Below are 323,872 nucleotides of genomic sequence, written 5' to 3' on the forward strand. Positions count from 1 at the left end.
GGAAATACAGGTGCTACTGGACCACAAGGCGACCCTGCAACGGATGATCAAACACTTTCTACTGATGGAACCCCGGGTAATGTCTCTATAAGTGGTGGAAATACAATTGATATAAGTGTTGTAAGTACAGATGCAAACAATCAAATTACAGCCGGGACTGATGGTGGAGCTTTTTTAAACATCCCTGTAATATATGCAGCAGGAAAAGTTAATGCAAATGGAACTGTTGATGCGGGAGCTATTTATAATGCCACCATTACTAAAGTTACTACAAACAATGGTACTGGAGGCGGAACAGAAGGAGATTATCAAGTGACATTCACTACCGCATTACCGAATACTAATTATATCATTCAATTAACTATCCCCGATTGTGGAGGAGATTGCCCAGGTAATACAGGAGCAAATTACGATGACCCAGGTATTACTTATTATACTCAAACTACTGGTGGATTCTTTGTAAACATAAAAGATAGCGATAATGGCACAAATCAAGGAGATGATATTGACCTTGACTTCATGTTCACCGTTATTACTCTACCAAACTAAGATTTGAATACATTTAAAAGTTAAATAATGAAAAAATTATCCCTTATAGCTTTATCAATTATTCTATCAGCAAGTATATCTGCACAGATTGGTACAGGTGATGCTGGTGCACTAATGGGATTACCTGCCGCTACTGATTTAGCTGAAATAAATGCAATTATTGGTCCTAGTATCGGTTCTGTAGTTTTTAATTTAGATGATCAGGAAATTTATCGATTTACTAATACAGGATGGCAAAGAAGTACTGATGATCAATTAGATTCTGAAGTAAACCTGGCAACTCCTATCGATGTTGATGAAAGCGGATCAACAACTATTACCAACGAAACAACAGTTCAGGGAGTAATACAAGCCATTGCTCCTATCACTTCTAAAGCAGCAAGGATTTTTTATCCGCCATCCATTTCAGTAGATGCTTCTTCAACAGGTGCCAAACCACCTATTGATCTATATCAGGAATACATTGACCAGTTCGGATCGCCTGTAGCATCAAGTGATGCTGCCAACGCCCCTACTATTCCAACATACGCAAGAAATGAATTATATTACTATGTGACCTTTGCTGATCAGAGTGTTTTCGGAAATCCGACAACAATATCGATAGATAGTAATGGAAACATGAGCTATAGTATTGTTAATACTCCTGCAGATTTTAACACGTTAATCAATGTAGTATTTGTTGTTAAATAATCTTAAAAAAAACAGATGAGTTATTTTAAACAATTTTCACTTATCATATCAATGCTTGTTTTTATGACTAGCATAGATGCTATTGCCCAGGCAACTGTTCTTATTGAAGTGGATTGGAATAATTTCTCTGAAGAAAATGTAATTACATTTAGGAATCCAGCAACTGCACCTCTTGGCACTATTTGTGATCCAACATGTGGTGCTGTAACCTTTGCTGATAACACCTTTGATAATATTGCAAGCCCAGCAAGCTTTAATGTCCCTTACGGTACTGGGTACAGTTTGTTTATAACAGATGCTTTTGGTGACGGATGGGAAAATTATGGAGGAGGACCTTCGTATGTAAGAGTATATGTAGATGGAGTCGAAATATTGCAGAATTTCCCTGGAAATTTTGGAGCAAATACTACCATTACATTTGATGTAGTTCAACCGATAGCAGAGTTAAGTATTAATAATATTTCTGTTAACGAAAATGCAGGTACTGCAGATCTTACAGTTAGTCATTCTGGAGGAAATGCATCTGGAGCTTTTACTGTTGCTTACACCACAGCTAATAACTCTGCAAATGCACCTGGTGATTACACAACAACAAGCTCTACTATAGGGTTTTCGGGAACAAGTCCTGAAACACAAACCTTAACGATACCAATACCCATTATTAATGATAACTTCGCAGAAGCTACCGAAAGTTTTTTTGTAAATCTTGGTACTATAGTTGGTGATCCTTCTATTACTATTACTGATGGTCAAGGAGAAATCACAATTAATGATGATGATAATGCATCTATAGCAATAAATGATGTAACGGTTAATGAAAGTGATGGAACTGCAACTTTTACGGTCACTTTATCAGGAGCTAATGTAGCTGGAGGGTTTTCTGTACCCTACACGCTTACCAATGGTTCTGCAACTAATCCTGCCGATTACACAACCGTTGGAGCAACTACTTCTCCTATTAATTTTGCAGGAAATATTAACGAGACACAACAAATTACAATACCAATTATTGATGATACGGATATTGAAGGAAATCATAACTTTTTTGTAAACTTAGGTACAGTAAGTAATCCACTTGTTGCTATAAGTGATAACCAAGGAGAGGCTACAATTGAGGACAATGATGCAGCAATTAATATCGATGATATTTCGGTTAATGAAAATGCTGGCACAGCTACTTTTACCGTTACACACGTAGGACCTAATACAACAGGGCCTTTTTCTGTAAATTTCACAACAGCCAACAATACAGCTACGGCCGGGAATGATTATACAGCAAATAGTGGGACATTGAATTTTTCCGGAACTAGCGGAGATACTGAAACAATTATTGTTACTATTTTAGACGATATTATTGTAGAAGGAAATGAAATCTATTTTATTAACTTTTCTGGCGTAAGTGATGCTTCGGTTGATATTACAGATCAAGGAGTAGGTACCATTGTCGATATTGAAATAGATAATACAAGGCCTTATGAAGAACGAATTACGATTAATGTCAGAGGTAATTTTGATATGATTGGAAATACTAACCTTATTTGTACAGCAAATTGCCCAGGAACTCCTACATCTAATAACCCTACTGTAGTTATGGGGTATGCTAGTGTTGATGGTACCACCATAAACTCTAGTAGTTCAAATTTCACTTTACCTGCAGGAGCAACTGTAGCTTGGGCTGGATTGTATTGGGGTGGTTCGTATAATTCTACCTTCGGGGGAATAACAAACCCTGATCCTTCTTTGAATTTACAGCAAGTACAGTTTAGAGAACCTGGTGCAGGAACATACACAACAGTTAACGCTGGTGTAACAAATATTGAAACTGGCTCATTTGCGGGATGGAATACATTTATGTCTTTTGCAAATGTAACTTCAATTGTACAAACAGCAGGGTCAGGAACCTATACGGTTGCAGATATTCCATTAATAACAGGCAGTGCCTTTACTGGACCTTTTGGTGGATGGACAATGGTGATTATTTATGAAGATCCCTCAGATATTACACGTAGTGTAAGTATATGGGATGGCTTTGATTTTTTTGGATTTGGAGCCAACGACACTTTTACGGTTACTGGTTTACTAACTCCTTCGCTAGGAGCTTTTGATACGGATGCCGGATATTTTGCTTTTGATGGTGAAGCAAATCTAGCAGGGGATTTTGTATCTATAAATGGAACAGTCCTCTCTAACGTTTTAAACCCAGCAAACAATACATTGAATAGTACAATCTCCAAATTTGGAGTAGATCTTGGCGGAAGAAACCCTAATTTAGGTTTTAACTGGGGAATGGATATTGATATTTTTGACGCTACTGGTTTGGTTCCTAACAATGCTACAACTTTAAATGTAGACCTTGGAAGTGCCAACGAAGGTATTTGGGGAGGAGTTTTTGCTCTTTCTACAGAAGTTGCATTTCCTGCAGTAGCAAGTAAAGATTTTTCTCCTGCTACAATTGGCTATGGTGAGGAATCAACAGTAACTATAACTATAGAAAATCCTGCTACCGGAGTAGATCTTACAAATTTGTCACTTATAGATAATTTACCCTCAGGAATGGCAATATCAACTTCACCAGATGGAACCTCATCCTGTGGTGGAACCATAACCTCTGTACCTGGTTCTGATAATTTTTCTATTTCAGGAGTAAGTCTACTGGCAGGTAATTCTTGTACTTTTACTTTTGATGTAACAGGGACCGCGGTAGGAACCTTTGACAATACTGTATCGTCTGGTGATATTTCGAATGATCAGAATATTCCTTTAGCAGGCACAACTACAGGAACACTTAATGTCATTGTTAAAACAGTAATAACTAATAGGAGAATTACATATAGAGTAAATCCAAATTAGCAATTTTATAAAAAATATTTAAAATTAGGTTAAATGTATTTATTACCCCGTATTTGATTTATCTTAATACATAATCCTAATGATTGTTAAACACATATTTGTCAAATCTTTATGAAAAAAACACCCCATTGCCTTTTTAATGATTATATACTGATTTTTAAAATTACCACTTAAATACCCCCAAAGAAAAAAATCAAATTCATTATCAACCTCAAAGCAAAACATCAAAAAATTATAACAAATACCATATAATTCACATCGTATTAATGGTATTCGTATTAATTCAGCAAAATTTCTACGTCAATTTATTTTCTTATGTTTGCTTTGTCAAAATGTTTATTTTTTACGAATATGTAACTTTTCAACAAAACCACACCTTTAATCGAACCAAAAATGCATTTCACCGATAAATAATTGCATTTTATCGTGAAAAAGTAGTGTATTTTGCTAAAAAAGAATATATTTGCCATAACATATTTACTGTTAAACCGTAAAACAGTATTACCCCAATATAACTATGGATAGAATAATTTTTATTATCGTATGCTTTCTGGCCCAGGTGACTATAGCCCAACAAGCTTTTCATAACTATGGGAATATTCAAATTCACGATCAAGGAGAAGTTGGTTTCCACACTGATTTAATTAATGATGGTACGTTCGACCAAAATTTAGGTCTTGTAGGGTTTTACAATCCTACAGGTAATCTTAATGTATCTGGTGATAACCGTCCTATTTTTCATAATATGGAAATTGATGTTGTAGATGATCTGCTGTTGGATGTTGCTGTTGGTGTAACAAACTTTCAGGAATTTATAAACGGAAGGGTACAAACTCCCAGAGATAGACGTAATGTTTCTTTAGATTATATAAATGATGCTCCTTATTTAGGTGAAAATGATGATCGATATGTAGATGGATATTCTTCTATTACCGGAGTATTAGATTTTACTTTCCCTATTGGAGATGATTTTAGATTACGTCCTATGCGTATCGAAAACCAAGCAGCTGTAAATACAGCACGCGGTGCATATTTCTTTGAAAACCCAAACTCTCCTAATTTTTTCTCTACTAGTTTTAATACCGATAATTTCAGTAATGTATTATTTGGTGTTAGCTCTTTTGAATTTTGGGATCTTGATGGAGATGTAGAAACCAGAGTAACTCTTACCTGGGATGACAATAGTAATATACCTACTCTTGTTGATGAATTAGAAGATCTTAGAGTTGTAGGGTGGGATAGAAATTTACAACAGTGGGTAAGCTTAGGAAACTTTACTGCTTCTGGGGATTTAAATAGCGGAGAAATCACTTCAGAACTAATGATCCCTGATAACTATGTTGTTCTTACGTTTGGTTCTTCTGATATCATTTTAGATGGTGATCTAGAGATATTTACTGCAGTTTCTCCTAATGGTGACGGAGTTAATGATACTTTTATCATTCAGGGGATTGAGCAATTTTCAAACAACGAACTAATAATCTATAACAGATGGGGAGTTGAAGTATACCGTAAAAAAGGATACGATAATTCATGGGGAGGTTACTCTGAAGGTAGAGCAACAATTGCCCAGGATGAACAATTACCTGTAGGTACTTATTATTACATCCTGAAAATTGAAGGTCAAAAAGATCGTGCTGGATATCTTTACATCAATGTTTAGAATAATGATCTAAAAAATCATGATGTTCTAGATCATTAATATTAATACACTATCATTTCTATCGAATAAAAAAGTCTTACTCCTAAAAAATGTAAATTCAGGAACCTTATAAAATAATAAATAGTTAACTTCAGGTTATAAAAGTCATTTTTAGAGGTATTTTACTAATTAAAAAATTAGTATTAAATGAAGAAAACATTACTTATTATTTTACTAATTCTACCAGGAGTTATTTTTTCTCAGATCGATGAGTTTTCTGTTATGGGTCTTCCAACTGCTGCTACAAATGCAGAAATGAATGGTGTAACTGCAGCAGCTACAGGATCAATCCTATACAACCTGGAAGAAAGTAAAATCTTTGTTTTTGATGGCACAAATTGGGTAGCAACTACTAATGATAATTGGTTAGTAGATGGTAATACAGGCTTGCCCGCCACATCTTTTTTGGGTCATATCGATGATGTAAAAATGGAAATTCGATCTAACAATTTACCTTTATTACAGTTTGGAAGAAGACAAACTTTAGGATTAACACAAGCTTTTCCTGATTACACAGATGATGATCAACCTTTGGTTAATATCAACGGGGATGGCACTACATCTGCATTACAATTTACAGCTGCAGGTGCTTCTTTTTATAAACCAATGTTCTTTACAACGACAAATGGAAGTTTTAGACTAAAAGGAAGTACTGGAGGAACAGACCTGTTTGAAATAGGCTCTGCAGGACCTGCAAATGATGGGAAATTAGAATTTATCATTGGTGATGATGGTAATGAACCTATTGTATTTAAACGATACGATTATAGACGTGGTCAATTTCATCGAGAGTTTTTTAGAGTACAAGGAAGCAACAATACTGCCGATGCAACCACAAGATTTGGTATTAATTTAAACCCGCAAGAAGTTGCTGTAGATACTGGATATGATGATCCTAGCACAGGATTTAATGTTGCAAACTCTACTTTACAACTGGAAGGGTCTTTTTCGACTTCGATAATCAGCACTACCGGAAATCTTACATTAACCGAGAATCATCATACTATACACATTACAGGAGCCCACAGCATAACACTACCAAATGCCAATACTTGTGAAGGCAGAATCTACATTCTAAAAAATAGTACTAATGCCAACAGAACTATTAGTACGTATCGTGATCTTACCAATTCAAACCAAGCCATTATTACAAATGAATCTGTGTTATGGATAAAAAGTGATGGCACTAATTGGCAGCAAATAAGCCCAAATGCATCATCTTCTTCTAACACAGTAGAAGGAGAAGAAACTTTGCGAATGATGAGAGGAAATGTAAATGCAAATGGTAGTATTGCCCAGGGAACTGGTTTTACTATTACCAAAATCGGTACAGGAAGATATACTATTAATTTCACTACAGCTTTTACAGGAACTCCAAGTTTAACAGCAACTCCAGGAGATGTTACAGGAGTTCTTGATGATAATATTTTAAATATATCTCAGATATCAACAACCCAGTGTACCATTAGCACAATTGACAATGACTCCTATACATTTGAAGATTCATATTTTTCCTTTATAGCTATTGGCCCCCGATAATAATTGTAGGTTACACAAAAGCATTTTCATCAAAATTCTATAACTTTTTCACAAAATGATGTGCCCATATTTCATATCCTTCATTAAGGTAGAATTTATGCGAAGGATAGTTTACCACATAACTATTTAATTCAGAAGCCTCACACCCCCTACTCTTTGCATATTCATAAATCCAGTTAAATACTTTCTTCCCTATTCCTTTGCCTCTATTCTTTTCATCAATATATACGTGATCTGGTTCGCATGATCTCCCAACATAATGACGTGTCATAAACCATAACCCAAAAAACCCTATTAGCTTTTCATCCAAATACACTCCCCAACATTCATAATTTTGCTCAAACATTTCACTAAACCGTTCTGTTAAAACAGCATCAGAAAATTGATTATTCATTAATTTCTGAAGTAATGGTAAAATAATATCAAAGTCCTCTTTTAAAATTTTGTGAAATGCTAAATCCATATGATGTTTTTCTGCAAAAATAATTATACATTTATCTCAAAGATGTAAAGAATTCTTAAAAAAGAAAGAATATACCAATTCTATTGTTTTATTGGCTTTGTATAGCATCCTTTTTAGTATTACAAACAAGTTAAAAAGAACAAAAAATATAAAGATGAAAGAAAAATCAGGAAAAACACAAGATCTGATCGACAAAAAATTTCTGGAGGAACGTAGTGTATTTCTTTGGGGACAGGTAGATGACAAGTCGGCTAAACATGTAATCGACAGACTCATGTATCTGGATATGATAAGCGACAAAGAAATCAAATTATATATTAATAGTCCTGGAGGATATGTTACATCAGGGTTTGCAATGTATGATACTATAAAAAGTTTAAAAAGTCCGGTTTCTACGATTTGCACAGGATTAGCTGCTTCTATGGGATCAATTCTTCTAAGTGTTGGTGAAAAAGGTCGAAGGTTTATACAACCTCATGCAAAAGTGATGATTCATCAACCAAGTGGTGGAGCCAGAGGGCAAGCTTCTAACATAGAAATCCAGGCTGCAGAAATTCTTAAGACTAAAGAATTAAGTGCTCAAATCCTTGCTGATAACTGCGGACAAGATGTTGAGAAAGTATTGAAGGATTTTAATCGTGATTATTGGATGGATGCTCAAGAATCAGTAGAGTACGGTATTATAGATGGAATTCTGGAATAATGATCCAAAATGATATAATTATAATCAGATCCCTATGGTAAGAAGAGATTTTATTGGTATTAGTGCCCTGGGAATGATTGGAGTTTCATTATCATCATTTTCTATGCTTTTGTCAGAATTCTCTAAAGATGATCTTATGGGAAAAAGTAATCCGTCACTTTTTGGTGATGGATATAAGCTTCGAAAAGATGCTTATGAAGCTTTTCTTAAAATGAAGACTGAAGCATTAAAAAGTGGATTTAAAATAAAAGTTGTATCCAGCTATAGAAACTATGCGCACCAAAATCGAATCTGGGAACGTAAATACAAAAAGTTTACAAAAGAAGGTTTAACCCCAATTAAAGCAATACAAAAGATTATAGAATATTCTACTATTCCTGGTACCTCAAGACATCATTGGGGTACCGATTTAGATATTGTAGATGGTAATGCTCCACAACCCAAAGGGTTACTTCTTGCCAAAAATTTTGAAGGCGATGGTCCGTTTTGCAAGTTTAAAGAATGGATGGATAAACATGCAAACTCTTTTGGTTTCTACCTTGTATATACAGATAAAGAAAACAGAAAAGGTTTTAAATACGAACCCTGGCACTATTCGTATGCCCCACTTTCTATTCCTATGTTAAAATCATATCAAAAACTCGACATTGCCGAAGAGTTAAAAAAGGCAAAACTGCTTGGTAGTAGCTTTTTCTCAGAAGATTTTATAACACAATATATTGCAGAGAATATATCAGATATTAACCCCGAATTATTGTAGCTTCATAAAACTCATATTAATTTTTATACCCCCTATAAAAATGTCTCTTTATATTCAAAATTACCTTTTATTATTCTGCAACAATGCTACACAGCATAAAAAAATCTTCTTTTTCGATTGAATCAAAAAAATCAAAATAAGTTCTATATACTAAAATTATACTATTTTAGTTATCTATTAAAATAAAGACCCCATACTAATGAAAACTTCTTTAATTAAATACTTTTGTGTTTTTGTGCTTTTATGCACTGCTTTTTCCTGTTCTAAGGATGATGATGATAATACCATTACAGAAACTCCAAGTGAGGTTTCGATTACAGACGAAATATTAAAATTGGTAAATGAATACCGACAAACTAAAGGACTAGAGGCATTGGCAAAAAATACAACCGCCGAGCAACTAGCTGCCGATCATACACGATATATGATTTCTAAAGGTGATATCAATCATGATAATTTCGATACTAAATTTGACACTTTACGAGAAAAGGAAAATGCCACAGGAATGGCAGAAAATGTAGCTAGTTTTTATCCCGATGCCCAAAGTGTTGTAGCCGGATGGATTGATAGTGAAGGACATAGAAAAAACATTGAGGGTAATTATACCCATACTGGTATTGCCGCAATAAAAGATGGAAGTGGCAGATACTACTATACACAAATATTTTACCGCTAAACTCTGCAAACTCAACTATGCAAGGTTAGCACTAATCTTGTTTCTTAAAATTAGGAAACGGTACCTCTAGTAGTTGCTTACTAAGAAGTGTTTTTACATTTTATTAGTAAGCAACTTTTATATTTATTAACTTTAAGCTTTATGATATTAAAATTTAATTTATAATGAGACGTGGCGGCTTAAAAATCAGAATATTAATAGGTTTAGCAATTATAGCTTTTGCATTTTTTAAAAAATGTAATAATAAAACGCTAAACCCATATACCGATAGAGTACAAAATATTAATATGACAAGTGATCAGGAAATCGCAATTGGACTACAAAGTGCTCCTGAAATGGCCCAACAACATGGAGGATTATACCCTGATCAAAAATTGCAAAGTTATATCGATATGGTTGGAAACAAATTAGTCAATTCGAGTATGGCAAAACAAACCCCTTACAAATATGAATTTCATTTATTAGCCGATCCTAATACCATTAATGCTTTTGCATTACCAGGAGGGCAAATATTTATAACCTATGCTTTATTATCCAAATTACAAAACGAAGACCAGGTTGCCGGTGTATTGGGCCATGAAATCGGTCATGTATTAGGAAGACATTCTGCAGAAAGAATAGCAGAGCATGAATTCTGGAAAACGATATCTACCGGAGCTTCAGTTGGTGCAGATGCTGGTGGAATCGTAAATGGTATCGGACAAAATGTTTTATTAAAAAATGGCCGTGGTGATGAATTAGAAAGTGATAAGCTAGGCGTTTTGTTTATGATTAATTCGGGTTATAATCCCGAAGAAATGATTGGCGTAATGAAAATTCTAAAAGCTGCTGCCGGGCCTAACCGTGTTCCCGAATTTCAAAGCTCCCACCCCGATCCTGAAAATCGTATAGAAAAAATCAAAGAGGCAATACGAGAATATAGCAGTGTACAATAAAAAACCATTGCCTGTTCATATCAACAAGCAATGGCTTCTATACTTATGACAATTTCTCTAAAAGAGCTATTGCGTCCTTAGCATTAGATTGCTTTGCAAATTTCATTGCTGTATAGCCTTTGCTATCTTTAGCTTTGATATTTGCTCCATTTTTCACAAGCAGTTTAATAATATCTGCACGGTTATATCGTGCAGCATACATAAGTGGTGTCATTCCGTCAGATTTTTGATTAACATCACTGCCGAATTCAATTAGTTTTTTTACAGTCTCTAAATCTCCTTTTACAATTGCCATACAAAACGGACTTGTCTTATATGTCGTAAGATCGTAATTATGACTAGCAGTAGTCACATTTGTTTCTGTAGCTAAACTTACAGAAGTAATACACATAACCAATAAGGTTGCTAAAACTGTTTTTTTCATGATGAATTGATTTTAAGTTTATTTGATTGACTTATATACAGTACGACCTTAGAATCGGTATCATGTTACATCTCCTTTTGCCAAATAACAGGATTTTAACTTTCTTATAACAAAATATTTTGATAAAAACGATTCGTTTCTATACAATAAACCCGCCTACCATTATAAAAATGATAGACGGGGTTTATATTGGTTTAAAAACTAATTCTGAGTAATTACTTTTTCTTAAGCTCTAATAACAAGGCTACAGCTTCTTTGGCTCCAGATAATTCTGCATATTTCATTGCATTATAACCTTTCGCATTTTTAATATTGATTTTTGCTCCATTAGCAACCAAAAGCTTAATGATCTCTAATCGGTTATATCGAGCAGCATACATAAGAGGTGTCATACCTTCTGAAAACTTATTTACTTCACTCCCTAATTCGACCATTTTCTTTACCATTTCATAATCGCCTTTAGCGATTGAAATGCAAAAAGGAGATACATTAATAATTTCTGTTTTTGCAACCTTATATGCGTTAAGGTTTTTCACGGGATCGTTTGCTAAAACCAGACCAACCGTCATACACATTACTAAAATTGATAGCTTTTTCATTTTTTTTATCTTTATAAGTTCATTATTGATTTGTGCAATGCCAAAATTTGATGGTGCAAATGAATTACATTATTCTCATAAAAAACTGCATAATTTTAAGAATAACTTACTTTTAACCTTCCCTACACAAATTCGTTAATAATTTCACAAAAACTACGTGTCAGTTAATATTACAAAAAGGTATAAATCATATAGGAATAACATAAGCTTTTTGTGTGCTTGTAGCCGAAGTTGTAACTTTGTTTCTTATTTCATTTTTTTGAGATTTTAGACTCAAAAAATAACCAACCAAAAACCTTAATTAAGAATACATTATGAACAAAAAAGTAATCCTGATGATCCTGGATGGATGGGGAACATCACCGGATCCTAAAGTATCTGCAATTGATCATGCAAACACTCCGTATATCGATAGTTTATACACTCACTACCCTAATGCTTCTTTACGTACAGACGGACTTCATGTAGGTTTGCCAGATGGGCAAATGGGAAACAGTGAGGTTGGTCATATGAACCTTGGGGCTGGTAGAATTGTATATCAGGATTTGGCCAAAATCAATATGGCAGTTAAAAACAACACCTTAAAAGAAGAATCTGTTCTTCTGGATGCTTTTCGCTATGCCAAAGAAGAAAATAAAAATGTTCATTTGCTGGGTCTGGTAAGTGATGGTGGAGTTCACTCTCATATCGATCATATTAAAGGATTACTTGACGCAGCTCACTCTTATGAATTAAAAAATGTTTTCCTTCATGCATTTACCGATGGTCGTGATGTAGATCCGAAGTCTGGTAAAACTCACATCAAAAATATTCAGGATTATATGTCTAAAACTACAGGTAAACTAGCCTCTATTGTAGGAAGATATTATGCTATGGATAGAGATAAAAGATGGGAGCGTGTTAAATTAGCCTATGATCTTTTGGTAAATGGTATTGGAGAACCTAGCACTGATGCCCTCGACAGTATTCAGAATAGTTACGACAACGACATTACCGACGAATTTATCAAACCAATTATACTTCAAGAAAATGGAGTTTCGGTCGCTACCGTAAACGATGACGATGTTGTAATTTTCTTTAATTTCAGAACAGATCGAGGTAGAGAGTTAACCGAAATGCTTTCTCAAAAAGATATGCACGAGTATAATACCCACAAGCTTTCTTTACATTATGTTACAATGACCAACTATGATGAAAACTTTGAAGGTATTAATGTTATTTATAATAAAGATAATATTACCGAAACTCTTGGAGAAATCATTTCTAAAGCCGGTAAAACTCAAATTAGGATTGCTGAAACAGAAAAATATCCCCACGTTACCTTCTTTTTTTCTGGAGGACAAGAAGAACCTTTTGAAGGAGAATCCAGAATATTAAGAAATTCTCCAAAGGTAGCAACATATGATCTTAAACCCGAAATGAGTGCTTTTGAATTAAGAGATGCTTTGGTACCAGAACTACAAAAAGGCGATGTTAATTTTGTATGTTTAAACTTTGCAAATGGTGATATGGTAGGGCATACAGGAGTAATGGAAGCTGCTATTAAAGCTTGTGAAGCTGTAGATCAATGTGTAAAAGATATAGTAACTACCGCTCTAGATAATCAATACGCTACCATTCTGATTGCAGATCATGGTAATTGCGAAACTATGATTAACCCAGATGGCACACCACATACAGCCCACACAACTAATCCCGTTCCTTTTATCTTAATCGATAATGAGCAGATACAAATAAATGATGGAGTTTTAGGAGATATTGCTCCAACCATTCTTGATCTTATGGGAATAGAAAAACCTAAGGCTATGACACAAGATTCATTACTAAAATAGCATTCAAAAGGATACTATAAAATAATTTCTTTTTTTGAAGCAAGTCGCATAAAAGAGTGTTTTTATGCGACTTGTGTTTTTCTGTCTTTTTATTTTTCAAAATTCTTTTGTTACCTTAACATAGATTATATGTTTTTATGTAAATAAAAAAAGTAGAATTAGTACGCAGCGAAACCCAATATTCTTGGTTATACATTATATGAGTTAAGCACTAACCCTTATTCATGAATAAAAAAGAACAAGACAGACTAGTAAAAGCCTGTAAAAAGGGTAATCGGGATGCCATGGAAAAAATATACAATACTTTTGCACCGCGAATGATTGCGGTGGGTCTTCGCTATTGTGTAAATCAATCTGACGCAGAAGACATTGTACAAGAAGCTTTTATCAAAGTATTTAAAGGTATTCAAAAATACCGTCATAAAGGAACGCTAGGGAGTTGGATTGAAAGAATTGTTGTGAATTGTGCCATTGATCATTGGCATAAAATGAAAAAAACGATTCATATAGATCATGAAGATTTCATTAACAAAAATGAGGTACAAGAACTAGAAGAGCCCGAAAAAGACTATCTATCTAAGGAAATATCAATAGAAAGGCTACGAATCTTTATTAGTGATTTACCCGAACAGTATCGCTATGTTCTAAACCTCTATGCCATAGAAGGATATTCTCATAAAGAAATAGGAGAAATGCTTAATATTAAAGAAAGTACATCAAGATCTAACTATACCAGAGCAAGAAAGAAGCTATTAGAGCGTATGAGGAATAATGGAGTTGTAAAGTTTTAACGTTTAAAACCTAAATGAGTAACAAATGAAAGATGATAAAGACCTTTTAAAACCGCTTTTACAAGCAAAATTTAAAAGTGATTCGATTATACCATCGAAGGATAGGTTTGATGACATATACAATGCAGTACAGGAAGAAAAGGTTAAACGCAATTATATACCTTGGTATGAAATAACTGTTATTGCCGTATTACTTTGCGCTATATTCATTCTGTATTACGTAATGAATGACACTACTTCTAAAAATACCGAAATCACTCCATCACACCAAGAAAACATTGATTCTGTCGAACCAAAAAATGTTCAAACAACAATTCAAATAGAAGAGCAACCAAAAATTATTGAAGTCAAACCTGTAGAATCGAATACAGAAAGTAAGCCTGTAAAAACTTCTAAAACAGAAACTTTTTCTATAGACTCTACCATTTTAGAACCAGACGAAGAAAGTAACGAAAAAGGATTTATTGGGGTATCCTATATTGCTTCAGAAAAATATGCTTCAACAAAAAGCACCAAGTATATTAAGCTTCCCGATTCGAGTACGATGGTAATGAGAAAAAATAGCAAAGTTAATTTTAATACTTCGATACAAAGCTATAGAAGAGTTGATCTTGTTGGTACTCTATTCTTTTCAATACAGAAAAATGAATCAAAACCATTCGTGATACACGGAAACTATTGTAATGTTCGGGTTAGCGGAAATTCTTTTGCAATATCTGTAGAAAAAGATGCCGATTATATAACGCTTATTGAAGGTTCTGCAGAAATAATTCATCGAACAACTGGTAAAAAACAAAATGTAATTTCGGGGCAAAGTTTTAGTATCACCCCCCAAGGAATTATGCTTCTTAAAAGATCTCCAAATCAATTTGCCTGGAAAACTGGTGTTTTACATTATCAAAACATTAGCGTGAACCAAATTATAAGTGATTTGGGTGAAAACTTCGATGCCAAAATTAGATTAAAACGCAGTCCTCTACTCGATTGTAAATATACGGGATCTTTTAGCAATGCAACTACCGAAAAAGTATTGAGTGAATTAGCTAAGAAATTCAACGTAAGAATAGAAAAGGAAGGTGAGATTTTTATACTTATAGGAGAAGGTAATTGTGCAAATTAAAAATTTGTATAGCGCAAATATTTTCTTTGTAAACTCTAAAAAGATATTTTAACACATCTGATTCTTTTAGTACTTCTTACTATAAATACAACCCGTTGTGCATTTGAGGTTTTTTAATTCGAAATTCGTCAATTCGAGTGCTTCGATCAAAGGAAGAAGTGTATTGAACCCTTCGATATACTCAGGATGACAAGAATTTTGAATTAAAAAAGCTATTCTCGATAGTTCTACAGAGCTTGCCGAAGTACAATTTTTCTTCATTCTATTTCGAAAAACCATTCGAATTGACGCTTTTTTATGTTATTAATTTCTAAATGCACAACGGGTTATAAATACATTATTTGTATATTAAAAAACCGGCCTATAAAATGTTTTATAGGCCGGTTTTTTTAAACTTAATCTATTATTTATAGATCAAAAGTTATCGTCCCTTCTATTGAAGTAAGTATAACCTCACGATCACAGGTTCCGTCGCCAAAATTAATATTAAAATTAACTCCAAAATTACTAGAATAGTCTTGTGACCCCTGCACAGGATATTTATAAAAATCTAATCCTTCAAAACATGCTGCTTTATATACTATTGGAGATCCATCAACAGATTTTGTTTTTATAAAGAATGGTTTTTTTAGATTTTCTAATGACGAAGATTCTTTTAAAGTAATAACCTCTTCTTTTGTAAAACGGTTTTGAAAAGAAAAATTTCTATTGGTTGTATACTGATATGTTTCTCCATCAGGAGCTGTAATAACTCCATCTATTTTTACATCAAATACCGGAATATCATCGGTGCTTTGTTCTTCATTTTTTTGAGCTACTCTATACCCATCAAAAATATATCCCCGATCGTATTGCACATTTTTAAACACTGCAGAATCCTTAAATCTAGATGGTAAATCCTCGGCTACATAGTATTCTAAACTACCTGTCCAATCGTCAAATTGACATTGGTCTCCTGCATCATTAAAAATCAATTTACTGTAATGATCATATTCTGAAAAACCCAGAATAGGTTTTTCCTGATAAGGAATTAATAATTCAATAGAGAAACAGGTACCTTTACTATTTTTAGAGGAATTTTTAAGATCTAAAGAAGCCTGTTCCGAAATTTTTCCAAAATCATCCATAGCCAAGTTCACAGTTTTACTCAATTCGAATGTTTCTTTATTATTTTGTTCAGAAACACTATCATCAACATCATTTTTAGTACAACTCACTACTAGGCCAAAAATCAGGGCACAAATCAATAATTTTTTCATGGTTTTCTTTTTTTAAGTGAATATTATCTTTGTTTTCTATCTATTAAACCCCAGAAAAATAAAAACGCTGCGTCGATACTTCATTATTTGTTAAACTAGTATCAAATCATTGGATCAAGCATTAGAATTTATATAAATTGGCAGAGCAAACAATTGTGGATCAAAATGAAAAAAATATTTTTTTTAGCTATTACCGGTTTTCTTTTTTCTTGCGGAAGTACTTCTACTGTTACAAATGATAAAAATTCTAATGCAGAACTAATGAAAAGTAATCAACAGCAAGTTTCAACTGAAAAGAAAAATAGCTCTAAATCAGATTTTTTAGTCGGCAAACAAGATCGAAAAGCATTAGAGCAAGAGCCATATGGAAATTGGTTTAATGCTAATTACAAAAATTATACTGTCGATACCAGAACTGTAGAGAAATTATCTCCATACCTAAAAAGTATTACGATTAAAGCTTTTATGGGCACTTGGTGTAGTGACAGTAAAAGAGAAACTTCCACATTTTATAAAATACTGGACGCTTCTAATTTTAGTTATAAAAATCTGGAATTAATAACAGTAACAAAATCTAAAGATACTCCCGAAGGTTTTGAAAAAGATTTAGACATTATGCGAGTGCCAACTTTTATCTTTTATGAAAACGGAGAAGAAATAGGGCGTTATGTAGAATTTGCAAGAGAAACCCTCGAAAAAGACATATTGGCAATTGTTTCTGAACAACCTTATAAACATTCTTACGAAGATTAAATAATTCGATGACACCAAAAGAGAAATTAAACACACTTGGACTCCAATTACCTGAAATATCTGTTCCGGGAGGGTCTTATGTATCTGTAAATATAAGAGGTAATATTGCCTATGTAGCTATTCAATTTCCTATTCAAAATGGTGAATACTTATATCAAGGCAGATTAGGAGATACCGTAACAACGGATCAAGGATATGAAGCTATGAAATTATGTGCTCTTAATGTTCTTGCCCAAATAGATAAAAAAATTGGCTTTGATGCTATTGAAGGGCTCAATCATATTGATGCTTACTTTCAGTCGGGTGCTCATTGGGACGATTCTCCTATTGTAGTAAATGGCGCTTCAGATCTATTTATTAAGATACTAGAAGAAAAAGGTACACACACAAGAGCAATTTTTGGAGTGGATAAGTTACCTCGAAATTTTTGTGTAGGCCTAACTACTTCATTTACATTAAAAACCACTTAAAAGTACTCTAACCAATAGCGTAAAAAAGTGAAATATCAAAATAGAGGGTGCTGTTGAACAGAACAAGCATTATTCTTTGTAAATTTGCCTTCTTTTATCAAGGAATTGTTTACATATGATTATTACTAAAACACGTGAAGAAATAGAATTAATGCGAGAAAGTGCATTAATTGTATCTAAGACATTAGGGATGTTAGCCTCTGAAGTTAAACCTGGGGTAACTACGCTACAGTTGGATAAACTTGCAGAAGAATTTATTAGAGATCATGGTGCAATTCCTGGTTTTTTGGGATTGTACGATTTCCCAAATACCTTATGCATGAGTCCTAATGCTCAAGTGGTTCATGGGATCCCGAATAACAATCCATTAGAAGAAGGTGATATTATATCTATTGATTGTGGTGCTATTAAAAATGATTTTTATGGAGATCATGCATATACATTTCCTGTAGGTGAAGTATCAAAAGAAGTAGAACGCTTACTTCGTATTACTAAAGAATCGCTATACGTTGGGATTGCCGAGTTTAAAGTTGGAAAACGAGTAGGTGATGTTGGATATGCAATCCAGAAGTTTACCGAAGAAGCCGGTTATGGTGTAGTTAGAGAATTAGTAGGTCATGGTTTGGGTAGAAAAATGCATGAAGATCCCGAGATGCCTAATTATGGACGTCGCGGTAAGGGGAAAAAGTTTATCGAAGGTATGGTCGTTGCTATAGAACCTATGACAAATATGGGAACACATCGTATCAAACAACTACAAGATGGTTGGACTATTCTTACGGCAGACGGGAAACCAAGTGCTCATTTTGAGCATGACGTAGCTATAATCGACGGAAAGCCTGAAATTCTCTCGACCTTTAAATATATCTATCAGGCATTAGGCATTGAGTCTAATGAAGAAGATGCCTTTAGACAAGAAGTATTGACTGTATAGTATGTATTCTTTAAGTACTCAAAGTCTGCTTTGTGTAGCTTTTCAAAATGAAAAAACTATTTAAATTCATACTTAATACCATCCCCAGACCACTATTGATTCGGTTGAGTTATATGGTGCGTCCCGTACTATCATTATGGTTACGAGGGAATACTTATACCGATCCAATTGATGGTAAAAGTTTTTCTCGTTTTTTGCCTTACGGATATGGCACACAAAGAGACAATGTGCTATCTCCTTCGACTTTATCATTAGAACGTCATAGGTTACTTTGGTTATTTCTAACTCATGAAACCGAATTTTTTACTACTCCTGCAAAAGTATTACATTTCGCTCCAGAGCAGGCTTTTTATAAAAGATTTAGAAATTTAAAACATCTTGATTATACGACTACTGATCTTAACTCCCCGTTAGCAGACGTAAAAGCAGATATTTGTAATTTACCCTTTGCAGATAGTGAATATGACATTATTTTTTGTAATCATGTTTTAGAACATATCCGTGATGACACTGCAGCAATGCAAGAAATTTTAAGAGTTTTAAAACCAGGTGGAATGGCCATTCTTCAAATTCCTCAGGATCTAAATAGAGACACAACCTTTGAGGATGATAGCATTACAGATCCACAAGAACGCGCCAGAATATTTGGTCAATATGATCATGTAAGAGTTTATGGTCGAGATTATTTCGAAAAATTAAGAGCTATTGGTTTTAAAGTTGACGAGGTAGATTACACTAATATTTTATCAAAAGAATGTGTAACAAAATACTGTCTTGCTCCTGGAGAAATCCTTCCTGTTTGTTATAAGCCTTAATACTTACTTTTCAGGAAAACCATTTATAGTTAGTGTTTTTAATTCTTTATTTTGATCTTCATAAATAAAGAATGCTTTGAGTTCTTGATGCGTTTCTAAGAATTTTTTTGAACCTTCTAATCCCATCGACATTAATGCAGTCGCATATGCATCTGCTTCCATACAGGTATTGGCAATAATAGAAACTGCTAGAAGATTTGATTTTAATGGGTATCCCGTTTTAGCATTCAAAATATGAATATATCGCTCTCCATTTTCATCAATTTTATACTTTCTATATCCGCCAGAAGTCGCCATAGCTTCATCGTGTAATGAAATTACTTTACTATAGGATTGTGTGTCATCAAAGTTAGGATCTTCTACCCCTATTCTCCATGGTTTTTGTTTAATTACATTACTTCCTTTACCTCTAATCTCCCCTCCTATCTCAACCAGGTAATTCTTAAACCCCTTGCTTTCAAAAAATTCAGCAAAAACATCTACTCCATATCCTTTTGCCAATGCATTAAAATCGATATATGTTTTAGGATCATTTTTTACAATTTTATTCTCTTTCAGTATTACTTTGTGTAAACCAACCGAGAGCAATAAACTATCTATTTTAAGACTATCTAAAGAGGCTATTTTTCCTTCTGGTCCAAAATCCCATGCATTTACCAAAATCCCAATTGTAGGATCAAAAGCTCCATTTGTTTCTTTATGTATCCTTTTAGAAGCATCAAACACTTTTACAAAATGTTCATCTATCACTACAGTAGTATTGCCAGAGTTTATTCTCGATATATCAGAATCCTTACTATAAGTAGACATTGATTTGTTGATCACATTTATCAAACTATCATATGATTTTGAAAAATCATACTCTTGATCATCTATAAACTGAACCGAAAACGTGGTTCCAAAAGCTTTTCCATTCGTATAATTAAGGTGTAACTTAGATTCCTTTTTGCATGAGAAAAATATCCCTATTAATACAACTATCCCTATTTTTCGAATCATAATTTTAGTTCAGATGAGTTTCAATGGTTTGTAGTCCTGCATATTCCAAAATATATTCTTCGTTTAAAAGTACCGGTTTATTTGGGTTTTCAGAATTTTGTAACCCAACACCTGCATAGAACACTTTTGCTTCTTGTTCTATAGCGTGTTTTTTAAACGACTCCATCCAGATCATATCATAATTATGAGGGTTATCTGGATACGAAACTGCTTTAACAAGTACAAAATATCTTTGATTAGATTTATCAATACACACAAACTGAGGATGTTTTCCCAAAGTGCTATTAATAGCAATAAATTCGAAGCCTTTTTTTTCTAATTCTTCACCTACAATATTCATTGCAAGGTTATGTAATTCTTGTTTAGTAAGTATTCTGGTCATAGCGTTGCAAAGATATTATTTTGGAAATATAATTCTGAATTATACAACGAGTAAATTTGTAGTCTTAATTCACCCCTCCTGTTAACCTTTCTTTGCTTACCTCAACCGTAAAAAAGAAACAAAACTGCTTCTACATTTTGTATTCGTTACTCGATATTCAGCATTCATTCCGGCTTCATTTTTTTTTACTTTAGTATTTTACATTTTCACTTTTAAAACCGGTTCTCGATAGTTCTGCTTAGCCTGTCGAAGTACTGTTTTTCTCCATTATCATTGCGAAAAATCACTCGAACAGACATATTTATATCATTTACCTACTGTATATATTGTAAATAATAGTATAAAATATAGCCATTATTTTACGCATTCAGAGAAATTATTGTATGTTTAATGTGATAATTTGATAGTCCTGAAAACGTCTGTAGAATTATCTTTTTAGTGTATTAAAATTCTTAACCTTTTTAACGTAATAACCTTATAAACATACCCTATGGAAAATAAAATTACTTTGGCCGGATTAGATTTCGTAATTAATTTTTGTAATAAAATAAATGCCCAACCTATTCCCCTGGCAGAAGTCCCACAACAATCTTTAGCTAATATATATGCCAATCCCAAAGGAGAAAGACATTATATTGTTAATATCATTTCATTTTTACCCGTTAAACTAGATCCTTTAAAAAACACCAGTAGTGGTTTGTTTTTAAATGAAGAAAAAACCATATTTTTTAATTATAATGGAGTTACAGATGTAAAAACCACTATAGATACCGAAAGTGGTTTAGTCGTATCACGTGATTTTAATATTGTATATGATTCTACAGATCCTATCCCTTCAGAATTTGATATGTACCATATTCAGATAGATTATAAAATTGCGTCGCTGAGAACACAGAGTGTAGAAGCTATTGTAGTACATGATAAAAACCTAGATCCCGAGACCGATAGGGGTACAGTGACTTCTCCTGCAACAGCTGAAGAATAAAATGTTTAAATGGTTTATTATATGGTGTATACTCTTTGGCTATACTAGTACATATTGTCAATCTCAAAAAACTGGCCAAATAGGCTTGTTTTATGATCATATGGATCACTACTGCAAAGAAAAGGATAAAGTTACCGATTTTTGTAAAGCAGTAGAGTTTCATCGTAGTCGTAAACGGGATTCTTCTTATATCTATGCAGGTAGAGCATTAGAAACAATTAAATATCGGGAGCAACGGGACATCCTTTATTATATACAAGGAGTAAGTGCAATTCACAAAAAACTGTACACCAAAGCGCTCCAGAACATGAATAGTATTTCTGAACATTTTAAATTTTCAGGACTGAAAGATCATAAACTTGGACGAATTTATTTGGGGTTAGAAAATTATGATAAATGCATATATCATTACAAAAAATGGCTAAATCATGATAATGATGGTAAAAATGACATTTTTTTAAAAGTTGCTTACCACAATTTAGGTATTTCTTACCTACATAAAAAAGAGTATGCGAATACAAAGCTTTATTTCTCCAAAGAATTAGCCTTAATTAAAGAAGAGGATACCACCCATATTATTAGAGTCAAAATGGATCTTGCCAATGCCTATTATAGTCAATATAGAGATGAGGAAGCCATCGCGCTATTTGAAGAAGCATACCGACTGGCTATTTTATTTCATGATATCAAACTCAAACAGGATACAGCCAAAAACATGGCGGTGGTAGAAAAAAACAGAAAACGGTATCAAGAAAGTGTCGCTTACTATATAGAATATGGGAAATGGAAAGATTCTATCTGGAATAGGGATAAAATCTGGGAGCTTACCGAAAAAGACAAGCAACTTGCCATTGCACAAAAGGAGCAGGAAATACGGTTGCAGGATGAAAAGATAAAACGACAAAAAACGCAACGTAACGGTCTGATTATAGGAAGTTCCCTCTTACTCTTGTTTATTGGTATTCTAGGGTATTTTTACAAATTGTTAATGGGTAAAAAGAAACTGATTACAGAACAGAAAGAACAATTGGATATCGCAAACACAACCAAGGATTATCTCTTTTCTGTAGTCTCACATGATTTACGATCTCCTGTTAACGCGCTAAAACGACAACATGAAAAATTGCTGGATCACATAGCCGAAAAAGATTTATTGGGAATCAAAAAAACTGCGGATACCGCAATTACCTTAACAGAGTCTACCAGTCATTTATTAAACAATGTACTGCACTGGTCATTAGAGCAAAGTGAACAATTATTTTTTGAACCTGAAACATATCCTTTAAAACCCATTCTTGAACATGTTATAAGTGATTATGAGTATTTGGCAACAACCAAAGACATTGTACTCAAAACCACATTAGATGCCTCTATTTTGGTTATGGTTGATAAAGAATCTCTAAAAATTGTGCTTCGTAATATTCTTGATAATGCTATTAAATATACCAAAAACGAAGGAAAAATCACGATAACCTCTGGTAATCATGCTGCAGATAAATGTTATATTGAGATTAAAGATACGGGTGCTGGTATTCCACCAGAGATTTTAGCAAAAATCAACTCATTACATGACATTACCACCGATAAAATTGATCGGTCTAAGGGCGTAGGTCTTGGGTTGCTATTATGCCATACACTTATCAAAAAAAACAATGGACAAATACTATTTGATAGTGAGCCCGGTAAAGGGACAACCATTAAGATTGTATTACCAAAAGGAATTGATTAGTTATAAAAGCCTGTAATAGGTACTTAATGCACCAAAACCATTACCAATGTGGTTTGTGAAATGTATATAGATGAAATGAGCATTAGTAAGTACTAAAATTTAGACGTGTGAAATAAGCTATAACAATTGAATTAATATCAACCTAGATATTCAATAGCGAATTCCATCTGACAATTAAAAAACAATAAAAAAGAACAGATGAAAACATTAAGATTATTAGTATTAGAAGACGAAGACGAAGAAGCTAAAGAAATTTCAGAATTTTTGAGTAATAATAATTTTGAAGTGACGAGAGCTTCAACGATACAAGATGCCGAAAGAAAAATACAAGATCATTTCTTTGACATGATCATTTTGGATATTATGATAGACGGGAAACCAGATGGTATTGTTTTGGCACAACAGATTAATGAGCAACAGCTTAACATCCCTTTTTTATTTTTGACCAGTACGCAGAGTAAACATTTTTTTGACCTGGCTAAACTCACACAACCAGCAACTTATTTACTTAAACCATATAACACCTTAGAACTTCTTTTTTCTATAGAGCTTGCTATCGAAAAGCACTATAAACAATCTAATACTTTAAGTTTTAACTCAGAAAATGCAGTACTGAGCCCTACTTATATTTTTGTAAAAAAGAATAAAAGTGTTATGAAATTAGCTATAGAATCTATTCATTATATTGAGGTAAAAGAAAAATATTGTAATCTGATAAGTAAAGAAGGTAATTTTTTGATTAAGCTGTCCTTAATAAAAGTAAAAGAGCTATTATCAAACCCAGATTTTACGCAAGTGCATCGTAATTTTTTGGTCAATATTAAAAAAATTAAAGAAATCTACTTCGAAGACAATCTTATCATATTAGAGAACGATGCCAAAATCCCATTTAGCGAACGCTATAAAGCTTTATTTATAAAGGATAACGATATATTAAACTAAATACATTGTATTGTTAAGATATATACTATTAGCACCAAGTAAAACAAGCACATTATACCTTTGGTAAATATGGCTGCTCCTGCCGTAACGGCAAACCCCCATTTCACCCTCAACAGAAGCAGCATATTTTCTATAAAAACTAAATGTATGAACGTTTTAATTTTATTTGACTAAACACAAATTCTATTCATGCTATAATCGTAAATCCAATCTTAATAATTCATTCTCACACTACTACTTCCTTCTTCGCACGCTTTTAATTGGTTATCGAATCTGGTTTTATTATCATTTCTATGGTAAAATTAATCAGATTTACACTACCTCTTAAAAGTAATGTCATAAGCGTTAAAAACTAAAGCATAAGTGTATCCATATTGGGTATAATACTATTTCTAATTTGAATGTGCTCGTAAGAACAATAGCATTTTTTATTTTAAACAAAAAACAAAAGCTTGTACTAAGCTCGATTAGATATTAAGTGTAGCCTGCAGTTACATCTTATTTTGAGGTATAGAGCAAAAAGAGCAATTTTTTAAGTACGTAATCCCAATAATTACTCTTACTTCAATATTCATATCATTAAGTATCTTCAAGACCTCACAGGTTTTAAAAACCTGTGAGGTCTAATAAAAACTTCAGCATCAAATATATTTACATTGAAACATTTACTTAAACCTAATAAATTGTGCTTTTCCAAAATAATAACTCGGTGTATAGACAGGCTGGTTTTCGTCAAACTTATACCATGGAGAGATTGCAGTATCTTCAAAGTTTTTAAGCAGGCATACATTCTGAGCTGGTGTATTTCCCTGAGCCAGAAGATACATCTTATCTCCTTGATCATTTATGATTTCATCTACTATGATTTCAATATGCCCTGGAGAACCAGGTTTGACAAGCATATCACCAATTTGTATATCTTTTACTGATATTTTTTGTAGTTCGTTATGCATCGATAGAGTTCCTGCATAAGTATATATAAGATTTAAATATTTATAAAAATTAGCTTTAGAATCATTGGGGGATGCCGTTTTATGAAACGTTACTTTGTTGCCATTTATTTTTGGGCGATATCCTTGTGCATATTTACGCCACGAACAATAATGACCCGAGGTAAAATTAAACCCTATTTCATCTTTTCTGTTTTGCCCCCACAAATATTCTGATCGAATTCTCATCAGTGCATCTGCACATTGTTGTAATCCATTTGAAGGAACAGGGACTTCTAGAATTGCTTCGTGCCAATGTTGCGCAAAATATTCGCTATCATCATAATTTATAATCTTGCTTCCATAAGATTTTAACGGATAGTGACGTAAATATTCCTGAAAAGAGCCTGACATATATTCTGTTCTCTTATACCCATCAGGAATCATAACCCGAGTTGAGATAGAATCTCCTTTACTATTAATATAACTTGTTTTTGTAACTACATCTGTAACGATGCCTTTTACATGATTGGTTACCATTTTTCCTTTTGATGTATTCTTAAATACCAATATTAAAACAATGATTACAACCAGAGATACTATATACTTCTTCATAAAACCTCATTTATACTCAAAAATAAAAAAACCAGTATAATTGCTTATACCCATTTACAGTGAAATAATTTATTTAAAAAAGGTATATAAATATTTAATGGTAAATATCTGATTATTGTATTCTGGCAAATTTGGAGTCGTTAACTGCCTGTCTATGTTGTAATCTTGATTATAGACCAGATATATATCATGACCATCCTTAACATTGTAACGCAATCGAGCGCTTGTTAATAATTGATCAGAAACCGAATTATATTGGCCTATTATACTACCCGAAAGATGAAGATTGTATGCCCAATTAAGTTTTGTCTGCATAACATGTATCCATTCTTCTGTATTTTGTTTATCAAATACGATATGATTTGCTTTCCAGGAAGATTCAATATTAAAATGTTTCCCAAAATTTATAGTTGGTTTGATTTCTAATTTCAAGTTGGTTCCCTCATAAAACGTACCGTATTCTATAGCAACAGGAAATTGAATATTACGGCGGTTTCCCGGGGAGTAGGAAGCTCCAAAATAATAAAACATATAATCCCCAATAGGAGCTTCGAGTGTACTTGTGAAACGTATAGGTTTTTCTAAATTTTCATACTGTACTTGCCCAAAAACAGTAAAACTATCTCCATTAAATAGTCTTCCTGTCCAAAAACTTCTGTTATACCATGTAATAACCCTTGAAAAATCTGTGGTATAATATAAATCTGAATTCATCAGAGTCCATCTGGTATACTGAAACAAAGCTTCATCTTTATTACTATTGTAATTTCCATAATTTAAACTCCCATAAAGATTATGGTGTTTTTCTCGTAATAAAAACCCCATTCCCGGATTATATTGCTTACCAGAAAACTCATATGCTGCTCTATAAAACAATCCATCTTGTTTGCGTTTATCTAATACTAATGAAACTCTAGAATTTTCGGCCAAATCATAATCATTAGTGTCTTTCTCGACAGTAGTCGATACTGATGGAATAAAATATAGACTTTTGGGCAAGCTAAATACGCCATCAAAACCTATTGCCGTATTAAAATAATCCTTTCTCAAACGATTGGTAGCCATAAAACCAACAAAAGATTTATCATTAAGCACTTTATTCCTGAGTCGTAATACGCTAAAATTTTCTGATGATACACTACCTTCATCACCCAAATTTACTCCCTCTGTCTGTAACGAAAGAAATCCAACATCAGCGTTTCTAACCTGCCCTGTTAACCGTACTCCTCCGATAATCGGAGTTAACCTTCCGCTATTGATACCTATAGTTCTGCTATAAAACAATTGTGACAGTACACCGGCATTAAAATCAAACAACCCAGCTTGTTCTTGGAAAAACCTTCGTTTTTCTGGCAAAAAAACATTTACTCTATCATTAATATTAACGATTTGATCATCAATTTCTACTTGAGCAAAATCTGTATTAACACTAATATCTAAAGTAAGTTTTGGTGTAATACCATACCGTAAATCAATACCTGCTTCTATGTTATTATCATTTTGTTTTCGATATTCATTAGTATCAAAATTGTAAGAACTTCCAACAGAACCTAACGCGTAGGGTGTTATTTGCAATTGTTTTCTTGGGTGTAGGTTATCAAAAACTATGGGTTGGTACAACGATGGTGTTTCTGTAGCATTTGGAATATTTTGTGGCGGCAATGGTAATATTCTCATACTTCTATTACGGTGATTCTGTGTTCTAACTATAGATATTCCTGCTTTTATTTGATTTTCTTTTTTTACAAATCTTAAATTTGAAATAGGAATCTTATACTCTGCAGACCAGCCTTTTTCTGTAATTTGAGTCTTCCCTTCCCATATCATGTCATAAGACGGATTAAATGTAGAGTCTCCCAAAGGAATTCCATCATTAGAGATAGCCATATCGTACCGACTACCAGAGGGATATATACTAAATACCAAAGCATTCTTTTTGGTTTGATTAGGGTCTATTCCAAAAGCAATAAAATCGTCACCATACCATCCATCTCTAAGTAAATTTCTATTAATTATTTTATCTGGTTCTGGTTCTTTAGCATGTACTCCTAAATATATAAAACTATCATCAAAAGTTATTTGTACCGTCGTTAAGCTGTCCTTTTGATTCCAATTTGGAGTAAACTCATGAAATAAAAAAGTGTGATTTCCTTTCCATTCTTCATCATTAACATACCCATCTAATATGATTTTACTATTCGTTTTTTTGATTATGATTTCTGTATTTTCCTGGCCAAAAAAATGTGAGCAACATAAAATGCTACAACATATTAATGCAATTCTTATCATGCTTATTTTTTAACAAACATCTGATATGCATATTAGTTTAAAAAAAGAAAAGGGGTAATATGAGGCGATAAAGGGGTAAAAAGAGGAGTTAACTACATCACCAACGATGATCGGTACGTTCTACTAAGTTTAATTTTTTTATTATCTGTAAGTGTAATAACGCCATCTCCATTTTTATTTTTTTGAATACAGTTAACATACTTAATGTTTACCGCATATGATCGATGTACTCGTTTAAAATCAGCACCATTATACTCGTGTAAAAATGATTTCAGGCTTTGATATCTAACAAATTTCCCTTCATTAGTATTAAAAACTATACAATTATTCGATGCCTCTATAAATTTTATATCCTCGATCGGAATGATCTTTTTTGTATTTCCATAAGTTAAGCTTACAAAGTTATTATTCGAATTAGATGGCGTTGGCACATTACTTTCTATAGGAGTATCTTTTTTAAGATTTCTCTGCATACTATAAAACACCAATGAAAAATAACACAGAAGATTTAAAGCTATATTATTGGTTAAGCTTGCATTTATAAAACTGAAGCTTGGCGAAGTACATTGATATACATATAGCATCAAAAATAAAATTAAAGCCTGGCTTATTACTATATTTAAAACACTTGTAAAAATTGCCATGCCACTATGGGCTAATATATGCTTAGGAGTTGTAAATACATTCCAATATCGAATCGTACGTTTGATTTGAAGCATAGCTAGATTCCAAAATATAAAGCTGGAAACTGCAACAGCAATAAGTTCTGAAAAACAAATAATTTGCAGGCTTTCCTGAAATAACCTTCCTATTAACAGGTTTACTATTGAAAAAGCCGAAATTAAAGTAATCCTTGACCTCATTATAACAAACATTTAGTTTATAAAAATATTAATAATCTGAGTATCATGATTCAACAAAAGGTTAAAATTATCTTTTGCTATCGAGGAAAATAAATATACATATATAATTTTTTGACAGGAGCTGTTATATATTTCTACAAAAAAACCGATACTTAAAAGTATCGGTTTCTTATTTATATTATATCTGAAAGATTATCCTTAACCTCCAAAATCATCGAACCTAATATGTTCGTCTGGGATACCAAAATCTTCTCCCATTTTCTGTACTGCCTTATTCATTAATGGTGGCCCACAGAAGTATAGTTCTATATCTTCTGGAGATTCATGATGATTTAGGTAGTTATCGATTACACAGTTATGTATAAACCCAACAAATCCATCTCCTTCAGCATCGATATCACTTTTAACTTTCCAATTATCTTCTTCTAATGGTTCTGATAACGCAAGGTAGAATTTAAAGTTCGGGAAGTTTTTCTCTAAGTCATAGAAATGATCTAAGTAGAACAATTCTCGTTTAGAACGACCACCGTACCAATATGTTACTTTACGACCTGTTTTTAAGGTTTTAAATAAGTGATACAAGTGAGAACGCATTGGCGCCATACCTGCTCCTCCACCAACGTAAAGCATCTCTGATTCAGATTCATTTATAAAGAATTCTCCATAAGGTCCTGAAATCACTACTTTATCTCCAGGTTTTTGAGCAAAGATATAAGATGAAGCTACTCCTGGATTAACATCCATCCATCCATTTTTAGATCGATCCCACGGTGGCGTAGCAATACGTACATTAAGCATAATCTCTCTTCCTTCTGCAGGATAAGAAGCCATAGAATAAGCACGCTCTACAGTTTCATCATTCTTCATCACTAATGGCCATAGACCAAATTTATCCCATTCTGCCTGAAACTTATCTGGAGTTTCATGTTCTTCTGGGTGAGCAGTGATATCTATATCTGAATATTTAATCTCACATTGTGGAATTTCAATCTGAATATATCCTCCTGCTTTATATCCCATATCCTCTGGAATACGAACTACAAATTCTTTGATAAAAGACGCTACATTATAATTACGTACAACCTCAGCTTCCCATTTCTTAATTCCGAATACTTCTTCCGGAACTTCGATATTCATATTTTGTTTTACCTTAACCTGGCAAGCTAAACGTGCTCCATGTTGTAACTCTTTACGAGAGAAATGCGGAGTTTCTGTTGGCAACGCTTCTCCTCCACCTTCTAGTACGTGACATTCGCACTGGATACAGGTTCCACCACCACCACATGCAGATGGTAAAAATATTTTTTGAGCTCCTAAAGTTGATAGTAATGTACCTCCCGAAGCTACTTCAATTTCTTTTTCACCATTAATGGTAATCTTTACAGGTCCAGATGGTAGTAACTTATCTTTTGCAAATAATAAAATTCCTACCAACACCAGGATAAGAACCAAAAATGAAATAATGGTTATCGCTATTGTTCCAACGGTAGATGCTAAAAATATCATAATTATTTAAGTATTGTAACGTTAGTATTTTCGGCTACTTCTTTTGTAGTCTCTTTTTTTTCAACCTGAACAGCTTTAGGTTCTTTCTTTTCTTCTTCATCTCCTCCTGTTAACATTCCTCCGAAACTCATAAAACCAATTGCCATTAATCCTGTAAGAATAAATGTAATTCCTAATCCTCGTAAAGGAGCTGGTACATTAGAGTATCTAATTTTTTCACGGATTGCTGCGATAGCAAGAATAGCTAAAAACCATCCTATACCAGATCCTATACCATATACGGCTGCATGGGAAATCGTTGCAAATTCTTTTTGTTGCATAAATAATGATCCTCCAAGAATTGCACAGTTTACTGCAATTAACGGTAAAAATATACCCAAAGAATTATATAATGATGGTGAAAATTTCTCAACTATTATTTCTACCAATTGTACCATAGTTGCAATCGTAGCAATAAACAATATAAAGGTTAAAAAACTTAAGTCATAATCAGCATATTCTGGTCCTAACCATACTAGAGCACCTTCTCTAAGAATATACTTATCTAATAAAAAGTTTAATGGGACTGTAATTGCCAATACAAATATTACTGCAGCACCCAGTCCTACCGCAGTAGACACTTTTTTAGATACAGCAAGGTATGAACACATTCCTAAGAAGAATGCAAATACCATATTATCTATGAAGATCGATTTTAAAAATAATTCTAAATATTCCATGTCTCTTTATTTTAATGATCTTCTATTAATGCTTTATTTCTACTTCTTTGAATCCAAATAATGATCCCTACTGTAATTAATGCCATTGGGGCCAATACCATAAATCCATTATTTTCATATCCCAAAGCATATAATCCTGTTTTTTCTATAGGATCTCCTAATACTTTAGCTCCAAACAAGGTACCCGACCCTAATAACTCTCTAAAGAAAGCTACTATAATCAATAGCACTCCATAACCGGCTGCATTACCAATTCCATCAAGAAAAGATTTCCAGGGCCCGTTACCCAAAGCAAATGCTTCAAAACGTCCCATGATAATACAATTGGTAATAATCAATCCTATAAATACAGAAAGTTCTTTACTTAAGGTATAGGCAAATGCTTTAAGGACTTGATCTACTATGATCACCAAAGCTGCCACTACTACTAACTGAACAATAATTCTAATTTTTGAAGGGATGATATTTCTCATCAAAGAAATAACCACATTACCTATTCCTAATACAAAGATTACCGAAATTGCCATTACAATTGAAGGTTTCAATTGTGCAGTAATCGCCAAAGCAGAACATATCCCTAATACCTGAATAGTAATTGGGTTATTATCGGCAAGAGGGTCTGTTAGTAATTTCTTGTTTTTCTTTGAAAACAAAGGCTCTTTAGGCTCTTTTACTTTAACTTTTTCTTCTGTTACTTCAGCCATTTGTTATTTTTTTAAAGTTTCGAAATAAGGTTGATACATCTTTATTCCCTTCTTTACCATTGCTGTAACACCATCTCCTGTTATTGTTGCTCCTGCCATGGCATCTACTTCATTATCACTTTTATCTTCATTTTTAGGATCTGCATTTCCTTTTTTCACAGTAATTCCTTTATAGTTTCCTGATGCATCTAATATACTTTCTCCTATAAAATCATCTCTAAAATATGCTTCTTTAATATTAGCTCCCAATCCCGGAGTTTCTCCTTTATGGTCAAAAAATGCTCCTTTAACGGTTTTAAATTCTTTATCCAAAGAAACATACCCCCAAATTGCATCCCATAATCCATTACCTCTCATCGGAACTACGTAATACTCCTGGCCATCTTTTTTACCAATAAACAAAGGCATTTTTCTTTCATAATTAGGATCCTGCTTTACTTTATCATTTTCCTTTTTTACTTCAATATCAAATGCATTATCTGTTTTTTGAGCTGTACTACCAGTAATAATATATTGTTCATTACCTACATACTTATCAAATAATTCCTGAGCTTTTTCTGCAGGTACAAACTCATTAGGATCTTCGGTATCTGCAACTCCCATAGCAAATAGAATATTCTGCTGTTTTTCTGTACGTTTATTAGCATCTATTCTTCCTTTCAATGAAGATGCAGTAAATGCTAATAAAGAACCAACCACAACCACCATTGCAATGGCAAATATGATTGTATATGAATTTTTATCTGTATTAATTGCCATGATCTACGCCGTTTTTAGTTTTAAACGTTTCATTCTTTTCTTGATATTTCCTTGAACCACATAGTGATCAATAGTTGGAGCAAATACATTCATTAATAAAATAGCAAGCATTACTCCTTCTGGATATGCTGGATTAAATACTCGAATAAGTATTGAGATAAATCCGATAAGAAATCCATAGATCCATTTTCCTTTATTGGTTTGCGATGCTGTTACTGGATCAGTTGCCATAAAAACAACCCCAAAAGCAAATCCACCAATAATTAAATGATGCCAGAATTCTGTACTCATAAGGCTATAAAACTTACTTCCTTCATTAATCCATTCTGCACTTACCACTCCATTAAAGATTAATCCCATTACTAAAGCACCTAATACGGCACTCACCATAATTCTCCAGCTTCCTATCTTGGTAAAGATTAAGAATAATCCGGCCAATAAAATTAATATTGCGGAGGTCTCTCCTACCGAACCTGGTATAAATCCTAAAAACATATCCGAAACTGAATAGGTAAGTTCTTTTCCTTGAGCCAAAGCACCTAAAACAGTTTCTCCAGACATAGCATCAAGTTCTGCTCCTCCAGCTATTTCGTTAGCTCTTTCTACAGCTCCATGAACCCATACCTTATCACCCGACATCCAGGTTGGGTATGCAAAGAATAAGAATGCTCTAATGGTAAGAGCAGGGTTTAGAATATTCATCCCTGTTCCTCCAAATACTTCTTTACCAATCACAACTCCAAAAATAACCGCAACGGCTAACATCCATAATGGAGTATCTACCGGTACAATTAAAGGAACTAACATCCCTGTTACAAGGTATCCTTCTTCTACTTCATGCTTTTTAATAACCGCAAACAAAATTTCTACTGCAAGTCCTACCCCATAAGAAATAATTACTAGTGGTAATACTTTCCATAATCCTACTGTTAGGTTATCCAAGGACCAAAACCCTGAACTAAAAAAACCATTAGTTACGGCTTCTATCTCTCCTGCTGCTAAGTGATGCTGATATCCAGCATTAAACATTCCAAATATCAAACATGGTACTAAAGCCATGATTACAGTATTCATGGTACGTTTCAAATCATCTGCACCACGAACATGAGCACCAGAATGTGTGGTCTCATTAGGTAAATATAAAAACGTATGGATTGCATTAAATGCAGGGGCAATCTTTTTGTCTTTATACTTAAGTTTTAGTTTATGTAATTTATCTTTTAATCCCATAGCACTATCCTATTTCTTTTAACATTAGGTCTAACCCTTCTCTTATAATTTGTTGATGTGGTTGTTTAGAAACACATATAAACTCTGTAAGAGCAAAATCTTCTGGAGCTACCTCATACATTCCTAATTGTTCCATTGCATCTAAGTCATTTACCACACATGCTTTAAGTAATTGTAGCGGATAAATATCTAGCGGAAATACATTTTCATAATTTCCTGTAACTACAAAAGCTCTGTGTTCACCATTTGTATTGGTGGTAAGCTCGTACTTTTTGTTAGGAAACAACCATGAAAAAGTAAGTGCTCTAGAAGGTGAAATCTTATTGAAAATAGGTTTATTCCATCCAAAAAGTTCATAATCGTCTCCTTCGGGAATAACTGTTATGGTATTATGAAAATATCCAAGGTAACCATCTGGCTTTACATTTTCTCCGGTAAGTACATCTCCACTAATCACCCTTATATTTCCTTCATCGTGTACTCCAGAAGCATATACTACTGATGACACCTCTGCCCCAATCTTGGTTTTAAAATATTTAGGAGTTTTAACAGACGAACCAACCAAAGCTATTGTTCTTTCTGCATTAAATTTCCCAGTTAATAACAATTCTCCAATAACGATTAGATCTTGTGGATTTACTACCCAAACTGTTTCTCCTTTGTTAATAGGATCTATTTTGGCTATTTGTACACTCACATTTCCTGCAGGGTGAGGCCCCGAAACATTATGAATTGTACTATTCTCTAGGCCAGATAGTGGTGAATTTCCATTTTTACCAACAGAAATATGCACTTTGCCTTCAGTTAATTTGCTTAAAGCAGTAACTGCAGCCTGAAGTTCTTTTTCTTTTCCTTCTAATACATAATCACTATCTGCTGCCAAAGGAGCAGTTGTATATCCTGAAATAAAAATAGCTTTTGGAGCTACATCAGGATTAGCGATTACATCATAGGGGCGTTGTTTAATAAATGGCCAGCAACCTGATTCTAAAAGGTGGGTTTTAATATCGTCCCCACTCATAGAATTCACATCCTTTACACCAAAGTCTGCATGTTTCTGTTCCTTGTCTCCAAGAATCTTAAAAGCTAAAATCTTTCTTTTGGCACCACGCACAATCTCTATTACCTCTCCACTTACAGGAGAAGGAAAAAGCATTTTTTCATTAGATTTTGAATAAAAAAGTGGTTCGCCGGCTTTAACTTCTGTACCTTGTTTAGCAACAACCTTTGGTACTATACCGTGAAAATCGTCAGGCCTAATTGCGTAAACATTACTTCTTATGGCATCTACAGTAACTTTTTCTGCTTCGCCAACAAGCTTAATGTCTAAGCCTTTTCTGATACGAATGTCTTTTGACATATTTGTAGTCTATGTTAATTAACTAAAAAAATCGTGCAAATTTACTAATTAAAACACGTAAGTGAAAGCTGGTTTTGTTATAAGATATTATTTATAATGCTTCTAAATAGTGATCTGCGACTTAAAAAAACACTCTTTATTCTTTAGGCACACATTTTGCTTATATTTATACCCGCAATTCTTTATATGATGTCACAAAGATTTAAACCATCCTTACTATTTCTACTACTGCACATTGTTGCTCCTTACACCTTTCTTGGTCAATCTACTGTAAACGAAGTCAATACTGCCGATCACATTAAAACAATCCAGCTACTAACAGGCGCAGAATTCTCTGGAATACCTATACTTAAACTTGGAGATCCTTTTAGAATCACTTTTGATGATATTAATGGCGATGAATCTGATTATTATTATAGAATAAGTCATTATAACTTTGATTGGACACCTTCTTCTTTATATAAAAATGAATATCTGGACGGTTTTGATGAAATTAGAATTGTAAACTATGAGAATTCTTTTAATACATTACAAATGTATAGCCATTACACCTTAAGCATTCCAAACGAGGATACCAGAAGGCTTAAAGTAAGCGGAAACTACCTTATAGAAATATACGATGAAGATGACGAAGTTGTATTCTCTAGAAAATTTATTGTCTATGAACCCTTAACATCTGTAAAAGTATACACAAAAAGATCTAGAGATCTCAAACACATAGATACCAAACAATCTGTTCAATTCGAAATAAACTCACCAAACGAAATTTTAAGAAATCCTCGAAAAACAGTAAAAACTTTGGTGATGCAAAATAACGATCTCAAAAATGCAATTACCAATTTGGTTCCTCAATTCACCATTGCTAATAGTCTAGTATACAAATATGATCAGGAGTCTAGTTTTTGGGGAGGAAATGAATTTTTATTTTTTGACAGTAAAGACATTAGAGCATCTACAGTAAGCACACGAGGCATAGAACTAAAAGACATCTACCACAACTACCTGTACTCTAATCGAGTTAGAGCTAATCGAAGATACACATACAACCCCGATATCAATGGTAATTTTGTGATCAGAAACCTGGATGCCGAAAATAATAATGTCGAAGCAGATTATGTGTGGATGCATTTTTCATTAGAATGCTACGAACCTCTGGAAGGAGGAGAAATTCATCTTTATGGCAATTTCAACAACTATACTCTTGATGAATCAACACTTCTTCAATATGATAAAGAAAGTGGCGGATACTTCAACAAAAGCATTTTTAAACAAGGATTTTATAATTACAAATATGTCCTCTTAAGACCAGACGGAACTATAGATCCAGGTTTTATTAGTGGTAATTTTGATGAAACTGAAAATGAGTATACTGTACTACCTTATTACAGAGCTCCCGGAGCACGCTATGATAGGGTTATCGGAAAAGGAACAGGAAACTCAGCTAACATCACAAATTAATATAAGTACATTCATTTTTTAGATTGTAATAAAATACTACTATTTTAGTCCCGTAAGGAAACTATCAACTAAAAATGAAAGAAACGGGAAGATTCTTAAAAGAGTATCGCGGTAGCGAATGTCTTAACTGCGGTGTACCATTAGATGTTATTGATCGATATTGTCATAATTGCGGGCAAATTAACACCAAAAAAAGATTATCACTTAAGGATTTTTTTAATGAGTTTTTTGCAAGTATTTTTTCTTATGATTCTCGTTTAAGACACACTATTATTGCATTACTTTTTAAGCCTGGAAAAATCTCTAAAGAATACACCCAAGGTAAAAGAGTAAAATATGCTAACCCATTTCGGTTTTACCTTAGTGTTTCTATTATCTTTTTTATCATTAACGGTTTATTTATTGATTTTGATGGTTTTAGGACAGAAGTTGAAGGCAAAGTCAACGTTGGAAAAGATGCTATTACCGAAATCAAAAAAAGCATCAAAATGGATGATTCATTAAAACATAAAATTAATGATCAAATATTAGCTACTAATGGTATTTCTAAATCAGATAAAGAAAAAATTAGTGAAGGAATTCTAAAAGTTGAGGGGTTTCCTTTACTAAATGACAGCTTGACCAAACCAGAAGAAGTTACCTATTATTCACAAGAACAGATTGATAGTATTGGTTTTTTTAAAAGAGGCTTTAAACTATGGTCGATGTATGAAGATTATTATGACAAAACAGAAGAGAAATCTACCTATAGAGCTTTATCAGAACTAAAACACGAAAGAAATCAATTTAACAAATACATCTACCATAGAGTTCTAAAAACCAAATCAATAGAGGAAAACTATGGACAAGAATTCTTTGAATTTATATTTAATAAATTACCTTTCATCATATTCTTCTTTCTTCCCTTTTTTGCCTTAAGCATTTGGCTCATATACATTAGAAGACCTTTTAATTACATGGAGCATCTTGTATTTATATTTCACACTCAAACCATGTTTTTTATCGTCATAGGTTTTTCAATTTTGATTGCCAAAATCACCAACATTAATGCTCTTTTTGGGATTGCAATGCTTGTTTTCTTATTTTATCTATATAAAGCTATGCGGAAATTTTATAACCAAGGAAGAATCAAAACAATTGTTAAATTTCTGCTTGTGAATGTATTATTTTTTATCTTAGCAGGAATCGGTTCTGTATTAACAATAATAGGATCTGTGTTTATATTTTGATATGGTACAGCAAATTACCAGAGGAATAAAAATTTCGGTGGATACAACTTTTGAAGGTACGTTCTATAAGAACTATAAGATTCACTTTGCCTTTGGTTATCGAATTACAATAGAAAATCAAAGTAAAGATTCTGTACAACTCACTTCCCGTTTCTGGGAAATCAAAGATGCTTTAAATAATACTGAGATTGTAGAAGGTGAAGGTGTAATTGGTAAAAAGCCAGTTTTAAAACCTGGTGAGTCCCATACATATAATAGTGGTTGCTTACTTAGTTCTCCTTTTGGAGCAATGAAAGGGCACTACAATATGGTTAATTTTACATCTACCAGAAAATTTAAGGTCATGATCCCTGGTTTCAAATTAAGCGCACCTTTTGCACTTAATTAGCAATTCTCTTTACCAATTCGAACCTGATCTTCTTTCCGTTTTGCTCTACATGACAGTACTTACAATTAGAATCATACACAAAACTATAACTCTTTAAGATATTAAAATACCCTTCTGCAACAGCAAAGAGCCCCTTAAAATCTTCTTTACCATATTCGGTATATCTCCTAATCTCGAACAGATCTTTTTCTAAAGATTTGTTTAATATAAAATACGCACTACTACCTGTACCCGAAAGAAAATGAGCATTTTTCAAAACCTCTTTTGGTCTTACAGTTTGATTATGTTTGGTTTCGGGTATATTTTTATCAAAATAATTAGTGAGATTTTCTTTAAAAACAGATCCCGGATACACATGCAACTTCCCTTGTTCTACTTGATAAATCGGATTACCTATGGCTGCTTTTTCTACATTTCCCAGAGGACTAGGTGTAAATAGTTTATTACGTAATAATGGCTTTCTGATTTTAGCATAATCTGTACTTGCCAAAATCGTATCGGTAACAATTCGAGAACAATTGCTTCCTTCTTTTCCAAAAGCTTTATAAGGAATACTTCCTTTCTCTTGAACAGACAACACATAATCTCTTGCCTCCTCATAATAAATATAGTCACATACCGATGCAACTAATCGGCCATCACCATGTGTCTTATCAGGATTCGCTTCTAACCAAAGCAAAAACTCCTCTACGTTACCTAATTTTTTCTCAGGTGTAATAATAGCTTTAAACGGAATAGCCAATTCTACATCGGTAACAGCACTTCTTACCCTGCCATACCCTTGTGGAGTAATATATCTTCCAAAATCATAGTATTCGGCCTGGCCTGTTTTATTTTCAATAAGAACAAAAGCAGCGTGCCCGGCTTTAATATAACTATGTTTTCCTAATCCCAGTGCCAAAAGTACTTTGGTCGAAGGTTCATCTGAGTGTTTTACAAATGTATCAGGATAAGCAAGTGAAATTATTTTACCTGTATAATTCAATTTTGCATAAATTTAGATAGTTTTCTTAAGCTGTTATAGCTTCAAAAACAACAGTGCTTATTTCTTTATTTTGCAGATTCTCATATCGCATAGAAAGTTCTTCTTCATTCTTTACAACTTGAGTAATACTTCTGGTTTTCAAGAACCCCCTATCTATTTGCAGATCAACATCCTTATCTCCTACTCCTGCATTTTTATGAAAATCTAAAAGTGTTCTCGGAGATAGCACATTCTGGTTTTCATGAGAAGCAAACCACTTTTTACGTGTTGCTTTCATATCTTTAGTATACAAAGTAGAAGACGACCATATATGGGTTTTCTTTTCTAATCTCCTAAGATGTTTTTGTTGTCCATCCCAAACCAGTTCAAAAAGCAAAAGATCAGATTGCCAATTTGCAGCTACAATTGTAAAAGGCTCTATCCCTTTATAATTATATGCATGAATTGCCTTCTCTAAATCATCGGCTCCCAATAAATCTCTCACAACAACTCCTCTACTCTGTCTGTATGACGACGATCTTTCATGGATTTCGAACCCGCCATTAAGCAAGCAAATCATAGTATTTTTATCGCTAACACCTATCCAGGTGCCACCAGCAACGGCATCTTTGGGAAACAGCATCCTGGTTTTATTTACCTGATAAAATTCAGGAAACAATGTTTTTCGATTTACCGCCTCATCACGATTAGAGGTTAGTATAAAATTATTTTCTTGAGTTGGGACTAAAGTAACTGTACACATAAATTTTGGGTCGGCTAAATATCTCACAACTTACAAAAAAAATACATACTCTATATCTTTAGATGCCAAATGAAGAAACAACTCTTTATAACATCCTATGATTATTCTAAAATAGCCTGCAATACAAAAGATGAACACAACCCCAAAAACATGAAGAAGAAAATATGAATTCGAGCATTTTACAGATTTTTTTGGTATAAAAGGTTAAAATAGATTTTAGCCTATATAATTTTCTATCTTTGCTATCTTGAATAACAAATTCATTAGATAAATACATCTTACTAATTTAAATTAACACATTACATCATGGGAAAAGGTTTTTTTCAAGTTCCTACTGCAATAAACGAACCTGTAAAGTCATATGCTCCCGGAACACCGGAAAGAGAAGAAGTTCTGGCAGCGTATTCAGCAATGTATAATACTACCGTAGACGTACCTTTATATATTAATGGTGAAGAAATAAGAACAGGTGACACTGCTACTATGTCGCCTCCACACGATCATCAGCATAATCTGGGAACGTATCATAAGGCAGAAAAACAACATGTACAAAAAGCAATTGACACGGCACTTGCAGCCAGAAAGCAATGGGCTGACTTAGCATGGGAACAACGTGCTGCTGTATTTTTAAGAGCTGCAGAACTTATCGCAGGACCATACCGTGCAAAGATTAACGCAGCTACTATGCTTGCGCAGTCTAAAAATATATTTCAGGCAGAAATTGATGCTGCATGTGAGTTTATAGATTTCTTACGTTTTAACGTAGAATATATGACTCAGATATATGAAGATCAACCAGATTCTACATCTGCAGCCTGGAACAGATTAGAGTACAGACCATTAGAAGGATTTGTATATGCAATTACTCCTTTTAACTTCACTGCGATTTCAGGAAATCTTCCTGCCAGTGCCGCACTAATGGGAAATACTGTAGTATGGAAACCAAGTGATAGTCAGATCTATTCTGCAAAAGTTATTGTAGATATTTTTAAAGAAGCTGGTGTACCAGATGGTGTGATCAATGTAGTATATGGAGATCCTGTAATGATTACAGATACTGTATTAGCCAGTCCTGATTTTGCAGGAATACATTTTACAGGAAGTACTCACGTATTTAAAGATATCTGGGCAAAAATCGGAACTAATATTCATAATTATAAAACCTACCCAAGAATTGTAGGAGAAACTGGTGGTAAGGATTTTATTATGGCTCACCCTAGTGCAAATGCAAAACAAGTTGCAACCGGTATTTCTCGTGGAGCATTTGAGTTTCAAGGACAAAAATGTAGTGCTGCATCCAGAGCTTATATCCCAAAAAGTTTATGGCCTGATGTAAAGAAATACATAATAGAAGATGTTAATTCTTTTAAAATGGGATCGCCAGAAGACATGAGTAACTTCATTACTGCGGTGATACACGAAGGGTCATTTGACAAACTGGCTAAGTATATCGATCAAGCCAAGACCGATGCTGATGTAGAAATTATAGCTGGTGGTAATTATGATAAATCCAAAGGATATTTTATAGAACCAACAGTAATTGTTGCACAAGATCCAAAATACACTACAATGTGTACAGAATTATTTGGTCCTGTAATTACTATTTATGTATATGATGACAACCAATGGAATGAAACTCTAAAATTGGTTGACGGAACCAGTGAGTATGCTTTAACTGGAGCAATTTTCTCTACAGATCGCTATGCGGCTGCAGAAGCAACTAAAGCATTAGAAAACTGTGCTGGTAACTTCTATATCAATGACAAATGTACAGGAGCAGTTGTTGGGCAACAACCTTTTGGTGGAGCCAGAGCTTCGGGAACAAATGATAAAGCAGGTTCGTACCTCAACTTATTACGTTGGGTATCACCTCGTATGATCAAGGAAACATTTGTTTCTCCAGCAGATTATAGATACCCATTTTTAGGAGAATAATCTCAATAAATTATAGATATAAAAAAGTGCCAAATGGCACTTTTTTTTGTTTGGGCATACCACTTAAAACCTCTAAATTTACTCAAAATCACACACCAACTTAATATGAAAAAAATAGTAATTGCTGGAGGAGGTATTGCTGGTCTAGCAACCGCAAGAATACTTCAAAATCAAGGATATTACATCAAGATAATTGAAAAACAGCCAGAATGGCAAATATCCGGAACCGGATTATATTTACCTTCTAACGGAGTTGTTGCTTTAGACAAAATAGGACTTGCAGCTACTGCAAGAGAGAAAGGGTTTATTATAGATTATCGCAATATAAAGAACGCCAAAGCAGAGGCAATACTCGATTTGGATCTCGAAAAAATATGGGGAAGAGAAAAGCCATGTCTGGGCATAAAAAGAAAAGTACTTCATGATATTCTTATTGATGGATTAAATACTATTGATATCTCTTTTAACACTACTATTAAGAGTTTAAAAACAAACCCGAATTCTGTCGTAATAGAACTATCAAATGGCTCTAAAGAAGAGTATGACCTGGTTATCGGTGCAGATGGACTATACTCTAAAACCCGAAATCTAGTTTTGGGAGATATCCCATTAAGAAAAGTAACTGCACAAGTATGTCGTTTTATCATTAAAAAGCCAAAAGATATCAATTCCTGGACTTTATTTATAAATGCTGTAGGGCAATTTCTCATCATCCCTATCGATGAGAATTCGGCATATTGTTACGTAAATAGAAAAACAAAAGGTTTTAAAACATTTGATAAAAAGCAATACATGGAGCCTTTTAAAAAATTTGCCTCTCCGGTTCCTGAAATTCTTAACGAATGGAACCCTGACAATGCCTACTGGAATGATCTGGAAGAGCTTCCTAAACTACCGGTTATGGGTAGTGGCAGAGTTGTTCTTATAGGAGATGCAGCCCACGGGATGCCTCCTTTTATGGCACAAGGTGGTGCTTTAGCTCTTGAAGATGCTATTGTATTATCTGGCTTATTAAAAAATGAAGATTGGAGCACCATGGCCGCTACATTTTCTAAAAACAGAAATAATCGTATCGACTGGACCAGAGCCCGCAATCAAAAGCGCGAAAAGCTTTCAAAATTACCTTATTGGATTGCCAAATTAGGATTAAAAAAAGTAGGAGAAAAAAACTGGACTGAAGATTATGGACCTCTTGCCAAAACTCCGAATTGGTAGATTTAAATAATACATGTATCTTTTGCTCAAAACAAAAAAACAACATATCGCAACCTAGTATGATTATAAGAACAGCTATAATAGAAGATCTACCTATTCTTTTGGATTTTGAACAAAAAATCATTGAAGCAGAACGCCCAATGGATCCTACATTAATACAGAATAAAAAAATAAGCTATTATAGTGTTAAGGATTATATCTTATCTGATCACACAGAGGTTGTTGTTGCCGAGATTGAAGGAGAAATTGTTGGTAGCGGCTATGGCCAAATACGTGACCGAAAAAACTTCTTCAAACAAAAGCAATTGGGCTATATCGGTTTTATGTATGTAAAAGACCAACATAGAGGAAAAGGTGTTAGCCAGAAAATCATAAAATATCTATGCGATTGGTTTGCAAGTAAAAATCTTGAAGAAATACGCCTTACGGTTTATGATCAAAACCCAAGAGCCATACGAGCTTATGAAAAAGTTGGTTTTAAAAAGCATCTTATTGAGATGAGGGTTAATCTAAAGGATACAAATTAAGGCATATATTATAAAAGGCAAATACATTATACTTTATAATATGGTATTGTTTTAGACATCTCCCTGATTGAGATGTCTGTCTTTGTACCATATTACCTTTTCTTCAAAAAAAATGAATCTATACGATTTTAGTTTACAAAAGAGCATTCCTAAGTTAAACCTTCTTTTGTACTGCAACATTTTTTTCATCTTCTCTACCAGTACTAATACCAGAGCCCCAAGTACACAATTGACTTAATATAGGTAATAACTCTTTTCCCCATTCTGTTAAAGAATATTCGACTCTGGGCGGGACTTCTGCAAATGATTCGCGCTTCACAACCTCTTTTTGTTCTAATTCTTTAAGTTGTTCTGTTAACACTTTTCTGCTAATTCCTTCTACAAAAACCGCTAATTGCCCAAATCTTAACTTACGTTCTTCTAAAACATAAATAATAATAGGCGCCCATTTATTTCCTATAATATTCGTTGCATGAATCATTGGACAATGATTTGGATTATGAATTAATTTTCTACTCATAATTCTTAATTTTTGGTTAAACAACCCCATTAGTTACATCGAGGTTACCATTTTTTTAGAATACAAAAATACAAATGTTTCTTTTAGAAACTATTAATAATTACTTTTATAAACTTTTAATACAAAAAACATACAAAATGAAAATTTTTCAACCATATTCCTTAGGTTCAATTACTTTAAAAAACCGTATTGTCATGGCTCCTATGACTCGCAATAGAGCAATCAAAAACATCCCAAATGATATTATGGCATTGTATTATGAACAACGTTCTGATGCTGGCTTAATTATAACTGAAGGAACTTCGCCATCTCCTAATGGATTAGGGTACGCAAGAATTCCTGGAGCTTTTACCGATGCTCAAATTGAAGGATGGAAAAATATTGCTTCAAAAGTACATAACAAAGACAGTAAAATTTTTGTACAATTAATGCATTGCGGAAGAGCTTCTGCGACTCCAAATTTACCAGAAGGCGAAAAAGCTATAGCCCCATCAAGCATACAGCTAAGTGGAGAAATTCACACCGACTTATCAGGAATTAGCCCTTATGCCATTCCTGAAGCTATGACTATAGAACAAATACAAAAAACTCAAAACGAATACATACAAGCAGCAACCGATTTAGTATCAGCAGGGGTAGACGGAATAGAGCTTCATAGTGCAAATGGTTACTTACTTGATCAATTTTTAAATCCAGCATCTAATATTCGTAACGACGAGTACGGAGGTTCTTATAAAAACAGAACTCGTTTCTTATTAGAATTAACACAAAGAACCATTGATGCTATTGGCGCAAATAAAATAGGTATACGAATCTCTCCTTATGGTGTTTTTAACGATATGCAAGGTACATATGATGATTTAGTAGAAATGTATAGTTACTTAACCGCAGAGTTATCAAAACTTAATATAGCATATATTCACATTGTAGACCATCGTGGTATGGGAGCACCAGATTTTCCGACAGATATTGTTACAACAATTAAGAATATTTTTAAAGGAACAATTATCACAGGAGGAAATATAAATACCGCAGAAGAGGCTGAAACTGTACTGGATAAAGGAAGTGATCTAGCTTATATAGGAAGGCCGTACATATCAAATCCAAATCTTATTGAAAAATTAAAAAACAACATTGCATTAACCCAACCTATCATGGATACTTTCTATACTCCTGGTGAAGTAGGGTATACAGATTATTAACATATAAATAGTTAAAACAATTGTCAAAAAAGGAGTTTTAAACGAATCAAAACTCCTTTTTCTTTATGTTTTATATTTCAGCGGTAAATACACTACTTTTTTTGTTTCAAAAAATTCTTCTTCAAAATAATCAGAAAGATTGTGTTGTATTGCTTTAGGAAATAAAGCTAGTTCCTCAGTAAGATCACCTCCTTTAAGGTATAAAATCCCGTTTTGTAATTCGTGATTGTTTTTTTTGGCAATATTTTTTCGTACCCACTTTACAAAATCAGGCATATTAGTTACTGCGCGACTTACTATAAAATCAAAACGACTATCAAAAGTACCAGCTCTTCGTTGTTCTGCTTTAATATTATGTAAATCTAATGCTTTTGCCACTTCATTGACCACTCTGATCTTTTTGGCAATAACATCCACCAAATAAAACTGAGTTTCGGGAAATAAAATCGCTAACGGAATCCCAGGAAAACCGCCGCCAGTACCCACATCCAATACATGTGTCCCCGGTTTAAACTCTAGAATCTTTGCGATTCCTAAAGAATGTAAAATATGACGCTCATACAAAGATTCGATATCTTTACGAGAGATCACATTAATTTTAGCATTCCATTCTGTATATAAATCTCCAAGTCTCGAGAACTGTAATCTTTGTTCTTCAGTTATGTTCTGAAAGTATTTTTGTAGAATATCCATCAAATAGTAATTAAAGCACAAAAATACACCTTAAGATGAGATATTTTACTTCTTTTTAGGAACTTAAAAAAATTTAAATACCTAACTTTACCCAATATAATTATGACAAATATCGTTTGATCATAAACCTCAAGCTCATGACTGCACCAAACATACGCTTTAGCAGAGAAGATTCTGCTAAATTCTTTAAAACATTGAATAAACGTGTAAATCAATATTTTAAAGACAACAATATTAAACGAACAGGAAACTGGCGATTGCATATTAAAACTATCGTTATGTTTTCTATTTTTCTGACTCCTTATTTTTTAATTCTCACCCTTGATATTTCACAATGGTGGATGCTACTACTTACTATAGTAATGGGAGTAGGAATGGCTGGCGTGGGCATGAATGTCATGCATGACGGTAATCATGGTTCATATTCCTCAAAAAAATGGATCAATAAGCTAATGGGTGGTAGTATGTATATTCTGGCGGGTAATGTATACAACTGGCAGGTACAACATAATGTTTTACACCATACGTATACAAATATTCATGGTCATGATGAAGACATGGATGCTGGTCGAGTAATTCGTTTTACAAAACATTCAAAATGGAGACGTTTTCATAAGTTTCAACATTATTATTCTATATTCCTTTATGGTTTACTAACTTTTAACTGGGCGTTGACCACAGATTTTAAGCAAACTAAAAACTATCTTGCTCGTAAGCTTTCTTATGGTAAATTGCCTAGCCCATTAAAACAATGGAGTACTGTAGTAATAACTAAAATTATTTATCTTTTGATCTGGATTGTAATTCCTATGATCATTATGTCTATCGCATGGTGGAAAATCTTAATAGGATTTTTTATAATGCATTATGTTGCAGGATTAATATTAAGTGTAGTATTTCAATTAGCACATATGGTAGAAGAAGCACAAATGCCAGTACCGGATAGTACAGGAACTATGAAAAACACCTGGGCCGTACATCAATTATTTACTACAGTTAATTTTTCTACAAAAAACAGATTAGTAAATTGGTTTACTGGTGGCTTAAATCATCAGGTAGAACATCATATTTTCCCTCATATAAGTCATATTCATTATACTAAAATCTCTAAAATTGTAAAACAAACAGCTTTAGAATTTAATTTACCATATAACGAGTACAAAACCACACGCAAAGCTATTATTGCCCATTTTAAACACCTTAAAGAAATGGGGATGAAGCCTGCCATACAATCATAATTTTTATTTACCAGATAAATGAGCACACAAGTATCAGAAATGAGCATACAATTATCAGACAAAATCAATGCGCTTAAAGCATCAGCTACATTAGCAATGGCTGCAAAAGCGCGTGAACTAAGAGCCGAAGGGAAGGATATTATTGGTCTTAGTCTTGGAGAACCAGATTTTAACACTCCAGATTTTATTAAAGAAGCTGCTATACAAGCTGTAAATGACAACTACAACTCCTACACACCGGTTGATGGATATGTAGCGTTAAAAGATGCAATTATCACTAAATTTAAACGTGATAATGGTCTTACTTATGACCACTCTCAAATAGTTGTTTCTACTGGAGCAAAACAATCTCTTTATAATGTTGCTCAAGTATACATTAACCCTGGGGATGAAGTAATTCTACCATGTCCTTACTGGGTAAGTTATAGTGATATTGTAAAACTTTCTGGGGGAGTTCCTGTAGAAGTAAAAACTTCTATTGATACGGATTTTAAAATGACCGCCGAACAGCTCGAAAAAGCGATTACGCCAAAAACCAAAATGCTATGGTATAGCTCTCCCTGTAACCCAAGTGGATCTATTTATAGTAAAGAAGAACTAAGAGCTTTGGCAGACGTTCTACAGAAATACCCTAATATTATAGTAGTAAGTGATGAAATATATGAGCATATTAATTATGTTGGTAGTCATGCTTCTATGGCACAATTTGAGGATATGTACAACAGAACGGTAACTGTTAATGGGGTTGCTAAAGCTTTTGCTATGACAGGATGGCGAATAGGATATATTGGAGCACCCACTTCTATCGCTCGCGCATGTAATAAAATGCAGGGTCAGGTAACTAGTGGAGCTAATTGTATTGCCCAACGAGCTGTAATTACTGCTCTTGAGGCTCCGGTTAGCAAAATTCAATATATGGTTGATGAGTTTAAGGAACGAAGAAAACTAATACTAGGGCTATTATCCGAGATTCCTGGGTTCGAATGTAATGAACCAGAAGGAGCATTTTATGTTTTTCCTGACATCTCTTATTACTTTGGTAAAACATTACAAGGACACACCATCGAAAATGCTACAGATTTTTCAATGTTTTTATTAGAAGAAGCTAATGTTGCCACAGTAACAGGTATTGCTTTTGGAAATAGCAATTGTATTAGAATATCATATGCTGCCAGTACAGAAGAAATCAAAGAAGCGACCAAAAGAATTAAAGAAGCCGTGAGCTAATAATGTAACGGTTTTAACTTTTTATAAATATGCCAATGCCTATAAAATAAGGTATTGGCATATTTTTTTAGCAAACGTTAAGTAAATTTTAACCTTTTTTTACAATTTTTAAAACTGTCTTCTATACTAAATAAACGAAATTAGAGTTATACTTTTGCCATATCCCGAATATTTGTTTTACAAAAAACAAGTATTCAAAAAGAACCAACTTAAAACCAATTGTTATGGATACTCTAGAAAAGGAACGTATCGTCAAAAAAAATGTCCTTGAAATTTTTAAAGAAAACTTTGACGTCTCTCACACAGATGATGAAATCTTAAACATCAAACCCGAAAAAGAGTTTAGCACTAACTACATTAGATTTTATGAATCAATATTAGATATTTTTCTAATTGAAGATAGAGAACTAAAAAGCATAAAAGGAACTGTAAAAGACACTATCAAAAAAGTTGCCGAATTATGGCCAATAGTACCAAATTCTTCTGCGACCTGGGAGTGGCAAATGCAATAAGCCAAGTTATTTTATTATCTATTTCGCCAAAAAAACGGAGTAAGAAGTATAAGTACTGTAAAGAGTTCTAACCTTCCTATTAGCATAAGGAAGGAGCACCACCATTTTCCAAAGGCTGGTAGTACATCGAAGTTATTTACTGGGCTAAGTTTACCAAAAGCAGGACCTACATTACCTAGAGAAGAAGCTGCTCCACCAATCGCGGTTTCAAAATCTAATCCTAATGCACCTAACACCACAGAACCAATAATAAAGGAAAGCATATATAATATAAAAAATGCAAGTATATTAAATACGATTTCCTTAGAGACAGATCTTCTATTATATCTTACGGGTAATATTGCTCTGGGATGCAGCGTTCTTTTAAATTCTAAAATCCCATTTCGAATAGTTATTAAATGTCGTACTACTTTTATACCTCCCGAGGTAGATCCGGCAGAACCACCCAGAAACATGATTCCAAAGAAAAAAACTGTTAAAAACGATGTCCACATTGTAAAATCTGCACTTACAAAACCTGTAGTAGTAATTACTGCAAGTACTTGAAATAACGCATGACGAAAAGCACTTTCTGCTTCTCCCCACACCATTGGATGATCAATAGAGGAAATAGACATATCTGCTTTACTATATATTACAAGAGTAGCTATTGCTGTAAATATAATAACAGAAAGGGCATAAAATTTAAATTCTTCATCTTTTATAATTTTCTGAACTTTACCCTTAAATCCAAAATAGCTAAGCACAAAATTCATCCCAGCCAAAAACATAAACAGTATGATAATATATTGTATCAGCGGTTGATCGTTCCAGTAGGCAACACTTGCATTTTTAGTAGAAAACCCTCCTGTAGACAATGTACTTAATGCATGGTTTATTGCATCAAAGAAATTCATTCCTGCCAGTTTTAAAAGAATAGTTTCTGCAACGGTATATCCAAAATAGATCAACCATAATCGTTTTGCAGTATCTGTAATTCTAGGGTGTAATTTATCTGCACTTGGCCCAGGTGCCTCTGCAGCAAACAGTTGCATCCCTCCTATTCCTAACAATGGTAAAATAGCAATGGCCAATACAATAATTCCCATGCCTCCAATCCAATGCGTTAAACTGCGCCAAAACAAAACTCCTTTAGGGATAATCTCTATTTCATTAAGAATAGATGCACCTGTAGTTGTATACCCCGACATGGTTTCAAAAAAAGCATTCGTAAAAGATGGTATTGCTCCCGAGAATAAGTAAGGTAAGGTTCCGCTAAGAGACATAAATATCCATCCAAAGGTTACAACAATATACCCTTCTCGTTTATTGATTTCTTTTTGATGCTCTCTCGTTAAAAACATTAAGATAATCCCAATAAACATCGTCGCTAAAGATGCCATCATGATCTCTAAAGTAACTCCATCTTTATAGATAAAACTAATACCAGTGGCGATTAGCATAAACCCGCCATTACAGAGTAACAACAGCCCCATGATATGTGAGATAATCTTATAGTTTAATCTGTACATCTTAAAGGAAAAGCTTTTCTATTTTCTTAATAGATTTTGGCAAACAACATACCACTACCCGGTCTCCGGCCTGAATATAAAAATCTCCTAGCGGGATCATCCCTTCTTCATCTCTAATAACTCCAGCAATTATAGCAGAACGTGGAAAATCTAAATCTTTGATTAAATTATCACTTACTTCTGAAGAAGATTTAACAATAAACTCTAACAGCTCGGCATTCATATTATTAAGTTTGGTCATTGCTACAACCTCACCTTTTCTAATAAATCTAAAAATATTGTTTGCAGCCAGAAGTTTCTTATTGATTAAGGTATCTATACCTATAGAATGAGACAGCTGAAAATAATCCATATTTTCTACTAATGCAATAGTTTTTCTCACTCCCTTAGACTTAGCTACCAGGCAAGACATTATATTAGTCTCAGAATTTCCTGTCACCGCTATAAAGGCATCCATCCCATCTATTCCTTCTTCTTGTAGTAGTTCTACATTTCGCCCATCACCATTAATAATTAAAGCATTAGGTAGTTCATCGGCAAGATCAAAAGATTTCTCTCTATCTTTCTCAATAAGTTTTACTCTAAATTTATGATCACAAAGGTCACGAGAAGTCTTATAACCAATCTTACTCCCTCCCAGAATCATTACATTCTTGATTTGTTCTTTAACTTTTCCGGTTAACTTATACAACTCTTCTACTCCACCTTTAGAAGTTACAAAATACACTTGATCTCCTTCTTTAAAAGTAGTATCTCCTCTAGGAATTAAAGTATATTGAGTTCCGGAGCGTTGAATTGCGATAGGCATAAAGTGTAATTCTGGAAACACCTCTGCTGCCTGTCTCACCGTTTTACCAACAAATAATGCTTCTTTAGATAAGGTAGTTCCTACCATCGTTAGTGCACCATTCTCGAATTCGTAACTCCCGTGAAATGCCGATTGACTAAGCAATAATTCTATTTCACTAGCTGCCAAGGCCTCTGGAGAAATAAGCTCATCAATACCAAATTTAATAAATCCTACTTCTTCTTTATTTTCTATAAACTCTGTATTCGAAATCCTGGCAATTGTACGTTTAGCTCCAAGCTGTTTTGCCAATACACATATTGTAATATTGGTCGTTTCGCTAGAGGTAACACTAATTACCATATCTACATTATCTACTCTTGCTTCTTTTAAAATAGCTATTGAAGTAGAATCTCCTTTAATAACTCTAATATCAAGGTGAGTATCTGCATAATTGAGGCATTCCTTATCTGTATCTATAAGAGTAATGTCCTGGGATTCAAACGAGAGTAATTTCGCCAAATGAAATCCTACCTCACCAGCTCCGGCGATTATGATTTTCATTGGTTTTGTTTATTGTTTTCCATCTAAAGATAAAATCAAACTAAGACTAAATACTACACTTCAAAATAACAAGAAGTAATGTCTTAGAATATAAAAGCGTACAAAGATAATGTAAATTGACTAACTGGTAAAATTTGATGATCTCCAACTTCAATTCTGATACTTCTGATCGTATTTTTTATCATTCTGTAATCAAAAATCACAGCTTACAAAAACCTTTATTATAGAACAAAATCACATTTTTTTGCTTAAACAACAAAACTCAGGATTAGTTCAATATCAAAAATGTATATTTGCCTAAATTTTTTTTAATGTCAGAAAAAATAACTCCATATAAAGATAAGACCCGGTCTAAAAAAGAACAGGTTGCAGAGATGTTTGATACTATTTCAGAGAATTATGACGGGTTAAATCGTGTTATCTCTTTTGGCATTGATGTAAAATGGCGCAAAAAAGTAGTGAAACTTGTTAGCAGAACAAGTCCTAAAAGAATTTTGGATGTTGCTACAGGAACTGGTGATCTGGCTATAAATCTATCAAAAACAGGGGCATCAGAAATCATTGGCCTTGATATTTCTACAGGAATGTTAGAAGTTGGAAGGCAAAAGATTGCAATAAAAAAATTAGACACCATTATTAATATGGTACAAGGAGATAGTGAAAACCTTCCTTATGATGAAAATTATTTTGATGCGATAACCGTAGCTTTTGGGGTACGAAATTTTGAAAATTTAGAAAAAGGACTTTCAGAGGTATTTAGAGTTCTTAAACCCGGAGGGATTTTTGTAGTTTTGGAAACTTCTATTCCTACGAAAACCCCATATAAACAAGGATACAAGTTTTATTCGACAACAATACTACCGCTTGTCGGCAGGTTATTCTCAAAGGATAAATCTGCTTATTCTTATCTAAGCGAAAGTGCTGCCGCTTTTCCTTATGGAGAAGCCTTCAACAATATTTTGAAAAAAATCGGGTTTATAGAAGTCAAAGATAACCCACAAACTTTTGGCGTGGCTACAATTTACACAGCTACAAAATAATAGTGCCATAATAAATGAGAGGGTTAAACCATTAAAAGGTTAATTTTAATTTAGATGAAAAGAATATTTATCTTAATAGTTGTTTTAATATGTACTCAAAACATGAGTGCACAGTTATTTTCTAAAGAAAAGGTACAAAACCTTCAAAACTTCGATAAGCCAAGATTCAGTTATGGCTATATTCTTGGATTTAACCTTTATGATTTTAATTTTGATTATACAACTGATGCACCAGAAACCGATATTATACATGACGAATCTATAGGTTTTAGTGTAGGTCTTTTAGGGAATCTGAGGTTAAATGATTATTTTGATCTTAGATTAGAACCTATGGTTACTTTTAACACTCGAAATCTAAGATTTTCGAATCCTCAATTCACTTCTGATCTTGAATCTGTACGAGAGGTTAAATCAACATATGTTCATGTGCCCTTATTGTTAAAAATATCGACCAAAAGAATCAATAATATTAAACCTTTTATTGTTGGAGGCGTTTCTACCTCTATAAACTTATCTAGTAACGAAGATAATCCCGATGATAATAGTGTAGGACAATTTAGAATGAAAACCAATACTAATTATTATGAAATTGGTTTTGGTATAGATTTATATTTACAGTATTTCAAATTTACTCCTTCTATAAGAGGAGTTTTTGCTATGTCCGATGAATTGGTAAAAGATAATGATCCTAATAGTCCCTATACTTCGACTATTGACAAAATGTCGACAAGAGGGATTTTTATAAATTTCACGTTTCAATAATTTTACTTAGCTAAGATCTTCTAAATTCACTAAGTACAATAGCTGTTGCGGTAGCAACATTAAGACTTTCTGTCTTTTGATCTGATCCAAATTGCGGAATCGTTATCCTATCTTTAATAAGACTCTGGATATCTTCAGAAATTCCATTTGCTTCATTACCCATTATAACAATAGCATCTTTAGGTAATTTCTCTGTATAAATAGAGTTTCCATTCATAAAAGTGCCAAAAACTCTGGAATTTGGTGTTTCTAAAGTTAAAAAATCCTTTAAGTTCACATAACTAATATTTACCCTTGTAATAGATCCCATTGTAGCTTGTACCACCTTGGGATTATAACAATCTACCGTTTGTAAAGAACACACCAAATCCTGTATTCCAAACCAATCACAAAGACGAATTATCGTTCCCAAATTACCAGGGTCTCTAATATCATCTAATGCCAAAATCAAACCGCTTGAGTTTGTTGTTTTCACTTCAGGGATATGAAATACTGCCAATGCAACTTGCGGGGTAGTTAAAAAACTAATCTGTTTTAACTCCTCCTCTGTAATACCATACTCTAAGGTCGTAGAAACATCAAAGATTCCCGCCTCTAATGTAAAGAGAGAATGAAGCCTAAGATTAGCTGCAAGTAACTCCTTAATCACTTTTTTACCTTCTGCAACAAACAATCCATGTTGTTTTCGGTATTTTTTTTGATATAAACTCTTTATTAATTTCTTTTGGTTTTTGCTAACCATACAAATAGTGTATTTTTGAATCAATGAATGAATACAGGTTGAAACACTTTCTGACAAAAATATTATTAATTACCTTAACTAGCATCTTTTTATTTTCGTGTAATGCGGTAAAGAGAGTTCCTGAGAGTGAATATCTTTTGAAAAAAAATCAAATTTATGTTGATAGTGCTAAAACTAAGGACCCAAAATTGTACAATCAACTATATCAAAAACCCAATATTAAACTATTAGGAATTCCTATTAGGCTTCACATATATAATCTAGCCAGTGTAAATCAAGATTCTTTATATCAAGATTGGTTAACAAGAAAACCTAAACGAGAAAAACGAATCACCAAGTTTCTTTCAAAAAAGCAAGTAGATAGATTAGGTGTAGGATTATCTCGTATTAATGAATGGCTTAAAAGTACGGGAGAGCCTCCTTCAATTATTGATGAATCAAAAGTAAAACGCTCTATAAAAAGATTACAAGCTTACTATTGGAATAACGGCTGGTTTAATATTGAAGCAGATTATAAAATTAATACAGAAGATAACAAAACCGCAACGGTAGATTATTATGTAAAACCGCACCAACCCTATTTTATTGATTCACTTAAAACTAGAATAGAGTCCAAGGTTGCGGATTCTATTTACAAACTTAATACTGAAAAATCTACAATTGTTTCAGGAAAACAATACAAAACTCTGGATATAGAAGCAGAACGAGAAAGACTAACATCATTATACCGAAATTCTGGACTCTATCACTTTGAAAAAGAATTTATAAAATTTGATGCCGATACAATTAATACAGGTCACAAGGTAAACCTAAATTTACTCATAAAGAATCGTTCTATTACCTATGGAGATTCTACTGCCAGAATTCCCTTTAAGGTTCATAAAATAAGTAAAGTGAATATTTTTACCGATTATTCATATCAAAATCGAAATCAAAAACCCAAGGATAGCACTTTTTATAAAGGATATAACATCTATGGGTATGACAAAATAAAATACACCCGTAAGGCAATTACAAATTCTGTTCTTATCACTCCTGGTGAGATCTTTAGAGATAAAGACCGCACAAATACTTATAACCAAATTAATAACTTAAGAACATTTAAATACCCTAACATAAATTATGAGATTGATCCCAACGATCCATCTGGAGAAAATCTTATTGCTAGTATTCTATTAACTCCAAGAAAAAAATACAGTACAAATATCGATTTTGATGTATCGACTTCAAATATTCAGGCTTTTGGTATTGGTTTCGGGGGATCTCTTTTAATACGAAATGTTTTTGGAGGTGCCGAAATTTTAGAAATCTCGGCTCGAGGAAGTATTGGTTCTTCTAGCGATGCAGTAGATGGTGGTCAAAAATTCTTTAACATATCAGAAGTAGGAGCAGATGTAAAATTATCATTTCCAAAAATACTTTTCCCACTTAGGACCAATAAAATTATTCCAAAACATATGTCACCGACCACTAATCTTATTTTCGGAATGAATGTTCAGCAAAATATCGGTCTTGACAAACAAAATGCTACAGGAGTATTTAATTATCGATGGAAACCCAGCAATATCCTAACCAATCAATTTGATCTTGTAAATATACAATACGTTAGAAACTTAAATACCAGTAATTATTTTAACATTTATAGCACTTCATTTAATAGGTTAAATAATATTGCTACAAGAGTTCTTGATGTAGATTCACCATTCTTTTCTCAACCAGATACAGGCACTCCAAATATAGATAATGCTGTATTACAAATACCTAGTGGAGCAAATGGTTTTATAGCACAATCCTTAAGCGCTACACCTGATCCCGATCTAACACCGGATCAATTACAGGAGATTCGAAATATAAATGAAAGAAAGGTAAGATTAACCGAAGATAACTTAATATTTGCTTCGAGTTACACATACACAAAGAACAATAGAGAAAATCTTTATGATGAAAGTTACTCGAGATTTAGAGCTAAAGTAGAATTAGCTGGTAATGTATTAAGTGCTATTTCGAACATATCGGGATTAAAAGAAAATTCTAATAAACGTTTTGAAGTATTTGGTGTAGAATTTTCTCAATATGCAAAAACAGAATTAGATTATATAAAACATTGGGATTTAGGAAGAAAAAATGTAGTTGCCTTTAGAGCTTTTGGAGGAATTGCTCTTCCTTATGGCAATTCTAACAGTGTTCCTTTTGCGCGAAGTTTCTTTGGTGGCGGACCCAATGACAATAGAGCATGGTTGGTATATGATCTGGGGCCAGGAAGTACCGGCGGAAGAGATGAGTTTAATGAAGCTAATATGAAAATTGCGCTAAATGCAGAATACCGATACAAAATTTTGGGATCATTACATGGAGCATTATTTATTGATGCCGGAAACATTTGGAATGTTCTGGATAATGTAGAAGAAGAAGATGCTACGTTTTCAAAATTAGATGATATACGGGAAATGACCGTAGGAAGTGGTTTCGGGTTTCGATATGACTTTAATTTTTTCGTTTTAAGACTTGATATAGGATTTAAGACTTTTAATCCAGCCAGAGACCAGGATAAACGATGGTTTAAAGGATATAACTTCTCTGAAGCTGTTTATAATTTTGGGATTAATTATCCTTTTTAGTTCATCTGTATCTTAGATAGTTTAATTAGAACATAAAACACTCGCATATTTCATTTTCGTAAAAAACCAACAATCATAATAATTAAAACAACCACAACTCTACCCGTTTTAATGATTATTTTAATCCTATCGGTTTCCGTATAATTTTACTATTTTTGTAGCCTTATAAACCAAAACTAAATTATGAGTCACAACATCAAACCAGGAGTTGCTACAGGAGACGAAGTCCAGGCAATTTTTAAATATGCAAAAGAGAAAGCTTTTGCATTACCTGCAGTTAATGTAATCGGTTCTAATTCGATTAATGCCGTTTTAGAAACTGCTGCAGAGTTAAATTCTCCTGTAATTATTCAATTCTCTAATGGGGGGGCGCAGTTTAATGCTGGAAAAGGCCTTTCTAATGAAGATCAAAAGGCTGCAATAGCAGGAGCAGTTGCAGGTGCCAAACATGTACATTTAATGGCTGAAGCCTATGGAGTACCCGTAATTTTGCATACTGACCACTGTGCAAAAAAACTACTTCCCTGGATCGATGGCTTATTAGATGCCGGAGAAGAATTTTACAGAGAAACCGGAAAACCATTGTACAGCTCACATATGATCGATTTATCTGAAGAACCAATCGAAGAAAACATCGAAATCTGTGCAGCATATTTGGCTCGTATGAGCAAAATGGGTATGACCTTAGAAATCGAACTAGGAATCACTGGCGGCGAAGAAGATGGTGTAGATAATAGTGATGTAGATGATTCTAAGCTATATACACAACCAGAAGAAGTTGCCTATGCATATGAAGAGTTAAGCAAAGTAAGTGATAAATTTACTGTAGCGGCAGCCTTTGGTAATGTGCATGGTGTATACAAACCAGGTAATGTAAAATTAACACCTAAAATACTTAAAAACTCTCAAGAGTTTATTTCAGAAAAATATAAAGTCGAGCATAACCACATCGATTTTGTATTTCATGGAGGAAGTGGCTCTACTGTTGAAGAAATAAGAGAAGCAATTGGATACGGAGTTATTAAAATGAATATTGACACTGATCTGCAATTTGCATTTAATGAAGGTATTCGTGATTATATGACCAATAATATTGAATATCTGAAGACACAAATAGGTAATCCTGATGGGTCAGAAGAACCTAATAAAAAGTATTACGATCCTAGAAAATGGTTACGAGAAGGAGAAATTACCTTTAAGAACCGTCTTAAAAAGGCATTCGAGGATTTAAATAATGTAAATACATTATAGAAGACTGAAAACTTAAGCTGAAACTCTTTAAATGAGTTTCAGCTTTTTTTAATTATAATAAAACTATATGGCTTGGTTTAAGAGAACACAAAAAGGTATACAAACTGCTACCGAAGACAAAAAGGATGTCCCTAAAGGACTTTGGTACAAATCTCCAACGGGAAAAATTGTAGATGCAGAACAACTCGAAAAAAACTTCTATGTAAGTCCAGAAGATGGATACCATGTAAGAATAGGTAGTAAAGAATATTTTGAAATCCTATTTGATGATAATAAATTTAAAGAGCTTGATAAAGGTGTTACCTCAAAAGACCCTCTTAAATTCGAAGACAAAAAGAAATATGTTGACCGTCTTAAAGACGCACAAGAAAAAACAAATTTAAAAGATGCAGTAAGAACAGCTGTAGGAAAATCCTATGGCAATGATTTAGTTATTGCATGTATGGATTTTGCATTTATTGGAGGTTCTATGGGTAGTGTAGTAGGTGAAAAAATCGCAAGAGCTGCTGATTATTCGCTAAAACACAAAATTCCATTTATGATTATTTCCAAATCAGGAGGTGCTCGTATGATGGAAGCTGCATTATCACTAATGCAATTGGCAAAAACATCTGCCAAGTTAGCTCAATTAGCAGATGCAGGAATACCTTATATATCATTATGTACAGATCCTACAACAGGAGGTACAACAGCTTCTTTTGCTATGTTAGGTGATATAAATATTGCAGAGCCAGGAGCATTAATTGGATTTGCCGGACCACGTATTGTAAGAGATACCACAGGAAAAGAATTACCCGAAGGTTTTCAAACTGCCGAATTCTTAAAAGAACATGGCTTTCTGGATTTTATAACTCCAAGACATGAACTAAAACAAAAAATAAACTTATATCTAAGTTTAATTCTAAATCGTCCTTTGGCAAATTAAGATATAATACATCTAGTTATATACAAAAAGGCTCGACTTAAAGTCGGGCCTTTTTATATAATCACATCAAAAACTTACAGATCATAGTCGAATCTCACGTTCTTCTCCATTATCATTGGTAAATACAGCTAAATTATCGCACGCTCCGTTACCATAATCTAATGAACCACTATAATGCGTTCGTACTAACTCAACAACGCCACTCACCAAAAACCTACAACTAGCTTCTCGTCGTAAAGGTGTTGTAATTGTAGTACTGTGGGTGTTTCCATTTTTGAAATTAGTTTCCCAGGCACCTGTAATTAAGAACACATTATCTCCCCAATTACCATTAAAAGAGCCTTCAATCCATTCGCGAACCTTTGATCCTGTCCTGGTTGCCTGCGTGCCATCGGCAAAAGTAATCGTTAAATCAAGATTCATTGTATATTGAGGATTACCATTATCGTTGGCTTTTTGCCTGGTTACTGTTTTAGATCCAACAAATTGCATATCATCAATAAAAAAGTCCTCGAGCGTATAGTTAATAATTTTTGTCATTGCTTCTGTATCTACCACATATGACATATTAACTTTTCCTTTTACGATACGTCCTCCTCTAACTTCGCACCCTTCAGAACCAAAATCTACAGTTACCTCTTTAGAAGTATCTGTAACTTTAATAGTTATAGTTGCACAGTCTGGTATAAAAGGATGAATTGGGCTTTTCGCAGCACTTTCCTCATACTCATACACTTGTAAAAATGTATCACTTATTACCTCGGTTGAATTGTCTACCTTGGCATTAAGTTCGGTTTCTTCGGTGGAAAAAGATGTTACTAATTGATCTTCAGCATCATCTTTATTACATCCTACTAAAATCAAAAAAAATAATGTGATTAAACTAAATTTAGATAAGTTACTTTTCATAATATTTAATTTTAACGTTACCATACTAAGACTATATATTATGTAAAACGTTTAATTGCATTATGTTTTTTCATATAAAATGCGTTTCTAATTCAAAAAATATTATATTTGCACGCTAATAGCAAAGAGCTATTGATACATAAAAATCATTTAAATAATATTGGAATGTATTTAACAAAAGAAGTTAAAGAAGAAATCTTCGCAAAGCACGGTAAAGGAAAGAACGACAGTGGTTCTGCAGAAGGTCAAATTGCATTGTTTACTCACAGAATTACTCATCTTACTGAGCACTTAAAAAAGAATCGTAAAGATTATAATACAGAGCGTTCTTTGGTAAAGTTGGTAGGAAAACGTAGAGATCTGTTAGACTATCTTATTAAAAAGGATATCATGAGATACCGTGCAATTGTAAAAGAATTAGGATTAAGAAAGTAATAAAAAGAGGCTGCGTGCCTCTTTTTTTATATTAAATAATTAAAAAACATTTGTACTTCACTAGAGTACAAATGCATGCCTTAGTTTTTCATTGGTCGCGCAATTACTACAACAACACAACCTTGTCCGTCCGAGTAAGACGGAAACCAATGTTTAATTAAACATATCAGGATTATCTATACGATACGCTGATATGTTAGAATCAAAAAAATTATGATTCCAAAAGTTTATAAAGAGGTCATTGACCTTGGTGATGGTAGAGAAATTTCTATCGAAACCGGAAAATTAGCAAAACAGGCTCATGGTTCTGTTGTTGTGCAATCTGGCAAGTGTATGTTATTATGTACGGTTGTTTCAAATTACAAACAAAGTGATGTCGATTTCTTACCATTAACAGTAGATTATAGAGAGAAATTTGCAGCATCTGGTCGTTATCCTGGTGGTTTCTTCAAAAGAGAAGCAAGACCAAGTGATGGCGAAGTACTAACCATGAGATTGGTAGATCGTGTATTACGACCACTATTCCCAAAAGATTATCACGCAGAAACTCAAGTGATGATTCAGTTAATGTCGCATGATGAGAATGTAATGCCAGATGCAATGGCAGGATTAGCAGCATCTGCAGCGATACAATTATCTGATTTCCCTTTTGAATGTGCTATTTCAGAAGCACGTGTAGGACGTGTAAATGGTGAGTTTATTATCAACCCAACAAGAGCGCAGTTAGAAGAATCAGATATCGACATGATGATTGGTGCTTCTGCAGATTCTGTAATGATGGTTGAGGGAGAAATGAAAGAAATTAGCGAAGAAGAAATGGTAGAAGCTATCAAATTCGCTCACGATCATATAAAAGTACAATGTGCTGCTCAGCTTAAATTAGCAGAAGCCTTTGGAAAAAAAGAAGTTAGAGAGTACGATCCAGAAAGAGAAGATGAAGATTTAGCTAAGAAAATTCATGAAATGGCATATGACAGAGTATATGCTGTTGCAAAAGCAGGATCATCTAAAAAAGAACGTGGTTTGGCTTTTTCTGAAATAAAAGAAGAAATAATAGCTACATTTTCTGAAGAAGAACTTGAAGATTTTGGGGATCTAGTATCTAAATATTATGCTAAAGCAGAAAAAACTGCAATTCGTGATCTTACTTTAAACGAAGGATTACGTTTAGATGGCCGTAAAACTGATGAGATTAGACCAATCTGGTGTGAGGTAGATTATTTACCATCAACTCACGGATCTTCTATATTTACACGAGGAGAAACTCAGGCATTAGCAACAGTAACTTTGGGAACTTCTAGAGAGGCAAATCAAATTGACATGCCATCTTATGAAGGAGAAGAAACATTCTACCTTCACTATAACTTCCCTCCTTTCTGTACCGGTGAAGCAAGACCTATACGAGGAACTTCTCGTAGAGAAGTTGGTCACGGGAATCTGGCACAACGTGCCCTAAAAGGAATGATTCCTGCTGATTGCCCATATACTGTGCGTGTAGTATCAGAAGTACTAGAATCTAATGGTTCGTCTTCTATGGCAACTGTATGTTCTGGAACTATGGCATTGATGGATGCCGGAGTACAAATGGTGAAACCAGTTTCTGGTATTGCAATGGGATTAATTTCTGATGGCGAAACAGGAAAATACGCAGTTTTATCTGATATCTTAGGTGATGAAGATCACTTGGGAGATATGGACTTTAAAGTAACCGGTACTGCCGATGGTATAACAGCTTGCCAAATGGATATTAAAGTTAAAGGTCTTTCTTATGAAATTTTGGTAAATGCATTAAAGCAAGCAGCCGATGGCCGTATACATATTCTAGGAAAATTAACAGATACTATTGCAACACCAAACGCAGATGTAAAAGCTCATGCTCCAAAAATGGTAACCAGAACAATTCCTGGGGATTATATTGGTGCTTTAATTGGCCCTGGAGGTAAGGTAATTCAAGAATTACAAAAGGAAACAGGAACTACCATTGTTATCAACGAAGATCCTGTTACCGAAGAAGGAAATGTAGAGATTCTTGGTACAAGCCAGGAAGGAATTGATGCTGTATTAGCAAAAATCGATGCTATTACTTTTAAACCTGTGGTTGGTAGTGTATATGAAGTGAAAGTAATCAAAATGTTAGATTTTGGTGCTGTAGTAGAATATATGGAAGCTCCTGGTAACGAAGTTTTACTTCACGTTTCAGAATTGGCATGGGAACGCACAGAGAATGTTAGCGATGTTGTAAACATGGGTGACATCTTTGATGTAAAATATTTTGGAATTGACTCTAGAACTCGTAAAGAAAAAGTATCTAGAAAAGCATTATTACCAAGACCTCCAAGACCCGAAGGTGATAAATCAAAAGGTAATAATCGAAAACCTCATAGAGATAAAAAAGAAAATTAATTTTCTATACTATTTAAAAACGCCTTCAAGAATTTTGAAGGCGTTTTTTATTTCATTCAGATACCTATCCAAACCCTTAGTACACCTCTCTCCAACATCTTCCTTTATTATTACATTGGGATAAATTAGTTAATGTTACGCAACCATTTAAAGACTACTAGTCTATTAGACAAAGACTTTAAATAATGTAATCATGACAACATTTAAAACCCTACTACTTAGCACCCTACTAATTTCTATGGTTTCCTGCCATAATGAATCCTTTGACTTATTTCCGGATAATATTCAAAAAATAGAAACAGATTCAGAGCTTTTTGACTCTTTAAAAAATATTTCTAAAAATAAGAATGAAGATGATGAACCGATCTGTATCACTTTTGTTTACCCTTTTAATATATATCTTTTTAATGAAGATTCTGAAATTGTAGATAGCAGAATAGTCTATAATAATATTGATTTTGTAGGACTTTTGGAAGAATCAGAAGAAAGCAATGACGCAATAGGCCTAAGTTATCCTATAACTACCATTCTAGAAGATGGTAGTTCGTTTAGCATACAGGACAATACCGAATTAAAAAAAACAATCGAAGCTTGTATCGAATCAGAGATTATTATCTATTGTAATAGAATATTAGAGAAAAATTGCGTCTGGAAAATCACTTCTTTAACCAATAACCAAAACTATAATGATACACTATTAGATTTTTATGATGACGGAACCGGTATTTTTTATGATAAAGGTAATGCGCATAGAACCTCGTGGGTATCCTTTTTCCTTGAAGGCAAATTACATATTAATATCCATCTTGAAGGAGATTCTAAAACAGCCAAAGATTGGAATTTTGATTGGAAAACCTTGATAATAGATGATGAAACTGTTGAAATATCTAATGAAACCGATACATACATCATCAAAAGACAATGCAATGTCGAAAACTCATGTGATTATGTAGAATTTAAAGAATGTGAATTGAAAAATTTCGAAGATACCGCCAATTTTGTTTTTAATGATTACAAAGACTGCATTCTTTCTTTTCAGGAAAATGTAGATACTTCTTTATTAACATTATCATTTTATCAAACCTATGAATATGCAGAACAAGAAATAAATATATTAGATTCATCTGCTTATCTAAACACAACTAACCCCCAATTAGTTTTTGTTAGAGTCAAAAACACAAATACAAACGAATCCAAAATAATTAGAATAGTTTTATTTGCTGAAGCCTGCAATAATAATGATGAGAGTTAATTATTATTTTTAGCAATCTTTCCTAAAAAAAGGAAAGATTGCTTTATTTATATGCCATAAAAACATGTTCTTGCTATTAATTTTATTTTTTTTCATCCCTTTTACGCAACCATTTAAAACAATTCAGTCTAAAAGAGTAAACTAGTAATAATTTATGTGTTATTTTAAGTATCGCATAATGAAAATTGAAGACAAAAATCGAATTCTTTTTTGTTTAGAAAAAACATTTCAGATTTCAGTACATAGTCTTTGTTAAGCTTAAAACCAATTGGACACAAGGAAGTTAATTAAGAAGTGCCAAAAAAACAATCGGAAAGCGCAAAGTGAATTGTTTCACCTTTACAGGGACACACTTTTTGCTTTGAGTCTTAAGTATTGCAAAAATTACAATGAAGCAGAAGATAATTTACAAGACTCTTTTATTACAATTTTTAAAAAGATAAATCAATATAATTTTAAGGGTTCTTTTGAAGGGTGGATGAAAAGAATAACGATTAATAAAGCTATCGACAAGTATAAAAAAACTCCTTTTACTGATATAAACATAAACAAAGAGAACATCGCAGATACTGAAATTGATTCTGAAACACTAAACCTTTCATTAGATGAATTACTAAAATACATACAAGAATTACCAGATAGATATAGATTGGTCTTTAACTTATATGAACTCGATGAGTATTCTCATAAGGAAATAGCCAAAATGTTACATATTTCTGAAGGAACTTCAAAATCGAACCTGCATAGAGCAAAAGTTATATTGAAAACCAAAATAACATCTAATAACAATTGTTTAAAAAAAATTGCAATAAGTAATGGCTGACCCAAAAGACATAGGAAAAGCTTTTAAAGAAAAACTTAAAGGCTTTGATCAATCACCTAGTAATTTATCCTGGGAAGATATTGAACCTAAGTTACCCAAAAAAGAAGATGATAAGCTTTCTTATTGGGCAAAAGTAGTAGGTGTACTTATATTTCTCTTATTATTAATGCTTTTTGCAGCCGATACGTATAATAGTAATATCATCACAGAAAACTCAACTAATACTACTATAAAAATACCAGCAACTCTAGAAAACTGTGACGAAATAGATCCAAAAAACAGCAAACTGCAATTACCCAGTAATGAAATTATTACGACGGTATTGGTATCACCCAAATCAAAATCTGATATCAATGACATCTACAACAGTACAACAAATAATAATTGGTCTATATTAGATAGTAAAACTAATAATGGTATTGGTTTGTCATCAAATAAAAATGTTTCGAATTCTAGTTTTATAATAACCAGAAAAATGCCTCTTTCTACTCATAGAACTAGTAAACAAGCACCCCGGGTAAAAAATGTTATGAACAAAGGTGTCGAAGAAATAAAAAACACCCAAAACTCTACTAATTCTAATGCAAAAACTAATCCTACAAATAAAAAGACATCAATATCCTCAACTTCCATTACAAACCAAATAAGAAATAAATCGGATAAAATTTTAAACAATAGTCGCAACAGAGCGTCTAAAAACGAAAAGTTTAAAGAAAATAAAGATGATTCCCTAACAACTCTAATAGCATCCAAAAAGAATACATCCATCAATAATCGTAAAAACAAGGATACATTAGTATATATGACTCCTATAAAGAAAAAGCCATTTCAAAAATTTAGTATCGGAGTACATGTTACCCCAACATATACAATAGCTCCTAATGGATCTTTGATAAGCAACCATCTTGCAAAAAACACAAATCGTGGCAGAATAAGCTTAAGTTATGGTGTTCTTTTTAAGACATACTACACAGAAAAAATAGCACTAAGGGTTGGATATAATCGATTAAAATTAAGTAACAAAATAAACAATGTTCCAACCGATCAATTACCTATTATACTTAATGATTTGGGAATAATTTTACCTGCAAATAATACTATAGAAAATTCTGAAAAGATAGACCTAATACAAAAGACTATTTATAATGAGGTTTTATTTGGATTACAATATCAAATCTTAGATAATCAAATTAGCACTGCGCTAATAGGAGAATTAGGTTTTCTATTTCTTGATGAAAACAATATTAAAATACATACTACTTCTAATAATTTTAAATTAGGGAGCAATACTAATATTCTGAAAACAAATTTCAGTATTAATATTGGCGCAAATCTTCGATATAAGCTATCTAAAAAAATATTTTTCAATGTTGAGCCTTTACTGAAGTATCAATTAAAAAATGCAAGTCAAAATTCTGAAAGTTATCGACCTTTATACTTTACAATTCAGACAGGGGTTTCTTATGAGTTTTAAACCATATTAATACTACCACATTGTTTTCTACACTCTTCATAAAATTCGTTGTTTTTTGAGTCTTTTTTTTAAAAACAACGAATTTTATAAAAAATAATCAAACCGCCTCAAAACCCCTGTTATCAATAGATAACAAATAAAATAAAAGAATATCTCTCATAAAAAAACAATCTTTTTGTAACATTTCTATAACATATTACGTATAATAGATAAAAGGCCCTAAATATTCACAAAATTAAATTTCAAGGAGAACTATAGATGAGACAACTTAAAATTACGAAGCAGGTAACAAATCGTGAGACTGCATCGCTAGATAAGTATTTGCAAGAGATAGGAAAAGTAGACCTTATTACTGCAGATGAAGAGGTGGAATTAGCTCAGCGTATAAAAGCTGGTGATGAGAGAGCTCTTGAAAAACTAACAAAGGCTAACCTTAGATTCGTAGTTTCGGTTGCAAAACAATATCAAAATCAAGGACTTACTCTTCCCGATTTAATTAATGAAGGTAACCTTGGACTAATTAAAGCTGCAAAACGTTTTGATGAAACCCGTGGATTTAAGTTTATATCTTATGCTGTATGGTGGATTCGTCAATCTATTCTACAGGCGTTGGCAGAACAATCTCGTATTGTTCGTTTACCATTAAACAAAATTGGTTCGATCAATAAGATCAATAAAACATATGCATTCTTAGAGCAATCACATGAGCGCCCACCAAGTGCCGAAGAAATTGCAAAAGAATTAGATATGACCATCAACGATGTTAAAGAATCGATGAAGAATTCTGGACGCCATGTAAGTATGGATGCTCCCCTTGTTGAAGGAGAAGATTCTAATCTTTATGATGTATTAAATTCTGGAGAGTCACCAAATCCTGATAGGACACTATTACACGAGTCTCTTCGTACAGAAATAGAGCGTGCTCTAGAAACACTTACTCCTAGAGAAGCAGATGTAATACGATTATATTTTGGTCTTGGAGATCAACACCCAATGACTCTTGAAGAAATTGGAGAAACTTTTGATCTTACACGTGAACGTGTACGTCAAATCAAAGAAAAAGCAATTCGAAGATTAAAACATACATCTAGAAGTAAAATATTAAAGACTTATTTAGGATAAATTCCTAAATTGCGGTTACAAACAGTTTTATAACATAACTGTTCGTTTTTTGATTGATGAATGACCTCCGGCTGATTACCGGAGGTTTTTTCTTACGGTAATCCGTAAAAACTTTACGGGAACCCATAAAAAAAACATTTTTACACATAAATATTACAATTTTCCCTAACAGAACCCCCAATATTCTAGTAAAAGTATCTCAAAATTCGTATATTTAAGTAGCTACCCCCCTCTTAATATATTATTCATCATGAGATATATAATAAGTTATGTTAGCACCGTAAATCCAAACATATCAAATTCTGATATGACAGAGCTTATGGATCATGTTAGGCTTAATAATAATGCAATTGGTCTTATGGGGATATTGATATATTCTGAAGGAAATTTTTTTCAAATTCTAGAAGGTGAAGAACAAACCGTTAAAATGATGTTCGAAAAGATAAGAAAAGATCATCGACACTATAATATCATTAAGATGCTGGATAAAGAAATCATAAGCTCTTCCTTCTCAGAATCTCGTTCTTCATTTACAGTAATATCTGATCATTACAATCAAAGTGAGTTACATCAATTCTTAAAAAAAGAAGAAGAACATAATCCAGAACATTACAAAAGTATTTCATATCTAGCTCAAAAATTCATGAAATTCAATTAACTACAGACTATCATAAGCTTTCAAAATAGAGCTTGCTCTAATTACACAACCTACATCATTTATCATCTAAATTTATTAAAAAAAGAGAATTCCTGTTTTTGCACTATTAAACAATAAAAGTTTATGCTTAGCAAGACTAGATATCAAGTATACGAGGAGCTACCGTTTTTTCTTTTCTTGAAACAGTAGCGAAAAAAGAAGATTTTTATTATAGTAAATTCGAAGGATAAATATATTAAATAGTACTTTTGCGGGAAACAACATAGATTTATGGCTTCAAAACGTATAGCCCCTTCAGTATTAGCTGCAGATTTTGCTAATTTGCAACGCGATGTAGAAATGATTAACAAAAGTGACGCAGATTGGTTTCATATAGATATTATGGACGGTGTTTTTGTTCCCAACATTTCTTTTGGGATGCCTGTTTTGCGAGATATCGTAAAACATGCTACCAAGACAATTGATGTACACCTTATGATTGTTGATCCAGATCGATATATTAAAACTTTTGCTGATCTGGGAAGTAATATTCTTACTGTACATTATGAAGCTTGTACACATCTACACAGAACATTGCAAGCTATTAAAGCAGAAGGAATGAAAGCGGGCGTTGCTATAAACCCACATACCAATGTAAGTTTACTAGAAGATGTTATTAATGATATCGACCTGGTATGCATAATGAGCGTAAATCCTGGATTTGGTGGTCAATCATTTATCGAAAATACTTATAAAAAGGTAAAACAACTTCGTGAAATTATTGTACGAAATAATGCAAGCACATTAATTGAGATTGATGGAGGAGTAACCAATAAAAACGCAAAACAACTTATAGATGCCGGAGCAGACGTATTAGTTGCCGGAAGTTTTGTTTTTAAAAGTACTAATCCTAACCAAACCATTAAAGAATTAAAAGAGATTATAAACACTTAGTCTACACAAAATGGAACAGAATCCTATTCCGTCTTTTGATACCTGGACATCAATTTTCCTAATCGTAAGCTCACTAGGGTTCTTCTTAAGTATTATTTTAAGTATTCGTAAAACAGGAAGGATAAATAACCTTCCTGTTGTTTTACTTATCTTAGGTTTTTCTTTTATTCTACTGCAATACGTATTTTTCTGGACTAATTACGGGTCTGTATATCCTTATTTTTATTTTTTTGACTCTAGCTGGTATCTCGCGTTTGGACCTCTGCTGTATGTATATATTACAAGATTTTACAGTAAAAACTTCAAAATACGATGGTACCACTTTGCACCAGCAATCTTATCATTTATTATTAACGGATACTATCTTATTGCATCAGAAGGTTTTCAAAACGTTAAAGATTATAAAGGTGATTTTCTTTTTTATCTCTTTTGGTCGATTCGCTCTCCCTGGCTGGTAGCTTTATCACTAATAATTTATATAATCATCATAAAAGATTTTATCACCTTTCATAAAAGCGATAAAAAGTCTCAATACGAAATGATCAGAAAAAAATGGTCTACTTTCCTTATCAATTTATTCTTAGTCTTTATTATCGCCTATATAAGTTATTATGTATTGGTTAAATTCTCTTTTTTCAACATACATTGGGATTATGCAATTTCTTTCTCAATGTCTATAGCTATCTATGGCATTGGTTATATGGTATATAAAGAACCTTCTATCTTTAACGGAGAATTATTATCTAATCTATTTTTGAAAGAAGAAAATCATCAGGAATTAACCGAGTCTACCAAGGATGAGTTTTACGATATGTTATTGTCATATATTAGAACAAATAAACCATATTTAAACAATGATTTACGCCTAGTACAATTAGCAGATAATATCGGTTTTTCTAGCCACATACTTTCAAAACTTATAAACGAAAAATCTAAGAAGAACTTTAACCAATTTATAAACGAATATAGATTAGAAGAAGCTAAAAAACTACTTCTAAAAAATTCTGAAGCTAGTATTAAAACGATTTATTTTGATGTTGGATTTAATAACAAAGCTACTTTTAATACTGCTTTCAAAAATAAGTTCAATTGTACTCCTTCTGAATATAAAAGAAAAAAATTAGAAGTTCAGAATAATTAATGCCAGTTATAGTTTGAATACTCTCTTAATAGTATAAAAAGGTTAAAAATTATAATTCTAAACCTATTCCCTTCCCGTTTTAATGAACTTTAATCTTATAACTCTTAAAAATCTTGAGCTTATGAGAACTTTATTTTTATTCATTTTTTACAGTTTTACGATTACCGCTTTTGCGCAAAAGTTTACACTTATCAAAGACAGTCTTAATCCTATAGTATCCGATTCGACTATTCGAGGAACCTATTTTGGCACAGGATGGACAGATATTGATAATGATAGCAATCTAGATCTATTTTATGCCGGAACCATTTACAAAAATCTTGGGAATGGAAATTTTAAAATTGCAGATGGTAGTACAACAATCCCTACTGCCACATCACTTAACAGTTGTAGCTGGGCAGACTATGAAAATGATGGAGATCTCGACCTAATCTATTCACGGTTTACGGCACCGTCTACTTTGCAAACCAGAATTTATGCTAACGACGGTAATAGCCAATTTACAGAAACGAATACAATTTTAAACACAATCAATTCTGCAACCTGGAGTGTACAATGGTGTGATTATAATAATGATAACTATGTTGATTTTATTTTAACCTTTGCCGACTTATTTCTTGGGACAAATCGATTTCCTAATCGTTTATATCGAGGAAATAGTGATGGTACGTTTACAGAAGTAACAGAACCCTACGATTTTCTTACAGAAAAAGCAGCCTATACGGTATCTAATTGGACTGATTATGATGAAGATGGAGATACAGATCTATTCATCGCCAGTGGTCCTGCAGCTGGTCCTACAGGAATCAAGCGCGATTTTTTATTTAAAAACCTACAAGTCGAAACCGGAAATGAAGGATTTGTAAAATTAACCAATACCGATCTCTCATTTGCAGAAGATCCACAAGATGGGCAATGCTATAATGCAATCGATTATGATAACGATGGTGATCTCGATATTTGTCTTACCAACTATTCTGGAGTCGAAAACAAATTTTATATTAATAATTCTGGTGCATATCAAAGTACCAATACCCCATTTACGGCTGGTAACAATCAAAACTTAGCCAATGCCTGGGGAGATTTTGATAATGATGGTGATTTAGATGTCATCATTACAGCTTCTAGCACAACGGGTAGTGGGTATTTTGTTAATAATGGAGATGGAACTTTTACAGAAAATAATACTAATCTTATTAATACAGCCACTTCTGGAAACTCTACCGGGGCAACTATTGGAGATTACGATAATGATGGTGATTTAGATTTCTTTGTTGTTGGCCAAGGCGTAAAAGGACTTTTTAGAAATGATTTAGCAATAAAAAATCATTTTGTAAATATTAAACTTATTGGTAATCCTTCAAATAAAGCCGCACTAGGAACTCGATTAGAACTAATGACCAAAATCAAAGGAAAATTGGTAACGCTAAAAAGAGAAGTCTCTGCGTCAAATACATTTATGGGCCATAATAGCTTACGAGTTCATTTTGGACTGGGTAAAGCTCCAAAAATCGATAAATTAACTATCTATTGGCCATCAGGAAATGTCGATACATATACCAAACTAAGAGTAAATAAATTTTATACTATAGAAGAAGGTAAAAAAAAACCAATTGATCCACCTATAAAAAAGAGAAACAACAACAATCCTAAAGTAATCGTATATCCAAACCCTTCTAAAAACTTAGTGAAAGTCAAAATTGATAATGTAGAAACAAATACTCCTATTACGGTTAAAATAATGGATGCATCGGGGTTAAAAATTTCGGAAACTAATTTCAATATCAATCAGGAAATTATACTAAACACTGCTTCTTTATCGCCAGGAAATTATTTTATGAATATTATACTCGGGAAAAAAACAGTTATGAAAAAATTAGTTATTAAATAATAGTTAATCACTACTTAGAAAAGGTGAGGTTCGTAACAGAACCCTACCTTTTTTACTTTTGAGATTACAAAAATCATTAGTTTTACAAGAGTAAAATAAGGTATCACTCTAAAAGTTAGAATTAGAACCTTATCAATATGATTTTTAATGAAGCATATAGATTTGATAATTGTTGGCGGTGGGCCTATTGGTATAGCCTGTGGTCTTGAAGCAAAGAAAAAAGGACTTGATTATTGTATTATTGAAAAAGGGGTCATCACTAATTCTTTATACAATTACCCTCTTAATATGCAGTTTTTCTCGTCATCTGAAAAGCTTGAAATTGATAATATCCCGTTTATCAGTAATGAAGCCAAACCAAAACGCAATGAAGCTCTTGAATATTATCGTAGGATTGTAACTTCTAACCAGCTAAACATTAATCTGTTTGAAAAAGTTAGTACAGTACATAAAAAACAAGGTGTTTTTCATATCAAAACCGATAAAGAACAATATACTTCTACTTATGTAATCATTGCTACCGGGTTTTATGACCTTCCTAATACTATGGGTGTTCCTGGAGAAAATTTAGCTAAAGTTTCTCATTATTATAAAGATCCTCATTTTTTTGCTAAACAAAAATTAGCTGTTATTGGTGCGAGTAATTCTGCTGTAGATGCAGCTTTAGAATGTTATAGAAAAGGTGCAGAAGTAACAATGTTGGTTCGTGGACCAGAAATTGGAAAACGTGTAAAATATTGGGTAAGACCCGATATCATAAATCGTATTGAAGAAGGGAGTATCAAAGTTTTCTACAATGTTACTATAAAAGAGATATTACCCAAAAAAATCGATATCCAAACACCGCAGGGAGAATTTAGTATTCAAAATGATTGGGTATTGGCACTAACGGGTTATAAACCAAATTTCGAATTTCTGCAAAAAATAGGAATCCAACTCTCTAACGATGCCAAATTATATCCTCAATATAACGAAAAAACAATGGAAACAAATATCAAAAACCTCTATTTGGCAGGAGTAATATGTGGTGGTATGGACACTCATGTTTGGTTTATCGAAAACTCGAGAATTCATGCCAAAACAATATTAAAATCAATTATCGAAGGAAAATAGCAACAAAAAAACCAGACTAAGTCTGGTTTTACTATTTATAATAAGTGTTAATTAGTCTCTAGAGAGAATACTTAATATATACCAAAACAATAACATTAACGAGGCAAATAATCCTAATGATGCTCCTACATATTGGTCTTCAGAATATTTATGTACCATATTAGAGGTTTGATATAAAATCGATCCAGAAGCCAGAATTACCATCCCAACACTAAACCAAAGACCAAGATTAAATCCAAATAATAATCCCGCTGCAATCAGTCCTATTGCAATAAAAAAACCAATTGCAAGTATCGATTTTAAAAACGAAAAATCTTTTTTGGTAATTAAAACAACAGCAGAAAGCCCTGTAAATAATGATAGCGTCAAAATTGCTGCCTGATTAAGAATATTAGCTCCCCCACTTTCTGCAATCATCATAGCAATTCCAATAAGCGGAATAAAGATAAAAGCTTCTGCTACAACATATAGTAATAATCCTAAATATTGTTGATTGATATTATGATTCTTAAATGCCATTTTTTCTGCATAATTTGTTGCCAGCATAAAACCACCCAGCATAACAAGCCATCTCCATCCTTGCGTCATAGAAAATGCAAAGTTTACAATAGGTTCTATTTGAAAAAATATCCATTCTACGATTACAAAAAGTAAAACAGCCATAGCAAGATGGGTATAGGTCTTTTTATAAAAAGCAACCCTTTTTTCATCGGTGAGTGAACTAACAGGTAGTATTTGCTGAAATTCTTCCATATTATGTATATATAAATTTAAATTATTTATGGTTATAAATATAATCGTTTCTTAAGAATGACATCATAATTAATCCTCAAAATATCTAAAATTAAACATCTGTACTACATAATAATATATCTCAGGGAATTGTTTTTTTAACTCCTTGGGCGATTCCATAAAAACTTCAACCAGAACCGCAATAAACTCGAATTTATCGGTATATGCATAGTCTCTCAATATCTTAGAATCTACTATCTTTTTCCTTATTTCTTCGGCCCCCAGATACTTTTCTAACAATAAAAAAGTGTCATAAAAAATTTCACAACTAATGTTATTGTTTTTTATAGAGTTATAATGAATAGCATGTGTTATTTCATGAACTCCCAAACTTTTTCCTTTGTCCAAATGTAAATTTCCTTTCTGAAAATCTTTCCAGGACAAGGCTAATGCCTTAGATATAGGATTAAACTCTCCTATGTTTTCCGTTTTGTTTAAAATCGAATAGAATGATGTTGGGTATAAAACTATTGTGTTTAAATATTCTAATAGATAATGGCGCATCCCAAAAGTTAGCTGCGTAACCATAATAGTTACTTGCATTCGCATAAAATCATCGATGACCAACCCTTCTCTACCTACAAAACGAGTGTTTTCAAGAAACCTAACTGTTCTATGTGCAAAAAATCGTTTTCTTTTTTTATCGAGATTAGTATAAAAATCATTCTCATCCAGGAATGCCTGCAAATGCGGTGGCAATTTCTTCGGAGTAAAATAAAGGTGAATGAAATAGGGCTTTTTCTTATACTTAACATAAATTGATTCTAAATATCGTAAAACATAATATATACATATCGAAACGATACCAACAGTAACAAACACCCCAAGTATGTTTTGGAATAATGTGTTAGAAGGTTCTTCTTCAACCAATAATAAAGATACTATATAAAGATTCAAAAAAGGATAATGTAGGTTAAGGTTATTAAAAATAACGTTTTAGAAGTAAAAATGGTATTAAAATAACAATTTAACATATTCAACCCTATTTTACATACTACCAGTTTCTTATGTTTTATAGTAAATATGGTTAAACATCAATATACTTACTCTTATCAAAAATTTAACTATTTAGCGTAGACTTGGGAATGAAATTTGATTCTGTTTGGCAGTTAGTGTCTAATTTTTAAAACCAGCAACCCCTAACACAACTAAAATTACAGCCAATAATGTTTTCATTTAAGAGGAATCCCCCAGACTCATTAAGGAACTTAGATCAACTTTACAAAAATGTTATCTCAAAGCTCCCCATTGCTAATCGAATTAAATATTGCGAATCCCTAATGTATCGTACAACAGAAGATATATCAAACTCTAATTGTAGATTTACAAAAAGAAAATTAAAAAAACTTTTAAAAGCTACCGAAATGGAACTGCAAGAACTTAATGCCAATTAAGTTCTGTTTTTAAGGAACTGAACATTATATCAAAATTACATATAGGTAGAATGAGGTTATGAAATTTTCTCATATCCTTTAAGGTTGGTAATTCCCCAATTTTCTAGTTCTTCCTCGCTCCATAATTCTGGGAAAAATATGCGTCTTTGATATCTTGGATGCATATATTTATGCCAATCACTACCTCCGGTTGCTTCTACATTTTCTTTTCCATGATCCAAATATTTTGCTGCGGCATCATAATGGTGCATTACCCAATTAATGTTTACCGTATGATCATAATGGCGCATAGCATTAATCAACTCGGTATTTTTCTGATATTCTTTAGGAAGCTCTTTAAATTTTGTCCATAAATTAACTGTATTATATTCTTTCATCCATTCGATCAGTTCTTTTTTATACTTCGTTTCAAAATTGATCATCAATTTACTCTTCTTACCAGTTTTATGGTCCGTGCCTGCTGCCTGCCAGTACATATTATCAAAAGCATACTCATAAGGAGTATTTCTATCTATAGTTTTCCTGAATCTAAAATCGATTAGATTAATGAGTTCTGTAGAAGCAATCTCTATTTTACGATATTGTGCAGATTGAAATCCGCTTGCAGGTGTTAGCGTATCTCTAAACTTCATATATTGATCAATCTCCATCCCCTCGCCCATAATATCAAATGAATTCGAAAGCATATCGAAATATCTACTCACACGCATAAGGTGCATTTCGAATTTTTTAGGTTCTATATTTTCTGTATGAGAAATTTGACTCATTTCCCAAAGGATCATTTTAAACAATAATTCATTAATTTGATGATACATGATAAACACCATCTCATCTGGTAATTGTGTTCGTTGAGTTTGTAGTCCTAATAAGGCATCTACCTGAATAAAATCCCAATACTTCATAGGTTCTGCATGCAATAGACCAGATAGATGTACATCGGGATCCTGCCCCATTGCTTTATACTTATTGTCTATAGCTTTTAATAGTTCTTCTCTATTCATAATGTTGATCTGTTTAATACGGATTTAAATACGACCTCGATATAACTCTGTTTTTACTATGCTTAACAAAATCATTCGAGATAAGATAATTATGCCAAATGAGTATTGTTATGAAAAAACTCAAATAGCAGGTAATACATTAGTAATCAAGTTAAAATTATTATGAAAAAGGAGATTTTATATTAATGTAATTTGCAACATTAAGTAATAGGTAGGTAGACCGATTGAAAATAGAATTTTTAGCCTTACTCATTGTATCGTATTTTTTATGAATCCATCCCTTTTATAAAAAACAGGTTTCAGGAAACTACACTCATTTTATTGATAACAATAATCATTTTCTGGGAAACAATCAAAGGTAATAAAGTGATCAATAACTCGCTACAAAGTTATTAATAAATATTAATGCTACTTTTTATGAAGCAGCACTTTTTTACTATATAGACAAAAATCTCAACACATAATTTTACCGTTTTACCACTCATTAAAGCCGGGGTATTAACACTAAAAAAACACAGTCTAAACACCTTACTTTAAGGGTTTTACACACCTTGACACTCATTGTTTTCTATTTTATTTTTATAATCTTCATTAATCCATATTAACTAAAAAAAGTATATTATGATTATTTCAATGCAAGGGGATTGGAATGTTAAGGTAAAAGCAAAATCTGCTTCTTATCCTCAAAGATTTATCGTCATCGGAGCGGATACCGGAAACGGAACTCACTCGGGAACTGTAGGAACTACCGTTAATGTAACAGGTGATCAATGGGCAATTGCCATACAAAACGATCCAGGAGGAGGATATCAACAATCTGATACCAAAATTAAATTTCCAAAAACCATCGGAGGCAATCACTCTTTCGAAATTCTATCTAATGATGCTGGAGGTGATTCAGACTTTAACGACTTGGTACTCGAATGTTCTACACCCGTAAACATTAATGATTTTCTTATTTATGGTCATGTTTCCATGTATAGCGGAAGATGCTTATTTAACCCATGTTGGAGAGGGCCTTTTGTAATTGACACCTATGTTGGTTTACTCGAGGCACTAAAGAATAATAAAATCAAAAAGTATATAGAAAAAATATACCCAGAGAGGATCCCAGAAGACATAGGTCCATTTCCACCAGACCCTGCTCCTTTTAAACCTATGGTAATCGATTTAAAAGGAGAGGCTACGAAACCAAAAACAGAATTACTATATCAAAGGTTAGAGAATCCTGATTTGATAACTAAGAAAAAAGCAAAAGAAAAAGCTTCTGAATTTGCTGCTACAAACTACAAGCTTATCAGTTCTAGAAAACGAGAAGTTTCTCTGGTTGATACTTCAAGAGCAAAAGATCTAAGATTGGTAAAAGCCATTGAGGGGTTATATTTTAGATGTAATACAGAACCAGCAAATAATATTACATTAACTTTTGAGGAATACGACCGTACAGCCGCAGAACTAGCAGGAGATGCATATACAGGAGAAGGGAACAGAAGATTATTGGGTGATACGATCACCGATATGAATGGAAACTATATTTTTAGGTTCTCATTCGATATGAGTTTCCCTGGGATCGAAGATTCTAGTGATCAAGCTCCAGGCGAAAACATTAATGTAGTTGCGTATCCAGATGTAATTGTAAAAGTTACTAGCCTTGCTCCTAATACTATTTTATATGAAAGTGCTCCTTATTATAATATTCCAAACAAGAAACGAATAAACCTTTGTTTGCCAAAATCACAAATACAACCTTCGTCTGCATGTTTTAACGGAAACTTGATTGGCAGCTTAGGAAATGTTTTTATAGGTGGAAATCAAAATACAACAGCTTCTTTTTTTCCATCTCAATTGCATCGTAATGGGTTTAACAATGACTTAGAGCCAAATGGAAAAATTTCGGTAAATAGTAGCCTGGCAGGTTTCAAAGTAGATTGTGCTGCCTGGGGAGGTACTATAGACATGACCGGTTGTATGTATGATGTGAGTAAAACAGCCGTGCAAAATAAAATAAAATGGTATACCATTCGTATAAAACGCTCAGGAACTATTCCTTGGGTATTTGTTAGTCAAAATTACAAGCATCCTCGATATTCTAAACGTAATTTACCAAATTATAACGGGGATGACGTGGGCCCATTTTATAGTCAATTACTAAAAGTTGATGGAGGTCCCGCTGTGAGTGTACCAGCCTACAAGAATATTCAGAGAGAAATGAATGTTGATCATATAGATTGGATACCAGATAAAATTGGGCGATACATGCAGCTTAGGACCAGTATATACGATAAGGTGCAAGGTGAAACTAAACCGGGAACATTCTATGTACGTGTAGATGGTTATGACGGTAATGGCAATCCGGTAGCTAATGCTACAGATATGATTGCTTTATACATCCATAACAAACCATTAAACTTTGATCTTTCTGCTCTAACTTTTGCAGATACTTCAATTGTAAATGCAGGTTGCGGATTATATCGCTTAGAAGACTATGAACTTAACACCGAGATCAATTTCAATTTTAGAGCAAATGATCCATATGGTTTTGTTGATTCTTATGCTCTAACGATGAGCAGATGCCCTAGTCCGATGATTGGGTTACGAGTTAATACGCCTAACCCACCTCTATCTGATACAGTTTCTGGAGATACTATATTTTCTTCGGGAAATGCATCGGGGAACGAACCTCATGCCTGTGTCGGATATAGTGGAACTCTTCAGGAATTTTCGGATGCCGGGTTAATCAATGCAGGAATACAACCAGCATTAACAGAAGGAGGATGGATAAAAGCTAATGAATATTTTACGCGTCTTTCTTTTCATCTCACTGCTCGTAAACGAATTACTAATGGGTATAATAGTGGGCTTAGTAGCTTGTATCAAGCTCACAGAAGTATTTTGATGGAACGTATAAACTTACCAACTCCATAACCAATGGATTGGTTTATATTTATTTTAAAGGGGCTGTGCATCTGGAGAATTACACATTTATGTAGTGCCGAAGACGGCCCCTTCGATATCATAATTACAATCAGGAAATGGTTAGGGCAAGGATTTTTTGGATCCTTATTCGATTGTTTTTATTGCCTTAGCATATGGGTAAGCTTACCTTTTGCAATTTGGAAAGGAGAGAGTTGGAGTCAAATACTCTTGCTTTGGTTTGCATTATCGGGGTTTGCTTGTTTGTTAGAACAAGCTACATCAAAACAATAATTTAAAAAAGAAAATTATGTCGTGTTGTTCACAAAAACGTTTAGAACTAACCAGAGCACTCAACCCTAAAAAAGGGTCAAAAGAAAAATCTTCTTTACCAATTCTGAAGAACATAAATACTAAATTTAAATACACAGGAAATACTGCATGGTTTTATAGAGGCGCATTGACTCATATTCGATATCATTTTAAATATCACGGACATGTTATCACTATTGATACCAGAGATGTATCAGCAGCCATGGCCGAGCCTCTTTTAGAAAGTATTATTTAGAGTTTCGTAAATCGTCGGTACTTAAAAACAAAGGGATAATCAAAAAGATTATCCCTTTGTTTTATAAAAAATAATGCATAACATCATTTTTTATGCATTTGGTATTAAGCATCACAAAACTTTGTTTGTCTTTGAGGGCAACCATATCCTGCATTGGTATTACTACAAATTTGGGTACCTCCTCCTCTTATGCTACTAGATTGCAATTTAGTGATCACTTGTTTTGACAATGTTAATTTTGATGTTAATTTTTGTTTCTTCATGATATTTACATATTAGATTTAAGAATAATACTATCATAAAGAAACCTTTAATAAAGTTTTTTTCGAAGGACAAATACATAAGCGATGCTGTTTTTCATCTAAGCGTCAACCAACAACATGTGAAAGCATCTAAATACTATAAAAAGGAAGTACTATTCTTACAACAGAACCTATGCGATCATTAGTTTCGTTTTTTAAATCCTTAATTTCTAAAGAAGCATCGGATTTGAGTTTTTTATTATAAATGGCCAATCGTTCTCGTACAATTTTTTCTGATAACGAAGTATGATCCTTTGGTCTAGAAATATTCTTATTAAATTGATGAGAATACCCAATTCCATTGTCGATCACATTACAAATTATTGTGTTTTCTGTATTCGTTTCAAATATTACTTTTACGATTCCTTTTTCTTTTTTTTCTGCGATTCCATGAATAATTGCATTCTCTACAAATGGCTGTATTATCATTGGAGGAATATGGTAAAATTCTAATTCTATTTCAGGATCCATTTCAATAGTATACGTGAAACTTGTTGAGAAATTAGACTGTAATATCAAATAATTCTCTAATGCTCCTACTTCTTTTTCTAAAGGGACATATTCTTCTCTAGAATTTTCAAGCGTAAGTCTTATTAGTTTAGACAACCCTAAAACATAATTCTGCACCTTATTAGGTTGTTCTTCATTTAATACAATAATCTTATTAAGAGCATTAAAAATAAAATGAGGGTTCATTTGTGTTCTTAATAATTGTTGTTGCAGAACTACTTTTTTAAATTTATCATTGAGTTTCTTTTGATAAAAATAAAAGATGACACCAATCAAGAAAATTAGCATTAACGCAATAATACTATAGAATATAATATTTCGCTGCTTTTGAATTGTCTTTTGGTCAGCCGTAAGTGTTTTCAAACGTTGAATTTCAGATTTCCTTTTTTTGGTTTCATACTTAACTTGTAGTTTTTCTAATTCTTGCTTTAATTGCTGTTTATGAAACTGGTTTAAGAATTCTTCTTTCTCTTTCAGGACTGCATTAGATTTAATATAATTCCCTTTATTTTGATAAGCGAGAGTCATGTTTTCATATACCGAAAGAAAAAGCCCTTTATCATCTTTATTATATTCGGTGAACTTACCTAAGCTATCTAAAACGCTTTGTAAATCCATAATAGCCTCATCAAGTTTACCTGAATGAATTTTTACGTAACTATAATTTGCGATATCATAAAGAGATGTTTTTAATGCCCCTTCTTTAGTAATTGGTTTATGTTCTTTTAGGATTTCATGTGCTTTAGTGTAATATATAATAGTAGAATCTATTTTATTTTCTCGTTTATAAAGACTTCCTAAATTTCCGTATAAAGTAGAGAGGTTGTTTTTATAATCTAATGCTAAAGAGCGTTTAATTGCTTTATGAGTATAATATTTGGCCGAATCAATTTTATTTAAAAAATCATAATCATATAGTGCACCAACCCTGGTAAGCGCTGTGATTAAAGATCTCGGAGTAGAAACATAAAATGAATCTTTTAATGCTTTTTTATAAAAATTTAGTGCTAAACTATCATTTCCTATCGCTAAATGATTATTTGCTATTCCGGTAAAAAGATAACCTCTTGCTTTTGAAGGATATCTTTTTTCAATTTCTAAACACTTAAGTAGAGCAATTGTAGAATTTTGGTAATCCTTATTCTCTGCATATGATCTTCCTTTTGCAAAATATGCGTTAATGAGATTAGCTTCTTCTTTAGGGTACTTATCTTTTGCTGTTTCATAGGTAGCAATAGCTTTGTTAGCATAAAAGATGGCAGAATCACGTTTTTGTTCTTTCAACATATAATAACTGTAATACGCATTGTATTTAGTCCATCCATATGTTAGTTCGTTATCCAAAAGAATCTTTTTGAAAGTGATCAAATTTTCTCCATTCAACGGTTTTATTTTATATTCAGAAATTTCTTTATAAGAATATTCTTTTTGAGCATATATATTGAATGAAAAGCTGATTAAGCTTAATATAAATATTATACCTATCTTTTTTGATTCTAAATTTGAAATCATTTATTTCTAATAAAGGTTTATTTCCTAACAAAGCAATGAAAAAAAAAATAAAGGTTGTAATTATAGAAGATGATCTTGATACAGTAAAATATCTCGAAAAAATTCTAATCAAAGAAAACGAAGCTGTAAGTATCGAAGGGTTTTCATGTTCTATTTCTGATGCCATTGATTTAATTAATAAAACTCGGCCAGAGATTGTCTTAATGGACATTGTATTAAAAGATGGAAATGCATTTTCAATTTTGGATGCCTTTCCAAATCCAAATTTTGAAGTCATTTTTATTTCTGCGCATGGAGAGTTTATGGAAAAAGCTTTAGAGTATTATGCATTAAATTTTCTAACCAAACCCATAAACGCAAATCGACTGTTGGCGATATTTAAAAAATACAACACTTTTAAACAAAGAATGTTTGAGTTTTATAAGTATGAAATGCTAAAAGAAATGATTCATGAAAATGGGAAAAAGTTTTTGCTACATATTGGCAACAAACATATTGCTGTTAATTTTTCTGATATTATTCGTTGTGTTGCTGATGGAAATTATACTCTTTTCTATTTAAGCGATAAAAGAAATCTTGTGGCTTCTAAATCACTAGGATATTATAGTGATTTATTAGAAAAGAAAAACTTTTTTAGGGCAAGTAGATTTGATTTGATCAATCTAAATCATATTACATCTATATATAAAAAAGAAACCATAGTTTTAAGTAATAACGACAAAGTGAATATTTCTACTAGAAATAAATCTAAATTAGTACATATGATAAATGAGTTATCATTATAAGAAAACAGAATAGATTGCTAAAAAAGTACTGATCAAGAAACGATTAAAATTAATCATGAATATTAATAGGTATTAGCCAATTTTCTTGCTACAAATCTAATCACCGATCCTTTTCCTATATGATATTTACCTTCATTTAATAGAATTTCTTCTTCCTCTAATACTACTATTTCATAATTTTTGAAGTCAGCTATTATTTCTTCTTTAGAATACAGCATATCAATATCGTTTGGGCCACCAACTTTAGGATTAAGCTTTCTAAGGGGTATATGGTTTTTGCTAAAAGCTTCTAAAATAATAATGCCACCTTCTTTGAGATAGTCGTTTAATTTCTTGTGAAATACTGACTTCTTTTCGGCAGAAAAATGAGCATACACAAGTCCGATCATATCAAATGTTTCTTTTTTAAACTTAAGTTGTTCTAGATTTCCCACAATATAATCAAGAGTTACATGATTCTCTTTTGCTAGTTGTATTGCTTTTGACTGCCCTTCTATACTTAGGTCGAATGAAGTTACTTTCCACCCGAGTTGCGCTGCAAATACCCCGTTACGCCCCTCCCCGTCTGCTGGCATCAATATAGATCCTGGTTCAAATTTTTGAAGCCATTCTTTAAAAAACACATTAGGTTCTTTACCATAAGCAAATTCTTGAATTTTATATCTATTATCCCATTTCTGATTCATATCGATTCGGTTTACATTTACCAATACATAAATTACTACTCGTTATTTATGTACAAAAATAGCTCTCGTTATCATCCAAAGAATAGGATAGATCTGTAATTTAATAGGACTTACACCAAGTTATATTTAGGGTAAATAGTTTATCTAACAAAACAAAAAACATTTCTATTTTCTCCTAGAAATAATAACCGATTTGATTTCATGAATATTCTCTTCTATATATACGAAACCACAAGTCATTGCTTTCACATTTTTTATTTAAACAGATAACCCCAAAGTGTTATATAAACTAGCTGTTGTCATAAGTCGTTTAATAAGCAAAATATTTTCTTTTAGCTGTATATCGAGTAATTTTTGTTCCCGTGAGTTTATGATAAATAACGAGCTTTCTCCTAAAAAGAATTTGCGTTCTTCTGCTTTAACTAACGCTTCATAATCTATGACGATATTTCTTATTAATTGATTTTGCTTAGTAAGTGAATTAATCTCTGCATAAACAGCATCTATTTTATTTTGAAGAGTAATCGCTGTCGATACACGCTCAAGATTGGCATCTTGTAATTTTAAATTCGCCAATCGTAAATCTCCTCTTGCTTTGCGCAAAAATAATGGTAAACTAAAATTTACAAATGCTTTATAATTCGTAGTATTAAACGTGTGTATTTGATCAATTTTTGGTGTTAAGAAATTATACTGAATATTTATTTTAGGCAGTAATTTATTTAGTTTTAAAGAACGTTCTACGGTAAGTCCCTCAATTTTGGCATCAAGACTCAATAATTTAGGGTGATTGTTAAGTAATCCCGAAGTATTCGTAATGCCTTCTAATAAGAGGGAAGCTTCTAACGTATTTAATTCTGGTACTACCGGTACTACATCCTCTTTAACCTCCATTGGTATATCATTTAGCCACAAATAATTACTAACTATTAGAGCTGCCTTTTTTCTTTTTAAAGAAGCTGCTTCCAGATTAAGTTGTCTGTTCTGTAATGTAATTCTGGCTTCAGTAATATCAATGGCTGCTTTTTCACCTGTTTCGACACTACGCTCTACGGCCATAAGACGTGTATTCGCATTTTTTAGAAAAGTTGTATAAATAAGCTGTTCATTAGTAGCTTTTAACCACTCTAAGTAAGCTTTACTAGCTTCGAACAATAGTGTATTAACAAGTACATCTCTATCGGCTTTGGTTTGCTCCTTAAAGAAACGTGCTTTTTTAAGCGAGGCCATGCGTTCGTTGATCAAAAAGCCTTGGGCCAGCGAAAATGAAACACCTGCACTATATAGACCTCCATCAGGAACAGTACGATTTGGATTTAGAAATTCGCCTGTATTTTCTTCAAAATTTGCTTTAAACTCAATACCGTACCAAGTGGGTATTTTAAAAGTAGCACTTAATTGATCGTAATATTCAGTATTTTTAAATTTCTTTCGATCATAATCTACTTCGATTTTTGGATCAAATCCGCCACGTGCTTTTAACAAATTTGCCTCACCTATACTTAATGTAAGTTCGGCTTGTTTCATTAGCGGGTGATGCTTTTTTACATAGCCCAAATATTCTTCAAAAGTAAGTGTTTGCGCTAATAAAGTAGTTGTATTTTGTTCTGTTTCAGCTACTCTACTCTGGCTCAGCACAGGTTTTGCAAAAGGGAGCAAAATCAGTGCAATGATATATTTAATACCTGTTGTCATTTACTTTTTAGCTTTAGTTGATTCTTTTTTATCCCGGATGTAATAATTAGGTGGAAAGCCATTTAATTGGCGCCACAGTTCATACCAAATTGGTACGTTTTCTAATAATGCTATAGTATATGCACCAGAGCCTACACGAATATTTTTAGGCCATGGATTCTCTGCATTATCGGGAGCAATGAGAATTCTAAATTTTCCATTAACGCTTATAAAGGTTTCTATAGCAACAATTTTTCCTGCATAGGTTCCGTAAGATGCATTAGGCCAACCACTAAAGAAAATAGCAGGCCAGCCATCAAATTGAACCCTAACACTCTCTCCAATATGTATTAATGGTAAATCTATAGGGTTTACAAAAGTCTCTACAGCGAGATCATATTCTACAGGCATAATACCGACAAGCTTTTCGCCTTCCTTAAAAGTTTCGCCCAACCCCCCGCGTAGGGCTTTGTTTATATAACCATTTTGCGGTGCTGTGATATAGTACAAAGCATTACGTATCTGATAATTAGCCGACTGATTTTCAAGTTTAGTAACTTGTGCTTCTGCCTCAAACTGGCTTGACTCTGCTGTAAAACGTTCACTACGTGATTTGGCAATTTTATCGGCATACTCGGCAGCAACCCGGTTAATCTCAATATTTGCATTAAGCACTTCATTTTGATTAGCAAGCAATTTGTTTTTCTGAGAGATTAATTTGGCTTGTGTTTCTTGTAACTTTAGACGTTTTTCCTCTACATCAATCATCGCTTTTAAACCTTCACTTTGCAGAATTACAGTACGATCGAACTGGCGTTGAGCAATATCAAAATTCGCCATATAAGCCTGTAAATCAACACTATCACTCTTTACTTTTAATCGAGATTGTTTTAGCTTATTTTTAGCTTGCGAAAGTTTTAGTTGTCGCTCATTATTTAATGCGCTTACTTGACTTTCTAATGCCTTAATCTTTTCTTGATAGGATATTACTGATCGATTTTTAGCGTCCCGTTGCTGATTAGTACGTTGGACTAAATGTGGATCTTGATACTCGTTTTTTATTTCAGAAATAAATAAAATGGTATCACCTTTTTTCACAAAATCACCTTCTTTAACATACCATTTTTCAATACGTCCTGGTATAGGTGATTGTATTGTCTGCGGTCTTTGATCTGGTGTTAATGTAGTTACATAGCCATTGCCATTTACATTTTGCGTCCATGGTAAAAAGAGGATGATAATAACAATGATAGCAAAAACACCTAAAAACCTATTGAATAGTTTATTGTGTCTTGAAGTAAATGCTTTTGAAAAAGCAGTATATCCTTCAAGCGATACTTTTTTGTTTAATTGATTATGAGAGATATTAAGCATTGTTTGTGTTCTTAGAGGTTATTCTTCCTTCTGAAATTTTAATGGTTTGATTGCAATAGTTTTTCCATTGCCCATTTTGGCTAGAGATTATAAGTGCCCAGGGGCGTTCTGGAGCTGTTAAATACTTGATAATTCGAGAAGCCTCATCTATTTCAAAATGTTCTAAAGGATCTTTAAGTAAGAGTAATTTGGGGTTATGGATAATAGCTCTTGCGAGTACTATTCGCTTGGATACTGTAAACGGGATTTGTTGCCCTTCGGGATACAACATTGTATTGATTCCATTAGGTTGCTCTTTTATAAAAGACAGTAGTCCAAGATTTTTGAGTACAGAATGCAAATGTTCTTGTGAAACTTCTTTGTTTCCAAAGGTTATGTTATCCAGGATAGTACCTTCGAATGGGGACTGTACAGGGAGTACTTGTCCTATATAAGCACGATATTTATTGAGCCAGAGACCTTTTATAGAAACACCATTAATATACAATGCTCCAGTGGTAGGTGATATAAGGCCAGAAAGGATTTTAATTAAGGTCGTCTTTCCTGCTCCCGAAGCTCCATCAAATAGAATTCTATCGGCTTTTTTTATACTGAAATCAATGCCACTCAGCACTTCTTGACCTTCTTGTGTATTATATTTTAGGTTGTCGATCTCTATATGTAAATCTTGTTCGTTTGTAAATGGATCTTCTCCAGATTGCATCTCTTGTTCTTTATCTACAAACTGTCCTATTTTTTCTAATGAGGTTAGTACATCATAAAATGATTCTAATCCTTTGATCAGTTTTTCGACCGAACCAATAACAAGTAAAATGATAATTTCTGCAGCTACAAACTGCCCTATATTCATTTGCTGATTAAGCACTAATAACCCACCAACAATTAGTAATCCGGCAGTCACAAGAACTTTAAAACCGATAAGTTGAATAAACTGCAATACGAGTACTTTAAAGTGGCTTTCACGAGCTTCGAGGTAGTTTGTGGTTAGATCATCATTACGTTTCATCGCTAAATCTGTGTTCCCAGAAAGCTTAAAACTAATGAGTGATCTAGCTATTTCTTGCAACCAATGCGCAACCTTATATTTACTTTTTGATTCTACAAGACTGGTTTCAAGTCCTCTTTTTGCTGTAAACTTAAAGACCACATAGATGAGTATGATTAATAAAAACCCATAAATAATAAAGAAAGAATGATAAAAGGATAGCAATATCAAACCAAATATGATTTGTAGTGTAGCAGCCGGAAAATCTATTAGAATTTTTGATAGCCCTTTTTGTATTGTTAATACATCAAAAAATCGGTTGGCCAATTCTGGTGGATAGTAATTATTTAGCTCTTTCATTTTTATTTTAGGAAACCGATACGCAAACTCAAAAGAGGCTCTGGTAAAAATTTTTTGTTGCATATTTTCTAAAATGCGTATTTGCATCAATTGTAAAACTCCTTGAAATGCTACTCCCATTGTGACAAGAACCACAAGTACAATCCACGAAGTAGATACCTGGGCACCTTGAATAAGGTTTATGATGGCCTGTATTCCCAGTGGTAGAGTGAGCGCTACTAAACCAGCAAAAATGGCGTAGTAGAAAATTTGACGAATATCTTTTTTATCGAGTTCAAGAAGGCTTAAAAACCTCCTCCAGGGTGATATTTTATTTTCCATTTAACTTAGAATTGGGTGTTAATGGTTAGGGATCAATGGGTATTAATCCTTATTTTGTTATATAATCTGAATGAAATGTTTCCTCAAGAATTAGGAAACCTATACGAAATAATTAGAATAATTTTATGCCAAATCTGGTGGTGGAATAAGAATTTCTATATAAAGATTACCATACATATTTGGAGATGAATAGACAGAAAATTCTATACCATATTCTAGAAGATGATTATGTATATCTAAAAACTGTAATTCGTTTTCTCCATCTTTCTGTTGCTCTTCTTTCTCTATGTTTTCTTCATCATCTACATGAACTAATTCATAAGAAGAATCTGCAAAAAAGCTTATGGTTTCAGCCAAAGGTTGAATAAATACAGCAAACAGTAGCACCAATATTGTGAAGCTTTTAAAAAATGCTAATATGTCTTTTCTGCACAAATTCATTTTATAGTTTTTAATACGAGATCGTGATAAAAACGAACAATATTGTTTTCGCATTCTTACTACAAAGATATAATAGTAATACTATTACATAACGAAGTTTAACTATAATTAATAATAGTTTAACAATTAACCGTAATTAGATTATACTAAAAAACCTGAAGTTTTTTAATATGGATACATTATGATCTTGTGTTAACTTAGATGAGCTACAATCTTTTTTCTAATCTAAAAATTCTTGAAATATATAAGCATGTTAAAAAGTAGTATCTACTCGATGCTTTTTTAGATACGCAATAGCACCCATTTCTTTAGCTTCTTTTTTAAATATTTTAGGAGTTTTTTTAAAATATTTCTTGAAACATTTCGAAAAATATTTTGGATCATTAAACCCGGTCATAAAGGATGCCTCAGAAATATTATAGCCATATTTTGTAATTAAAACGGCAGCTTTTTTCAAACGCATCAACCGTACAAAATCAACTAGACTATTTCCTGTTAATGCTTGGCATTTTCGGTAAAGGCTAGAATATCCCATATGCAAGGATTCGGCAAGTTCTTCCATTTTAAAATCAGCGTCATCTATTCTTAAATTTATATTAGATACAAGGTTTTCAAGAAAAATTTCGTCTTGCGACCTTTCTAATCTGACTTTCGGGCTACTAATAATTTCTTTACGATATTTTGATATGATATGCTCTTTAGATGAAATAATATTTTTTACCTTCAATAATAATTCATTCGTATTGAATGGTTTATTGATATATTCTATCGCACCAGATTTAAGTCCTGATAATTTAGCTTTCGTAGAGTTTTTAGCAGTAAGCAATATAATCGGGATATGCATAGTTACCTGGTCTTTTTGAAGTTTTTTACACATTTCAATACCATCTAACTTTGGCATGACAATATCACTTAAGATCAGATCGGGAAAATTATTTTTTGCATAATAATAACCTTCTTCGCCATTTTCGGCCATGATGATATTATATTTGATATGTAACAACTCTTTTAAAAAAGTTTGTAGGTCAAAATTATCTTCTACTATTAAAATAGTTTTTTTTGATAGGTCTAATTCTTCTTCTCTAATTAAAGTATCATTTTCTACTAAAGAAAAATTATTAGGTTCTTCTGCATCATCAGTTATAATTCTCTCGGTTTCGGTATAGGCATTTTCTGTAATTGGAAATTTAATAATAAATGTTGTGCCTTCTATAGTGTTAGAGTTAACCTTAATCTTGCCTTTATGTAAGTTTATTAATTCTTTGGTGAGCGCTAACCCTATACCTGCACCTTTATTTTTTTTACCAATATCTGATTGATAAAATAGCTTGAAAATATGCTGTAGTTCTTCGTCTGAAATTCCCGGTCCAGAATCTATAACAGATAATTTGATAAATTTTTTATTATTAACCGGTACAATATTTAAAAAAATATTGCCCTCTTTAGGAGTAAACTTAAAAGCATTAGAAAGCAAATTATAAATTACATGTTCTAATTTTTCTTTATCATACCAGGTTGCAGGTAGATTTTTAGGACAATTCACGATAAAATCAATCTTTCTTTTTCTGGCTAATTCCTTAAAGGATATAGAGATATTTTCTATGTCTTTATGTAAATCATTTTTGGTTACTGTTAATCTTAACGCTCCTAATTCTTTATTTCTAACCAGTGTTAATTCTTGTGCAATTTTAGAAAGACGTTTGGTATTATAAGACATAATCTCCAAACGCTGCTTTAATAATAAATTTCCATTCTTTTCGGCTTTTTTTAACATATCATCTATAGGGCCAAGGATCAATGTAATTGGTGTTTGAATTTCATGAGACATTTTTGCAAAGAAATTCATCTTCAAATCATGCAGTTCATTTTCTTTTTTATGACTTACCTTTTCTAGAAACAGTTTTTTCCTTAAAGAATACCATCTTCTTATTCCATAAGCAGTCAATATGAGGATAAGCAGATAAAAAATATAAGCCAGAGGTGTATTCCATGGAGGTTGCTGTATGGTAATAGCTATTTTTTTTTCAGGAAGATCCCAAACCCCTTTTTTGGTTCCTGCTTTAATCTCAAAAGTGTAGTTTCCAGAGGGAATATTTGTATAAGTGGCCAAACGTTCTGATTGGCTGGCTATCCAATTTTCATCAAACCCTTTTAATCTATAAGCATAGTAATAACTTGGATTTAAAATATTATCTATTGCATAAAATCTAAATGAAAAATGAGATTGATTATGTTTTAATTTTAGAGATTCAATATTGGATATTCCTGTAGTAGTTTTGTGAGGTAATAATGAATAAACGGGTTGATTAAGTATTTCTATACTGTTTATATATAATTTAGTTTCAGAAGCCTTTTTGTTCAGATGTTTTGGATCAAAGCTATTTAACCCTTTAACACCTCCAAAGTACAAAAGATCGTGTGTATCTTTAAATTTACTTCTTGGTAAAAATATATTATCTTGAAGCCCATCTGTATCATAATACGTTTTTAGAATAAGTCTTTTTACATCTAGGTGGCTAATACCATTATTTTTGGAACTCATCCATAAGTCATTATTTTTATCTTTAAGAATTGCAATAAACATTTTTTCACCAATAGATTCTACATCTTCAAATGTGGTATACGTTTTATCTTTAGTATTAAATTTTAATAACTTACCTAATCTGTTAATTAACCATATTTCTCCAGGGTCGCCTAGAACCATAGATTTAACAGCATGGATTTGGTCTTTGTAGTTTTTGTTTTTTTGTGAATAATCAATAAATGTAGAATGTTGTATATCGGAAGGATGATGTTCATTAAATTGAAATAATCCTCCATTATAAAGTCCTAACCATATAATACCATTTCTATCTTCCAGAATACTTTCTGTGTTAGTACCTTTTAACCCTTTAGAATTATTATCGAAAACAGCTAGAAGCTTTAAATCAGAAGAGTAGACATTAATAGAAAGATTTGATCCGATCCAAATACGTCCTTTAGAATCAGAAAACACAGTTCTTATATCTGTCGCTTCCTGTTTATTAGAGTTATAAATATTTATCTTTTCAAAAGTGTTTTTACTTGTATTGTGATGCCATAAACCATTTTTATAGGTTCCGAACCAAATATTTGATAGATTATCTTCTGTAATGGATTGAATATAAAACCCTCTATTTAGAGATATATCATTAAAGTATCGCTTTTCTTTTGTACTTCCATCGGTATTATAGGTCACTCTTGTTAATCCAGATCCATCTGTTCCAATCCACAAAATATCTTTAGAGCTTTTAAGAATGCTTAATACCCTAAGAGGAGTGTTGTTATCAGAGCCTTCATGGTAGCTAATTTTATTATTTCTGTTGGGAAGAATATTAAGTTTACCATAGTTTGTCGTAATCCATATGTTTTTGTGGTTATCTTCATTAATATCCAAAATTGTATTGCTACTCAAGGAAAATTCATTAGAATATTGCCTTGTAAATAAATCAACCTCTCCACTGTTTATATTTATTTTGTACAATCCGCCTCCATCTGTTCCTCCCCACATATATCCATCTTTACTGCAAAATAGTGACAAGAACATCTCCTTGTTGATATTAAACTTCTCCTCCTCAAAAAAAGAATCTTGGATAAATTGTTTGTTGATAGGATCATAGACAAATAACCCATAAGTTTCGGTTCCTACCCAAAGCTTATTATTGATATCTGAAGTCAGGATAATATTTCCAGGATAGTTAGTAAATGGTCCTACTAATTCTGTTGTCTGTTTTGATTTTAAAGAATAATTATAAATTGTACCACTATTGGTACTAACATATATTTCAGAAGAGTTTAATATGTCAATATCCATAATATTTTTGATTTCAGAACCGCTGTTTGAAATTGTAGCGATAAAGTTCATTTTAGAATCGACATATCTGTAAATGTTACCAAGCTTAGAGGCCAACCAAATACTTTCTTTTTTTGCGACAATAGAGCCTACAACATCATTTTTGGGTAACAAAATAGTCATATCTTCAAATTGATTAGCTATTGCTACATATTTTGATATCAATCCAAATTGAGAGGTTATCCATATATTTTTGTTATAATCAACAAGCATATTGTTTATAAAGTCATTATGCTGAATATCTGGAAAAATCATCTTGTTTTTAATCAGTCTATAATCATATCCATTGTAAACTAATATCCCATCAGAACATAACATCCAAATATTACCAAATGAATCTTGTGCAGTTTTAGTTGGAATAACAAATTTATTATCATTAATAGGTGAGAGATGTCTAAAACTTGTGTGATTTTGACCATGCAAGAAAAGGAAGCATGACATAAAAACGCTTAACAAAAGATAGATTTTTAATCTAAACATAAAATACTCATTTTTTAGTAAAATATCTCTTAGTATTCTACCACAATTATTTGACAATATGATTTTCTGTAATTGTACTAATATGAAAATTACACATATGAGATGTTATTAATACAATCTCAAGTTTATGCTTTAATATTAAACTTTTAACAACTATGATAATCCATTGCTTAAAGTAGTGTTAAATATATTAATAAAAATCACTAAAAACAGTCTTAAAAGATTAGAAGAACACCTTAAAAAGTAGTCTAATTCGTCAAAAAAGAGGAGAAAATAAGCATTGATGTAATTAAGTCTTAAATAGTACTCCTAAACGCTTAAAATATCATCTTTAATAAGGAATGTATCCGTCATATTTGAATTCTCATAGTTTAACATATAAATAACTTAAATGAATTCTAGACGAAATTTTGTTAAAAAAACAGCACTAGCCAGTGCGGGCGTATCACTACTTTCAAACTTATCTTTTGGAGCGATCACTAACCTAACAGATAAGAAGCTTAGATTAGCTTTCATCGGGGTAGGATTAAGAGGAATGAACCATTTTAACAATGCTCTTAATAGAAAAGATATAGATATAACTGCTATCTGTGATATAGATCCCGAACGAATAAAAATAGCATTAAAGAAAATAGATGAAGCTAATTTTTCAAAGCCTAAAGTTTTTGGAAACAGCGATCTTGATTACAGAAATTTACTAGAATTAGAGGATGTGGATGCAGTAATAATATCTACACCTTGGTTGTGGCATACCAAAATGGCTGTAGATGCTATGAAAGCAGGAAAATATACCGGTCTAGAGGTATCTGCAGCCAATACTATTGAAGAATGTTGGGATTTGGTAAATACTCATGAAGCAACCGGGACTCATTTAATGATCTTAGAAAATGTAAACTATCGTAGAGATGTTCTCGCTGTTCTAAATATGGTAAAGCAGAATGTTTTTGGAGAATTGGTCCATTTTAGATGTGGTTATCAACATGATCTTCGTTTTGTGAAATTAAATGATGGGAAATCTGCGTATGGTAAAGGTGTTGAATTTGGAGAAAAAGGAATATCAGAATCCAAATGGAGAACCCAACATTCTGTACTAAGAAATGGAGATGTGTATCCAACTCATGGCGTGGGGCCAGTTGCTACCATGTGCGATGTTAATAGAGGCAATCGTTTTACTTCATTAAGTTCTAATGCAACAAAAGCTATTGGACTACATAATTATATCGTAAAACATGGAGGAAAAGAGCACCCAAATGCAAAAGTAAAATTTAAGCAGGGAGATGTTATTACCACTACAATCGAAACCGCCAAAGGAGAAACAATCATTGTAACACATGATTGCAATCTGCCAAGACCTTATTCATTAGGGTTTAGAGTACAGGGAGCTAATGGATTATGGGAAGTTGATGGCAATAGAATGTATATAGAAGGACAATCAAAACCACATCAATGGGATAACGCAGATCAATGGCTCAAAAAATATGATCACCCTTTATGGCAGAAGTACGGTGAATTAGCTACCGGTACAGGGCACGGAGGAATGGATTTCTTTGTCCTAAATGCGTTTGTAGAATCTGCAAAAGAAAATATTGCTCCACCTCTTGATGTATATGACGCAGCAGCTTGGAGTGCAATTACACCATTATCAGAATTATCTATTGAAAATAATGGAGAACCACAAGATTTTCCTGATTTCACAAGAGGGATGTGGGTAAAACGCAAACCTTATAATTGGATAAAAAGTAAGTATTAAATCACTAAATCATAATATATGGAAAAATTAAAGATTATTCTATTGATCTTCATATGTGCTTTCTCAAGTAGTATGTTAGCTCAAGAAAAAACAATAACAGGAACGGTTTATGACACATCAAATAGACCTGTTGTTGGAGCTTCTATCCTAATCAAAGGCACTACAAAAGGAACTACATCAGATTTTGATGGGAATTATACCATAATGGCTAATGAAAAAGATGTTCTTGAAATATCTTACGTAGGATTTATAGCGCAGGAAATAGTGGTAAATGAACAAACAAAAATAAATGTTACCCTACAAGAAGATATTAGTCAATTAGAGGAGATCATTGTTGTGGCCTATGGTACACAAAAAAAAGAAACGATTACCTCATCAATAGTGAATATCAAATCAGAAAAGCTAAAAGATATCACAACTCCCGATGTGACTACAATGTTACAAGGAAAAGTAGCCGGGGTACGTTTAGGAGCCTCTAGTGGTAGCCCGGGGTCAGTACCAAATATACTAATACGAGGTTCTTCATCCCTAGGAGGTAGAGTAACCCCACTATGGGTGGTTGATGGTGTAATACAACATAGTATACCTATAGTTAACCCTAATGATGTTCAATCGGTATCAGTACTTAAAGATGCTTCTGCAACGTCACTTTATGGGTCTCGTGGAGCAAATGGAGTAGTTATTGTTACTACAAAACGAGGAACTTCAGGTAAATCAGAAATTAGTGTAAGTTCAAAAGTAGCTATAAACACTTTTAATACGGGAAAATTTGAAGTCATGGACTCGAGACAATTATATGAGTATCATACTCAATTCTCAAATTCTCAACCTTGGTTTACATCAGAATTATTGGATCGAAATTATGATTGGATCGAAAACGGAACTCAAGATGGCTTTGTAAAAGATATAAACGTATCGTTTACTTCGGGAACCGAAAAACTAAAACTTTTTATCAACGGAGGTTACTATAATGAAACAGGAACCTTACGAGGGAATGAATTAGATAGGTACACATATCGAATGAACCTAGATTATGATATTATACAGCGTTTAAAAATAAGTCCCAAATTATCATTTAGTTTTGACAACAGAGATAAAATTGCAGAGGCTCCCTTATATGAGTTGTATTTAAACTTGCCATGGGATAATCCTTTTGATGCAGAAGGTAAACCAATTAATGCACAGGAAGATTCTAATTGGCTAGGTAGAGATCAAAGAAATTACTTATATGATCAACAATGGAACTACTCCTCTGATAATACATTTAACCTAAGTTCAAACTTTGATTTTGAGTATCAAGTTGTACCCAACCTGGTTTTTAAATCAGTAAATAATTTTACATATTATCGCTATAAATCAAAAACATACACAGATCCCAGATCAATTTCCGGATTGGCCACAAGTGGAAGTATAAATGATAGGATAGACGAGCGGTTTACCAAATTAACAACACAGATATTACAATATTCAAATATATTCGGAGAGCATTCTGTGACTGCTTTAGGAGGATATGAGTATAATGATTATAAATATGAAAATGTAGACGTAACAGGTAATGGTATTGTTGCCGGAACAGAGGTTTTAAATGTTGCGAGCGAAACTGGAGAGATAAGTGGATTCAAGAATGATTATGCATTACAATCATTTTTTCTCTCTGCAAATTATGGATTTAGCAATCGATATTATGCAAAAGCTTCTATACGTAGAGATGGAGCTTCAAATTTTGGATTAGATGACCAATATGGTAATTTCTTTTCACTAGGGGCAGGATGGAACATACATAATGAAGCGTTTTTTAATAGTAAAGCTATTAATGAGCTTAAATTGCGATTGAGTTATGGGTCTGTAGGAAACAGACCATCATCTTTATACCCATACCAAGGAACATATAGGTTAAACACACAATACATTGGGACTCCGGGAGCAGTATTAGATCAATTGGGAAATCCAGATTTAAGTTGGGAAAAATCGTATGAAGCAAATATTGCGATCGACACAAGACTGTTTGATAGAGTAAGTGCAACGTTTGAATATTATAACAAAGACACATCTGATCTGTTGTACTTCGTGAATTTACCTGATGTTACTGGATATAGCGGATTTTGGGAGAATGTAGGAGGCCTAACCAATACAGGATATGAAGCCGCGATTTCGGTCGATGTAATACAAAGTGAAAATTTTGAATGGAACTTAGGGTTTAATATAGGATTTAATAAAAATGAAATTACAGAGTTGTTTGATGGACAAACAGAAATCCCTAGAGGATCCAAAATATTTAAAGTTGGAGAAGATTCGAATTCATGGTATATAAGAAAATGGTTAGGTGTTGATCCTGATAACGGAAATCCACTGTGGGAAGTTGTTGATCCGGATACCGGAGAACGAACAGAAACCAGTAATTGGAATGATGCTACTCTACAAATTGTTGATTCGTCCTCACCAGATTTTATAGGAGGATTTGATTCTAGACTAAGCTATAAAAATGTATCACTTTCTGCTAATTTTAATTTCTCTAAAGGAGGAAAACTATATAATGGTGCCAGAGAATTGTTTGACTCAGACGGATTCTATACTACTTTCAACCAGCAAGTATTAGCCAATGACTGGAACAGATGGGAAAAGCCGGGAGATATAGCAACACACCCCTTAGTTGTTGAAGGCGGTAACAATAACTCTAATAAACGTTCATCTCGTTATTTAGAAGATGCCAGCTATTTAAGAATGACAAATGTTACATTATCTTATAATTTACCACAGAATGTCTTAAATAAGATAGGAATAAGCAATCTTAATGTATATGTAGCCGGAGACAATTTATTGACATTTACAAAGTACAGTGGTGTTGATCCGGCAGTTACAGGTAATCCAAGAGATTCTAATAACACAGGTTTGTCAGGAAGTCCTGGATTAACTTATCCAATACCAAAACGCTATGTATTAGGTGTTAACGTATCATTTTAAAAAACATTTAAAAATAAATAGTATGAAAAAATTAATAATACTACTGCCAGTTATTGCATTTATACTGCATTCCTGTGAGTTAGAAAAGAACCCTTATGAGCAGATTTCGGTAGATGAATTATTTTCTGATCCAGAATCAATTGAAACAGCTACTGTTGGTAATTATGCTTTACTAAAAGGCGATAAAGGTTTCGATGGTTGGGTAGATGATCTACATAGAATATCAGAATATGCTGGAGATAATGTAAGCCTTAGTGGTGGTACAACCGACCACCTATTCTTTTTATATAATTATCAATCTATAAAAACCAACTCTAGAGTAGAACGATTTTGGCGTAATTCATATAAAATCGCAGTAGGATGTAACGTAATTATTGAAAAAATTATAGAAGGAGAATCTCCTGAAACAGATCAATTATTAGGAGAGAATTATTACCTAAGAGCACTTACATATTTTCAAATGGGAAATGTATTTGGAAGACCTTATAATCAAGGTGCTTCAAATTTATCTATACCACTTAAATTAACATCAAATATTACAGATAGACCAGATAGACATACGGTAGAACAAGTATATACTCAAGTTATAAAGGATTTAGAAAAAGCAGAATCTTTAATGACAGTAAACAAAGGAGCATCTTTTGCTTCAAAAGAAGCCGCACAAGCATTATTGTCCAGAGTATATTTATATAAAGAAGATAATATAAGAGCAGAGGAATATGCTAATAAGGTTATTGCATCCGGAAATTATGCTTTACTCTCGACAGATCAGTTTTCAAAAATGAATACATTAATACCTGATCAAAACCAGGAGGCTATTTTTGCTGTAACATTAAGTTCTGCTACAGATCTTTTAGGAGGCTCAGATGACTGGTTTACAATAGGATCCTTTTATGCCAATGTCGAAGGTAAAGGTTGGGGAGAAATGTATGCTTCGAGAACATATTTGGATTTAATCGACAGAAATCCTAACGATGCAAGAAAATCATTTATAGAGCCACAACCAGAAAAAGATGGTGATCAAAACGAAATTCCTGCTGTGTATTGGGTAAATGATGAGTATGCCTATGAGTTTCGAATAACAACTGAAAGCGGAGGAATAACCACGTTTGAAGACAATGGAAATACATACACCGTAGAGTCTGAAATTGTAGACGGTAAAACAATATATTATTTTAATGGTACCGACGGTAGACAGGATGTTATTAAAGGAGTTGATCTTAAAAAACGTAATGGTCACCCAAAATTCTATATTCTAAAAGCATCATTACAAGAAAATGACATACATCTTTGGTCACCAATGGTATCTCGCCTGTCAGAAATGTATTTGAATAAAGCTGAGTCCTTAGCAAAAAGAGGTATGGATCAGTTGGCATTGGATAATATAAATATCATTAGAGAGAGAGCAGGTATCCCTACATATACATTAGCTAATATCCCAACAGGAAAAACCATATTAGATGTTGTTTTAGAAGAACGTAGATTAGAGTTAGCTTATGAAGGACATAGAAGATATGATGTATATAGAAATGGTCGTACAATGAATAGAAAATATCCAGGTACGCATTTAAATGGAACAAATGCTTTTCTAGAAATACCATCTACACATCCAAGAGTTGTAGAATTTATTCCAGAACAACAGATCATTTTACAACCATCATTAATTCAGAATGATTAATATACAATAGCATAGATTTCTTATGAAGTCTATGCTGTTTCTACTATTTAAAGTATTCTTATATCAAAAACATGTGGATTTATACATATAAAACTTGGATTGTGTTTTTTGTACTTACACTCCTGTATTCTTGTAATAATCAAGTAGATAATTTGTCATCAGAGAAATTATTCACAACAGTCCCAACAGAGATTACAGGAGTGACTTTTGAGAACAAAATATTAGAATCAGAACAATTACATTATTATAAATACCTATACATCTATATTGGTGGTGGAGTAGCCGCTGCCGATTTCAATAATGATGGATTAGAAGATCTTTTCTTTACTTCTAACATCTATCATAATAAACTTTTTTTAAATAAAGGAAATTTTCGGTTTGAAGATATTACTATAAAATCCGGAATAAAAAAAAGAGCTGGATTTGATACCGGAGTATCTATTGTTGATATCAATAATGATGGCTTTTTAGATATCTATATCAATAGGGCTGGTTGGTACAACGGAGACCAGAAACTTGCCAATATGCTATATATAAATAATGGAGATCTCACTTTTACAGAACAAGCAAAACGTTATGGTTTGGCAGACACTAATCGGTCGATTTCATCTACATTCTTTGATTATGATAAAGATGGAGATCTGGATGTTTATATTACTAATGCTCCTGCAGAATTTGATTTATCAGGTAAGATAATAGATATAAATAAAATTCAGAATAGTAAAAAAACGCAATTCTTTAAAAGTAGTGATAAGTTATATAATAATGATGGAAAAGGAAATTTCACAGATGTTTCTGTACAAGCAGGAATTTTACCAGATTTAGGCTTTGGACTTAATGCGCAGGTAGGAGATCTTAATAATGATGGTTGGCAGGATATTTATGTATCTAATGATTTTATTGGACCTGATTTTGCATATATAAATAATAAAAACGGAACCTTCTCTGAGAAAAGAAATTCACTTTTTAAACACATTTCATACTATAGTATGGGAAGTGATATAGGAGATATTAATAACGATGGATTTAATGATCTAATGGTTTTAGACATGAGCCCAGAAGATCATGTACGATCTAAAACAACCATGTCTATGATGTCTATCGATAGATTTAATAAAATGGTGAAAAACGACCATCATCATCAGTACATGCATAACGTAATGCAATTAAATAACAGAAATGGTTCCTTTAGTGAGATAGCACATATGTCTGGCCTTGCCCAAACAGACTGGAGTTGGTCTGTTCTTTTTGCTGATTTTGATTTAGATGGGCTTAATGATATTTATATCACCAATGGTATTTATAGAGATGTAGTCGATCGTGACATGAACATCAAAATCAACAATACGATCAACGATAAAAAGAATACCCTAAAAGAGAAAGACTTTTATCAATTCACCCAAAAATTACCACAACAAAAATTAACTAATTACTTATTTAAAAATAAAGGAAATCTAAAATTTGACAATATAACTGAAGATTGGTCAGATGAAAAACCCACATTTTCAAATGGTGCTGTATATGTTGATTTAGATAATGATGGAGATTTGGACATTGTTACCAATAATATAGATGAAAATGTAACAATACTTAGAAATAATGCGAGAAAGATCAATACTAACAATTTTTTGCAATTTACTTTTAAAGGAGCTAAGAAAAATGTTTTCGGAGTAGGAACAACCATAAAAATATACCTGAATGATGGAAAAATATTAACTCGACAACTCATAAACTCCAGAGGATATCTTTCTTCGATGTCCAATACATTACATTTTGGTTTAGGAAAAAATACTAGTGTTCCCAAAATAGAGATCATTTGGCCTGATGGAAATAGACAACATCTTACCAATATAAAAGCGAATCAATTATTACGTATTGATTACAACAAAAGTATTAAAGCAACAAAACAAAATACCAATACAAAATCTAATACGATTTTTACAGAAACTTTGTTAGATTTTGAACATACTGAAATTCCTTTCAATGATTTTGACAAACAATTATTGTTACCACATAAGCTGTCCCAAACAGGGCCTGCGATAGCAAAAACAGATCTTAATAACGATGGATCGGAAGATCTTTTTATAGGAGGAGCGCATAATCAAACTGCACAGCTATTAATTGCTACACAAAATGGAAATTTCAAAAATATACCTGTGCAAGATTTTATAAAAGATAATACATATGAAGATGTAAGTGCTACCTTTTTTGATGCAGATAATGATGGAGATCAAGATTTATATGTAGTAAGCGGAAGTTATGAGTTTGACCCAGATTCATCACTATTACAAGATAGATTGTATATTAATGAAGGGGATTATAATTTTCATCGATCAGAATCGAAATTACCATCCATTAATACCGCAGGTTCTATTGTAAAAGCATCAGATTTTGATCAGGATGGTGATATTGATCTATTTATAGGAAGTCGCGTAATTCCGGGGAAATACCCGTATGCACCAACAAGTTATTTGTTAATTAATAAAGATGGAAATTTTATTAATAAAACAGATGATTTGGCGCCAGACCTAAAAAATATTGGGATGGTAACTAGTGCAGAATGGAATGATATTGACAACGATAATGATTTAGATCTAATTGTTACTGGAGAATGGATGGGTATTGAAGTTTTTAGTAATGATAAAGGTATTCTTTCTAGAAAAGAAACGTATAATGATTTATCATCAACCAAGGGTTGGTGGAATAAGATTTTGGTCGTTGATATCGATAAAGATGGGGACAAAGATATAATAGCTGGAAATTTAGGATTAAACTTCAAACATAAGGCATCAAAAGAAAAGCCTTTTCATGTGTATACAAATGATTTTGATAACAATGGTACAGAAGATATTATGTTGGCCAAGTATTATAAATCTAAACAAGTGCCTGTAAGAGGTAAGCATTGTACTGCAGAGCAAATACCATACTTAAAAGAAAGGATAAAAACATATAGCGATTTTGCAAATAGTGATATTCAGGAAATATTAGGAGAGACTTTTCAATCGGCTATTCACTATCAAGCTACAGAATTCAGGTCTGGTATTTTTGTTAATAGCAAAATTGGCTTTGAATTCACACCATTCCCATCAGAGGCTCAAATGAGTCCTATTAATAGTATTCTTTATGAAGATTTTGATGGTGATCAAATTAAAGACTTACTCATGGCAGGAAATAATTATCATACAGAGGTAGAAACAACACGTGCCGATGCAGGTATAGGTGTTTATCTTAAAGGGAACTCAAAAAAGGAATTTGAGTCTATAAAAAATGCTGAAACCGGATTTTATGCAGATAGAGATGTGAGAAATATGATGCTGATAACCTCTCGAAAAAAGAAAACAGTTATTGTAATTAATAATAATAGTAAGCATCAATTATATGAAGTTAACTAATAATGATGAATATAAAACAATGAAGAATTATAAAAAATCAATAGATAAAATCGTACTCGCACTAATAAGTACTTGCATACTAGCCTGTAGTTCAGACAAAAAACCTCTTAATCCTGAAGGTAATAAAGAGTTAGATCTATCAATAATGATTCCTCCAGGAGGTAATAGTTGGGTAATAAATAGTACTGAGCAAGATGCTGTTTTAATTCATGATTCAGGCATTCATAATTGGACAGCATTAGATGATATAATTCGTATTTATTTTCATACCAAGCTAACGGGTGAGTTACATCTTGGATTAAATATTAAATCAGAAACAGGACCATCCACTATTAAGGTAACAGTAGGAAATACAACAAAGAATGTAGTTGTTGATAATACAACCTATAAAAATGTTGAAATAGGAAGGTTTGACATTACTAAATCGGGATACAACTTTATTGAAATTCAAGGGCTTCAAAAAACAGGTGAATATATAGGTGATATTAATAAAATTCTTATCGGTGGACCTACTACTGCTAGTGGTATTTCTTTTGTGCCAGAAGAATTTAGTTTTCATTTTGGGAGAAGAGGTCCTTCTGTTCACTTAACTTATAAAATGCCAGAAAATAAGGATGTTATCTATTTTTATAATGAGATAACAGTACCTCAGGGAGAAGATGTAGTCGGATCTTATTTTATGGCAAATGGTTTTGGCGAAGGGTATTTTGGAATACAAGTTAATTCTGATACCGAAAGAAGAATATTATTTTCTGTATGGAGCCCTTTTGTTACCGATGATCCAAGTACAATTCCAGATGATTATAAAGTAATTCTTTTAGGCAAAGGAGAAGGAGTTACAGATGGAAGTTTTGGAGGAGAAGGTTCTGGAGGGCAGAGCTATAAGGTGTTTGATTGGAAATCTGAAAACACATATAAGTTTTTACTAAAAGGAGAACCCTCGGTAAACAACAGTACAGATTATACAGCATATTTCTATGCTCCAGAAGAAAGCGAATGGAAATTAATAGCAAGTTTTAGAAGACCACATACCAATACATACTTAAAAAGATTTCATTCATTTTTAGAAAACTTTAGCACGCATACAGGTTTTATTTCACGAAAAGGGAAGTACACAAACCAATGGGTATATGATACACAAGATCAATGGCACGAATTAACTACTGCCAAATTTACTGCTGATGCGACGGCCAGAAATAAAGCTAGACTTGATTATGCAGGTGGCGTAAAAGGAAATTCGTTTTATATGAGAAATTGTGGATTCTTTGATGAAAATACAACTATTAATATTGAGTTTTCCCGGACATCAAATGGTATAAAGCCGAATATAGATTTTTCATCATTACCAAATTTAGGATCACAGCAAAATTAAATTTTGAATCTAAAAAATAAGTAACCCGGTATCGCTTTAACCAAACTAAAACTTTAAATGTTGTTGAATTAGTTAGTTTAAAAAGCCTTTGATGATTAAATATTATTCAGAGGCTTTGTTTTGCTAAAGCAGACAAAATATATGAAATATAATAGCGTGATTTTGAACAAAGTTAACAGAAAAAGTAAATTGATTTCATTTGCTCCAGGAAGAACATGTCTTTTCGGAGACCATCAAGATTATTTAGGACTGCCAGTTATAGCCTGCGCTATAAACAGATATATTAAATTAACAGCTTTAAAAAATGAAGAAAAAATCTTTAATATCAATAAACCAGATATTGGTAAAAAAAGAAGTATTAATATTTATGATAAAATCAGTTTTGTTGAAAAAGGAGATCATTTATTATCAGCACTAAAAGTATTGAGAAGATATGGTTGTATCCCTAATATAGGGTATGACATTACAATTTCTGGAAATCTACCCATAAATGCCGGTACCTCTAGTTCCTCTGCTGTAGTAGTGTCATGGGTTCAGTTTTTATTAGAAGCTTTTGGAGCAAACCATAAAATCACACCAGAGTTGATTTCACAAATAGCATATGAGGCTGAAGTTTTAGAACACGGAAACCCCGGAGGAAAAATGGATCAATATAGTATCGGACTGGGAAATATTATGTATTTGGAAACCGGAGAAAACAGTTCGTATGAATTATTTGATTGCCCTATACCCGGATTAATTATAGGAGAGTCTGGTATTCCAAAAGAAACAATAGGTGTTTTAAATGAATTAAAAGAAAACGCTTGGCAAGCTATACATACATTGGCAATGTGCCATAAAAATTTTAATATAGAAAATGTCGAAAAGGAAGATGTAAAAAAATTATCTCATCATCTCCCGGATAGATTAGAACCTTTTTTTTATGCCGCTGTATCAAACCATGATATTACCAAAAAAGCTCTTTCAGAATTTAAAAAAGATCATTTGGATGTAGAAAAAATAGGCGTATTAATGAATAAACATCATGCTATTCTAAGGGATTTTTTAAAAATAACATTACCCAAGATAGACCGTATGATTGAAGGTGCATTAAAAGTTGGTGCCTATGGAGCAAAAATTGTTGGTTCGGGTAAAGGAGGTAGTATTGTTGCTATTGCCCCAGAAGGAAAAGAACAACAGGTTATTGATGAAATTATAAAAGCCGGAGGTAAAAATGCTTACCTAGTTGAGGTAGACCCCGGAGCAAGAATACTCTAAAAACAGTAAACAAAAAATAAACTATCGAATGCATAGAAGTTTAATAATTTTAGCTGGTGGTGCTTCATCCAGAATGAAGAAACAATCTTCACACCAAGACTTAAGTGATGAGGAAATCGAACAAGCAAATAAAAGAAGTAAAGGCCTTATTGGTGTTGGTCCAAATGGACGACCTCTTATGGATTATCTATTGTATAATGCAAAACATGCAGGCTACAAAAAGATTTATATCATCATAAGTGAACATGGAGAATTATTCAAAAAATTTTATGGTAATGATGATAAGGATAATGATTTTCGTGGTCTTAACATATCTTTTGCAATTCAATATATTCCTGAAGGAAGAGTAAAACCATTTGGAACCGCAGATGCATTGTTTCAGGCTATTGAGCAATATCCCGAATTAAACAAAAACTATTATACTGTGTGTAATAGTGATAATTTGTATTCCTCAGAAGCATTATTCGCACTAAGAGCTACATCTAGCCAAAATGCATTTATTAGTTATGATAGAGATACAATGGAGTTTTCCTCGGAACGAATTTCACGTTTTGCACTTGCAAAATTAGATGAGGCAAACCATTTGTTAGATATTATTGAAAAACCATCTCAAGAAGAAGCTAATAAATATAAGGACAAAGAAGGTAAATTACGAGTTAGTATGAATGCTTTCAAATTTAATGGTAGTGCTATCTATCCCTATTTAAAAAACTGCCCCGTTCACCCCCAAAGAAATGAAAAAGAATTACCAACGGTTCTTTTAAATATGCTAAAAGAGTATCCAAATAAAGCTATAGGAATACCCTTTTCAGAACATGTACCGGATTTAACGGCTAAAGAAGATATAGTTGAAGTAAAAAAATACCTAAGCAAACATTATTCTAAATTAAGCTGGGATTAAAATTAGCTAGTAGAGTATTGCAATAATTAATTAACTAAAAAAGATATAATGGTATCTCTTAGCACTTTTGATTATGTACTAATAATTTCATTTTTTATAATCACCTTATTTATTGGTATATGGGTATCAAAAAAATCAGGAAAGAATTCATCAGAATTTTTTTTATCAGGAAGAAATATGCCATGGTGGTTACTCGGCTTATCTATGGTAGCTACAACATTTTCTACCGACACCCCTAATTTGGTTACCGATATTGTAAGAACAAATGGAGTGTCTGGTAATTGGGTTTGGTGGGTGTTTTTAATCACAGGGCTATTAACTGTATTTGTTTATGCCAAGTTATGGAGAAAATCAAATGTGAGTACGGACTTAGAATTTTATGAATTAAGATATGGTGGTAAACCTGCAAAGTTTTTACGAAAATTTAGAGCCCTATATCTAGGTGTTATTTTTAATGTGATCACAATGTCTGCAGTAACTTTGGCTGCTATCAAGATAGGAGGTATTATGTTAGGTTTAGAACCCTGGAAAACGGTAATTAGTGCTGGATTGATAACAGTTATATTTAGTGCTATTGGTGGCTTTAAAGGTGTAGTTTATACTGATTTCATATTGTTTTTTGTTGCTATGGGTGGTGCAATTGGAGCTGCATACTATTTGGTTAATTTACCAGAAGTAGGAGGTATAGTATCTTTAATGACAAATGAAAATGTAGTAGATAAACTTTCAATACTTCCCGATCTTAATGATAAACGTGCTATAATCACATTACTGATAATACCATTGGCAGTGCAATGGTGGAGTTCTTGGTATCCGGGAGCAGAACCAGGCGGCGGAGGTTATATTGCACAACGAATGTTGGCTGCAAAAAATGAAAACCATGCAATAGGAGCAACTTTCTTTTTTAATATAATGCATTATGCATTACGTCCCTGGCCCTGGATTATTGTAGCACTGGCGTCATTAGTAGTGTTTCCTGATCTGGCAAGTATACATGAAGCCTTTCCTAATATTACAAAAGATAAACTAGGTCATGATTTGGCCTATTCTGCAATGCTAACCAAATTACCAAGTGGATTATTAGGTGTAGTATTAGCCTCTTTGGTAGCTGCATATATGAGTACCATTTCTACGCAATTAAATTGGGGATCTTCTTATATTGTTTATGATTTCTATAAGCAACAAATTAATCCAAATGCATCCGAAAAGCGATTGGTAGCTGTAGGTAGGATTGCGACAGTAATACTGATGATCTTTAGTGCACTTTTGGCACTACTTTTACAGAATGCATTACAGTTGTTTGAAGTGTTACTGGTTTTTGGAGCAGGAACAGGTTTGATATTCATTTTACGATGGTTCTGGTGGCGTATTAATGCCTGGAGCGAAATTACGGCAATGTTTGTTTCTGGAATTATTTCTTTAGTGCTAAAATTAACACCGGCTGGCATCTACTTTTTTGATACTGAAGATGGTTTATTTCCAGATTGGTCAGAATTTCTGGTAGTCGTTTTTCTAACCACTATTGCTTGGTTGACAGCCACGTATTTAACTCAGCCAGAAAGTAAAGAAGTATTACACAATTTTTATAAGAAAGTACAGCCAGGAGGGCCTGGGTGGCACCACATAATTGATCAATCAAAATTAGAAAAAAATACTTTAAAAGACTGGAACGTACCTTACGGAATTATAGCAATGCTATTAGGATGTGTATTGATATATAGTCTCATGTTTGCCACAGGATATTGGATATATGGACACATAATATATGCCCTTCTACTAACCAAGCTAGCTATTGTTTCTGGATATTTACTTCTAAAAATATGGGGTAGAATAAAAACTAATGTATTATAAAATGTAATTAAAATAAAGATGGAGATCAATTATAAACCAGCAGGCCAATTCGAGGAAACACGATTCGAGAAAATACACAACATAATTTTTAAGAATTCTAATGAAGCCTCTTTGGTAGTGGCAAAAGAAATAGCGAATCTTATAAAAGAAAAATCGCAGAAAAATGAACCCTGCGTTTTAGGATTAGCAACAGGTTCTTCACCGATTAAGATATATGAAGAATTGGTTCGAATGCATCATGAAGAAGGCTTAAGTTTTAAAAATGTGATAACTTTTAATTTAGATGAGTATTATCCTATGGATATAGAAAATATACAGAGTTATTACTACTTCATGTATGAACATCTCTTTGATCATATTGATATATCTCCTGAAAACGTTCATATTCCTGATGGAAAAATAAATAGTGATGGCCTCTATCAGTATTGTATTGATTATGAAATGAAAATTAAAGAAGCAGGTGGTTTAGATTTTCAATTATTAGGTATAGGAAGAACAGGTCATATAGGTTTCAACGAACCGGGATCACATTATAACTCGGGTACAAGAATGATTACATTAGATCATATTACCAGAGTAGATGCTGCTCCTTCCTTTTTAGGGATAGAAAATGTTCCCAGAAAAGCAATAACTATGGGAATTGCTACAGTAAGGGCAGCAAAACGTATCGTATTATTAGGATGGGGACAGCACAAAGCATCAATTATCAAAGAAACAATAGAAGGTGATATTTCTTCTCAAGTACCTGCAACATATCTTCAAGATCATCAAAACACAACTTTTGTATTGGATACCGAGGCAGGATCAGAATTAACTAGAAATAAAACACCTTGGTTGGTTAGCTCATTAATCTGGACAGATGCATTAAAGAATAAAGCAATTATCTGGCTATGCGAATTAACCCAAAAAAGTATTTTAAGTCTAACAGATAAGGACTACAACGATAATGGTATGTCTGGATTATTAGTACAAGAAGGTTCTGCTTATGATTTAAATATTAAAATGTTTAATAAATTACAACATACTATTACAGGATGGCCCGGTGGTAAACCTAATGCCGATGATACCAATAGACCAGAGCGAGCAAATCCAGCCAAAAAGAGAGTCATTATTTTTAGTCCACATCCTGATGATGACGTGATTTCTATGGGAGGTACTTTTGATAGGTTGGTCGAGCAAGGTCATGATGTTCATGTGGCTTATCAAACATCTGGCAATATAGCCGTATCAAATCAAGAAGCTTTAAAATTTGCCGAGGTAGGTCAAAAATTAAATTCAGATTCAACGGTAGCCCAAAACATTATTAATACATTGTCCAATACGAGCGAATATGCTGTTGACACTATAGAAATAAGGCAGTTAAAAGGACTAATCAGAAGAAGTGAATCATTTGCAGCAACACGTTATTTGGGATTAAACGATAGTAACGTTCATTTTTTAGATTTACCATTTTATGAAACAGGTAAAATAAAAAAAGATAAACTATCAGAAGCAGACATTGCTATCATGTATAAACTAATAGAAGAAATACAACCACATCAGATTTATGCAGCAGGTGATCTGGCAGATCCTCATGGGACTCATAAAGTATGTTTAGATGCTTTATTTATGGCTTTAGAAGAGTTAAAAACAAAGCCTTATATGAAAGATTGTTGGGTTTGGTTATATCGAGGCGCATGGCACGAATGGGATATTCATGAAATTGAAATGGCCGTACCCATGAGTCCGGATCAGGTGTTAAAAAAACGACATGCTATTTTTTGCCATCAATCACAAAAAGATGGAGTCATGTTTCAGGGAGAAGATTCAAGAGAATTCTGGATGCGGGCAGAAGAACGAAATAGAGATACAGCACAAAAATACAATGCCCTTGGGCTAGCAGATTATGCTGCTATGGAAGCTTTTGTAAAATATGATAATCACAAAAAGAATCAAAAAAAAGAAGTTTAGCTCTATCTAAAAGCATGATTAACAGGTATTAACCCCATTATTCTATTCTTTTTTGATGATATAATTATTTTATTTGGGTTAAAATATTTTTATACATCTCTCCAATAGGAATTTCAATAGTACTAATTTCAATATCGTGTTTTGTATAGGCCGTTATTTTATCTTTATTGATAATAAATGAACGATGAACACGAAGAAAACGAGCATCCAACACTTCTTGAAATGAAGAAATACTAAATTTAACAAGGAGTGATTTATTTTCAGTTCTAATTTTAATGTAGTTTTTTACACTTTCTACAAATAGAATATCATCAAACTGTACTTTGACCTGCTTTCTGTCTGCTGTTACAAAAATATAGTTCTTGTTCTGTAATGTTTCTGAAGAAGCTTGTATTTCAATTTTGTGGTTTTGTGAAGCTAAAAACTTTTCTATTGCTTTAAAAAACCTGCCGAATGTTATTGGTTTTACTAAATAATCAATAGCATTTAATTCAAATCCTTCAACAGCATATTCTCGGTAGGCAGTGGTAAAAATTACTTTAGGTTTTTGAAAGAGGTTTTTATAAAAATCTGTTCCCAATAAAACAGGCATTTCAACATCCAAAAAAAGTAAATCTATATGTTTTGAATTTAATATATTAATTGCCTCAATGGCACTTTTACAAGAAAAAACAACTTCAAAATTATCAATTTTTGCAATATGATTTTCAACGAGTTGTCTTGCTAATTTTTCGTCATCAATTATCAAACACCTGTACATTTTTAATGTTTTTTGAGTTTTAAATTTACTGAAAAACTTTTCGACGTTTCCTCAATTTTTAAATCGTAAGTATCAGGATATAATAAATTAAGTTGTTGTTCTACATTGGTTAAACCTATCGATTTTTTTTGAATTAATTTTTCTGTTGTTGACAAAGGTTTAGTATTAAAAATATTGAAAATTATGTGCTCTTTTTCAGAAGATAAATCAATTTTTACAGCTGCCATTTTTAGTTCCTGACTTACACCGTGTTTAAAAGAATTTTCTATAAATGTTAATAGTAATAAAGGTGCTATTTTAATATTTTCGATTATTGAGTTATTAAACGACACCAAAACTCTATCTTCATAACGCACTTGTTCTAAAGCTAAATAATTTTCAATAAGTTCAATTTCTTTTTGAATATGCACAAATTTTTTATCACTACCATATAACATATAATCTAATATATCTGAGAGTTTTTCAATGATTTCTGGTGCTTTATCAGATTTTTCTACAGACAACACATATAGATTATTTAACGTATTGAATAAAAAATGAGGATTTAGTTGATGTTTCAACGCTTTTAATTCTACTGCCCTTTTCTGTTCTCTAATTTTCGAAAGCTTGTACTGGTTTTCATAAAACGTTAACCCCACCAAAAAAAATAATGGCTGTAAATAAAACAGTGGTAAGTGAAAGAAAATAGTTTTTAAATCGAAGATCCGTTCCCAAAACGTAAGATATCCGTTTTTATCTAAAAACACTTTATAGCAATCAGGATATGCTTTTTCAAGAAAAGACATTCTTATAGAAACATATAAAAAATTAATAAAGAAAAATAACAAGATAATTGAAGCGATAAGTTTAACAATACTCTTGTCTTTTCGATAATTAGATACAATAAAATATAATACTGTATACGCAATTATAATCTGAAAAACCACGTGAAAAAAATAGGTTACTATAATTTCTTCAGTAGTATTAAATCGTTCTCTTGCAGATGTTGTGTAGAACAAGAAAACAACAATCCAAAATAGAGTGTGTTTATAAACGGGTAGGTTAAATATTTTAAAAAAACGCTTCATTTTCAACTCATAAAAGTACAACAAAGCCGCCTATATATAATAATTTGTGTACGAACAAGTAAAATAAGAATACAAACAAGCCTATACGAGTTACAAATACGTTTTGGGGTTTATGTACACTAAAACTCATGCCTTGTCCTCTTTTTAAAATCACAGCTCAATTGGACTGTAGTTTTGATCTACAAAATAAATACAATTATGAGAGTTATTTTAGTTTTAGTAGTAATTACTGCTTTTTCGGTACAATTATGTACTTCACAAAAATCAAGTTTTACAAAGTCATTAAAGAATCCAAAACTGATAAAACTGTGGGAAACCGATACCGTTTTAAATGATTTAGAATCTGCTATTTATGACAAAAGGAATACTATACTTTATGTTACAAGTATTAACGGACATTGGATGAAACCTAACGGAAAAGGGTTTATAAGTAAAGTTGATATAAACGGAAAAATCAAAAACCATAAATGGATTGATAACATCGAAGGACCAACAGGAACAGCTATTTACAAGGATAAGTTATTTGTTGCAGATTTTGATACTGTTTTAGAGATCGATATAAATACATCAAAAATAGTTAAGAGACATAAAATTGAAGGTACAGAACGTATCAATGATTTAACATCAAGCGAAGATGGAGCTATCTATGGAAGTGGAACAAAAAGCGGAAAATTATTCGTCCTAAAAGATGGAATAGTAACCATTTTAAAGAATGATTTAGAATGGCCAAACGGAGTGTTATATGAAAAAGGAAATATCCTCATTGGCCTGGGAGACAAGACAATTAAGAGTTATAACTTAAAAACCAAAACCTCAAAAACAGTAGCAAAAGACATATCAAACCCAGATGGAATTATAGCCATTGGTAATGACGATTATTTAATTTCGAGTTGGGAAGGAATGATACATTATGTAACTAAAAATGGTGATAAAACCATGCTTTTAGATACTACGAAAGAAAAAGTTAATTCTGCTGACATTGCCTACATCCCCGAATTAAAAATGGTATTAGTACCTGCTATGTTACAACATAAATTAACTGCTTATCGACTTATAGATGAAAACTAAACTATTCATTTTTTTAGCGGTCATCGGTTTCTATTTCTGCGGATATGCTCAAAATAAAACAATTCCTTTTTCTGTAGAATCTGTAAAAATTGACGGAAAATTGAATGAACCTATTTGGCAAAATATTCAAATGTTTACAGATTTTAATAATTATTACCCTAACGATGAAGGTAAAGCATTAAACAAAACAGAAGTGAGGGTATTTCATGATGGTAAAAATCTCTATATAGGTGTTGAATATTACGATACGACATTACAAAGTAAAATTAGCACATTAAAGCGTGATAATCATGGAGATGCTGTTGTAAGTAGTGATGCTTTTGGAATTGTACTTGATCCATTCAATAAAGAAAATAACGGCTATTATTTTACACTGAACGCAGCAAATACACAAGTAGATGCGCTGGTAGACTTTAACGGAACAGACTACAATTTTAATGAAAGCTGGAATGCCATTTGGTATTCGCAAACTTCGGTTGAAGGAACTAAAAAAGTATATGAAATAGAAATTCCGTTTAAAGCATTAAATTTTGATATAAATAACAATACTTGGGGAATTCAATTCTTCTATAGAGATTTTAAAACAAATTTATGGATGACATATACCGATATGTCACGTAACTTTTTTCAGTTTGATTTACGTTTTACAGAAGATGTGACTATTGAAAATTTACCCAAAACCAATACTTCAAAATTTATGTTAGTGCCTTCGGTAGCGTATAATTACGAAAAAGATGTCGCTAATAATACAGATGAATCTACCTTTAAACCAAGCATAGATGCACAGTATAATATCACGTCTTCATTACGATTAGATACGACTATTAATCCTGATTTTTCGCAAGTAGATGTTGACCAACAAGTAGTTAATTTAACCCGTTTTGCAGTTAATTTTCCAGAACGAAGAAATTTCTTTTTAGAAAACAGTGATCTGTTTAATAATTTAGGAGCCTTTGGTGTCAATCCATTTTACTCTCGAATAATCGGCGGAACGACCGATATGCAATTTGGATTAAAACTTTCGGGAAATGTTTCGCCTAATACACGTATCGGAATTTTAAATGCTCAAACTGAAAAAGCCGATGGAAACGACGCACAAAATTATGCTGTTGTGGTGGGTCGACAAAAATTATCAAGAGCTTTTACAACCACAGCATATTGGATAAACAGACAACAAACCAACAGATTTGATTTTAAGAACGATTACAACCGCGTTTTTGGCTTGAACTTAAATTACAAATCAAAAAACAATTTATGGTCAGCACAGACCAACTACGGAAAAAGCTTTAGCAATAATATCAATTCAAACAATAACTTTTTCAATATCGAAGGACAATACAACACACGAAAAACGTATGTTAAAGGTGCATTTAAAACGGTAGACAAAAACTTTATAGCCGATGTTGGTTTTACACCAAGACTTTATAATTATGATGCCATAAACAACCTGGTCATTCGGGATTCGTATTTAGATTCTTATTTCGTTTTTCAAAAAAATTATTATCCAATAAAATCTAATTCTATAGATCGTTTTCGTTATTTGTCGGTAGTAAATGATACGTTTTGGAATAGCAAAGGCGCACTTACCGAGATGTCTACAGTATTAGGTAATTCAGTCTGGTTTAAGAAGAATTTGTCATCTTTATTTTTTAATTTGACACATAATTACTTCAATCTTCAATACGGATTTGATATTTTAAATAGTGGCAATCCTATTCAACCAGATATTTACAATACTATTGATGCTAAAATTGGATACAATAACCGTTCAAGTAATAAAAACTTCTATTATGCAACGGAAGTTTTTCATGGCGGATATTTTAATGGAAAAAGAAGTGGTTTTGAAACTGTTTTAGGATATCGACTTTTACCTTTTGCGCAGTTAAATATTAATTATTCATTGAATCATATTGATCTTAAACATCTAGGAAAAGACACATTTCATTTAGCGCGTTTTACAGGTGAAGTATTTTTTAGTAATCGTTTGAATTGGACAACCTATGTGCAGTATAACACTCAACAAAATAACTTCAATATCAACAGTCGTTTACAATGGGAATATAAACCTTTATCATATATCTATTTTGTCGTTACAGATAACTTCAATAAACGTATCTCAAGAACAAATTGGGGTGTGGCATTTAAAGCCAATTATCGTTTTGATTTTTAAATTATGAGGCTATAATAATTAGGTTAATACCAACCAATATGATCAATAACAAGTTCTATCTGGCATATAAAGAACAATAAAAAAGAACAGATGAAATCTAGAAAATTAGTAAGTATAAGTATTGCTATAATATTTTTAATATTGAGCATAACAGGAGTTTTTATGTATATAAAACCTTATTACAAAATTACGGCATCAATGCATACAGTTTTTGGTTTTCTATTTTCGATTTTGGTAGTTTTTCATATCATCAACAATATAAAGTCATTAAAAATGTACAGTATAAATTCAAAGAATAACTTTTTGAATGTTCGTTTTATCACATTACTTTTTATTGCAGGAATTTTGTTCACAGGATTGTTATTTAATGTTTCTGGATTTAACAAAATTTATGATTTCGGAAATGAATATCGTAATAGTCTACAAGGAAAAGAAACATTAGAAGACGGAACGCAAAGTATTAGCATAAAAAATGAAATTAACGAAGTTGCGGTAGAGATAGATGTAAAAATAGGGGACGCATTTCGTTATGCAATGATGGTAATTTGGGTAGAAGATATAGACGGAAATTATATTGAAAGTTTATTTGTACCCAAATCTATTGCAACAAGTAAGTATGTAAATGGTAAACCAGACAAAAACGGAATTTGGAAACCCGCTATTGTTCGTCGCCCAGAATCGCTACCATATTGGTCGCACAAAAGAGGTATTAGAGCTTCTGACGGATTATTTATTCCTTTAGGAAAAGTTTACGATATCGATGCTGTTTCTGGTGCAACTCCAACCTATGATTTCATCATTAATTCTAAAGCGAAACTTGGAAAATTGAAAAAATTTAGAGTTTTAATGGAGGTCAATCAATCATTTAACTGGAACAAATATTATAGTAAAGATCGTTTTCCAAATGATAGTATTTATAGTGGTTCAGGTAGAGTTGGTCAACCTGCTATTGTTTATGCAGTTGATGTAGATTTAGATAAATTTGGGCTGTCTAAGAACTTTTTATTCGAGCCAATTGGGCATAGTCATCATTCAGGAAAAACAGATGAGTTGTTTACCGATATGTCTAACATCACAACAGCATTAGATATTATTGATAGAGGTATTGTAAAAATTGTTAAATAATAAAATTGAAGATATGCTAACTTATCTCGATTCTACTTTAAATTCTCTTGAACCTGAAAAAAGAAGAAATATTAGAAAAAGTAAAGAAGATTTTCAAAAGCAAACCTTTTCCTAATATAGCTAAATAACGAATTTAAATTTTTTAATACTGATTATTGGCAATTTATAATCTTAGTATTATTTTACAAAAATCAATAATCCCTTGTAAAAACTAGTTTTCACAAGGGATTTTAATTAGTAGTGACCCCAGAGGGAACGAATTTAAATTTTTTAGAAGAAGATATTGCCTTAATCATTAGACTATCAGTCAATTTAAAAAATCATTATTTGACATGATATTTATACTTATTCATTAAAAAGCTCTATTCTTTCATTATCATTTATAATAAAACCTGAACCTTAAGACTTATAACCCAAAGGTCACAGATTCGAGTCCTGTTCCTTGATATCGTATAACATCTTGAAATTAAAAAAGTTATTTTGTTTATAGAGATCTCTTTTGCAAAACTATTACGAAAATTGATAGAATTTTATTCTAAAAATATAATTTCTGAACCAGAATCTACACCTTCTATAATAAGTTTTAGTGGCTCTGTAAAAACTGTGGGGCTGTTACTATGCGTTAGTGGGAATTTGAAAAACCAATTAGAGTTAGTATCCTTGCAATTATCTAGTGGACCGATGAATTCGATGCCCTCTAAAGCATATAATTCATTATACTCTCCATAATTATTCAAATCACCTACCTTATTAAATACACTATCATTAACCACATTCTCGTTTTTGTCTTGCCACTGAAAACTGCCCGCTCTTTTTACCCTGATCCCACAAAAGTTCTTAGGAAGAATAATATTTCCATTATTATCAAAGTAATGGTACATAGAATCATTACTTTTCAATGCATCTCTATGAATACTTATCCGAGGAGTCTGGGTATCATCAGGAGCGTTGGTGAAGTCGACAATGATTCTATTATTATCGTTTATACTTATATAATCAGGGATAACGTCTTCATTTTGGGTAGAACCTCCACCTCCAGTAGAACCTCCAGAAGAATCTGTTCCTGCTTTATCCATCATAAAATCAAATTCATCAAGTTTCATAGCATTTTTTACCCGTATTCTATAAGATCTTTTTTTTGATGCATTTTTATAAAAACTATATGCTTTGGTTTTGTTTGCGGGTATTTCAATACCTTGTTGGATTGACACTTTAATTGGTTTCCAAACCCCATCTTTTTTAAATTCGAAATACAATACTGGGCCACGATATGCTGTGCAGGGAGGACTATCACAAATAATATTAGGAAGATAATGATCATTGTTTGAATTCTGAACAGATCTAGCACATATTTTTCCTCTCCATTTTTTAATATTGTTAAAAGTAGCCGAATAACGATATCTCTTCCCTTTTTGGCACATATCATCAGAAAGATTATTGCAGTCATTTGTAAAATTAGAATATGTAAGTGGTTTTTTGTCTAATTTTACAAATTCTGGGTTTCCTAAAAATCCTCCAGCAATAGCACTGGTAAAATTACTGTTTTTGCACGCAATCACAGGGCTAGGCGTAGGGTTTTCGAACCCCTTAGTATATTTTTGAACCTTATTCCTTGCCCATCCTTGAGGTTTTGAAGAGGTTTTGCTCAGAACCCGATTCATCTGTAAAAATGCTGGAACTACATCTTCTGGCTTGGATAATGCCCAAAAAATTTCTGCTTCGGATAATTCTTTTCCTGTAATAGCAATAATGTTTTCGAGAACCGAGCAATTAGAACAATTGCTCTCTTCGAGAATAAAAACCTCATCTATTTCATGTTTGAAGAATGAAATTTTATTTTCGTTTTCTAGAGTTATCGAAACATTTTGATCCTCCTCAAGAGATTGCTGCTCCACATCTTCTTTAATTACATCGGCTTTTTCACATGAAAGGAAACCAAGTATAACTAACACAAGAATAATATCCATGATTTTAATTGTTTTCATAAGTGTATGATTTTAAAAGTTAATATTTAAAAAATTACCGGTAATACGTTTGCTTATTTCCACCATAATGCTGCAAATCGATGCTTAGACCCTTCGCCATATCCTGTTATCGATTTTAGATCATAGCCCTCTTTAGTATTCTTTTCAAAAGCTTTCAGATATTTTATTAATCCTTTGCCCACAACGTACCTGTATTTCTGCTGTTGTTTTATAAAAATGGCAATACAATAGTTTTTACCTTTATGAGTATAAGCATTTACAGATATGGGAATCATTCCTTTACTTTCCATATCGTCTATTGTTGGTTTCAGATTTGATATAGGTAAGGAATATTTCACTTTCCAATTAGAATTTGGAGCTTTCTTAAATGAGGCAGCAAATATTTCATTCTCACCATTAGAACTACATGTGATATTCATTGGGACATATCCTTCGTTTTTATAACTGTCTAATTTCTGTTTAAATACCGTAAGAGGTTTATTATGAAAAGCTCTATAGTTTTCAGCATTCGTTTTTTCCATAATAACAGAATACTTAATCTGGTTTCCTTTTGTATAGGTGTCAATATGTATTGGTCGGTATCCCTGATTCCAATATTCATCATATACACCTTGATAAGCAGAAGTTGAAAGATCGTGTCTGGACAACCATTTTTTTATAGCAGGTCTAAAAATAGCATTGACATATGTTTTTCCATTAACATCATAAAAATCTGCCCACACCACGGCAGAACCATTTTTATCCATTACCTTTAAAATCCTGTAGTATTCGGCCTCTGGGATACCATGTCTATCTAGATTTATAGGTTTTCCTCTGGTCGTTTCATAAAAGGCATCAAAAACGATATCCTTTATAACTTCATTAGTGATATCCGTTTTTTTATCATTACTATTTTTCATTATGGCACTATTGACCATAATAATGGCATAATAATCATTTGGAAGTATTGTAAATACAGCTCTATATTGATCTTCGGCTCCATTGTGAGAAGGGTAATACTCTGTAGTATCTGCAAACCTATCATCAAATAGTTGCCCCGAAAATACGATCATATTATCACGGGTTTCTTTTGTGTCATCTACATAGAGTGATTTTCTGGTTATAGGACCAAAAAATGTATTGGTATGGTAGAAGGTTCTAACGAAATTGGCATAATCCTGTGCAGAAATCATCCAACCTCCTTGTGCACGTGCATGTGAATTATCAATAACTCCAGACGAACCATTGGTATGATAATATTTAGCATATTTCACATTATTTGTAGGTTTATATATAGGTTTGATTTTGGGTGTTACTTTACTAAAAATATGTTCTCTTATATATTTTTCATAAAGTTTGGCATACTCTTTTATCATCTTTTGAGAATGCTTTTTAGGATCATTGATATGATTATAAGTATTCTGAATATTCTTTACTTTCTGTGGATAGGCTAACGAGGGAATTAACCACACTAAGAGCCCTATATTTGTGTTTTCATATTTTCTTTTTATACCAACATTTGATTCTTTAAAACCATAAGACATATTTAAGTAATGGTAAAACCCTTTTTCGTAGGCAAGTCCCATTTGCTCTACTTTTTCTATTGCCTCTTTGTTTTTACTGATTCCTGATTTGTGAGTGAGTAGGTTTCTGTAAGAAATTTTTTCAATCCCTGTATCTGTAAATTTAGCTTTCCACCGATCGGGGAGTTGGTGAATCATTTTCATATCTAATTGTTCTTGCACCGTTTTAGAAGAATGGATATGACGGCTAAAAATATTTAGCAAGGCTACAGCAGATATGGTTTTAAAGACAGAACCTATTCCTGAGGCAACATTTGTTTTCATAGGTAGATTTCCATCTCCTGGTATTTTGGCCCAGCCACCAGATACTTTGGCTTTAATTCCTTTCTTATTGCCTATAACTAGGGAATATCCTTTTACTTTATTGAATAGTTTCTGATGAATTATTTCATTAAATAAAGCGTCATTGAATACAAAAGGTACTACTTCAATCTCTCTTGTAGCATTATTAAAACACTTGATGGTTTCTGTATTATATGCATGGGCAAATGCGATACATCCGCATAATAGCGTTAGTATTAGAGTTATTTTTTTCATTTTATTATATTCTTAAAAGTTCTGATTTAATGAAGTTGTTGTAATTGCACTTTCACTCGAAGCAATCTTTAATAAATTCAATTAAGGGTGGAGTAATGATCATTTCATTTTTTTCACCAATAGCACTATTAATTTCAGAATGTGTATAAACACTTCCATCGACTTGAGAAACCGAAATAGAAGCATTTTTCAATGCTTCAATAAATTGATTTGCAATCGCTTTTCTCTCAGCAGATCCTCTTTTGGCAATAAAGAAATTTGGATAAGAAGTATTATGTATCAGATTATGTATGGGTGAGGCATCTATATATTGAGATTGATTTACTCCAAATGCGTTAATATATAGTCTATTTTCATATTTGTTACCCACTATTTGTTCTAAAACATCATACCCTTCTGTGTCTATAGAAGCTACTCCTTTAATAATAGAAGATGATACCTCTTGTTTTTCTAAAAAACTCTTATTTGTACCCGTTAGCGATACCAAATGAGCACCAGCACTATGGCCCAAAAGCACTATCTTTTCAGGATTCCCGCCATATTGATCAATATTATCATAAACCCATTCTATAGCATCTGCTACATCGTTATTGTGGTCTGGATATTTTACTCTGTTTATATTAAATAATTGATAGGGAAATGGGCTAAGTCTATAATTAAGGCTTATAAAAAGCCAATTTTGCGATTGAAACAAGGATACTTTCTTCTCGATGTTATTTTTTTTATCACCTAAACACCAACCGCCACCATGAACATAAATGACAATTGGCTTTTTCTTATCTGTGTCTTTAGTATAATAGATATCCAAGCTTAAAAGATTCGGATCTACCCCATTAATAGATTTGTATTCAATGGTTTTTTCTTTATTTAATGAGTTATCTGCAAAGACATATTTAAATTTTGAAGATTCATCAAATGCAGTATTATCATCCTTATCACAAGAGCATAATAACAGAATACCATAAGCTAATAGTATAAACATTTTTCTCATAATGCTAAATTTTAAAGAGTTATGACTTAATAAAACTGATGGGGATGGGTTATTTCAAAAAAAGAAATCTCAATTTTTATATAAATAATGTTACGCAAGCTAGTAAATATGAAGTGTAGTGTATTGTACTCTGGTTACCAAAACCTGTACTGTAGTTACATGTGCGGGAAAGTATAATAAAATAAGGGCGTAAGAGAATTAATTTCTGTATTCTGAAGGGGTTTTTCCGAATTCCTTTCCATAAACTCTGGTAAAATACGCAGGATCTTTAAAGCCAGTTTGATAAGAAATTTCTGCAATGGTTAGTTCCTTTTTACTCAATAACCTCTTAGCTTCTTGTAATCGTACACTTCTAATAAGTTTGGTAGGAGACATATTTGTTATGTTTCTAACCTTTCTGAATAAATGTACCCTACTGATATTTAATTGATCAGCTAACTGAGGAACACTAAAGTCATCATTATCCATATTTTTATGCACGATCTTAATAACTGATTGTATAAAGGCATCAATATTTTTATGATTAGAATTTGGGCTAAAATCTCCTTGTTGGTATTTTTCTCGTAATTTATTTTGGGTATCAATCAAATGATTTACTCGTATCAACAATTCTTCTCGATCAAATGGTTTAGTAAGATAGGCATCTGCACCAATTTTTAGTCCCTCTAATTGGTTATCGTGACTTGTTTTTGCAGTTAATAGGATAAGAGGGATATGGTTAGTAGCTAAATGTTCCCGAATCGCACTCCCTAATTGTAATCCACTCCATTCAGGCATCATTACATCAGAAATGACTAAGTCGGGGATATGCTCTTGGCACAATTGCCAGGCATCACGGCCATTGGTTGCAGTAAGCAATCGATAGGTTGGTGCTAAACAAAACCTAATATATGCTCTAACCTCCTGATGATCCTCGGCAATGAGGATTAAGGATTTAGACATTTCTTCTAAGACTTGAACGCTTGTTTTTGCTATGACTCCTGGTTCATGAGTTATTTTTGTTCCTGGAATCAGTACCTTAAACTTGCTTCCTTTCCCTTTTTTACTTTTTACGGTAATTTCTCCACCCATGAGTTCCACCAACTCCTTAGTCAATGCCAACCCTAAACCTATTCCTTTAATTCTTCCTGTTCGTTCTTGGGTAAAAGAATCAAATAGATGAGGCATAAATTCAGAAGATATCCCTATTCCTGTATCACTTACACAAAGTTGAATCATGGGTTGTGGCGTAGCATCTATAAAATCAACAGTTACTATTACATTTCCTCCTTTTTTCGTATACTTAATAGCATTAGATATCAAGTTTGCTGTAATTTTCTGCCATTTATCTTCGTCATAGGAAGTATACAAGGTGTCTTTGGGTGTAGAAAACTGAAGTTGTACTTGATTAGATGCAGCCAACGAAGAAAAAGACTTTACTATATAATTTTGAAAAGCAATAAAATCTCCAATAATATTTTGTATTGTTAGTCGATTCTCTTTCATTTGGGCAATTTCAAGAATCTGGCCAACCTGTTTTGATAAGTGATTGGTTTGATTTTGTATCTGTGTAAAATGTGTGTCAAGTTGATTATTGAGTCGACCGGGTAATTTATGTTTCATTTGATCTATAGCGCCCAATATAACAGTTAAAGGGGTTCTAAACTCATGTGCAATCTGAGTAAACCATCTTGTTTTCGTTTGTGATAACTCTTTAAAATGTATTTTTTCAGAGACTGCTATTTTTCTTCGTAATTGCAAACCATATCCTGTAAATAGTAGTATGGCTATACATAATGCATATAATGAGTAGGTTAAATTTGTTTGATACCACGGAGGAATTACCCGAATATGAATTGGGTCATGAACGCTACGCCAACTATCATTAACATCAAATGCTTCTGCTAGTAACTTGTAGGTACCTTTAGGCACATTGGACATAATAATTACTCCGCTTTTTTGAATAGGCAGCCAATCTTTATGATATCCCTCTAGCTGAAACCGATACCGTACATTTTGGGGTTCTTTGTATGTTAGTGCAGAAAATTGATACGTAATAATTTGATCTTTTGATGTAACCTTAATAGGGTTCTCTTTTGAAGCTCCTTCTGAAGGGAAACGAAAAACTTGTAGTGTATCGGATTGATGTTTGGTATAGGACAACCACTTTAAATTAGGTTTAATTTTAGGCCGTTGTGTGACTTGATCTGGATGAAAATATTGCACCCCACTAGTACTTCCCATCCAAATATATCCTTTTTCATTCTGAAAAACGGAACTTAATAACATAGAATTATCATACAAACCATCTCTTGTAGTATAGGTGCGATATTCATTGTTCTCCGGTTCAAAAGAAGTAATTCCATTACTGACCGTACTTAACCAAAGAGTTCCATTTTTATCACTGGTTACATTTAGAATTTTATCATCTGGCATTTGATCATTTCTTATAAACCGTTGAAACTGTTCTCGCTGAGGATCAAAACAATTTAATCCTCCATCTGTTCCTATCCACAGTTTTCCATCATTACTCTGATGAATGGATTGTATCAAATTAGAGCTTATACTATAAGGGTCGTCTTTGTCATAAAGAAACTGTTGATATTTAGGGGGTCTGTTTTTATCAAGAGTACTAATATTTGAGATTTTGATAAGCCCTTCACTCATAGTTCCTATCCATAAATTATCAATATTATCTATTAGCATATCTATAATACGAAGATCGAGGTCAACACCGTTCTTTTTTAGAGAGACTGCAAAATAATCCTGATCTTTTAGATCATAGGCCACCATATAATTCCATTCGGCAATCCATAGCCGCTTATTTTTATCTTCTACGATTCGCCAACAGCTAATAGATGGTAATGTTATAGGAATCTTCTCAACAGATTTAGTATTTGTATCTATTTTCAGCAATGATATTACCTTAGCACTTTTAGTAGGAATTGCATAAAGAAAATCATCGCTAGTACAGTGCATCGCTATTATTCTGTCTTTGTAGATCAATTGAGGTTTTTCCATGGTTTCTTTTTTCCATACATATAAACCTTCTGAGGTTGCAAACCAAACTTGCTCATTGCACTCCACAATTTCTCGAACCCCTCCTAGAGTTATTCCCAATTTCTCTAACATTGGATGTCTAAAGGTTTTATGTGGAATAAGCTGAAAAACTCCAAGATTAGTCCCTATCCAGTAATTATCTTCCTTATCCTGAAACATACAATGAGCATTTAACCTATCCGAAAGATTAAAATGTAATAAAGAAGATAGTTCAAAAGATTCTTGTAATTGAAGGTCATGAGAAAATCTCCATATCCATTGCCCTCCGTTAACCCAAATCTGATCAGCTTTATCCTGAAAGATAAATGGTTTGCTATATGTAGTGGGAGCAAATGTGGTTTTAAATGACAAATTCTCTTGATACCATGTATTCTTTATTTCTTTGAGAAGATATAAAGTATGATCTGCAAAAGCGAGAATACTATCTTTTTGTATCCTGAAAACAGCTGTAACATTTTTATCTTTTAACAGTGGTAATTGATACGTGCTGTCTTTTTCTACAATGAATATTCCTTTTGGTGTTGTCAGCAAAGGAGTAGCACCGCTAAACACAGAAATATCCGAGACTCTGTATTTATACAACTGTTTTAGGTTTTTAGATTCGGGATTATAACAAAAAGCACCGCTTGAAGAAGAAATCCAAAGGTTTTCCCCTTCATCTTTAGCTAATTTATTAATAACAACAATTTCTTCTTCGATTTTAGACTGAGGTAATGGACTGGAAAACAGTTCTAAATACGGATCCATTTGATTTAAACCATTGCCATGAGTACCTAAAAAGAATTGTTTATTCTTAAGTTGAATGACTGACCTCACCCAATTAGCGCCAAGACTCATAGTGTCGCCTGGACGATAGGTATAGGCTGTAAAATCTTCACCGTCAAATCGATTTAATCCGTTCTGAGTAGCACACCAAATGAAACCATCTTGATCCTGAAAAATTTCTGATATCCAGTTATTCGACAAGCCATTGAAAATATCGTAGTGTCTTACATAGTATGAATTTTGCTCTTGAGAAAAAACTTCTGAACAATGCATCAAAAAACATACACTAAGTACTAATAATATATTGATCCATTTCATTTAGTTTAATTAATTATTAGGTATATACGATAAACCCGTTAAATGAAGAGAATAACAATAATTAAGTTAATTATTATTTGTTTTATATACAAAACGGTATGAGATCAAATCTAGAAACACTTTTTTTAAATTACAAAGGGTAAATACCCCATATTTATGCGCTCTTTGCCTGTTCAAGAAATTGCAACTTGTGGCCGTGATTGTGAAAATGATCGAGTTCAAACTTCTAAAACAAATCGTGCAATAATGATACCACGCTCTGTTTTTAAGTATAGAAATGTATCAAAAACAAGAAACCCCTTGCAAACACTAGTATTTACAAGGGACTTTAATTAGTAGTGACCCCCATAGGGATTAACTAAAGTTGATCCCGTTCAGCTCTCCTTTGCAAGCACCAAACCCTGTTAAGCACTCAAATTCAGTAATTTATACTAATTTTAAAATCAAAAGCTATATGTCATACTGTTAAATATTTTTAGTACTATTCTAATGAGTGTCATTTCGTTTGGAACGTGTTTCTAAGAACACATAATTATCAAGGATCATTCCCAAAAAGTTATGTTTAGGCAAAAACCGGAGTTATGTTAGGCATATCTAATGCTATGTATGACGAAAATAAAATGTGATTAATGGAAACGAACATTCATACAGAGCAAGAACATAAAAAGACTAAATTCTTAATCATACTAATTTTGAAAAAGTATTTGAGTTTTTTCAGGGGTATGTAATTGAGTCGTCACCCTGAACTTGTTTCAGGGTCTTATAAGTTGCTTTTATTCAACAATTCTGAAGCACAGTCTTAGTATAGTTCAAAATAAGAGTTATTTACAAATCCTTATGACTTAACTCAAAATCCCGATGTGGATGGTTGGAAAACTCTGGTATATTTCTGCGACAACCATTCTTCAGAGTAGAATTTCGCCCTATATTTCTTTCTCCTAGACCCTTCTAGTCTAGCCCATTTTTGAATTCCTTTTTGTGAGTATTTATCTCTATGAATTGAGGATTAAGCAATATCCTGCATAAGTATTGTAACTTCGCTAATAGATGCATTTAGATAAAGTGCTAATAGTGTTAGAGTCTCATTTTCATTCCCACTATTTTGCATAATATTGTGAAGCCCTGATGATAGAAACACTAAGCTATTTTTTACCCCTGACAATGCGCCTATGCATAACCCAAAACTATCTTGGGTCATTTTAATCTGATCTCGAGATGCTTCTAATCCTTCAAGCTGCGCCTTACTCTTCGATGCCTTTTTATTAGCATTACTTGCTTTGGTACTCCACGATGTAAAAAGTCCTGTTGCAGTGGCCAAGCCTGCTAATCCAAAGGGGCCAAGTGCCAAAAAATAATAGCGTTCCTTTTCATATTTTTTTGCCTTATCCTTGGCTTTTTGAGCTTCAACCCTAATTTTAGCATCTTCAATTTCTAATGCTTTAAAATGCTTATGTAATTCTTGTGAATAAGAAAAAAAATGTTCTTGAATAATGTAATTCTTTTTTAACTCTTCGTTAAGACCATGATTCGCTTCCAATACCATCTTATCAACTCTGGATAGCAATAACAAACATTTTTCTTTATCGGTATAGACCACTGATAATGCTTGTAACAAATCATTATGTATAGATTTTGCTTGTTTTTGTAGCAATTTTTGAACATTCTGAATTGAAGAAACGCTTTCATCAATAATAAGTAATGCTTGTTGTTTGATTTTTTCAGATTCAACTGGTAATGTTTCCCCTTTACTAAGTTGAACTTGATACTCCTTAATTACGTTAACAAGCTGTGATAAATACCCTTTTACCATTTTGATTTCTATGAATAAGTTTAATTATACTAAATTGAGTAAAGAGGTTGTCTAACCTATATGAATTATTTAAGTAGACAACCTTTTTGGATTAAAATATTACTAGCTTACCTTCTCTAGGTAATCAATAACAGTTTCTCCTTCTGGCAAGGTAATGGTCACAACACCCGCCAATTGTTGGGTAATCGTTGTTATAGTGTCTTGTAAATCCGCTATTTCATTATTTGCGCTATTTAAAAAGAAAGTTCTAGCCTCATCAGTACTAGTGATGCCATTTGTTAAATCATTGATCAAACGGTCTAAATTTACTGATACATCCTTCCAAATAGTCGTCATTCCTTCAGACGCTTCTGCTGCAATTTTAGCTTGATCTGATAGACTGTCCATTACAGATTCGATACCTCCCAATAGCAAGATTTCTTGTTCCAATGTTGCTTTAGATTGAAATAAACCATTTTTTTGATTGTATAAATCCTTCAATTCTATAATAGAAGCAGCCAGTAAAGCTCCACCTGCAGCTACAGTAACAACCCCTCCAGCAATCAGTTCGGCTCCAACCGGCGAAGCAATAGCACCCATACCAATCATCACGGCTCCCCCTGCAATAGCAATCCCTTCACCAACAATGGCTGAAATTTGCGCATTGATACTACGATCGATAGACTTAAGTTCATCAGATATATCTGCTAGCTCTCCTTGGTCGCCTGAGATCATTTCATTTGCTTTTTGTGCTAATTCATTAAATGCAATGGCATCTGCTTTTAGTCGAATACTTAAATCATTTAACCCTTGTACTATGACTTCACTATTTCTAAGGTTATTCTCAGTGAGGCCTTTAATTACCGTAAGCACAGATAACCATTGATCTACAGTAGCCCCCTCTGGTAAGGTAACAGGTACCACACGATAGACTGTAAAATAACTCTTAAGGTCAGATAGCGAGCTGATAATTTTAGGGTTTATATCACTTAAGTAACTGTTGGCACTTTCTTTAGCGTTCTCAATACTATCATTTATACTATTCTGTATACCTACTAAATCTTCAGATGAAGAAAAGTCTAAGTTCGGTTGCTGTAAAATAGAATTACAATAACTCTGTAATACAAGACCATTTGTAGTCGTTTCTTTTTGTGAGGCTTCTATATTTTTTATATGATTTCTTAAAATTTCCATAACTGTGTTTTTAGTAATTAAAAAATTCTTTAGGCAGCCGTTGCTTGCTCCGCTAAATGCACAGCATATTCCCCAACATTCATATCTTCAGCACTAACACTTACATTTACACCTGCCATTTGTTGTTTTATCAAACTAACATCTTCAAGGATGAATGGAATGGTTTCATTTGCGGCTGTTAAAAATAATTGTCTAACGCTATCCGTACTAATAATACCATTTTGAAGATTAAGAGACAGATTATCTAAATCACTATTAATCGAAACCCAAGCATTTTTCATTTGGCTGGTAGCTGTCACTGCTTCTGAAGCTCCAAAACCTAAAGAACTATAGCCACTTTTAATCCCTTCAGCTAAGTTGACCTCACTTGTTAGTGAAGATTTTTGTTGTAACACTGAAGCTTTTGCATCATAGAGGCCTTTAAGCGTAAGAGCACTGGCTACGGTACCTGCTGTACCTACCAATACAACGGCCACGCCACCAGCAATTAATGGGGTAGACCCTCCTGCAGTAAAAGGGCTACCAATGGCTCCAACACCAATCATAACAGCACCACCTACAATGGCTAGTCCACTAATAACAGTCCCTGCAATGGTGCCTGCAATTTGTTTATCAAGTCTTTCAATATCTTTATCTAAAGAAGCTAACATACCGTCGTTACCACCAACGATAGCGTTAAGGTCATTGATCGTTTTATTAAAAAATGCCACATCTGCATTTATATTCGAATTTAAATTCCCCAAGTCTATTATAACAAGATCACTGGCTTCAATAAAGGTATCTGTTTGGCTTTTCATAGCTTGTAAAATACTCAGCCATTGTGCTTCGGTAGCATCAGGTGGAAGGACTGTAGGTACTGCTGAATACAAATTATAGAAATTAGAAATACTATTAATATTACTAATAATATTATTCTGGATGCCATTAAGGTAGGTTTTCGCATTGTCTTTAGCGTTTTGCAACCCATCATTTATATTAGTTTGGATCTTTGATAAATTGGTGAATTCTGAAAAATCAACAAAAGGTTGTTGTAAAATGCTATTACAGTAGCCTTGCAATACAAGACCTTGAGTGGTTTGTGTTTTTGCAGCTTCGATAGTCGGATCTGAAAATGTCATACTAATAAATATTTAAATTTAAAACGAGTTTAAAATCTTAGAGAAGATTATGTTTATCCCTCTAAGAATTGGTTGCTCAATTTTATGTAAGTTGTTTGTTTTTAGCACCTAAAATCTTCGTGAAAGCGAAAAAAAAAGGTTGAATAGGAAATATTAAGGCTGAGTTTTTTGAGTTAAGGTTCGTAAAAGGCTATTTATTTCAAGCGTTTAACCATTTTTTAAACTCTGCTGCCTTATTCTTGCTAATAAGAATTTCAATTTCAGAAAAATGAATCAAGATTTTTAACTGGCTATTGCCATATTTGATAATCTTTTTTATAGCTGTAATACGAACTATAAATTGACGATTGGCTCTAAAAAAAAGGGTGTTATCTATATCATTATAAATCTCATCTAAGCTTAAATTACTTATCGATCTCTTACCATCGGTATTTACTACGTATGTTATAGAGTTTTCTGTGTTTATATATGTGATGTCTTTAGTATTGGTAGGAATTAATTCATTTCTTTTAAAAGTGAGTAACCTTTTTTTATTCGTTTGTTTCAAGTCGGGATTAGTCTTTAAAAAAGATGTTTCAATTTTTCGCTCTTCATCAAAAACTCTTTGCTGATAGTTAAACACTCCTAAATTTAATTTAGTAAGATTCATAATATCTTTCTCTAAATCAGAATTCTTTGCTTCTAGCTCTTTTTCATAAAAACTACCAATAAAACGAACTGCAAAAAATGAAATGATGATAATTAGAATACCCATCAATATAAAAATCGTATACAAACGTCTTTTTAGCTTTGTAATATGTATTAATAGTTTGTTGAGATTTACAACTGAAACAATACTAATATTCGTTTGCTTTATTGGTATTTCGTAGAGTATCTCAGAATTTTTAGGCTGATAAACACCGTCAAACTTTTTTTCATAGTCCATTAGTATATCATAAATCTCATTGATACTACTGCTTTGACTAATAGAATGCTTTAAACGTCTACTAGCAATAATTTTTTGATGAATTAGCTCTGGTTTTGGATGAGATAAGATTTCACCATTTTTATTGATAGCTACAATAAAGGTAGTTCCGGGCTCTGTTTCGTATAAAGCCTCTTGAATACGATCAATGATATCAACTTCACTTTCTCCGTTTTTTATTTGTAAATACGATAAGCGTGCTATTTCTTTGACTTCTCTCTTACTAGATTCCAACTGTAAATCAACCAACAGATTAACACAAATCTTTACACTATAATTAATCCCTAATGAGGCCATGGCTAAGAAGATAAGCGCAATAGAAATAAACGTTAAAAAATACAGCTTATCTTTTCCCATTATAGTGCTGACTTATTCTGTTAAAAAAGGAAGATTTAAACATTCTTAAAAGTTTAATAAGGAATATCAAAGTAAACGATAACAACTGATTAACACAAAAGTAATATGTCATTTTTTGATGTTGTTGTTCTTGTTGAGGATTCGAGACCATTGCAAAAGGTTTCAATTCGTTATGATTGAACTCCTAAGGATCAACATCATGTCCTTCACGAAAAAAATCGAATTTTTGTCCCACTAAAAATGAATGAGAAGTTAAGAGTGTAACGAGGCTATTAATAATTTAGAATGGATTCTTATAAATACTTCTAATTCAAATAAATTGTCAATAGAATGGTTAGATAGTTCAATCTCTCCTGCTACTAGACTAAAATAAGTTTTTTCTTACATAACCCGAATACAAAGTTCAAACCTCACACCTCTAAATATCAATAAGTTAATTGTGTTTATGAATTTCGCTATAAAAAAATCCCTTGTAAAAATGAGTGTTTACAAGGGATTTTAATCTAATTCGTGACCCCGGAGGGATTAACTAGTGTTGATCCCTACAATGTTATGCGCTGAAAACCAAAGAGTTATCAGATTATTTTGAAGTAGCTTAACAAAATTGATATGATTTTTTGAAAGGTAATCATATAAAAATCAAGTAGTAATTAAGTCTCTCTCCTACTCCAATCTCGAACCTCTGGACTCATAACCCGAAGGTCACAGGTTCGAGTCCTGTTTCTTTTATTTTAAGCTTCTGATTTTCAGAAAATTACTTATTTATTAAAAAATCAAATTCAGCACGTCAAGCACGATTTTCAAGCACGGTTGGTGTACTTTTTTTTATAAATATTTGATTTTAATTATTTATAGGTTTAAGATTAATTGCACCCTTAGGGCATAAAATGGATCAAGCTCAATTGTTGTGTTTAGGCAAATATTCTGGTTAATCTAAATAGGAAGAATTCCTTGTTTTTTACATTTTTGGTTTTTTTTCGTTTCATGACTATAGTATTTTTTTATTTTGGAGAATGAATAATAACATTAGTATAATTAAAGATAACTTGATGATCTCTATCAGAAGCTTTAATATAGTTGAATGTTGAGAAAGTAAAGGTGAGTATAGACGTGAATTCAATGTAAGAAAATCATGTCAATTCGATCTGACATAGGATTCAGAATAGTAATTTTTATTCCTAAAAAAGCTATTCTCGATACATTTTTTCTCCATTTCATTTTGAAAAACCGCTCGAATTGAAGCTTTTATATGCATTCTAGTTTATGTCGTACTCTGGTTATAAAGGTTTCTTTATGTAAAAGGTGTTTTACAGAATCAATTATAATTAGTATATTGTAGGAATTACAAATAACCCCTATAGCCATACATTGTATGGCTATAGGGGTTATTTGTTTAGTTTTTAATAATCTGTAATTGTTCTTAGGATATAATTTATCAAAAATGTCGAAAGAAATTTCATATAATTAAAAGCGATAGTAGTAGATTTAACTTACTGGGATTTAAATAATTTAATATGGGGGTATCTAATTTTGCTGTGTATATGGCATATTGCACTTTTCCGCATGGAAAAGAAAGTAAGTTCATAGAAGCAAAACGAAAAACTTTTGATCAATATATAAAGAAAAATAGTGATTATTTAGTCGAAAATAGAGCTATTGAAGAAGCTTATTACAAACCTTTAATATTTCATTTGTTTGGTAGCTTCGATGTTGTTTTTATATCACTGATAGATAATTATAAGTTTTGTCAGAAAGTTTTTGATATAGGTGAATCTGAAGATCAAATTTCTGCTAATTATCAAATTATTACTGGGTATTATGATAAAAATTACCTTCCAAAAGGTGGGGAAAATTGTTTGAAAGGTTATTTTCCTATTGATAACAAAAAGACAAATAAAGTTTCGAAGCATAAATATGTACATATTACAAACTTTAAATTGAATAATGGTCTTTTATTGGGTAATGGAGATCAATTTGTTGATGAAGTGTTAAAACATATTCATTCAGCTTTAAATGAGTACGAGTTGGATTTTTTATTATTCCGATCATTTAATTGGTCAGAAATAACATTAATACAGTTTGGAGATGATTTAAAGGAGCTACAAAGAAAAATTATTGATTTTAGAGAATTAAGTCTCTCTGAACTTGCGAATAACGTTGAGAACATTAGTCGAGATTCCTTGTATCATGATTTGTTTACTACTAATGGAGAAAAAAAAATTGACCATAGCCATGTTTTTGTTGATTCTCATTCATATTCTGGTGTAGATTATTTTGAATTTAATAAAAAATATGATAACAAAGATAACCCTTATAAAGATGATATGTTTAAATCATCCATTGAACTTCAGGTGAAACCTGGGCACCTTAATCCATTATATAATATCCTTAAGAAAAACTCAGTGTTTGATGAATCAAAATTAAAGTTTAAGAATGGTAAAACAGATTACTTAGTAAAAGAAAAAGAATATGAGAGTTTTATTTCAAATTATAATCTTAATAGATTCTATCACCATAATGGAGATGAGTTAGCACAACACATAAGAAAGTTAAAAACGAATTACTTATTTGATATTAATGAACTTAATATTGAGTCTAAAGAGGTTAGTGATTTAGGAATCACTAATTTTGGAGAAGTGCTATCCGAAAAATGCACTATTGATATATCGGGTATAAAAGAGAAGCTCAAGAAACTTGGGATATCAAGACAACTGAGAGAGAAAATATTAAAAGCTTTTTATAATTTCAACAATTTGATTACTGATATAGTCCTCTACGCCGAATTCATAGAATTAAAAGACTATCTATTATATCTAGAAAGAGATATAAACAATGAAATTAATAGTCTAGATTCTTTTTTTTTAAATCCTGTGAAAATTGCAGGAGCTAATATAAATGATAAAAATACTTTTGGAGTAAGAAGAATTGAAGAAAAGTGGAAGACAATACTTGAGATCTATGAAGAAGCGTACCATAATAGAGTACATAACAATTATCTATACGAAGATATTAATGAGTTTAGTATTGATTTTAATTGTGCCGTAAATCAAATCAATACAATTCATGACTTTATGGTGAAAACCGTTAATAATTTTTTCTTTCCTAGATTTAAAGATCAGATTATAGTGACTCAAAATGCGATAGACACAAAATCGAATGTTCTCAATGTCAATTATAATGTATACCATTTTTTAGAACCTTCATTGATATTTACTACCTTATTTAAGGAAGTTATTAACGGATTTGAACAAAGAGCAAGCAAACCTGAAAAGAATGAAAAAGGAGAGCTAGTATCTGTACCTTTATATAATAAAACGAATCATTTTAATACTTTAAAAAGGAAGGTTTATGAGGATATTGGGCAAAAACTGAATGAAAATGAAACTCAGAGAGTCCATTTTGATAATTTTGATTTCTTTTATTTTTTTGCAGATATAGCCAAGTTGGGATTTACTTTTTTATTCGATTATCAGTTGTATGAGTATTGGAGTTGGACATATTTTCTTCAGGATAGTAGTCACTATCAAAATAATGGTTTGCCTGATGAAGGGTTATTTCAAAAAGAATTATTACGAATTAGTTTAATAAAAAGATTCTTTAATGATGAAGATGAAAACTTGGTGCAATCTCCAGTTCCTGAGCTTTTTGATTTATGGCAAGAATCCATTGAGGATATTCATGAACTTGCTAAACAAATAATTGATTGTAATCATTTTAAAGAAGATATTAGGTTGTTTTCTGAGTATATATTTATTGATAAATTCAAAATGGATAATTCAAATTATCAAGTAGCAGTAGGTACAATGGAATTAGAGATGAGGAATAAACTGCCAGATCAACATGGTAAGATTAATAAAGGAGAAATGAAGTTACTGACAGGTCTTAAAAAACCTTTTCCAGATAATAATTATCCGGTTCCGGATGCTTACCTACAATTAAAGTTAATTAACTGGTCTTCTCTTTACATTCAAAGTGAAGATGGTAAAAATGGTTATAGAGGAGAGCTAACAAAACTTTTTAAACTAGAAAAAGGGGCGTTATATCTTATTTGTAGCATGAGTCATGCTACACTTTCTCTTTTTAAAGAAAAAGGAGGGGCAATTAAGTTACTACGAAGAGATTGTAAAAAAGGAAAACCTTTACCCGATTTTACATGTAAGGAAGGTGCTTCGCTTTTTATAGATCCATTTGGTGGTTTTTTTCACAATTCAGAAGATCTGAAAAACGAATATTTTGCGCTTAAAAACAATATTATTAGTATTCTTTGGCATTTTGCTATGATAGACAAAAAAAGATTATTCACTAAAAAACAAAAGAATGAAACGGATACTCTGGCTTAGCGATATTCATTTGAATGGGGAAAGCGAAAATAATGACACCAAAAATTTACTTACAGCATTTCAAAGGAAGTTAAAAAGTATAGGCAATATTGATTATTTAGTTATTAGTGGAGATATTGCTAATACAGGTGATAATGACAAACATTATAAACTCTTTTCAAAAAAAATAATAGCACCTATAAAAGATGCTTTTTCGGAAATTAAGATAATATCTGTTCCTGGAAATCACGATGTACATTGGGGGCAAGCTAAAAAAGAAATTCAAAACTTTTTGATGAAGGGAGGGAGGATGCAAGAAAACAAACTCCAAGAGTTTAAGGAAAAAACAATAAATTCAAATTATTATGACAGCGTTTTTATGAAATATAATAAATTTCATAATAATTTTCATAATAATATTTCAAATACTCCAAGTGATACATTCTCAAATAATTATTCCGATGATAATGATAATACTATTGTATTCACGAATCTAAATAGCGCCTGGTTATCTATTGGAGTCTCCGCTATGGAAGGAGATAATAACTTTAGAAAAGTTCAAAACACATATTCTAACACCATATATGCTGATAAGGATAAAACACAATTGATATTTGAAGAAGTCGGAAATCAATCTTATGGTTTTACACTAAGTAACATCAATAAAGACATTAGTAAATTAGAGAACGAGCTTATATCTGAATATAAGGATTCTTTCAAGATTTTGGTAGCACATCATCCACCTAATAATTGGCTAAGTTGGGAGGAATTATATAATAGTAGTATTAATGATAAAAGTGAATTCAATAAATTTATAAATAAAACGGATATTGACTTGATGCTGGTAGGTCATGAGCACACATCTTTGGTTGAAGGAGAATTGATTTTCGGTAAAACATTAGTGCTTAAAGCTGGGATGTTTTTGGATCATCATGAAAAAGATCATGATCTTTCTTGGTTTAAAATTTTAGAAATAGAGGAGCAGGAAAAAATAGTAAGAGAAAAATGGTACAATTATCATCCAGCTGGCCCCTTTTGGAAGGAAGCCCAGGAATATGGTATGGAGTACAAGAATTGGAAAAGTATTAGTAGCCCAATTATAAAAGCGAATAATAGAATCAATGATTCTGAGCATAAAGTATCTAAAGCAGATTCATCTAATATTTTAATATCAGATGATGATGAGTTAAAATCAAAAATAAATAGTGCCAAATCTTGGAAAAAAGAAGCTCTATTTAAATTAGTAGGATTTCCTGAAAACCTGGAATTTCACACTATTAAGAAAGGTTTATTGCTATATTCGTATAAAAAAGAGGAAAAAACCCCTATTTTATTTGTTATTGATAATATCGAAGATGTTTTTTCCAACAACCCCGATGATTTACCAAAAAATTCTTATATTGAAGCACTATTGGCTTATTTAAAAGAAAATAATTCTCACTCAGATATATTTATATTTTATATGTATTCGTTTGCTAATAAGGAAGATAAGGAGAGTCAAAAATATCTTAAACGAATCATTCGTAAAAAATTTGAACATTTTAAATATATCATCTTCAACAATGATCTTTGTAAAAGTAAATTAAAAAATGCTAAATTTGCAATACGCATGGTATAAGATATTATGGAAAAAGATAAAAAAATAACATCTGCTATTAGAGGAATCCTCAATGATTTGTTAGCTTATGCAAAAGAAGATAGCTACCCTGCTATTTCATTTGAAGATCTTACTTCAATAGTTATTGATAATGATAAGGATAATGTTCTTAATGATATTAATTATATAGAATCAAGAAAAAAACTAGAAGAATTAATGGTAAGTGATTATAATTTACCACAAGATACGTATAAATCACATTTTATTGAAAACAGTTTTATTAAAGGTGTCTCTTTAAAACAAGAATTAGAAGAAGACAAGAATGTGATTAAAGTAGATGATGAATCTTTGGATATTACCTTACGTGTTTTGGAAGCAGATGCACTTATATACCGTCATAACAACGATAAAGAAACTTATATTGCGGGTTAAATAAAGAAAGTTTTTTTTCAATCCAGCTATTTGATTTGTATTTATATGCTTAATAGATAAACCAGACAGGGAAGTTATTTTTCGTTTTGTTCTGTTAATTTATAATTTTTTTCTATATGCATTATTTTTTCTCCTCTACGGTATAGAGTTTTACAAAGTGTAGATTCATAACAATTACCATTGCCAGTGAACTTATAATGGATGATGCCTAATTGTTGTGTTTATGCAAAATTTATGTTAATCTAAATAAAGTTCAGAACCCTTATTAAGTCTTTCACTAATTCGTTTACGAAGTCGTTTGGGCTGTAATACCTCAATACTCTCCCCAAAACCTAATAACAATCTTTCCAATTCAAAATTAATTTTCACTTTGATACTTATTATAATACTGCCATCATCATTTTGCTGTTCGAGTATTTGTGAATGATGTAATGGTTTAGTAATTACATATGGAGTTAGTACAAGTGGTTATTACAATTGGTTAAAACTAGGTCCATCAAAACGATGGTTAGAAAACGAAGCTATCTCTCTGCAAATAGGCACTATTTTTAAAGAAAGCTTTGAAAGTTATGGAGCTCCAAGAGTTAAAGTTGAGTTATTAAAACGTGGTTATCGTGTTTCTAGGCCCAGAGTAGCTAGACTGATGAAAGCTAATAAATTATTTGCTAGAAGAAGTTGTAGATTTATAGTTACTACAGATGCTAATCATAGCTATCCAATAGCCCCAAATATCTTGAAACAAAATTTTTCAGTTGATAGAGAAAATCACGTTTGGGTATCTGACATTACTTATATCCAAACCAAACAAGGCTGGGTATATTTGACGGTAATTATAGATTTATTTCATAGAAAAGTGGTAGGATGGTCAATGAGTCTAACATTAAATACCAGTGACACTATCATTCCGGCTTGGAATATGGCTGTAACATCAAATACTATCAGTAAGGAACTAATTATTCCATTCTGATAGAGGAACTCGATATGCTAGTTATAGATTTACCAATATTATAAAAAGTTATAATGGATTAATAAAACAAAGTATGAGTAAGAAAGGAAATTGTTGGGATAATGCCGTAGCTGAATCGTTCTTTAAAAGCTTAAAAGTAGAGTGGGTATACAAACACAACTATGGACTTAGATCAGAAGCTGAGCTATCAATCTTTCAATGGATTGAAACTTGGTATAATAGAAGAAGAATACACTCTAGTTTGGGGTATAAAACTATAGAAGAATTTAAAATAGAAATGTTTAATCAAAAAGTAGCTGCATGACTCTTAACTAAATGTCCACTTTTTAGTTGCAAGTCCACAATTTTAGACCCTCTGGTTTTTGGACAACAAACTTATTAAAAAGCAAATAGATTTGTTGGTCACAAATGTCAATTTTTTCTCGATAATATTCATAAATTGAAAAACAATCCTTTAATAAAAAACTAAATCTTCTTTCCATTCCCCTTCACGAGATAAAGCAATCTCTTTCTGACTTTTCTTTACTCGTATATCCGCTAATGAGGCTAGTTTTTTAGGATCTCTTTCTCCATTAATTATTGCTCTTATGATCCTTTGGCCGGTCTTACCATTAATATCTCTAATAGCAATATCTAACCTAATGTTCATTAAACATAAAGATTTTTGCATTTTATTGGTATACTTTGCACACTGCTTGATCAAGGTTTGTCTATGATAGTAATAGGTTTTTAGCTGTCTTGTGCATTCATCTGGTAAAAAACTACTTCTCAATAAACCAAGACTATGTAATTTTTGAATCCATTGACAATCAACACATCAGTCTTCTTTAATTTTATATTTTTTAATTTGATCTTTTATTGGTGAATTTGGGCTTTTTTAATCAATATCTTTAAACTTCTTATATAAAAAACCTAATATGGCTACTACAAGAGTTGCAGAAGTAAATCCAGCACCTATATTTTCGGAAAAAGCGAAAAAGACAAAACGAACAAGACCAATAGCTACAATTATAATCAATATCTTAATTAAACATCCCCCTGTTTCAAAATCATCATATCCATTCTTTTTAAATCTACGTCTGCCTATCCTTATTAAAATATAACCAGGCAATATAACAACAATAAAGAAAAAGATAATTAAAACCATAAGTATCTCTGTATCCTTTACAATCAAATCCCCTCCCTTTATATACGTGTCTATACAGGAAGCTGATACACATATAGAACAGAAAATAATCCATATTAATCCTATAACACTTAACTTATTGTTAAAATATTTTCCCATCGATTTATTGAACTTTATTGATTTTATTTAAATTTTCGTCATCAATTGATTTTAATATAGAAATATACGGTCATGTTCTTTGGTCTTGTTTCATTTTCTCCATTGGGTTCAGTAGAGAATCCAGTATTAGTTCCTGTATCAATTGATATGAAAGATCTAGGACCACTTGATCCTCCTCCAGCTCGAATGTTATGAGAATGTTTAGAAATGTATCAGATTGTAGTTTTCCTACAGGAGTATTGCCTGGATTAGCTTGATCGGGTTTAACAGGATATACTCCATCGAACTTGACTTCGTAATCACTAGTATTCCTTAAAAACAAACCTCTTAAATCAGGAACATCATTAAGTTTAGATCCATATATAGAATTATTAACAATTCTTCCATCACAAGGAGCCCATTTTACAACTTTCATATCTGATGAATACTCAAGGTTATTTATTGATAAGAAAGTTTCATATCTTAAAACAGAGCTTATGATTGTACCTACTGGTAAATTTTCAACTTTATGAATGAAAACTTTCCCGTTAATAGTATCTACTTTACTACCTGTAAACTTTTCTAAAAATTTATCATTCACTTCTTTTCGTATATCTGGTTTTATACCCTCTGCAAGTAAACCACTAAATTGTGTTATAGCTACTGTTAATATAGAAGCAAAAGCTCCAATAACTGCAATTCGTATTGTCTGTTTAGCTGTGATTTTTGCAACCTGTACTTCAGGTTTCTCTTTTTCTTTCTCTTCTGATTGAGTGTTTTCATTTTTAGAATCCATTCCCTCTAAGTTTAAATTGAACTTTTGTTTAAAGCAAAATACCCCATATCTAAAATCATTAGATACGGGGCAATTCTTTTTCTTAAGTTGCTGTAAAATTACAAAAAAACAAAATAAATTACTGATTGTTAGGTATTTGTTTTTTTTGCTAAATCAGTTTATTGAACTTTTAATTCTACTTTGTTTTTATAAATAACCTTTCATTAAAATTTGCATTCTCCATAATAAAAGACTCTGGTTGGTCTTTCATATGGAATCGACAATCAAAACTTGAAAATCTATCTTGTTGTGAATCACCTTCAATTACTATTTCAAAAAAATCATCATTATTTTTTTTAAAACTTATTTTTCCTTCAGACAAAATTTCACTCTTACCTTGATTATTAATAAGCCACAGTTTAGCTATTCCATGAAACAATGAACTTAAACTTTTATTATGATAATGGGAAACATATAATGATACATAAAAATTTTGAAAATGGGGTTGTAACTTCCATAGACACAACTAACATATCATTAGATTTTTTACTTAAAAATTAAATTATATGGCTTTACAAAGGAATTATTATACAGATAAATTTTTAGATGAAGACTTTGAACAGATCGTGATTTATAAAGAAAATCAGGTTAAAGAAAAATATAATGAAAAATCATTAAGGGACTTATATTTTGATGACGCTCTTAAAATAAATAAGGCATTGATTTCCGAAGATATCACCAATAGATATTATCGAGATATTAATAGGAATAATAGAAGGTTAATGCTTGAATATCTTGATCGCTGTATTAAAGAAGATTTATCTGATTTGTCTTACAAAGAGAAGTTAGAACTTAAAGCAGTTTACATTAGTGAAGTGTCTTCTCATTTAGGGCGTTTAGGTTTTGAAGTAAATCGTTATTGGGTGTTTTTTATAGCTGCTGGATTGATATTCCCGGAATACAGGTGAAGCTTATCAAGTAATAGACTCCCTCAAAAGGATGGGAATTAAGGTGAATTCTATAGAACAGCCTTTGAATCTTGATCAGCCCGACAATAAAATTATGCTAGCTATTTACTTAGCTGTACCTGAAGTTGAGAATGACAAAATATCGATACGGACAACGGAAGGTTCTAGGAGAGCAAACAAAGAGGGATGCTGGACATCCACCGCTCCAATTGGCTACAAAAACCAAAGAACTTCAGAAGGAAAAGCTTCTCTCGTAAAATCCGAAAAATCCGAATTAGTAAAAGAAGCATTTGAGTATATAACAAAAGGGTTTCCTGCTGATGAAGTGAGAAGAATTATGCACAAGAAGGGTTTGAATATTTCTAAGTCTAGGTTTCATTTATTAATAAAAAACCCTGTTTATAATGGAAAAGTGAAAGTTCCTGCTTACAAAAACGAAGATGAATATTACGCAGAAGGTCTCCATGATGCTATTGTTTCCGATCAATTATTCAATCGAGTCCAAGATATTCTTAAAGGTAGAAAAAGAAGTAAAAAGAAATGGTCTACAAAAAATGAAAACTTACCATTGCGAGGTCATATATTATGTTCAAAATGTGGCAGAATATTAACGGGTAGTGCTTCAACAGGGCGATGGGGAGGGAAATATTATTATTACCACTGCCGATTGGGTTGTAAAGAAAGGTTTAAGGTAGATCAAGCACATGATATGCTCGACGATTTTTTATCAAAATGTACAATTGACAAAGGGATAAGTGATTTGTATTATGATATTGTTAGTGAACGATATGGAAACAATAAACAGGTCAGATCAACTAAAATGAACAGGATAAATAAAGAAATTAAAGAACTAAAAGAGATCATTAGTAGAGCTGAAGATAATCTTTTTGAAGGTAAAATTGGTATCGCAACATTTGAAAAAGGAAAGGTAAAGTACCTCAAAAAAATTACTGATTTAGAATTTGATCATTCGGAATTAAAAAATCACGGGTTAAATTTTATGACACAGATAAAAACAGCCCTTAAAATCTTTGAAAACCTTAAAAACTTATATAATAACGCCTCATGGGAAGGAAAACAGATGCTAATGGGTTCGATTTTTACAGAAAAAATAATTTTTGAAAAAAATAGGTGTCGAACCCTATTAAATATGTTTTAAAATACTGATTATCAATTAATAAATAAAAAAAAGTGGACAAATAAAAAATTACTTACCCACTGTCGTGACCCCAGAGGGATTAACTAGTGTTGATCCCATTGTGCTCCCCTTTGCAAATAGAAAACCACGAGCTAGCGCTCTGGCTCTTTATTTTTCTACGAAACCTTGAAGTTTTTGGATTCAGGTTTCTCCAAAAACAAAGAACCACGCCGATGGCGTGGTTTTCTGCTTGTAGTGACCCCGGAGGGATTCAAACCCCCAACCCTCAGAGCCGAAATCTGATGCGCTATTCAGTTGCGCCACGAGGCCATTTTTCTTATATTAAGATAATTTACTTTTTACTATTGTAGAAATTGTTTTTCCATCTGCTTTTCCTGTTAACGCAGCATTTGCCATACCCATTACTTTACCCATATCTTTCATTCCCTCTGCACCAGTCTTAGCAATAATATCCACTACTATTTTTTCGATCTCTGCTTCGTCTAATTGTTCTGGTAAAAACTGCTCAATCACTTTTGCTTGTGCCAGTTCGGGTGTTGCCAGATCATCTCGTCCTTGTTCTATAAAAATTGCAGCACTATCTTTACGTTGCTTAACTTGTTTTTGCAATAATTTTAATTCCTGATCTTCGGTAAGTTCTTCTTTTGCTCCACTTTCTGTCTGAGCTAATAGAATAGCTGATTTTACAGCACGCAATGATGTCAATGCATTAGTATCTTTAGCTTTCATAGCTTCTTTCATCGCCGTCATTACTTTTTGCTCTAAACTCATGATAATCGATTTTTATCTTTGGATTGCGAAGATAAAAAATAAACCGATAATCTAAGAGTAGATTATCGGTTTAGTTTAAGTATTATGTTTATTTTTTAGATTCTGGCTAAATCCATACTAAGTATAGATGAAGTCCCAGAATTACATATTTATACTTTACAATATTAGTATTCTAATTATCATTCAATTAGTCTACATTATCGTGCAAAAAAGAATTGTTTTTGCGCAATTGTATATCATCATTACTATCGGTTCCTAAAGAAGTTCTTGATAGTCCAGAATCATCTGGTTTAGTATCGACATCGATTCCTGCTCTTTTATAAGCTGGTTCTTTTTCGATATCATCGATATTAGAAGAGTTATTTCTAAACTTATAATTAAATTCCTTCATCTTAGCTCTACGTTCTGCTGCTCTGGCTTTTAGGGTTTCAGAAATAGGCTGATTAACTGGATCTGCATCTTCTACTTTTTCTTCTTCTGGAGTTGGAGCGATCGTTTTCTTTTCTAAAATAACCTCTTCATCTTCTTCTTCCATAACTTCTGCTGGCTGTGCTTCGGTTAATCGTTTTTCTTCCTCCATATAATCCTCTAAACTATACTTACGCACTCCCTCAGATGTGGTTTCTCCAACAGGAACTACTTCTATTGCATCGTTAACCTCTAAATCGAGAATATCATCACTAAGATCAAAAACAATAGGTTGTTCTTCGTCTTCTGCTTTTTGCTCTTCGACAGAAGCAATTGGTACCTTCGTAGGTTCTTCTTCGTTTCCTCCTACAGGCATATCAAAAGCTAGCGCAAACTGATCTTCTTTTTCTGTTTCGGCGTTTACTTCTTTTTCATCATTAACTTCTATTTGTTTAATGATATCTTGTGCATTAATAATCACAAAATCATTATCCGAAGAAAAAGAATCTACCACTTCGTAGGATACATCAATATTTTTTAACAGATCTGTTGTAGGTATCAACAAGGAGTCCTCATCTACTTCTTCATCTTCAATTAGTTCGTGCTTTATAATTGGTGGTTCTTCTACTTCTTTTTTCTTTGGTAAAGGAGAACGCATAGGAGTAACATTACCTGTAGATTTAGGAGATAAATCTTGTATTGCAGAACGTTGTTCGTCCTCTAGAGTATGAATTATTTTCTTAGTTTCAGTATTAACAATTTCGTCTTGTTGCTCTACATCAAATCCTGTAGCAATAACAGTTACAGAGATTGCTTCTTCTAGAGATTCATCTTCACCAACTCCCATGATAATATTAGCACCATGACCAGCTTCCTGTTGTATATGATCATTAATTTCACCAATCTCATCGATAGTAATCTCTTCTTTACCAGATACGATTAACAGGAGTACATTTTTAGCACCGGTAATTTTATTATCATTAAGTAAAGGAGAATCTAATGCTTTAACAATAGCATCATGAGCACGTTTATTACCTGAGGCATTAGCAGACCCCATAATAGCTGTACCACTATTGCTTAGTACTGTTTTTGCATCTCGTAAATCTATATTTTGCGTATAGTGATGTGTAATTACTTCTGCTATGCCTCGAGATGCGGTGGCAAGAACTTCATCTGCCTTAGAGAACCCAGCTTTAAATCCTAAATTACCATAAACCTCTCTTAGTTTATTATTATTAATAACAACCAAAGAATCTACATGAGCACGAAGTTTCTCTACTCCTAATTGCGCTTGTTCATTACGCATACGGCCCTCGAACTGAAAAGGAATTGTCACAATCCCAACAGTTAAGATATCCAGCTCCTTTGCCATTTTGGCAATGATCGGAGCAGCTCCTGTACCGGTTCCTCCACCCATACCTGCTGTGATAAAGATCATTTTGGTATTGGTATCCAACATTGTTTTTATCTCCTCATAGCTTTCTACGGCAGATTGCTCACCTACTTCTGGGTTCGCTCCTGCACCCAGCCCTTCGGTTAGTGAAACCCCTAACTGTATTTTATTAGGTATCGGGCTATTTTCTAATGCTTGTGCATCTGTATTACAAATGACAAAATCAACTCCTTTAATTCCTTGCTGGAACATGTGATTAATGGCATTACTACCTCCTCCTCCTACTCCAATAACTTTAATTACATTAGATTGATTTTTTGGTAAATCAAACGAAATGTTTTCGAACTCCTCATTTTTACTCATAATTGCTAATTTTCTGGTTCTCCTACTGTATTTTATATATTTTCACTGTTCAAAAAAATGAACATTACTTAATCTTCTAACTATTCTGCATTATCTAAGAATTCCTTGAATTTCTCTGTCCATTTCTCCAAAATATTCTTTCGCGGTTTTAGATCTACTCTTGGATCTTCTTCTTCAATATTAATATCATTATCTACAGCTGTTGTCTCGTTTTGTCGTGTTGACTGAACGCTTGCAACTTCTTCTTTTTTACTTATTTTCTTTTGTTTCTTAATATGTATTAATCCATCCATTACTAATCCTACAGCAGTTGCATACATAGGACTTGTAGTTTCTGAATCGCTATTTCCTGCCAGGTGTTCATTAGGATATCCAATTCGTGTATCCATACCTGTGATATATTCGACAAGTTGCTTAAGATGTTTAAGTTGTGATCCCCCTCCTGTTAATACAATTCCTGCAATTAGTTTCTTCTTAGGAGATTCATGTCCATAATTTTTGATTTCTAAAAAGACCTGCTCTACAATTTCGACCACTCGTGCATGAATGATTTTAGAGAGGTTTTTTAAAGTGATTTCTTTAGGCTCTCTTCCTCTTAGTCCGGGAATCGAAACAATCTCATTATCTTTATTTTCACCAGGCCAGGCAGATCCAAATTTTATTTTTAGTAATTCTGCTTGTTTTTCGATGATTGAGCATCCTTCTTTAATATCTTCGGTAATTACATTACCTCCAAAAGGAATTACTGCTGTATGACGAATAATTCCATCTTTAAAAATGGCTAAATCTGTAGTACCTCCCCCGATATCAATTAATGCAACTCCTGCCTCTTTTTCTTCCTGGCTTAGCACTGCATTAGCCGATGCCAATGGCTCTAAAGTCACATCTGATAATTCTAATCCTGCGCTTTTAACACATCGCCCTATATTACGAATAGAAGTCACTTGCCCGACTACTACATGAAAATTAGCTTCTAATCTTCCTCCATACATCCCCACCGGTTCTTTTATTTCGGCTTGCCCATCTACTTTATATTCCTGAGGTAATACATGTAAAATCTCCTCACCAGGTAACATCACTAATTTATGTACCTGATTGCATAATTTTTCAATATCATCTTCGTCTATTACGGCATCTGCATTAGGTCTGGTGATATAATCACTATGTTGTAAACTACGAATATGCTGACCTGCAATCCCAACCGTTACATCATTAATTTTTAATCCCGAAACACTTTCTGCTTCCTGAATTGCTTGTTGTATTGATTGAATTGTTTGCGTTATGTTATTAACTACACCGCGGTGTACCCCCAAACTTTTGGATTTGCCAATTCCCAATACCTCCATCTTTCCGTACTCATTATATTTCCCTACCATGGCAACAATCTTAGTTGTTCCTATGTCTAGTCCTACCGCTATTTCATTTACTTCTCTTTCCATATTGGTATTATTTTATTGTACACACCACTTGATTACTAAATTGCAAACTGACTTTTTTATATTTTTCAAGGCTTTTATCTCTCAATGCTTTTTGATAAAATGCTTTAAAGTTTCTGATTTTATTATCTAAATTTTCTATTTTTCCAAAAACTAATTTAAACGAGTACACTCGCAACTCTAGTTCATAATTTCCTTCAACATTAAGGTAAACCCCTACAACATGTTTTTTTAAAAATTCATCTTCCTGAATTTTTTTTAATAAAGGGAAAACCTGAATAACTTCTCGTTCTGATACATTATGTACTATTGGCACATGAGCCGAATAACTATCAGACAAAGGCATCGTATTTCCCGTAACATCAACATAAAAAGGAGTAACCGCATTAACCCTAGCAATTGGGGTGCGTTGCTTGATTCTCGCCCTAAGTTCTCCATTTACAGTAAGATACACATCAGAATGCTCTATCATTTTATGTGCATCGAGCTTTTGTTCTACAGTATTCAAAACTAAAATTTCTTTACCCACGTTCGTAACTCTGTCCTGATTTTGTATTAACAATTTATTAACCGTTACTTCATCTACATAAGGATCTTGTTCTTCAACAAATTCTATGAGGACTTCATTAATCTTTCGTTGCTCATTACGTTTACTGGCAAAAGCAAAAAGAACCACCATTAAAATGAGCAGACCGCTAAATTTTAAATATGTCAAAACCCTTCTTTTCATACTAACAAAGCTTCCTTTATACGATATACTTCTTCTCCAATATCTCCTGCCCCAATAGTTAACACTACCTCGGCATTACTATCTACTATTGCTTCAATCAAATTATTTTTTTGTATTAGTTTTTTATCTTTTGCATCTATCATGCTTAATAACCAATCCGAGGTTATACCCTCGATAGGTAATTCTCTTGCTGGATAGATATCTAAAAGCAATAATTGATCAAACTGACTGAGGCTCTGCGCAAAATCTGCTGCAAAATCTCTGGTTCTACTATACAAATGCGGTTGAAAAATGGCGAGTATCTTTTTACCAGGATGCATCTCTCTCACCGCCTGATGCAACGCATTAATTTCTGTGGGGTGATGTGCGTAATCATCTACATACACCAGGTCATTCGTTTTAATCTGGTAACTAAACCTTCTTTGCACGCCTTTAAAAGAAAATAAAGCCTTTGCCAAAGGTCCGGTCGGGGAGCCGTAAAGCATCGCTATAGCAAAGGCTGTAATAGCATTTAACAAGTTGTGTCTACCTGGCAGGTTTAAATGCAAATCTTTAATATAATTATGTGGTGTTTTTAAATCAAAAACATAGGTTCCATTATCTATTTTTATATTTTGAGCACAGTAATCCGAGTCATCTTCGATTCCAAAAGTGATACCCGAAAGAGGCAACCCATTACGTACCAAAAGATGATCCTTTGCTCTAGAAGAAAATTCAACAAACGACTCTTCTAATGCATTAGCTTTTTCATAAATATCCAGGTGATCTGCATCCATCGAAGTAATTCCTGCTATATCCGGATATAATTGCAAAAACGATCTATCAAATTCGTCTGCCTCTACCACCACCACTTCATTTCCTTCTAATACAAGATTAGAATTATAATTTTCACTTATCCCTCCCAAAAAAGCAGTCACTTTTGCTCCGCTTTCTTTAAGTAAATGTGCAAGAATAGCTGTTGTTGTAGTCTTTCCGTGTGTTCCTGCCACTGCAAGCGTATATGTATCTTTTGTAATAATTCCTAAAACTTCTGCCCTCTTCTTGATCAAAAATCCATTGCTCTGTACATACACATACTCTTTATGATCTTTTGGGATAGCGGGAGTATACACAATTAATGTATTCTCAGTATTTAAAAATGGCTTAGGAATATGATCAACATTATCTTCAAAATGAATAGGAATTTCTAATGCTGTTAGATCAGAAGTAATCTGACTAGGAGTTTTATCATATCCTGCCACATTTTTACCTAGGAATTTAAAATATCGGGCAAGAGCACTCATACCGATACCACCAATACCGATAAAATATATATTTTGTATGTTCTCTAAACCTTTGTTCATTGTATGCTTCTAATTTCTTACTGCTTTATTTTGCATTAATTTTTCAATCTCATCTACTATATCCGAAGTAGCATTAGGTAAGGCTAATTCTTTTATTCCTTCAGAAAGTTTGGCTTGTACATTTTCTGAATCTAATAATTCTGAAATCGTATACTCAAACTTATTATCGAGTTCGCTCTCCTTTAACATTACAGCTCCATTTTTATCGACAATCGCCTTAGCATTTTTGGTTTGATGATCTTCGGCTACATTTGGTGAAGGGATAAATAATGTTGGCTTAGCAACAATACATAATTCTGAAACCGAACTTGCACCAGCTCTTGATATAATAACATCTGCAGCTGCGTATGCCAAATCCATAGTGTCTAAAAACTCATGTACCTGCACATCTTTTTGATCTGTATATTGCTTATAATCTGAATAGTACAGTTTACCACATTGCCAAAGTAACTGAACCTCTTTTCCTGCAAAAAAATCAAGTTCTTTTTCGACTAATTGATTAATTCTTCTAGCTCCTAAGCTTCCTCCAATCACCAAAATTGTTTTCTTTTCTGGGTCTAAGGTATATTTTTCAATTGCCTGGTCTCTCTTTTCGTTGGTATTTAGCAAATCCTGACGAACAGGGTTTCCAGTTTTTATGATTTTATTCTTCGGAAAAAACTTTTCCATATTATCATAAGCAACACAAATCTTGCTCGCTCCTTTTGATAACCATTTATTAGTAATTCCCGGAAACGAATTCTGTTCCTGAAGCACGGTTGGAATCTTTCTTGAATTTGCTATTTTTAATAATGGTCCACTTGCAAATCCCCCAGTTCCTATCACTACATCTGGATTATATTTTTTTATAATTTTTCTGGATTTCCACAAACTACTTAATAGCTTTATCGGAAATAACAAATTACTCAACGTTAGCTTTCTTTGAATACCACTAATCCACAATCCCTTAATTTCATATCCTGCTTGCGGTACTTTTTGCATCTCCATACGATCCTTTGCTCCTACAAACAAAATAGAAGTATCTGGGTATCTGTCACGTATTTCATTAGCAATAGCTATTGCAGGATAGATATGTCCTCCTGTACCTCCTCCAGATAATATGATTCTTAGCTTTTTGCTCATAAAACTTCACTCAAAACCTCTAAAGGGTCTTCTTCTTTTTCTTTTATTCGTTCTTCTTCTATACTAGTTTCTCTTTTACTACTTACACTTAATACAATACCAATTGCCAGGCAGGTCATCCAAATTGATGTTCCTCCGCTACTAATAAGCGGAAGTGTTTGTCCTGTTACCGGAAACAACTCTACAGCAACCGCCATATTTATGAACGCCTGAAAAACAATAGGTAAGCCAACACCCATCACTAATAGCTTACCAAAAATATCTGCGCTTTTGTGGGCAACAATCACCAACCTCAATAATAACAATATGTATAATAACATTAGAAAAACTCCTCCAACAAAACCCCATTCTTCAATAATAATTGCATAAATAAAATCTGATGATGACTGTGGCAAAAAGTTTCTCTGTACACTTTTACCAGGCCCTGTACCAATAACTCCTCCTCTGGCAATTGCAATTTTTGCACGTTCTATCTGATAATCTTCCTGAGTATCCTTTTTATCTGTAAAATTTTCTATTCTACTTACCCAAGTATCTACCCTATTTGGAAAAACTCCCGGAAATGCCTTTGCAAACAAAATGAAAAAAGTAAGTATCAAAAGCCCGGATCCTAAGATCACCGAAATATATTTTAGCGGATACCCTCCTAGAAATACCAAAACAATAACCATTGAAAATATGATTGCTGCAGTAGAAAAATTGGCAGGCAAAATCAACATTAGTACCAAAAACACGGGTAACCACAATGGTAGCAATGTTTCCTTAAAAGTAACAGCTTTATCTTTAATTTTTGAAAGATATCTAGCTACATAAGCCATTAGAACTACTGCTGCTAAAGTAGAAGGCTGAAAACCTACACCTACAAATGGTAAACGAATCCATCTACTTGCGTTTGTCCCTCCGCCTGTTGTATTCTGCGCCAATGTGATTAACAACAGTACAATCACCATTGGTATCATGATAATAGAAAGCCCTTTAAAATAATGATGAGGTATTTTATGTACACCATACATGATCAAAAATCCCAAAACCAGATGAGCAAAATGTTTAATCAAAAATCTAAAAGTATCTCCATCACCACCATACAAATATGCCAAATTACTACTAGCGCTATATACAGGTAGGAACGAAAACAGTGCCAACAAAGCTGCTACCGCCCAGATCGCCTTATCCCCTTTTATATTTGCTAACACTTTGGTCATTCTACTATTATTTTTCTGTTTTTTTATTACAATTCTCTTACTGCTTCTTTAAACTGCCTCCCTCTTTCTTCGTAGTTTTTAAATAAATCAAAACTTGCACATGCTGGAGACAACAGTACATTTTCATTTCTCTCAGCTATTTTATACGCCATATTTACAGCTTCTTTCATCGATTGTGTTTCTATAATATTATCAACACAATTCCCAAATGCATTAATAATCTTGGAGTTGTCTACTCCTAAACAAATAATAGCCTTTACTTTTTCATTAACCAGTGAATACAATTCTGTATAATCATTTCCTTTGTCTACCCCGCCAACAATCCAAACTGTTGCCGATTTCATAGCATCCAAAGCATAAAAAGTAGCATTTACGTTTGTCGCTTTAGAATCATTAATGTATTGCACATTATTAATCTTTAATACATCTTCTAATCTATGTTCTACGCCATGAAAGTTTTCTAGGCACTCTCTAATGGTCGCTTTTCTAATTTTTAACAATTGTGATACTGTAGCGGCGGCCATAGCGTTTTTTACATTGTGATTTCCTTTTAATGCTAAATTTGTTGTTGGCATGATTACTTTGTTGTTATCTATTATTATTGTTATATTTTCTTCTTCTAAATATGCTCCATTTTCTACCTTTTTGGTCAATGAAAAAGGCAGTAACTTTGAACGAACGGGATGTTGTTTTAAATATTCTGTTATTACTGTATCGTCTGCATCATAAATGAAATAATCATTTTCATTTTGGTTCATTGTAATTCTAAACTTTGATGCGATATAGCTCTCAAACTGATATTCATATCGATCCAAATGATCTGGAGTAATATTTGTAAGAACAGCAATATGAGGAGCAAAATCCTCTATTCCATCTAACTGAAAACTACTTAGCTCGAGCACATAAAAAGGAGCATCATTTTCGGCTACTTGTTTTGCAAAACTATCTCCTATATTGCCTGCTATATTAGCTTTTAACCCCCCGTGCTGAAGCACATAATGCGTAAGCATTGTGGTTGTAGTTTTGCCATTACTCCCAGTAATACCTACAATCTGAGCGGCTGTGTACTTTGCAGCAAATTCTATCTCAGACACTACAGGAATTCCTTTTTTATTCAGCTTTGCTATTAATGCTACTTTATCAGGAATCCCAGGGCTTTTCATAACGATATCTGCATTCAGGATTTTAATTTCTGTATGCTCTTGTTCTTCCCATTCAATTTCAAAATTTCTAAGAACTTCTTTATATTGATCTGTAATTGTCCCTTTATCCGAAACAAAAACATCGAATCCTTCTTTTTTACCCAGAATAGCAGTTCCTACTCCACTTTCTCCTGCTCCCAGCACTACCAGCCTTTTCATACTACCTAACTTTTAATGTAATCACTGCTATGATTGCCATAAAAATGCCGACAATCCAGAATCTGGTAACGATCTTACTTTCATGTATTCCTTTTTTTTGATAGTGATGATGTAATGGAGACATTAGAAAAATCCTTCTTCCTTCTCCATGTTTCTTTTTGGTATATTTAAACCAACTCACCTGCATCATTACTGATACGGTTTCAATAAAAAAGATGCCACATAAAATTGGGATCAAAAATTCTTTACGTATTGCAATTGCTATCACTGCTATTATTCCTCCAATAGTAAGACTACCTGTATCCCCCATAAACACCTGAGCCGGATATGTATTATACCATAGAAATCCTACTAATGCTCCTGCAAATGCAGTAATATAGATGGTCATTTCTCCAGAATTTGGGATATACATCACATTGAGATAGTCTGAAAAAATAATGTTACCAGACACCCATGCAAAAAGAGCTAATGTTAACACCATTATTGCAGATGAGCCTGCTGCAAGGCCATCAATCCCATCGGTTAGATTTGCTCCATTTGATACTGCCGTAACAATAAAAATGACAATAGGTATAAAAATTAACCAAGCATATTTTTCCATTTCAGGACTAATCCAGGTAATCAAATCTGAATAGTCAAACTCATTATTTTTAAAAAAAGGTATGGTAGTTTTTGTAGATTTTATAGCAGGATTAAAATCGGACACCTCTTCTCCTGTATTTACAACTTGCTCTGTTTCTGATTTTACTTTTTCTTCTTTGATAGTAATATCATTATGAAAATACATTGTACATCCTACAATAAGTCCAAGTCCAACCTGTCCTATTATCTTAAATTTTCCTGCCAGTCCTTCTTTATCTTTTCTTTTTATTTTTAAGTAATCATCTGTAAAGCCAATAACTCCCATCCATAATGTAGTAACAATCAATAAGATTACGTATATATTATCAAGCTTAGCAAACAGTAATACAGGTACTAGAGTTGCCAAAATAATAATGATCCCTCCCATGGTTGGTGTACCAGCTTTTTCGGCTTGACCATCCAAGCCCAGCTCACGAATGCTTTCTCCCATCTGTTTCTTTCTAAGAAAATTTATGATTCGTTTACCATAAATTGTAGAGATCAATAGCGACAAAATAATTGCCATTGCTGCCCTAAAAGTGATAAACTGAAACAACGTCGCCCCGGGGAACTGGTATTCGTTTTCCAAATATTCGAATAGATAGTATAGCATAAGTTACTACCTCTAACTCTTTTTTAAGAGAGTAAAGGATTTATTTATTTAGTTTTTTTAGTTCTTGTTTGACAATTTCAAAATCATTAAAATCGGTTCGTTCTCCATTAATTTCCTGATAGGTTTCATGTCCTTTACCAGCAATAAGAATGATATCATCTTTATTTGCTAATTGGCATGCAGTTTTAATAGCTTGTTTCCTGTCTGTAATTGATAGTGTTTTTTTATAATCCTGCGGCTCCACCCCTTTCTCAATATCTTCTATAATCTGATCTGGATTTTCTGTTCTGGGATTATCACTTGTGAAAATTGTTTTATTACTAAGTCTTGCTGCAATGTTTCCCATCACAGGTCGTTTCATTTTATCTCTATCACCACCACATCCTACAACCGTAATCAATGTTTCATTATTAGTTCGAATATCATTAATAGTCTCTAACACATTTTTTAATGCATCGGGTGTATGAGCATAATCAACTATTGCTGTAATTTTTTCATCAGAGATCAGATATTGAAATCTACCACTTACACTTTGCAAGTCGCTTAATAGTTGAAGGGTTTCTAAGGTTTCAAGTCCTAATAATTCGGCCGTACCAAAAATTGCCAGTAGATTGTATGCATTAAAACTACCTATTAATTTTGCCCATACTTCATGATCATTCAACTTTAGCAATAACCCTTCTAGACTACTTTCTAAAATTTGGCCTCTATAATCGGCATAGGATTTTAAAGCATAAGTATGCTGTTTTGCTTTAGTATTTTGAATCATAAAACTTCCGTTTTTATCATCTTTATTAACCAATGCAAAAGCGTTTGCCGGCAATTCATCAAAAAATGTTTTCTTTACATCACGATATTCTTTGAATGTATTGTGATAATCTAAATGATCATGAGACAGATTCGTAAAGATTCCTCCGGCAAAATCTAATCCTTCTGTACGTTTTTGATGTATCCCATGAGAACTAACTTCCATAAAACAGTATTCTACCCCTGCAATATTCATTTCTTTGAGGTAGTAGTTAATAGTTAAAGAATCTGGAGTCGTATGTGTCGCATTATACACCTTGGTATCTACCACAACTTTTACTGTAGACAACAAGCCTACTTTAAACCCCGCTTTCTTAAAAAGCTGATACAATAAAGTTGCAATTGTTGTTTTACCATTGGTACCTGTCACTCCAACTAATTTTAGATTTCCGGAAGGAGAGTCATAATAATTAGACGCCATAATTGCCAATGCAGATTGCGTATCTTCGACCTCTACATAGGTTACACCACTAACTGCAATATTCGGAACCTTTTCGCAGATCACAACCAGAGCTCCCCGATCAACGGCTTTTTCTATAAAATCGTGACCATCTGAAACAGAACCTCTAATAGCTACAAATACATCATCTTGCTCGACTTTTCTTGAGTCGAATTCAATCTTATTAATGCTCATTGTTGTATTACCAACTACGGCATTAATCGATACCTTATATAGAATGTCTTTTAACTCTATCACGATAATTCTAATCTCACTGTTTGGTTTATCTTTACTTTAGTTCCTGGTTCTATAGATTGTTTTTTCACTCTTCCTGATCCTTTTAATTCGACTTTCAGTCCCATATTTTCTAAAAGAGAGATCACATCCATGGCTGGCATACCTGTTACATTAGGCATTATAGTCTTGTATTTTTGAGCATTCTGATAATACTTCTCATAACTATTTACAACTGATTTACTTTCGACAACAGCATAAGATACTTCATCAATTACCGGTATATCGTTATATATTTTTGTAGCAATGGTTTTGAACACCGGAGCAGCAACTTCACTACCATAATATCCTTTTTTCTTATTTGGTTTATGCACCACTACAATGCAAGAATAAATAGGTTTATCAGATGGAAAATAGCCCGCAAAAGATGATATGTATTCACGTTCTTTGTCTTTTCCATAATTTCCCCAACATGTGCCTGTTTTGCCTGCAATACCAAAATTATTAGTACGGATATTATCTGCTGTTCCTCTCTTAACCACATTCTTCATCATCTCCTGAACAATTTTTGCAGTTTCTTTAGAACATATTGTTGGATTAAGAATTTCTTTATCAAATCTCTCCCTGGTTTTATCCCATGTTTTGACTTCTTTAATAAATCTAGGTTTTACCATTTCGCCATCATTAGCGATTGCATTATAAAAAACCAATGTTTGTAATGGCGTAATTGCAACACCGTAGCCATGTGCCATCCATGGCAATGTGGTTCCGTACCAATCTTTATCTCCTGGATAAGGAATTTTGGGTTTTCCTTCTCCTTTAATTGCCAATCCAAGTGTTTCTCCAAGCCCCATATTAATTAACCGATCTACAAACTTCCTGGGATTATCTTTATAGTTTTCATTAATCATCTTAGCAAAAGCAGTATTCGATGATAACTCAAATGCTTTTGCCGCAGATATTTTTCCATATCCTCCCCATTTAGAATCTTTTACAATTCTATCATAAAACTTAACACGACCATTTTCTGTATCCACCACATAACTCGAATCAATAACTCTGTCCTCTAAAGCAGCAACCATTGTCATTAATTTAAATGTAGACCCTGGTTCATGAGATTCTCCAACAGCATAATTAAGTTTCTCATAATATTTCCCTGCATTCGTACGTCCCAGATTGGAGATCGCTTTTATCTCTCCTGTTTTAGTTTCCATAACTACTACAGTGCCATGCTCTGCTTCAAATGTTTCAAGCTGGGCTAGTAATGCGTGATGTGCTATATCTTGTATATTTACATCTATGGTAGAAACAACATCATACCCATCTTGTGGCTCTACTTCATTAGCATCCCCTATAGGTTTCCATTGATTTTTTGCTATCTTTTGTTTTTTTCGTTTTCCTTCTTTCCCTCTTAAAAACGGCCCATAAGCTCCCTCCAAACCTACTCTGGTATAGTACCCTTGCTCATCCCTTCTTTCATATCCAACAGTACGCTCAGCTATTTTTCCTATAGGATGTTCTCTTACCGTGCGCTGCTCTACTATTAACCCTCCTCGATTAGCTCCATATTCGAACAAAGGGAACTTTTTAACTCTCATATACTGAGAATACCCTAAATTTCTTCGTAACAACAAATACCTGTTTCTATTCGCTCTTGCGGTTCTTATAATTTTGTCATAGTATGAAACTGGTTTTCCAAATTCTTTAGATAATGCTTCGCAAAGTGGTTTAATATGTGCTCTAAAATCTTTATCATTAACTGCCAATGCATCAAATCGTATATCATATTTAGGAACAGATGTTGCTAAAAGGTTTCCCTTACTATCATACAGGTTACCTCTGTTCGCAGGAATATCAAAGGTTTTAAAAACCCGTTCCTGAGCTTTCTTACGATACATATCTCCTTCTACAAACTGTATATTTACCAACTTAGCCAATACTGCTATTGCAAAGATGAACATACACGCTGCTATGAAATACAATCGGTTTAATATGTTTTTTTCTTTTATTGCCAACAGCTTACTTTTTTACTATTATTTTTCTTGGAGGCCTTTCGGGTCGTTTTAGCCCTTTTTGCGTCATCTTTTTTATTATTGATGACTCCATCTTCAATCTCATCAATTCGGTTTTTCCATCTACAAAATGTGTCCTTAATTCTCTAACTTCATTATTCAATCTAGCAATCTCATGCACCTTACTCTCTGCATTATGTGAACTTGCAATCATTATTATTGCCAAAAAAGAAAGAAACAATAACATTCTCCAATTTTTCATTGCATCATCTGCAATAAGAAACTTACCTTTTAATATGTCATAAATTGTCTGCTTCAAATTCTTTCGGCTATTCTCAATTTAGCACTTCGTGCTCTATTATTTTCTTTAACTTCTTCTTCATCTGGAACTATCAATCCACCTACTTTTTTAAAAGGTACGGACACGTTACCATATATATCTTTTTCTGGCTCTCCTTCAAACATCCCGCTACGTATAAATCTCTTCACCAATCTATCTTCTAAAGAATGATAAGAGATCAGGCTAATTCTTCCTTCGACATCCAAAAGCTCTGTTGTTTGTATCAAAAACTCTTTAAGAGCTTCAATCTCCTGATTTACTTCGATTCTAATTGCTTGATATATCTGTGCCAGTATCTTATGTTCTTTATGCTTTGGTAAAAACGGCCTAAGCACTTCTTTTAATTCTACACTGGTTCTTAAACTCTCTTCTTTTCTGGCTCCAACTATTGCTCTTGCTAGCTTAGGAGCATTTCTCAATTCTCCATATTGCAAAAACATCATTCTTAAATCAGACTCATCATATTCATTGATTACATGATAAGCCGATATTTCTCTGTTTTGATTCATCCTCATATCCAGATCTGCTTCAAACCTAGTAGAAAAGCCCCTATCTGCTACATCAAATTGATGTGAAGAAACCCCAAAATCCCCCAAGATTCCATCTACTTTTCTAACCCCATAGAATCGTAGAAATCGTTTAATAAACCTAAAGTTTTCGTTTATTAAGGTAAATCGATCATCATCAATCGCATTCTCTAAAGCATCCTGATCCTGATCAAAAGCAAACAATTTGCCTTCTGGCCCCAATCGCTTCAGAATTTCACTAGAATGACCTCCTCCCCCAAATGTGACATCGACATAAATCCCATTTGGTTTTACTGCTAATCCATCTACCGTTTCTTTAAGTAAAACCGGGTTATGATATTCCATCTCTTTCATTTTTTCTTTTCTAGTTTTAATAGTCTAAATAAAAGCTAAACACCTCTACTAATCCTTGTCAGAATAAGCGTTTTAACTTCTATCAATTCTATCAATCATGATCTATTTCGTCATCAAAACCCATTACCTCTTCTGCCAAATCTGCAAAATCAACAGCTGCATCATCAATTGCCTTTTCATATTGATCTTTGTCCCAAATCTCTATAATATTTACAGCAGATGACAACACCAGATCCTTAGTAATCCCTGCGAAGCCAACCAGATCTTTTGGAATCAAAAGTCGACCAGCTGCGTCAATTTCAACTACTTTTACACCAGCAGTAAATTTTCTGATGAAATCATTATTTTTCTTTTTAAAGCGGTTGAGTTTATTAATTTTTTGCATCAAAAGATTCCATTCTGCCATTGGATACAACTCCAAACAAGATTGAAAAACAGCTCTTTTTAATACAAATCCATCTTGTAGCACCGGCGAGAGTTGCTTCTTAAAAGCCACAGGCATCATCAGACGTCCCTTAGCGTCTGCCTTACACTCGTATGTGCCGATTAGATTTACCACTTTTATTTCCCTAAACGTTTAATTAGTCAAATATATTGAAAAAATTACCACTTTTTACCACAATTTACCACATTGTTAATAAATTGTCTTCTAAACAGTAAAGCCACAACTACTAAAAACTTTAAGATTTTGTTTATCAGCACACTACGGCAACACTTGTGAATTCTTGGTTTCACCTAATTTGAGATAGAAATAATAGGTCGCAAAAAAAAATATAAAAAATCATTCTGTAGTATTAATAAAAAATCCCAAAACTAATTATGAAAATGCTATATTTGCTTTTAATTCTTGTAAGAAGTATTAATGAAGCACGAATTAAAAAAAGACGGAAAATTTAGTTATCTAGATTTAGGGGAAGGCACACCAATCATCATTTTACACGGATTGATGGGTGGTTTGAGTAATTTTGAAGGTGTTAGTTCTTACTTCCCTGAACACGGATATAAGGTACTGATTCCAGAGCTCCCTGTATACACTTTACCATTACTAAAAACCAAAGTTAGTACCTATGCCAGGTACCTTAAAGATTTTATAGATCACTTAGGATATGGTGATAAAGAAGTTATACTTCTAGGTAATTCTCTAGGGGGACACATTGCACTTTTATGCACCAAAATGTTTCCCGAAAAAGTAAAAGGTTTGGTCATAACCGGAAGTTCTGGCCTTTATGAAAGTGCTATGGGAGAGAGTTACCCGAAACGAGGTGACTATGAATACATTAAAGCTAAAGCAGAAAATGTATTCTATGATCCCGAAATTGCTACCAAAGAAATTGTAGATGAAGTATACGCTACTGTTAATGATCGAAATAAATTAATTAGAACTCTTGCAATTGCAAAGAGTGCTATTCGACATAACATGGCAAAAGATTTACCAAACATGAATACCCCAACTTGTATTATTTGGGGGAAAAATGATAATGTTACTCCTCCAGAAGTTGCAGATGATTTTAATCGTTTATTACCTGATTCTGATTTATACTGGATTGACAAATGTGGTCATGCTGCTATGATGGAGCATCCCGAAGAATTTAATCGTTTACTATACAATTGGTTACAAGAACGTAACTTCTAATCATAATTGATTTGATACTATGAAGATTAGTAGCGCTGAATTTGTAATGAGTAATAGCGATGTTGCCAAATGTCCTAAAGATAAACTCCCTGAATACGCATTCATAGGTAGATCTAATGTTGGCAAGTCCTCATTAATCAACATGCTTACTACTCGCAAAAGTCTTGCTAAAACATCTGGAAGACCGGGAAAAACGCAGTTGATTAATCATTTTATTATCAATAAGACTTGGTTTTTGGTTGATTTACCAGGATATGGATATGCAAGAGTATCTAAGTCTTCAAAAAAAGTATTTCAGAAATTTATTACTGCGTACTTCTCTAAACGCATACAATTGGTTAGCGCTTTTGTTTTAGTAGATTGCCGTCATGAACCACAAAAAATAGACCTTGAGTTTATGCAATGGTTGGGCGAAAACCAAATACCATTTTCTATTATTTTTACAAAAGCCGATAAGCTTTCAAAAAATAAGTTGCCCGCTCAAATAAATGCTTACACTGAAGAAATGCTCAAATATTGGGAAGAAATGCCTAATTATTTTATCACCTCATCTTCTTCTGGGCTAGGCAAAGAAGATGTTCTTAACTACATAGCAGAAATTAATTCGCAGCTTAAAAAATCTTAGCTCATTTTCTTTTTCAGAAATTCTATCAATTCTTCTACAGAGTTTAAAGATGATATCTCTTTTGAATCAAATAGTACATCGATCTTTTCTCCTTGCTTTTGAAAAATAACAGGAAAACCAAAATTCTTATCTTCTAGATAGGAATACATTCTCAAAAACTCATCTTTATACATAAAAACAAATTTATAATTTGAATTTTCTCTAAAACTCTTCCATACCTTTTTTTCAGAAAAATTACCATGAGTAAGACTACAAAGGTCACATGAATATGTAGTCGGACTTATAATTTTATGAAGGTTATCAAAATATTTATTCCAAATATCTGATTTTGCATTATATACAAAATACAAGTTTTTTTTCAATGTTTAGATTTTGACATTTAGTCAACATATTTGACAAAACATTTCAAAAAAGTACAGTACTATTTTTGCTTAAGATCTAGTTTTTCGGCAAAATAATCGCAAAAATCCTTCATGGTTGCCGACATTTTTTCATCTTGTGTAGCTCGATAAAAAGTATCACTCATAGCAACTAATGTTTGATGAAAAAAGATCTTCATTTCATCTACAGGCATATCTTTGGTCCATAAATCAATACGAAGGCTTTCCTTATTTTTACTATTCCATACAGACAGAAGCATTGCTTTGGTTTCTTCGTTCTCTACTCCACCATCTTTTGCCGTCCATTTTAATTTTTCTGGAATCCTGTTTTCATCTAGCTCTATATCTATTTTTATTTCTGACTTATAATTATTTGCCATTATCTTTCGGGTTTATATTTTGATCTGTTAAAAATCGTTTCGGCATCTGCCACTATTAATTGCCGCAAAGATACATTGTTATTTTTCATATACGAAGCTACAATTCTCCATCCTATAAATTGTCCTATTCTATCTGGTGCTTCTTTATCAATTTCTTCTAAATAAAATTTTGAAAAAGGTCCGGGATACAAAAATCTAGGCATGAGAGTGCTGTCCGTACTGTATAATAATTGGCGATCTACGAAATACCTCCATATTTCCTCTTCATTGGCTTTTGCCCACGCATACTGCTCCTCTGTATACCCTATTTTTCTGGCATCGCTAAAATCTGGTAAGAGTAAATTTTTAAGATATAGCTCTTTTCCAAAAGAAACAAGATTACCTAAAAACGTTCTATCTCTAATAGGCCCTATCTGGTTTTTAGCATACATAGACGCTACCTCTGGCACTATATATTGTCTGTCAAAATGCTGTCTTAAGTATTTTTGTATCCCTTCATAAAAATGATGGTCCTTACCTAAATATGTATCCAAGGAAATAATAAGCAACCCTTTTGAAAGCACCACTTTATTATGATAATCTACATCATTAGTAATTGTAACCACTCTAGGTTCTTTAATTTCTGGGAAATAATATTTAATATGCTGAAAAAGTGAATGCAGTTCATTTTCCTCAGAAGAAAAATCGGGAAAAGCTTTTTCTACTTCTTTGTTTACTTCTAGTTGTATTGTATCTCGAGACCTTTTGATCCATACACTATCTGCATATTTTTCTGAAAATAAGAAAGGGTATTCTTTTTTTAGATTGGGTAAGTTTTCCTGAGTCATTTCTGCAAATAATCGATCAAAACGTTCAATTTTAATATCTACAGGGATTTCAGCAATCTCTTTATCTACTTTATTTTTGCTAGAGCAAGAAAATAATATGCAAAAAACAATGGCTAATTTTAAATACTTAATACTATTCATTCCTAAATTATAATATCTCTCTAAATAATTTCTACTATTCCAGAACGCCATCTTTTTTTATTAATTTTATATTCGCAAAGGTAAGATATCAAATTGCCACAGACAAAGATCGAAATACGAAGTATAAAATTGAAATACTCATCGTATTCGGATTTAAATTAACACTAACAAATAACGAAGAATGCAAACAGAAAAAGTAATTGATCATATCGTAAACTGGTTAAAAGAATACGCTACTAATGCAAACATAGAAGGTTTTGTTATTGGTGTAAGCGGGGGGATTGATAGTGCTGTTACTTCTTCTTTATGTGCAAAAACAGGATTAAAAACGCTTTGTGTAGAAATGCCTATTCACCAAGCCCAGAGTCAGGTAACAAGAGCCCAGGAGCATATTGCCCAATTAAAAGAGAGATTTCCTAATGTTTCTGATATGAGAGTTGATCTAACTCCCGTTTTTGAAGAATTTAAATCTGTTGTTCCGAAGACAGCGCCAAGTGCACAACTTGATCTGTCATTAGCAAATACCAGAGCTCGATTAAGAATGTCTACATTATATTATTTTGCTGGTTTATATAAATATCTAGTTGCGGGAACAGGTAATAAGGTTGAAGATTTTGGAGTTGGCTTTTACACCAAATATGGAGATGGTGGCGTAGATTTAAGCCCAATTGCAAATTTGCTAAAAAGTGAAGTATATGCTATAGGAGAAGCTTTAAAGGTACCAAATTCGATACAAGTTGCTCCTCCAACTGATGGATTATTTGGAGATAGTAGAAGTGACGAAGATCAAATTGGTGCAAGTTATGATGAATTAGAATGGGCTATGAAAATGAAAGATGAAGGTAAAAAAATTGATGATTTTAAAGGACGAGAACAAGAGGTTTTTAAAATTTTTATCCGTCTAAATACCGTAAACCAACACAAAATGACCCCTATTCCGGTGTGTAAAATACCCGTTAGTCTATTATAATCAACATTTTGTCGATAAATACATAAAAAAAAGTTTACGAGGACTAGTTCTTAGTAATTTTGCACAAAGATTTAAAAATTACCCCTAGCCTAAGATGTTACACTCTTAAAATTAAACTAACATTAACAATCGTAAACAAGAATGACAACCGTATTAATCGCAGATCATCATCCAATTACAAGGAAGGGGATCGTTTCCTTATTTCGCAACTCAGAAGATTATGAGATCATTGGCAAAGTAAGTAACGGAAACGAGATGTATGATGTTTTGAAAGCTAATACTCCAGATGTACTCATTATGGAGTTAGATTTACCTCAGATCAATGGAATTATGGCATTGAGAACTATTAAAAAAGAATTTCCCAGAATCAAAGTAATTATTTTTAGTTCTCATCCCGAAGAAATGTATGCTTTAAGTGCTATTAAAGCAGGAGCTTCGGCATACTTATCCAAAACAGTCCCAACAAAAACACTTAAAAAAGCAATCGAACGCGTTGCAAGGGGTGGTATATATTTAAATGATAACCTTACACAACAATTAGCAAACGGAAATGCTAATGAAAATAATATGGTTGTAAAATATAAAAAACTATCCTCCAGAGAAATAGAAGTACTCAATCTGTTATCTTCTGGAAAACGCAATAAAGATATAGCTTCTACATTATCTATTAATGAAAAAACGGTAAGCACATATAAGACGCGACTGCTAAAAAAATTAAAAGTGGATAATCTCGCAGATTTAATTCATCAATCAAGATTATTGCATATAAGTTAAATCACTCGATTTAGTTTTCTATACAATAATTTCTTGAGAGTTTGGTAATCTCGAATATCTTCTAGAATATTCATATTACTTTCAAGATTCTGAGCTTTCACTTCTTGTGAAAGCTCTTTTATCTTTTGATCGATCAAAAAACCTCTTAAACTTAGAATAATATTATTCACATATTCTGCTACAGAGTCTGTTTTTTGTTTTACATGAATTTCCATATCTACCCATCTGTGAAGCTCATAACGTTCTTCTCTCATCATGATTTCTGTAATCTCTGAAGCTATTTCTGGTGGGATTTTATTTATAAAACTATCTATTTTAAACTCATCAACCTGATTTAACTCTTCAATCAAAATTGTATATATATCTTTAAAAACCTGATCTGTAAATTCGATTTCATCATCTTGCAGATCCAAATATATTTTTTCAAAAACTTTTATTTTATGTATTTCTGGCTCTAAAATAAGTTCTCCATCTTCACTTTCTTTCATTATCAAATCTTCAAACTCTTCTTCCTGAACACCATATATCAATAAAGCTTTTATTATATGGCGCTCTAATACATATTGTCTATTTACTTTAGGTTGTTTATGAGCTTCAGTTTTTACAACTTCTAGTGATTTTTGATGCTGTTTTTGCTGTTTACGATCTTCTTTTACATCAACATTACGAATTTGTGCTAAAGTATCAAACAATACATCTTCAGAAACGTCCATTATTCGAGAGCATTCTTTTACATAAATCTCTCGTTTGATCACATCTGGGATTTTAGAAATACTAGTTACCATATCTCTAACCAATTCTGCTCTTTTGATTGGATCATTCTTAGATTCTTGCTGCAATAGTGATGCTTTAAAGCTAATAAAATCCTGAACATTCTCTTCGAGATATGAGCTTAGTTCTTCTAGCGTATTTTGTTTAGCAAAACTATCTGGATCTTCTCCATCGGGAAAACTACAGACTTTTACATTCATTCCCTGTTCAAGAATCAAATCAATCCCTCTTAAAGATGCTCGCATCCCGGCAGCATCACTATCAAACAATACTGTGATATTCTTAGTTAGTCTACTAATTAAGCGAATTTGATCTGATGTTAATGCTGTACCCGATGAAGAAACTACATTGGTAACTCCTGTTTGATTAAATTGAATAACATCTGTGTATCCTTCTACAAGGTAGCAGTTATCTTCTTTGGCAATAGCTTGTTTTGCATGATAAATACCATAAAGCACTTTACTCTTATGGTAGATATCACTTTCTGGAGAGTTAAGGTATTTTGCTGCTTTTTTCTCATTGGTTAAAATTCTCCCTCCAAAGCCCAAAACACGGCCAGACATCGATTGAATAGGAAACATTACTCTACCCTTGAAACGGTCAAATTGTTTTTCTTCCTTTACTATAGTAAGACCTGTTTTCTCTAAATAGTCTAATTGATATCCTTTTTTAATAGCCTCAGCAGTAAATGCATCCCAAACATCAGGAGAATATCCTAGTCCAAACTTTTTTATAGTTTCTTCGGTAAATCCACGTTCTTTAAAATAGGTTAACCCAATGGCTTTACCCTGTTCTGTTTTAAGTAAAGAATTCTGAAAAAAAGTATTAGCAAACTCGCTAACCAAATACATACTCTCTCTTTCATTTGCTTGTTCTTTTTGCTCATCTGTTTGCTCGGTTTCCTGAAATTCTATATTATATTTCTTAGCCAAATATTTTATGGCTTCAGGATATGTAAAATGCTCATGTTCCATCAAAAAAGCAACTACATTACCTCCTTTTCCGCTAGAAAAATCTTTCCATATCTGCTTTACAGGAGATACCATAAAAGAAGGTGTTCTTTCATCACTAAAAGGACTTAATCCTTTAAAATTACTCCCTGCCTTTTTTAATAGCACAAAGTCACCTATTACTTCTTCTAACCGAGCAGTTTCGAATACAGCATCTATAGTGGACTTATGGATCATTATCTAGTATTATATAATTAATATGGAGTAGTAAGTATTCTATTGCTATCTTACTTCAAAAGTTTGTTTTTATCTACATAAACAAGCTCAACGCAAAAATAATATAATTCCTGAGACACTGTCCTCTTCTTGATTTAATAAAAAAAAGAGGCTGTCTAAAAAAGACAGCCTCTTAATAATTAGTTTTTTATTTCTTCAGAAATTATTTTGCTACAATAAAACTTCTTGTAACAATAGTTTCTTTAGCAGTAATTCTTGCAAAATAAGTTCCTGCAGTAAGGTTACTTACATCGATTTGCTTAATTCCTTGGTCATCAATGCTACGAACTTTTTGACCAAACATAGAGAAAATCTCTAGTTTCTGGATTGGTGTCTTACCAACTGATATATTTAAAATACCTTTAGTTGGGTTTGGATACAACATAAATCGCTTGTCATTTGAGTTGAAATCTGTTAATTCATAAGTATCTAACCTTACACTTGATCCTTGAGCACAGAATTCTGTAGCATCAGAATTTGTAAACTCTCCTCCTGATGCAATTGTACCTGCACTACTTGATAGTGTATAAGAACCATTACCATAAGAACAGCAAATTCCGTCTCCAAAAGAATCAGAAATTGTAAATGTATAACTTCCTGAAGCTAGTGCATTAATAGTTTCTGTAACCGTAGACCCATCTGGATTTGCTGTAGAATAGCTTTTTGATGCCACTGTTGTACCTCCTGCATCGGTTAATGTCCAGGAAGTTTCTTCTGGGTAGTTATCAAAAGTTATGCTTAAAGTTAAATCACCAGTAGCACAATTTCCTGTAGTATCAGAAGTAAGTGATATTTTATCTATTGCTGCATCTGCTTGCCAGGTATTCCCTGTTACACGATTAAATCGTAACTGTAGTCCAACCCCTAGATATGCTGCTAGATCTATTGTAGCCGTTTGCCATGAGTTCCCCTGGTTTCCGCTTTTGCTCCAAATACTTGTCCAGGTAGCCCCATCATCATTACTTGCTTCAACGTCTAGCGATCCAAAATCGGTACCACCATACATATGATAACTAAATGAAAACACAGCTGCTGTAGCACCACTAAGGTCAACACATGGAGAATTAAGAATTGCTCTTTTATTTGGGTACCCTGTACCATTTCCAGAGGCTTCAACATAGATATACGTTGATCCATCATCTGCGCTTGAAGGCCCTGTATTATTAGAAGGTGTACCACCAGAATCTCTTGTCCAGTCCAGATCATCTCCTGATGCTTGTGTCCATCCTCCAAAATCACTTTCAAAACTTTCACTATATGGAACGGCAACTCCATTTAAACATCCTGTTGCAGCTGGAGTAGTTACACTTATTGGCGTACTGGTAGCTGATTCATTTCCTGCAGCATCTTTAGCTAACACCTTAAACTCATATGTAGTTTCAGGAGAAAGTCCTGCTACTACAGTAGTTGTAGTCGTTACAGTAGCAACTACTGCTCCATCTTGTAATACATCATATCCTGCAACACCTACATTATCGGTAGATGCATCCCAACTTAAGGTCGTCTGACCTGCTGAAGTGTTAGATGCGGTTAAATTTGCAGGAACAGTTGGTGCCTGAGTATCTGGTGCAACTGTAGTAACGGTAAGTGTTGCGCTTGCAGCAGATTCATTTCCTGCGGCATCTTTTGCTTTTACAGAGAAATCATAAGATGTACTTGCTGTTAATCCAGTAATATCTGCCGTAGTTGTAGCTACAGTTGCTACTACTGTACCATCTTGATATACGTCATATGCAGTAACCCCTACATTATCAGTAGATGCGTCCCAGCTTAGTGAAGTAGAAACATCAGTAGTATTAGATGCAGTTAAATTTGCAGGAACTGTAGGAGCTTCTGTATCCGGAGTATCGGGCTGCAATTTATAAGCCACTACATGATTTTTCCTAAATCCTGCATCAAAATATTCTGCAATATGCCAGAAAGTTGCATCATCAGATGGATCTACAGTCATTTGCGCATAATCTCCATATCTTGTCGAAGGATTAGATTGAGTTCCATTTACAGCAACCTGTTCTGTCAACGTCATTGTTCCAGAAGGATCACTTGCTAATCTTCCTGTATATCTAATAGAAGGAACGATTGAGTTACTAACCACAGTATATCCAAGACCTATATTACCTTGTCCGTCCATCGCAATAGCACCACAAAATGCGCTATGTCCATCAGGCTGTGTGTATGTACCTTCCTGATGAATTGTCCAAGGCTGACCATCACCTGTCTGTCTAAGTTCGTACCAGCGAATACCAGCTAAGTCATCATTCCCATTTAAATCTACCACAAAATTTAAAACAACAGAATTATGAGTTGCAAAACGTCTATAATTCGTCATATACATCATTGTCGCCTGTAATGCATCTATATCACCTCCACTAGGCTGAGGTAAATTAGAAAATGATCCTCCATCAAATACACTATCAAATGGTGAGGTAGTTACCTCTACTGGTTGAGAAATGGTTGAACTAGACGGGTTAGACCAGTTAACATCTGTTGTCCAAATTTTTAAATGATCTGATGATACTCCAGACCAGGAATCATCCTGTAGATAAATAAAAGAATTTCCTGTTCCAACTGGTGGCAATGTAGGACCAGTAGCATTAAATCCTGCTGGACTATAAAAACCGCTTGAAATAGCTCCCGGAAGTGTAAAACCTACAAATCCTGCACTAGCATCTCCTGCAAGCATTTTATCTCTTTCAGCAACATAAACAGTCTCCAAAGTTCCAATTGCTCCGTTTGGAGCTTTATTAGAAGTTATGTAATACCCATCGCTCCAAATCGATAATTTTTCATAATCAGGAAACTCTCCCGTGTTGAACCTATACGTATACCAGCCATCATTAACAGGATCTGGACCTTTCCCTATCGCAATAAGAATACCATTAGGAGAATTACTAAATTGCATAATAATAAAGCGTTCTGCATAATTGTCATAAACTACGATCGGATCTCCTAAATCCTCTCCAGGGAATATCGTAGCCAAAGAAGCCTCTGCTAATAATACACTCCCGTTTCGATCTCTAATACCAAAACCTGAATTAAAAGCATACACATAGTGATTAGGCCCAATTGCACCAGTTGGGTCTGTAGGCGTACTATTACCTTGATGAGCAACAAAATTCGCAACTTCGGTAGAAATAGCAGCTTTCATTGATTTTTGCTGATACTTCATTAAAGGATCAGACTCACCAACTTTTGGAAGCCCTTTACCAGGTACGTAATTGTTTTTTCCCCGTTGTTTTTCTCTCCCATGCTTTATTATTCCTTTAGCAGAAATAATATTCTTCATACTGGAGAGTGCGGGAATTTCCTTCATGTAAACTGCCTGACTTGTTAAACTTGCTTTGACAGCTCCTTTTTGAGCTAGCAGCCCGAAGCTGCAGAACATGAATAATGTTAAATAAAAAAATTTAGTTTTCATATGAGTGAAATTTGGTTAATTGTTCGGTTTTATACCAATTTCAGCATAAGTAGTAACGACTAACATTTTGAGGCAAAAAATGTAGAATCGTTATTAAAATTTTGGAAAGAATTATTTCAACTATGACTTGGATAAATATAGAATATTTCATCTAGAAACAAAAAAATAAATTGTCATAAAATACTTACATTCAAATAGTTACGTTAAAACCATAATTAATTTAAGGGTAATACTTTTATTTATATATTTAACAAATATTCATTATTAGTAAATTATTTAACAAAAAAATATAAATGTTTAGCATATCGATTTAATAGGATAGCCATTAAATAAAGGTCTGAGAATCATAACTCAAACAACTTATGAGGTAAAAAAAACAAAAGAGCGATATAGTCATATCACTCTTTTAAAATAATCATTATTTGCTCCTACTTTATCAACAAAAAACTATTTTATCTATTATAGTCCGTTAATTTTATAAAATATACGGGTAACTGTATCAATTCATTTATCGATTAAAAGTCAAAACGTAATCCTAACGACACATTATTTTGTTCAATCTCTGCATTTCTAAAAATTGGAGACAAATCGTACTTGGCATATATAGACATATCTCCAAAACCAATATATCCACTTAATCCATATACCAGATCACTGGTATTATAATCTCTTTTAATCTTATCTTTAATACGGTCGCCATTTTCTTTATATTTTAATTTTTGACGAGTACTTATATTTGCTCCGACATATCCTCCCAGACCAATTCTAAATCTATTTGCAATAGAATATCGTATACTTTTTTCTGTTTCTGTCACTTTTGACGGGCCAAATTCAAAATGTACCGGAACCACAAGGTTATCCATTCTAAATTTGGATTTATCCAATTCTACTCTAAATTCTTCTAATGTGGTCTGATTACCATTTTCTACAAAATATCTATTATCTGTAGGCTTTAAACCATTAGAAGTATATGAAATCCCGTACTTAATTCTTAGAAAGTTGGTGTTTTTAAATACTCTTGTTTTCCAGGCCCAACCAATTTCGAAAAACCTACTTCCAGAAATTTTATAATCAGAATCGTCTAATGATTGCCCTTCTACAATTGCATTGTTAAGTCCAAAAGCAATTACCAAATTTGATGTTGTACGTCTATCATATGGTATTTCTCTGTCATTATCAGATCCAAAATTAAACCCTAGGAAAGTAAGATTGTATTCCAGATCTTTTTCTAAAAATTCAATAGCATCCCCCTCATTGCGTTCCAAAAGTGCTATTTTATTTTCTATAATAGCTATTCTATTTTCAATATTAAGAGCATGTATCTTGGCAGCTTCTTCTTTAAGTTTTTGCGCATCTTCTTTGGTTATTTCTTCATTTACCAGTTTTTCATTAATTTCTTCCACTTCCTTTTTTAATGCTTCTTTTTCAGCATTAATAACACGTTCTTTCTGCTGTTTCAATTTTTCTATTACATTATTATCACTTGCTTCCTGCGCACTTGACAATTGGGCAAAGAGTGTCATGGCCACAAATGTGGCTATTGTAACTATTGTCTTCATTGTTTTTTGAATTTTATTTGCAATCCCTCTGGATACACCAGAGAGATTGCTGATTATTTGATTGATGAATGATTTTAATTATCCCTTTCTACTACTGCTGTCTTAACTTTTTGGAAACCTGTTTTAAGCGCTTCAAAAACACGTTGTTTAAAAGTTTCATCAAGCTCTGCTTCTACATCTTGCAGAAGGTTTGATGCACTCACTGTACTAGATTTTAATATTTTTGCTGTTGAAATTTCTCTTTGAGCTTCAAGTAATAATGCATTGATTTCATCATCGGTGACTTGAGCATTGTTTTTTTGAAGCTCCTGAATTTGTGCTACTACTCCTGCTACCTTATCTTCAATAATCAAAGAATCTACAGGTAAAACTTTATTTTTAATCCTATTGGTATTTTTGTCATTTTCTGCCAACTCAGTATCATATTCCCTATTTTCTAACATTTTTTTTGTAGCCTTATCCCTAGGTGTTGCAATTTCCGAAGGAATATTTTTCTTTTTGAGATTTTTATTTTCTTTCTCTGGAGAGGACGTTACAATTCTATCGGTAGTTGAACTTTCTTCAAAAGCTTTAGAATTATTTTTTTCTATAACTTTTTGTTCTGCATCCTTATTTTCAACTACCTCAGTATTCTCATTTTTTATAACCTCATCGCTATTATCGACAAATTGGGTATTATTTTGTTCTGAAACCGAATTTTGGTTCATTAATATAGAAGTCAGAATCAAGACTCCAACAAAGATGGCAGCAATACCGTACCATTGGATTTTTTTATTTTCCTTTTTTTGTTTTTTTGCGCTATCTAATTGCGCTGTTAATCGCTCCCAAGAATCACCAGAAGGCTGTATAGCGCGCTGTTCTAGCTTGTCTTTCATCTTTTCTTCAAATTTCAATGGCGCCATTACTTATCTTATTTTGTTGGTTTAACTTTTGTTGCAACGTTTTCCTAGCTTTAAATAGTTGAGATTTTGAAGTACTTTCAGAAATCTCTAACATTTTAGCTATCTCACTATGCTTGTATCCTTCTATAGCATATAGTACAAATACCATTCTATATCCTTCTGGTAAACTATCTATTAATTCCTGAATCTGGTCTATTTCTAATTCTGTATTAATATTGTTCCAGGATTCTTCGGTATAGCTTGTTATTTCTTCGGCAAAAAGAACTTGTTTTTTTTTTCTTAAAAAAGAGATCGATTCATTAACCATAATTCTTCGTATCCATCCTTCAAAACTTCCTTCGAACTTAAACTTATTCAAATTCATAAAAACTTTTAAAAACCCGCCAAGCATTACTTCTTCTGCAAAATGAATATCCTTAATATATCGTCTGCACACACTAAGCATTTTGGGGGCATACTGATTGTATAGCTGATGCTGTGCATCGCGATATTGCTTTGCTGCCCTTTTAATGAGTTGGGTTTCGCTTTTATAAAATTGAATAACTTTCAATATAAAATCAATTAATTAGATCTTCTATTTACATAGACGAGAATAAAAATAAAAAGGTTGCCTCGTATTTAAAATAATTAGTGTTGTATTATAAACATTTAGAGTTAATTTGATGTTTTTTGTTCTTAACAAACTCATTATACGCATATTGCGCACCATTTTTTTAATATCAAAAAGCCTCTAATTATTTTTTTCGGTCGATAACATAATCAACCATAAGCTCTAAAGAAGATTTGTAATCTGAATCAGGATATTCTGATAAGATGGAAAGTGCATCATTTTTAAATTGATGCATTATTTTAATAGCGTACTCTAATCCTCCACTTACTTTTACAAAATCTATAACTTCTTTAACTCTCTTTTTATCTTTATTATGATTTTTTACCGAGTTAATAAGCCATTTCTTTTTTTCTTTAGTACAGTGATTTAGTGTGTAGATAAGAGGGAGTGTCATTTTTTGCTCTTTAATATCAATCCCGGTGGGTTTTCCTATAGCTGTATCTCCATAATCAAATAAATCATCTTTAATCTGAAAAGCCATCCCGATAAGTTCTCCAAATTTTCTCATTTTTTCAACATCATCAGAATCCGGAGCTACAGAACAAGCTCCCAGGCTACAACATGCTGCTATTAATGTCGCTGTTTTCTGGCGGATGATTTCATAATATATCTCTTCTGTGATATCAAGATTTCTAGCTTTTTCGATTTGCAGCAGCTCCCCTTCACTCATTTCTCTAACTGCTACCGAAATAATCTTTAAAAGATCAAAATCCCCATAATCAATAGAGAGTAACAATCCTTTTGACAACAGATAATCTCCTACCAAAACTGCTATTTTGTTTTTCCATAAGGCATTAATAGAAAAAAAGCCTCGCCTTTGATTAGAGTCATCTACGACATCATCATGAACCAAAGTTGCTGTATGAATCAATTCTATTACAGAAGCTCCTCGATATGTTCGTTCGTTTACTTCTCCTCCGGATATCATTTTAGATACCAGAAAAACAAACATAGGTCGCATCTGCTTACCTTTTCTATTTACAATATAATGTGTAATTCTATTGAGTAAGGCTACCTTAGAGGTCATTGATTCTGAAAACTTTTGCTCAAAAAGTTCCATTTCATCAATGATCGGTAATTTTATTTGTTCTACAACTTTCAATATGCTGTACTTGATTCTGTTTTCTATAGTAACGCGAAGATAACGTAAAATAGTTTTTCTTTGAAACCGATATTGTTATATATCAAGAATATTACCTTTAATTTAATAAATATAAGGATATACCTCTAGGATTTATTAGCTAGCTGGCCACAAGCTGCGTCTATATCTTTTCCACGACTACGACGAACATTGATAACAATACCATGAGATTCTAGTGCATGAATATAATTTTCTATTGCTTTGTTTGATGCCTGTTGAAATGCTCCATCATCTATTGGATTATATTCTATTAAATTTACTTTACATGGAACGTAAGAGCAGAACCTTATCAAAGCTTCTATATCTTCCTTTCTATCATTTATCCCTTTCCAAACCACATACTCATAAGTGATCTTACTTTTTGTTTTTTGGTACCAATATTCTAATGCTTCTTTAAGGTCTACTAGCGGAAATGTTTCATTAAAAGGCATTATTGATGTTCTTATTTCATCTATTGCAGAATGTAATGAGACTGCTAATTTAAATTTCACCTCATCATCTGCCATTTTTTTAATCATTTTGGGCACACCAGAAGTAGATAATGTGATTCTTTTTGGAGACATTGCCAACCCATCGGGAGAAGTAATTTTATCAATAGCTTTCAATACGTTATTATAGTTCATTAAAGGCTCTCCCATACCCATAAACACAATATTTGATAAAGGACGATTATGATATAGTCGACTTTCTTTATCAATAGCCATTACTTGATCATAAATCTCATCGGGATTAAGATTTCTCATCCTTTTTAATCGAGCTGTTGCACAAAATTTACAATCTAAGCTACATCCTACCTGAGATGACACACATGCCGTAGTTCTGGTTGGAGTAGGAATTAGTACTGATTCTACAACTAATCCATCATGCAACTTTACTGCATTTTTAATCGTGCCATCTGTACTTCTTTGCATCTGATCAACCCGAATATGATTGATCACAAAATTTTCCTCTAGTATTTTTCGAGTGGCTTTAGAAATATTGGTCATGTCATTAAAACTATGAGCCCCTTTACTCCATAGCCATTCATAAACCTGATTTCCTCTAAAAGATTTATCTCCATTTTCTTCAAAGAAAAGCCGTAACTGATCTTTAGTTAAGGTTCTTATGTCTTTTTTCTTCACATTCATAACTTCTGCAAAAGTATAAAGATAAATGGTACTGTAACATACATCTTCTTTCTTTATTATAGCGATTAAAAAACCCTGGAGAAGTATCCAGGGGTTTTTAGTATTATTTTAGATCATCTTATTTTTTTATTCTTCTCCATTCATGGACTCCTCCCCCTCCTTTATACTTCACCTTAAGTATATTTGGTTCGTCCTCATCAATCCATATTTGACATTCTGAAACTCTACCGTTTTTTATATCTGTAAATTTTCCATTTACATATCTATCTCCTTTTAATCTTAATCCTTTTAAAATTACTAATCCTTCTACATTTTGATTTTTGTCTGCTCCTTCACATTCATAACAAATTGCATCTCTTTCTGATATACGCATCATTCTTTGTATGGTACCATACACTTTATTATCTATAATATATAACTGAACGATACTAATAGCTACTCCTGTTTTTTTATCATATGTTTTCCATCTTCCTAATATAGGGTTAGGTTCATAAGATGCAAGTAAGTCTTCTTTTAATTGTTCATCAATAGGGTTTTCTCCTAACCAAATTTTAAACAAGGCCTTTTTAAATTCTTTACTATTTATTGTTCCCAGTAATTCCTTGTTCTTATAAAGAGTTAATTTTCCTCCTTTGACATATAAAATTTTATAAATATCGAATTTATCTATCTCATTAGGAATAAGGTTAAGAAAATCTCTAATTTGATTTTCTAACAAGTAGCTATTGCCATCTGTAGCTCTTTCTAAACCATTTCTTATAATATTCTTGAACTCACTATCGGTAATTGAAGAAATAATTTTAATTGTAATAGCCATAGTAACATCTTTTTCTGCTACCATCACCCCATCCTCTACACCATCTACCTCAAAGTCCAAATATAATGCCATTGCATATAACTTTTCTGTAGATCCAGCACCATTAAGCATTAACTCTGATTTATCAAAAACATCAACATCGTTAAAGCTAATGTTACCAACCTTGGTTTGAGCATAAGAAAAAACAGTACTAAAAAATGCTACATAATAAATTACTCTTTTCATTCTATAATTAGGTTTAGTTCTTTTTTTTTATAATTGGAACATACAAAAAAAACGGTACAAATTTATAAAAAGTACGTTTATAAGCCTCATCTAGCATGTTTTTCGACAAAAACCGATATTAATCGTTTTTTGGCGCTTAAAGCTAATTACGGTTTTACCATAATTTTTTAAGGCCTCGAAAATAGCATTTTTTTTGCGAAAAATGCAATTTAATATGCTAATTTCTAGAAACATACGAAAAAACCCTACCAAATTTAGGGTTTAGCAGGGTTTTTAATAATATTCATTTTTATTTTTAGATGATTAGCATAGCATCACCATAAGAATAAAATTTATATTTTTCTTTTACCGCTTCTTCATATGCTTCTTTAATAAAATCATGTCCTGCAAATGCAGATACCATCATTAATAAAGTAGATTTAGGCGTATGAAAATTCGTAATCATACAATTTGCAATACTAAAATCATAAGGAGGGAAAATAAATTTATTAGTCCATCCTCTAAACTCATTTAAAGTTCTCTCTGATGATACCGAACTTTCAAGAGCTCTCATTACTGTAGTTCCGACAGCGCAAATCCTTCTTTTATTTGTTATCCCGTTATTAATCGTATTGGCAGCATTAGCAGTAACATAAGCTTCTTCACTATCCATCTTATGTTTAGATAAATCTTCAACCTCAACTGGGTTAAATGTTCCTAAACCTACATGCAATGTAATTTCTGCAAAATCAACTCCTTTGATTTCTAGTCTTTTCATTAAATGCTTAGAAAAATGAAGTCCTGCAGTTGGAGCAGCAACAGCTCCTTCATTTTTAGCATATATAGTTTGATATCTTTCTTCATCTTCTGGTTCTGCATCTCTTTTAATATACTTAGGCAAAGGTGTTTCCCCTAGGTCATTAAGTTTTTGTCTAAATTCATCATAGGAACCGTCATACAAAAAACGTAATGTACGTCCTCTAGATGTTGTATTATCTATTACTTCTGCCACTAAACTTTCATCATCTCCAAAATACAGTTTATTACCAATACGTATTTTTCTAGCTGGATCAACAAGTACATCCCAAAGTCTTGTTTCAGAATTTAATTCACGTAATAAGAATACTTCAATTCTAGCTCCAGTCTTCTCTTTATTACCGTACAATCTAGCAGGAAAAACTTTAGTATTATTAACAACCATCACATCATTTGGTTCAAAATAATCTATAAGATCTTTAAACTGTTTATGCTCTATGGTTTGATCCTTTCTATTAAGAACCATTAGGCGAGATTCATCTCTGTTTTCAGCTGGGTACTCAGCCAATAAATCTTGTGGAAGATTGAAATTGAAATGTGATAGCTTCATTCGTATTTATTTTTTGAAGGTGCAAATATACAATCTTGCAATAGGGGTTGTCAAGTAAATTAGGATATATTTACATATGCATAGGTACTGTTTTTAAATTATCACATAAAAACCGCCTTCAAAATAACTAAGTTAGCATCAACTATCCTGCTATAGCTCTCTTTTACGCTTCTAAAATTTTAAATCCTAATTTCTTTAAATCTAACCAAAAATCGGGATAGGATTTAGAAACAACATTAGCATCTTCGACATATAATGATGTTTTAAGCGCAAGAGGTGCAAATGCCATAGCCATACGATGATCATGATATGTTGCTATAGTTATATCTTTTTTTATGGATTCTGAAGGCTCTAAACGAAGAGAATTCTCGGTAACATTAACTTGCCCGCCTAATTTTTCGATTTCATTTTTTAAAGCTTCCAGACGATCTGTTTCTTTTATTTTTAATGTGTGTAAGCCAGTAAGATAACATCCAATACCTAATCCAAAACAAGTTACAGCTATTGTTTGAGCAATATCGGGAGAATTAGATAAATCTAATCCATCTTCAAGTTTCTTAAGTTTATCCGATACTTTTTTTAAGGTAATTGTATTTTGATCAAAAGTAGTTTCTACTCCTAGGCTTTTGTATATTTCTGCAAGTTTAGCATCTCCCTGATAGCTCTGCTTTTTATAACTTCCAATAGTGACAGATGTATTATCAGAAAGCGCAACAATACTATAAAAATAAGAAGCAGAACTCCAATCTGATTCTACTACAATATTTTTTGGAGAAATTTTGTCGCAAGGATTAATGGTAATTTTATTGTCTTTAAAAACACCTTTAATACCAGCATCACTTAACAAACTTAATGTCATATTAATATAAGGCACAGAGGTTACTTTTCCTTCTAATACGATTTCTAACCCATTGGGTAATGAAGGAGCAATTAACATTAATGCCGAAATATACTGACTACTCACATTTGCTTGTAAAGAGACAGAATTTGTTTCGGGTCGCTTTCCTCGAATACGTATCGGAGGGTACCCATGTTCGTTTTCATAACTAATCTCACATCCTAATTGTTCTAATGCTTCGACCAATATTTTAATCGGCCTTTCTTTCATTCTTTTACTTCCTGTAAGTACAGTCTCTCTATTCTGTTTAACAGCAAAATATGCTGTAAGAAAACGCATTGCTGTACCTGCATGATGAATATCTACAGTAATTTCATCACTCTTCAATGCTTTTTGCATTAACTCAGAATCATCACTGTTAGATACATTTTCGATACCTATATTAGGGTATAATGCCTGGAGTATTAGTAACCTATTTGTTTCACTTTTTGATCCCGTAATTTGTAGCGTATTGCCTTCTATATTGGGTATGTGTTCTAATTTCAAATTCATTTTATCGATTTGATTTCCTTTTTCTTAATTCAAAATAATATCCCATGATCATCCCATATATTAATCCTCCTACTATTCGAGATATCATATATCTAATCCATTGTTGCTGATTGATTCTTTCTTCTACAAAAGTACTCCAAGTAGAACTGCTGTATTGCATGAAATACTCAATAACACTAAAAATAATTATAAAGCCAAATCCTATAAAGCATACAGAGGACCAGTACTTTTTTGACGAAAGAATTGATGTAAACATTATTTTAATTTTTCGTTGTTATGGTGACGATCGTGATCTCTTTTTGTTTTAATATCCAGCTTTTTATCAAAAGCTTCCTGAAGATTAATTCCTGTTTGATTAGCCAAACATAATACCACAAACAAAACATCGGCCAATTCTTCTCCTAGATCTTTATTTTTATCACTCTCTTTTTCACTTTGTTCGCCATAACGTCGTGCTATAATTCTGGCAACTTCTCCTACTTCTTCGGTAAGCTGCGCCATATTGGTTAATTCATTAAAATACCGTACTCCATGATTTTTGATCCAATCATCTACAGCACGTTGGGCATCCTGGATATTCATAATTATATTTTTTTAAGCACTATCTGTTCATTTTCTTTTTCAATAACTTGATTATAAAACTCTTTTAATGTCAAATAATAATCTGAAGGAAGAAAAGCAACATTAACAGTTTCATTAACAACAATTTGTATCATCCCATTGGCTATATTTGACCTAAATGAAAAAGCACCTATGTTTTCTGGCATTTTAAAAGCTCCCGATTTTGGAAGTTCGGCTACCTCATATCCTTCAGGAATTTTGATACTTACCATATAGGCATTAGTAAACCCATAACCAAAATCTATTGGATATTCTCTATTGTTAGATTTAAATACATTTTCTTTATCTCTTAAAAATAACAACGGAGAAAAATACATCTCATTTTCGATAGATTCTACCTGGTCGTAAGATATAAAATTAAAGCTTTCGCTAACTCCTTTCCCGGCTTCATTTATACCTTTAACAGTATATTCTTCAATTTCGTCTAAGCCAAACCTTTTCTTAAAACGCTTTACTTTACTTTCATCATCTTTTGCTTCATTTTCTATCCTAAAATCATGTGCAAAATAATCCATATGACGAACATTAAATTTTCCTTTTACAGCACCATCTTTATCAATTTGACATTGTGCACTATATCTTTTTAAAGAAGGTCTTTTTGGTCTAAAGTTTACTCTTTGTGAAGTACCATTTTTAGAAATTACTCTTCCAGATCCACGAATTACTCGATCTGGTAAAACATTAGGTAAAGCATATCTATCTGTAGCATCTAAGTACACATGACTACCATCGGCTAATTTTACTCTGGATATCACATAATTAAAGCCATCTACAGTAGGAAACAGAGCAATAACTCTGTTACTTGCACTTACTAATACAGGATTAGCATCCAGGCCAACATGAGATAACATAGAAGTAAGCATCAGATTAATTTCTGCAGAATTACCTGTCTTTTCTTTATATGCTTTTTTAACTCCCACACTTGTACCCACAGCATACGCATCATTCCATCGCATCCTTTTTTTCACATAATTGAATACTTTCATCATTTTGGTTGTCTGATTTTCTGAGCGCGACACTACGGCTTTTAAATCTTCTTCATAATAACTTTTCTTTTTTAATTCTTCGCCAAAATTACCGCTTTTATAAATTGTTTTCGTAACATCTTCCCAGGTTGTAGAATAGTATTTAACAGGTGTATTTGGCCAATTAACACTAGATAACTCATAACTTATACTCGAAATATAATTTTTCACATTTCCAGAAAACGGCTCTATTTTAAAAGCAGGAATATTGGTTGAATTAATTGTATTTTTAATAACCTTAAAATCAATATTGTTCATTGAAGTTGTTGAACTTAATGCTCCTCTTGACCCTCCTCCTGTTCTGGTCCTCGACATTAACGTAACTTTATCGTTATGTTTAGATTCCTTAATATCAATTGGAAGATATCCTGATGTAAACTTTTTGAATGTAAAATATTCTGGAGATTCAACTACTACATCGAGTTTTTTAATTGGTATTTCATATTGCAGATAGATTCTATCCATGTTGTATACAAATGGTGAAATGATCTTATATTTATACTCAATTATTGATCCTTCTTGTAAAGAGGGCATTGTAAATTTTATTTGATCGTAATATTTAGAATATTCGTTTTTAAAAATTCCATCTTTTTTAAGTTTGGTTTCTACAATTTTATTATCAACCAAACTATAGGTAACCCCTTTTAAGCTCATTATTTTTTCATCCTCGCCATTTTTATGATATAAAAACACCTCATCTGTTGCATAATCAAATCCATCTTTTTTGTATAACTTGATTCTTTTATATACCTCGGTAATCAATTGAAAACCCTGAGATTGATTATAATTCATATGTACATGTTTCTTTTCATAAAGAACAGCAGCATGAGCCGTACTATCCATAGGATAAGATTGCTCTGCCAATTCTTCTTTAGATACTTTTCCGTATTTATACTCCTGTGCAAAACCGCTTGCAGAAACTATAAAAAAGAAACCAAATAGTAATGTATTTATATTTTTCATTGCGATGGTTATTTATTGTTGTTTTAATGCTATTCTTGATTTATCTATTTTCTTAATTTCGGATCTAAACCTTCTATATTCATCATATTTTTCTTTCGGAAATGTACCGTCAACTATTTTTAAAAATCGTTTGAATTTGAGTTGCTTATCATCAATCTTTTCGAGTTCATAACTATAACTACCAAATACGGTTTCAATAGATTTTTTTTCGGGTAAATTCCCCATCATATATCCATCAGGTAAATTAATAATGTATTCATCTGTATTTACATACCCTCTTGATATTACCAAAGGGGTTTTTCTCGTATCATATTTAGGTAGATTAATCTGATCTCGACTAAAAAGATTAGGAGATATTAATAAACGGCTTCCTACTTTTTTAGCATAAGAAACACAAGAGATTTCTATGTCCTCTGTAAATTTGATATTGTCTTTATTATCATTAAGATTTATCTTACCGATTTCCAGATTATTGATATATCCCCAAAATTCTTTATAATATAATTTTTGATCTTTTGGTGTTTCAAACTGAATATTATAATTCCAGTCATATTCAAGTCCCTGCGATACTCTTTTTACAGTTGCAGACATGGATCTATCTACTTCAAGATTAACTGTAGCCGTAGTATGAAGTATATTTTCTTCAGGTTCATATTTCTTAGTTCTTTTAATGGTTCCTCCTTCAGGAGTAATTACCAGTACATCTCTATTATCAGTAAAATCACCTATAAAATTAAATGGGGTGGTTTGACTGGTACATTCAAGCCAGAGATCTTCTTCTTCATCTGGTATATTAAGTATCACATGATTTCCTTGCATTGATGCAAATTCTGAGTCAATATCTCTTCTCTCATCAGCATAAACGACTGTATAATAAGAATTTACACCCTGACTATCTAATAAAGATTTAGTATAGTTTGTTAGCGCTTTACAATCTCCATATCCTAATCGATCTACGTCTTCTGCCAAAAATGGGACCCAACCTCCAATACCTAATTGTACACTTATATACCTGGTTTTATCCTGTACATATTCATAAATTAACTTAGCTTTCTCTTTTTTTGTTTTTGCATTCGCAACCAGTTTGCTTATCTTTTCGGTAGTCTCAGAAGGTAATTTACCTCTACCAGATATTAGTTTATTGTATTTCCATTTTCCAAAAGATTTCCAGTCTGTAGCTGCACCCTTAACTCCTTCTAATGAGAATTCGTTTAATGCCACCTTTACCATCGGCGTCATATCATTTAGAGAAGGACTATATACTTCGGGTAATCGTGCTGGGATATTAGAAATTGAATACGAAGTTTCCAGGTCGGTCTTATTTGTTTCGACCGGATAATCATCAAAATTTGTTTCTCTATATCTAATCGAGATTTTTGATGAATTTAAAATCTTATAGTTAGATTTTTCAATACTTAATCTATATGCCAAAATTGGTTTCCAATATTTTATAAATGCTGTAGTTGAGCTTTCTACCTCACTTTCAAATGCAAGTGTATAAGGGTAATTTAAAGGGGTGTATTCAAAATATTTTATTCTATTATCATTCATTAATGAGATCCCATCAGAAACACTTCTATCTTTAAAATCCTTCTTTTTATATTTTTTAATTTCTTTACCAAAAGAATCATAAACTATAGCTTCTAGTCTTTTAATTTTTGTAGATGGGCTATACCCTTCATAAGAATCAGCATATCCGTTTCCATATTTATTAAGTACAGTAACAATTCTTTTGGTTTTTACAACAACAGAATTTATTGACTTTATCTCAATAGTAACTTCCTCGGATCTTACAATAGCATTAGCATTTTTAGTAAGTGTAGAATCTAAGAGTACAGCTTGTAGCCTTAAATCATCCTGAGCAGAGATTTGCCCAATACAGAATAACATAAGCACAACTGAAACCAGTAGTATTTTTTGTAACATAAAAATTATTTTAGGGGGTGGTTTATTCTTTGTTTTTTGTGTCTACAGTTATAGTAACAGGCCCATCATTAAGTAGTGATATTTTCATATCAGCTCCAAATACACCTGTACCTATTTTCTTTCCTAAATCCAACTCTAATCGTTGTACAAAATTCTTATAGAGAGGAATTGCTATCTCTGGTTTTGCCGCTTTAATATAACTGGGTCTATTGCCTTTTTTGATACTGGCATGTAGTGTAAATTGACTTACTACTATAGCATCTCCATCTATATCCAATACACTTTTGTTCATTACACCGGCTTCATCTTCAAATATCCTAAGGCGAGATATTTTTCCTGATAACCAATCTATATCCTCTTGCGAATCCTTTTCTTCTATTCCTATTAGAATAAGTAATCCTTGATTTATATTTGAAACAATTTTTCCTTCGACACATACGGATGCCTCAGAAACTCTTTGAATTACGGCCCTCATTTATTTACCATTGATTTTAAAAAACAAAAGCTTTTTTATTACCCTACTTATCTGATATAGAACAACATGTTTTGTTTGCGTGTTTTTCATTCAATTATTACATTAAATAATTCCAAAAGTCATTTTAATTAACAACTTTATGGCACAAGTATACAGTGTTTGAGTTTCATTTTTCGGAACTGAGAATTTTTTTTTATTTTCTTATCAACTGATTTAGCACAACTTAGAAATTTAATCTGTTTTGCTGCCGTGGATTGCGAAAATTATTCGTCGTCGTAATTATTTTTTCTGTAGTGTTCTTCTTCTCCTTCAAGAATTTGTAAATAGCTTTTATATCTAGACCAGGCAATTTCTTCGTTATCTAATGCTTCTTTAACAGCACATTTTGGTTCATTAATATGCAAACAGTTATTAAACTTACAGCCTGATTTTAACTCAAAGAATTCGGGAAAATAATCTCCCAGTTCTTCTTTATCCATATCAACAACTCCAAAACCTTTTATCCCAGGTGTATCGATAATCTTGGCATCAAAATTAAGATCAAACATTTCTGCAAAAGTAGTCGTATGTAAACCTTGTTGGTGTTGATCGCTTATTTCGGCTGTTTTTAACGACAAATCGGGAGCAATTGTGTTAACTAAAGTAGATTTTCCTACCCCACTATGACCAGAAAACATACTTACTTTATTTTTCATTATTGCTTTTACTTTGTCTACATTTTTACCATTCTTTGCAGATATTCCTATACATTCATATCCAATTTTTCTATATATCGCTGCCAGATATTTAATCTCCAAAAGCTCATCTTCACTATATGTATCTATTTTATTAAAAAGCAAGATTGCTTTAATACCATATGCCTCTGCTGTAACTAAAAATCGATCTATAAATGTTGTAAATGTTGTTGGATTATTTAAGGTTATTAATAAAAAGACCACATCTACATTTGAAGCAATGATGTGTGTCTGCTTTGACAGGTTTACTGATTTTCTAATAATGTAATTATGCCTTTCGTGAATATATTCGATAACTCCCGTTTCCTGATCATTATTAGTTTCTAATTTAAAATCCACTAGATCTCCTACCGCCACAGGATTAGTACTTTTGATGCCTTTAATCCTAAATTTTCCTTTTATACGACATTCGTATACTTTTCCGTTATTAGTTTTTACGGTATACCAACTTCCTGTAGATTTATAAACGGTACCTGTCATAAATACAAAGATGCAAATATTAATATTTGTAGAGGCCCTATTTCTTTTCTTAATTAAAAAAACATAAAATCCTACAAAGCAATTTCTTTACACAATTATTGTTCTTCTCTAAGATATTATACCAAAAATTTGGTAAAAAAATTGGCATAATGCATCATAGAAATATTATTATATCAAAGTAAGCTTTTTTGACGATAAAATTTAATCGCAATACACTATCTTGTTTAAAAGAAAACATAAACCCCACTCGTTATGAATCGCAGCGAATGGGGTTTTTATATTATCCTCTTGCCACTTTTTTCTGATGATTTATTGATTCCTGGTGAATTGCTTTATAAATACGAAGTATAAATTCTTCACTCAATCCATTTTCTTCTCCTTCAAGAATCATTCTTCCCAATATTTCATTCCATCGTTTAGATTGTAAAATAGCAACATTTTGCTTGGCTTTTACTTTTCCTATATCATCAGAAATTTTCATTCTCTTAGATAAAACTTCTAACAATTGATTATCTGCGATATCAATCTTAGCACGTAATTCGCTAAGTGCTTTTTGATATGCTTCATCTTCTCCAATCTCTTTACGAATTTTTAAATCTTTCATATATTGAATCAATGTTTCTGGCGTAATTTGTTGTTTGGCATCACTCCATGCATTATCGGGATCATAATGTGTTTCTACTATAAGTCCATCAAAATTAAGATCCAAAGCTGTTTGAGACAGGTCAAAAATCAAATCTCTTCTTCCTGCAATGTGAGAAGGATCTAAGATCAATGGCAAATCTGGGAAACGATTTTGTAAATCGATCGGAATCTGCCACTCTGGGATATTACGATATTTTGTTTTCTCATATGTCGAAAACCCTCTATGAATTACTCCTAGGTTCTTAACATCTGCAGTATAAAAACGTTCTACAGCACCCAACCAAAGAGATAAATCTGGGTTAATTGGGTTTTTTATTAAGACCGGATTATCGATTCCTTTACAGGCATCTGCAATATCCTGAACAATAAAAGGAGATACTGTACTTCTTGCTCCTATCCATAAAACATCAACTCCATGTTCTAAAGCTAATTCTACATGATGCGGATTTGCTACTTCTGTAGCGATCTTCATCCCAGTTTCTTCTTTAGCTCTTTGCAACCACTTTAACCCCAAAGCTCCTACTCCTTCAAAGTTTCCAGGTCTTGTTCTTGGTTTCCAGATTCCTGCACGCAATACTGTGGCATCAGAATCTTTAAGTTGATGTGCTATTTTTACTACCTGGTCTTCTGTTTCGGCACTGCAAGGCCCTCCGATTACCAATGGATGATCCAGATTGTAATCATCTAACCAGTTTCTAAGTTCTTTTTTATTCTCCATTTTTATTTTTTATTCTTATTTATTAAAGTTTGTATTGGTTCTATAGCTTAAGCAATTCCTTTTAAAATTGTCTTTATATGATTTGTATCTTCCATTTCTCTATATACAGCTAAAAAATCATCATTTTCAATCAACTCTTTAAATTGAGCAAGATTAGCAATATATTCTTCTAATGTCTCTATTATATTTTCTTTATTATGCTTAAAAATTGGTGCCCACATAGCGGGAGAACTTTTTGCTAATCGAACAGTCGAAGCAAAACCACTACCTGCCATATCAAAAATATCTCTTTCGTTTTTCTCTTTCTCGATTACAGTTTTACCTAACATAAAAGAACTAATGTGTGATAAGTGCGAAACATAAGCAATATGCTTATCATGAGAAGAGGGATCCATATAACGAATTCGCATACCTAATCTAGAAAAAATCTCCATCCCCTTTTCTTGTAATTTAAATGCTGTTTTTTCTACCTCACAGATAATATTCGTTTTTCCTCTATATAAATTTGCAATTGCTGCTTGTGGCCCAGAAAACTCTGTACCTGCAATTGGATGTACTGCCAAATAATTCCTTCTTTTGTCATGATTCTCTACAGCATTACATAATTTCTTTTTGGTCGAACCAGCATCAAAAACTAAACAGTTATCATTTATTTTATCTAAAATAGTGGGTAATATCTCTACGGTTGCATCTACTGGTATGGCGATGATAACCACATCTGCTTTATCCAACTCATCCAAACCAGATGTATAGTCAATAAAGCCTAGTGATAATGCTTCGTTCAGATTATCTTCACTTCTATCCACACCATAAATCTTAGCTTCGTTAAAAGCTGCTTTAATATCTATGGCAAAAGAACCTCCGATTAGACCTACCCCTACTACAAATACATTCATCTAGTTACAATTTTGATTTATCATACTCTTTGTCGCCAATGGTAATTCTGTTTCATGAAGTCTTCCTATAGCCTCTTTAATATTCTCTTTGGTTACACAAAGTGAAAAACGTATATATCCTTTTCCATTACTTCCGAAAATATCCCCTGGAGCGATGAAGATATCATTCTCATATAAAATAGTGTCTATAAATTCTACTGCATCGGTTCCTTCTGGTAACTTAGCCCAGACAAACATTCCTTTTGCGGTTTTATCATAACTACACCCTAAAAGATCTACTAACTCCCAGATCAAGATTCTTCTTTCCTTATAGATTGCATTCATTTTATCATACCAGCCATTAGAAATACGTAATGCCGCGATAGCTCCTCTTTGGATTCCTTGAAACATACCGCTATCCATATTACTTTTCACTTTTAAAATCGCTTCAATTTTATCAGAACTACCACTAACCATTCCCACACGCCATCCAGCCATATTAAAAGTTTTGCTTAAAGAATTTAACTCCAATGCTACTTCTTTTGCTCCTTCTATCGATAAAATACTTGTAGGGCTATCATTTAAAATAAAACTATATGGATTATCTTTCACCAATAGGATACTATGTTTTTTAGCAAAATGAATCATTTTTTTAAATAGCTCAACATCACCTGAAGCTCCTGTTGGCATATTTGGATAATTCACCCACATGATTTTCACCTTACTCAAATCTCTTTTTGAAAGACTATGGAAATCGGGCTCCCATCCATTATTTTCAACTAAATCATAAAAAATTGGTTTTGCACCTACCAAATTAGTCACTGCACTATATGTTGGATATCCAGGATTAGGAACCAATACTTCGTCTCCTTCATTAAGGTAAGCCAGAGAAATATGCATGATTCCTTCTTTAGATCCCATTAAGGGCAAGATTTCGTCTTTTGGGTTTAAGGAAACTTGGTATTTTGCGCTATAAAAATCTGCAATAGCTTCTCGCAATTCTGGCAAGCCTTGGTAGCTTTGATATTTATGAGCACCATCTACAAGTACCGCTTCCTGAATGGCTTGCACTACTTCTTTTGGTGGATCCAGGTCTGGGCTACCAATAGCCATATTTAAAACCGGTTTTCCTGAGGCGACAAGTTCTCTAACTTCTCTTAATTTTTTGGAGAAATAGTACTCTTCTACTGTGTCTAATCTTTTTGCCGTTTGAATGCTCATCCGTTTTGATTTTTATATTCACCCAATACTTTTAGTTCTAATGCCATAATTTTTAGGATAGACATCGCTTTAGCATAATCATTATAATCTGTAAAAGTCACATCTACAAAAAAGGAATATTTCCAGGGCATACTAATAATGGGTAATGATTGGATTTTGGTTAAATTCAATCCACAATCGCTCATTACATTAAGCACTGTAGCCAAACTTCCCTTTTTATGATCTGTTAGAAACTTCAAAGATGCTTTGTTGATATCTTTCTTTTCTGAGTTAGATCCTTCTGCGGTATTTAAAATAAAAAACCGAGTACTATTAGATTTTATAGTTTGAATTTCTTTGGCCAAAATATTTAATTGATAAATATTTGCAGCGGTTTCTCCTGCTACAGCAGCAATTCCTTCTAGTTGCTGCTCATGAATTCTCTTAGCAACATCGGCTGTATCTGCATCCTCTATCAATTTGATATGTGGTTGTCTTCTAAAAAACTCTTTACATTGTAGCAAAGCCATTGGATGAGAATATACTTCTTTAACGTCTGAAATTTTCTGCCCCTCCAAAGCCATTAAACAGTGATGAATAGGTAAAAAATATTCTCCTCTAATGGTAAGATCATGCTCATCTATATAAGCATAATTTGGAATAATAGAACCCGCAATAGAGTTTTCGATTGCCATTACTGCATCTGTACTCTTATTATGTTCTAAACTATGCACTACTTCCTGAAAAGACATGCATTCATTTACGTCTATATCTTCACCAAAATATGCCTGAGCAACACCGTGATGATATGAGCCTTTTATTCCTTGTATTGCAACCTTTTGTTTCATCTGTTTATTTTATTTTGCTTTTATCCGTCAAATGGAATTCGCCAATAATCATTTTGGTTGGTATTAACCGGGTTATTATGGCTCATTTCATATACTAATTTTATTGCAAAAAAAAATCCCGATTTTTCATCGGGATTCTAGTTTTATAAATTTTGCTGATTTATTTACATAGTGATCCCAATCTTGCTTTTAAAATAAAAGAAGAAAAAATAGAATCCGTTCCAAGTAAATAAATTGCTCATTATTGTATCATTATTACGTTGCTAAATTAGCTAAAACTATTACGATTCAAAATAAATTTTGATTTTTTTCATGATCATCAGAGTATTATCATCAAATCTTGATGTTTTAATAGATATTAATGAAAATTTTTAAACAAAACATCATGTATTCTATGAATCTTCTACTTTTTGAATCACTAACAAACGTTTGTATTTATATCACATTCAGCTCTTTACCTACTTTAGTGAATGCTTTCACTGCTTTTTCTAAGTGATTGCGATCATGAGCAGCTGACAATTGCACTCTAATTCTTGCTTTCCCTTTAGGCACAACTGGATAGAAAAATCCTATAACATAAATTCCTTCTTCAAGTAATTTAGCTGCAAACTCTTGCGCAAGTTTTGCTTCATATAACATTACCGGAACGATAGGATGATCTCCCGGGATAATATCAAATCCTGCTGCAGTCATTTCTGATCTGAAGTATTTTGTATTTTCTTCTAGTTTATCTCGTAGCACTGTAGAAGAACTTAACAAATCTAATACTTTGATCGATGCTCCTACAATTGATGGCGCTACTGTATTAGAGAACAAATAAGGTCTGGATCGTTGCCTTAGCATTTCTACAATTTCTTTTCTTGCAGCAGTAAACCCGCCAGAAGCACCACCCAAAGCTTTACCATAGGTCCCGGTAATAATATCTACACGTCCCATTACATCACGATACTCATGTGTTCCTCGACCTGTTTTTCCTAAAAAACCTGTAGAATGACATTCGTCTATCATAACCATAGCTTCATATTGATCTGCCAGATCACAGATTTTATCCAACTGTGCAATTGTACCATCCATAGAAAAAGAACCATCTGTCACAATAAGTATACGTCTTGATCCTTCTGCTGATTTTAATTGCTTTTCAAGATCTACCATATTATTATGTTCGTATCTAAAGCGTTTTGCTTTACATAGCCTAACCCCATCAATAATAGAGGCATGGTTTAGTGCATCAGAGATAATCGCATCTTCTGGCCCAAGAATAGGTTCAAATACTCCTCCATTAGCATCAAAAGCAGCTGCATATAAAATGCAATCTTCCATTCCTAAAAAATCGGCAGTTTTACGCTCTAATTCTTTATGAATATCTTGAGTTCCGCAAATAAATCTCACAGATGACAATCCATACCCATGAGAATCTATAGCTTTCTTACCCGCTTCAATTACATCAGGATGTGATGAAAGGCCTAAATAATTATTTGCACAAAAATTTAATACATCTTTAGTATTTGTTGTGTCTATACTCGCTCCTTGTGGGGTAGTAATTATTCTTTCGGATTTATACAATCCTGCCGATATAATCTCATCCAGCTCTTTTTGTAAATCGTCTTTTATATTTGAAAACATGTTACTTGGTATTTATTCTTTATTGTTATATTTCATTTCATACAAAGATGTAAACATCAAAGCATTAAAGTTGCCTGATTCTTTGATCCTCTTTTATATTTTTCTTTCAGTTTTTGGATCATTGTACTTGTGATCGACTCAAGGTCAAATTCTGGTTTCCATCCCCAATCTTTAATTGCAGCAGAGTCGTCTATAGATTTAGGCCATCGTGCAGCAATTTCTTGTCTAAAATCAGGATTATATTTGATTTCAAAATTAGGATATAATGTACGAATTTCTGCCGCTACTTCTGCAGGTGAAAAGCTAATTCCTGCAATATTATACGAAGTTCTTATATTGATATCTTCTTTAGGAGCATCCATTAATTCTAAAGTTGCCCGTATGGCATCTTCCATAAAGATCATAGGTAAGGTAGTATCTTCTTCTAAAAAACAACTAAACTCTTCTCCTAAAACTGCTTTGTGATAGATATCTACTGCATAATCTGTAGTACCTCCTCCTGGTAATGATTGATACCCAATTACACCTGGATAGCGAATCGACCTAACATCAAGTCCGTATCTAAGAAAATAATATTGCGCCCAATTCTCTCCTGCTGCTTTACTAATCCCATATACTGTAGCAGGATCCAGATAGGCATTATTTGGAGTATGTTCTAAGGGTGCTCCTTCACCAAAAACGGCTATAGAGCTTGGAAAAAATACTCTATCAATATTGTGTTGCCTAGAGACTTCGAGTACATTAAACAAAGTTTTCATATTAATGTCCCAGGTTCTTAAAGGTGTTTCTTCTCCTTTGGCAGAAAGAATTGCTGCAAGGTGATATATTTGAGTAACTTTATACCGAACAACTACCTCCTCTATTCTATTCATATCTGTTGCATCGATTATTTCAAAAGAGCCTTCGTATCCTTCTCTAGATCTTAAATCAGAAGCAATTACATTAGAGCTTCCAAATTTTTGTTTGAGAGATTCTGTTAATACTGATCCTAATTGACCATTCGCTCCTATTACTAAAACAATCGTTTCCATATGTTCTATTTTCACTTAAAATTCAACTATTTAACAGTGTTATTTACTTGGCAAAGTACAAAATGTAACGTTTCCTGCCATAATCATTAAATAATTAAGCAATAATTACTAATTATTAATATAAATTCAGCTATATTTACTTAAACATAAGCTTAAATTCTATTTTTGAAGTAATTTTTTTTTGAATTAAAATGGAACAATTAGATCATACCGACATTACTATCCTTAGAATTTTACAGGAAGATTCTAAAAAAACAGCAAAAGAGATTGCCAAAATCCTTAATATTACTGCCTCTCCTGTATACGAACGAATACGACGATTAGAAAAACAAGGATTCATTAAAAAGTATGTTGCGATCTTAGATAAGAAATTAATTGATCGTGCGATCACTACAATTTGTCAGGTTTCTATGCGCTATCACAATGAAGCTTTTATAGAAAAATTCGAAAAGCAGATCCAAAATTTGAAAGAAGTACAGGAATGTTACCATATGGCAGGGCAGGTAGATTTTGTTTTAAAAATTCACACCAAAAGTTTAGAAGAATATCATGATTTTGTAAAAACAAAACTTTCAAAAATCGAAAATATTGGCGTCCTAAATAGCACTTTTGTTCTTAAGGAAATTAAGCACACATCAGAGTTTTATATTTAATAGATATTTTTTTAACCAGAGCGCAGATCTTTTCATTTTGCGTTGCATAGTATTTCTATCTAAACTTATTATCCCAAATTTAGGAATATATCCTTCTGCCCATTCAAAATTATCTACCAATGTCCAGAGTAAGATTCCTTTGAGGTTTATATTTTTACCCAATACAGTTTTCATTCCTTCGATTATTTTTTGGTAATACTCGATCCTTTTCTGGTCATCTTCATTCTTAGATAGTGCCATTCCGCATTCAGAAAGCCAAAGTGTTTTTTTAGGGTTGTATTTAGCAAATCTTTCTAAAAAATACTGTACTCCTTCTGGATATGTTTCCCACCCCATCACCGAAGTTTTCACATTCCTTTTTTCAGGTTTCACCTGAATTGCTCCAAGATATGGGATATACCAAGCTGCTTTAACTACTTCTCTTGCATAAGTTTGAATTCCCCAAAAATCAAAATCAGTTTTTAATGCTTCAATATCTCCTTTTTTATAATATTTAGATATACGTTTTAAGGTCGGAAAATCATTATCGGGATACCCCAATCCCAAATGAGGTTCTATAAACAGGCGGTTCATTAATGTATCGATCCTAATAGCTGCTTTATGATCAGCAGTCGTATTTCTATAGGGTTCGATTTTGGTACAACTTATTGCTGTACCTACCTGAAGGCCTTCTTTTTTCTTCAAAACTTTAAACCCTTCAGCTTGCGCCAATAAAAGATGGTGTGTACTCGAAATAAAATTACGAATCCCTCTCTTGCCAGGAGCATGTACACCAAGAAAATAACCTCCGCCAATACATACTATTCCCTCGTTAATCAATACCCAATGCTGTACTCGATCTGCAAAATAGTTTCTTAGTACAGTTACATATGCTGCATACCAGCTAATACTATCTCGATTTGTCCAACCGCCCTTATCTTGTAATTTTTGTGGCAAATCCCAATGGTATGTTGTAATCCAAGGTTCTATTCCTACTTTTAAACAGTAATTAATTACCTTATTATAAAATTCAATTCCTTTTGGATTCACTACTCCTGTACCGTTTGGAAGTATCCTTGACCAGGAAACAGAAAAGCGAAATATCTGTAATCCAATATCTACAGCGAGATCGATATCTTCTTCGAATCTATGATAAAAATCTGTTGCAATTTTAGCATTAGAACGGTCTTTGATTTTATAGGATTTTTGAGTAAATGTATCCCAAATAGAAAGGCCTTTTTCATCCTTATCATAAGCTCCTTCAGTTTGATGAGCAGCAATTGCAACTCCCCATTTAAGGGCCTTAATTTTTTTCATTATGTTTTAAAAATCTAAAAAAGACAAACATAGCATATCAATGCTTAAACAATCCTTTTTTAAGAAAAAGTGATACTATAAAAAAGATAATTTGCTGACTTACACAAACCAGTTTATGAAGAAAATTATAGACTATCTGTTTTAAGTTGATTAGTGACATATTAAAAATATCTTATCCTATATTATAAAGATAATACATCTTTTATCTTATCATTTTACCTCAATATTATCTTAATGTTACTATCATTTTTTCTAAGTTTCTCATACAATCCATATATGAATTATGTACTTTTGGATACCAACGTATATTACTAAGAGAGTATTTACACTATAATTCTACTAAAAAAACTTAGAAGAATTATAGAAATAATGACGATCTATAATGTTATCTAACCAAAAACAAATGGAGCAGGAGATAATTCTGCCAAGTATCAAAGTATTAGGCAAGGACTTATTGTATTTAACCAAGGCACAAAAGGTCTGGACTATTACAAAACCATTTCTGTGTTGTTTCGGATATTTTTATTTTGCTAGTAATGAATTATGGATCTTGGCAATCCTATCTGTTGTTATATTGATGTTTGTTACTTATGTTTCGACATCTCACGACCTTGTACACGGAACTTTAAAATTACATCCTGGTGTAAATAGATTTTTCTTATCAATTATTGAAATATTAACCTTAAGAAGCGGTCATGCTTTTAAGGTATGTCATATTAACCATCATCGCAATTTTCCTAAAAAAAACGATATTGAAGGTGCTTCTATACATATGAAACCGTACGAATTAATTCTAGAAAGCATTATTTATTTGTACAAACTATTTTTCTGGGCACGAAAACACGCAAAGACTAAGGATAGAATTTGGATACATATTGAAGGGTCCATATTTCTGATATATATAGTAATAGCAATACTACTATACCAACACTATCCTTTTTTATTATATTATTTTTTATTAGTTCAAATGGGAAGTTGGCTGTATCCACTATTTACAGTATATATCCCCCATAAAGTAAATTACACACATCCAATATTTCAAACAAAACTATTTAGAGGTCCGATCATAAGCTTCTTTTTTGCTCACCATAATTATCATTTAGAACATCATTTGTATCCCATGGTTCCTCATCAAAACTGGAGGAAACTTGGAAAAAGATTACTCCCATATCTTAAAAATTACAATCTCGAAACTATCAACTTATAAAGTTAAAAATTAATGAAATTATATCGCCTATTTATTAAAAATGGAATTATTCCTTTTGTTGTTTTGGGCATTATATTATTGTTTATTGGTGTGTTTTTAATAGGACAATCGCTTTCTGGAAGCTTTTTACCTCATGATATTGATATTCTAGGCATGACAGCAAAACAACTTTCTAACTATAAAAACGGAAAAATTGTGAAGTTCATGTTTCATGATCGTGTTTCTTACGGAGGCGCTTTAATTACGGTTGGCATCTTATACCTTTGGCTAGCATTAGTTCCGTTACAAAAAAAAGAGCCCTGGGCATGGTGGGTTCTTTTTATATCAGGTATTTATGGTTTTGCAAGTTTTTTCTCGTATTTAGGATATAATTATTTTGATTCATGGCACGCGCTAGGAACAATAGCGATTACCCCGTTATTTATATTAGGACTATATCATTCTTATCAAAAAGAATCAAAATATCAATTTAATTCTCTTTTCAAAAAACAGAAAAGATTTCATCTAAGTTCAAGATTGGGTAGAGGAAATTGTTTAATGTTACTAAGTGCTTTAGCACTTTTTCTGGGAGGTGTAATTATAATGATAGTAGGTATGACTTCTGTTTTTGTTCCTCAAGATCTCGCTTTTATGGATATCAAAGTATGCGGACTTCAGGATATAAGTCCCAAACTAATCCCTGTAATAGCGCATGATAGAGCTTCGTTTGGAGGTAGTTTGGCTACCATCGGTATTATGTTATATTTTATAATCTGGTATGCTAAGCCTTCAAAAATCTTATGGGAAACTTTGGCAATTGCAATAACCATAGGCTATTCTTCTGCTATTTTAGTTCATTTTGTTATCGGATATTTAAATTTTTCTCATCTATTTCCAGCATTTTTAGGTTTATTCATTTTTATTATGGGTCTCTTCTGGATAGAAAATGATTGGTCAAAAAAATAACACTTAGTTTTTTTGTCATATTAATTAACTTAACGCAAATAATGGATAAAGAAAATTTACATTAAATTATTTTTTCTCAGTTTCTCACACAATACATATATGAATTATGTACTTTTGGGTATAAACAGATCTCATACTCGTTCTATATGTCTATTTCGGTATCCAATATTTCTAAACTTTATAATGATCAAAAAGCACTTAATGCTATCTCTTTTGAAATAAAACAAGGTGAGATTGTTGGTTTTCTAGGTCCCAATGGAGCAGGTAAATCGACTATGATGAAAATCCTAACTACTTATCTTGATCCTTCTGAAGGTTCTGCCATTGTTAATGATTTTGATATACATTCCCAATCTATCGATGTACAAAAAAGCATAGGGTATCTTCCTGAGCATAACCCATTATATTTGGAAATGTATGTACGAGAATATTTAGTATTTAATGCCCGAGTATATAAGATCTCAAAATCCAGAATTGAAGAAGTAATCAAATTAACAGGGCTAACTCCAGAGGGTAATAAAAAAATTAGTCAACTTTCTAAGGGGTATCGCCAGCGAGTTGGTTTGGCATGTGCATTACTTCATGATCCTCGAGTTTTAATACTGGATGAGCCTACAACTGGTTTAGACCCTAATCAACTAGTAGAGATTAGAGAGTTAATAAAAACAATTGGTAAAGAAAAAACTGTTTTTTTATCAACTCACATAATGCAAGAAGTTGAAGCGATGTGCGATCGGGTTATCATTATTAATAAAGGAGAAATTGTTGCAGACAAACATTTACATGAAATAGCAGAAGAGACCGATCAGATCATCGAAGTAGAGTTTGATTATCGTATAGAAGAAGCTTTTTTACAAAAATTACCTAATGTAAGTGATGTAAAAAATATTCATGGGTTTATCTATCAAATCACTTTTGACACCAAAACAGATATGCGTCCAACGGTTTTTGACTTTGCCCATGATAATAAATTGAAAATATTACAACTATCTCGAAAAAATAAAAACCTGGAGAGTTTGTTTAGAGAACTTACTAATCCTTCTTAAATTAATTCCTACACACATCTCAACACTCTAATTAACAATGATTTGCCTGTTCTATATCATTTAAAATCTCTTTGAGTTTTTGTACAGAAATTGGTTTAACGATGTAATCACTTACATTCTCAAAGGATTTAGCTCTTATAATATCCTCTGGGTCAACAGATGAGGAAACGACATAAATAATTATTTTCTTCTTGCATGGCACTTTTACGAATTCTTCCAAAAACTGTATCCCGTCAAGCACTGGCATATTTAAATCCAACAAAATAACATCTGGTAATTTTTCATTTGCCGAAATAATCGCTTTTAGATTATTTAATGCTTCTTCTCCATTTCGGAAGACCATAAAACCATTACAAAAATCAACAAGTTCCATTATTTTTTTAATCCCAAATACAAAAATTGGATCATCATCAATAATACAAGCTATATCAATTTTTTTCATGTTTCATATAAATTTTAAAAGTTGTTCCTTTATTTACTGTACTTTCTACTTCAATTTTACCACCCATGGCTTCTACCTGGTTCTTGGTAATAAACAGTCCTATACCTCTGGCTTCTTTATTATTATGAAAAGTCTTATACATCCCAAATAGTTTGGCTTGATGTTTTTTTAGATCAATCCCCAATCCATTATCTTTGATATCTAAGATTACAAAATCACCTTCTATTCTGGTACTCAAATCAATATAACTCTCTCTTTCATCAGAACTATATTTTATCCCATTAGTTATAAAATTCAGTAAAATGCTATCTAAATATGCCGGGATTCCTAAAATATTTGTACCTAGTTGTGTATTATTATTAATAGTTACTATAGTCTCTTTTGCAATAGCAGAAACACTTTCGGTCACCTTGTTAATTGCTTCATATAAATTCAACCCAACTAAATTCTCATCAACAGAAGTATTCATTAAGACTACTTCATTTAAATGTACTATAGTTTCAGTAAGATTCTCAGATGCTGTTTTAAAAAGTTGAATGATTTCATTATCCTCAATCTCTGGATTTTCCTGAATAAACAGGTCAAGCAACATTTGAAAATTTCCAGAATGTGATTTTAAATTATGCGAAACTATATGCGCAAAATTACGCAGTCTTTTATTTTGATCTTCTGCAACTATCAGCCATGATTTTAAATCCTGCTCTACTTTTTTAATCTCACTAATATCGGTTGCTACCCCAAGATATCCATTAATCACTCCTTTGTTTTTAATAGGTGACAATGTAACCTGAACAGGAAAACAAGTACCATCTTTTCTTACATGCATCCACTCTTTTACATCATATTCCTGATTCTCGAGTAACGTGGTAAAAACCTCAAAACCTTTAATTTCTTGATCTAACAATAAGGATAATTCTGTCTCTCTCTTTTCTATTTCTTCTTTTTGATGTAATATCAAGAGTGATTTTTTTGATATCATTTCCTCTTTGGTATATCCCAACAGGTTTTCTGCCCCTTTATTAAATGTAGTGATCAAACCATTCTTATCTGTACCAATTATACTTACCTGAGTTATATCATCGATTATACTTTTTAGTTCACCCACAGTATTCTGTAGCTTTTGCCTAGCAATAATTTTATGGCTTATATCTGCAATTTGAGCAATAAAATAGGTAGGTTTATCACTTTCTCCTTTAATAACCGAAACCGAAAGGTTGATATATACAATATGACCATCCTTATGAAAGCATCTTTCCTCCATATTGCTATACAACGTTTCTCCTTTAAAAAGTTTTTGAAATAACGTATCACTTATTGCTAAATCCTCTGGATGAAGAATATCTTTAAAAGCCAGCTTTGTCAATTCGCTATTAGAATACCCAAGAATCTCACACAGTTTATAATTTACTTTTGTAAAATGACCTTTTTGATCCAACATAACCATTCCTATCGCAGCATTTTCAAAATTTCTCCTAAACATTTCTTCGCTAATGCGTAGACCTATTTCTGCTTTTTTGGTTCTAGTGATATCTGCAGTATGCATTAAGATACCTCCTATTTTATTATCATCGGTATACCATGGTCTCAACTCCCAAGTTAGCCATTGTATAGACCCATCTAATCTTTCAAAACGATCTTCTTCGCTTTTTAACACTTCTCCGTTAAGGCATCTTTTATGATCATCTTTCCATTTTTCTCCTATTTCGGGGAAAACGTCATAATGTGATTTACCTATAATGGTATCATCACTAATATTATAATCTTCATACCATTTTTGAGAAACTGCCAAATAACGCATATTAGTATCGAACATTGCTATAGCACTTGGAGCCTGCTGTATAAATAATTTGTTTTTTTCTAAATCCTTCTTACTCTCTGTGATTTCTTGATGTGAACCAATCATCCATTCTGGGTTTCCTTCTGAGTCCCAGCTTACTACTTTTCCGCGATCCAACACCCATATCCATTCTCCATTTCTATGTTTCATTCTGGCTTCACATTCATAAAAAGGTGTTTTCCCAGAAAAATGATCTTCTAATAGTTTATTAGATTTTTTCAAATCATCGGGATGTACAGCTTCTGCCCATGTATTGATAGAAACTGGTTCTAACTCTAAGAGAGAATACCCAGCTATATTAGCCCATCTCTCATTAAACATAGTTTCTCCTGTTTTTACATTCCACTCCCAAGTCCCCAGATTTGTCCCTTCAATAATGTGTTGATAACGATCTACCTGTCTTTGTAGCTGTATTTCTACTTTTTTTAATTTAGTAATATCGGTATGTGCACCCAGCATTCGTATAGGCTTCCCATTACTATCGCGTATCGCTAATCCTCTACAATGAATCCATACCGTATGCCCAAACTTATGTTTATACCTTACGATTTGATCATACGGATGCGAAGGGTCTTTACAATGTTTTGTAAAATTAAGAAATACTACTTCTAAGTCTTCTTTATTTATAATATCCTGCCATGCAGAAGCATTATGTGGCATCTTATTGGGATCATATCCCAAAGTGGTCCAAAACTTAGAATTCATCCATTCGTTTTCGGGATTATCTAAATCCCAAAACCAAAGCCCATCAAGGCTCGATTTTTGTATAAAATCAAAAATATAATCGTCTTTCTTAATAAGAGCATACAGTTCTTCTTTAAGATAATTTTCTTCTACATTCTCAACATCTTGAGTCTTATCAAACTGATTTCGAATCATTTTTAAATATAAAATTTGGAATAAAATCCTGGTGTCTTATAAAGTTAGACATTAATTTCAATTAAAAAGATTTAAATTCCGCAAACTTTTTATGGTGTTACCCCACTTCTTTTTTAGGTAAACTTTGTTGAAATCAGTTCGAAATGCAAAAGCAAGTATAGAAAAGTATAGATATTCTATTTATCAATACCAAGAGAAGTATATTGATATAATTATTGAAATATAAGCCTCCCTGTAAAAAACGCTTTTACTTCAACATTTGAAGGTCTGTTCACCGAAATTACATCTCCTGTACTTCGTATCTCTCCTGTAATTGATTGTTGAGGGTTTACTATAATTTTATTAGTTCCTCTATGAAAAACATTAACATTCTCGGCTACTAAATTGGCTCCTTCAAATCTTCCGGTTCCCGAAGCAAAATTGACATCTAATGTCTGTACTGTTCCGGTTATAAAAAATGAAGCAATATTATTTCCTACTACACCAATAGTTTCGCAATCTACACGTAAATTGAATGTTCCTGTTGTAGTTTCTGTATTTTCACCAAAATCTTCAGATAATAGCGTTAATGAAGTATAGTTTAATATCCCATCGGATGAGATATCGAATTGTGTTCCACTCCTTATTTCTGTAATATTAGGAGCAGTAACAAAAACCTTAGTTTGATTAAAATCTCTAAAAAATGCACAATCATTGGTATTACTAAGTACTAGACGATCATCTTTAACTATTGCCGAAACTTCGTTTAGCAAATTATCTCCTGTTTCAATAATTACTGAAGTAGCCGCTCCTTCTTTTATGATTAATTCTATATTTGGATTCACCAAAATACGTGTGAAATCAGTAACTTCAATTTCTTTTCTAACTATTGTTCCTGTTCTTTGAAAACAATCTGAAGCATTTTCAGAATCACAGCCAAACAAAAATAATACTACCCATATCCCAACACATCTTACTACCACATATTTAAAAAAAGACTTCGACATGTCAAGTCCAACATTTTGTTTTCTTAAACTTATATTAAGATTCATCTGTTCTTTTTTATTGTTTTTTAGTTGTCAAATGGAATTCGCCATTTAACATCTTGGTTGGTATCTACTCGATTGTTACGGCTCATTTCATAGCAGTGTTTTTTATAATCTATATCCTATCGAAAACTCCATAGCCTCTGCTTTGGCAGCATGAGATCTAACCGTTAGCGCCCCAAATATGTTTTTAGTAAAATAATATTGAACTCCCGCTCTAAGATACGTTTGGCCTTCAAAATCGTAAGGGTAATACACATAGTACCCTACCTGTGTAAGTACAGAAATTCTATTTACTCTTAATTCGTGCCCCAAAAACATCCCTACTCGTTTAGCATCTTCATCACCAGTAGTTCCGTCATTAAACCCTCCTGTAGCTCTAAAATCTATATAACGTTCTAAAGCTTTAGAAAAAAACACTTCTGCTCCCAATTGAATGGTACTTTTTTTATTCAACCTCTTATCTACAAAACCTCCAAATGTATAAAAAGGAAATCGCCCTGATCCTACTACATCACTTTCATTAACTCCACTTCTAAAAATAAAACCGTAACCAATTGGCTCTCCTCCTTTAAGATCTCCTACTTCCTTGGCTACATATTCTGGGGTTTCCTGATCTAATGTATAGGTTATTCCTGCATTTAAAAACAATGTATTTGTACTTTTATTTGGTGCTTTAGAATTTCCATTAGAATAATGAACGACTCCCAAGCCTGCTTGCAACCCAAAACCTTTAAAAAGATTCTCTTTTTTAGCTTGTAACAAAGCATAGGTCCCACTGGATAGATGTGTACCATGGGCTACATTTCTGTAATTATCATCTTCATCATAAGGATTTGTGCTATACCCGATTCCTTGGCCTATTCTAAGATTTAGATATCTTTTTAAGAAATAAAAATTATAATGAACAAATAGTCCTAAATGCGTTCCCAAAAACTCATTATCCATATCTTGATATAAAAAGGAAACACCATAATCGGGATAATTATATAATCGTTGCCATTTTTCATCTCCAAATGTTTTGCGCTGAAAGGAAAGAATCACACCAGAAGGATGACCCGTAATTAAATGCGAAATATCGGGATTATGTTTTAGTATGGTACCATAAAAGTTATTGACATCTAGCGTATAATGTATTTTAGATCCTGTCTGAGCATACGTACCAAAATGAACGATAAAGATGAGTAAATAAATCCTTTTTATCATCCGGCAAAAGTATGATAGACCTTCGAAGTTTCCAAACACTGATAGGCTTGGTTTTATCCCAGTTTCACCAAAAACACACAACACACTAAAAATCAAATAATTAAAAAACAAAAATCTAACCACATTGCTACAAAAGGTTGTAAATAAGGTAGCCAGCAACCTATGTGAAAATTTAGATTCTGCCAGAATTTGAATTTCGATTAACTTATTTAAACCTATAACAAAACCCTTGTAATAGTGAGTTTAAATTCATTATTACAAGGGTTTTTTGTATTGAGTATTATGATATAATACTTATCGTCTGCAAGCACTAGAATAACTAACGGTTGCATCTTTTTTCCATTTATCTAAATACGATGCAGTAGGGTCATCTACCTGGATACAACTAAAATAAGGATTGTCTTGCTCTTGTAACTCTGCTCTTATCAACCTATCGTTTGTTCCGTTCTTTATATTTAAGTAACGAAGTTTATTATTATTACATTTTAGATAACGTAAGTTGTTATTTTTGGCTAAATGCAGTGTAGTAATCTTGTTATTATAACAATATAGCCCTTTTAAAGCTGTATTTTTGTTAACATTCAATAACCTAAGTTGATTACCATCACAATGAAGTGTTCCTAAAGCTGTATTTTTCGTCACATCTAAAGTAGTGAGTTGATTGTTAGAGCAAGACAATACATTTAACGCTGTGTTTTTACTTACGTCTAACGTTTTTAGTGGATTATCTGAACAAATCAAGTAATGTAGTGATGTGTTTCTATTTAGATTTAGTGTTGTGATCTTATTTCTACCACAATTCAGATACCCTAATCTTGTACGTTTGCTTACATCCAGATTAGTAATTTGATTATCCTGACAAAACAAACCAGTCAACGCCGTATTCTGGTTAACATCCAGAGCTGTAATTTTATTATAACCACAATTCAGACTTTTCAACACAATATTTTTACTTATATCCAACGTAATAAGTTGGTTGTTGCTACAATCCAGATCTTTCAACTTAACATTTTTGCTTACATCCAGTGTACTGAATTGATTACCACTACAACTTAGAGAGTTCAATTTAACATTCTCATACACACTCAACGAAGTAAGTTGATTGTAATTACAACTCAGATCGGTTAAATTAACAAAGTATTCGATTCCCGAGAGGTTAGAGATATTTTTAAAATCTAGATAAAGTGATGTTACATTTTTAGCCTCTCCTATAGAGATTTCGTTATCATTATTTGTATCTACATAACCTTCAAGTAGTGCTTTTTTAAAATTAGAATCGGGGAATACAATATTGCCATCGATAACATCTGCTTTTTTTGCTTTACCTAGGATCTTACTTTTTGTAGCGTTTGTAGTTTCGTGAGTTAGAGTTTCATCATCTTTAGAGCATGACACAACTATTGCGCTGATGAATAGCACAACAAAGAATTTCAAATTTTTCATTTGTTTTAGTTTAAAGTTTTTAGAGTATTTTTCTATTACTGCAGTAATCCAGGTGTAAAAATCCGTTTTGTGCAGGATGAAAAGTTCCCTGTAAACAGTGAATCTGATAGAAAGCAACTATTTTACACTGTTTACACTTCATAAAAAACCCTGCCAGATCCTAATCTAACAGGGGTTACACTAAAATTATAAATTTAAAATTGGCAATAATTGCCGTTCTCTTATATTTAAGAAAGAATGGTTTTTTTAAAATACTCCTTCGGCAATTTTTCTAATATTATCAGATTTACCCATCGAATAATAATGTAATACAGGAACTCCATACTCCATCAGTTCTTTAGACTGTTGTATTGCAAATTCGATTCCTACCTCCCTAACTTCTTTATTGGTTTTACATTGCTCTACTGCCCTCACCAATTCATCTGGCATATCCAGTTTAAAAACCTGAGGTAATAATTGTAAATGTCTTTTTACTGCTACCGGTTTAATCCCTGGGATTATAGGTACATTAATTCCTGCTTCTCTAGCTCTTTTCACGAAATCAAAATATCTTTTGTTATCAAAAAACATTTGGGTCACTACATAATCTGCTCCCGCATCTACTTTGTCTTTTAATCTTCTGATATCAGAATCTATAGAAGGAGCTTCCATATGTTTTTCTGGGTAGCCGGCAACTCCGATGCAAAAATCGGATTTGTTATCCGTTTCGATCACTTCATGAAGAAATTTTCCTTTATTCATATTCAATATCTGCTCTACCAGCTCATTGGCATAACTGTGCCCTCCTTTGGTAGGGGTAAAATATTTTTCTTCCTTCATTGCATCACCACGTAAAGCCATTACATTTTCAATACCTAAATAGTGACAATCTACCAATAAATATTCTGTTTCTTCTTTGGTAAAGCCGCCACATAATACATGAGGGATTGTATCTACATCATATTTATGAGTAATCGAAGCACAAATACCTACAGTACCTGGTCGCATACGGGTTAGTTTTTTATCTAACAATCCTTCTCTATCTATATAAATAAATTCCTCCCGAGACGTAGTTACATCAATAAAAGGAGGATTAAACTCCATTAATGGATCAATATTATCATATAATTCTTGTATACTTCTTCCTTTTTGAGGCGGTATTAATTCAAAAGAAAATAATGTTTTTTCTTTAGCTTTTTTTATGTGATCTGTTACTTTCATCTAATCTATAATTCCTGATTCTTCGTTTATCATTTTTGGTATTAGGATAATTGTCATTATCTGTATTTTAAGACTTATGCTTTTAATATCTCTGTATCATATTACAAAGTGTTAACATGAAGTCTCTTTTTTACAAAATACCTTATTCTTTATTTTAATTGACTATATACCATATTGATTTGTCCTAAATGATATATATCATGTTGTATCACCCCATTTACCATATATCCATTTCGATATTGACGGCCAGCTACTTGTTCATTCAGCCATGAATCTGGTTTTGCTAATAGCAATTCGCATATTATATTTTGAGTCTCAACTAATTCTTGAAGAGTTTTTTTCTTTTCTTTTTCATTTTGTATTGAAACATTTTTTCTCCAATCCTTTTCAGAATTTAATTCAATATCAAAAGCTCTATTTTCTTTTAGTTTTTCGATAACAAACCCTCTCCAATCTATAAGATGATATACTAGTTCTGATACGGAGTGCGACACTTTTTTTGGCTTTTTATCCCAAAAAATTGCGGGAATATGCTCTAGCGATTTTAATATAGAATTTCCAAACCATGGCTCTCCTTCAAAAACCTCATCATACTTTCTAATGCTATCTTTTATACTCATTGGGTTCGTATTTATTTAATCTACTATATTGGGACTTAACCATTTTTTTGCATACTCAAGATCTACATCTTTACGTTCTGCAAAATCTTTTACTTGATCTTCTTTTATTTTTCCTAACCCAAAATACCGAGCTTCAGAATTGGCAAAATAATATCCAGATACAGATGCTGCAGGCCACATAGCCAGGCTTTCGGTTAATTCTACCCCGATTTGTTCTTTAACACGAAGTAATTCCCAAATCGTTATCTTTTCGAGATGATCCGGGCAAGCTGGATATCCAGGAGCAGGTCGAATACCTTTATATGCTTCTTTTATTAATTCTTCATTGGTTAATGATTCATCATTAGCATATCCCCAATCTTCTATACGTACTTTTTTATGCAAATATTCTGCAAAAGCTTCGGCTAAACGATCTGCTAATGCCTTAATCATAATAGAATTATAGTCATCGTGATCAGCTTCAAAAGCCTCAGCAAGTTCCTTCGTTCCAAAACCTGTTGTTACACAAAAACATCCCATGTAATCTTGAATTCTGCTTTCTTTTGGGGCAACAAAATCAGACAAAGCAAAATTAGGCTTGCCAGCATGTTTTTTTAGTTGCTGGCGTAGTGTTCTGAATGTAAAACTTCCTTCTTCTGAAGACACCTCAATATCATCATCGTTTATTGTATTAGCCTCGAACAATCCATAAATAGCTTTGGCTACTAATAATTTTTCATCAAATACTCTTTCTAATAATTCTCGTGCATCTTTAAATAAGGATGTGGCTTGTTCACCAACTACAGTATCAGTTAAAATAGCAGGGTATTTACCATGTAAGTCCCAGGATCTAAAAAATGGTGACCAATCGATATAAGGCTCTAGTTTTCTTAAATCAAAATCTTCTATAACCTGAACCCCTAATTGATTTGGTGTTACAATTTCGGAAGTTTGCCAATCAATCAAATATTTGTTCTTTCTGGCCTCTTCAATACTTAGATATTCTTTTTGTTTTGTTCTTTTTAGAAACCCATCTCTAAATTTCTCATAATCTTCTTTGAGATCACCTATATATTTTTGGTTACTTCTTTTATTCAACAAATCACCTACAACTGTTACTGCTCTTGATGCATCATTAACATGCACTACTGCATTTTTATATTGCGGATCAATCTTAACTGCGGTATGTGCTTTTGATGTGGTCGCCCCACCTATTAATAATGGAATATTGAAATTTTTACGTTCCATTTCTTTTGCCAGGTGAACCATCTCATCTAATGATGGGGTTATTAAACCGCTTAACCCAATGATATCTACTTGTTCATCGATTGCAGTCTGAATAATTTTATCTGGAGGAACCATTACACCAAGATCTACAATTTCATAATTATTACATCCTAATACTACCGAAACAATATTTTTACCGATATCATGCACATCACCTTTTACCGTTGCCATCAAAATGCGGCCATTAGAATCATTTTCTTTTACTACGCCCCCAGAAAGTGCATTCTTTTTCTTTTCTTCTTCAATAAATGGAAGTAAGTATGCTACTGCTTTTTTCATTACTCTGGCAGATTTTACTACCTGAGGTAAAAACATTTTACCAGATCCAAAAAGATCACCTACAACATTCATCCCTGTCATTAAATGCCCTTCTATAACCTCTATAGGTTTATCTACACTTAGTCTTGCCTCTTCTACATCTTCTACAATATATTGATCAATCCCTTTCACAAGGGCTCTTGTAACTCTATCCTGCAATGATTCTTCTCTCCAGGAAAGATCAACAACTTGTTCCTTTTTTGTTCCTTTAACGGTTTCTGCAAAATCTAATAGTCGTTCGGTAGCATCATCTCGTCGATCCAGAACTACGTCTTCTACATGTTCTAAAAGATCTTTGGGAATATCATCATACACCTCTAGCATTGCCGGGTTTACGATTCCCATATTCATCCCGGCCTTGATTGCATGATACAGAAAAACAGAATGCATAGCTTCGCGAACCGTATTATTTCCTCTAAAAGAAAATGAAACATTACTTACACCTCCACTTACACTACTATGTGGGAGATTTTCTCTTACCCATCGTGTGGCTTCAATAAAATCGATAGCATTTTTACGATGCTCCTCCATTCCGGTTGCAACCGGAAATATATTTAAATCAAATATGATATCTTCTGGAGGAAATTTTACTTTATGAACCAATAGATCATAAGACCTTTTTGAGATTTCTATACGACGTTCATAATTATCTGCTTGCCCTACCTCGTCAAATGCCATTACAATCACAGCTGCGCCATATCTTTTTATAGCTTTTGCATGTGATATAAATTCTTCTTCACCTTCTTTAAGACTTATAGAATTTACCACACATTTTCCTTGTACCACTTGCAATCCAGCTTCGATGATTTCCCATTTAGAGCTATCTATCATAATGGGTACTCGGGCAATATCAGGTTCTGCCATTATAAGGTTAAGAAACCTTACCATTGCTTCCTTACCATCGATTAAGCCATCATCCATATTGATATCAATGACCTGTGCTCCTCCTTCTACCTGATGTCTTGCTATATCTAAAGCTTCATCAAATTTTTCTTCCTTGACCAAACGCAAAAACTTGCGTGACCCTGCTACATTAGTTCGTTCTCCAACATTAATAAAATTCGTTTCAGCAGAAACAATCATTGGCTCCAGACCAGAGAGCTTAAGATATTTTCTTTTTTCCTTAGTACTCATATGCTATACTTCTACTCCTACTACTCTTGGTTTATAATCTTTTGCTAAATCTGCTATTGCTTTGATATGTTCTGGAGTGGTCCCACAACAACCGCCGATAATATTTACTAAGTTTTTTTCCATGTATTCTTTAATCTGTTCTGCCATTTGTTCTGGTGTTTCGTCATACTCTCCAAAGGCATTTGGTAATCCGGCATTAGGATGTGCAGATATTCCAAAGCTTGCTTTCTGAGCTAAAACTTCTAAATAGGGAGTTAATTGATTTGCTCCCAATGCACAATTAAATCCAACAGACAACATCGGAATATGAGATAGTGAAATTAAAAATGCTTCTGCCGTTTGACCCGATAATGTTCTACCACTTGCATCTGTTATCGTACCACTTACCATAATTGGAACATCGATGTTTCTTTCATCTTTTACTTCTTCAATTGCAAAAAGTGCTGCTTTGGCATTTAATGTATCGAAAATGGTTTCTACCAATAAGATATCTGCGCCTCCATCTAATAATGCTTCAACTTGTTGTTTATAAGCGATTCTTAATTCATCAAAAGTTACTGCTCTATATCCTGGGTCATTTACATCGGGAGACATACTTGCTGTTCTATTTGTAGGACCAATAGATCCTGCTACAAAACGAGGTTTATGAGGTTCTTTTTCGGTCAACTCATCTGCTACTTCTTTGGCAATTTTTGCCGACTGGTAATTAAGTTCATAGACCAAATCTTCCATTTCATAATCAGCCATAGCTATAGTTGTTCCCGAAAAGGTATTGGTTTCTACAATATCTGCTCCTGCCTCAAAATAAAGTCGATGTACCTCTTTTATTGCTTCAGGTTGAGTAATGCTCAACAAATCATTATTACCCTGTACAGGAACAGGCCAATCCTTGAATTGTTCTCCTCTAAAATCTTCTTCTGTAAACTTATGCCTTTGCAGCATGGTCCCCATAGCTCCATCAAGCACAAGGATTCTCTCTTCTAGTATTTTGTATATGTCTTTCATCAATTATCAAATATTATTGTGTATTCCAACCGTAATCTATACTAAGTGTAGATCAAACACAGGAAAAACAAAACATTATTTAATTCTTTATTTAAGTAAAGAATAGTGTATCAAGAAAACTAAATGGAAAACATAGCTTAGCTATGAGCTTTGGTTATCTATACCGTTCAACGGATAGAATGTAGCACCTTCTTTACAGGATAAAGGGTTGCTAAGGTTTCATAGGGTCTATTCCCTCCACCTTTCTCGATAACAATTAAAATATATATGAACTAAACAGCAATTGCTGTTATTTTAAGTACAAATAAAAGGCATAGCCTTTTGTTATGCAAGTTTATTTATTAATTTCACCTTGTATTAACAAAAAAAGATTACCCAAAAGGATAATCTCTATTCTACATCTATATATTTATATTACCTTCGAAGCTCTGAGCCTCCAAAACCTCCTGTGTTATGTCCTAGAGAGATATAATTTGGCCCTTCGATAAATCCTCTTAGAATTCCGCCATTATTTGTATTTCCTTTAGGGACATCAACCCAATCTAACCATAACTGGCTATAGAAACGACTCCCCCAGGCAACATTGGACCATGTAGGGCGACCATTTACAAAATTGCGTTCTCCAAACCAAACTACCATATTACCTATTTGTCTGATATAGTAAATCCCTCCATCATCGCCAACCCATCGGCCGGTAATATTATTGCTGTCATTTACAACTCCAAATCCCGCCTGACGTGGACGAGGGAGGTGAGAAGGTCTTACGGTTTTTGTCCAAACTGAACCTCCAAAATTACTCCCGGATATTTTGGTAAAACCGCTTCCAAAACAACCTATAGACAATGTTAAACTCCCACTTCCTGCTATTTTACCTTTAGGCACATCATAAAAACTTCCGGTAATTGTTTTACCATTGATACTACCTTTAAAAACATTAGCCCAAATACCTGATGGATGTTCTCCAAACCAGTAAACCTTATTTCCAATATGCCTAACATAATAATGCCCTCCATCATTAGCATAATAATACCCGGACAAATTTGGTATAATCGAGCACCAATCGATATCTATGATATCAATATTGATTCCGTTTTCCTTCAAATAATTCTTTTTTGCTTTAGTTAGGAATTCTTCTTGTTCTACATTTAACGTACTTAATTCTTCGTTTACAATTGATTCTTTTTCGCAATTTGTAAATAATAACATACTTGCTATCAAAAGAATGAAAACGCCTAAATTAAATCGATTTTTTTTTGTTTTCATACCCTCTATTTTTTTGTTTTTCTATACTTCAGATATGTTAATTCTCATTAAACAAATACCATTAGTAATGTCTTTAAGTTTATTTTTTCAATTCAAAAATACAATCAAAACAGATCAAAAAACGGGGTCAAAAGCCCCATTTTATATAGGTGTAATACATCTATTACAGGAGGAAAACACCTTCTGTCTCTAGTAGTTATTGCAACAAATTTATTTGACAAGGGGTCTTTATAAAAAAGAGCTTAACAACAAATACTATTAGATATCATGAACGAATTAATTTCTAAAAAAAGTTGGTGGAATCGAAACTGGAAATGGACACTTCCTACGATAGGGATAGTTGTTTGTATATTCGTGTTTTTTATGATGACTGGTAATGCTGCATTTAGATATGGATCTGTTTATGTTCAACCTAATCTTACAGAAAACGCACTTGAAATAGCTAAAAAAAATGATCGTGTTATTGAAAAATTAGGCGAGCTATCTCCAATAGATTTCTTTCGATTACTAGAAGGAGAAGTCGAATATTCAAATCACAACACTTCAATTGCATTAACTGTTGGAATCAGAGGCACCAAAGGAAAAGCTAAACTGGATATCGTAGCCAATAAAAAAGGAGTTAACTGGGAATATCAAAAAATTACCGTTAGAATTAAAAAACCAAAAAAAGAATCTATTACAATTCTGGAAGAATAATACAATTAAGACTCCGGGGCTAATTCTATTTCTAATCCATCCAACTCGGGAGTAATTGGGATTTGACATCCTAACCTACTATTATCCTCTACATAAAAGGCTTCTGCTAACATCAAATCTTCATCCTGCCCCATTTCTGGTAATTCGTGATCAGATAAAATATAGCATTGACAAGAAGCACACATGGCCATTCCCCCACAGGTTCCTTCTACTGGTAATTCATAAGCTTTACAAATTTCCATTAAATTCATAGCCATATCAGTAGGTGCTTGTATCTCATGTACTACACCTTCTCTATCTTTTATTTTTATGGTAACATCTGACATATCTTTTTATTTCTGTTTACAAATATAATCAAAGACCTTACCGATTTTATTTAAGGTCTTTTACATTTTATTTTAAATTGTTTAGCGTATTTTATTTAAGGGTCGTATCTCGTTTTTTTAAACCAGTAATTATGAAGATTTTGAAGTATCAAATATACTGAATCTTATAAAAAATCATTCAAATAATAATCATTTATTAACATCTATTTTATAAAAACTAAACCAATAAAAAAAAGTGCCTTTTAATGAAAAAAATAAAATCAATACTATCATCTACCTTTCATCATTATTATGCTAAAGAAATAGAACGAAAAAAGAAGACATCACAGTTTTAGCTTATATTTTTTTTGTTCTAACCAGCCCGTAAAAACGACTACTAATAAAGAAAAGATAAAAGATATAAACAGCCCTAAGCCTGAAGAGTTCAAAATATCAGGAAATTTAATATCGGTAATGGCATACATTGGATACAAAAGATAAGGGATCATATAACATGTTAATGTTGCTGTACCTGCCGGAGCAATTATCTTTGCCCAACTAGTTTGTTTTTTCACATCTGTAATGTAATACAATATTGCAAACATAAGAAAACCTATTCCTGTGCAGATAGCTAACCAAGATGGTGTTCCTTGTATTTTAGAAATACCCCAATATGGTCTGGTTGCTATTCCATAAATAATATGTAGTACCCCTAATCCTATTAAACTTATATATCGCCATTTTATATTTGTTCCTGATAGCTTTTTAAATATTAATGTTGCGACAATACCTGCTGTAGTAAATGCAGGAATAGTACCTGTATATAATGTAGAGAACAAAGTAATACTATCATTTTCGAAAATTAGCTTATCGGTCTGATTCAATATAGAAAGTAGATTAAAAACCACCCATAAAACAACTATTATCACAATATTCCTTTTACTATATAGGTAAATTAACCCGTTTATAGCATAGGCCCAACCAATAAGCCCCAAAATACCCCACCATTGTATTTTCATCCAATTTTCTCCTTGAGGACCTCCATTGTATATAACTGCCAAAAAAATAAGTATAATAATTCCTAAAGCCTGAAAATAGACATGCCATTTTTTTTGAATTGGGCTTTTTTTCCAATTCATCCAAATTAATAGTACTGCCAAGGCCATAAGTAACCCCCAAAAATATTTTCCAATAAGAATGCTTTCATGGTGAGCTGTTTCATAGTTTACCATAAAAAAACCAATTAACAGCAATGAAAAAGATCTTATAATTATATGCTTTGCTATTGAAGTCTTACTTTCTTTTTTAGCAAGTCTATTTTCGATTGCATAAGGAATACTAAGGCCAACAATAAATAAAAACAACGGAAAAATAATATCAGAAAATCCCATATAATCTTCACTAGCAGTCGCATGTTGAAGCCACTTAGGAATATCTGTAAGTGTCCAGAAGTCATTTACCCAGATCATTAAAACCATTGTTAAAGCTCTAAAAATATCTATTGATGCAATTCTCATATTTAAAAATCTGCATTAATTGTTTTTTGCAAGACTTCCCAATGTGCATCTGTCATCCTATTTGGTGTAAATAAACAAATGCCAGTGGCTCCATTTTGAATAGATTCAATAATTGCAGCTTCTAATTCTTCGGGTAATAATCCATGATTTTCGGGATCTGCTTCATTTGCCTTATTTTTAGGTTTCGGACAAATGAATAAACCACTATAAACAGGTTTCTTATTATTAACAGCAGTTACTTCTTCTTTTGTTAGTTCGCCAATCCATTTTGTATCTTCTAGATAGAAATCATTATAATTCATAGGGAAAAATGCATCCAAATTCCATTTATCCCATTCTTGTCTTACTAGTTTTTTTGCAATAGAATTTGGCCCTGGAAACACTGCTGCATTAATCACTTTATTTTTACCATGCACTACATCTGCTAATTTATTCACCGTTTTAGTTATCAAATCATAACGAAATTGTTTCCATTCTTCGACTTGTGAAGGATGATCTTCAGCATCTTTAATATCTATGCCTGATAACGTTTTAAAATCATGAACACATTTATCACAGTAACAATAATCAAATTGAGGATATTCTTTATCCATTACCAGGTTATATTTTTCCCATAATCCTTTTGCCAAAATCACATCTGGAAACCGTATATAATCTAGATGAATTCCATCTACTTCTTCTACATCAGCAACACTACTGTATAGGCTATTAAGAAAATCATACACTTCATCTTTATTAGGGCATAAAAACTGATAGTGCGAAACATATGCTGGTTTATCATATGCAGATTCACCATTTCGATTAATAGCGTACCATTCTGGTTTTAATTTTGGATTAGAGTTTTGTATCATGGTCGGTATCCATGCATGAAATACCATCCCCGTTTGCTTAACAATTTTACCGACTCTTTTATAGGTTAAAGGGTCATGACCTGCAGAATACATTAAACCATCTATTCCTTTATTTTTTAATTCCTGAAATTGTTTTTTTAATTCTTCATCTGATGCATTTTCGGGTAGATGCGCCCATGCATAAACAGGTATTTTGTTTTTAGTAATTACATTTTTTTCAGTTTCAGCTTTATTTTTACAAGCAATTAACACAAAAACAATCGAAAGAATAGAAAATAGCTTTTTCATAAGAACGTTTAAAAAAAATTAGAACCATAGGTAAAGAAAAAAAACAGAGTTTAAAATTTTTTTCTACAAAACACATCATTTCATAGAAGTACAACCTATTTTGTAATCTATTATACCATTTTAATAACATTAAAATGAGATATTGAAACAATTTAACCTTGGTTCATAGGGTTCTAAAAAAGGACAGGTGTATACCGAAAATTAATTTTTCGGTATACACCTGTTTTATTTTTAAAATAAACTCTTTTCTAATTAATAGCTTTTACTACTTCTTTTTTAGCCTCTTTTTTAGTTCCATCAAATCCTTCTACTCCACCAACAGTTGTATATTTCATCACATACTTTTTATCTGGAAAGATTCTTTGATAAGCACTCTGACACATAATGGCTGCTTCATGAAAACCAGAAAGAATTAGTTTTAGTTTTCCTTTATATGTATTTACATCGCCAATAGCGTAAATTCCCGGGATATTAGTTTGGTAATCGTATGAATTATCTACTTTGATCGCATTTTTTTCGATCTCTAATCCCCAATCTCCTATTGGTCCTAATTTTGGAGATAATCCAAATAACGGGATGAAATAATCTGTATCTAAAATAATTTCACCTTTTGTTTTATGTTTTATACCAACCGCTGTAATGTGATCATCACCTTTCAATTCTTTTACTTCAGCTTCAGTAATCAGGTTTACTTTTCCTAATTTAGAAAGTTCTGCTACTCTTTCTACCGAATCTAAAGCTCCACGAAATTCGTTTCGTCTATGCACTAGAGTTACTTCACTGGCAACATCTGCCAAGAAAATCGACCAATCTAAAGCGGAGTCTCCTCCTCCTGCAATTACAACTCGTTTATCTCTATATACTTCTGGATCACGTATGATATACGCTACTCCTTTATCTTCGAAATCTGCAATATTTGGGATCGGTGGTTTACGAGGCTCGAAAGAACCTAATCCTCCTGCAATTGCAACTACTGGTGCATTATGTTGCGTTCCTTTATTGGTAGTTACCAAAAAAGTATCATCTTCTAATTTCTCGATAGTTTCTGCTCTTTCTCCTAGAGTAAACCCGGGTTTAAAAGGTTTTATTTGCTCCATTAGGTTATCTACCAATTCTCCTGCAAGTATTTCTGGAAAACCAGGAATATCATATATTGGTTTTTTGGGATATATTTCTGAGCATTGCCCACCTGGTTGTGGTAAGGCATCAATAAGATGCGTCTTTAACTTCAGTAATCCTGCTTCAAAAACAGTAAATAGTCCTGTTGGTCCCGCTCCGATTATTAAAATATCAGTCTTAATCATTTTTCAACTTCTTTTTTTCCTATTAATCCTTTAGTAAATTCGTTTAGTGTCTCCACTTTTTCTTCAAAATTACCTTTTATTGTTTTTCTGTACTCGTTTAAATTTTTAACTAAATCATCAATATTTTCAGGTATCGCTTCCTCAAAAAACTGACGTAATCGTTTGGCTGTAGTCGGTGATTTCCCATTAGTAGAGATTGCCACTTTTACATTGCCTTTGGTTACAATCGCGCCCATATAAAAATCACAATACGGCGGATTGTCTGCTACATTAACCAGTATACTTCGTTTCCTACAATCTTTATACACCTGCATATTAACTTTAGGAACATCTGTGGTAGCAATCACAATATGTTTTCCTTTGAGAAAACGTTTGTGATATTTTTTATGTATCATTTCCACTCCAAACTTATTCGCTAATGCTATTGTACCTTCTCTAAACATTGATGATACTATAGTCACCTTAGCATCTGGGCTGGATTTTAATAAGAACGTAAGTTTTTCTTCTGCTACATTTCCTCCTCCTACGATAAGGGTTTCAAGGTTTGCAGCCTTTAAAAAAACTGGATATAAATTGTTTCTTTCTTTCATCTTTAAGCTAGTCCAAAACTATTAAGATACAATTTCTTCTCGAACTTCATTATAAATAGAAGCTAGTCGAACTCGTTGGGTTACCACTTCCCCTATTATAATAATTGCTGGTGAGGATAATTCTTTTTCTAAAACTACTTCCTCAATATTCTCTATTGTACTGTATCCAAACTTCTCTTTTTCTGTGGTTCCGTTTTGGATAATAGCTACTGGAATGTCTTGCTTATTTTCGGCAGCAAAGATACTAACTATTTCATTCAACTTACTCATTCCCATCAAAATTACCACAGTTGCATTTGATTTTGCTGCCAGGCATATATCCTGTGATAATTTGTGGGATTTTGTGGTTCCTGTAATAACCCAAAAACTTTCTGAGGATCCTCTTTTTGTTAATGGGATTCCCTGGTATGCTGGAACAGCTAAAGATGATGATATCCCCGGAACCATATTGGTCTCTACATCAAACTGTTGCACGTAATCAATTTCTTCTGCTCCACGTCCAAAAATAAAAGGATCTCCTCCTTTTAATCGCACTACATGCCCATGGCTTTTGGCTCTACTTACTATTAATTCATTAATCTGTTCTTGTTGATATGCATAGCATCCTTTTCTTTTACCAACAAATATCTTCTCTGCTTTAGATGCATAACCCAATAAGGTTTCATTAATGAGTGCATCATATAACACCACATCTGCAGACTCTAAAGCTTTAATTGCTTTTAGAGTGATCAAATCAGGATCTCCCGGACCTGCTCCTACTACTGTTAATTTTGGTGTTTTATTATTCATTATTTTCTTTATGCATTTTCTACTTCAACAGCTCTGAATTCCTGCACTTTTTGCAAAAATTGTTCTGCATTTTTAATATAATCTACTGCAAAATCTCTGGTAGGTGCATTTTTTTGAAGTTGATAAATCAAGTCGGCAAATGTTCCTTCTAATTGTACTTTTCCGCTTGCAACAAATTCTTCATCAAACTGATTTATAATTTTGGCATGCGTATTCGTTTTTTTATTTTCGGCTAACAACAATGCTTTTGCTGAGTTTACTAATGAGCTGTATGCGTGATACACAGCATCAGAGTATATCTCATTTTCAAAAGATATTTTTGCATTTTCTATTTTCTCTTCACTTTCTAAGAATAAGGTAGCTATTAAATCTATAACTACTCCCGCACATTCTCCCACACCAATTGCCTTCACATAATTCTCTTCTGTCCCCCAATCGATAAAATCTTCTTGGGTAAGATTATCTACATTGGATAAATCGGTAAGAAAGTCATAGAAATACTTTTCACCTTGATCGGTATAGTACTCTATAAAAGTTTTTCCATTTGCATTTGCTTCAAAATCATTAAGAATTCTTCGTAATGCTTCTGGTCCTCTTCTACTAGGTATTTTTACTACTTTATCTGCAAAACGACCATTACCACCTCCTAAGTTTCCTCCTCCTAATAGTACTTGTAATGCGGGTGCAACTAATTTATCCTTAGTTCGTACTGACATTCCTTGAAAACCAATATTTGCCATATTATGTTGCCCGCACGCATTCATACATCCGCTAATTTTGATCACTAAATCTTCTTTTTCAAGATATTGAGGATATTCTGTCTTGATTATACGTTCTAGTTCCTCGGCAATACCTGTACTACTGGCAATTCCTAAGTTACAGGTATCTGTTCCTGGACAAGCTGTTATATCTACTGCTTTGTTATATCCTGATTCTACAAATCCTAATTTCTCTAATTCCTGATAAAAGAACGGTACTGCATCTTCTTTTACAAAAGGAATCAAAATATTCTGACGCAATGATAATCTTATCTCTCCGGCTGCATATTTCTCTACTAAATCCGCCAGCAATCTGGCTTTATCTGTATAAAAATCACCCAATAGTACTTTAATACCTATAGCTACGTATCCTTCTTGCTTTTGAGCAATTACATTGGTAGATTTCCACAGGTCGAAAACTTTTTGGTTTTTGATCTGTACTTGAGGTATTTCGGTTTCAACCGGAGTTGATGTTTTATATGATTCTGCATCGATCACAACAGTTTTTTGAGCTATTGCATTTTGCTCTGCTTCTATTAATTCTTTGAATGCTTCAAGACCTATGTCTTTAAGTAAAAACTTCATTCTTGCCTTGGCTCTACTTTTACGTTCCCCATGACGATCAAAAATTCTCAATACCCCTTCCATTAAAGGAATGATCTTTTCTGATGGCAAGAAACTGTATAATTCATCTGCATGTCTTGGTTGTGATCCCAATCCACCGGCTAACATTACTTTAAATCCTCGAACTCCATTTTCAATTTTAGCAATAAAGCCTAAATCATGCATATAGGATAGCCCGGTATCTTCTTCGGTTCCTGAAAAAGAGACTTTAAATTTACGCCCCATTTCCTGGCAGATAGGGTTTCTTAAAAAGAAGCGAAATAATGCATCTGCATAAGGTGATACATCAAAAGGTTCTTTTGGATCAATTCCGGCAGTTTCTGATGCGGTTACATTACGAACTGTATTACCACAAGCTTCTCTTAACGTTACATCATCTTTTTCTAACTCTGCCCATAGCTCAGGAGTCCTATTTAAATCTACATAATGAATCTGAATATCCTGGCGTGTCGTAATATGTAGTCTTCCTCTAGAATACTCATCAGAAACTTCACAAATACGTCTTAGTTGATTACTCAACACTTTACCATAGGGTAACTTAATACGAATCATCTGCACTCCTTCCTGGCGTTGGCCATATACACCACGCGCCAAACGAAGGCTACGAAACTTCTCTTCATCAATCTTACCCTTATGGAATTGCTCAATTTTATTAGCTAATTCTATAACGTCTTTTTGAACAATTGGGTTTTCTATTTCGGTTCTAAAACTTTGCATCTTTTTTCGTATTTCTGCCTTTAAAAAAGGTCATAGTTATGACTTTTGTATGATGGTTTTATTATTCTAAATTTCTTGTTTTCTTCCTATAAAGAATGGCTTATATTTATTCTATAAAACCAACTCCTGAAGTTGTATTGGTTTGTGAATCTATTAATATAAATGATCCTGAAGCTTTATTCTTACTATAAGAATCAATTGCTAAAGGTTTGCTCAACTGTATCTGAACTTTTCCTATTTCGTTTAAACTCAAAGCATTTTTTGAAGTATTATCTCCAGAAAAATCGGTTGCTATAGTTCCGTTTATACTCTTCACTTTTGCTAGAATTCTATTGCTTCCGCTTTGTATAAAGTAATTCGTTCCTGGATTTAGATCTTTACCGTCCATCCAGCATACTGTTGCGGTCAATTGTTTTTCTACCCGAGGCTTCTCTGATGATTTTACAATCATATCTCCTCGACTTACATTTACATCATCTTCTAAGGTAATAGTGCAAGAACTTCCTCTACCTGCAGTATCAAATTTCTGATCAAAAAAGTAAATTTCTTTTACTTTTGATGTAGTTAATGAAGGTAAAATTGTTACCTCATCTCCAACAGAAAGGTCGCCTCCGTATAATTTACCTGCATATCCTCTAAAGTCATGAAACTCATCTTTTTTAGGACGAATTACGGTTTGAATTGGAAAACGTACCTGAGCTTTTTCATACACATCCTGTGCATCTAATTTCTCTAAGTGTTCTAGTAAAGTTTGCCCGGTATACCATGGGGTATTCTCAGATTTATCTACCACATTATCGCCCTGCAATGCACTTACCGGGATGAACGTTATATTCTGTTCTTTGTAATCACTTTTTTCGATCAATGTTTCAAAATCGGCTTTAATAGCTTCATATTTTTCCTGAGAAAAATCTACCAAATCCATTTTATTAACTGCTACAATCACATCTTTAACTCTTAACAGATTATTGATAAAAAAGTGACGATAGGTTTGTTCTATTACACCTTTACGAGCATCTACCAAAATGATAGAGGCTTGTGATGTCGATGCTCCTGTAACCATATTTCTGGTATATTCAATATGTCCGGGGGTATCTGCTATAATATAACTTTTGGTTTTTGTAGAAAAGTAGATATGAGCAACATCAATAGTAATCCCTTGTTCACGTTCGGCTACCAATCCATCTGTAGCCAACGAAAAATCTAAATAATCAAAACCATTGGCTTTACTTCTGGTTTCAATTGCTTCTAATTTATCTGTTGTTAATGATTTTGTATCATATAGAATACGACCGATCAAGGTACTTTTACCATCATCTACACTTCCTGCTGTTGCTATTTTTAATACATCCATCTTATTTTGGTTGATGGTTAATAGTTTTTTGTTGAAGGTCTTTTTTATAACTCATAAAAGATTCCTTACTAATACTATCACCAATTATTTTGATCCTTAATTTATATTTTCACTAATCATTAGAAAACTAATAACCAGCAACTAATTTTAGAAATATCCTTGTTGTTTTCGTTTTTCCATCGCAGCTTCAGATCGTTTATCATCGATACGAGCTCCTCGTTCTGAAATTGTAGATTCTCTGATTTCTGATACTACTTTATCTATAGTAATTGCATCAGAAAGGACTGCTGCGGTACATGACATATCACCAACAGTTCTAAAACGCACCATTCTTTCTTCTACCACTTCATCATCTTCTCTATACACAACATCATCTTCGGCAGACCAAATCATCCCATCTCTCACAAATGTTTTACGGGTATGAGCAAAATATATCGACGGAATTTCGATTCCTTCTTTTTGGATATAACTCCATACATCTAATTCTGTCCAGTTACTAATTGGAAACACTCTTACATTTTGGCCTAAATCAATTTTTCCGTTAAGGTGATCAAACAATTCAGGGCGTTGGTTTTTCTCATCCCATTGACCAAAATCATCTCTAACAGAGAATATACGTTCTTTGGCTCTGGCTTTTTCTTCATCTCTACGAGCTCCACCAATAGCTGCATCAAACTTAAATTCTTCCAGAGCATCCAAAAGTGTGGTAGTTTGTAAGCTGTTACGGCTAGCATATTTTCCTTTTTCTTCTACAACCTTGCCTTGATCGATAGAATCCTGAACATTGCGAACAATAAGTTCTACGCCTAATTCTTTAACTAATCGATCTCTAAATTCTATAGTTTCGGGAAAATTATGTCCCGTATCAATATGCAATAAAGGGAAAGGGATTTTTCCTGGATAAAATGCTTTCTGAGCTAATCGTACTAAAGTAATAGAGTCTTTTCCTCCAGAAAAAAGCAATACTGGTTTTTCAAACTGTGCTACTACTTCTCTAAAAATATAAATTGCTTCACTCTCCAAAGGATTTACCTTAAGAACAGATGCTCCAGCCAGATTACCTGCTGTCCCTTCTAATTGTTCTATTTTCTTTTCTAGTATTTCCATTCTTATCTTTTTCGTAATTTATTAGTTAGTATGTAATCCACACTCTCTATTTTCCAACACTTTAGTTGGATCAAAATATTTAAATTCGTTAGGTAATTTATGTTCTTCTAAATACACATCTAACTCTTCATCACTGTAATAGTAAAATGGGCTTACTTTTAAAACTCCATCTTTACCCATACTTGCAATATCCAAGGAATCTCTAAGTGCCGTTTGTCCTTTCCTTAGGTTTGTAAACCAAACATCGGGAGCAAAATCAGACATTGCCCTTCTAAATGGTTCTAATTTTACTTGTTCTGTAAAAATTTTGTGTTTGGGATCATCAATATCCGGAATCCCCATAGTTACATCTCTATGCGCTGTGGTTTGCTTAGGTACATATAATTTAATATTCAGTCCTAGCATATCAATAACCTCTTCGGCATGTCTATACGTGTTTGGAGTATTGTATCCAGAGTCACACCATATTACCGGAATGTCTGATAATGCTTTTGAGCAAACACTAAGAATTGCAACCTCATATGGCCTAAAATTAGTAGTTACAACCGGAGTTTTCGCATTTAAAACTGCCCATTGTGCAATTTCTAAAGGTGTTTTGTCCTTTAGAGATTTATTTAAATTTTCTATTTCTTTTTCTGTTAAACTCATAGCCTACTATACTTGTTTTTCTACTATAGCAATTATTTTCCCCATTTAATACGATTCCAAATTCTTTCGTGAAAAAAATACAGAATCATTTTTGTCACAAAATCAATAGATGCAATCGAAGTAGCAAGAGCAATCTCCCCCGTTAACACATAAGACACTATTAATGTATCTAATGTACCCACGACTCTCCAGCTTACTGCTTTTGCGATACTACGTATTGGTTTCTCAGAGGTTTTATCGTCCTGATACGTTGTTTTCTGCGTAGCCACTTTATCTAATATCATTTGATCTAAAATCATTTTTTTTCTAAAAACTCTATTACCCTATCGGAATAGTAGATTATTAAACAAATGTATATATAATATTTTGTTTATAGCACAAAAATCTCAAAAGTTCTTGTAGAAAATCATAAGAATTATGATATCTTCAACAAAAACCCTAGTAACTTAGTAGATTATTAAATCAATCCCAGAATCGTTAGATAATTTATTGAAGAACACCCTATTAAATTTTTATTAATTATCCTTAAAAATCACATAAAAAGAGATTTTGTCTAGAAAAAATGACAATATGTGAATTTCTAACTCGTTGATAAAAGTAATATTAACCCAAAATACATAATCGAAATGAAAAGATTTGCAATGCTTTTATGTTTAGCAAGTACCTTACTATTTGTTTCTTGTAACAACGATGATGATTCTCCAATTGAAATTGATCAATCCTTAATCCCTGGTGAGTGGAGTCTTTCGGATGTCAAATCTGAAAATGGAAAAGTTACTGCTACCATTGAAAACATACCTGTGAGTGGTAGTTATTCTATATCGGGTAAAGATTATACTGCAGAAGCAACTTTTACAGAAGTTTCTGATGCCGATAAACCCAATACTTTTATTAGCTCTGGAGGGTTTACATTAGTGGCAAAAATAACTATCCCTACACAATCTATTGATTATGAAGAATCAATTCCAGATTTTATTGGAGCTGGGGAGTGGAAAATAGATGGGACCAAATTAATTACTACTGTTGCCGAAAAAGACGCGTCTTTTGATATTATTGCATTAACAGCACAAACCATGAGTATAAAAAAAGACATCAAAGAAACAGTCGAACAACAAGGAATTACTTTTGAAGTTACCGGAAGTCAAATTTTTACTCTGACAAAAAAATAAGGCGATAAACCTCTAAATTCTTTGAATAAAAAAACTGAGAAATTTCTCAGTTTTTTTATTTGCTCATTTCCCTAAAACCTGTTTTTATAATCAAAAATACATATTCCCCTGTTTACGGGGGTCTATATCCTATATTGAAATTTTAAGTTTGAGAAACTAAATTATAGAATTGTTCATTTAACCAATAATACCCTGATTTAAAGGTGCAATTCTATTCATTCTTAAAACAAATTACATTATGAAAAAAATTTTAAACTTAGGAGGAGTTACCTTATTAAGTAAAAACGTTCAAAGTCAAATTTTGGGTTCGCGCAGCGGGACTCCTTGTTATCAAAACGGAAATCAGTGCTGCAGAGAAACAGGTAATGGAAGTCTCTGTGATGTAGGGCAATGTCTACCTAATGGATATTGTGTGTATTCTTAAAACAAATTATATCATGAAAAAAATTTTAAATTTAAAAGGAGTTTCCTTATTAAGTAAAACCGAACAAAGTTCAATCTCTGGTTCGGGAGGAAGAGGTTTTGGTTGTTATCAAAATGGATATCAATGCTGTACCTGGAGAGGTGGAGTACGTTTATTTTGTGATGCAGGTACATGCATGTCAAACGGGCGTTGTCATTTTATATAACCGTAAAAATTAATTAATTTTCATCAAAAAAATGCTCTGAAAAATTGATCTTCAGAGCATTTTTCATTTTATATCAATACTATAAGAAGTTTTATAGTTTCTATATTTTTTCTAATGCTTGTTCTATATCCGATATAACATCATCAATATGCTCTAATCCCACAGAACAACGCACCATTCCATCTGTAATCCCTACAACAAGCTTGTCTTCATCGGCTAGTTTACTATGTGTTGTTGAAGCAGGATGTGTAATTATGGTTCTAGTATCACCAAGGTTAGCAGACAGAGAGCACATTTGTACACTATTAAAAAAAGTTTTACCTCCTTGTACACCTCCTTTTACTTCAAAAGCAACAACATTACCTCCCATTTTCATTTGCTTTTTGGCAACTTCATATTGTGGGTGAGATTTCAAAAATGGATATTTCACCCAGTTTATTTTAGGGTGCGATTCTAAAAACTCTGCTAATTTTAGTGCATTCTCACAGTGACGGTCTACCCGAACTGCCAAGGTTTCTAAACTTTTAGACAATACCCAAGCATTAAAAGGCGATAGTGATGGTCCTGTATTACGCGAAAAGAGGTAAATTTCTCTTATCAGTTCTTTTTTACCAACAGTCACTCCTCCCAGAACCCTTCCCTGGCCATCAATTAGCTTAGTTGCAGAATGAATTACCAAATCTGCACCAAACTTAATTGGGTTTTGCAAATATGGAGTCGCAAAACAATTATCAATAACCAAAAGCAGGTTGTGTTTTTTTGCTATCGAACCCAACAATTCTAAATCTAAAACATCTACTCCCGGATTTGTTGGAGATTCGGCGTATATAATTTTTGTATTGGGTTGGATCAAACTTTCTATTTTATCCACCTCATCTACTCTAAAATAACTGGTTTCGATATTCCACTTTGGTAAATATTTAGTAAATAAAGTATGAGTAGAACCAAATACAGATCGAGCCGAAACAATATGATCGCCAGCATCTAATAACGCAGCAAATGTAGAAAACACTGCTGCCATACCCGTTGCAAATGCATACCCGTCTTCTGCTCCTTCTAATTTACAAATCTTATCTACAAATTCTGTTGTATTAGGATTACTAAAACGGCTATATAGATTTCGTTCTTTCTCTTCTGCAAAAGAGGCTCTCATCTCTTCGGCATCTTCAAAAACAAAGCCCGAGGTTAAATACATTGGTGTAGAATGCTCTAAAAACTGTGTTTTATCAGTTTGAGTTCTTACCGCTTGTGTTTCAAAATTTAAACTTTTAAGGCTCATACTTCTTTATTATTAACTACCACCTTGTACTCTATTGTAGCTGTGGGTTCTAATGTTTTGGATACCGAACAATATTTCTCAAATGACAATTCTGCCGCTCTCAGTGCTTTTTCTGGAGTAATATCCCCTTCAAGATAAACGGTTACTGTAATTTTTTTAAATGGTTTTGCTCCATCAATTTCTTCACGAGCACCATATACTTCTGCTCTATAGTCTGTAATTTCCTGTCGTTGTTTCTTCAGAATAGAAATTATATCAATTGCACTACATCCTGCTACCCCCATCAATACGTATTCCATTGGGCTTGGTGCCTGGTCATGTCCTCCAACTTTGGCTGTACTATCTATATAGGTTACATGTCCTCTTTCATTTTTTAATTCGAAATGATAATCGTTGTCTATTCTTTTTAGTTGTATTTTCATTGTATATTGTTTTGGGCGTTCCCCTAATCAATCAGGGGTCGGGCTTTCAGCTATATCTTTTATAATCTATCAAAATCCCTTGATTCTATTTTAGGGTGACAGGATTATAAAAGGATGTCGCCTCAATCCCTAACGCAATTATAATTTCATCCTTTTTCTGCTAATCGTAAGACATCTCCAAACACTCCTCTTGCTGTTACGGCTGCTCCAGCACCAGCTCCCTGAATTACGATAGGTTGATCGCCGTATGATTCTGTATAAATCTCGAATATAGAGTCGGAACCTTTTACTTGTCCTAACGCACTACTTTGAGGTACAGAAACTAATTTAACATCCAAATTTCCTTTCTCTTGTGACAAATCACCCCAAAGATCACCAATATATCGCAATACATGATCAGGTTTTTGCTCTTCTTTAACTTTTTTATAAACAACATCCAACTCTTTTAGCCTTCCTAAAAACTCTTTTGCTTCTCCAGCCCTTAATTCTTCAGGAATTAAATTATGAATATTAATATCTTCAAATTCATTACTTAAATCTAATTCTCTTGCTAGAATTAACAATTTTCGGCCTACATCATTACCACAGAGATCTTCTCTCGGATCAGGCTCAGTAAACCCTTTATCAATTGCCTCTTGCAACACCTCACTAAACGGTCGTTCTTCTATAGAAAAAGTATTAAATAAATAACTTAGTGACCCAGAAAAAACACCTTTAATTCGAGTTATATTTTCTCCTGACAAATGCAGTAACTTAATAGTATCAATCAATGGTAATCCAGCTCCTACGTTAGTTTCATACAGGTATTGTTTTTGATTTTCTTCTAGTTTAGCTCTTAATTTCTTATAAAAATTAAAACTTAATGTATTGGCTACTTTGTTAGAGGAAACTAAATCAAAACCATGTTCTACCAAATTGATATAGTTTTCTGTAAACCCCTGACTGGCTGTATTATCAATAGCTATCAGGTTTTCTAAATGATGATCATCTGCAAATCGAATCACATTTTCGACCGTATATGAAATTCCTTTTTCATCGATAGCATTTTTCCAGTTTTGCGTTACCCCGTTTTTATCTAAGAGTACTTTTCTAGAATTTGCTACTGCAAAAATATTAAGGTTAATTTTTTTTCGTTTTTCTATCTGTTCTGAAGATTTTAAGATTTGATCTATCAACGTACCTCCTACTAATCCATGACCAAATATGGCTATGTTGATTTTTTTAGAAATTTCGAAAATCTCACCATGAATCACATTTAGGGCACGATGCAATTGTTCTTTTCGCACTACCAAACTCACATTCTTTCCTGTAACTGTATTATTAAACAATAATGGAATTACCTGATTCTTAATCAATGCATTGTATGGCTTATGAAATGTGCTTAGATCCTGGCCAATAATAGAAATCACAGAGACATCTTTTTCTATTGAAATCCCACTAACATCACGTTTATAAAAATCTGATTCGAATTCTTGTTCTAATATAGATTTAGCTTCTTTTGCTTTATCAGCCTCAACAACAAAACCTATCCCACGCTCTGATGAACCTTGCGAAATAATACTAACGCTAATATTTTTATGGGCTAGTGCTTTAAATATTCTTGCATCTACTCCTACTTTCCCTAAGAGTCCTCTTCCTTCGAGATTGATTAGAGCTACATTCTCTAAAACCGAAAGAGATTTGATTCCCTTTTCACTCGCTTCTGATGTAATTAAAGTTCCTTTATTTTTATGATCAAAAGTATTTAAAATCCTAAGCGGGATATTCTTTTCTATTAATGGGATTATTGTTTTTGCATGTAAAATATTAGCTCCAAAATATGCTAATTCATTAGCTTCTGTAAATGATAGTTTTTCAATTTTTATGGCATCTGGTACTAAGTCTGGGTTTGCCGTATAGATTCCGTTTACATGAGTAAAACTTTGTAATTCTTCTGCTTCCAGATAATTTGCTAGCAATGATGCTGTATAATTACTTCCGTTTCTTCCTAAAGTAGTCGTTTCATTTTTGGTATTAGAGGCTATAAAACCTGTGACTATATTTACCGTAGTACCATTATACGTTTGAAAATGATTAATTACATTTTCTTTGGATAACTTATCGAGAGGCTGTGCATCTCCAAATTGGGCATCTGTTATGATCAAAGTTCTACTATCGGTAAAATTAGCTTTGATGTTTTTCTCTTTAAGAATTTGCGTTACCAATTTGGCCGAAATAACTTCGCCTTGTGATAGTACTTGATCTTTTACCCGTTTACTATAATCTCCTAAAAGTGAAACTCCTTCAAAAAGTTTGTCTAATGTTTCGAATTCCTGGGTAAAATCAGCATTATCAAAATCTGCAATTTGGTATTTTTTAAGTGCTTCTAACTGCGACTGGTAATTTTTTCCTTTAACGGCTTTTTCAAGAATTTCTTCAAGCTCATCAGTTGTATTACCACGAGCAGAAAGGACAACGGTAATCTTTTCACCATTTTTAACCTTATCTTCAATTATATCTATCACTGCATGAATTCCTTTTCCGTTAGCAAGTGATTTTCCTCCAAATTTTAAAACTTTCATTTTTTCTTTTTCTTTAAAACACATCTTTCAATAATGCATTCAATTGTTCAAATTCTATTAAAAAGGCATCATGACCATGAACCGAGTTAATTATTTCATGAGTAACATTTTGTTTCACTCTTTTCAGCTTTTTAAATGTAATCTTATCTTCTGCCGCTGTAAAAAACACATCAGAATCTACACTGATGATATGAATATTGGATTGGATTGATGCGGCTACTTCATTAAAATCTCCTCGTCCTTCGGTTATATCGATATTTGCCAGGATATGATTTAGTTCTTTGTATGCAGAAAGTGCAAATCTACCGTCTAGTTTTTCTCCATGATACAATAGCCAGCTTTCTATGTTATACATGTCTTTTTCATCATTATAAGTACGATTAAATTTTTGCTTAAATGATTCTGGGGATCTATAGATTAACATAGCATGTAATCTGGCATCACGAACGGGGTTTTTAGAATTTAATAAAATCTGTTCTTGTACCAAACAATTAGCCTTTAACCAATCTGTAGATTTCCAATCTGTAGCTACTGGAATTAAATGGGTAATTAAACTAGGATTAAGAGCTGCTAATTCCCATGCAATACCACCACCAACAGATCCTCCGATTACGGCATGTAGTTTATCAATTTTCAATAGTTTTAGCCCTTCAGAAAATATAACAGCAATATCTCGTGCATTAAATATTTTATACTCTTCGATTAAGTTTTCTTCTTTTCCATCATATCCATTTCCAGGAATATTAAAAGACAGAACAGTATATCTATTGGTATCTATACACTTATCTTTCCCTATCAAGCCGTTCCACCAACCATGCTCTCCACATACAGCAGAATTGCCGGTAAGAGCATGGTTAACTAAAACAATTGGTGCCGTATAGAGAGGTTTCCCAAATACTTCGTATGTGAGATGAATCTGATCTATAGATTTTCCCTTTATCGTAGTGTAGTTTAAGATGTCTAATTCTTGAAGCATTATTTATAATTTCTTTGAGGTTATTTTGATACCCCGCATTATTATAAATCCTTATAAAAAGGATACCTATTTTTGGATCTTTTAAATTTTAACTTTTACTTTACTGAAAGCTTCTTTTAAATCTTCTTTTAGATCCTCAATATCTTCGAGTCCAACTGATAACCGTATCAAATCCTGAGTTACCCCAGTAGATTCTTGCTGTGCAGAGTCTAGTTGCTGGTGCGTGGTACTAGCAGGATGTATGATTAAAGATTTAGAGTCTCCTATATTTGCCAGTAAAGAGAATATTTTTGTTTCATCTGCTACCGTTTTAGCCGAATCAAAACCACCTTTTATTCCAAAAGTGATGATCCCACTTTGCCCTTTTGGCAAGTATTCTTTAGCCAGTTCATAGTATGTGTCATTTTTGAGTCCCGGATACTTTACCCAACTTACCTCTTCTTGTTCTTCTAACCACTTAGCAAGCTGCAATGCACTTTCGCTATGTTTTTTTATTCTGATTTCTAAGGTTTCTAAACCTTGCAAAATCTGAAACGCATTAAATGGGCTTAGTGCTGCACCATGATCTCGCAATCCTTCTATTCTTGCTTTTGCAATAAATGCTGCAGGTCCTAATGCATCATGATATACTAATCCGTGATATCCCGGAGAAGGCTCTGTAAACTCAGGAAACTTACCACTAGACCAATCAAAAGTCCCTGCATCGATAATCGCTCCTCCAAGTGATGTCCCATTACCGCTAATATATTTTGTAAGGGAATGAATTACGATATTAGCCCCATACTCAATAGGATTAAGTAATGCTGGTGTAGCAACTGTATTATCGACTATTAAAGGTACTTTATAGGTTTTGGCTTCAGACGAAATTGCTTTTAAGTCTAATACATCTAGCTTTGGGTTTCCTAATGATTCTACAAAAAATGCACGTGTATTCTCTTGTACAGCATCTTTAAAATTATTTGGGTCTGAAGGATCAACAAAAGTTGTTGTAATGCCAAATCTAGGTAATGTAACATTTAACAAGTTGTAGGTCCCGCCATACAAACTACTCGATGCCACTATATGATCACCAGTTTTTAGTAAGGTTAACAAAGTTGTATTGATTGCTGCTGTCCCCGATGATGTTACTACTGCTGCAATACCTCCTTCTAATGCTGCAAGGCGTTGTTCTAGGATATCATTTGTTGGATTATTTAATCTCGTATAAATAAATCCTGTTTCGGACAAGTTAAATAGATTGGCCGCATGATCAGAATTATTAAAAACATATGATGTTGTTTGATAAATTGGTACAGCTCTTGTCCCACCATTGGCAGATACATCATGACCCGCATGCAAAGCTCCTGTTGCAAATTTTTGTGTACTCATAATTTTCTATTTTAAATTTTAAATAAAATTCAAATACATCAAACACTCATTTATAGTGTATGTAAATAGAAAATTAAAAAGAAAGGAAAGACAATTACAGAAATGATAATTGTATCGAGTTATCTTCTCCCGCTTAATCGGGATAGAATTTAGCACCTTCTTTAATAAATCAAAGGGTTGCTAAGGTTTCACAGGGTCTATTCCCTCCACCTTTCTTAATAACTTACTAATATGTATAAGAAACTTCGGGAACAAATCTAGTAATTATTTTTTAATCAAATCATTTTTCCTTCGAAAATTATTTGATTAAAATTGACCTCCTAAAAATAATCTTCATTAAAGAAAATTAATGATACGTTAAATGCTTTTAAGTATTATCATTTTTTTTACCTTTGCCAAAATATTTTCGGGGAAAGATTTGACTGATTGCAACCCAAATACTGAAATAATTTTTTCACAGTATAAAAAAATGCTAAAGCAGTTCGATTAAGATGTTCTGTCGAAAGCTTCACATTGCAATTACGTCTAAGTATTTTCTCTTAAAACAATAAAGAATGGCATATTTATTTACTTCAGAAAGTGTATCTGAAGGACACCCAGATAAAGTAGCAGATCAGATAAGTGATGCATTATTAGATAACTTTTTAGCTTTTGATGCTGACTCTAAAGTAGCCTGTGAAACGCTTGTAACTACCGGTCAGGTAGTACTCGCCGGAGAAGTAAAATCAAAAACATATCTCGATGTACAACATATAGCAAGAGATGTCATCAATACAATTGGTTACACCAAAGGCGCATACCAATTTAGTGGTGATTCTTGTGGAGTAATCTCTCTTATTCATGAACAATCGCAAGATATAAATCAAGGGGTTGATCGTGAGAATAAAGAAGAGCAAGGTGCTGGTGACCAAGGAATGATGTTTGGATATGCAACCAAAGAAACTGCTAATTACATGCCTTTGGCTCTTGATATTTCTCATAAAATATTAATTGAATTAGCCAAACTAAGACGTGAAGGTGTAGAAATCCCTTATTTACGTCCTGATTCTAAAAGCCAGGTAACTATCGAATATAACGATGATAATGTACCTCAACGTATTGTTGCTATTGTCGTATCTACACAGCATGATGATTTTGATAGCAATGATGATGTAATGCTAAGTAAAATAAAAAATGATATCATTTCTATTTTAATGCCTAGAGTAATTGCTCAATTACCTAGTTATATTCAACAATTATTTAATGATCAGATCACATATCACATTAACCCAACCGGAAAATTTGTGATTGGTGGTCCTCATGGAGATACCGGTCTTACCGGAAGAAAAATTATAGTCGACACCTATGGTGGTAAAGGTGCTCACGGTGGAGGTGCTTTTTCGGGTAAAGATCCAAGTAAAGTAGATCGTTCTGCTGCATATGCATCAAGACATATTGCCAAAAATCTTGTAGCTGCAGGAGTAGCGAATGAAGTATTGGTACAGGTATCTTATGCAATTGGTGTTGTTGAACCTACTTCTATTTTTGTAGATACTTACGGAAGTAGCTCTCTTGGATTAACCGATGGTGAAATTGCAGAAACAGTAGGTAAAATCTTTGATATGCGTCCAGCTGCTATCGAGAAACGTCTTAAATTACGTAATCCTATCTACCAGGAAACAGCTGCCTATGGTCATATGGGTAAAGAACCGCAAATGATTACTAAGGTTTTTGAAAGTCCTTATTCTGGCAAAATTGAAAAGGAAGTAGAGCTATTTACCTGGGAGAAACTTGACTATGTAGAAGCTGTTAAAAAAGCTTTTAATATCTAGTTTTTATCTGGTTTTATAGTTATTCATCGAAAAATTAGGTGAAGCCCTGAAAAAATGAGGTTTTACCGTATTATGAAATCAAGTATTATCATTACATTTATCCCGTTAATATAATGAGGTACATAAACATATCTATTTTGGAGGGAAAATAATTTCGATATGTTTTTTAAAAATTTTAGTGTACCGCTATTAATTAATACATTTAAATTTAGGGAAATGAAATTAAAATTTGCATTACATATCGCTTTTCTATTAGTGTTTGGTATGTCTTTTGGTCAGGATTTTGAAAATGATTTGACTTCAGTAAAGTCTATTGATAATCAAATTCAGGAAGAGCAATATAGTACTGATGAAATTGCTATGACAGATCGTTTGGTAATACATGCTCCTATAAAAATGAAGGATCAGGATTTTTATAGTAAAAAAGAGTGGCGAAAAATCAAAAAACAACTCAAAAAAAATAAAAGAAGAGCTTCTAATGCAAAACATAGTATCTACGCTTCAAAGGTTATGGATACTATATATATAGATATTCCGGCATATAATATAGGTAGTGGTCAATCTCGTTTATCGGGCTGGTAGACTTACATAATTAGATCTAAAATATGTTAAAAGAAAATAACTTATTTCACTTTAATTAATTTAATAGTTATTTCTTTTTTGTCTAACATTTGACGTTTTTCACCATTTTGTGAAATAAAAAACAGGCTGATTTTCTTGAAAAAAGCATTATTTTCAAGAAAATCAGTTTTTTTATTCGATATTCCAAAATAGCTTTCACCCCTTATTATCACTTGATTAACTCGACATTTTATGTTTTTTACAAGAAAAAAATAAAAAAAAAATTTCGGTTAATATTTAGAAAAAAATACGAGTAACCACAGTGCTTCTCAGTGCTTTTTAGGGGAAAAATCCCTGTACTATATTGCGGTTTTTCCGTAGTCAAAATTGAACTAGTATAGCTATCTTAGTAACTGAAGATCAGATATTTATTTAATATCCAGATTGTAAAAATTAATCTTATTTAAACTTATAAATAACTTCAATTTTATACTTATGATTACTAACCCCCCAAAATCTAAAAAAATGAAAATGAAAATTGCTATGACTACAGTACTATTACTATGTATATCGTATTCATCGATAGGACAAAGTAACACAACTGATTTCAAATCTATTACTATTACTACTACCAATAATACATTACAAAAACAAGCCTCCTCATATACTATTAACTCGGCAGAGGCAAATAAAAATGTAGCTCAGCAATCAAAAAACACTACTATTTATAGTGAAAAGAAGTGGAAAAAAATAAGAAAGCAAATTGAAAAGAATAAAAAAAGAGCTTCTAAATATAAAAGCAGTGTTTATGCTTCAAAAAAAATAGACACTATATACTTAGACATTCCTTCTAACAGTGGAAAATCTCGCTTATCGGGATGGTAAAAAAATATAAAAAACCGCTCAATGAGCGGTTTTTTTATTTTCGAAATGCACTAAACTCCTTATTTTATTTTTATAATTTCATTGTTCCATTTTTAGATAATAATCTACAGAATGTTTCCCCGAACCGTAAAACAAGAAAAATACACATAATAACAAAATTATACTGGCAATAACCAGGTTTGCCACATTCATCTCTCCTACAAAATTGATAAGAACTGCACCAATTAATAATGGAAGTTGCGCCGTAACCGACCATCGAGTAAGTAATCCAAAAGAAATAAGTAAACCTCCTATTAAATGTGCTGGAGCTACATAATGAATTATAATCATAGCACCAGCAAGGTTTTGAACAGGTTTAATAAGATCTACCAGAATCTGGCTATTACTAATAAAATTTATTCCTTTTATAAATAAGAAAACTCCTAATGCAATTCTTAACAAATCTAACGGATAATACGTATGTGCATTAGCCCATTTGTTTAATGATTTTATTGTTGGCATGACAAAATGAGTATTGATTAGACCAACATAAGATACTGATTATTAGAACAATAAAAAAATATAGGTTGAATTCTTTTTTAAAAGAAACCTTTCACTGAAAACAGGGTAATTCTTTTTCGTATAACGCTATAGTTTCGTCATAAAATATAACATATAATATTAACATAAAACATCTTAAAAGTATGACTACAATCAAAAAAATAGCATTGCTATCCATGGCATTAACTACTGTTTTTTTTACCTCTTGTGAGAAAGAAGAGTTTCAAGTGGATTCGATTGAAAAATCCTTATTAGAACCAACACCCATAGCTTTTGAGAAGCTAGAAAGCAAAACAAGATCAGTATCAACATTGGTACAAGCAAAATCAGAAACTATAATTACTTGGACAGCTACTGATGGGTATTATTATGAAAAAATAGGAAATACCATATATGGAAACCCAAACACTGGAGATACTGAAAAATATAATCTTCAATATGAAGGTATTAATTTCACATACATATCAAGTATTTCTAGTGGTCGGTATATTGCCTTACCAAATTCAGGAATCAACACCTTAAGAACTTCTTATGTGTATGATTTTACAAAACAATCCTGGATAGCTGACAAACAGTTTAGATATTCAATACAAAAATCTGATGATGATTTTAGAATATATTACAGCAATATCGATGAAGATAGAATTAGATTTGGTTGGTATATTGGCTCATCATCAACATATGCTGATTATAGATATGATATTTTTGTAGATGGAGTAAAAATTAAAGAAAATCATACTTTTTCTGCTGCTGGACATTACTTTAGCATTAATTCTCTAAAAGAAAACACTACTTATTCTATAAAAATTGTAGCAAAAGATCAAGGTAATGACGCTAAATTAAAGATCAAGAACTTTTCTGTAAAAACTCCTAAAAAGATTTTAATATCAGATTTTGATTTTAAAGTAAGTAATATTACAAAACGTAGTGTAACTCTTTCTTGGACAATCCCAGACATTACTCATTCTTCGGCAGCAGTTGAAAAATTTTCATTAGCTTTTGGATCCAACATATTAAGCGCATTTTTAGGAAACACTGTTGGTGTAGATACAGAGGTGATTATTAATTTTACATTTAATGAGAGTGGAGAAATCACTGGGTTTATTTCCCCTGAGACCGTTGGCCATGGTTCTTCTACTCCCGGTTATACTCAGGTTTTTTCTAAACCAATACCAAAATCAACACTATTAACTATGAATGTAACCGCTATAGTTCCTAGCAATAATCCTGACGAACCTTATTATACAGAATATAAAAGGGTTATAGCAGATCCGATTCAGCTATTACAATAATAATATATGTAAACATATTCTATAATAAAAGCAAAAAAACCTCGAATTGTAAAAGATACAATTCGAGGTTTTTTAATGAAGAGTACAACTACACTCCCGACAAGAGCGCTATACTCAAAATCTAGTAACAAAGCTAAACTACATAACTTCGAAGCGCCGATATGCAGCTCATTGAAACTATCTCTATATAATACTATCGTCTCGTATATTTAATATTTCGATATGTACGAATAATAGTATTTTTAAATAGCATAAAAGCTTCTGGTAAGATCATTTTCATCTTCCGGTTTGCCAAATTAAGTACATTGTTCGTTTGAAGCTTCAGTTCTTCTTCATATTTATAATAATACAAAACTGCTGCACATATACTAATTATAAACAATAATGCTCCTGTAAACGTTTGTACCGGCGTTAAACTGTGATAAAAAAAGCGACTAAGTCCCAGTCCGAACCAACTTCCGTAAAGCACAAAAAAGTGAACTATATAGATTGATAGTGTTCTCCCTCCTATTTTAGTTATCATCTGATTTGTAACATAGTTTTTCATCAAAATAAATACAGAAAAAAGGATACACACATTTCCTAATCTTATAAATAAGAAGTTGTTATACGCTACTGATTTAAAAATACCAATATCTGTTATACTATAAATCACCATTAGTATAGTTGAAGAATAAAACACCAATAACAGCCCTACGAATAAAAGTGTGATAATAGCATGAGGGTAAAACATTTTTTGTTTTCCGTATTTTAAAAACAGGTTAGCCATAAAACTACCAATACATACATATCCAAACCAGGGCAATAATGTAAAAATAGAACCATTTCTATTTGTAAAATAATTTGCAACTGTTTGTGGTAAAAACTCTAGTATACAGCTACCATACATGGGCTGCAAAAGAAAAATAATCACTCCAATACTTAACATTACATTTTGAAACCAAGTTTCATTAATTCGACACAAAACAAGATATATCCCTATCAACAGCAACAATGATGTACCTATACATTGCAATACATCTACATAGAAAAACGAAGGGTTTACTTTTCCTGCAAAAACTTCATAAAAGCTTAATCGCAATAAATATCCCCAAAAAATAACTTTAACAGCACGCTTTACGCCTTTTAAAACTCTTGGATTATCTATTCCTTTTGTATTTTGTTTTAGTAGTAAATACGTAAAAATAAAGCCTGTTATCGTAAAAAATGTAGGAGCAGTCATGCCTCTAAAATATTCCCAGGTCGCGTATACAATATTATTTTTATCTCTATATACATCTCCTAAAAGAGAATGCACAAAATGTCCTTGAAGCATCATAAGGATTGCAAATGCCCGAATTGCATCAAGAAAATGCAATCGACTAGTACGTTTAGTCATTATTGTGGTTTGGTTAGGTTGTTCCCAAAAAACGAGTTTTTGGGTTTTATTATTGCTTAAAAAAGCGCAAATCTAGGTAATTTTTATCGGTTTCTGTATTGATTTTAAGGCATTTACTCGTCTAAGCTCTTAATATGCCTGGGATTTCATATAAAGAAAGCTAGATTTTGGCACCTTTATTGGTGTTTTTTAGTAAACAAAAACTATACTTTATGAAAACTGATACTTATACCAAGGCAATAATCACAATTATTGCTATCTGTCTCGTTATTATTGTAATAAGAGATATAGATATTTTTCCAAAAGCATATGCAAATAATACTCCCAAAACAAACTATGGGTTAATCCCTATTAATGATGATGGATCAATAACGGTTCGGCTAAGCAGTACCGATGAGATTGATGTAAATATTAAAAACATTGATACTTATGATAAGCTTAAAATAGATCTTAACAGTATTAGTACACAAGACGAATTGGATATTAATATTGATGAAATTGGTGGAAGTTATGTATCTAGTGGAGGCCCAATCAAGGTAAAACTACAAAATTAGCCCCCAGAAATAAATAATGTATATTCCTGGAGACATTTATATTGAATATTGGGCTAACTCAAGTATTGTAGTAGGTTATTATATTCCTGTGGCTCCTTTCGAAAGATTATCTAAAGCTTTGGAAACGATTGTTAAGACATCTTCTTTACCCGTAATCTCATGACGAAGTTTTAAAAATTCGGGATCATTGTACGAAACATTAACAACACCATTATCATCTTGCCATATTAGAATCTTTTGTGGAAGATCTAATCCAGTAATTTGAGAATTCTGCATTAAAGGAGTTCCTAATTTAGGATTACCAAACATGATTACTCGTGTGGGGTTCAATTCTAGATCTACAGATGCAGCATTAGCCTGGTGGTCTAATTGCGCTATAATCTTCAGGTTAGGATTATTCGTAATAATTTCGACTAATGTATTATACGTATCTTCAAAGTTTTTAGAGCTTACTTTTGTGATTATGCCTTGCGCTTTGGTAATTTCCATCTCTTGTTGTGAATTCGTTTGTACATCTTTAGACGTGTTTTTTTGACTTTGATTACAAGATATCATCACTATCAAAAATAAAAACCCCAATACTTTATATGTTGTCATTGCGTTTTTTTTAGATTACCTCTAATTGGTCGTAATCATCTATACTATAATTACAGATTATATTTTATACTGAAAATCCAATAACGAGGCTGGATCACATAACTCGATGTGCTGTTATATAATTCATTAAAATTATCTTGATTGATACTTTTGGTATCCAGAATATTGGTTATCGACAGTTTATACTCCCATTTACTATTAGGCTTTTGATAAAACAAATCTGCATCCCAAAAACTATATTCATTTAGAGTTGTTTTTGTATTGCGATAATCATAATACCTATACGATGATTTTATCAAAAACCCTTTGGCAAAAGACCAATCTAATCTCGCAAATGGTTGACTTGTATAAAATGTGTTTTTGGCTCCGTTATTATCATAATCATTAACTGTAAGACTATATCCTAAATCAAAATTAGGTCCTTTTTTAAAATTGGTTGACCATTCTGTACTATACACTTGTGTAAAACTTACACTTTCACTTGGGAGCGTATTTACAATATTATTAAAACTCGACCAACTTATATTTGCTCTCAGGCTTCCTTTTATTTTTCCAAACGTACGAGCAAAATTTCCGTTGGCAGAAAGTATTTGATCTTCCATATTAGAATTAATAGGTGTATCTACTCTATTTATTCCCGTAATCACACTCGTATTCTTAATAGGATTACGCCGATTGCTATACGATATCTGAGCAAAAATATTAGTGTAATTAAACATATTAAAATTAAAATAGTTTAATGAATAATTATCATATAATGAATTTTCTAGATTTCGGTTTCCCTGAAACAATGAATTATAATTATTAAACACATACCCAGTTGCCAAACGGTTAACATCTGTATACTCTGCTGTTATCGAATAATTAAATCGTAAACTTTCATTTTGCCTTAATTGAGCTAAAACAAAAAGATCTGGTAACACCTGCCATTCATTCTGAGTTATTTCGGTTCCCAATTGTTGATCTTTTAAGCTATAATTATGCACACTCACCCCGGGATTAAATGTAAAAATCCCTTTAATAAACTTATAATGCAAACCAGCATATAGATCATTAAAGCTATATTTTACATCGTTATTAAACTCATTGGCTTCAAAGTTATTTTGATTTCCATTATCCAAAATCTGAAAAATATTAGAATCAAAACTTTGAGTGCTTAGTGTACTTCCTAATGTGAAATTGAGGTTACTTTTCTTATTTAACACATAATAATAATCCAGTTTTGCATCCAGCTTATTTGTTTTCACTTCTTTTTGTTGATTAATACTATAGTTTTCAGACTCTTCTAATGGATCAAAAGTATCTGTATCAGGAAGTAAAGGATTATTGATTTGTGTAAAAACTCCCCTAAAAGGAATTTCTGATCGTATTGCATTATAAAAAGGATCTTCATTTTGAAATAGATGTTGTGCTTCTAATGAAAATATATGCTTTGTACCTAATGTATAATACGCATTCATATTTTGCTGGATCGAAAATGTAGAATTTTCAAGTTTTTCATTTATATCTTCAGAAACTGTTGGTCTTATAGATCGAAAAGCACCATCCTCCTTTTGCCTGGAAAGTTTTCCGAAGATATCATAATCTATTCTAAAATTGCTGTTAGGTCTATAACTTGCACTTAATTTTAATAAACCCAACTTACTTCGTTGCCAGGTGTTATCAATAGTTTCTTCTGTCGTGTTATCTGTAGGATCTGAAGTATCATCAATATATACTCTCTGTGTATTAGTGATCAAATCTACTCTGGTATCACTTGCGATTCCATATCCACTAAGATCTAGTTTTTTATTGGCTGTAAGACTAAAGTTTGCCGCACCAAATTTGGTATCAACTTCATTAGCTCTATTATTTTGTAATGTAGCAAAAGCAAGATCATCTGTAGAAATGCTAAAAGACGTACCTCCACGACCTAAATTTCTAAAACCTCCTGTGAAATTAAAATAATCTCTCATCGTAAAAGGAACTTCGCCAATATCATTAATATCTGTAAGCACATTAATACTGTACTTTGGGCTATAATAAAACAGTTTAGGTTTTACGATATAGCGTTCTGTCTCTCCTACTCCAGAACCTGCGGTTATATCACCGAACCAGAAGTTCTTTTTCCCTTCTTTTAATTTGATATTAATAGCTATCTGATCTTGCGAATTACGCAACCCACGCATTTGTCCTACGTCTTCATAATTACGTAACACCTCAACCTTATCCAGTGCATCAGCAGGGATATTTTCTGTTGCCAGTTTAGAATCTCCGTCAAAAAAGTCTTTCCCCTCTACCATTACCTTAGAAACAGTTTTACCTTCGACTTCAATTTCTCCATTTTCATTAACCTCTACTCCTGGTAGTTTTTCTAACACATCTCCCAATTTCTTTTCTGTACCATTCACAAAAGAATCGGTATTATACACCAAAGTATCTCCTTTTACTACTACTGGCATCTCATAAACAATTTCTACTTCGTCCAGGCTATTTTCTTCGGATTTCATTTCAAAATCTGAAATCACATCTTTGGTAGTTACCGTAATTGATTTTGTTTCTGCGGTAAGACCGATAAAACTAACTTTTAGCAGATATGTTTCATTATTAGGAACTGAAATTTTGTACCTACCCTGATCATTCGTGATACCATAACTAGTCATAGCATTATCTAACTTCTTATATGCAATTACATTAGCCATTGCAATAGGATCACCTAATGAATCTTTAACAAAACCTGTAATTTGTACTTTTTGGGCAGTAGATGCCAGGGATATCCCTATAAGGAATACCAATAGTCCTAATTTTTTATGCATTTTATAATGATTTTATCTATTTCTATAACCAGAGTTATAGAAACAGTAACTCTTGATGAAGAGTAGAGTTACTGTTGTCTAATTAGTATTGTGTTAGGTTAGAATATAAATTTTATCCTCCGATTCGAATTTCGAAATCTCCACTACCTCCTCGTGTATTCATTCTATCTCTCATTTCTTTCATTTTCTTTTCCATTGTTTTTTCAAATTTTTCTTCTGTAACAACCTTACCTTTTGTCGGTTCTTTAATATCAATTTTCTTTTTTGAATTCAACACCAATTTAGTACTTAGTATACTTTGATCCCCATCATTGATTTCTAATATCAAACCAGGAAGTCCCCAATAACTTCCGGGTCCATGAGAGATTGGTATCTCTGGTGTATACCAAGCCGTAATTGTAATTTCTTCTTCTTCAGGCTCTGTCATTTCTTCTTCACTATCAACACTAATTGTCATATTTCGCATACGCTGCCCCATTCGTTTTGCCGTTGCTTTATAACACGTATAATTCCCTATTTTTTTTGTTTCATCCTCAAGCTTCCAATCTAATTTTTCCAGCTTGTCTTTTACCAGAAATAGTTTACCCATCATATCTTGTTTTCTGGCAAAGCGTTTTTCTTTAATGTTTTTATACAAAACATTAGATGCTCCAGATCCTGCAATTACAATCTGAACCCCAGAGGCGGGTTGTGGTGCTCCCAAGCTTTCTTCTTCTTTGTATATCGATTCTGAAGTATTAAAATTTAATACATACTCTTTTTGAAATTGCTTTTTCAACATCTCCTGAAGTTGTTTTTGCATATCAGCATTCATTTTAGAGTCTTCCATATTAAGATCCACTTTTCTATTGGTCTTATATGTTACAACACCCTGAAAATCCTGGGCAAACAGGCTTTCAAACATAAATAGTGTTATCAATATTATAATTCGTACCATGATTAGATTTTTTTGATTAATACACTACAAATATGAAAACTGAATCCTAACCAGAAGGTTAACCAGTGTTAACGTGTGTTAACCGATTGGTTTTATATAAGATAAGAACCTTACTTTTGAAGTATGCGAAAAGGAAGCTACAAGAATATATTATATTTTATCACTACTGTAATTGTAATTACATTAGGAATACAGGTGTATTGGAACTACAAGAACTATCAAATCGGAAAACAACAGTTAATTAACGAGGTACAAATTAGCTTAGACAATGCCGTTAATCAATATTATACTAAACTTGCCGAGGAAAACACAATAGGATTTGTCTCAGATTCTACCAACCTTAAAAATTTCTTTGAAAAAGGAGATTTCAAAATATTATTGAAGAAAATAGATTCTGACACCATAAATTTCAAAAGATTCCAAATTCCGGATAGTATAGATATGACTGGTATCTCTATACTTAACAAACGGGAGCATAAACATAGAGAGAGTCGTAGACACATATCTGTAACGACCAATAGGTTTAATGATAGTACAAATCAAAATGACATATTTGAGCAACTGACTTCTAAAATTGTAGTTTCAATTACTCAAGATTCACTTCAACTGAAAAAAATAGATTCTTTGGTACAACAAGAATTTTTACGCAAAAAAATTGCTGTAGATTTTGGACTAAAGTTCAACGATACTTTGGGAGAAAAAAAAGAAACTAAAAGCGACATTATTAAATCTGCTATTTTGAGTACTTCTTCAAAATCGCTATACCTACCAAAAACAAGTTCGTTACAATTATTTTTTACTAATGAAAAACTAGTCATATTTAAGAAAAACTTAATTAGTATTACCCTTTCTTTTTTATTAGTAAGTGCTGTGATTGCATGTCTTTTATTTTTACTAAAAATCATTAACCATCAAAAACATCTGGCTGCGCTTAAAAACGATTTAATAAGTAATATCACACACGAATTTAAAACTCCTATTGCCACCATAAGTGCTGCCCTGGAAGGTATTCAAAATTTCAATCAGGAAAACGATCAGAAAAAGACAAAAAAGTATATCGAAATGTCTTCGGGTCAATTAAACAAACTTAATACCATGGTCGAAAAGATTCTAGAAACGGCCACATTAGACAGTGATGAATTGCAATTAAATCTGGAAGAAACGAATTTAACAAAACTGATTCATACTATTGCAGAAAAACATAAGGTAAATTCACCCGAAAAGAATATAACCTTCACCAATTCTCATGAGAATATTTGGAGAAAAATAGATGTATTTCACTTTGAAAATGCCATAAATAATATTGTTGATAATGCAATTAAATATGGAGGAAACACAGTGGGTATTAGTATTTTAAACGCAGATCCACATATCATCATAGAAATTAGAGATAATGGGACAGGATTAACCAAAGCTCATAAAGAGAAAATATTCGAGAAATTCTATCGTGTACCTAAAGGAAATACGCACGACGTTAAAGGTTTTGGCATCGGTCTTTTTTATACCAAAACCATTATCGAAAAACATAAAGGAACTATACAATTATCATTAGATCAAGGATTAACCAATTTCAAAATTACTTTACCTAATGGCTGAAACAATCGAAATACTACTTGCAGAAGATGAACCTTCTCTAGGTCAAATCATTAAGGAGAGCCTGGAAACCAGAAGTTTTAAAGTACACCTGGCTAAAAATGGTGAAGAAGCCTATGATGTATACAAATCTGTACAGCCCAAACTGCTTGTTCTGGACGTTATGATGCCTAAAAAAGATGGCTTTACGCTCGCCAAAGAAATTCGACAAGAAGATAGCACCATTCCTATCATATTTCTTACAGCTAAGTCTCAAACACAAGATGTAGTAGAAGGATTTACCATTGGTGGTAATGATTACCTAAAAAAACCTTTTAGTATGGAAGAATTGATCGTAAGAATCAATAATTTATTACATCGTATTACCTTACAACAGAGTGCAGAAATTATTAGTATTGGTGCCTATACTTTCGATTTCCCTAAGCAATTACTTACCTACAAAGAAGAAACATCACAACTTACACATAGAGAAGCCCACCTGCTGTTTCACCTTATCAAAAACAAAAATCAAGTACTGGATCGTTCTATAATTCTTAAAAAACTTTGGGGTGATGATGATTTCTTTAGTGGTAGAAGTATGGATGTATTTATCACTAAACTTCGCAAAAAACTAAAGCAAGACGAATCCATTCAAATTATTAATGTAAGAGGATATGGGTATAAACTAGTATGCTAAAATCAATTTTTATACGTTATTTAATATTGATTAAACAAGCACTTAGGTTTTTAAAATATGCATCTTACCGAAATTCTTTTCCATCCTTTTTATGTTACTCATAAAATCCACTATATTTACGTCCGAACTTTATCACACATTTTTACAAAACCCCTCAAGAAAAATAATCAACTATGCATATAGCAATAGCTGGAAATATCGGAGCCGGAAAAACTACATTGACCCGATTACTTGCTAAACATTATAAATGGGAAGCTCATTTTGAAGATGTATTAGAGAACCCTTATCTAGAGGATTTTTATAATAAGATGGAGCGTTGGTCTTTTAATCTTCAGATTTATTTCCTTAATAGTCGTTTTAGACAAATATTAGATATTCGTGAAAGCGGAAAAGATATTATCCAGGATAGAACGATCTATGAGGATGCATACATTTTTGCTCCAAACTTACATGCAATGGGGCTTATGACCAATCGCGATTTTGAAAACTACAGGTCACTTTTTGACCTTATGGAAAATGTAGTAGAAGGTCCTGATTTACTAATTTATCTTAGAAGTAGTATTCCTAACCTGGTAAATCAGATTCATAAACGTGGGCGTGAATATGAAAATACAATTAGTATTGATTATCTAAGCAGGCTTAATGAACGATATGAAGCCTGGGCGCATGATTATGATAAAGGCAACCTTCTTATTGTAGATGTAGACAATATCAATTTTGTAGATAACCCCGAGGATTTGGGCAATATTATAAATCGTATTGATGCCGAGTTAAACGGGTTGTTCTAATTCTTTGGATCAAGATGGATTTTAATGCGCTCTTTCAGTTTTTACAAGATTTACAGGCCAATAATCATAAAGAATGGATGGATGCTAATAGAAAACAGTATCAAACTATTCGTAATTCATTTATACAATGGCTAGATGAATTAGATGGGAAATTGGCCGCAATAGATCCAAATTACTATCCTACTTCAGGCAAAAAAGGTATTAATCGTATTAATAACAATTTACTTTTTCACCCAAATAAACCGGTTTATAAAGATCATTTTGCAGCAGGACTAGATCAACGTACCAAACAAGGTGATTTTTATATCCAAATTGGGATTAACGAATGTGAGTTAGCTGGCGGTTACTGGAGACCAGAAAACAAAATGCTAAATAGTATTCGAGAAGCAATTGATTATAATGGTGAAGAACTGGTGAAAATTTTAAACAAAAAAAGCTTTAAACAGACCTTTGGAGGGATGTATTTAGATAAAGACAAACTAAAAACTACTCCTAAAGGATACTCTTCTGATCATGAATATATTGACTTGCTACGCCATAGAACATTTGCCGTTATTCATCCTCTAAATCAAAAAGATATACTGAGAGATGATTTTATGGATAAAGTGATTACTGTATATAAAGAAATGCTTCCGTTTAGACGATATTTTAATCAGGCCGTTACCGTATAGCTAAAAATAAAAATCAACGATTCTTTGTTGTTTTTCAGCTTTTTTATTTTAATTAATTTTCTTAGTTAAATATGCCATAATCATTGCCGTAGCTCCAGTATTACTATTGATAAAGTGACCAGAAATCATTCCTGTTTTTTCTCTAAACTTTTTACCCTCGACAAGCTTATTTAGTACCTGGTTAAATTCATCAGCACTTGAAACCGAAAATAGCCCAGCCAACTTTTGAAGCTGCTTGGCCTCTCTAAATTTTTCAAAATTTTTACCGATAACAATAGGGATTCCGAAAGTTGCTGGTTCTAAAATATTATGTAATCCCCCTGTTCCCATAGCTCCACCAACATATGCTATATCTGCATAACTGTATACCCGAGACAAGTATCCTATTGTATTCACTATGAACACCTGCTGATCTTTTAGCACTTTTCCTTCTTTTTCAGAATATAAAACGGTTTTCTTTTTAATCTTTCGTTTTAATGTATTTGTGCTATTATCTTTTATTTCGTGAGGAGCAATAATAAAACAAACCTTATCCGAAGCTTCGTTTATATAATCCATAAAAACCTCTTCGTCTTCTGGCCATGAGCTTCCCATTACTATACAAAGTCGCTCATTAATAAATTCTGAAATAAAATCAACATGATTATCCATTTCTATTTGGTGTGACACACGATCAAAACGTGTATCTCCACTCAATGTAACGTTGGCAAAACCTTGTTTTTCTATTAGTGTTTGTGATATTTTATCCTGAACAAAAAAGTGATCTACGGTCTGCAATGTTTTTCTCATAAAACCACCATACCATTTAAAAAATGCCTGATCTTCTCTAAATGTAGCAGATATAAATACTGCTGGAACATTTCTGTTTTGCAATACTTTTAGGTAATTAGGCCAAAACTCATATTTCACAAAAACAGCAAGTTCGGGTTTTACCAATTGAATAAACCGAATAGCATTTGCATTTGTATCTATAGGCAGATATACAATAATATCAGCCAGTGTACTATTTTTTTTAGCTTCGTAACCAGAAGGAGAAAAAAAAGTAACCAATACTTTATGATCCGAATATTTTTTCTTTAACCCCTCTATTACCGGAACACCTTGCTCATATTCTCCCAAAGATGCACAATGAAACCAGAGAATACGATCTTGAGAAGGGAAATGCTGCTCAAGAGTTTCGAAAACTGTTTTCCTTCCATTAGCAAATAATTTAAGTTTAGGACTTAATAGACCTATTACAGGAAGTATGCTATTAAATATTGCAATAAAGATGTTATATAAAATGCCCAAAAATGATAATTTTTATGAAATGCTAAAATACATTTCTTTTATCTAAAATTACATTGACAATAGTATCAATATTTTGTACTTTCGTGAGGTTACAATAAAACATTTATGAAGAAGATACAAATGGTTGACCTTAAGGGTCAATATGAACAAATCAAAGAACGCATAGATTCATCTGTTCTCGATGTTGTGCAATCTACAGCTTTTATTAATGGCCCCGAAGTACATAGTTTTCAAAAAGAACTAGAGGATTATCTTGGTATAAAACATGTTATCCCTTGTGCAAATGGTACAGATGCATTACAGATTGCTATGATGGGACTAGGTCTACAACCTGGTGATGAAGTAATAACGGCAGATTTTACTTTTGCTGCTACAGTAGAAGTAATTGCCTTACTACAGCTTACTCCTGTACTAGTAGATGTAGAGCCAGATTCTTTTAATATTGATCCCGAAGCTATAAAAAAAGCAATTACTCCTAAGACAAAAGCTATTGTACCTGTACATCTATTTGGGCAATCTGCCAATATGGATGCTATTATGGCCATTGCCAAAGAGCATGATTTATATGTAATAGAAGATAATGCCCAAGGTATTGGAGGGAGTTACCATTCTAAAGATGGAAGCACTTCAAAATCAGGAACTATTGGCCATGTGGCTTCTACTTCTTTTTTCCCTTCCAAAAATTTAGGATGTTATGGAGATGGAGGTGCTATTTTTACTAATGATGATGATTTAGCACATATCATAAGAGGGATTGTAAACCACGGAATGTATACGAGATATCATCATGATGTTGTAGGTGTAAATTCCCGTCTGGATTCTATTCAAGCAGCTGTGCTAAGAATAAAACTTCCCAACCTGGATCGCTATAATGATGCCCGACGAGAGGCAGCAAAAAAATACACGACAGCTTTTACCGATCAGGAACATATTATTACTCCTGTTATAATTGATAAAGAAGACACACATGTGTTTCATCAATATACGCTTAGAGTGATCGATGTAGATCGTGATGCTCTGGTTAAACATCTAAATGATAATGGAATTCCTTGTGGTGTTTATTACCCTATCCCTCTGCACAGCCAAAAAGCATATCAGGATGAACGCTATAATGAAGCCGATTTCCCTATAACCAATCAGTTGGTAAAAGAAGTGATTTCTTTACCAATGCATACAGAATTAGATGATGAACAAATTGATTTTATCACCAGTACTGTTATCAATTTTGTAGGCAAATCCGTCACAATCTAAAATATTTAAAAACTAAAAAAATTAGATAAAGTCGAAAAACATTGAAGAAGAATTTCTTTGATGTTTTTCGATTTTGTTTGAAATGAAAGAAGAAAAAGAAATCTAATCTTTTCAACACCTAATTTAACCTCTTAAACTTATTCCTTTTTCATGGATTCACTTTGCATCTGTTATAATCTTGTAGATCATAATTTTTCTGAAATCCCGCTCTTACCAGAAGCATATGTTGTACCAATAACTAATGGACATCTTGGTTATGTAGAAAAACAAGCAATCCCCGAAACTTTGGAAAGCTACAACATAGAATTTCGGGACACTCCCCATGAGCAATTGTTAGAGATATGTTCGCATCTAAAAATCAAAACATTAGAGCAACAATTTATGCCCGTAAAAAGGAGAAAAAGTTTACGTTTTTCAGAGGTATTAAAAGATCCAAAAATAAAAGAAGTAGTACTTGATTATATAAGTAAAAAATTATCTGTTTTCTATTCCTTGATTGTTACACATCAATATGCAATAACAAGTAATGCTCAAAGAAAAGATCCCTTCGAAAATCATAAATTATCGATTGGTAATACGATACTCAAACCTATTCTCGAATTCACTAAGACAGATGAAGGTATTGAATATGCTTTTTCTCTAAAAAATAAAGACACACTCATTATTCCTAAAAATAATGATATTAGAATACTACTTAATGAGCCTTCCTGGATTATTGTAGATAAATACCTATATCAAATTGAAAACCTAAACGCTAATAAATTAAAACCCTTTTTTGATAAGGAAAAAATTACCATTGCTCATAAACATATCAAAATTTACCTCGAAAAAGTAATCATCCCAATAATCAAAAATATAGATGTTATAACTCATGGTTTTGATATCATTACACATAAAAACATAGCATCTTATGGGATAGAAATCATCCAGGATTTTATCCAGAATACTTATGTGATTAAGGTTATTTTTGAATACAATACTATTCTTTTTGATTATAATAGTACAAAAACTACGGTTTCTAATGTGCGTTTAGAAAATGATGATCAAATTCAGATTATTCAGACCAAACGTGATCCGGAAGCCGAACAAGAAATCATTGGCCTACTCACATCCAAAGGGCTACAGGTAAATAATAACCTACTATTAGAAACTAAAGCTTCTGATGATCCTTTTGAAATTCTGAATTGGCTAAAATCGAACAAAACCCAATTAGAAGCTGATGGATTTGAGATAAAACTACCTCTAGTAGATGATAGAACAATTAATATTGCTCCATATACTATTGAAATCGGTAGTCAACAAGAGAATGATTGGTTTGATATTAAAGGAGTTGTTACCATTGGAGATCAGAAAATTCCTTTTTTAAAATTTATACCATTTATTAAGCAAAATAATCGTTTTTTTCCGATCGATGAAGATCAGGTTTTTGTTATCCCTAACGAATGGATGACGCGATATAAAAAACTTGTAGATTTTGGCCAGATACAAGATAAAAATATACGTATCACCAAAAGTAATTACATCTTGTTAAAGGATATTATTCCGCCAGAAGAAATTAGTATAGAAGATTCTGCCAGTTATCATTATGAACCATCAGCAAAACTTAAAGCAACATTACGTCCTTATCAGGAAGAAGGAGTGCAATGGTTGGTCAATCATCATTACAACAAATTGGGTGCCTGCTTAGCAGATGATATGGGATTAGGAAAAACTTTGCAAACTATTGCAATGTTGGTATATGCAAAAGAACGGTTAGAGCCTATAGATAAAAAGGTTGAGAAAATTCGATTAGAATTGTTTAGTGATCCTCTAGAGGTAAAGACATATCTCAAAGCTTTGATCGTACTCCCCTCTTCTCTTGTATTTAACTGGGCACAAGAGATATTAAAGTTTGCACCACACCTCAATATTGTTAAATATACAGGTTCTGATCGCAAAAAAATCACTCCGTATCTAGAGACTTACGATATTATTCTTACCACCTATACTACGGTATCAAAAGATATTGTTGCCTTAGAAAAAGTAAATTTCACCTACCTGATCACAGACGAGAGTCAGCAGATCAAAAACAAAGAGTCTAAAATATTTCAGGCTATAAACAATATACGTACTACTCACAAGATTTCTTTAAGCGGTACACCGATAGAAAATTCATTATCAGATCTTTGGTCTCAGATGGAATTTATTAACCCGGGAATGCTAGGCAGCTATCCATTTTTTAAAGATCGCTTTAAAATTCCGATAGAAAAGCATCAGGATCCAGAATGTATTAAAGAGTTAAAAGCATTAATAGATCCTTTTATATTAAGAAGAACCAAAGAACAGGTTGCCAAAGATCTTCCCGAATTGTCAGAACAGACCATATACACAGAAATGCTTTCTGAACAGGAAAAACAATACGAATCTCAGAAATCTGCAGCCAGAAATCTACTTCTGGGTATTGATTCTACTTCAACAAATAAGATTCATATTCTTAATACACTAACCAAACTTCGCCAGATTGTAAATCATCCTAAACTTGTAGATAATAAAACAAAAGATCAATCAGGAAAATTTCAGGATGTTACTCATTACCTAAGCACATTGGTCAAAGCCAACAAAAAAGTACTTGTCTTCAGTTCTTTTGTATCTCATCTTGATTTGTATCAGGAGTGGTGTACGACAAATAATATTTCTTATCTAACGTTAACCGGGCAAACCAAGAGTGCTAATCGAGAAGCCGTCGTAAATGAGTTTCAGCAAAATGATGATATCAATTTGTTTTTTATTTCATTAAAAGCAGGAGGTGTTGGATTAAATCTTACCAAAGCATCTTATGTAGTATTATTAGATCCCTGGTGGAATCCATTTATCGAAAAGCAAGCAATCGCCAGATCCCATCGTATAGGACAAACCAATAATGTGATGGTCACTCGATTTATTACTAAAAATACGATCGAAGAAAAAATACTGCAATTACAAGAAAAGAAAAAAGGCTTATCTGATGAGATTATCGATATTAATGCTATTCCACAATACATAGAACAAAACCTGGACGAGTTATTAAAATAATTATCCATTTAATCCCTGGGGAGTTTAAATACATTATTTGCTGTTTTTTCACCATTATTTCGAATGTTTTTTTGAAATAATGGTGAAAAGGGCGCTATTCTTATCCCTAACGTATTCAAGGTAGTCAATAAGACCTCACAGGCTTTTGAAATCTATGAGGTCTATAAAAGCTAACGCCTATTTCTAAAAGAAATCATAATCATACTCTTAATCACAACAATTTATTTTAAATTGTTCCTTTTGTATATTCAAAACTCAATTTTAATTTATAGTAATTTTTCACACTTCACATATGAAATATCTATACATCATACTTTTTGTATTTATAAGCACGACTATTTTTGCTCAAAACACCTATTTACAATGCGGAAAACTAGTCGATACCAAAGCAGGTAAAGTTCTTACCGAAAAAACAATTGTCGTTTCTGGAAATAAAATTATTAAAGTAGAAAACGGGTTTATTATTGGTAAAAAAAACGATATCACTATTGATCTTAAAAATAAAACAGTTCTGCCTGGCTTGATCGATATGCACGTACATCTAGAAGGTGAAACAAATCCAAAGGCGTATTTACAAAAATATACAGATAGCGAAGCAGATGTTGCTTTCAATTCAGTTCAGTTTGCTAAAACGACATTAATGGCAGGCTTTACTACAGTACGAGATTTAGGGGGAAGTGGAGTAAATATTTCGCTTAAAAAAGCAATTAAAAGCGGACGTATAAAAGGCCCCAGGGTATTTACAGCTGGCAAGTCTCTGGCTACTACTGGCGGACATGCAGATCCTACTAATGGCAGTAAAAGATCATTGATTGGTGATCCTGGCCCAAAAGAAGGCGTAGTAAATAGTGTCGAGGATGCAAAAAAAGCAGTGCGACAACGCTATAAAAATGGTGCAGATCTTATCAAAATTACAGCTACAGGTGGCGTATTAAGTGTAGCAAAAAGTAGTTCTAACCCTCAGTTTACTGTAGAAGAGATTAAGGCGATATGTGAAACTGCAAAAGATTATGGGTTTCATGTTGCCGCACATGCACATGGTGATGAAGGAATGCAACGTGCCATTCTGGGCGGTGTAAAAACTATTGAGCACGGTACATTAATGAGTGAAAAAACTATGGATTTAATGAAACAGCATGATGCCTATTTGGTACCTACTATTACTGCCGGGAAAGAAGTTACCGAAAAAGCAGCTATTGATGGGTATTACCCTGCTATCATTGTTCCCAAAGCACTAGAGATCGGTCCAAAAATCCAAAATACATTTAAAAAAGCATATGATCGCGGTGTGGGTATCGCTTTTGGTACCGATGCCGGAGTATTTAAACACGGACAAAACGGAAAAGAGTTTGGTTTTATGGTCGAAGCGGGTATGCCTGCAATGGCAACTATACAAAGTGCAACGACTACCAACGCCAAAATCCTGAATATGCAAGATCAGATTGGGCAAATTAACCCTGGTTTCTTAGCCGATATTGTAGCAGTAAATGACGATCCAACCCAAAACATAAATACTATGGAGAATGTAGTGTTTGTAATGAAAGACGGAAAAGTATATAAGAACTAGTACACAATGAAAAAACTCATTGGTTCTATAGTAATACTTGGAGCTCTGGTACTATTAACCAGTTTCTTTTTTGTTAAGAAATCAGAAACTCAGGTTGAAAAATCCAGGTTTTTAAACTACGAGGTAAATCCTTTGCAACAAGAATTACATTTCTATTGGAAGAATGAGAATAATATTAATTACAAAAGCTTTCGGGAGTTAAAATCAGGACTTGAAAAAGAAAACAAGGAATTGGTTTTTGCAATGAACGGGGGTATGTATAATAAAGATCTATCCCCCCAGGGACTTTATATTGAAAATGGAGAAACCAAAGCCAGGATTGATACGGCTCAAAATGGATATGGTAACTTTTACCTTCAGCCCAATGGGATATTCTATGTAACCAAAGAAAACAAACCTGTTATTTGTACCACAAAGATGTTTACGGATAGTGAGCATATCAAATATGCTACACAATCAGGCCCTATGCTCTTGATTGATGGAAAAATACATGCCAAATTTAGAAAAGGTTCTTCTAATCTTCACATTAGAAACGGGGTAGGAATCTTACCCAACGGGAATTTACTTTTTGCAATCTCTAAAGAGAAAACAAATTTTTATGATTTTGCCTCCTATTTTAAACAAAACGGTTGCAAAAATGCTTTGTATCTCGATGGGTTTGTATCTAGAGTATACCTACCCTCTAAAAACCAGAATCAATTAGACGGAAACTTTGGAGTAATTATAGGAGAAACTAAAACAAAATAATAGATCTAAGAGAAAAGACATTGTCACCTAAGCTAAAGTCATACCAACACAAAAAAAATGCTGTGTTCTATAAGGCATGTTTTCCTATTATTTTAACAATCAATACGATAGCTAAAACGTGATAGTATACAGATAGGAATTTCATTTTATAAAACCAGAAAGGTATACAGAGGGTACTTGCAAAGTACCCTCCCCCTACTAGCAGGAGTACCCCTCCCCCTGCGCAAACATAGGTGCATCCTGTATAAAACAGAGGTAGCACCTCTGTTGAACGCAAGTGCTACCCCTGATTGAAGTACCCTTCCCCTCTAATTGAAGTACCCCTAAACCAGATCATAGCGAACTATACCCACTACCATAAGTACCCCCTGTAGCATGTATATCATTAATACACCTACTTATATAAGTACCTACCCCCACTTCTGTAAGTGGGGTTTTGCCTGTTTCGTCCTAGTATTGGTTTATAATAATAGGATTTTTATATACTAAACTGATAACTTACTTTTATGCGTAAAAATGGATTTTTAAAATCTTTTACTTGTTCCCTTTTATTGATTTCGATAACAGTATAATTGCAAATATTTTGAATTTGACTACCAAATACTATTTGAAATAAAACTATTGTTAAGCCAATATAAATAATCCTTTTTCTAATCATCCACCAAAGCCATTAAGGATTTTTGATTTTTGATTTTTCGTATAGAACCCAAAAGTAAATCCTACTGGTTCTACATACACAAAGCTTTGCAGTGTGATATCATACTCAATAGGAGCATTTAAAGTTTTCATGGTATTAATAATGCGGTACAATTTGGTTTTTGAGATGCCTAATTTAGAGATCAGTTCTTCTGGTGTCCCTGTAGCTTGCAGGCGAATGAGCTGATCAACTCGTTCTATCAATCGTATTTGCTTTACCATCAAATTCATAACTATAGATTAAAAATGTACACTGTACTACGAAATATGAGAAATTGGTTTTTAATAGTATTCTTTAGGGTTTTAACATCGTAACAAAAGCGAAATTATGGTTTTTCCGTAAGGGAAAAATACAGATATCTGTAAACCAGTTGTATTTTAAATTATGCCTTAAGAGTTTTACATTCGGCATTACATATTTGGCATCGATACAACGGGATAGTATTCTGAACTGCTAAAAAAACAATACTTTTACGCTATAAACCTGTAAATAAAGTATATGATCCCTATCAACGAATTTCTTTTGTTTGCTCTCGCCTCATTAATAATGGTACTATCCCCCGGACCTAATATGATCTATCTTATTTCGAGATCCTTATCCCAGGGGAGACAGGCAGGAATTATCTCGCTTTTTGGAGTTATCTGCGGATTTCTATTTCATATTCTTATGGTATCGTTTGGGTTAACTGCCATCTTTTTTGCTGTACCTTATGCTTTTATGATTGTTAAATTCCTGGGGGTTGGTTATTTATTATACTTAGCTTACAATACTATTAGATCTGGTGGCACTAAAATCTTTGATGCCGATCGTTCTTTAAAAAAAGATAAGCCCCTTAAACTATTTAATATCGGACTTCTTACCAATGTACTCAACCCTAAAATGGCATTGTTTTATTTATCCTTTTTTCCGCAATTTATCAAACCAGAATACGGATCAATTTTGGGGCAAAGTTTTCAATTAGGGATCATGCAGATTATGATTAGTTTTTCAATCAATTTTCTTATTGTTATTTCGGCGGCAAAAATGGCGGGTTGGTTTGCAAAAAATCCATTATGGGTAAGAGTGCAAAAATGGTTTATGGCTTCTGTATTAACAGGATTAGCTGTAAAAATTGCTTTCGCAAAAGCGAAATAACAAACCTAAAATCAAAACGTAAAAATCTCCTATTTGGTTTGAACACTATCTTTGTAAGCTATGACATATTTAAAACTTAATACATCAGATTATAAACTTCTAGTTTTTTATTTTGTTCTGGCTACCCTTTGGGATATGGCTCGATATTATATTTTGGACATGGCATTATTACAATACCTGATAAACATGCCTCTTTTTTGGATAAAAACTATTATCCTACTATTTCTTTTTAAGTATCTTATTGTAGAGTTACTGGTTAAAAACAAAAAATATCTTCTGTTTTTTATTCTAGCACTGGCAAGTGTTATTTTAGTTGGATTTGGATCTCTTCTTCTTGAGTTTTGGTCCTCGGGTAATCCACTTACTTTTTCTGATATGGGCACTCTTTTGTTCTTTAAAAGCTACTACAATTCTGCAGTAGATATTGCTATCCCATTGGGATTATTAATGGGTAAGAAGTATTACGAAAACTTTATAAAAGTGAATCAGATCGAAAAAGAACAACGAGAAACAGAACTCAAGCTATTACGATCACAATTTGATCCTCACTTTTTGTTTAATAGTTTAAATACTACTGATGCTTTAATTGATACTTCTCCACAAAAAGCAAAAGCATATATCGCGCGATTGGCTGCATTGTATCGTCATCTCATTCAGACCAAAGATCAGGAAGTTGTTTCTCTCGAAGAAGAAATAAAACTAGCCGAAAACTATTTCTTTCTGATTAAAACCCGATTCGGGCATTCTTATGAATTCAAAATACCAGAAACCAACTTACCAAAAGACAAGTATCTTCCTACTGGTGCTTTACAGACAGTTATCGAAAATGTTGTAAAACATAATAAACCGACTAATGATCAAATCATTACTACACAAATTACGATTACCGAAGATAATATCCTGGTAAAAAACAATACCTCAAACACTATAGAAACAAATCATTCTTCGGGAAGCGGTTTACAGAACATAAAAAAACGGTATCTTTTACTTTCCGACAGAGAGATAACTATAGAAGAAGGTAACACGTATTTTACTGTTTCATTACCCTTACTAACATTAAAAGAATAATACACCACCGACACTATGCATATTCTGATTTTAGAAGATGAAATTCCGGCTTACGAAAAACTTGAACTATATCTCAACGAATATTTTGAGTCACATCTCGCTTTGGATTGGTCCAGGTCTGTAAATGAAGCCTCTGTTTTGTTATCTAAACATCGCTATGATTTAATCCTTTCTGATATTCAATTATTAGACGGTAATGCATTCGATCTCTTCGATCAAATACCTATATCCTCTCCTATTATTTTTTGTACTGCTTATGATACGTTTCTATTAGACGCTTTTAAAACTAATGGCATTGCATATATTCTAAAACCCTATTCGAAAGAAGAACTTTCTGAAGCACTTCATAAATATGAAACACTTATTGCATTGCCAAAAAATACGCCTTCGGTAGACAAAAATGTTTTTAAAGAACTTAAAGAATTAATGACTCCCGAAAAAAGACAATTCCTAAAACGTTTTGTGATTAAAAAAGGAAATGGGATCAAGTTAATCGATACCAATACAATATCTCTAATTGAGGCATATGGAGATTTTTGTAAGATCACAGATACAAAAGGTAACATACATAGAGCAACGCAAAAAATAGGTACACTAACCGATCAGTTAGATCCTAAAGTCTTCTTTAGAATTAACAGAAGTCAAATGGTTAATATCAATCACATTAAAGCAATGGACAGTCATAGTAAAAACAGATTATTGATTATCCTTGATGGTGTTGAACAAAGTGTAATCACTAGCTCGAGTACTACCGCTGCATTCAGAAAATGGGTACAATTCTAATTCCAAAAGAATACTTCATTATTCAACAGTAAAAAGAAACGCTTTACTGTTTTTTTATCCCAATTCATCACTATTTTAAGATTAGCTTTTGGGCTACATGCTATATTTAACTCAGGTTATTACTAAAAGTATGAGAAATAAAATTGTAGTTATGTTGATGAGTTTTTTAATGTACCAGGGATTTGGGCAAGAAAACGAATCGTATTCTAAATTCTTAAAAGAAGCCTGGGATTTATACCAATCTAAAGAATTCTATAAATCGGGACAGAAATACACAGAAGCATTCGCTGTATTAGGGCATCAGTCAAACATGTCTGATAAAGAAATTTCTAATCGATTTAATGCAGCATGTGCCTGGGCATTGGCAAAAGAACCCGATGCGGCATTTGTACAACTATTCAAAATAGCGAGAAGCAAAAAATTTTCTGATTATAAACAATTAACCAGCGATAATGATTTAAAATCTCTATATATCGATCCGAGATGGAAAGAAGTCACAGATATCGTAGCAGCCGAATATGAAAAAGTTAAACCTTTATCCAAAGAAGAATTAAAATTAATTTTCAAGAGATATAAAAATGCGCATCTAAAAGTCTTCAAAAAAGGATCTACAGTAGCAGACGTAGATTTTCTATACAGCTTTTATACCACAGATTTTGAATATAACCATCCAGGCTATGGCGGTATATATTCTAGGAAATTACTTTATAACAATACCGTTAAGTACCTAAAAAAAGGAGCCTATAATAATACTCCGAAAAGGAAAATTGTAAATATGATTGTTGGACTAAATGCTATTGTTACAGAAGAATTACAAGAGCATGAGACCAAGAGTACAATGACACTTATAAAATTTAGAAAAGATAAAATCTACTATATCGAAGAATATTGGTAATCATAAATCAACCATTATGATTTGGTATGAAGAACAAATCAATTATTAATAAAAATCCTCATCAATCACATTATGAAAACGAACAGTTTCTTAATACTTACAATTCTTTTATTTACATTTATTTTTATCGGGAACGCGCAACAATCTCATGAATCATCGTTATCCAAAATCTCCTCTTCTCCTATCACTTATGCAGAAAAGATTACTTTTCATTCTAAGATACTGGATGAAAATAGGGTGATGAATATTTTCATTCCCGAGAGTTTTCATGTAGCTTCAAAAGACCATACGTATCCTGTAGTCATGATAAGTGGTTCTCATGGTGTTAAGTTTTTTCAAATGATCTCTGGGGTCATAAGACATCTAAGTTCTGTCACTCGTATGCCCGAAGCTATTGTAATTAGCTTTGAAGAAGAAACACATTATGCTCCAAATGTCTATACCAATGGCATGTGGTCTAGTAGAGATAAACTCGAATTTAATGCCGATCCAGATAAATTCACAAAACATCTTAAAGAAGAACTATTTCCATACTTAAAAGAACAATATCGTGCTGCCGATTACAGAATCATTGTTGGCGTATCAGGAAGTAGTGTATACCCGCTACACACCTTTGCAAAAGAGCCAGATTTGTTTCAGGCGCATATTACTGTTGCTACCGCAGATATGATTGGTATGGGCTATCAGCCCAACACCACCTTCATAGATGCTTTTGAAGAGAGTTTTGTTAAAAACCCCAATCGTAAAGCGCAATTCTACCTGGGTGTCTCTGAAAATGATATTAGTAAAGACAAACCCTATATCAAGAATATGGAAGAGTTGAAAAAGCGCTTGTCTCCATTTACTTCAAAAAACTTAAACTTAAAAGTCGAAGTCATCCCTAATGAAGATCATTATGCATGTATTATAAAAGCACTGCTTTCTTCGATAGAAATGATTTTTCCTAAAGAAAAATGGTCTCCAAGATTTAGGGAAATCATAAAACAACCTGGTAATGCTTTAAAGAATATAGACTCTTTTCATCAAAAACTTTCGACAACATATGGTTTTTCTATTCTTCCAAAAGCCGAACGATGGAATAGTGTAAATTCTTTGCGATTTATTGGCAGAAAACTATTACAAGATGGTAGAATCGAAGAAGCTATACAAGTATTTAAACGACGAATACAGTATCGCCCCCAATCTCCATGGGCATATAGTAGTCTATCTGAAGCGTTAGAAAAAAACAATCAACTGGGTGTTGCACTTGAAACACAGCAAAAGGCAGTACAACTAGCCAAAGAATTTGATACCGAGTATTTATCTGAATATGAAGAGCAATTAGCTAAAATCAAAACCAAACTTGAGAAACAAGGCAAACGGTAATTTCTATTATTCGATATATTGTATTGTTATGAATATTAAAAATCCATTTTTACTAAGTATTCTATTTAGTTTTATTTTCTGTTCTTCATTTGCGCAAATCCAAATAACAGAAAATACTATTGGAAAGAACGTTGTAATTCCTTCTAAAATATTGGATGAAGAAAGAAAAATTCAAATCTTTCTACCTGAGGGTTATGATGGTTCTTCAAAAAAATATCCTGTAGTTTACATATTAGACGGGCAACGGCTTTTTCTTCATGGCGTAAGTTTATCGCAATCCTTTAAAAAATTTAAACTCACCCCAGAATATATTACCGTGGGTATCACAAATACATACCCCAAGCGATTTGGTCATTTTAGCTCTGGAGCAAAAACCTTTTTAAATTTTATAGCTCAAGAACTTATTCCTTATGTAGATCATACGCTTAGAACATCTGGAGAACGATTACTATTTGGTTGGGAATATGCCGGTGGTTTTGTTATTGAAACGATGACCAAAAACCCAGAACTGTTTAGCGGATACCTGGCAGCAAGTCCTTATCCCATTCATGATACCAGCTTACCGATATCAGCAAACAGAATGAAATCTCTAGATAGTATCCTTAGCGCTAAGAAAAAGCTCGAAACTTTCCTGTTTTTTACTTCTTGCAATAACGAAGGAGTAGTAACAGAGGGGACCGAATACCTTAAAAACAAATTAGAATCAGAAGCTCCCAACACATTGAGATGGGAGTATACTTATCTGCAAAACGAAGAACATCGCTCTACCCCATATCACACCCTTTATTACGGTTTAAAACAGTATTATCACAATTATCCAGAACTTCGGTTCGATTCTTTAGAAGAATATAAAAAATTGGGCGGAATGGATAATGTAATTACCTATTATAAAAAGAGAGCAGAGCAATTTGGTTTTCCAGAAAAAATTGCACAACATACCATGTGGAATCTTGTAAAAAAAGCTTCTGATGAAAATAACCATACTGCATTTAACACCTTTATAAATCAATTTAAACCCAATGGATTTATTGAAAACCTAAGAACAAATTGGGGATGTGTCTTTGCCGAATTTTATTTGAAACACAACCAACCCGAGAAAGCAAAAGAGTTGTATACCTTTTTCATGAATAAATCCCCCAATGCGGCACGCCCGGTTAATGGATTAGGCGATGTTTATCGTGCTTTAAAAAACAAAAAAGAAGCTACGATGTATTATCAACGTGCTATTCGACTTGGCAAGAAAAATGCTGACTGGAGATTACAAGAATATGAAAAAGACCTATTGAATCTTAAAAACAAAAAGTAGTAAACGGCAGATATTGATCATAAAAAAACCTCACAGACTAATGCCGAACTTAGTTTAGCATCTCCTGCGAGGTTTATATTATAGTATTGAATATTTCTTAAATCGAAGCAGAAATAGTTTCCATAGATCGGTCTACTTTTTTCACCAATCCCGATAATACTTTTCCTGGTCCAACTTCTGTAAATGATGTTGCGCCATCTTTGATCATATTTTGTACACTTTGCGTCCATTTTACTGGTGCTGTAAGCTGTGCGATCAAGTTCTTTTTAATTTCTTCTGGATCTGTAACCGCTTCTGTAGTCACATTTTGATACACAGGGCAATTGGGCGTATTAAACGTAGTCGCTTCAATTGCTGCTGCCAATTCTTCTCTGGCAGGTTCCATTAATGGCGAATGAAATGCCCCTCCTACTGGTAATACCAATGCTCTTCGGGCTCCTTTTTCTTTCATCAATTCACATGCTTTTTCGATAGCTTCTACTTCACCAGAGATTACTAGTTGCCCGGGACAATTATAGTTTGCTGCTACTACAATCCCATCTGTTGCTTCACATCCTTGCTCTACCACCTCATCTTCTAATCCCAGAACAGCTGCCATTGTAGATGGTTTCAACTCACACGCCTTTTGCATAGCCATCGCTCGTTTAGATACTAATCGCAATGCATCTTCAAAATTAAGAGTTCCGTTAGCAACTAAAGCAGAAAATTCTCCTAAAGAATGCCCTGCAACCATATCTGGTTTAAAACTATCTCCTAATACTTTACTTAAGATAACAGAATGCAAAAAGATAGCAGGCTGTGTTACTTTAGTTTGTTTTAACTCATCTGCTGTACCTTCAAACATAATTTTGGTAATCTCAAACCCTAAGATATCATTAGCTTTATCAAAAAGTTCTTTAGCGATGTTTGAGTTTTCATATAGATCAAGACCCATTCCGGAAAATTGAGCTCCTTGACCAGGAAATACATATGCGTTCATATGATACTGTGTATTTAAAATTTTGACAAAAGTAAGGATAAAGTTGGTACGAGTAACTAGAATTTTTGTTTTGGGCGTCCGGGCGGGCTATTCGCTACAATTCCTCGTATTATCTATCCCTCGACAACACTTCGTCAAACTCAGTATCATGCCTTAAAAAGACAATACTCGGGATTTCTACTACTATCCCTAACGCAAGTGTCTTATTTAAAATAAAGAATACCCAAAGATTATGGATAGTGTTTTATAATCAGAACTCCAATTTACATAATCATTTAAAATATCATGACTTAGCCCATATCTACATTCCAAACTATATCTATCATTGTATTTATATCCCAGACCAAAAGTTAAATTGCTTCCTGCCTCAATATCTAAATCTTCGCTGTGTTCAAAAGTAATATTTGAGTCTATTTGCAAAAGATAAAATCATTCTAACGTGAATTTCTATGTTAAATAATATGAATAATGGATAAGAAATTCTATTTATAAATGACTTTAAGGGATTGATGATATTTACCATTTATCTTTGTAACAAGCATATAAAACCCTTTCTCTAGTTTATCATTTTTGTAATGAAATTCATGAATCCCAGAATCTTTTATATCACTAAATAATGTTCCTATTTTTTTTCCACTTATATCTAATAAACTTATTTCGATTTCACTTCTTTCTTCTATTGTAAAAGAAACAGTAAACCCTTTTTCTACTATAGGATTTGGGTATACTAATGTTTTATTTGAAGGAGATTTAGTTATATTTTTTTCTTCTTCATTAAGGCTTGGTTTATACCTAGATTTTGAAGGTGATTTAACAATATAATTATAATCAGGTTTAGTATACAAATAATCTTTTCGTGTTACTCTTAGAACGTCTAACTGTGTATAAAATGTATATTTAGTATAAATACTTCCTCCATAAACAGGAAGGTTTCCGGTATAGGCAATACTTTGGGGTAGTTGTGAAGCTTCATCTGGATTATAAATCGATATTTGCCCATCAGATTGACTATAAACAGCTATTTCGTCCTTACCATCTTGATCAAAATCTCCTGTTGTAATTAAGGCAAACTCGCTACCCGCATTAGAGTATTTACTAGAGATATAGCCACTAAGATCTAAAATATCTATACGATTGGTTTGTCCTGCATAACTCTTATTATGCATCACGATTTCATCTTTACCATTCCCATCATAGTCTAAAGCTTCCATGTGATCGTGTAGTTTGAAACCTGTATAAATACTTCCTCCATAAACAGGAAGATTTCCAGTATAGGCAACGCTTTGAGTAAGTTGCGTAGCCTCGTCAGGATTATAAATTGATATTTGCCCATCAGATTGACTATAAACAGCTATTTCGTCCTTACCATCTTGATCAAAATCTCCTGTTGTAATTAAGGCAAATTCACTACCCGCATTAGAGTATTTGCTAGAGATATAACCATTAAGATCTAAAACATCTATACGATTGGTTTTTCCTGCATAACTTCTATTGTGCATTACAATTTCATCATTATATCCATCTCCGTCATAATCCAAAGCTTCCATATGATCATGCAACTTAAACCCTGTTTCAATACTCTTAACATAAGAAGGATTACAACCAGTATACCAATTATAATAGCTATTATGAATTGAAATTCTTCCATCTACTTTAGAGTAAATTGCTATTTCATCTTCACCATCCCTATCAAAATCACCAGTAGTCATAAGATGGGCACTACTACCTGCATTTGTATACCCTATATGTTCTTCAAAATCGGTATTATAAATGCCAATTTTATTGGGCCGTATATTATCTAGCGGATTATAGAAAACCAATTCAGTATTTTTATGTTGAAAATTAATTTTTTGTTTATGTATATATAAAGACAAGTTCCTAAAGTTTGTAAAAGGTTTATTAATGTCTTTTAATGTTCCATTTCCATCATAAAAAGAATTTACTAAACTTTTTAAAACCGCATCTCCGATTTTTACAATTTTAACCTGATCATTACCAGATAATTCATGATACAACTGACTATTGACCAAGGTATGCATCGCATCATATAACTCTATTTCGGTATCAATATCTTGATCAGTGATAACTCCTCCTAAGTATTTTTTATAATCTGCAATTTCTCCATACGGTCTTAATCGCGTGGTATTTCCGTTATTATTAAGATCAAGAGACATATTTTCTTTTAAAAAATGGTTAATTGTTAAAAGAATTCTATGTCTTAAATTATCTTTAGCGTATTGTACATTTGCAATAATAGATGGATGTTCACAAAATAGCTCATCATATAGTAATATAAGGTTTCTTAAAATACTACCTGTATAATGCCCTTGTGAGTCATGGAATTGTTTTGAGTTTATTACTCCTGCATCACACCTAGAATATACCCAAGCTCCATCCTCTTCTTGATGAAAATCTATTGATTCTTCATATACCTGGATAGCAGCATCTAAATACTTTGACTCTTTAGTGACTTTATACGCATTTACAAGTCCCCAGATACTATTAGATAATTGGTTTGTATTTCTAGTATAGCTTTTTTTAATACACGAATTATCTCTATTATATTTATGATGTTCCAAACCATATATGATAAACCAATTTCCTAAGTTTTTAATAGCTGTTAAAATTTTATCTAGTTGAAAATCATTTGTATTGATACCATGTTTTTTAAACAATAAATAAGCTTTTGTTAATGCTTCCATGGCATAACCCGCTTCAAACTGTTCTGCTCTATTATTATATCCACTTTCATTCTGTCCTCCACTATTTGGTATCGTTTGACCTGGTCGTGATCTCCAACTCCAAAAAGAACCTACATCAATACCACTCGTCTGCTGTTCATCTATAAGATATTTTGTTCCTTTTAATATTCGATTATAAATAAGAACATCATCATTTAATGTTCCGGTTCCATATAAATTAATATACCCCACTATTGTTCTGCCAATTTCTCTAATCATAGGTCTACAACTAGGGTAATCTACTATGGTGTCATTAATTTTGCTTCCAGTATACCAACCTGAATAATTAGGATTCTGGCCGTTAAAATTTGGTAAATCAATTGAGGTAGCAAAATATCCATTCCCCCAAGAACCTTCTCCCCATGTAGCAGAGCCAAATGTTACTCCAGATTGATTTATAGAAGAAATTTTTGTTGGATTATGTACACTTTCTAAAAAAAGATGAATTCTTTTGATTAACTGATCAATTCTAACTTCATCTTGAGAATCAATAGTAACCAACCCGGTAGGTAAGTTTTCTATTTCCTGAGCTTTAATTGTGGCAAATAAAAATAAGAAAACAAGAAGTGTTATTTTTTTCATTTATTCAGTTTTTTAATTGTTAGCTAATGTTATCTATTATAGATCAAAATGTAATATTCTATACAATAGTAGAACATCTCAGTTTCATTTTTCGGAACTGAAAAAAATAATTCAAATTATTTATACCTAATTTATATAACTGTCTAAAAAAGCAAGGTGAGTTTATTAAGAATACCGGTTCACAATACTCTTTACTTTATTATAATATGAACTCCCAAACAGGTTAAGGTGAACCAAAAGGTAATACAATTGCCAAATCGGTAATCGATCTTTCCAATTTCCTGTAAGTGGAAAAACTTCATTATAAATATCAAATACACTAGAATTAAAACCTCCAAAAAGATGCATCATACCTATATCCATTTCTCTGGGGGCGTATGCAACCGCCGGATCGATAAGACAAGGATATCCCTGCATATCAATCATAAAATTACCACTCCATAAATCACCATGAACCAGGCTTGGTTTTTCGTTTGGTATTTCATCTTTAAGTACATTGTAAAATGTATCTACATCTGAAAACGAGAAACCATTTTGTCGGGCCAATTCAAATTGTGGTTGTAATCGCTGGGTCACATAGAATTTGTATGTAGAATCACATATAGTGTTATACTGTGGCAAACTCCCGATATAATTATCATTCTCGAAACCAAAATAAGAGTCATTTTGTTGGTGTAGGGCCGCTAATTGTTCTCCAAATATTTCCCAAAAAGTATCTGCTTGTTTTCCAGAATCAATATATTCTAATATCAAAAAAGCAATATCATCAAATTCACCAAAACGAATAATATCCGGAATCGTAAATGTGTTTGAATCTTTAAGTTTTTCAAGACCTTTGGCTTCTGCCTCAAACATCCCAGGAAATTCTGAAGCACTATTAACTTTGGCAACAAATTTTTGTTGATTTGTATGTATAAGACAAACGTCATTAATGTCCCCTCCCGATAATGGCTGTATCGCTATTATCTTTTCTGAAAGTAATTCTTCAAAATGAGATGTAAGCTTTAAAGAACGCATTATTTTTTGATGTACGTCAAATACGTAAAAGGATACTTATGCTTTTCGTCTATATCATGAAATTCTTCTTTCTCTAATTTCCAGATTTCGGTATCAATTTCAGGAAAAAAAGCATCTGCTTCAAAAGATTCATGCACTCTGGTTAATTCGATACAATCTGCATGATCCATCCCCATAGTATAAATCTCACCACCTCCTATAATAAAAGGTTGTGCATCTCCTTTAGCTATCTCTAAAGCATCCTGCATATTATGTACTACTATTACGCCTTCTGCCTGATAGTTTGTATTTCTGGTGATTACAATATGTATACGATTAGGGAGTAATTTAGGAAAAGTTTCAAAAGTTTTACGCCCCATGATTATATGATGACCTGTCGTTAGTTTTTTAAACCGCTTAAAATCATCTGGTAAATGCCAAACCAGATCATTATCTTTACCTAAGGCATTATTTTCTCCAGCCGCAGCAATCATTGTAATCACACTCTTTGTTTCTTTTAACTCTCCCACAATCTCTGATGTTTTTCCTTTTATAAATCCTTCTTTCTTTTTAACCAGTTCTTCTTTGGGATACATTAACTCTATATCTTTCTGAAGTAAAGCTATTTCCTCTTTTTGTTTGGTAATCAATCGCTCCATCTGTCGATCTGCCCACTCTTGTCCCATAAATGTACTAAACAACCATACATTACAAAAATGCACTACCAAAAGGAATGCCCAGCATAGTATTGCAATAATATACCAGTCTACCCCAAATAATGTAAACTCTTTTCCATAACCAAATACCAGGTTAAGAATTATAAAAAACACAGAGCCAACTAAAAAAATGATGAAATGTTGAAATAATCTTTTTTTCTGAATAACGCGCTTACGTGCATGCTCATATAACTCACGTTGCTGTGGGTCAATTTGTATTCTTTCTTTCTTTTTTGAAAACATATTAATGCTAACTTAGTACCGGCAAGTAAAGATATAGTTTTTAGCAAAAAGCACTAAAATTACTTATGAAGAATTTAAGAAAAGAATTTCCTGTTTTATCTAACAACACCTATCTCAATACAGCATCTTCTGGATTACTTTATGATTCACTTTTAGAGTTTAGACAGGAACATGATTTAGATTTTCTTATTGGCGGAAGTCTGTTTAGAGATCATCAACAGGATTTTTTAAATAGTGTACGCAAAACTATTGCAACATTTTTTGGAAGCTCTGATAACAATGTAGTATTAACTCCTAATTTTTCTCTGGGTTTCAATACAATATTAAGTACAATAGATAAAAATAAAAAAGTCTTATTACTGGATGAAGACTATCCTTCTATTAACTTTGCTGTAACCAGTAAAGGGTTTAATGTTTGTTATGCAACAATAGATGCTACAGTAGAACAAAATATTGAAAATGCCATACAAAAACACAAACCTGATATTTTTGCATTTAGCTTGGTACAATACATTAATGGTATTGCAATAGATCTTGATTTCCTTACCCAATTAAAAGCCAAATATCCGGATGTACTTTTTATTGCTGATGCTACACAGTTTTGCGGCACCAAGACTTTCGATTTTAATGCTTCGGGAATTGATATTTTGGGATGTAGTGGTTATAAATGGTTATTGGGCGGATATGGTAATGGTTTTATGCTATTTAACCATGAAGTATTAGATCAGATTACACCTTCTTCATATATCGATGCTCCTAAAACCAATTATGATCCATCATACACAAGTTTGCGAGCTAGATTTGAATGTGGCCATCTGGACACCTTCAATTTTGGAAGCCTGCAATATTCCCTGAATTTTCTAAACAAAATAGGCATTGCGACTATTGAAGAACATATGAATACACTAAGTGAATATGCAAAATCAGAATTTGTCAAACTAAATGTATTAGAAGAAAATGTGGTAAAACGCCAAAGACATAGTACAATTTTTAATATAAAAGGTGATCAGAAATTACATTTGCATTTAAAAAAGAACCATATAATTACTTCTCTTCGAGGACCAGGAATTCGAATTAGTCTTCATTTTTACAATACCATAGAGGACGTAAAAAAATTAATTGATGTACTATATCGTTATCGTTAATATCTTATTGTTAAGTGTTGATTAAATTACTGATAATCTGATGTTTCTCCCTTTTCGTTTTTATCGTTTTATAGTAACTTAGTTTTAAATTTATTAACCAATATTTAATAGTATATAAATTATGGCGATTACTAAGCAATACTTAAAATCTAAACCTATTTGTAAAGTTACTTTTATCGTTCCTGCGAAAGAAGCAAATAATGTAAGCGTAGCCGGAGAATTTAATGAATGGAATACAGAAGCTACCATTCTGAAAAAGTTGAAAAATGGAAACTTTAAAGGAACCATTGATCTTCCTAAAGACAACAAATTTGAATTTAAATATGTTGTAGATGGTGAATGGACAAACGAGATCGAAGCTGACGGATATCAGTGGAACGATTTTGCTGCTGCAGATAATAGTTTATTAGTACTATAAGAATTATAATGGATGAGTTTCCTAGTTTTACTGGGAACTCATCCATTACATTTATCTTTTGATAACTACTATTTTATTTTAACCTTGAAGATTTGCTTGTTATAATTTTTGCTACTTCATCCTTTTCTGCTGAAGATTCAAAAATAAATTTTCCTTCTTCATAATCTTCATTTAAAATTTCGAGATCAGCTGAAGAATGAATGTATAATCCTTCATTTTCTATATTTTTCACTTCATTAATTTGGGCGTAATCGAATTCCTGAAGTGTTGGGAATTTTTTAAATAATATTTTCGACATCCAGAAGGCAAGAAGTTTATTTTCGAGTAACAGGATACAGCCATTTTTATCATTAATCATTACTTCGTATGCACCAATTATATTCGAGTTAGGTGATAGCTCATCAGAAATTAAACCTTGTAACTTATCTGGTAAATCAGACAGGAAATAATATTTCTTTTTTAAATTATTAAATGAATTTTTGTCAATCATAGCATTTCTTTTTTATAATTTTACCTGTATTCACAATTTTATATTCTTTATTTTCTTTTAAAAAAAACGGAATTAGGTAAAAAACTACCATTATAAAACATGGTATAACAGCATATAATCCAATACAAGGAATTATTGAAAAAAGCAATAACAAAATTGCTCTTATGAGTTCTATAATTCTAAAAAACTTAGAACCATTGGATATGCAAACTATTCCGTTTTGGTACAAACCTAGAAAAAGGTATATTTAAAAAAGAAGTTACTTTTTATTCGCTATACTTTTGTTTACTATCCGTCTTACCTTATTTGAAATTTGTAGCGCAAAACAGTTTAACGCAGGGACTAACCAGAATAACAAAAAATATAAATGGATATGGATAACGAACCATATTCCTTAAGTAGTATAAGGGTAATTTTGAGAAATTTATAAAGAAATACTGATAGAAGTTATTACTAAACAAGAAAGCTAAATATCTCGTAAATCATAGCAAATACATAATACTGAAATTAACGAATCTTATGATTAAGGTAATTTTGTTAATTTGAATAATAATGGGTTAATATTATAAATACCTATTCGAAAAATTCTTGTTTTTTAACAGTGTTATTCTAAGCTAATTTATTCTTTAACGGCATAAATACTAACTTACAATTTCGACACCTTTCCAAAAAGCAACATATCCTTTGATTTGCTTTGCCAGATCACTAGTATTTGGGTAATACCATGCCGCATCTTTATTTTCTTTTCCATCTACCTCGATTGTATAGTACGATGCTACTCCTTTCCAAGGGCAATTAGTATGTGTGTCACTGGATTTAAAAAATTCTTTTTTTATTGCTTCGGGAGGAAAATAATGATTATTCTCTATCACTTTAGTATCATTACTTTCTGCTAATACCTGTCCGTTCCAAATTGCTTTCATATTCTGGGTGTTTTTTGTTTTTTTATTCTTCTTTTGTAATTAGATAATCTTTGTAATCGTTATTCTGATCCGAAAAAGATTTCACAATTTTCAAACCCGATTCTTTTGCCAGCCACTTTACAATATCATCATCATATTTCTGAGAAATCTCGGTATGAATACTTTCCCAGGCCTCGAAATGAACTTGCAACGACAAACTATCAATATCGACAGTTTGTTTTTCTTTGCTCACCAAATAACTTTTAGCAGTTCCATTTTCGGGATCATACGTCTCCCAGTGCATGAACTTGTCCAGATCAAAATTTCCATTAAGTTCTTTATTAATTCTTGCTAAAACATTTTTATTAAAAGCTGCTGTTACTCCAGATTTGTCGTTATATGCATCTAAAACTTTCTGGGGATGTTTTTTTTGGTCAAATCCTATAAAAAGCAAATCACCAGTATGCATTGCATTGTATAATTTTTTCAAAAACTGAATAGCTCTTGCGTGCAATAGATTACCAATATTAGACCCTAGAACCATGATTACTTTTTTACGATCGCTTATATGCTTTAATCGATCTAAGACTTCAAAATACTCGCCTATTTGTCCTTGCACAGTAACTTCTGGCATTTCCTGATTTAAGTTTTTCACCAATCCATCAATAGCATTTTCACTAATATCAATCGGGCTATACGTAAAATCGTAGTTTTGATTTAGTAATTCTTGTAATAACACTTTTGTTTTTTTCCCATCTCCTGCCCCTAATTCGATTAAATCAAAACCATCTTTATTGGTATCGAATTTTTGAATAATATCGGATTTATGAGTTACAAAAATTTCATACTCTGCTCGTGTAAGATAATATTCTGGCAATGCCATTATCTGCTGAAAGAGTTCATCTCCGATTTCGTCATAAAAAAATTTGGATGACAGGTATTTTGGAAACGCAGTTAAACCTTCGCATACTTCTTTCTCGAAAGTAGAAACCAGTACTTTTTGATCTTTAGAATTCATGTAAAAAAATAGAGTTATTTATCCTTCACTAATCGCAATCCTGTAAATTGCCATCTAAGGTTTGGGTGAAAAAAATTACGATATGTTAGTCTTGTATGGTTTCGTGGTGTAGCTACAGATCCTCCTCGTAGCACTTTTTGATTTACCATAAATTTTCCGTTGTACTCCCCTAATGCTCCGGGAGCTTTTTTGTAGTTTGGATAAGGTGAGTATGCACTTTCTGTCCATTCCCATCGAATTCCCCATTTGAAAAGGGACTGGGCAATCTCCCACTCAAACTCGGTTGGTAATCGCTCTCCTTTCCATTGAGCAAAAGCAAATGCCTCATAGAATGAAATATGAGTAACCGGAGCTGCGTAATCCACTGTTTTTAATCCCTGTAAGGTATACTGGTGGTATTGTCCATCTATTTTATGCCAATATAATGGAGCTTTGATATTATCTTTATGTATCCAATCCCAAGCTTCTGCATGCCATAACAGACTATTTTGATATCCTTTATCCTCTATAAACTCAAGATATTCTTTATTAGTTACAAGTGCATTTGCAATGGTATACTCTCTTAGAAATACTTTATGTCTGCCAAGTTCATTGTCGTAACAAAATTTATTTCCCTCATATCCAATCTCATATATACCTTCTTCTACAGTACTATATCCAGGAATTTGATCATCATCAAAACTGGGATTTTCAGAAAACGTATCGTTGTACTTAGGAAACAACGGGTTATTTCCTAATATAAATTTTATGTCGGTAATCAATAATTCCTGATGTTGTTTTTCATGATGAATACCAATCTCTACCAACTCTCTGATTTTTGGATCATCATTTTCTTCTAAAAAAGTTTGTAAGTGCGAAGTAATATAGTCTCTATATTCATATACCTCACTTACTGTTGGTCTAGAGAGGTTTCCTCTATCGGTACGGATTACTCGTTTTCCTACACTTTCGTAATAGCTATTAAAAACATAGGCATACTCTGGGTGAAATCGTTTAAAACCTGACACATATTTTGACAGAATGAATTCTTCAAAAAACCAGGTAGTATGTCCTAAATGCCATTTTGGAGGAGAAACATCTACAATAGGTTGGATCACATAATCTTCTATCTGGAGGGGTGCACAAATTTCTTCGGTATCTGATCGGGTTCTTAAAAAGGAAGTTATTAAATTATCTGTAATGATCATAAAAAAGAGTGTATACGACTTACGTATACACTCAAATTTACTGATTTTTATTATTTTTTATCCTATAACAAGGTTAATCCAATGTTAAAATTAGAATGTCAACCTCTATATTACTGTGGTTTTCTAAACGTAATCGGAACAGTATAAGCGACAGCTATTGGTTTCTCTCCCCATTTACCAGGTTTCATCTTAGGGATAGCTCTAATAATTCTAATAGCTTCTCTTTGTAAGTATCTATGTGCTCCTGTAACTTCAAGCACTTCTACTTTTCCTTTTTTATTTATAATAAACTCTACCGTTACTGTACCGCTTAATCCTTCGTTCATAGCGATCTCTGGATATTCAAAATTTTGAATAATATGATTTCTCAATTTTTGATCAAAACATTGTGTAGGGGTTTGTCTTGATCGATCACATTTGGGCCACATTGGTGTGATTCCTTTTTCATTCGCATTTTCCTGCGATAAAATTATTGCATCCTGGGAAAAAGAAATTCCCGAAAGCAAAAGTGTTAAAATAAGTAATGTTCTTTTCATCGTAGTTCATTTAAAATTTGGGCTTAAACTGCAACCCTTCCCTTTATATGAGAGTGCGGATCATAGTCTACTAACTTGAAATCATCAAAAACGAAGCCAAAAATATCTTTCACCTCTGGATTAATTATCATTTTGGGTAATTTTCGAGGTGTTCTAGATAGCTGAAGTTCTAGTTGTTCTTTATGATTATTATAGATATGAGCATCTCCAAAAGTATGTATAAACTCACCTGCTTCATAGCCACAGACCTGTGCCATCATCATGGTAAACAAGGCATAAGAAGCTATATTAAATGGTACCCCTAAAAAAATATCTGCACTACGTTGATATAGTTGACACGACAGCTTGCCATTAGCAACATAAAATTGAAAAAAAGCATGACAAGGAGGTAATGCCGCCTTACCGTTAGCTACATTTTCTGAAAAAGACTTTGATGTATCTGGCAGAACACTTGGGTTCCAAGCAGATACCAACATACGTCTACTATCGGGATTGCTTTTAAGCGTCTCTACTATTTCTTTGATTTGGTCAATTTCATTATTATCCCAATTACGCCATTGATGACCATATACAGGGCCTAAATCTCCATTATCATCTGCCCATTCGTTCCAGATACGAACGCCATTCTCCTGAAGATACCCTATATTAGTATCTCCTTTCAAAAACCATAATAATTCGTAGACTATAGATTTTAGATGTAGTTTTTTGGTAGTAACCATTGGGAAACCTTCACTAAGGTCAAAACGCATTTGGTAACCAAAAACGCTTTTTGTACCTGTGCCAGTTCGATCTTCTTTTGCATTTCCATTTTCAATTACATGATTCACAAGATCAAGATATTGCCTCATATTCTCTCTTACAGTTTATATTAATCTTTAAAGTTAAAAGTGCTTTCCAAATATACAAAAAATAGCATACGAGATACTCTTTAATTTATTGATTAAAGGATTGTTGTACAATAGTTTTTAACAATACATTATGAATTTAAACCATTATCCTATTATCATCCCTGCAATTGTAGCAGATAACAGGGATGCTATGGTACCTCCGATCAGTGCTTTCATACCAAATTCAGACAATGTTTTTCGTTGACCAGGTGCCAACGAACCAATACCTCCTATTTGTATTCCGATTGAAGCAAAGTTTGCAAAACCACATAACATGTAAGTAGCCATAATCACCGATTTATTATAGGTAAAATGTAGTGCACTGGCTGGGTTTTTTAAATCTGCCAATTGTATATACCCTACAAACTCGCTTGCTGCCAATTTAATTCCTAATAATTGTCCCATTAAAGCTATGTCTTCTTTGGCGACTCCAATCATCCACATTAATGGCGCAAAAATGTAACCCAAAATAAGCTCAAGAGATAAGCTTTGGTAAGCTGTCTTTGATGCTATCCAAGTGTTTACAGAAGTGATGTCTCCAACCCAACTTAATATACCGTTCAGCATAGCAATAAAGGCTACAAACACTAATAACATAGCACCAACATTTACAGCTAGTCTTAAACCTTCAGTTGTTCCGTTTGCTATAGCATCTAAAATATTAGATCCTATTTTTTCTGAAGAAACATGCACATCTGTATTAATTTTTTCTGTTTGTGGAAATAGTATTTTAGAAATAACAATTGCTCCAGGAGCTGCCATTACTGATGCTGCTAATAGGTGTTTTGCAAATTGCAATCGTAAAACCGGGTCGTCTCCTCCTAAAAATCCAATATATGCTGCCAGTACAGCTCCAGCAACAGTTGCCATACCACCGATCATAACTAATAGCATTTCAGACTTATTCATCTTTTCTAAGTATGCTTTAATTAATAGAGGTGCTTCTGTTTGGCCTAAAAAGATGTTACCAGCAACACTTAAACTTTCTGCTCCAGATATCTTGAGTGCTTTGGTCAACAACCAAGCCAAGCCTTTTACTACTTTTTGAATAATACCTAGATAAAATAATAAGGAAGTTAAAGCTGAAAAGAATATAATGGTTGGTAGTACCTGAAAAGCAAATATAAAACCAAAGGTATCCATATCTATAACCAAACCTTCAAACAGAAATTTACTTCCTGCTCTAGTAAAGTCTAAAACACTAACAAATAGGCTTCCAACCCATTCAAATACAGTTTGAACAAACGGTACTTTTAAAACTCCAATAGCAATTAGTAATTGAAATCCAACACCTAACCCAACTGTTTTCCAATTAATAGCTTTTCGGTTACTGCTAAATAAAAATGCAATTATCAGAAGAACAATCATCCCTAAGACCCCTCTCCATAAACTATTAAGTGAAAACCCTTGATTGGGTATAAGTTGACTAACTTCTGTTACAGGAGCTACTTGCTCTGTTTTTTTCTGAGTAGAAAGAGTATATGAAATATTATTTTTTGAAATGACCAGTGTAGAATCTGTTAAGGTAGTGACTCTATATCGTATAAGGGAATCCTGAGTTGTTTCGGGAAATAATAACAAGAGGTTGTTTTGCTGTAAATAGTCTCCTTGTAGTGTTTCTGAAGCACCATTAAAAGCATATGAAAACCGGCCTTGTTCTAACGAAAAATAATCTCCTTTTTTAACAGCAAAAGTTTCTTCCGTATTTCCATTAACTTCTTCTAAAATCCATTTTTTTTCTATGGATTGTGCTGATAATATAGAGAAAACAAATAGAGATAATAGAAAAGTAAGTACTCCTTTCTTCATATAAATTGAACTCATTTAAAATAGATTAGATCTTTAACCCTAACATATAAATTAGCCTCGTTTAGAAATTTCATCGCGAATCCTTGCTGCTAATTCATAGTCTTCATTAGTAACTGCCTGATCAAGCATTCGATTGAGTTCTTCAATAGATAAGTCTTTATAACTTGTTTCTTTACCTACCATTTCAACATCATCAGAAACCAATTCATCTACTAAAAGATTTTCGGGATCGATCTCCTCATCCTTTTTAGGATTTACTTTAAGATATATACCAGCCTGATCCAAAATATTTTTGTAGGTAAATATAGGAGCTTGAAATCGTAGTGCCAATGCAATTGCATCGCTTGTTCTGGCATCTATAATTTCTTCAATTTTATCGCGTTCACAAATAACACTGGAATAAAAGACACCGTCTACCAGTTTATGAATGATTACTTGCTTTACTATAATATCAAACCGATCTGCAAAATTCTTAAAAAGATCATGGGTAAGTGGTCTAGGTGGTTTGATTTCCTTTTCTAAAGCAATAGCTATAGATTGTGCCTCAAAAGCACCTATAACAATTGGTAACTTTCTTTCTCCATCCACCTCACTTAAAATTAGCGCATAAGCGCCATTTTGGGTTTGACTGTATGATATTCCTTTTATGTTCAGTCGAACTAAACTCATATTGCTCTCAATAAAAAAAGGCTGTTTGAACATGCGGACTTTTACGTAGGTTCAAACAGCCCCTAATTGGGCACAATTTATGAAAATTATGCGTTATTCGACTTAAATTCTTTTAATTTTTCAATAAGTTTTGGTACTACTTCAAAAGCATCTCCCACTATTCCGTAGTCTGCAGCTTTAAAGAAAGGGGCCTCAGGATCATTATTAATTACCACTTTTACTTTACTGGCATTAATTCCTGCCAAGTGTTGAATAGCTCCAGAAACTCCAACAGCAATATATAAATTAGATGCAACTGGTTTTCCGGTTTGCCCTACGTGTTCACTATGAGGTCTCCATCCCATATCACTTACTGGTTTTGAACATGCTGTAGCTGCACCAAGCACATCTGCAAGCTCTTCTATCATCCCCCAATTTTCGGGGCCTTTTAACCCACGCCCGCCTGACACTACAATTTCTGCATCTGCAATAGAAACTTTATCTGTAGCTTTATCTACAGCAGTCACCTGTACTCCAAAATCATCATCAGAAAGTGATGGTTCAAAAGCTTCAGAAGCTGCAGATCCAGCATTTTCTTTAAGACCAAAAGCATTATTAGACAAACCAATTACTTTAACATCTGTTGGTATTTCTGTAACATTAAATGCTTTATTGGTAAATGCAGTACGTTTTACTTTAAAAGGAGAAGTACTCTCTGGTAACCCTACAACATTAGATGCATATCCTGCATTAAGATGTACTGCTAACAAAGGTGCCAAAAATTTACTATCTGCTGTAGAACTCACCACAACAACTTTTGCGCCTTCTTGTACTGCTGCTTGTTTTATTGCATCTGCATATGCTTTTGCATTAAATGTAGATAGTTTATCATTTTTTATCTCTAAAACTTTATCTACTCCATACGCTCCTAATTCACTACTATCTCCTCCATTAATACTTACAGCGGTTACCGTTGTACCAAGCATAGCAGCAACTTCTTTTGCATAAGATGCTACTTCGAAAGCGGCTTTTTTAAATTTTTGGCCTTCACTTTCTGTATATACTAAAATTGACATAAAAATTTTGTTTAATTTTTCCTGAACATGTTTTCAGGAACTGTTTGATTGTTTTGTTAATTTTTTAAAAGAGTTCAGAATGATTTAGTTTTCAATTAAATCACCTTAGCCTCGTTATGCAATAATGCAACCAATTGATCCACATTATCCGGATCTACCAATGTTACTTCTCCTTTTGGAGTTGGTTTTTGAAACTGAACAGCCTTTGTTTCCTGATTTGCTTCAATTGGTTCTACTACAGTAAGTGGTTTTTTACGAGCCATCATAATTCCTCGCATATTCGGAATACGTAAATCACTTTCTTCTACTAATCCTTTTTGTCCTCCAACAATTAAAGGTAATTTAGCCGTAGAAGTTTCTTTCCCTCCATCAATTTCGCGTATCACTGTTGCTGTATCTCCTTCGACTTCTAAACCGATGCATGTATTTACAAAATTAGCACCTGTAAGAGCAGAAATCATTCCTGGCACCATACCACCATTATAGTCAATAGACTCTCTACCAGCAATAACAAGATCATAACCACCATCCTGAATAACTTTTGCTAATTGTCGAGCAACATAAAAACCATCTGTAGCTTCGGTATTTACTCTAATTGCATTATCTGCACCAATCGCCAAGGCCTTACGCAAAGTAGGTTCTGTCTCGGGACCACCAACATTTGCAACATCTACAGATGCTCCTTGCTTTTCTTTAAACCACATTGCGCGAGTTAACCCAAACTCATCATTAGGATTAATTACAAATTGCACTCCATTGGTATCAAACTTAGTATCTCCATCCGTAAAATTAATTTTGGAAGTTGTGTCTGGCACATGGCTAATACAAACTAATATCTTCATTTTATATATGTATTTTTTGAGAATTTAATAATAAAGGCGAAGGTACAAATAAAAAGTATAATTTACTATGCGTGCATAATAAATTTTTTCAATATTCTCCCCCTATCAAAGGGTTTTAATTGCTACTTTTGCCTTCGTTATGGCACAAAATATTTTTTTCAAATAAAATCAGAATAGTTAAAATGATTATTACGATTACATTTACTAATCATTTTAATTCCAAAAATAAACGGTGTCGACTAAAAATAATAAAAACAAGCACATGAAGACCATACAATTCAGAGAAGCGATTTGCGAAGCAATGACTGAAGAAATGCGACGAGATGAATCCATATATTTAATGGGTGAAGAGGTTGCAGAATATAACGGAGCGTATAAAGCAAGTAAAGGCATGCTGGACGAGTTTGGTCCGGATCGGGTTCTTGATACTCCTATCTCTGAGTTGGGTTTTGCAGGTATCGGTGTTGGTAGTGCTATGAATGGCAATAGACCCATTATCGAATTCATGACGTTTAATTTTTCGTTGGTAGGAATAGACCAGATCATTAACAACGCTGCAAAAATGCGCCAAATGAGTGGTGGTCAATTTAATATCCCTATTGTTTTTAGAGGCCCTACTGCTTCTGCAGGTCAATTGGGAGCTACACACTCACAAGCTTTTGAAAATTGGTTTGCCAACACACCAGGATTAAAAGTAGTGGTTCCTTCAAATCCAAAAGATGCAAAAGGATTATTAAAATCTGCTATTAGAGATAACGATCCTGTTATCTTTATGGAAAGTGAGCAAATGTATGGCGATAAAGGTGAAGTGCCAGAAGGTGAGTTTACCATTCCTCTTGGGGTAGCAGAAACAAAGAGAGAAGGTAACGACGTTACTATTGTTTCATTTGGAAAAATTATTAAAGAAGCGTATAAAGCAGCTGATGAACTCGCTAAAGAAAATATTTCTTGTGAGATTATAGATTTAAGAACTGTACGTCCTTTAGATCTTGACGCTATATTTACTTCTGTTAAAAAAACAAATCGATTAATTATTCTTGAGGAAGCCTGGCCTTTAGCTAATATTTCTTCAGAAATCACATATCAGGTACAATCTAATATTTTCGACTATCTGGATGCACCTATCATAAAAATCAATACCGCAGATACACCAACTCCATATTCTCCACAACTATTAGAAGAATGGTTACCTAACAGTAAAGATGTTGTTAAAGCTGTTAAAAAAGTGATGTATAAATAAAATGAACTCCTTTATTTTGCGTTTCATCAGTTTTCGGAACATCACCAAATATAAAAATGGCCCAAAAATTGAGGTGATCCACTAATTATTGCAAGTATTAATCTTATATAGTATTAGATGAGACATTTGATTTTAGGAATACTTTTTACTTTATTGAGTTGTACATTTCTTTATTCACAAACTAAAATTGGTGGCCAGGTTTATGATAGCAATAAGCAACCTGTTCCTTTTGCTAATATTGTATTTGCAAATTCTACAATAGGAACTATAACCGATGAAAACGGTAGGTTCTATATGGAATCTGACAACAATTATTCTAATGTTAAAGTTTCATTTATTGGTTTTAAAACCAAAACTATAAAGCTAACCAAACGGGTTACCTATAAGATGGAAATCACCCTCGAAGAGGAAGCCGCTGCATTGGATGAAGTTGTTATTTATAAAGGAAAAACTTCTAAAAAAAATAATCCTGCGATCGATATTCTAAGAAAAATCTGGAAAAACCGACGAGAAAATGGAGTTAAAAAGTTTAAGCAATACACCTATGATAAATATGAAAAATTAGAATTTGACCTTAATACGATTGATAGTGCTTTGGTTAATAGCAGGATTTTTAACGGCATGGAATTTATTTTTGATGATGTAGATACATCAAGAATAACCGGAAAAACCTATTTACCTATTTTTCTTAATGAAGCACTTTCTAAAGTGTATGGTGATAATGTAATTAATGAAGAGAAAGAAGTGCTGGCAGGAAATAAAAATGCTGGTTTTAGTGATAATCAAACTTTAATCGCATTTGTTAAAGACCTGTACTCTGACTACGATGTTTATGAAAATTATCTAAAATTCTTTGACAAAAGCTTTACCAGTCCATTATCTCGAACAGGAATTAGTGTATATAACTATGTCTTAACAGATAGTGCATATATAGATAATAAATGGTGTTATAACATTATATATTATCCCAGAAGAAAAAATGAGTTGACTTTTAAAGGAGATTTTTGGGTTAATGATACAACCTGGGCCATTAAAGAAATAAACCTGGAAGTTACAAAGAGTGCCAATATTAATTGGGTAAAAGATTTATATATCGAACAAGAGTTCGATGTATTAAATGATTCTATTTTTCTAATTACCAAAGATTATTTTCAGTCTGATTTTGCTTTTAGTAAGAAAGAAAAATCACGCGGAGTATATGGTAAAAGAACAACTTTATATGACAATTATAAATTTGACATAAAAAAAGATAAAAAATTCTATCAAAGTCAGGTAGATCCATATGACCAGGATATCTATAACAGAGAGGATTCTTTCTGGGCTAATGCCAGAATGGAAAAACTGAATAAGGATGAACAAAAAGTATACAAACTGCTCGATACCCTTAAGACAGTAAAAGCTTTTAAACGACTCTATAATATAGGAACCATATTAGCTTCGGGATATGTAGAGTTTAATGGTTTTGATTTTGGTCCTCTTTTTAATACCATTGGATTTAATGATATTGAAGGATTTAGGCTTAGAGCTGGTGGTAGAACATATTTTACTGCTAATGATCGATGGCGTATAGAAGGTTATGGCGCTTATGGTTTTAAAGACAATAAGTTTAAATATGGAATTTCGGGAAAATATCTTGTGGATCGAAAATCAAGACTTATCGTAGCTGCCGGAAACCGACGAGATGTAGAGCAACTTGGTGCCAGTCTAACCAATACTAATAATGTTGAAGGAAGAAGTCTAGCCTCCTCCTCTGTTATCGCTACCGGAGATAATGATAGGCTTACATCTATTAATCTGTCTGCATTTTCTATGCAAATAGAGCCTAAGAAAAATTTAACAGTAGGAATAACAGGGTCCTACAGAACTTTAAAACCGGCAGACCCTACTTTATTTAGCTTAGATTTTCTTGATCCCGAAACCAATGAATTGCGAACTCAAATCAAACAAACCGAAATAGCAACGCAAATTACATATACACCAGGTAGGAAAACTACTGGTTATGGCGTAGATAGAATTGTTGTAAATGATGGTGATTTCTCGACTTTATTCCTAAACTACAGTGTTGGTGTAAAGGGCTTGATCGAAAGTGATTTTGAGTATCAAAAACTACAATTTTTCTATCGACAACCATGGAACATTGGAGGTTTCGGTGTATTAAACAGCTCATTAGAAGTCGGAAAAACATTTGGCGAAGTCCCACTAGGCCTATTAAGTGTTATCCCGGGAAATCAAACTTATCTTTCTATATATAATACTTTTCCGCTATTAAACTATTATGAATTTGTTACAGATACCTATACTTCTCTTCACTTAGAACATAATTTTAACGGTAGAATATTTTCTAGAATACCACTACTAAGAAAACTTAATCTTAGAGAGTTAGTTGGTATAAGAGGTGTTTGGGGAGAGTTATCTGATGAAAATATCGCAATCGATGCTTCAGGCTTTTTACAATCTGTAGGAGCTCCTAACGACGAAGTTTATTGGGAATATAGTTTGGGTGTAGGGAATATTTTTAAAGTTTTCAGAATAGATTTTCATTTTAGAGGAAATTATTTTGACAATCCTGATGCTCGTAAATTTGGAGTTACCGGATCTTTTGGGTTTTATTTCTAAAGAATTTATTACAGCGCAGTTTTAAACCTTGGATTACATCATAGAATCATTATATTTTTCTGTATTGTTAGCGTGTATTTTTATCTAAAAACCTTTTAGGTTATCACAATTTTAAGATTTAACTAAAAAAGCAATAATTTTTCTTTATAAATTTTAACTAACCCCTTGTAATACCTATATTTGCCGCCCATTAAAAAGAGAATGTAATTATGAGCGCAGCTACTAAAGAAAGCTTTGACGTACTAATTGAAATACCAAAAGGAAGTAGAAACAAATACGAGTATGATTTTGATATAAAAAAAATCAGATATGACCGTATGATCTTTTCCTCTATGATGTATCCTGCAGATTATGGATTTATCCCCGAAACTTTAGCTTTAGACGGAGACCCTCTGGATGTTTTAGTATTGGTTACAGAGCCAACATTTCCTGGTTGTGTAATAGAAGTAAAACCTATTGGTGTTTTTCATATGACCGATGAAAAAGGTCCTGATGAAAAAATCATCTGTGTCCCCGTTTCCGACCCTATAGCTAGTCGACTGGCAGATTTAAAAGAAATGAATCCTCATTTAATAAAAGAAATAGAGCACTTTTTTCAGGTATATAAAGATCTGGAAGAGAAAAAAGTTGATGTCGGAGGATGGGGTAATATCGATGAGGCTAAAGAAATTATCAAAGCCTGCGTTAAGCGTTTTGATGAACTAGAAAATAAACCAAAAGGATTATTTAGTATTTCCTAAATATCAATTCTAAGGGTAATAAAAAGTATGATGTTTTCTTTACAGAAACATCATGCTTTTTATTTTACATCATACCCAGAAGGAAACTCTCTTTTATACTTTTTCATTTGAAGCGTACTCATATGCTGAGTAATTTTATAATTCCTTTTGTATGTATATTGAACAACCATTGGATATCCTACTTTATCATTTACATTTCTTAAATTTCCATTGACATATTCAAAAACATTAAAGGCCCAATAACTATGTCCATTAAATTGTTCCAGGTTCATTGTTATGATTTCGTAATTACCGTCATTATCAACATCTCTTTCTGATCTGTGTCTTTCAAATGTCATATCATCAAAAGATATTTTTTGAAATAACATATCACTTTTTTGAAATAAATACAAGACTTTAACCAGCATACCCATCACTCCATTTCCTGTACCTTGCTGTATTAATTTTATATCTTTATATCCATCGCCATTTATATCTGACACCAAAACAAGTCCTCCTTTCATTGTTAAAGGAGAAAATGAACCTGGTTGTTTTATTTTTTGAATCTCTCTCTTATTTCGAAAAATACGAATCAAACCAAAATCGATTTGATCAACAAACCAAGTTAATTGAATAGTTAAGTTATCTTTATTATCAAAAAACTGGTCTATCGACAAGGTACAATCATAGGTTCCTTTAGTATCCATTCTATTATATTCTTCCCACTTATTATATATTTTATAGGACGGAGCAGAATAGTCCTCGAATGCATATTGAGCATTTGTATAACCTGTAAAAAAACAAACTGTAAAACACTATCAGAAAGGCAGTTCTGTAAAAATATAAAAACATATATCTTCCTATTTTTTTAAAACTTACACAATATAAGGTAGTATTATCATAATTTACTCCCCAAAAACAGTAGTTTTTTTCATTATCGCACAATCGATTATTTAAAATTATTGCCCTCTAACTATCTTTCGTATTTAGGGTATTTTTACTACTTTTAGCGACTAATTGACTTAAAACGACTAATTAACTTAAAATATATTTAATGGAATCAAATATGATTTTTGTGCCAATTGCATTGGCAATTCTAGGCTTACTTTTTATGTTTATTAAAATGGCTTGGGTAAAAAAACAAGCTCCTGGAAATGAAAAAATGCAGGAAATTTCTAAAAGTATTAAAGAAGGAGCCTTAGCATTCCTTGCGGCAGAATATAGATTATTAGTAATTTTTGTTGTTATAGCTTCAGTAGCGCTGTTTGGTATTTCAATGCTTGTAGACACTACTAGTTGGATGATTGTACCTGCCTTTGTTATTGGGGCCATATTTTCGGCACTAGCCGGTAATATCGGTATGCGTATAGCTACAGATGCCAATGCAAGAACTGCAGAAGCAGCAAAAACAAGCCTTCCGCAGGCATTAAAAGTATCTTTTGGTGGAGGAACAGTAATGGGCCTTGGTGTTGCAGGACTAGCAGTATTAGGCTTAAGTTTATTCTTTATGTTTTTCACTGGTCAGTTTATGGGTGGTGAAGGTTCCTTTTATGATAACATGACAGTTGTATTAGAGGCATTAGCCGGGTTTTCACTTGGTGCTGAATCTATTGCACTTTTTGCACGTGTTGGAGGGGGGATTTATACCAAAGCAGCCGATGTTGGAGCAGATTTAGTTGGTAAAGTAGAAGCTGGTATCCCAGAAGATGATCCGCGTAACCCTGCAACAATTGCAGATAACGTAGGAGATAATGTTGGGGATGTTGCAGGTATGGGAGCCGATCTTTTTGGATCATATGTAGCTACTGTTCTTGCAGCAATGGTACTAGGAAACTATGTAATAAGAGATATGTCTACTACTACGCAATTTTCTGATGCTTTTAGTAACATGGGACCAATTTTACTCCCAATAGTTATTGCCGGAGTTGGTATTTTGGCATCAATTATAGGAACATTCTTAGTAGGTATTAAAAATAACGATGCTAAAGAAGCACAAGTACAAAAAGCTTTAGATGTAGGAAACTGGGCAGCTATTATTTTAACATTGATTGCTAGTTATTTCTTAATCGATTGGATGCTACCAAAAACGATGCAGATGAGCTTTTTTGGAGAAGGAATGAAAGAAATTCCATCGATAAATGTATTCTACGCTACAATTATAGGTCTTGCAGTAGGTGCTTTGATCTCTATGGTAACATCATTTTACACCAGTTTAGGTAAAAAACCAGTATTAAATATTGTACAAAATAGTTCTACAGGAGCAGGAACCAATATTATTGCAGGTTTGGCTGTAGGAATGAAATCTACATTTTTATCTGTAATCTTATTTGCTGCTGCAATTTATGGTTCATACGCATTAGCAGGGTTTTACGGCGTAGCTCTAGCTGCTTCTGCGATGATGGCCACAACAGCAATGCAGTTAGCAATTGATGCTTTCGGACCTATTGCCGATAATGCGGGTGGTGTTGCAGAAATGAGTGAATTAGATCCTGAAGTTAGAGAACGTACAGATATTCTGGATTCTGTAGGAAATACAACTGCAGCAGTTGGTAAAGGGTTTGCAATTGCTTCTGCTGCTTTAACAGCATTAGCACTATTTGCTGCTTACGTTACTTTTACAGGAATTAACGGTATTAATATTTTTAAAGCCGATGTATTAGCCATGTTATTTGTTGGTGGAATGATACCAGTAATCTTTTCAGCATTAGCTATGCAATCTGTTGGAAAAGCCGCTATGGAAATGGTACATGAAGTACGTCGCCAGTTTAGAGAAATTCCTGGTATTATGGAAGGAACTGGAACTCCAGAATATGCAAAATGTGTAGATATTTCTACCAAAGCCGCTTTAAAAGAGATGATCTTACCAGGATTAATTACCATCATTACTCCTATCATTATAGGATTAATCTTTGGAGCTGAGCCACTAGGTGGATATATGGCTGGTGTTTGTGTATCGGGCGTAATGTGGGCAATCTTTCAAAATAACGCTGGTGGTGCCTGGGATAATGCTAAAAAATCATTTGAAGCTGGTGTAGAAATTAATGGAGAAATGACGTACAAAGGTTCTGACGCTCATAAAGCTGCAGTAACTGGTGATACTGTAGGAGATCCTTTTAAAGATACATCTGGACCATCTATGAATATCTTAATTAAGCTTACCTGTTTGGTAGGTCTTGTAATCGCTCCTATTTTAGGTGGACATACTTCTGAAACTGCTGTTGCATCTAACAATATTGAAGTGATACAATCGGCAAATAACGATTCTGAAAAGAAAATTGAAGTTCGTATGAAAATGGAAGGCGAATTAGCAACTGCTATTGTTACCATAGAAACTTCTGAAAAAGGAAAAGTGAAACATGATGTAAAAAAATTAAAAGGATCAGAAGCCGAAGTAAAAGCTGAAATTGAAGCAATTAAAGCTTCTATAAAGTAAGATTCTTAAAATTAATATATAAGACAACCTCGCTCTTTGGGCGAGGTTCTTTATTTTTATGATATCTATAGCGTACAATAAAAAAAGTATCATAGGTATGTTTGATTTTCAGAATGAAAAAATTTCATCAAAAGAATGGATACGCTATAAATGGTAAAATATTGATTTCCATAAAGGACATAAATGATTTTTTTTTTGAAAAAAATTAAATAAATACGACTAATACATAAAATTGCATCAAACGTAACTATACAAATTATTAAAATTTATATTTTTCATGTTTAAGAAAAAAGCTTTACGTATCAATACTTACCTTGGTTATGGCACAAATTCTATTTTTCGTGCAACTGGAAGAGCTCTCGAAGATGAAAATATTGATTTTAGTACAAATCAAAGTATATTTAAAACGTTACGAAATATCTATAGGCAGCTCGAAAGTGATGAAATTAGAAATATCGAGATAACACTAAAATTACCCGATGGACAAGTCATAGAAACTCGTACTGATCTCGAAGGGTATTATAATCTAGAACTTGATATTCCCGCACTTTCTAACCATATAGATGAAAACGGTTGGATTGCATATAGCGTATCTTACAAAAAAGAAAGCACACATAAAGAAATAAGCAACAAAAATATATTTAAAAGCCAAATGCTTGTACCATCAGATCAAGCAGAATTTGCAATTATAAGTGATATTGATGACACTATCATACATACTGGTGTTGCTTCACTATTTAAATGGAGGGTTATTGCGAATACACTTTTCAAAAACTTTGACAAGAGAACTGCAATAGAAGGCACGGTAAAATTTTGTAAAAAATTACATCTGGGCACAAAAGGATCACCTGTTAATCCTTTTTTTTATGTAAGTAATAGTCCATGGAATTTATATGATTATTTAAGCGCATTTTTTAATAAGCATCATTTTCCAAAAGGTCCAATTTTACTTAGAGATTTTAGAACTCCATTTGACAAAACCCCAAAACCTAAAGTTCCGCATAAACAGTCCGAAATTGTAAACCTTTTAACGATGTATCCACATTTTAAATTTATTCTTATAGGAGATAGCGGAGAAAAAGATGCCGATATTTATACCAAAATAGCAGAGCAATACCCAGGTCGTATTTTGGCTATTTATTTAAGAAACGTAAAACATCGTCGAAAAGAAAAGCGAATTAAAAAGATCATACATTCTTTTACAATCTCTCCTATTCTACTTGTTCACTCTTATGATGAAGCTATTAAACATGCACAAGAATCCGGATTCATAAACTAATGTTTCAAACTTCTCACCTCAGAAGTTAATACCTGCATCGCTTCTTGCAATTGTTTCATACTGGCGGTATCAGAATTAGCATCAATATTAAAACTTAATTTGCTATTTATCTCCCAAAGCTCAACTATTTGATGTGTTTGAATCGTATATGGTAAGTATTCAGAATTTAAAGAGATTAGCGTTATTATAGAAGCATCTGCATTTTTTCTAATTTTCTTTACCACAACACTATCTTCCAAAACAATTACACAAATTGTATTATTGCTCACTTCAGAAAGATTATTTACGGCTTTACCAATCACCCATTCTTTGGGTTCTAGTAATGGCAACATACTATCTCCTTCTACCTGAAAACCCCGGTATGTAGCATTTCGATATTCTGGTAAAGGAATATCAAATGCAGGTAGTTGCTGATACCAGTCTAAATCCTGAACATTATGAGGGTATCCAGCCGCAGCTTTTACATTTACCAAAACTATATTCTCGTTATTCTGAGAATCTATAGTTACTACTTTTGGAGATACATCTCCCAGGTGTAATTGTATTTTCTTTTGGGTACTCTCTCCAAATAACCACAAGGGATTAACATTAAATTCTTGTAATAATCTGGCTACAATTTTTCCTGAAATCTTGGTCTTACCCCTTTCTATATCTGCTGTAGAATTTTTAATCTGTAAAACCTTGGCAAAATCAGATTGGGTATAATGGTTTTCCTCGCGAATTTGTTTAAAACGCTTTATGGTTTGGTTGGTTGAATTATCCATAAAATCGAAATTTTAATAGTATTATCATATAAAAATGGTGCTATGACCTGGGATAATTAATAGCAAAGATACAAGATTTTGGAATATTTCCAATTTTAACATAATTTTATTTTAATATTTATGGAAAATTTCCATAAATTTGGAAAAATTACAACTAAATACATCTACCATGTCTTCACAAACCATTCCTTTATACCAAAAAGTATCAGAGAAAATTATTAGACATTCACTCGATAGTTCTATTACATCTATTGACCAACTTCATCAAAAACTCACCGAAAAAGGGTTTCATTTTCTTAGAAATAAAACTGTAAAAAATTACAATTTTGACTTTTATTGTGGTGCATCAAAAATTGCTATTGAAATTGACAGCTACGCACATGAGTTTTCGGATATCTATAACTTGGATGCACCAAAAAAGTTATTTATTTCTTCGCTGGGAATTACCGTTCTTAGATTCACAGACTATCAAATATTAACCGATATAGAGGAAATTATAAGAACTGTTAAAAATCAAATAAAAATGACTAGAGAATGCATCTATGTCGTTTGAGCGAATACGTCAAAAACTATCCATTTTGGCAGATGCCGCAAAATATGATGTTTCATGTGCCAGTAGCGGAGGCAAAAGAGCCAATACTAAAAAAGGGTTAGGAAATAATACAGGTTTCGGGATTTGTCATAGTTATACAGAAGATGGGCGCTGTGTTTCCTTATTAAAAATTTTACTCACCAATCATTGTATTTATGATTGTGCCTATTGCATTACCCGAAAAAGTAATGATATTAAAAGAGCTGCTTTCAAAATTCAGGAAGTAGTTGATCTAACTATTAATTTTTATAGAAGAAATTATATCGAAGGGTTATTTCTAAGCTCTGGAATATTTAAAAACTCTGATTTTACCATGGAGCGATTAGTTGCTGTGGCAAAAAAACTTAGGTTAGAAGAGAATTTTAATGGGTATATTCATCTCAAATCCATTCCCGGTGCCAGTGATGAATTGATGCGAGAGGCAGGATTATATGCAGATCGATTAAGTGTGAATATTGAAATCCCTACCAAATCAGGATTAAAACTTTTGGCACCAGATAAAAAACATGAAGATTTTATAAAACCTATGCAAAAGGTTAAAAATGAAATCATTCAATACCAAGCAGAGCGTAAAATTATAAAAAGCACTCCCCGATATGCTCCAGCGGGACAAAGTACACAAATGATCATAGGAGCAACTGGTGAGAGTGATCGAGACATCATGTATTCTGCCACCTATTACTACAAAAAATTTAACATGCGTAGAGTATATTACTCTGGATATATCCCTGTTATGACAGATTCCCGATTACCATCATTAGGAACCGAGGTTCCTGTTCTTAGAGAAAATCGTCTGTATCAAACTGATTGGTTATTGCGATTTTACGGATTTTCTGTTAACGAAATATTAAACAACACCCACAAAAATCTGGACTTGGATATTGACCCAAAGTTAAGTTGGGCATTACGTAATCTACACCTCTTTCCTATTGATATCAACAAAGCAGACAAAAGGATATTGGCCCGGGTTCCTGGTATTGGTATGCAATCTGTATTTAAAATACTACAGGCTAGAAAATTTAGAAATCTGGATTGGTCTCATCTTAAAGCCATTGGCATAGCTCTAAACAGAGCTCAATATTTTATCACTTGTAATTCTAAAGATTTTTACAACAAAGATCATGATCCCCATACATTAAAGGCTAAAATCCTAAAAAACTCTAATAGCAAGTATAAAAAATACTTTAATCAACAATTAAGTCTTTTTTCTTAATATCAATACTTATGAATCCGCAAACGATATTACTATATGATGGAAGTTTTGAAGGATTTTTAAGTTGTGTTTTTATGGTATATGATCAAAAAATATCTGATGCCATTATTAGAAAAGAATCAGAAACCAATACTCAACTATTTACAATAACAGAAAAGGCTATTACCGAGCAACATAAAGCATCCAGGGTATGGAAAGGGTTTACATCTAAAACAACCCGAAATGAACAACAGGATTTCTTTAAAGTATTTTTGAGTGAAATCAAAGGCGTAGAAAATACATTATTGAGCTATATGCAAAACATTTTTACCAAAAAAGAGAATAGGAATATTGATTTTGGCAATAAAAATATTTTAAAAATTAGCCAGGTTGCGAGAATGGTAGGTCGGGAAAAGCATAGAATGGAAGCATTTGTACGTTTTCAATTAACCAAAGACAATATATATACTGCTACCGTAGAACCAGATTTTAATGTTTTGCCCTTAATCATTCATCATTTTAAGGATCGCTATGCCGATCAGCAATGGGTTATCTATGATATCAAAAGAAATTATGGTATCTACTATGATCTAAATACTGTAGAAACAGTTACTATCGAAGGGTTTTCTCGAAAAAAGACTCGTATTTCAGAAGGACTACTCGCTCAAAACGAAACCGAGTTTCAAAAACTATGGGGAACATACTACAATAATGTGAACATAAAATCTCGTAAAAACAACAAATTACATAAACAACACCTTCCAAAACGCTACTGGAAATACTTAACCGAGAAAAATAGTAGCTTATAATATTATATTGTTAAGAAATCTTTATCTATGCAAACCCCTAATTTACAAGTGTATTAGGGACTTAGGCCTATATCATACTCAAATAATAAAAACCAGTGTGTATTTTTTACCCATCTTAAATTTCGAATAGATAAAATAAAGTATTAGATTTGGCGTTAAGTAACCAAAATTAACTATATCTATTTATTATGAAAAAATTTTTTTTAGGAGCTTTAGCTCTAGTGTTTTTAACAGTGATCTCTTGTAAAGATGCTGCTAATAAAGCTGAAGAAGCAGCGGATACAGCAGAAGAAGCTGTTGAAGAAGTTGCAGAAAAAGTAGAAGAAGCTGCCGAAGAAGTTGCAGAAAAAGTAGAAGAAGCCGTTGACGGTGTTCCTTCTTTTGACAACAAAGAAGTGCAAGATTATGTAAATAAGTACGAAGAGTATATGGCTGCATACAAAAAAGCTGCTGAAAGCAAAGATATGACTGCTTTTGCTGAACTTGGTCAACAAGGTCAAGCACTTGGTACAGCAGCTCAAGAAATTGCTGGTAAATTATCTGGTGATGATGCTAAAAAGTGGACTGACTATATGACTGCTAGTGCTGCAAAAATGCAAGAGTATGCTAAGGCAATGACTCAGCAGTAGTCGTATTTAAAATACAATAAGTCGTATGGCTTATAAAAACCATCCACAATGTGGATGGTTTTTTTATTCCATCCATTGTACTTTATCCTCTATCGATTCTCGTTTTGAAGTATTTTTCTCATCTTCATCATAATACCCGAGATAAAAGAATCCCAGACAACGCTCTCCTTCTTCAAAATCAAAAAAATCACCCATATAGTTGATCAACTTGGGACTGCTCCAATAACAACCAATATCGTTTGCTGTGCAGGTCAGCCACATATTCTGTACTGCCATTGCAGTCGAGGCAACTTCTTCCCACTCAGGTACACGTTCCTTTGTATCACGTTGCATACAAATCGCTATTATCGCACTAGCAGATTTACAATTATTGATTATTTTATTATACTTAAATGGAGAAAAATCTTCATCAGAAGTGATATCGGTATATGTATCTGATAAAAATGCCCCCAATCGATCTTTGGCTTCTCCTTCTACCACTTTAAAACGCCACGGTTGTGTAAGCTTATGCGTTGGAGCCCAATTTGCATTTTCTAACAACATATTAATCAATTCTTTAGACACAGTTTTGCTATTGTATTGCGCCGGAAAAACAGATCGTCTCCTTCTAATTATTTCATTGATATCGGCTTTAAACATAGTATTTTCTTCTTTTTTTGTAAAGTTATTATTATTCTAAGGACTAAAAACACCTGTATCATTAATTAATATAATATTGTGAACCATAGAGTTCGACTACATAAACCTGAGCAACTAGACAATTTATCCCTATCAGGAGGAATACTTAATTCTACATTAGACAGCTTAAAATTTATAAACACTTATTTTGGCAATCACAGACAATTAAGTAAAGCCATACTGCATTATTGCATAACGCAACCTGCGATTGAAAGAATTCATATTGTTGATATTGGTTGTGGTGGTGGAGATTGTATTATACATATCTCTAACATGCTAAAGAAACATAAAATAAAAGCCACATTTACAGGAATTGATGGCAATCCTAAAAGTATTTCTTATGCACAGCAAAATAACCCCGACCCTACTCATATTAGCTTTAATGCCGCTAATATTCTAGATAAGGATTTTGCATTACCAGATTGTGACTTGTTGATCAGTAGCCATTTTATGTATCATTTTAATAACGAAAATCTAATCGATTTTTTAAAAAAGTTACAATCTAATACCGTAAAACATATTATTTTTAGTGAGTTATACAGAAGTAAAATGGCGTATCATATATTTAAAACAATACGTTTTATACTTCCCGTTTCAGATATGGCAAGAAAGGATGGGTTGATTGCTATACAAAGAGCTTTTACTAATAAAGAATTAGAAACAATTATTCGCAAGAGTGCAATAGAAAAACATCGCATTACCAAAAAGCCGTTTTTCCGTATGATTGCTCAAATATATCTTCATGATGAAAAGAATATTATCTAAACATATAGATACTCTAAAGGAAACACCAAAAACTTTAATCCTAACTTATGTTATTATTTATTTCTTATGGGGGTTGGGGATGAATCGTTTTGGAGCAGAAGTAGAAATTGCCAGATTTACATACTGGTGGCAAGTAATTACATGTTACATTTTATATATGGTACCTATTTCGATTATCTTAAAGCAATATCCTTTTTTTGAGCAATATGCATATGGATTGGTTGCAATGGGAATATTAGAATTTTTAGGATATTGGCTTCAATCATCCTATGCATATCCCGATAATATCCTGGATAAGGTATTTAACCCTCAAAACTTCAGTTTAGGGATGGCTTTATTCTTTGCATTATATTTTCCGGCAGGAAATTGGCTTGTTAAAAAAGTACACAGCCTAATTTTTATACGCGATAAATAGTATTATTTTTTGGGAACCAGAACAAACTGTTTCTTTCCTTGTTTTTTAATCCTATATTTTTTTTCGATATCTCCGGCGCCTTCCAGATCCAAAGTGTCCGAAATATATGCTATCCAATCTTGCCTATCTACAATAACATTATCCAAAATTGCATCTGTTAAATTTGCATTTTCTAATTTGGCCCCCCATAATATCGCTTCAGAGAGATCGGCTCCGCTAAGGTCTACTCCATACAAATTAGCATTAGTAAAATCAACACTTAACAATTCTGCCCGTTGTAGATTAGCATTATGCAATCGTGCTCTTTTTAAGTTACCATCAGATAAATTAATTTTACTCATTCGTACTTCTTTAAGATCGCAGCTTTCCATATTTGCAGCAGGCATCTGAGCTTCTGTTAAATCAGAATAATCCAATCGTGCATATTTAAGATTAACTCCTCTTCCCAGATTAACCTTTCTAAGATTCGTATATCTAAACTCTGCAGAATTTAAAATATCTTGTGAAGATTCCAGACCTAAATCACTTTTTAAAAGTGTAAATAGTAGTTGCCCACGCTCTGGGCTAATTGGTTTATCAATTAACACTCCGTCATCGATATAGCGATATGGTTTCATCGCCATACACAGACCAACTATTCTAGCTTCTAATGTTTTACTTATATTACGACTACCAGAGCCTTTATATTTTAATTCTTCATTTAAATCGGTAAGAACATCACCCATTACAAATACCAATGATGATCTTCGGTCTGCTTCTACAAGATTATTCTGACTAGTAATTAATTTATTTTGATTCATCAATAGTTTTGTTTGAAAAATCAATACTAATGAAGGAACTATGGCAAATAAAAATGCAAACAATCCAATTCTTGTTACTCGCCAAATCACACTAGAAGATACATCAGAAACTGTATCTACAGAAACTGTTTTATATTCTTTATACTCATTAATAGCAGCGCTAATACTTCTTTTAAGCCGATTGCCAAAAATTGGAGTACTGGATTTTTTTAAGAGCCACCATCTGAATCTTCTTTTTTTCTGTTTCCCTTTATTAATTTTATCCAGTTTATCCTGAAGTAACTTATTTTCGTTTTTTAACCGTTCAATATAATCTTGTTCGTTCACAGCGCTATAGATTTGGATATTAAAACGCATAAGATATAAAAGTTATTATTACTTTAAAAAAAAGAGAGCTTTCTTAACGTAGTAAAAAAGCCCTCTTTGATCATAGTAAAATCAGTAGTGGTGTTTTTTCATTCGAGATAAGTCGAGATATCTTCTGCAATATCTTCTATTATAGAGAGTTCTTCCTGATCATCGATAAGATGAATAGTTTTTATTAAAAGCTGTACATATCCTGCTACATATGCTTTCTTTTTTTTATCGCTCACATACTCTTTGCCTTCTACCACTATAAATGCGATTAGATTGCGTATGATTAATCGGATTTCTGAAATGTCTAGCTCCTTTTTCATTAGAAATATTTTAAGTAACTCCCTAAGAATTAGACACTAAAATATAATTATGCTTTTCAAAAAATAAAAAAACAGCCTAATTAAAAGACTAATCTTCGATTAAAAGCAGCTTTTATCGTTTTGTAGAGTATCCTAAAAACTTTATCTTTTTATGATCTAAAAAAGATTACATTTGAATCACCAGCTTAAAACAACTTAGATATAAAAACACAATTACTACATGAACAGGGATACATACTGCAAAAGATATAGAAAAGAGCTCCTACTATTACTTATCTTTTTTGCAATAATTACAAGTTGTAAAAAAGAACAAGAGCTTAAAAAAGTTGAAAAAACCTCAACGAAACAGCAGACACAAATTATTAAAGATGTACCAAAAGGAATAGCAATCCCAGAAGGAATGGTTTGGATTCCTGGAGGAAGTTTCAATCAAGGGGCTGTAAAAAATGATCATATGATCATGAAACATGAGACTCCTGCCCATCCTGTTTCTGTAGATGGTTTTTTTATGGATATAACAGAAGTTACAAATGCACAATTTAAAAAATTTGTTGATGCTACAAACTATATAACAATGGCAGAGCGAGAGATTGTATGGGAAGAAATGAAAAAGCAATTACCTCCCAATGCTCCTAAACCTCATGATTCTATATTGCAACCTGGTTCGCTTATTTTTAAAAAAACAAAAAATAGTGTTGCTAATCTTTTTGACTATTCTCAATGGTGGTTATGGAAGATTGGAGCCAGCTGGAAACATCCTTTGGGTCCAGAAAGTTCTATTGAAGGAAAAGACGAATATCCTGTTGTACATATTGCTTATGAAGATGCTGTGGCGTATTGCGAATGGGCAGGTCGAAGATTACCTACCGAGGCCGAGTGGGAATATGCTTCTCGAGGGAAAGAAAAAAATACTATTTTTTTCTGGGGAAATGACATCAAGCATTTAAGTAGTCATGCCAATACATGGGAAGGAGAGTTTCCACTACAAAACACCAAAGTAGATGGTTATGAAAATAAGGCTCCTGTTCGTTCCTATCCTCCTAATTCATATAACCTATATGATATGGCCGGAAACGTTTGGGAGTGGACACAAGATTGGTACAATACAACGTATTACAATCAATTAAAACAACAAGGATTAACTCATAATCCTAAAGGTGCTGTAAAACCATATAATCCTAATAATCCTGCTTTGCAGGAAAAAGTAATAAAAGGCGGTTCTTTTTTATGCAGTGATTCTTATTGTGCCAGTTATCGCAATAGTGCACGAATGGCCACTAGTATGGACTCTTCGCTTGAGCATCTAGGCTTTAGAACGGTTTTAGGTATTGATATGATTAATACTTCAAAAAATACAGAATAAAGATATTAGCATATAAAAAGTAGAGACTCAAAATTTTATGAAGAAAAAGTTTTTCATATTATCAACAAGTTCTATATCTAAGTGATTAAAAAACCAGCAAAACTGTATAAACTATTTTGCTGGTTTTTTTACAATTGGTTGTGGCTAAAAGGGTTTTAATTTATTCTTTTTCTAAGGCTTTTAATATTGCTTTATGGTTTAAGCAAGAAATAGGTTTCCCGTTTTTATCTACTTGTTTAGCTAAAATGTCTTGTTGACCTGGATCAGAATACCCTAATTTATAAATAGTTTTAATTTTCGATTTTAAATCATCAAGTTCACTTTTTCCTTTAATAAAGTTTAATTTCTGTAACGCTCCTGAGCTTGCATTTGTAGAAACAGGAATCGTCGTTTCTTGTGTTACATAATGCGCAAAGGATTCTGCTATATCTTCTTCCAAATTAGTCTTAGCATATCCTGTAACATGAGTTGGTTCGTTTGTAGGAGGTGTGACATAAAAATCGGTGTTAAACAAATTAACATAGGAGTTGGGTTTTGAACATCCTTCAGAGTTTCTATAATGATTACAGGCATCTCCTTCCTTCATAAAAGTTATTTGTTTATCAAAATTTAATGTAATGATATGGCCTAACTCATGTGTGAAGATATTTCCATATATACCATTATCATTAAATGGGATAGTCCCTCCTTCTTGTGTAGTTACATCTACATATGCAAAACCTATGTTCATTCCCATAAGCCATTCATCCACACCTTTTTCGCCAGTTGTATTATACACATACCCTCCTAAACCACTACTGGGGTCAGCCAGAATTGTGAATTTAACAACTTTTACACTCGGTGACAATAATTTAAATGCTTTTAGAGCGTCCTCTACTGGTCTTTTATATTTCTCATCTATAACTTCTTTCTCCAGGCTAGAACTAATTTGATTTTGAATCGCCGTTACGGTATACCCAGTATATCCATCCGCAATAGCAAATTCCATAAGCATTCCCTTTTCATCAGGATTTTTATTGACCTCGTTATCTACTACAGAAACTTTAATTTCGCTTAACTCATTTGTCAGGGATAAATCGGTATCTGCTATTGGAGTTAATGTTAATTTAAATTCTTCTTTAGTCTCGGGTAAATCATCGTCTATTGTAGGTATTCTAATTTTTAAATTTGAAGTTCTGCTTTTAAACTTTACCTGATTAGTATTTGTTTCTTTTTGCCAGGTTTTTCCATCGGTACTATATTCTAATTCTTTTTTATAATCCTCGTCATTAATATATGCGATTACTCCTTCTGTAGAAAAATCGGCTTTAAGGATTAAATCTTTAGATAACTCATCGCTTAGAGATAAATTAATGTATAAGTATTTTCCTTCTAATGCACCAATAATGGTATTTTCAATTTTTAAAGTAGATTTTAAATTCATAAAATCATCATCATCCTTATTACATCCAATAGCAAATACAGTGATAAAGATTGTTACTATAAATAGTTTTTTCATTTTTAATTAATTTAATTATAACAAATTGTTTTTCTTTAGTATTTCATCTAATAATTCGACAAACTTTATAAGCTCGATGGGTACAGATTGATTTCGCTTAAAAGAAACCGAGTTATTACTATTTTTTATAACAGTTTGAGGTAAATCATATATTCGTTGGTCATACGAGTTTTTCAACTTTGAGAGATCAATAGTTTTATATACTTGTTTAAGTTCTTGAAACTCTTTTTTAGAAAGTAATACTTTGCTTCTACCAGTATGTTTGGTGTTTTTTACACCTTCAAAATCAACTTCTCCACTTTTTAAAATGATAATTTTATATACAGGACATTTTCCTTTACAAGCTTCTTTAGAAACAGATACAGGAAAAGGTAATACAGACTGTACAGAAGTGCACGAATTCGTTAGCATTATAAGTAACAATCCATAAATCATCATTTGATTTTTTCTACCCATGAGACCATTCAATTTTTGTTAAAACTATCCACAAACAACTATTTAACAAGTTAATAGATGTAAAGATTTGTAAAGATTTGTAAAGGGATAAATTGAAGCCTTTTATTTTAGTAATTTTACGATATGGGTAAAAACAAGTCTTTAACTTTCATTATTTTTCTGTTGATAGTTTCTATTTTGGTTGCTGTTTTTTTTCAAATAAATTTTGTAAAAAACACTTATCATAATAAACAGATTGATATGGAGAATGACTTCTTAGAAGCATTAGATAATTCATTATATGAGTTTAAGGATACTGTTATTCAAAATGATGAACAGTTCAAAGCTTTAGAAGAAGAATTGACTTTTAACATAATAAAAGGTGCACATACTATTCCTGACGACAATATTGATTTAGAAAAAGACATTGCGCTATTGAAAAAAGAAATAGTTCCGTCTCTTCTATTTAACAATGAGGATATAGAAAAAATAAAATCTATTTTTAAAAGAAATATTAAAAACAAAAAACTTGCATCTAATTATAATCTTAATTATTTCTCTTCAATAAGTTATACGAAATATAAACAGATATATAAGCAAGCAGATATTATAGTAGGATCTAATTTTGGTGTATTTAATATTTCTTTTAAAAATAAAAAATCTTACCTTTTTTCAGGAATCATATATGTAATACTCTCTTCTCTGGTATTTATTTTCACCATTATTTTAAGCGGAATATTATTAATAAAAAAATACTTGAATGAAAAAAAACTTACTGCATATAAAAATGAATTTATCAATAATTTAACCCATGAATTACAAACCCCTATAACAGTATCAAGTCTTGCTTTAGAGAAATTGAAAATTGAATTAAAAGGTAATTCTGGACTCGATAAATATATTAGCATTGCACAGCGTGAAAATGATAAAATGGGGAAATTATCTAAACGTATTTTAAAACTAGCAGAGCTTAAGACAACTATTTTTAAAAAAGACAGAATTGATGTTAGCAAATCTATAACACAACTAATAAATAGATACGAGTTAATGTTAAACGAAACAGATACCCTTCTAACAGATTTTAATCATCTGGATATTAAATTATGTACCGATAAAGAACAATTCACCGATTTATTAGACAATCTAATAAGTAATGCAATTAAATATTCTAAATCTCCTAGAGTTATTATAATCAAAACAACTGTAAAAAATAGAAAATTATGGTTAAGCGTTAAAGATAATGGAACTGGAATTCCTAAAGAGTTTAGGGATAAAATTTTCATTCCATTTTTTAAAGTCCCTTCTGAAGATATCCATGAAATAAAAAGTCATGGGCTAGGATTAAGTTATGTAGCCGAAATTGTAAAATGTGTAAATGGGACTATATCTTTATCTAGTGAAATAAATAAAGGAACAGAATTTAATATTGTATTGCCTTATGAAGATTAAATTATTAATGGTCGAAGATGAGCAAACTCTATCAGAACTTTTAACAGAGTTTTTGCAGGCAGAAGGTTACACAGTATATTGTGCATCGGATGGAGAAGAAGGATTACATTTATTTAATAACATAAGTCCAGATATTTGCATATTTGATGTTATGATGCCTCGTTTAAGCGGATTTTCTTTATTAGAAAAAATTAGAGCTATTGATGTTAAGACTCCTATTTTAATGCTTACCGCTAAAGCTCTTAAAGAAGATATTATAAATGGTTTAAATTTAGGAGCAGATGATTACCTAGTAAAACCGTTTAATTTTCAAGAATTAAGTTTACGAATAAAAAATATTCTAAAAAGAACAGTACATCAAAATAATCAAAACATATATAATCTTGGTAAATATAAATTCAATCATAACTCTCAAGTTTTAGAATTTAAATCCAAAAAGCAGGTAATAACAACTATGGAAGCCAATATATTAAATTTGTTGTGTGCTCATAAAAATGAAACTGTAGAGCGAAAATACATTCTACAGAATTTATGGAACAATGATGACTTTTATAATTTTAGAAGTATAGATGTGTTTGTTTCTAAATTAAGAACATATTTAAGAGAAGATGATACTATCAAAATTATTAGTGTAAGAGGTAAAGGATACAAACTGATCGTTTAAAAAAACTAAGTATTAGGTTACAAAAACACTACTCGGTTCTGTTTCTTAAAGGGTAAACGTAAAGTAACTACTTATATTTATTTGTACTTATGACTCCTGTGTTTACTTCTATCAAAGGATCTTTAGTCTATATTGAATCCATCAACTTCGATTTCTCTCTTTTTAAATAAAACAATGAACCTGGCAATTTTGGGTATTTTTTTAAGTGATTTATACTCTGGATTCACCGTATGTTCTCCCAAATACCTAACATCAATTTTAACCCTTCTTCATTTTCTGGATATTGACCTTTATCATCGGTTTATTTGATCCAACGATCCAAAACCCCCTGTGTATTGTTTTATAGGTAGCATTGTTATTAGTAGTATTTAGATTTAGGCGAGAGTAGGTTCTAAATATTCTTCCATACAAACGGCTATAGCTTCTTTCATAATAACTATTGCAGCATCTACAATGTTATAGGTAGTAACCAACGGAGGAACTAGTCGTAGTACATTATTATAATGCCCACCTACTTCAAAAAGCAAACCTCTTTGGAAACATTGAGATCTGAATTTCTTTACGAATTCTGGAAAAGGCTCCTTGTTTTTTTTATCTTTTACAAATTCTACTCCAATCATCATTCCTCTCCCTCTTACCTCTCCTATAAATGGATTTTCTTTTTCTAGTTCTTGTAATTTCTCTAATAAGTATGAACCTATCAATATAGTATGCTCTTCTATATTGTTTGCTTCAATAAAATCAAAGGCTCCTCTTGCCGCAGCTATACTAACCTGATTTCCTCTAAAAGTTCCTATATGTGCGGCAGGTCCCCATGCTTCGACTTCTTTTTTATAGATTAATCCCGAAATTGGAAACCCAATTCCTCCAAAACCTTTAGAAAAAGTGATGATATCGGGTATAGCACTGGTATTCATAAATTCTAAAAAACTACCAGTTCTAAAAAAGCCAGACTGTATTTCATCAAATATTACCAGTACATCATTTTCATGCGCAACTCTTACCAGTTCCTCCAAATAGCCATCTTCTGGCACAATATTTCCTCCTTCACCCTGAATGGGTTCTATAAGAATTGCAGCTGGTTTAGATATTCCAGAGTGACCGTTGGTAAGTATATTTTTAAAATAAGCTATACCATCTATCTCATTTTTATTATTGGATGTACTTCTGTAGGGATAGTTATAAGGTGCAAAATGAACATTTGGCATCAAGGATGTTAAATTATTTCTAAAAAACGTATCCGAAGTCACTGCCAAAGCCCCAGAAGTCATCCCGTGATACCCTCCTGTAAAAGCGATTATACCATCTCTACCTGTTTTGATTTTTGCTAACTTAATTGCCGCTTCAACAGCATCAGACCCAGTGGGTCCGCCAAAACTCACTTTAAACTCTTCTCTAATATTTTTTGGTAAGTGATTAATTATTTTTTGAATTAACAAAAGTTTATTTTCTGTGGGAAAATCTAAGGCATGAATTAATTCTGATTGTTGTTTTTTTACATATTCCAAAACAAAATCATTGCTATGCCCTACATTTAAAACACCACATCCGCTAAAAAAATCTATAAATTGGTTTCCGTCTACATCTTCAATAATACTCCCTTTAGCTCTTTTTATAGCAATAGGCATACTTCTTGGATAAGAAACCACACTACTTTCTATATCTTTTTGAAGATCTAATAAAAGTTTTGATTTTTTTCCTGGTATTGAAGATGAAACTATTTTTGATGTTTCTGATAAATGGTATTCTTTAAGTGATTTCATTTTTTAGTTTTTTGATTGTTATTTGATTTGTTTATGCTTGATGATCACACCATCTTCGATAATGAAGCTATGAAACTGTATACAATTGCCTGATAATGCAAGAACTACTACTATCAAAGCAATTTTTATAAATGTGGAAATTGAAGAATCAAAAGGGTCATTTCCTTATTCATTCATATATACTCGTTGTACATGAGATGAAGGTAAACGGACTATCATGATGTTTATACTTTTTGAGCTTTTATATCATCAAAATTTCTTTAAGCTACAACTTCAGAAATGCAGGATGATGGTACTGTTGCTACAATATTTTGTTTAATAGAATCAATGCGTACTACGACTTTATTTTCATTATCGGCTTTGATGATTTCGCAGTTTAAACCTTTTAGTGCACCTTTATCTATTCTTCTATATTCTCCCACTTTTAATAATGGTGCATAATTTTCTACTTTCATAGGTACATTCATATTTATAAGAAGTTTGATTGAGTTTATTTCATATTCCTGAACTTTGGCAAACTCCTCTCCGAAACGAATGAAAAAGCAATACGATTTTACAGACAACACTTTATGTGTATCTTTCTTTAAATTAATTTTCACAAAAATATAGGAGGGAAATAATGGCATTTCTATTTCTTTTTTTCGATCACTCCATTCTCGAACTGTTTTAACCAATGGTAAAAATGTCTCTATTTGATTTTCTTTCAATAGACTTTCTATTTTTCTTTCATGGCGTGCCTTTACATATAGCACATACCATTGATCAGGTTTACTAATACACATATTCTAAGGTTTTAAGGGTATAGGTTTATTTAATTGAGGATATAGCTTGTCATATGACTTACAATTCCTTTTTGGTAAGGTTCTTTATGAATTAAGATTATTGAAAAATAATTTTTGAAAATAGATCAATTAGGCAGAAAAATAATTTTACTTAATCAATCTTTTTACAATAAAACAATGGGGTAGTAATGTTATTTAGCTTATACGAATACGTCTTTTCCTAAAAGCCATTTCAAATGTACAAATCTTAATCAACAAGATATTTATGGCAAAACCGTATCTAAAAAAAATGTAATCAACAAATATTTTTAAAATACTGATAAGCAGTAACTTAAATGCAAAAAAAAACATTCTCATCACGATATTATTTAACCAACAAATAACATTTGATTAACAAGGAAATATTTTTCTAAATTGCTCATAAAAGTGTTATTTTTTTACTCTAAATTAGTCAGAAACCGGGATTACATTTAGTTCTGTATTTCTCCAATCTTTTATAAATACGAAGAACAACTTGAAAAATATAATGTTTAGAAAAAGTGATGTGATCATTAATATATTATTCAACACATTATATTACGATTCAATTTTGAATCAGAATAAAATTTTAACATGTTAAACTCTAATTATACCATATCCAACTCTACATGCTTCTGAAAAAGTTTTTGATGTAATTGTTGCATTACATCAACTTTTTCTTCTGTTTTTACTAATAGAAGCACATAATTGCCTGCCGACTCAAAAGAAATCATTCTAATTGGTACAGTTCCCAATGCCTCAAAGACACGAACCCTATTTGAATCTTTCATAATAGAGTTGCCTCCAATACATATTACACTATATAGCAAATCAAAATCTATGTCAAAATCTTGTTTAAGCTGATATAAAAACTCTGATATTTTATCTGTTTTTTCTATTACCAAAGACAATCCATTTTCTACATTATCCATCATAACAACAGGAAATTGATACGCATTACATAAGGTAAATACATTATCATATAGACTATAGTTCTGATTTTTGGATATACCTCTTATTTTTAGCCATACCATATTATCCTTTACTGCAACAGATTTAATTCCTGGCGGTGATATATTATCTCCTATTTTGGTACCTATAGCAAATGGTGCAAAGGTGTTTTTTAAGTATAATGGTATTTTAAGATCTACCAAAGGCTTAACTGATTTCGGATGAAGAACTTTAGCTCCGAAACTTGCCAAAATCGAAGCTTCCTGATAAGATAGAAATGGGATCGAACTGGTATTATCTACATACCTTGGATCATTGTTATGAACTCCATCAATATCTGACCAGATTTGAACTTCTTCTACTTGCAATGCTGCACCAATTATGGTTCCTGAATAATCACTTCCTCCACGTCCTAAATTACTAACTCTTCCTTGTGTATCTTTACAAATAAATCCTTGTGTAATAAATAATTTTTCTTCTTTATGAGTTTGTAAAATATCGTTTAGACATTTACGTATTGCATTAATATCCGGACTTCCTGACACATCGGTATACATAAAGTTCTGAGCCATTAAAAGTGTATTATTGACACCTGTAGATGTTAGATACCCAGAAAAAATACGTGTTGACAAAACCTCTCCGAATGTTATGATTTGATTTTGTAATTCTATAGAGAAAGTTTTGTCTATAAAAGAAGATAACTCCTTTACTATAGTAGTTATACTTTCTTTTAATACTCTTGAAGCTTTAGCATCTATTCTTAATATATCAACTGTATTTTCATGATGCTCTTGTAATTGCAATACTATTTCTTTACAACTATCTTTCTGGTTATCTTTTATCGCCTCTACCAATTTTACCAGCATGTTAGTAACTCCTGCCATTGCTGAACAAACTACTATTTTTGAGTCATTAATATTCAGTATAATATCTCTTACCTGCTCAAGACATGCTGCAGAGCCTAATGAGGTTCCGCCAAACTTTAAAACTTTCATGTGTTTATATTATTGTTTTAGAAGTCATACTTCGACTTGGCTTAGTACAAGTATGGAAGTCGCCAAAAATCATTCTGATGTATATCAGAACTTTTGTTATGACTCGTTTCATTCGTTTTTAATTTCTATTGTATTAATACCGTCGAAGCTGTATTTGGTATTTTTTAAATAGCTATGTTAATACTATGAAGCTTATTTGAAAGAAGTTGTTAAGGTCGAATTGGTTCGGTAAGCTTTCATAATTTTCTGGGCAATTATTTCAGGGGATTTCAGTATAAAAAAATGATCTCCTTCAAGTAATTCGGGGCCATATAAAGATTTAGTCTCATTACCCCAGGCCATTATCTCTTCTATTGTTTGTTGATTATTCTTTTCTCCCACTTCTTCTGTACCCATACAAACATATATAGGAAAAGAAAAAGGTTGCTCCTGTGTTACATACTCATAATCTTCTATTGCCTTGAAATCCGATTTTAGTATTGGATAATAGAGATCTAAGAGGTCCTTATTCTCTAAAATTTCTGTTGGTACCCCGCCTATATCATATACTTCTTTCCAAAATAACGGTTTAGGCAGTATTGATCTTTTCTTTTTGGTCAAAACCGATGGAGCAGAACGTCCCGTAAAAAAAAGACATTTGGGTAATCTCATTTTAGCCTCAACTATTTTCTTGGTTAGTTCATATCCTAATAACGTTCCCATACTATGTCCATAAATCATATATGGCCCTTCTTTTATATGAGGTAATATTTGATCAAAAAGATCTGCAACCATTAGATGTATTGCATCTAACGACTGTTTACCGAATCTTCCACCTCTTCCTGGAAGCTCTACAGTAATCCATTCCATATCTTTTTGAATGTATTTTTCAATAGTTTTAAAACTATATTGATTGCCTCCGGCAAATGGAATAGCTATTATTTTAGGTTTGGCAATAAAAAAATGATTCATTCTTTCAATTTTTTAAAAAGGCTAATCGACTTGTTTACCGATTAGCCAATAAAAAGTGATACTTTTCTATACATGAAATAACCGAATAAAGTATGTTCTACTTCCTAATCATTTTATCAAAAACGATTACAGGAATTATAACGAAGACTTTTTTTATAATTATTATGCCTTCTTTTATACCGATTCTAAAACTTTTTTAGAATCTTCTGTCTTGTTGTATAAAATTTCTTTTTCGCCAAATAATCGCTCGGATATTATATTTCCATCCATACAGTACTGAACCAATTTATCAGATTGAATAATAGGGTTAGACTCATCTGTGTATTTTATACTACTTATGAATTCTAGCCATGGTTCCTGTCCCATTGCATAAACATATACTTCTTTTGGGCTAAATGCTTCAACAAGTGCTTTTCCTCTTTCAAAATTTGATCCTGCCAGTCTTCGTGAAAAATCCTTATCTCTATCTATCGTTTCTGTTAACAATGGTCCATATAACCAGGACAAAGGAGCTCCGTCACACTCCATTCCTAAAAATAACACATCAACATCTCCAAGCTCTGCCTGTACATGTTCATATAATTTTGCAGCCACATTACAAGAATCTGCAACAAAAAGCATTTTAAAATCCCCTACTGCAACATGGTGACATATTTTACATTGTATATTTAAATCTGAGTGTTCCCCAATAAAAGGTACACCTGTGATAGTACAGTCATTAAAATGAATGGCTTCCATTTCGTCAATTTCAATCACATTTTCAAAACCAATGGCTTGTAGCATTAGTTTTAAGCTTGGATCTTGTAAACTACCGTTTGAAGATCTGGGAACTACGATATTTTTGATTTTATGACGCAATGGGATCAACGTTTCAAATAGTATATGATCCTGATGATTATGAGTTATCAAAACATAATCAATTACTTCGGGTAGATCCATATCAGAAAAGCGCGAAACATCTTGATGATACCCATAGTAGCTTATCACGGGATCTAGCATGATAGAAATATCTTTTGTTTCTACAAGTATACTCGCATGACCAAAATAACGCATACGCACCTTATCACCTGTATATTGATCATATTCCATGGGAGGTTCTGTTGTAAAAAAAGTATCAAATACCTCTTCCTGTTCTTTTGATATTCCTAATAGCTCTTTTATTTCACTTACAGAACCTGGTATTCGTTTCATTTGGCTTAGTTTATCCAAGCCTTTATGATCAAAAGGAATATCTAAATGCACCTGATTACTATCGGGTAATCGAGGTGTACTTAATACAAAAGGACGTTCATCATTCTCTGTGATCCATAACAAAATACTTTGCGAGTCTGGATTATAAAATTTACTCTTATACAACAGAGATTCAAAAAATCTAAAAGAAGGTTGATTATTCAAATCGTAAATTAACTCGACGTATCCTTGTAATATTTCTGGTACTTCATCGTATAGTGGTTCTAACGAAAAACCTTTGGCCTTACTTTTTAGTAATGCATCTAGTTCTTTGACAGCATCATTAAATGCGATCAAGTCTTTTTGTTTTTGTAAAGTTTCTTCTTTAAGGTTTTTGATTTCATCAACACGTTTTCCTCCATAATCAATAAAAGGTCCTCCCAGCATCTTTGGGTTTTTAACTGCTGCTGCATGTGCAGCAGGAGCCTGGATATAAGAGCTCATTATTTTTAAATGCCGCCCTACTACATTCATTGCTCCAGTAGCTGGAGAAATCAAATGACTCCAGGCATACCAATTATCAAATAAGGGTTCAATAACAACATTAGGTTTAAGATATACTTTTGTATTCATTTCTTTTATATTAAATATTAACTGATATAATTTAGGTATGACTTGTATAATGGAAATATGCTTTTTTCGGAAACTTTGAGCTTTAGCCCTGCATATACCAAAGCATTGTAATACACATTTTTAAGAGGAGCTCCTTTCCATAAAGTTCCAACTCCTTTCTTTGCACTCTTGACAGTATGCCAATCTATATTAAAAGAAATTGATTGACTTAACCCATGCACTTGATGCAACATTCCCGAAGGCATATACAAAATATCTCCAGGTTCTAAAATCGCTTCTTTTATATTTAGGTCTTTGGCTTTGGGAAACTTTTTATAGTCTGGATTTTTGGGATCAAATCTGGACCATCTCCATCCTTTAATATAACACTGCTCTTTTTGAGCTCCATCAATTAGAATGAATTGCTTTCTACCCACAACCTGAAAAAACAAATTATGAGTTAAAAGTGTATCAAAATGTAATGGGGTCAAGCTTCCTGTTGCTCCCATGAAGAATTGAATATAGTTTTGCCATTTCGGCCAATACCATTCGGGCAACAATTCTTTTGGAAAAGGTAATATATCTGCCAAATACTCTGGAAACATATAAAAAAAAGGAATATCGTGTAAGTATCCCACCGGGTCAGCATCCAGTCCAAGTTTTACATTTTTTTCGTAAGCATCCAACAATTCGACATATTGACTAATCAGCATCATTTCTCGTCTACCTTCACTCACTTTACCTACTTTAATAGGAATTTTAACTCCGGTTTCTTTGGCTTTGAAATAATCTACATCCCATTCTAAAGCGTTCCAACCCGAAGTCATTCCTCTAATAACTACCGGTTGCCCTTTGTTTACAAAATCCTGGTAAAATTCTTTCCTGGTTATACCATTTCGAATAGGTATATGTTCAAGAATTTGTTTTTCCTGTATTACTTGAAATTCGTTCATTGAATTATTACTGATTTTTAAAGTTTATATAAAGCATCACTTTATACTAGGAGAATTAATATGTGCTGCATTTTTATTATGTTCTGATGGGTCTTTTACTTCTTTTTTAAGTTTTTCTTGATATATAGTATCTAGATTTCTTATCCCTTTATTTCTTTGAAACAAGTAGGAAACTATTGTTAACATCACTCCAGATATGGTAAAAATTAGGATGATGGCAATTGTAATTGTGGTTCCCGGAAAATGATTCGAAAATTCGTGAGAAACATCAGAAACAATATTGCTTAGATAATCTACAAAGACCCCTGATAGCATATAAGATAATGGCTCTGAAGTCCCAATGACTAATCCAACAAATCCTGATAATCTTCCTAACATTTTTGTTGGAACTACAGCTTGAAAAAAAGCATTATTCATAATATCAGAAATAGTAAACAAAAGAACGGCCAGCATTCCTCCAATAGCCAAAACATAGAGATTAACATTAATCCATAAGCAACCAAGAATGACACCTAACAGGATATTAACATTGAAAATAGTTCTAATAGGGTGTTCGATCTTTTTACTCATACTCATTACTCCTCCCCCTATCAAAGTACCAATTCCTACTACTGATAATACCAAACCTAAATAATACTCATTTGAAAAATCCAATATCAGAGGTGTAAATAGTACTTTAATCAGTCCTATTAAAAAACCTATTATAAAGAAAAAGCCTAGTAACGATCTTAGTCCTTTTCGTTCTTTTAGAAATTCTTTCACTAATTTCCAGTCCTTTCTAAAATTGAATTCTTCTTCTGTTTTTGAAACAACAACAAATCGTATCATCAAAAAAGCAAGAATCGAGATCAAAAAAGTGATGATATCAATCATAAATATGCGTTCCATACCGATCATTTTGAATAATACCGGAGAAACTACAGGTACACCAATACTTATGGCAGCATAAATTGCGGTTGACACTCCTTGCGCCTTTATCAGTCTATCTTTTGATACTAATGCCGTTGTAGCGACATAAAAAGCACTAAAAACAAACATACTGGCTATAGAACCTATTCCCGACACTATCATAATATGCCAGGGTTGTAAATGTTCGAAATAAAAAAGTGACATCAGTATAATACTACCTATACCTGTTACAATCTGTCCATAAATGATTATTTTCTTTTTACTCCATCTATCTACAAAACTGCCAATAAATGGTGCTAAAAGAACAGCAGGAGCTGCTTCAAAAAACCATATCATAGAATATGAAGTAATTGTTCCCTCTGGTTGTTTCAACACCCAGATACTTAAAGCAAAATCGGTTAAATCGGTACCTAATAATGAAATCATTATCAGACCTACATATAAAAAGTATTTCTTCATTAGTTATCTACTACTATTGGAAAGTTTTCTGGGTATGGAAGGTTAAAAATTACATCATTTCAATTTTGACCTCTTTTTTGAAAAAAAGGGGCTAGTGATGTTAGGATCATTAGTATTTTTAATTATATCATTTGATCGGCTACTTCTACTATATTACTGATTTTAAGGAACTCTGAAATTTCTTTTGCATGAGTTTCTTCTAGTATTGTGGTATGTACAGCTGGTATCCCATGTACTATGACCTTCTTACCTGTATATTGTTGTAATCCATAATCAAATTCTGTTTCATCATTATTGATCATTTCCATTTCTGAATTCGCCAATATTTTTGGAACATACATTGCTCTGAATAATGTAATTTGAGTATCCAGTTTTTGACCGAGATTCGGTACATATCTATAAGTCGAATTGCTGTAAAGAACTTCTAATTGCCCTTTAATATCATCATCACTTACAGAAAATTCTGAGCCCTTGGCCAGTTCACAAATCACATCGATCTGCTCGGGTATAGATTTACCTTCGAGTGCTAGCTTTGATCTGGTTAACTCTGAATCGAAGATTTCTCTTAACTCATCTACTTCTTCATAAAGTAATTCGCGGAATCTTTGTGCTTCATCTATTTGTTCATATATCTCATCACTTACTTCATGAATTTTGGCATCAATCATCAATAACTCCTCAACCTCAAACCCTTTATTTCTTAATTGCAATGCCATTTCGAGGGCTACAGCTCCTCCAAAAGAATAACCTCCTAATCTATATGGGCCAGAAGGGTCTAATTCTTGCATCGCTGTAATAAACGTTTCTGCCATAGCTTCTACAGATTCAGATGTTTTTGATTTTCCGTCTAATCCCGGGCATTGAAATGCATACATTGGTTGATCATCTCCAAGTGCTTTGGATAATTGTAAATAAGAACCAACAGTACCTGCTGCCGGAGGGGCAAAAAATATTGGTTTCTTATTTCCTTTTCCTTGTAAGGTTACCATGACCTTATACGTAAAAAAGTCTGCAGAAGACATTTTCTGAACGAACTTTGAAATGGTAGAGTTTTCGAATATAACAGAAACACTCAGTGATGTATTCAATAACAAATTAATGCGAGATATTAATTGTATTGCCAAGATAGAATGGCCTCCCAAAGCAAAGAAATCATCATGTACACTAATTCCTTCTATATCTAATAACTCTTCCCATAGTGCAACTAATTGTACCTCTGTATCGTTTCGCGGAGCCACATACTCTACTTTGGATATATCAGAAACTTCTGGACTTGGTAAAGCTTTTTTATCAATTTTACCGTTTCTGTTCATCGGCAATACATCCATAGAAACCCATAACCCAGGTATCATATATTCTGGAAGCCTATCTTTTAGATAATCATTGATATCTCGAGTATCATAATTTTCCTGAGTAACCACATAGCCAATTAAACTTCTGGTATCGATTGTACTACCTCTTACTACTACGCAACAATGCTGGATCTCTTCTTTTTCTAGGAGTACTCTTTCGATCTCACTTAACTCTATACGATATCCTCTAATTTTTACCTGATCATCTTTTCTTCCCATAAACTCGATATTGCCATCTGCTAACCATCGGGCTAAATCTCCGGTTTTATACAATCGTTCACCATTTACAAAAGGATGATCTACAAATTTTTCATTTGTTAATTCTTCACGGTTAAGGTATCCTCTTGCCAATCCTGGCCCTCCTACACATAGTTCTCCGGGAACACCAACAGGCACCAAATTCATATCCGAATCTAAAATGTAAACATTTGCATTCGTTATCGGTTTTCCTATAGGAACACTACCTCCTGTGATATTTCCTTCAAAAGTTGTAGCACAAATACTGATTTCTGTTGGGCCATAAGCATTTATGTATGTATAGGATTTAGAAAAGTCCTTAGCAACTTCTAATGGTATAGTTTCTCCTGCTGTTACCAAGGTTTTTATGGTTGGAAGACTATCACTTTCTAATAATTGTAAAAAAGCAGGTGGCAATGTGGCAAATGTTACCTCATGTTCTTTCATAAATTTTGTAAAAGAAATAGTATCTGCTTTTTCTTCTTCTGATGGTATATGTAAACTAGCACCTCCCAGAAGAGAAATGTAAATCTCCCATACAGAAGCATCAAAAAACGGATTTGCAAACTGAAGGCAATGATCATCAGAAGTAATCGAAAATGCATCAATCTGAGAACATATAGTATTGACAATACCTCGATGTTCGATCATCACTCCTTTTGGTTTTCCGGTACTACCGGAAGTATAAATCAAATACGCTAAATCATCGGATGTTACAGAATAATCAGGGTTTTGCAGATATGACGCTTCTTGAGACAAATCATCTAACTCTATATCAATTGAAAAAACCGGCACATTAAGTTCTATACTATCGAATAGTTTTTCTGAAGTTATGATTAACACTTTTAGCTGTGTATCTTCAATAATGAATGTTTTTCGCGAAGCAGGATATTCTACATCAATTGGAACATAAGCCGCTCCTGCTTTCATAACCCCCAGCATTGAAATAACAGACCAGTCAGAACGGTTTAATTGTATTCCTACCAAATCACCAGAATTCAACTCATAGTTCTCTCGTAGATGACGTGCCAAACGATTTGATTTCTCATTTAAGTTTTTATAGGTTAACTTTCTATCTTCAAACACTACTGCAATTGCCTCTGGTGTTTTGGCAGCTTGCTTTTCGAATAACGAAACTAATGTACTATCCTCACCATAAGAAACCGAAGTGGTATTAGACATACTAAATACATCTAACAGTTTTGAAGATTCCTTATCTGTTAGCATAGTTAAACTTGCTATACCAGATGATGGAGATACTAATACACTCTGTATTAACTCCTTGTAATGTAATGCCATTCTTTGTACCGTTTCTTTGGCAAACAACGCAATACTATACTCAAAATTAAAGTAAAGACCGTCTCCTGACTCCACTGCATTTAAGGATATATCCAATGGAGAAAACTCTGCATCGTACTCATATGAATTGATTTCTAAATTTTCGAGATGTAAATCTTCTGATTCGGGAGTATTTTCTAGCATAAATTTTACCTGAAATAGAGGAGGTATACTCATATCCCGGGTTTTCACAACACGATCCACAATTCTTTCGAAAGGTACTAGTTGATTGTCATACCCCTCGAGTGTTGTTGATTTTATTTGCTGTAATAGCTCTCTAAACTCAGGGTTATCACTTAGATCACTTCTAAGCACTAATGTATTGATAAAGAAACCTATCAATCCTTCTAATTCTGCCTGTGTTCGGTTTGCAATAGGCGTTCCTATACAAATATCATCTTGTCCACTATATTTATAAAGCAATACTTTGAAAACAGATAGTAAGAACATAAACAGGGTTACTCCTTCTTCGTTACAAAATTCTTTTATCGCTTCGGTTGTTTTTGAATCCAATTCAAAGTTAACAGATGCTCCTTCAACACTTTGAACTGAAGGGCGGTCATAATCCGTAGGCAATAATAAAGGCGAAACTCCCTGAAGTCTGGTTTCCCAAAACGATAATTGTTGCTCTAAGATGTCACCTTCTATATATTCTCGTTGCCATATCGCATAGTCTGCATATTGTATTGGTAACTCAGGTAAAGTAAATGATTGGCCTTTTTGTAATGCACTATATATATGAGTAAACTCATTTATCAAAATACCCTGAGACCATCCATCACTAGCTATATGGTGAAGAACTCCGCAGAATACATAATCATTTTTATCTAATTGATATAAACTGGCTCTAAACATATAATCGGCTGCCATATCAAATGGGGTATCGATAAATGATTCTAGTTTTTCAAGAATCGTCTCCTCATTTTCTACCGAAACTAAATCCATAGACCAATCAGATGCCGATACTATTTTTTGGTACCCTACTCCTTCTTCAGGATGAATTACAGAGCGTAAAACTTCGTGACGAGAAATTACTTCTCGAATAGCATTTTCTAATATCGAAGTATCCAGATCTCCTGTGAAACGAAGCGTAAATGGAATATGATATTCTATACTTCCTTGTAATTGATCCAAGAACCATAATCGTTCCTGACTAAATGATAATGGGATCTTCCTACTGTTATCTCTGCGAACAATTTCTGGCAGTATACTTCTGCCTCGGGATTGAGAATCTACATACTCTGATAAATCTGATAATATCGGATATTCAAAAACGTCAATAATTGCTATTTCAATATTCAATTTTTTTCGAATCATTGATACCAAACGAGTTGCCAATAAAGAATGTCCTCCCAAAGAGAAAAAATCATCCTTTATTCCTACTCGTTCTACCTCTAATAACTCTTTCCAGATGGCAGCTAACTGAATTTCCATTTCTTTTTGGGGTTCGATATAATTAGCTGCGGCAATATCGATCAGTTCAGGATCAGGTAATGCTTTTTTATCAATTTTACCATTATCTGTAAGAGGCATCTTTTCAAGAACAACCCAAAGGCCAGGAATCATATAGCCAGGTAATTTCTGTAATAATGACGCCTGTAATCTATCTTTGTCAAAATTATTTTCACTAACTACATATCCCACCAAACGATGATTTCCTTCAGAATCTGGCCTTGATAACACACAACATTCTAGAATATCCATTTCCTGGCTTAAAACATTCTCTATCTCACCTAATTCAATACGATATCCTCTAATCTTAATCTGATCATCTTTTCGCCCTATAAACTCAATATTTCCATCGGGCAACCACTTCGCCAGGTCTCCGGTTCTATACAAACGTTCTCCTTCTACAAATGGATTGGATATAAATTTTTCTTGTGTTAGTTCTTCCTTATTCAGGTAGCCTCTTGCCAATCCATTACCTCCAACACACAATTCTCCTATTACTCCAACCGGTAACAGTTGTTGTAAACCATCTAATATATAGATTTGGGTGTTGTCTATAGGCTTTCCAATGGGTACAGACAATAAAGAAGTATCATATGTACTAACTTCCATAACAGAACAACCTACGGTAGCCTCGGTTGGGCCATATTCGTTATACACTTTAACCGAACTATCTAGTGGTCCTAACAGATCTATATGCGATCCTTTTAAAGCTTCTCCACCTATAATAATACGTTTCAAGTGAGAATGCTCTATATTCTCAAAAAATGATAAATGAGATGGTGTTAATTTAATAGAAGTAATTTCTTTAGTCTTCAAAATCGAGGGTAAAGATTCTATAGCTTCTTTTTGATATATAAATAAAGTACCTCCTGTTAGCAAACTGAGAAAAACACTGGTTTGTGTTAAATCAAAAGCCAAAGAGGTAAATAATGGAAAATTATGACTCCCCGTTTCTGATTGGTACGCTGATAAACCATATAACACATAGTTAGCTATATTACAATGTTCTATCATAACTCCCTTGGGCTTACCTGTACTCCCTGAAGTATAAATAATATATGCTAAATCTTTTGAAGCAGGTATAAAAGAAGGATTGGTCAATAATTCTGTGTCACCAAGTAGTTCTTCTAATTCTACATCTATCGAAAATACACTTACATTAAACTCTATACTATCAAAAAGATGTTCAGAATCGGTAATCAAAACCTTAGGGGCACTATCCTCTACGATATATGATTTTCGAGATGTTGGATAACTGGTATCAATAGGAACATAGGCTGCACCAGCTTTTAATACTCCTAAAATTGAAATCACAGCCCAATCGGATCGATCTAATAAAATACCAACGATATCATTTGCTTTAAGGCTATACGTATCCCTTAAATGATATGCCAAACGATTGGATTGCTCATTGAGTTCTTTATAAGTTAGTTGTTTATCTTCAGAGATTAAAGCAACAGCCTCTGGAGTCTTATTGACTTGCTCTTCGAATAGGCTTACAATGGTTTTGTTATTATCATAAGGAACATTGGTAGTATTGAATGTATTTACCAATTGAGATATCTCTTCTTTTCTCAATATAGAAAGGCTTCCGATTTTCTGTGATGGATTAGCTACAATGTTATGCAATAGTTCTTGATAGTGCATCAACATACGTTCTACAGTCTCTTTCTTAAATAAAGCTGTGCAATACTCTACATTAAATGAAATGCCGGTAACTTCTTCTGTTATATTAATGGTTAAATCAAATTGTGAAGTATTCCCTTCATATTCAAAAGACGACAGGCTTACACCGTGTATCGTTAAATCCGTTTCTGTACGCATATTTTCTAGCGTAAACAGCACCTGAAATAATGGGTTCATACTCATATCCCTGGTTTTGACTACCCGATCTACTACTTTTTCAAAAGGAGCTAATTGATGGTCATATCCTTCTAGGGTTGTACTCTTTACCTCTTGTAGCAATTCAGTAAAACTTAAAGTATCTTTTAGATTACTACGTAATGCCAGTGTATTGACAAAAAACCCGATCATATTTTCTAACTCTGATTGAGTCCTATTAGCGATAGGAGTTCCTACACAAATATCAGACTGGCCGCTATACTTGTACAGTAAAACTTTGAAAGCCGATAACATCATCATAAACAATGTAACTTCTTCTTGCTTACATAGTCCTGATATTAAACCACTTAAATTTTCATCTAATTCAAAGTTAAATGTTGCTCCTTCTGTACTCTGAACCGACGGACGAGCATAATCTGTTGGCAGCGCTAAAGGTGTAACTCCCTGTAACTTATCTTCCCAATAAGACAATTGTTGCTCTAATATCTCACCTTCTATATAGTTACGTTGCCAAATCGCATAATCAGAGTATTGTAATGATAATTCTGGTAAAGCCATCTCACGATTCTCCTGATATATACTATACAGCTCTGCAAACTCTGCTATCAATATATCTTCAGACCATGCATCACTGGCAATATGGTGGAAAACTCCGGCCAGGACATAACGATCAGAGCCCAGATCATATACACAGGCTCTAAATTTATAGTCCTTCTCCAAATCAAATGGGATAGTCAAATAGGATGCTATCGAACTTTCTAGTGAAGCATCTGATTGATCCATATCCTGATCTAGTTTCCAATCATCGGCTCCTACTATTTGCTGATAACCAATACCTTCTTCAGAATGAATCATAGTTCGCAATACCTCATGACGAGATACAATAGTTCTAAAACAAGTTTCTAATATATCTATATCCAGGCTACCTGATAATCGTAGCACTATTGGGATATGATATGCAATACTACCCTCTAACTGATCCAAGAACCATAAACGTTCCTGGCTAAATGATAAAGGAATACGATCCGGACGTTGTTGAACAACAATTTCGGGTAGTAAAACACCTATTTCTTGTCGTTTTAAATGAAGTGCCAATTCATGTATATTGGTATACTCAAAAATATCACGAATAGAAACTTCGATATTCAACTCCTTACGAATTAGGGAAACTAATCTTGTTACCAATAAAGAATGTCCTCCCAATTCAAAGAAATTATCATATACTCCTATGCGTTCTACTCCTAAAAGTTCTTGCCAAATGTTAACTAACTGTTCTTCCAGTTCATTACTGGGAGCAGTGTATTCCTGGGTTGATAATTCTAGATTATCAGGATTAGGCAACGATTTCTTATCTATTTTACCATTAGGCGTTAAAGGCATTTTTTCTAACTCCACCCAAATACGCGGAATCATATACTCGGGTATGCTTTCTTTTAAATACGCTTCTATAGCCTGTTTATCCAGGCTTTCTTTTAAAACAACATAGCTTACAAGACGATTATTTCCGTGCGCATCCGTTTTAGCTAAAACACAACAATTTATAACAGCTTTATAAGATGCTAATACATTCTCAATTTCTCCCAACTCGATACGATATCCTCGAATTTTAACCTGAGTATCTCCTCTACCAATAAATTCTACATTTCCATCGGGTAACCAACGGGCTAAATCTCCTGTACGATACATTAAAGTATCTTCTACAAATGGATTTGAAACAAATTTCTCTTTTGTCTGTTCTTCTTTATGTAAATATCCTTTTGCCAGACCTGATCCTCCGATATATAGTTCTCCTATAACACCTATTGGTAATACATTTCTATTGGAATCCAAAATGTAAAAATGAGTATTACCCATAGGTTTACCAATAGGAACATTAGTCAAGTTATGTAGGCTTTTTAGATCTTCAGCCTCATAATAAGAATTATCAATTGTGGCTTCTGTAACTCCATAACTATTTATAATTCTTACTTGTTTTCCAAATCGACTTTCTAAACGGCAAAAATCTACAGAAGTGCAAACATCAGATCCTAAAACAAAGAGTTTAAGCCACTCAAAATCTAATTCATTATCATAGATATGATCCATTAATGGGATTCCTAACGAAGGTGTTAGTTCCATTATATTGATCTGATGGGCAGACATTAGTTTATAAAGTTCCTGAAGATCAAAACGAATAGCAGCGGGGCAAATAATCATCTGCCCTCCAAATAATAAACTACGACAAAGATCTCCGGTAAATACATCAAAAGAAAAGCTGGCCATTTGTAATAAACGAGTATTCTCATCCAAATCGTACTCTTTTTGCCAACTCAATGATACATTGTACAGGCTGAAATGAGTTATAGTAACTCCTTTTGGTTTACCTGTTGTTCCTGAAGTATAAATCACATACGCCAAATGTTTGGGAGTCAATTTTATCTCGGGTGTTGTAGTGATCTCTTTGGCAATTAATTCATGATCTCGATCTAATAATATACATTTTATCTCCTCATTAACATCTAATTGCTTTATGTCTGAAGTAGTACTTATTATAAGGTCAAGCTTAGCGTCTTCTATGATATAAGAAATTCGATTTAAGGGATATTCTGGATCAATTGGGATATAAGCATTTCCCGATTTTAAAACTCCTAAGACACCAACTATCATTTCTATAGAGCGAGATATACAAACTCCGATCAAAGTATTCTGAGAAATGTTTTGGTTACATATATAATGAGTTAATTGATTTGATTTTTCATTCAATTCTCTATAGGTAATCTTTTTGTTTTGGTAAACAACTGCTACTGCATCCGGAGTCTGTTGAGCTTGTGTTTCGAATATATCAAGAATAGTTTCATTCTGAAGATTATCAATATCTGTAGCATTAAAACTATTTAATAACTGTAGTTCTTCGGTTGCCAAAATACTTAAACTACTTACCTCAACATTATTTGGACATTCAATCTCCTCAAGAAGCTTTATTAATGCTGTTTCCATGTAAGAGATAACCCGATCCGGATCAATCCCATCTACACATGCTGTTAAGCCAAAGTCAACTCCGTAATCATCGATACTCAAATCAAATGGATAATTTGTACGTTCTTTGTCAACCTGAAGTGTTATCCCTAAATCAATATCTATGTTGTCTGATATAGATTGTGGTTCTGAATGGCGATAATTTAATAATGCACTAAACAAAGGTGTATCATTAGAAACACCGCTCCAATGTTGAATATTAGATAATGGTGTTTGCTCATAAGGCATTAAACCTTGTAACTCTTGTTTTACATGATCTAAATATTCTGACACACTACGATCTAAGTGTAGTATCATCGGGAGTGTATTGATAAACAATCCTAATGACTGATCTGCTCCTAATGATCCCTGAAGTCGTCCTGAAAACAAAGTCCCAAAAACAGCATACTCTTTATTACTACATCTACCTATTACAATCCCCCATGCAGCATGAAAAATTACGGCTGGGCTAATTTTTAATTTGCGGGATAGTAAACGAACTTGAGCAGATATATCTGAAGAAAGCATCTTAGTTGCTTCCTGTATTCCGCTACCATCTCCCAACGTATCAGACAAACCAAAAGGAAAAGTAGACTCTGTGATATCTCCTAAACGTGAACGGAAATAAGACTCACTGTCATTAGTCGCTTGCTGATGTAAAACATGTGCTATAAAATCTCGATATAAAACCGGTTGGGTATAATTAACAGTCTCACCGGATAAGTACATTTTAATCTCCTCTATTACCTTCTCTAAACCAACATGATCTATTATAACATGATGTTGTTTAAACAATAAGAAAAAACGACCATTACTTGTATCATCAGCAGTTTGCAACTGTAACAATGGCCCTTTTGACAAATCCATCCAGTGCTTACCAGAATCAATTATTGATTCCAGCTCTTCTTTTACGTTTTGTGATGAAGGAAAAGATAATTCTGATACTTGAAGCTTAACTTCCCTTAAAACTACCTGAACAGCATGAGGCAATCCATTGCTCAAAATACAAGTTCGAAGTACATCATGACGGGTAATCACATAGCGGAATGCTTCTATAAATTGTGAACGTTTATCTAAACTATCAAAAGACAATAAATTAAATAATATGTAAGGGTCCCCATTGCTCTGATCACTTATCAAATGATGAAAATACATCCCTTCCTGTAACGGAGAAAGTGGATACATATCCTGGATATTAGAAACTCCTTCTTCAATATGATCTACAACAATATCCAACTCCTCCTGGCTAAAATCCAGTAATGGAACCAAATCGGGGGTAATCTTCTCGCAATCTGTTGTGATACCATTGACAGGAATCTCATAATCCGGGGAAGCAACTCCTAATTGTAACGCTAATGTTCCAATAGTAGGATTAGCAAAAATATCACGAACTCCTGCCTGAAGCCCCTGATCTTTTAATCTGGAGATTAATTTTACTACGAGTAACGAATGTCCTCCCAATTCAAAGAAATTATCATACACTCCTATCTTGTCTATACCCAGTAAGTCCTTCCAAATCACAGCTAATTGTTCTTCTACCTCATTGCAGGGAGCAACATATTCTCTTGTGGACAACAAAGAGATATCAGGGACAGGGAGTCTTTTCTTATCAATCTTACCATTGCTGGTTAAAGGTATTTCTTCTAATTCAATCCATAATTGAGGAACCATATACTCTGGTAATCCAGAGCTTAATTTCTGTTGTAATTCTTCCTTAACCAACTCACCTTCTACAACAACATATCCTACCAGACGTTTACTACCATTAGTGTCTTCCTTAGCTAGTACACAGCAACTCTGAATGCCGTCTACAGAAGACAGTACGCTTTCTATCTCCTCTAATTCTATACGATAACCTCTAATTTTAACCTGATTATCCTTACGCCCAATAAATTCTATATTTCCACCAGGTAACCATCGGACTAAATCCCCTGTTCTATATAAACGCTCTCCCGGTTTAAAAGGATGAACTACAAATTTCTCTTCTGTTAAGTTTTCTCGTTTCAAATACCCTTTGGCTAAACCTGTCCCTCCAATACATAACTCGCCAACTACACCCATTGGAGCTAATTCCATATTGGTATCTAAAACATAGAGGCTTGTATTGGAAATCGGGCCTCCAATAGGAATGGTCCCTGCATTATCGGGAATATCACAAATAGGATAACAAGTTGCATATACAGTAGTTTCGGTCGGACCATATACATGAAGCAGTCTTCCTTCGCCCAAAGCTGATGCTATTTTTCTTGTTGGACCAACAGAAACCTTTTCGCCTCCAAATAATAATATTCTCAAACTAGACAATCTTGACAAGTCATAATCTGCAAAAGAATTAAACAATGCCGTAGTTATAAAAACTACGCTTAGTTGGTTTTTACTAATAACCTGAGTTAAAGCATCAACATCAGAAGCTATAGAACCTGGGATCAAATACAATGATGCACCATTTAAAAGGCTTCCAAAAATCTCATATGTAGAACCATCAAAAGCATAATTCGACCATTGCAATACCCGATCTGATGTATGGATAGCAATTGAACTCTCTTTATCATTGATAAGCGTTATTACATTTTCGTCACTAATCACTATACCCTTGGGAGTACCAGTTGTTCCAGAAGTATACATGATGTAAGTATCAGATGCTATACTTCTTTTTGAATTATATGTCTCAATAGAATGTTCTAAAGATTTTTGGACATTCAAAAAAGTATATTCATCCGAAGGTAATTCTTTTAATAAAGAAGAGTCACTATAAATAATGTAGTTTACCTCAGCATCTTTTAAAATAAAATCCAAGCGATTCGATGGTAAAGAAGTATCGAGAGGAACATAGATAGATCCTGATTTTAGAATACCTATCATACTTATCACCATATCCACTCCTCTCTCATATAAAAGCCCTAATCGAGATTTTTCCTGCACTCCTTCTAACCTTAAGTAATGTGCTAATTGATTAGATCTTTCGTCTAGTTCTTTGTATGTTACCTTAACATCTTCATCAACAATAGCAACGGCATCTGGGTTTTTTTCGACCTGTTCTTTAAACAAATCAATAATGCTCTTATCATGCGGATATGCTACTACAGTATCATTAAATTTATATAGCAATTCTTCTCTCTCCTGATCTGTTATCATGGACAGTGCTTGAACAGGCAACGTAATATCTTTGACAATACTATTCAGTAACTCTTTATAGTGAACCAACATACGAGCAACTGTATCTTTATCAAACAAAGCTGTGCAATATGTCATGCTTAATGAAATACCTCCCTGCTCTTCTATTGCAGTCAAAGTCAAATCAAATTGAGAAGTTGTTTCTTCAAGATTATAAGGAGAAGTTCTTATATTATCCAAGTCAGAATCTCTTACCTCGGGTGTATTTTGTAATGTAAACATCACCTGAAACAAAGGACTCATACTCATATCACGAGTAGCTATAATTTTATCAACCACTTCCTCAAAAGGAGCTAATTGATGATCATACGCATCTAATGTTGTTTCTTTTACGCTCTCTAAAACTTCCTTAAAATTAGGATTCCCTCCCAAATCACTGCGAAGTGCCAGTGTATTAACAAAGAAACCAATCATATCTTCTAACTCAGATTGAGTACGATTGGCGATAGGACTACCTACACAAATATCTTCCTGACCACTATAACGGGATAACAACACCTTGAAAGCGGATAACAAAACCATATATAAGGTAGCTCCCTCATCTGTACAAAGCTCTGATAGCATGCTACTCAAATCAGCATTCAACGTAAGCGAAACACTACTCCCTTCATAACTCTGTACCGAAGGTCGTGCATAATCTGTTGGTAAGGATAATGGAGTAACTCCTCCTAGTTTATCCTCCCAATACGATAATTGATCTTCTAAAATATCACCTTCGATAAACTTGCGTTGCCAAATCGAATAATC

The 323,872-nt window shown here is 32.8% G+C and carries 265 protein-coding genes, 1 tRNA gene, 1 pseudogene and 2 riboswitches; of the genes and pseudogenes, 113 read left to right on the forward strand and 154 right to left on the reverse strand.

All coding sequences use genetic code 11. From position 1 onward, the window contains the following. From Z053_RS31475 to Z053_RS0110370, 5 genes are all read left to right on the forward strand, one after another. Positions 1 to 549 (forward strand): hypothetical protein (locus Z053_RS31475; protein WP_035095810.1); only part of this gene is annotated, 549 nt, incomplete at its 5' end. Between the two features lie 27 nt (positions 550 to 576). Further along, entirely contained in the window at positions 577 to 1,239 is a 663-nt protein-coding gene (locus Z053_RS0110355) for a hypothetical protein (protein ID WP_025664942.1), read from the forward strand. Positions 1,240 to 1,254: 15 nt separating this feature from the next. Then, on the forward strand, positions 1,255 to 4,089 hold the full coding sequence (locus tag Z053_RS0110360; protein WP_081748248.1) for a Calx-beta domain-containing protein: 2,835 nt from the start codon (positions 1,255 to 1,257) through the stop codon (positions 4,087 to 4,089). A gap of 517 nt (positions 4,090 to 4,606) precedes the next feature. Then, positions 4,607 to 5,752 (forward strand): gliding motility-associated C-terminal domain-containing protein, encoded by a 1,146-nt coding sequence (locus Z053_RS0110365; protein ID WP_035095812.1) that lies wholly within the window; start codon positions 4,607 to 4,609, stop codon positions 5,750 to 5,752. 186 nt (positions 5,753 to 5,938) lie between these two features. Beyond that, a complete protein-coding gene (locus tag Z053_RS0110370; protein ID WP_025664945.1) occupies positions 5,939 to 7,330 on the forward strand; it encodes a hypothetical protein in 1,392 nt (463 codons plus the stop codon). Positions 7,331 to 7,367: 37 nt separating this feature from the next. Here the strand turns inward: Z053_RS0110370 and Z053_RS0110375 are convergent, their stop codons facing one another. Continuing rightward, positions 7,368 to 7,793 (reverse strand): GNAT family N-acetyltransferase, encoded by a 426-nt coding sequence (locus tag Z053_RS0110375; RefSeq protein ID WP_025664946.1) that lies wholly within the window; start codon positions 7,791 to 7,793, stop codon positions 7,368 to 7,370. A 118-nt stretch (positions 7,794 to 7,911) separates the two neighbouring features. On the opposite strand from Z053_RS0110375, the gene Z053_RS0110380 reads away from it, so the two are divergent. From Z053_RS0110380 to Z053_RS0110395, 4 genes are all read left to right on the forward strand, one after another. After that, positions 7,912 to 8,496, forward strand: coding sequence for a ClpP family protease (locus Z053_RS0110380; protein WP_256525686.1), 585 nt, complete (start codon positions 7,912 to 7,914; stop codon positions 8,494 to 8,496). 34 nt (positions 8,497 to 8,530) lie between these two features. Then, on the forward strand, positions 8,531 to 9,256 hold the full coding sequence (locus Z053_RS0110385; protein WP_025664948.1) for a M15 family metallopeptidase: 726 nt from the start codon (positions 8,531 to 8,533) through the stop codon (positions 9,254 to 9,256). 199 nt (positions 9,257 to 9,455) lie between these two features. Continuing rightward, the gene (locus Z053_RS0110390) at positions 9,456 to 9,932 is read left to right on the forward strand and encodes a CAP domain-containing protein (protein ID WP_025664949.1); all 477 of its coding nucleotides are present in this window, start codon (positions 9,456 to 9,458) and stop codon (positions 9,930 to 9,932) included. Positions 9,933 to 10,096: 164 nt separating this feature from the next. Next, positions 10,097 to 10,867: a M48 family metalloprotease gene (locus Z053_RS0110395; RefSeq protein ID WP_025664950.1), complete on the forward strand. Its 771-nt coding sequence runs from the start codon at positions 10,097 to 10,099 to the stop codon at positions 10,865 to 10,867. Between the two features lie 43 nt (positions 10,868 to 10,910). Here the strand turns inward: Z053_RS0110395 and Z053_RS0110400 are convergent, their stop codons facing one another. Further along, positions 10,911 to 11,291, reverse strand: coding sequence for an ankyrin repeat domain-containing protein (locus Z053_RS0110400; RefSeq protein ID WP_025664951.1), 381 nt, complete (start codon positions 11,289 to 11,291; stop codon positions 10,911 to 10,913). A 215-nt stretch (positions 11,292 to 11,506) separates the two neighbouring features. Beyond that, positions 11,507 to 11,890 (reverse strand): ankyrin repeat domain-containing protein, encoded by a 384-nt coding sequence (locus Z053_RS0110405; RefSeq protein WP_025664952.1) that lies wholly within the window; start codon positions 11,888 to 11,890, stop codon positions 11,507 to 11,509. Positions 11,891 to 12,204: 314 nt separating this feature from the next. Here Z053_RS0110405 and gpmI point away from each other — a divergent pair, with 314 nt between their 5' ends. The 3 genes from gpmI (at position 12,205) to Z053_RS0110420 (ending at position 15,633) form a co-directional block, all read left to right on the forward strand. After that, positions 12,205 to 13,722, forward strand: coding sequence for a 2,3-bisphosphoglycerate-independent phosphoglycerate mutase (gpmI, locus tag Z053_RS0110410; RefSeq protein ID WP_025664953.1), 1,518 nt, complete (start codon positions 12,205 to 12,207; stop codon positions 13,720 to 13,722). 224 nt (positions 13,723 to 13,946) lie between these two features. Next, positions 13,947 to 14,513 carry an RNA polymerase sigma factor gene (locus tag Z053_RS0110415; RefSeq protein ID WP_025664954.1) on the forward strand — a complete coding sequence of 189 codons (567 nt, stop codon included), beginning with the start codon at positions 13,947 to 13,949 and terminating at the stop codon, positions 14,511 to 14,513. 25 nt (positions 14,514 to 14,538) lie between these two features. Beyond that, the gene (locus Z053_RS0110420) at positions 14,539 to 15,633 is read left to right on the forward strand and encodes a FecR family protein (RefSeq protein WP_025664955.1); all 1,095 of its coding nucleotides are present in this window, start codon (positions 14,539 to 14,541) and stop codon (positions 15,631 to 15,633) included. Between the two features lie 66 nt (positions 15,634 to 15,699). Here Z053_RS0110420 and Z053_RS31070 read toward each other — a convergent pair whose 3' ends face one another. Together Z053_RS31070 and Z053_RS0110425 are read right to left on the reverse strand one after the other, a co-directional pair. After that, a complete protein-coding gene (locus Z053_RS31070) occupies positions 15,700 to 15,894 on the reverse strand; it encodes a hypothetical protein (protein ID WP_152538288.1) in 195 nt (64 codons plus the stop codon). A gap of 146 nt (positions 15,895 to 16,040) precedes the next feature. After that, positions 16,041 to 16,892 (reverse strand): hypothetical protein, encoded by an 852-nt coding sequence (locus Z053_RS0110425; RefSeq protein WP_035095815.1) that lies wholly within the window; start codon positions 16,890 to 16,892, stop codon positions 16,041 to 16,043. A 165-nt stretch (positions 16,893 to 17,057) separates the two neighbouring features. Between Z053_RS0110425 and Z053_RS0110430 the strand changes: the two genes are divergently transcribed. The 4 genes from Z053_RS0110430 to Z053_RS0110445 all read left to right on the forward strand — a co-directional run bounded on the left by Z053_RS0110430 (position 17,058) and on the right by Z053_RS0110445 (position 19,864). Continuing rightward, complete coding sequence (locus tag Z053_RS0110430) at positions 17,058 to 17,645, forward strand: thioredoxin family protein (protein WP_025664957.1); 588 nt, start codon at positions 17,058 to 17,060, stop codon at positions 17,643 to 17,645. An 8-nt stretch (positions 17,646 to 17,653) separates the two neighbouring features. Beyond that, positions 17,654 to 18,115 carry a RidA family protein gene (locus tag Z053_RS0110435; RefSeq protein WP_025664958.1) on the forward strand — a complete coding sequence of 154 codons (462 nt, stop codon included), beginning with the start codon at positions 17,654 to 17,656 and terminating at the stop codon, positions 18,113 to 18,115. 115 nt (positions 18,116 to 18,230) lie between these two features. Further along, positions 18,231 to 19,049, forward strand: coding sequence for a type I methionyl aminopeptidase (map, locus tag Z053_RS0110440; RefSeq protein ID WP_025664959.1), 819 nt, complete (start codon positions 18,231 to 18,233; stop codon positions 19,047 to 19,049). Between the two features lie 47 nt (positions 19,050 to 19,096). Then, positions 19,097 to 19,864 carry a class I SAM-dependent methyltransferase gene (locus tag Z053_RS0110445; RefSeq protein ID WP_025664960.1) on the forward strand — a complete coding sequence of 256 codons (768 nt, stop codon included), beginning with the start codon at positions 19,097 to 19,099 and terminating at the stop codon, positions 19,862 to 19,864. A 3-nt stretch (positions 19,865 to 19,867) separates the two neighbouring features. Here the strand turns inward: Z053_RS0110445 and Z053_RS0110450 are convergent, their stop codons facing one another. Beyond that, a complete protein-coding gene (locus tag Z053_RS0110450; RefSeq protein ID WP_025664961.1) occupies positions 19,868 to 20,863 on the reverse strand; it encodes an FAD:protein FMN transferase in 996 nt (331 codons plus the stop codon). A gap of 4 nt (positions 20,864 to 20,867) precedes the next feature. Continuing rightward, complete coding sequence (locus Z053_RS0110455; RefSeq protein WP_025664962.1) at positions 20,868 to 21,245, reverse strand: hypothetical protein; 378 nt, start codon at positions 21,243 to 21,245, stop codon at positions 20,868 to 20,870. Between the two features lie 490 nt (positions 21,246 to 21,735). Between Z053_RS0110455 and Z053_RS0110460 the strand changes: the two genes are divergently transcribed. The 3 genes from Z053_RS0110460 to Z053_RS0110470 all read left to right on the forward strand — a co-directional run bounded on the left by Z053_RS0110460 (position 21,736) and on the right by Z053_RS0110470 (position 24,901). After that, positions 21,736 to 22,230, forward strand: coding sequence for a hypothetical protein (locus tag Z053_RS0110460; RefSeq protein ID WP_025664963.1), 495 nt, complete (start codon positions 21,736 to 21,738; stop codon positions 22,228 to 22,230). Between the two features lie 100 nt (positions 22,231 to 22,330). Beyond that, complete coding sequence (locus Z053_RS0110465) at positions 22,331 to 23,959, forward strand: tetratricopeptide repeat-containing sensor histidine kinase (RefSeq protein ID WP_025664964.1); 1,629 nt, start codon at positions 22,331 to 22,333, stop codon at positions 23,957 to 23,959. 198 nt (positions 23,960 to 24,157) lie between these two features. After that, positions 24,158 to 24,901, forward strand: coding sequence for a LytR/AlgR family response regulator transcription factor (locus Z053_RS0110470; protein WP_025664965.1), 744 nt, complete (start codon positions 24,158 to 24,160; stop codon positions 24,899 to 24,901). Positions 24,902 to 25,566: 665 nt separating this feature from the next. Here the strand turns inward: Z053_RS0110470 and Z053_RS0110475 are convergent. The 9 genes from Z053_RS0110475 to Z053_RS0110515 form a co-directional block, all read right to left on the reverse strand. Continuing rightward, on the reverse strand, positions 25,567 to 26,445 hold the full coding sequence (locus Z053_RS0110475) for a DUF4846 domain-containing protein (RefSeq protein ID WP_025664966.1): 879 nt from the start codon (positions 26,443 to 26,445) through the stop codon (positions 25,567 to 25,569). Positions 26,446 to 26,514: 69 nt separating this feature from the next. Further along, positions 26,515 to 28,734: a DUF5916 domain-containing protein gene (locus tag Z053_RS0110480; RefSeq protein ID WP_025664967.1), complete on the reverse strand. Its 2,220-nt coding sequence runs from the start codon at positions 28,732 to 28,734 to the stop codon at positions 26,515 to 26,517. 92 nt (positions 28,735 to 28,826) lie between these two features. After that, entirely contained in the window at positions 28,827 to 29,597 is a 771-nt protein-coding gene (locus tag Z053_RS0110485) for a LytR/AlgR family response regulator transcription factor (protein WP_025664968.1), read from the reverse strand. A gap of 198 nt (positions 29,598 to 29,795) precedes the next feature. Beyond that, a complete protein-coding gene (nqrF, locus tag Z053_RS0110490) occupies positions 29,796 to 31,103 on the reverse strand; it encodes an NADH:ubiquinone reductase (Na(+)-transporting) subunit F (RefSeq protein WP_025664969.1) in 1,308 nt (435 codons plus the stop codon). A 2-nt stretch (positions 31,104 to 31,105) separates the two neighbouring features. Further along, positions 31,106 to 31,822, reverse strand: coding sequence for an NADH:ubiquinone reductase (Na(+)-transporting) subunit E (gene nqrE / locus Z053_RS0110495; protein ID WP_025664970.1), 717 nt, complete (start codon positions 31,820 to 31,822; stop codon positions 31,106 to 31,108). An 11-nt stretch (positions 31,823 to 31,833) separates the two neighbouring features. Continuing rightward, the gene (locus tag Z053_RS0110500) at positions 31,834 to 32,526 is read right to left on the reverse strand and encodes an NADH:ubiquinone reductase (Na(+)-transporting) subunit D (RefSeq protein ID WP_051476030.1); all 693 of its coding nucleotides are present in this window, start codon (positions 32,524 to 32,526) and stop codon (positions 31,834 to 31,836) included. A gap of 3 nt (positions 32,527 to 32,529) precedes the next feature. Beyond that, positions 32,530 to 33,285, reverse strand: a complete 756-nt coding sequence (locus tag Z053_RS0110505; RefSeq protein ID WP_025664972.1) for a Na(+)-translocating NADH-quinone reductase subunit C — start codon at positions 33,283 to 33,285, stop codon at positions 32,530 to 32,532. Positions 33,286 to 33,288: 3 nt separating this feature from the next. After that, positions 33,289 to 34,515 (reverse strand): NADH:ubiquinone reductase (Na(+)-transporting) subunit B, encoded by a 1,227-nt coding sequence (locus Z053_RS0110510; RefSeq protein WP_025664973.1) that lies wholly within the window; start codon positions 34,513 to 34,515, stop codon positions 33,289 to 33,291. Between the two features lie 4 nt (positions 34,516 to 34,519). Next, positions 34,520 to 35,875, reverse strand: a complete 1,356-nt coding sequence (locus Z053_RS0110515) for a Na(+)-translocating NADH-quinone reductase subunit A (RefSeq protein ID WP_025664974.1) — start codon at positions 35,873 to 35,875, stop codon at positions 34,520 to 34,522. A 189-nt stretch (positions 35,876 to 36,064) separates the two neighbouring features. On the opposite strand from Z053_RS0110515, the gene Z053_RS0110520 reads away from it, so the two are divergent. The 3 genes from Z053_RS0110520 to apaG all read left to right on the forward strand — a co-directional run bounded on the left by Z053_RS0110520 (position 36,065) and on the right by apaG (position 38,950). Next, a complete protein-coding gene (locus Z053_RS0110520; RefSeq protein WP_025664975.1) occupies positions 36,065 to 37,333 on the forward strand; it encodes a type IX secretion system plug protein in 1,269 nt (422 codons plus the stop codon). 74 nt (positions 37,334 to 37,407) lie between these two features. Further along, positions 37,408 to 38,562: a DUF3667 domain-containing protein gene (locus Z053_RS0110525; RefSeq protein WP_025664976.1), complete on the forward strand. Its 1,155-nt coding sequence runs from the start codon at positions 37,408 to 37,410 to the stop codon at positions 38,560 to 38,562. 1 nt (position 38,563) lies between these two features. After that, positions 38,564 to 38,950 (forward strand): Co2+/Mg2+ efflux protein ApaG, encoded by a 387-nt coding sequence (gene apaG, locus Z053_RS0110530; RefSeq protein ID WP_025664977.1) that lies wholly within the window; start codon positions 38,564 to 38,566, stop codon positions 38,948 to 38,950. On the opposite strand, the gene Z053_RS0110535 is transcribed toward apaG, so the two are convergent. Beyond that, positions 38,943 to 39,935, reverse strand: coding sequence for a DUF6695 family protein (locus Z053_RS0110535; protein WP_025664978.1), 993 nt, complete (start codon positions 39,933 to 39,935; stop codon positions 38,943 to 38,945). The genes apaG and Z053_RS0110535 overlap by 8 nt on opposite strands. 25 nt (positions 39,936 to 39,960) lie before the next feature. After that, the gene (locus Z053_RS0110540) at positions 39,961 to 40,677 is read right to left on the reverse strand and encodes an NRDE family protein (RefSeq protein ID WP_025664979.1); all 717 of its coding nucleotides are present in this window, start codon (positions 40,675 to 40,677) and stop codon (positions 39,961 to 39,963) included. A gap of 306 nt (positions 40,678 to 40,983) precedes the next feature. Here Z053_RS0110540 and pruA point away from each other — a divergent pair, with 306 nt between their 5' ends. The 3 genes from pruA to Z053_RS0110555 all read left to right on the forward strand — a co-directional run bounded on the left by pruA (position 40,984) and on the right by Z053_RS0110555 (position 44,354). Then, a complete protein-coding gene (gene pruA, locus Z053_RS0110545) occupies positions 40,984 to 42,612 on the forward strand; it encodes an L-glutamate gamma-semialdehyde dehydrogenase (RefSeq protein ID WP_025664980.1) in 1,629 nt (542 codons plus the stop codon). Between the two features lie 105 nt (positions 42,613 to 42,717). Continuing rightward, a complete protein-coding gene (locus Z053_RS0110550; RefSeq protein ID WP_160170076.1) occupies positions 42,718 to 43,827 on the forward strand; it encodes an FAD-dependent monooxygenase in 1,110 nt (369 codons plus the stop codon). Between the two features lie 59 nt (positions 43,828 to 43,886). Further along, positions 43,887 to 44,354, forward strand: a complete 468-nt coding sequence (locus Z053_RS0110555) for a GNAT family N-acetyltransferase (protein ID WP_035095826.1) — start codon at positions 43,887 to 43,889, stop codon at positions 44,352 to 44,354. A 154-nt stretch (positions 44,355 to 44,508) separates the two neighbouring features. Here Z053_RS0110555 and Z053_RS0110560 read toward each other — a convergent pair whose 3' ends face one another. Then, entirely contained in the window at positions 44,509 to 44,874 is a 366-nt protein-coding gene (locus tag Z053_RS0110560; protein ID WP_025664983.1) for a winged helix-turn-helix transcriptional regulator, read from the reverse strand. 137 nt (positions 44,875 to 45,011) lie between these two features. Here Z053_RS0110560 and Z053_RS0110565 point away from each other — a divergent pair, with 137 nt between their 5' ends. Continuing rightward, complete coding sequence (locus Z053_RS0110565) at positions 45,012 to 46,076, forward strand: alkene reductase (RefSeq protein WP_025664984.1); 1,065 nt, start codon at positions 45,012 to 45,014, stop codon at positions 46,074 to 46,076. A gap of 63 nt (positions 46,077 to 46,139) precedes the next feature. Here the strand turns inward: Z053_RS0110565 and rsmG are convergent, their stop codons facing one another. Continuing rightward, on the reverse strand, positions 46,140 to 46,769 hold the full coding sequence (gene rsmG / locus Z053_RS0110570; RefSeq protein ID WP_025664985.1) for a 16S rRNA (guanine(527)-N(7))-methyltransferase RsmG: 630 nt from the start codon (positions 46,767 to 46,769) through the stop codon (positions 46,140 to 46,142). Between the two features lie 137 nt (positions 46,770 to 46,906). On the opposite strand from rsmG, the gene Z053_RS0110575 reads away from it, so the two are divergent. The 3 genes from Z053_RS0110575 to Z053_RS0110585 all read left to right on the forward strand — a co-directional run bounded on the left by Z053_RS0110575 (position 46,907) and on the right by Z053_RS0110585 (position 49,746). Beyond that, positions 46,907 to 48,007: a fatty acid desaturase family protein gene (locus Z053_RS0110575; protein WP_025664986.1), complete on the forward strand. Its 1,101-nt coding sequence runs from the start codon at positions 46,907 to 46,909 to the stop codon at positions 48,005 to 48,007. A 39-nt stretch (positions 48,008 to 48,046) separates the two neighbouring features. Beyond that, entirely contained in the window at positions 48,047 to 49,234 is a 1,188-nt protein-coding gene (locus Z053_RS0110580; protein ID WP_025664987.1) for a pyridoxal phosphate-dependent aminotransferase, read from the forward strand. Positions 49,235 to 49,458: 224 nt separating this feature from the next. Beyond that, positions 49,459 to 49,746 carry a hypothetical protein gene (locus Z053_RS0110585; RefSeq protein ID WP_025664988.1) on the forward strand — a complete coding sequence of 96 codons (288 nt, stop codon included), beginning with the start codon at positions 49,459 to 49,461 and terminating at the stop codon, positions 49,744 to 49,746. A gap of 14 nt (positions 49,747 to 49,760) precedes the next feature. Here the strand turns inward: Z053_RS0110585 and Z053_RS0110590 are convergent, their stop codons facing one another. After that, positions 49,761 to 51,257: a TrkH family potassium uptake protein gene (locus tag Z053_RS0110590; protein WP_025664989.1), complete on the reverse strand. Its 1,497-nt coding sequence runs from the start codon at positions 51,255 to 51,257 to the stop codon at positions 49,761 to 49,763. Between the two features lies 1 nt (position 51,258). Further along, the gene (gene trkA / locus Z053_RS0110595; protein WP_025664990.1) at positions 51,259 to 52,608 is read right to left on the reverse strand and encodes a Trk system potassium transporter TrkA; all 1,350 of its coding nucleotides are present in this window, start codon (positions 52,606 to 52,608) and stop codon (positions 51,259 to 51,261) included. 311 nt (positions 52,609 to 52,919) lie between these two features. Between trkA and ubiE the strand changes: the two genes are divergently transcribed. Further along, entirely contained in the window at positions 52,920 to 53,648 is a 729-nt protein-coding gene (gene ubiE, locus Z053_RS0110600) for a bifunctional demethylmenaquinone methyltransferase/2-methoxy-6-polyprenyl-1,4-benzoquinol methylase UbiE (RefSeq protein ID WP_025664991.1), read from the forward strand. A 54-nt stretch (positions 53,649 to 53,702) separates the two neighbouring features. Beyond that, positions 53,703 to 54,410: a type IX secretion/gliding motility protein PorT/SprT gene (porT, locus tag Z053_RS0110605; RefSeq protein ID WP_025664992.1), complete on the forward strand. Its 708-nt coding sequence runs from the start codon at positions 53,703 to 53,705 to the stop codon at positions 54,408 to 54,410. Positions 54,411 to 54,420: 10 nt separating this feature from the next. On the opposite strand, the gene Z053_RS0110610 is transcribed toward porT, so the two are convergent. After that, complete coding sequence (locus Z053_RS0110610; protein WP_025664993.1) at positions 54,421 to 55,152, reverse strand: TrmH family RNA methyltransferase; 732 nt, start codon at positions 55,150 to 55,152, stop codon at positions 54,421 to 54,423. A 23-nt stretch (positions 55,153 to 55,175) separates the two neighbouring features. On the opposite strand from Z053_RS0110610, the gene tamL reads away from it, so the two are divergent. The 3 genes from tamL (at position 55,176) to accD (ending at position 59,946) form a co-directional block, all read left to right on the forward strand. Continuing rightward, on the forward strand, positions 55,176 to 57,770 hold the full coding sequence (gene tamL / locus Z053_RS0110615; protein ID WP_035095834.1) for a translocation and assembly module lipoprotein TamL: 2,595 nt from the start codon (positions 55,176 to 55,178) through the stop codon (positions 57,768 to 57,770). A 183-nt stretch (positions 57,771 to 57,953) separates the two neighbouring features. After that, entirely contained in the window at positions 57,954 to 59,021 is a 1,068-nt protein-coding gene (fbaA, locus tag Z053_RS0110620) for a class II fructose-bisphosphate aldolase (protein WP_025664995.1), read from the forward strand. 67 nt (positions 59,022 to 59,088) lie between these two features. Beyond that, positions 59,089 to 59,946 (forward strand): acetyl-CoA carboxylase, carboxyltransferase subunit beta, encoded by an 858-nt coding sequence (gene accD, locus Z053_RS0110625; protein WP_025664996.1) that lies wholly within the window; start codon positions 59,089 to 59,091, stop codon positions 59,944 to 59,946. Between the two features lie 81 nt (positions 59,947 to 60,027). Here the strand turns inward: accD and Z053_RS0110630 are convergent, their stop codons facing one another. Beyond that, positions 60,028 to 60,855, reverse strand: coding sequence for a hypothetical protein (locus Z053_RS0110630; RefSeq protein ID WP_051476031.1), 828 nt, complete (start codon positions 60,853 to 60,855; stop codon positions 60,028 to 60,030). Between the two features lie 165 nt (positions 60,856 to 61,020). Here Z053_RS0110630 and rpsO point away from each other — a divergent pair, with 165 nt between their 5' ends. From rpsO to Z053_RS0110685, 11 genes are all read left to right on the forward strand, one after another. After that, positions 61,021 to 61,290, forward strand: a complete 270-nt coding sequence (gene rpsO, locus Z053_RS0110635) for a 30S ribosomal protein S15 (RefSeq protein ID WP_025664998.1) — start codon at positions 61,021 to 61,023, stop codon at positions 61,288 to 61,290. Between the two features lie 213 nt (positions 61,291 to 61,503). Further along, complete coding sequence (locus Z053_RS0110640) at positions 61,504 to 63,693, forward strand: polyribonucleotide nucleotidyltransferase (protein ID WP_025664999.1); 2,190 nt, start codon at positions 61,504 to 61,506, stop codon at positions 63,691 to 63,693. A gap of 193 nt (positions 63,694 to 63,886) precedes the next feature. Next, the gene (locus Z053_RS0110645; RefSeq protein ID WP_025665000.1) at positions 63,887 to 64,945 is read left to right on the forward strand and encodes a hypothetical protein; all 1,059 of its coding nucleotides are present in this window, start codon (positions 63,887 to 63,889) and stop codon (positions 64,943 to 64,945) included. 268 nt (positions 64,946 to 65,213) lie between these two features. Continuing rightward, the gene (locus Z053_RS0110650; RefSeq protein WP_025665001.1) at positions 65,214 to 65,768 is read left to right on the forward strand and encodes an RNA polymerase sigma factor; all 555 of its coding nucleotides are present in this window, start codon (positions 65,214 to 65,216) and stop codon (positions 65,766 to 65,768) included. Further along, positions 65,761 to 67,242, forward strand: coding sequence for a hypothetical protein (locus Z053_RS0110655; RefSeq protein ID WP_025665002.1), 1,482 nt, complete (start codon positions 65,761 to 65,763; stop codon positions 67,240 to 67,242). Before Z053_RS0110650 ends, Z053_RS0110655 begins: the two co-directional genes overlap by 8 nt. Positions 67,243 to 67,500: 258 nt before the next feature. After that, complete coding sequence (locus tag Z053_RS0110660) at positions 67,501 to 68,364, forward strand: sigma-70 family RNA polymerase sigma factor (protein WP_024772554.1); 864 nt, start codon at positions 67,501 to 67,503, stop codon at positions 68,362 to 68,364. Between the two features lie 250 nt (positions 68,365 to 68,614). Beyond that, positions 68,615 to 69,022 carry a BLUF domain-containing protein gene (locus tag Z053_RS30050; protein WP_025665003.1) on the forward strand — a complete coding sequence of 136 codons (408 nt, stop codon included), beginning with the start codon at positions 68,615 to 68,617 and terminating at the stop codon, positions 69,020 to 69,022. 270 nt (positions 69,023 to 69,292) lie between these two features. Further along, on the forward strand, positions 69,293 to 69,955 hold the full coding sequence (gene rpe / locus Z053_RS0110670) for a ribulose-phosphate 3-epimerase (protein WP_025665004.1): 663 nt from the start codon (positions 69,293 to 69,295) through the stop codon (positions 69,953 to 69,955). Positions 69,956 to 69,965: 10 nt separating this feature from the next. Further along, positions 69,966 to 71,096, forward strand: a complete 1,131-nt coding sequence (locus Z053_RS0110675; RefSeq protein WP_025665005.1) for a helix-turn-helix domain-containing protein — start codon at positions 69,966 to 69,968, stop codon at positions 71,094 to 71,096. 121 nt (positions 71,097 to 71,217) lie between these two features. Then, positions 71,218 to 72,987, forward strand: coding sequence for an FG-GAP-like repeat-containing protein (locus tag Z053_RS0110680; protein ID WP_160170077.1), 1,770 nt, complete (start codon positions 71,218 to 71,220; stop codon positions 72,985 to 72,987). Between the two features lie 147 nt (positions 72,988 to 73,134). Beyond that, positions 73,135 to 74,100, forward strand: coding sequence for a YpdA family putative bacillithiol disulfide reductase (locus Z053_RS0110685; RefSeq protein ID WP_025665007.1), 966 nt, complete (start codon positions 73,135 to 73,137; stop codon positions 74,098 to 74,100). A gap of 51 nt (positions 74,101 to 74,151) precedes the next feature. On the opposite strand, the gene Z053_RS0110690 is transcribed toward Z053_RS0110685, so the two are convergent. From Z053_RS0110690 to Z053_RS0110705, 3 genes are all read right to left on the reverse strand, one after another. Further along, positions 74,152 to 74,853 carry a Bax inhibitor-1/YccA family protein gene (locus Z053_RS0110690; protein WP_025665008.1) on the reverse strand — a complete coding sequence of 234 codons (702 nt, stop codon included), beginning with the start codon at positions 74,851 to 74,853 and terminating at the stop codon, positions 74,152 to 74,154. 69 nt (positions 74,854 to 74,922) lie between these two features. Continuing rightward, positions 74,923 to 75,789, reverse strand: a complete 867-nt coding sequence (locus Z053_RS0110695; protein ID WP_025665009.1) for a zinc-dependent peptidase — start codon at positions 75,787 to 75,789, stop codon at positions 74,923 to 74,925. Positions 75,790 to 76,342: 553 nt separating this feature from the next. Beyond that, positions 76,343 to 77,287 (reverse strand): tryptophan 2,3-dioxygenase family protein, encoded by a 945-nt coding sequence (locus tag Z053_RS0110705; protein ID WP_025665010.1) that lies wholly within the window; start codon positions 77,285 to 77,287, stop codon positions 76,343 to 76,345. A 621-nt stretch (positions 77,288 to 77,908) separates the two neighbouring features. Here Z053_RS0110705 and Z053_RS0110710 point away from each other — a divergent pair. From Z053_RS0110710 to Z053_RS0110720, 3 genes are read left to right on the forward strand one after another with little or no spacing between them, the layout of a single operon-like run. Then, entirely contained in the window at positions 77,909 to 80,212 is a 2,304-nt protein-coding gene (locus Z053_RS0110710) for a hypothetical protein (RefSeq protein WP_025665011.1), read from the forward strand. A gap of 3 nt (positions 80,213 to 80,215) precedes the next feature. Beyond that, complete coding sequence (locus tag Z053_RS0110715) at positions 80,216 to 80,494, forward strand: DUF1360 domain-containing protein (RefSeq protein ID WP_025665012.1); 279 nt, start codon at positions 80,216 to 80,218, stop codon at positions 80,492 to 80,494. Positions 80,495 to 80,510: 16 nt separating this feature from the next. Next, complete coding sequence (locus tag Z053_RS0110720; RefSeq protein WP_025665013.1) at positions 80,511 to 80,768, forward strand: hypothetical protein; 258 nt, start codon at positions 80,511 to 80,513, stop codon at positions 80,766 to 80,768. Between the two features lie 104 nt (positions 80,769 to 80,872). Here the strand turns inward: Z053_RS0110720 and Z053_RS31480 are convergent, their stop codons facing one another. After that, on the reverse strand, positions 80,873 to 81,031 hold the full coding sequence (locus Z053_RS31480; RefSeq protein WP_160170078.1) for a class I lanthipeptide: 159 nt from the start codon (positions 81,029 to 81,031) through the stop codon (positions 80,873 to 80,875). A 129-nt stretch (positions 81,032 to 81,160) separates the two neighbouring features. Then, positions 81,161 to 83,092, reverse strand: a complete 1,932-nt coding sequence (locus tag Z053_RS0110730; protein ID WP_025665014.1) for a histidine kinase — start codon at positions 83,090 to 83,092, stop codon at positions 81,161 to 81,163. A 35-nt stretch (positions 83,093 to 83,127) separates the two neighbouring features. On the opposite strand from Z053_RS0110730, the gene Z053_RS0110735 reads away from it, so the two are divergent. Then, positions 83,128 to 83,877, forward strand: coding sequence for a LytR/AlgR family response regulator transcription factor (locus tag Z053_RS0110735; protein ID WP_025665015.1), 750 nt, complete (start codon positions 83,128 to 83,130; stop codon positions 83,875 to 83,877). Between the two features lie 62 nt (positions 83,878 to 83,939). Here the strand turns inward: Z053_RS0110735 and Z053_RS0110740 are convergent, their stop codons facing one another. The 6 genes from Z053_RS0110740 to Z053_RS0110765 form a co-directional block, all read right to left on the reverse strand. Continuing rightward, positions 83,940 to 84,563: a class I SAM-dependent methyltransferase gene (locus Z053_RS0110740; protein WP_025665016.1), complete on the reverse strand. Its 624-nt coding sequence runs from the start codon at positions 84,561 to 84,563 to the stop codon at positions 83,940 to 83,942. A 258-nt stretch (positions 84,564 to 84,821) separates the two neighbouring features. Then, on the reverse strand, positions 84,822 to 86,258 hold the full coding sequence (locus tag Z053_RS0110745) for a TolC family protein (protein ID WP_025665017.1): 1,437 nt from the start codon (positions 86,256 to 86,258) through the stop codon (positions 84,822 to 84,824). Then, positions 86,259 to 87,611: an HlyD family secretion protein gene (locus tag Z053_RS0110750; RefSeq protein WP_025665018.1), complete on the reverse strand. Its 1,353-nt coding sequence runs from the start codon at positions 87,609 to 87,611 to the stop codon at positions 86,259 to 86,261. It lies immediately after the preceding gene. Further along, positions 87,604 to 89,277, reverse strand: coding sequence for a peptidase domain-containing ABC transporter (locus Z053_RS0110755; protein WP_025665019.1), 1,674 nt, complete (start codon positions 89,275 to 89,277; stop codon positions 87,604 to 87,606). The genes Z053_RS0110750 and Z053_RS0110755 overlap by 8 nt, the downstream gene beginning before the upstream one ends. Positions 89,278 to 89,400: 123 nt before the next feature. Further along, a complete protein-coding gene (locus tag Z053_RS0110760) occupies positions 89,401 to 89,718 on the reverse strand; it encodes a hypothetical protein (RefSeq protein WP_025665020.1) in 318 nt (105 codons plus the stop codon). A gap of 253 nt (positions 89,719 to 89,971) precedes the next feature. After that, positions 89,972 to 94,069 (reverse strand): ATP-binding protein, encoded by a 4,098-nt coding sequence (locus tag Z053_RS0110765; protein ID WP_081748251.1) that lies wholly within the window; start codon positions 94,067 to 94,069, stop codon positions 89,972 to 89,974. Positions 94,070 to 94,460: 391 nt separating this feature from the next. On the opposite strand from Z053_RS0110765, the gene Z053_RS0110770 reads away from it, so the two are divergent. From Z053_RS0110770 to nagB, 9 genes are all read left to right on the forward strand, one after another. After that, on the forward strand, positions 94,461 to 95,819 hold the full coding sequence (locus Z053_RS0110770) for a Gfo/Idh/MocA family protein (RefSeq protein WP_025665022.1): 1,359 nt from the start codon (positions 94,461 to 94,463) through the stop codon (positions 95,817 to 95,819). A gap of 18 nt (positions 95,820 to 95,837) precedes the next feature. After that, positions 95,838 to 98,780 (forward strand): SusC/RagA family TonB-linked outer membrane protein, encoded by a 2,943-nt coding sequence (locus tag Z053_RS0110775; RefSeq protein WP_025665023.1) that lies wholly within the window; start codon positions 95,838 to 95,840, stop codon positions 98,778 to 98,780. A 22-nt stretch (positions 98,781 to 98,802) separates the two neighbouring features. Continuing rightward, positions 98,803 to 100,458 (forward strand): RagB/SusD family nutrient uptake outer membrane protein, encoded by a 1,656-nt coding sequence (locus tag Z053_RS0110780; RefSeq protein ID WP_025665024.1) that lies wholly within the window; start codon positions 98,803 to 98,805, stop codon positions 100,456 to 100,458. Between the two features lie 101 nt (positions 100,459 to 100,559). Then, positions 100,560 to 103,850, forward strand: coding sequence for a VCBS repeat-containing protein (locus Z053_RS0110785; RefSeq protein ID WP_035095882.1), 3,291 nt, complete (start codon positions 100,560 to 100,562; stop codon positions 103,848 to 103,850). Then, positions 103,837 to 105,222, forward strand: a complete 1,386-nt coding sequence (locus tag Z053_RS0110790; protein WP_241459818.1) for a DUF3472 domain-containing protein — start codon at positions 103,837 to 103,839, stop codon at positions 105,220 to 105,222. Before Z053_RS0110785 ends, Z053_RS0110790 begins: the two co-directional genes overlap by 14 nt. A gap of 141 nt (positions 105,223 to 105,363) precedes the next feature. Beyond that, positions 105,364 to 106,479, forward strand: a complete 1,116-nt coding sequence (locus Z053_RS0110795; protein WP_025665027.1) for a mevalonate kinase family protein — start codon at positions 105,364 to 105,366, stop codon at positions 106,477 to 106,479. 28 nt (positions 106,480 to 106,507) lie between these two features. Next, positions 106,508 to 107,380 (forward strand): sugar phosphate nucleotidyltransferase, encoded by an 873-nt coding sequence (locus Z053_RS0110800; protein ID WP_025665028.1) that lies wholly within the window; start codon positions 106,508 to 106,510, stop codon positions 107,378 to 107,380. A gap of 48 nt (positions 107,381 to 107,428) precedes the next feature. Next, positions 107,429 to 109,231 carry a sodium:solute symporter family protein gene (locus tag Z053_RS0110805; RefSeq protein WP_025665029.1) on the forward strand — a complete coding sequence of 601 codons (1,803 nt, stop codon included), beginning with the start codon at positions 107,429 to 107,431 and terminating at the stop codon, positions 109,229 to 109,231. An 18-nt stretch (positions 109,232 to 109,249) separates the two neighbouring features. Next, positions 109,250 to 111,181: a glucosamine-6-phosphate deaminase gene (gene nagB / locus Z053_RS0110810; protein WP_051476033.1), complete on the forward strand. Its 1,932-nt coding sequence runs from the start codon at positions 109,250 to 109,252 to the stop codon at positions 111,179 to 111,181. A gap of 64 nt (positions 111,182 to 111,245) precedes the next feature. On the opposite strand, the gene Z053_RS0110815 is transcribed toward nagB, so the two are convergent. Next, complete coding sequence (locus Z053_RS0110815; protein WP_025665031.1) at positions 111,246 to 111,941, reverse strand: LytR/AlgR family response regulator transcription factor; 696 nt, start codon at positions 111,939 to 111,941, stop codon at positions 111,246 to 111,248. Positions 111,942 to 111,943: 2 nt separating this feature from the next. Then, positions 111,944 to 113,008 (reverse strand): sensor histidine kinase, encoded by a 1,065-nt coding sequence (locus tag Z053_RS30055; RefSeq protein WP_025665032.1) that lies wholly within the window; start codon positions 113,006 to 113,008, stop codon positions 111,944 to 111,946. A gap of 198 nt (positions 113,009 to 113,206) precedes the next feature. Here Z053_RS30055 and Z053_RS0110825 point away from each other — a divergent pair, with 198 nt between their 5' ends. From Z053_RS0110825 to Z053_RS0110835, 3 genes are all read left to right on the forward strand, one after another. Beyond that, complete coding sequence (locus Z053_RS0110825) at positions 113,207 to 114,076, forward strand: SMP-30/gluconolactonase/LRE family protein (protein ID WP_025665033.1); 870 nt, start codon at positions 113,207 to 113,209, stop codon at positions 114,074 to 114,076. Further along, positions 114,066 to 116,246, forward strand: coding sequence for a carbohydrate binding family 9 domain-containing protein (locus Z053_RS0110830; protein WP_025665034.1), 2,181 nt, complete (start codon positions 114,066 to 114,068; stop codon positions 116,244 to 116,246). The genes Z053_RS0110825 and Z053_RS0110830 overlap by 11 nt, the downstream gene beginning before the upstream one ends. A gap of 90 nt (positions 116,247 to 116,336) precedes the next feature. Beyond that, positions 116,337 to 117,371: a DUF4405 domain-containing protein gene (locus Z053_RS0110835; RefSeq protein WP_035095838.1), complete on the forward strand. Its 1,035-nt coding sequence runs from the start codon at positions 116,337 to 116,339 to the stop codon at positions 117,369 to 117,371. A 530-nt stretch (positions 117,372 to 117,901) separates the two neighbouring features. On the opposite strand, the gene Z053_RS0110845 is transcribed toward Z053_RS0110835, so the two are convergent. The 8 genes from Z053_RS0110845 to Z053_RS0110885 form a co-directional block, all read right to left on the reverse strand. Next, entirely contained in the window at positions 117,902 to 119,356 is a 1,455-nt protein-coding gene (locus Z053_RS0110845) for a hypothetical protein (protein ID WP_025665036.1), read from the reverse strand. 53 nt (positions 119,357 to 119,409) lie between these two features. Next, positions 119,410 to 121,455 carry a serine hydrolase gene (locus Z053_RS0110850; RefSeq protein ID WP_025665037.1) on the reverse strand — a complete coding sequence of 682 codons (2,046 nt, stop codon included), beginning with the start codon at positions 121,453 to 121,455 and terminating at the stop codon, positions 119,410 to 119,412. Positions 121,456 to 121,507: 52 nt separating this feature from the next. Next, entirely contained in the window at positions 121,508 to 122,446 is a 939-nt protein-coding gene (locus Z053_RS0110855) for an alpha/beta hydrolase (RefSeq protein WP_025665038.1), read from the reverse strand. Between the two features lie 198 nt (positions 122,447 to 122,644). Further along, entirely contained in the window at positions 122,645 to 126,568 is a 3,924-nt protein-coding gene (locus tag Z053_RS0110860; RefSeq protein ID WP_035095840.1) for a hybrid sensor histidine kinase/response regulator transcription factor, read from the reverse strand. A gap of 1,006 nt (positions 126,569 to 127,574) precedes the next feature. Further along, complete coding sequence (locus Z053_RS0110870) at positions 127,575 to 128,378, reverse strand: hypothetical protein (RefSeq protein WP_025665041.1); 804 nt, start codon at positions 128,376 to 128,378, stop codon at positions 127,575 to 127,577. Between the two features lie 102 nt (positions 128,379 to 128,480). After that, positions 128,481 to 129,551 carry an HBL/NHE enterotoxin family protein gene (locus Z053_RS0110875; protein WP_025665042.1) on the reverse strand — a complete coding sequence of 357 codons (1,071 nt, stop codon included), beginning with the start codon at positions 129,549 to 129,551 and terminating at the stop codon, positions 128,481 to 128,483. A gap of 29 nt (positions 129,552 to 129,580) precedes the next feature. Then, positions 129,581 to 130,669 carry an HBL/NHE enterotoxin family protein gene (locus Z053_RS0110880; RefSeq protein ID WP_025665043.1) on the reverse strand — a complete coding sequence of 363 codons (1,089 nt, stop codon included), beginning with the start codon at positions 130,667 to 130,669 and terminating at the stop codon, positions 129,581 to 129,583. A 199-nt stretch (positions 130,670 to 130,868) separates the two neighbouring features. Then, positions 130,869 to 131,990: a LytR/AlgR family response regulator transcription factor gene (locus Z053_RS0110885; RefSeq protein WP_025665044.1), complete on the reverse strand. Its 1,122-nt coding sequence runs from the start codon at positions 131,988 to 131,990 to the stop codon at positions 130,869 to 130,871. Between the two features lie 1,514 nt (positions 131,991 to 133,504). Here Z053_RS0110885 and Z053_RS0110890 point away from each other — a divergent pair. From Z053_RS0110890 to Z053_RS0110900, 3 genes are read left to right on the forward strand one after another with little or no spacing between them, the layout of a single operon-like run. Further along, positions 133,505 to 136,330: a hypothetical protein gene (locus tag Z053_RS0110890; protein ID WP_025665045.1), complete on the forward strand. Its 2,826-nt coding sequence runs from the start codon at positions 133,505 to 133,507 to the stop codon at positions 136,328 to 136,330. Then, on the forward strand, positions 136,308 to 137,927 hold the full coding sequence (locus tag Z053_RS0110895) for a metallophosphoesterase family protein (RefSeq protein ID WP_025665046.1): 1,620 nt from the start codon (positions 136,308 to 136,310) through the stop codon (positions 137,925 to 137,927). The genes Z053_RS0110890 and Z053_RS0110895 overlap by 23 nt, the downstream gene beginning before the upstream one ends. 6 nt (positions 137,928 to 137,933) lie before the next feature. Then, a complete protein-coding gene (locus Z053_RS0110900; RefSeq protein ID WP_025665047.1) occupies positions 137,934 to 138,338 on the forward strand; it encodes a hypothetical protein in 405 nt (134 codons plus the stop codon). A gap of 237 nt (positions 138,339 to 138,575) precedes the next feature. On the opposite strand, the gene Z053_RS30690 is transcribed toward Z053_RS0110900, so the two are convergent. Next, the gene (locus Z053_RS30690) at positions 138,576 to 138,782 is read right to left on the reverse strand and encodes a WCX domain-containing protein (RefSeq protein WP_081748252.1); all 207 of its coding nucleotides are present in this window, start codon (positions 138,780 to 138,782) and stop codon (positions 138,576 to 138,578) included. 10 nt (positions 138,783 to 138,792) lie between these two features. Here Z053_RS30690 and Z053_RS31910 point away from each other — a divergent pair. Continuing rightward, a pseudogene (locus Z053_RS31910) lies at positions 138,793 to 139,609 on the forward strand (IS3 family transposase); the annotation flags it as partial. A gap of 150 nt (positions 139,610 to 139,759) precedes the next feature. On the opposite strand, the gene Z053_RS0110910 reads toward Z053_RS31910, so the two are convergent. From Z053_RS0110910 to Z053_RS0110925, 4 genes are all read right to left on the reverse strand, one after another. After that, positions 139,760 to 139,954 (reverse strand): hypothetical protein, encoded by a 195-nt coding sequence (locus tag Z053_RS0110910; protein WP_025665048.1) that lies wholly within the window; start codon positions 139,952 to 139,954, stop codon positions 139,760 to 139,762. Between the two features lie 228 nt (positions 139,955 to 140,182). Next, positions 140,183 to 140,590 carry a hypothetical protein gene (locus Z053_RS0110915; RefSeq protein ID WP_025665049.1) on the reverse strand — a complete coding sequence of 136 codons (408 nt, stop codon included), beginning with the start codon at positions 140,588 to 140,590 and terminating at the stop codon, positions 140,183 to 140,185. A 70-nt stretch (positions 140,591 to 140,660) separates the two neighbouring features. Beyond that, a complete protein-coding gene (locus tag Z053_RS0110920) occupies positions 140,661 to 141,365 on the reverse strand; it encodes a hypothetical protein (RefSeq protein ID WP_025665050.1) in 705 nt (234 codons plus the stop codon). Between the two features lie 175 nt (positions 141,366 to 141,540). Next, entirely contained in the window at positions 141,541 to 141,783 is a 243-nt protein-coding gene (locus tag Z053_RS0110925) for a hypothetical protein (protein ID WP_152538290.1), read from the reverse strand. Between the two features lie 127 nt (positions 141,784 to 141,910). Here Z053_RS0110925 and Z053_RS0110930 point away from each other — a divergent pair, with 127 nt between their 5' ends. Then, on the forward strand, positions 141,911 to 142,312 hold the full coding sequence (locus tag Z053_RS0110930; RefSeq protein ID WP_025665052.1) for a hypothetical protein: 402 nt from the start codon (positions 141,911 to 141,913) through the stop codon (positions 142,310 to 142,312). 31 nt (positions 142,313 to 142,343) lie between these two features. Beyond that, positions 142,344 to 143,471 carry a recombinase family protein gene (locus Z053_RS0110935; protein WP_025665053.1) on the forward strand — a complete coding sequence of 376 codons (1,128 nt, stop codon included), beginning with the start codon at positions 142,344 to 142,346 and terminating at the stop codon, positions 143,469 to 143,471. 235 nt (positions 143,472 to 143,706) lie between these two features. Here the strand turns inward: Z053_RS0110935 and Z053_RS0110940 are convergent. The 15 genes from Z053_RS0110940 to mraZ form a co-directional block, all read right to left on the reverse strand. Then, positions 143,707 to 143,780: transfer RNA gene (locus tag Z053_RS0110940), tRNA-Arg, on the reverse strand. Positions 143,781 to 143,792: 12 nt separating this feature from the next. Next, positions 143,793 to 144,242 (reverse strand): GatB/YqeY domain-containing protein, encoded by a 450-nt coding sequence (locus Z053_RS0110945; RefSeq protein ID WP_025665054.1) that lies wholly within the window; start codon positions 144,240 to 144,242, stop codon positions 143,793 to 143,795. A gap of 187 nt (positions 144,243 to 144,429) precedes the next feature. After that, positions 144,430 to 146,406: a cell division protein FtsZ gene (ftsZ, locus tag Z053_RS0110950; RefSeq protein WP_025665055.1), complete on the reverse strand. Its 1,977-nt coding sequence runs from the start codon at positions 146,404 to 146,406 to the stop codon at positions 144,430 to 144,432. Between the two features lie 80 nt (positions 146,407 to 146,486). Further along, positions 146,487 to 147,845, reverse strand: a complete 1,359-nt coding sequence (gene ftsA / locus Z053_RS0110955) for a cell division protein FtsA (protein ID WP_025665056.1) — start codon at positions 147,843 to 147,845, stop codon at positions 146,487 to 146,489. 7 nt (positions 147,846 to 147,852) lie between these two features. Further along, the gene (locus Z053_RS0110960; protein WP_241459819.1) at positions 147,853 to 148,557 is read right to left on the reverse strand and encodes a cell division protein FtsQ/DivIB; all 705 of its coding nucleotides are present in this window, start codon (positions 148,555 to 148,557) and stop codon (positions 147,853 to 147,855) included. Between the two features lie 11 nt (positions 148,558 to 148,568). Further along, complete coding sequence (gene murC / locus Z053_RS0110965; RefSeq protein ID WP_025665058.1) at positions 148,569 to 149,915, reverse strand: UDP-N-acetylmuramate--L-alanine ligase; 1,347 nt, start codon at positions 149,913 to 149,915, stop codon at positions 148,569 to 148,571. Between the two features lie 9 nt (positions 149,916 to 149,924). Next, a complete protein-coding gene (gene murG / locus Z053_RS0110970) occupies positions 149,925 to 151,037 on the reverse strand; it encodes an undecaprenyldiphospho-muramoylpentapeptide beta-N-acetylglucosaminyltransferase (protein WP_025665059.1) in 1,113 nt (370 codons plus the stop codon). Beyond that, positions 151,034 to 152,239 (reverse strand): FtsW/RodA/SpoVE family cell cycle protein, encoded by a 1,206-nt coding sequence (locus Z053_RS0110975; RefSeq protein WP_025665060.1) that lies wholly within the window; start codon positions 152,237 to 152,239, stop codon positions 151,034 to 151,036. The genes murG and Z053_RS0110975 overlap by 4 nt, the downstream gene beginning before the upstream one ends. A gap of 26 nt (positions 152,240 to 152,265) precedes the next feature. Then, entirely contained in the window at positions 152,266 to 153,600 is a 1,335-nt protein-coding gene (gene murD / locus Z053_RS0110980; RefSeq protein ID WP_025665061.1) for a UDP-N-acetylmuramoyl-L-alanine--D-glutamate ligase, read from the reverse strand. Between the two features lies 1 nt (position 153,601). Continuing rightward, entirely contained in the window at positions 153,602 to 154,834 is a 1,233-nt protein-coding gene (gene mraY, locus Z053_RS0110985; protein ID WP_025665062.1) for a phospho-N-acetylmuramoyl-pentapeptide-transferase, read from the reverse strand. A gap of 40 nt (positions 154,835 to 154,874) precedes the next feature. Then, positions 154,875 to 156,338: a UDP-N-acetylmuramoyl-L-alanyl-D-glutamate--2,6-diaminopimelate ligase gene (locus Z053_RS0110990; RefSeq protein ID WP_025665063.1), complete on the reverse strand. Its 1,464-nt coding sequence runs from the start codon at positions 156,336 to 156,338 to the stop codon at positions 154,875 to 154,877. Then, positions 156,335 to 158,329 carry a penicillin-binding protein gene (locus tag Z053_RS0110995; RefSeq protein ID WP_025665064.1) on the reverse strand — a complete coding sequence of 665 codons (1,995 nt, stop codon included), beginning with the start codon at positions 158,327 to 158,329 and terminating at the stop codon, positions 156,335 to 156,337. The genes Z053_RS0110990 and Z053_RS0110995 overlap by 4 nt, the downstream gene beginning before the upstream one ends. A gap of 4 nt (positions 158,330 to 158,333) precedes the next feature. Next, positions 158,334 to 158,645, reverse strand: a complete 312-nt coding sequence (locus Z053_RS0111000) for an FtsL-like putative cell division protein (RefSeq protein ID WP_025665065.1) — start codon at positions 158,643 to 158,645, stop codon at positions 158,334 to 158,336. Then, entirely contained in the window at positions 158,642 to 159,538 is an 897-nt protein-coding gene (rsmH, locus tag Z053_RS0111005) for a 16S rRNA (cytosine(1402)-N(4))-methyltransferase RsmH (RefSeq protein WP_025665066.1), read from the reverse strand. The genes Z053_RS0111000 and rsmH overlap by 4 nt, the downstream gene beginning before the upstream one ends. Positions 159,539 to 159,638: 100 nt before the next feature. After that, a complete protein-coding gene (gene mraZ, locus Z053_RS0111010) occupies positions 159,639 to 160,106 on the reverse strand; it encodes a division/cell wall cluster transcriptional repressor MraZ (protein ID WP_025665067.1) in 468 nt (155 codons plus the stop codon). Positions 160,107 to 160,409: 303 nt separating this feature from the next. Here mraZ and Z053_RS0111015 point away from each other — a divergent pair, with 303 nt between their 5' ends. Continuing rightward, on the forward strand, positions 160,410 to 161,180 hold the full coding sequence (locus tag Z053_RS0111015) for an alpha/beta fold hydrolase (protein ID WP_025665068.1): 771 nt from the start codon (positions 160,410 to 160,412) through the stop codon (positions 161,178 to 161,180). 19 nt (positions 161,181 to 161,199) lie between these two features. Then, positions 161,200 to 161,805, forward strand: a complete 606-nt coding sequence (gene yihA, locus Z053_RS0111020) for a ribosome biogenesis GTP-binding protein YihA/YsxC (protein ID WP_025665069.1) — start codon at positions 161,200 to 161,202, stop codon at positions 161,803 to 161,805. On the opposite strand, the gene Z053_RS0111025 is transcribed toward yihA, so the two are convergent. The 3 genes from Z053_RS0111025 to gldB are packed head-to-tail and all read right to left on the reverse strand — an operon-like array spanning position 161,802 to position 163,533. Continuing rightward, entirely contained in the window at positions 161,802 to 162,167 is a 366-nt protein-coding gene (locus tag Z053_RS0111025; protein WP_025665070.1) for a hypothetical protein, read from the reverse strand. The two genes, yihA and Z053_RS0111025, sit on opposite strands and share 4 nt — an antisense overlap. Before the next feature lie 59 nt (positions 162,168 to 162,226). After that, positions 162,227 to 162,565, reverse strand: coding sequence for a gliding motility protein GldC (gldC, locus tag Z053_RS0111030; protein ID WP_025665071.1), 339 nt, complete (start codon positions 162,563 to 162,565; stop codon positions 162,227 to 162,229). Next, positions 162,565 to 163,533 (reverse strand): gliding motility lipoprotein GldB, encoded by a 969-nt coding sequence (gene gldB / locus Z053_RS0111035; protein ID WP_035095897.1) that lies wholly within the window; start codon positions 163,531 to 163,533, stop codon positions 162,565 to 162,567. The genes gldC and gldB overlap by 1 nt, the downstream gene beginning before the upstream one ends. 181 nt (positions 163,534 to 163,714) lie before the next feature. Here gldB and nadE point away from each other — a divergent pair, with 181 nt between their 5' ends. After that, a complete protein-coding gene (nadE, locus tag Z053_RS0111040) occupies positions 163,715 to 164,503 on the forward strand; it encodes an NAD(+) synthase (RefSeq protein ID WP_025665073.1) in 789 nt (262 codons plus the stop codon). A gap of 141 nt (positions 164,504 to 164,644) precedes the next feature. Continuing rightward, positions 164,645 to 165,277, forward strand: coding sequence for a response regulator (locus Z053_RS0111045; RefSeq protein WP_024770694.1), 633 nt, complete (start codon positions 164,645 to 164,647; stop codon positions 165,275 to 165,277). On the opposite strand, the gene dnaG is transcribed toward Z053_RS0111045, so the two are convergent. The 22 genes from dnaG to Z053_RS0111155 form a co-directional block, all read right to left on the reverse strand. Beyond that, the gene (gene dnaG, locus Z053_RS0111050; RefSeq protein WP_025665074.1) at positions 165,274 to 167,235 is read right to left on the reverse strand and encodes a DNA primase; all 1,962 of its coding nucleotides are present in this window, start codon (positions 167,233 to 167,235) and stop codon (positions 165,274 to 165,276) included. The genes Z053_RS0111045 and dnaG overlap by 4 nt on opposite strands. Positions 167,236 to 167,437: 202 nt before the next feature. Further along, positions 167,438 to 170,692 carry a fibronectin type III domain-containing protein gene (locus tag Z053_RS0111055; protein WP_025665075.1) on the reverse strand — a complete coding sequence of 1,085 codons (3,255 nt, stop codon included), beginning with the start codon at positions 170,690 to 170,692 and terminating at the stop codon, positions 167,438 to 167,440. Between the two features lie 515 nt (positions 170,693 to 171,207). Continuing rightward, positions 171,208 to 172,251, reverse strand: coding sequence for a porin family protein (locus Z053_RS0111060; RefSeq protein ID WP_025665076.1), 1,044 nt, complete (start codon positions 172,249 to 172,251; stop codon positions 171,208 to 171,210). 74 nt (positions 172,252 to 172,325) lie between these two features. Further along, positions 172,326 to 173,144, reverse strand: a complete 819-nt coding sequence (locus Z053_RS0111065; protein ID WP_152538291.1) for a hypothetical protein — start codon at positions 173,142 to 173,144, stop codon at positions 172,326 to 172,328. Next, positions 173,134 to 173,703 carry an RNA polymerase sigma factor gene (locus Z053_RS0111070; RefSeq protein WP_025665078.1) on the reverse strand — a complete coding sequence of 190 codons (570 nt, stop codon included), beginning with the start codon at positions 173,701 to 173,703 and terminating at the stop codon, positions 173,134 to 173,136. The genes Z053_RS0111065 and Z053_RS0111070 overlap by 11 nt, the downstream gene beginning before the upstream one ends. A gap of 184 nt (positions 173,704 to 173,887) precedes the next feature. Further along, positions 173,888 to 174,865, reverse strand: a complete 978-nt coding sequence (locus Z053_RS0111075) for a polyprenyl synthetase family protein (RefSeq protein WP_025665079.1) — start codon at positions 174,863 to 174,865, stop codon at positions 173,888 to 173,890. Between the two features lie 125 nt (positions 174,866 to 174,990). Continuing rightward, on the reverse strand, positions 174,991 to 176,031 hold the full coding sequence (gene rlmN, locus Z053_RS0111080; RefSeq protein ID WP_025665080.1) for a 23S rRNA (adenine(2503)-C(2))-methyltransferase RlmN: 1,041 nt from the start codon (positions 176,029 to 176,031) through the stop codon (positions 174,991 to 174,993). A 118-nt stretch (positions 176,032 to 176,149) separates the two neighbouring features. Further along, entirely contained in the window at positions 176,150 to 177,073 is a 924-nt protein-coding gene (locus Z053_RS30060) for a chalcone isomerase family protein (RefSeq protein WP_025665081.1), read from the reverse strand. Between the two features lie 295 nt (positions 177,074 to 177,368). Further along, positions 177,369 to 178,418, reverse strand: a complete 1,050-nt coding sequence (gene queA, locus Z053_RS0111090; protein ID WP_025665082.1) for a tRNA preQ1(34) S-adenosylmethionine ribosyltransferase-isomerase QueA — start codon at positions 178,416 to 178,418, stop codon at positions 177,369 to 177,371. Between the two features lie 163 nt (positions 178,419 to 178,581). Then, complete coding sequence (gene aroA, locus Z053_RS0111095) at positions 178,582 to 179,808, reverse strand: 3-phosphoshikimate 1-carboxyvinyltransferase (protein WP_025665083.1); 1,227 nt, start codon at positions 179,806 to 179,808, stop codon at positions 178,582 to 178,584. A gap of 1 nt (position 179,809) precedes the next feature. Then, positions 179,810 to 180,064 (reverse strand): hypothetical protein, encoded by a 255-nt coding sequence (locus tag Z053_RS28350; protein ID WP_035095847.1) that lies wholly within the window; start codon positions 180,062 to 180,064, stop codon positions 179,810 to 179,812. Continuing rightward, the gene (locus tag Z053_RS0111105; RefSeq protein WP_025665084.1) at positions 180,064 to 180,390 is read right to left on the reverse strand and encodes a nucleotide pyrophosphohydrolase; all 327 of its coding nucleotides are present in this window, start codon (positions 180,388 to 180,390) and stop codon (positions 180,064 to 180,066) included. Before Z053_RS0111105 ends, Z053_RS28350 begins: the two co-directional genes overlap by 1 nt. 2 nt (positions 180,391 to 180,392) lie before the next feature. Then, positions 180,393 to 182,417, reverse strand: coding sequence for a DUF3857 domain-containing protein (locus tag Z053_RS0111110; RefSeq protein WP_025665085.1), 2,025 nt, complete (start codon positions 182,415 to 182,417; stop codon positions 180,393 to 180,395). A gap of 12 nt (positions 182,418 to 182,429) precedes the next feature. Further along, positions 182,430 to 184,343: a DUF3857 domain-containing protein gene (locus tag Z053_RS0111115; protein WP_025665086.1), complete on the reverse strand. Its 1,914-nt coding sequence runs from the start codon at positions 184,341 to 184,343 to the stop codon at positions 182,430 to 182,432. 22 nt (positions 184,344 to 184,365) lie between these two features. Further along, positions 184,366 to 184,818: a D-aminoacyl-tRNA deacylase gene (gene dtd / locus Z053_RS0111120; RefSeq protein ID WP_025665087.1), complete on the reverse strand. Its 453-nt coding sequence runs from the start codon at positions 184,816 to 184,818 to the stop codon at positions 184,366 to 184,368. A 263-nt stretch (positions 184,819 to 185,081) separates the two neighbouring features. Then, positions 185,082 to 186,032 carry a ribosome small subunit-dependent GTPase A gene (gene rsgA, locus Z053_RS0111125; RefSeq protein WP_025665088.1) on the reverse strand — a complete coding sequence of 317 codons (951 nt, stop codon included), beginning with the start codon at positions 186,030 to 186,032 and terminating at the stop codon, positions 185,082 to 185,084. Between the two features lie 280 nt (positions 186,033 to 186,312). Next, positions 186,313 to 187,395, reverse strand: a complete 1,083-nt coding sequence (locus tag Z053_RS0111130; protein WP_025665089.1) for a bifunctional 3-deoxy-7-phosphoheptulonate synthase/chorismate mutase type II — start codon at positions 187,393 to 187,395, stop codon at positions 186,313 to 186,315. A gap of 47 nt (positions 187,396 to 187,442) precedes the next feature. Further along, the gene (locus tag Z053_RS0111135) at positions 187,443 to 188,291 is read right to left on the reverse strand and encodes a prephenate dehydrogenase (RefSeq protein ID WP_025665090.1); all 849 of its coding nucleotides are present in this window, start codon (positions 188,289 to 188,291) and stop codon (positions 187,443 to 187,445) included. After that, on the reverse strand, positions 188,292 to 189,491 hold the full coding sequence (locus tag Z053_RS0111140; RefSeq protein WP_025665091.1) for a pyridoxal phosphate-dependent aminotransferase: 1,200 nt from the start codon (positions 189,489 to 189,491) through the stop codon (positions 188,292 to 188,294). Then, on the reverse strand, positions 189,488 to 190,318 hold the full coding sequence (locus Z053_RS0111145) for a prephenate dehydratase (RefSeq protein WP_025665092.1): 831 nt from the start codon (positions 190,316 to 190,318) through the stop codon (positions 189,488 to 189,490). The genes Z053_RS0111140 and Z053_RS0111145 overlap by 4 nt, the downstream gene beginning before the upstream one ends. Before the next feature lie 435 nt (positions 190,319 to 190,753). After that, a complete protein-coding gene (kbl, locus tag Z053_RS0111150) occupies positions 190,754 to 191,941 on the reverse strand; it encodes a glycine C-acetyltransferase (protein WP_025665093.1) in 1,188 nt (395 codons plus the stop codon). 56 nt (positions 191,942 to 191,997) lie between these two features. Further along, positions 191,998 to 192,972: an NAD-dependent epimerase/dehydratase family protein gene (locus Z053_RS0111155; RefSeq protein ID WP_025665094.1), complete on the reverse strand. Its 975-nt coding sequence runs from the start codon at positions 192,970 to 192,972 to the stop codon at positions 191,998 to 192,000. Between the two features lie 191 nt (positions 192,973 to 193,163). Between Z053_RS0111155 and Z053_RS0111160 the strand changes: the two genes are divergently transcribed. Next, positions 193,164 to 193,625, forward strand: a complete 462-nt coding sequence (locus Z053_RS0111160) for an Lrp/AsnC family transcriptional regulator (protein ID WP_025665095.1) — start codon at positions 193,164 to 193,166, stop codon at positions 193,623 to 193,625. On the opposite strand, the gene Z053_RS0111165 is transcribed toward Z053_RS0111160, so the two are convergent. Next, positions 193,608 to 194,921: a glycoside hydrolase family 1 protein gene (locus tag Z053_RS0111165; protein WP_025665096.1), complete on the reverse strand. Its 1,314-nt coding sequence runs from the start codon at positions 194,919 to 194,921 to the stop codon at positions 193,608 to 193,610. The two genes, Z053_RS0111160 and Z053_RS0111165, sit on opposite strands and share 18 nt — an antisense overlap. 403 nt (positions 194,922 to 195,324) lie before the next feature. Between Z053_RS0111165 and Z053_RS0111170 the strand changes: the two genes are divergently transcribed. The 3 genes from Z053_RS0111170 (at position 195,325) to gldA (ending at position 198,119) form a co-directional block, all read left to right on the forward strand. Continuing rightward, positions 195,325 to 196,128 (forward strand): fatty acid desaturase family protein, encoded by an 804-nt coding sequence (locus tag Z053_RS0111170; RefSeq protein ID WP_025665097.1) that lies wholly within the window; start codon positions 195,325 to 195,327, stop codon positions 196,126 to 196,128. Between the two features lie 12 nt (positions 196,129 to 196,140). Beyond that, positions 196,141 to 197,073, forward strand: a complete 933-nt coding sequence (locus Z053_RS0111175; RefSeq protein ID WP_025665098.1) for a hypothetical protein — start codon at positions 196,141 to 196,143, stop codon at positions 197,071 to 197,073. A gap of 146 nt (positions 197,074 to 197,219) precedes the next feature. Continuing rightward, positions 197,220 to 198,119 carry a gliding motility-associated ABC transporter ATP-binding subunit GldA gene (gene gldA / locus Z053_RS0111180; RefSeq protein WP_025665099.1) on the forward strand — a complete coding sequence of 300 codons (900 nt, stop codon included), beginning with the start codon at positions 197,220 to 197,222 and terminating at the stop codon, positions 198,117 to 198,119. A 31-nt stretch (positions 198,120 to 198,150) separates the two neighbouring features. Here gldA and Z053_RS0111185 read toward each other — a convergent pair whose 3' ends face one another. The 10 genes from Z053_RS0111185 to Z053_RS30070 all read right to left on the reverse strand — a co-directional run bounded on the left by Z053_RS0111185 (position 198,151) and on the right by Z053_RS30070 (position 211,757). After that, positions 198,151 to 198,561, reverse strand: coding sequence for a response regulator (locus Z053_RS0111185; protein WP_025665100.1), 411 nt, complete (start codon positions 198,559 to 198,561; stop codon positions 198,151 to 198,153). Continuing rightward, complete coding sequence (locus Z053_RS30065) at positions 198,548 to 201,277, reverse strand: PAS domain S-box protein (protein WP_025665101.1); 2,730 nt, start codon at positions 201,275 to 201,277, stop codon at positions 198,548 to 198,550. The genes Z053_RS0111185 and Z053_RS30065 overlap by 14 nt, the downstream gene beginning before the upstream one ends. 212 nt (positions 201,278 to 201,489) lie before the next feature. Beyond that, positions 201,490 to 202,308 carry a head GIN domain-containing protein gene (locus tag Z053_RS0111195; RefSeq protein ID WP_025665102.1) on the reverse strand — a complete coding sequence of 273 codons (819 nt, stop codon included), beginning with the start codon at positions 202,306 to 202,308 and terminating at the stop codon, positions 201,490 to 201,492. Positions 202,309 to 202,410: 102 nt separating this feature from the next. Then, entirely contained in the window at positions 202,411 to 203,508 is a 1,098-nt protein-coding gene (locus Z053_RS0111200; protein ID WP_035095851.1) for an acyloxyacyl hydrolase, read from the reverse strand. A gap of 294 nt (positions 203,509 to 203,802) precedes the next feature. After that, positions 203,803 to 204,951, reverse strand: a complete 1,149-nt coding sequence (locus Z053_RS0111205; protein ID WP_025665104.1) for a leucine-rich repeat domain-containing protein — start codon at positions 204,949 to 204,951, stop codon at positions 203,803 to 203,805. Between the two features lie 246 nt (positions 204,952 to 205,197). Further along, complete coding sequence (metF, locus tag Z053_RS0111210) at positions 205,198 to 206,151, reverse strand: methylenetetrahydrofolate reductase [NAD(P)H] (RefSeq protein ID WP_025665105.1); 954 nt, start codon at positions 206,149 to 206,151, stop codon at positions 205,198 to 205,200. Between the two features lie 149 nt (positions 206,152 to 206,300). Continuing rightward, on the reverse strand, positions 206,301 to 206,771 hold the full coding sequence (locus Z053_RS28360; protein ID WP_025665106.1) for a DinB family protein: 471 nt from the start codon (positions 206,769 to 206,771) through the stop codon (positions 206,301 to 206,303). A gap of 15 nt (positions 206,772 to 206,786) precedes the next feature. After that, a complete protein-coding gene (gene metH, locus Z053_RS0111220) occupies positions 206,787 to 209,489 on the reverse strand; it encodes a methionine synthase (protein WP_025665107.1) in 2,703 nt (900 codons plus the stop codon). Positions 209,490 to 209,492: 3 nt separating this feature from the next. After that, positions 209,493 to 210,494, reverse strand: a complete 1,002-nt coding sequence (locus Z053_RS0111225; RefSeq protein ID WP_025665108.1) for a homocysteine S-methyltransferase family protein — start codon at positions 210,492 to 210,494, stop codon at positions 209,493 to 209,495. Between the two features lie 151 nt (positions 210,495 to 210,645). Next, positions 210,646 to 210,750, reverse strand: a riboswitch (SAM riboswitch). Positions 210,751 to 210,908: 158 nt separating this feature from the next. Beyond that, positions 210,909 to 211,757, reverse strand: coding sequence for a hypothetical protein (locus tag Z053_RS30070; protein WP_051476036.1), 849 nt, complete (start codon positions 211,755 to 211,757; stop codon positions 210,909 to 210,911). A 267-nt stretch (positions 211,758 to 212,024) separates the two neighbouring features. On the opposite strand from Z053_RS30070, the gene Z053_RS0111245 reads away from it, so the two are divergent. After that, positions 212,025 to 212,453, forward strand: coding sequence for a cytochrome c oxidase assembly factor Coa1 family protein (locus tag Z053_RS0111245; protein ID WP_051476037.1), 429 nt, complete (start codon positions 212,025 to 212,027; stop codon positions 212,451 to 212,453). A gap of 5 nt (positions 212,454 to 212,458) precedes the next feature. Here the strand turns inward: Z053_RS0111245 and Z053_RS0111250 are convergent, their stop codons facing one another. The 11 genes from Z053_RS0111250 to Z053_RS0111300 all read right to left on the reverse strand — a co-directional run bounded on the left by Z053_RS0111250 (position 212,459) and on the right by Z053_RS0111300 (position 223,604). Next, entirely contained in the window at positions 212,459 to 212,779 is a 321-nt protein-coding gene (locus tag Z053_RS0111250) for a 2Fe-2S iron-sulfur cluster-binding protein (RefSeq protein ID WP_024770655.1), read from the reverse strand. Between the two features lie 323 nt (positions 212,780 to 213,102). Then, positions 213,103 to 214,275, reverse strand: a complete 1,173-nt coding sequence (locus Z053_RS0111255; protein ID WP_025665111.1) for a heparan-alpha-glucosaminide N-acetyltransferase domain-containing protein — start codon at positions 214,273 to 214,275, stop codon at positions 213,103 to 213,105. A 2-nt stretch (positions 214,276 to 214,277) separates the two neighbouring features. Then, positions 214,278 to 215,414, reverse strand: a complete 1,137-nt coding sequence (locus Z053_RS0111260; protein WP_025665112.1) for a glycoside hydrolase family 10 protein — start codon at positions 215,412 to 215,414, stop codon at positions 214,278 to 214,280. A gap of 248 nt (positions 215,415 to 215,662) precedes the next feature. Beyond that, positions 215,663 to 216,718 carry an NAD(P)/FAD-dependent oxidoreductase gene (locus tag Z053_RS0111265; protein ID WP_025665113.1) on the reverse strand — a complete coding sequence of 352 codons (1,056 nt, stop codon included), beginning with the start codon at positions 216,716 to 216,718 and terminating at the stop codon, positions 215,663 to 215,665. Beyond that, positions 216,715 to 217,308, reverse strand: coding sequence for a precorrin-2 dehydrogenase/sirohydrochlorin ferrochelatase family protein (locus Z053_RS0111270; RefSeq protein ID WP_025665114.1), 594 nt, complete (start codon positions 217,306 to 217,308; stop codon positions 216,715 to 216,717). Before Z053_RS0111270 ends, Z053_RS0111265 begins: the two co-directional genes overlap by 4 nt. A gap of 21 nt (positions 217,309 to 217,329) precedes the next feature. Then, positions 217,330 to 218,097, reverse strand: a complete 768-nt coding sequence (gene cobA, locus Z053_RS0111275; RefSeq protein WP_025665115.1) for a uroporphyrinogen-III C-methyltransferase — start codon at positions 218,095 to 218,097, stop codon at positions 217,330 to 217,332. 8 nt (positions 218,098 to 218,105) lie between these two features. Next, complete coding sequence (locus Z053_RS0111280; protein WP_025665116.1) at positions 218,106 to 220,196, reverse strand: HEPN domain-containing protein; 2,091 nt, start codon at positions 220,194 to 220,196, stop codon at positions 218,106 to 218,108. Between the two features lie 106 nt (positions 220,197 to 220,302). After that, entirely contained in the window at positions 220,303 to 221,550 is a 1,248-nt protein-coding gene (locus tag Z053_RS0111285) for a sulfate adenylyltransferase subunit 1 (protein WP_025665117.1), read from the reverse strand. Between the two features lie 147 nt (positions 221,551 to 221,697). Then, on the reverse strand, positions 221,698 to 222,657 hold the full coding sequence (gene cysD, locus Z053_RS0111290) for a sulfate adenylyltransferase subunit CysD (RefSeq protein ID WP_025665118.1): 960 nt from the start codon (positions 222,655 to 222,657) through the stop codon (positions 221,698 to 221,700). A gap of 21 nt (positions 222,658 to 222,678) precedes the next feature. Then, positions 222,679 to 223,305 (reverse strand): phosphoadenosine phosphosulfate reductase domain-containing protein, encoded by a 627-nt coding sequence (locus Z053_RS0111295; RefSeq protein WP_025665119.1) that lies wholly within the window; start codon positions 223,303 to 223,305, stop codon positions 222,679 to 222,681. A gap of 32 nt (positions 223,306 to 223,337) precedes the next feature. Then, positions 223,338 to 223,604, reverse strand: coding sequence for a DUF2061 domain-containing protein (locus Z053_RS0111300; RefSeq protein ID WP_025665120.1), 267 nt, complete (start codon positions 223,602 to 223,604; stop codon positions 223,338 to 223,340). 327 nt (positions 223,605 to 223,931) lie between these two features. On the opposite strand from Z053_RS0111300, the gene Z053_RS0111305 reads away from it, so the two are divergent. Then, positions 223,932 to 224,474, forward strand: coding sequence for a hypothetical protein (locus Z053_RS0111305; protein ID WP_025665121.1), 543 nt, complete (start codon positions 223,932 to 223,934; stop codon positions 224,472 to 224,474). 437 nt (positions 224,475 to 224,911) lie between these two features. Continuing rightward, positions 224,912 to 225,103, forward strand: coding sequence for a hypothetical protein (locus Z053_RS0111310; protein WP_025665122.1), 192 nt, complete (start codon positions 224,912 to 224,914; stop codon positions 225,101 to 225,103). 100 nt (positions 225,104 to 225,203) lie between these two features. Here the strand turns inward: Z053_RS0111310 and Z053_RS0111315 are convergent, their stop codons facing one another. The 5 genes from Z053_RS0111315 to Z053_RS0111335 all read right to left on the reverse strand — a co-directional run bounded on the left by Z053_RS0111315 (position 225,204) and on the right by Z053_RS0111335 (position 231,709). Then, on the reverse strand, positions 225,204 to 226,382 hold the full coding sequence (locus Z053_RS0111315; protein WP_025665123.1) for a trans-sulfuration enzyme family protein: 1,179 nt from the start codon (positions 226,380 to 226,382) through the stop codon (positions 225,204 to 225,206). Beyond that, positions 226,379 to 226,804: an OsmC family protein gene (locus Z053_RS0111320; RefSeq protein ID WP_025665124.1), complete on the reverse strand. Its 426-nt coding sequence runs from the start codon at positions 226,802 to 226,804 to the stop codon at positions 226,379 to 226,381. Before Z053_RS0111320 ends, Z053_RS0111315 begins: the two co-directional genes overlap by 4 nt. Positions 226,805 to 226,950: 146 nt before the next feature. Beyond that, on the reverse strand, positions 226,951 to 229,365 hold the full coding sequence (gene thrA / locus Z053_RS0111325; RefSeq protein ID WP_025665125.1) for a bifunctional aspartate kinase/homoserine dehydrogenase I: 2,415 nt from the start codon (positions 229,363 to 229,365) through the stop codon (positions 226,951 to 226,953). A gap of 13 nt (positions 229,366 to 229,378) precedes the next feature. Next, complete coding sequence (locus tag Z053_RS0111330) at positions 229,379 to 230,341, reverse strand: alpha/beta fold hydrolase (RefSeq protein ID WP_025665126.1); 963 nt, start codon at positions 230,339 to 230,341, stop codon at positions 229,379 to 229,381. An 81-nt stretch (positions 230,342 to 230,422) separates the two neighbouring features. After that, a complete protein-coding gene (locus tag Z053_RS0111335; protein ID WP_025665127.1) occupies positions 230,423 to 231,709 on the reverse strand; it encodes an O-acetylhomoserine aminocarboxypropyltransferase/cysteine synthase family protein in 1,287 nt (428 codons plus the stop codon). 116 nt (positions 231,710 to 231,825) lie between these two features. After that, a riboswitch (SAM riboswitch) is annotated at positions 231,826 to 231,934 on the reverse strand. Between the two features lie 329 nt (positions 231,935 to 232,263). On the opposite strand from Z053_RS0111335, the gene metK reads away from it, so the two are divergent. The 3 genes from metK (at position 232,264) to Z053_RS0111355 (ending at position 234,966) form a co-directional block, all read left to right on the forward strand. Then, on the forward strand, positions 232,264 to 233,520 hold the full coding sequence (gene metK, locus Z053_RS0111340; protein WP_025665128.1) for a methionine adenosyltransferase: 1,257 nt from the start codon (positions 232,264 to 232,266) through the stop codon (positions 233,518 to 233,520). A 216-nt stretch (positions 233,521 to 233,736) separates the two neighbouring features. After that, on the forward strand, positions 233,737 to 234,102 hold the full coding sequence (locus Z053_RS0111345) for a hypothetical protein (protein ID WP_152538292.1): 366 nt from the start codon (positions 233,737 to 233,739) through the stop codon (positions 234,100 to 234,102). A gap of 504 nt (positions 234,103 to 234,606) precedes the next feature. Continuing rightward, positions 234,607 to 234,966, forward strand: coding sequence for a hypothetical protein (locus tag Z053_RS0111355; protein WP_152538293.1), 360 nt, complete (start codon positions 234,607 to 234,609; stop codon positions 234,964 to 234,966). Between the two features lie 78 nt (positions 234,967 to 235,044). Here the strand turns inward: Z053_RS0111355 and Z053_RS0111360 are convergent, their stop codons facing one another. Next, positions 235,045 to 235,467, reverse strand: a complete 423-nt coding sequence (locus Z053_RS0111360; protein WP_025665131.1) for a DoxX family protein — start codon at positions 235,465 to 235,467, stop codon at positions 235,045 to 235,047. Positions 235,468 to 235,649: 182 nt separating this feature from the next. On the opposite strand from Z053_RS0111360, the gene Z053_RS0111365 reads away from it, so the two are divergent. Next, entirely contained in the window at positions 235,650 to 236,798 is a 1,149-nt protein-coding gene (locus Z053_RS0111365; protein WP_025665132.1) for a hypothetical protein, read from the forward strand. 193 nt (positions 236,799 to 236,991) lie between these two features. Here Z053_RS0111365 and Z053_RS0111370 read toward each other — a convergent pair whose 3' ends face one another. Further along, positions 236,992 to 238,176, reverse strand: a complete 1,185-nt coding sequence (locus Z053_RS0111370; RefSeq protein WP_025665133.1) for a heparan-alpha-glucosaminide N-acetyltransferase domain-containing protein — start codon at positions 238,174 to 238,176, stop codon at positions 236,992 to 236,994. Positions 238,177 to 238,388: 212 nt separating this feature from the next. On the opposite strand from Z053_RS0111370, the gene Z053_RS0111375 reads away from it, so the two are divergent. Further along, complete coding sequence (locus tag Z053_RS0111375; protein WP_025665134.1) at positions 238,389 to 238,730, forward strand: hypothetical protein; 342 nt, start codon at positions 238,389 to 238,391, stop codon at positions 238,728 to 238,730. A gap of 78 nt (positions 238,731 to 238,808) precedes the next feature. On the opposite strand, the gene Z053_RS0111380 is transcribed toward Z053_RS0111375, so the two are convergent. From Z053_RS0111380 to Z053_RS0111390, 3 genes are all read right to left on the reverse strand, one after another. Then, the gene (locus Z053_RS0111380) at positions 238,809 to 239,327 is read right to left on the reverse strand and encodes a DUF302 domain-containing protein (protein WP_051476038.1); all 519 of its coding nucleotides are present in this window, start codon (positions 239,325 to 239,327) and stop codon (positions 238,809 to 238,811) included. 50 nt (positions 239,328 to 239,377) lie between these two features. Beyond that, positions 239,378 to 242,122 (reverse strand): carboxypeptidase-like regulatory domain-containing protein, encoded by a 2,745-nt coding sequence (locus tag Z053_RS0111385; protein ID WP_025665136.1) that lies wholly within the window; start codon positions 242,120 to 242,122, stop codon positions 239,378 to 239,380. 112 nt (positions 242,123 to 242,234) lie between these two features. Beyond that, on the reverse strand, positions 242,235 to 243,059 hold the full coding sequence (locus tag Z053_RS0111390; protein ID WP_025665137.1) for a GLPGLI family protein: 825 nt from the start codon (positions 243,057 to 243,059) through the stop codon (positions 242,235 to 242,237). A 123-nt stretch (positions 243,060 to 243,182) separates the two neighbouring features. Here Z053_RS0111390 and Z053_RS0111395 point away from each other — a divergent pair, with 123 nt between their 5' ends. From Z053_RS0111395 to Z053_RS0111410, 4 genes are all read left to right on the forward strand, one after another. Further along, a complete protein-coding gene (locus tag Z053_RS0111395) occupies positions 243,183 to 244,655 on the forward strand; it encodes a sensor histidine kinase (RefSeq protein WP_025665138.1) in 1,473 nt (490 codons plus the stop codon). Then, positions 244,648 to 245,328 (forward strand): response regulator transcription factor, encoded by a 681-nt coding sequence (locus Z053_RS0111400; RefSeq protein WP_025665139.1) that lies wholly within the window; start codon positions 244,648 to 244,650, stop codon positions 245,326 to 245,328. Before Z053_RS0111395 ends, Z053_RS0111400 begins: the two co-directional genes overlap by 8 nt. A 173-nt stretch (positions 245,329 to 245,501) precedes the next feature. Then, entirely contained in the window at positions 245,502 to 246,116 is a 615-nt protein-coding gene (locus Z053_RS0111405) for a deoxynucleoside kinase (RefSeq protein ID WP_024770627.1), read from the forward strand. 14 nt (positions 246,117 to 246,130) lie between these two features. Continuing rightward, entirely contained in the window at positions 246,131 to 246,787 is a 657-nt protein-coding gene (locus Z053_RS0111410) for a DUF2461 domain-containing protein (RefSeq protein WP_025665140.1), read from the forward strand. Positions 246,788 to 246,835: 48 nt separating this feature from the next. Here Z053_RS0111410 and Z053_RS0111415 read toward each other — a convergent pair whose 3' ends face one another. Then, positions 246,836 to 248,077 (reverse strand): 3-deoxy-D-manno-octulosonic acid transferase, encoded by a 1,242-nt coding sequence (locus Z053_RS0111415; protein WP_025665141.1) that lies wholly within the window; start codon positions 248,075 to 248,077, stop codon positions 246,836 to 246,838. Between the two features lie 105 nt (positions 248,078 to 248,182). On the opposite strand from Z053_RS0111415, the gene Z053_RS0111420 reads away from it, so the two are divergent. From Z053_RS0111420 to Z053_RS0111435, 4 genes are all read left to right on the forward strand, one after another. Continuing rightward, positions 248,183 to 249,328: a DegT/DnrJ/EryC1/StrS family aminotransferase gene (locus Z053_RS0111420; protein WP_025665142.1), complete on the forward strand. Its 1,146-nt coding sequence runs from the start codon at positions 248,183 to 248,185 to the stop codon at positions 249,326 to 249,328. Positions 249,329 to 249,478: 150 nt separating this feature from the next. Then, complete coding sequence (locus tag Z053_RS0111425) at positions 249,479 to 252,379, forward strand: DEAD/DEAH box helicase (RefSeq protein ID WP_025665143.1); 2,901 nt, start codon at positions 249,479 to 249,481, stop codon at positions 252,377 to 252,379. A 292-nt stretch (positions 252,380 to 252,671) separates the two neighbouring features. Beyond that, on the forward strand, positions 252,672 to 253,946 hold the full coding sequence (locus Z053_RS0111430; RefSeq protein ID WP_025665144.1) for a metal-dependent hydrolase family protein: 1,275 nt from the start codon (positions 252,672 to 252,674) through the stop codon (positions 253,944 to 253,946). A gap of 6 nt (positions 253,947 to 253,952) precedes the next feature. Continuing rightward, entirely contained in the window at positions 253,953 to 254,693 is a 741-nt protein-coding gene (locus tag Z053_RS0111435; protein ID WP_025665145.1) for a phosphodiester glycosidase family protein, read from the forward strand. A 654-nt stretch (positions 254,694 to 255,347) separates the two neighbouring features. Here the strand turns inward: Z053_RS0111435 and Z053_RS0111445 are convergent. Further along, a complete protein-coding gene (locus tag Z053_RS0111445; protein ID WP_025665147.1) occupies positions 255,348 to 255,620 on the reverse strand; it encodes a hypothetical protein in 273 nt (90 codons plus the stop codon). 268 nt (positions 255,621 to 255,888) lie between these two features. Here Z053_RS0111445 and Z053_RS0111450 point away from each other — a divergent pair, with 268 nt between their 5' ends. The 6 genes from Z053_RS0111450 to Z053_RS0111475 all read left to right on the forward strand — a co-directional run bounded on the left by Z053_RS0111450 (position 255,889) and on the right by Z053_RS0111475 (position 261,941). Further along, complete coding sequence (locus Z053_RS0111450; RefSeq protein WP_025665148.1) at positions 255,889 to 256,524, forward strand: LysE family translocator; 636 nt, start codon at positions 255,889 to 255,891, stop codon at positions 256,522 to 256,524. Between the two features lie 60 nt (positions 256,525 to 256,584). Then, positions 256,585 to 257,592, forward strand: a complete 1,008-nt coding sequence (locus tag Z053_RS0111455) for a sensor histidine kinase (RefSeq protein WP_025665149.1) — start codon at positions 256,585 to 256,587, stop codon at positions 257,590 to 257,592. A 15-nt stretch (positions 257,593 to 257,607) separates the two neighbouring features. Continuing rightward, a complete protein-coding gene (locus Z053_RS0111460) occupies positions 257,608 to 258,375 on the forward strand; it encodes a LytR/AlgR family response regulator transcription factor (protein ID WP_025665150.1) in 768 nt (255 codons plus the stop codon). Positions 258,376 to 258,505: 130 nt separating this feature from the next. Next, on the forward strand, positions 258,506 to 259,270 hold the full coding sequence (locus tag Z053_RS30075) for a hypothetical protein (protein ID WP_051476039.1): 765 nt from the start codon (positions 258,506 to 258,508) through the stop codon (positions 259,268 to 259,270). Between the two features lie 72 nt (positions 259,271 to 259,342). After that, entirely contained in the window at positions 259,343 to 260,635 is a 1,293-nt protein-coding gene (locus tag Z053_RS0111470) for an alpha/beta hydrolase-fold protein (RefSeq protein ID WP_025665152.1), read from the forward strand. A 28-nt stretch (positions 260,636 to 260,663) separates the two neighbouring features. Continuing rightward, a complete protein-coding gene (locus Z053_RS0111475) occupies positions 260,664 to 261,941 on the forward strand; it encodes an alpha/beta hydrolase-fold protein (protein WP_025665153.1) in 1,278 nt (425 codons plus the stop codon). 97 nt (positions 261,942 to 262,038) lie between these two features. Here the strand turns inward: Z053_RS0111475 and fabD are convergent, their stop codons facing one another. From fabD to Z053_RS0111500, 5 genes are all read right to left on the reverse strand, one after another. Beyond that, on the reverse strand, positions 262,039 to 262,920 hold the full coding sequence (gene fabD / locus Z053_RS0111480) for an ACP S-malonyltransferase (protein WP_025665154.1): 882 nt from the start codon (positions 262,918 to 262,920) through the stop codon (positions 262,039 to 262,041). 207 nt (positions 262,921 to 263,127) lie between these two features. After that, the gene (locus tag Z053_RS0111485; RefSeq protein ID WP_025665155.1) at positions 263,128 to 263,340 is read right to left on the reverse strand and encodes a hypothetical protein; all 213 of its coding nucleotides are present in this window, start codon (positions 263,338 to 263,340) and stop codon (positions 263,128 to 263,130) included. A gap of 62 nt (positions 263,341 to 263,402) precedes the next feature. Beyond that, a complete protein-coding gene (locus tag Z053_RS0111490) occupies positions 263,403 to 266,243 on the reverse strand; it encodes an FG-GAP repeat domain-containing protein (protein ID WP_025665156.1) in 2,841 nt (946 codons plus the stop codon). A gap of 165 nt (positions 266,244 to 266,408) precedes the next feature. Further along, on the reverse strand, positions 266,409 to 267,260 hold the full coding sequence (locus tag Z053_RS0111495; protein ID WP_025665157.1) for a fructosamine kinase family protein: 852 nt from the start codon (positions 267,258 to 267,260) through the stop codon (positions 266,409 to 266,411). Further along, positions 267,260 to 268,198 (reverse strand): dihydrofolate reductase, encoded by a 939-nt coding sequence (locus Z053_RS0111500; RefSeq protein WP_025665158.1) that lies wholly within the window; start codon positions 268,196 to 268,198, stop codon positions 267,260 to 267,262. The genes Z053_RS0111495 and Z053_RS0111500 overlap by 1 nt, the downstream gene beginning before the upstream one ends. Positions 268,199 to 268,263: 65 nt before the next feature. Between Z053_RS0111500 and Z053_RS0111505 the strand changes: the two genes are divergently transcribed. Then, positions 268,264 to 269,343 carry an aminotransferase class V-fold PLP-dependent enzyme gene (locus Z053_RS0111505; RefSeq protein WP_025665159.1) on the forward strand — a complete coding sequence of 360 codons (1,080 nt, stop codon included), beginning with the start codon at positions 268,264 to 268,266 and terminating at the stop codon, positions 269,341 to 269,343. 121 nt (positions 269,344 to 269,464) lie between these two features. After that, complete coding sequence (locus Z053_RS0111510; protein ID WP_025665160.1) at positions 269,465 to 269,761, forward strand: isoamylase early set domain-containing protein; 297 nt, start codon at positions 269,465 to 269,467, stop codon at positions 269,759 to 269,761. A gap of 73 nt (positions 269,762 to 269,834) precedes the next feature. Here the strand turns inward: Z053_RS0111510 and Z053_RS0111515 are convergent, their stop codons facing one another. From Z053_RS0111515 to Z053_RS0111565, 10 genes are all read right to left on the reverse strand, one after another. After that, complete coding sequence (locus Z053_RS0111515) at positions 269,835 to 270,251, reverse strand: hypothetical protein (protein ID WP_025665161.1); 417 nt, start codon at positions 270,249 to 270,251, stop codon at positions 269,835 to 269,837. A 641-nt stretch (positions 270,252 to 270,892) separates the two neighbouring features. Continuing rightward, the gene (locus tag Z053_RS0111525; RefSeq protein WP_025665162.1) at positions 270,893 to 271,174 is read right to left on the reverse strand and encodes a DUF427 domain-containing protein; all 282 of its coding nucleotides are present in this window, start codon (positions 271,172 to 271,174) and stop codon (positions 270,893 to 270,895) included. A gap of 22 nt (positions 271,175 to 271,196) precedes the next feature. Then, positions 271,197 to 272,171 carry an L-histidine N(alpha)-methyltransferase gene (gene egtD, locus Z053_RS0111530; protein ID WP_025665163.1) on the reverse strand — a complete coding sequence of 325 codons (975 nt, stop codon included), beginning with the start codon at positions 272,169 to 272,171 and terminating at the stop codon, positions 271,197 to 271,199. A 14-nt stretch (positions 272,172 to 272,185) separates the two neighbouring features. Further along, a complete protein-coding gene (egtB, locus tag Z053_RS0111535; protein WP_025665164.1) occupies positions 272,186 to 273,358 on the reverse strand; it encodes an ergothioneine biosynthesis protein EgtB in 1,173 nt (390 codons plus the stop codon). 110 nt (positions 273,359 to 273,468) lie between these two features. Next, a complete protein-coding gene (locus tag Z053_RS0111540) occupies positions 273,469 to 273,894 on the reverse strand; it encodes an energy transducer TonB (RefSeq protein ID WP_025665165.1) in 426 nt (141 codons plus the stop codon). Between the two features lie 23 nt (positions 273,895 to 273,917). Next, positions 273,918 to 274,742, reverse strand: a complete 825-nt coding sequence (locus Z053_RS0111545; protein WP_025665166.1) for a thymidylate synthase — start codon at positions 274,740 to 274,742, stop codon at positions 273,918 to 273,920. A 144-nt stretch (positions 274,743 to 274,886) separates the two neighbouring features. Continuing rightward, positions 274,887 to 276,605: a NupC/NupG family nucleoside CNT transporter gene (locus tag Z053_RS0111550; RefSeq protein ID WP_370540760.1), complete on the reverse strand. Its 1,719-nt coding sequence runs from the start codon at positions 276,603 to 276,605 to the stop codon at positions 274,887 to 274,889. Between the two features lie 36 nt (positions 276,606 to 276,641). Continuing rightward, positions 276,642 to 277,259 (reverse strand): bifunctional nuclease family protein, encoded by a 618-nt coding sequence (locus Z053_RS0111555; RefSeq protein ID WP_025665168.1) that lies wholly within the window; start codon positions 277,257 to 277,259, stop codon positions 276,642 to 276,644. 86 nt (positions 277,260 to 277,345) lie between these two features. Then, positions 277,346 to 278,314: an electron transfer flavoprotein subunit alpha/FixB family protein gene (locus Z053_RS0111560; RefSeq protein WP_025665169.1), complete on the reverse strand. Its 969-nt coding sequence runs from the start codon at positions 278,312 to 278,314 to the stop codon at positions 277,346 to 277,348. A gap of 95 nt (positions 278,315 to 278,409) precedes the next feature. Beyond that, positions 278,410 to 279,156 carry an electron transfer flavoprotein subunit beta/FixA family protein gene (locus Z053_RS0111565; protein ID WP_025665170.1) on the reverse strand — a complete coding sequence of 249 codons (747 nt, stop codon included), beginning with the start codon at positions 279,154 to 279,156 and terminating at the stop codon, positions 278,410 to 278,412. 232 nt (positions 279,157 to 279,388) lie between these two features. On the opposite strand from Z053_RS0111565, the gene Z053_RS0111570 reads away from it, so the two are divergent. From Z053_RS0111570 to Z053_RS0111580, 3 genes are all read left to right on the forward strand, one after another. Then, the gene (locus tag Z053_RS0111570) at positions 279,389 to 280,396 is read left to right on the forward strand and encodes a pyruvate dehydrogenase complex E1 component subunit beta (protein WP_255409750.1); all 1,008 of its coding nucleotides are present in this window, start codon (positions 279,389 to 279,391) and stop codon (positions 280,394 to 280,396) included. Between the two features lie 117 nt (positions 280,397 to 280,513). After that, entirely contained in the window at positions 280,514 to 283,012 is a 2,499-nt protein-coding gene (locus tag Z053_RS0111575; RefSeq protein ID WP_025665172.1) for a DUF5686 and carboxypeptidase-like regulatory domain-containing protein, read from the forward strand. 209 nt (positions 283,013 to 283,221) lie between these two features. Next, complete coding sequence (locus tag Z053_RS0111580) at positions 283,222 to 283,752, forward strand: inorganic diphosphatase (protein ID WP_025665173.1); 531 nt, start codon at positions 283,222 to 283,224, stop codon at positions 283,750 to 283,752. Between the two features lie 59 nt (positions 283,753 to 283,811). On the opposite strand, the gene Z053_RS0111585 is transcribed toward Z053_RS0111580, so the two are convergent. Continuing rightward, the gene (locus Z053_RS0111585; protein WP_025665174.1) at positions 283,812 to 284,438 is read right to left on the reverse strand and encodes a hypothetical protein; all 627 of its coding nucleotides are present in this window, start codon (positions 284,436 to 284,438) and stop codon (positions 283,812 to 283,814) included. Between the two features lie 347 nt (positions 284,439 to 284,785). On the opposite strand from Z053_RS0111585, the gene Z053_RS0111590 reads away from it, so the two are divergent. Then, on the forward strand, positions 284,786 to 287,164 hold the full coding sequence (locus Z053_RS0111590; protein WP_025665175.1) for a sodium-translocating pyrophosphatase: 2,379 nt from the start codon (positions 284,786 to 284,788) through the stop codon (positions 287,162 to 287,164). Positions 287,165 to 287,441: 277 nt separating this feature from the next. Next, the gene (locus Z053_RS0111595) at positions 287,442 to 288,443 is read left to right on the forward strand and encodes an App1 family protein (RefSeq protein WP_035095860.1); all 1,002 of its coding nucleotides are present in this window, start codon (positions 287,442 to 287,444) and stop codon (positions 288,441 to 288,443) included. Here Z053_RS0111595 and Z053_RS0111600 read toward each other — a convergent pair. Further along, a complete protein-coding gene (locus tag Z053_RS0111600) occupies positions 288,440 to 289,207 on the reverse strand; it encodes an XRE family transcriptional regulator (protein WP_025665177.1) in 768 nt (255 codons plus the stop codon). The two genes, Z053_RS0111595 and Z053_RS0111600, sit on opposite strands and share 4 nt — an antisense overlap. Before the next feature lie 139 nt (positions 289,208 to 289,346). On the opposite strand from Z053_RS0111600, the gene Z053_RS28390 reads away from it, so the two are divergent. The 4 genes from Z053_RS28390 to Z053_RS0111620 all read left to right on the forward strand — a co-directional run bounded on the left by Z053_RS28390 (position 289,347) and on the right by Z053_RS0111620 (position 292,429). After that, positions 289,347 to 289,760 carry an endonuclease domain-containing protein gene (locus tag Z053_RS28390; RefSeq protein WP_152538294.1) on the forward strand — a complete coding sequence of 138 codons (414 nt, stop codon included), beginning with the start codon at positions 289,347 to 289,349 and terminating at the stop codon, positions 289,758 to 289,760. Next, on the forward strand, positions 289,750 to 291,012 hold the full coding sequence (locus Z053_RS0111610) for a putative DNA modification/repair radical SAM protein (protein ID WP_025665179.1): 1,263 nt from the start codon (positions 289,750 to 289,752) through the stop codon (positions 291,010 to 291,012). The genes Z053_RS28390 and Z053_RS0111610 overlap by 11 nt, the downstream gene beginning before the upstream one ends. 11 nt (positions 291,013 to 291,023) lie before the next feature. After that, positions 291,024 to 291,800 (forward strand): TIGR03915 family putative DNA repair protein, encoded by a 777-nt coding sequence (locus Z053_RS0111615; protein ID WP_025665180.1) that lies wholly within the window; start codon positions 291,024 to 291,026, stop codon positions 291,798 to 291,800. 188 nt (positions 291,801 to 291,988) lie between these two features. Beyond that, positions 291,989 to 292,429 (forward strand): hypothetical protein, encoded by a 441-nt coding sequence (locus Z053_RS0111620; RefSeq protein WP_025665181.1) that lies wholly within the window; start codon positions 291,989 to 291,991, stop codon positions 292,427 to 292,429. Between the two features lie 63 nt (positions 292,430 to 292,492). Here the strand turns inward: Z053_RS0111620 and Z053_RS0111625 are convergent, their stop codons facing one another. Then, entirely contained in the window at positions 292,493 to 293,068 is a 576-nt protein-coding gene (locus Z053_RS0111625) for a nitroreductase family protein (RefSeq protein ID WP_035095862.1), read from the reverse strand. Positions 293,069 to 293,146: 78 nt separating this feature from the next. On the opposite strand from Z053_RS0111625, the gene Z053_RS28395 reads away from it, so the two are divergent. Both Z053_RS28395 and Z053_RS0111635 read left to right on the forward strand, forming a co-directional pair. After that, entirely contained in the window at positions 293,147 to 293,872 is a 726-nt protein-coding gene (locus tag Z053_RS28395; RefSeq protein ID WP_035095864.1) for a methyltransferase domain-containing protein, read from the forward strand. Further along, the gene (locus Z053_RS0111635; protein ID WP_241459821.1) at positions 293,850 to 294,287 is read left to right on the forward strand and encodes a hypothetical protein; all 438 of its coding nucleotides are present in this window, start codon (positions 293,850 to 293,852) and stop codon (positions 294,285 to 294,287) included. Before Z053_RS28395 ends, Z053_RS0111635 begins: the two co-directional genes overlap by 23 nt. Positions 294,288 to 294,289: 2 nt before the next feature. Here Z053_RS0111635 and Z053_RS30080 read toward each other — a convergent pair whose 3' ends face one another. Continuing rightward, a complete protein-coding gene (locus Z053_RS30080) occupies positions 294,290 to 295,414 on the reverse strand; it encodes a pentapeptide repeat-containing protein (protein WP_160170079.1) in 1,125 nt (374 codons plus the stop codon). 128 nt (positions 295,415 to 295,542) lie between these two features. Next, positions 295,543 to 295,764 carry a hypothetical protein gene (locus Z053_RS0111645; RefSeq protein WP_025665186.1) on the reverse strand — a complete coding sequence of 74 codons (222 nt, stop codon included), beginning with the start codon at positions 295,762 to 295,764 and terminating at the stop codon, positions 295,543 to 295,545. Between the two features lie 220 nt (positions 295,765 to 295,984). On the opposite strand from Z053_RS0111645, the gene Z053_RS0111650 reads away from it, so the two are divergent. Beyond that, positions 295,985 to 297,127 carry a formylglycine-generating enzyme family protein gene (locus Z053_RS0111650; protein ID WP_025665187.1) on the forward strand — a complete coding sequence of 381 codons (1,143 nt, stop codon included), beginning with the start codon at positions 295,985 to 295,987 and terminating at the stop codon, positions 297,125 to 297,127. Between the two features lie 160 nt (positions 297,128 to 297,287). Here Z053_RS0111650 and Z053_RS0111655 read toward each other — a convergent pair whose 3' ends face one another. Then, positions 297,288 to 298,625: a hypothetical protein gene (locus tag Z053_RS0111655; protein ID WP_025665188.1), complete on the reverse strand. Its 1,338-nt coding sequence runs from the start codon at positions 298,623 to 298,625 to the stop codon at positions 297,288 to 297,290. Positions 298,626 to 298,640: 15 nt separating this feature from the next. Beyond that, on the reverse strand, positions 298,641 to 299,081 hold the full coding sequence (locus tag Z053_RS0111660) for a DUF6438 domain-containing protein (RefSeq protein WP_025665189.1): 441 nt from the start codon (positions 299,079 to 299,081) through the stop codon (positions 298,641 to 298,643). A gap of 240 nt (positions 299,082 to 299,321) precedes the next feature. Here Z053_RS0111660 and Z053_RS0111665 point away from each other — a divergent pair, with 240 nt between their 5' ends. Beyond that, a complete protein-coding gene (locus Z053_RS0111665) occupies positions 299,322 to 300,509 on the forward strand; it encodes a sensor histidine kinase (RefSeq protein WP_160170080.1) in 1,188 nt (395 codons plus the stop codon). Then, a complete protein-coding gene (locus Z053_RS0111670; RefSeq protein ID WP_025665191.1) occupies positions 300,499 to 301,173 on the forward strand; it encodes a response regulator transcription factor in 675 nt (224 codons plus the stop codon). The genes Z053_RS0111665 and Z053_RS0111670 overlap by 11 nt, the downstream gene beginning before the upstream one ends. A 374-nt stretch (positions 301,174 to 301,547) precedes the next feature. Here Z053_RS0111670 and Z053_RS0111675 read toward each other — a convergent pair whose 3' ends face one another. From Z053_RS0111675 to Z053_RS0111710, 8 genes are all read right to left on the reverse strand, one after another. Beyond that, positions 301,548 to 302,936, reverse strand: a complete 1,389-nt coding sequence (locus tag Z053_RS0111675; RefSeq protein WP_025665192.1) for an aspartate aminotransferase family protein — start codon at positions 302,934 to 302,936, stop codon at positions 301,548 to 301,550. A gap of 260 nt (positions 302,937 to 303,196) precedes the next feature. Beyond that, positions 303,197 to 303,718, reverse strand: a complete 522-nt coding sequence (locus Z053_RS0111680; protein ID WP_025665193.1) for a UpxY family transcription antiterminator — start codon at positions 303,716 to 303,718, stop codon at positions 303,197 to 303,199. A 626-nt stretch (positions 303,719 to 304,344) separates the two neighbouring features. Continuing rightward, positions 304,345 to 305,682: an aspartate kinase gene (locus Z053_RS0111685; RefSeq protein WP_025665194.1), complete on the reverse strand. Its 1,338-nt coding sequence runs from the start codon at positions 305,680 to 305,682 to the stop codon at positions 304,345 to 304,347. A 192-nt stretch (positions 305,683 to 305,874) separates the two neighbouring features. Continuing rightward, positions 305,875 to 306,633, reverse strand: a complete 759-nt coding sequence (locus Z053_RS0111690; RefSeq protein WP_025665195.1) for a thioesterase II family protein — start codon at positions 306,631 to 306,633, stop codon at positions 305,875 to 305,877. Between the two features lie 174 nt (positions 306,634 to 306,807). After that, positions 306,808 to 308,436 carry an MBL fold metallo-hydrolase gene (locus Z053_RS0111695; protein ID WP_035095866.1) on the reverse strand — a complete coding sequence of 543 codons (1,629 nt, stop codon included), beginning with the start codon at positions 308,434 to 308,436 and terminating at the stop codon, positions 306,808 to 306,810. Positions 308,437 to 308,453: 17 nt separating this feature from the next. Continuing rightward, positions 308,454 to 309,368 (reverse strand): cupin-like domain-containing protein, encoded by a 915-nt coding sequence (locus Z053_RS0111700; RefSeq protein ID WP_025665197.1) that lies wholly within the window; start codon positions 309,366 to 309,368, stop codon positions 308,454 to 308,456. A 36-nt stretch (positions 309,369 to 309,404) separates the two neighbouring features. Continuing rightward, positions 309,405 to 310,736, reverse strand: coding sequence for an MFS transporter (locus Z053_RS0111705; protein ID WP_035095867.1), 1,332 nt, complete (start codon positions 310,734 to 310,736; stop codon positions 309,405 to 309,407). 122 nt (positions 310,737 to 310,858) lie between these two features. Next, complete coding sequence (locus tag Z053_RS0111710) at positions 310,859 to 323,863, reverse strand: amino acid adenylation domain-containing protein (protein WP_262482482.1); 13,005 nt, start codon at positions 323,861 to 323,863, stop codon at positions 310,859 to 310,861. Positions 323,864 to 323,872: the final 9 nt, after the last annotated feature.

The sequence above is a fragment of the Aquimarina megaterium XH134 genome, assembly GCF_000520975.1.
GTDB lineage: Bacteria > Bacteroidota > Bacteroidia > Flavobacteriales > Flavobacteriaceae > Aquimarina > Aquimarina megaterium.

Coding starts and splice junctions, on each gene's coding strand:
- Z053_RS0110480 (WP_025664967.1), bottom strand. CDS start 28,734: ATGATAAGAATTGCATTAATATGTTGTAGCATTTTATGTTGCTCACAT.
- Z053_RS0110525 (WP_025664976.1), top strand. CDS start 37,408: ATGAAAGAAACGGGAAGATTCTTAAAAGAGTATCGCGGTAGCGAATGT.
- Z053_RS0111595 (WP_035095860.1), top strand. CDS start 287,442: ATGTTTAAGAAAAAAGCTTTACGTATCAATACTTACCTTGGTTATGGC.
- Z053_RS0110715 (WP_025665012.1), top strand. CDS start 80,216: ATGGATTGGTTTATATTTATTTTAAAGGGGCTGTGCATCTGGAGAATT.
- Z053_RS0111430 (WP_025665144.1), top strand. CDS start 252,672: ATGAAATATCTATACATCATACTTTTTGTATTTATAAGCACGACTATT.
- Z053_RS0111205 (WP_025665104.1), bottom strand. CDS start 204,951: ATGAAAAATTTGAAATTCTTTGTTGTGCTATTCATCAGCGCAATAGTT.
- Z053_RS0111145 (WP_025665092.1), bottom strand. CDS start 190,318: ATGAAACAAAAGGTTGCAATACAAGGAATAAAAGGCTCATATCATCAC.
- Z053_RS0111575 (WP_025665172.1), top strand. CDS start 280,514: ATGAGACATTTGATTTTAGGAATACTTTTTACTTTATTGAGTTGTACA.
- Z053_RS0110415 (WP_025664954.1), top strand. CDS start 13,947: ATGAATAAAAAAGAACAAGACAGACTAGTAAAAGCCTGTAAAAAGGGT.
- Z053_RS0111200 (WP_035095851.1), bottom strand. CDS start 203,508: ATGATAAAAAGGATTTATTTACTCATCTTTATCGTTCATTTTGGTACG.
- Z053_RS0111280 (WP_025665116.1), bottom strand. CDS start 220,196: ATGCAAAGTTTTAGAACCGAAATAGAAAACCCAATTGTTCAAAAAGAC.
- metH (WP_025665107.1), bottom strand. CDS start 209,489: ATGAGTACTAAGGAAAAAAGAAAATATCTTAAGCTCTCTGGTCTGGAG.
- thrA (WP_025665125.1), bottom strand. CDS start 229,365: ATGAAAGTTTTAAAATTTGGAGGAAAATCACTTGCTAACGGAAAAGGA.
- Z053_RS0111675 (WP_025665192.1), bottom strand. CDS start 302,936: ATGAAATCACTTAAAGAATACCATTTATCAGAAACATCAAAAATAGTT.
- metF (WP_025665105.1), bottom strand. CDS start 206,151: ATGAAAGTAACAGATCACATAAAAAAAGCTAAAGAAAAAACATTATTT.
- Z053_RS0110790 (WP_241459818.1), top strand. CDS start 103,837: ATGAAGTTAACTAATAATGATGAATATAAAACAATGAAGAATTATAAA.
- Z053_RS0110890 (WP_025665045.1), top strand. CDS start 133,505: ATGGGGGTATCTAATTTTGCTGTGTATATGGCATATTGCACTTTTCCG.
- accD (WP_025664996.1), top strand. CDS start 59,089: ATGGCTTGGTTTAAGAGAACACAAAAAGGTATACAAACTGCTACCGAA.
- fabD (WP_025665154.1), bottom strand. CDS start 262,920: ATGAACGCATATGTATTTCCTGGTCAAGGAGCTCAATTTTCCGGAATG.
- metK (WP_025665128.1), top strand. CDS start 232,264: ATGGCATATTTATTTACTTCAGAAAGTGTATCTGAAGGACACCCAGAT.
- rsmG (WP_025664985.1), bottom strand. CDS start 46,769: ATGGATATTCTACAAAAATACTTTCAGAACATAACTGAAGAACAAAGA.
- Z053_RS0110575 (WP_025664986.1), top strand. CDS start 46,907: ATGACTGCACCAAACATACGCTTTAGCAGAGAAGATTCTGCTAAATTC.
- Z053_RS0110775 (WP_025665023.1), top strand. CDS start 95,838: ATGGAAAAATTAAAGATTATTCTATTGATCTTCATATGTGCTTTCTCA.
- Z053_RS0111320 (WP_025665124.1), bottom strand. CDS start 226,804: ATGAAAATACAACTAAAAAGAATAGACAACGATTATCATTTCGAATTA.
- Z053_RS0110560 (WP_025664983.1), bottom strand. CDS start 44,874: ATGAGTAGAAAATTAATTCATAATCCAAATCATTGTCCAATGATTCAT.
- Z053_RS0111015 (WP_025665068.1), top strand. CDS start 160,410: ATGAAGCACGAATTAAAAAAAGACGGAAAATTTAGTTATCTAGATTTA.
- Z053_RS0110505 (WP_025664972.1), bottom strand. CDS start 33,285: ATGGCAATTAATACAGATAAAAATTCATATACAATCATATTTGCCATT.
- rsmH (WP_025665066.1), bottom strand. CDS start 159,538: ATGGAATATCATAACCCGGTTTTACTTAAAGAAACGGTAGATGGATTA.
- Z053_RS0110520 (WP_025664975.1), top strand. CDS start 36,065: ATGTCACAAAGATTTAAACCATCCTTACTATTTCTACTACTGCACATT.
- Z053_RS0110745 (WP_025665017.1), bottom strand. CDS start 86,258: ATGACAACAGGTATTAAATATATCATTGCACTGATTTTGCTCCCTTTT.
- Z053_RS0111225 (WP_025665108.1), bottom strand. CDS start 210,494: ATGAAAGACATATACAAAATACTAGAAGAGAGAATCCTTGTGCTTGAT.
- Z053_RS0110400 (WP_025664951.1), bottom strand. CDS start 11,291: ATGAAAAAAACAGTTTTAGCAACCTTATTGGTTATGTGTATTACTTCT.
- Z053_RS0111245 (WP_051476037.1), top strand. CDS start 212,025: ATGAACGAATTAATTTCTAAAAAAAGTTGGTGGAATCGAAACTGGAAA.
- Z053_RS0110465 (WP_025664964.1), top strand. CDS start 22,331: ATGGATCACTACTGCAAAGAAAAGGATAAAGTTACCGATTTTTGTAAA.
- Z053_RS0110685 (WP_025665007.1), top strand. CDS start 73,135: ATGAAGCATATAGATTTGATAATTGTTGGCGGTGGGCCTATTGGTATA.
- porT (WP_025664992.1), top strand. CDS start 53,703: ATGAAAAGAATATTTATCTTAATAGTTGTTTTAATATGTACTCAAAAC.
- Z053_RS0111635 (WP_241459821.1), top strand. CDS start 293,850: ATGATGAAAAGAATATTATCTAAACATATAGATACTCTAAAGGAAACA.
- Z053_RS0111460 (WP_025665150.1), top strand. CDS start 257,608: ATGCATATTCTGATTTTAGAAGATGAAATTCCGGCTTACGAAAAACTT.
- Z053_RS0110630 (WP_051476031.1), bottom strand. CDS start 60,855: ATGAAAAGTAACTTATCTAAATTTAGTTTAATCACATTATTTTTTTTG.
- Z053_RS0110835 (WP_035095838.1), top strand. CDS start 116,337: ATGAAATCTAGAAAATTAGTAAGTATAAGTATTGCTATAATATTTTTA.
- Z053_RS0111585 (WP_025665174.1), bottom strand. CDS start 284,438: ATGGATACTAAAGGAACCTATGATTGTACCTTGTCGATAGACCAGTTT.
- Z053_RS0110395 (WP_025664950.1), top strand. CDS start 10,097: ATGAGACGTGGCGGCTTAAAAATCAGAATATTAATAGGTTTAGCAATT.
- Z053_RS0110850 (WP_025665037.1), bottom strand. CDS start 121,455: ATGAAAAAAATAACTCTAATACTAACGCTATTATGCGGATGTATCGCA.
- Z053_RS0111505 (WP_025665159.1), top strand. CDS start 268,264: ATGAAGAATTTAAGAAAAGAATTTCCTGTTTTATCTAACAACACCTAT.
- Z053_RS0110405 (WP_025664952.1), bottom strand. CDS start 11,890: ATGAAAAAGCTATCAATTTTAGTAATGTGTATGACGGTTGGTCTGGTT.
- Z053_RS0110515 (WP_025664974.1), bottom strand. CDS start 35,875: ATGTCAAAAGACATTCGTATCAGAAAAGGCTTAGACATTAAGCTTGTT.
- Z053_RS0111160 (WP_025665095.1), top strand. CDS start 193,164: ATGGAACAATTAGATCATACCGACATTACTATCCTTAGAATTTTACAG.
- Z053_RS0110365 (WP_035095812.1), top strand. CDS start 4,607: ATGGATAGAATAATTTTTATTATCGTATGCTTTCTGGCCCAGGTGACT.
- Z053_RS0110920 (WP_025665050.1), bottom strand. CDS start 141,365: ATGGATTCTAAAAATGAAAACACTCAATCAGAAGAGAAAGAAAAAGAG.
- Z053_RS0110565 (WP_025664984.1), top strand. CDS start 45,012: ATGAAAATTTTTCAACCATATTCCTTAGGTTCAATTACTTTAAAAAAC.
- Z053_RS0111195 (WP_025665102.1), bottom strand. CDS start 202,308: ATGAATCTTAATATAAGTTTAAGAAAACAAAATGTTGGACTTGACATG.
- Z053_RS0111700 (WP_025665197.1), bottom strand. CDS start 309,368: ATGAACGAATTTCAAGTAATACAGGAAAAACAAATTCTTGAACATATA.
- Z053_RS0111370 (WP_025665133.1), bottom strand. CDS start 238,176: ATGACTAAACGTACTAGTCGATTGCATTTTCTTGATGCAATTCGGGCA.
- Z053_RS0110730 (WP_025665014.1), bottom strand. CDS start 83,092: ATGATTTCAAATTTAGAATCAAAAAAGATAGGTATAATATTTATATTA.
- Z053_RS0110655 (WP_025665002.1), top strand. CDS start 65,761: ATGGCTGACCCAAAAGACATAGGAAAAGCTTTTAAAGAAAAACTTAAA.
- Z053_RS0110690 (WP_025665008.1), bottom strand. CDS start 74,853: ATGGAAGAATTTCAGCAAATACTACCTGTTAGTTCACTCACCGATGAA.
- Z053_RS0110780 (WP_025665024.1), top strand. CDS start 98,803: ATGAAAAAATTAATAATACTACTGCCAGTTATTGCATTTATACTGCAT.
- Z053_RS0110895 (WP_025665046.1), top strand. CDS start 136,308: ATGAAACGGATACTCTGGCTTAGCGATATTCATTTGAATGGGGAAAGC.
- Z053_RS0110720 (WP_025665013.1), top strand. CDS start 80,511: ATGTCGTGTTGTTCACAAAAACGTTTAGAACTAACCAGAGCACTCAAC.
- Z053_RS0110855 (WP_025665038.1), bottom strand. CDS start 122,446: ATGAGAAAAATGTTTATACTATTAGCTTATGGTATTCTGTTATTATGC.
- Z053_RS0111510 (WP_025665160.1), top strand. CDS start 269,465: ATGGCGATTACTAAGCAATACTTAAAATCTAAACCTATTTGTAAAGTT.
- ftsZ (WP_025665055.1), bottom strand. CDS start 146,406: ATGAGTAAAAATGAGGAGTTCGAAAACATTTCGTTTGATTTACCAAAA.
- Z053_RS0110425 (WP_035095815.1), bottom strand. CDS start 16,892: ATGAAAAAATTATTGATTTGTGCCCTGATTTTTGGCCTAGTAGTGAGT.
- Z053_RS0110455 (WP_025664962.1), bottom strand. CDS start 21,245: ATGACCAGAATACTTACTAAACAAGAATTACATAACCTTGCAATGAAT.
- mraY (WP_025665062.1), bottom strand. CDS start 154,834: ATGCTATACTATCTATTCGAATATTTGGAAAACGAATACCAGTTCCCC.
- Z053_RS0111170 (WP_025665097.1), top strand. CDS start 195,325: ATGGAGCAGGAGATAATTCTGCCAAGTATCAAAGTATTAGGCAAGGAC.
- Z053_RS0111445 (WP_025665147.1), bottom strand. CDS start 255,620: ATGAATTTGATGGTAAAGCAAATACGATTGATAGAACGAGTTGATCAG.
- Z053_RS0110705 (WP_025665010.1), bottom strand. CDS start 77,287: ATGAATAGAGAAGAACTATTAAAAGCTATAGACAATAAGTATAAAGCA.
- Z053_RS0111435 (WP_025665145.1), top strand. CDS start 253,953: ATGAAAAAACTCATTGGTTCTATAGTAATACTTGGAGCTCTGGTACTA.
- Z053_RS0111425 (WP_025665143.1), top strand. CDS start 249,479: ATGGATTCACTTTGCATCTGTTATAATCTTGTAGATCATAATTTTTCT.
- Z053_RS0111255 (WP_025665111.1), bottom strand. CDS start 214,275: ATGAGAATTGCATCAATAGATATTTTTAGAGCTTTAACAATGGTTTTA.
- Z053_RS0110375 (WP_025664946.1), bottom strand. CDS start 7,793: ATGGATTTAGCATTTCACAAAATTTTAAAAGAGGACTTTGATATTATT.
- Z053_RS0110735 (WP_025665015.1), top strand. CDS start 83,128: ATGAAAAAAAAAATAAAGGTTGTAATTATAGAAGATGATCTTGATACA.
- Z053_RS0111450 (WP_025665148.1), top strand. CDS start 255,889: ATGATCCCTATCAACGAATTTCTTTTGTTTGCTCTCGCCTCATTAATA.
- Z053_RS0110825 (WP_025665033.1), top strand. CDS start 113,207: ATGAGAGTTATTTTAGTTTTAGTAGTAATTACTGCTTTTTCGGTACAA.
- Z053_RS0111310 (WP_025665122.1), top strand. CDS start 224,912: ATGAAAAAAATTTTAAATTTAAAAGGAGTTTCCTTATTAAGTAAAACC.
- Z053_RS0111650 (WP_025665187.1), top strand. CDS start 295,985: ATGAACAGGGATACATACTGCAAAAGATATAGAAAAGAGCTCCTACTA.
- Z053_RS0110860 (WP_035095840.1), bottom strand. CDS start 126,568: ATGAAATGGATCAATATATTATTAGTACTTAGTGTATGTTTTTTGATG.
- Z053_RS0111665 (WP_160170080.1), top strand. CDS start 299,322: ATGGAGAATGACTTCTTAGAAGCATTAGATAATTCATTATATGAGTTT.
- Z053_RS0110805 (WP_025665029.1), top strand. CDS start 107,429: ATGGTATCTCTTAGCACTTTTGATTATGTACTAATAATTTCATTTTTT.
- pruA (WP_025664980.1), top strand. CDS start 40,984: ATGGGAAAAGGTTTTTTTCAAGTTCCTACTGCAATAAACGAACCTGTA.
- Z053_RS30075 (WP_051476039.1), top strand. CDS start 258,506: ATGAGAAATAAAATTGTAGTTATGTTGATGAGTTTTTTAATGTACCAG.
- Z053_RS0111270 (WP_025665114.1), bottom strand. CDS start 217,308: ATGAAAGAAAGAAACAATTTATATCCAGTTTTTTTAAAGGCTGCAAAC.
- Z053_RS0111515 (WP_025665161.1), bottom strand. CDS start 270,251: ATGATTGACAAAAATTCATTTAATAATTTAAAAAAGAAATATTATTTC.
- Z053_RS0111695 (WP_035095866.1), bottom strand. CDS start 308,436: ATGAATACAAAAGTATATCTTAAACCTAATGTTGTTATTGAACCCTTA.
- Z053_RS0111175 (WP_025665098.1), top strand. CDS start 196,141: ATGAAATTATATCGCCTATTTATTAAAAATGGAATTATTCCTTTTGTT.
- Z053_RS0111365 (WP_025665132.1), top strand. CDS start 235,650: ATGACTACAATCAAAAAAATAGCATTGCTATCCATGGCATTAACTACT.
- Z053_RS0111045 (WP_024770694.1), top strand. CDS start 164,645: ATGACAACCGTATTAATCGCAGATCATCATCCAATTACAAGGAAGGGG.
- Z053_RS0111105 (WP_025665084.1), bottom strand. CDS start 180,390: ATGAATATCCAGGATGCCCAACGTGCTGTAGATGATTGGATCAAAAAT.
- gldB (WP_035095897.1), bottom strand. CDS start 163,533: ATGAATAGTATTAAGTATTTAAAATTAGCCATTGTTTTTTGCATATTA.
- Z053_RS0111580 (WP_025665173.1), top strand. CDS start 283,222: ATGAGCGCAGCTACTAAAGAAAGCTTTGACGTACTAATTGAAATACCA.
- Z053_RS0110915 (WP_025665049.1), bottom strand. CDS start 140,590: ATGGGAAAATATTTTAACAATAAGTTAAGTGTTATAGGATTAATATGG.
- Z053_RS0111140 (WP_025665091.1), bottom strand. CDS start 189,491: ATGAGCATTCAAACGGCAAAAAGATTAGACACAGTAGAAGAGTACTAT.
- nqrF (WP_025664969.1), bottom strand. CDS start 31,103: ATGATATTTTTAGCATCTACCGTTGGAACAATAGCGATAACCATTATT.
- Z053_RS0111110 (WP_025665085.1), bottom strand. CDS start 182,417: ATGAAAAATATAAATACATTACTATTTGGTTTCTTTTTTATAGTTTCT.
- Z053_RS0111475 (WP_025665153.1), top strand. CDS start 260,664: ATGAATATTAAAAATCCATTTTTACTAAGTATTCTATTTAGTTTTATT.
- Z053_RS0110660 (WP_024772554.1), top strand. CDS start 67,501: ATGAGACAACTTAAAATTACGAAGCAGGTAACAAATCGTGAGACTGCA.
- Z053_RS0110795 (WP_025665027.1), top strand. CDS start 105,364: ATGAAATATAATAGCGTGATTTTGAACAAAGTTAACAGAAAAAGTAAA.
- Z053_RS0111410 (WP_025665140.1), top strand. CDS start 246,131: ATGGATTTTAATGCGCTCTTTCAGTTTTTACAAGATTTACAGGCCAAT.
- Z053_RS0110900 (WP_025665047.1), top strand. CDS start 137,934: ATGGAAAAAGATAAAAAAATAACATCTGCTATTAGAGGAATCCTCAAT.
- Z053_RS0110750 (WP_025665018.1), bottom strand. CDS start 87,611: ATGCTTAATATCTCTCATAATCAATTAAACAAAAAAGTATCGCTTGAA.
- Z053_RS0111540 (WP_025665165.1), bottom strand. CDS start 273,894: ATGAAAAGAACATTACTTATTTTAACACTTTTGCTTTCGGGAATTTCT.
- Z053_RS0110420 (WP_025664955.1), top strand. CDS start 14,539: ATGAAAGATGATAAAGACCTTTTAAAACCGCTTTTACAAGCAAAATTT.
- Z053_RS0111380 (WP_051476038.1), bottom strand. CDS start 239,327: ATGACAACATATAAAGTATTGGGGTTTTTATTTTTGATAGTGATGATA.
- Z053_RS0110760 (WP_025665020.1), bottom strand. CDS start 89,718: ATGAATTTGTGCAGAAAAGACATATTAGCATTTTTTAAAAGCTTCACA.
- Z053_RS0110430 (WP_025664957.1), top strand. CDS start 17,058: ATGAAAAAAATATTTTTTTTAGCTATTACCGGTTTTCTTTTTTCTTGC.
- dtd (WP_025665087.1), bottom strand. CDS start 184,818: ATGAGGGCCGTAATTCAAAGAGTTTCTGAGGCATCCGTATGTGTCGAA.
- Z053_RS0110460 (WP_025664963.1), top strand. CDS start 21,736: ATGGAAAATAAAATTACTTTGGCCGGATTAGATTTCGTAATTAATTTT.
- Z053_RS0110815 (WP_025665031.1), bottom strand. CDS start 111,941: ATGTACAGGTGTTTGATAATTGATGACGAAAAATTAGCAAGACAACTC.
- Z053_RS0111500 (WP_025665158.1), bottom strand. CDS start 268,198: ATGTTTTCAAAAAAGAAAGAAAGAATACAAATTGACCCACAGCAACGT.
- Z053_RS28360 (WP_025665106.1), bottom strand. CDS start 206,771: ATGAGTATAAAAGATAGCATTAGAAAGTATGATGAGGTTTTTGAAGGA.
- Z053_RS0110945 (WP_025665054.1), bottom strand. CDS start 144,242: ATGAGTTTAGAGCAAAAAGTAATGACGGCGATGAAAGAAGCTATGAAA.
- Z053_RS0111560 (WP_025665169.1), bottom strand. CDS start 278,314: ATGTCAATTTTAGTATATACAGAAAGTGAAGGCCAAAAATTTAAAAAA.
- ftsA (WP_025665056.1), bottom strand. CDS start 147,845: ATGGAAAGAGAAGTAAATGAAATAGCGGTAGGACTAGACATAGGAACA.
- Z053_RS0111135 (WP_025665090.1), bottom strand. CDS start 188,291: ATGAATGTATTTGTAGTAGGGGTAGGTCTAATCGGAGGTTCTTTTGCC.
- cysD (WP_025665118.1), bottom strand. CDS start 222,657: ATGGAAATACTAGAAAAGAAAATAGAACAATTAGAAGGGACAGCAGGT.
- Z053_RS0111495 (WP_025665157.1), bottom strand. CDS start 267,260: ATGCGTTCTTTAAAGCTTACATCTCATTTTGAAGAATTACTTTCAGAA.
- Z053_RS0111330 (WP_025665126.1), bottom strand. CDS start 230,341: ATGCTTCAAGAATTAGACATCTTAAACTACACTACGATAAAGGGAAAA.
- Z053_RS0110360 (WP_081748248.1), top strand. CDS start 1,255: ATGAGTTATTTTAAACAATTTTCACTTATCATATCAATGCTTGTTTTT.
- Z053_RS0111375 (WP_025665134.1), top strand. CDS start 238,389: ATGAAAACTGATACTTATACCAAGGCAATAATCACAATTATTGCTATC.
- kbl (WP_025665093.1), bottom strand. CDS start 191,941: ATGTTTTCAAATATAAAAGACGATTTACAAAAAGAGCTGGATGAGATT.
- Z053_RS0110870 (WP_025665041.1), bottom strand. CDS start 128,378: ATGGTAAAAGGGTATTTATCACAGCTTGTTAACGTAATTAAGGAGTAT.
- Z053_RS0111305 (WP_025665121.1), top strand. CDS start 223,932: ATGAAAAGATTTGCAATGCTTTTATGTTTAGCAAGTACCTTACTATTT.
- Z053_RS0111600 (WP_025665177.1), bottom strand. CDS start 289,207: ATGGATAATTCAACCAACCAAACCATAAAGCGTTTTAAACAAATTCGC.
- Z053_RS0110580 (WP_025664987.1), top strand. CDS start 48,047: ATGAGCATACAATTATCAGACAAAATCAATGCGCTTAAAGCATCAGCT.
- Z053_RS0111260 (WP_025665112.1), bottom strand. CDS start 215,414: ATGAAAAAGCTATTTTCTATTCTTTCGATTGTTTTTGTGTTAATTGCT.
- Z053_RS0111055 (WP_025665075.1), bottom strand. CDS start 170,692: ATGAAAACTAAATTTTTTTATTTAACATTATTCATGTTCTGCAGCTTC.
- Z053_RS31070 (WP_152538288.1), bottom strand. CDS start 15,894: ATGAAGAAAAATTGTACTTCGGCAAGCTCTGTAGAACTATCGAGAATA.
- Z053_RS0111335 (WP_025665127.1), bottom strand. CDS start 231,709: ATGAGTACACAAAAATTTGCAACAGGAGCTTTGCATGCGGGTCATGAT.
- gldC (WP_025665071.1), bottom strand. CDS start 162,565: ATGGCAAATAATTATAAGTCAGAAATAAAAATAGATATAGAGCTAGAT.
- Z053_RS0110740 (WP_025665016.1), bottom strand. CDS start 84,563: ATGAATCAGAAATGGGATAATAGATATAAAATTCAAGAATTTGCTTAT.
- Z053_RS0110485 (WP_025664968.1), bottom strand. CDS start 29,597: ATGAGGTCAAGGATTACTTTAATTTCGGCTTTTTCAATAGTAAACCTG.
- Z053_RS0111705 (WP_035095867.1), bottom strand. CDS start 310,736: ATGAAGAAATACTTTTTATATGTAGGTCTGATAATGATTTCATTATTA.
- Z053_RS0110370 (WP_025664945.1), top strand. CDS start 5,939: ATGAAGAAAACATTACTTATTATTTTACTAATTCTACCAGGAGTTATT.
- Z053_RS31480 (WP_160170078.1), bottom strand. CDS start 81,031: ATGAAGAAACAAAAATTAACATCAAAATTAACATTGTCAAAACAAGTG.
- Z053_RS0111130 (WP_025665089.1), bottom strand. CDS start 187,395: ATGGAGAATAAAAAAGAACTTAGAAACTGGTTAGATGATTACAATCTG.
- Z053_RS0111610 (WP_025665179.1), top strand. CDS start 289,750: ATGTCGTTTGAGCGAATACGTCAAAAACTATCCATTTTGGCAGATGCC.
- Z053_RS0110390 (WP_025664949.1), top strand. CDS start 9,456: ATGAAAACTTCTTTAATTAAATACTTTTGTGTTTTTGTGCTTTTATGC.
- Z053_RS0111455 (WP_025665149.1), top strand. CDS start 256,585: ATGACATATTTAAAACTTAATACATCAGATTATAAACTTCTAGTTTTT.
- Z053_RS28350 (WP_035095847.1), bottom strand. CDS start 180,064: ATGTTTACATCAATTCTTTCGTCAAAAAAGTACTGGTCCTCTGTATGC.
- rsgA (WP_025665088.1), bottom strand. CDS start 186,032: ATGACAGGTACCGTTTATAAATCTACAGGAAGTTGGTATACCGTAAAA.
- Z053_RS0110800 (WP_025665028.1), top strand. CDS start 106,508: ATGCATAGAAGTTTAATAATTTTAGCTGGTGGTGCTTCATCCAGAATG.
- Z053_RS0110885 (WP_025665044.1), bottom strand. CDS start 131,990: ATGGGAAAAGATAAGCTGTATTTTTTAACGTTTATTTCTATTGCGCTT.
- Z053_RS0111490 (WP_025665156.1), bottom strand. CDS start 266,243: ATGAAAAAAATAACACTTCTTGTTTTCTTATTTTTATTTGCCACAATT.
- Z053_RS0110875 (WP_025665042.1), bottom strand. CDS start 129,551: ATGGAAATTTTAAGAAATCATATAAAAAATATAGAAGCCTCACAAAAA.
- Z053_RS0110470 (WP_025664965.1), top strand. CDS start 24,158: ATGAAAACATTAAGATTATTAGTATTAGAAGACGAAGACGAAGAAGCT.
- Z053_RS30050 (WP_025665003.1), top strand. CDS start 68,615: ATGAGATATATAATAAGTTATGTTAGCACCGTAAATCCAAACATATCA.
- Z053_RS0110550 (WP_160170076.1), top strand. CDS start 42,718: ATGAAAAAAATAGTAATTGCTGGAGGAGGTATTGCTGGTCTAGCAACC.
- Z053_RS0110385 (WP_025664948.1), top strand. CDS start 8,531: ATGGTAAGAAGAGATTTTATTGGTATTAGTGCCCTGGGAATGATTGGA.
- Z053_RS0110500 (WP_051476030.1), bottom strand. CDS start 32,526: ATGGCTGAAGTAACAGAAGAAAAAGTTAAAGTAAAAGAGCCTAAAGAG.
- Z053_RS0110675 (WP_025665005.1), top strand. CDS start 69,966: ATGGAACAGAATCCTATTCCGTCTTTTGATACCTGGACATCAATTTTC.
- Z053_RS0110590 (WP_025664989.1), bottom strand. CDS start 51,257: ATGTACAGATTAAACTATAAGATTATCTCACATATCATGGGGCTGTTG.
- Z053_RS0110880 (WP_025665043.1), bottom strand. CDS start 130,669: ATGACATTTTCAGATCCGACTATCGAAGCTGCAAAAACACAAACCACT.
- Z053_RS30065 (WP_025665101.1), bottom strand. CDS start 201,277: ATGATTCGAAATCAGTTTGATAAGACTCAAGATGTTGAGAATGTAGAA.
- nadE (WP_025665073.1), top strand. CDS start 163,715: ATGCAAACAGAAAAAGTAATTGATCATATCGTAAACTGGTTAAAAGAA.
- Z053_RS0111285 (WP_025665117.1), bottom strand. CDS start 221,550: ATGGATGTATTAAAAATAGCAACAGCAGGAAGTGTAGATGATGGTAAA.
- Z053_RS0111295 (WP_025665119.1), bottom strand. CDS start 223,305: ATGAGTTTAACAGAAAAAGAAATAGAAAATTTAAATAAATCTCTAAAG.
- Z053_RS0111300 (WP_025665120.1), bottom strand. CDS start 223,604: ATGATTTTAGATCAAATGATATTAGATAAAGTGGCTACGCAGAAAACA.
- egtD (WP_025665163.1), bottom strand. CDS start 272,171: ATGAATTCTAAAGATCAAAAAGTACTGGTTTCTACTTTCGAGAAAGAA.
- Z053_RS0110555 (WP_035095826.1), top strand. CDS start 43,887: ATGATTATAAGAACAGCTATAATAGAAGATCTACCTATTCTTTTGGAT.
- Z053_RS0110975 (WP_025665060.1), bottom strand. CDS start 152,239: ATGACCAAAGTGTTAGCAAATATAAAAGGGGATAAGGCGATCTGGGCG.
- nqrE (WP_025664970.1), bottom strand. CDS start 31,822: ATGGAATATTTAGAATTATTTTTAAAATCGATCTTCATAGATAATATG.
- Z053_RS0110640 (WP_025664999.1), top strand. CDS start 61,504: ATGATTCCAAAAGTTTATAAAGAGGTCATTGACCTTGGTGATGGTAGA.
- apaG (WP_025664977.1), top strand. CDS start 38,564: ATGGTACAGCAAATTACCAGAGGAATAAAAATTTCGGTGGATACAACT.
- Z053_RS0111685 (WP_025665194.1), bottom strand. CDS start 305,682: ATGAAAGTTTTAAAGTTTGGCGGAACCTCATTAGGCTCTGCAGCATGT.
- Z053_RS0111405 (WP_024770627.1), top strand. CDS start 245,502: ATGCATATAGCAATAGCTGGAAATATCGGAGCCGGAAAAACTACATTG.
- Z053_RS0111060 (WP_025665076.1), bottom strand. CDS start 172,251: ATGAAGACAATAGTTACAATAGCCACATTTGTGGCCATGACACTCTTT.
- cobA (WP_025665115.1), bottom strand. CDS start 218,097: ATGAATAATAAAACACCAAAATTAACAGTAGTAGGAGCAGGTCCGGGA.
- Z053_RS0110540 (WP_025664979.1), bottom strand. CDS start 40,677: ATGTGTACAGTTACTTTAGTCCCAACTCAAGAAAATAATTTTATACTA.
- Z053_RS0110475 (WP_025664966.1), bottom strand. CDS start 26,445: ATGAAGAAGTATATAGTATCTCTGGTTGTAATCATTGTTTTAATATTG.
- Z053_RS0110510 (WP_025664973.1), bottom strand. CDS start 34,515: ATGGGATTAAAAGATAAATTACATAAACTAAAACTTAAGTATAAAGAC.
- rpe (WP_025665004.1), top strand. CDS start 69,293: ATGGCTTCAAAACGTATAGCCCCTTCAGTATTAGCTGCAGATTTTGCT.
- Z053_RS0111550 (WP_370540760.1), bottom strand. CDS start 276,605: ATGAGTTCAATTTATATGAAGAAAGGAGTACTTACTTTTCTATTATCT.
- dnaG (WP_025665074.1), bottom strand. CDS start 167,235: ATGATCCATAAGTCCACTATAGATGCTGTATTCGAAACTGCTCGGTTA.
- Z053_RS30055 (WP_025665032.1), bottom strand. CDS start 113,008: ATGAAGCGTTTTTTTAAAATATTTAACCTACCCGTTTATAAACACACT.
- Z053_RS0111400 (WP_025665139.1), top strand. CDS start 244,648: ATGGCTGAAACAATCGAAATACTACTTGCAGAAGATGAACCTTCTCTA.
- Z053_RS0111660 (WP_025665189.1), bottom strand. CDS start 299,081: ATGGGTAGAAAAAATCAAATGATGATTTATGGATTGTTACTTATAATG.
- Z053_RS0111420 (WP_025665142.1), top strand. CDS start 248,183: ATGAAGAAGATACAAATGGTTGACCTTAAGGGTCAATATGAACAAATC.
- Z053_RS0110910 (WP_025665048.1), bottom strand. CDS start 139,954: ATGAACATTAGGTTAGATATTGCTATTAGAGATATTAATGGTAAGACC.
- rpsO (WP_025664998.1), top strand. CDS start 61,021: ATGTATTTAACAAAAGAAGTTAAAGAAGAAATCTTCGCAAAGCACGGT.
- Z053_RS0110435 (WP_025664958.1), top strand. CDS start 17,654: ATGACACCAAAAGAGAAATTAAACACACTTGGACTCCAATTACCTGAA.
- Z053_RS30060 (WP_025665081.1), bottom strand. CDS start 177,073: ATGAAAAGAGTAATTTATTATGTAGCATTTTTTAGTACTGTTTTTTCT.
- murC (WP_025665058.1), bottom strand. CDS start 149,915: ATGAACAAAGGTTTAGAGAACATACAAAATATATATTTTATCGGTATT.
- Z053_RS0111590 (WP_025665175.1), top strand. CDS start 284,786: ATGGAATCAAATATGATTTTTGTGCCAATTGCATTGGCAATTCTAGGC.
- Z053_RS0110680 (WP_160170077.1), top strand. CDS start 71,218: ATGAGAACTTTATTTTTATTCATTTTTTACAGTTTTACGATTACCGCT.
- Z053_RS0111155 (WP_025665094.1), bottom strand. CDS start 192,972: ATGGAAACGATTGTTTTAGTAATAGGAGCGAATGGTCAATTAGGATCA.
- Z053_RS0111680 (WP_025665193.1), bottom strand. CDS start 303,718: ATGTGTATTAGTAAACCTGATCAATGGTATGTGCTATATGTAAAGGCA.
- tamL (WP_035095834.1), top strand. CDS start 55,176: ATGAATGAATACAGGTTGAAACACTTTCTGACAAAAATATTATTAATT.
- Z053_RS0110755 (WP_025665019.1), bottom strand. CDS start 89,277: ATGGAAAATAAAATATCACCCTGGAGGAGGTTTTTAAGCCTTCTTGAA.
- map (WP_025664959.1), top strand. CDS start 18,231: ATGATTATTACTAAAACACGTGAAGAAATAGAATTAATGCGAGAAAGT.
- Z053_RS0111470 (WP_025665152.1), top strand. CDS start 259,343: ATGAAAACGAACAGTTTCTTAATACTTACAATTCTTTTATTTACATTT.
- Z053_RS0110445 (WP_025664960.1), top strand. CDS start 19,097: ATGAAAAAACTATTTAAATTCATACTTAATACCATCCCCAGACCACTA.
- yihA (WP_025665069.1), top strand. CDS start 161,200: ATGAAGATTAGTAGCGCTGAATTTGTAATGAGTAATAGCGATGTTGCC.
- aroA (WP_025665083.1), bottom strand. CDS start 179,808: ATGAATTTGAAATTAGAACACATACCCAATATAGAAGGCAATACGCTA.
- murG (WP_025665059.1), bottom strand. CDS start 151,037: ATGAGCAAAAAGCTAAGAATCATATTATCTGGAGGAGGTACAGGAGGA.
- Z053_RS0110935 (WP_025665053.1), top strand. CDS start 142,344: ATGGGAATTAAGGTGAATTCTATAGAACAGCCTTTGAATCTTGATCAG.
- Z053_RS0110770 (WP_025665022.1), top strand. CDS start 94,461: ATGAATTCTAGACGAAATTTTGTTAAAAAAACAGCACTAGCCAGTGCG.
- Z053_RS0111645 (WP_025665186.1), bottom strand. CDS start 295,764: ATGAAAAAGGAGCTAGACATTTCAGAAATCCGATTAATCATACGCAAT.
- queA (WP_025665082.1), bottom strand. CDS start 178,418: ATGAAGCTATCACATTTCAATTTCAATCTTCCACAAGATTTATTGGCT.
- Z053_RS0111655 (WP_025665188.1), bottom strand. CDS start 298,625: ATGAAAAAACTATTTATAGTAACAATCTTTATCACTGTATTTGCTATT.
- Z053_RS0111395 (WP_025665138.1), top strand. CDS start 243,183: ATGCGAAAAGGAAGCTACAAGAATATATTATATTTTATCACTACTGTA.
- Z053_RS0111620 (WP_025665181.1), top strand. CDS start 291,989: ATGAAAAAATTTTTTTTAGGAGCTTTAGCTCTAGTGTTTTTAACAGTG.
- egtB (WP_025665164.1), bottom strand. CDS start 273,358: ATGATCATTACAGATAATTTAATAACTTCCTTTTTAAGAACCCGATCA.
- nagB (WP_051476033.1), top strand. CDS start 109,250: ATGGAGATCAATTATAAACCAGCAGGCCAATTCGAGGAAACACGATTC.
- Z053_RS0111185 (WP_025665100.1), bottom strand. CDS start 198,561: ATGAAAAAAATTGATATAGCTTGTATTATTGATGATGATCCAATTTTT.
- ubiE (WP_025664991.1), top strand. CDS start 52,920: ATGTCAGAAAAAATAACTCCATATAAAGATAAGACCCGGTCTAAAAAA.
- Z053_RS0111525 (WP_025665162.1), bottom strand. CDS start 271,174: ATGAAAGCAATTTGGAACGGACAGGTATTAGCAGAAAGTAATGATACT.
- gldA (WP_025665099.1), top strand. CDS start 197,220: ATGTCTATTTCGGTATCCAATATTTCTAAACTTTATAATGATCAAAAA.
- fbaA (WP_025664995.1), top strand. CDS start 57,954: ATGAGTCACAACATCAAACCAGGAGTTGCTACAGGAGACGAAGTCCAG.
- Z053_RS0111385 (WP_025665136.1), bottom strand. CDS start 242,122: ATGCATAAAAAATTAGGACTATTGGTATTCCTTATAGGGATATCCCTG.
- trkA (WP_025664990.1), bottom strand. CDS start 52,608: ATGAAAATCATAATCGCCGGAGCTGGTGAGGTAGGATTTCATTTGGCG.
- Z053_RS0111265 (WP_025665113.1), bottom strand. CDS start 216,718: ATGATTAAGACTGATATTTTAATAATCGGAGCGGGACCAACAGGACTA.
- gpmI (WP_025664953.1), top strand. CDS start 12,205: ATGAACAAAAAAGTAATCCTGATGATCCTGGATGGATGGGGAACATCA.
- Z053_RS0111670 (WP_025665191.1), top strand. CDS start 300,499: ATGAAGATTAAATTATTAATGGTCGAAGATGAGCAAACTCTATCAGAA.
- Z053_RS0111355 (WP_152538293.1), top strand. CDS start 234,607: ATGAAAATGAAAATTGCTATGACTACAGTACTATTACTATGTATATCG.
- Z053_RS0111615 (WP_025665180.1), top strand. CDS start 291,024: ATGAATCCGCAAACGATATTACTATATGATGGAAGTTTTGAAGGATTT.
- Z053_RS0110830 (WP_025665034.1), top strand. CDS start 114,066: ATGAAAACTAAACTATTCATTTTTTTAGCGGTCATCGGTTTCTATTTC.
- Z053_RS0111390 (WP_025665137.1), bottom strand. CDS start 243,059: ATGGTACGAATTATAATATTGATAACACTATTTATGTTTGAAAGCCTG.
- Z053_RS0110845 (WP_025665036.1), bottom strand. CDS start 119,356: ATGAAAACAATTAAAATCATGGATATTATTCTTGTGTTAGTTATACTT.
- Z053_RS0111250 (WP_024770655.1), bottom strand. CDS start 212,779: ATGTCAGATGTTACCATAAAAATAAAAGATAGAGAAGGTGTAGTACAT.
- Z053_RS0111165 (WP_025665096.1), bottom strand. CDS start 194,921: ATGAAAAAAATTAAGGCCCTTAAATGGGGAGTTGCAATTGCTGCTCAT.
- Z053_RS0110765 (WP_081748251.1), bottom strand. CDS start 94,069: ATGTTTAGATTAAAAATCTATCTTTTGTTAAGCGTTTTTATGTCATGC.
- murD (WP_025665061.1), bottom strand. CDS start 153,600: ATGAAAAGGCTGGTAGTGCTGGGAGCAGGAGAAAGTGGAGTAGGAACT.
- Z053_RS0110930 (WP_025665052.1), top strand. CDS start 141,911: ATGGCTTTACAAAGGAATTATTATACAGATAAATTTTTAGATGAAGAC.
- Z053_RS0111690 (WP_025665195.1), bottom strand. CDS start 306,633: ATGAATCATTTTTTTATTGCCAAACCTAAAATAATAGCTATTCCATTT.
- Z053_RS0111545 (WP_025665166.1), bottom strand. CDS start 274,742: ATGAGGCAATATCTTGATCTTGTGAATCATGTAATTGAAAATGGAAAT.
- Z053_RS0111345 (WP_152538292.1), top strand. CDS start 233,737: ATGAAATTAAAATTTGCATTACATATCGCTTTTCTATTAGTGTTTGGT.
- Z053_RS0111565 (WP_025665170.1), bottom strand. CDS start 279,156: ATGAAGATATTAGTTTGTATTAGCCATGTGCCAGACACAACTTCCAAA.
- Z053_RS0110355 (WP_025664942.1), top strand. CDS start 577: ATGAAAAAATTATCCCTTATAGCTTTATCAATTATTCTATCAGCAAGT.
- rlmN (WP_025665080.1), bottom strand. CDS start 176,031: ATGAATGTGAAGAAAAAAGACATAAGAACCTTAACTAAAGATCAGTTA.
- Z053_RS0110645 (WP_025665000.1), top strand. CDS start 63,887: ATGACAACATTTAAAACCCTACTACTTAGCACCCTACTAATTTCTATG.
- Z053_RS0110610 (WP_025664993.1), bottom strand. CDS start 55,152: ATGGTTAGCAAAAACCAAAAGAAATTAATAAAGAGTTTATATCAAAAA.
- Z053_RS0110585 (WP_025664988.1), top strand. CDS start 49,459: ATGGATACTCTAGAAAAGGAACGTATCGTCAAAAAAAATGTCCTTGAA.
- Z053_RS0111315 (WP_025665123.1), bottom strand. CDS start 226,382: ATGAGCCTTAAAAGTTTAAATTTTGAAACACAAGCGGTAAGAACTCAA.
- Z053_RS0110710 (WP_025665011.1), top strand. CDS start 77,909: ATGATTATTTCAATGCAAGGGGATTGGAATGTTAAGGTAAAAGCAAAA.
- Z053_RS0110450 (WP_025664961.1), bottom strand. CDS start 20,863: ATGATTCGAAAAATAGGGATAGTTGTATTAATAGGGATATTTTTCTCA.
- Z053_RS30070 (WP_051476036.1), bottom strand. CDS start 211,757: ATGAAAACAAAAAAAAATCGATTTAATTTAGGCGTTTTCATTCTTTTG.
- Z053_RS0111555 (WP_025665168.1), bottom strand. CDS start 277,259: ATGAGTTTAGTTCGACTGAACATAAAAGGAATATCATACAGTCAAACC.
- Z053_RS0111625 (WP_035095862.1), bottom strand. CDS start 293,068: ATGTTTAAAGCCGATATCAATGAAATAATTAGAAGGAGACGATCTGTT.
- Z053_RS0111360 (WP_025665131.1), bottom strand. CDS start 235,467: ATGCCAACAATAAAATCATTAAACAAATGGGCTAATGCACATACGTAT.
- Z053_RS0111115 (WP_025665086.1), bottom strand. CDS start 184,343: ATGTTACAAAAAATACTACTGGTTTCAGTTGTGCTTATGTTATTCTGT.